The following is a 461,373-nucleotide window of genomic DNA, read 5'->3' as shown; positions in this document are numbered from 1 at the left end:
ATGGCGATGGGAAAGGTGGTATCTCCTTATGCAGCAGCTAAATTTGGGGCTGAATCCTTTTGCCATGCCTATTCTTCATTATTTGACTATAAAATTTCTATCCTTCGCTTTTTTACCGTTTATGGACCCTGGGGTAGGCCAGATATGGCCATTACAGGGTTTATTAAAAATTTGCTGAATAAACAGGAAATTACATTGTTTGGAAATAGAACGGCTAGGGACTATACATATATAGATGATTGTATAACAGGGATCATTAGTGCTTTTAACCAAACTGAAAGGGTCGGTACCTATAATATAGGGTCTGGTAAACCGATTTTTATTGAGGAATTAGTTGAGTATTTAAAGCAGCATTTTCCTGATATAACTGTAAAACAAGGTGGTTTTCGCCAAGGGGATGTCAATTCCACATGGGCGGATATTTCGAAGGCACATCAACAGCTAGGATTTTCCCCATCTATATCTTTTTCAGAGGGACTTGCTAAAACGATAGAATGGGCCAAAAAGCATGTTTCGGAAATCAGTTAAACGTTTGGTTAAAGTGATGGGATTCATTTTGGCAGGAATTTTTATCCTGTTGTCCTGGCGATATTTTCATGCTGAAAACTTTTTAAATGGGTCCAAAAAATTTTTCTTGGGGAATCCTTTGATTATCATAGTTGTTACCGTGGGTTACCTATCCTCATTTATCCTCAGAGCAGAGGCGTGGAGATTATATCTAGGAAAGAAAGCCAAGTTTATAAGCTGTTTACAAGGCATTCTCTTAAGTCTTTTCGTAAATCATATCACTCCAATAAAGGTTGGGGATGCGGTAAGGGTCGGGGTGTTGTCCTGGAAGGAAAAAAACATAAGTCCTGATATTTCAGCACATTCTGTAGTTGTGCTCAGATCGCTTGATATGTTGTTCCTAATGTTATTTTCCATAATAGGACTTGTTGCTTTTTCCAAAGCGTTTATCTTCCACTTGTCATTAGGAGTATTGCTTATTTTAGGTTTAAGCATTCTAATAGGAGGATTTATAGTCTTTAAATACTGTCCACTCTTTGTGGAAAAGCATATCTTATTATTAAGAACAAGCTTTAAGGGCTGGAATTTTGTTTATATTTTTTTCTTGATTGGATTAAGCTGGGCAATGGAAGGCGCTGTTTTGTGGGGAGTAACAGCTTCGTTAGGTGATGGTCTTTCTATTTATAAGTCAATTTGGGTCAATTCTATTACTGTCGGTGGGCAGGTATTTCAAATTACACCTGGGGGAATATCTACATACGAATCAGTCATGACTGCGGCTTTAACAAGTTTTGGGTTTCCGACAAAGGATGGATATATGGTTGCTCTTATTAGCCATAGTTATAAGTTTATTTTTTCCTATTTCGTTGGTTTCTTGCTATTGATTCATTCACCTGCATCAAATTTTAAACAAATAAAAGTGTTTCTAAGAATGAGAGGAAGACAAAAATGAAAAAAGCATCTTCTTTTGAAAAAGTGGCGGCAAGGTGTTGGAACCTTCTGAATGAAGGGAAGCCGTTTACTCCAATATTTACAATCGGTACCATGTTGATTTATTCCCTGTCTAAGTTGGGATCCCCTTCTTACAATTTAGATCTATTCTTAGGGTTATTAGCCATCTTACCTCTATTAATTATTTACTACCTGTACGATTATCCATTATTTCTTAGAAACTATTTATGGATCCCATTTACGGCCTTTCTTATCATTTGGGATCATGTAAATCTTAGTTTGCTTTTTACTGGCATTGGTTTATATTTCTTCTTTACAGTCTTTTTTTGGGGCACATTTTATTATCATTTGCGCATCGGTACCTCATGGCTGAATTTTACCCGGTTCTGGAAACTCGTTTTAAAAAATAGTGATTCAACAAGTGGGAATGCCCAAGAACAACTGCCAAAGTTTCTTTTGTTATTATCACTTTGGAATTTGACTATTGAGAAGCAAACCTGGTCGGGAAGTGAAATTGGAGTCATCGTATTCTTCTATTTAGGAATTCTATTGTTTTCTTGGATTCTTCATAAAAATCTGTTCGATTGGAAGCCGAAGATTATCCCTACCTTTACTTCTAATGTTGATGAGCGGACAGATGCCATTAATAAGAAAGTTATTGTTATGGTCATTGACGGAATGAGGAAAGAGCGTTTTGAAGAAGCGAACACTCCCTTTCTCGACTATTTGAGAAAAAATGGAACAGACTATACTAGAATGGAAACCGTATATCCAGCAAGAACTGTCGTTTGTTTTTCATCGATGTTTTCAGGGACTTACCCATTTGAACATGGAATCAAGTCGAATATGGTTTGGAAGCAGGGTATTAAAGTAGAGAGCGTATTTGACACATTAAGAAAAGTTGGGAAAAAGGGTTCATTATTAGCGGTAGCCCATCTCGTTGATTCCTTTGGAAAGGATGTAGAGACATTCACAGCCGTAATGCACAATAATGTTGTCGATCGTAAAATTATTGATCGAGCGAAAAATATCATGGAAGAACAGGATCCCGATTTGCAAATTGTGCAATTAATAAGTACAGACCAAACTGGACATAGCCGAGGAGTATTATATAACGAATATATTCAAAAAATCGAAGAGGCTGACGCCTTAGTTAAAGAATATTTTGAGTGGTTAAAAGAGAAAGGTAAGCTTGAAAATTACACGTTTATTGTTTGTGCTGACCATGGTCAAGCTGATGGAATTGGTGGACATGGCCACCTCGATGAAGGTGAAAGATTCGTACCGTTCTTTATGTATGGTCCCTCTATTGAAACAGGAAAAAGTGTGGAGGAAAAGCATAGCTTGGTTTCCCTCGCTTCAACGATTTCCTATTTGTTGGGGGCACCATATCCAAGTCACAGCCGTGGTCCAGTATTAATAGAGGCAGTAAGGAAGGATGTTTAATAAATGGAGCAGCAAAAAGTAATTGTCTTTCTTCCAGCTTTCAATGAGGAAGAGTCGATTGCCCAAGTCATTCAAAAAATACCAAGAGATTTCGATCCAAAGGTGAAGGTAGAGGTTTTAGTGATAAATGATGGCTCTAATGATCGAACGGTCGAGCAGTCCTGGAAAGCAGGGGCAGATTATGTCCATACCTTTGCTAAAAACCTTGGATTAGGTGCTGCTGTTCGTAAAGGGCTGGAGCTTTGTGTTTTAAATGGAGCAGATATTGGTGTCATGATTGATGCTGATAATGAATACCCTGCTGATCAGATTCCTGATATTGTAAAACCCATCTTAATGGGAACAGCTGATTATGTAATGGGTTCCCGTTTCCTTGGAACTATTGAAGGAATGCGGTGGAACAGGAGAATCGGGAATTATTGTTTTACATTTCTACAAGCTCTTATACTAAAAAAATGGATTTATGATGGACAGTCTGGGATGAGAGCTTTTTCTAGACAAGCTATGGAAGAAGCTGAAATTGTTCATGATTACAATTATGCGCAAGTTGTCACGCTGAATCTCATTAGAAAAGGCTTTCGGATGAAAGAAGTCCCAATTCGATATCAGGTCCGTAAAGCAGGGGAATCATTTATCAAGTTTCGTAGTTATATGACATCGGTCTTACCCGCCATTTTAAAAGAAATGAGAAGGCCAGTGAAAAAGGTGATCCATAATAGGACAACATCTGGTGCAAGAGACAGGGAATTACACCTTTTGAAAGCAAGGGAGATTAATAAGTAAGAAAATATGATAAATATGTGACATTCTAAATCCTTGCATTGACAGCGAGGATGATAATCATTATCATTATTCATGTAGGAGGGAAATTCTTAATGAAGAAATTTTTTGGATTATTTTTTACTTTCGCATTAATTTTTTACAGCATTCCTTTAAGTAGTGCTTTTGCCTATTCCTATGGTGATCCGAATGAGGAGAAGGTAGCTGAGGTGTACAAAGAAATGGTAGTGAAGCTTGATGAGAATCCTCCCAATTACAATTCCGCCAAAAAAAACTTTGAAACTGTTAAAGAAGAGATTGATATGCATATGGGCCAAGAGCCTGCTAAGCTAATTCTGAGTAACCTTAAAGATAAGGACAAGGAAGCCACCATTAACAATATGGAAAAACTACTGGTTTTAAATATTGCGAGGCGTTTAGAGAGTATTGAAAAGGACTTTGCTGAATATGACACAACGAAAAGACTCCTAGCTAAAGCCTTTGCTACATACGATGCGTTGTCTCCTAAAGTGGAAACTGAAAAACCTGAGAATGATAAGAAAATCAGAACCGATTTTGATCAGGCCCTTGAAGCATTGGGGAATCCTGGACTGTTTGGTGTCGGGAAAAAAGAAGCGAATTTAGACGCATTTAAGGAAAATAAAGACGAGATTTTAAACTCATTAAAAACTGAATTCAACATAAAAAGTCTTGAAGTCGGGCATTTTTCTGAAAGTGCTACAGAATCTGGGACTGTAAAAAAAGACTGGACGGATATTTCGAATATCCGAAACTGGGTACCGCTTGTATTAATCGCAGGTATAATAATAGCGGTAATCATAGTTGTTATCCGCAGAAGAAGAAAATAGAAATTAGGAAATATCACCATTGGGGAGGGACTCGGCTGTGGAAATTCAAGCTCTATTAATCACATTCCGTGAAGTGTTAGAGGCGTTATTGATTGTTGGCATAATAACTACCTATCTAAAAAGAGTGGACCATAAGCAATACAATAAATATGTTTGGTTTGGAGCAGGTCTTGCCGTATTAGCTAGTGTCGGGGTTGCCCTCCTATTCCAAATTGTTTTTACAGGATTCGCTGCAATGGGAAGCGAAATGTATTTGAAAATAGGAATTATGCTCGTTTCGACCGTATTATTAACCCAAATGGTTTTCTGGATGGCAAGCCACAGCCGTGATTTAAAAGGAAATATGGAAGGGAAAATGAATAAATTCATCTCCACAGGTAACGTAGTTGGAATGGTAATCCATTCTTTTCTAGTCGTCCTTCGTGAAGGGGTAGAAACCGTATTCTTTTTTGCTGCAATTACAGGTGGAAACATCGGCGCAGCCATGCAGGGATGGGGCGCGATTACTGGTGTGGTGATAGCAATTATTGTCTCTTATTTGTTCTTTAAAGGAACGATGAGGATTCCTTTAAGCACTTTCTTCAAGTTAACCGGTGCTTTTATTATTCTTATATCTGCTGGACTACTAGTACAAGCGATTTCCATGATGCAGGACCTTAATATCATTGGCAGTGTACTTCCACATGTGTATGATCTTACATGGTTCCTGCCAGAGCATCCGATTGATTACACACATTACCTTCGTGATACTGGTTCGGCTCCGATATTATCCGGGGATATTGGAATATTTCTAAAAGCTCTGTTCGGCTATTCTTCTATGCCTTCTATTGAAGAAATATTGGCTTATATCGGATACTTTGTCGCAATTTTATTGCTTACCTCTTCCAAACCTGCAGGAAGCAAGCAAACAAATAAAACGAATGCAAAGACAACTAAAATTCTTGAGACACAAGTGAAATGAATTTTTGAACATTTAAAGTACAAGGCCGATGCCTTGTACTTTTTCTCTAGATCAGGTGGTGGATATTTATTGTTCAAAAGTGGTTTAAAAGGTCCCTTTTTATTAGTGATAAGTGTTGCAGCTATAATTATTGTTTTTATATCCCAACTGTATTTTATTAATCCATATACCTCCTCATGGGATCAGGTAGATTTTGCACTGGCCGTGAAGCGCTATGATTTAATGGCTATGCAGCCGCACTTCCCTGGATATCCCTTTTTTATTTTAGGAGGGAAATTCATTCATCTGTTTGTAATGGACCCATCAAAAGCATTAACGATTTTTAATGTCTTTTGTTATGCTAGTTCTGTTTTTCCCTTGTATAAGTTGTCCAGGAGATTCATACAAAGATCATTTGCTAGTTTATCTACAGCACTTATTTATTCAGCAAGCTACAGTGTTATAATCGTTAATCAGCCAATGTCAGAAGGCGCGGCACTGGCAGCATTTTGGTGGTATTTATGGAGCCTTCTATTGGCTTTAAACAAAAAAGATTCAAGAGCGATCTTAATACCATTAGGTTTTTTGAGTCTTATGCTAGGAATTCGCCTTTCATACTTACCCTTTGCAATCGGTATAATCTTTCTGTTTTATTGGAAAGTAAAAAAAGATGGATTAAAAATGAAATTGATCATATTTTACTTGATCTCGGGAGTCATCTTTCAAGCAATATGGGTAATTGGTCTTGTCATTTCAGAGGGGAGTATAATCGGTTTTATTAAGCTTTCTTTAGCGTTTACCAGCGGTCATTTCAATGAGTGGGGAGGAACGGTAGAGGCAGCTGATATTGGTTTTTTTGATAGATTTATCATTTTTTCCTCAAAGAACATCCTATGGACAGGTATTGCAACTGAATCAGTGCTTAGTGCGGTCATTTATACTTTCCTTCTCATTTATATATTTATTAGGGCGTTCAAAAAAACAAAAAAAAGATGGCCATATATGAACCTACTTTATATATTGTTTAGCAGTTATTTTGGTTGGGCACTATTGGCTCAAAATGTAGAAAAAGCAAGGCATGCGCTCCCGCTTGCGGTCTTATTGATATTTTTCCTGTGTATTCGTCTTTTTTCAGAAAGAATCCCTTTTTTAGTCGTGGGACTCAGCATTTTCGTCCTTGGCCATCAGGTAAATCAAAATGTAACCCTATTAGCGACGGAAGCTAAAGAACCTCCAGCTGTTTATAAAATGAATGCATTTATTGAGAAAATGAATGAACCTGTTATACTCTACACATGGGAAGAAACGAGGGTGTTACAGTATTTAGAGGTTCCATATACACACAAAAGGATAGAAACTTATCAATATTTCCGGTATGATGCGAAATATTTCCAAGGAAGGACCGTACTACTTACAGATAAAGTGATTCAAGGATTTAGGTCACAAGGTATTTCAATAGATGGGAAAATTAAAAAGGTAGCAGCTTTTCATTCCAACGGGCTTTTTGATCCAGTTTATCATGAAATAATTTTATATAAATGGATGGAGAAATGAACTGAGTAGTAATTAATAAGAAATACTCAATATGGAAAGGAAAATCTTCATTGAAAAAAATAGCCATTGCTGGAACAGGATACGTTGGACTAGTTACAGGGGTTTGTTTAGCAGACATCGGCCATGATGTGATTTGCGTAGACCAGGACCATCATAAAATAAGCACATTAAACAATGGGTATCCTCCAATTTATGAGCCAGGATTAAATGAAGTGATGTTGAAAAATATGGAAGAGGGGCGGTTACGGTTTACAACTAGCCCATCTATTGGCTTTAAATCGGCTGAAATCATTATGATAACAGTAGGAACTCCTCAAAATGAAAATGGCTCCCTTGATTTACAATATATTGAACAGATTTCTAAAGAAATTGGCAGGTCAATAAAGCGAAATAACGTCATTGTCGTTACAAAAAGTACGGTACCAGTGGGAACAAATGCAAAAATTAAAAATTGGATTCAATCAGAATTGCAAACAAGTCTTAAATTTCAAATCGTTTCCAATCCTGAATTTATCAGCCAAGGGTCGGCAATTTATGATACTTTTCACGGAGACCGGATAATTATTGGATCTGATTGTAAGGAAGCCCTCCATTCGTTGGAAGAATTATATCAGCCGTTTGGTATTCCCATTTTTAAAACGGATACGAATAGTGCTGAATTAATAAAAGTAGCATCAAATTCATTCTTAGCTTTAAAAATTAGTTACGTAAATGCACTCGCAAGTATTTGTGAACATGTTGGCGGAAATATTGAAGACGTATCATTTGGAATGGGGATGGATTCAAGGATCGGATCATCATTTCTTAAGGCTGGAGTAGGTTTTGGCGGCTCATGCCTGCCGAAAGATACCCACGCACTAGTTCAAATGGGTAATGATGCGGGAGAAGCTTTTAACCTCATTGAGGAGGTTATTGAAGTTAATAAAAGACAGGAACTTAAACTAGTGGAAAAGGCCCTGAACCGATTTCAAAGTTTACGTGGAAAAAAAGTTGCATTACTGGGGCTTTCATTTAAACCTAATACAGACGATATCAGGGAAGCAGTTTCGATTAAGTTAGCCAAGCGTCTAGTTCAAGAAGGGGCGATAGTAATTGCCTATGATCCCGTCTCAATTCCAAATGTGAAAAAGGTTTTAGGAAAGCTAATTTCTTATGCAGATACGGTCGAGCAAGCTCTCATGAATGCTGACCTTACGTTTATTGTAACTGAGTGGGATGAAATTAAAAATGTTCCATTAAATCTCTTCCATGAGTTAATGAAAAAACCCGTTATCTTTGACGGGAGAAATTGCTTTCAATTAGAATCTATAAAAAAATATCCAGTTGAATATTATTCAATTGGCAGACCTAATGTAATTGGAGAGATAAACACGGTGTTACAAAACAAAGGCAGCTAGTTAGAATAGCTGCCTTTGTTATTAAAATCATATATTACTTTGTACATTCTTTGCAGGTTTGAATAGGTCATTGTAGTTGTCATACACTCGGGGGACTCTTTTCCCAATTAAACAAACAACCTCATAATTGATGGTGCCCATTAAATGGGCAATTTCGTCCACGGACTGAAATGAGGAGCAGTTTTCTCCAAAGATGGTGACTACATCACCAACAGAACAATTTTGTATATTTGTAATATCGATCATCGTTTGATCCATGCACACCCTTCCTGCAATAGCGGATTTTTGCCCATGGATTAAAACCTTCCCACGGTTTGATAGGAGACGGGAAAGTCCGTCAGCGTATCCAAGCGGAAGGGTAGCGATAAGACTTACTCTTTCCGGCTTCCAAGTCCACCCGTAGCTGATTGCTTGTAAAGCTGCTACTTTTTTTATGGCTGCAATTTTCGTTTTGAAGGTCATGGCCTGCTTTAGCTGGATGGAGTGGTTTTTTAACGAAGCATCTGGATATAACCCATACAAGGAAACTCCAATTCGAACCATGTCCAGATGCATTTCTGGAAATTTCATTGTTGCAGCACTGTTGCAACAATGTTTTATGGGTATATAAATACAGTTGTTTTCCAAATATTCTACTATTGATTGAAATTTATTAAACTGTGCATATGTAAGGTCGCAGTTTTCACTATCTGCATTAGCAAAATGAGTAAATACCCCTTCAAGACAAACATTTTTTGCTTTTATGGCCTTCTTAGCAAGAATTAGTGCATCATCACTGGAAGTAACGCCAATCCTGGACATACCAGTATCAATTTTCAAATGAATAGAAGCAGTTTTGCTTAAGCTATCCGCTTGGACAATGACTTCATCCAATACTTCATGGTTAAAGACTGTTAGCGTGATATTTTCTAAAATGGCAGCCCTAATCGAACGTGTCGGAGTATACCCGAGTACGAGAATGGGTTGTGTGATCCCAGACAGTCTAAGTTTGATGGCCTCATCTACAAGAGCAACTGCTAAATAATCTACACCAGCTTCAATCGCTGTTTTTGCAATTTCAATGGCCCCGTGTCCGTATCCATCTGCTTTAACCACTGCCATGATTTTTGCATGTGGGTGAACAAACTGCCTAAACTGTAGATAATTATTTTTAATATGGTCTAGTGAAATTTCAGCCCATGTATCGCGGTAACTCAATTGATTCATGTAAACCATCCCCTTTAATCAAAAATCCCCTCAAGAGTTTCTTGAGGGGAATAACTACAATCAAATCGTAGCTAGTTCTTTTTCTAATGCCTTTTCGACTGTTACATAATCAAACCCTAGATCTTTTGCTACTGCTTCATAAGTGATTTCTCCGTTGGCAACGTTAACGCCAAGATATAATGCAGCATTTTCAGAAATGGCTTTGAAAACCCCTTTATTTGCGATTTGCAATGCATATGGAACAGTAACATTGGTTAGTGCTATTGTTGAAGTTCTTGGAACGGCGCCAGGCATATTTGCAACAGAGTAGTGTACAACTCCATGTTTGATAAAGGTTGGATTGTCATGTGTTGTCACATGGTCGATTGTTTCAACAATTCCACCTTGGTCAATAGCAACATCGACAATCACTGAACCAGGCTTCATCGATTTAACCATTTCTTCTGTAACCAGCTTAGGAGCCTTTGCACCAGGGATTAATACTGCTCCGATTAGAAGGTCAGCTTCTGCCACTGCTTCAGCAATATTGAGAGGATTAGACATTAATGTTTTGATTTGATTTCCAAAAATGTCGTCTAACTGACGAAGACGGTCAGCACTTAGATCAATAATTGTTACGTCAGCACCTAAACCGATGGCCATTTTAGCTGCATTGGTTCCAACAATCCCACCACCAACAATGGTAACTTTTCCACGGTTAACTCCTGGGACACCAGCAAGGAGAATTCCAAGACCACCATTATTTTTTTGTAAGAACTGTGCGCCAATTTGAGCAGCCATGCGTCCAGCTACTTCACTCATTGGTGTAAGCAGTGGAAGAGTCCTGTTTACAGAAACTGTTTCATAAGCAACTGCGATAACACCTTTTTCTTTAAGAGCTTTTGCTAACTCTGGCTCAGCTGCAAGGTGTAAGTAAGTAAATAAAATTAAACCTTGGCGGAAGTACTTATATTCACTTGAAAGAGGCTCTTTCACTTTCATAATCATATTTGCTTTTGTCCATACCTGTTCAGCGCTATCTATAATCTCAGCACCAGCTTTAGCATAATCGTCGTTAGTGAAACCGCTTCCAATTCCAGCGTCCTTTTCCATTAACACAGTGTGGCCGGCATTTAGGAATGAAACAACACCTGCTGGAGTTAGTGCTACACGATTTTCATTATTTTTAATTTCTTTAGGTACACCTATAAACATAATCTTATTTCCTCCTCTAGTTACATTAAAGTGTTTTGCTATGGCTAAAGTATAGAATGTTTGCCAGAGAATTTCTTTGTTTAGAAAAGAGAAAGATTTTCATTCTTTTTGGGGATTTTCACAAAAAGTTCAAATCCCCTGATATTTTTCCAGTTTTAAATCTAGGTAGAGGATCATTTTTTGGTTAGGATCCTTGAAATTTACATCACCAATTTCGGTGATTCTCTTAAGTCGATAATTTAATGTGTTAGCATGGACATTTAATTCCTTGGCTGCATCATTAATGTTGTTATCTTTATTTAAGAAAACCTCTAATGTTTCAATTAAATTGCTGTTGTGTTTTTGGTCATATTCATGAAGCAGTTTTAAGGAATAATTTTCATATTCTTCGGTTTGTCTTTTTTCTAAAATAAGATCAAAAATTTGATATATTCCTAGTTTTTGATAATTATAAATGTCCTTTGTTTCAATTGGAAATTTTTCTTTAATTGATAAAACCGCCAATGTTTCCTTATATGCTTTGTTTGTTTTTTGATAATCCTCTTTAATACTGCTATATCCTGGTTTGATCCCCTTAATTCCATATCTTTCACTCATTTGCAGGACAAAGAATTTCGCAAATTGATCAAGTTCATTGAAAGGGTTTTCAAAATTGGTAACAGATACCAATAGAATTAATTGATTGCAGTCTATTGTATAAAGAGTAATTTTTATCCGTTGATTTGTTTTCAAAAGATATGAGATGGATTGCTCTACTTTGTTCGTGATATTTTCATGAAACTGAAAAACAAGAACCGCATAAGAGGTCGGCGGTGTAAGTTGTAATGAATGGAAATGTTCGAAAATTTCCTCTTTTGCTTTCAGATGACCTGTTAATAGCTTCCAAAAGAATTCTTGTGAACGTTCTTCCTTTTTGTTCTTTCTCGTCTGAAGCTGTAATAGTTTATTTTTTGCGGAATCTGCTGCTTTTTTTAAAAGGATGAAATCATCAGCCGTTAATGTTTTATCAATTTCTATTGCCCAAATAAATCCGATCACTTCATCATGCTTCCATATAGAGATAGCGACTCTATGGTTAAGCCCTATATCATTCATGTTTTTCACACGAATAGGCTCTTGGGTCTTTAGTAAAGCAGGAATCGTTCCTTCTTTCCATAATTGATTAATGACTTTTTCTGGAACTCTCCGGCCTATGATGGTAGAAATTCTTGCTGGATCTGTACGTTCATCATGTGTACTATAGGCAAGTAGGCGGTGGTTTGCATCCTCAATTGTAATAGGGCACATTAGTACCTGACTAATAAGGTCGGCAAATTCATCTAAGCTATCAAAGGCAGTCTTAAATGGGTCATGTAGTCTAGTATTCAAAATGATTACCCCCGGATTAATATATAATGACATATGGTAGTCTTGTTCAGTTCATAAAATGCCTTTGTTTAATTTTACAAAAAATATAAAATAATTTCATTTATTTTAACAAAATAAATAATATGCTATAATGTTAAAATGATTTAGAGTAATCCCAAAAGAGTAAATATTTTTATAATTGCCATTTTGAAAGCGTTATCATTAGGAAAAAAAGGAGGAATTAGTGATAAAAAGCTTAAAAGTGAAGCCTAATATTGCTATATTAATAAAGAGAAGAAATTATTTCATTGGGATGAGAGAATTTTGAAGTTTATTCATAAAGGGGGATTTATATGAGTAAAAACACTCATGGGAAAGAGCTACATCGTGGTTTAGAAGAAAGGCATATTACCTTGATGTCCTTAGGGGCAGCCATCGGGGTAGGACTATTTCTTGGTTCTGCAACAGCCATTAAGATGGCGGGACCAGGTATTTTGTTTGGATATGCTGTTGCTGGATTAATTATGTTTTTTATTATGCGTGCCCTGGGAGAAATGGCGATTCAAAAACCGGTTGCAGGTTCTTTTAGTAAATATGCGCGTGATTATTTAGGACCACTTGCTGGATACATAACAGGTTGGAATTACTGGTTTTTATGGGTCGTTACCTGTATGGCAGAGATTACAGCTGTAGGAATTTACATGGAGTATTGGTATCCGGATGTTCCACGGTGGATTTGGGCACTCACCGCACTGGTGGTTATGGCGACTGTCAATTTCCTTGCGGTAAAAGCGTATGGTGAATTAGAATTTTGGTTTGCGCTAATTAAAATTGTTACGATTATTGCGATGATTGCCATCGGAATTGGAATGATTTTCTTTGGTATTGGCAACGGTGGTATTGCTACTGGAATTAAGAATTTATGGGATCATGGCGGGTTATTCCCTAATGGGATTAAAGGCGTATTATTATCTTTACAAATGGTTATGTTTGCCTATTTAGGGATTGAAATGATTGGGGTAACTGCAGGTGAGGTTAAAAATCCTGAGAAATCTCTTGCAAGAGCAATCGATTCTGTTTTCTGGCGTATTCTAATTTTTTACGTGGGTGCTTTATTTGTCATTATGTCTATCTATCCATGGGAGGAAATTGGTACAAAAGGAAGCCCATTTGTACTGACCTTTGAACAAATTGGGATACCGGGAGCAGCAGGTATTATTAACTTCGTAGTATTAACAGCAGCACTTTCGTCCTGTAACAGTGGGATTTTTAGTACGGCACGGATGTTATTTAACCTTGCTCAGCATGGTGAGGCACCACAGAATTTCGCGAAGGTCACAAAAAGTGGTGTTCCAGGGATTGCAGTAGTTGCTTCTGCTGGTGCGTTATTGATTGGCGTGGTCTTAAATTATATTGTTCCTGCAAAAGTTTTTACATGGGTTACTAGTATTGCGACCTTTGGTGCGATCTGGACGTGGGGAGTCATTCTTTTATCACAAATTCGCTATCGTAAAACCTTAAAGTTGACTGAGACGAAAGCTTTAAAATATAAGATGCCACTTTTCCCTTTTACTTCATATATTTCATTAGCCTTCTTAGCTTTTGTCATTGGGTTAATGGCTTATAATCCGGATACGAGGATTGCATTAGTAATTGGACCGTTATTCCTAGTATTCTTGGTTGCAGTTTATTATGCAAAAGGATTTCATAAACGAGATGCAATCAAGGATAAAGTAGAAGAACGAGTTAGTTAATTTTATATATGAATAAACATACATGAAAAACGCAGTGGGTAAAAATCCACTGCGTTTATTATTTGATTAACTTAAATTTGCTGCATTTCTCTCAACAATTCCGAATCGATGATTGGAATTTTTCCTATTTCACATACTAACATTAAAAAATAAATGAGGGATTGGTGTTGGTATTGAATAAAATTATTACCCTGATAGCAGCAACATATTTAATTATATTCCTAACTAGTGTTCATGCAAATGCAGAAACAGCTGAAAATTTGTCTGAACAAAATACGATGTCCGTACTTTGGTTTCAAAAGGCCGGGGAAGCAAGAGGATTATATTATCAAGGCTATAACATTGGAAGAATGAGATTGGACGAAATCATGAGTAAAAAAAGGAGGAGAAATACCTTAAAGCCGGCAATTGTCCTTGATATCGATGAGACCATTTTAAATAACAGCCCTCACCAAGCCTGGTATGTAATGGCAGGAAGAAAAATCCCGTTTAATTGGAATGAATGGTTCAAGCGGACAGAAGCAAAACCGCTTCCGGGAGCAATTGAATTTTTGCAGTACGCAAATTCATTAGGAGTGGAGATTTATTACATTTCTAACCGTTATCAATCACAAAAAGATGCAGCTATTAAAAATTTACAGAGTGTAGGGGCACCACAAGCTGATACAGACCATGTATTATTACGGCAGCCTGGTGAAATAGGGAAAGAAACGCGCCGCAGGCAAGTAGGGAGAACACATGAAATACTTCTATTATTTGGCGATAACCTTGGAGATTTCAGTGGTTTTGATTTGTTATCCGTTTCAGAAAGAAATCAAGCAGTGGACAGGTATAGGGAGGAATTCGGTAAAAAGCTGATTCTGTTTCCAAACCCAATGTATGGTGATTGGGAAGGCGCCATTTATAATTATGATTACAAGAAATCTGATGAAGAAAAAGCCAAACTAAGAAAGAAATTCTTGGAAACATACCGTTAGAATAAAAAAGACGCCAGAGAAGGCGTCTTTTGTCTGGACGAAATAAAATAAATACTATCATAGACAACAAGAGCAACTCAATTCCTTACATTTTTAAGGATATTGATTGCAAAGACAATGATACCTAATACCATCAGGGTCCCACCTGTAGCTACTGCAGGCGCGGCACTTTCCGTTCCGGTTACTAAAAAAGCGAGTCCAATCATCATAATGGGAAGAGAAATATTATGAAGCCAAAAGTGAACCTTTGCCAGTGTTGTTTCCGCAGCACCTGGAAAACCAATATAGATGAGACCAGCGACAGCCATAGTCAGCCAGCCTAATAAATTAATATGGGCATGAACCGGTGTGAAGTCGAAACTTTCCGTCATTGACATATACATACCCATGCAAACCCCAATGACAAAATACACAACAGAGATTTTAATCAACCTAATTGCCATTTTTCCGCCTCCTCTTTTAATCCTAAAAGATATGACTACAGTACTAATTATGTTGAAATACTCTGAAAAATAACTTTGATTTCAAGAGGACAAAGCAAGAATTTCATGGACGAAAAAAAGCTACCAATAAATGGTAGCTTTTTGCTAAGCATTAAAAAAGTGCTTTAATTCCTACTAAAACAATTCCTATTAAAAATCCACATACTGCACCATTGACACGGATCCATTGAAGGTCTTTTCCAACGTTAGTTTCAACCATATCGATAAGTGTTTTATCATCTAGTTTTTCTAAATTTTCTTTAACAAGCATTCCTATTTTTGAATGATTTTTATCAACAAAACTAAAAATATGATTTTTAATCCAAGCTTCAATAAGGTTCACTTTTTCTGGATTTAATTCGATACCTTCTAAACCCTTTTTAATTAAAGGGAGGAGATAATCATCATAAAAGGCAGGTTTTTCGACAAAGTCATAAGCTTTTTGCTGGATCTGACTTAATAAATCAGTAATTTGTTCTTGCAACTCCCATTTATCTACTAGCTGGGATTTAAAGTTATTAAGTTCTTCATAAATCTTTTCATCACTTTTTATTGATTGCAGCTTTTTATTCAAATGAATCAATAAGGTATGTCTATTTTGATTTAAGGGGTCACTATAGCTGGCTACACCTTTTAGGATAAGACTTTGGATAATGTTCCCTAGCTTTTCTTCATTAACAAGGTTGCTAAATGACTTTAAGGCAAATTGCATAAAACCATCTGCCTTAATATTTTCCACCGCATCTACAGCCAAGCCACCAAGTTTGTATTTTGTACTTTCTTTCCTGGCCCATTCATCAATTTCTTTTAGGATATAATCTAGTACCTTTTCATCATATTTTCTAAAACTAATCTGGTCGATAAGCAAGGGGAGATAATTCTTGCTATCCAAGTCGTTAATTCGTAATTTTAGTTCTTTTTCTAGAAGCGGAGCAAATTTTTTTATATCAAATATTTTTATCAAATGTTTAGAAATCATTAGGAAAGACTTTTGAACGGCTTGTGATGGTAATTCATTATAGATGATCTCAAATAGTTTTTTAGTAAAATTTATGGTGTCTATTTTTTTTCGAATACTCTCTTTTGTTAGCCAATCATTTTCTAACATTGAAATTATTCCAGCAATAATTCTGTTACGATTTTTGGGAAGAAGAGCAGTATGTGGAATAGGAATTCCTAGTGGATGACGGAATAATGCGGTTACGGCAAACCAGTCAGCCAGTCCTCCTACTAGACCGGCTTCAAATCCCCCTTGTAGGATGCTCCCCCAGATTGAATTCTGTATCGGAATAGTAGCTAAAAAGCCGATTCCCATCACAGCAAGAAAAATTGTCGCTAAATGCCGTGTTTTATTCTTACGATTTAACATCATGAAACCCCTCGTTTTTTGAGTATATTATTGTCTAATGCTATTATCTCAATTTTACAGAAAAAAAAGCAAAAAAAAATACTTAATAATGGCTTATTTGCTAAATACTTGTCGGATTAGGAAAAAACTAACATAAATATTTCTTAAAATGCAGTTTTAAATGCTTATGTCGCAAAGGCAACAAAGCGTCCTTTACCCAAGGTGAAGAAAAACTTGGAAAAGTATTTGAAAGTGAAAAGTTACTAGCACCAAGCATAGATAAACAAGTAAGCTAATGAAACTTAAAAAACAAGCCAGATGTACTATGCTGGCTTGTTTTTTTTATTGATTTTAAGATACGGCTGCTCTTGGGAGTTCATTATATTGGACGACTAGTTCATTTGAGTGATGATCAACAGTTAAGCACGTTTCGGTATCTTCGAAAAACCAAACATCATTGACTTCGATAAAGAAGGTAATTCCATTTACTACATTTGTATAACCAACATGAGCAGGTTTTTCAGCAGAGAAAGCAAGGCTAAATCCTTTGTGCTTAATTCCGAAACCAGCATATTGAGGAAACATCCGAATGCTAAATGGTTTATTAAATTCGAATTCTCTTGTGAACCATGAGGCAGCTCTTTCATCGATAGAAATAAACATCTAAATGCACCAACCTTTTCCTATTAGTTAATGATTCATAAGGAAAGAAATGGATGTATAAAAAAGAACCTAGATAAAAATTGATTTCCATTTCCCTATATTGAAAGAGTATAACTTTTATTTAGTTTTGCATGTGATAATATTCACGGACTTTCTTCAGGTATCTTAATTATTTAAAAATGTTCAATTTTTTTCCTTAAAATGTTTACTTGTATGCGAAGTATCACTACTTATTTTTTATAAAAGGTTTAAATATAACTAATAAATATTTCTTTTATGGAGGATTATATGGATAAAGATTGGACGAAGGATTTAGAGCATGATGAATACGAATTTAATATTGATCTGATCATTAAAGATGCATTGCAGGCAATGGAAGAAACGAAAAAGGGGCACTTTGTAAATCTAGTGACAGTTGAAACATTTGGAAACCCTGTTGATTATATACAGCCTCTACTAGAGGAGTTGTATCCAAATCAGGTAAAGATTAAATTCATTGATCAGTGTGGATGCGGTGGATATGTATTAAGGGTTTGGAAAAGTTAATTTTTTATGTCCATTTATTCTAAAATAGATGATCATTTATTCTACCGTACAAGTGTTGCTGATATTGTAACATATATATAGTGAAAATAATGTTACGATTAAGGCAAGAAAAAGGGGGTTATACAATGGTGAAGGAGTTCGATAAGTTAACAGAAAATGATAATGATATTAAAAGCTTAATTCAAACATTCAATGAAACACTAGATAATATTGAAAAACGACTATCAAGGCTTGAAAAGATGGATAGCATTGAACACCGTGTAGAAGTCAACCAGATTGACCTTTCCGATATTAAAGAATCTCTTCAGCGGATTGAAGAATCAAACAATAGCGATATACAGCATATCAGCCGACGTCTTGATTCGCATTTAATTAAAATCGCAAAAGTTGAAGAAGATATGATTATTATTAAATCAAAATAAACATCAACTATATAAAAGCAAAAAAAGATCAGAAACCAGGGTTCTGATCTTTTTCGCTCTTATAAGGATAGCGTTTACAATTTACTGAATAATGATTTGACACCTTGGTAAAGCAAAACAAAAGAAAATACTAAAATAGCAAGTGCCCCTACTAAATGGAAAAATGATGACAGCCCAGCTAAAAATGAAATTGTTGGCATATTAACTAAGGCAAAACCGGCTAAGATACAAGCTAAAAATAAATTTGCTAAACGATCCATTCTAAAATCCCTCCTTTGTGATTAGAATATGCTTTAAGAGGATCGTTGACTGGTCAAGAGTCCTATAATCATTTATTTTTCTCAATAAAAAAACCCAGACCGGAAACCGATCTGGGTTAAGAACTTCTTTAAGATAGCACTTCTGAATTGGATATTGAAACTTGTTGGCTAACTGCCTCTCCATTATTGGCAATTTTGGTGACCTCGATATATTTAATATGGTGCTCTTCCATATCGAGAATTTTAAAGGAATAGCTTTCATGAAGTAGGATGTCTCCTTCTTTTGCTTCGTAATTCTCGGTTAGAATCCAACCGCCAATCGTATCGACATCTTCATCGTCAATCTCCACTCCCAATAAATCATTGACCTCACTAACTAATACTTTAGAATCGATAATATAATGGTTTTCTTTAATTTTGCGAATCTCTGGAATTTCATCCATATCGAATTCGTCACGAATTTCCCCAACAATTTCTTCTAAGATATCCTCAACAGTAACCAGCCCGGAAGTACCGCCATATTCGTCCATTAAAATCGCCATATGGACACGGTCTTTTTGCATTTTTACTAATAAGTCATGGATAGGAATCGTTTCTATTACTCTAATTATTGGTCGTGTATAGTTTTCTAGAGTACGTTCAGCTAGTTTTTCATTACCAATTAAATCAGTCATAACTTCTTTTATATTAATAAGCCCAATTATATGATCCTTATCACCATCAATGATGGGATACCGTGTAAATTTTTCTTCACGTAAAACCTGAAGAAAAGTCTCTAATGTATCATCCTTAGATAAGGAAACGATTTCCGTTCTAGGGACCATAACTTCTTTGGCAATACGGTTATCAAATTCAAAAATTTTATTTACATACTTAAACTCTGATTGGTTAATTTCACCACTTTTGTAGCTTTCAGATAGAATAATTCGAAGCTCTTCTTCTGTATGGGCGATTTCGTTTTCAGAAACAGGCTTAAGCCCAAAAAAACGTGTTGTAATTCGTGCAGAACCATTAAGCAGCCAAATTACAGGATACATCACCTTATAAAAAAGGATGAGCGGACGTGACATCATCAGGGTAATCCATTCTGCTTTCTGGATCGCCAATGTTTTAGGTGCAAGTTCACCAATTACTACATGTAAAAATGTAATCGCTGCAAATGCAAAGCCCACAGATAATATTTGGTTAAAACTTTCGGGAATATGCAGGCCTTTAAAAATAGGGTGCAGGATCTTTTCAAATGTCGATTCACCAAGCCAACCTAATCCAAGGGCAGTAATGGTAATTCCTAACTGACAGGCAGAAAGGTATTCATCTAGGTTCGAAATCACTCGTTTAGCAGTCACAGCACTCGAATTTCCGTCTTCGATTAACTGATCAATTCTTGAGCTTCTTACTCTGATAATAGCAAATTCTGAAGCTACAAAAAAAGCAGTTAAAGCAATTAAAATGGCTATAATAACCAAGTTAAATATGTCCAAATAAGTTCCCTTAGCCCGTTTTTAGACAGGTAAGGAGTCACCTCCCAGTTTAATAAAAAAAATTAACTCGTATCAAAATAAACTCATATCTAGTTTTCTGCTAATCTCGTCTAATGGTCATTATACCACCTCGACAATTTTGTAAATTAACAATAATTATAAAGAATTTGAACCGTACAGTCAAACGTTCTGGTTAGTATATTGGTTGATAACTATATTTTATGGGAAAACATAGTGAATATGAACAGTAAAGACGAAATATTACAAAAATTATCTAAAATAATAGTGGCTCCTAATCAGGAGCCACTTCCACTTTTTTTTGTTCTGTTTTTGCTTTATATACTTCAATATATAAGATATGGTGACCTTCTATCTCATTAATTTCGAATACAAATCCGTCGTTTTCGATGGAATCACCTTTATGTACATCAAACTTTTGTGTTAAAAACCAACCCCCAATCGTGTCTACATCTTGCTCATCAAGTGATGTGCCCAGTAGATCGTTTACTTCGCTTATTAGTACTTTTCCATCCAAAATAAAATGACCATCTGCTTTTTTCTGAACCAGTGGGAGTTCATCTAAGTCAAATTCATCCCGTATTTCACCAACAATTTCTTCAAGAATATCTTCGACCGTGACAATTCCTGCTGTCCCTCCATATTCATCAGATAAAACGGCCATGTGTGAACGGTTTTTTTGCAGTTTGACTAGTAGTTCCTGAATGGGAATTGTTTCAATGACATGAATGACTGGCTTAAGATAAGGGATAAGCGGCCTTTCGCCGGTACATTTTTGCTGAATACAATCGGTTAAGACCTCTTTAATATTAACAACACCTAAAATATTATCTTTGTCACCATCAATAAGGGGATATCTAGTGTATTTTTCTTCCTTGACTATTTCAATAATTTCTTCCATTGAGGCATCCCTGGATAGAGTTACAAGCTCAGTTCTCGGAACCATAATTTCTTTTGCAATCCGGTTATCAAATTCAAAAATTCGGTTCATATAACGGTATTCAGATTGATTTATTTCCCCACTCTCATAGCTTTGTGAAAGGATTAACCGTAGTTCTTCTTCCGAAAGGACGATATCATGCTCAGAGGCTGGTTGTATTCCGAAAAGCCCAGTAACAAATCTGGCGGAACGATTAAGAATCCAAATAAAGGGATACATCAGCTTATAAAATATGATTAACGGTCGTGCAAAAAACAAGAGGATTTCTTCTGCTTTTTGAATCGCTATCGTTTTTGGTGATAATTCCCCAATTACAACATGGAAATAGGTTATAGCAATAAAAGCAATGATAAACGAGATAATGTGTTTTAAAGATAAGGGTAATTGAATCCATTCAAAAACGGGATCTAGCAGCTTTCGAATAGTGGGCTCACCCAGCCATCCTAATATTAGGGAGATGATTGTAATTCCAACCTGAGTAGCTGATAAATATCCATCCAAATTAGAAATGACTTTCTTAGCTGCTTCTGCTTTTGGGTTTCCTTCTGACAGTAATTGATCAATTCTGGTTGTTCTAACCTTTACCATCGCAAATTCAGAAGCGACAAAAAGTGCGGTAAAGGCTATTAGGATAACAATAATAATTACATTCATCCAAATCATCTATCACCTTACAAAAGGTAAGGTATGCCACCTCACTTACGTTGTACTGTATACATTATTTCAAAAAAAAATTCTATTAGCAAATCGGCCTATAAAAAATGCTGCCAATAGGCAGCATGTAACGATTTGTAATTAGACATTTTTTAATAGGCAATTCTTTTATTCCAGTCGCGGGCAAGCATGCTATAAACAAAAAGATCATGATATTGTCCATACAATTGTTCGCCATCTCTAATGATCCCTTCCTTTACAAAACCGAATCTCTCAGGAATCGCACGGCTTTTTTTGTTTTTTATACCACAGCGAATTTCAACACGGTTTAAGCCTAATGTGAAAAAGGCATAGTTTATAAGGGATTGAACGGAACGAGTCATGATCCCATGACCTTCTGCATTTTTGGAAAGATAATAGCCGATACTTGTCATACGGTTATGCCAATCAATTTGATGTAATCCAATTGAGCCAACTAGTTCACCTTTATAGAGTATCCCTACGTTTAATCCGCTATTTTCTGAGAACTGGGACAGCCATACGGGAATAATCGACTCAAATTGATAAGGGGAGTTCATGCTATCCACCCAGGGCATCCATTCACGTAAATGTTCACGATTCTCCTCAACTAGCTGATACAGCCTTAAGGCGTGATGCTGCTGGAACAACTGGAGCTCAATTTCATTATCAACCTTTAATGTAAACATTGGCCTAATCTCCTGATAAAAAATTTTAGTTCATCATATGCAACAGGAGTTTATAATGGAAGATATATTGAAGAGAAAAAAAAGAATCCCTGCTTTAATGAAAGTGGGATTGGATAATAGGACTATGAATGACCTTGTTCATTGCCACTAGGGATGGCTGTGACTGGTAAGCTAATCGAAAATGTTGTTTTATCAGGAGTGGAATCACAAACTAAATTCCCTTTATGTTTTTCAATAATTTCTTTACATACAAACAATCCAAGACCTGTACCCAGTTTTTTTGTCGTGAAAAATGGTTCGAAAATGGATTTTCTAAGTTCAGCTGGGATCACTGGGCCATTATTGGAAATATTGATTTTGATGGACTGATTTTCGAGACTGCTATTGATCTCAATTGTTGGAGTGGGATTCTCATCATGATTCAATACATCTATCGCATTAAATATGATATTAATTAATACCTGCCTAATTTCATCCGCATACCCATTAAGAGTAATATCTTCACTTAATTCTTTTCTTATTTTTACTTTTCCATCGAGAATGCTTGGGTATAGAAAGTTTAATACTTCATCAATTAATTTATTTAAATTGAAGTCATCCTTTTCTTTTCCAATTAACTCCTTTTTTGATAAAAGTAAGAATTGCGAAATACGAAAATTAAGTTGATCCAATTCACTTGAAATGATATCTAAATATTTCATATCCGGATAATCAGCTTTCAGCAATTGAATAAATCCTTGAACAGATGTTAGTGGGTTCCTAAACTCATGAATAAAGCTTGATGTCATCTGGCCGAGTAGTGTTAATCGATCCTGATGGGTAGAATCGATGTGCATTGTTTTTTCTTCGATGATTTTGTTTTTTGCTTCAGAATAATGTGAAACAGCATAGTATAAAAATTTATCAAAGCAAAAATTTATCCTGTTTAACGCTTCTTGCATATCTGACCATGGGATCCCAGTGTTACCTAAAAAGCTGTATAAAACTGTTCTCCCAAGATTTACATTATAAACAAAATCTCCAAGGTTAATATCAGCCAATACTCTTTCTTGCGAAACTTCTATGGCTAGCTTTTCGATAATGTTTAAAAGCTCTTGCTTAGTCATTTTATGCATATTAAGCAAAGCTTCGAGTAAGGCGGCTCCGTTTTCATGAATCTTCAATTTAAAAGGGTCTGCTTTAGTGGTAACAATAGCATTTTCCCATTCTTGAATCAATTTCTGTTTATTTTGATTAAAATAGTCAATTAAATCCGTTTCGCTTTCCGTGAACATGCCGTTTTCCCCCTATGCTATTGACAAAACTGCTTACAGTGTAAATTCGATGATTAAAGCAAAAATCCTTCTTTATTTTATCATAAAAAGTGTTACTTCCGATTTTAATCATAATACTAGAATCATATGGGAAAATAAGAATAAAATCTAGCATCACTCAGTTTATATTTTTTTCGTAAAAGCCACAAAAGATTTCGAACTTTTGACAAATTTATTATGATTATTACCTATAAATAAGTGTTAAAATGACGATATAGAAAGATAATCATTCTCAATTAACATAGATAGGGTGATATAAATGTTCGGATTGTTAAAAGCAGGGGGTAAAGGGAAAATCGTTAATCTTTCTCAAGTTGGTCTCCTGGTGCAAAGACGTTTACTTGACTTAGGGATCACAGAGGGCTCAGAAGTGTGTGTGAAGTGTGTGATGCCATTTGGCGGGCCAGTTATGATTGAATCATGTGGACAATGTGTCGGTATCCGCCGTAGGGAAGCAGTTCAGATTGTAGTGGAGAAAATATAATGGAAATCGCTCTAATTGGAAATCCCAATACTGGGAAAACTTCATTGTTTAATAATCTAACAGGATCCTATGAGTATGTTGGTAACTGGAGCGGCGTAACCGTTGAAAAGAAAGTTGGTATTTTTAAAAATAATATTGGCCATTTAATTGATTTACCAGGTGTGTATACACTTAATCCGCTGTCAAAGGATGAAGGAGTGGTTACATCCTTCTTTTTGAATGAATCCGTTGATCGCCTGCTAAATATATTAGATGCTTCACAATTAGAACGTAATTTACATTTGACCTTGCAATTGCTAGAGTTTGAAAAGCCATCCCTTATTGGACTTAATATGATTGATGTGGCGAATAAGCGCGGGATTCAAATAGATGCAGGAAAGCTTTCAAAGTTTCTCGGGGTGCCAGTTGTTCCGGTGGTGGCAAGAAGCGGTAAAGGCTGTGATAAACTAGTAGATGTCATCTCAACAAAATCAATCCAGCCTGTCAAAAAGAACCTCGTTTACTACGGTAAAGAGGTCGAAGAAGCGATTGTGACATTGACCGGTATGTTAAATGGAAAAACCGAACTTTCTGCACGCTTTCTAGCGATCCAATATTTTGAAGGAAATGAATATGTTAGAGACTATTTAAATAGCATTGTAGATGTAACTAAGCTAACTTCTATTATGGCAAATCTTGATTCAATATTACAGAAACAATATGATGTAAAATCTTTAGCCAACTATATTTATCAAAAAAGAAAAGAAGTAATCGAGAAGATTTTCGCGGAAGTTGCTAGGAAAAGTAATTCAGATATTCCTCTTTCTGAAAAAATTGACAGTATTGTTACGAATCGCTTTTTAGGAATGCCAATTTTCTTGTTGCTCATGTATTTTATGTTTATGTTGACTTTTGATTGGCTCGGAACCCCATTATCTGATCTTTTGGATGGATGTTTAACCGGACCGATTACGGCAGGATTTGAGAAGGTATTAACTGCTATCCATGCTTCCGATTTTATTCATGCTTTAATTATTGAAGGCTTAGTTGCAGGGGTAGGCGGGGTTCTCGTCTTTGTACCGCAAATTTTTATCCTCTTCTTTTTTATATCTTTATTAGAAGATTCAGGGTACATGGCTCGAGTCGCATTAGTAATGGACCGGATTATGGAATCAGTTGGCTTAAATGGGAAGGCATTTATCCCAATGATGATTGGTTTTGGCTGCAATGTACCAGGAATAATGGCAGCAAGAACAATTGAAACACCAAGGGAGAGGCTGTTAACCATTTTACTAACCCCGTTAATGTCTTGCTCGGCACGATTACCGGTATATGCATTATTCGTTGGAGCGTTTTTTGCAGGAGATAAGGCATTGGTTGTCCTTAGCCTGTATGTACTTGGCATCATTGTTGCGTTAACCTTGGCAAAAGTCTTTTCTTCTACTGTACTTAAATCAGAAACTTCATTATTTGTTATTGAACTGCCGCCATACCGACTGCCCCAATTTCTATCACTTTGGAGAAGTACATGGGATAAAGGGAAAGGATTTGTAAGAAAGGCTGGAACATTTATTTTTGCTGGTTCTGTCTTTATCTGGCTGCTATCATATGCGGGTCCCAATGGTTTAAAGGTTGACATGGATGATAGTTATTTAGCGGTAATTGGGAATGTTATTGCGCCAATTTTTGATCCGATTGGTTTTGGAACATGGCAGGCATCCGCATCGTTAATTACTGGATTCTTGGCAAAAGAAGCAATTATTTCTACCATGAATATCATCTATTTTGTTCCGAACGATGCAAGTCTGCAAGGGTTATTGGCAGATTATTATACACCGCTTGCAGCTTATAGTTTTATGGTTTTTATATTGTTATATATTCCATGCTTAGCGACGGTTGCAACAATCTATAAAGAAACGAATTCAAAGAAATGGACAGCTTTTTCAATGATGTATGCATTTGCTATTGCGTATGTCCTCTCTTTGATTATCTATCAAGGCGGCAAACTGTTTGGACTTGTGTAATTCTTAAAAGAGGTGGAGCAAATGATTGCCAATATTTTGATAGGGGCAGCTATTTTTGGATACGCGAGCTGGACCTTGGTCAGGTTTATTAATAAATCGAAAAAGGGAAAATGCGGCGCATGTGATTTGAAAGATTCATGTTCTAGCAAGTGCGGCATCCCTCCTAAAATACAATAATTATTAAAAGACTGCTATCCATGAGGTAGCAGTTTTTTTATGTTAATATTTGAATGATACGACAATCTAGTGTAAAATTACACTAGTTGCGATTGAAGGAAGGGCTGAACGTGACCAGGGATGAAATTATGATGCAGGTTTCTGAAAAACTTCGTCTCATACGAACCGAGGCAGGTTATACTCAGGATAAAATGGCAGAAATCATTGGTGTCTCAAAGAAAACACTTGTTCAAATTGAGAAAGGCAGAGTTCTTGCCAACTGGTCTACCGCTGTTTCTATTTGCGCTCTTTTTCGTGAAACGGAAACAGTCCAATTCTTATTTGGAAATGAACCGCTCGAAGTGTTAGAAACGGTTGCCCGTGAAGGAATAGATATTCGTAAATCAAAAACGTTTGGCGGCAGGATCTGGTGGAGAGTATTATCAAAGAAAAACGGTTATATTCTTCAACAAAATATTCTAAGTAAACATTTTCGCATCTTAGATGAAAGAAATTACCGCATCTTTAGCAGTATTGATGAAAAACTTTCGAGACAACGCTTTAAAGAATTGATAAAAAATGAATAATAGACATTGAAAAGATGGGAATTCTGCCCATCTTTTTTCTTTTTTGTGGAATACTAATCGTTGGAGTTATCTTTCATAGAAAACCATCATAAAATCAACCCCATACTCAAAAAAGTATACCTGTTAAGATTACAGTTAAAGGATGTTTTTCATTTGGTATTTAAAGATAAAGTTAGCGCCATTTTTATGAATTGGAAAAAGTGGCACTTACTACAAATATTAGTGCTATCAGTATTGGTTCTCGTCTTAAGTTTTTTCGGTCTTCTTTATTATTTTTCCAAGGATGCAGATATTTCTGGACTTAAAAACGAGCTGCCCCAAGCAACCGTGTTTTATGATGTAAACGAGAATGTAGCAAGTAAAGTGTCGGCCAATAAAAATGAAGGTGTCTCAATCAAGCAGGTTCCTGATTCATTGAAAACTGCCATCATTGCCATTGAGGATCATCGGTTTTATCAACATAAGGGTGTCGATCTAATTGGAACCTCTAGGGCACTCATCCGAGACTTAAAAGCTGGAGGAATGGTCGAAGGCGGCAGTACCATTACTCAACAATTGACAAAGAATACTCTACTTACATCACAAAAAACTTTAAACAGGAAGATGGAGGAAGTTTTTTTAGCACTTCAGATTGAACGGGAGTATTCGAAACCCGAAATCCTCCAAATGTATTTAAATCAAATCTACTTTGGAAATGGTGCATGGGGAATAAAGACTGCTGCCAGCAAATATTTTGCCAAAGAAGTGAAAGACCTAACAATCAGTGAATCTGCCTTACTCGCAGGGTTAATTAAAGCGCCATCAGCCTTAAATCCGTATGAACATATGGAGAAAGCGACTGAAAGGCGAAATCTAGTATTAACACAAATGCGAAAACAAGGGTATATTTCGAGTCAGCAATATGAGAAGGCGAAGCATGAAAAAGTGGTTTTGAATGATAGGGGAGGGGACCCGTTCAGAGGTAAATTTCCATATTATGTTGATCAGGTATTAGATGAAGCAATCAACCAATACGGCTTATCACAGGATAAATTACTAACAGGCGGCTATCAAATTTATACAGAGCTAGAGCCGACGATGCAAACAGCAATGGAAAAGACGTATCAAAATGATACATTATTTCCAAAAGGAAAGGATCGCCTTATACAGAGTGGTGGAGTATTAGTTGATCCAAAGACAGGAGGGATCAGGGCCATTGTTGGCGGTAGAGGGAAACACACCTTTAGGGGCTATAATCGTGCTTCACAATTAGAAGCACAGCCAGGATCCTCCTTTAAGCCATTAGCTGTTTATACACCTGCACTGGAAAATGGCTGGGGAATTACCGATATGTTAAAAGATGAACCGATGACTTTTGGCGATTATCAACCGAGTAATTACGATCATCAATATGCTGGAGAAGTGCCGATGTATGAAGCCGTTAAAGAATCAAAAAATGTTTCAGCTGTATGGTTATTAAATGAGCTGGGGATCGAAGAAGGATTAGATTCTATCAAACGGTTTGGAATTTCATTGGACAAAAATGACCGCAATTTATCACTTGCCCTGGGAGGCTTGCATAAAGGAGTCTCTCCCCTCAACATGGCTGAAGCCTTTGCTGTTTTTCCGAATCATGGTGTAAGAGTGAAGACCCATGCAATCAAGAAAATTGTGGATGCAGACGGAAATGTAATCGCTGAGTGGAAAACAAAAAAGGAGCGAGTCACTACAAAAGCTGTTACCGATAATATGACGACAATGCTCCTTGGTGTAGTTGAACAAGGAACAGGAAGTGCTGCACAAATACCGGGCCGAGAAACGGCAGGGAAAACAGGTTCAACTCAGGTTCCAATCAAGGGCATCAATGGAGTAAAGGACCAATGGTTTGTTGGTTATACACTACAGCTGGTTGGAGCTATCTGGGTAGGCTATGATAAAACAGATGCTAATCATTACGTAACTCCAATAAGTAAAAAAGGTTCGGCGGTTGTTTTTCGTGAAGTGATGACGGAGGCACTAAAGAATGCACCATCGGAAAGCTTTAATGTCCCACATATTACTTCATTGATAGAGAAGAAAAGGCTGGAAGAAGAGGCGAAGAAACGAGGTAATATTCAAGAGAACTTTAATAATGAGGTTCAGAAATGGGAAGAGAAGTGGAATAAGCAAAAGGAAAAGTGGAAGAAGAGGTGGAAGAATAGAGGGAATGGTGAGGGTCACTAATATTTTTATCCGAATAGAAAATAGATAAAACAATTCTGAAAAATGGGAATTGACTTTTAAATAAACTGGTGATAATCTAACAAAAGAAGAAAAAAAAGGAAAGGGAGGGTTACAATAATGATTAAATTCAATCCAGCTTTTTTACCATTTGAATATTTGAATGTAACCTGTCCTGAAGAATTTTCCTGTTAATTTTAGACGCGAAAATTAATAAATGACAAAAACACAGGTTGCGTTTTATTTGATACGTAACGTGTGTTTTTTTTGTCCCTTTTTTTAATAGGAGGCATACTGCACTACTGCGGTATGTCTTTTTTTATAAATAAAAATGCTTTAAGGAGGTAAATTTGATGGGAAATTTAGAATTAGTCAGGATTGGAAATACAACGGAGGCGCTAGAAGGCGGATAGTAAAACATAAGGGGGCAGTCAGTTATGTTTGCGGTATTAAAAAAATTAAGTTGGTTCTTTAGAGAAAATTGGCAGCGATATATGATTGCCATTACGCTATTAATTTTAGTTGGTATTTTGGATGTGATGCCGCCAAAATTAATTGGAATGGCGATTGATGAAATTCATATCGGTATTATAAGTAAACAGAAAATTCTCAGGTACCTCGGTATCCTTTTATTAATTACGGTGTCATCCTACGCGATCACCTATGTATGGATGTATCGTTTATTTGGAGGGGCCTTCCTCGTTGAAAGGAAACTCAGGTCTCGATTTGTCAAGCACTTATTAAAAATGACCCCGGGATTTTATGAAAAAAATCGAACAGGGGACTTAATGGCACGTGCTACAAATGATTTAAAAGCCATCTCTATTACAGCAGGTTTTGGGATCCTAACCCTAGTGGATTCTAGCGTCTGGATGTTAACCTTGCTGTTGACAATGGGACTTTTCATTAGCTGGAAGTTAACATTAGCGGCTATTATCCCGCTGCCATTAATGGCCATTTTAATGAAAATTTATGGGAAAAGGATTCATACTCGCTTTATGGAAGCGCAGGATGCCTTCGGTGAACTGAATGACAGGGTGCTTGAATCTGTCGCAGGAGTAAGGGTCATCCGTGCTTTTGTTCAAGAAGTGGCTGATAGTAATCGGTTTCATCAACTTACGGAGGATGTTTATCATAAGAATATTAGGGTTGCAAAAATTGATGCCTTATTTGATCCCACGATAAAGGTGCTTGTAGGAATAAGCTATTTAATTGGTCTCGGGTATGGTGCTTATTTAGTTTTTCATCAAACGATTACATTAGGCAATCTGGTTTCCTTTAATGTGTATTTAGGGATGCTGATATGGCCAATGTTTGCTATTGGTGAGTTAATCAATGTGATGCAAAGAGGGAATGCCTCTCTAGACCGTGTGAATGAGACACTTAATTATAAGGTAGAAGTCGGCAATCCACTCGAACCTGTTGCAATCGCTACAGCGGATCGTATTGATTATCAAAAGGCAACCTTCAGGTATCCATCTTCTAAAAATGACAATCTAAAAAATGTGGATGTTAAACTTCTTCAGGGGCAAACATTAGGAATTGTAGGTAAAACGGGCTCAGGAAAGACCACCTTTATTAAGCAGTTATTAAGGCAATATCCACTTGGGACCGGTAAGGTATCTATTTCAGAGGTATCATTAGAGGAACAAACCTTGAATCAAGTCCGCAACTGGATTGGTTATGTGCCCCAAGATCATGTCCTGTTTTCTCGAAGTGTGAAAGACAATATTCTTTTCGGCAGGACAGATGCCAGCGACGAAGAGTTAGAAACAGCCATAGATTTAGCGGCGTTCCGTAAGGATCTTGAAATGCTTCCGGAAGGATTAGCTACGATGGTAGGAGAAAAGGGTGTGGCCTTATCAGGAGGGCAAAAACAACGTATTTCGATTGCCCGCGCGCTTATCAAAAATCCAGAAATCCTTATTCTTGATGATTCCTTATCAGCCGTTGATGCGAAAACAGAAAAACAAATTATTGATAATATCCGCTTGGTAAGAACAGATAAAACAACGATTATTACTACTCACCGAATGTCTGCTATCGAGCATGCAGACCATATTATCGTTCTAGATGAAGGCAGAATTGTTGAAGAGGGAACACATGAACAACTGATTGAACACAATGGGTGGTATAAGGAACAATTTATCCGCCAACAGATTGCAGGTAAGGTCGATGAGGGGGTATCAGCATGACAACTGGGAAGCGATTAACTAAGTACGCTTTTACTTATAAAAAAATTATTATAGCGGCATTGCTCATGCTGACCATTTCTGTCGGAACCGACCTTGCAGGACCGTTTATTGCTAAAAATATTATAGATCAGCATATATTAGGGATTGAATCTGTTTGGTATGAAACGGCAAGTGGCAATCGGGCAGTGAATTATGACGGGAAATTTTACACAAGAGAAAAGTATTTATCTATATCAGAACAAAAGGGAAAACAAATTCAAATTTTGCAAGTCGGTTCCAAGTTCGTTTTCATTGACCAAAGACTTGAATTTGATGGGAAGAGAAGCTTAAAAGAAGGAATTTTGGAGATTAAAAAAGGTGGACGAAAGGCAGAGTATCAGGCGAAAACCCTAAAGGGGTCTGAAATATTATCCTTTTACCAGCCAGAGATTCCAGCTATCTTTCAACTATTGGCCATCTATTTTGGACTCTTGGTTGTATCAGCCGTTTTTCAATACGGAGAACGTTTTTTATTACAAAAATCAGCCAACCGTATCATTCAAAAAATGCGAGAAGATGTCTATGGTCAGATACAACGGCTGCCGATTAATTATTTTGATAATTTGCCTGCAGGTAAAGTGGTAGCAAGAATCACGAATGATACAGAAGCAATCCGGGAGTTATATGTTACTGTTCTTGCTACCTTTTTTACTAGTGCCATATATATTACAGGAATATATGTTGCCTTGTTTATTTTGAATGGAAAGCTTGCAGCGATTTGTTTGTTATTATTGCCAATTCTATATGCATGGATGCTAATATACCGGAAGTATGCTTCTAAATATAACCGTGTCATCCGGTCTAGGAATAGCGATATAAATGCAACCATCAATGAGTCCATCCAAGGGATGAGTATTATTCAGGCGTTCAGTCGCGAAAAAGAAACAAAAACAGATTTTGAAAAACTAAACCATGAGCATTTTACGTACCAGAATAAGCTATTAAGTTTAAATGCATTAACCTCTCATAATCTGGTTGGGATATTAAGAAATCTCATTTTTGTGGCATTTATTTGGTATTTCGGGGGCCAGGCGCTGAATACTTCTACTATCCTATCACTTGGGATGCTATATGCCTTTGTTGATTACATCAACCGCCTTTTCCAACCTGTTCAGGGGATTGTCAATCAATTGGCTAATTTAGAGCAGGCACTTGTGGCCGGTGAACGAGTATTCAAGTTGATGGATGAGCCAGGGGAAAATGTTAGTGGTGAGCGGATTGCTCGTTTTAAAGGGAATGTAAGATTTGATCATGTTTCGTTTGGATACAAAGAAGGAGAATTCGTGCTAAAGAATATTGATTTTGAAGCGAAGCAAGGTGAAACAATTGCCCTCGTTGGTCATACAGGTTCTGGAAAAAGTTCGATCATGAATTTACTTTTCCGCTTTTATGATTGTCAAAAGGGGAAAATTACGATTGATGGAAGGGATATTGAAACCATCCCACGTCAAACGATCCGAAACCATATGGGCATCGTTTTACAGGATCCCTATCTATTTACAGGAACGATTGCTTCCAATGTAAGTCTTAATGATCCTTCGATTACAAAAGAAAAAATCGAGAAAGCATTAAAGGATGTTGGAGCAGAAAAGGTATTCAAAAATTTAGAAAATGGGTATGATGAACCTGTTCTTGAGAAAGGAAGCACCCTTTCGAGCGGGCAGCGGCAGATAATTTCTTTTGCCCGTGCGCTTAGCTTTAATCCTGCGATTCTAATTCTTGACGAAGCCACTTCTAGTATTGATACAGAGACAGAAGCAGTGATTCAAGAGGCTATGGATGTCCTGAAAAAAGGGAGAACAACCTTTATCATTGCCCACCGGTTATCAACGATTCGAAATGCCGATCAAATAATTGTATTGGATCGAGGGACGATCGTTGAAAAGGGATCACATGATGAATTGATGGGGAATAAGGGGAAATATTATCAGATGTACCAACTTCAGCAGGGCAGCACAGATCTGGCAGGATAGAAAAATGGCCCCTTAACGAAATTTGTTAAGGGGTCTTTTTTCAATAAGTAAGTCCCACTCGCGAGCCGATAAATTGTTTGTTAATAAGCTGCTTAAATACGAAATCAGCTGTATCGTAAATCGAGATGGAAGAAGGATGATCAGGTAGAAAGTCTTTTTCGTACCTGTAATATCCTTTTCTTTCACCTATAGGTAAGTAGGTAGGACATACAACCGTCCAATCAAGTCCAGAATCTTTTAGCATTAAATAGGCTTTTAAGTGTTCCTCCGCATCACGAGTGCTTTTCCGTTTCGACTCAGAGGATTGAAATCGATATAAATGTGGGGCAGAACGAGCCTGCAGAATTCCTGCTGTACCAATTGTAATAATTCGGCTTATTTCCTGCTCTTTCATATGTTTAATGATTAATGGCATCGATCCAGACAGAGTAGTGGTGCCATCTGTATTTAATGCACTAATGACCACATCTGAACCAGTTAAGCTATTAGCAATATCTGTCTCATTTAGTACATTACCTGTCTTAACCTCAAGACCTGCACCATTACTATTTAGCTTTTTCATATCTCTCACTAGTGTAGTTATAGAATGTTGCTGGGACAAAGCATTTTCTAAAATGATGGAGCCTACCCTGCCCGTTGCACCAAATAGGCAAATGTTCACAAAAAGTTCACCTCTTAGTCAATAATGTGTAATAATCATCACTTGTCAAACCCGCCGCTTGTGATATTTTAAAAATGTTTAAGTATTTAATAATATCGGGGTGGGATGTATATGTCAGAGTATTCAGTAGTACTATTGATCGGTAGTTTTTTAATCCTTTCTTATTATATCGGATATACAATCATTAAACATTAAATTATTAACTGCAGACAAGTGTCTGCAGTTTTTTTATATAAGTAAATTGTAAATAGTTTAATAAAATGGATAGGAATGGGTATATATATTGAAGTATACGAATTTGTGAGGTGTGGATGACACGTGGAGAATTATCGAATCGAAAAAGATACGCTTGGTGAGGTTCGTGTGCCAGCAGATAAATATTGGGGTGCGCAAACACAACGAAGTAAGGAAAATTTTAAAATTGGCTCCGAAAAAATGCCATTGGAATTAATTTATGGCCTGGTTTTTATAAAAAAAGCTGCAGCAATCGTCAATTTTCAATTAGGTAAACTCAGCGAGAGGAAAATGAAGGCAATCATAAAAGTATGTGATTCTATTCATAACGGAGAGATGGATGAACATTTTCCATTGGTAGTTTGGCAAACAGGCAGTGGTACTCAATCCAATATGAACGTAAATGAAGTCATTGCCAATCGGGCGAATGAATATTTAAAAGAGCAAGAAGCCAATCTTGAAAAAATCCATCCGAATGATGATGTCAATTTGTCGCAAAGTTCCAATGACACCTTTCCGACAGCAATGCATATTGCTGCCTATACAAAAATAGTTGAGGATCTCCTTCCTGCTATTTCAGAATTAAAAAACACGCTGCTTGTAAAAGAGAAGGATTTTTCAAAAATAATTAAAATAGGTAGAACTCATTTGCAGGATGCAACACCACTAACGCTGGGACAAGAGATCAGCGGATGGCGGGCAATGCTTGAAAAATGTGAAAGGATGATAACAGAGGCAAACCAGTATCTGCTTGATTTGGCGATAGGAGGGACAGCTGTTGGTACAGGAATCAATGCTCCCTCACAGTTTGGTGACAAGGCTGCCGAGCAGATTTCGATGCTCACAGGTTATCCATTCCGTTCCTCTGGGAATAAATTCCACTCATTAACAAGTCACGACGAAATTGTTCATGTTCATGGGGCGTTAAAGGCTTTGGCAGCTGATTTAATGAAAATGGCTAATGATGTCCGCTGGCTTGCTAGTGGGCCGCGCAGTGGAATCGGTGAACTTAGCATTCCCGCAAACGAGCCAGGAAGCTCCATTATGCCGGGGAAGGTTAATCCTACTCAGAGTGAAGCGTTGACGATGATTGCGTGCCAGGTTTTTGGGAATGACGCCGCCATCGGATTTGCGGCAAGCCAAGGGAATTTTGAGTTAAATGTGTTTAAACCAGTAATAATTAATAATTTTATCCAATCAATCAGGCTCCTATCGGATGGAATTAATTCTTTTAATAAAAATTGTGCCTTAGGTCTCCATGCCAATGAAGAAATTATCAAAGAGCATGTAAACCGATCTTTGATGTTGGTTACAGCGTTAAATCCACATATTGGCTATGAAAAGGCCGCAGAAATTGCCAAACTTGCATTTAAAGATAATTGCTCATTAAGGGAGGCGGCCATAAAAATAGGCTATGTTTCAGAAGAACAATTTTCAAAATGGGTTAGACCTGAAAATATGATTTAAACAATGAAAGCCCCCTTCCAAAAGAAGGGGGCTTAGCCATAATATTTATTTGTATTTACTGGTTTTTCTAAAAATTAGCGTTGGAATCCGCCAAGTTGAGATTCAGCCATTGCTACTAGACGCTTTGTAATTTCTCCTCCAACAGAACCGTTGGCACGTGAAGTAGTATCGGCACCAAGATTTACACCAAATTCAGATGCAATTTCATACTTCATTTGACTAAGAGCTTGCTCGACACCTGGTACTAGAAGTTGATTAGAGTTGTTGTTAGCTGCCATAGTTGAATAACACTCCTCTTAATAAGTTTGGGGTCAGTATGGAGTTGAACCATAATGGAGATTAAACCATTGCCGCCTTGGCCTAACCCATGTTATCAATGTTACCTTTGATAAGCTTCTACAAATTGGAGATTCATTCATTGTCTTTTGTTTGGTTGGATGAGTCGGACTTGCACCGGCTATTACCCTTTTTGGTTTCATCCATCGTTGTAAGTAGGTGTTGCTTGCTTTGTAATACTTATTATGATTAAAACGGAAAGACTTATTCGAGAATTTAATTGGTAATTATTTCCATCACATATGGTTTGCAAGTTAACACAAACTAAGATTATCAACTAAAAAAAGGGTGAATAGGATGTCAGTATGCCCAGTATGTAATGGTTTTCGGGAAGCTTACTTATTATGTACAAGTTGCGGTGAGCCTATGATGGAGAATGGACGTCTTATGGATTTTTATGATGATTATAGTCCATACATGGAAATAGATCTAATGAAGATGGAGGATGGGTATCCTGATACAAATTCAGGTCAAAAGTGTCCCCATGTGTATCGATGTCCTTCCTGTAATAAAGAAGAAGTATTTTTTATAAAAGAATAAGCCCCGTTTCGTGAACGGGGCTTATCGGTTATTATTATGGGCGGATTCGAGATTCTGTTTCAACATCAAAGAAATGTGCTTTGTTCATATCAAATGCTAGTTCTAAAGTATCGCCAGGATGAATATCTCCACGGGAGTCAACGCGGGCTACGAAATCTTGGCCGCCAATACTTGAATAGATCATTAATTCTGCACCAGTTAACTCTGCAACATCAACGTTAGCATTAATTTTTGTACCTGCAGACGCATCAATGAAAACTGGCTCATCATGAATATCTTCAGGGCGAGTTCCAAGAATGATTGATTTTCCAACATAGCCTTGTTCACGAAGATATTTCATTTTTCCTTCAGGAACAGATATAGATGTTTTTCCAATCATAAATTTTCCATCCTCTAGTTTTCCGTTAAAGAAGTTCATTGCTGGAGAGCCGATAAAGCCACCGACAAAGACATTCTCAGGCTTTTCATACACTTCTTTAGGTGAACCAACTTGTTGAATGACACCATCCTTCATAACAACTAGTCGAGTAGCCATTGTCATTGCTTCAGTTTGATCGTGCGTAACATAGATAGTAGTTGTATCTAAGCGGCGGTGAAGTTTTGCAATTTCAGCACGCATTTGAACACGAAGCTTTGCGTCTAGATTTGATAAAGGTTCATCCATTAGGAATACCTTAGCATCACGGACAATGGCACGTCCTAATGCTACACGTTGACGCTGTCCACCAGATAGTGCTTTAGGTTTACGTGTTAAGTAAGCCTCTAAACCAAGAATTTTTGCAGCATCTTGTACACGACGATCAATTTCATCTTTAGGGAACTTGCGCAGTTTTAAGCCGAATGCCATATTATCATATACCGTCATGTGTGGATAAAGAGCGTAGTTTTGGAAAACCATAGCGATATCACGATCTTTCGGTGCTACGTCGTTCACTCTTTTACCATCAATGTAAAAATCACCTTTTGAAATATCTTCAAGACCAGCAATCATTCGTAGTGTAGTAGATTTTCCGCACCCAGATGGGCCAACAAACACGATAAATTCCTTATCTTCAATATGTAAATTGAAGTCTTGAACAGCTGTTACTTTATTATCATAAATTTTATAAATGTGATCTAATTTTAACTCTGCCATTTGTAATTCCTCCCTTTATCTTGTTAACAATATTGTACAATTAGAGGTAAAAAATCAGTATGGACAGAGTGCACAAAGATTGAAAGCGCTTTTTTGGGCAGATTGTTACTTTTCTTTACTCTGCTCATAAAGTAGACAAGCTAAAAACACTGTAAAAGCACCGTAAAAATCCTTTAATTGGATTCCAGTTTTATCGATGAATTTATCGATCCGGTATTGAAGTGTATTTCTATGAATATACAACTTTTTTGCCGTTAAGCTGGCATTTAAATTATTTTCGAGAAAGACTTTTATAGTTGAATACATCTCTGTTTCTTCATTAAAGACTCCAAAGATTAATTGATTGACCCTTTGTTTTAAATCAGCCGGCAAGTGATAAGCTAAATAGGATGGGAAGACGCGCTCAAATGTAAAGATATTCAGGTGGGTCACAAGATTCGAAATCCCAAAAGAGAAGAATTCTTTCTCTTGAAGATATTTTGAGCGAAGTTGATCGGAAAAAGGATGGAACTTTCCGATAAAAAAAGAAATTTTTATATAAAAATCACTTTCTAATGTTTCAGTCATTGAAATCAAATCTTCCTCTGTAAGAGCAATCGCGTTGCCCTCTTCAATGACAATACCTCGACTGCGGTTTTCCCATATAATCATAATTTCTTCAGTAAAAAAACCTTTTAAGGCAGACTCAATTTCGCTTTGATTCGTATCATCGCTGTTAAATTGAAACTGAATGTAACGAAGATATGTCTCAGGTTTACAAGTAGGGAGAGGACCATCCAATAGTAAATAGGTATCCCATCCCTTTGCAGCGGAATTGCTCGAAGGATTTTTATATTCAACTAATTGGTAAATTGTTTTAAGAAGGGTTAATTCCTTTTCAGTTACCACAGCTTTAGGAATGGCGATCCATTCGTTTTCAATCTCATTATAGAAGATATAAAATTGTTCAGAGGGATTCACTGGCTTAACTGGAAACAAAATGGAATTCTCATAAATAGACAATAATTTTTTTAACATGGTTGATTTCCCCGTTTTTTAATATTTACTTGATTCATTTATTATACCAGTAGTTGATAAAAGCAAGAAAATAATAAAGGCTAGCCTTTGTTAATGCGGGCTAGCCTCTCATATATGGTGGTTATAAAGATTAATCGCATTCATAGGGTGGTTGTTCTTCGATGAACTCATGGGCTTCCTCGATATTAGTTGTATCATGGCGTGAATGGACAGAACCACCAGACATGCCTTCGTTAATCATCCGGTCCACATCCATGAACACCTTATCTCTGCCTTCATAAGCAGAACCTAAATCCGTTACCTTGTCTTTTCCTTTATCCATAACCATCATCCCTTTCCGTAAACTATTTCTAGTTTGTGGAAAAGGTGAGTTTTCATACACTTTAAAGATCCCGGCATTACATTATTCATAAACATGGTAAAGCATCAGCTCATGGATTTGGCTTGATAATGCCTCGATCTCATCTCGTTCAGGTACATTTGTTGTCCATTCTATATTCCCTGTTTGATGATAAATTCCTGTGACTCTTTGCTTTTTATGATAAAAGGAAAAATTCCATCCCGGAATATTTTTATTTTCAAATAATGGCTTGAATTGAAAGTGCATTAACATCGTGAAATCCCCCTTTTAATTTACTTACTATTAGCTTAACTTGTTTGGGAGATTTTTTAAATAGAATTTTCTGTCAATTTTTTCATCTGTTCTTATAATTTGAGAGTTGGAGGAATAAGCGGCAAAGTTGCTCAATTTTCTTTTCTTCTATTTCGTGTTCGTCAAAGCTCATGGGTTTGGAATTTACCTCGTAAATATAGTACTGACCCGTTTTACTTACACCAGCGTCGATGGAAAATTCACCAAAATAGCCAAATCGTTCAGATAATGCCCTTCCAATATAAGGGATAATTGTTTCAATAAATTGATCATGCTTTTCAGAATGCAAAAGTTCATAGGGCAAGAGCCTCCCACCAGAGGGTATATGAGTAGTAATTCCTTGTTCTTGTGATTGCCTAATCCCAATCCCAGTTAAAATGTACTTACCTTCATCTGCGTGGGCAAGAATACGAAAGTCAAAACGATTACCTTCGTATTCAGCTGATGTTATTTCCTCTTGGGCTAGGTAGTTTTTCTCAAGTAGCTCCTTGCCCCAGTTCTCCCAAAAATGATTAAAGGATTTATAAATTTCCTGAAGATAGATTCCTTCTAATTGAAGCTTGGAAGAACCCATCAACTTTAAGCGGAAAATCCCTTTTCCTTTTGATGATTGCGCAGGTTTTAAATATATGCTTATTTGCTTCTGCAGAAAAGTGATCAAGTCCTTTTTTTGCTGGATGAGGATTGTTTGCGGCAAAAAGGTTTGCAAATACGGATGGGTTTTAAGTAATTCATATAACTCAAATTTATCGATAAAACATGGATTGAAAAAAGGGATATTTTTCTCCTTTAAAATCGAAAAAAAACGTTGGTATTGCTCATTTTGTTCTGACTTTCGGAAAGGCACCCGATTATAAACCAGGTTTGGATAGGGAAATATTTCCTTAACCCAGTGATTTTTATCAGGTAAATAGGTATAGCCAGTAATAAGATCTGTATCTACATCTTCCGGAGTAAAGACAAAGCTTATTCCATCAAGTGAAATAAGCTTCTTTTGTAATGCTATAAATAGCGGGCCATTACCCGCAATAGAACCATTTGATTTTCTCGCTGACATAATGCCAATCAGTGGCCCTGCTTGATTGGCTTTCATGTGAATAACTCCTCTGGGTGTAATAATGATTGCTCGGTAAGAAAGACAGCAAACGCAATGGACAATTTACGTGTTAGCAAATCAAAATCTTTCAATTCGGGATGAGCAAAGATTGTTCTTCCAGGTTTTGAATTTGCTTCAAAGAGCCAAACATCTCCATTTCGGTCGATACCTAAATCAAAACCAATCTCACCAATAATGCCTTCTACATTCCTATCCAAAGAACTGCTTAAAAGAAGGGCGGCATGGGAGAGTCTTTCTTTATACAAAGTACGTTCATCCCCTGAGAATATTTCTTCGAGCGTTTTAACATTACCACCGCTTCTTGTATGAGTGGTCACGCTGCCAGGGCCTGCGATTTTCGCTGCAATGGCTGATACATGCCAATTTCCCAGATCATCTTTATTCGTGTGGACGCGAAAATCAATTGGTCTTGATTCGCTTCTAAGTAAATTAATGCCCTGCTGTACCAACATTTTTTCAAGTGATTGATTGGCGAATACGATACCCATCAATCGTTCTAAACTTGAAAATCTTCGCAAACGGTTTACACCACTTTCATCTTGGTAGCGGCAAAAATAATCATCGGTGTGCTTGTCATATATTATTTGGTGAACACCTAAACCAAGACTGCCATTTTTAGGTTTAATAAAAACATGGCCATGGGTAGAAAGCATAGTCTCGATTGAGGAGAAGGATGTAAATGGCAGTGTTTCTGGTAGGAAGCTTGCAACTATGTCATCATGAATAAGCCTTTCATGAATATCAAGCTTGTTAAAAAATCCAGGATTATACCAAGGAATAAGGTATTCCTTTTGCAAGCGGTCACGCACCTTAATTAATTTTGGGTTATTTTCACTTCTCCGATTGGGCAGCCGATCATAAATAACATTAGGAAAAGGCACTTCAACCGTCTCCCATGCATTATTTTGAAAAATGTACCCTTCTATGATTCCTTGGTCCCAATCAATATGCTGTTCTCCAAATACAAAAGGTAAAGCACCCACCATTTTATTAACGGATAGAAGTTTTGAAAAGAACAATGTTCTTTCACCAATAGGTTCCAAAGGTAGAGAGGTAAATCCCGCTGTGAAAATACCTACAAGTGGACCGATAATAAGACTATGGTTTTTGAAAAAGACATGAAGTGGAGTGTTGAAATTAGGAAAATGGAGTGCTTTTTGAATTTCTCTGCTTATCGAAACCCGGTCATTCTTATCAGGATGAGGGATAAAATCAACTTCTATGGATCTCGAACCAAAGGCAATCCTTGTGATCTCTTTATCTTTAAGAAATGATGGAGGACAGAAAACAACTAATTGATCATTTTGAGCAACTTCAATGAGATAATGTTTTCTCATAATAGCTCTTCCTTTCTTTTGACTCTATCAGGGTTAAGTGTTTCCCGTAAAGCAAAGGCGCTAGGTTCAGAGAATCTTTAAGGTCTGGTTGAGTTTGCAAGAGCACTTTTCGCCCTGGTTTCGAATTTACATCCAAAATCCAGATTGAACCATTTTTCGCTATGCCAATATCTACTCCGAGTTCAAATAATGGTAAAAATGCATTTTCAAGAAGAGGAGGAAGATTGGTGAGAATGTATGTTAATTCTTGATTAATATACTCCCTAGTAGCAGGTGGGAGAGTAGGTGACCAATCGGCAAAGGGGAGGACGGTCCCACCAGCACTTAAATTTGATAAAATACCCCCAGTATTTCCTCTACGAATCCCTCTTCCTAATTCGCCCCATTTCCCATCCATATTTTTTTGCAGTAGGACACGAATGTCGAAGGGCTGCAGTTGATTATTTGATAATTCAAGATAAGGTTGCAGTAAGTATTGACGATTGCAAATGAGCGATTGTAACCACTGGGTTAGCTTCGTTTCATTTGGGAAAATCCGTGAAATAATCTTCTTTTGTTTTTCAGTTTTAACATGAAAGGATTTTTCATTTTTTTTCAAATAGTAAATGCCATTCCCTTGCGATCCGTTAATGGGCTTTAATATTATCCTTTTCTTTGTTGTTAATTCATTTAATACGATGTTAGTATCGGAAACAGATTGAGTTACAGGTAAGTAAGCCGATAAAACTGTTTTTCTCAATTCTTCATAGAGTTCTAGTTTATTTGGCAGACCATATCCTAAAAAGGTTATGTCAGTTCTGGTCTTTAGCCAAGATACAATCGGAATGCATTGTTTGGAATGCTCATCATCACCGTAAAAACAACGGTCATAAATAATCGTTGGAATGTGAAATTCACTGTCGACCCAGGATTTTGTAGTTAAATTAAATTTTTCCCCTTTTACTTGAAGTGTCAGCGGATCTATTTTTGAAGGGATGAAGCGGTAGCATTCCATCCCACAGGATTCTGCAAGGTTCGCGATTTCGTTTATATAGGACTGTTCACTTTCCATGCTAACTGTCATTATTCCAAATGCAATCAATTTAATGATCCTCCTTTATAATTGTAGATTCAAATGCAAGCAACGTACAAAATTGGATGAGCGCCTTAGCAGACGGCCTAATTTTTCCTAACCCATCCTCAAAGTTTTTAGAAGGTTTAGAGTTTACTTCTATTATCCACAGCTGTCCCTCTTGATCGACCCCGATGTCGATCCCTAATTCTCCGGTTATCCCTGTTGAAGAACCACTAATAGTCGAAGCTGTTTCAAGCGCTAATTCCTTCATAAGTGCAAGCACTTCTATCGATTTTTTATGGCCGAGACAAGTGTGTAGAACATTTAAGGGTCTGAGAATTCTTCCTCCCCTAGCAATGTTGGAAACGAACTCATTTTCCGATGCTACCCTTGCCACAATCGAGGTAACTTGCCAATGGTTGTTTAGATTTTTGTGACACAAGACTCTAAAGTCCATGGCACAGGATTCAAAAGTAACTAACTCAATCCCCTGTTGAACAATATAAAAGCGATTATGGAGTATTTGCTTTATAAGTTGATGGACTTCATCTAAGAGATATTTATTTCTAGATCTATCATTAAGAGCAGCGATAGAGGTTTGTAAAGAGAATTGGCTATCCTCTTCCTTTTTCAATTTCATAATATTTCTGCCTTGACTGCCATGATCTGGCTTGATAAATACCGTTTCAAATTCTTGAGTAAGTTCATATAAGTGTTCTTTTGTATAAATTTTGGTTTTTGGTAAAAACGGAAAGAGATGTTTCTCGTGAAATATTTGATTATACACTTCCCATTTTGAAAGAAAGCGTTCATTAAAAAGTGGAATCAGTAAGGTTTCAAGTCTTTTACGAAAATGTTTGAATGGCTCAGAGTGTTCAAGTTTGCGGGAATGGATTCGGTTGTAAATAACATCTGGTAAAGGATGTTCGAAGGGACTCCATTTCCCATTTATAAGGTAATACCCACGATTTAAAAATTGATCATATGAAAAAACATAAAAAAAGCCGCCAGTCTCGGTAATTCCATGATGAAGCTCTTCGCAAAAAGCATGAATAGAACGAAAATGGGGTTCCCCTTCCTCATTTGAAGGGAAATCAGTTAAAAGTCCAATCACAGGCCCAAGCTCAAGTGTGAGTAAATCAGGCTGATAGATGGCCTGAAATTTATAGTCCTGAATGGGGAGACAAAAATCTTTTAAGATATTCTCGGGTATAACCATCATATTTGGGTCCATTTCAATCGTTTTGACTTTTGTATTTATCGTCTTGTGTCCTAATTTGATATTTAAGTCAAGGTTATGATTCACTAGTAAATTTGTAAACAATTGGTTGGACATTTGCACAAAGCAGTCATTTTTATTTTTTTGTTTCCTTGGTTTAATCGTAATTGGAGTTATTGGAAAAAACATAAGCATTCCTCAATTTCTACCTAGAGCTTATAGGCATTAGTTGATATAGTAATGTATGTAACATTAATCTAGATGGTGATATTAACATTCTCGCATTTAAGTGAATAGTTTGTTATAGTTGATTCGGAATAAAAAAGCGGAAGCGCCCGTTTAGCGGCGCTGGAGCTAGACATCATTAAAAAGGAGTGACACAAGTGGCAGTAAATTTATATGATTCCGCCTATGCGTTAGAAACAGCCATTCGTCAAAGTGCAGAATATACCCAACTACAGCAAGCTTATAAAGAGGTAAATGCTGATCCAGCAGCAAAACAGATGTTTGATAAGTTCCGTCAAATCCAAATGGACCTGCAACAGAAACAAATGATGGGGCAGGATATATCAGAACAAGAGGTCCAACAAGCACAATCAACCGTTGGACTCGTTCAGCAAAATGAAAAAATTGCTCGGCTTATGCAAGCGGAACAACGGATGAGCATGGTTATTGGGGAATTAAACAAAGTGATCATGAAGCCATTAGAAGACCTTTATGGAAAAATGTAAACTCAGTTAGAAAAGCCTTGGGAAAAGTGACCGAAGGCTCAGGTTGTCGAAAAACTTTCGATAGCCTTTTCTTTTATTCTCTTTCTTTAATAATTCACCGCGTTAATTTGTAATAATAATATATAGGATTTTCAACTAGTCTGTTGATTTGCGCTCCAGGCGCGTGCGGTTCGCGGGCGTGCCGGGGAGCCTCCTGTTGAACGATATAAGAACATTAAGCCGTTCATGACCGTTCAGGGATATAAGGCCACCCACCCTTCAGGTACGAACTTCCGAATTAGGAGCAATCAGTAAAATCTTCAATGGTAGGATTAAAGCCTTTTGAAAATCAATCTTCAAAGACAGAAGCTGAGTTCTTTAATGAATTTAAGCTAAGTATTGAGTTTAATGATGTCAGCAACACGGAAACTGTTATTGTGAAAACGTCGTTAGTTTATGTAAAGGGTTAAGGGTGGAAAATCAATGATGTTGAGTATATTGGGCAATTAACAGGAAGATGAAAGATGGGGATAAAGGCAATTAAAAGTAGTATTTAAGATTCTACAACTTTGAATCTGCTTTTCTTTCCTTTTTCAGTTAGAAAGATAAAAAATGCAATTATTCACGTTATAACCAAGGAGCCGTTTTATCGGCTCCTTTATTCGTCATCGAGTAAAGACAAAATGTTTTTAATTGCGGCTGCATTATCGCCTTTTCTGAACTTATCGATAAAATCAACATAAAGCAGTTCGAAAACCCTTTCTAATGTATATCCATGTTGTGGCTGTACTTCTTCCATATCGGCTAACAACACCTCACCGCGGAGTGCGAATTTTCTCCTCATCCGAAGCTGCAAGGTTTTCATTTCTTGGCGTACATCTTTATGGATATTTATCCCTCTCTTTTCTATGAATAGACAACAATTTAATTTGTTTGTTGTTTAGGCGATAAAACACCAAAACTGATGATTGAGAATAAATGAATTCTATTTTAGAATCGAGTATACAACATCCATTGGTTAAAAAAAAGATGTTGGATTCTACATTTTTAATTTTTGACAACTAGATGAGTAGGTCAATCTCTTCAAAAATAAGGGAAATATAATCCTACGATTTTGGAATGCTTATAAAGGCTAGCTTATCTAAAACTACTAAGAAGGAAGTGTTTGAATATGACACAAAGAGTGATAAAAAGACAAGAAATTCTTGATAGGAGGTAGTAAAAATATGAAAAAAGAAAATCGTACTGCAAATTTTTATGACGTGATTCGCGAACGTCTTCGGTTCGCTTTTATGAACCTTCAGTTAAGAACGATGATGAAGAAATTAAAGAGCTGCTTGAAGAGGCTATTCTTGCACCAAGTGGAACAAATCTAAATCCTTGGCGTTTTATGGTCTTTACAGATTCTACTCTTAAAGAGAAGCTACTTCCAATGGCTTCAGGACAACAACAAGTGTTTGATGCATCCGCAGTTATTGTGGTGTTAGGAGATATGAATGCTTATACAGTGGAGAACGCTGATAAAATCAATCAAAGAGCTGTAGATGCGGGGTATATGACAGAAGAAATTAAAGACAGAATCAACAACAGTGTACAGGGATATTATGGTTCTGTAAGTGAACAAGTAAAAAAAGAATGGCAAATGCTTGATGGTGGTCTAGTAGCCATGCAGCTCATGCTAGCTGCAAAGGCAAGAGGATACGATACAATACCTATGCTTGGCTACAGCCATTGAAGAATTTCGTAAGGAATTTAATGTCCCAGAAAACTTAGTTAACATCCTAATGATTGCTGTGGGTAAAGCAAGAGAACCAGGATTCCCAACAGTAAGATTAGGTGTTGATGAAGTAACTTACTGGAATGGAAAACTTTAATCATCGTTATTTCCATTGTATTTTACTATTGTAGGGCGACCATCGACAAAGAGGTTCCCCAAATACTAAAGGCACAATAAAAAGTAAAGAATCGGGAGAAACTTTTATTAAATCAATATTGAAATGAAAATACGCTCCAATTATGGATATTAAGTATCTATATTAACTACGAAAGAAGGTTTTTTTTATGAAATTAAGCGTTTTGGATCAAACTCCAGTTTCAAATGGGCAGGCTCCTCATGAAACTATACAAAATACTATCGAATTAGCTCAATTAGTAGATGGTTTAGGATATCAAAGAATATGGTATTCCGAACATCATGGATCTGCAAACTTAGCTAGTGCTTCACCTGAAATATTGATTGCCCATATTGCATCAGTGACAAACCAAATTCGTGTTGGTTCTGGTGGAATCATGCTGATGCATTACTCGCCATTAAAAATGGCAGAAATATTTAAAACATTAACGACATTATACCCTAATAGAATTGATTTCGGTGTAGGCCGTGCACCCGGTGGTGACCAATTTTCTACTCTTGCATTACATGAAGGAAAACAACCGAACCTGTTCAACCAGTACGATAAATTAGTAGAAACGATGATGTTTATGTCAGAAACGATGCCTGTTGACCATCTATATAATCGTACACTGGCAGCTCCATTGGGTGCTCCATTACCTGAAGTTTGGCTATTAGGATCTAGTGGCAGCAGCGCTGCACAAGCAGGACGATTCGGTATTGGATATTCGTTTGCTCAATTCATTAGTGGACAATTATCTGCCGAAACGTTGGAGTCTTATCGTACAAATTTCATTCAATCGGAGTTTATGCAAAACCCTCAAATTAATGTTGGTTATTTCGTGATGGTGGCAGAAACAGATGAAGAAGCTGAATATCATGCAGCTAGTTTAGATTTAAACTTATTATTTTTAGATAAAGGGATGCCTTTTCAAGTAGTATCTCCTGAGGAAGCATTAAAATATTCTTATACCGAAATGGATAAGATGCATATACAGAATAACCGTAAACGATTCTTAGTGGGGAGTGCAAAAGATGTTGCAAATACATTACGTGCACATGATGAAAATTTTGGTATTAATGAAGCTGTGATTGGGACAATCAGTCATAGTCATGAAGCAAGACTACAGTCTTATCGATTACTTGCACAAGAACTTTTATAAAAAGAAAGGCGGAGAAAGAAATGATTGAAATTTTAAATCGAATTAACATATTAGCTAAAAAACAAAAAGAAGATGGTTTAACTCAAACAGAATTAAAGGAGCGTCAAGAATTACGTCAAGAATATCTTCAAATTATTCGTGGACAAGTAAACAGCACAGTTTTAGGGTTAACAATATTAGACCCTTTAGGTAATGATGTTACACCTGAAAAATTGAAAAAAGAACAGAAAAAACAATCATTAAAAAAGAATGATGACGCATGAAAATGACGGCTGGCGTGGAACAAGCTGTATATGCTCTTTTGTTGCTTAATCGTTTACCTAAGCAGGCTATGTTATCAGGTGAATCATTAAGTCAACAACTACATGTTTCTCCAACTTATCTTCAAAAATTAATGAGAAAACTTGTACGAGCAGGGCTTGTTTCTTCAGTGCAGGGTGTAAAAGGAGGCTTTCGATTACAAGCTGTTCCTGAAAATATTCGAATATATGATGTGTATATTGCAGTAGAAGGCTTAGAATCTTTTTATCGTTCAAATGGCATCTTTCATACAATGTTTCAATTAAAAGAAAATACAACCTGTCTATTATCCGATGTAATGGAAGAAGCTGAATCTGCTTGGCAATCTATTTTAAAACGTACAACGATTGCTTTATTGCACCAGGCACTTAATAATACCTCGTCAAAGGAATCTCTTACTAAAATTGATTCTTGGTTAAATGAAAAAATTGTCTTATAAAATCATTCTCATTTTGCTGGTTAAGGGAAATGAAAATTGCTAAAACAATTCAACAATAGAAATAAAGGTCTGTTGAAATATATGTTTTAAATAAATAATTTTTAGGAGGGAATTTAATGTTTGTTAGAGTGGTAACTTTTGATTGTAAAGCAACAGCTTAGAGAAATGGGACGGCATGTGCTCGTACCTATCAACAAAGATGCAGGCTGTATTAGTGCATATTTCTTAGAGCCTAGCATTGAAAACGATAATCCTTCTTTTGGTGTAGTAAGCATTTGGCCAGATAAAGAAAACATGAGTCCTTTAATTGAAACATTAACGGATCGTCTATATTTGACTGTTTGAATGGTTGATATATTGATAATTTTACGAATAATGATCATGAAAAATATAAGACGTATAAATTAAAGGTGCAATACTAGTTTGTAAACGGGTCATAACTGGAATTACAGTCCAAATTATGACCCGTTTTTTCTTGTATCTAGGTCGTATCCCTAATCGTTACAAAAAATGTCATAGTTAGAATAGAAAATCAAACTCAGTGTATGTCGAAATTTGCTTAGCGTATATTCTCGTTAAAATGTGGGTGGGACCCCTCTTCCATATTTATCCTTCTCTTTTCTATGAATAGACAACAATTTAATTTGTTTGTTGTTTAGGCGATAAAACACCAAATAAAAAATGTCAGTCCAGTCAGTGTAGTGAAGAAGAAGCAGACTATTCAAGGAAATAAGATAACATGTTGTAGTTCGCTTTGTAACCATCGTATTAATTTTAGTTAATCATAGAGGAGGAATTTATATGTTGAATTGGAAAGAATTAACGGCACTCGAAGAATGGGAAGAGGTATTTAATCGTTCTGCTGAGAAACCGGCGGTGGTTCTGAAATATAGTACAACTTGTCCAGTAAGCTCGAGTGCAATGGAAGAATATGAGGAATACCTGGCAGATAAGCCAAATAGTGATGTTGATTACTACATGGTGAAAGTCATTGAATCGCGTCCAGTATCTAATCGGATTGAGGAAGATCTTGGCATCAAGCATGCCTCGCCACAAATAATATTTTTCAAAAATAAAAAATCTATTTGGAATACTTCGCATTGGTCGGCAACGAAAAAACATATGACAGCTGTATTGGATTAATCTTAGAAACCTTTAAAAATAAATAATTACAGAATATGGAGAAGTGTGAACTGAGTGGATATTTTACTAAATGGGCGGGATTGTAGTTTAGTGTTGCAGTATAAAATCAATTGTTTTATGTAACGCGCCCTATGAAGTTGATTTGTGAAGTAATGAAATACACACTTATAGTTATATCAAACCACTAAAAAAGGAAAAGATTACTATGTTTCCGATTCGCAATCAAAAACGCAATTGTACTGATACTGCTAAAATCCAGCACTTTCTAGAGCATGCCGATACTGGATTTCTAGGCTTATCTTCAGAAAACGTCCCATATGTCATTCCACTCAATTTTGTTTGGCTGAACGACGCCATCTATTTTCATGGGGCAGAAGAAGGAAGAAAAGTGACTTACATCGAGAAAAACCCTATGGCCTGCTTCACTGTAAGCTCGAATTATGGGACAATTACCAGTCCGATTCCTGCAAAAATGGATACAGCATATATGAGCGTTATAATCGAAGGATCCCTACTTCGAGTAACTGATATAAATGAGGCAACGGAAGCAATGCAGGTCATGCTGAATAAATATGTGCCAGGTTATTATGAACGATCGCTAGGGAAGAGTCATTTGGAACGATATGTTTCCCCTTTAGGTAGTAAAACCGCTATCTACAAGTTAAACGCAGATTCTCTTTCGGCTAAGGAGAAAGAAGTGATAATAGATCGTATGTTCTATGAGGGTAGGACCATTCATACCGATCGGGCGTAAGAGAGTTGAGGAATACAATTAAACTTTTGGCTAAATCATTTTTCAAGTAATAATTTAATGTTGAAAAGCAAACGTTTAATTTCTGTACCATAAATTGAATTTCAAATTGAGCATATAAAAATTTTTAGGAGGAATTGAAATGGAAAAAAATCTATTTGACCACTTAGCATTCAACAGAACTCAAACATTAAAAGCTATGGAGGGCGTAACGGAGGAGTTAGCAGATCGAATTCCTGCAAATTTCCGCAATAATATCCGTTGGCAACTAGGACACATCTATACTGCTACTGAAATATTGGCGTTTTTACAATTAAAGCTTCCTATGAATCTGCCGGAAGGGTTTATGGAGCGTTTTATAACCGGTACATCGCCACTGGACGATCTTGACAAGATGGTCCCAATGCCGACATTACCGGAGCTCGAGATCCTTTTAAAGGAACAGTATGAGCGAGTTCGCGAGGTACTGACTGGCCGCTTGGACGAAAGCACACCTGTTCTTACAACGTCAACGGGACTTGATTTGCATAGTCCAAAGGAATTACTCACTTATAATTTGTATCATGAAGGATTACATTTTGGAATCATCACAGCTTACAAAAAAGTGTTATCCCAGTTACAACCGAAAGTGAGAAAAACCTCTCTATGGGAGGTTATCGAAAGTGTTAGATAAATAGGAAAAGGTACAATCTCTTCTAAAATAGAAGTGGATTGTACCTTTTTCTTATGTGAGTGATTGTAATAAAATGAACTATTCTTCCAGCCAATTATAAAAAGGGATGTGAAAACGAATTTTCTTTTTGCACCGCACTTTCTTTATATTCCTGTTGAGTTAGTTCGTATATTCTTTTGCTTAGCTTTCTTGGTAATTTAATAGGAATCGTTGCTGGGTTCCAGTTCTCTCGTATTGCCTTACGAATAAACCCGTTAGGGTTTTTAACCTTTGTAGCCGATTGTTACATGGTCAGAAGAATTTCTAAGGTACGTTTGATTCCAACGACTGATAAGATATTTAAAATTTCATTGGTAGGGGAAGTTAATGTGACAGCTTGATAAGCTAATTTAATTAATTCGGATTCATTAGCATCCGATTTGATTTCATTATCTTGTTACCCTATAGAGTAGACACCTTAAAAAAGGTCTGCACTATAGGGTACTTTTATGTGTAATGAATAAAAAATGGGGAACTGGAGAAAAATCAAATTTCAAAAAAACACTTTACTGAAAAGGAGATGAGAAACCAATCCAATAATCCTTATGTCAAATCTGTAAGTTCAAAGGGAATTACGTATATAGATGAGTTTAAAAGGATTTTCATAGCTGAAAATGAGAATGGAAAATTACCACGGCAATTTTTTGAAGAAAATGGCTTTGATGTTGAAGTCCTTGGTATTGTCAGAGTAAATAGATCAGCTTCTAGGTGGCGTGCTGCTTATAATGAATCGGGAGTATTAGGACTTCCTGATATGCGTAAATACGTATGTGAATAATATCACCAGTTTAGAAATTATGAACTTTAAGTTCCTTGTTAAACGGGGGGGCAAGAGTTTAAGAAGTTCTGTAGCAACTCATCTTTTCATAGTGCTTTCAACAAATGAAATGTGATAAAGAAAATGTTTTAGAGTATGTAGCAGGGTTAACCCTGTTTTTTTCATTAATGAGAGACTATGTGTTTTTGATTTTGTATTATGATTGTTATTTTGCTTGTTCGTAAAAGTACACTCATATTGTAATAGAATAAGAGAAAAGAGAATCAAAATGAGGGAGATTAAAGTGGACGTTCGAAAATTTGGATACATACGAGTCAGCAGCAAAGATCAAAATGAATTACGACAACTTAAAGCAATAAAGGAAAAGGGATAGATGAACGCGATATCTTTATGGACAAACAAAGTGGGAAAGATTTCAAGAGAGTTCAATACCAATTACTCAAGCGTATCTTACGGAAAGGGGACGTACTCTATATTCATTCTCTTGATCGTTTTGGTCGGAACAAAGAAGAAATTCTACAAGAGTGGAATGATATTACGAAAAATATCCATGCCGACATTGTCGTGCTGGATATGCCATTATTAGATACCACCATATTTAAAGATAGTCTAGGTACCTTCATTGCCGATCTAGTTTTACAAATTCTTTCTGGATGGCAGAAGACGAACGCAATCGAATTCGGAAACGGCAGCGTGAAGGAATTGATGTGGCAATGAAAAATGGCATAGCTTTTGGCAGGCCGAAATCTATTATTACGGAAGAGTTTAAACAAGCTTATCATCGATGGAAAACGGGAGAGATGACAGCTGTGAAAGCGATGAAAGAAATAGCGATTAAAAAGACAACATTTTATAAGTTAGTTAAGGAGTACGAAAAAGAATTGAAAAGTACCAATATATAATAGAAGAAACTCGTCAAAAAAAGCCTTTGCTCAACGAAAGCAAAGGCTTTTATCATTTGAAATTGTTGAGCAATGTCCACACCAACAACTAGGTGTTTATCGGAAATTCTTTCAATTAGTTGATTTTGTTTGTCTTGCATTTTAAACTTCATAGTAGGGGTTCCTCCTAAGGTTTTGAGTTAGAGTGGTGTTTATACTCATATCTTACTGATTGCTCTTTTTTTATCAAAGTCAATAATTAACTCTCTACAGGAATGCTAACGGTGCAGGTTAGTTTAAGTACAATGTTTTATCTTTGTTTAACAATCGGGTCATTTAGTTTAAGAACGAAAAGAACTGTAGATTAATTTCTACAGTTCTCAATAAATGTCTAAAGACAATAAAATTTATACAAAAACAGACAAGAATCTTCAAGCTATACATCAGTATTAATGATCATTAAAAATAGCATCTGTTATTTTTAAAAAATTCTCTTTCCAACCTGTCTGAAATCATTAATTAATCCACTGCACAATATCCTTCATGTCTCTTCTTCCTCTAGGGAATAATTTAGAATCATTTGTTCGGTATCCAAATGCGACCATAGCCGAAACAGCTAAGTAACCATCCTCTAGTAAGTTTTCTTCCGCAAGGAGTTTTTCTACCTTATCGATATAAAACCCTTCTATTGGACAAGAGTCAATTCCAAGTAACGCTGCTACAGTCATCATATTGGCAAAGGGAAGAAAAGTTTGTCTTTTAGTCCAATCCAACGCTTTTTGCTCACTTTCTAACACATTTAGTTGGTTTACTTGGAAATTTCTTATACTCTCTATTACTTGATCAGACATTTCAGCTGGGAAACCCGTAACATTAAGCACTTGATTTTTTACATATTCTGAGTCGTACCTTGTATCCTTGCTTGTTCTTGAAAGAATGATAACGAAATGGCTCGCAGTTGGCAGATGACCTTGTGCGCCTGGAGAAATTTCTTTTAGCTTTTCTCTGAATTCCTGATTTTGGACAATGAGGAATTTCCAAGGTTCAAGACCACATGAGCTTGGCGAAAGTCGGGCTGCTTCTAAGATTACATTAAAGTCTTCCTCTGAGATTTTTTTTGTTGGATCAAAAGTTTTTATAGCACGTCTAAAATTAAACGCATCAAGAATTTCTTGTCTTTTTATCACTCTTTGTGTCATATACAAACACTTCCTTCTTAGTTGTTTTAGATAAGCTAGCCTTTATTCTCATTCCAAAAATCGTAGGATTAAATTTCCCTTATTTTTGAAGAGATTGACCTACTCATCCAGTTGTCAAATATTAAAATGTAGAATCCAACATCTTTTGTTTAAACAATGGATGTTGTATACTCGATTCTAAAATAGAATTCATTTATTCTCAATCATCAGTTTTGGTGTTTTATCGCCTATACAACAAACAAATTAAATTGTTGTCTATTCATAGAAAAGAGAGGGATAAATATGGAAGAGATGAAAGTAGATCCACGTATTATACGGACAAGAAAATTGTTAATGGATGCCTTTATAAAAATAGCTCAAAAAAAGGAGTTCAAAGACATTACAATAAAGGACATTACGGAGGAAGCAACCGTAAATCGTGCCACTTTTTATTCTCATTTTCAAGATAAATACGAATTAATGGATGCCTCCATTACAGAAGATATATTAGAAAGCATTGTGAAACACTTGAATCATTACGATAGGTTAAATGAAGAGACTATTGTAAAAATCTTTTTTACATTAACTAAGTTTCATACAAAAAAACGTACAGAATATAGCTCACAATGTAGAAGAAGTATGGAATCTTTTTATTCAATAATTGAACAAAAAATAAAAAAAGAACTGGGAGAATTATTTTATTCCCTATTTTTAAAACAACAACTTAACTTGGATTCGGAGGCCTTAAAAATTGGTACTACTGTGTTGAGTTGGGGAATTTACGGAGCATCGGTGGATTGGGAAAATAATAGTTCTCTTTCAGCAGAACAATATATAAAAAAAGCCTTACCTTTTATAGTGACGGAAATAAATAATTTTAAAGGATGATTATTGACCATTTTTTTTTCACAATATCCATTTATCTTACTAAGCGTTACTAAACAATCGGGCGCTTTTCTTTAATAAGAAGGCGTCATTTTCTAATCAATCAGATTCTGGAGCAATACATTTAAATTGGAGTTATAGAAGAGATTGTGAAGGATTTTACTTAAACTATCCTGAAAATAAAAACTGCAGTGGGGAATTTTAGGCAATACGAAACTAGACCCATTAAAATCCGTTAAAAAAAAGGATCTGGGCTCTTAATTTACAATGTATGTTGTCCTTCATTAGGCTATAGCTTCAACCGTTACTTTACAACCAAGGATCTCTAGTCGTTTAATAGATTGTTTGATCACTATTTCTTTTTTTCGTCGATCAAAGTAATCTGCACCTAACTCAACATAAAGTTGCCTTTTGTTTAACAAATGATAAACAATCGTTAAAATGGTATGTCCAACCGCAACTGCCGCACGTTTTTTTCCAATTCTTGCTGCCAAGCGCTGATATTGAGAAGAGAGATAAGTGTTTTTGGTTTTTGCCGCCGAATGTGCTGCTTCAACAAGTGCTGCTCGCAACTTTTTATTACCTTTTCTGGTTTTACCGGACTTTTTTTTCCCAGCACTTTCGTTATTACCTGGAACCATCCCAGCCCATGAACATAGATGGGCTGCTGTAGGAAATTGCTTCGCAATTTCTTTTCCTAGTCCTATTTCAGCCAAAAGTTGTTCCGCATGGCTTCTACCTATACCTGGAATTGAATCTAGTAATTCAATATCTTCTTCATATGGTTGCATGCGTTGTTGGACTTCTTCACTTAACATTTTGATTTGTTGATCCAAAAAGTCGATATGTGAAAGCTGAGTTTTTAACATCATCTTTTGATGGAGTCCGACGGATCCGAATAAGGCACGTTCCAAATCATCCTTTTTCTTTTTCATACTTCTTTTTGCCATTCCAGCTAATACTTGAGGATCATCGATCCCATTGATGAGTCCCTCAATCATTGATCGTCCGGACACACCCATAATGTCTGTTGCAACGGAGGAAAGTTTGATATTAGCACCTTCCAACACTTTCTGAATTCTACTTATTTCTCTTGCTCTTTCTTCAATAAGACTTCGGCGGTATCGAACAAGTTCCCGTAATTCCCTTTGATCTCGATTCGGAATGTAGCTGTGTTGAAGAAGACCATGACGAAGCAATTTTGCGATCCATTCTGCATCTTTAACGTCGGTTTTACGTCCTGGGACAGCCTTGATGTGAGCAGCGTTGACCACCATGGGTTGAATGTCTTCTAATTCGAGAAGGTTGTATATTGGTTTCCAATAAACACCGGTACTTTCCATAGCAGCGTGAGAACAGCATTTACTTTTAATCCAATCTATTAATTGAATCAGATCGTGTGTCATCGTACCAAATGTTTGAATCTCCTTTCCTTTTGGAGTAATGGCACAAGCGGTAATGCTCTTCTTGTGAATATCTAATCCACAACATCGTTCATTAACAACATCCATTATTATTTTCCTTTCTACGGGCTGAAGTAAATTAGGCTGGTGCAACAACCATATAAGATTAATCTATCCTGCGTGCTTCCCGTGAGGGAGCGACAATTTGTGGTGCACCTGGTCGTTAAAAATCAGTCTACCATGCGGGCTCGAGGCACCATAGTTGAACGACCTACCTTCGCCAGCCTATAAAAAGGATTGACAGGTACAATGAAAACTAGACGGGATTATGAACCATTTTCATTCATTTGATGGTGCCGCAGTGCGGCATGGTTGTCTACCATGAAAGTACAAAACATTGAAAATCTAAAAATGACAATCCTAAAGTAGACCCAGCAAATTCTATAAATGGACAATCACCAAAACCGATAGAAATAGGAAAGTTGAACCTTTTAATTTTTGGAAAAAATCTAGCTGAAAATGGGGTATCTTATTTTGTTAAAACAATTTGTAGGGATCCCTTGATTGGAAGCAATATGTTCATCGCTGTTTCAGAAGTTCCTGCCGGAGAATTATTAAAAAAAAGTAATGATAAAAATACTAAATACCTTTATCAATTAATTGAACAAAATTACAAAAACCAAAATACACCCATTCCTACATTACAAAGTTTTTTATTTGATTACTATGGGGAAGGACGGGACGCATCTATCCCTTATTTAAAGATAAATCAATAGGGGAATATTGAGGTAAGCGGGCTAGCATTGTTTAATAAAGACAGACTGGTACTTACCCTAAATCAAAAAGAAACCTTCGTATATAAAATACTAAGAGGGAGAGTTATTAGAGGGGAAACAGCATTTAATATACATAAAGGGCAGAAAGAGGACTTAGCGTTATTAACTACTTTATATGGTAAAAACAAAAGATCAATTTTAAATAAAGATACTGATTCAAAGGTGACATTTAACTTGACATTAAAGAGTATGGTGAAGGATTACCCAGACTGGCTAGATTTAAGAAAAAACAAGAATAACTTATTACTAAAAAAGCAATTGGAAAAACAAATGAAAAAGGATTTTGAAAAGCTATTTGTAAAACTTCAAGTTGACCCTTTAGGTATAGGTGATTTAGCAAGAGCGTATTCAAAAGAATGGAACGAAAGAGAGTTTTATGAAAAGGTGTACCCAACAATTGCATTCGATATAAATATAAAAATAGAACTCTTTCAAGCAGGGATTGGCGAATAAAAAGAATAGGTGATTGAAAATGAGTAAACAAGTTAATGAAAGTTTGACTGTCTCTCCCTTTTTTTTATTTTTTCTTATTCAAAGTACGCAAACCGGTGTAGGGTTATTGAACTATCAAAGCAAAATAATAAAGGGAGCGGAACAGGATGCCTGTGTTTCGGTAGCATTAGTTGGAATCAGTTTTCATTTTATAATTTGGATAATATTTTTTTTATTAAAGAAATCAAATAACGGAGATATTATGTCCTTACATCAACAATTATTTGGGAGATGGATAGGAAACGCTTTAAATCTTTTTTTTATGGGTATATGCTTTTAATTGTTTCAACAGTGATAAGATCCTATTTATCAGTTTTGATTACCTGGGTTTTTCCTTATACGCCTATTTGGTTCTTATCTATTATTATGATATTGGTCATTTCATATATTGTTATTGGCAGTTTCAGGGTTATTACAGGTATATGTTTTTGGGGTATGGTGTTCCCTACTCTACTTATATTGACATTGTATTTCCCATTACAATACGCTTACTGGACGAATTTATTACCCGTTTTTAATCACAGTTTGAATGACTATTTTGTTTCAGCTAAAAATAGTGTTCTTATGTACACAGGACCAGAATTTCTACTCCTTTATTTTCCTTTATTAAAAATAACAAAATATCCCAAAAACGGGCGCGCATTTCACAGATCTATACAACCATTTTATATTTATTTATTACTATCTTATCATTTGTTTATTTTAGTCACGGACAACTTGAACATACAATTTGGGCAACCCTTATCATGTCAAAGATTATTCAACTTCCATTTGTCGAAAGGTTTGAATATATCTATATTTTTACATGGCTTTTAGTGATTCTTCCTCAGTGTTGTATTTCACTGTGGGGAGGAATACGAATCTTGAAAAATTCCTTTAAATTCAATTCTAAAATGTCATTATGGTTGTCAATTTTTATTGTTCATTTCATTGTTATTAATATCAAAAGTAAAACGGATGTCGATGAAATGGGCTCTTTCCTAAACATAATTATCTCTAGCTTAATATATATTTATTTACCAATTTTGTTTATTATTTTAATCATCATTCAAGTGGTTAAAAAGTTTGTGAGAATTAATCCTTAGGGTAGTTTGAAATGAGACTATAAAAACTAAAAAACCTAAATGTATTAATGAAAAGTTTTGGGAAATTGTAATAATATCACTATTACTATTACATATTTGAGAGGATGGCTTATAAGTGGAGAAAAGGTTGTTAAACTTGCTCACTATAGTATGTATTGCTTCTTTTCCATTCTTATTCAAGGGATCAAAGATGAGAGAAAATCTTGTTATTTTTTTCTCAAAAGGAGTTATAGCAACTCTAATCGATGCTTATGTTGTTGGAACTAAAAGAGTTGAATATCCAGATCGACCTTTAGCAAATATCTTTAAAACTAACATCATTTATGACATATTGTTCTTCCCAATTTTAAGTGTCGTTTGGGTAAAAATGTCCTATAATGATAATTTTGGAAAAATCCTATTGAAAAGTTTGCTATTTAGTGTTCCCATGAGTATCGGTCAATGGTATATGGAAAAGAATACAAGATTATTTAAATGGAAAAAATGGTCACCATTCCACACATTTGGAAGTGTAAATTTTTGTTTGTTTACAATTAGAGGGTTCGTTGGTTTATTAAAAAAATTAGATAAATTAAAGGGTAATCAAAATATAACCGAATAATAAAGGTTGATATTATGAATAAAACATATAAGTTAGAAGCAATTCTCTGGAGTGTTGCCTTCCCCGGTTTTGGTCAACTATTGAATGGTCATCTTATAAAAGGAATTATGTTTATCATTTTAGAATTCACCATTAATGTAAACAGTTTATTTAACCAAGCTATCATGTTTAGTTTTCTTGGGAAGATAAATGAGGCTGCCAGAGTGGTTGATCACCAATGGCTTATGTTTTATCCCTGTGTTTATATGTTTGCAATGTATGATGCCTATAAATTTGCGGAAGGGGAAAATCCTCGGTTATCGTTTGTCCCATTTGCTTTTGCAGCCTATTTTGTCACAATAGGTCTTATGTACTCACCTAATATAATTTTTGGTATATCATTTGGTCCTATTTGGCTTCCGATGTTGTCTTTGATTCCTGGGTTAGGAATTGGATTTATTATTCGTTTTATTTTAATAAAAGTTGCTTCTAAACCCAATTATAGTGGGAGATCTTCCTAATATCAAAAAGAATAATTGGTAGGTAATCGGTCTGATCACCAATATCCCTACGGTTCAGGTGTTGTTAATTGAGATGATTTTTATAGGAGTAAAGAACAGGCAGTGTAGGTAATTTTTTCGGAGATTGGAACCATAGATTATTTACTATATTTTTTAGCGTTATCTGAATCGTTAATGGTTCCTGTGGCAACCATTTTTTTATTATAAAAGAAAAAAGATTGTGAAATAATGTACTTAAACTATAGGGTGCAATAGTTAAAGATTGGGATGGCTGCGGGCTATCACTTTTTCTTATTGCACTAACGGAGCAGGTTAGCATTCCTGTAGATCGTTAAATATCAGGTTTGAAAAAAATAGAGCCCCTCAGTAAGATACGAGTATAGAGTCCAATCTAACTCAGAGTCTTAAGGAGGAAGCCCTACTATGAATTTTAAAATGCAAGACAAACAAAATCAACTAATAGAAAGAATTTCCGATACACATCTTATTGTTGGTGTTGATATTGCAAAACAAATGGTCCAAACCTCATCTAGATATGAAAAACATATCCTTGACCATTCCTTCCGTAGATAAAACAGAACTCAAACGTATTATTAAAGAACTGAAAAAGCACAAAGGTCTAGAGTTAGTTAATGTGAAAGCCCAAGACGGCACCGAAGTGATTGTGAGATTATAAAAAAACACCGAAAATTATAGTTTTTCAGAAGGTCGATAACCCCTATTTCCAATGAAATTAAATTGGAATAATTTTAATTTTCATCTGAGCTTACCGAAAGGTGCGCTCTTTTTTATTCAACAAACGGGTGCATTTCTTCAAGAAGGAGAAGTGTACTTTTTTATTGAAGGAAGAGAAGTTTAAGGAAAAAATCAGGAGGTATATTATCTTTTGAAGCAAATAAAGGCCAAGTAAAAAGATTAAGAGTCTCTTGTTACTGTGACTGCTAGAATAAAGTGAACAGTTTACGCCAAATAAATATGAACACTTATTTACTAGAATACCTATTGCCTTTATCATAGATTTTTAGGTTCTAAGATAAAGGCAGGAGGATTTGGAAGGTGGATAAGTTTGAAATGTACATACAGATTAGAGGACTGGTTAATCAGCGCTACAGCGTTTCAGCTATCGCGAGAAAGTTAGAGCTATCAAGAAATACAGTATATAAGTACCTTAAGAAGTCACCAGATGAAATGGCAGAATGGACGGCATCAACTATGATCAGAACGAAGAAATTAGATATACATAAAGAATTGATCTTGAAATGGCTAAGGGAATACCCGGACATTTCCGCAGCACAGGTAAATGATTGGCTGAAAGATAAATTCCCCACCTTCAAAGTTGGTGAAAGTACCGTACGGAATTATGTGAAGGAACTTCGAGAGGAGTTTTCTATCCCTAAAGAGGCTCAGAAACGAAACTATGAGGCAATACCTGATCCTCCAATGGGTGAACAAATACAGGCTGACTTTGGATTTGTCACCGTAAGAAATAAAGTTGGAAAGCCGGTCAAACTCATGTTTATCGTATTTGTGCTTGCTCACTCGAGATACAAATATGTTTGGTTTCAAAATCGTCCCTTTACTACCAAGGATGTAGTTGAAGCCCATAAAAAAGCGTTTGTTGCTTTTGGTGGAGTCTCTAAGGAAATTCTATATGATCAGGATCGTTTGTTGGTGGTCTCCGAAAATGAAGGCGATCTCCTACTGACTGAGGAATTTCAGCAGTTTGTCAACGAAGTAAAGTTTAAGGTGGTTTTATGCCGGAAGGCAGATCCTGAAAGCAAAGGAAGGGTCGAGAACGCCGTGGGGTTCATCAAGAAAAACTTTGTACTACATAGAGTTTTTAACAATATTGATTCCTGGAATGAGCAGTGCCAGCACTGGCTGGGCAGAACAGGAAACGGTAAAATCCACAATGGGACAAAAAGAAGACCCGCCGATGTGTTTCTCCTGGAAAAGCAACACATGAGGCAGGTCAGCCTATTAAATCATAATAGTAATAATAGTATAACAAGAAGTGTACGGAAGGACAACACGGTATTATTCCTTTCGAACCGTTATACGGTGCCTCTCGGCACCTATCAGAAACACCCAGAAGTTCAGATAATGAGAAATAAAGAAAATAAACTAATCATTTATGTCAAAGAGACAGGAGAAGTATTGGCAAGTCATTCAATCAGCCCCGATAAAGGTCAACTGATTCGTAATACATCCCATCAGCGTGACCGCTCTAGAGGACTTAATGAATTAATGGAGGCTGTGGGTAGCCACTTTACAAACGGTGAGATGGCCCAGATGTATTTTCAGGAGTTACGAAAAAGATATCCAAGATATCTCCGTGATCAGTTGAGTATCATAAAAAAGTGTATTGATGTAAGTTCTGTCGAAGTACTTGATGATTCACTTGCGTTATGTATGGAAAGACAACTTTTTAGCGCTAACGATTTTCAGGATGTGGTCCAGTTATTGAAACGCCAGCGCCAAGTTAACTTGAACAGTCTAAACGCTATCGCTGAAACTAAACCAACATCTGCCGATATAGAGGAATTGCCGTTACTTAACGAAGAAGCTAAGCAGCGTCCATTTGATCAATATGTCGCAATCATGGAGGGAGTTAAATGAGACAGATCCAGAAACTTCAGGATGCCCTCGTATCTCTCCGACTCTCGGAAGCTTCAAAAGAGCTTCCCGCTATTCTGGCCAAAGCTGAGAAAGATCAAGTTAGCTACCTTTCTTTCTTAAATAATCTGGTAGAGTACGAACGAAACAAAAGAGATGAAAAGAACATGGAAAAAAGGCTTAAACTTGCCTCTTTTCCATGTATAGCCCCTTTGGATGATTTTAATTTAGAGGAACAGGAATCGAAGAGCCAAAAGGAATTTAATCAATTAAAGGAATTGGCATGGGTGGAGCAGCTCTTTAACCTAATCCTATTGGGGCCTCCAGGAGTCGGTAAGACCCACTTGGCAGTTGGACTAGGACTTGAAGCTATACAAAAGGGCTATAAGGTTTCATTTATATCAATGGGAGAATTGGTCCACACGTTAAAAACTCTGGACATCACGAGGAAATCACAAACTAGGATAAAAAGAATTAAGGACTCTCATCTAGTCATCATTGACGACTTAATGTACGCAGCTATGGACCCAAGAGAAGCCAACCTTTTCTTTCAGCTAGTCAATGATTTATATAACCATTCATCAATCATCCTTACGTCCAACCGATCTCCGAAGGAGTGGACAGAATTGCTTGGGGATGTGGGTGTAGCTACAGCCATATTAGACCGTCTGATTCATCGTGCAGAGATTGTGAGCTTCAATGAAGATAGCCACAGAATGAGAAACAGACAAAGGATCTTTAATGAAGAAAGTGTTCAAAAATAATCAGCAAAATTGTTCATTTCTACTTGACGCTCACAGTTACACAAACACCATTTATTAATAAGAGATGTATTAGCAATTGAGCAACATTTCTGTAATGAGTTATTCCACAAACGGGTGCAATTTTTCAAGAAGGAGGAACAACTTTTTTATTCTTAAAGGTGATCCCTCAACCGTTTAAAAGTATTAAGAAAATGAGTTTTGTAAAGCTTATAGTTATATTTAAAAGCTATTTGATGCCTTCGAAACTCAGATCCTGGATTTGGTCTGAAATCTGCAAAGCTCTGCCCAAAGCCATACCCACGATCAACAATTATCTTAATCGGATAAGTCGTTAATTGAAATGCAAGAGGGTTTAATAAATAATAAATGGTAAGGGCATCATGAATTGGACTTCCTTGAATTCCGGGATAGTTCTGCGAATAAAAGTTATAATAATAATCAAGTAAAGGTTTTACCAATAATCCTAGAGGATCTCTAGTATTTATATGGAACTCATTTATTTTTCATTAACCATATTAGGTGTTATAAGCGCGCTTTGGGTAACGTTTAGAGGAATGATAGTTAAGTTCTTTGCGTATTATACAACTAAATTCGCAGCATAAGGATCACTATAAAAATTCGCTTCGGCAAGTGCTGTAACGTTTCCAGGTTTAAAAAAGACGCCTCCCATTACAATAATTTCTGGAAACCGTTGGAGTGTCTGTAAGTGAATAATTGAAAGGGCAGCTAAAGATGAAAGTCTTCCTAAAGTTACAATCGTAATATCATAATTTAAGTTCCGGATATAAGGCTTTAGGTCCTCAATTTCATAGATAGGCATATCAATTCCTTCTGGAATCTGTGGAATGATAGACCCTAAACCCGGGCCATGAACTTCAGGGTAATAGATTGGTTCTATTCCAGTTAATGCAGTTTCTGCTCCAGCGAATATTGGAATATTAAGATTCCCCAAATACTTGATATAATTTAAGTTCCTCAAAACTTTACTTCTTTCTACATTCCCATAATCCGCTACGATTCCAATAATCTCAACTTCTTTACTGAACAGTAAAAATAACAATGCTATTATATCATCAATTCCAAAGTCCCCAAACAAGAGTACTTTTTTTTATCCAAATCAAACACCCCGATGCTAGGAGATCAAGTATATTTAAATACTTCAACGATATGAGTACACCTTGAAAATTATGCATCGAGGAATTTTATTTTGATATTTCTTAAAGTTTATAGCGTATTGTAGTAATTATCTGTTAGTAAGTCTTCTTCTTATGGAAAACAAGAAAAAAAGGGCCGGTATGTATAGGAAAACAAAGTAAAAACTTATTTCGTTTGTTAGATTCCCTAAGGTATCTACCATTGCACTATTCTCAATACAGATCGAGACAATGTATATGAATATCATAAGACAGGGTAAAGATAGTTTAGGTCTCATTTTATACATTTTCTTTAATAATCGTGTACATGACCAAATCGGAATGCAAACAGTAGGGAGGATCACTAAAAACCAAGTGAAAATGAAGATATACTCAAACCTTTCTATAAATGGTAATTCAATGATTTTTGTCATCGAAATTGTTGGCCAAAGTGTCTCCTGTAACTGTCCCTGGCTATAGTACACTAATGTAACGAGTGTGATTACTACATATAAAAACGTTGTATATAAAAGAGCGATATGAGCCCACTTTTTTGATTTTTCGGGATTCTTAATATAAGGAAGATAGACCACCAAAGTTTCAAAACCAACAAATACTAGGCTTGCTGATTTTGAAGACTTTAATATATCTATAAAAGAATGATTAAGTATTGGTATTAGGTTATCTAGGTGTGCATACCTGAGTGGAAAATAAAGAGTGAAAAATAAAATACTTGGCAGTACTACACCAAAAAACGCTAACCCGGTTAATATACGAAATCCTCCAGACACAAAGTAATAAATAATAAACCCAATAAATAAGCCCAGCTCCCAAGTACTTATCCATGGAAATATCCAAAGTTGGATAATTTCTATATAGGTTCTAAATACCACAACAGACAATAGAAGAAAATACAATACGAGACCAGTTGAAATTACTTTACCAAGAATTCTACCCAAACATAGGTCATGAATAGCTAAAATATCATAGGAGGGTAACAACATCTTATAAATCATCCATACAATAAGATGTGTGCTTAAACCCATAATAATAACAGATATCCATGCGTCTTGTTCCGTATATTGGGCGACAACCCTTTGAAAGTTCAACATACCAATACCAGTTTGAGAAGCATGGATAAGGAAAAAAACATAAAAGGTTGATACTAAATATTTTTCATCTATCTTCGTGACATTCACTTTCCTACCCCCGATTGTAGTAAATTAACATGTGCGTTAACTTTGAATTTAATGTCGGGATAAATCCTATAAAATTCTTTCTCGTTCCAATTTCGATCTCTTCCTCTAAATAAGTCTCCAAAACCAAAGGGGTCTGTATTTTTGGACTGTAAGCTGATAATTAAATCTTTCGTTTTTTTGGAAACCCTTTTTTCTATTTGGTTCTGAATAGATTTCATTCTTTTGGGGTCCAGGTTAATATCTTCAGGTGCATCTTTAATTAAGCAACTCAGTCTTAATGTAACATTAACTTTTAGTTGTTTGGATGTTTGATCACTTATTGTGAATTTTGATTTACCATTCACCGTTCGAATATCTAACATCCTTTTTTCACCGCTAGCTGAATAGGGGAACTCAAAATTCCCATTTTTCTTTTTACTTTTTAATAATTTGAAGAATATCGAGTCCTTTTGGCTAACTTTCATTTTCATTTTATCCTGTTTAAAAATAGCTAATCCATCCAATTCAACTATCTTATCCTTGTTTATCTTAATAAAAGGTATATAGACATCTTGTCCGGTTCCGTAATACTGATAAAAAACTGAATGGAGGTTTGTTGGAGGTGTATTGTTGTTTTCCTCATTCTGCTTTATTAGATTAGATAGATAAAATGGGGATTTATCAACTGATACAGACAAAATCTGATCAGCCTTATCTTTTGATATGACCAAATAAGTATTACTTCCAATGATAGGGTCTCTCTTAAGGGTAGTAATTAAATCTCCGATTCCTTTTTGAGCTAATCGTTCATTTATTACAATTATCCTTGTTTGACCAACCTCTATAGGAGAAGCGGCTTGGCTGTTAAAAGAAGTTAATATACCGGTATTAGTACTAGCAATACCATGAACAACATCTGGTCCCTTATGGCCTGGTATATCAAAACTTGGATAAGTTGCGCTTCCAAGAATTTTTCCGTCTTCTAAATCAAATCCCATACTATCTATAACTATAATTTCATCTATAACCTTGTCGCGTGTACATCCTGTTGATGGGAATAACAAAAGTATAATCAGAAAGCACACACAAAAATTAGTTTTATTCATCGTCAAATTCATCCTTACCCTCGTTAACCTGATACCTACTTTTCTTTTTGGGGCGTAAGAAACTAGGTCTTGTAGTTGTATATCGAAATGGAGATCTAATAAGGCTATCCCTGAAGTCAGTAATTCTAAAAGGGTATATTGGAGCTAAGTATGGTGTGCCAAATGATTTTAATCGCATTAAATGACCCAGCATCAATGTAAAACCAGCAATTATTCCGAATCCGCCCCACCCGGCTGCTAATAATACCAATGGAAATCTTAGTAGCCTAATCGTATTTGCCATTTTAAAAATGGGCGTGGTAAAAGAGGCTAAAGCTGAAAGTGCAACAATAATCAGAAGGATATTGCTTGACAATGCTGCTTCTACTGAAGCTTGTCCTATAACGATCCCACCAACAATCCCTAACGTTTGACCTACCTTAGTAGGTAATCTGGCCCCAGCCTCACGTAGTAATTCAATTGTTATTTCTAGAAATATCACCTCTAAAAAGGGAGGAAATGGTACATTTGCTCGAGACTCAATGATTGGACCGAGAAGATCCTTTGGAATAATAACGTAATGATGTGTGAGAACGGCGACATATAAAGGTGTAGCAAAGATCGAAAAAAACACTCCAAAAAAACGGATGATTCGAAAAAAAGACCCCACAATCCAAGGTAAGTAGTAATCCTCTGGAGAGATAAAGAAATCAAAAATAGTGGAGGGACCTGTAATGACATAGGGAGAGCCATCACAGATAATAATCACTTGTCCTAAAAGTAAGGTATACGCCACCCTATCTACTCTTTCTGTGGATAAGAATAAAGGAAAAGGGGTATTCGTATGATCTGTGATCGTTTGTTCTATCAGGGCAGTTTCGACAAAATCAAGATCCAGGTCACGTAGTCTTTGCCTAACAGTATTTACATGTTCTGAGTTTGTTATATCTTCTATATATCCAATAACAACCCGTGTGGTAGTCATGGAACCAATTGTCAACTCTTCAAATATTAATTTTGAGCCTGAAAATTGGTGTCTTAATAATTTCATATTCGTTTCGATATCTTCAATGAAGCCAAGTTTTGGTCCCACAACACTAAATTCATTCTCTGTATCGTTGTTTTCTCTAAGCCCACGTTTGCTGTTCTTTACATTAACAAGAGCAAAATTTGTTTTATCACTTTTTAACCGAATTAAAATGTGACCTTTGCGAATCTTTTCTCCCGCTTGTTCAGGGTTTTCTGAACATAGGTGAATTTCACTAATTGGTATATGCTTAATTACATCATTTAGGTTCTCAAAAGGTGAATGCTCTTGTAGTGGTAGTAATAGAAAATGATTAAGTGTTTCTTCATCGATTAATGTGCTGAAGAAGAATAATTCAATATTAGGTTTATCTAAATGAAGTGTTTTGAAATCACTAGATTTTGATGCTTGTATCAAAAATCCATCTATATTTTTTATTAGTTTATTCTTATGATTTTGTTTTCTAAACAAATAAAACCACCCCAAGAAAAGCAATAATAATTTAGTTTTTGAGGGAAATAGAATATCATTCATAATTTAATTTTAATCTAACAGTCGTTTATTATTTTCTTAGTGCCTATATTTCATTCTAAAAATCACTATGATTAAATTAATTTACCTTTAAGTTATCTTTTGTCAGTTTCTAACTTATATACTCGCTTACTTCACATTAATCAAATGGTCGTTTATTATTTTTTTCATGAGACATAAAGATGAAGATAAAAATGAAAGTATATTTCAAGCAGCAATAGATCTTATAAATGAGATTGGTTTAGCTGAAACATCAATGTCAAAGATCGCCAAGAAAGCCAATGTTTCGTCATCAACCATTTACGTTTATTTTGAAAATATGGAGGATATGCTTAATAAACTGTACTTGACCTTTAAAAAGAAGATGAGTCAACGAATATTTAAAGGTTTTGATGAAACAATTCCATTAAAAACGGGATTCGAGACGGCATTAAGGAATTTTGCTGATTTTATTCTAACCAATAAAGAGTATTTTTTATTTGCGGAGCAGTTTTCGAATTCTCCACTGATTCACAAATTATCCCACGAAGAGGGAAATGTCCTATTTGAACCTATTTATAGCAATTTATATGAACACTCAATTCTTGGCGTAGTTCATCTAGATTGTTTAAGACCAATTGATAGAGTTATGGGTTTGATCACAAGTGATTTATTTAGAAGTACGATTATTTGAAAAAGTTTGTTTATAATTTGTGGATAAGTAGTAGTATTAAGGACTCTCAAGCAATGTTAAATAATTTAAAAAGTTCCAAAATGCCATCGCTAGTCACTATGATTTGGAACCCATATGGGGGAATTAATAATCATTTTAATAATTGTATAAAGATAAATTTATCGAATGGGGATTTTAGATATATATTGGATAGAGGTAAGGTTGATAGATTTAACAAAAGTGAAGCGAAAAAAACAGCAAAACTTTTTAATGAAAAATTTGAGAAAAACAAGGTTACAGACCCTTATGATTATACTTTAATAAATTATACTTATGGACAATACTCATATTTAATAAATTACAAAAATGATAATGAAGATATTTTAGAATGTATTTCAGCGGACGTTGAAAAATAAAATAATCATATCGGGATACAATATAGTACAAATAAAAATTATTATGCTCCTTTGCTAACTATTACTCTTTTAGTAACTGAGGAATTACTTACTATAAATGAACATTTAGTATTTGTAAGTGACCCAATGACTCTAAAGAATTTCATTAATAATTGGGAGAAGGCTGTGCTTGACTTAAAGGAGTATGAATTAAATATTCTTTCAACGGATGAAGAATTTGACAGTCTTATGAGGAAATATGATAGGAGAGGTATCAGAGGAGTAATTGACCCAATATTAGATAGAAGAGGAGAATTCGGACAAGGAGTACTCCTTGAAAACATTAATAAATTAAACAAAGTTAATAGATGATTTATATTGAATGAATACTATCATAACTCTGTCTGCGACCACTACTTGTATAGAAAGATAAATAATAGATGTAACAGTAAGTAAGTGCCTTTTCGTTTAGTGGTAAAAGCAAAAGCCCTTCTACAATGAAAGGCTTTTTTTCTTTTATACGGTATCGAAGAGCTTCTTTAGTAGGATGCCAGTTGTTGTTTTTACCTCGACCAGAAATTTTTCGGAATCTGGACAATATATTAGGGTTAAAACTCCTGGTTGCTCTTCTATATAAATCACTTCAGACCTTACTCGTTAAACTAAGCATATAATATACATTATACATATTACAAACTAGAAAACCTATGTTATACTCGTCATATAATACAAAAACCCTACCTGTTTTTATATCATTTTTAGCTACTTATACTCAGCATATAAGTGAGAGGTGCGTTTCATGATCTTGATCGACTATTTAACCTATCTTAACAAGAAAGGGAAGTCACGCCATACTGTTATTTCCTACATGAACGACCTTCATCAATTTTTTGATGCTACCGGAATTCATCCGGAGGATTATGTGACGGAAACGGATATCCGGAAGTGGGTGGCTCAGACGATGAGACCATCAGAGGGTAAACCGCTTGCTGTCTCTACAATCAACCGCCGCCTCAACGCCTTACGCAGTTTTTACAGTTGGGGCCGACGGAACAAAGAATTTCATTATAATCCGATGGACGGAATCGAGGATCTGAAAGCTGCTGATGAAGATCATGAAAACATTATATGGCTAACCGAAGAGGAATTTGAGGATCTGCTGATTCGTATGCGAAAGACACCTGTGAATAGCCGAGGGGTCGATCCAAAGGAGAAGTATCGCCGGGATCGGGCGGTGGTATATCTTTTGACTTATGCTGGGCTCCGAGTGGAGGAATTGTCCAATTTGAAATTGACTGACCTTGATCTCGAGATGAAACGCATTCGTGTAGTGTGGAAGGGGAACAAGGTACGTACCATTCCCATTTCAAATACTCTCCTCCAAGAATTACACGATTGGTTGAAGTTCCGCTCTGAAATGGCCAATAAAAAAGAATATGTTGCGGATTCTCCTTATGTTTTCTATAGCCAGCGGTCCCCACAGTTTTCGATCCGGGGGATTCAAACGATGATCGAAACTTATAGTACCCCTAAACGGAAACTAACCCCTCATCAATTTCGGCATACGTTCTGCAAGTGGATGCTGAAAGCGACGGGGAATGATATCGAGAAGGTCCGAAGACTGGCAGGGCACAGTAACATTGCGACGACTTCTCGGTATTTAAAGGATTCTTATCAGGATTTGGCCGATGCGATTGAATTATTACCTAAATTTTAAATAAGTTTTTAGTTTAAAAATCAACATAAATAATAAAGCTTTTAATTGAGCATTTTGCAGATTTATAGATCTTAGAGCCACAAGGAGTTTTGGAGCATAAAAAGGGACTTCACCCCGTGGAGCAGATGGCCACTGTCGACAAGGTATTCTTCGCGCTTTGTTGGCTGCCACACTTGAAAATATTAATACGTTTAGCGGGTTGCATCATCGTCTGGATGTCGATCTTCGCTTTCGCTATCAGTGCGGACTACGATTGGATCGACCCGCTCCTTCTGTGTCCACGCTTAGTCGCGTCTTTGCTGAGATCACGAAGAAGGGTTTAGCCAAGCAACTATTCGGAGATCTGGTGGCTGCTGTCAGCGGGAAGGAATCATAGATGGAAGCCATGTTGCCATCCATAGTGCAGCTATCCACGCTTATGAAAAGAAGCAGCCCAAGAGTCGTAGTGAACTAACTGGTAACGCCAATTGGGGGGGGCAAAATTCGATTCCTTTGGGAACAAAGTCAAATGGTTCGGCTACAAGCTCCACCTTGCCGTGGATACCAAAAGTGAATTGCCTATGGCTCTTGAAGTTACACCAGCCCATGTCAATGACGGGGATATGGCTCCCACCCTCATCGAGCAAGTGGCTGCCCGAACGAAAGTCAAATTCTTCATGTTAGATGCTGGCTACGACCAGTTAAAGAATTATGAAGTAGCCCGAAACGTAAAGGCTCAAGCGATTATTCCGATGAATCTTCGGAACGAAAAGGAGCCACCTGCCGGAATGACGTCGAACGGAACGCCATGCTGTTCAATGGGTTTTGCTATGACCTATTGGGGAGCAGACAGTGATCAGTTGAAATTCCGTTGTCCCCATGCAACAGGCAAAGTGGATTGTCCTCTTGGAATGACAGCTTGTTCCTCTTTCAACTATGGGATGGTCGTAAAAATTGACGTGAAGGAAGATCTACGCCGTTATTGCAGTCCCCATCGAGACACGAAACGTTGGAAGGAACTGTACAACGAAAGAACAAGTGTTGAGGATTGCAATTCTAGAATGAAGGTACACTTAACCACAGACGACATGCATATATGGGGCATCGAGAAAGTAAAAACTCATCAATATCTGAATGCCATTGTTTTACTTGCATCCGCGTTAGCCACAGCAACTCAGCAGAAAGAAGTTGCTCCTTAAAAAACGCAGAAATGGAAGTTCTGCGTTTTTTAAGATCCAACACTTCTTCAGGTCATTTTTCGTCCTGCTAGGGATCAAATTTTCTAAAATACTTTGCGTAAAATTGAATTATGCAAAATGCTCAATTAATTACTGAGTTTTTTCGTGTATGATAGGTACTTATACAAAAGGGACAACAAATTTAAGGAGGTATACTAATGGAACGAAATGAAAATTCTACATTCCGATCGATGCATCGGATTTTCGAAATATTAGAGGTGTTGTCTAAACATCCGAATGGTTTAACCATGATGAAGATTATGGATGAATTAGACAAAGCACCGAAAAGCAGCGTTTACACACTCTTACAGCAAATGCTTAAAAAACGTTATGTTACTTATTTAGAAAACGAAAAAAAATATAAAATAGGCCCAGCGTTAATAAAATTAGGTGCGGTGATTATGTCGGATCATACCATTCAAACACTAGCAAGAACGAGTATGGAGAAATTATCTAAATTAACGGGCGAGGATATCTATCTTGGAGTTTTGGAAGGCGGTCGGATGCTTATTATTGATAAGGTAGAGGGGGGGCAATCACTCCGATTGAATTTGTCTGTTGGAACGTATCTATCTATTCACAGTAATGCTATTGGGAGAATAATTCTGGCCTATAGGAATCCCAGTGAACAAAAAGAAATCATCCAACAAACTGGGTTGCCGGCCATGACAAAAAATACAGTTACGGATAACGATACATTCTTAAGAGAATTAGAACGTATTCGACAGGAAGAGTTGGCGATTGATTATGAGGAGAGTGTAGAGGGAGTTATGGGGATTGCTGCTCCTGTAAAAAATCACCTTGGTGAAGTGGTAGCAGGTATTTGCATATCCGCACCAGTTTCACGTGTGACCCCGAAAAAAGATGTATTAATCGAACTATTAAAGAATATTTCTGCCGAAATCAGTGCACAACTCGGATTTGAAAATAAATATAACCAATCATTTTGAAACACCGATGTATGGAAAAAACATTCATTTTAACAAATAGCAGTGTTAGTATGCTAATTTTGGATAATTAGTTGAACATTTTTATCTATCATTAAACTGCAATCTTTTTGTTCTGGATTTCTTTATTGATCCATTTCTTTAAAAACATCGCTGGAGAATGGCCTTTGATAGTACCATGAAGTCTACAGTAATTGTAGAATACAGAATCAATTAACATCTTCAAAGGCTTCCTCGAAGGTCATAAAGAATTCTCGTTTGGTAGCATTTCCGCTCTGTAATACTGTAGAAAGATGATATTCTTCACAGGGATCCGCTTATTTTCAATGGAACTCGTCCCAGAAGTCTCTAAAAAGTCATAGTTTCTGAACTGATGAGGACCATTGTCCGTCCGTAGAACGGGGTCACAATCCAATAGTAGACGCTGTAAAAGGGCTTGTTTGGATGTTGGAATGATGGAAGTCTTGTCACAGTTTTTCCCTGGCTAGGTAGAAGTCACGATTCCTCTCGGGCACATACCCGTACTTGCCATCATTGAGAAGGTTCTGTGATTTCACGGTTATTGGCTAAACGATGGGTGCTTCGCTTTCTTTTCTCGTTGAGGAAGAAGGATGTTATTTCTTTACAAAGACGATATATTCCCCTTTTATCAGCTAAATGTAGCTCTTAAACTTTTGATCGGTACGCTTTTGTCAGGATTGAGTTTAAGAGTTCCCTTGGGAAGATGGTTGCTTTTCTGGATGCTGAAAACGGTAATAGTTTGTGGAAGGACTCAACTGCACAACTTCGAAGAACCCGACGAACAGGATGCTTTATACTCAAACCATGTTTGGGATACTTTGATACGACCGTCTAACTCTATTCGTTTTTTAGTAGATATTTGAGAATCTTATTCTCTACTTGGAGTTTCTCAATCAGATTTAAAGCCTGATCTAATTTCTTCTTTATTTCCTGATTCTCGTTAGAGAATAGACTGCATCTTTATCTTTTCCATTTCTTCCTCTACTTCTTCCCTGTAATTTTGGACCCATTAGTTACAATTTAGGAGAGAGTCCATTTTTTCTGTTACCAACAAAGCATAGCCCCCATCATACCTCTTTTTACTATGGGGTACTATGTTTCTCATATGGACGAACACTACCTTCCTCTTATTTCTAAATCTAATTTTTGGAAAGTGTCCAATCTTAGGGGCTTTAGTATTTTTATTTCGAAATTATAGAAATTCTTGGTTAAGATTGAGCCACCTTTTAATCCCTTCTAATACCTTCTATATGAACCCTCCAGAAGAAGGCATATTAGTACGGAGAAAAAAGTGGCTCAAAATATCATATGACGATGTCCTTTATTAATTTAAAGAATATCCAATAAGTATCATTATCATATTCGAATCAGAAAATATTTTATTGATTATATGTTAAACATCTGGATTTTTCTCTAGAATATTAGTGGTTATGTAAATTATTATTTGCATATTTTCATCACAACAACATAATCGAAAAACCATTAAAAATAATCAGAAAAATCAAAAAACTATTGATGATAATCAGAAAATAATATATTATATTATTAAGCTCAATGTTGAACTGAGGTTCATATATATGAAATCAGAAGAGCCTTTTATGTGTAAGATTACTCTTATTGAAAAGTATGGGAGGTGTGTGGATGTTTGAAATTTATCCCTTGCATGTGGCCACATTAAAACAAGTGGATAAATCGGTGCAAACTTCATTAAAGGATGTGGGGGAAAAATTGAATTAAATTGTATAGCATGGGTAATTCGTTCTAATAAAGCTGTATATGTAGTCGATCCAGGACCAGGACATGATGTGATGCGAGCCAAAAACATCATCATCGAGAAATGAGTTTAGAGGGGTGCACTGACCTTCTAGTGGGAGGAATATCTTATTGCCGGAGACCAATTTGATTTATAAGAAAATTATGAGTGTTGTCATCCAGAAGGGTTATATGTAAATCTATTCGATTAGTATCAATCATATGAAAAAGTGAAACGAATGAACGTAAAAGTACTTCCTTCTCAAAAGATCCTCTGTTAATGTCTAGAAAAGTTTATTAAAAACTGAATAGTTATATTTTTTTTATTCATATATACGAACTTATGTTTAAAAATATGGACTAGGTGTGCTGGTTTTGATTTTAAATGAAAATAATGTGCTTTGTTCCACAAAAAGAAGTCTTTATGAAAAGATTATATTAGTTATACTTGCACTCGACGAATCAAACAATGCAGGTGGATTGCTAGGTAGAAACGTAGAAATAGAAGACTCGGAAGCTATGCCGAATGTATTATTAGCTACAGCTGAGAAGCTTGCTTTGAATGAAGCGGTACGGAGGCGCAACCACCGGTTAGAACATCAGTGATGGATCACGGGTAGCAGGCTTTCTAAAGCAGTACCAGAAGGTCCGCAAGGAGGGAAAGAAATCTCCTGAAAAATGCTTGTCTATCCCATTGTCCCACAGGCAGGTCTGAGTAGCTAGTCTTGAACGCTATTCTCAAACGATGTGTCAACACACATCAGAATGAACGTTTTCCTAATCGATTTTCATTTCAAGGTATAACAAAGAAACAGAGTAACAACGGATTCACTCTAAGTACGAACTAACTTCAAAGTGTTGGTCTCCGGCTTCCCCATCCCTAGAGGGGAGGGTGAAACGGGGCAAAACAAGAGATGGGATGAGGAAGCCTTTGAACAACTTAGGAAGGTGGTACAACACTTATTGGGCTTTCGCCCCTCCGACTTCCGCTCCTCGCCCTTTGGGCTGCGGTGCGGGTTCGGCTACATCCTCTACCATTTTGAAAAGAACGTAAAACACAGAATCGATTCTGGAAATTCGCTTTACCTATTTTCTGTTGTCCGGATCAACTGGAAAAACAGATAAATTGAAGTTCTACTAATATCATACGAGGTGGTGCTTTATGAAAAAAAATTATGGCTGGATTATTGTTGCATTACTATTCGTTCTTGGAGTATTAAACTTTGCAGACAAGGCGATTATTGGGTTCGCTGCGGTTCCTATAATCAATGAATTGCATTTAAGTCCCTCTCAATGGGGGCTTATTGGAAGTTGTTTCTTTTGGTTCTTCGCAATATCCTCGATCATCGTTACTTCCTTGTCCGATCGGTTTGGTGCAAAAAGAATTATTACAGGGATGGTAAGTTTATGGACTATCATTCAGTTCGCTTCGATATTTGTATTTAATCTTCCTTCCTTAATGGCGACTCGAACAATACTAGGAGCGGGTGAAGGGCCTTCCGCGTCACTTTCATATCATTTAACAGCAAAATGGTTTCCACCAAAAAGAAGAGCTTTTGCTTCAGCAATTATGATAAGTGGAAATTATGTAGGACCGGCCCTCTTTGCACCATTGTTAATTGAAATAATAGTGTCTTACGGATGGCGTACAGCATTCGGATTCTTGGGGGTTTGTAGTGCATTGTGGATCCCTATTTGGCTTTGGTTAGGTAAAGAAAGCCCTGAAGATATCGGATTGCCCGTAGAGAAAACTCAGGTTTCTCATGAAAAAGTTCGGTGGTCAGCCTTATTTCCGGTACTCTTTTCACGCAATTTTATTTTCACTACATTGGCCGGTTTTGCAGCGTATTGGTCATTGAGTGTCATGATTGTTTGGAATCCTCCTTATTTAGCAACTGTTCATCATCTTGGAGAAAGTGGCCTTAAATGGATAGCGGGTCTGCCTTGGATTACAATAGCTTTGGGACATCCTATTATAGGCTATTTATCTGACAGGTTGTTGCAATGGACAGGGGACAGCAGGAAAGCAAGAGTGTATGTCATTGGTCCGTTATTTGTCATTTCAGCTGTTTGTTTTTATTTTTCGACGATTGTTTCATCAACACCTGCAGTAATTATTTTACTGACTTTAGCTCCGTCATTAATAAATATGACATTTGTTCTTGGTTCAGCGATTGTCTCTGAATCAACTCATCCTAGTCTTCGTGGGTCTGCACAGGGATTCTATATTGGAACTTCGTCAGTAGCAGGTCTTATTGCACCAGTTGTTTTTGGGAAATTTATCGAGAATGCGGGGGAACATGGTGTAATTGGTTATAATCATGCATTTCTATTAACTTCTGGTTTAGTTTTCGTTTTCGGGTTATGTCAATGGATATTTGTAGATCCCAAACGGGCTAAAACATCAACCAATGATGAAGGGGTCATGCTGGCGATAAATGATTAATAAAATTGATAAAACATGGCCGTAACGGGCTTACTATATGCGATTATGGAGTGTTTGGCAATTACGAGTAGTGGTTCCTCAATATGATTGACTTATCTGAAATAATATTGGAAATCAGAAAATATTTTACTGATAATGTTAAACATCTAGATCTATTTCTAGAATGTACTAGAAATAGTGCTTATTTAAATTATTGCTTAAATATTTTTATCGCAACAAACATAATCAAAATGCTATTGATAATAATCAGAAAAATTAAAAAACTATTGATAATAATCAGAAAATAATATATTATATTATTAAGCTTAATGTTGAACTAAGGTTCATATATATGAAATTAAAAGAGCCTTTTTTGGATAAGATTACTCTTCTTGAAAAGTATGGGAGGTGTGTGAATGTTTGAAATTTATCCCTTGCATGTGGCCACATTAAAACAAGTGGATAAATCGGTGCTAACTTCATTAAAGGATGCGGGGGAAAAAATTGATTTAAATTGTATAGCATGGGTAATTCGTTCTCATAAAGCTGTATATGTAGTCGATCCAGGACCAGGACATGATGTGATGCGAGCCAAAAATATCCATCATCGAGAAATGAGTATAGAGGGGTGCACTGACCTTCTAAGGGGCTTAAAAAATCTTGGTATTATGCCGTCAGATGTAAACGCTATCATTGATACTCATCTTCATTGGGATCATTGTATTGCAAATGATAGTTTGCCAGGTATACCAGTTATAGTCCAACATCGCGAATACGAGTATGCAAAGGCTCCTTTGCGGAGGGATGATATCCTATATGAATCATCACTATCTTATTCACCGGTAAACATTTTTCAATCCCGCATGCGATTTGTAGAAGGAGATTGCCGGCTAGAAGATGGATTGGAATTAATTTTTACACCTGGCCATACACCTGGTCACCAGAGTATTAAAGTCAGAACTCAACAAAAGGAATATCTTATTGCCGGAGACCAATTTGATTTATACGAAAATTATGAGTGTTGTCATCCAGTAGGATTATATGTAAATCTATTCGATTGGTATCAATCCTATGAAAAAGTGAAACGAATGAACGTAGAAGTACTTCCTTCTCACGATCCTCTGTTAATGTCTAGAAAATTTTATTAAAAACTGAATAGATATATTTTTTATTCATATATATGAACTTATGTTTGAGAATGTGGACTATGTGTGCTAGTTTTGATTTTAAATGAAAATAATGTGCTTTGTTCCACAAAAAGAAGTCTTTATGAAAAGATCCTTTGATTGTTTTTGAAAAGACAAAGGGGTCATGGCATTAGATGGGCTAATTACCAGAAATGAAATAAAAAGGTGAATTTTACCCTTTGATTAGCTAGAAAATTGGTAGTTGATAGAAAAGTCAGGAACAAGTGGGGGTCAGAATTGATGTTTTATGTTTGCGAATCACATGTCATTAATGGAGTGAAAGAAATAGTGGCACCTCACGTACAACAGATCATCAATATTAATGGAAAACGATGTTTATTTTGTCCTAATAAAGCTAGCTATAAAATATTTGAAATCCTTGATATTCATCCAACATTTCGCTTTAAATTTTGAAAAATATTTACAAAATGAATGAGATGTATAATTTATATTAAGTCATAACGTCTGATCAATAGATAAGATGATTATAGGAAGGGGTTACTGAAAAGGAGCATAAAAACATATCAAGCCTTTATTAATGGTGAATTTGTTGAATCTCAATTAAAGAAAATGATAGCGGTTACAAATCCAGTAACCCGGTGAATTCGTCTCTGAAATCCCTGAATGCTCAGCGGATGAGGTTCAACAAGCTATAGCATCCGCCGAAATCGCACAATAATCCCAGGCGAAATTACCTGCTTATGAGAGAGCAGGTGACTTCGTCGGTTTTACAAGAACTCGAATTCTTTAAAATCTGATCTGATGTAAAAATTCTTATGGCACCGGTATCGTATTTTTCAGAATAAGGTGAAACCTCTAGCAGACCGTCATTTTTCGCTTGCTTTTGCTGTAAGACTGATGAAAAAGGACTTTGATTTAGCTGTAAGCATTGGCTAGTAATGGATGATGCCATGCCGGTAACGGCGCTTACTTTATAGTTTTTAGCTTCTGTCCGCCCGACAGGAAAAGGTCAATTAGATGTTTAGGAACTGGTGTTGGTTGCTGAAGAAATGGACGGAATTAAGTACAGCAAATAATGGCGATTGAAGTCGTACGAAACTGTGTAAATAGCAGGTACTGATAGTGCGATTTACCCGACGATACGATTCAATCCAGGAGAGGAGAATAACTATGGTTAATCAAGTTGATCTGTTAGCTAACTACTGGACACTTGCAGGAAACGTAAAAGTTTGGGGAAACATGGAGGAGGAATCGAGTCCTCATGACTTTCGCAGTCGTGTAGAAATGGCGGCCAAGGTTGGGTATACCGGAATTGGTATAATATATGCAGACCTAGTGACTATAACCAATCGGTATGGGTTTGAAGGTGTCAAGTCAATCCTTTCCGATAACGGAATTAAGTACTTCTCAGTTGAATTCATTGTAGATTGGTTCACGGATGGAGAACGCCGTCGTCAATCTGACAAAGTAAGATATACTCTATTAAAGGCTGCGGAAAAGATTGGTGTATACAATATCAAGGTTGGCGGAGACATGGAGGGTACAGAGTGGCCTATTGACCTCATGGTTGAGTCCTTCTCCGCTCTATGTGCAGAAGCCCGTGATGTCGGCTCACGTGTTTCTTTGGAATTGGTGCCATGGAGTAATATTCGTGACATCGACACTGCAATAAAGATCATTTCAGGAGCCAACGCCCCTAATGGAGGTTTGTGTTTAGACATCTGGCACGTTGCGAGAGGAGGTATTCCCTACGATGACATTCGATCCATACCAAAACAGTTGATCACCGAAGTGGAGTTGGACGACGCAAGTTTGGAAGTGGTCGGTACCCTATTCGAGGATACTATCAACAATAGGAAACTTTGCGGTCAAGGTGATCTTAGGGTTCCTGAATTCATAGCAGCCGTAAAGGCAACTGGATATGACGGTCCTTATGGAATCGAAATAGTTTCTGAGGACCAGCGGAAAAGACCTTTGGAAGAGGCGGCGAGACAATCTTACCAAACAGCTATTGAACAATTCCAATTGGTGTCTGAAGAACTTTAGGGATATTCGCTTGTGCATGGATGTTGAAAATCAATCAATGGATGAGTAAAATGCGGGAAAAAATTATTTTATAGTGGGAGGAATAATTGTGGTTATTATTCATGTTTATTTACATGTCGCATTAGACAAACGAGTTGAATTTTAAAAGATGACTGATGTAGTTGTGGCACATTCTTAAGAAGAGAAGGGCAATATTAGTTATGAATTATTCGAATCAAATAAGAAGCCGAATTTTTTTGTACTTGTAGAAAAGTGGAAAGATGAATCCGCTCTTAAGGTTCACGAGGAATATGAATAAATGAAGATGATGTAGTGGAAGTGGAAATAGAAAAAATCGGGGTTCTCAAAAACGTTATTTCCTAAGTCAGGGGACTTGATCCACATAATATGAGGGGGATTCCCCCTCATATTAATAAATGCTTTGGAAGGAGGAGCAACTTCAATGTTAGATAAAAGTTTGCTAGAAAAAAATACAGTCAATTATACGGCTGAACAAATAGAAGCCATCGCCAAGGGATTTTGTCCAATGTGCTTACCCAAATATCATAGTTATCGCATTCTAAATACCTATTATAGTAATGAATCTCAAATGCGATTACATCATGTTAAATGTGATAACCTGTTTGAATGCGAGTGGGATGAACAAGTTCCAGCAGTCAGAGAGGATAATGGTCTAGAGGACTTTTTCAATTCATAATGATATCACTTACCGCTACCGGGCAAAATCGATTTTAGGTTCAGTTAATCAATGTTATTTTATTTTGCATATTTTATTCAGAAAATACAGTATGTAACTAATATCGGAAAGGTTCTAAAACTTGCTCCTAAAGCTTTAAAGGGACCAAGTGTTGAACATAAAGGATTCATTAATATAATATTGAAAGGGGTTTCAAAATGAAAGCAAAATTATTGAGAAATGGTTTACTCATTGACGGAACAGGTAATGAAGCGAAGCATGGAATTGATGTACTGATTGAGGGAAATAAGATCACTGCTGTGGGGACTAATCTTTCCGTTCCGGCTTCTTATTCACCTAATCAGGTGGATATAATTGAATTGAATGGAAGGACCATCATGCCGGGAATGACCGAGGCGCATACACATTTAGCATGGCAAGATGCCATATATATTCAAGATATAGATTTTAAACCCATTGAAGAAACCATGATTGGAAGTATCAAAAATGCAGAAACGATGCTAAAAAGCGGTTTTACCTCTTGTGTAAGTGCTGCTGCCAGAGGCAGAGTGGACATTGCTTTACGAGATGCGATTAATCGTGGACAAATATTAGGACCTCGTATGATTGCGAATGGCGCTGAAGTTTCAGCAACAGGGAGTATTGTGGATGTACATCCAAACCATGTTCGAGTTCATGGATTATCTTTCTTTGCTGATGGTGAGGATGAGGTTAGAAGAGTAGTAAGGAGTATATTTAAAGAAGGAGCAGACCTCGTTAAGCTGAATGTCAGTGGAGATGGTTTAGTTCCTCACACAGAAAGTGAAAGTACACTTTATACCTATAAAGAGGTTAGAGCTGCTGTTGAGGAAGCTCATGCACGTGGAAAAAGAATCTACGTACATGCTAGATCCTCAGAATCCGTAAAAATAAGTGTTCAAGCAGGAGTTGATATTATCGGTCATGCTGATTATATTGATGATGAAGCATTCGACATGCTAGTAGAAAACAAAGATCGCTTATTCGTTGTACCAACATTAAATTATCTTGTCGCAACATTGGAACATGGGCCTGCCTATTTCGGACAAGAAGCGATTGATGCATCAGGCTATGCAGAAGGGTTAGAAATTGCTATACGCAATATGAACAGACTTTATAAAGCTGGTGTCCGTGTATTACCAGGCGGAGATTTTGGATTCAAGTGGTGCCCGCATGGTGGATACGCACGCGATTTAGAGCATTTTGTTGAGCTGGTAGGAATGACGTCAATGGATGCGATTGTATCCGCTACCAAATATGGAAGCCAAATCATGCAGATGGAGGATCAAATAGGCACCATTGAGGTTGGAAAGCTTGCAGATGTCCTTGTTGTAGATGGGAACCCACTAGACAATATTGCAATTTTACAAGATCACAGTAAATTAAATGTTATCCTTAAAGACGGAGAGTACATCGTACGTACACTTGAAGTTAGTCGTCAAGAAAAGGCTGTCTAAATATTAAAACCATTGCTTGATACGATGAATTCAGATTGAAGACAAATGAATGTTGTCATCCAGTAGGATTATATGTAAATCTATTCAATTGGTATCAATCATATGAAAAAGTGAAACGAATGAACGTAGAAGTACTTCCTTCTCACGGTTCTCTGTTAATGTCTAGAAAAGTTTATTAAAAACTGAATAGTTATAATTTTTTTGTTCATATATATGAACTTATGTTTAAGAATGTGGACTAGGTGTGTTAGTTTTGATTTTAAATGAAATAATGTGCTTTGTTCCACAAAAAGAAGTCTTTATGAAAAGATTATATAAGGTATTTTAAAGGAATATTTTTTTGTTTATGTATATGAACACAGGTTTTTATTTAATGATAATCTAAGACGTCTTATATTATTAAGATTTACGTTTGAGATTGTTTTATATTTATCTGTCAAGGTGGTGACCGGGAAAAGGAGGTTTATCTTTTGGAAGGGAAAGAAAATTCATTTTGGGAGGGAAAACAACATGATAGCTGTAAATAGTGAAGAAGCTATGAAAAAAAGACGGAGGGATTACAAGGATGACGGCAGCGGCGAATTCGTTTATTTATCTTCATTCATGGAGAATTATCCCCAGTGTTATTTAGTGGAACAGCTACCAAATGATGTGGTTCGCGCTCATTTCCATACCGTGAATCAGTTTCAACTTATCGTAGATGGAGATGGGAAATTCGGTAAGGATTTAATTCGCCCGCTTTCAATCCATTATGATGAGAAGTATAAACCTTATGGACCGATTGTTGCCGGTGAGAAAGGGATATCTTATTTTACAATTCGAACGGTTAATGATATTGGAGCGAATTGGATGCCGGAATTCCGAAATAAACGTGAAAAAGGTGCACGCGAGTCATTCTATAAGCTCAATATGGATGAAAAAAATATAGAGCAGTTAAAGCAATTAACCGAGCCTGAGTTCGAAACATTATTCTCATCTTCTAGTTCTGGTGCAGCAGCCTATAGACTTGCCATTGGACCGGACCAGCAAAAAGAATGTCCTTCTCCTCAGGGCAACGGAGGCCAATATGTATCTGTTGTTAACGGCACTTGTATTATCAATGATGAGCCTTATCCGCGATGGTCATGCATTTTCCTTGAGCCTGACGAACCACCCTTGAACCTGCAAGCAGGCCCGGAAGGCATCGAGGTGCTGGTTCTTCAATTTCCCAAAAATAATTAACTTCGTACGGAGAAAGCCAGTTGCCTGTCTTCTCCCAAGAAGTTTGCGCTTGCGGCCGCCACGGGTCACACTATAGTACACGCTGGTTCTGTAATGGTCTCCCTAGGAGCGGAACCAGCGTTACATAGGAAGTTCGGACTAGAGTGTTTTCTTCAAAATGATGAATGCGTATACATTTGCATTAAGTTTTACAACAATTTTTCACAAAAAATAAAATAGGTATGGTGAAAAATGATGAAAAAGTTGAGAACTTTTAGTGTATTCATGATTATTGTTATGGTTTTTCTGCATGCGTAGGCGGGTCGGCCCCAACTAGTCAAAAAACGAAGAAAGAAAACAATGTGGCCAACGATTCTTCAAAAGAGTCTTCTAATGATACCAAATATGTTCTTAAATTAAGTCATGGTTATGGTACCGATTCTTGAAGTAAGCAAAGATATGGAGACATTTGCAGATGAAGTGATATTGGATAAGTATTCACACTCCTTTGATGAATTAAAGAAGCGAGGAATTCAAATTTATATGCCTACAGAAAAAGAAATTGAAGATTTTAAAATGCTACGTTATCTGTATATAAATGGTTTACAAAAGATGTAGATGGCGGGCAAGCATTGATTGATGCAGCCAAAGCTGCAGGTAAGTGAGGATTATAGGCTGGCACCAGAACATAAATCTCCGTCGGGTGCTGAAGATGACTATGCAGCTGTCAAATGGGTGGCAGATAACGGACCGCCTATTATGGTAGACTCTGCGGGATATTGCTGTTGGAGGCGACAGTTCGGGTGGGAATCTCGCAGCTGTAGCCGCATTGATGGCCAGAGATAGGGGTAGTCCCTCTTTGGCATATCAATTGTTGATCTACCCGGTTACCCATCACTCCTATCACACGGATCTTATCGTGAAAATGCTGCGGGATATTATTTAACCAAAGACGCTATGATCTGGTTTTGGAATCATTACTTGCGCGACGTGCGGGATGGTAAACATCCATACGCATTTCCTTTGCTATCCGATAACCTTAGTGGATTACCTTCAGTATTGGTTATTACGGTAGAATTTGTCCATTACGGTATCCTGATTTCTATCATTCTGGTTATTACAGCTGTATTTGTCAGCAGGAAAGACGGTGCGGCCCAAAAAGGGAGAGCCAGCTTTGCAGAAATCAGGAAATCTTTTATTCAGGCAATCCCAGCGTTATTAATGCCTATGATCGTCCTGGGTGGTATATACACAGGGGTTGTGACACCGACTGAATCTGCGGCGGTTGCAGTTTTTTATGTTCTTTTAATTGCTTTCCTTTTCTACAGGGAGAACTTTACTTGGGAAAATATTTTTAAATCTCTTAAAAATACGATGATTACTACCACATCAATCTTTATTATTTTAGGGGGCGCCCAATTGTTCCCGACATCGCTTACCTATACGCAGGTTACACAACAAATCACGGAATTTGTAGCAAATTTAACGCTCGCACCTTGGATCATTATGCTTGCCGTATTGGTGCTTTATTACTTGCTTGGTACTGTTCTAGAGCCTCTTCCAATTCTCTTTATTACAATACCAATCCTGTTCCCTGTAGTCATAGATTTGGGATATGATCGGATCCATTTCGGCGTTGTCACTTGCGCATTGATGATGGTAGCCCAAATTACCCCGCCCATTGGTGGAAGCCTTTTCGTACTTAGCAGTTATTTCAAAGAAAATATATTTGTCATTTCTAGAGGTTTAATCCCATACTTGTATGCCTTACTTATAGCGGCCTTAATTCTGTTGTATGTTCCATGGTTCAGTATGGCACTGATCATGTAGTAGAAAGCCGTAGTGATTTGTGTTGTAGAAGACTTAAGTTTTGATTTATAGAAATCCCGGGGGTAACTAATGGAAAAGTGAAGATTAAATTTGAATGGGGCCGGTATTTGCGCGTGACGTACATATCCCGATAGTAGAAGAGACTTGTGGTTTTCCAGCAAGTAATTGGTTCAACAGCTCAAATATCATATGATGATATCCTATTATTAATTTAAAGATCTCCAATGAGTATCAATATCATATTGGAAATCAGAAAATATTTTACTGATAATGTTAAACATCTAGATCTATTTCTAGAATGTATTAGAAATAGTGCTTATTTAAATTATTGCTTAAATATTTTTATCGCAACAAACATAATCAAAATGCTATTAATAATAATCAGAAAAATCAAAAAAACTATTGATGATAATCAGAAAATAATATATTATATTATTAAGCTCAGTGTTGAACTGAGGTTCACATATGTGAAACCAGAAGAGCCTTTTATGGATAAGATTACTCTTCTTGAAAAGTATGGGAGGTGTGTGAATGTTTGAAATTTATCCCTTGCATGTGGCCACATTAAAACAAGTGGATAAATCGGTGCTAACTTCATTAAAGGATGCGGGGGAAAAAATTGATTTAAATTGTATAGCATGGGTAATTCGTTCTCATAAAGCTGTATATGTAGTCGATCCAGGACCAGGACATGATGTGATGCGAGCCAAAAATATCCATCATCGAGAAATGAGTATAGAGGGGTGCACTGACCTTCTAAGGGGCTTAAAAAATCTTGGTATTATGCCGTCAGATGTAAACGCTATCATTAATACTCATCTTCATTGGGATCATTGTATTGCAAATGATAGTTTGCCAGGCATACCAGTTATAGTCCAACGTCGCGAATACGAGTATGCAAAGGCTCCTTTGAGGAGGGATGATATCCTATATGAATCATCACTATCTTATTCACCTGTAAACATTTTTTAATCCCGCATGCGATTTGTTGAAGGAGATTGCCAGCTAGAAGATGGATTGGAATTAATTTTTACACCTGGCCATACACCTGGTCACCAGAGTATTAGTGTCAGAACTCAACAAAAGGAATATCTTATTGCCGGAGACCAATTTGATTTATACGAAAATTATGAGTGTTGTCATCCAGTAGGATTATATGTAAATCTATTCGATTGGTATCAATCCTATGAAAAAGTGAAACGAATGAACGTAGAAGTACTTCCTTCTCACGATCCTCTGTTAATGTCTAGAAAAGTTTATTAAAAACTGAATAGTTATAATTTTTTTGTTCATATATATGAACTTACGTTTAAAAATGTGGACTAGGTGTGCTAGTTTTGATTTTAAATGAAAATAATGTGCTTTGTTCCACAAAAAGACGTCTTTATGAAAAGATTATATTAGTTATCTTTAAGGAATATTTTTTTGTTTATATATACGAACCTAGGTTTTTATTTAATGATAATCTAAGACGTCTTATATTATTAAGATTTACGTTTGAGATTGTTTTATATTTATCTGTCAAGGTGATGACCGGGAAAAGGAGGTTTATCTTTTGGAAGGGAAAGAAAATTCTACATTCCGATCGATGCATCGAATCTTTGAAATATTGGAGGTTTTGTCTAAAAATCAGGAAGGGTTGCCCATGATGAAAATTATGGATGAATTAGACAAACCGGCGAAAAGCAGCGTGTACACACTCTTACAGCAAATGGTCAAAAAACGTTATGTTACTTATTTAGAAAACGAAAAAAAATATAAAGTAGGTCCGTCCTTAATTAAATTGAGTGCAGTAATTATTTCCGAACATACCATTCAAAAACATGCAAGACCTACTATGGAGAAATTATCCCAATTAACAGGTGAGGATACCTACCTTGGGGTTCTGGAAGGGGATCGTCTTTTTTACATCGACAAAGTGGAGGGAACTGAATCGGTTAGGTTAAATATCCCTGTTGGGGCAACAAGATTTATTCACAGTAGTTGTATTGGTAAATTGATGTTGGCCTATTTAGACCCGAGCGAACAAAGAAAAACTATTGAACAAGCAGGCTTGCCAGCAGTTTCACCCTATACTATTACTAACTTTGATACTTTTTTAAAGGAATTAAAACGTATTCGCCAGGAGGAGGTTTCGATCACCAATGAAGAGAGTTTGGAGGGAATCATTGGAATCGCTGCTCCGATAAAAAATAACCGTCATGAGGTGGTAGCTGGGATCTGTATATCAGCTCCGGTTTCACGGGTGACTCCACGAAAGGATTATTTAGTCAAACTGGTTAAGGAAACGGCAACCGAAATCAGTGAGCAAATTGGATTTGAAAATAGAATGGCTGTATCAAAATAAAGGAGGGAAATAACTTTGTCATATCACGTGTCGGTGGTCCTAGAGTGTTGCTTCATTTGAATTTTTCAATTTCCGTGCTGAGTATAATGGAATCGAACTCTAACGGAGATGGGGAAGGAATGAAAAATAATGCGTTTAAAAGATAAAGTAACGATCGTCACAGGAGCCGGTCAAGGGATTGGAAACGAAGTAGCACGAAAATTAGGAGAACATGGATCAAAGATTGTCATTGCTGATTTAAATGAAGAAGTTGCATCAAAAGCTTTGGATGAGTTTGAATCTGCCGGTATCGAAGCAATATTTATAAAAACTGATGTTGCTGACGAGAAGGATGTACAAAATATGATTCAAGCAACCGTAAGTCATTATGGTGGAGTTGACGCTCTGGTTAATAACGCAGGAATTAGTTTTCGCAAGTCTGTAATGGAAACGTCACTGGAAGAGTGGCAAAAACTAATGAAGGTCAATGTACAAGGTACGTTTCTTTGTTCGAAATATGCCATTCCGGAAATTGCAAAACGCGGCGGTGGTTCAATTGTCAATGTTGCTTCTTGGGTGGCTTACAGAACGATTACACGCCTAGCGGCTTATACGGCATCAAAAGGTGCTATTACATCTTTAACACGTCAAATGGCTTTGGATTGTGGACCCTTAAAGATTCGTGTCAATGCCGTTTGTCCAGGGATCATAGATACTCCTATGCAGAAAAATTTATATGCCGATTTGCCGGAAGATGCATTCAAACAAACTCTTGATTATCAACCGCTAGGTCGGATTGGAACGGCTGAAGATGTTGCGAATGCTTGCTTATTTTTAGTATCTGATGAATCCAGCTATATAAGCGGGGATTCAATGATGGTTGATGGTGCTTCCTTTGTTAAGCTGCCGCGTCCTTTAATTTTTGACTAGTAAGAATGTGCCTTCTCGGCGATTATTGGGATGTTTCTAAAAAATAAAGGGAAGATTTGTTCGCGCTTCCAATTTAACCAAAAAGCTAGAGTCTATTAAAACTCAGGAGGGAAAATTATGAAATTAGGACTTTTTTTAATGCCAGCGGTTTCACCGGATACCACACCGTATGATGCAACACAAACGGTTTTGGAAATGATTCGTTATGGGGATGAGATAGGTTACGCTGAAGCTTGGATTGGAGAGCATTATACAACGAGATATGAGCCGATTCCATCTCCTGATTTAGTCATTGCCCAAGCCTTATTGCAAACCAAAAATATTAAATTGGCTCCTGGTGCCCATTTATTACCATACCATCATCCTGTAGAACTGGCACATCGTATTGCTTATTTGGACCACCTGGCACAAGGAAGACTCATGCTTGGGGTTGCACCGGGCCAATTGCCTGGGGATTGGGAATTGTTTAACGTAGATTGGAAGTCAGGCGAGCATCGTGAAATGACTTTTGAAGCACTCGAGATTATGTTTAAGATTTGGACAGAGAAAGAACCTTTTGAATACAGAGGGAAATATTGGGATGCGAATGGAATAGAACCCATGTATGGCGGTTTATTCGAAATGCATCTGTACCCTTATCAAAAACCATACCCTCCAATTGGAATAGCTGGTACAAGCCCAAATTCAGCTACTTTAAAGCTAGCGGGGCAATATGGATTTATGCCTATGAGTTTAGGAGTGACTCCCGATTCCATTGGCTATCATTGGAACACGATTCAGGAGGGGGCAACCATTGGCGGAAAAACGGCTAATCGTGATGACTGGAGAGTTGCGCAGCATGTTTTTGTTGCAGATACGGATGAAGAAGCGATAGATTTGGCGGTAAACGGAATGATGGGAGAATTTAATAGAGAATATTATATACCATTGTTGACTAAAGCTAAAATGACCTATCGCGTAAAACATCAAGAGGATGTCCCGGATGAAGCCATAACCCCGGAATATTTGGCAAAACATAATTGGTATGTTGGTTCACCGGAAACGGTCGCGAAAAAATTAGACGCTCTCTATGAAGCTGCAGGTGGTTTTGGAACTTTACTAGTAACATGCTACGATTACGGCGAGAACAAAGACGTATGGTTTAAATCGATGAGACTTCTCCAAGAAGAGGTACTCCCAAGGTTAAAGCACAACCGAAAGATTCAAGTCTAACAAAAAATGAATTAGATTTTCATGGATGGGATGGAACCCGAAATTTCATCCCATCCCAAATACTATCTAATTACTTAACCTTTGAAAGGAGGCTAATTATGGGACTACTTAGCATCCAAATACTGAATGCAATATCGTACAGTTTATTGCTTGCATTAATCGCATCTGGGTTAGTCATTGTATTTGGGATCTTGAAGTTGGTTAATTTCGCCCATGGATCATTTTATATGATTGGTGCTTATATTGGATTTTTGATCTACCAAATCACGGGTTCATTTATATTAGCTCTGATCTTGGCACCGATTGTAGTTGCCGTCATCGGAATTGTTTTTCAAAAGCTGATTTCGATAAAGCTTAAAGAAAACGATGAATTAAAATATATCCTTCTAACGTTTGGGCTCGCTTTAGTTATTGAAAATGCCGTGAATATGATTTGGGGCAACGATACGCATATTGTTCAGCCACCTGAATTTTTGTCAGGAGTTATTCCTATTTTCGGTTTTGATTACCCGGTTTATAGGATTTTTGTTACTTTAATCTCATTGATTACCTGCATACTCATTTACTTATTGATTTCAAAAACGACTTTTGGGATAAAGATCAAAGCCAGCACGGAAGACGGTGAAATGGCTACGGCATTGGGAATTAACGTTAAAAAAACGGGTATGATTGTATTTGGGCTTGGCATAGGTTTAGCGGGGTTTGCAGGGATTATGAGTGCACCTTATTTATCTATTTCTCCGCATATGGGGATGAACATCATTATTCATTTATTCATCATCATTGTAATTGGTGGGATGGGCAGTTTATCCGGTGCGATCATTGCATCATTCATACTAGGATTCGTAGAAATCATCGGCGGTGTTTTCTTCCCAAATCTATCGATCATCTTTATTTATTTGGTAATGTTCTCAATATTAATGGTGAATAAGGACGGAATCGCTAAATTTTTCAAAAGGGAATTGATTTAATGGAAGGGGAAAGGCCTCATGTCGATGGAACATACTGATTTAGTGAGCAAAACACTTGTTCAAAAGAAGAAGTTCGATTTTATGAAATTAGATTGGTGGATATGTTTATTTATCGCCAGTTCGGTCGTTTTGACGGTGACAATTGCTGACTCCTTTTATCAAAGATTAGTGACCGAAATGATGATCTTTGCCTTGCTGGCAATAAGTTTGGATTTACTTCTTGGTTACACAGGGCTTTTAAGTTTAGGACATGCCATCTTTTTTGGCATCAGCGGATTAGTTGCAGCAACTCTTTTTGTCGATTTTCACTACCCTCTCCTCTTGGCGCTTTTCGTTTCTATAATGATCACGATGGTGATTGCCTTTATCATTGCTTTGGTCAATTGTAGATTTTCAGGTATTCAGTTTGCTATGTTGACGATTGCTTTTGGACAGTTTTTTTGGACCCTGGCTGTAAATTGGAGACAATACACCGGTGGGCATGACGGAAAAACAATTGTAGATCCATTAACAATGAATCTTGGTTTTACCGTTGATTTAAAAGATCCTGCCAATTTGACTGTCCTAACTGGAGTAATCTTAATACTATCTTATCTTGTTTTAAGAAAAATGATTAATTCCCCATTCGGTAAAATTTTAGTAGCAATTAAGGAAAACGAGAGTCGGGCAATATTTTTAGGTTTTAACTCGTATCGGGTTAAAATTCAAGTGTTTATGTTTGGAGCGTTTTTTAGTTCTATTTCGGGGCTTCTCTATTTTCTCTTAAAATCTTACGTCATCGCTGACAATATCAGTTGGGTTAAATCCGGAGATATATTATTGATGACATTAGTCGGTGGAATGGGAACGATTTTTGGTCCGATGCTGGGGGCAACTTTTTTCGTTTGGTTTAAAGATTGGTCTTCATCTTTCACGGAAAATTGGATGTTTATCATCGGAATTTTGTATATTATCGTCGTTTTATTTTTTCCTAAGGGGGCGTTTGGATGGTTGAACAAATCGAAGTAAAGCAATTCGTTGAATCGGCAGAATCCCCGAAGGGAATAAGAAGTAAAGATTTATTCGTTGCAGAAAACCTTACATACTCTTACAAAGGACATCAAGTGATCCACGGAATTAGTTTGAATGTCCATGAAGGTGAAGTCAGGGCAATTATCGGTCCAAACGGGGCGGGGAAGACAACGCTGATCAAGCTGTTAAGTGGCGAACTAATTCCCGACGAAGGTTATATTTGGTTTAAACACAAAAATATCACTAAGCTCTCTCCGAATAAGAAGCGAAAAATTGGAATTTCGAGATCTTTTCAAATTACGAATATCTTTTTCGGTCATACTGTCTATGAAAATGTGAGACTTGCTGTGCAAGCGAACCATAAGGGACAGTATACCTTTTGGAAAAACGTTGATTCTTTTCATGAAATCGAAGAAGAAACTTGGAATTTGTTGAAACAATGTCAATTAATTCAAGTGAAAGACACCCTTAGTTCCAGTTTGTCATATGCCGAGCAAAGGCAAGTGGAGATCGCTTTATGCCTTGCAGGTAAACCGGAAATGTTGTTGTTGGACGAACCCGCCGCAGGGTTATCCAAAGAGGAAAGTAAAAAAATGGCGTCATTGATTACTTCTTTGGCGCGCAACCTCCATCTTACCGTCATATTTATTGAACACGATATGGACATTGTCTTTTCCATTTCAGATCAGATATCTGTTATTTACTACGGAAAAGTATTTATGGAGGATGTTCCTGAAAATATCAAATCAGATCCAAGGATTAAAGAGATTTATTTAGGGGAGGAAGCTCATGAGTAACCTACTTGAAGTCCACCAGATTCATTCATTTTACGGTAAAGCTCAAGCCTTGCATGGGTTATCCATCGAAGTCAAAAAGGGAGAGGTTGTGAGTTTAATTGGAAGAAACGGTGTTGGGAAATCAACAACGTTAAAAAGCATTATGGGTTTAGTCAATGTGGAAAAAGGTGATATTTTCGTTGAGGGTCACCGTTTAAACGATACAGCACCGTGTGAAATTTTGTCCAAATATAAAATTAGCTACGTACCAGAAGAACGCAGAATCTTATCTACTTTAACTGTTAAAGAAAATCTGTTGCTTGGCGAATTATCTATATCAAAAACAGACCGAAAGAATAGGTCATGGAATTTGGATAGAGTATATGAACTCTTTCCTATTTTAAAAGAGTATCAAAATAAGAAAGGAACACATTTAAGCGGGGGAGAGCAGCAAATGTTGGCCATCGGAAGAGGACTGATGGGGGATCCAAAAATATTGTTATTAGATGAACCTTGTGAGGGTTTGGCACCGATTATTGTTCAAGAACTGACAAAAGCAATTGAGCACCTCTATCACGATGGTATTACGATCATACTCGTCGAACAAAGTTTAAGGCTATCAAAAGTGCTTTCACATCGGCAATATATCTTAAACAAAGGTGAAATCGTTTACTTGGGCAAGGGATCCGAATTATTCGATAACGAGGAGCTCGTTCAACAATACCTAAGTGTATAGGGATAGACTTTAATATACCAACTCTTTTATGGAGGAAATATATGAATTTGCAAATATCTGAGAGACAGATGGAATTTAAGGAGCAATTTACGAAAGAAAGGGGGGATTGGTCCAAATTCTGGGATGGTCTCTTAATGATGCATGGTGGGTATACCGATATTGTTGGATGAATTAGAAAAGTTAATAAGAAATAATCTGAAAGTATAAAGAATGTTCAACCTCTATCTGAGGGTGAAACAATAATAAAATCTAGCAGAACCCCCAAAGTCTGCAACGAAATTCAAATCACAAGAAGAATAATAAACTTTAAGGAGGTATTGCTTTTGAAAAAAATCAAAAAAAAATGGTTCCAAGGCATCATGGTGATTACAATAATGTTGTTTTTGGTGGCTTGCGGAAGTGAATCTACATCTTCACCAAACAACTCGGGAGAAGGACAAAATAAGCAAGAAGCGAATGGAGATCAAGAACAAAATCAATCCAAAGAACCGATTAAGCTTGGTATGGTCGCACCGATGAGTGGACCTTATGCTGTTATGGGGAAAGCAAATCTCAACGCAATCGAGTTTGCGATCGAGGAAGCGAACAATGCCGGGGGAGTACTGGGTAGAAAAGTAGAAGTTGTCGTTGAAGATTCGGAGGCCAAACCGAATGTGTTGTTAACCAAAGCTGAGAAGCTCGCTCTGAATGAAAAGATCAATCTTTTTATCGGTACAGTATCAAGTGGCGAATCAATGGCACTTGCAGGTAAATTAAAGGAATGGAACAGTCTTTATGTGTCAACAAGTTCTAAAAATACGAAGCTCACAAATCCGGTGAACCCGAACTTGTTTAGAGCCAACTACAACGATGATGTGGATATGCGCATTTGGAAGTATTGGTTGCAGAATTCCGATGAAGGAAAGAAGGCAAAAACATTCTATTCTGTCGGTGCGGATTATGCATGGGGGCACGACCAAACAAAGAACTTTAAAGATATCATCTCGAAAGACATTCCCGGTGGAAAGTTTTTAGGTGAAGCTTTTTATCCACTTGGTACGACCGATTATTCGGCACAATTAACCCAAATCGCTTCGCTTAAACCGGATGTAACATTAGTATTATTGGCGGGTGACGACTTTATCAACTTCATGAAACAAGCGAAAGACTTTGGGGTATTTGGGAAAACGAAGTTCCTTGCAATTGTAGGAAAGACGGTAATTGATAATTCTAATGCCATTGGGGTAGCTGGCAGCCTCATGTATGATTATAGTATCGATAACCCAATGAATGCGGAGTTTGTAAAGAGTTACAAAATAAAATACGGTACAGAACCAGATGATTGGGCCGGATATAGTTATATTGGCGCGAAAATGTTGTTAAAAGCGATTGAAAACGCAGGATCAACTGAAACTGATAAAGTGATTCAGGCACTAGAAAATGTAGAGTTTGACTCCATTGTAGGTAATGTAAAAATGAACCCCAAAACACATGAATTAATTATCCCTGGGTATATAGGAGAATCGGTGGAAGATCCGAATACGGGTAAAGCGACGATCAAAATTATTGAAACATTAAAACCTGATGATATTTGGTCTAAATGAGTAAGTGAATGTAATACCTTTGTGCATAAAAATTTCTGACTATTCACTCAAAGGGGGCAGTATAAAAATGAAGTCTAATCAACAGCAATTCTATAAAATAGAAAAGAATCAGGTCACAAACTTTGACGCTATCGTCATAGGGGCAGGATTTTCGGGTTTGTATATGCTTCATCGTTTACGAGAAGCGGGTTTTTCTGTCCGTGTTTACGAGAAAGGCAATGGGGTTGGAGGAGCATGGTATTGGAGTCGTTATCCCGGAGCACGCTGTGACTCGGAAAGTATTTATTATAACTACACCTTCTCAGAAGAGCTCTATAAGGAATGGACATGGTCTTCACGATACCCTGAGCAGGCGGAAATTCTGCGTTACCTGAATTTCGTGGCAGATCGGCTTGACCTACGCCGGGACATCCAGTTCAACACAGAAATCAAAGCGGCTCATTATGACGAAACTCATAATCTATGGCGGATTGACCTGAATGATGGGACATGTGTATCCGCGAAGTATTTCATCACCGGAGTAGGCTGTCTATCAGTTAATGCGACTAATGTTCCCGCTATCAAAGGATTGGATCGCTTTGAGGGGAAGTGGTACCACACTGGGGCTTGGCCGCATGAAAAGATTGATTTCAAAGGGAAACGGGTTGGTGTCATCGGTACGGGTTCAAGCGGCGTTCAGGCGATCCCGGTTATCGCGCAAAAGGCAGAACACCTTACTGTCTTTCAGCGTACACCACAGTATACCATCCCTGCAAGAAACCGACCTCTGGACCTGGAATTCATAGAGAAAACGAAAGAAAACTACAGCGAGATTAGACGACAAATGCACGAATCCTTTGGGGGCTTCCCAGGAAATCGTGGTGATCACTCAGCATTGGAAGAACCACCGGAAAAACGCCAGTCGGTATACGAGGCGGCTTGGGAGGCAGGTGGGCTAGCTATACGCTCTACCTATAAGGACATAATGACTAACGAAACAGCTAACAACACTGTATCCGATTTCCTCCGCTCAAAGATAAGAGAGATTGTACAGGATCCTGAGGTGCGCGGGAAGCTAATGCCGACGTACTTCTTCGCAACCAAACGTCCAGTCTTGGATACCAATTATTTTGAGACATATAACCGTAAGAACGTCACTTTAGTCGATCTGAGGAAATCACCTATTGAGGAAATCACGCCTAAGGGGCTGCGAACCACAGAAGCGGAGTATGAACTGGACTTCCTCGTTTTTGCTACAGGTTACGACGGGGTGACAGGACCCTTGTTTAAGATTGATATCCGTGGTAAAGATGGTTTGTCACTAAAGGAGAAATGGGAAGACGGAGCACAGGTGAAGACGTACCTTGGACTCTCCACCGCTGGATTCCCGAACTTTTTCATAATTACCGGACCCGAGAGTCCTTCCGTACTAAGCAACGTTCCTGTAGCGATTGAGCAGCATGTTGAATGGATAGGAGATTGTATTCAGTATCTTCATGACCATGGTGTGGAAACGATTGAGGCAAAGGCGGAGGCAGAAGAGGCTTGGAGTATACACTGCAAGGAGGTGGCTGATTCCACGCTCTATACCAAGACCGATTCTTGGTTAACGGGGGCGAATATTGCTGATAAGCCACGTGGATTCCCAATCTATATTGGAGGAATTGGACAATACCGCCAGATAATCGATGAGGTCGCTGCTAAGGGTTACGAGGGATTTTCTTTGGTGACCCATCAAAAGACAAAGTCATATCAGTAAGGGATATCCCCCGTTAAACACGGTCTTCCCTTGCAGACCTTTAGTAGATGATGAAAGTAACCTTTTTAAGGAGCGGATTACTAGATATGCCTATTGATCCTCAAGTAAAGCTGATTTTAGAACAAATGGAGGCAAAAGGTGCTCCTCCATGGCATACGCTTACACCAGCAGAAGCAAGACAACCTATCGACAGAAGACCTTTGACGGGAGAGCCTGAAGAGGTGGGAAAGGTAGAGAACAGAACGATTCCCGGACCTGCAGGAGAAATGCCGGTTCGTATTTATACTCCGGATGGTCAAGGTCCATTTCCAGCATTGGTTTATTACCATGGTGGCGGCTGGGTTATTGGTGATCTTGATGCTGTAGAGATTATTTGTCGCCTTTTAGCCAATAGAGCCAACAGTGTGGTGGTATCCGTAGATTATAGGCTGGCCCCGGAGCATAAATTCCCGGCAGCAGTCGAAGATGCCTATGCAGCGGTCAAGTGGCTGGAAGAAAATGGTTCGTCTATTCTGGTAGATTCTGCCCGAGTGGCTGTCGGTGGTGACAGTGCGGGTGCGACCCTCGCAGCCGTGGTCGCATTGATGGCCAAAGACAGGGGTGAACCCTCTTTGGTCTATCAAATGCTGATCTACCCGGTGACCCATCACGCCTATGACACGGAGTCTTATCGTGAAAATGCAGAGGGATATTATTTAACCAAAGACAGTATGGTCTGGTTTTGGAATCATTATTTGCGTGACGAGGAGGACGGTAGAAATCCGTATGCTTCTCCTTTGCGGGCTGATAACCTTAGTGGACTGCCGCCAGCTTTGGTTATCACGGCAGAATTCGATCCGTTACGCGATGAGGGTGAAGCCTATGCAAAACGTCTAAAAGCTGCGGGGGTTCCTGTGGAAGTTACGCGATATAACGGAATGATCCACGGATTTTTTGGTATGCCAGGAGTATTGGAGCAAGCGAAGAAAGCGATAGAACAAGCTGCCAATGCTTTAAAACGAACATTTTCGATATGAAGTAAATGATTTGAAATAAATGAAACGCTCGTAGATACCGCAGGTGTATCGGCCTGCGGTATCTGCTTTAAGATTAATAGTAGTGTAAATTAATAGAAACGAAGGAAGTGATTGCTTTTCATTATGAAACTGTTAGGTATAAGTGGAACAATTACAGGATCGAAGACGCTGACTGTTGTAAAAAAAGTATTGGAAGTGGTGGAAAAGATAGATCCAAGCATTCAAATTGAATTATTGGATTTAAAACAATATGACGTGCAGTTTTGTGATGGGCGGGATCCACAAACATATAAAGGAGATACCAAGAAAGTCATTGATATTGTGTCGAATGCAGACTTTTACCTTATTGGAACACCGATTTTTCAGGGTTCTCTTACGGGTGCACTTAAAAACCTTATTGATTTAGTTCCACCTCAGACCATGAGAAACAAAGTGATGGGATTTGTAGCAACGGGAGGTACCTATCAACATTATCTAGTTGTTGAAAATCAACTCAATCCTATCGCTGGATATCTTAGAGCTTTTGTAGCACCAAGTTATGTATATGCTCACAATGATCATTTTAAGAATAATGAAATCGTTGACTCAGATATAATGGACCGAATTTCTTATCTGGCTGAGGAATTAGTCATGATGCAGAAGTTACTGAAATAATTTTTGTAGTAGAATTGGGCTTTGTATAAAAGGGATATATAGTAAAGTACAGAGAAAACATAATAAAAAATGTATTGCAAATAATTCAATAATTTTGTACTATAATCATAGTTGTATATATGAACCTAAGTTCATATATAAGAACAAAAAGAGATTCATATAGTAAAAAAGATTTTTCTTTCAAGCATTGGAGGTGAATTGAAATTTATCCCTTTTATGTACTACGAAGTGTGTTTGTAGTTGATCTGGGACTGGAAATGATGGGTGTGCAAGCAAAAAATCTGTCTTCTTCTTCATCAAGACACTAAATTATTTTTTTGTTTATATTTATGAACCAAGGTTTTTAAAGTAGAACCAACCTAAGTCGGCTTATATCATTAAATCTTCATGCTTGACACTTTTAGAGCAAATAGTCAAAAACGTTGATATTTAGAAAATAAAAAATATAAAGAAAGGTCCGGCCTTAATGAAATTGAGTATAGTGATCATTTCCAAACATACCTTAAAAAATATGCAAGATGTACTATTCCAAATCATTAGGTGAGGACACGTATCTTGGGGTTCAGGAGAGAACTATTTCTTTTATATTGATAAAGTGGAGGGAACTTCGAGCGGTTCGGTTAAATGTCCCTATTGGGGCAACCTTGCACGGTTGATCCCGAAAAAGAGTTATTAAATCAATTAGTGAAGGATATGGCTGGAGAAATTATTATGCAAATCGGACTTGAGAATAGAACCACTGTACTAAAAAAGGAGGTAAAAGAAATGTCGCAGCAAGTGGCAGTCGTAGGTGTATACCAAACACCCTATAAAGAAAAATATGAGCATATGATGCTGGAAGAACTAATTTATGAATCCGTCAAAAAACTCCTTAAGGATAAAGGGATCACCATAAACGATGTTGATAATATCGTGCTAGCTAATTCAGATATGGTAGATGGCCGAGCAATTTCCTCGATGGTCACAGGAGGTCCTGCCGGAGCGCTAAATAAAAATCTGTTGAATTTATGCAGCAGTAGTGATCATGCTTTTGTGTTGGCTGCCATGCAAATTATGTCAGGAACACATGACTTAACCTTGGTAGCTTCATGGGGTAAAACTTCAGAGGCCCCAATTGATGAGGCTGACCTGCTATCTTGTGAACCTTACTACACAAGAGGAGTTGGAGTGAATCAAGTGCTCAGTTCAGCCCTTCAGGCAACTGCCTATCAAAGCAAATATAATACAGATCGAGGGACTGTTTCAAAGATTGCATGGAAAAACCGAAAAAATGCTATGAAAAATACGCTAGCACATGTAAAAAAAGAGTTAACTCTTGAGGAAATTGAAAATTCACCACTTCATGCCTGGCCTTTGCGGGAAGTCGATATTCCTCCATATTCTGACGGTGTTTGCGTGATGCTGTTGGCCTCTGAAAAGAAAGCAGCTGAATTTGACGGAGACAAGGCCTGGTTGAAAGGGATGGGTTGGACCACGGATCTTTACTGGCTGGGTGAAAGAGATTTAACAACCATTCCGGGTCTCCAGATTGCAGCTAAGAAAGCATATGAAATGGCAAATATTAAAGATCCCTTGTCTGAAATCGATATGATGGAATTACAAGAACAATCGACTTATCATGAATTGATTCAATATGAAGTGTTAGGGCTTTGTGAACCTGGGAGAGGTATCGATTTAGTGGAAAACGGAACGGTATTCAGTGACGGAAAACTACCGGTGAACCCCTCAGGTGGATCGCTTTCTTCCAATCCAAGCTTTTGTACAGGCTTGGTACGAATCGCTGAGGCCGCTTCTCAAGTGATGGGAACAGCGGGAGGACATCAAATCAAAGGGGTAAAAACGAGCTTGGCAACAAGTGTCAGCGGGTTTGCTTCGCAAAGCAACACCGTGACGATTTTTTCAAATAAATAAAGATGAGGTGAAAATATGAGAGATGTAGCCATAGTTGGTATTGGCCAAACAAAACATTCAGGAAACAGAGAAGATACCTATCAGGAATTAATCTATGAAACCGCACAACTTGCACTGAAAGATGCAAATGCCAGCATCAAAGATATTGATGCTGGAGTGATCTCCATCGTGCCCGATGCATTTATCGGAACCGTCCATCCGGAGCGCTGGGTAGCGGATACCGTCGGCGCAAAAGGGAAGCCGTTTATGCGGGTAAACACGGGTGGGGCATCCGGTCTGTCTGCTGTACAGGTGGGATATTACCACATTGCATCAGGTTTAGCTGACACGGTATTGGTTCTCGGAGCTGACCGAATCGGTGAAAGCGGGGATGCACAAACGATCTTAAATCGCATATGGGATCCTATTTATGAGCGTGCTATGCCTCTTAACACGATTACGATGCTTGCCTTCCAAGCGGTAAGGTTTATGGAAAAGTATGGAATGACAGAAAGGCATATGGCCATGGTTTCGGAAAGAAGTCATCGCAATGGAGTCCTGAATCCGAATGCCCATGTTCGCAAACAATTTACGATTGAGAAAATTTTGGAATCCAGGATGATTTCTTATCCGATCAAATTGCTTGATGCCTGCCCTAAATCGAGCGGTGGATGTGCTTTGCTTTTAACAGCTGCAGATCATGTGCATAAGTTTACGGATCGACCAGCCTGGATCCGAGGGATCGGACATTCTTCCGAAACGTATTTCATGGGCGATCGAGTGGGACCTAAGGTAGAAGGTGATCATGCAGATAGTCCAGCCCTGACAAAAGCGGCGTTCGATGCGTATAAGATGGCAGGAATTACCGATCCCATCGCCGAGATTGATGTGGCTGAATTATATGCTCCGTTTAGCAATATAGAGCTTCATGCCATTCAAGATGTTGGGCTAGTTGAAGAAGGGGAAATCCTTACCAAATTGGAAAACGGCCATTTCGAAATCGATGGAGGAATGCCGATCAATCCTTCTGGTGGCGTGCTATGTGCCAACCCGATTGCTGCAACAGCGATGATCAGGGTAGCAGAGGCTGCATTACAGGTCACGAACCGAGCAGGAGCACATCAGGTGAAAGGGGCCAAAAAGGCACTTGCAACGGGAATCGGTGGAGACCATCAATTCTTTGGTGCTGTAGTGCTTGAGGGGACTTATTAATTTTCTCATTATTAAAAAATAAGTGAAAAACGAAAGGGGTAAACATGATGGAAAATTTAAAAATAATGGAAGAAAAATGGGATATTACCTATCAGCATTCGCTAGGGGAAACAGCCGCTCATTTCTATCAAACGATCATCGATCAAGAGAAAATTTTAGGTCGCAAGTGTGATTGTTGTAATCGTGTCCTTGTAGCACCTCGTGCTTATTGCGACCGTTGCTTTGAAAACACAAGCGACTGGGTTGAAGTTGGTTTAGAAGGAACGGTAGAGATGTATACAGTCGTGTATCAAGGGTTTAAGGGACTTCCAGCCCCACCCTATTGTATCGCCTATGTGACATTAGATGGTGCGGATACAGCAATCTTGAATTATATCAAAGGAATCGAGTGGACAACGGATAACGTAGCTCAAAACATTAAAGTAGGTGATCGCGTAAAGGTCAAATTCAGCGACCGAAAAGAAGGAAGAATCACTGATTTTTGGTTTGAAAAAGTGAATGGTTAGGAGGAAAAAGTATTGAGACCCAAAAGCCGCACTTTATCAGGTTTACTAGACGAACTCGCAGAAAGATACGGAACAAAAGAAGCACTATTTTTCGAAGACCAGATGCTTACTTTTGCGGAATGGAAGAAAAAATCAGAACTTTTCGCTAATGGTCTTTACAGACTTGGTATTCGCAAGGGAGATCGGGTAGCCGTTTTGATTAGTAACCGTATAGAATGGTTTGTTGCGATGTTCGGTATAGCTAAAATCGGTGCAATTGGTGTGGCCGTCAACACTTGGTACAAAGCGGACGATATCGAATATGTACTAAGACAATCAGGGGCAAAAGTACTTGTGACGATGGATCGTTTCTTAAAGAACAATTACATCGCTCACTTGCAAATGATTGTTCCTCAGATCAACGATCCAAGTCGCAATCAAATGGAAGCTGACCATTTGCCGGACTTAAAGCAGGTTGTTGTTCTGGGGGACGATGTCCCTCCTGCGGCCATAGCTTACAAAGAACTTTTGCACCAAGGTTTAGGTGTTAGAAATAACGTTCTCCAAGAACAGGCACCATTACCAAACGACATTATGTATATATTGTATACTTCCGGTTCGACAGCTATACCGAAAGGGGTTACCTTATTGCATGGTGATTTAATTCAAAATGGATACAACATTGGAGAACGCCAACATATTGATGAAGGAGATCGCCTATGGTTAGCTGTACCGCTGTTTTTCAGCTTTGCTTCAGCTAATGCAATCTTGGCATCGCTAACTCATGGTGCAGGAATCGTTATTCAAGAAAATTTTGATGCAAAAGTTTCCATGGAACTTATAGACAAGCATCGATGCACTATTTACTATGGAATGCCAGTCATGACACATGCTATCTCCAATCATCCAGATCGCCAAAAATATAACCTCACGTCTTTGCAAAAAGGACTTACAATTGGTCCGAGTGATGTAATCAAAAAAACAGCTGAATTGGTTCCGAATTTATCAAATGTATACGGATCAACAGAAACCTACGGAAATTGTTGTGTCAGTGACGGGCTTTATGATAGAGAAATTAGATTCGCTAGTCAGGGAAAACCGCTTCCTGGAGTTGATTTGAAAATTGTTGACCCAGATACGCGGATATCACTAAAGCCTGGTGAAGTCGGTGAAGTTTGTGTTAGAGGATATATCACTCCAGGGTATTATAAAGATGAAATTAATACAAAAGCCGCAATAGATAAAGATGGGTATTATTTGAGCGGTGATGTCGGTTATGTTGACGAAAATGGTTATTTTTATTACGTTGGTAGAATTAAAGAGATGATTAAAACAGGAGGAATTAATGTTTCTCCATTGTCCATCCAGGAATGCTTGTTGACTCACCCTGCCATTAAGGAAGCTCATATCGTCGGTGTGGACGATTCGGTAAAAGGGGAAGTCATAGCAGCGATCCTTGAATTAAAAGAAGACAGAGTATTATCCGAAAACGAAGTGATCGAGTACTGCAAAGAGAAACTGCCAAGCTACAGTGTGCCGAGATATGTCCAATTTTGGAAAGGGGAAGAGTTTCCCTTAACAGATACCGGTAAAATGAATAAGCGACTAATTAAAGAAAGGGCCAACAGCCGTCTCGGGGTGAAGGGATAAAGATGATTATTGATATGCACATGCATATTTGGGCACAGGAATATATACCATCCAAAATGCGCTATAGTTGGGCACGTTTAGCAGCTAACCGAAAATTTCCTTTCCGCAATCCAGATGACATTTATCCCAAAGTCAGCGTCAATTATTCAGATCCACAAGGAACCTATACCATGGCTGAAATGGAACAGGCCGGGATTGATGTATCGGTTTCGATGCTGGTTGATTACAGTGTTCTTTGTGGAGAGGAAGCAGAAGTTCCTCTTGTGAAGGTGATGGAAAGTTACAGCCAGCTCCAGGAAACCTATCAAAATCGCTTTTTTGCATTTGCTACCGTGGACCCTCGGCGAGAAAATGCGGTAGAAATATTGGAGTATGGCATTAAGGAGTTGGGCTTAAAGGGCTTAAAATTATATCCAGGAGCAGGATTCTATCCAGCAGATGAGGTTTGTTTACCTCTCTATGAAAAGTGTTTGGAATGGAATATACCGGTTACATACCATACGTCAACGGTTCAGGCACCTTTGATTCAACGGTTTACCCACCCCATCCACATCAGCGATGTCCAATCCTTGTATCCGGATCTTCAGATCATTTTGGCGCATGCAGGTAAAGGGCATTGGTGGAAGGATGCGGTCTCTATTGCAGCAGCCCATCCCAATACGTATTTGGAGCTTTCCATGTGGTCAGATATTGCATTCAAAAATATGGAAGACTTTCATAGAAAACTAGCGTTTATGCGGGACAGTGTTGGAGCACATAAAATTTTATTTGCTAGCGACAATTGTGCTGGTGCTGCTACAGAGGACAGTAAATCCTGGCTTCCGCGTTGGGTGCAGGTTTTTAAGAATCTACCTGAAGCAGCCAAACAATTTGATATTCATTTTACCCAAGAAGAGGTTGACCTAATTTTAGGGGAAAATGGTAGAAGACTATTGAAGATATAGGTAGGTGTGTTTGAGGATCACATATAACAATTTGTAATCAGCTGATCAGATACGGTAAAAAAGGGGTAATGGAATATGAAAGGAAAAATCATAGATTCATTCGAGAAAGTGATTCAGGAAATTCAAGATGGGGCAACATTAATAGTTGGAGGATTTGGTTTATGCGGAATCCCTGAAAAAGCGATCCTTGCTTTACGCGAGAAAGGAACAAAAGATTTAACGATTGTGAGTAATAATTGTGGAGTAGATGATTTCGGTCTGGGTCTTCTATTGGAAAATAGGCAAATTAAGAAAATGATTTCTTCTTATGTCGGGGAAAACAAAATTTTTGAACGTCAATTTTTAAGTGGAGAACTAGAAGTAGAACTGGTCCCTCAGGGAACATTGGCTGAACGCATTCGAGCGGGAGGGGCTGGAATCCCTGGGTTCTATACCGCAACTGGAGTGGGAACTCTAATTGCGGAAGGGAAAGGACATAAAGAGTTTAATGGACGAACCTATATTTTAGAAAAGGCGATTGAAGCCGATTTCGCTTTAGTGAAAGCGTGGAGGGCTGATCCGTTCGGAAATCTTGTGTATCGAAAAACGGCTCGTAACTTTAATCCTTTAGCAGCCATGGCAGGCAAAATCACGATAGCTGAAGTGGAAGAAATCGTTGAGATTGGAGAATTGGATCCAGATAAAATTCATACTCCCGGGATTTATGTTCAGCGTGTATTATCAGCAACAAACTATGAAAAGAGAATTGAAAAACGTACCGTTGTATCAGTCTGACTATTCAAAAATAAGTAAAATAAATGGAGGATAATCTTATGAAAGATGTTAGATTAACCATCGTAAAACGTGCGGTTCAAGAGATAAAAAACGGAATGAACGTTAATTTGGGTATTGGAATGCCAACCCTTGTGGCTAATGAGATACCCCAAGAATACAATGTTCTCCTACAGTCAGAAAATGGTTTGTTAGGAATTGGCCCTTATCCGATATCAGGTGGGGAGGATCCAGATCTCATAAATGCAGGAAAAGAAACCGTGACAGCTATACCCGGTGCTTCTTATTTTGATAGTGCAGAATCTTTTTCGATGATCCGCGGTGGGCATATTGATGTAGCAATTCTTGGAGGAATGGAAGTTTCCGAGAAAGGTGATTTGGCCAATTGGATGATCCCAGGAAAAATGGTTAAAGGAATGGGTGGGGCCATGGATCTTGTACAGGGGGCAAAAAGAGTGGTCGTCATCATGGAACACGTAAATAAGCAAGGAGAATCTAAGGTAAAAAAAGAATGTACACTTCCTTTAACCGGACAACAAGTGGTACATCGATTGATTACGGATTTGGCTGTATTCGATTTTACATCCGAAGGAATGGTTCTTGTTGAAACACAAGAGGGAGTTACGGTGAATGAAGTTAGTGAGAAAACGGAAGCTTCTTTTAAAATAGCAAGATAATACAAAATAGATTGTAAGTTAGAATATAGTGAAATGAACCATCTTGAATATATTATAAAAAACTTAGATAAGAGGCACATCTATAGTCTATAGTGCTATGAAGGAACTGGATAGAGTAATAGAGGGTTAAATAAATTGAATAGTTAAATATTTATTTGGATCAATCTGTGGTAATCAGTTTTGGAATGTACTGAATTTAGGTTAGGTCATAAGATCTCTGATTCCATCTTGAGGGTCTTAATTATGAGAATAACTGGAGGATCAATGGATATTGTACAGGTTCACAACTGTTGTTCTTGTCAAACGTTTTTGGGATGGAGATTTGAGTCTGAGGAAGGGGATGATGCCATTGATATTTTTGAGAGTCAGATTGGATCATATTCGAATGAAGAGACCGATAGCAGTAAAATTACCGTATTTTTCCAGTGGTGTAATCAAATGAATACTGTAAAGGGGTAAGATTAGAAATAAATGAAATTGTAGAGATAGAAAACATGGGATACGAGGAGAATTGTTCGTAAACTCCTTATATAAATAGCGGTAACCGAAATAAATAAGGAAAAATTAAATTTCAACGGATTATTACCCTATTAGAACATCTTAGTTGCTCTCCGATCCCTGTTATGATTTCTTCTGAATCATGATTATAGACATAAAAATATTAGAGCCTAAATCAAATGAAAGGAAGGTTCGATGTATTTTATCATGTACAACCAAATGGAAGAAAGGATTTATCAAGATATCATTTACGGTTACACGGATAGTAAAAAACAAGCTAATTATCTATTGGAAAAATGTCAGAATTGTTAGTAGTCAAAAGACAAGTGCCAATCAAGTATGGATAACTTCACAAATATAAACTATTTGTCTAAAAATTTTAGAAAATAAGAGGTTTTTCGATAACCGATGTTTTAATAGATAAACCTAATGATTGATAAATATCTCGAAATGTGCAATTTTTTGAAAGGACTTGAAACTATGTTCTTATATCAACCTATATTATTGCAGGTACAAATTAAAAAATGTCGTGACAAGCTATACTCAACAGCAAAGAGTAAAGGTAATGTAAATGATCCCGAAGTCATAGAAGTGAGTCAGGAATTAGATAACTTAATCGTTTCATTACAAAAAATTATGATGAGTAAAAGGATATGTTAATTGCACAATCACATCCCATTTGTATAGAAATGTAAGAAATTAAAGATGATCGAATGCTGCTTGGTTTACTTCCATGGGCAATGGAAAGATTTTGGAGTATATGACACTCCACTTTTCGCACTATTCTATCCGATTGAGGATACTTTTCTCCCAAATTTAAGACTTTATCTCATTCCAGGACATGTATTCCCATTGATAAGTGCTAATGAAGGGTTGTAGAAAGACACGGTATCACCGAGGGAGTCATAAGCTTTGTAAAAATTATGAACAGCGAGCCTGTCGCTTAATTATACGAAATATTAAATGATAGAGGTCACCTTGCGAGTTTTAATGAGCTTCAAAAACTAGCTGAATCACATAGAATTCAGCTCGTCGCCTTAATCCAGATTTTAGAACTCCACTTACATTTAAGAAATGAAAAATCTAGCCTATGAAAGGAACAGATGTTGTAATGAAGAGAAATATCTGTGCGATGAAAGGTATAGTTATCAAAGGGAGGCAACTGGGTAGAACAATTGGATTCCCCACTGCGAATTTATCCTTGAATTCAGACGTTCCTTCAATAGAGCAAGGTGTATTTGGGGTACAAGTGTTTCGGGGAGCTAACCCATATTATGGAGTGACGAATGTGGGACGCAGACCTACCCTTGACGATGGCCTTCCTTTAACCTACGAGGTCCACCTGCTAGATTTCAATGAAAATATCTACGGTGAGGAATTAGGAGTTGTGGTCTGTTTCCATATTCGGAAAGAAGAGAAGTTTAACAATCTGAATGAACTAAAACAACAGATTGATAAGGACATAGCTTACTCTAGAGAGTACTTTGAGAAATATAAAATTATAGGGTGTTCAGTATGACAGAAATTAGCTTGGAGCAAGATTCGCAGCAAGCTGTTCATTTGCCGGATTTGCACTTTGTTCAACTTTGCGAGAAAGAGTTTGGATTAAACAGAGGAATGTATAATACCATAGATTTTTGGTTTTTTGCTAAAGGAATCTCAGATATCCGATACCGAAGAGAACGAATCCTCCACTTTTTAAAATCCGTACCTGCTCTTAATCAAAAAGGAAAGATTAAATTTGGTCATGGAGGCCTCTCAGCCTGCTTAGCAGGATATTGGGATGGAGAATACAACTTTTATGAAAAAAGGGGTGGATAGACTGTCACTTCTTCAGGTAATCCCAGTTATCATCGCACATCTAAATTCAGATAAAAGTTGATTGTTGGCATTGGCAACCAATGGAGCTTCATGAACTGGATTTTGCTGGGTGAATTTAAAGAAGGATTGTATTACCTCAACCCCTCTGAACGTGCAAGTTAGACAAATTTCATATGAAATTGAAATCGGATTTACAATCCTATAATGTAAATTAATGAGATAGGGAATATCCTCTACCCCTGTGTTAAACAACGTAGCGTTGAAACTAACAGGTCGGATATGATTGCACATACTCCTAATTCTTTTGTGATTACAGAAATCAATGATGACCTCATGAAATTAAATATTATATTCAGATAACTTAACGCAGTCTAACGCTATGCAGATAACTCCATTCTATCAACCAGTTAATATAAAGCGCTTTTTTCTCGCTGAAATCAAGAGCAACTTTTTCAGAGAAATACCTAGAAATGGAGAGAGTCGTGCAATACTTAGCAAGTGAAACAAGTGATCTGGGGGACGCAAAACAAAGCAGTGATACTCCGAATCTTGCAATTCCACTACTGCGTCCTTCTCTTGACTATTTCTCTCGGTTTCTTCTTTTCCTTGTTCTATATCATTTGAGAAACTCTGCAACTCAATATAAGTAAATTTCTCATCACCTATCTCCCAAACCGTTTTTAACAACAGAACGTTTAGCTAGCAGCATAAGCAACAAGGCTAATAAATATCATAAAACCTACTCTAAACTTGATCATGTTAAAGGAAAGCCATTTATCCTTGCAATAGGCTCATTTGAACAGCCGTTCTTTTACCTGCAAGGCATAGGTGCAATACAAAGAGTACTATATGGCCAGGTAAAAGCTGAGTATAGAGGAAATAAAACACCCAGCTATGATTCGCTGCTGAATCAGTTGGCCGACATTCGAGAGAATGGATTCGTGACTTCCTTCGGAGAACGTGTAGAGGATGGGGTTGGTGTTAGCGTCCCAATTTTTGATTCCACGCAGAAGGTCATCGCCAGCTTAACGGTAGTTGGAGCCTCGGGAAGAATGACAAGAGAAAAAGTCGATAAAATCCTTCCTTTGGTTATAGATTTTGGTAAAACCATTTCGAAGGAACTGGGTTTCAACCCTAATTTGGAAATGACCCGTGGGATGAATGCAGCGGAGTTTGTATAGGGGACTCTTGTAAAGTTTATTCCGCGTCAAATTCTTACCTTGATTCCTGGTATGGAACTCTTAGAAATGGAACGTAATAAACAAGATTCTATGTGTTTGCGGGGCTGGTGGTGGCATGATGTGGATAGAAGAAACCCAAGGAAAACGGATAAATGTAGAACGCACAGAACAAGCTCTTCAACTTAATCCAACGATGATTGGAAGTAATTGTCCAAACTGCTTGAAAGTCAAAAAAATGGATATTGCAGAGATTGTTGAACGTTCATTGGCTGGATAATAGTTAACAAGGGTTGCCCATATAGGGTGTGTACCCACTTCTTACCAAAAAATAGGGAACGTAGTCATGTTGGTGTTAACTATTGATGAAAATTAATTAATAGTGAACAAATATGTGGGAGTTTAATCTCTCAAATAAATAAAAGGGAGCGGTAATAATGACAAAAGACACAAATCAACAACTATTTAAAGAGGTAATGGGCAGTTACCCGACAGGTGTAACAATCGTAACAGCGACAGATCATGATGGCAACCCAGTAGGATTAACTGTAAACTCGTTTGCTTCAGTTTCTTTGGATCCTCTTATGGTTCTTTGGTCAATTGACCATAAAGTATCAACGATTAAAACGTTTACAGAACTTGGAAAATTCGCTATTCATATTCTTGCAGGGGATCAGCAAAAGCTTTGTAAGACATTCGCGAGCAAAAATATAGACCGCTTTAGTACATGCAAGTGGGAACTTTCCGAAAATCAATTACCGATCATTGAAGGTGCGTTTGCAGTCCTTGAGTGCGAGACATTTAAGACGGTCGAAGCAGGAGACCATACGACCTTAATTGGAGAAGTAACTAATATTCAAAAGGGCGAAAAGGATCCGATGTTGTATCACCGCAGACAATTCGGACCAATTCCAGCTGAATTTTACCCGGAAACTAAATAAAAATAAAAGGGATTGAGTGAAACACTTAATCCCTTTTCCAAGGGGATATAAAAAGTGATTGATTTTGGGGGAAAAATAGTAATCTTTACTTTTGATGGACATACTCGTATTGGAGCGTTTACTCAGGTGCTAGACATAAACTATACTTTCCAGGCTCTTTAGAAAGTGGTGAAAGGAAAATTTGTTCAAATGAAATTGCTGAAGCGTATATGAAGCTTACTAAAGACCCGTTTCTATTAAGGAGTATTCCTGTAATGAAGAAATTTGAGGATTGAATGAAAAAGAGCCTCCTTGGTATAGTACAGGGTGTCAATGCTCTCAAAATGGGGGAAACTCCTCTCAACTTTTTATTTGAATAACCGATAACCTTATAAGTTGCATGGTTACCATACAACTTACAGTTAGACTTCCTTTGTATTTTATAAAAGACTACATAATAGTATAAGTATTCTGAAATATTGACAATACAAGTTTTTTGATTGAAGTGATCAAGAAATTAGATGGAAAAAACTGATTATATAAACATAAGAAAAACACACAAAAAAGTGACTGGTACTAAAGACCACCCACTATGTTTGCTACTATCTGTAAAAGTAGAGCATGATTATCAAAATCTACACAATGATAGAGACCTGTCAATTATAAGAGGAACTCAAACCTTGATTTCACTTGTTTTCTTTTTGACGGCCAAAATTGGAAGAAAACTGTAATAGACTGATTAATGCTTTGTTCTAAGATTAGTGAACTTACACTCTCCTTTGATAACATAGACAGAGTTTCCAATTCTGTTAAATCAAAGCTCCACTTATTATAAAGTTTCAACAATCGGATGATTCTTCAAAAAATCTACAGAGAAAAATCCCTGAATTTATCAGGGGATTTTTCTTTTTCAAAACCATTAATTGTTTCCCATGAATTTCAAAAATAACAAGACTAGTAATAAAACTAACCATATATTACGGTACCAATCAATCGGTATTGGATGATTGGTTTATACAATGCAAAAAGCCCAGCCAAGTCAAAGGAAATAAGCATATTTCTTTTTTCTTTGAAAAGACTGGGGCTATCTTAAATTTAATGAAAACGGTCAGTTTTCAACATTAAGACTTCATCTTTCTACCATCTTAATCGTAAACCGATTAAGAATTTGATTTATAAAATATATCGTTAAAATTATTAGTTGGCTTAATTTCTAATATCATTCATGCATGTTTATATATTTCATACATTGCGCTTTTCCTTGAGGTGCCTTGTATTTTCTTCTAATTGTTAAAAATATTTTTCTAAAATTACCTTACTTCAAAAAAATGTTTTATTACATTTAATTTAACTTGCCATATTATATTTAGCTAGGGCTGAGTTATATATAGAGTAATGATCAAGAGACAAGATTTGAGTCCTAGTAGAAAAAACAAACTTTAAGGTATGGGTTCCAACTGTATAGCTGATAATTTCTTCCTTGTTACTTGTTTTAACATCTGATTTCGGAGAACCAAAATATTTCTTTATATCCTCTTTGGTTAAGGTTTTTAAACTCGGATCATAAGATCGAATCTCAAACAATTGCTGCCCTTTATTATAAGCCACAACAACATTTTTTTTGCTATATGTGCAATAAGTGCCTTTAGCTGTATCAACATAATCACATTTATCTTCTTTTCCCCAGATCTTTCTTACTTCATCAATTGTGGTGCTTTTTAGATGAAAATCAGAGTTTAGTATCGAACCATCCTTTGCTTTAGTTGCTATATTTAAAAGTAATTTACTCTTTGCTATATTCGTTGTCGTAGTATTTGAAATAGTTGTTGTTAGTTGATAATTTAGATTATTTACATTTACAGGTGAAACTTTATTATTATTAATATGATATTTATGTTTCAAAGTTAAAATCCTGTATACACTCTTATTTATAGTATCTTCTGAAATAGTATGATTTGTCACTGCTGAATAAATACTGTTGTAGACAGTAGCCACATTTTCCATTCCATGACCAACTAAAATAATGTCGCTCCCCGCATTTACAGCCCTTACAGCTGCATCTTTCAACTTGTAGTGCTTTACAATAGCACCCATTGTCATATCATCTGAAATGACAACCCCCCCAAATCCATATTGATTACGCAATAGATTTGTAATAATGGTTTTGGACATAGATGCCGGATAATTAGGATCAATTTTTTGAACTAATATGTGAGCAACCATCACCATATCAGCGTGATTTTTGAAAGCATTGTTAAAAGGAACTAATTCAACCTTTTTTAGTCTTGTAAGATCATTCTTTACTAATGGTAGTTCCAAATGAGAATCAACGGAAGTGTCTCCGTGTCCAGGGAAATGTTTTACAACCGGAATGATTTTCCCAGAACCGATACCTTTCATCATGCTAACCCCCAGTTTTGAAACAACACTGGAATTTGATCCAAATGAACGGTCCCCAATAACAGCATTATTAGGATTACTTTGGATATCTAGAACGGGAGCGAAATCTGTGTTAAATCCGAAAGCTTGCAATTCAGTTGCGATTACCTTACCGATATTAAATGCGTATTTTTCATCATTTTTATTTCCAATGATTCTTGCACTGGGTGTGTTTTTGATTGATGATGGCATTCGGTTTACCCTTCCACCTTCTTGGTCGATGGATATAAATAATGGAATCTTATTCTTGCTGTTTGTAGCTTTAATATTATTTGTTAAGTTTACTAATTGAGGAGCATCCTTAACATTCGTTTGATATAGGATTAACCCGCCCAGCTTGTATTTATTAATAAGGGTTTGTGTATTTGTGTTAACAGTTGTACCATCAAAACCTGCGATTATCATTTGCCCGATTTTCTCATTTAAAGTCATCTTTTTTAATTGCTCTTGAATGGGATCTATCTTAGGTGGTAAAGTTGTCTTTTGGCTATCTTTAGTTTGGCTAGTATTCATCTCTTTTTGTTTATCCATTTTATCACTATTATTATTTGTATTATTCTGTGAACAACCATTAATAAGTGTTAATGTACTCAAAATGAACAGCATTTTCATCATCAACTTTTTCATAGTGTTGCTCCTTCCAGTAAAAATCTAATGATTATTTTTCTATTCGATTTAGACACTATTTTGTACCGTATCTCCATATTTTTGAAATAAATAATCCACCTACTATTGTACCAATTATCCCCTTAAGTTACCGCCAGTTAAAAATAATCCGTTAGCGATATCAGGAGCTTCTGGAGCCGAAAAGGTAATCCAATATTGACTAACATTATTTCCTATAGCAAATAATATTCCCCATAACAAAATCGTTAGCATTATTTCGCTTAAATAGTTTTACTAGAAAGTTTGTATTAATTCGTTAATTGAATTAGATTGTTACTGGGCTGTTTTCTTTTGAATAGGACCGATTAAATTTCACAGAATAAATTAACACATAGATAACAATAAGTGCAGCAAACAAATTTAGCACAATCGTCGCTTTGCTCCTGCGGGGTCTCCTCTGCCCCGTACTCCCGCAGGAGTCTTCGCGCCTTCCGCTCCAATTAACGGTGTAGTATTCAATTTAAGCTCTTCAATTCATCTAAAAAATACGCTCTTTTCTAAAAGAATGTTGCTTCTTAAACTCGCTCATAAAAGCTCATTATTCGCTCATAAAACTCTAAAATTCGCTCATTGAAGAAAAAAGACGATTAATATATCATGAATGTTCAAATGTTGAAGTGTAATTTTACACAAAATATCCCTTTTAATTATCTGATCATTGATTTATAACAGTATTATCTTCTAAAACAGCCAAAAAATATTAAGAATAAGTGTGAAATCAATGTTTAAGCCAAAAGAGTTTAGCCAAAAGAATATGAATTTGTGTCTATTGATGAACTTATATCAGAAGATTTAGTTGGGCTAGAAAAAGAATGTTGCAATGCTTTAGGTTAATTTGCCTCCCTGTTGATTGGAGCGGAGGGCACTCGACTCCTGCGAGAGGTCACCGGGAGACCCCGGAGGCGCCAAAGCGCCGAGGGGGCTCCGGACCTCCCCGCGGAAAGCGAGTGCCCGGAGTGGAAATCAACAGGCCAGTTAGCAGGGACAATCAATTAATAATTTCACCCCTACCTAAGGACCATGCTTTGGTCAATATGCCTGCAAGGTAAAGCTTCCGCTTTTCTGTTCTATAAATGCCTAAAAAATCATAAAAGTGATATAAAGGCTAATTCACCAAGAACAGGGGGCAACGTAATGATTTATCGCTTGCTTGCTTTAAATATTGATGGCACACTTCTTCAAACAAATGGAAAAATTCATAAATCAACAAAAGAAGCAATCGAATATGTTCAACAAAAAGGGATCTATGTCACACTCGTTACATCAAGGAGTTTTCCTTCTACAAGGAAAGTAGCGAAGGCCTTAAAAATAAAATCACCATTAATCACTCATCAAGGAGCTTTTATTGCCAGTTCAGAGGACAAACCAATTTATGTGAAAAGGATAAATGAAGATATAACCTACGATACAGTAAGCTTCTTAGAGGCCCTGCCCTGTCAAATTCGTCTAGTCCACGAACAATTTTCATTAGCAAATAAATTAAAGCTAAATAATAATTTGTTGGCTAAAACCGTTTTTACCTCAGGAGATCCAGTCTTCTATTCGCAGCAATTTGTTTCATCACTATCGGAATATTTACATGACCAACCAGTGAGCCCGCCTAAGATTGAAGTATATTTTGAAGAAGAGAGTGACCTTCAAGATGCCAAAAAGGCGCTTAGAAAAATGTTTACAGAGATTGAATTGATTGAGCTTGACTTATTACGGTTAGATATTGTACCCGTGGGTGTTTCAAAGTTATCAGGTTTATCCTACCTAGCGAGCCAACTTGGAATCCATCGAAAAGAAATGGTCTATATCGGTGATGGACTAGATGATATTCCATTGCTTGAAGCCGTAGGTCTAGGAGTATCAATGTGGAATGCCGATTTCGAAGTAAAGAGAGCATCCGATTGGGTTACCAGATCAGAGAATGAACATGGTGTTGCATATATGGTCAAAGAACATTTTAGAAAGCAGCAGCCAATTGAGTTTTTAAGAAGGATGAACATTATTAAAAAATAACCCTTGCAAAGATATCAGTGGCAGAGCCGTTGATATCTTTTTTGGTTTTGAACTATTATCTAAATAATTTTCACTGTATTGATTTAATTTTCAGTGGGTATTCCTTTGCCTTTTTGACTGTGATAAGAAAAAGATTAGGTTATAGAAAATTCACTATATTTTAAAAACTCTTATTTATTTATCCTATCGATTCCCTATATAATGGAATTGACAAGAGGATGGGAGGGTTTGGCATGTCGATAAATTTTATTACCGATAAGGTGAATGTGAAGATTGCTGGCCGTGTTGCAACATTAGAAATGAATAGACCCGAAGCTTTAAACGCAATGGACCCAGATATGATTAGGGGGCTTGTCTGCAAGCTTAAAGAAATCAGTGAATCCGATGAAATTGATATTGTTGTAATAACCGGAAAAGGTAGAGCCTTTTCAGCCGGCGGTGATATTAAAACAATGATTTCTAGCATGAATGAAAATGAATTTTATCCAGTCATGGATAGCATTAGCGAGCTTATTATTACTCTTTATAGTATGCCAAAATTAACGATTAGCGCTGTATCAGGGGCAGCAGCAGGCTTGGGATTCAGCCTAGCATTAGCTACAGACCATATCATTGCCGAAAAGACTAGTAAGTTTGCAATGAATTTTATCGGAATTGGTTTGATTCCTGATGGAGGTGCCCATTTCTTTTTAGAGAAAAAATTAGGAGAAGCAAAAGCGAAACACGTAATCTGGGACGGTAAAATGATGAATGCTGCTGAGGCATTAGAGTTGGGGTTAATTGAAGAGGTAGCCACTGGAACGCTTCAGGAGACATTAGATGCTAGAATCGCAGATTGGTTAAGCAAACCGGTTCAAGCAATGATAAAAACAAAAAAAATATTGGCAGACATGAATCGTCCATATTTACTAAAAATATTAGAATTAGAAAAACTCTCCCAACAAAAAATGCGTGAAACGATTGACCACCAAGAAGGAATTCGAGCATTTATTGAAAAAAGGCCACCTAGATTTATAGGAAAGTAAACAAAGAAGCCACCCGGCTTCTTTGTTTTTTAGCCTTTTTAAGAATGAAACAGTAATAACTTTCCACTTGGCGAGGTGCAGCGATGTGTACGTTCTAATAAGTTTTTTTCAGTTAACATCTTTTCGGCTAATTCTTTTGCAGCCTCATCATGTTCAGCCTGAATAGATTCGTCTAAAATCTTTTCTCCATTGGTTTCAAATGCTGTTAATTTATAAGTCTTCATTCCACCAACCCCTTAATAAACTAGTGATACTTAATATTTTCACATAATTAAAAAAAAAGCGCAAAAAGAAAGTGAAACCATATTGTGTAATATTCGTAATTAAATGGAGAGGAGTGTGTGAAATGGGTCTGATACTTGAACATGTCACGAAAAGGTTTGGAGATTTTGCTGCAGTTGACGATTTATCTTTAGAAATACCCGAGAAAGAAATGTTTGGCTTTTTAGGGGCAAATGGAGCAGGAAAAACAACGACATTCCGTATGATCTTAGGTCTACTCGATTCGAGCGGTGGAAAGATTACATGGGACGGGAAGCCGATTAATTATTCTTCGAGTCACTTAGTCGGTTATCTTCCGGAGGAGCGAGGCATGTATCCAAAACTAAAAGTCCGTGACCAAATTGTCTATTTAGCAAGATTAAGAGGGATGCAAAAGACGGAGGCACTTACAGAATTAAGGTCATGGCTTGAGCGATTTAAAATTCAAGAGTATGAGAATAAAAAAGTCGAAGAACTTTCCAAGGGGAACCAACAGAAAATTCAATTCATTGCGGCTGTTGTACATAAACCGAAATTATTAATTCTTGATGAGCCATTTAGCGGGCTTGACCCGGTAAATGTGGAAATGTTGAAGGAATCAGTTTTATCCTTAAAAGAAAGTGGAGCAACCATCGTGTTTTCGAGTCACCGGATGGAACATGTAGAAGAAATGTGTGAGCATCTTTGCATTTTACACAAAGGAAGTCCAGTGGTCCATGGTTCATTAAAAGAAATAAAGCGGTCGTTTGGTAAAAAGAACTTGGTTATTCATGCTGACTTTTCGTTAGATTCCTTAAAAAGTTATCCTGGTGTTGTTAAGTCAAAACCTACTATGGAAGGAATTCATCTACAAATTGAAGGAGAGGACATAGCCGAAAAAATTCTTAAAGAGATAGTAAATCAAGGGCTTATTCGGAAATTTGCTCTTGAAGAGCCTTCCTTAAATGATATTTTTATTGAGAAAGTAGGTGACTCTTATGAATAGTTTTTGGATTATCTTATTCCATACTTATATAAACAAATTAAAAACAAAATCTTTTATCATCACAACCCTTTTAACGGTTGTAATCGTCTTAGTCTTAACTAACTTATCAAATATCATTGATATATTTGATAAAAATGATGGGAAAGAAATGGTTGTTGTTTTAGATGAAACAGGACAATTATACAAACCATTGGAAAAACAAGTTAGATCAATTAATAAAAATATTAAACTGTCTCTTTACGAGGGCAGTGAAGCTGAAGCTGAAAAAGCGGTAGAAAAGGGAGATTATCAAGGAATTCTTCTGCTCAGTTTCAATGATGAAAAACTGCCAGAAGCACAATTTAAAGCCATGAGTATTGCTGATTCAGCCTTGTTTACTGATCTTCAAACGAGCCTCCAGCAATTAAAAACAATGCTCGCAGCTTCTCATATCCATCTGACACCCGTCCAGCTTCAAAAGCTTTATGAACCTGTTTCTTTTGAGAAAATTGCCCTTGAGAAGAACGCAAAAACAGAGGAGGAATTAAATCAAGCAAGGGGTCTTGTCTACGTCCTGCTATTTATCATTTATTTTTCAGTAATTATGTATGCAAATATGATTGCGATGGAAGTTGCGACAGAAAAATCTTCAAGGGTAATGGAAATCTTAATATCAAGTGTCTCACCGATTAAGCAAATGTTTGCAAAAATAATCGGAATAGGTCTTTTAAGCCTGACACAACTTGCTGTATTCCTGTTTGTAGGCTATTTCTCGTTTAAACAAAATATGGAATCCTTAAAAGAAGGTTTTTTTGGTGTATATGGTTTTGGTGATATCCCTGGAGATACGATCGTGTACGCGGTCATTTTCTTTATTCTAGGCTATTTTCTTTATGCAACACTTGCAGCATTTCTCGGGTCACTTGTCAGCAGAATTGAAGATGTTCAACAAATGATTACGCCAATGACCATGCTCGTTGTTGCTGGATTTATGATTGCTATGTTTGGCCTGGGAAAGCCTGATGCACCGTTTATCACGATAACATCTTATATACCGTTCTTTACACCAATGATCATGTTTCTACGTGTTGGAATGTTGACAATTCCTGTCTGGGAGGCTCTATTAGGAATAGCTATCCTTGTAACAACTATTATTTTCTTAGCGATATTTGGGGCTCACGTATATCGTGGCGGCGTCTTAATGTATGGACAGTCAAACTCCTTTAAAGATATTAAAAAAGCATTACAGTTAACTAAGAAAGAATAAAGGTGAACTTGAGCTTTTACCCCTGGTAGAAGCTCTTTATTTTTTCATCCTACTATTAACAAGAACGTGCATTCGTATTTCAGAGGTGCTACAATGGAGAAAAGATGAGGAAAGGAATTTTTTATGAAAAAGATAACGTTTATTCATGCAGCTGATCTGCATTTGGACAGCCCGATGGTTGGATTAAAGTATTTGCCTCATAATATCTTTTTACGAGTGAAAGAAAGTACGTTTACAGCCTTAAAAAAGGTTACGGCAGCTGCGATTTACCATCAGGTGGACTTCGTTATATTAGCAGGCGATTTGTTCGATGGTGAGGACCGCAGCTTGCGGGCACAATCCCGGTTTCGGACCGAGATGCTTAAGCTTGCAGAAAAAGAAATTCCTGTTTATATCGTCCATGGTAATCATGATCATTTAAACGGGTCCTGGGTTCACCTCGACATGCCACCAAATGTACATGTTTTTACTAATGAGGTAGGAACCAAAGTTTTACATACAAAGAGCGGAGAAATCATCCATCTATATGGCTTTAGTTATCCGACGAGACATGTCTATGATAGAAGAATAGATGATTATATAAAGAAAGAAAAAGCCGACTTCCATATCGGAATTCTTCATGGAAATGAGAGTTCTGGGGTTGAGCATGATAACTATGCTCCATTTACAGTTAGTGATTTGCTTCGAAAAGATTTTGATTATTGGGCATTGGGCCATATCCATAAAAGAACGATCCTATCTGATAAACCGCCGATCATTTATCCAGGCAATATCCAAGGTAGAAATAAGAAAGAAACAGGGGTAAAAGGAATTTATCATGTATCGTTAACCGAACTTGATCTGAAAATGACCTTTTTAGAAACAGCTGATATTATTTGGGAAGAAGCAGTGGTTGATGGATCTTCAGCCAGAAGTTTTCAGGAGCTGTTACAATTATGCCAGACTCAAATCAATAGTGTACGGAAGGAACAGAAGGGGACGCTATTATCTCTTGTTTTGAAAAATATTCAATTAGACGATGAACGGGAAAAAAGAAGCGTCGATGCCGAACTTTTAGAGCTTCTCTTAGAGGATGAAAAAGATGAGGAATCATTTGTTTGGGTTGTCGACTTAACCATCACAGTTAGTCAGCAAATAGATAAAGAACAAATGAAAAGGGACGCTAATTTTTATGCAGAGCTCTTTGAAACCATTGACCATTATGACGATGTGGAGCATGCTTTGGCTCCATTGTACGAACACCATTTAGGGAGAAAATATTTAGCTCAGTTTACGGCTGCAGAGCAAAAAGAACTAGTAGGAAAAGCAGAGAAGTTGCTTATACAATTACTTTATCAAGCTTAGGGAAGGTGTGAGGAAGATTTGAAAATCCTTGAACTACACATATACGGGTATGGCCAATTAGAGAATGTCCAAATTACCAACCTTCACGATTTTCAAGTTTTCTATGGAGAAAATGAAGCTGGTAAGTCCACAATTATGGCCTTTATCCATGGCATCCTATTCGGTTTTCCTACAAAACAACAATCATTAGTGCCCCGATATGAGCCAAAACATAGTACCAAATACGGCGGAAAAATTAGAATTTATCATGAAAGTCACGGCGGGGCTGTGATTGAACGTGTTAAAGGAAAAGCTGCCGGCGATGTCAAGGTCGCTTTGGACAATGGTAGGATGGGCGGCGAGGAACTACTTAAAGAATTAACTGGAAACTTTGATAAAAGCTTATTTCAAGCTATTTTTTCTTTTAATTTGCATGGTTTGCAAAATATCCACCAAATGAAAAGTGAAGAGATAGGGAAATTCCTATTTTCCGCTGGAACATTAGGAACTGAAAGGTTGTCAAAAACAGAAGGTTTCCTGCAAAAAGAGTTAGACGCGCGCTTTAAGCCTTCAGGAAAGAAACCTTTATTAAATGAAAAGTTACAAGCACTTCATGAAATCAATGAAGAATTGAAAATAGCAGAAGCAAAAAATAAAAATTATTCTAATTTAGTAGAAAAGAAAGAGATGCTCCAGGAAGAACTAACCGGAATAAACGGGTCTATACAGGAGCTTGGGGCAATGATTGAAAAGCTAAATGAATGGAAAAGGATCGAATCCACTGTCAAGGATGAAAAGTGGACATCGAAGGAGCTAAAGGAACTAGGAGAGATTGGGTTTCCGGCACGTGGTATTGAACGGGCCGAAAACATAAATCAACTCATCCATCCTTATCGTGCGGAGATTAACAGTATGACCGAAAGAATTGGAATTTTGAAAAAAGAAATAGCGATGATTCAGCCAGACCATTCTTTTCTAAAAAATGAGCCGGATCTTCTTTCCTTGCTTGACCAAGTCCCGCTCTATGAGCAATTAAAGCAGGAGAAGCTGAAATGCGAAACGAAACTTTTAGCTATTGAAGAAGAGCTTTCTATAACTAAAGAAAAGCTTCATTTAAATTTAAATGAGGAAAATATCCTTTCTATTAATACAAATATTTATATGAAAAACCAAGTTGATGTAGTTTCTCGGAAAGTTCAAAGGCTAGAAGAAGTAAAGGAAGAATTAGAAAATCAATATCAAGAAGAAAAAGGCAATTTAGAAGAAATAGAAAAAGAGGTCCGACTAGCAGAGAGACATGTTCTAACTGTACAGGAACGATTGCGGCTTGAAGAGAAGTTAACTTCGGGAAATGATAAGAAGAGCATAGAAGGAGAATTAAGGGCCTTACAAGACAAAATAGAATTCTATCAACAGATAAATGAACGAGATAAAGCTACTTCAGCAAAGCAAGATAAGCAGAAGAAACTTCAGTTTTATCTTTTTGAGTTTATTCTAGCTGCAGTAACATTTTATGGCTTGCTATCAAAGCAATGGTTTTTAGTTACTTTAGGTTTACTAGGGTGTAGTTTAATAGCCATTTTTATGACTAAAACGAAGAAGCAATCGAAGGAAGTAGACTTAAATCAAACATTAAACGGTTTACGAGAAAAGGAAAAAGAGTTAACGAAAATACTCCACTCAGCTGAATATATCGAAATAACAAATCTTGAGGAGCAGTTAGAGCTTGATAACCAGAGGAAAGAAGAACTGCAAATAGTAAAAATGAAGTTAAAGCAGCAGCAAGCTCAATATGAAAAGGTCATTGCAAAATTTGAACAATGGGAATTGGAGTCAGCTCAAAATAAAGAAAAGCTGTTATCCATTAGCAATGAATTAAGGATTCCTGAATATATTGCTAATTCCTTTCTACTAGAAGCATTTGAACTAATTGAACACTATAAGTTGATTTATAGAGAGAAAAAACAATTACATTCAAGAATTGAGCAAATAAATCAGCAGCAGGAAAAAATAATAAAGAGTCTCCATCATTTTGAGAAGCTTTATTTAAATGAAAAAGGTTTAGATTTGTATAATGCTGCCTATGTATTGCGAAACAAGTTGAAAGAAGAACATGGCAAGCTAATAACGAGTCAAGAGAGACTAGGTAAGCTTACGGACCTTGAAGCTGATTTAAGGCAAAAGTCTCAGGAGTTGACTCATCTGCAATCAGAATATAAAAAACTTATTTCTTCTGCACAGGTGGAAACAGAGCAACAATTTTATGAACTTGGAGCAAAGGCAGAAAAGAAAGTAAAGCTGACTGAAAGATTAGAATCACTGCAGAGCCAACTACAATATTCGATTCTCTCTGAACAGGAACGGGAAAACTTCCTCCAAATGCGACCTAGTGATGAATTACTGACTGAATGTAATGAGGAGGTCCAATTACTACAAGCAAAATTAAAAAAAGTTCTGGAAGAACAAGCTTCCATTAGGTATGAAATTCAAGTCCTAGAAGAGGGAGGCATTTATTCAGATATTCTCCATCACTACAAGCAGAAAAAATTTGAATTGGAAGATGCAGCGAAAGAGTGGTCCGTCTATTGTTTAGCACAAGAGATCCTCTCAGATACGATTGAAAAGTATAAAAATATTCATTTACCAATGATGCTCTCCAAAGCAGAGGAATATTTATTGTTTCTCACTGATGGCAACTATCATAGGATTCACTTACAGGACACAGGATCGGGTTTTTTAGTTGAGCGTAAGGATCGAACTATATTTGAAGCAAATGAACTAAGCCAAGCTACAACCGAACAATTATACGTAGCCATAAGACTTGCTTTTGCAGTTACGTTATATGAGAAACATCTGCTCCCAATTATAATTGATGATAGTTTTGTAAATTTTGATGCAAATAGAACAGAAAAAGTGATAGAACTACTAAAAGGGCTGGAGCGAAATCAACTATTATTTTTCACTTGTCATAAACATTTGCTTACACATTTCCCAAGGGAAAATGTTCTTTTTTTAGAAAAAGGTGCTGTTCAGATAATTTCATAGAGTGATAATTGGATATGTTATACTCTTACTAGTAGAAAGGACGTGAAATTATGGGTAAAGGAATATTAAAGCATGAAGTAGGGGAACAGGTGGAACTTTTTTTATTAATAAAAAGTTCTACTAAAGGAATTGCAAGTAATGGCAAACCTTTTTTAACACTAATTCTCCAAGACAAAAGCGGGGAAATAGAAGCAAAGCTATGGGATGTTAATGAAGAGGATGGAAAGAGTTATGCACCACAAAGTATTGTAAAAATACAAGGTGATGTGCATAGTTATCGAGGGAAAAGTCAACTTAAAATCCGACAAATTCGCCGTACTGGGCCGTCAGATGGCGTAAAATTGGATGACTTCTTAGAGACCGCTCCACTAAGCCAAGAAGAAATGTCAGGCAAACTTACTCAGTATATTTTTGAAATGAAAAATCCTAATATCCAAAGAATTACTCGGCATTTAATTAAGAAGCATCAGGAGGCTTTTTTAGAGTTTCCAGCAGCAACTAAAAATCATCATGAGTTTGTGTCAGGACTTGCATATCATGTTGTCAGTATGCTTGATCTGGCCAAATCAATTGCCATGCTTTATCCAAGCCTTGACAAGGATTTACTCTATGCAGGGGTTATTTTACATGATATGGGTAAAGTATTGGAACTTTCCGGTCCCATTTCGACGGTCTACACAATTGAAGGGAATCTGCTTGGGCATATTACGATTATGATTAATGAAATAGGCAAAGCAGCTGAAGAACTCGGTATTTCTGGGGAAGAAGTCCTTATTCTCCAACATCTTGTTCTAAGTCATCATGGAAAAGCAGAATGGGGCAGTCCAAAACCGCCAATGATTAAAGAAGCTGAGATTTTACATTATATCGATAATCTTGATGCAAAAATGAATATGCTTGACCGTGCATTAGAAAGAGTGAAGCCAGGTGAATTTACCGAGCGAATTTTCGCCTTGGATAATCGTTCCTTTTATAAGCCAGTTTTTCATAAATAAAATAACCCTCTTTTGGGTTATTTTTTTTGCTTTAAAAGGTAATATGAATAATTTCATTTTAAGGGAATATCATTTAGTAAAGGTGGACAACCACTAAGAAAGGAGCAAGAAAAATTGACTATTCCTATTTGGGTATATGCTGTCGTGGTTGGTATTGTAGTGAGTGCACTAATGGCACTGAAAACAGGAAGAGAAGAGCGACTAATGGAAATGGAAAACATTGAGCAGGAAGGCGAAATCTATATGAAACGCCTGGAGAGAGAAAAGGAATTGAAGGAAGAACTTAAAGAAGAACTTAAAGAAGAACTTAAGGCAACTGGTGAATAAGAAAAGCGGAAGCGCCCATAGGAGGCGTTCCGCTTTTTTCATTTCTTATTGTGCAGCAGTTGCTGCTCCTGCTTGTGGTTTAAGTGCATCTTTTAAGTCTTTATCACTAACCTTTACATCTGCAGCTTTAAGTTCACGTTCCATAGCTTTATTAATTTCTTCAGTGGTTAATTTAGAAGATTTTACTTGTGTTTCAATTTCGTCCTTCATTTCTGCGTATGGTTTTTTCTCTTTTTTGTCAGTTAATTGGATAATATGATAACCAAATTGTGATTTTACTGGAGCACTAATTTCATTGACTTTTAAAGCATATGCAGCTTTTTCGAAGTCAGGATCCATCTTTCCAGTTCCAAACCAGCCTAAGTCCCCGCCGTTTGCTTTAGAACCTTCATCTGTTGAATACTGTTTTGCCATATCTTCAAATTTTGCTCCACCATCAAGTTTTTTCTTCACTTCATTTGCTGTTTTTTCATCAGCAACAAGGATATGACGAGCCTTTATTTCAGGTTGATAAGTAGCGTAGTAATCCTTTAATTCCTTTTCAGTTACCTTAACGCCTTTCATCGCAGCTTTTTCCTGCATCATGCCGAGCTTCATCGTTTTCTTCAAGTCATCTTCGCTTTTATAACCATATTGTGCAAGCGTAGATTCAAAATTTGCACCAAGATCTGTTTTTAATTGGTCGATTTTCGCATTTAATTCCTTATCAGTAACCTTGTATTTCTTAGATAGAACTTTTTCATATACAAGCTGCTGAAGGGCTTGGTCCCCGTATTTATCCTTCATTGTATTGTAAAGTTCTTCTTGCGTAACATTACCAACTTTGCTCTCTGCCACTGTATCAGATCCGCTTTGATTACATGCAGTTAATGCAAGTACTCCACCAGCCAATGAAAGGGCTAATAACCATTTTTTCATGATGAAATCTCTCCTAAACAGTAAATTCTTGTCCACAAACTCTACTATAACATAAATGGGAACTACTGCAAAAATTATAACGATGTTTATTTTTTGAAATTTATAAAAAAGGCAACCTAAAAATCATTTCAAAAAAAGTGGGAAGTGCCTAAACGAAATGAATACGGTTTGAATAGTATATCGTAGTAAATGAAAAAGGAGGTATTACGATGAGCCATGGATATGGAGCTGGATTTGCTTTAATTGTAGTACTTTTCATACTATTAATTATTGTCGGGGCTTCTTGGATTTGGTAAGACCAAATTAACATTTATGAATGGAGGTAAATATATGTCTGGTGGAGCAGGTTACGGTGGAGGATTTGCCTTAGTGGTTGTCCTATTCATTTTATTAATTATCATTGGAGCTTCTTGGGTTCATTAATAAAAGTATCAAACTAAAAGCGATGAGAAATGCTCTCATCGCTTCTATTTTTAATGAATACAAATCCCTTCGTTCGCTAAAGTGTTCTAATTGGATTATGTATATAAAATTTCCAAATATGAAGAGATCAGAAGAATCGTAATTAGGATATTAATGGTACGGAATACCTTATGTTGGTTTTCTTCAGGAATTTCTTTTTGGATACAGAGTGAATTGGTCATTTTATTTACATAAAACAAGATAAAAATAGCGAAGACAATAAAAATGGAGATCATCAATGATTCCCTCCCTGATGTACGTGTTATGATTAATACAATATCAAAAATCACCTGAAAAAGATAGTCAAAAAGAATGGAAGAATGTTAGGCTCTTAATGGATGCATTAACCATTTATGTTCGTCGGGAACTACTAATTAAAAATATTACCCGATATTATTAAAAATGGTTTACCCAATGTTTTAAAAGGTTAATAATAAACATATAAAAATGTTAAAGTTCTGAAAAGAGGGCAATAGGATGAATGAACATGAATTACTGGAAAGAATAAACTTGCTTGAATTTCATCAAAAGCTATTATTAAAATTGCTTAATGATCCAAAGCTTGAATTATATAAACTAATAATTGAAAATGGGATTACCGAACAGGAAATAGAGAAGTTTTATTCTTTATGTGACAAAATGAACCTAAAAATGGAAGAACAAAAAGCGGAGGGGTATGTGTACTTCCATCCGCTTTTTCATGAATTATCTGTATCATTACCGTCTACACTAAATATAAGAGAAGTAATTAACGCGTGTTTAACGCAAAAGCTTTACCTACCCCTTTTTCAAGAGATGGTAAAGTACTTATAATCCAATATTAAACGAGTTCTTGTTCAGTATTTTTTGATTTTTTTAGCTTCCCATCTTCTTCAACGAACCTACTTTCAATATTATGAAATGAACGTTCAAAGATTTCCATGAAATCTTCCCCATAAATGTTACGGACGATCGCCATCATTTCAACAATCTCTGGAAACTTGCCGTATAAGTCACGAAGCGGCAAAGCACCAGAAAATACAGCATTGCCATTTGGCTCATAGGTTTCCATTAGTTGAAGTAAAATCTCTTCACCCTTTTCAGTAAGCTGGATATAAGTATTACGTTTGTCATTTTCCTTTTTTGAAAATTGAAGCAAACCTCGTTCTTCTAACTTTTTCGAAAAGTTAAATGCTGTTGAAACATGCATAACCCCGAACTTGGCCACATCCGATATAGAAGCCCCATTTAAATGGTAAGCAATCCATAGAATATGATGTTCATTAATATTTAAATCAAAAGGCTTTATCCATTGCTGCCAATCTTTCTCAATCGATTTCCACAAGGCTTTACTTAATTGTGCAACTCTCTGAGTAAAAATCATCGCTTCCTTCATTGAATATTGTTTTTCAGTCATCCCCATTTTCACCCACTTTATATTTCTCTATTTTCATTATGCCAATAAAGTAAAAATTAATAAAGTATAAATTCACAAAATTTTTAAAAAATAGAATAATATCCTATTGAATTTTAAAAAAATATGCTTTTTCTTGAAAAAGAATCATATTTTTTGACAAGATCCACGGAAAAATAGCAACATTTAGAAAATTCACTCTAAAATTTTATTTTAAAGAAAAGTTTCCATTCATCCCTTTTTTTAACTTATAGACCTTGTTCATAGGAATGGACGCCTAAACATATAAATAGTTACAAAATGGTCGAATTTTTGAAACTAAATAGGGGGATAAGATAGATGAAGCTTGCTGCAACCCTTTTTTTTATTTTTGGTGCGATCCTTTTATTGGGAGCAATTAAATATTTTTTAAGATTAACAAGCCCCGGTGTATATCCACCTAAACAAATATTAAAGAAAAGAACATTTGCATTAGCTGGAGGTGGGGGGATTTGTTTGGTAATTGCTGTAATGATCACCTATTTTTTATAGAAAGTATATTAAGAAAAGAACCCCTCTGGGTTCTTTTCTTAAAAAGGATCCCGTTCATTATTTTTGAATGACGGAAGGTGTTGTTAATTTAGTTCGCTTAACAATTGATTGAGCTACTGGATACAAAATAACCATTGTAACGGTATTGAGTGCAATGGCCGGCAAAACACCTGCTGCAAATAGTGCGGTGAAAGACATAGGTAAGCCTACAAGATAGAATGCGGATGTTAAAAAGATTGTCCCTGAAACAGCAGTTCCAACCGCAGTTAAGACGGCAACACTTACAATAGACTTTCGGTATTTTTTTAAGGATAAAAATAAACCGAGGAAGACCAAAGCAGTGATGGGCTTATCAATGATATTAGGAATTTGTCCACCTGGAAATCCAGTCGTTAATGCAGACAATACTCCGGTCACAATGGACAAGAGCAAGACACTCTTTATCTCAGGAATAAGGATTATTCCTAAAAACATCATAGCAAGCATCATGTCAGGTTTAATTCCAAGAAAACTTGGCATTACCGTATGCAAGACCACCCCAATCCCCGCTAATAGTGCTAAAATTACAATGTTCTTCGTATTCATTTCTCTTCTCTCCTCTGCTAGACTAATCTATTTGTTCCTCCTGCAGTGCGCTAGTTGCCTGCAGCGAAAAACCTGCTTTCATTATAACATAATTATATAATAATAATAAAGATATAATTTTCAGACAATTAAAAATACCTTAGTTTTACACTTGATTATTAATATTTGCAGCCATTTCTTCTAACATTTGGAAAGTGTATTCACTTTGATTACTTTCCCATACGGCTCCAAATCCGTCCCCTTTTCCATAACGCGGAAGTAAATGCATATGATAATGAAATACGGATTGACCGGCATGTTCACCATTATTATTTAGCGTATTTAATCCAATCGGTTCAAATTCTTTTTTTAAGGCATTGGCAATGGCAGGGACCACTTCAAAAAGGTTCCTGGCAATTTCTGGAGTTAATTCAAATAAGTTTTCCTTATGTATTTTCGGGATAACTAATGTATGTCCTTTTGTTACCTGTGTAATATCCAAGAAGGCTAATACATGCTCATTCTCAAAAACTTTTGCGGATGGAATTTCTCCATTAACAATTTTACAAAAAATACAATCGCTCATTACATACACGATCCTTTCTAATTGGTTTGTATTATTTTACCATACAAACTCCAAAAAGAAAAAGGCAGGATCCGCATGGAATCCTGCCCTCTCGAAGGGGAATTGCTTCAAAAGATACGTTCAATAGGAGTGTTCTTTGATAAACACCTCATTTTTCATAGAGTGTTTTTTATAAAGAGACATTATTGTTCAAGCTGACCATCCCCTATGTTGTTTTTATATGTTTTCCCAACTTATAAAAACAGGTAGCGATCTGCGGTAAACACCTCATTTAATGTTTATTTTTTTAAGATAAACAGTTACTTGGTGTTACTAGAACTCAAAATGGTTCCTGTGCACTTTGTACAAAACAACCATCCCCTTATCTGAAACGAATTGGAAGCTCACTTATTTGAAATGTAAATTGTCTTTGACAGACACCTCATCTCAAGTTTTGATGAATCGCTTCATCGAAGTAAGTTATTTCCCCTTCGAATATTATGATGTCCGATGTGAAAAGAAATATACAAAAAAAAGATAAAAAATTGAATTTCTATTTTTATCAAGGACAATTTGTTAAAATAATAAAATAATCGTGCTTAGGAAGGACGTTGCAAATGTCTTTATTAATGATCGAAAATCTTGTCGGGGGATATACCCGAAACCCTGTCTTAAAAGATGTTTCCTTTGAAGTAAAGGAAAAAGAAATCGTCGGCCTTATTGGATTAAATGGGGCGGGCAAAAGTACAACCATAAAACACATTATTGGATTAATGGAACCACACCGTGGTGCAGTAAAAATAAATGGACAAACCTTTACAGAAAATAAAGAAGCTTATCGTAAATTGTTTACGTTTGTTCCAGAAACCCCGGTTTTATATGAAGAATTGACCCTTGAGGAGCATTTGAAACTTACGGCAATGGCGTACGGTCTTGATGAGGCCACTTATAAAGAGCGCATTACATCATTGCTGACAGAATTTCGTATGGAAAAGCGTTTAAAGTGGTTTCCTGCCCATTTTTCTAAAGGCATGAAACAAAAGGTAATGATTATGTGTGCATTTTTAATTCAGCCGTCTCTATATATTGTTGATGAACCTTTTGTCGGGCTTGACCCGCTGGGTATTCAATCCCTACTTGATTTGATGAAAAAAATGAAAGATAACGGTGCAGGTATTTTAATGTCCACTCATATTTTGGCCACTGCGGAAAAGTATTGTAATCGATTTGTGATCTTGCATGAAGGAAAAATACGTGCAAAAGGGACGCTTGAGGAGTTGAGGGAGCAATTTTCCATGCCAGCTGCTTCTTTAGATGATTTGTATATTCAATTAACAAAGGAAGAAAATTATGTTTGATGAAAAAAAGCTTTGGAAAGACCGAGCTAGCAGTCGTATTAAAGATTTAGGCAGGTATTTACGCTATATTTTCAATGGGCATCTGGTCGTTGTTTTATTGTTTTTAATTGGAACGGCCTCATTTTATTATCAAAAGTGGATTGAAACCCTTTCAGATGGTTTTCCTGCAGAAATAATTATCGCTGTATTGATTAGTATCTTGTTAACCTATAGTCCTGTTTACAATTTCCTGCTCGAAGCCGATCAGGTGTTTATACTCCCGCTTGAGGATAAATTAAAAGGATATTTTCTTCGTTCAGGAGGAGCGAGTCTTGTTTTTCAAGGGTATCTTCTCCTTATGGTGTTGGCAGTATTGATGCCAATGTATGCCCAAATAAGTAGTAATGGCTTCCGTTCATTTATCCCCTTTCTAGTTATACTTTTGGCCTTAAAGGCTTGGAATTTAGCAACTAGCTGGCGAATCGACTTTTTCGTTCAATCTTCTATCCATAGATGGGACATCTTTGTTCGCTATTTATTAAATGCAACTTTTACATATTTGTTATTTAAACAAGCGAGTATTTTTATCCTATTGCTAATTGTGGTAGTTTGTATTTTTTATTACTTTTACTTTTATGTTCAAACTAAGAAAATGGGCCTTAAATGGGATTTATTAATTAATCAAGAAGAGAAAAGGATGGCGTCCTTCTACCGGCTGGCAAATATGTTTACAGACGTGCCAAAATTAAGGGATACGGTAAAAAGAAGAAAATGGTTAGATATATTCATTAACCGAATTGCCTTTTCCCGAGATAAGACCTATCAATATTTGTTTTCGAGAGCCTTTTTACGGTCATCTGATTATTTAGGACTCTTTATGCGCTTAACAGTAATTGGTGCACTCGCGATTTATTTTCTTTCTTTTGGGATAGGTCAAATTTTACTTGGAATTTTATTCTTATATTTAACGGGTTTTCAGCTTCTTCCACTTTGGAATCATCATCAAAATAAACTATGGGTAGACTTATATCCTGTGGAACAAAAATATAAGACAGGAGCATTTTACTCTTTATTAATGACCATTTTAGCGATCCAAGCAGTCATCTTTTCATTATTTATATTGTTTAAAGGTGAGTTGTTCATATCGTTGCTATCTGTAGGTGCTGGACTTGTTTTTAGCTATGTTTTTGTTTATTTTTACGCTAGTAAACGTTTGAAATCATAATCGGAAATCCCCTTTTAGATCATAGAAGGGGATTTTTTTGAAACTATTGGGCGGAGGACTTCGTATGTATGCATATAATTATTGTGGGGGGGTTGCCAATGAACGAGTATGAATTAAAGGTTTTTGAGGAAGTCGAAGAGTGGAAACGAAAATTAACGAGGCGTTCAGGGATGATGAACCGATTATCGAAAAAAGCTCAAGGGAAAATAAATGAATTAATTCCTGAAAAGGTTCATGAGGTAATGACAGAAAGTATCAAAGCAATGGTAAAAGCAACGTTATTCGGCTCGCAGGTGACAACAAATAAGGATCAGGCATGTGGGTTAACGCTTGCTGAAAGAGATGAATTAGCAGCTAAAAAAATCACTGCCTTTCAAAAGACAGCGATGATTGAAGGTGCGGGGACTGGGGCTGGTGGTATTTTGCTTGGACTTGCTGACTTTCCGTTACTGCTTTCCATTAAGATGAAATTTCTATTTGAAGCAGCATCCATCTATGGGTTTAATACAAAGGAATATGCAGAAAGACTTTTTATCCTTCATGTTTTTCAGCTTGCATTTTCAAGTGAGGACATACGTAAGAGTACACTAGATGAAATTGAAAACTGGGAGAATCGAAAGCGAGTTCTTGTGGAAATGGATTGGCGCAAGTTTCAACAGGAGTATCGGGATTATATCGACTTAGCTAAAATGCTCCAACTAGTCCCGGGCATTGGAGCTTTTGTCGGTGCTTATGCCAATCACAATCTCCTTAAGCATTTAGGAGAAACAGCTATGAATGCCTATCGATTAAGACTACTGCAAAAATCCCCTGACCCAATTTGAGTTCAGGGGATTTTCCTTAATCATTACCATGAATACTTATTGCGGCCACACCCAATGTTTTCGCTGCAATTAACATTGCCTTTTCATCAATATCAAATTTGGGGTGATGATGAGGGTATCCTGTTTCGTTACCTACCGGCTTTGCTCCAGTGAAGAAGAATGTACCTGGCACGTTTTGCAAATAATAGGCGAAATCTTCACCGCCCATTTGCGACTCGCTTTCTTCGATAGTGGTTACTTCTGCGACCTTCTGAGCACAGGAAGTCAAATAAGCCGTTTCTTTCTCATGATTGACCACCGCAGGGTATCCCCGATCAAACCTAAATTCATAGGAACTGCCTGACATTGAGCATGTACCAGCAATAATTCTTTCCATTTCATCCTCGATAAATTGACGGACGCTATCATTAAAAGTCCGCACAGTGCCAATGAGGTGCGCTTTGTCAGCTATAACGTTGAAGGCATTCTGTGCCGTGAAAGAGCCAATGGTGACAACAGCGGAATCAATCGGATTAATCCTGCGACTGACAATTTGCTGTAGATTTAAAACAAGCTGTGAAGCAATTACGATGGCATCTACCGTTTTATGTGGCTGGGCACCATGACCGCCTTTCCCCTGGATGTCAATTTCAAAGCGGTCAGCCGCCGCCATGATTGGTCCGGTTCGATATTGGATGGTTCCCGTCGTTTCACTTGCCCATAAATGAGTACCAAAAATCACATCAACACCATCTAAACATCCATCTTCAATCATTGAAATCGCACCACCAGGAGCATACTCCTCAGCGTGTTGATGGATAAAAACATATGTGCCTTCCAATTCCTCTTTTAAATCGTTGATTGTTTTTGCAAGGACGAGGAGAGTAGCCGTATGACCATCATGTCCACAAGCATGCATCACTCCTGGAACTAAGGATTTGTATGGAACTTCCTTTTCATCCTGAATGGGTAATGCATCAAAATCAGCGCGTAATGCAACCGTTTTACCAGGTTTCTTTCCATAAACCTTAGCAACTACACCATTACCACCCACGTTAACTCTTACTTCAATTTGGAGCTTCTCATAAAAGGAATGAATGAATTTTGCTGTATTATATTCCTGAAAAGATAACTCTGGATGCTGGTGCATATAACGGCGTAAGGCAACCATTTCTTCATATGACTCTTCTAAGGCAGCAAACAGCTTGTTTAACAAATCGATTCCCCCAAACGTATCAGAAATAAAGAATGTATTTTCAAACTATTTTATCACTTTTATCCTATAAAGTAGATTTTTATATTCCTTTTCATTATACTTTTATTAGAATTTCTACTAGATAGATGCAGGAAAGGGTTTGGGGAATGGGGAAAAATCAAAACAAGTGGAATCCTTCTTTTATTTTTATGTTTATTGCTGTATTATTTGCCTTATTTACTACAATCAAAGTCGGTATCCACAGCCAATTTTGGATTGATGAAAAAATAGCAGGGCTATTCTCACATGTACCTGAGACAATCATTCCATTATTTATTCAACTAACAGAAATGGGGGATAAAAAAGGGATTGGGGTTGTAGCCTTGCTTGCGTTAGCCTGGTTACTACTAAAAAAAAGGAACTATGTTGGTGCTGCCGTCCTGGCCTTATCAATAGCCTTAGGTAATGAAATTAGTAAGCTTTTAAAAGATCTTTTTGAGCGCCCAAGGCCAGACCTTGAACATCTTGTCAATGTGAAAAGCTATAGTTTTCCGAGCGGTCATGCCATGGTAGGGATGATTGTTTATTTTATGATTGCGTATCTTTTAATTGAGGGAACAAAATCAAAGGCAGGAAAAATAACCATTGCTGCAATTACATCTATCTTACTATTATTAATAGGTGCTAGCCGAATTATATTACATGTTCATTATCCTTCAGATGTCCTTGGAGGCTATGCTTTAGGTTATCTTTGGGTAGTGATTTGGATTCAAATATATACCTATTTTAAAAAACGTATAAAATAAGTAAAGAGGCTGATCACTGGATCAGCCTCTTTACTTGGATTAAATGAGAAACATTGCTGCAATCGTTGTCACAACGAGACCGATCACAACTGGTAGGAGGTTTCGTCTGGCTAGTTCAAATGGATCGACATTACAGATAGCAGCAGCAGGGATTAACGCCCAAGGTACAAGTGTTCCGCCGCCTACCCATATAGCAGCGATTTGCCCGAGTGCAGTCAATGTGGCAGCACCTTTACCTATAGCCACAGCAAATAGGCTGGCAACGGATCCGGCAAGCGATATACCTGAAAAGCCTGAACCATCCAGACCAGTGATGGCACCTACAGTAGTTAGGGTAATCGCCCCAACTTCTTTGCTTAACGGAACGATATTTGCGAGAGCAACGCCTAAATCATTGACAATCCCTTGGGAAGCCTTCGGTAAAAAGTCACCAATGATTTTCCCAAATCCGGCGTCACCCAAATAGAAGAACGCAGCAATTGGAATAACAGGACCAAAAACTTTAAAACCAAATTGGAATCCTTCTATTAAATATTGTGTTGTTTTTTCTAAGCCTTTATTTTTATGGCTCGTTAAAGTGATTAACAGAAGAATAAGAATGGAGGTACCGCCAATTAATGCTGTGGCATCACCACCTGCTAAATCAAGGATTGACATGGCGGCAACATCTGCAGCAAATAATAATGGTACTAATATAGCAAAGAAGCGTTTTTGAGTAAGTGATAAAAGCGCAGGATGGTCAGTGCTGCTCGAAGGCGAATCCGCGCTGACAGAAGTTGTAGTGGTTAGAACACCACGCTTCATATCCCTTCGTAAGAAGTAGAATGCCGTAACGGTTGTTACAAGACCCATAATAAATACTAATGGAATGCTGGCATTTATGACATCTTGAATTGGAATACCTGCTGCATCAGAGGTAAGCTTAGGGGCAGCCTGAATCACAAAGTCACCCGATAAAGCGATTCCATGACCAAACAAGTTCATTGCCATCGCAACACCAAGGGCAGGAAGTCCTGCTCGAATCGCAACTGGAAGAAGGACGGCACCTAAAAGTGCAACAGCAGGGGAAGGCCAGAAGAACCAGGAAATAATCATCATTAGAATTCCTATTGTCCAATAGGCGAGAGTGGGGTTACGAATAAGTTTTCGAAAAGGTGAAATCATGACATCATTAATTCCGGTTACCGTTAATGTATTGCTCATCGCTACAATTATTGAAATAACAAGAATAGTAGATAATAATTCTGTAATGGCATAACTGAAACTGTTGAAAATACTACTTATCGAATGACTTAACGACCCGGTTGCTGTGATAGCAATTAGGAAAATACCGACGATACAAACAATGGATGTGTCCCTTCTCATTACCATAAACCCAATAATAAGAACAATAAAGGTCACATATATCCAATGAAGAGCAGTAAGCTCGACAATCATACAATTTCCTCCTTTCTTTCACCCAGGGGGGCTATAGCCCTGTTGGATGTAATACAGAATATGAATATTGCATCAAGTGGTGAGAGCTAAAAGTGAAAAAAATATTGGGAAGTCAGCCTGCAGATTTAACGAATTTTAAAACATAAAAACGACTTTTTTTTGACAGTTAATAGCGTTATCTATACACAAATAGGATTAATAGATATAGTAAATACAGTTTAGAAAGAATCAGTAAGTTTTAAATTCATGCTATATATATTAAAATGGACAACAGACATGTTTTTGAAAGGTGGACTACCCTAATGACAAGACCGATTAATGAAACATTTTTAAAAGCAGCCAGAGGTGAGAAAACTGACCATGTACCTGTATGGTATATGCGCCAAGCTGGTCGTTCACAACCAGAGTACAGAGAGATTAAAGAAAAGTATTCCTTATTTGAAATCACTCACCAGCCTGAGCTTTGTGCGTATGTAACGCGCTTGCCTGTTGAACAATATAACGTTGATGCAGCCATTTTATATAAAGATATAATGACACCCCTGCCAGCGATTGGCATGGAGGTAGAAATAAAAGGTGGGATTGGACCAGTTATTGACAATCCGATCCGTTCTTTAGCAGATGTTGAAAAACTTGGCGAAATTAATCCAGAAGAAGATGTTCCTTATGTATTGGACACCATTAAATTATTAACCCAAGAGCAATTATCCGTGCCATTAATCGGTTTTTCTGGTGCACCATTTACTTTGGCAAGTTATATGATCGAAGGCGGCCCTTCTAAAAACTATAATAAGACCAAAGCGTTTATGTACACCGAGCCAAAGGCATGGTTTGCACTTATGGAGAAACTTGCGGACATGATCATTACATATGTAAAGTCGCAAATTAAAGCTGGTGCAAGGGCCATCCAGATTTTTGATTCATGGGTGGGAGCACTCAATGTAGAGGATTATCGTTATTTCATTAAGCCTGTCATGAATCGTATCTTTACTTCATTAAAAGAGGAAAATGTTCCATTAATTATGTTCGGCGTTGGTGCTAGCCATCTTGCATTAGAATGGAATGACCTGCCACTTGATGTTGTAGGTTTAGATTGGCGTCTGCCAATTCACGTGGCAAGGGAAATGGGCATTCATAAAACCGTTCAAGGCAATCTTGACCCGGCTATTTTGTTAGCTCCATGGGAAGTAATCGAAGAAAGAGCGAAAGCAATATTAGACCAAGGAATGGCACAAGATGGTTACATCTTTAATTTGGGTCACGGTGTATTCCCTTCAGTTAACCCAGAAACGTTGAAAAAATTAACTTCCTTTGTCCATGAGTATTCAGCATCAAAACTCAGTCGTTAAGTTTCCATCTTAAGTCTTTAAATTGGTAAGCAGACCAATTTTTTGGCACAATAATATGGGCTGCTTGATAGTGGGTCATTAAGAGCACTCCAGCTTTTATTGGCCCCCAACCTAATCAGTCGTCCAACATTGAATACGGAAAAGCGAAGAGACTTGAAAATGAGGTGCGGACATGACAAGAAAGAAAATGGGTCTGCTGGTAATGGCATATGGTACCCCATATAACTTAGATGATTTAGAGGGGTACTATACACATATTCGCCACGGCCGGAAGCCAACTCCAGAAATGATTGAAGAGCTTCGCAGTCGGTATGAAGCCATTGGCGGGATCTCCCCTTTGGCAAAGATCACACTCGAGCAAGCAGAAAAACTCGAAGAACATCTAAACAAAATCCAACAAAATATAGAATTCAAAATGTATCTTGGTCTAAAACATATCCAGCCGTTTATTGAAGATGCTGTTCATCAAATGCATGCTGATGGGATCGAAGAGGCTGTAAGTATAGTTCTTGCTCCGCATTTTTCAACCTTTAGCATAAAATCCTATAATGGAAGAGCCCAAGAAGAAGCAGAAAAATTAGGCCGGCTAAAGATAAGAACAATTGAAAGCTGGTATCAGGAACCAAAGTTTATCGATTATTGGGCAGGAAAGATTAAAAAAATCTTTGACCAAATGCCTGAAGAAGAAAAGGCTGAAGCTGTACTCATCATTTCAGCGCATAGTCTGCCAGAGAAGATTCTGCAGTTTGGGGATCCATATCCGAGTCAACTGAAAGAAACAGCTGACTTAATTGCTGAACAGGCAGGGGTAAAAAAATACGTTGTTGGTTGGCAAAGTGCTGGGCAAACTCCAGAGCCTTGGCTGGGTCCAGATGTTCAGGATTTAACAAGGGATTTATATAAAGAGCATCATTATAAGGCATTTGTCTTTGCACCTGTAGGGTTTGTATCTGAACACCTTGAAGTGCTTTATGATAATGATTTTGAATGTAGAAAAGTGACGGAAGAATTAGGTGTAAGCTATTATCGACCGGAAATGCCAAATGCAAAGGAAGAATTTATTGATGCATTGTCGACTGTTGTTCTTCAAATGACAGCTGAGTAAGATTCAGATTAGTGGAAGAAGGTGAGCGCCGTGGCGGAAGAAAAACAAAAGATTATCATCATTGGGGGAGGAATTGCTGGGCTCACATCAGCTTTTTATCTTCAAAAAGCAATTCAAGAACATAATCTCCCTTATGAAATTAAACTCATCGAAGCATCACACCGTCTCGGTGGCAAAATGCAAACCGTTGTCAGGGATGGATATACGATTGAGAGAGGTCCAGATTCATTTTTAGCACGAAAGACAAGTATTTCCAGGTTAGCTGCGGAAGTAGGGATGGATGATCAACTAGTCCATAATTCCACGGGAAAATCATTCGTTTTAGTTAACGAGAAACTTCACTCAATGCCCGGTGGTTCGATCATGGGAATTCCAACGGAAATAGGACCTTTTCTCACAACAGGTCTTTTTTCTATTCCCGGTAAACTAAGAGCTGCGGCAGATTTCATTTTACCTCGGTCCGAAAGCGGAAGAGACCAATCATTAGGAGAATTCTTCAGAAGAAGACTAGGCGATGAGGTTGTTGAAAATTTAATTGAACCATTATTATCTGGGATTTATGCCGGTGATATAGATCAATTAAGCCTCATGTCTACTTTCCCGCAATTCTATGAGGTAGAACAGAAATATAGAAGCCTGATCATTGGCATGAAAAAATCTACCCCTGCCCAACCCAGCAAACCTGAAAGTAAGGAAAAAGCTAAAGGAGCTTTCCTAACATTTAAAACGGGGCTTCAATCCTTTGCAGAAGGCATTGAAGCAAAATTGGATCCAATATCTATTTTAAAAGGACATCGTGTAGACAAAATCACCAAAGTTGAGAATAAGTATGAAGTTTATCTCAATAATGGGGAAACAATGGTGGCAGATAGCGTCATTGCAGCGACTCCTCATAAAATAACACAGGCGATGTTTGCAGAGTATAGTTTTTTTGATCCTTTGAAATCAGTCCCTTCTACATCAGTAGCAACAGTAGCTTTAGCATTTCCGGAAGAGGCAGTGAAAAATGACATCGATGGAACAGGTTTTGTTGTTTCAAGAAATAGTGATTATTCGATCACTGCATGTACTTGGACACATAAAAAATGGGATCATTCAACACCGAAAGGGAAAGTATTACTCCGCTGCTATGTTGGGAGGTCTGGAGATGAAACCATCGTAGATCTCTCTGATGATAGAATTATTAAGATTGTACTAGATGACTTGAAGAAAACGATGGACATCACAATGAATCCGGATTTTGCAATCATTTCACGTTGGAAAAATTCAATGCCCCAATATACAGTGGGACATAAACAACGTTTAGCTGACATTTTAAAGTATATGAAAACGGATCTACCTGGTGTATTTTTAGCAGGTTCTTCTTATGGTGGTGTTGGACTTCCGGATTGTATTGATCAAGGAGAGGCAGCTGTCAAAGACGTCCTGGAGTTTTTAACAGGAAAAGATTTTTCAACAGGAGCTGTTCATTGATAACAGCTTCTTTTTTCTGCTTGCAAACAGGCAGGAATCGTTGTATACTCTAAAAGTATTAAATGACCAAATTGTTCAAGTGGTCATAACTTGCTATATAGGTTAATAGTCAATTTTAGGCTTGTCTATGGAATAGTCCTTATTTTTTGCTATGTTAAAGCTCATTGTTGATTTTGGCACATGTTGATTGGAGCGGAAGGCGCGAAGACTCCTGTGGGAGGACGGGGCAGGGGAGACCCCGCAGGCGCTTAGCGCCAAGGAGGCTCCCCGGACCGCCCACGGAAAGCGAAGAGCCTGGAGCGGAAATCAACAGCCAACTATAACAGAGCCTATTTTTTGAACAAAAATGACTAAATGAACAAAATAGTCATAAATGAAAAAGGAGAGTCATAAGTGAAAAACATGCTATTTAAGGAAGAGCTCCTTGCTATTGTAAGAAATAAAAAAGTGTTAATCCCAATTATTGCTGTCATATTTGTCCCCGTATTATATGCAGGAATGTTTTTATGGGCATTCTGGGATCCATACGCAAAACTTGATGAACTTCCAGTTGCCGTTGTCAACGAAGATGCGGGTGCAACACTCAATGGGACCCATTTGAAGCTTGGTGATGATTTAGTATCTAAGCTAAAGAAAAATAAACAATTTGGGTTTGAGTTTGTCGATAAAAAAGAGGGCTACGATAACTTAAAAGAACAGAAATATTATATGGTTATCGAAATCCCGAAGGATTTTTCAAAAAATGCGACAACTTTATTGGATGAGCAACCGGAAAAGCTGGAATTGGTTTATACACCTAATGAAAGTTATAACTTCTTATCTGCGCAAATCGGCGGCACGGCTGCAGAAAAAATCAAAACAGCTGTTGCTGAAAAGGTAACTGAAACTTATGCTGAAACCATGTTTGATAAAATCAGTGAGCTTGCCGATGGTGTTGTAAAGGCGAGCGATGGTGCAGTCCAGTTAAGTGATGGTTCTGTTGACCTTGAAAAAGGCTCAAAGGATTTAAATGAAGGACTTGCAACCCTAGCTGAAAAAACAAGTGAGTTTAACGGTGGAATGAAAGCAGCTGATGCCGGATCTAATAAGCTTGCAGTTGGTTCGAAGGATTTGTATAACGGACTTTCTACTTTAGCCAAAAAGTCGATTGAATTCGACAATGGTGTGAAAGCAGCAACTTCCGGTTCTAAACAAGTAGCCACAGGATCGAATGAGTTGAAAAAGGGGCTTGCAAAAGCTGATGCCAATCTTCCGTTGCTTATTGATGGAACGAAGGAGATATCTGCAGGTGCAGAACAATTAAAACGTGACCTTCCCGCAGGGATTGCTGCAGGAATTGAAAACGAATTGACTGGAAGTGTTGGAGAACTTAATGCGGGTATTGATCAATTTCAATCACAGTTAACTAACACATTAGCATCCCAAATTGCGGATCAAACAATAACGCAACAAACAGAGAAAATGCAGAAACTAGCCCAAACCTTAATTGAGAACAAAGTGGATCCAGCACTTGTTCAAGGAATAATGGCTAATGAGAAAAAAAATGCGCCAACGAAAGAACAGTTAGAGCAGCAAATTTTATCAGAACTTAACCCTAAAATAGAGGCTGGCTTTAACCAATTCAAAACAGGGGTAGATGAAAAATTAGCAGGTCCATCGAAGGGCTTAGAGGATAAAATTAAAGCACAAACAACCCCTTATTTTGATCAATTAATTGCCGGCATTGGCAAAGTTAATAACGGTCAGCAGGAATTGCAAAAAGGGATCCGTGATTTATATGCAGGTTCATCAAAATTAACAGATGGCACTAACAATCTTTCTGATGGGATGAGTCAGTTGGCAGATGGTGCTGATAAAATTACCATGGGAACCGGACAATTAGCATCAGGTTCGGGAAATCTGAAAAAAGGGGGCCGCGGATCTTACAAATGGAATGAATCAATTAACAGCGGGCGCGTCTGCCCTAACATCTGGAACGGGACAATTGGCAGATGGTTCCGGGCAGTTAAAAGACGGTACATCGAAACTTTCTAATGGGGCCAAGGAATTAGCAGATAAACTTTCAGAAGGTGGAAAAGAAGTTGCTAAGGTTAACTCAAATGAAAAGACTTATAATATGATGGCAGATCCGGTAAAGCTAGATAGTGAAAAAATTAATCATGTGCCAAACTATGGAACGGGATTTACACCATATTTCCTATCATTAGGCTTGTTTGTGGGTGCACTTCTTCTCTCAATTGTCTTTCCACTTCGTGATACAGCGACTGCTCCGGCTAATGGATTTAACTGGTTTTCTAGTAAGTTTTCAATCATGGCTGGGATTGGAATTTTCCAAGCTTTATTGGCAGATGTGATTCTTCTTGGAGGATTAGGTCTAGATGTACAAAGTGTACCAAAATTTATTCTTTTTTCAATAATAACAAGCTTAACGTTTATCGCGTTAATTCAGCTCCTTGTCTCGGTATTTGCCGATGCTGGCCGCTTTATTGCGATTATTATCTTGATTTTACAATTAACTACCAGCGCCGGAACATTCCCGCTTGAGTTAATCCCGAACTTCTTACAGCACTTCAATGCCTACCTGCCGATGAGCTATTCGGTTCAAGGCTTTAAGGCGGTTATTTCAAGTGGCGACTACAGTTTCATGTGGCAAAATTTCATGATTCTATTAGGCTTTATGCTTACCTTCTCTATTGGGACCATCGCTTACTGTACATTGAGATTTAATCACAAATATAAACACCAAATGAATAATTAATGAAAAACCAGCCGTGAAAAAAATGCGGCTGGTTTTTTGTACTATACTGAAAAGAAATCATTTTTTGAGTATATTAGGAATATAAACATTGAATTGGAGGAGTTTAATTTGAAACTTACGGTTATTGGTTTTTGGGGTGGATATCCGAAACAGAATGCGGCTAGTTCGGGTTATTTACTTGAACATGAGGGATTTCGGCTATTAATCGATTGTGGAAGCGGTGTACTTTCTAAGCTCCAAAATATTATCCAGCCCGAAGAACTGGATGCTGTTTTACTTTCGCATTATCACCCCGATCACATTGCAGATATTGGTGTTTTGCAGCATGCAAGATTAATCCAAGGCTTTTTAGGAAAGAAGAACTCAACCCTACCTCTATATGGTCATGATATGGATCCATATGAATTTAGCAAATTAACCTATAAAGAGATTACAAAAGGAGTAGCCTATAATCCTAGTGAGATTCTCACGGTTGGTCCATTTCAAGTTTCATTTCTAAAAACAGACCATCCAGTCCCTTGTTATGCAATGAGAATAGAGGCAGATGGAAAAGCAATCGTCTACACTGCTGACAGCTCCTTTAAGGATGAATTTATCGAGTTTAGTCGGAATGCGGATGTATTATTGTGTGAGTGCAACTTTTACCGGCATCAAAACGGTAAGTCGGCAGGACATATGAATAGTATCGACGCCGGAAAATTTGCGCAAAAAGCTGATGTTAAGCAATTAATTCTTACCCATTTACCGCACTATGGCTCAATATCTGAGTTAATCACCGAGGCAGCCAGTGAATTTACTGGTATAATAATACTTGCAGAAGAATTTCAATCTATTTCACTGTAAGAAGGGGAAGTAAACTATGTTATTCATCGATAATAAAGGGATCACCGATCCGCAGATAAATTTAGCAATCGAAGAGTACGCCCTGAAGAATCTTGATATTAATGAAACGTATTTATTATTTTACATAAATGAACCTTCTATCATAATTGGAAAGAATCAAAATACAATTGAAGAGATTAATACGGAGTATGTGGAAGGTAATGGAATTAAAGTGGTCCGCAGGCTTTCAGGCGGCGGAGCGGTTTATCATGATCTTGGAAATTTAAACTTTAGTTTTATTACCAAGGATGACGGGGAAAGTTTTCATAACTTCCGTAAATTCACAGAGCCGGTCGTGGCAGCATTAAAAAAGTTAGGAGTAAATGCGGAATTAAGCGGCAGAAATGACTTGGAGGTTGGAGGTCGAAAAATCTCTGGTAATGCCCAATTTTCAACAAAGGGCAGAATGTTTAGCCATGGTACATTGATGCTTTATTCAGAAATCGAAAATGTGGTATCAGCTTTAAAAGTAAAAATAGAAAAAATCGAATCAAAAGGAATTAAATCAGTCCGCAGCCGGGTAGCCAATATTTCTGAGTTTCTTACTGAAAAGGTGGAAATTGATGAATTCCGGTCTTTGTTGTTAAAGAATATTTTTGAAGGGCAAGATGAAATACCAGAATATATTTTGACGGACGAGGATTGGGAAAAGATTTACCAGCTATCAAAAGAACGCTATCAAAACTGGGAATGGAACTATGGGAAATCACCTAAGTTCAATCTAAAGCACTCTCACCGCTTCCCTGTAGGCTCCATTGATATCCGCCTCGAAGTTAATAAAGGTGTCATTGAAAATTGTAAAATCTACGGTGACTTTTTTGGTGTTGGTGAGGTAAGTGAAATTGAGGAGAAGTTAACAGGCACCCGCTATGGAAAAAATGAAATTGACAAGGCGCTTGCAGATATTGATACAACCCATTACTTTGGAAATGTTACGAAAGATGAGTTTTTAAACTTACTATACTAAGACCAGGGCACAGCGTTTATTGCGCTGTGTTTTTCTTTTTGTGTGAATTTTTAGTATTATACTTGAATAGGTTACTTTCTTTTAATATAATATATTTAGAAAATTGTAACAATTTTATGAATGAGCATTCATTCAACTTAGGGGGAGAAATATGAATCTTTTATCACAGTTTGAAGAATCTGCGAAGAACTTTTCCACTAAACCGGCCTATTATTTTATGGACCAAACATGTACTTATGCTGAATTGGATGGGGCAATTACGAAATTTGCATCGGGTCTCGAAAAATTAGAGGTAAAAAAGGGGGACCATATCGCATTATTGTTGGGTAACTCACCTCACTTTGTGATCAGCTTATATGGGGCTTTACGGTTAGGGGTAACTGTTATTCCCGTCAATCCCATTTATACTGCAGATGAGATTAGCTACATATTAAATAATGGCGATGTCAAAGTAGTGATCGCGCTTGACTTGGCGATCCCGTTATCCGAAAAAATGCATACTTTCCTACCTAAAATAGAGCATTTTATTTTTTGTGAAACGACCCCAAATAGCAGTGTAGAATCGAAAATTGAAAACCTCTCAGGCTCTTCAAAAATGAAATCGTTTACATCGGTCGTGGCTTCTGGAGAATTAAACTTTAAGGGACCAAATCTCGAAGACGATGATACAGCCATTATTCTTTATACCTCGGGTACAACTGGCAAACCAAAAGGTGCCATGTTAACCCATAAGAATTTGTATAGTAACGCTAAAGATGTCAGCGAATATTTGAAAATGAATCCCAATGATAGAATAGTAACGGTTCTGCCGATGTTCCATGTCTTCTGCTTGACGGTCGCTTTAAATGCACCATTATTAAGTGGGGCGACACTATTAATTGCACCCAAATTTAGTCCAAAAGAAATTTTTGAGCTTATCAAAGATAATCAGGCGACTGTTTTTGCTGGTGTCCCGACCATGTATAATTTCCTCTTCCAATTTCCTGATGGTAATCCTGAAGACCTAAAATCCTTACGCTTATGTACTTCAGGAGGAGCTTCATTGCCTGTTGCCCTCTTAAAGAATTTCGAACAAAAGTTTAATGTTGTAGTATCTGAAGGTTATGGTTTATCGGAGGCTTCACCTGTTACTTGCTTTAATCCGCTAGATCGCCCGCGCAAGCCCGGTTCAATCGGAACATCTATCCTGCATGTCGAAAATAAAATTCTAAATGAGCTTGGTGAGGAAGTACCAGTCGGTGAGGTGGGTGAACTTATTGTTCGTGGTCCCAATGTAATGAAGGGGTATTATAAAATGCCAGAAGAGACGGCGGCGGCCATTCGGAATGGGTGGCTTCATACCGGGGACCTCGCTAGAATGGATGAAGATGGGTATTTTTATATTGTCGACCGAAAAAAGGATCTAATCCTTGTTGGAGGCTATAATGTCTACCCACGAGAAGTGGAGGAGGTTATTTATAACCATTCGGATGTTGTAGAGGTAGCTGTCCTCGGCGTTCCAGACCCAAATCTTGGTGAGGCTGTTAAAGCCTATGTTGTAAGTAAGAATCCAGGGCTAACGGCAGAACAATTACTCGATTATTGCAGGGAACACTTGGCCAAATATAAACTTCCATCTTCGATTGAATTTATCGAAGAACTTCCAAAGAATACAACTGGGAAAATATTAAGGAGGGCACTAAAGGCACAAGTAGCCAAAACTGTCAGTAACTAATTCTTAAATAGTTGGGCAGGTCACTTTTACAGTTCTAATTTGTCCTTTTTTAACTAAACTAAGTATAGAGAGTCTGTACACAAAGGAGGGACAAATCATGGCTAGAAAAATGGGAGTCTATGCGGTTATGGGCTACATTCTATATGGATTATTTTTTTATTGGTATTTATTCCATTTTGCCGCTACAAACCTGCCATTTGAATACGAAGGTTCAAAGGCGGACCCGGCGACCTTTTTAAATGGCAGGGAACTTATGCTGAGCGAGGAGTATTCAAAAATAAGGAATTTATTATTTTTCCTATCTACTCCGTTTGAATGGCTTTTATATTTCTTAATTTTATTATTTGGTTTTTCCAAGGCATTCAAGCGCTGGGCGGAAAACTCATCAAAGTATAAGCTGCTTCAAACAGCCATTTATCTTATTTGGTTATCGGTATTCGCTTATTTGGCGACATTTCCTCTAAGTTATATTAGTTTTTCATTATCAAAAACGTATAATATTTCAACTCAAACCTTTGCTTCCTGGATGAAGGATGAGTTGATTGACTTTTGGCTTAATTATGGGACATGGTTGATCATTGTCCCCGTATTATACTGGCTCATGAAGAAAAGTCAAAAGCGGTGGTGGCTATATGGATGGCTTTTATCGATTCCATTTACATTATTTATGATGTTTCTCCAGCCAGTTGTTATTGACCCGTTATACAATGACTTTTATCCATTAACAAATAAGGAATTGGAAACGAAGATACTGGCTTTGGCCGATAAGGCTGATATTCCAGCACAACATGTTTTTGAAGTGAATAAGTCAGAGGAAACGAATGCTTTAAATGCCTATGTTACAGGAATTGGCTCTAATGCTCGGATTGTCCTGTGGGATACTACCTTAAATAAATTAACAGATGATCAAATTTTATTTATCATGGCTCATGAAATGTGCCATTATGTCGAGAAACATATTTACTTTGGAATTGCAGGATATTTGCTAATTTCGCTGCTCGGATTGTATTTGACGTATCGGATTATGAATTGGGCAACAAGACGCTGGGGCAATGAGTTAAATATCTCAGACGTTAGAGATATCCGATCACTTCCATTATTTTTTATGATTCTTTCGATGCTCCTATTTGCTGCAAGTCCACTGACGAATTTTACTTCTCGTTATCAGGAAACCCGTGCTGACAAATATGCGATTGAGATGACCAAAAATCCAGAAGCAGCGATTACTTCTTTTCAGGAATTAACCCGCTCTGGATTAAGTCAAGTAAATCCACCGCTATTGGTGAAAATTTTCCGCTATACCCATCCTTCAATGCTTGATAGAATTTCGATGCTTGAAGATTATGAAGTTAAACATAGGAACAAATAAATACAATCCATGGGAAGGCTGAGACATTTTGATATGTCTACAGTCTTTTTTTTTATATGTTATTTACAATCCTTCGTCCACTTACATTTCCTATTTTAGAGAAATATACAATAAAAAAGCCGTCAATCTATGACGGCTTTAACAAAATTCTACGTTCCAAATCGTTTGTTGATTTCATTGAGCTGTCCGGATAGAAGGAGGAATGACTTTTTGTCTTGACAATCAATGGCCACATCAATTTTCTGTAATAATTTTTCTTTTTCTACTTTTAGCTGAATTTCGGACAACAGCATTTCGATGTATAAATCTTGGACGAAGTTCTCCTTCAGACGATTTCGCTTCATGGCTCCTAGTTTCATTAATTCCGTGTATGATTTTTCATTCATGAAAATCACCTCTGTTGCTTTTTAAAATTATATGGTTTTTTTTGAAGAATATCATTAGTTTTTATAATTTTCTGATAAATATTTCTTTGACATGAATTTTGTGAATAAATTAGGAACAATTCAGAAAAGTGGAGGAATTAAAAACTAGTAGTGGTAAGATATGGTGGATAATATGAAAAGGAGTTGAATGGGTTGAAGCATCCGGGGATCGAAGAATATGAGATAAATACGTGGACGATGTTTGTAGAACCGGTGACATATGGAGGGAAAATTTATTCCCGTGCTGTAGAATTAGAAGATGAATTCTTGTCACCCTTTAAGCCATTGGATATCATCAAAAAAGGCTGCGTTTATTTTGGTGTTGATTACGAAAGCAGGAAAAAGGGAACAAGGCAACTAATTGGCTATTCTCGAAAAATCCCAATTGTTATTGAACCAACTAACCACATCTATTTTTTTCCTACCGTATCGCCGCTAACTCCTGAGTGTATATGGATTTCACTTGAGCATGTGGAGTGTTATCGTCGCGTATCCTCTAAGAAAACGATGATTATTTTCCGCAATAAGGAATCTCACGTTTTTCCAGTTCCAATTGGTACAATTGAGGGGCAAATTTTAAGAACCTCATTACTAAAAACAAAACTTTTGCAAAGAATAGAAAGTAATGGGAGAAAGTTATTTTATCAGCCTAACGGGCCCCAGTCGTTAAATGCCTTGGAAAGATCCCGTGAATATGATGCTGAATCCCATTCTAAAGACCCGAAATAAAGGGTTGAATTTTCTTAACTATTAACGGGACAGATGTTTTTTTAATAAATAGGCCTCCATTAATTCTTGGACTTTGTTGCGGATTCTTGGATTAAAGTAATTATGATTTTCTTCATAGCCTTTATAAATAAACCTGTATAACGTAAAAGCATCGTCCCGTTTTGTTTCAATCACCTGAAGTTTATTCTTTTTCATATATAGTTTTACCTCAGCAAGTTCCCTTTGGATCTCCTTCATCGTTTCCTCAATCAAATCCAAATATGGTTGTTTTAATTTAAACGGGCTATTTGCAACTACAGTTAAATCCCTGTTTAAGATAATTAGAACCATTGGTAAATACATAGCCTTTTCCATTATGTCTCGATCATCTTCGGGGATTCTGGTCATTTTTTCAGTCACACCTTTCCATATCAATCGAACAAACGTTCTTCTTCATTTTACAAAAAAGAACCGTCAAAAGCAATAGGACTTTCCATTTACAAAAACTCGTCATTGGGCGAGTTTTATTTATTGAAATGTTTAGTTGATATATGAGAAAGTTTTTATTAATAGAAGGATATCTGATAGGGGAAAATGAATTAAATGAAGAAACCCTGAAAAAAAACAGTTATAAATTTAGGAGAATAAAAAACCTGGATGAATAGGTGATAAACAATGAGATCTGATAAATATCAAACCAAGAAAAAGAGAAGATGGCCATCCGTTTTACTTGTCTTCTTACTGCTAATAGGTGCAGGGGCAGGTTATGCTTATTATCAATACAAGCAGGGCGTTAACCAATCATTAAAAAAAATGAATAACAAAGCATCAAATGTTGTCTATGCTTTCGAAGGAAAAAAGGATCAGTATGGGGGGACAAATATCCTCGTGCTTGGTAGTGATGCTAGAGGAAAGGAAAAATCTCGGGCAGATACAATCATGATTGTTCATTATAATGAAGACAAAGGAACATTTAAACTAACTTCTATTATGAGGGACAGTTACCTTGAGATTCCGGGGCATGGACAGCATAAAGTTAACTCCGCATTCGCACGCGGTGGTCCAGAATTAATGAGACAAACGATTAAGCAAAATTTTGATATTGACCTCCAATACTATGTCATTGTGGACTTTCAAGGATTTGTGCAACTAATTGATGAAGCATTCCCCAATGGTGTAGAGATAGATGTGGAAAAGAAAATGTCAAAAAATATTGATGTCACTTTAGAACCAGGTCTCCAAAAATTAAATGGAGCAGAAATGCTCGGGTATGTCCGCTACCGTCATGATGCGATAGGTGATTTTGGAAGGGTAGAACGTCAACAAAAAGCGGTTAAGGCCATTGGGGACCAATTGATGGGCCTCCAAACGATTCCAAAACTCCCGAAGCTAATTGGAGTTGTCACGCCTTATGTGAATACAAATATGAGCACTTCCGACATAACATTTATGGCTAAAGATTTCTTTTCGAAGGATCGAGGAAATATCGATACGTTACGGATTCCTGTTGAAAATAGCTATTCCGATGCTCGAATTTCAGGGGAGGGAGCCGTATTAGAGATCGATGTCGAAAAAAATAAAGAGGCACTCCATCAATTTATTACAAAGTAATCATAGGCACAGCTATTAGTTAAAATGAGGAGAAACCGGATGGATATTGAATCATTAAAAGCATGGTTTACACTTGAACATATTATGAGTCTTATTCAAGAATACCGAGCCCTTGGACCCATACCAGGCATATTGCTTATTGTCATTGAAGCATTCTTGCCATTTCTCCCATTGTTTTTATTTGTAATGGCTAATGCCAGTGCCTTTGGACTTTGGTTAGGATTTTTGTATTCATGGCTTGGAGCCTGTATCGGGGCAATGCTCGTATTTTCGCTTATTAGAAGGTATGGGCAAAAAAGGTTATTATCCTTTTTACCTAAGCACCCTCAAGTCCGTAAGCTAATGGACTGGGTAGATCGTCATGGGTTTGGCCCACTCTTTCTACTGCTTTGTTTTCCATTTACACCCTCGGCAGTTGTTAACATTGTCGCTGGTCTTTCCAAAATTCGATTTTCCCAATACATGCTGTCCGTGTGTATTGGGAAAATGGTGATGATTTTCACGATTAGTTTTGTTGGCTATGATATTCAGTCATTACTGACGAAGCCTCTTCGGACTGTTGTAGTTTTGCTTGTTATTTTCATTCTTTGGTATGTTGGTAAAAGAATTGAAGGCAGAATGAATAAGGGCACGGAAACTGACCATAATGGTGAAATAGATAGAAATTATAAGCAGGAGAAACGGAGGAGCTTTAATGAAGATTGAATGGAAAAAGGAAGGCATGGAATGGGCGAAGGCTTTTGCGATTGGTATCATTATTTTTGCTTTTATTCGTACATTTTTCTTTTCAAATTATGTGGTAGAAGGCGAATCGATGATGCCGACGCTACAGGATGGTAACAAACTGGTAGTCAACAAGCTTGGTTATCAAGTCGGGGAATTGAACAGATTTGATGTCATCGTTTTTCATGCCAATGAAAAAGAGGACTTTGTCAAACGTATTATTGGGCTGCCAGGGGATAAAATTGAATATCGAGATGATCTATTGTATATAAATGGGCACAAGTATGAGGAGCCATTTTTAAATGTTTATAAACAAAAATCACCTGGAATCAGGATTACTGGAGATTTTAGTTTAAAGGAAATAACCGGTGAAAATATAGTTCCTGATGGGAAATTGTTTGTCCTTGGTGATAATCGATTAGGTAGTTGGGACAGCCGCCAATTCGGTTTTATCTCAGCTAGTCAAGTTGTCGGCAAAGTTGATTTACGTTATTGGCCATTAAATGAAATGGACGTCCATTTTTAGATGAATAGTTTAAGGGAGGAGCACGATGATTAAATCGTGTTTTTTTCTGTCATAAAATTACCATTTCTGCCTCTAATCTGTTTTATGGCAATACAAACGTTTGTGCTTGTTTTATGATAGAATGGGAGATATAAAGTTTATGAGTGGTTGTGGAAAGCGAGGTTTTTACATGTCATTAAGAATGGTAATCGGTCGGTCAGGAAGCGGAAAAACAGCTATGTTCCTTGATGAAATAAAGGGGCGGCTTGTGGAAAAACCAGATGGGACACCGATCATTTATATCGTTCCAGAGCAGATGACGTTTTTATCTGAATATCGCTTGGCAACTGACCCGGCAATTAGCGGAATGATTCGTGCCCAAGTCTATAGTTTTTCCCGCTTGGCGTGGCGTATCTTGCAAGAAACAGGCGGGATTAGCCGAACACATTTAAGTAGCGTCGGGATGAGTATGTTAATACGCAAAATCATCGATGAGCAAAAGGAACAACTAAAGCTTTTTCAGCGAGCTGCAGATAAGAATGGTTTTATCCAAAAGCTTGAGCAAATGATAACAGAATTTAAACGTTACTGTATTAGGCCAGAGGAGCTAATTCAAGGCTCATCCTTTTCGGGTGAAGATACCAATGCCTTAAATGATAAACTTCAAGATTTAGAAATGATCTATAAAAAGTTTGAGGACGAAGTATTTGGTAAATATATCGATTCGGAGGATTACTTTCAACTCCTATCCGAGAAAGTATCCTTCTCTTCATATTTAAAAGATGCAGAAATATATATTGATGGTTTTTATAGTTTTTCACCGCAGGAATATCAAGTAATGATCGAATTGATGAAACATTGTAAAAACGTTTCAATTGCATTGACGACTGATCACCTCTCGATTAATTCTCCACCGGACGAGCTTGATCTGTTTCGCTTATCAGGTGAGACTAGTTATACTCTCTATGATTTAGCTAAAGCTAATGGTATTGAAATCGAGCAGTCTGTTGTTCTAAAAGAACAAAGAAAATGGACAGAGCCGTCTTTAAGTCATTTTGAAGAAAAATTTGATGCCCGGCCTGCAGTATCATATGTTGGTGAGACAAAAATTAATATTTGCCAAGCCGTAAACCGTAGAGCTGAGATTGAAGGGATTGCAAGAGAGATTCGCCAATTAGTCAGGACAAAGGGATACCGGTACCGGGATATCGCTTTATTAATTCGAAATGGTGGGGACTATCATGAGATTGTTGAACCAGTTTTCGACGATTATCAGATTCCCTATTTTATTGACCAAAAAAGAACGATGCTGAACCATCCATTGATCGAATTCATTCGCTCAAGCCTTGAAGTCATTAATTCCTACTGGCGCTATGAGCCGGTGTTTAGAATGATCAAGACAGAATTGCTATATCCCCTGCAAGAAAAGCCAGCAAAAATGCGTGAGAAAATGGATAAACTAGAGAATTATTGTTTAGCTTACGGAATTAACGGAAGTAAATGGACGAAAAAAGAGCGTTGGAGCTATCGACGCATTCGAGGACTGGAATTAGAGGTAAACTCGCAAACAGACCTTGAAAAAGAAATGGAACAAGAGTTAAATGAATTAAAGCTTATGGTAACTGCACCCATTTTACGGTTATCAAGACGTTTGAAAAAAGCGGATTCAGGCCGAAAATTTTGTGAAGCCATCTATTTGCTGCTAGAGGAATTGGATGTCCCAACAAAGCTTGAAACATGGAAAGCAGCTGCCGAAGAAAAAGGTAATCTTGTAAAAATGCGGGAGCATGAACAAGTATGGAATGCCGTGATTGATCTCCTGGACCAATACGTTGAAATTCTAGGGGAAGAGCAAGTCACATTAAAGGCGTTTGCTGCTGTTTTAGAGTCAGGATTTGAATCCTTACATTTTTCACTTATTCCGCCGGCACTTGATCAGGTACTGATTGGGGATTTAGAAAAATCAAGGCTAAATGAAATCAAAGTAGAATTCGTAGTTGGTGTTAATGAAGGAATTTTGCCTGCAAAAATATCTGATGAAGGAATCCTCTCTGATGAAGACAGGGAAATGCTCCTAGCAACAGGTGTTAAAATCGCACCAAGCAGCCGGACACGTTTGCTGGATGAAAATTTTCTTGCTTATAAAGCTTTTACAGCACCATCAGAAGCCCTTTATGTTAGTTATCCACTTGCGAATGATGAAGGAAAAGCGTTAATTCCTTCTTCGTATATTAAGAGAATAAAAGATATGTTTCCTAATGCTAATGAGCTATTTTATGTGACAGACCCATCACAAGTTTCGGAGCCCAGTCAACTAGGCTTTATTTCAAATTTTACAACGACGTTATCTTTCCTTAATGCGCAGCTTCAATGGAAAATGCGAGGGTACCCCATTTCAAATTTATGGTGGGATGTATATAACTATTACCTTGGAAGTTCGGGAAAGACCAAAGCTCAAAAAGTGTTTTCAAGCCTTTTTTATACAAATTCAGCCGTACAGCTCTCTAAAGACTCAGCGGATGAATTATATGGTGAGGCCATTCAAGCCAGTGTTTCTAGAATGGAATTATATAACTCCTGCGCATTTTCTCATTTCGCTCAGCATGGACTAAAGCTTCGTGACCGGCAAGTTTTTCGTTTGGAGGCTCCGGATATTGGGGAGCTGTTTCATGCGGCATTAAAGCAGATTGCAGATATTGTTAATGAACAAAACCTTTCTTGGGCCGAGCTATCGAGGAAACAATGTGAAACCCTTTCTAAGGAAGCGGTCAAGTCACTAGCCCCTAAACTGCAAAACGAAATATTGTTAAGCTCAGAGCGCCATCATTATATTAAACGGAAATTGGAGCAAATTATTACACGTGCTTCTGTCGTATTAAGTGAGCATGCAAAGGTAAGTGGATTCTCACCGATTGGTTTGGAATTAGGCTTTGGACCCAATGGAAAACTGCCGCCACTAACATTTTCACTGAAAAATGGAAAGAGAATGGAATTGGCCGGAAGAATTGACAGAGTCGATCAGGCAAAAGCGGAAGACGAAAGCGTCTTTTTACGAGTGATTGATTATAAATCAAGTGAAAAGGATGTCAATTTTAGCGAAGTATATTATGGACTTGCCCTGCAAATGTTAACCTACCTTGATATTGTCATGACCCATTCGAATGAATTGGTTGAGATGAAAGCTAGTCCTGCGGGTGTCCTCTATTTTCACGTCCATAATCCATTCATTAATACAACTAAAATGCTAACGATTGATGAAATTGAAAAGGAAATGATGAAAAAGTTTAAGATGAATGGATTAATGTTAAGCGATCAAAATGTGATCCGGCTTATGGATCAAACACTTGAATCTGGTGATTCGCATATTATTGCCGCAGGAATAAAAAAAGATGGAAATTTATCCAAAAAATCCAAGGTTGCCAGTTTATCGGAATTTGACGATTTGAAAACGTATGTCCGGAATTTATATCAGAAAACAGGTAACGCCATTATTGATGGTCAAATAGACATTGCTCCTTATAAATTAAAGGACAAAACACCTTGTACATTTTGTTCTTATAAATCAGTATGTCAATTTGATGAATCAATTGAAACGAATCAATTCCGGGTTCTCACACCACACTCGAAGGAAGATGTTTTAGAACTAATTAGGAAGGAGGTACGTCAATCTTGAGAAATTTTGTCATACCCCCTAAACCAGAAGACGTGACATGGACAGACGACCAATGGATAGCAATTATGTCAAAGGATCGAGACATCCTAGTCGCAGCAGCAGCAGGTTCGGGAAAAACGGCTGTCCTAGTGGAAAGAATGATCCAAAAAATCCTGTCAAAAGAAGGCCCGATGAATGTCGATGAATTATTGGTGGTGACCTTTACGAATGCATCTGCTGCAGAAATGCGCCATCGGATTGGGGAAGCATTAGAAAAAGCCATTGATGAAGACCCGTGGTCGCGCCATTTAAGAAAGCAACTGAGCTTATTAAATAAAGCATCGATTTCAACACTTCATTCCTTTTGTATGGAAGTGATTCGAAAGTATTATTACTTAATCGATGTCGATCCTGGATTTCGAATTGCCGATGAAACAGAAGCACAATTAATCCGAGATGAAGTGATGGACGAGTTGTTTGAAGAAGAATACGGGAAAAAAGATAATGTGGCATTCTTCAACTTGGTCGATTCATTCACAAGTGATCGAAGTGATGCTGCATTAATGGATATTGTACGGTCGATATACGATTTTGCTCGCTCCAATCCCTTACCGGACCAATATTTAAAGTCAATCATTCGTATGTATGATGTTTCAGCTATTAATAATCTAGCCGAACTCTCCTTTATTCAGGCACTTCTTTTTGATATTGAGTTGCAACTAGAAGCTTCCAGAGAAATGATTAAGCGGGGATTAGAAGTAACAAAGCTCCCTGGCGGACCGGCACCGAGAGCTGAAAACTTTTTAGATGATTTAAAGATAATTGATACTCTTCTTCTTGCCAAGCAGGACTCATGGGAAACTCTATATCAAGCAATGCAGACCTGGTCTTTTTCACGGGCAAAGCAAGTGAAAGGTGACCACTATGATAAAGAGCTGACAGAGAAGGCCCAAAAACTTCGAGAAAAAGCGAAGAAAAAAATCCAAGATATCAAAGAAGAGCTATTTACGCGAAAGCCTGAAAGCTTTTTACGTGATATGGATGAGATGCGGCCGTTAATAGAAACGCTAGTTCATATTGTCAAAGAATTTTCTCTGCGGTTTGAAAAGGTAAAAAGAGAAAAAGGGCTTGTAGACTATGCAGATTTAGAGCATTACTGCCTTGCAATTTTGACAAAGGAAATCTCAGCAGAGGGAGAATTTCTTCCATCCGAGGCGGCACTCGCTTACCAAAGGCATTTTAAAGAGGTCTATTGCGATGAATATCAAGACACTAATATGGTCCAGGAAACCATCCTAAAGCTTGTAACTAAAAAGGATGAGTTGAATGGTAATATGTTTATGGTCGGAGATGTTAAGCAGTCGATTTATCGCTTTCGTTTGGCTGAGCCGAACCTTTTCTTAGGCAAGTATAATCGCTTTAAAGCCGACGGAGATTCTACGGGACTACGTATTGATCTAGCAAGAAATTTCCGAAGCCGAAAAGAAGTGCTCGATGCAACCAATTATTTATTTAAACAAATTATGGGGATTAAAGTTGGTGAAATCGAATACGATGAGGCGGCAGAGTTGCGTGCTGGCGCACCGTATCCAGACGATGAGCCCTATCCGGTAGAACTTTTGCTTATTGATCAAAATACCCAGGATAATGGGTCGCCTGTAACCGAGACAGAGGTGTCAGAACTAGAAGAATTTGATGCTATCGGTCTTGAACAATCCCAACTCGAAGCGAGGATAATTGCTTCTAAAATAAAAGAGCTAGTAGCAAGTGGAGCACCGGTATATACTACAAAAACCAAATCCAATCGGCCGTTTATGTATCGGGATACAGTCATCCTGCTCCGTTCAATGACTTGGGCTCCGCAAATTATCGAAGAGTTTAAGCAACAAGGGATTCCTATTTATGCTAATCTTTCAACAGGGTATTTTAATGCAACCGAAGTGGCAATTATGATTTCATTACTACGAGTTATTGATAATCCCTTCCAAGACATACCGCTTGCAGCTGTTTTACGCTCACCCATCGTTGGGTTGAACGAAGAAGAACTATCAATCATCCGCATTCATCAGAAGCGAGGCTCTTTTTGGGAGGCTGTTACCGCTTTTTGCAAGAGTAAAGAAGCCAAAAATACGGCCGAATTTTACGAAAAGCTGCGCCGCTTTTATGACTTTCTAACAGAGTGGCGCGGGGTGGCAAGACAGGGTTCGTTGTCGGAGTTAATTTGGCAGCTCTACCGTGATACCCAGTTTTATGACTTTGTCGGCGGTTTACCAGGGGGAAAACAGCGCCAAGCTAATTTACGGGCATTATATGACAGAGCTAGACAATACGAACAAACATCGTTCCGTGGATTGTTCAGGTTTCTTCGTTTTATCGAGAGAATGATTGAAAGAGGGGACGATCTTGGTGCAGCAAGGGCACTTGGTGAGCAAGAAGACGTTGTTCGGATAATGACCATCCATAGTAGTAAAGGACTTGAATTTCCCGTTGTATTCATGGCGGGAATGGCACGGACTTTTAATATGGCTGATGTTCGGAAACCATATATGCTCGATAAAGAATACGGATTTGCCTCTAAGTATGTAAATGCGGAAAAAAGGATTTCTTACCCATCCTTACCGCAAATTGCTTTTAAGCGAAAAAAGAAAATGGAGATGCTCGCGGAAGAAATGCGCGTGTTATATGTGGCGATGACAAGGGCGAAAGAAAAACTTTATTTAACGGCTACGCTTAAAGATGCGCAAAAAAAAATCGACCAATGGAATGAAGTTTCCTCCCATACAGAATGGTTGTTAAAGGATTATGAGCGGGCAGCGGTTTCAAGCTATATTGACTGGATTGGACCAGCGCTTGTTCGCCATCAGGACGCCAATGAACTAAGGCTTAGTGGTACGGGAAATGCCCTTGTTCCTGAGGAAATTACAAGTCATCCTTCTTCATGGAAAATTTCACTAATAAGTGCAGAAGAAATCAAGAAGACGGAATTAGAAATCGGAATGAATGAAGACCAATTTCTTGAAATGGTCCAAAAAGGGGAACATGTCCCAGCCACGTCGCCATTTGTTGAAGAAATTAAGTCGCGCTTAGACTGGGAATATTCCTTCCCAAGTGCCGCAGCCCATCGCTCCAAGCAATCCGTTTCTGAAATGAAACGCCAAAGAGAAATGGCAGATGAACAAAGTGGGACGGACCTTGTGAACCATGTGAATCGCTATAAAAAGTCGATAGTTAAACGCCCGAAATTTATGCAGGAAAAGCAATTAAGTCCAGCTGAACGGGGATCTGCCATGCATATGGTTATGCAGCACGTAGATTTAACCAATTCAGTTAGTCAAGAATCTCTCCAGGAACAGTTAACATGGATGGTAAACAACGAATTGTTAACCTCTGACCAAGCAGAGGTCATTGATAAAAATTTAATTGTTGAATTCTTTCATTCAGATTTAGGGATTAGATATTTTAACGCAAAAGCAATCAACAGAGAGGTTCCCTTTACCCTTTCCATGCCTGCTCGTGATGTGTACCCCACTTGGAAGGATGAAGAAGAATCTGTTTTTGTGCAAGGGATCATTGACTGTGTCTTTGAGGAAGAAAACGGTCTTATTTTGGTCGATTATAAAACGGATCAAATTTCCGACAGGTATAAAGGTGGGTTTGACCAAGCAAAGTCCATACTTGAAGACCGTTACAAGATGCAAATTAACTTATATACAAGAGCAATTGAACAAATATGGAAAAGAAAGGTCACAGAAAAGTACTTGTTTTTCTTTGATGGAGCTCATATTTTGAAGGTTGAGGATTAAACGAACAAAAAATGACATAGACCATTTAGGATGGTTCATGTCATTTTTTAATTATTCCCGACAATTGGCTGGTCAATTAACTTGGTATCAAGAACATTGGTTCCACTTAATCCGGAATTCGATACGATAAATCCACCAGTATTAAATGCACCTGAACCAGCATTTGTCTTTGAGGTGCTCTTTGGAGAGATATACACGGTATCTCCAAATTGCACTATACCTCCACTTACGTGAAGGATTTGGACAGGACCAATAATCGCTGGCATGACAAACATCCTTTTTAGTATATTCCCGGCATTTTCTCTTAAAGTAACTTATGCTTTTATCTTTGTCCCTGTTCTTCTACTACTTCTTCTTCTTTTCTTTGAATAGGAAGTAACTGTCGAATATGCTTAACTCTAGCCTCCATGGAAACATGGCGGCTGTTCCCAACGTGTAAAAGGGAAGATGAAGATATCCCGATAATATCAATTTTACTTACCTTAATTAGTGGGTTTGGATTTTGACGAGAGTATGAAAAAGGTTCATTGATAGGTAGAAAAGGAATAGGTTCGGAAAAGACTCGATAAGAGGATAAATTCCCCTCATTTCCATAAAATACGTCAGCTTCCCTTTGGACAGCGATTGCTCTTGAAAGTCCATTAATGATACAGGAATCCCCTAGCTGTACCGTAGAGGAAAAAGAGGCAATCTTAATATTTATAGTGTCTACACAAGAGGTTCTCTGCAACATGATGGTCACTCCGGTGATAGGGGAACAAACGGGCCTATGATTAACGATTCTGCAGGGGTATCAAAGGTTGAGGCCAATTGGATCGTTTCCGTATCTCCCACCATTACTAACGAGGAGCTTGATACCCCAGTGATTTTTATGTTTTGGACAAAGAGTTCTCGGTTATAAACCTCGAAGTTCATTCTGATTTCATCCCTTTCATATTTTCAGGTAAATTGCTGAAAAAAACAAATACCCCATTTTGAATTTCCTTTTTTAATGCTTCTATAACTAAATCGTCCGAAGGGGCATTTTCAAAAGAGCGGCTGCCAGAGGAATGGGCGTTTATATGTTGTTCAATCCTGATAGGAAGCTGTTTAATGATGTCTTGTTTTATGAACGATAAATATTCATCATTCGGTTGAACGGTTAATTCCCTTTGGGCATTTTCAACTAATTGAGGTAAATCTGTTTCTAAATATCTGTAAATAGCTTCCTCGATTTTCATTGATCTTTGCATTTGATCCTTGGGTGATATTGGTGTGGTTAAGGATTGATTTTGTACTGCGAAGTCCTCGATTCCTGATAATTCGGATGGGTTTAGACCTATGTTTAATGTTCCTTCAAGAGTCTCAACTTTCAATTGATCAAATTTATATTCAATTTTATCAACATGGATGGCTTTTTTTTCATTTAATTGTTTGATATCTTCTTTCATTTTTTGGAGAGCGTTCTCTAAAGTTAGAATTCGCTGCTCCTGTGCTTGAATACACATCTGTAGCCATTGAAGATATTGGGAATAATCCTGATACATGTAATCACCTCACAATTATTTCGCCAATAAGTTTATCGATTTCTATATGATAGGGAGCTTACCTATCTTGTTCTCTTACAGCAGCTTGTAATGGTACGGCTGGTGTCCCTAATAAAGAGCCTGAAGTTTTTGGTGCGGGTTGTGTAAATCCACCGGTATTATATAAATGAGATGTAGGTTTGATAATCCCCGCACTGCCTATTTGTAGGACGGAGGAATTGGTAATCCCGCCAATTTTAATAAAATTAATCTGAATGGACTGCTGGATATAGAAATTCATTTAAAAATCACCCATTCATTAAGCATTAAGTGCAATTCCTTGATCATATACATCAGGATCATTGGTATTCGTGGAACTAACATTATTATGGAGCCGTAAGCTTTCCCCTGTGTTAAAGGAACCAGCACCGGAAAAGGTTTTTGCATTGGAAAATGGCATAATTTTATAAACATCTCCAATATGGAAAACAGAACTGCTGCCAAGTGTAATGACCTGTGCAACTCCAACAATCGCTGGCATTTTCAACACCCTTTTTTCATAGTATCTTCTACATCCTATGTATGGGCACAGCTAATGTGATTGATTCGCCCAAATATATTGGAAACCGAGGTCATTTAAGTTTATTTACACTTTTATTTATTTGTTTTTAGGGGTATGAATATAAAATAGTTCAATTAACCTATGATTCACAATGCAAAATGATAAAATAGTAGGATATCCGATAAGGGTAAAACGTTCTATTATGTGATTAAGAGATCAGTCGGAAAAATAAACACTGAGTCTCGATAAAGGCAAAGCTGATGAAAATCAGTGACGCAAAGCTACAGGGGCTAAGGTGCATTTGCACTAAGCCAGCCAGTTACCGAAAGATCAGGGTGTTTCAAAATAGATATTCTATGTCTGCATAGGTTTTCTATGTATATATGGTTGTTCTATGAATTCTATCCCCCCTTTGGTAAAGGTGGGGCTATTTCTATTTCACGGAGGTGAAAATTGTTGAAGACACCTTTAATGGACGAGGAAAATGAAAAGGCGAAAAAAGCTAACAAACATCAGGAATTAGAGAATGTTCTTCATAAGAAAATTTTGCAAGAGTTAAAAGAGCAAGAAATTGAGGAAATCATTCCAAAGTTTGACGGAATGACAGTCGAAATAATAAAAGAAGATGAAGAATTCCGCGGGCAAATTGATCGGAAAAAAGTAGATGATGAGCTAATCAACGACCTAACTGGTTTCGGACCAATTAATTCCCTCCTTTTAGATGAAGATGTTTCAGAGGTAATGGTGAATGGACCCAACCAAGTTTACTGTGAACGAAAAGGGAAGTTGGTGTTAACGCCAGTTCAATTCCGAGACAATGAACATGTCATGAGTGTAATAGACAAAATCGTTGCCCCACTGGGACGGAGAATAGATGAAAGTTCTCCAATGGTAGATGCCAGGCTTCCGGATGGATCGCGTGTTAATGCGATCATTCCCCCCTTGGCATTAAATGGACCAACTATAACAATCAGGAAATTTTCAAAGGATCCCTACCAGATTGAAGATTTGATTAACTTTGGAACAGTCACAGAGGAAATGGCTATCTTTCTAGATGCTTGTGTGAAAGCACGGTTAAATATGTTTGTCAGCGGAGGAACAGGATCTGGCAAAACAACCACACTCACTGTTTTGTCAAATTTTATCCCAGATGATGAAAAAATCGTAACTATTGAGGATGTAGCCGAGATTCAATTGGGACAAGAGCATGTGATATCCCTAGAGTCACGTCCGCCCAATATAAAAGGTATAGGAGCCATCTCCATTAGAGATCTTGTCAGGAACTCACTACGGATGAGACCAGACCGCGTTATTATCGGGGAAGTACGTGGAGGAGAAGCGCTTGATATGCTGCAGGCAATGAATACGGGACATTATGGTTCATTGGCTACAGGGCACTCAAACAGTCCAAGAGATATGATTGCTCGGTTGGAAACAATGGTTCTTATATCTGGTGTAGATTTGCCGATAAAAGCACTACGTGAGCAAATTGCCGGGGCAATTGATGTGATTATACAGCAAACACGTTTAAAGGACGGAACAAGAAAAATTGTCAATATAACTGAGGTACAAGGGATGGAAGGAGAAATTATCGTTCTCCAAGATATCTTCTCTTTTAAACAAGAAGGACTTAACTCAGAAGGGAAAATAATCGGAAGGCTTGTACCTACCGGTGTCCGCCCTAAATTTTATGATCGTCTAGAGGCATCTGGAATTCAAATTCCGTCGTCCGTGTTTATAGAAAATGAGGAGTGGCGGCAATGATTGGACTGCTCCTGATTTTTTTCTTATTAACGGCGATTATATTATTCTGGTCTATCTTTAAGGTGTTGTTTTTATCAGAAAATAAGGTTCAGGATCGAGTGCAGCATTACTTATCAATGAACGATGTAAAAAGAGAATGCCCGGGGAAAAGGAAGCAAAAAATTAGGACCAGCAATCATCCAATTTATTGATACTTTTAAAAATAGTTAAGGCTGATTCCATTTAATTAGGGTTCAGCTTTTTATAATTCTTTTTATTTGTTCGGTTCATCTGTTTCTTTTAATATGGTAAGGTGTGATTACTAAAAATTGAGGTGAAAACATGAAATTTGTAACAGTAGAACGTAATCAAGAAACATTTGTTGGTTTAGTAGACCAAGATGAATCAAAAGTACTTTTATTAAATTCTGCTGAAGAAGCAAGGACAGGGAAGAGAAGTTTTCCTTCTTCAATGCAGGAATGTATCGATTTAGGAGAAAGTTTTATCGAACAAGTCCAAGTTTTGCACGATTGGGTAATTAGTGGTGGGCATGCTGCATCTTTATATGTCTCCTTGGATGAAGTCACCTTGCTAGCTCCTATACCAAGACCAAACAAGAATATTTTCTGTGTGGGAAAAAATTATGCAGAACATGCGATTGAAATGGGAAGTGAAGCAGATATCCCGGAACATGCAATGGTCTTTACGAAAGCCCCTACAACGGTTATTGGACCGAATGAAACAGTCCTAAACCATCAAGATGTAACAAATCAACTTGATTATGAAGGGGAGCTAGCTGTCGTCATCGGTAAAAAGGGAAGGGCGATAAAAAAAGAGGAGGCCCTCGACTACATTTTTGGTTATACCATTCTGAATGATGTGACCGCACGAGACTTACAATCAAGACACAAGCAATTTTTCATTGGTAAAAGCTTAGATACTACCTGTCCAATGGGACCATGGATTGTCCATAAAAGTGTAATTGGAAATCCAAACCATTTACATATAGAAACAAGAGTAAATGGGGAAGTAAGACAGAATTCAAATACAAAGAATTTTATTTTTCCAATTGAGGAGGTTATCTCCGTTCTTTCAGCCGGAATGACACTTGAACCAGGAGATATTATAGCGACCGGCACACCTGCTGGAGTAGGAAAAGGGTTTAAGCCTCCTAAATTTCTATCCCCTGGCGATCAGATGGAAGTCACCATTGAAAAGATTGGAACACTGAAAAATACCATTAAGCAATAGGCACTCTTTAAACACCTCAAAATAGTAGGGTAACATATCCATGTTTGTTACTAGATTGACTTACTTTTTTCGTTTTTATTAATGTTTTATGGTATGATAAGGTCGAAATAAATGAATTTCATTCATTAGGAGGTACTGTATTGATTCACGGTCATATCACTGCATGGGTTTTAGCTTTAATTTTATTTTTCGTTGCAATTTCCTTACATAAAAGTGGAAAAGCAAAAGGATTTAAAATTCTACAAATGATCTTACGAGTATTATACTTAGTTATAATAGCAACAGGTGTAGGACTTCTGTTTTCGGTTTACAGAATTGACGTGTGGTATATTTTAAAAGCGGTTGTAGGTCTATGGATAATCGGATTATTTGAAATGATCCTTGGACGTGTGGCTAATAACAGAAGAACTTCTGTATTCTGGATTCAGTTTATCATTGCATGGGTGCTTGTATTATACCTAGGCTTTGCAAAATTACCAATGTCATTTTTACACCCATAATCTTAGCGTTATCTAGTAAAGGCTGTCGAACACTTCGTCAGCCTTTTTATATTTGCAAAAATAATAAACAAAGTGACAACTGCTTAGTTTGGTCTTAATATTGAAATAAGTAGAAAGGAGAGGATTCATATGCTCGTAAAAGTGTTTGCTAATCTCCGGCAAATATGCGGTGGGGTAACAGTAGACGTTCAGCCTGATGGTGAACGGGTAATAGATGTACTTGATAAAATGATAGAAATGTTTCCACTATTAAAAGATGAAATCTTTACAACTGAAAAGGAACTGCTTCCATTTGTTCATGTCTATGTAAACGGAAGAAATATCATCCACCTTGATGACCTTCAGACAAAAGTAGAAGAAAAGGATCAATTTGCTCTTTTTCCGCCTGTTGCAGGTGGCTGATATGGTTATCAGAGAATTAGAGTTTCGTGGTATTAGTATTGAACATCTTGGCATGTATTTTAAAGAACTTGGTGCTTTACAGAGAACAGATAGGTTTCCTTACGTCTATGAGGCGGATAACTGGAAGGGACAAATACTTTCGGAAGAGGAAATTTCTTTTACTTCAAGTTTTAAGGTGAATACCGTCCAAGTGCGATTTTGTGCAAAGGACGATCATGCTTTAGATGTGTTAATCAAAAATTACCGCTATAAAACAACAAGAATTGGCGGCTGATTAAGAATAGCGTTAGCGATGTCAAAAACCTACGTATTAAAAAAAGCTTCTGCATTTGTGCAGAAGCTTTCTTAAGTAATGTCTTAGACAGGTTGTTTTACTTCAGGATCGATAATTCCTAATTCACGAAGCTTTTCATCTGTTACGAGTCCGTCTTTCCAGCCGCGAACTTGATAATATTCTTCTAACATGATATCCATCCGGCTTACATGGCCCGCACTGTTTCCAGACGCCGGTTCTTCTGTAAAACGTTTTGGAAGGAAGTCATCTTCACGTTTATTAAAGCCTGCAAGATTGTTGTAATAACGTTCAAGATTATAGATTCTTTCCCCAGCCTTCATAACATCCTCAGCTGTTAGTTGAACTCCAGTCATTGCACTGTATTGCTCCGCATAATGCTCTGCGTTTTCTGAAAAGGATGAGAACTTACAAATATTCATAGAATCTGAGAATGCTAGCATATCTTGGAATACTTTTAGTAATTCGCCTTTTCCTTCTGGCTTTAAGCGGTCAGTTGGTTCAGGAATACCAGCAATTTCACTGGCTACAGTGTACCCACGAAGGTGACATGCACCGCGGTTACTTGTAGCGTAACCAAGTCCAATACCTTGAATGCCGCGAGGATCATAGGCAGGGATGGATTGGCCTTTAACAGACATTGATAATTCAGGTGCACCCCAAAGTGCAGTTGCACGTGCAGGCCCTTCAGCAAGTACGCCGCCAAATCCTTCACGGAAGGCGATTTTTTTTGTTAATTCAATCATTGAATCGGCGTCGCCCCAGATTAGTTCCTCGGTAATAATTCCTTTTTCAAAAGCTTCCATTGTAACGGAGAAACAATGTCCAAGTTCAATTGTATCAAGCCCATATTCATTACAGCGGTCGATCATAAATGAAATCGCTTCTGCATCACTTAATAAACAGTTGGAGCCAAGCGACCAAGCGGATTCGAATTCAATGCTCTCTACTCGTGTTTTATACTTCCCATCTTTTACTTCTACTTCAATTTTACAACCAACCGGGCAGGCATGACAGGTCTTGTTAGCAACACGTAAATTAGTGTTGTAATATTCACCACTGTGTTTCTCTGCTTCATCCCAGTGTGTTAATTGGGAGTTCTTTGTTGGAAGCGCTCCCACTTCATTGATCAAGTTGGTTAATACATTTGTTCCATATACGGATAATCCGCCTTTATTAGGAGCCGTTAAGCCGCCATCAAGGATCGCCTTTACAGCTTTTTTATTGGCATCTTTGTAATCGGTATCTAATTTTGGTTGTGGCATATTGCCTTTTTGAGCGGCTTTGATAACAATTGCTTTTAATTTTTTATAGCCCGCAACAGCAGCTGTACCACCACGGCCTGCAGCACGGTCATGTTCATTAATAAATGCAGCAAAGCGGACGGTGTTTTCACCTGCTTGACCAATCGTCATAACACTTAGGTCCTCTTCACCGTGTTCGTCTTTCATTGCTTGAATAAAGGCTCGTGTGCTAGTTCCCCAAAGGTTTGAAGCGTCACAAAGCTCTGCTTTACCATCTTCAATAAATAGGTATACAGGCTTGTCACTTTTTCCTGAAAAAATAATATTATCCACGCCTGCCCATTTGAGACGCGCTGCAGTCCACCCGCCGATGTGTGAATCCGTTACAGTGCCAGTCAGCGGAGATTTAGTAACAACACAAAGACGTCCGCTCATCGAAGAACGTGAGCCTGTGACAGGGCCTGTCATAATACAAATGATGTTTTCTGCAGATAATGGCTCGACTTCAGGGCCATTATCTAAAACATACTTAACCCCTAGGCCACGACCACCTATGTACTTAACTGCATCATCGTGGTTGATTCCTCTGTAATCAACCACACCATTTGTTAAGTCGACTAATACTTCTTTGTTTTTAAAACCGCCTAGATTCAAAGTTTTTCCCCCTCTTTTCCATATTAAAAAAATATATACTAATCTCTTATAATATTAGATATTGTTATAAGAGATTCCTCCCAAATTATACTAAAACCCAATATTTATTATATCTCTTATTCATTATTTTTAAAATTAAATTATTTATCAAAGACAATCAAAAATAATTTGGTAAGATAATAGTAATATAACTTTTCTTTTGCGGTTCATGATTACAGTTTAACTTAGGAAAGAGGTGGATCATGAGTGATTTAGAACGCTATTCAAGACAGATTCTTTTTCAACAGATTGGGGAGTCAGGACAAATAAAATTGCAAAATAGCAAAGTGGCAATTGTCGGAGTTGGTGCACTTGGCACGGTAATCGCAAATCATCTGGTTCGTTCAGGGGTTGGCTATATAAGGTTAATTGATAGGGATTTGGTTGAACTATCAAATTTGCAGCGGCAGACACTTTTTGATGAAGAGGATGCAAGATTACAGCTCCCAAAGGTAATTGCTGCAAAAAAAAGATTAAATCGAATTAATTCTACTGTTACAGTCGATGCAGTAATCGCTGATTTAAACCTAGATAATGCGGAAGAATTATTAACGGATTTTAATTGTATCGTTGATGGCACTGATAATTTTATGACACGTTTTTTAATCAATGATGTGGCCGTAAAGTACGGAATTCCTTGGGTTCATGGTGCTGCTGTTAGTTCAAGAGGCATGTTTGCCTCGATAAAACCCGGAATTACCCCCTGCTACCGCTGTCTCTTTCCACATGTCCCAACTGGGACGGGGGAAACCTGCGATACAGTTGGCGTATTGTCACCATTGACAGATATTATCGGTTCCTTTCAAGTCATGGAAACAATGAAAATATTAATTGATGAAAAGACTACACCTAATCTAGAACAAATTGATATTTGGGATTATACCACCATGCAAATGGATATTTCGGAGGGGAGAAATCCTAATTGTCCGACATGTGTGAATCATCAATTTGATTTTTTAGATCGATCCTCGGAACTCCAGGTCGCCTATACGACACTTTGTGGGCGTAATACAGTCCAAATCAATCCAAGAAATAATCGCGACTTAGATGTAAAAAAGTTGGCTGCGAATCTCAAGAAAAGTGGCAAAGTATCAGGAAATGACTACTTAATCCGTTTTACTCCTGATGAAGATATTTCTATTGTCGTATTTAAAGATGCACGTGTATTGATTCATGGTACAAATGATGTGGTCCAAGCAAAATTGCTTTATTCAAAATACATCGGGAACTAAATTGGTACCAAAAAAAAAGGCGTGGGAGCTGCCCCAGCCTTTTTCTTATGATATCATTTTTTCGATCACTAATCGTTTTCCGGTATTTAATGTAAATTCAAATCGATCATTAACTTTTTCAAAGTAACAAAAGTGGTGCTGGACATTACAAATTTGCTCTTGATTATCGAAAACCAAAAAATTAACTCCATCCTTTCGATTTTCGTCCGATAAGAAGGATAAATGGTTGTAACAATAGATGCAATCGTAAATAGAAAAGTTTAACGAGTTCAAAGTGGTAACGAATTGAAAAAAAGCATCATCATTAATCCCATCTAAAAGCCGCTCAAGAGAATAAATTAAATGTTTCCTAATTCTTACTAAATCATGGTTACGAAGCATCGTTGCTTCGTTTCCAATTCGGACCTTTCCTGTTTCATACAATTTACCTTTCTTCCAACGATTCATTCGGAAGACTTCTATTTCTTGCTGAAGGTAATCATCTAACATTTCAGCTTCTTCTGTTTCCTCATCAAAAAAAATCCATTGTTCATTAATTTGTTCAACAGTTCCTTCTGTATATGCTCTTTCCTGAAAATCGTAAAGTCTCATTCGTTGTTGTCGATTCATTATTAACCTCCGTGCCCAGATGCTATCATATTCTTTTTAGACATCTTCATGAAATTTTATAACTGAAAGATAAAGTATTATCTTTTAAATCATATGAATTGTTGGCTTACTCCATCGACCTCCGCTTTTCTATTCGGACAATTAACCATTTCCCATGGGCTGAATACTATAAAAACATGAATTCATGTACAGCAGTTCTGTTAATGAGGAGTGTGATAGGAAATGTGTGGTATTACAGGCTGGATAAATTTTGATAAATCACTTAAGAACGAGGCGGGTACACTTACCAAAATGACAAATACACTGGCAAAAAGAGGACCTGATGAGACCAACATCTGGTCTGAGACACATGTCGCTTTTGGCCATAAGAGACTTATTGTTGTCGACCCTGAAGGGGGAAGGCAGCCAATGTCCAAACAAAAAGACGGCTTCGATTACACCATTTGCTACAATGGGGAATTATATAATACAGAAGATATCCGCAAAGTTCTCCATACTAAAGGATATTCATTTAAAGGTCATTCTGATACAGAAGTTCTATTATCTGCCTATATAGAATGGGCGGAAGAGTGTGTAAATTACTTAAATGGGATTTATGCATTTGCCATCTGGGATCGTAAGAAGGAACAGCTGTTTATTGGTCGTGACCGCTTAGGGGTTAAACCATTATTTTTCAGAGAACACAAGAAGGGGCTTTTATTTGCTTCTGAAACCAAGGCTATTTTAGCCCATCCAGAAGTGAAAACAGAGATTGATCAAGAGGGGCTTGCTGAGATCTTTGGAATCGGCCCTTCCAGGTCACCGGGTTCTGGTGTTTTTAAAGGGATTAAAGAACTAAGACCAGCCCATGCATTAACATTTTCAAAAAATGGTTTAAAAATTTGGAGATATTGGAATGTAAAAAGTGGTGAACACAAGGATAATGTGGAAGAAACAGCAGAAAAGGTCCGTTATTTAGTCACAGATGCGGTAACAAGGCAGCTTGTTTCCGATGTTCCTCTAAGTACCTTTTTATCTGGCGGACTAGATTCTAGCATCATCACGGCCATTGCCGCAAAAGGATTCAAGGACCAAAATAAGGGGCAGTTACACACTTATTCAATCGATTATGAAGGTAATGACAAATTCTTTTCTTCAAATGAATTCCAGCCGGATGCTGATGGGAAATTTATTCAAATGATAACGGATAAATTTAATACAAAGCACCATAACAAAATTATTACTCAAAAGCAATTGGTCAATGATTTGGTGGAAGCTACACATGTCAGAGATCTTCCAGGGATGGCTGATGTGGATTCATCGTTACTGTGGTTTTGTAAGGAAATCAAACAGGATTTTGTTGTCAGCCTTTCAGGGGAATGTGCGGATGAAATTTTCGGGGGGTATCCTTGGTTCCATCGAAAACAAGATTTAGAACGTCCAGGATTTCCGTGGATGAGATCTGTATCAGAAAGACAAAATTTGTTGAAATTGCATTGGCAGGAAAAATTAAAATTAAATGACTATGTCATGGAAAAGTATTATCAAGCGGTCGCCGAAACCCCGAGGCTAGAGGGTGAAAGCGGGGAAGATTCTAAGCGCAGAGAATTATTTTATATTAATATGATTAATTTTATGACGACATTACTTGATCGGAAAGACCGAATGAGTATGGGCGCAAGCCTGGAAGTCAGAGTTCCCTTTGCTGATCACCGTCTTGTCGAATATGTATGGAATATCCCATGGGAGATGAAAATGTATCGAGGCAGGGAAAAAGGGATTCTTAGAAAAGCCTTTGAAGGTATATTACCAGAGGAAGTATTGTACCGGAAAAAAAGCCCTTATCCAAAAACACATAATCCTGCCTATACCATTGCCGTTCAAAAACTGGTGGAAAATATATTACAAGATAAATCCTCAGCATTGCATGAATTTTTTAATAAAGAACAGATTGAGAGTATCGTCAAGTCTGGTGGAAATTCATTTCAAGAACCTTGGTTTGGGCAGTTGATGACAGGACCACAGTTATTGGCATATCTTGTGCAGCTCCACACATGGTTTAAGGATTACAATATTAACATAGTAAATTAAAAATGAATTTCCGATAAAACGAAGAATTAAAATTTGGAATAAGGACTTGATTAGATTAAAATGATGTAGGGAAGAGGATATCCTCTTCTTTTTTTTAGAGGAGGATATAACTTTATGAAAAAAATTACTTTTATTTTAATGCTATTATTACTAAATTCATCATTTCCTGCAAATGCTGCTGTTCAAAAGGAAGAACGTTTGTGGCAGGATGAATCCGTTTATTCTATCATGGTAGATCGTTTTAACGACGGGGATAGAAAAAATGACATCGATGTTAATGCCAAAGACCCATTAGCATATAACGGCGGTGATATCCAAGGTATTATTGATAAATTGGATTACATCCATGATATGGGATTTACTTCGATTCGACTAACTCCGATAGTTGACAATGCGAAGAATGGCTACCATGGTTTTTGGGTGAATGATTTTTACAAAGTAGACGAGCATTTTGGCACAATTAAGACTTTCCAAACGCTTGTAAAAGAAGCGCATAAGCGAAAGATGAAGGTTATCATGGATTTTGTTACGAATAATGTAGCCGCGGACCATCCATGGTTAAGTGATACTAATAAGCAGGACTGGTTTCATGAAAAAAAGGATACCCTAGCTGGAAATGAAAATAAGAAGGAGCTTGAAATGGGCTGGTCGGACGGCTTGCCTGACCTTAATCAGGACAACCCTGAAGTAAAAAAGTACTTAATTGATGCAGCAAAATGGTGGATTAATAAAACGGATATTGATGGTCTTAGTCTACCAGAAGTAAATTATGTTCCAGTAAGCTTTTGGACAGATTTTTCAACTGAAGTTAAGAAAGAAAACAAGGATTTCTTTCTGTTGGGAGTCATGTCAAAAAATACTTCAACTAATCTGAAAGAGTATGAAAGTGCTGGAATAGATAGTGTAGTTGATTACTCGTATAGCGAAAAGTTAAGAAAAACGTTTGCAGGTACGGATCAATCTTTCAGCACACTTTATTCGGATGCTGATAATGGTCTGAACTCCTTATTAAGGGCAAATTTTATGGATAACGAATATACGTCAAGATTTACGAGCGACATTGTGGCAAAGAAACAATTCCCTGGCTCACGCTGGAAAACAGCATTGGTTTATCTTTACACGACCCCTGGAATCCCCTTCTTTTATTATGGAAGTGAAATTGCTTTAAATGGGGGAGAAATCCCGGATAACCGTGGGCAAATGAGCTTTCGAGCGGAAAAGGACCTGATTGATTATATTACCAAGGTGAGTGAATTAAGAAATCAGCTTCCATCGCTAACAAGAGGGACAATGGAAATGCTCTATGATCAAAAGGGAATGGCAGTTTATAAACGAGTTTATAAAGGTGAAACGTCAATAATTGCAATCAATAATTCGAGTAAATCCCAAAGTGTTACGTTAACAAATAGTCAAATTGAAGGTGGAAAAGAGCTGCGGGGCCTGTTAGCAGGAGATAAAGTTAAAAGTGAAGATAATAAATACATGATAATCCTTGATCGGGATAATTCAGAGGTATATGTTTTAGCTGAGAAAAGTGGCATCAAATTCTCATTAATTGCTAGCGTAGCCGTTGTATACCTGTTGTGTTTCTTATTTCTTTATAAAATAAGGAAACGAAGAAGATAAAATGTCGGGGAAATCCCCGACATTTTTTTAACTATTGATAATTTCTCCGCCATTTACATGTATCATTTGCCCGCTTACATAGGAGGAGTCATCTGAAGCAAGGAAAACATAGCTTGCGGCCAATTCAAATGGTTGTCCTGCTCTCCCCATTGGGGTAGTTGATCCGAAAGCTGCAACCTGGTCTGCGGGGAAAGTCGATGGAATGAGTGGTGTCCAAATGGGACCTGGAGCCACACCATTAACACGAATCCCTTGAGGTGCAAGAGACATCGCTAAAGAGCGGGTAAAGGAAACAACCGCACCTTTTGTAGCTGAATAGTCCAATAATTGTTCATTCCCCTTGTAAGCAGTAATCGAGGCAGTATTAATGATGGATGCCCCTTGTTTTAAAAAAGGCAGAACCATTTTAGTCATATAAAAAAAGGAGAAAATATTCGTTCGGAACGTTTTTTCCAATTGATCCGAAGTAATAGACAATAAGCTTTTTTGCGGATGTTGTTCCGCTGCATTGTTGACGAGTATATCTAAATGGCCAAACTCAGAATGAATCTTATTGACAGTCTCCTTACAAAAATCTTCATTGCCAATGTCACCCGAATAAAGAAGACATCTTCGACCCTCGGCTTCAATCATTTGTTTAGTTTCTTCTGCATCTTGATGCTCTTCTAAATAGACAATAGCAATGTCTGCCCCTTCTTTGGCAAAATAAATAGCAACTGATTTTCCTATACCACTGTCGCCACCGGTAATAATCGCTGTTTTACCTGCTAATTTTCCTCCAGGCTTATAATTAGGATCAACTGAAATAGGCCGAGGATCCATTTCACTTTCTATGCCAGGTTGATGGTTCTGATGCTGAGGTGGAAAGATATTCTTTTGTTTATTTTGATTGTTGCTCATTTACTAAAACCTCCAAGTGTTTACTCACAATTAGTTTTAGTTAAATGGGTTAAATTATGAAAAATAAAGATAATAAAAAGCGAAAGGATTTTAAATCCTTCCGCCGTTTTGTTTTACCGATAATTAATAAACTGGACATCTACAGTTAAGTCCGCTTCGCGCACGAGGGAGATAATTTTTTGTAAATCATCGCGGTTTTTACCGCTAACACGAACTTGGTCGTCCTGTACCTGACTTTTTACCTTGACTCCACTATTTTTAATAATTGTATTGATTTTTTTGGCATTTTCTTTATCAATACCTTGAACAAGCTTGGCTCTTTGGCGAACAGTTCCGCCTGATGCTTTTTCGACTTTCCCATAGTCAAGATTTCTAACGGGAACGCTTCGTTTCATCAATTTGCTAAATAAAACATCTTTAAGCTGGTCCATTTTATATTCATCATCTGAAATAAGAACAAGCTCTTCTTTTTCTTTATCAAGTGAGACTTCACTTTTACTGCCTTTAAAATCATAGCGAGTGCCAATTTCCTTCATGGTTTGGGCAATCGCATTTGAAACTTCAGATAAGTCTACTTGAGATACAATATCAAATGAGCTATCTTTTGACATAACAAAACCTCCATTTTATAACGATATGTGAAACCCAGCCTGCTAAAGTTTCCCTTTATGGGTACATTATAGTAAAATATAGCAGTTGTAACAACCGCTTAGGAAAATTCTCCGAAAAAGAAAGAAGGAGTTATATATGTCTTTAAATGAACTTATTGGTCAAACAACCACATTAACAGTCACCCGTAAAGCATCATTTGGCTATTTTTTAACAGACGGTAATGAAGATGTTTTGCTGCATATAAATCAAGCCAATCAAGAATTAGAAGAAGAGGATCAGGTTGAGGTGTTTCTTTATGTTGATTCAGAAGGTCGAATCTCTGCATCAACCACTATTCCTGAGGTTGCGATTGGACGATATGCTTGGGTTAAAGTAACGGACATAAATCCCAGAATTGGCGTATTTATCAATATAGGACTTCCAAAGGATATTTTGTTAGGAATCGATGATTTGCCTGTGCATAAGTCCGTATGGCCGAAGCCAGGAGATTTAGTCTACATAACTTTAAAGCTAAGCAGCAATTACCTTCTTTACGCGAAGCTTGCCAGTGACCAAGTAATTGAATCCATTTCCGTAAAAGCAACAAGAGAAAATTTTAATAAAAATGTGCAGGGACATATTTATCGTACAGCTAAAGTAGGCAGCTGGATCTATACAATAGAAGGGTTCAAAGGTTTCATTCATGAATCACAAAGACCAGAAGAGCCACGGATAGGTGAAAAGGTTGAGGGAAGGATTATTGACGTTAAGGAAGACGGAACGATTAATGTTTCTTTACTAGCAAGGAAAGAGGAATCACAGGATCTAGATGCGGAACGGATATATGAATATCTAATGAGCAGAAATGGAGCCATGCCCTATAACGATAAAAGCATGCCTGAAGATATTAAGGATCGTTTCGATTTGAGCAAAGGTGCCTTCAAACGGGCACTTGGAAAGCTCATGAAAGAAGGCAGGGTATACCAAGAGGGCAACTGGACATATGTAAAGAAAGATTAATGTGTTTTTACATACTCTTTTCAAATTGACAGAAACTAAAGTGAATCTATTTGAAAGGGGTAAGGATATGCCACACACATCAGACAACGATAAAAAAGCAAAAGACAACAATGCCCTTCGCCATGAAAAGAATATGATGCGCGAAAAAAATCGTCAAGCTGGAAAAAATCAATACTCCAAGCAGACAGACCATAAATAGAAAAATGAGTGAGGTGCGCACCTCACTCATTTTTTTATTATTAAGAAGGCATTTGATTTAAGAAAAAAATGGCGATTGTTCCTGCACCTGTATGTGACCCAACGGCAGAACCAATGGAAGAAATGAATACCTCTTTCGGATGGAATTCTTCTTCAATCAGTGCTTTCATTTCTAATGTAGTTTCTTCACAATCAGCTTGGCTAATCCCAATCACTTGGTCTTTCATATTTGCCCCGCGTTCCTTCATGATTTCGATGATACGGCGCATTACTTTTTTCTTCCCACGTATTTTTTCAATTGGAACAAGTTTTCCGGCTTCTACATTTAAGATGGGCTTAATGTTCAATAATCCGCCGAGGAAAGCAGATGCTTTTGATACTCGGCCACCCTTTGCTAAATAATCTAAATCTTCAACAGTAAAAAGATGTTCCATGTGTTGGCTTCTAAAAACAAGATCTTCTAAGATTGTTTCTTTACCGACACCTTTCATGGCGAGTGATGCTGCTTCTTTAACTACAAGACCAGATCCAAGCGATGCACATTTTGTATCGACAATTGTTAATTTAAAATTTGGATATTTTTCCTTCACTTGGTCAAGAATCATAACAGCGGTTGAATATGTACCAGATAATTGTGAAGAAAAAGCTATGTATATCCCATCTTCATCTTTTTCTGCCATTTCGGTAAATACTTCCTCAAACAGAAGTGGGGAGACTTGAGATGTTTTTGGAACAACACCATTACGGATTGCCTCATAGACGGTGTTTGGATCAATTGATTTTACATCTTCAAATTCTTTTCCATTAATCTCGACTTTTAAAGGAAATAAAGTAACATGATTCTCTTCATAAAAACTTTTTGGTAAATCGCATGCGCTATCAGCTAGTATTCTTACCTGCATGAAGCTCACCTGCTTTCAGGCTAATTTATAGTTTCAGTTTATCGGTTTCACCATAAAAATACAATTAGCAATCACGACAAAAGTATTAATGGACTGACAATCAAATAAAAAGGGGGAAATTGAAATGATATGGCTTCAGGTGCAAAAACTGGCAGTGGTGGCAGCGGGTTCATTGTTAGGTGCGTTAGCGATGAATTTATTTTTAATACCGGCAAATATTTATTCAAGTGGATTTACTGGAATAGCGCAACTACTTTCAAAGGTGTTAAGTGACTATACTCCTATCCATGTTTCACTAGGGTTCTTATTATTATTGCTGAATATTCCTGTGGCCATTTTAGGCTGGAAAAAGGTAGGGAAATCCTTTACCGTCTATAGCTTTATAAGTGTTGCCCTGTCCTCGTTGTTTTTAATACTAATTCCTATTAAACAAGTTTCGAATGATATCCTTCTAAATGCTGTTTTTGGTGGTGTCATCCAAGCTGTTGGCGTCGGGATTACGTTAAAATGGGGGGCCTCAACAGGCGGAGTGGATATCATTGCAATGGTTTTATCGAGAATGAAAGACAAGCCGATCGGACCCTATATGTTGGTTATAAATGGGGTGATTATTATAACAGCTGGATTTTTGTATGGCTGGGAGAAAGCCCTTTATACACTTGTCACTTTATATACTTCGACAAGAGTGATTGACGCCATTCATACTAGACATGCAAAACTCACTGCAATAATTATTACCAAAAAGGCTGATGGCATGAAAAAAGCGATACAAGAAAAACTTGTAAGAGGAATCACGATTCTACCAGCAAAAGGTGCGTTTTCAAACGAAGCAAGAGAAATGTTGATGGTTGTCATTACACGCTATGAGCTCTTTGATTTGGAAAGGATCCTTAAGGATGTGGATCCCAATGCCTTTACAAATATCATTCAAACAACCAATATCTATGGATTTTTTCGTAAGGAATAGAGTTAAAAAGAAAAGCGGAAGCGCCCTTAGGTGCCTCCGCTTTTCCTTTTAACTCATCTGTTCAAGCTCTTGTTGCATTTGTTGGAGCTGTGCTTGCTCTGCTACAGTCGAATTTGCATAAGCAGAACTTAATGCATTTTTAGCTTTCGCGACAGCAGAATCAAGATCAGCTGGGTCGGCAGACTTCGCCATCTCAACAAATCTTCGTGCTTCTTGGAACAATTGGTTTCCCATGTTATATTCCTCCAAGCGAGGATTCTTGCACATTGGACATCTTCTGAGCTTCCGCTTCAGCGTATGTCATGTGATAAGGAATACGTTCAGCATGCTTACTAACCGTATCTACTCCTTGCTGGACAAAGCGTTTTGATTTGTTTCGTTTACCCATTCGAATCCCTCCAATATGCTCATAGCTCATATTGAAACAGCAACGCTGCCTCAAAAAATAGTATGTACCAAAATGGTAAGGTTCATTTAGGTAAACAATGGCGAAATGGGTGTTAATATTTTATATTTAACAAATCCGCCAAATATTGAGCAACACCATCTTCTTCGTTACTTAAAGTGACGTCATTAGCAATATTTTTCGCTTTGTCGATTGCATTTCCCATGGCAATCCCATGCCCAGCATATTCAAGCATTTCAAGGTCGTTGTCTTCATCGCCAAACGCAATAATTCTCTCAGCGGGAATACCATAATAATCAGAAGCCTTTTTTAACCCCACGGCCTTACTTAAGCCAACCTTTATAATTTCAACCACATGCCATGGAGCGGCCCAGCTGCGATGATCGATAACTTCTGCATGGACAGCCGATAAGTGTTCGCGAATTATCTTTAATTGATCCTCCTCCGTATGAATTAATAAACTCGTGGGTGAATCATTTAGATAATTTGCCAGGTCTCCCGTAGTGATTTTTGGATTGCCAAAGTTGAAAATATCTAACAGCTTTTCATCATGGTAATGGAAGTAAACATCATCGATTACTTCGGCAATTATATTATGGAAGTGGAAACTTCTGCACGCTTCCACAATTTCTTTTGCAACCTTTATATCAAGAGGTTCATGATAAAATCCCCAGTCAGGTTTTCGAGGGTGATGCATAAATGCTCCATTGAAATTGACAATCGGAGTGTCCAAATCCAATTCCCGATAGTACATCTCACTGGAACGATAAGGCCTTCCTGTTGCAATCATAACGATATGACCTTGTTCTCTTGCTTTTTTAATAATTCCGTGTGTTTTTAATGATATCGTTTTATCATCTTTTAATAATGTCCCATCCAAATCTAATGCAATTAAGTGTCTATCTGTCATAATAACTCCTTCTAATTATAATTTTCATCGCTAATAAAGTGCGTCGCTTTAGGAAAAAATTTATATACATGTTACACTGCAATTATGAATTTAATACTTAGTGGAATTATTAATTCCTATATTTACTATGTTAACAATTTTATATCTAAACTGTAAAAAAATTCACACCAAATGATATAAAAAAACTAAATACTTTTTTTAACTAAGTCTCAATCTTGGTATGCTTGATAATTTGCTATAATAGAGTGGGACAAAGATAATGAAGGAGTGGATCAAACATGAATGAAGAACTAAAAGAAAATATCATGGGTGCCTTAGAACTAGTAATTGACCCTGAACTAGGGGTAGATATTGTTAATTTAGGATTAGTATATAATGCTGAAATGGATGAAGAAGGAAACGTAACGATTACAATGACGTTAACTTCAATGGGCTGCCCACTTGCTGGAACAATTGTTGACCAGGTTAAACGGGCATTGGCTGACATTCCGGAAATCAAAGAAGTAGAAGTAAATATTGTTTTTAATCCTCCATGGAATAAAGAAATGATGTCACGTTATGCGAAAATCGCATTAGGAATTCGCTAAGCTTAATTAGATGCTTTTGAACTCTCAGTAAAATAAGCGTATTTTTTAGAAACAGCAGATTTTCTGCTGTTTTTTTATTTCAAAATAAGAAAGTTGAAAAATTTGAACTTAGATAACTGTCTAGCTCCAGGGCCCAGCGGCTAGTGTACTTCGCCCTTTTCCCTACGATAAGTCAACATCGGATCGCTAACGCTCTCCGTGTTTCCTTTATCTCAGTCAAAGTGCTCCAGTCCTTACGCCGCTACCCCGGGCGCTTACGCTTTTCTTATTCTTCACGATTCAGACATATCTAGCTTACAGAATGTGAGATAGTTCACTTTTTTCAAATATAAACACCTTTATAATACAGATTAATAAGGCTGTTGGATTTGAATAGCCGTTATTAGGAGGCGTTTCATATGGCTATTAGCCGAGATTTTAATAAAGACCCTTTTATCGTAATATGGGAACTCACTAGAGCTTGTCAATTAAAGTGTCTGCACTGCCGTGCCGATGCACAGTATAAAAGGGATCCACGTGAATTATCTTTTGAAGAAGGAAAAAATCTAATTGATCAAATATATGAAATGAACAATCCGATGCTTGTTTTTACTGGCGGAGACCCACTGATGAGAGAAGATGTTTTTGATATTGCGAAATATGCAGTTGAAAAAGGCGTACGGGTATCAATGACCCCAAGCGCGACACCAAATGTAACAAAGGAAGCAATTGAAAAAGCAAAAGAAGTAGGTCTTGCTCGCTGGGCATTTAGTATTGATGGTCCTAGGGCTGAGATTCATGACCATTTTAGAGGAACAGCTGGATCATTTGACCTTACCATGGAAAAAATAAAATATTTGCATGAAGTTGGATTACCCATTCAGATTAATACGGTGATTTCCCGTTACAATATTGACTACCTTGATGAAATGGCAAAAATGGTTGAAGATTTAGAATGTGTGTTATGGAGTGTCTTTTTTCTAGTGCCAACAGGAAGAGGTCAACAATCAGATATGATTTCTCCAGTTCAACATGAAAAAGTATTCAGATGGCTATATGATTTAAGTAAGCGCGTGTCTTTTGATATCAAAACAACAGAAGCCATGCACTACAGACGTGTTGTGATTCAACAAAAAATGCGCGAAGCGAAGGAAACAACAGATGAGATTGAGTATTTAAGCGCATTAACAGAAAAAGGATTAACAGGGTCTATCGATGGTTTAGGGCGAGCACCAAAAGGTGTTAATGATGGTAATGGTTTTGTTTTCATCTCCCATATTGGCGATGTATATCCAAGCGGACTATTACCCGTTAAAGCTGGTAATATTCGGGAAACGCCATTAGCTGAAATTTATCGTGAATCACCAATTTTCCAATCACTAAGAAACCCAGATCTTTTTAAAGGGAAATGTGGTATCTGTGAATTCCGTTATGTTTGCGGGGGATCAAGGTCTAGAGCTTATGCAATGACTGGAGATTATTTAGAAAGCGAGCCATTCTGCGTCTATATTCCTAAATCATTAAGAGAAAAGCAAGAACAGTAATTAAAACCGATAATAAAAGGCTGCCTCATTATAGTGAGACAGCCTTGCGTATATTGATAACTGCAATAAGTAAAGGCCAGCCTATTCGATACTGCAATAAACGGCAGAACAATTTTCACAGTCGATTTCATTTTTTAAGTATTGTAAATCCAATATTGAGATCTTTCCTTTTTTAACTGAAATGATTTTATCTTTTTTTAGTTCACTAAGTATACGGTTTGTACTCTCACGTGAAGTACCGCAGAAGTTGGCAAGTTCTTGGTTGGTTAACGGCAGGTCTATTAAGATCCCAATATCTTTTTGAATACCATAACTATTCGACATACGGATAAGAGTTGAGAAAAGGGCACCTCGTTTTCCATTTAAAACGAGGTCGCGAAATTTTGTTTGTGTTTTCCGGAAATGATCACTCATCCATTTCATAAATTCAAAAGCAAGCTTACTGTTTTGGAAAATCTCACTTTCGATTATATCCTTTTTTATTGCTACGATTTCTCCTTCTTCAAGAACCATTGCACTTAATAAATATCTTGGGTTATCAGTAAATAGGGTTAATTCCCCGCATATATCATTTTCTCCACAAATTCTTAATGAAAGTTCACGGCCATCTGAGGTAATTTTACTGATTTGAATTTTGCCGGAAATGATAATGTAAAGTTCTTCCGCAAGCATTCCTTCTTGAAATAAAAAGCTTCCTTTTTCACTTTTAAATTTCCGGTCTGCAAATTTAAGCAATTCTTTTATTTCAATTGAATGAGTTGGTTTCATTATTGCTGTCATCAGCTTCACCTCAATGTGTCATATTAACAACCATCTATTTTCCATCGTGATCAATGTTTAGTTTGTTAGTACCATTTTATCTCATTAGGAACCAATAAGAAGAAGTAAACAATGACAATATAGTGAAAACTCATATGAAATTAATCATGTTTATTTATTTTCCATTAGAATTATCGTTTAAATGAATAAAATCTGTAGACGAAATTTTTTTCCAAAACAGTTATTTATAGATTGTAAAACTTCTGCTAAGATTAGAATTGTATTAAAAAGTATTGTTATAGTGAATAAAGTAACAGTTTTTTTATCTAAAGACTGGTACACTGAATATCATTAGGTTCCTTAAAATAATGGAGTTGATATGGAATGGAAAAAACCATTATTAAAGATAAATTAAATAGACCATTGCATGACTTAAGAATTTCTGTGATTGATCGATGTAATTTCCGTTGCCAATACTGTATGCCAGCAGATCAATTTGGTCCTGATTTTGAGTTTCTTCCTAAAAGTGCTTTGCTATCCTATGAAGAGATCGAACGACTAGCGAAAATATTTGTTAGTTTGGGTGTGGAAAAAATTCGCCTAACAGGAGGAGAACCTCTTCTTCGTAGAGATATGCCCATTCTTGTTAAGAAGCTGTCAGCTATTGAGGGCTTACTTGATATCGGATTAACGACGAATGGTGTGCTCCTGCCGAAATTTGCCCAAGATTTAAAGGAAGCAGGACTCAAAAGAGTAAATGTCAGCCTTGATACCTTAAATGATGAATTGTTTGGCCAAATTAACGGGCGTGGGGTTGGAACTGGGCCAGTTTTGGAAGGCATTGAAGCAGCGAAACAAGCAGGTCTTGGGGTCAAAATTAATATGGTTGTCAAAAAAGGTTTGAATGATACTGAAATTATTCCAATGGCAGAGTACTGCAAGGAGAACAGTCTAGAGCTTCGCTATATAGAATTCATGGATGTTGGCTCCACGAACGGCTGGAAAATGGATGATGTTATTACAAAAAAACAGATATATTATTTGTTAAAAGAACAATTTGATCTTGAACCTGTTGACCCAGCCTATTACGGAGAAGTGGCGAAGGTGTACCGCTATAAAGATAAAGATGTGAATGTAGGATTTATCACATCTGTTTCGGAATCGTTTTGTTCAAGTTGCACTCGTTCTCGACTTTCAGCGAATGGTCAGATTTTTACTTGTTTATTTAATGGGAATGGGCATGATATCCGTAATTTTATGAGAAACGGTGCCTCTGATGAAGAAATCCGTGAGCGGGTGAGCGCCATTTGGAATGGACGAGATGACAGATATTCAGACGAACGAAGAGCCGAAACGCACAAAAACCGTAAAAAAATAGAAATGTCCTATATTGGTGGTTAAACTCTCTTCCAGGAAGAGAGTTTTTTTGTTGGATAGGAAATTATAAAATTATTTATTGTGGATAACTTGAAATAGTTCTCTGAATCCAGCTCCAGCGCCCAGCTGCTAGTGGACTTCGCTCTCCGCCCTACGATAAGTCAACATCGAATCGCTAACGCTCTCCGTGTTTCCTTTATCTCAGTTGGAGCGCTCCAGTCCATACGCAGCTAAACGGGCGCTTGCGCCTTTTGTTCTACAAAAAAACAGCCCGCTTTAAGAAAAGCGGACTGTTGATTTTATTAAAGATACCTAGGAAATAGGATGTTGTTTTCAAGATGCACATGCATAAAGGTTAATCCTTCTAACGCTTCCAAGCGTGCATATACTAAACGGTACGTACCGCATGCATCCAGAGGTAGAGTGTAGTCAGAAGTTACTGCACGGATCTCTCTTAAAATTTCACCGGCATGATCATGTTCTTTTTCTAATTCAACAATCATTGCAATTGCTTCTTCACGATTCTCCACGGTTCCATCCGTAAGCTGTTTAATTAATGGGAATACAACAGCTTCCTCTTTCTCCATATGCTCCATCAATTCTTTTTTGAATTCATAGAAGAGTTCATAAACCTTTAGTAACTCTGGATGGTTATCTCCATGGACACGTGAAACCTTCGTTACATAGGGACTTAGCATAGTTAGTTCCTCTTCAGATACACGATGGTAGTTTGAAATAACATGATCAATAATTGTAGTTGAATCAGAATTAGTCCAAACCTCAACATCTTTCTCGGTGTTTTCGTATTTTTCAAAAACTTCTTTTAATTCATCTAACAAAGTATTAAGGTTAAGCTTATTTTGAGCAACTGCTTCAGTTAATGGGATATTACCACCGCAGCAAAAATCGATTCGGTTCTTTTTGAAAACATCACTTGTTTTAGGTAATTCGTTAACAATATCTTTAACTAATGAATTGGCTGTAATTGTGAAACTCATCTTTAATTTCCTCCCAAAGTCCAAGATTAAATCTAACCTAATCATAATGCAAAATAGAAAAAAACTAGGTGACCAGAATCACACATTCCCTATGATTTTATATTTTTTGGCAAGATTCTTTTATTTTGTGACATTTGATATGTTAGTTAGTTTTTAATAAGCTTATAATGTTGATTAGTCGATGACTATTAGTACATATCACAATGAATAGATATTTGTTTAAGGCAGGAGCTGATTATTTTGTTCGAAAGAAGAAGACCGATACCAATTGGAGAAGCGGTCAAAAGCATAATGGAATATCAATTACTTGGTGTGACCGAACAAGTTTCGATAAATGAAAGCTTTGGCCGCTTTTTATCGGAGGATTTAATCGCAACTAGCGATGTCCCCCATTTTGACCGTGCACCGTATGATGGCTTTGCTGTTAGGTCAATCGATACACGAGAGGCTTCGCTATCCAATGCAGTTGAATTTGAAGTGGTCGATCACATCGGCGCGGGAATGGTTTCTACTAAAGTAATTGGGGAGCACCAAGCTGTTAGAATTATGACTGGCGCAATGATGCCTGTGGGAACAGATGCTGTCGTTATGTTTGAGGTGGCTAAGGCTTACGAAAAGAATGGAATCCCATATATGTCCATTAAACGCAGCTTTAAAAAGGGTGATAACGTTTCGTTCAGTGGTGAAGATGCCAAGCAGGGTGAGGTTTTGGTGAAAAAAGGTACATTGATAAATCCTGGAATTCAAGCCATGCTTGCAACGTTTGGATATGAACGAGTGTCCGTTGCGAAAAAGCCACGTGTTGGATTGTTTGCAACAGGGACAGAGCTTTTAGAAGTAAATGAAGCCTTAGTTCCAGGAAAAATTCGTAATAGTAATTCACATATGATTGCAGCCCAAATTGAAAGAACGGGAGGCATTGTTCACTATTTTGGAAAGCTTCCTGATGAATTTGACACTTGCTTTGAAGCAGTCCAAAAAGCAATAAATGAAGTAGACTTATTAATTACCACCGGCGGGGTTTCAGTTGGGGATTTTGATTATCTGCCTGCTATCTATGAAAAGCTTGGGGCAGAGGTTTTCTTTAATAAGGTTGCCATGCGACCTGGAAGTGTGACGACGGTTGCACAGCACAATGGGAAGCTTCTCTTTGGACTTTCGGGTAATCCTTCGGCTTGTTATGTAGGCTTTGAATTGTTTGCACGCCCAATTATCCGTAGGATGCTTTTTTCAGAAAAACCTCACCTTCGTAAAGAGCAAGCACTTTTAGAAGTCGATTTTCCTAAAGCCAATCCATTTACAAGGTTTGTCCGAAGTTCCACATTTATTGATGCAGGAAGACTAAAGGCAACACCGAGTGGACTTGACAAGTCTAACATTATTATGAGCCTTTCTGGAGCGAATTCGTTGATGATTCTTCCAGGCGGAACTAGAGGCTTTACAGCCGGAAGTGAAGTGGATGTCCTCCTGCTTGAAGACCAGGTTGGCAGTATGTGGCCGTGGTAAAGCCTGTGGTCTTTCAAGTGGTTGGTTATCAAAATAGTGGTAAAACCACCATAACAGCCAAAATGATCGAAGACTTAGTAAAAAAAGGACTTAAAACAGTTACGATTAAGCATCATGGTCATGGAGGAAGGCTGGCAGCTCTGCCGCAGAAAGATACAGAAAAACATCTAAATGCAGGTGCTCTTGCCTCGATTGTTGAAGGAGATGGAAGTTTAATGTTACAGGCTGACAATTTCTATCCATCACTAGAAGATCAGATCGAGTTAATGAAATTCTTTCATCCAGATGTAATATTAATCGAAGGCTATAAGTTTAAGTCTTTCCCGAAGTTACTGCTATTAAGAGATGAAAGTGACCTTTCTTTGTTAGATACCGTAAGTAATGTTTCTGCAATTGTGTATTGGAAAGAAGAAATGCAGAAGCAAATCACATCAAGAATCAATGTGCCCAGCTTTCATATCAACGATGAAGGTGCATTAATCTGGACTGCGCAAGTACTTCAGGAGCTTGTTCATAATATTGATCAAAAAAGTTAATAAAATTGTCAAATCTGTTACTTTTGTCACAGCTTGAAATATGGATATACTCTACAATACAAATTAGGGGATATAATGTTTGTTAAAATAGAATTATGGGTCTTTAATGGAAATACAGCAATCACTCATCAGATAACCGACCTAGAGATGATTGAAGTTACCTAGTAGATGAGATAGATTTGCTGTACTTCCATTTTAACCTAAACAAATTTGTCACAAAAAGAAGGCGGAGTCCTTCTTTTTTACTGTAATTATGTGATGTGTTTCACTTATTTTTCCGCTTAGCTGGCTTATATTTAGGTTAGTCAAGGAAGAGGAGTGAAAATGATGAAGTTATTTTTACCGAAACAACATGGTGCATGGGCAATGCTAATCATCCCTTTTTGGCTTGGTGTCATTGAAGGAGGGTTTATGTGGAAGCATGTTCCATTTTTCTTTGGATGGCTCCTATTATACTTGGCGACCTATGCGATACTTCTTTTATTTAAAAAGAAAAAACTTCAGTTGTATACTAAATGGACACTTGTATATATGATTCCATCCCTATTACTTTTACTTATTCCACTATTGGAAAGACCAACTATTTTTTATTTTGGTCTTCTAATGATTCCGTTTTTTATAATAAATGCTTACTTTACTTCCAAAAATCAAGACCGTGCTTTTATGAATGATCTCTCTGCTATTTTTGCCTTTTCAGTTGCTGGATTAGCAAGCAGTTATTTAGGACACGGTGTTATGAATATAGAGACGCTTGTTTTCACCTTTGTAACTTCGGTCCTGTTTTTTGTGGGCTGTACTTTTTATGTCAAAACAATGATTAGGGAGAAGAAGAATACCCAATTTAAATGGATTTCATGGATTTACCATTTTCTTTTAGTGGCAGTGTGGTTCGGAGTTGGCTTTTGGATCGTTTCAATAGCATTTATCCCAAGTCTTCTGAGAGCTATTATATTTTATGGGAAACCATTATCGCCTAAACAAATTGGCATTTACGAAATAATAAATTCAGCTATATTCTTTACGATCATGGCCATTAAAATAATCTTATTAAAATAAAAAAATCGGTCGATATGACCGATTTTTTTGCTTTATTTTAAGTTGTTTGCCAGCAGCAATTCTAATCAACTTTACAGATTTCGGTTGGACAATCTTCACAATCAATTTCCCGTTTTAAATACTCTAAATCATGAATAGTAATTGTTCCTTTATCTATTGACAGGATACCGGCCTTACGTAGATCGCTCAACAAGCGATTTACTACTTCTCTTGATGTACCACAAAAATTGGCTAACTCTTGATTGGTTAGTGGTAATTCAATTAATATTCCTTTATTGGTTTTAATTCCATAACTATTTGTAATTCGAATAAGTGTGGAATAAAGAGCCCCCTTTTTTTCCATGAAGAACCAAATCACGAAACTTGGTTTGTGTTTTTCGATATTGCTGACTCATCCACTTAATGAATTCAAATGAAAGTGCCAGATTTTGTGAGAGTTTTTCCTCAAGCGTGTCTTTCATAATAACGGCTACTTCACCACACTCGACAACACGTGCACTTAATAAATATCTTGAAGAAGGGGAAAATAAGTTTAATTCACCAACAAAATCACCCCACGAGCACATTCTTAACGTAAGTTCTCTTCCGTCAGGGATGATCTTGCTGATTTGAAGAATGCCACTTTGAACAATATACAATTCATCGGCTACAGATCCTTCTTGAAATAAAAAGGTACCTTTTTCAATTTTTTTTATATGGTGAACGGTATCAAAAAGATGGGACAGTGTTACCGGCATTTCTTTTACTGACTGCATACTCATAACCACCTTTAAAGGTACGAATTCAATGCTCATTTGATTTTAAAAAATGACAGTCAAGGTTTAATTTGCTAGATAATACTATAATTATATTGTTAACAAAGAATAATTAGCAACAAATGAGTGATAAGTTCATACAATCGTCAAAAGTTTAAAGAATCTTTGCGTATTTCTTAGGAAATAATGTCGACTAATAAGATAATTTGCAAAAAATTCCAATAATGGGCCGCTAACAAAAAGGTAATAATAAAGATGTAGAAGAGAAGGAGGGAAAAAAATGGGTCAAAATCATCAGTTTAAATCAGGAAAAAAAGCACCTAATAATGGTGTGTATGTTGAAATCGGTGACACGGAAAGCAATGTTAATAATCCCAAAAAAATAAGACTAAAAGCAGGAGATCCATTTCCTGAAACATCAAATGATGAACGTGTTTGGACATATCAGCGGAAACCATAAATAAATAAGGAAAAGGTCATCCATGGGATGGCTTTTTCTTTTGCCTGCGCCTTGCGTTAGTGGGCAATTTTTGCTGTTTTTCTTCTTTGCAAAATTTACTTTTTATATATGAAGTTTTATAATAAATGAAAAGGTCAAAATTGGTCAAAGAGGGTGTGTTAAAAAATGGACATGAATCGAATGACAGAAAGGTTACAAAAGGGGCTAATGGATGCTCAGTCGCTTACTGTCAAAAAAAATCATCAAGAGATTGATGAACCCCATTTGTTTTTATGTTTAATGGATCAAGAAGATAGTCTCATTTCTTCTATATTAGAAAAGTCAGGTATCCCTCCTGAAAAAATTAGCAAGAACCTTAATGAGGCTCTTGCTAAAAAACCAGAGGTTACGGGAAGTGGGGTTGAACAGGGAAAACTTTATATCACAGCCAAGCTGCAAAAACTTTTTGTCAGTGCCGAGGAGTTTGCCAAAAAGTTTTCTGATGAGTATTTATCGGTTGAACATATTCTGTTAGCTGCTGTCTACGCGAAGGATTCAGAAATGCGAAGGCTTTTACAAAACGTTGGAATTCAACCAGACAAAGTTTTGCGAGCAATTAAAGAAATTAGGGGGAACCAAAGAGTGACATCACAAAATCCAGAAGTAGGATACGAAGCACTAAAAAAATATGGACGGGATCTTGTTGCTGAGGTTAAAGAAGGAAAAATGGATCCAGTTATTGGCCGTGATTCTGAAATCCGCAATGTAATTCGGATATTATCAAGGAAAACAAAGAATAATCCTGTTTTAATAGGTGAACCTGGTGTAGGGAAAACTGCAATTGTGGAAGGGTTGGCACAAAGGATAGTTAGGAAAGATGTACCGGAAGGACTCAAAGATAAAACAATTTTCTCATTGGATATGAGTGCGTTAATTGCTGGAGCCAAATTTAGAGGTGAGTTTGAAGAAAGATTGAAAGCAGTCCTAAATGAAATCAAAAAAAGTGAAGGACGAATATTGTTATTTATTGATGAAATTCATACGATCGTAGGAGCCGGTAAGACGGAAGGCGCGATGGATGCAGGTAATATGTTAAAACCAATGCTGGCCCGTGGTGAACTTCATTGTATTGGAGCAACTACTCTAGATGAGCACCGAAAATATATTGAAAAGGATCCAGCGCTTGAACGTAGATTTCAGCAGGTACTGGTTCAAGAACCAAACGTTGAAGATACCATTTCAATCTTAAGAGGGTTAAAAGAACGATATGAAGTGCATCACGGTGTTAAAATTCATGACCATGCTTTGGTTGCTGCAGCCACATTATCTGATCGTTATATCACCGATCGTTTTTTGCCTGATAAAGCAATTGATCTAGTCGATGAGGCTTGTGCTTTAATACGTACTGAAATAGATTCAATGCCTACCGAATTAGATGAGGTAACACGCAGGGTTATGCAATTGGAAATTGAAGAAGCTGCCTTAAGTAAAGAGGTTGATGAGGGGAGCAAGTTGAGGCTGGAGGCACTCCTAAAAGAACTAGCTGATTTAAAAGAAACAGCCAATGAAATGAAGGCAAAATGGCTTCAAGAGAAACAAAGTATACAGAAATTGCAGGAGAAAAGAGAACAACTGGAAAAACTTCGCAGGGAGCTTCAACAAGCTGAAGATAAATACGATTTAAACCGAGCGGCAGAGCTTCGCCACGGTCAGATTCCGTTAGCAGAAAAAGAACTAAAGGAACTCGAAACGGCAACTGCTAAAGACGAACGTTTGCTTCGTGAAGAAGTTACCGGAGAAGAAATCTCCAATATCGTATCAAGATGGACAGGAATACCTCTTTCTAAGCTAGTAGAAGGGGAGAGAGAAAAGCTGTTAAAATTGGAATCCATCCTACACGAAAGAGTCATCGGCCAGAATGAGGCAGTAAATTTAGTGGCAGATGCAGTACTCAGGGCGCGTGCTGGAATTAAGGATCCTAATCGACCAATTGGATCATTTTTATTTTTAGGTCCGACAGGTGTTGGGAAAACTGAGCTAGCGAAAGCATTAGCCGAGTCTTTATTCGACAGTGAGGAACATATTATACGTATCGATATGTCTGAATATATGGAGAAGCATGCTGTGTCCCGCCTAATTGGAGCCCCTCCAGGCTATATTGGCTATGAAGAAGGCGGACAGTTGACGGAAGCAGTAAGGAGAAGACCATATTCTGTTGTTTTAATGGATGAAATTGAAAAAGCTCATCCTGAGGTATTTAACATTCTCTTACAAGCGCTTGATGACGGAAGAATTACAGATTCAAAAGGGCGTGTCGTTGACTTTAAAAATACAGTTATTATAATGACTTCTAATATTGGCTCACATTTTTTACTAGAACGAAGTGAAACCGAGGTTGAAATCTCTGAAAAGGTAAGGGATAAAGTGATGAGTCAATTACGGGGACATTTCCGTCCTGAGTTCTTAAATCGAATCGATGAGACGATCCTCTTTAAGCCGCTATCATTGGATGAAATAAAGAATATCGTTGCCAAAATGATGAGAGAACTTCAAAATCGGTTAAAACATCAACAAATTGATATAATCATTAATGAAGAAGCAAAAGAATTCATTGCCGTAAATGGATTTGATCCAATTTATGGGGCAAGGCCTTTAAAACGATTTATTCAAAGAAACATTGAAACCAAGCTAGCACGTGAAATTATCGCTGGCAAGTTACATGATCAGTCCAGAGTGGAAATAAATATTAACGACGGTGAGATTACTTTATCGGTTCATTAGATACCTATAGAAAAAGGTCATCCATTTGATAGGATGACCTTTTTCTTAATGTTTTGTTGCAGGCTCGTTAGGAATTATTGCAGCAGCAATGTAAATCAAAATCGTTACCCCAACTGAAGCAATAGCAGCAGGCATAAATTCATATTTAGCACCTGCAGTCATTGAACTCACTACATATGTAAGCATTTGCACTAAAAGAAATGACCAGAAAAAGGTCCAAAAAAATCGCACTATTTTTCACCTCTAACCTATTTTACATCTTCATTTATATTATCATATGATTCTGAAATGATAAAGTGAAACTTCCGCCAGTGGTAAGTAATACCACTCAGGCTATTCCGAGCATTTTCCGTTTTTAAAAGGTGATTACAAATTTTCCAGCTGAGCTTAATAAAAATAGGCTAACCCCCCTTTCATCTTTAATGAGGCGGCATACAATACAGTGAGGAAATATGTAAAAGGAGATTTATCTATGGAGAATCGTAATTTTCAGATGGATACCCAATGGAATATTATTCACTACCCTGAAAAGCCTACCGGATTTGGGATCTTAATAATTGGAGATGAAAGACATTTTGTCGATGAAAGTAAATGCTTTTGGACACAAAATGAAGGAAGGTTAGCTATTGTTAACCAGCTTAAAGAAAAAGGGTACACCATTTTTTCCTCAAATCTATATGGGCGAAACTGGGGAAGCAATAATGCAGTTGAGCTTGCCGAGAGGTTATACCAGCATGTCATAAGAAGTGAAATATTAAATAACAAAATCCATATCTTAGCCGAAGGTATGGGGGCGCTGGTTGCCATAAGTTTAATGGAGAAAATGAAAGGGCGGATACGGTCAATTATTCTGCTCAACCCCATTATTTCCTTGAAAAACCATCTTGAACAAGAAAAGGAACATAAATTCTTTTATAAAAAGTTAATGAGGGAATTAGTAGCAGCACATCAAATGGACCAATATGTACTCGAAAACCATATTTTCAGTATGGATGATAAAATAAATCTTCAATTTGGATGTCCAGTTAAAATTATTCATGTCCTTTCAGGGGGGAAATCGTATAACCAATCTAAAGTGTATCACCAAATAATCAGTGACCCAGAAATAAACCCTACTTTCATTCTACCTGAAAAAAAACAACAGCTTGGCAATATGATGTTAAAGTTTTTCAACAACCATGAAACGATCCTATAGGCTGGTCCTCCCCAAAAAGAAATAATTCCTTAGCGATACGCATAGGATTCATTAAGGTAAGTATGGGGAGGAATATTTTATGGACAAGGCAATTATATTTGGGATGTTTGACTTTATTGGTTTTCACGTTGGCAAAAACCTGCTCAATAAAGGAATAGAGGTCAATGGCGTTCATATAGATGAGGTTGATAATATAGATTTTCTTGATGAAAAAAGACTTGAAGTCGGTAGAAATGCAAACTTTCTGGAAAAATCGTTATTCGAGTTGGGGAATAGTCCTAGAGAAGACATGAGTAATACAAGGATTATATTTTCTATATATGACTTATTTATGCTTAAAAAGGAACAAATTTTACAAAATGAAGAGGTAACAAAGCCGATAATTCAGTATATAGAGGACAATAACAAACATGCGAATATCGTTTTTATTCTTCCGATTCAAATGCTTACCAGTACATTTAGGGGAAAAGAAATTGAGGGATTCCTAAGTAAGATAAACGGATTAGTAAAGAATACACAGATATTGTATTTACCTGCTATTTATGGTCCATGGCAGCCGTTAACTTTTTTGTTTCAAAAAGCTATTGTTTCTAAATATAAAACGACAGATATAACTCATGAAGAACGGGAATGGATAAACGATGTCATATTTGTTGATGATGCCATTAAATCAATCTTAGAAATCATAGAAAAAGGAAAACCTGGGAGTTATTTGATTGAAAGTGGAAGGGATGACCAATGGTTCAGGTGTGCTTCTTTCCTAAAAATCAATGAAAATCAGGCTCGGTTAAGTAACTTATCATCAATACAAGGTGATCTTCCAGTATTAAAAGTAACAGTAAGAAAGGTAACCCCAATTACAGATTCTATCCTGGCACAAATGGAACATGTGAAGCGATTGTATGATAATCGTTTATAAGGCAATTGGCATACTGATTGAAAGAATCATGAAATATATGACCATAAAAAAAAGATCCAGATGTGTTGTGGTTTTAAAATTGTCTTTTCATTTATTTGTTGAAAGGTTAGAATAAAATTGGAAAAAGCAGTCATAGAATTATTTTCCTTTGTTCTATAAATTAATAATGTAAACGAAACGTGTTATAGAAATGGCAACAGTACGAAGGAGATGCATGAAATGATAAACCGTTTCGGAATCATACTTTTATGCCTTTTTTTGCTTGGGGCCTGCGGAGAAACAAAACCTACAGGTAAAATAAAAAAGGTTGGATTGTTAGTACCTGAAACGGTCAATGACCAAGTATGGGGGACGAAGGGCTTTAAAGGTTTGTTAAAGATACAGTCAAAATTTGATGTGGATGTGTTTTATAAAGAAGGAATGAATTCAGAAGCAGTTGTCGAACGTGCAGTAGAAGAGTTTGACCAAAAAGGGGTAAATCTAATATTCGGCCATGGGTCTGAATATGCTGAATACTTTAATAATCTTTCTAAAGATTATCCTGATATCCATTTTATTAGTTTTAATGGTGATGCTAAAAATAAAAACACAACTAGTCTGAATTTTAAAGCACACGCGATGGGTTTTTTTGGAGGAATGGTTGCTGCACATATGTCAAAAACACAAAATGTCGGTGTTATAGCCGCCCATGAATGGCAGCCAGAGATTGAGGGCTTCTATCAGGGGGCTATGGCTGAAAATAAAAACACGAAAGTTAGTATAGAATATGTTGGAAATTGGGATGATGAAATAAAAGCCGTTCAATTAGCAAATGACATGATGGAAAAGGGAATTGATGTGATTTATCCTGCTGGTGACGGGTTTAATGTGCCAGTAATAGAAACAGTAAAGGAACACGGCATGTATGTAATTGGTTACGTTTCGGACCAATCTGATCTAGGTGAATCTACGGTATTAACAAGTACCATACAGCAGGTAGATATTTTATATGAAAAGGTTGCAGATCTATATAATAAAGGGGAACTAAAAACAGGTAACCTTTCCTATGATTTTCAAGACAATGTTATTTCACTTGGTAAATTTAGTCCCCATGTAAACAAAGAATTCATTCAGGAGATAAACAATCAAATTGAAGATTATAAAAAAACAGGAAACTTGCCAAAATGAAAAATTGAAGGAGTACATATGAACAGTCAAGATAAAACATTTCAATTTATGCAGATCGCGATGAAATACTTACCAGAAGCAAAGGAACAATTGGACACGGCTGGTGTAGAATTATCAATGGAATTAATCGAGCCATTCATGAATCTTTTTACAAAGGTCATGCAAGAAGCATATGAACTCGGTCTAGCTGAAGGTCGAAAAGAACTATAAAAAGGAAGTAAGCTCTCGTAATAGGGGGCTTATTTATTTTTTTTTGCTATGTTAAGGATTATTGTTGATTTTACAGCCAAGTTTTATTGGAGAGAAGCGCCTATAGCCTAAATCAACTGCAAAGTTTAATTAGCCATTTTTTTTAATGGAATATACTTATTCGGAGAGAGAAATAAGAAGAAACAGTTGCTTAAAATAGGCTTTATTTGATAAAATTAGTACCAAGTCATAATAATTGATATTAAACTTTAGGATATAGAGAATCTTGCGAAAAAAAAGGAGTTGGAACTTGTGAAAGCAGGTATTGTTGGGATTGGCAGGTATTTACCAGAGAAAATTGTCACCAATAAGGATTTAGAAAAAATAATGGATACCTCTGATGAATGGATTCGTACGATGACAGGTATCGAAGAAAGAAGAATTGCTGCCGATGATGTTCATACATCAGATATGGCATTTGAAGCAGCAAAACAGGCCATTCAAGATGCTGGAATTACCGCGGAAGAGATTGATTTAATTTTGGTAGCTACCGTTACACCTGATACACCTTTTCCATCGGTTGCCTGCAGAATTCAAGAAAGGCTGGGGGCAAAAAAGGCGGCAGCGATGGATGTCAGTGCAGCATGTGCTGGCTTCATGTACGGAATTGTGACAGCGAAACAATTCATTGAAACCGAAGTTTATAAATATGTCCTAGTCGTTGGCGTGGAAAAGCTTTCGAAAGTTACTGACTGGAGTGACCGCAATACGGCAGTATTGTTTGGGGACGGGGCTGGTGCCACCATTATTGGACCTGTTTCAGAAAATCGCGGAATCCTTTCCTTTGAGCTTGGAGCAGATGGGACTGGATCAAAACACCTTTACCAGGATGAATATATTATTATGAATGGTAGAGAAGTGTTCAAATTTGCTGTAAGGCAAATGGGGGAAAGCTGTATCAATGTTCTCGAAAAAGCAGGTTTAACAAAGGATGATGTTGATTTCCTTATTCCTCATCAGGCCAATATTCGTATTATGGAAGCATCTAGACAAAGATTAGAGCTGCCAGTCGAAAAAATGTCCAAAACGATTAATAAATATGGTAATACTTCAGCTGCATCTATTCCAATTTCGATTGTGGAAGATTTAGAAGAGGGAAGAATTAAAGATGATGACCTCATTGTCATGGTTGGCTTCGGCGGAGGCTTAACTTGGGGAGCAATTGCCATTAGATGGGGAAAATAAAGAGATTTTTTTTGATAAATAACCATACGAAACAAGATACGAAATGAAGGAGATAGATAATATGGAAAAGCGCAGGGTCGTTGTAACAGGCGTAGGTGCAGTAACCCCACTTGGAAATGATGCTGAAACAACATGGAAGCACATATTAGAAGGTAAATCAGGGATTGGGCCATTGACAAGAGTTAATGCAGATGAATATCCTGCAAAAGTTGCCGCAGAATCTACTGATTTTAACCCAGAAGCCTTTATGGATAGAAAAGATGCACGCAAAATGGACCGTTTTACACAATTTGCAGTTGCATCGGCATTAATGGCAGTAAAAGATGCTAATTTAACTATTAATGAAGATAACTCCCATCGTGTTGGAGTATGGATTGGTTCTGGCATCGGCGGAATGGAAACATTTGAACAGCAATACGAAATATTTCAGAAGAGAGGCTACAAGCGTGTAAGCCCATTCTTTGTACCAATGTTGATTCCTGATATGGCAACAGGACAGGTTTCAATTATACTTGGGGCAAGAGGGTTCAATTCTTGTACAGTAACTGCCTGTGCAACAGGAACTAATTCCATAGGTGATGCCTTTAAAGTAATTCAACGCGGCGATGCAGATGCAATGGTGACCGGCGGAGCGGAAGCACCAATTACAAAAATGTCTGTCGCAGGCTTCTGCGCGAATACGGCTCTTTCAACAAATCCAGACCCGAAGACAGCTAGCAGACCATTCGATAAAAACCGCGATGGCTTTGTTATTGGTGAAGGTGCCGGGATCATTGTTCTGGAGGAACTTGATCATGCCTTAGCACGTGGTGCTAAAATCTATGCCGAAATTATTGGTTATGGGGCAACTGGTGATGCCTATCATATAACTGCACCAGCACCTGGTGGTGAAGGTGGTGCCCGTGCAATGAAAATGGCTATTAATGATGGCGGATTAAAACCTGAGGAAATTGATTATGTGAATGCGCACGGGACTAGTACTGAATATAATGACAAGTTTGAAACCCTTGCGGTAAAGGAAGTATTTGGCGAACATGCATATAAATTAGCAATCAGCTCAACTAAATCTATGACAGGACACCTTCTAGGTGCAGCAGGTGGTGTCGAAGCGATTTTCACTGTTTTAGCAATAAGAGACAGCATCCTTCCTCCAACAATGAATTATGAAACACCTGACCCTGAATGTGACTTAGATTATGTCGTCAATAAAGCACGTTCGAAAGAAATTAAAGCAGCCATGAGTAATTCGCTAGGCTTTGGCGGCCACAACGCAACGATTGTTTTCAAAAAATATGAATAAGTAAAAAATTCGGCCAGAGATATTTTCTGGTCGAATTTTTTTTGAGAAATAATACCTTAGAAATACATGAACCACTTTTGTTACGTTTAATAAACTGATCAGAGAGTGAGTGAAGTTAAATGGGGTGAAGTAATGGGAATCATTCGAACAGAGCAATGGCTAGAGGAGGAGATTGACAGACCCGTTAAGATTTGTAAAAGATTAGAGCCATATTTTAAAAAACAAACCGCAAAGGAAATTTATAATCAATTGATGAGTTTTGGGATGTATCGGCCGTCTAGGGCCGCAAGGACCAATCTTGTTCAGATGAAGGAACAAAAAGCATGGGATAAAGTAGAGCGTCTATTTAATAAATATAAACATAAATGGAATGGCCCTGACATACCAATTTTTCTCTTTCCAGTAGCACAGTCAGGAGGTTTTTTTATCAGAGAAGTTAAAAGCAAGGCTGGTGTTTCGTTCCCTGATAAAATGTTTCTTTTTCTCTCTACTTATGATGACCCAAAAGAAGTAGAGGCACTTTTGATTCATGAATACCACCACGTCTGCCGGCTTAGGTTGTTAGATAAAAGGCTGGAAGACTATACTTTGCTTGATTCCATTATCATAGAAGGACTGGCAGAATATGCAGTTTTAAAAAATTGTGGACGGGAATATTTAGCTCCATGGTGCCGTATGTATAAAAAAAAGGAGTTATTAAATTTTTGGGAGAAATATTTGAAAGAACAGCTAAACACAAAAAAACATGAAAAGAAACACGATGAATTACTTTATGGGGGAGGAAGACTGCCAAATCTATTAGGTTATGCTGCAGGATATCATTTGATTGAACATTTTTACAAAAACAATAATTATTCTACAAAACTATCTTTTATAAATCCTGCAATAAAATATCTAGAATACTATAATAAAACCTTCGAAAAAAGCCAGTGAAATAAGGCTTTTTTTAATGATGAAATAACATATATTAGAAATTGTGCAAAAAAATCTTGCAATTGTAACAATTCTGTAATAGAATTTTATTGAATATATAGAATAAACTGAATAATTAAAAAGTTGGAAGGTGTACTATGAGCGCAAAAAAATCGCTGCACAAAGAGGCACCATTGCTTGAAGTGAAAAATTTACAGACCGCTTTTGATATTGACGGAACTGATTATAATGCAGTAGAAAATGTTTCGTTCAATGTAATGCCAGGGGAAATTATCGGTATTGTTGGAGAATCTGGTTGTGGTAAGTCTGTTTTGAGCCTTTCGATTATGAAGTTACTCCCGAAAGGAAGTGGAAAAATAAAATCAGGTGAAGTCATTTTTGATGGAGTAAATCTTGAGAAAATGTCCGAATCACAAATCAATAAAATCCGTGGGAAAGACGTCTCCATGATTTTCCAAGAACCAATGACCTCATTAAATCCAGTCTTTACAATTGGATATCAACTCCAAGAAGTCCTTTTTAACCATACAAAGATTACTAAAAAAGAGGCTCGGTTAAAATCGATCGCCTTATTGAAAAGTGTTGGAATCTCCCGGCCACAAAAACTCGTTGATGAGTATCCGCACCAATTATCAGGCGGGATGAGACAACGCGTCATGATCGCCATTGCCATTGCTTGTCAGCCTAGATTATTAATTGCTGATGAACCAACCACTGCCCTCGATGTTACCGTTCAAGCCCAAATTCTCGAACTTTTAAAAGATATACAAGCCGTAAATGATATGTCTGTTATTTTGATTACACATGATTTGGGTGTAATTGCTGAAATGTGTGACGAAGTAATGGTGATGTATGCTGGAAGGATTGTAGAACGGACCGATGTGGATACACTTTTCCATAATCCTAAACATCCATATACAAGTTTGCTCTTAGGGGCAATCCCGAAATTGGATGGACAAGAAGAACGGTTAAGTTCGATTAAAGGTATCGTCCCATCGCTTATAAATATGCCGAAAACTGGCTGCCGTTTTGCCCATCGATGTCCAAACGCCATGCCTGAATGCACTAAAATTACCCCTTTGCTTGAAGATGTTGAACAAGGCCATGAGGTTGCCTGTTTGCTCTTTGAAACTAGCAAGCCAAGAAAAGGGGTGAAAAAATGAGTCCCATTTATATACATAAAAAGGAAGCCCATTCTTCCTCTCAATCTGAAAATCTATTAGAGATTAAAAATCTTAAAACCTATTACCCAGTCAAAGGTGGGTTCTTCAAGCGCACTATTGGAAATGTAAAAGCGGTAGATAATATCTCTTTTGAGATAAAAAAAGGAGAAACTCTTGGACTAGTAGGTGAATCCGGATGTGGCAAATCTACGGCAGGGAGAACCATTCTGCGTTTACTTAAACCAACGGGGGGACAAATTCTCTTTAATGGAAAAGACATTACCAAAGTAACTGGTAAATCACTTCGAGAGATTCGCAAAGATATGCAGATGGTCTTTCAGGATCCCTATGCTTCCTTGAATCCCATGCAAATGGTTGGAGATATAATTGCAGAACCCATTTATAATTTTTCAAAAAAAGATAAAGCTGAGTTAAGACGGGAAGTCATGGATTTGTTAGATAAAGTAGGCTTGCCGCCCGATGCCTATTACAAGTATGCCCACGAATTTTCTGGGGGACAACGCCAAAGAATTGGAATAGCAAGAGCTCTAGCATTAAAACCCAAATTAATTATCGCCGATGAACCGGTTTCAGCACTAGACGTGTCCGTCCAATCACAGGTATTAAACCTGTTAAAGGACTTACAGGAAGAATTTGATCTTACTTTTCTTTTCATTGCGCATGACTTAAGTGTTGTTAAACACATGAGTGACCGAATAGGTGTTATGTACCTAGGGAATATGGTTGAGGTTTCGGATAAAGACAACCTATACGCTAAACCTCTCCATCCATATACACAGGCATTAATTTCAGCTATTCCAACTCCAGATCCCAGGGTGAAAAGGGAGCGGGTCATTTTAAAAGGTGATGTGCCAAGCCCTATCAATCCTCCATCTGGATGCACATTCCATCCCCGCTGCCCAATGGCAATGGAGGAATGTTCTAAAAGTAAGCCAGTATTAAAGGAGGTGAAGCCCTCTCATCGAGTAGCTTGCCACCTTTACTAGAAAAGTGAAAGTGCCTAGGGGCTGGAGCTAGTCTGTTGCAAAAGGATAAATATAAAACAATTAGGGGGGAAACAAATGGAGAAGAGAAGTATGCTTATGTTAGCAGCATTAATGCTGGTTCTGTCCGCATTTTTAGCAGCTTGCAGCGGCGGTGAAAAAGCGGGTACAAAGAAAAATGAAAATGAAGGTAAAAGCGGCGAAACAGCCGGAAAACCACAGGATGGCGGCACACTAGTCTATGCATTGGATTCAGCACCTGAAGGTAAATTCAACTACTCTTTTTATGGTACACAAACTGATGCATATGTAATTGATTTCTTTGATGAAAACTTAATTGATTATGATGAGAACCTAAAGGCACAACCACATATCGCCTCATGGAAAACAGCAGACAATAAAGTGTTTGACTTCGAAATCAAACAAGGGGTTAAATGGCACAACGGGGACGAATTATCAGTTAAGGACTGGGAATTCGCTTTGAAAGTTGTTGCTGACAAGGATTATGAAGGTCCGCGCTTTGATAACGTAAGAAACATTATGGGTGCACAAGATTATCATGATGGTAAAGCAAAGGAAATCGCTGGTATTAAAGTAGTCGACGATTACCACATTCAAATTACATTCGATAAGGCCCGTGTAAACAACTTGGATAATCTTTGGACATACCCTATGAACCGTACAGCATTTAAAGGAATTGCTGTAAAAGATATGATGGGGTCTGAACAGGTTCGTACAAAGCCAGTTGGTTTAGGACCATTTAAAGTTTCTAAAATTATCCCCGGTGAATCAGTTGAAATGGAGCGCTTTGATGATTACTTCGGAGGCAAACCGCATATCGAAAAAGTCGTTGTTAAAGTGATCGACCCATCTCTTTCTGTAGGAGAACTTAAAAACGGAACGCTTGATATGACTTCTTTCCATCCTAGTATTATTGATCAAGTTAAAGCGCTGGATAATGTAAACGCAGTAACTTATCCTGGGGTAAGCTATTACTATGTTGGTTTCAGATTAGGTACTTGGGATGGCGAGAAAAATGTTATGAACGAACCAAAATACCAAGAGAAAAAGCTTCGTGAAGCAATGTATTATGCAATCAATCGTGAGGAATGGGTTAAGGCGTTCTTCTTTGGTGTAGGTAAACCTGTGAACCGTCCAATCCCGACAAACCATTGGATTGCAGCACCTAATGAAGATTTAGAGCAATACAAATATGATCCGGAAAAAGCTAAATCACTATTAGATGAAGCAGGCTACAAAGACGTTGATGGCGATGGATTCCGTGAAGATCCAAACGGTAAGAAATTCGTTGTAAACTTCAGCCACTATGCAACGGATAACCCAACTTTTGAATCTCGTGCCAAAGCAATGACTCAATATTGGGAAGCTGTTGGATTGAAAACTAAATTAACGATGACTGACGTAAATCTTTACTATGAAATGCTTGAAAAAGCGGACAAATCAATGGAAGTATTCTTCGGAGGCTGGTCAACTGGTGCAGATCCAGATCCAACGCCACTTTGGGGCTCAAAAGCACTTTGGAACTATCCACGCTGGGTAAATGCGGACAGTGATAAATTGTTGGATCAAGCACTTGATATCAGTGTTGTTGGAACAGATAACGAAAAACGTAAGGATCTTTATGTAAAATGGCAAAAACTATTCATGCAAGATCTTCCCGCATTACCAATTGCTGAACTAGAAGAAACAATGGCTGTTAGCAAGCGAGTTCAGGAAGTTAAATTTGACGTATCTGGTATGAACCGTCCAAATGAATGGTGGATAAAACAATAGTACAGTTTTCTAAAAAGTTAATACAATTTGTTTTAAGGGCTTACTAATACTGACAACTCAATTTTGAACTTCAAATGGGAGAAGGCTTTGCTTCTCCCATTTGAACAAATTAGGCGAGATATACAGCTTGTGGTTACCAAAGCTTATAGACAAGGAGAATGCACATGTTGAAATATGCATTTCGTAGAATATTGGGAATGATTCCAATGTTACTCCTTACTTCCATAGTAGTGTTTTCCTTGGCAAAATTAATGCCGGGGGATTCTCTTAGTGGAGAGATTGATCCAAGAAATACAAATCCAGAATACATCGCAGAAATACGTGAGAAATTGGGATACAATGATCCGATGCCTCAGCAGTATTTCCGTTGGATTAGTGGTTTCGTGGAGGGGGATTTTGGGAAATCAACACGATTCAAAATTGCTGTATCTGAGGTTATTGGAGAACGTCTCCCTAACACCATACTATTAGGCATTTCAGCTATCTTAATAACATACGTCCTTGCATTTTTTATGGGTTCATATGCAGGTCGAAAGCCGTATACCCTAATGGATAACCTAATAGGAGGATTAAACTACATAGGCTTGGCAATTCCATCCTTTATTGCAGGGGTATTCGCCATCTTTTTCTTTTCATTTAAGTTAGGCTGGTTTCCATCTAATGGCTCAGTAGACATTGGTGTTACAGATGGAACCTTAGAATGGTGGCTAAGCCGTTTTCACCATGTTTTTTTACCAGCTATCGTACTTGGATTATTAAGTACAGCAAGTTATACACAATTTTTACGTAACGATATTATTGAAAATAGTCGAAAAGATTATGTTCGTACTGCTCGTGCAAAAGGGACTCCGGAAAGTAAGATATACAATGTTCATATTTTAAGAAACTCAATTATCCCACTTATAACCTTTTTAGGCTTTGATATTGTTGCCATTATTAGTGGTGCTATTATCACCGAGACGATTTTTACATATCCAGGTCTTGGACAATTATTCCTGCAGTCTGTCGGGACAAGAGATTATCCAGTATTAATGACATTGACCATGTTTTTCTCTTTCTTAACACTTATCGGCAATTTAGTAGCGGATGTATTATATGGTGTTGTAGATCCGAGAATTAGGCTAGATTAGGGGGAGAAAAAATGAAAGTCGTAACACAATACGAAAAAAATGTTATCGTTACACCCCCGAAAAAAAGTTTATCTCCTTTTGCCATTGCTCGGAAGAAATTTGTAAAAAATAAATTAGCAATGGTCAGCCTTACCTTTTTATTAATTGTTACTATTGTTTCGATACTAGCTCCTTTTATTACCACTGCAGATATTACGAGAATTAATATTGGCCAAATGTCGTTAGAACCATCGGGTGATCATTGGCTTGGAACGGATAAAGCCGGGCGGGATGTTTTTACGAGATTACTCTATGGGGGCCGAATATCGTTATTAGTTGGAATGAGTTGTACATTATTTGTCATTTTACTTGGAACATTGATCGGCTCTATTTCAGGTTATTTTGGTGGAACAGTAGATAGTATATTAATGAGATTTACTGATTTTATCTTAAACTTTCCATTTCTAGTATTTGTAATAGTCCTTAATGCCATTCTTTTTGGAAAAGTAAATGGGTTATGGGTATTAATCGGCACCATTAGCTTGTTAAGCTGGGGGGGAATCGCCCGGATTGTCCGTAGTAAAATCCTCGCTGAAAAAGAAAATGAATATATTACGGCAGCTATTTCAATTGGTTGTTCACCAGCCAAAGTAATTATGAAACATCTATTACCAAACATTTTATCTACTATTATCGTGCAAGCGACGATTACATTTGCGACAATGATTGTCGCTGAAACAGGATTAAGTTTTCTTGGCTTTGGTGTCCCTCAGGAAATTCCAAGTTGGGGAAATATGTTGAATTCGGCAAACGAGCCGGATGTTCTCCAATTTAAGCTTTGGATATGGGTACCGCCGGCATTAATTATAACGATTACTATTTTATCGATAAACTTTATCGGAGAAGGACTAAAGGATGCTTTCAATCCAAAATCAAAAAGATAAAATCTGCCATTAACGTGGTGGATTTTTTTGTTATTCTCTTCATTCTGGAATAACCAATATCATATACCCATATACATTAAGATATATAATAGGACAAGTGCTAAAAAATTAGGTCAAACATTGAAATTGGAGCAAAATATATATAAAGGAATAATTTAACTAAGGTCTGCCCATACTGATTTACAAACAGTTTCTTGAAGTGAGGGGTTGTAAAATGTTGTATCTTCATGATGTATGGGTAAATTGGTTTGAAGGGGAAGAAAACGGTTATAATGTATGTCACTTTCATGAATGGCGTAAGGATGACGGGGTGGAACTGTTAGATCAGGTACCACTGATAAAAGTTGAGCCTGTTTTGTTTAAGTACATTGAAAACGATTTGTCGGAATTACCTCAACAACTTCTAGATGATATTTATCAGAAAGCCTATTTAAGAAAAAACCATGAAAGAGTTCAACTTGACTATTGCTTCGTGGTAACGGATGGAATTGGGATCTTAGCAATTGATACCATAGGCTATAATATCCCGATTCGAAAAAGTCGGTTAATTCCTAGACAAGAGCAATTGGTGTACGAAATGATTGCTCAACACGAGGCTACTAAATATCATTTTTATGAGCAGGAAAAAATGAAGGACTATCATATTCTCTCACCTGAACCAGAACTAATGAGAGGTTTAACAAGAAAAGAGCGTCAATTAAAACAACTGTTATTTATGGCTTTAGATCAATTGCTCTCATCTAGTAATGAAGCAGAAGTTAGATATTGGTATACCGAATGGTGCCCGGAGCATTATTCAACCATTCAAGAATTAAATTTTGAAGCTGCATGGGAACAATTGTTTGAGGAAACAAAGTATGGGTGGTCTAAGCGACATGAGACATTTTGTGAAAATTTAATAAAAGGACAGCCGTTTTTTGAAAAGCTTTGGGAAATGGAGCACGGTCCGAAAGTAAATTAAAAGCCTGACCCAAAAGATATGTATTCCATATCTTTTGTGGGTCAGGCTTTTTGTTGTTATCTTTTTTTTCTACCAAGTCCCATTGCATTTTCCATTTTTTTAAGGGTTTTAGCTGCCACTAGATTTGCCTTTTCTGCACCTTCATCTAGAATCCGGTCGAGTTCTGATGATTCGAGTAAATCATAGTATTTTTCTTGGATAGGCTGAAAGAAATTTACGACGACATCTGCTAAATCGCCTTTAAAATCACCATATCCTTTCCCTTCATACATTCCTTCAATTTCTGTTATTGATTTACCACCTAGGATAGAATAAATCGATAATAAGTTAGATATACCAGGTTTGTTTAATTTATCGAATTTAACAATTCCTTCTGAATCGGTGACAGCACTCTTAATTTTCTTCTCAATCTGTTTCGGGTCATCTAATGGTGTAATAATTGCCTTTTTATTTGGATCTGATTTGCTCATTTTTTTTGTTGGTTCTTGCAATGACATAATTCTAGCACCAATTTTAGGAATACTAATCTCAGGGATAGTTAATATGTCCCTGTATTTTTTATTAAATCTTTCAGCTAAATCCCGTGTTAATTCTAAATGTTGCTTTTGATCTTCACCTACAGGTACAAGATTCGTGTTATATAAGAGGATATCTGCAGCCATGAGTGGCGGGTAAGTTAAAAGACTTGCCTGCACAGCCTCTTTACCAGTAGATTTATCCTTAAATTGTGTCATTCTTTCAAGTTCACCAATATAGGCAACACATTGCATAATCCATCCCGCCTGTGCGTGAGCAGGGACCTCTGATTGGATAAATAAAGTAGCTTTTTCTGGATCAATTCCAACTGCTAGATACAATGCCGCTAAACTTCGAATATTTTTGCGAAGTGTTATTGGATCCTGTGGAACCGTAACGGCATGCTGGTCAACGATACAAAAGAAACAATTGTATTCGTTTTGCATTTCAACAAACTGTTTTAATGCCCCGATATAGTTACCAAGTGTTATTGTTCCACTCGGCTGAATACCAGAAAAAATCGTTTTCATGATTAATTTCCTCCTAAAAATATATAAAAAAAACCATTCATCCCCATAAAACTAATAGGGACGAATGGTTCCGCGGTACCACCCTAAATTACTCAATAAAGAGTCACTCAATTCCACAATCATCCACAATGACGATCAGGAGTCCTTTTAACGCAAGGAAAACGTCAAATCCTACTTTTATATGTTCAGACAGAGGCTCCAAAGTCCATTCCGTATTTATTCGTGTTTGTTTACACCAGCCACAAACTCTCTGAAACGAAGGAAAATACGTACTACTCTTTATCATAGCCTGTTAAGCAAATATACAATTGTTCTTATTATAAATGAACTGTATATTTAATTTCAAGTCCGTAAAAAATAATATAGGCAACAGGAGATTAACATCAGTAGACCGTTAGCTAATCCATGAAATAGAAGGGGTGATGGATTGAATGTAATGAGCTCTGATAATGCAGGAATATCTTCCAACCTTCTATTGTTTTGCCCTCTTGAAAAAGCCAAATTAAATGATTTACCAATGGCATCGTAAAAGCCAGAATTTATCGTATAAAGTAGTAAGAAAGTAAGAAGGAGCAGAGAAGAAACATAAAACGATATATCGATATAATTTAATAAAGAAAATCCTTTTTTTGAAAGTGAAGAAATTATTAGTATAAGCAACTGTGTTAGTGCCAATATTAAAAGTCTTTTCCTTAATCTGTAATTCACAGTATAACCTCCAAAACATAGATTTAATAAGGGTAGACACTTAATATTATACAAAAAAATTATTATAAGTGTAAATTATAACACAGGAATTTGTAACGAATACGTAACGAATGTTTCAATCCTGTAAATAAAATTCTAAAAAATAATGTACAATTAATTTAAAATATGTATAATAGAGAATGTAGTAATTTTTCAGAATAATAGAAAAGGGAGGTCTACTAGTGAAGAAATCAAAACTTTCACTACTTTTAGTACTATCACTAGTTCTAAGCATGTTTCTAGCAGCATGTTCAGGCGGAGACAAGAATGAAGGCAAGGAAAAGAATGAAGGCAAAACTGGTGCTGAAGAAACTGCTTTAGCAGATGAGCAAGTTCTAAATGTTCTTGAGTCTGCAGAAATTCCTTCTATGGACAGTGTAATGTCTCAAGACACATTAAGTTTTACAACACTTAATGCAACAAACGAAGGTCTATATCGCTTAGATCCAGACCAAAAAGTTATCCCTGGCGTTGCTGAGGGTGCACCAACTTACAATGATGACAAAACTGTTATTACAATTAAATTAAAACAAGATACAAAATGGTCTAATGGTGACCCTGTTACTGCACATGACTTTGTGTTTGCATGGCAACGTGCAATTGATCCGAAAGTTGCTGCTCCATACGGTGCATACTTTATGGAAGGCAAAATCAAAAATGCATCTGAAATTGTTGCTGGTAAAGCGAAAATAGAAGATTTAGGTATTAAAGCATTAGATGATTATACTGTGGAAATCACTTTAGTGAGAGCGCTTCCATACATCGAATCTTACTTAACATTCCCATTGTTCTACCCACAAAACAAAAAGTTTGTTGAAGCAGAAGGCGCTAACTATGCGAAAGATGCTACTCACCTACTTTACAATGGTCCATTTAAAATGACTAAGTGGGATGGCCCAACTGGTACTGAGTGGGTATTAGAAAAGAATGCTGATTATGTAAATGCAAAAGACGTTACTTTAGAAAAAATTAACTTTAACGTTTCTAAAGATCCACAAGCATCTGCAAACGCATATACTGCTGGTGAAGCTGATATCACACCTAAGCTTGCACAAGCTGCAATCCTTTCTCAATTTGAAGGACAAAAAGATTTACTTCGCTACCAAGAGCCATCTATTTGGTGGTTAAAAATGAACGAAAAGAACAAAGCGTTGAAGAATGTTAATATCCGTAAAGCAATTGCTTTATCTGTTGACAAAAAAGCTTTAACAGAAGATGTATTAGCAAACGGATCTATCCCTGCTGATTTCCTAGTACCAAAAGGTTTCTCATTCTTAGACGGTAAAGATTTCCGTGATACTGCAGGAACTTACCTAAGTGCTAATAAAGAAGAAGCTAAAAAGCTTTGGGAACAAGGTCTTAAAGAAACTGGACTTAAAGAAGTTAAATTTACTTATGTAGGTCAAGATACTGAAACTTCAAAAGTAACTGACGCATTCATTAAAGATCAGTTAGAGAAAAACTTACCAGGATTAAAAATTACAATCGAAGCAGTTCCTTTCAAAATTCGTATCGCTCGTGAAGATGCTATGGATTATGATTTATTAATGGGTGGTTGGGGACCTGACTACGCTGACCCAATGACTTACATGGATCTATGGGTTACTAACGGCGGACAAAACCACATGGACTACAGCAATCCTGAATTTGATAAGTTAATTAAATCAGCTAGTGAAGAACTTGTAGCTAAGCCACAAGATCGTTGGAAAGCTCTTCAAGATGCAGAAAAAATCTTGTTAGAAGATGATGCGGCAATCGCACCACTTTACCAACGTTCAGTTAACCTTCTAATCAATCCTAAGGTTCAAGGTTTTGCTCACCATGCATTTGGTCCTGACTATAGTTACCAGTGGATTAAAATCACAAAATAGTAACTATAACTAATCAAATAAAAAGAGAGTATATTTACCAATATACTCTCTTTTTACCTGTATGAGAATTGTCGTAAGATGTCGAAAATTCAATTAATTAGGAGGTGTAGGTATGGTCAAATATATACTAAAACGTGTTGGCTATATGATTATTACACTTTTTGTCGTAACATCGCTTACCTTTTTCCTCATGAAGCTAATTCCAGGTAGTCCCTTTAATAACTTCGAAAAGCTATCTGAAGTTCAGCGTACTATTTTGCTAGATAAATATGGCTTGAATGACCCCCTGCCTGTTCAATATTTTAACTATATGGTGAGCTTGGTAAAAGGGGATTTAGGAGTTTCCTTCCAATTTGATAATACCCCTGTGACAGAACTTATTGCTAATCGACTTGGACCTTCTGCACAATTAGGTTTTCAAGCAATGGTTGTAGGTTCAATTTTAGGTATCTTATTAGGTGTGGTTGCAGCTCTAAAGCAAAACACTTGGATAGATTACGGTTCAACATTTATCGCAGTAGTTGGTAAATCTGTACCATCATTTATTTTTGCTGGATTAATGCAATATTTTATTTCGGTTAAATTAGGCTGGCTTCCGGTAATGTTATGGAAAGGACCTGAATATACGATCCTTCCTACTATTGCACTTGCGATGTTCCCAATCTCAATTGCAGCGCGTTTTATGCGTACTGAAATGGTTGAGGTTTTAGGAACTGATTATATTACTTTGGCGAGAGCTAAAGGTGCGAGCCGCTGGCAGATTAGCTTTAAGCATGCTTTGAGAAATGCCTTAATTCCTGTTGTAACTGTCTTAGGACCATTAGCGGTTAGCTTAATGACTGGGTCACTTGTTATTGAGCAAATTTTTGGAATCCCAGGAATTGGTGAGCAGTTCGTTAAATCGATTAATATGAATGATTATCCCGTTATTATGGGAACTAACATATTATTTGCTGTATTATTTATCGTAGTTATCTTAATTGTTGATATTCTTTATGGAATCATCGACCCACGTATTCGTGTATCGGGGGGGAAAACAAAATGAGCAACAAAGACATAACAATTTCAAAGGATATGTTTGCTCCTGTCCATATTGATCCATCAAAAAGTGAAAAAATTGCTAAACCAAGTTTAAATTTCTGGCAGGATTCATGGCTAAGAGTCCGGAAAAATAAAGGTGCTGTGGTCAGCATGATAATCCTGGTTATTATGATTATCATGGCCTTTGTTGGACCAATGATTACGCCATATTCATACGATACGCAAAACACGAAACATAATAATTTGCCACCGCGAATTCAAGGTTTAGAGGATGTTCACTGGCTTCCGTTTGATGGTACCTTGTCAAGAAGAGATGGTACCGAATATAACGCTTATGAAGTTCGTAAGGTGGATGCCTATTATTGGTTTGGTACCGATAATTTAGGCCGAGACCAATTTGCACGTGTTTGGAAAGGTACACAAGTATCGTTATTTATCGCTTTTATGGCTGCCTTCATTGATATGGCTATTGGAGTTGCATATGGAGCCATCTCAGGTTATTTAGGTGGTCGTATAGATAGTGTAATGCAGAGGATCATTGAGGTTATAGTTGGTATACCGAACCTGATTGTTGTTGTATTGATGATTCTCGTGTTAAAACCCGGTATTATCCCAATTATTCTCGCCTTAACCATTACGGGATGGACAAGTATGGCCCGTGTGGTACGTGCGCAAGTATTAAAATTTAAAGGCCAAGAATTTGTTCTGGCAGCTAAAACCTTAGGTGCTTCAAATTCGTCTATTATTTTTAAACACATGATTCCGAATATGTTTGGTGTAATTATTATTAATACGATGTTTTCCATCCCGAATGCAATTTTCTTTGAAGCATTTCTAAGTTTTATCGGGTTAGGATTACAGGAACCTCATGCATCTTTAGGAACATTAGTAAATGCAGGATTTAAATCAATGATTGCTTTTCCGTATCAAATGATTATTCCTTCTATTATGATTGCATTAATCATGGTATGCTTCAACCTTGTTGCAGACGGATTACGTGATGCGTTGGATCCAAAAATGCGTGATTAGAAGGCAGGTGGATGTAAATGGAGAAAATTTTAGAAGTAAAAGATTTAAATATTTCATTTCATACTTTTTCGGGTGAAGTTAAAGCTATTCGTGGCGTAAGTTTTGATTTATATAATGGTGAAACCTTAGCCATTGTGGGTGAATCAGGTTCCGGTAAATCTGTAACAACCAAATCAATCATGCGTTTACTTCCTGAGCAAAATTCAGAAATTAAAAGCGGCCAGATTCTATTTGATGGCAAGGATTTAACAAAATTAAAAGATAAAGAAATGCAAAAAATCCGTGGAAAAGATATATCAATGATTTTTCAGGATCCGATGACTTCTTTAAATCCAACGATGAAAATTGGCAACCAGATTATGGAACCTCTTATCAAACACCAAAACATGAGCAGACACGCTGCAAAGGAAAGAGCAATTGAATTATTAAAGCTAGTTGGTATTCCTAAGGCAGAGTTACGTGTAGATCAATACCCGCATCAGTTCTCAGGTGGTATGAGGCAAAGGGTTGTTATCGCTATTGCTTTGGCATGTAACCCGAAAGTTCTCATTGCAGATGAACCGACAACAGCGCTTGACGTTACCATTCAAGCACAAATTCTTGAATTAATGAAAGATCTTCAAAAGAAAATCGATACATCGATTATCTTTATTACGCATGATCTTGGTGTAGTTGCTAATGTAGCCGACCGTGTTGCTGTTATGTACGGAGGGAAAATAGTTGAAATTGGAACTGCTGATGAGATTTTCTATAATCCCAAGCATCCATATACATGGGGATTAATCAGTTCAATGCCTGATATGGACACCCAAGATGATGAACTATTCTCGATCCCGGGAACACCACCGGATTTATTAGATCCACCAAAAGGGGATGCGTTCGCGCCACGTAATCCATTTGTTATGAAAATTGATTTAGAGCAAGAGCCGCCTTTCTTTAAAGTTTCTGACACACATTATGCAGCAACATGGCTGTTACATCCTGATGCACCAAAGGTTAACCCACCTGAGGCTGTAAAAAGACGCCAAAATCAATTTGCAGGAAATACTCCAGTAGCTACTCTAGAGAAAACGAATCAAGGTCAATTCCCTGGAATAAAGGAGGGGAAATAAATGGCTCAAAGAGAAAAATTACTTGAGATTAAAAATTTAAAGCAATATTTTAATGAAGGTAAAGTGAACGAAGTAAAAGCAGTAGATAATGTCTCTTTTGATATATTTAAAGGTGAAGTAATGGGATTAGTAGGAGAGTCTGGTTGTGGTAAATCAACAACAGGTCGAACAATAATCCGTTTATACGATGCTACTGGCGGCGAAGTTTTATACGATGGAGTTAACGTCCACGGTAAAAAGTCTAAAAAACAATTAAGAGATTTTAATCGGAAAATGCAAATGATATTCCAAGATCCATATGCGTCATTAAATCCGAGATTAAAAATAGCTGATGTTATTGCCGAGGGCATTGATATCCATGGCTTGGCAAATTCAAAAAAAGATCGGATGGAGCAAGTATATGAGCTCTTAGAAACCGTTGGCTTGAATAGAGAGCATGCGAACCGCTATCCTCATGAATTTAGTGGCGGTCAGCGTCAGCGAATTGGTATTGCACGTGCCCTTGCTGTTCAACCAGAATTTATCATTGCTGATGAACCTATTTCAGCGTTGGATGTTTCTATCCAAGCGCAGGTTGTTAACTTAATGAAAAAACTTCAAAAAGAGAAAAACTTAACCTATCTCTTCATTGCCCATGATCTTTCAATGGTAAAATACATTAGTGATCGTATCGGTGTTATGTATTTTGGTAAAATGGTAGAACTTGCACCTGCCGATGAACTTTATAAAAATCCACTGCACCCGTATACACAATCACTTTTATCAGCGATTCCTGCTCCAGATCCAATCAGTGAACGGACACGGAAACGGAAATCATATGATCCAGCTAGTCATAACTACGAGCCTAATGAATCAGTTGAATTTAGAGAGGTGACTCCTGGTCACTTTGTTCTATGCTCGGAAAAAGAGTTCAAACAATACAAAGTACAATCTAAATAAAACAAAAAAAACGATCTCGCTGCGAGATCGTTTTTTTTGTTTATTATTTCTTATTGCCCCCGACAGTTTTCCATCCAGTCTGGTATTTAGCACTTTCATCAACAAATTCACTTCGATTTTTACCACCAAACACTTTTTCACCAAAACTGTTTGTAATAACACCCATTAGGGCAGTAATTCCTACAATTAGTAAAGCAACAATAGTTAAATCCGATATGTATGCTCCCATAGTATTAACCCCCTTCACTATCAGCTGTTTTGAATATTCGTAGCACGATATTAATATCCCTCCTTTATTGTAAAAGAACTTACCGTTTATTTAAAGAGGAAATTAAATAACTTTCGATTTGATTTTTAAAATAAATGAATGCGTTTTCACTGCGAATTTTTAAATGAGAATAGAATTTTGGTTTATCGTTTTTTGCCGTAGAGAAATAAATTGTTAAAGTAGTGAAAACAATTTATTTCTGGATGACAAACTCTTAATTACACAGTATAGACGAACATTATAGGAAGAGGAATAATGATTATTGAAAAATTTCAAGATGAAATAATAAAAAAATATGAAACTTTTAGGAGAATTATTCGTCTAATATAGTGATACAACAAATTTTTGAATTGTTTTTCGTCTTACAATATTTTTTGAAAAAAAGATACCCTTTTAAGAAACAGTGGTGTATAATCAATGATATAAATTACTTATTTATAATGATTATTGAAAGATGATTTAACTTGATTATAATAAATTGGTTTAATAATTCAATATACGGGATATATCAATAAATAGACGCAAATAAAAGAGGAGTGTGAAGATCGAATGGTTACACTATACACTTCACCAAGTTGTACATCATGTAGGAAAGCCAAATCATGGTTAGAAGAACATGAAATACCATACACAGAGAGAAATATTTTCTCCGAACCATTAACAATGGAAGAGATAAAAGAAATACTTCGGATGACTGAAGATGGTACGGATGAAATTATTTCAACAAGATCAAAGACATTTCAAAAATTAGACGTTAACTTAGATGCAATGCCGCTTCAGGATTTATTTGGATTAATAAAAGAGAATCCTGGTCTCTTGCGCAGGCCGATTATAATCGATGAAAAACGTTTACAAGTTGGATATAATGAGGATGAAATCAGACGATTCCTCCCAAGAAGAGTCAGAACGTTCCAGTTGCGCGAAGCACAACGTATGGTTAATTAAATAAATAGGCCTTCTTTTTGGAGGTCTTTTTTTGTATATAAAAAATAATATCGTTGTGGTTTCTATCCCACTTTGCTACAATATAATGAAAATCTTAACTAGAATAGGTATTAACACGGTTTTTTAGATTTCAGCCTTTTTTATTTCCCTTATTAGTACTTTTATCATAAAATAAAAGTACACGAGTATTTACTTTTTTACACCCTTATGAAAATTTTTTTGAAATTAAGTAAATGCTAAGGCAGTATCTGCTTGGGGGTATTTAGTCCCTTCAATCTGGAAAACGGAAGGGAGAGGTTTTTAATGGAGATTGAACGCATTAATGAAAATACAGTGAAGTTTTACATTTCATATGGTGATATAGAGGAAAGAGGCTTTGACCGTGAAGAGATTTGGTACAATCGCGAACGTAGTGAAGAACTCTTTTGGGAAATGATGGATGAAGTCCATGATGAGGAAGAATTTGTTATTGAAGGTCCTCTTTGGATTCAAGTCCAAGCACTTGATAAAGGCTTAGAGGTTCTGGTTACCAAAGCACAGTTGTCAAAAGATGGAGAAAAGTTTGAACTCCCCATTCCTAATGAAAAAATAAAAGATTTTCCTGCTGATGATAAGATTGAAGATCTTTTGGATCATCATTTTAATCGCAATCATTCAGATGAGGAAGATATAATTCTTGAGGAAGAAACGTTAGAATTCCTTATTGGCTTTAAAGACTTTGAGGATGTTATTAGCTTATCTAATCGTTCAGGATTGGATGATTTAGTGACAATGCTGTATCATTTTGAAGGAAAATACTATTTATATATTGAATTTCCTGAAGACTTATTTGAAGAAGATGAAATTGACGATATATTAAGTATTTTGCTTGAGTACGGTTTTGAAACACAACTTACCATTCATCGTATTCAAGAATATGGTAAAGAAATAATTTCTGGAAATGTTTTTACTGAATTACGAAAACATTTTCGCTAATTAATGTACCGATTTCAATATTGAAATCGGTATTTTTAACATTAACTGTTTCCTGAAAAAACTCGGGTAGGTGAGGGCACTGAAAAACACAGTAAGGGTTATTATATTTTTGGCGGTATTATCCGTACTATTGTTTTTCTTTAAGGATCGATTAGCAAGTGGGATCTTTGGAGTCCTAAGTGTTTTGGTTACACTGTCAGTTATTTTTATTGGCTTTGTTATTTTCCTTGAGAACCGCCACCCAACTCAAACGATCACTTGGTTAGTAGTTCTAGGTAGCTTTCCTTTGGTTGGTTTTATTTTTTACCTCCTTTTTGGCCGAAATTATCGGAAAGAAAAGATGTTTAGGAAGAAGTATTTCTTAGATAAGCAAGCGTTTTTGACAGTTGAAGGTGAGGATGATCCAAGAAGTGATGAAAAGCTTAGCTTAATGGGGGAACACCAAGGTAAATTATTCAATTTGGCTCAAAAACTGGGGAATAGTCCAATTTCCTTTGATACCTCCACAAAAATCTTAACAAATGGAGAAGAAACATTTCACCATATCTTAGAACAACTAAAAAAAGCTAGGCATCATATCCATCTTGAATATTATATTGTTCGTCACGACCATATTGGTCAAGAAATTAAAAATATTCTTATTGAAAAGGCCCATCAAGGTGTAAAGATTCGTTTCTTATATGACGCAGTGGGTTCTTGGCAGTTGTCCAAGTCTTATATAAACGACCTAAGAAATGCAGGGATCGAAATGGTGATTTTCGGGCCTGTAAAACTGCCTTTTTTAAATAATAAATTTAATTTCCGTAATCATCGAAAAATGATCATAATAGATGGGACGATTGGATTTGTTGGCGGGCTCAATATTGGAGATGAATATTTAGGAAGAGATAAGAACATTGGTTTTTGGCGTGATACGCATTTAATGCTTCGTGGGGAAGCTGTTCGAACACTTCAGCTAATTTTTTTACAAGACTGGTATTACATGACTAATCACAGTTTCCTAACAGCCGAATACTTATCACCCCAAAATGATAATGAAAGTCACGGTGGTGTTCAACTCATCGCTGGAGGGCCTGATAACGAATGGAGTGTTATCAAAAATATCTTTTTCTCAATGATTGCAAGTGCGGAAAAATCAGTTTGGATTGCATCACCGTATTTTATTCCAGATGAAGATATCTTTTCAGCAATAAAAGTTGCAGCACTAAGTGGTATAGACGTACGCCTCCTAGTACCCAATAAACCTGATAAACGGATCGTCTTTCATGCATCAAGATCTTATTTCCCAGAGCTTTTAGAAGCAGGCGTTAAGGTATATGAATACCAACGGGGCTTTATGCACAGTAAGATTGTTATCGTTGATCATGAACTAGCCTCGATTGGAACATCCAATATGGATATGAGGAGCTTCCATTTGAATTTTGAGGTAAATGCATTCTTATTCCGTACTAAAAGTACTCAGAAGCTAGTTGATGAATATATTAATGACCTTGAATATTCTAAACAGCTGGATAAAACAATTTTTCATGAAAGACATCTGGGTTTAAGAGTACTTGAATCAACAGCTCGGTTACTATCGCCCTTACTCTAAGAAGCCATGATAAAAAACTCGTCGAATTGGCGAGTTTTTTTTGCTATTAAAAGGAATTAATGATAATTATAGCGAATTATGATAGATGAAGGAGGCGAGAAATAATTGTTAACAGCACAAACAAAAATTGGTGAAAAAATCTGTCTAGGGCTTGATTACAAAAAAGACACTCTTTTGGCCCTTCGCAGCAAAGAAGAATTTTTTTGCCCTATTTGTGGGGAAAGTGTTTTGCTAAAATTAGGAGATCAGCGGATTTTTCATTTTGCCCATAAGCAGGGGGGAGCTTGCCGTGATTTTTATGAAAGCGAATCGAATTACCACATGGAGGGAAAACGTCAACTCTATCAGTGGCTGATAAGACAAAAGATTCCTTCCGATTTAGAGTACTATGATAGGGATATTCAACAGCGACCTGATATCATGTTCAATTATAATGGAAAGAAATACGCGTTAGAGTATCAATGCTCAACCATTCCAGAGAGCATTTTTATTAAGCGGACGAATTCATATCTTCAGAATGGATACATTCCACTATGGATTCTTTCTAGCAACAAAATAATCATTAAAAAGAGGAATATCGTTGCATTGTCAAACTTTCAGTACTTATTTTTACGGACCACTACTTCTGGAAAGTTCTATATTCCATCATATTGCCCCGAAAAACAACAATTTCATTTGGTTAAATCAATCACTCCCTATTCCACAAAAAATGCCTTCGCTAATCATTCCTCTTATCCTATAAAAAAAATAGACTTAAGTGATTTATTGGAACCCAAAATGGGCAATGAGTTTAATCTATCAAGCTGGAATAGTGAAAATGAAAAATTTAATCTAAATTGGGCTCTTCATCCAGGGAATCAGCATAAATCTTTTTTTCATGAAATATATAACAAAAACCTTAATCTTTTCTTATTACCGCCAGAAATTGGTCTTCCCGTCCATCACGCACTACTTCTCCAAACACCGCCGATCATTTGGCAAACGTATTTTTTTATAGATATAATCGCCGACAAAAGCCCCGATGATTTAATATCCCTATATGAAATTAAATGCCATTTAAATAAGAGAATTAAGAAAAAAGAAATCATTGTAAGAAATTTATCACAGCTTGAAAAAGTGAATCCGATATTAGCCATTTTCGATTACCTTTTACTGTTAGAGCAATTGGGTATGATATCAAGAAAAGGAGATACTAGTTACCAATTGAAACGGAAGATATCGATTCCAAAGTCCAATCGAGAAAGAGAGGAAGCGAAGCTGTTATTTTTTCAAAAATATCAGCGAATCCTTTTAAATAAATAAATGAAAATATGTATAAGGGCATACTATATAAAAGTGTAAATAGTTTCCTAGCTGCCAATTGTGAAAAGGAGTTTGAAAAGATAAGGAGAATATAATGTAATGATCATTTCTTTAAGTAGGGCGAATATAGAATGGAGGATGAAGGATGGCAAATGAAACTGCAGTAAAATCGCTGCCAGCACGAAGCGAAATCCCTGAACAAGATACATGGAAATTAGAAGATATTTTTTCGAGTGACCAGGAATGGGAAAAAGAGTTTCAAGAGGTAAAAGCTCAAATCCCAGGGATTAAAGAATTCGAAGGAAAATTAGGGGAAAGTGCAGAGACACTGTATCAAGCACTTCAGTTCCAAGACAAGCTGTTAGAACGAATTGGAAAGCTTTATACATATTCACATATGCGCTATGACCAAGACACGACGAACTCTTTTTACCAGGGCTTGGATGACAGAATGAAAAATCTGTATTCACAAGCAGCCAGCCAGTTGGCTTATATTGTTCCAGAAGTTCTCTCTCTAGACGAGAGCAAAGTAACTAGCTTCTTAAATGAGAAACCAGAACTAAAATTATATGAGCATGCTCTAGCTGAAATTAATTTGCAAAGACCACATGTCCTAACAGCGGAGCAGGAAGCATTGCTAGCTGAAGCGAGTGAAGTGATGGATGCTTCTAGCAATACGTTTGGAATGTTAAACAATGCGGACCTTCAATTTCCATCTATCAAGGATGAAAATGGCGAAGAAGTAGAAATTACTCATGGCCGTTATATTCGCTTTTTAGAAAGCTCAGATCCTAGAGTAAGACACGATGCGTTTAAAGCCGTTTATAAAACATATGGTGAATTTAAGAATACATTTTCAAGTACATTAAGTGGAAATGTGAAGAAGGATAATTTTAATGCACGAGTAAGAAAATATGATTCAGCTAGACATTCAGCCCTTTCCGCTAATAATATACCAGAGAGTGTTTATGATAACCTTGTAAATACGGTTACCGATCATCTTCATTTATTACATCGCTATGTGAAGCTTCGTAAAAAAGTGCTTGGGCTTGATGAGCTTCATATGTACGATTTATTTACTCCACTTGTGAAGGATGTAAAAATGGAAATTAAATACGATGAGGCTAAGGATTTAGTCATTAAAGGGTTAGCCCCATTAGGCGAGGAATATTCGAAAATATTATCAGAGGGCTTTGAAAATCGCTGGGTTGATGTGCATGAAAATAAAGGAAAGCGGAGTGGGGCTTATTCTTCAGGAGCATACGGTACACATCCGTATATTCTGATGAACTGGCAGGATAATGTAAATAATTTATTTACACTTGCCCATGAATTTGGCCATTCTGTTCACAGTTACTATACACGGAAATCACAACCATATCCTTACGGTAACTATTCTATTTTCGTTGCTGAAGTGGCTTCAACCTGCAATGAAGCACTTCTAAATGACTACTTATTAAAAACAATTGATGATGAACAAAAACGAATATACTTACTCAATCATTATTTAGAAGGCTTTAGAGGCACCGTGTTCCGTCAAACTATGTTTGCGGAATTTGAACACATCATCCATCAAAAGGCACAAAATAACGAGGCATTAACAGCGGATGCATTAACGGAAAGCTATTACGAATTGAATAAAAAATATTTCGGTGATGAGGATATTGTGATTGATGAGGAAATCGGATTAGAATGGGCGAGAATTCCTCATTTTTATTACAATTATTATGTTTACCAGTATGCAACTGGTTTTAGTGCAGCCACTGCATTAAGCAAGCAAATTTTAGAAGAGGGCGAGCCAGCAGTCAAAAGATACATTGACTTTCTAAGTTCGGGAAGTTCAGATTATCCAATCGAAGTGCTGAAAAAAGCTGGTGTAGATATGACAAGTGCAGAGCCAATCAAAAATGCTTGTAAGGTATTTGAAGAGAAATTGAATGAATTAGAACAATTGTTATCAAAAGCATAAATAAAGGGGATGGTGCCTATTGGCATCCATCCCTTTTAAAATCCTCTAAATCGTTTTCTGTCATTAAGGTAAAAAATGAAAATAAAAATGGATACAAACAATATTGGTGTACTAAGCAATAGAGGGAAGATCTTTAATAATGCGAGTACTTGGAGGAAAAAAGCAATCAAAATAAACAGTACCATAATAATGAAAGGGAATTTTCTCATCGAACATGGCCACCCTTTTAAAAAGTAGTTTTCATTCTTCGTACTATTATGTCTATTGTCCATTCCATGAAATTATGATATTTGACAATTATGTGAAATAAAGCACAAACTTATTGTCAGTATCTTTAACCCCATGCTATATTATATACGTGAAGTTGATCACAACAAACATATACCCCTTTGTTTGAACCGTGAAAAATTTCTCCCATCCCCTTTGTTCGTATAATAGAAAAATGCCTTGCAGTATAAAAGCTGCAAGGCATTTTCGTTTTTTTCATAGGATCTGTTAAACTAGGCTGTTGATTTCAACTCCAATCAACTAGCTATAAAACCAACAATACCCCTTTAACATAGCCTTAAAATAAAAAAATGCCGTTTGCAAACGACATTTTCTATTCTTCGATATATCTCCAAAAGGTTCCATATTTAGCGGGGATTTGTTCAACCACTTGCTTTAATAGTAGTTTCTTCATCTCCCGCTCAATTTGCGAAATAGACATATTATAAACAACGGCAATTTCCTTTGAGGCAACAAATTTAAAAAATTTCATAAATGTTTCTAACGGAGGCGGGGGAGATTGCACTGGTTTTTCAGAGAGCATTTCCTCTAAAATTTGGACATATACCTCATATGGATAAGAACCAGTTATCTTAATTCCTTCATCCTCAACATTTTCATTGAAAAATACTAACGTAGGAATTTCTTGTACATCCATTTCAGATGTGATCTTCAAATCACATTGGAAGGCTTTCGCAGCACTTTCGGAATGGATATCATACATGAATTCCTCCACATCTAAACCTAAGCTCTTAGCGCAATCCTTTAACACTTCAAGATTAGAAACATTTAGTTTCTCTAAAAACAAGCCCTCTTGTATTCTTCGCAGGAAACGAAGACCAGCACGTCTCCCTTGCAATTCAGCTGCTTTTAGAGCTATGGAAACTGTAAAAGGAGAATCGACGGGATTCTCTAACCATAGGCTTCCATCACATGACATTCCTGACCTGCTAGCAGTCTTTTCCCAAACTTGAGCGAGATTCTCAAAATTCTTTTTCTTACTCAAATTTAAATCGGCTAATCGACCACTCAAAATATGCTTAATTGAAAAATAACGGCCATATTCGATTTGAAGCTTCTTTAAAATGGGCTCTAATGCCCAACATTCCGGACATAATGGGTCAATAAACATATAAATCTCAATTGGTTTTTTCTCATTTCCGCCACATTGCTGCTTGGAGCCAGAAGATCTTGAACTATTCACGATCTTCACCTAAAACCTCGCCATCAGGCGTGTTAATCATGTGTTGGGCAGTAAGATGAAGTCTTGAATAAAATTCGTCCCTTATTGGACCATTTAAGCCAATTTTGTCCATTGCTTGAGTCATGCAAGATAACCATGCTTTCGCACGTGTTGGAGTAACTGGAAATGGCAAATGGCGAGCACGCATCATTGGATGGCCATGTTCTTCTGTATACAATGCAGGACCGCCTAAATATTGAGTTAAGAATTGCTTTTGTTTACGAGCAATTTCTGTAAATTGATTTGGGAATATTGGAGCAAGATCAGGATGTTGTGCAACAAGTCCATAAAAAGTGTCCACAAGATGGTGTAATGTATCTTCACCAATGGATTCAAATGGTGAAAGCTTTCTCTCAATCATGTTGACAACTCCTTTAAAGTATTATGTAGATTTATTTTAACAATGCCTATTTCATATCTCAAATTAATTGCTTTGAAAATGTGAATTTGTCACTCTGAACACATTATTAATGTGTACCAAGTGAGCAATTCTTAATAGAAGAAAGAGGCAGTAGTATGTTGGAAAAAATTCCAAATTGAAACTTCCCTTTAGCTAATTTAAAGAATTTAATCACGGTTTGTTAGTTCGTATTTTTTGCTATAGAAACGGCGGATTTTATTTTCTGTTTTTCGTGTAGGAATCTTAAATTGTTTAAGAAATTCAAGAAAAATTTTTTCTCCAACCTGATAGTTTTCAACCTCATATTCTAATTCATAATCCTCTTCACTTAGATAAATACTATGGTCCAATACCAGTAAGCCTTGTTTGTAATTGAATTCTACTCTCTCCGTAATTAATGATCCAAAATATTTAATAGTTGAAAAAGAAATTTGGTAGTCCTCGATGAGACGCTGAATGATCCCTGTTGGAAGTCTCCCATGGTGAATGGCGGTAGAGGCTTCCTCTTCCCCTATTATCTGATTCGTCTCTAGCAGCCCTACAGATGCCGGCTGTTTTAAGGTCATTTCGTAGGCCCCGCCCTTTTTACGAATTCTTAGTGCAGAGTCTTTACCTTTTAAAGCAAATTCAGGTGTATCAAAGTAGTGGTTTTCTTGAGAGAATATTTGGCTTTTGTCTATCTTGAAATACTTAAGAAGGCCTTCATATTCTAATCTTGTTAGCATATTTTTAAATTCGATTTCAATATTTTGCGTCATACCGTACTTCCTTTCAACTGAGTGTTTTCTTTATTATCTCACTTCCAACTTAAACATCAATCCTTGGGAGAAATGGATGAATTATGCTAAAATAGGTAGGTGAACAATGGAGGTATAGAGATGAAGAAAAATATTGCAATCCTAAAGGCATACATAAAAGAAGATAAACTAATGTTAGAAACAAATGAGCCAATTCTTGAATTGGTTCCTGGGGAACAGATTCTTGTAGATTCTGCCCAATACTCTTTCATTTACTTAATGGAAGATAAAAATGATTATACATATATCGTTTTACATGAACAAATCTGGCCGCTTTTAAAAAATGCACAGGAAAACAAGTTACCTGTCTGGGCTACCTTTAATGATGAGCAAAAAGAACTAATAAATTTTCATGATGAATTTGATTATCTCTTAACAAATATTAAAGGTAATAGTAATTATGGAAAAGAATTGGTTACAAAAGTAGAGGGTATTTTCTTAACTTAATTTGTTTTGAGGTGAAATCATGAAGCATTGGGACCAATTTTTAGCTCCATATAAACAGGCTGTTGCAGAATTAAAAGTAAAATTAAAGGGGATGAGGGGTCAATTTGAACTCGATGCTACTCATTCACCGATTGAATTTGTGACGGGAAGAGTCAAACCAATCGCAAGTATTCTTGACAAAGCGAATCAGAAAGGAATACCACTAGAAAGATTGGAAGAGGAAATGCAAGATATTGCAGGTATGCGTATTATGTGTCAGTTTGTCGATGACATTCATACAGTTGTCGATTTATTACGAAACCGGAATGATTTTGAAATCGTAGAGGATAGAGATTATATATCCCATAAAAAGACAAGCGGGTACCGGTCCTATCATGTTGTCATTAGCTACCCAGTTCAAACGATACATGGGGAAAAGAAAATCTTAGCGGAAATTCAAATACGAACTTTGGCAATGAATTTTTGGGCGACCATTGAACATACGCTAAGCTATAAGTATAAAGGTGTTTTTCCAAGTGATATTCAAATGCGTTTGAAAAGAGCAGCTGAAGCGGCATTTCGGTTAGATGAGGAAATGTCATTGATTCGTGGTGAAATTCAGGATGCTCAGGCCTTTTTTACAAGAAAGAAAGAATTAAAACAAGAAGAAAAGGATTAATTGTCATAACCGTCTTTTGAAAAGCCATTCAAGTCACAAGGAGCAAAAATACTATGAAATTTGCGATAACATCAAAAGGAGATCAAAAATCAAATATTCTAATGCACAAAATGAGGACCTATTTACTTGATTTTGATCTTGTGTACGATGAGGACCAACCAGATATAGTTGTTTCCATTGGTGGTGACGGGACACTCCTTTATGCCTTTCATCGCTATAGCAGCCGTTTGGATAAAACAGCCTTTGTAGGAATTCACACAGGCCATCTCGGCTTTTATGCAGATTGGATCCCAGATGAAATTGAAAAGCTAGTGATTGCGATTGCTAAAACACCCTATCAAGTCGTGGAATACCCATTGTTAGAAGTGATTATCCGTTACTCACATGCAGGGAAGGAATCAAGGTATCTTGCCTTAAATGAGTCAACTGTTAAAAGTGTCGAGGGGACACTCGTCATGGATGTGGAAATCCGCGGACAGCATTTCGAGCGGTTCCGTGGGGACGGCTTATGCGTTTCAACACCTTCGGGTAGTACCGCCTATAATAAGGCACTTGGAGGGGCGATTATCCATCCGTCGATTTCTGCACTCCAAGTGGCTGAGATGGCATCGATAAATAACAAAGTCTTTAGAACAATAGGCTCGCCGCTTATTCTCCCTGCACACCATACATGTATGCTTAAACCGGTAAATCGGTCTGATTTTCAAGTGACCATCGACCATCTGACCTTGCTTCATAAGGATGTAAAATCAATCCAATTTAGGGTGCCAGAAGAAAAAATTCGCTTTGCCCGTTTCCGGCCGTTTCCTTTTTGGAAAAGAGTTCATGATTCCTTTATTTCAGATTGACGAGAAGGGGCCATTATAATGACTTCCCCGTTTCAAATGAAGTGGAAAATTAGTGAAAGCGATAGTGGAAAACTTTTAAGAGAATTTTTAAAAAAGGAAGAGATTTCTCGAACGGCCTTAACGGATATTAAGTTCAAGGGCGGTAGTATCCAAGTAAATGGAGAAGAAGTAAATGTTCGATACAGGTTGGCATTTGGGGATGAAGTAATGGTTATTTTTCCCATGGAGAGTCCTAGCGAGGGACTAAAGGGCGTAGAAATCCCGTTAACGATTCTATATGAAGATAAGTATTTGTTGGTTGTTAATAAACCCGCAGGAATGAATACGATTCCGTCTCGAGAACACCCCGTACACAGCTTGGCAAATGCTCTTGTAGGCTATTATCAGCGCAGTGGGCTGCAAGCAACAACGCACATTGTAACTCGGCTTGACAGGGATACTTCAGGGATTGTTCTAATTGCTAAGCATCGCCATGTCCATCACTTGTTCAGTTTGATGCAACGGGGCGGGCAGGTGAAAAGGACATATGAAGCTTTTGCTGGAGGCAGGATTTCACTAGATAGTGGCACGATTACAGCGCCCATTGGCCGCAAAGACGACAGCATTATTGAGCGGGAAGTTCGTGCGGATGGTCAATATGCCTGCACTCATTATCAAGTGATCGAGAAACATATTGCATTTACCTATTTGGAGCTCACACTTGAAACCGGACGAACCCATCAAATTAGAGTCCATATGTCTTATTTAAACCATCCTTTGCTTGGTGACGATTTGTATGGGGGAGACCGATCATTAATTGCTAGGCAGGCTCTTCATTGTAAAAGAATAAAATTTATTCATCCATTTTCAGGAGAGGAAATGATTTTTACTGCACCATTACCGAGGGATATGGGTGAAATTTTAGAGGCTGACTCGCTTTTATAGGAGGCAGCCTTTTTAATTTGAACGTGCGTGCGATCCCGCTTTTTCAATTTCAATCAAATTGCTTAAATTTTTCCTCTACATATGGCATAGTAGATTTAATCGAAACCAATTCCATTTCAGGATATCTTAAGGCGGTTAGGTTTCCTCCGAAGACTGCCCCAGTATCAATATTATAGGTATTATTGATGATTCTTGGCTCATTCACAGGAGTATGTCCGTAAACGATACATGCTTCACCGTGATACTCTTTGGCCCAATCTCTTCTTATCGGTGACCCGTCAGGGTGTTTTTTACCTGTTATATCGCCGTAAAGGACAAATTCTTTGACCTTAGCATGGGATTGTCCGATAAATTCCTGCTTAATCCCTGCATGGGCAATAATAAGCTTTTTGTTGTCTAATACTAAATATAATGGAGCCCTTTCATAAAGTTCGGTGAATTTTTTTCGAATGGATTGCTGCTCTTTTTTATATAATGATTCATATTCGGCAACTGTTGTTTCTAACCCGTGGGCAATCTGAACTTTGTTGCCAAGGAAGAAACGGTATAACTTATTACAATGATTCCCTGGTGTGTAATAGCCTGTTTTTTCTTTAATGACTAACTGCCATACAATTTCGATTACGTTAAGTGAAGCAGGTCCCCGATCTGTTAAATCACCGAGAAATCCCAGCACTCTATTATTGGGATGTCTTGGGATACCGTTCTCCCATTTATAACCAAGTGTAATGGTAAGTTCCTTTAATTCCGTTAAACACCCATGAATATCACCGATTATATCAATTTTCATAAATTCAACTCCCTTATATCGATATTTTTTGCCTAAGAGTTAGTTTTTATAAAAAGGATTCTAATCTAAAACTTTTTTGAGAGGAGTTACACGAATGGAGCAGCAGGTTTCAGTTATTTCTTTATTAATTGTTGTTACAATGGCATTTTTAACACCGATTCTTTTACATCGGTTTAAATTGAATTATATCCCTGTGGTCGTCGCTGAAATTATTATGGGATTGGTAATCGGTAAAAGCGGTTTTGATGTGGTTCATGAAGATATGTGGCTCTCAACCCTATCGACCTTAGGGTTTATTTTTCTCATGTTTTTAAGCGGACTTGAGATAGACTTCACGGCCTTTGCTGGGAGGAAATTGCGTAAAAAGCTTTCCAATGGAAAAAAAGAGCCCAATTCATTTGTAGTCGCGGGGCTAATCTTTGCAGGTATCTTTATTTTCTCCCTGGGTTTATCCTTTTTGTTTGTGATAGCAGGTTTTATTGAGAATGCCTTTTTAATGACGCTGATCATTTCGACCATATCATTGGGTGTTGTTGTGCCTACTTTGAAAGAGGCACATCTGATGAAAACCGTCATCGGACAAATTATCTTATTGGTTGCGGTTATAGCCGATTTAGTGACGATGATATTGCTTGCTGTCTTTGTATCGCTATATGAATCAGGGCATGGAAATACGTGGCTGTTACTTATTTTGTTTGCCGCAGGTATCGTTCTTTATTTTCTTGGCAAAAGATTTAAAAATCGAACCTTTATAGAAACACTTTCAACGGGGACCGTTCAAATAGGGACGAGGGCCGTGTTTACACTGATCATCGTATTAGTAGGTCTTTCTGAAACAGTGGGTGCAGAAAACATCTTAGGAGCGTTTCTAGCAGGTGTCCTTGTTTCGTTGTTATCACCGAACCAAGAGCTTGTACATAAGCTAGACTCATTCGGGTATGGATTTTTGATTCCCATCTTTTTTGTAATGGTGGGAGTAAATCTTGATATTTGGTCCCTTTTTAATGAAAAAAAACTCTTATTAATGATACCGCTGCTATTACTGGGGCTGCTTTTATCAAAACTTATCCCCGTGTATATTTTGAAAATTTGGTATGAGTTGAAAACAGTCATTGCAGCGGGTTTTTTACTTACTTCAACACTTTCCCTAGTCATTGCAGCGGCGACAATAGGAGAAAGGTTAGAAATCATAACCCCGCAGATGAGTGGCACATTAATATTGGTTGCTGTAATTACGTCTATTATTACACCGATTGTTTTTAAAAAGTTATTCCCTAAAGAAGTGGTCGCTAATAAAAGGGTAAGCGTGGCATTCTTAGGTGCCAATCAGACCACATTGCCCGTCTCACGAGAATTAAAGTCAGGCTTGTATGATCCAATCTTGTATCATACTCAAATGGAGAAATCAGAAAAGCAAATTGCTAATTCTCTTTTTGACATAGTTGAAATTCCTGATTATTCCTTTGAAACGTTGGAGAATACAAACGTCTTTCAATCAGAAGTTGTAGTGATTTCAACAGGTGATGAAAGAGTAAATGCAACACTTTCTGTAGCTTCTAAAGAAAAAGGAGTTTCTAGGGTCATTGCCCGAATAGAAAGTCCTGATTTAGAGGAAAGTTTACGGGAGCATAATATAGAAGTGTTTTCTGCGTTTATGTCAACCAAAGTATTACTCCGGGCATTAATTGAATCACCAACCTTGTTAAATATATTAACAAATCAGGAGACAGGACTTTATGAAATTGTTATGCTGAATAGGCAATTTGATGGGATGTCTTTACGGAGATTTCCTTTTACAGGAGATATCATATTTGTCCGAATTTTCCGTGGTAAGGATTCCATCGTCCCACATGGAGATACAGAGCTGCAAACGAATGACCGCTTGATTGTTACTGGATCGAAGGAATATGTGGATGAACTGAAAAGAGAGTTAGAATTCTGCGAAACCTGTTAAAGTATTTTTGAAAAAATGTTGTTTGCTGTGTTGAACTTTTCATTTGTCGTAAATTAGTGTAAAATTAGTACCAAGTACTAATAACTCATGTAATAGTAGGAGGACTTTTTCAATATGAATCTTTCTTTATCTGGAAAAACTTATGTAGTAATGGGTGTTGCCAATAAACGCAGTATTGCATGGGGAATTGCCCGCTCATTGCACAATGCAGGAGCAAGATTAATTTTTACCTATGCAGGTGAAAGATTAGAAAGCAGTGTTCGTGAACTTGCTAATTCGTTAGAGGCTGAAGGGACACTTGTTTTACCGTGTGATGTTACACGCGATGAAGACGTTGCGAAGTGCTTTGCTGAAATCAAAGATTCAGTTGGGGCAATTCATGGGGTAGCACACTGCATCGCATTTGCTAATAAAGAAGAACTAAGTGGTGAGTATATGAACACAACTAGAGAGGGCTTCATGCTCGCTCATAATATCAGCTCATATTCCTTAACAGCCGTAGCGAAAGAAGCACGAGGATTGATGGTTGAAGGTGGAAGCATTGTCACGTTGACGTACTTAGGTGGAGAACGTGCAATCCAGAACTATAATGTTATGGGTGTAGCCAAAGCTTCTCTAGATGCTAGTGTTCGTTACTTATCCGCAGACCTTGGAAAAGATAACATACGTGTAAACTCGATTTCTGCAGGTCCAATTCGAACATTATCCGCAAAAGGAATAAGTGATTTTAATTCAATTTTAAAAGAAATTGAAGAAAGAGCTCCATTACGTAGAGCTACCACTCCAGAAGAAGTTGGAGACACTGCTTTGTTCCTTTTCAGTGATCTTTCACGAGGAATTACCGGCGAAAACATTCATGTTGATTCCGGATATCATATTCTATAAGGATGATGATGAAGGCCCGCATTTGATGCGGGCCTTTTTGCTTGCAGTAAATTTCTTATTTTCCTATGAACGCGTATGGGCCTCTAGCATAAATATAATGTGTAGGATTACGTAAATGGAGGTACAGAGCATGTCGGAAAAGAAAAGTAAAGGACCATTACTCTATATACACCAGCCGTTTGCAAGGACTCCTGCAACTAACATGCAGGACATTTATACGAGCAGACTGGAAGAAGAAGAGATGGTTGAGAAAGAAATGCTGTTAGAGGCTGAAAGCAAAAAGAAAATCTCTCTTTTAAAAAAGGAAATAGTTCAAGAGCCAATAGGGACGGAAGGATCTAGATCAGATAATCCAGCAACAAAATCACCAACATCGATTCAGGAAAGACAGCGTTCTCCCTTTAACAGGGTGAAACCCTTTAAAGAAATGGATATTAAAGAACGATTGAATTATTTAATCAACTATCCAAAAGTCCTTCCGCCTCCACCATGCGTTTTTATTACTGAAGAAAAAAATTATCAGGGATACTTAACTGTGTACGATGGTGACGAAGTAACGATTCGATTTCATGATCAATCAACAAATACAGTGCCAGTCCATGCACTTAAAGGGGTTATCTTGATTGGAATCAAAAAATAGAGACAACAAAAAAGCCAGCCGATTATACCGACTGGCAATATTTTTAATTGCAAATTCCTAAGTTAACATCCGCAATACATTGAACAGCGCAGAAGCATCTTAAGTCAACTGTTATGCAATCGTTACTTGCGCGGAAACGTTCAACTTGACAAACCTTATCGAGGTCAATACAACACTTATCTCCACCTGAAACTAAGTTTACTGGGGTGAAAGTTCCACCTTCACGGCGACCAGGTACTAATACACGAAGTGTAGCACAGCAGTTATCAAATACATCTTCGACACGGAAGTAGATGGATACACATGCATTGTTTTCGGTACTAAAGAAAGCGTGGAATGGTGAACCATCCGCAGTACTTAAAACAAATACACGAGTATCAACTGGATCTCTCCTTGCTGGTGAAACCAATGTACCAAGTGGCTCATTGAAACAACTAGAACATTCAGGACATTCATCTTCTTCTACAGCATTATCTTGGATATCCTTAATTGCACGGACGACTTCGCAAACACAATTACCTTTATGAAAATCATGATCATTATTTCCACAACCCATTTATTTTTCCTCCTTAATCCGATATACATCTTACATTATTAACATATTTCACAGAGCACTTTTGGGTAACGGACAATAGCCTTGTTTGAGTAAATTAGGCGACAAAAATGCTATGAAAGGAAGAATGGATACACAACATGAAAATAACTTTATTAAACCTGATTATTCTATCACTTGCGTCTTTTAGGCTAACAAGATTATTTGTTTTTGATAAAATAACCGAATTTATTAGGGAGCCTTTTTTCAATGAAATCAAAGAAGTAGATGAGTATGGTGAAATCGAGGTTTATTATTTACCAAAGGAAAAAGGGGTCAAAAAGTTCTTCGGTGAACTTCTTAGCTGTTATTGGTGTTCAGGGATATGGACTTCTGTAGGAGTTGTCGGTATATCACTTCTATATCCAATCGTTTCCTACCCTATTATATTAATTTTAGCGGTTGCTGGCATTGCATCAATCTTGGAGTTAATTGTACAGTATTTTATCGATAAATAAGGTGTTTGCTGAGACAAGACCTACATCTTGGTCATATTCTAATACAAGTAGGAATGAATTGAAAGCAAGGGAGAGAGAATTAATGAGTCGGAAAAAAAGGAGAAACCAATATACAACCACAACACAAGGTACAGAAACAACACAAGATTTAGAAACAACACAAGATATTGAAACAACACAATCCACTCACATGTATCAACCGTCAAAATCCATAAAGCAAAAAGGTTCAGGTTGTGGCTGCGGAAAAAAAACTTCTAAATAGGCTTAAGGGGACTGCCAGATTGACTGGCAGTTTTTTTGTTTTACGAAGGAATAAAGATAAATTACTTGTAACTAGTCATAATTTTAGACAATATCGAAAAAACTACCTATAGTGATGGTTAAAAAAACGGAATAAGGGATGGGAATCAAATGAAAGCTATTCATCATTGGGTATTATTCGCTTGTTTATTATTACTCTCCTCCTGTAGTCAAAATCCACAGGTTAAGGATAGTCAAATAGCCCTTATGAAAACAACGAATCCTAATCCGATTGTAACCGGGAAAAACATAAGTAAAAATCATGTGAAAGAAATTGAGCATGATGTAAGCGCGTTTCCAGAATTATATGATGTGGCCGTTATAAAAGGGAAAAAAGATACACTAGTGGTATATAAGGTTAAGCATATGCATCGTTTTAGAATGAAAAAAATTGAAAAAAACATCAACAAAATGCTTAAAGAAAAATATCCCAATGATAACTTTACCATTTCAAGTGACTACAAAATTTTCCTCGAAGCAGTGAGACTTGATGAGAGAATGAAAACCTCCTCTAAATTTTCTCATCAAAGGGCTGAAAAACGCTTTAACGACATCGTTAAAATGACGAAAGAAATGAAGTAAGAAAGGAAGAATGTAGATGCCAACGGAAAAGCAGAAAAACATGACGCCTCAGCAGCGCAATTACCAACAGCTTCAGCAGAAACATGAAATTAAAAGGCCTGTTTTGAAGAATTGTATTAAGGCATTTTTTGTTGGTGGACTTATTTGTGTTATCGGCCAAGCCATCAGTTACTTTTATATTTACTTTTTCGATTTTACCGAACAGAGTGTAGGAAATCCGACCGTGGCAACAATGGTCTTTTTATCAATGTTACTCACTGGCTTCGGAATTTACGATCGTCTAGGACAATTTGCTGGTGCAGGAAGTGCTGTGCCCGTTACCGGCTTTGGTAATGCCGTAATCTCGGCATGTATCGAACATCGAACGGAAGGCTTTGTTTTAGGTGTAGGTGGAAATATGTTCAAGCTAGCAGGATCGGTAGTGCTCTTCGGTGTTTTCTCAGCTTTTGTTGTTGCGCTTGTTAAAACGCTGCTAGTGATTTGGGGGGTTTTGTAATTGCTAAAAGGGCACCAATCTTGGATATTTACAAATCGGCCAATGATCACAGCTACCGGGGTTACTGGTGGTCCATTTGAAGCCAATGGAAATTTAGCCAATGATTTCGATTTATTATATGAAGACTTATGGATGGGAAAGGAGTCTTATGAAAAAGCCCACCGTTTACTATTAGAAGAAGCAATTAAAACAGCTTTACAAAAAGGGAATGTTGAGAAAGAGCAGATTCAATTTTTATTTGCTGGAGACTTAATTAATCAAATTACGCCAACCAGTTTTGCGGCAAGGACAATGCAGATTCCATACTTTGGTCTGTTTGGGGCTTGCTCAACGTCCATGGAAGGGCTGGCCTTAGCCTCTTTTGTGGTAAATTACCAGGGGGCAAAATACGTACTTACGGGTGCTTCAAGCCATAATGCAGCAGTCGAAAAACAGTTTCGATACCCAACAGAGTATGGAGGTCAAAAGCCTCCGACTGCACAATGGACGGTAACAGGTGCAGGGGTAGCACTTGTGCAACCAAATGAATCTGGAAAGATGCACCCAGTAACAACTTCGGCAACGATTGGAAAAGTCATCGATATGGGATTAACCGATCCGTTTAATATGGGCGGCGCGATGGCACCAGCAGCAGCTGATACAATTATGGCCCATTTCCGCGATCTTCAATTAGAACCCTCATATTATGACTTGATTATCACTGGGGACCTTGGCCGAGTTGGTCATGATACAGCTTTCGAGTTAATCAATAAGAGTGGACTTCAATTAGAACGAAAACAATTTCAGGATTGTGGTTTATTAATGTATAAGGATGATCAGCCTGTACAATCGGGGGGAAGCGGTGCGGGTTGCTCAGCCACAGCCTTGTATGGGCATTTCCTGAACCAAATGAAAAAAGGTACATATAAACGAATCTTAGTAGTTGCGACGGGGGCTCTGCTATCCCCGCTCAGCTTTCAGCAAAACGAATCGATACCATGTATTGCACATGCTGTTGCCATTGAAATGAATGGAGATAAGGGGTGATCCTATGCTAGCGATGTTTTTCTGGGCATTTGTTATTGGTGGGCTAATCTGTGTTCTAGGGCAGCTTTTATTTGATGTTGCCAAGCTTACACCTGGTCATACACTAAGTTTGCTCGTTGTCATTGGAGCTATATTAGATGGTTTTGGACTGTATGAGCCACTAGTTGACTTTGCAGGGGCAGGTGCTACCATTCCAATTACCAGTTTTGGAAATTCATTAGTCCATGGGGCACTTCAGGATGCAGAGAAACATGGGCTAATAGGAGTACTGACCGGTATGTTCCAAGTGACAAGTTCCGGTATCTCTGCAGCGATTATTTTCGGTTTTATTGGTGCACTCATTTTTAAACCTAAAGGGTAAATGAATCATTTTTAAAACTCAAATTACTGAAATAGATGTCGCGCCTACACACAGTATAAAGTAATTTCATATGTTATTAATGAGATTACAGAAGTGAGGTGACATTCTATGTGCTTTGGATATGGCGGCTACGGCTACGGTGGTGGATACGGGTACGGTTCAACTTTTGTGTTAATCGTCGTATTATTCATCCTTTTAATCATTGTTGGTGCAAGCTTCTATTAATAAACAGTAAGCTTGTATTAATGGAAAGGGTTGGCCAAAAAAAGTGGCCAGCCCTTTCTTTACTTGTTTAGCGTATGCGCTTAAGGGCGCGTACGCTTTTCCTATTTAATTCACCATTTTCCCTTTCCTTCATACAATAAAGTAGTTTATGAAGGAGCGTGATCTTTTACCATGGATAATGGATTTTTTAAAAACATTGAAAAGAAAACGGGCGTTAATATGAAAGATATCTTAGATTTAGCCAATTCATTACAAAATGCGAATTTTAAAGATGAAAAAACAGTCCGTAATGTAATTCGTCGGGTTTCTCAAATTGCCAATAAACCGGTAAATAAAGAAATGGAAGATCAAATTGTAAAATCAATCATTAACGATGGAAAGCAGCTTGACCTTAATACAATTTCGAATATGATCAATAAAAAGTAAAAGAAGAAGACCACTTTCCTAGGTTTTAGGAATCGGTCTTCTTCTTTTTAGTAAGAGAAACTAGGAACCTTGAGCGATTTGCTTTTTTCCCTCGTCTATTTTGCGGAATAGAAATAAACAGCTGCTCCTTTGCACGAGTCATCGCCACGTAAAATAGTCTTCTTTCTTCTTCGAGTGCAGTAAAGTCTCCATTTCGATAGGCTTCCAGGGCAAAATCATGCGGAAGGCTGCCATCGACTGAGCCGATCATATATACGGTTTTGTATTCAAGGCCTTTTGAGCGGTGGATTGTACTTAGGTTGATTGCTTCATGAAAATGTTTACTTAAATTTTTGATTTCTTTGTTCATCGCCGACATGTGCTCGGAATGAGCTAGAAATGCTTGAATTTTGTCGAAACTTTTTGCAGCCACCTTTAAATCCTTAAGATCGTCCGATCCTTTTTCAAGTTTATTCGATTCATTTCCGCGTTTTTTCAGAAAATCAAGAAAGCCAATATCTTTCTCAACCCTTTCAATCGCAGTGTGAGGTGAAGAATGCTTTAACCCTCGAATAATCGTGACAGCTTTTTTTAATTTCTTTTCCTGAAATGCATGGGCTGTCGTTAAGTGTGCGAGTGCCTCAAGAAGACTGCAGTCTTTTAGGATACTTTGTGCTTTTAATTCTTTTAGGACTGCCTGCTTTAAAAATAATAATGGTAAAATGTCTGACATTGCTTGCGTGTCATCCTCATTTAAACTCACCTTTAGAAATGCAAGGGCGCTTCTCACAATATAGCGTTCGTAAAAAGCCTCTGCATCCAAATCGATTTTAAAAGGAAGGTTGGAGCCAGCCAGTCTTTCAAACACCGCGCGAGAACCTGCATTGGTCCGATAAAGAATGGCAAAGTCTGAAGGATTTGCACCAAGTGAAATCCTCTCCTGTATATCGGTAATAATCATTGTTGCTTCTTCCTCTTCATCATAGGGGAAAAATAACTGTGGGAGTTTTTCTGATGAAAACTGTGCTTTCATTTTCTTTATTCTTCTCATTTTATTAGCTGCAATCATTTGATTAGCAGCCGAGACAATTTCATGAGACGATCGATAATTTTGATCAAGTGTGACCATTTTGGCATAGGGAAAATCTTTTTCAAATTCTAGCAAATAGCTTGGGTCACTACCCCGAAACGAATAGATCGCTTGATCATCGTCGCCAACGGCACATACATTTTTGTGTTTTCTGGATAAAAGTTTGATCAGCTCATACTGGACCTTATTAATATCCTGAAACTCGTCAATTAAAAAATAATGAAACCGATTTTGATATTGTTCAAGCAGGGAAGGGGTGGTGGCAAACAATTGATAGCAGCCAATTAGCATATCGTCAAAATCAAACAGACCTTCTTTTCTCTTATAGTCTTCATATCTTTTATATAAAAAGACAGCTTTTTCTTCCCATTCGGTGGTGGGCTTTACTTCATCTGGCATCAACAGAGAGTTTTTCCATAACCCGATTTGCTGAAGAGCTAAATCATAGGCAAATTCTTTTTCGGACAAGTCGAGTTCTTTGCCAGCTTCCTTCAGGATTTTGTCTCGCTGCCATTCTTTTTTTAGCAGCTTATTTGAAGACCAATTAATTGAATCATGGAACATTAGAATGCGATAAAAAATACTGTGAAAGGTTCCGGTAACAAGCTGATTGATTTTATCGCGTTTCATTTGCGGATAGGAAAGCAGACGGTTCTTCATTTCAGCAGCAGCTTTTGACGTGAATGTCACGAGCATGATTGTCCTTGGGTCGATGTGTTTGTCATCTAGCATAAACGCTGTTCGTGCTGTTAACACTCGAGTTTTGCCACTCCCTGCACCAGCAAGGACTAATAAGGAGCCTTCTGTCTCCATAACAGCAGCAGCCTGACTTCCATCAAGAACAACTCCACTGTCTGCAAGTTGCTGTAAATACGGTGAGCGCTCCTCATGCTTGTCACTAATTGTTTGTTTAAACGCAACCGTATATTCAATATTTATAGAATTTTTGAAAAGATCCACGCTTTGCGGGATCTGTGTAATGGTTCTACCCTTTGGGATGTTAAATCCGTTCACTTCGGAAGATTGTTGTGAATCTACTTTTTCCATTATTACAGTGGGTTCTGGGCAATGTATTTCAGGTGAATGTGTATGGAAAAAATGGGGGTTCTTCTGAATTCCTAAAAACAATCGAACGTTCCCTTTGCATACAGGGCAGCTCAGTTGACCATTTTTTCCGGCGAGAAATATTTTTTGATATTGATCCCTGCTTAATTGTTCAAGGACAATATTCTGATTTTGATAAATTGCTGTTTTCATAATTTTTACCCTCTATATCCAAAAATCAAGACATGTTCTATCATATCAAAACCTGAGGGTAACTAAAAGGGTTTCACCGACATTGCTGGAATTACCAAAAAGCACTTGCCGCATAAAGCGCCAAGTGCTTCCTTAATTTATATTTCTTTTACCATCGTTTTATGAGGAATTCCAGCATCCATAAATTCCTCTGAGACAATCTCATAACCAAGTCCTGCATAAAAGGGAATGGCATGTGTTTGAGCATTTAGCTTTAATTTATGAATATCTTTTTGAAGCGCATAGTTCTCGATTGCATTCATAATCGTTTTTCCTGCACCAGTTTTCCTTGCCTTGTTCAATACACAAATTCGTTCAACTTTTCCATAGCCATCAACGAAACGAAATCGACCGGCTCCTATCGGAGATCCTTCATCGTACATGACAAAGTGCTTTGCCTCGTCCTCGTAGGCGTCAATTTCCTCTTCGAGAGGGACATTTTGTTCCTCAACGAAAACGATTTTCCTAACTGAATAGGCATCTTCAAGTTCTTTTTGATTTTCTACAATCTTGACTTTCACTTAAACTATTCCTTTCCAAGACGAAATGTTTCATAAACGGTCCAGGAACCATTTTCTAATTGATAAAGTAGATGGAAACGGTCAACCGTTTCTTCATGATTAATCTTAGTCATACGCAGTGATCCAAAAACATCAGAATGCTCATCATTAGATAGCTCTTGACCAATCGTGATATGCGGAACAAATGCATATTCTAAGTTTTGCTCCGTAAACTCTTGATTGACTTCATTATTCAAGGCGGAAAGTTCATCTGTCTTGTCTACTTTGAAATAGATAACATTATTTACAGGCTGAAAAGAACTGATTTTTGAAGTCTTTAATGTGAATGCCTTATGGCTAGCAGCTACTCTCCGTAACTTTTCAGCGTATTCCTTTGCTTCTTCTTCAGACGCTTCAAATCCAGTTTTCAATGTTAGGTGAGGTGTAATTAAAGCATAATGCGGGTCATAACGTTTTCGATAGGAATTAGCTAAATCCTGTAGTTTTTTTGATGGAAAAATAACAACTCCAAATTTCATACGTATACCTCCGTTTTGATGAACTGACCTTTTTTAACAAAAACAAAAAATTAACCTTCCTGATATTATAGCAAATTTTCAAAAAATATTAAACGACTTATCTTGATGTATATTCTAATAAGATTAAAATAGCATTTTAAGAGCCCGTCTTAAATCTGGCTGCCAGTAGGTCCAAGTATGATTCCCGTTAAATTCTTCATAAAAATATGTAATGGGTTTTTCTGAAATTATTTTTGAAAGCTTCCGGTTAGGGGTCAGGAAATCTTCAATTTTGCCATTTGTAGTCTGAACTTCAGTTTCTTGATTACCTATTACGTGATAGAGTTGTAAAAGCTGTCCATCCGAGAAGTTCTGGACCGAATTCAATACATTTTCATCCACATATGGAGATTGTAGAAGGACTTTTCCAAATGTATGAGGATATTGAAGGGCAGCCATTAACGAAACAGTTGCGCCCAGAGAATCTCCTATAAGCGCTCTGGTCAAGCCCATTTGATAAGTTGGAAGCTCTTGATCTAAATACGGAACTAATTCATGGGCAAGAAAGCGAATGTATTGCTGATTCTGTTCGCCTTCAGGATGGTATTTCCTGCGGCGGTCCTCTACATTCCTATAGGGTACCCCAACAATAATTAAATTTTCAATTTCCTTTTCAAAAAGATACTCGTCTGTTAATCGGCGAATTCTGCCAAGTTGAAAATAATCCCTGCCATCCTGGGCAATCAGCAGCGAATACTTATATAACGGTGAGAAATTTGCAGGCAGATAAACGAGAAGCTGTAAATCTTCTCCAAGCTCCCTGCTGTGAAAGGTAAGTTCTTTCATTGTGCCTTTTGGAAATTCCATGCAATGATTCCCCCAATAATTCGATCTTTACCACTGCATTATAACAAAACTAAAGTGGAAATGCTTTTAAAGATAGTTGGGAAGAATGATATGTGAATGTAGGTAAGAGAAGGATTAGTGAAGGTAGCGTTGTTTGGTGCGAGAATCAGGCATAATCGATAATATATTTTCCCGTTTAAAGGTGCGCATTTGTTTGCGCAGCAAACAATACGCACGAATGTATTCGTCGTGAACTTCCTTTACAATCAACTTCCGTTGTGAAAGTTCTTGGTTGTCGGCTAAATAAATCATTTCTAATGGAATATTTTCCTCGATTGAACGTATAAAAAGCCCATCCATGTGAATCGCCCCTTTCTTTAATATATGTTATTATTATACCCAAACATTTGTTCTTTATTCAAGATTAATGGAACAAATGTTCCTTTTTAGAGTTATAAGAGAAATGTAATTCATTGAATTTAATTAAACTATTGACATTACCGAAAAAATTTATATAATTAGAAATGTAGTTTAATTAAATATGACTTGTTAGCTCAGTGGGAGAGCACTTCCTTGACAGGGAAGGGGTCGTGGGTTCGAATCCCTCACAGGTCATCAAAAAATCCTAACATCTATATGGTGTTAGGATTTTTTTCATTTTCTGTAGTTTCTAATTTATATTTCATTTTCCTTTTAAAAAAATATTCCTCAAGAGTAACTTATTCTCCTTATAAAAGATGTAAACCGTCCAAAAAATGAACACCTGTTAACCTTTACAGATGTTCATTTTTTTATATAAATTAATTTGATTATTAAAAATCTTATATTTCGCATTAAATAACCAACCGCCATTTCATCTAAACTCCATTCAATGGGCTCCCACTACAAAGAGTTCTAAGACTGTTAACTTTAATAGTGTTGCGAAAGAAGCTGGTGTAGCTAAAGCTACTTGCATCTTTAAAATGAGTCTTTCTAAAACAATCAGTTTTGTTGTAGCAATAAAGGCTTACTGCCTTTTTTTATGCCTATTATTTTTTGCACTTTACAAAGATACTACCTAATTGTACAATAAAAAAGACCGAATGGTCTTACAAATTTCGTAAACCTTTTTCAAACGGAGGCAAATAGATTCATGGTTAATCGCAAGGGAGAACAGACTAAAGCCCTGATCTTAGAAAAAGCATCGAAACTTTTTAATAGCCAAGGATATAGGGCATCTTCTATTTCCGACATCATGCACGAGACTGGTCTTCGAAAAGGAGGGATTTATAACCATTTCGAAAATAAAGAGGAAATAATGTTGAGCGCTTTTTCCTTTTCCATTGACACGATGAGTCATTTTTTCTCTGAAGCAATGGCAGGCAAACAAGGATGCATGGAACGTCTTCTTTCCATTGTTTCCGTATTCGAGGGGATTGCTGAAAGAGAATTGTTCCCGGGAGGTTGCCCGATTATGAATGCTGCCATTGAGGCAGATGACGCAGACCCATTGCTTAAAGATAAAGTCCGTGAAGCAATGGATGGCTTGCTCGGAATGGTTCGTAATCTTGTTCAGGAAGGCATAAAGAAGGGTGAGGTTAAACCAGGAGTGGATCCCGAGTTTGTGGCGACCGTGTTTATCTCCACGCTGGAGGGGGCGCTAGCACTTAGCAAACTTTACAAGAACCAAGAGTACATGAAAAGAGCTGTGCATCATCTTAGATCGTTTCTTGCTCAGAACTGTGCCTAGCAGTCCTAAAAAAGAAGCCGGCGATGGCTTTTTTTTTCACTCTAAAAAAGACCGATCGGTCTCTGTGACTATCTATAATACTTAGAAGGCGATACTACGAAATCTGACAAGGATGCTGTCATAGTGGATGTCGTCTGATCATCGATGAGCAAGAAGAAAGAAACTTTAAGTCTTGACCGTGCCGATAAGCTTTCCTTACAAGTTCTGTGAGCCTTGGTAAGAAAGCTTCACGCCGGCGTACTTTGCGATGCTACTGATACAGCGATGAGAACAGCCTACTCATCTACCCTCAGCGAAGGGGAGACATTCACAACGCTAGAACTAAAAATCAATTTTACGAAGTCTGTATGGAATGCACGACTTCGAATGATTGGGCAGGCCATCAAACAGGGTAGTACTAACGGATGGTCCTTAAATTGAACGACTAAGGAGTTGAGTGCCATGAAAAAGGTGACAATAAATGATCATCCTACCGTAAAACAATATTACAAGAAAAAGGAAATTATGCAGGGAACCGAAGGCAGGCGCATAGATACACAGTGGTTGCGGAATTTATGTCTACATGCCGGAGCCGACGATGTTGGATTCGTCTCTATTGACCGAAACGAACTTGAGGACCAACGAAAAGAAATTTTGAATCTGTTTCCTGAAGCTAGGACGCTTATTAGTTTCGTCTGTAAAATGAACCGCGAGCCCTTGCGTTCGACAGCTCGATCCATTGCAAATACGGAATTTCATCATGTTGTCGATAACGTAACGCATATCGGACATGAAATCGTGAAAGAGCTTGAAGAGCAAGGCATCAAAGCATTGAATCCGCCAGCAGGATTCCCGATGGAGCAGGAAAGTACCGGAAAAGCATGGGTCATCTCGCATAAACCAATTGCGGTTGCGGCTGGACTCGGGCAAATCGGCATCCATAGAAATGTCATTCATCCCAAGTTCGGCAACTTTATTTTGTTAGGTACGATCCTTACAAATGCAGATATGACTTCGGAAAGTCAGCCCATTGTTTATAATCCGTGTTTGGAGTGCAAATTGTGCGTAGCTGCCTGCCCGGTAGGAGCCATTGGCGCTGATGGTCATTTTAATTTCTCCGCCTGTTATACGCACAACTATAGAGAATTTTCCGGCGGCTTCACCGATTGGGTGGAGAAGATTACCGACAGCAAAAATTCTAAAGCATACAGGGACAAAGTAAATGATGGAGAAACAGCATCTATGTGGCAGAGCCTTTCTTTTGGGGCTAGCTATAAAGCGGCCTACTGTTTGTCCGTTTGTCCTGCTGGAGAAGATGTAATTGGTGAGTTTCTTGACGATCGTAAGAAATTTTTGAAGGACGTTGTCAAACCACTACAGGATAAAAGCGAAATGGTGTATGTTGTGCCGAATTCCGACGCTGAGGATCATGTCAAAAAGCGTTTTCCCCATAAACAAGTTCGGCCGGTGAGCAACGGCTTACGATCGAAATCAATCCGGGCGTTTTTGCAAGTGCTTCCTCATATGTTTCAAAGAAATCAAGCAAAAGATTTAGCTGCTACCTATCATTTTACATTTACTGGAGAAGAAAATGCTCAAGCAACGGTTATCATTAAGAACAAGACCCTTACTGTGGAAAAGGGACATATCGGGGATGCAGATTTCCAACTTATTGTAGACAGTCAAACATGGATTCGGCTGTTGGCCAAAGAAACAGGGATATTATCAGCCATCATGTCAGGTAAAATTCGCACAAAAGGCCAGTTAAAGCTGTTCAAGGCTTTCAGCAAGTGCTTTCCGTCATAAAAGATGAGAAGATTTTAATAAAAAGTGGGAAATAACATAATCATTTTGTTAGGTTCGATACATTATTTCTTTACCGATACAGTTCATAGAAAAATTCTCTTAAAAAGCTGCCTCCCCTGCAAACCAGGGCACTGAAAAACTTACTTTTAATTAGTTGAAGACATGCTTCAAATCAAAAAGGCGACATTTCGTTCAAAATAGAACGAAATGTCGCCTTTCTCTTTATACTTTTTACTTTGATTCTTTCATGAGGGTAATGATTCGCTTGAGATTAACATGGTCTGTAAAAATAAAAACAGTAAATACATAAGTAAACGTAGTAAAAACTGGCTGAAGTTGATTAACTGGCAGTATGAGGATGTTTATATTTCGGAAGGATGAATTTGGTTGGGTTTGTTCGCGCAAGAATGTTGATCATTTTTACCCGATTGGTATATTGGAACTCGGAACCACACCACAAGTTCGGCAAGCGTTTTATAGAATCTCTATACAGTTAATTATTAATGAAAGTGAAAAGTTCGTGGAGATTGAACCAGTTATTCGATGTCGTGTGAAATTCCGAAAGTACTCGTAACGGATTAATCCGTACGACGTCCTTCAGTGAGTTTCTATTTTAATTTACTTTGTTTCTTAGCTGCCTACGACAGTTGTGTCTTTGAAATAAAGTCACGATGTTTATAAAAAAAGTCACACTGTTTAGAATAAAGTTTGATAATTTACAAAGGTTTGATCAAAAATCCTGTATTGATATGCAGGATTTTTTTGTTCCGCAATCGGGCCAGATTCTTGAAGATTAAATTTAAAAATGAGAAATTTCTAAATGATAAAGATTTAATTTTTATTTTGGTTATAATGACTGATGAGAAAGTTATCGATTTTTGAAGGACTGATTATCCATGGAAAGAATCATTTTATGGTCACTACTTATAATAGGAATCGCCTTATTCTTTTATAGTTTAAGAAAACCACCAATCAAAGATTTGATTTTAATTTTCTTATTGACCTCTTTTTTCTCAACATTTCTTGGTGTTCTTGTTGTAGAAAGAAAAATGATTGAATATCCAATAAGCTTTTTAAGTAACTATTTCAGTTCTAGCATTCTTTATGAAAATCTTTTATTTCCAGTTGTCTGTATTTACTTATATCAAGCAACTTATTATTCAAGATATCCTAGTTATTATTCTGAAATGTGCATTGTATACCTCTGTTTTAACGATCATTGAGGTTCTTTTGGAAAGATATACTGATTTAATTGAATATCATACTTGGACATGGAGACACACGTTTATCAGTACCTTTTTTCTAATGATGTTTATCCGTATCCTTATAAAATTAATTAACAGACATGAAAGATAAAGTTACTAAAGCCTAATCACTTCGTATTGCAAGCGGGAAATTAGGCTTTATCATTACTCTTTAAACGCACCCTTACTTAAAAGAAGAAGTTCTTTTTATTATTCCTTCTAATTGTTTTGTATAAGGTGACTTGGAAAATTTAAGTTGTAACCTTTTTCATTCGAATTAACCTTAAATGCCAAGGTAACCAGAACCCAAACACAAATAGATATACTGGGGATGACACATTATTTCAACACTTTTTCCCTCTACTATTGTATCCAGCATTTGCAGCAGACCCTTATGTGTAGCTGTCTTTCCGTAAAAATCAATTAGGGAATGACAAAAGGCTCTACCTATACTACCGCCCGATTAAGTGAGCTTGAGATTCTATCAACACAAAACTTCCGCAAAATGTTGTTATTGGCATGCTTATTATTCATTTCATAAGTTCATAAAGAATTCGCCTATTCTAATTAATTTATGTAGACATAAAAATTCTAATGGCATAAATAAACTAATTAGTGAAGGAAAAGTTGTTTTTTTACAAAAGGGAGCTAGGTAATTGATAAGCTTAATGTGCAACAGTAAATGTGGAACGAAACTGGCTCTACCTTAAGGAGAAGGGGGAGAGGTTATGCATTTTGAAATGTATACTTGGCCGCATTACATCTTAATGATTTCTCCGATTTTAATTACTTGTGTCATCATCAAAGTGATGAGCGGGAAAAGTTTTGAAAAACAGCATTTAGTTGGCAAGGTATTGGCTGTTATTTTAATACTTTTTATGGTCATTAGGAATATTAATAATTTCTTTAAGGGTAATGTGGTATCAGATTTAATCCCATTGCAATTATGCCATTTGTCTGCTTGGTTAATTGTACCAGGAGCGATTTTTAACAGAAACGGATATTTATCATTGATTGCCATTACGTTGTCATTGCCAGCTGGCTATACTTCATTAGTTTTCGCTGATCCATTAGTCCATTACTCTAGTTTATTTGAAGTGAGTGCCATTTGTTACGTGATATTACATGTGTTTATCGTAATCGGTGCAATGTACTTGATGTTTATCTACAGACCAAAATTTAATTTCAAAGATTTCTTGAAAAGTTTTGCGATTCTATCAGTTTACTTTTTGATTACAATCGTCATCAATAACATCTTCATCAGTCATGGTGTGCCTTCATTTTATTTCTACAGTGTATTACCAGAACCTGGAACTCCGTTAGAAACATTTTTTAACTGGGGAACAAATTATCATGTTTTAGGGCTAACCATTAACCCAATCTATAATCTCCTGATTCTTTCGATTGCAACAGCCATTATGCTTTCAATCTATACAATTTACAACATTTTTCAAAAAAATAAAGGAACCAATCACCGAAGCAAGCGTTTAAATATATAACTTGAATATAAGGCCGTTTCCCTTAGAGAAACCTCTAAAATTCAACAAAATTTTTGCAGTTTACGTGCAAAAAAAAACAAGGATGGTGCCAATAAATTTTGCATGTTGTTTCCACAAATAGTGAACAAATAGGTATTTTTAATATTGGCACGGTAATTGCAAGTGTATAAGTGAAAATTAAAGATTTTCCTGTTAAAAGAAGTAGGTACGTTTATAATCATCTAAGGAGGCTTAACAATGAAAACAGGTACGGATCGTGTAAAAAGAGGTATGGCTGAAATGCAAAAGGGCGGCGTCATTATGGACGTTGTGAATGCTGAGCAAGCAAAAATAGCAGAGGAAGCAGGAGCGGTAGCTGTAATGGCATTGGAGCGCGTTCCTTCTGATATCCGTGCAAGTGGCGGAGTAGCAAGAATGGCAGATCCACGAATTACTGAAGAAGTTATGAATGCGGTTTCTATTCCAGTTATGGCAAAAGCACGTATCGGACACATCGTAGAAGCCCGAGTACTTGAAGCAATGGGTGTTGATTATATTGATGAGAGTGAAGTTTTAACACCAGCAGATGAAGAGTACCATCTAAATAAAAATGATTACACTGTTCCATTTGTTTGTGGTTGCCGTGATCTTGGCGAAGCAGCACGCCGTATAGGTGAAGGTGCATCCATGCTTCGTACAAAAGGAGAGCCGGGAACTGGTAATATCGTAGAAGCTGTTCGCCATATCCGTAAGGTAAATGCACAAGTACGTAAAGTCGCTACAATGAGTGAAGATGAATTGATGACAGAGGCTAAGCTACTTGGAGCTCCATATGAACTTCTTCTAGAGATTAAGCGTCACGGACGTCTACCTGTAGTAAACTTTGCAGCTGGTGGAGTAGCAACGCCTGCTGATGCTGCACTTATGATGCAATTAGGTGCTGATGGAGTATTTGTTGGTTCTGGAATCTTCAAATCTGATAACCCCGCAAAATTCGCTAGAGCTATCGTGGAAGCAACAACCCACTATAAGGACTATAAACTAATTGCAGAGATTTCAAAAAATCTTGGAATTGCAATGAAAGGTATTGAGATTTCAACTCTGTCTCCTGAAGCGCGAATGCAGGAACGTGGTTGGTAAAAATTTCAAATTTTTCTAGAAGGATTTTAACATACAGGGGAGAATAATCTATTTATTGTGTATAGGTCTAAAAAATAGTCGTAAGCTCTTTCTTGTTAGTGAAAGCGCTTTAACATTTTTGAAAATTTTAAATATTCACATTGACATTGTTTATTCTGACCCGTATACTCGTGTTAGAAACATGTTCAGTGGATTTTTGAAAGGTGGATTATAGCATGCAAACACTGGAAACAGTGATTGTTACAGGATATGCAAAAGCTCCACAGGGAACGTCCATGTATGAAATGTATAAGCATGCTGGAATTGTTCTCGAAGTGAATCTGAAAGATCATAAGATTATCGGAGCTGAATTCACATTCGTAACTGAACTAACTAAAAATTATTTTCAAAAACTGCTGATAGGCTACTGTCTTGAAGACGGTGTCGAGCAGTTGATTAAACGAATTCAAAGTTTTTATTTTGCTCCATCCCAGCAAGCGATCATTGTGGCTCTACAAGCTGCAGTTCAACGTTACTGGGATAATGTGAAGCAAATGAATACATAACGTTTGGTTATAATAAAGTGGGAAGATGACCTCTTCCCATGGTCTTATTAAAACCGGGCAAACATGAACTCTTTGTAAGGAATGTTCGTTGGAACGACATTCTTTATAGAGATTTATGTTTTGCTCGGTTTTTTATTTTACCGAACTGTTACATCCACAAAAGTCGATGGAGAGGCAGGTATAAAAAAACATGAGCAAGCTGATTACATGCGAAGAAGCTGTAAAAAAGGTTAAAAGCGGCTCTCGAATTATGGTAGGTGGATTTGGACTTGTAGGAAGTCCGCTTAGTTTAATAGCCGCTTTGGCGCAAACGAAAGTGAAAGACTTAGAGATTATTAGTAATAACCTTGGTGAACCAGGCAGAGGTCTTGGAGTTTTAGTACGGCAAAGACAAGTGAAAAAAGCGATAGGTTCGTATTTTACATCCAACCCGGAGGTGGTTAAGGCTTATCAGGATAAGGAAATGGAAGTGGAGCTTCTCCCGCAAGGAACGATGTCTGAAGCCATTCGAGCGGGCGGTGCGGGATTAGGAGGGTTTTATACACCAGTCAGCGTAGGAACGAAAATCGCTGAAAACAAAGAAGAGCGTACCCTTAACGGTAAAAAGTATGTGTTCCAAGAGCCTCTTAAAGCCAATTTTTCTTTAATTAAAGCGAAAAAAGCGGATCAATTAGGAAATCTCATTTACAGCAAATCGGCAAGAAACTTCAATCCGATGATGGCAACAGCTGCGGATGTGGTTATTGCCGAGGTGGACGAGATTGTGGAGGTAGGCCAAATTTCTCCTGAAGAAATTGTGACTCCTCATTTATACGTTGATTTTATCGTTGTGAAGGGCGGGAACTAGCTTGAACGTGAAACAATACATTGCTGCAAGAGCGGCGAAGGAATTGAAGGATGGGGATATCGTCAATTTGGGGATAGGGATTCCAACGCTGGTGGCTGATTACATTCCATCAGATGTTAAAGTTTTTTTACACTCTGAAAACGGCATTCTTGGAGTAGGTCCTACGCCTGATCCAGAGCATATTGACCAAAATCTTGTCAATGCAGGAAAACTTCCTGTCACAGTATTGGAAGGGTCATCCTATTTTGATAGCGCTTCCTCTTTTGCAATGATTCGCGGAGGACATGTAAGCGTTTCGATTCTTGGTGTGCTGCAAATCGATGCAATTGGCCGGATCGCCAACTGGGCCGTCCCAGGAAAAAGTGTTCTTGGTGTAGGCGGGGCGATGGATTTATTGGAAGGCTCCAAAAAGGTAATCGTAACAACAATGCATACTTCTAACCAGGGAGAGTCAAAAATTGTCAAGGAATTAACCTATCCGATCACATCGGAACGAATAGTGGATTTAATTATTACCGATTTGGCGGTGTTCGCTGTAAAGGAAGATGGACTTCATCTTATTGAGCTGTCCCCTGGAACTTCCCTTGAGGAAGTTCAACAGAAAACGGACGCACCCTTTCAAATTGCTGAATCTTTCAATAGAGGCAAAGAGGTGACTGCATAGTGGTTGTAATCGTAAATGCGTTTCGGACTGCTATCGGAAGCTTCGCCGGATCACTGGCAGATACGCCTCCAGAAGAGCTCGTATCTCTCATCATGAAAAATAATCTTTCTGCTTCCGGATACGGTGCCAATATTGTCGATGAAGTCATCGTCGGCCAAACAAAGCAGAGTGCGCATGCTCCGAATATTGCAAGAGTCGCGGCATTACAGTCCCATTTTCCAGAATCGATTCCTGCTTATACTGTTCATCGTCAGTGTGGTTCGGGCATGCAGGCTGTCATTAACGGGGCGATGTCCATTTTGACTGGTCAGGCGGAAGTCGTTTTAGCAGGAGGCGTCGAAAACATGTCGCAAGCGCCTCATTATATGGTTGGCACTCGTTTCGGCCACAAGATGGGAGATATGACGCTGTATGATTCAAATACGGAAAGTCAGCCAAAATCGCAGCCGGAGGAGATATACGGCCGTTTCACGATGGGGCAAACAGCTGAGTGGCTGGCTGAAAAATATAACATTAGCCGCCGTGAACAAGATGAATTTGCCTTCACGAGTCAGCAAAAATCGAAACGTGCAATTGAAATGGGCCATTTTGAAGAAGAAATCATTCCTGTTCCGGTAAAGGAAGGGAAAAAGGGGATTAGACACTTTGCGATAGATGAGTACCCAAGATTGACGGACATTGAAAAGTTAGGAACATTAAGTTCTGTGTTTCAAAAGGATGGTACGGTAACTGCCGGAAACTCATCCGGAAGAAATGATGGCGCCTCGATGCTGCTGTTGATGTCGGAAGAAAAAGCGAAACAACTTGGAGTGGTTCCGATGGCAAGGATTCGTTCCTTTGCTGCAGCGGGTGTATCACCAAAAGAAATGGGAATTGGTCCGGTTCCTGCATCCCAAATTGCTTTGAAAAAAGCGGGTCTTCTTTTGGAGGATATCGATTTGATTGAATTAAATGAAGCATTTGCCGCTCAAAGTCTTGCTTGTTTAAAAGAATGGGACATAAAAGGAGATAAAGTGAATGTAAACGGAGGAGCGATTGCCTTAGGGCATCCACTTGGGTGCTCCGGTGCAAGAATCGTCACTACATTATGTCATGAGCTTGAAAAACAAAAGCGGCAATATGGCCTTGCAACGATTTGTGTGGCAGGAGGATTAGGAATGGCAATGGTGGTGGAAAGATGGATGGAATAAAAAAAGACTACGTGTTTCATCGTGATTTAAAAAAGGAGTACCCGATTATTACCCACGGTGCAGGGGTCTATCTCATAGATGAGAACGGGAAAAAATATTTGGATGCTTGCTCGGGAGCGGTTGCAGCCAACTTGGGCCATGGGATTAGTTCTATAGGAGAGGCCATGGCAGAACAAGCAAAAAAAGCAGCTTTCGTCCATACAATGCGCTTCGAGACGAAAGCGTTGCATGAACTGGCTGAAACAATCGGAAAAATGGCCCCCGACCATTTAAATAAAGTGTATTTTACAACCGGAGGCTCCGAAGCAAATGAAAGTGCTTTGAAGCTGGCTAGGCAATATCATAGGGACGCCGGAAGACCCCAAAAACACATGGTGATCGGGCGATGGCAATCGTATCACGGAAACACCATCGGCTCTTTATCAGCAGGAGGAGACGTTAAAAGAAGGCATGCATACACTCCTAATCTTTTAAACTATGCCCATGTCTATTCTCCTTACTGCCACCGATGTCCATACGATCGTCAAAAAGATGATTGTCTCTCCAAACAAAACTGGACGTGTGTAACGGATATTGAAAGAACCATTTTAGAAATTGGTCCTGAGAACGTGTCGGCATTTATCGCCGAACCGATTGTCGGAAGCCAGCAAGGTGCTGTTCCACCGCCGCTGGGGTATTTTGAGAAAGTTCGAGAGCTGTGTGATCGTTACGAAATCGTCTTAATTATCGATGAAGTGATGACTGGATTCGGCCGTACTGGTACCAACTTTGCGACAGAACAGATTGGAATCGAACCTGATATCATCACGTTTGGAAAAGGGGTTTCGGCAGGATATGCTCCGCTGGCCGGAATGATTGTTCATGAACGGTTAATCGATGGACTCATTCAAAACAGTGACGGGAAATTTATTCACGGTTATACCTATAGCGGGCATCCTGTGGCAGTGGCAGCGGGCCTTGCTGCATTAGACGTATATGAGCGAGATATGGTGCTGGAAAACGTAAAAAAACAAGGGACCTACCTTTTCAACCGTCTTATGGAACTGAAGCAAAAACATTCTTATATATCTGATGTTCGGGGCAGAGGGCTTTTAATCGGTATGGAGCTTGTGAAGGATCGTGAGCAGGATCTATTGTTCAAACCTACTGAAAAAGCTGCTGAAAGATTGAATGGAATTGCGATGGAACTCGGTGCGGTTTTTTATCCCGGTTCCGGTTCAATTGACGGCACCATGGGGGAGCACTTTATCATCAGTCCTCCTTTAAATGTCACGAAAATAGAAATTGATGAAATTGTGAGAATACTAGATGAATCATTATCGATATTCCAGGGCCAATTTAGAAAGGATGAGGCATATGAAATTACAAAGTAAAACAAACGAAATTCAAGAAAAAGCACGAAAGCATTTATCACCGGTCATGACAAGGGTAACGGAGCTTGTCATTGAAAAAGCGCATGGCGCCAAATTTTGGACGACAGACGGAAAGGAATATATCGATTTTGTTTCAGGAGTGGCCGTCAATGCAGTCGGGCATACGAACGAAAAAATGGTGGAAGCCATTAAAAAGCAAGCTGAAAATTTGATTCATCTTGGATTGAACTATGGTTATTATGAAACGGCAGCGAATTTGGCAGAAAAGCTTGCTCAAATCACACCAGGAAATCTAGACACTGTCTTTTTCTCCAATTCGGGAGCTGAAGCTATTGACGGTGCACTTAAACTAGCAAAGGCGGCCACAGGGAGACCCGCCATCATTGCTTTTGAAGGATCGTTTCATGGCCGTACATTAGGAGCAACAGCTATTACGGCATCAAGCTCTAAATACCGCCGTTATTATGAACCGATTTTAGGTGAGGTGTATCACGTTCCATATCCGTATCCCAGCCAGCTGAAAAACATTAGAGAAGAAGAAGCTGAAGAGTATTGTTTGAATCAGCTTCAAAAATTGTTCGATTTACGCGTTGATCCTTCACGTGTAGCGGCCATTATCATTGAACCGGTAATGGGCGAAGGCGGCTATTATCCGGCGCCGCCAAGCTTTTTGCAGTCGTTAAGAAAGATGACAGAGGAACACGGCATTTTGCTTATCTTTGACGAAGTACAAACAGGATTTGGCCGTACAGGCAAAATGTTCGCGGCAGAGCATGCGAATGTGACTCCTGATATTTTAGTACTGGCAAAAGCCCTCTCCGGCGGCATGCCTCTTGGTGCTATTGTAGCAAGTCGTGAGCTTCATGAAAAATGGCCGACGGCCGGTCATGGTTCGACATTTGGAGGAAATCCAGTTTCTTGTGCTGCGGCATTGGCAAACATTGAGGTCATTGAGGAAGAGAAGCTAGTAGAACGCAGTGCTAAACTCGGTGCCAAGATTGTCGGTCGACTTCATAATTCGGTAGGACATTTACCGGGCATTGTTGAAGTTCGAGGAGTCGGCATGATGATCGGTATTGAATTCGATTCGCAATCTGCTGCTTTCTTTGTACCGAAAATTAAATCGAAAGCACTGGAAAATGGATTGCTCATTATGAACTGCGGTGTAAGCGGGCAAACGATCCGATTAATGCTGCCTCTTAATATTCAAGAAGATGTACTAGATATAGGATTAACGATTTTAGAAGATGTGATAACAGAAACTATTTCCGGAAACTAATTTTCGATTCCTCGGAATACCACGAAAAAGGAGGTCAAGTTTATGTCAAGTCAAATCAAAACAGATATTCTTCAGGGAGATCTTTATATAAATGGAAAATGGGTAAGTGCCCCCGGTCAGTCCTACTTTGAAAGCTTAAATCCGGCAACGGGGGAACTTTTCGGCGTATGTGCTTCAGCCACAACAGAGCAAGTAGATGAGGCTGTCACAAAAGCGAATGAAGCGTATTCACAATGGAAGAACACCCCCATTCCAGAACGAGCGGCTTATTTAACGAAAGCAGCCCAATTGTTTGAAATACGAAAACAGGAACTTGCTAGTGTCATGACAATGGAGATGGGCAAAGTGCTGCCAGAGTCTATAGGTGAAGTCGGAGTGGTCATCGCGACTGCTCAATATATGGCAGGCGAGGGACGACGCCTCTTTGGAGAAACGGTCCCTGCGGGCTTCCCAGACCGGAACGTACGAATGGTTCGTGAACCTCTTGGAGTTGCGGCGTGCATTACCCCTTGGAACTTTCCGGTTGCGCTTGCTTCCTACAAAATCTTTTCAGCTCTGATTGCTGGTAATACTGTCGTATGGAAGCCTGCTTCAGAGGTTGCGCTATCGGCAAAGATTTTTGTGGAAGTGTTAGATGAAGCTGGATTGCCAGCAGGGGTTGTGAACTTAATTACCGGTTCAGGAAGAACAGTCGGTCAAACACTAGCAGAGCATACGGATGTTAAAGTCATTTCGTTTACGGGCTCAACAGAAGTCGGACAAAAGCTGGCTGAAATGAGCAGTAAAACATTAAAACGTATTTCATTGGAATTGGGTGGGAAAAATGCAGTGATCGTCTTGAAGGATGCGGACTTGGACAAGGCGGCAGACGGAATCGTAAAATCAGCGTTTACGACAACTGGTCAGCGCTGTACAGCGGCAAGCCGAGTAATCGTCGAGCATCCGGTAAAGGAACTGCTCATACAAAAAGTAGTCGAAATAACAAAATCTATGAAAATAGGAAATGGACTTGAAGAAGGGAAACAAGTGGGACCTCTCGTAAATGAAGACCAGCTTCATATAGTCGAAAAATATGTAAAAACAGCGATTGAAGAAGGTGGGAAAATTGTATCAGGCGGTCAGCGAGTTAAAGAATTAGGCGGCTATTATTATGAACCGACAATAATTGAAAATGTGAAACCGAATGATACCATTGCCCAGGAAGAAATATTTGGTCCTGTTCTTGCCATCATTGAAGTAGATTCATATGAGGAAGCCATGGAGGTAAATAACGGGACAATTTATGGGCTATCAACTTCTATTTATACAGAGAGCCTTCATTATGCGAACCGTGCTGCGAAGGAAGCAGTAAGCGGACTTGTCTATATTAATAACGGAACATCCAATGCCGAAATGGGAGTTGCATTTGGAGGCATGAAAATGTCCGGAAACGGTCACCGTGAAGTTTCCCATCATGCATTCGATGTCATGACAGAGTGGAAGTCGATTTATACGAACTATTAAATGAACGGGATGGGGGAGAACATGAGAAAACATCGTATCGGTATTGCATTCTTTTACCATGAATCCCACAGTTTCAGCCCGATGAAAACTGAAATCGAACAGTTTCGAAATGAAGGATACTTTATCGGCGATGAAATTTATGATGCCTATATTGGTACGAAAACGGAAGTGGGCGGGTTTTTGGATGTATTGAAACAGGAAGAGGATGTAGAAATCGTGCCGCTGCTTTGTGCGGCAGCGGTCCCATCGGGCGTAGTATCAACAGAAGCGTATTCCATCATCGAAGAGCAAATGCTCCAGTCAATCCGGGAGGCTGGAAGGCTGGACGGATTATTGCTTGCACTGCATGGAGCGATGGTAGTGGAGGACCTCTTTGATCCAGAAGAGCATTTACTAGGAAAAATTCGTGAGCATATCGGACAGAATGTCCCGATTGCGACGACCCTGGATATGCACGCCAATTTAAGCAGAAAAATGATTGATTACACACCGCTTCATTTTGGATTTAAAACATATCCGCATATTGATATGTACGAACAAGGCATACATGCGGCAATCGCTTTGTTAAAACAATTAAAGGAAGGTGTGACTTACTACGCTTCTTTTGAAAAATTGCCGATGATGCCTCCCTCTATCAATATGAGAACTGCAGAAGGGCCGATGCACCAAATGATCGAGTGGGCGAAACAAGCCGAAGAGGAAGAAGGAATTCATCATGTGTCCGTATTTGGTGGCTTTCCTTACTCGGATATTCCCATGGTCGGTGCAAGTGTACTTGTTGTTTCGCTCGATCCGCAAAAAGGAAAAGAGACTGCCCAAAAGATGGCTTCCTTGTTCTGGAGTGTAAGAGAAGAATTTATCATGGATTTGCCCGGTGTAACAGAAGGGCTAGATTTGGCGATGTCGATTGATGATGACAAACCGGTAGTGCTGGTGGACATCTCGGATAATCCTTTAAGCTGCGGGAGCGGGGATACAACAGAGCTTCTTCGAAAAATGGTAGACATGAATATTCCTGACACACTGTTTGGAGGACTCTACGATCCCGAATCTATTGAGGCATGCCGTAATGCAGGAGTCGGACACAAGGTATCGTTATCCCTTGGTGGGAAAGTATCTCCAGAATTTGGGGAACCCGTTCAGGTCGAAGCAACGGTCGTGGCTCTATCAGACGGTATATTTCACAATTCTGGGCCCTTCAATCAGCATTTAAAAGTGGATTTAAAGGGAACGGCACACATTCGCGTTGGCGAGATGGATGTCCTACTTATTGGAAGGCCGATGTCAGCGAATGATCCGGAAATGTTTCGTCATATTGGCCTTGAGCCGCAGGCAAAGAGAATTCTTGGGTTAAAGGCTAAAAATCATTTTCGGGCAGCGTTTGAGCCGATTGTTGGCCGTATCATTTATGTGGATGCACCTGGTGTTGCATCCAATCGGTTAACAACTTTTACGTATCGTTACATTCCTAAGCCAATTTGGCCGCTGGATGATATCCAATATGAAGTAGAACGGAGGGGGACAGAAAAATGGAAACATTGAACAAAACCTATTATGTCGAAGTACCAGCTTCATTGAATCCAGAACAGCTAAAAATGATGATGGAGCTTGAGCAAGATGCGTTTCCGGGATTAGGAGCAGTAGATGAACAAGCCCTTGTCCCGCTTACACGCTACGGGAAACTCATTCAATACCGGCAGCAAAATGATCCAAGGCCGGTTGCGATTTGCGAAGTGATGAGAGCTTACAGTGATATTCATAAAGCCTACATTTTTGGGTTTTATGTCCGCTCCGACCAGCAAGGGAAAGGAATCGGGAAATTATTTTTACAGGAAATTTATCCGCTTCTAAAGCAAGATGGTTTTCGTAAGGTTTGCTTGACGGTCAGTACTAAAAACAAGGCAGCCGTCAAGTTATATGAAAAATTAGGGTTTGTCATAAAAGAAACGAGATTCGATGAATTTGGTGAAGGGGAAAATCGCTATTATATGGAATACCTCATTTCTTAATATAGTAATGATCAGATGAAAATTCATCAAAAATGGTCAATAGAAAATAGGCTAATTTTAGGAGGAGTTTATGATGAGAAACAATTTATTCAAACCAAAAAGACATTGGAAAGAAATCGAGCTTTGGAAGGATGTTACAGAGGAGCAATGGAACGATTGGGTTTGGCAATTGACGAATACAATCAAAAATTTAGATGACTTAAAGAAAGTAGTTAACTTAACACCAGAAGAAGAGGAAGGGGTTTTAATCTCAACAAAAACAATCCCATTAAACATCACGCCATATTATGCATCGCTTATGGATCCTGATGATTCAAGATGTCCGGTTCGAATGCAGTCTGTTCCGATTTCTGCAGAATTGCATAAAACAAGATATGATTTAGAAGATCCCCTGCACGAAGATGAAGATTCACCAGTACCTGGGTTAACACATCGTTATCCTGATCGCGTGTTGTTCCTAGTAACAAACCAATGCTCCATGTACTGCCGTTACTGCACAAGAAGGCGCTTCTCCGGACAAATCGGAATGGGTGTACCAAAGAAACAGTTAGACACAGCGATTAATTATATCGCATCTAACCCACAGATTAGAGATGTGTTAATTTCCGGAGGAGACGGGCTCCTTATTAATGACAATATTTTAGAATATATTTTAAAGAATTTACGTGAGATTCCGCATGTAGAAATTATTCGAATCGGTACAAGAGCACCTGTCGTATTCCCACAGCGTATTACCGAAAATCTTTGTAATATCTTGAAAAAGTATCATCCAGTTTGGTTGAATACACATTTCAATACATCTATTGAAATTACGGAAGAATCGAAGCGTGCGTGTGAAATGCTTGCAAATGTTGGTGTACCTGTTGGTAACCAGGCTGTTATTTTAGCAGGCATTAACGACAGTGTACCGATCATGAAACAGCTTATGCATGACCTTGTTAAAATTCGCGTTCGTCCATATTATATTTACCAATGTGATTTATCTGAAGGGATTGGCCATTTCCGTGCACCAATCAGCAAAGGATTGGAAATTATGGAAGGACTTCGCGGCCATACATCGGGTTATGCCGTTCCAACATTTATTGTTGATGCCCCGGGTGGAGGCGGTAAAATTCCATTGCAGCCGAACTATATCATTTCTCAAAGTTCTAATAAAGTCGTATTGCGTAACTTTGAAGGTGTCATTACATCCTATCCAGAACCAACAAATTATCAGTCAGGCAGTGCAGAGGATTACTACAAAAAGGTTTATCCTGAAGTGTTTGAAAAGTTTGAAAGTAATGGTGTTCTATCCATTATTGATGATACGAAATTTAACCTTACACCTGAAGGATTAAAACGGTTAGATCGCCGCAAAACGTATAAGGAAAATATTGAGCATAGTTCATTAAAAGATAAACGTGACAAACGTGACGAGTTAAAAGAGAAAAAATTCCAATCACAAATGAAGAAATATGAAACAGTGGGAGCAAAGGAGGAATAATTTTGATTTGTCAATGGTGCGAATCTGACACAGCACGTGAAACGAGCAACAAAGTGTATTGGGAACTTCCAGATGGAACAAATGCGATCGAAATTAAGGACACTCCATCCATTCATTGCTTGGAATGCGGTATGACCTATCAAACAGATCATACGGTGAAAGAAATTGAGGATCATCTATTTTTAATTGATTGCTCAAAGCTCGAAAAAAGTATGACGTATGAAACACTTATGGCCGCTCCACGCTTATTGAAGCGAAACTACTTTGATTTTTCGAAATAATTAGCCTAGCCATCTCTCATTTTTCAATATTAAGTGGGAGATGGCATATATTTTCTAAAAAGTTAGATAGATGCTAATAGATGAAGAATTAAGGAGGACAAGAATGGAAGCAATCAACATCTATAATAATGACAAAAATAATCAGAAACATCAGAATAATAAGGAAAGTAAAGAGCATATTAAACGCAATCTAAAGGCACGTCACATGACGATGATTGCTATTGGAGGGTCAATCGGGACAGGGTTATTTCTAGCGACAGGGGCGTCCATTCAAACAGCTGGACCTGGTGGAGCGTTAATAGCTTATGGGGCAATCGGGATTATGGTCTACTTTTTAATGACAAGTCTCGGAGAAATGGCTACCTTAATGCCGGTTTCGGGATCATTTTCAACATATGGTAGTCGTTTTGTCGATCCAGCATTTGGTTTTGCGCTTGGTTGGAATTATTGGTTTAACTGGGCTATTACACTGGCGGTTGAAATAGCTGCATCAGCAATTATTATGAAGTTCTGGTTTCCGGATGTACCGAGCATCGTGTGGAGTGCACTGTTTTTAGGTCTAATCTTTTTATTGAATGCATTGTCGGTTAAAAGTTACGGAGAATCCGAGTATTGGTTCTCCTTAATAAAAGTAGTGACAATCATCGTTTTCATTGGAGTCGGTTTGCTTACCATTTTCGGTATTCTTGGCGGACAGTTTATCGGGTTTAAAAACTTTACTATGGGAGATGCTCCGGTTCATGGCGGCCTTTTGTCCATTTTAAGTATTTTTTTCATTGCAGGTTTTTCCTTTCAAGGAACGGAACTCGTGGGGATTGCTGCAGGAGAAAGTGAAGAGCCGGAGAAAAACGTACCAAAGGCGATTCGACAAGTATTTTGGCGAATTCTTCTATTCTATGTCGTTGCCATTGCTGTCATTGGCCTTATTATTCCTTATACAAGTCCAAACCTTTTAGGCAGGGATGTCGACAGCATCGCTGTCAGCCCTTTTACCCTTGTATTTGAGAAAGTGGGCATTGCATTTGCGGCATCTGTGATGAATGCGGTCATTTTGACATCGGTCTTATCGGCAGGGAGTTCCGGTTTATATGCTTCGACACGCATGCTTTGGTCCATGGCAAAGGACGGTCAGGCACCTAAATTTTTACAAAATGTAAATAATCGCGGGATTCCGATGAATGCCCTTGTCATGACGACGATTATCGGAGGCTTTGCCTTTTTAACGTCCATTTTTGGAGATCAAGTGTATACATGGTTATTAAATGCGTCAGGCTTAACTGGATTTATTGCTTGGCTAGGAATTGCAGTCAGCCATTATCGTTTTAGAAAAGCATATATGGCCCAGGGCAGGGACATGAATGATTTGAAATTTAAAGCGAAATGGTTTCCGCTTGGTCCGATTCTTGCTTTTGCGATGTGTGTCTTTGTTATTTTCGGCCAAAATTATCAAGCTTTTCTAGCAAGTGAGATTGATTGGTATGGAATAGCCGTGTCGTATATTGGTTTACCGATCTTTTTGGCATTATGGCTTGGGTATAAACTTGTTCATAAATCGAAGGTCGTTCCACTAAAGGAATGTTCTTTTGATGAGATATCATCAAAATAGAAGGTATAGAGGATGGGTATAAATTCTATAAGGTGAATTAAAATGGAATAGCTATGGACCTGCCAAAAAGCACAAGCTAAACCTAGCTAGTGCTTTTTGACTAGTAGAGAACTCGCCATAAATAGAAGGTTGCATAGGATTCCCAATTTGCCCACGGGATTGATAATGCAAGGATTTCTTCTTTGGTCGGCTTTCTATCCATATTTAGCAGCGTTTTTATCGCATTAATTAGACCGACATCATCGATCGGGAAGGCAGTCGGAAAACGAAGGCAGCGCATCAGCACATAATTGGCTGTCCATGGGCCAATCCCGCGTATTTTAATTAAGCTTTTTTCTACCTCTTTAAAATGACCGGATTCCATTAATTTTTCCTTGGATAATTCGCCGCTCGCCATTAATTTGGCAATTCCAATAATAAATTCACTCTTTTTGACGGTCATTTTAATATCTGCGAGATCCTTTGGTGTGAGCTGTGCAATTCGTTCATAGGAAGGGAATATCCAATAATTTTTGCCATCCCATTCGATGGACTCACCAAATTTTTCAACGAATTGTCTCTTTAATGTGTAAGCGAATCCTAAGTTAATTTGCTGGCCTAAGACCCCCCAGCAAAGAGCTTCAAACAAATCGGGAATGCCGATAAGGCGTAATCCATAAAAGTCTTTTACGGGCATTTTAAGTAAGGGATCAGCTTTGGCAATTTCATAAAAGGGAGTTAAATCGTTATCGAGGTCAAACCATTCTCGAATATAATGGACCACCTTATTAGGATTGCGCGGTTTACCTTTTAAAAAGTGTACAACCATTTGGTTTTTCTCGTTTACTTTTATTTGTACAAGTGTTTGAATTTCGCCACTTGCGATGACTCTTGTAATGTTATCATTTTCAATTTCATACATACATTCATTTTTATTCCGCTGCAGGTATCCAAAGTTTGCTTTCATATCAAACGCTTCAGGCAATGGAATGACAATATCCTCATTAACTTCGTTAATTTCTTCCCCAAGTGTGTTTAGTGTATTGGACAATTTAATCCCCACCCATCATTTTTGCTATATTCTATTATAATCACAGATATGTAAAATTAATTTTAATATCATGCTGTTATATTCAAAATGTCCTTATTGATTCTTTGAACAAAGGACAGGAGTATTAAACTAGAAGTTCCAAATGGAAATATCCAACAGCCATTTCCAGGTGCCTGACACCGGATTTTGTGAGATAATCGAAATGTAGTATGATAGAATTATCTTTGGTTTGTTTGGAAGACTTCTTAGGAGAGGATATTAGATGACAAATAATGAGATACCTTCTCTACAGAAGGATGGAAAAGTTACGATATTGAATCAACGAAATACATCTAACATAATGACTGATCTAAAGTTACTTTTTAAAGCAAATGTATTAATCGCAAATGTTTTGCCTGTCTTTGCAGGATTCTGGTTAGCCTTACATTTTACCAATACTTCTTTTACAGCACACCTGGATCTATTTTTCTTAACAATTTTCGGAAGTACAATGGTAATGGCCGGGGCCCTCGCGCTCAATAACTGGTACGATGTTGATATTGACACTGTAATGGATCGAACAAAGGGTCGTCCAACAGTAACGGGGAATATTTCTTTGAACGCAGTTTTAACAATAGGTATTGCTCTAAGTGTATTAGGTCAAATCCTTTTACTCTTTACGACCGTTGAAGCGGCGATATACTCCTTTGTCGGATGGTTTACTTATGTTTTTTTATATACCATGTGGTCAAAACGGCGGTATACAATTAATACAGTAATTGGAAGTATTTCCGGTGCCGTTACACCTTTAATAGGATGGACAGCCATCGCACCTGGTTTTCAAAGAGTCCCAATGATCTTGTTTCTTATCTTGTTTATTTTTCAAATGCCGCATACCTTTGCGATTGCCGTAAAGAAATATAAAGAATATAAAGCAGCTGGAGTAGCCATGCTTCCCGTTGTTCGCGGATTGACTGTGACTAAACGGCAAATGGTGATCTATATTGCATGCTTATTTCCATTACCATTTTTATTAACGATGCTTGGAACTACATTTATGGTGATTGCTACATTGCTTAACGTTGGATGGTTGGTTGTGAGTATCAGTGGATTTTTTACTAAAGATGATTTAAAATGGGCACATGTGAATTTTCTATATTCCGTTAATTATATAACTATATTGTTTCTCTTGATGGTAATTGTTACATTGCCGGTGTTTAGTTAGTCGAGATCAAATGAAACTCAAACTATAGATAAGTGAAGGCTGGTCCAAAAGTATGCAAGTTATTTGCAAACTAATGGAGCAGCTTTTTTGTGTTTGAAAAAGGCAGTTCCTTTTGGGTGTTCACGAAAAAAGCTGAGCAAATGTGATACAGTTCACTTCGATGATAATCATTCCCATCTATTATTAAGGTATGAAATATAAGGGAGTTGATTTTCAGTGGGGGACACAAAAGTTAACAACAAAAAAAAGCATGGTGAAGGGCAAGAGGCACCATTAAAAGGAACATGGATTTCTGTAGGAGTGGTTGGGGTCGTAATTCTCGCTACGTATTTAATATTATATGGCCTTTATATGGCTAGAGTATAGGAGGGGATGAAAGATATGAAAATGCATCTGGATGAAAAAATATGGCTTACCTTGAGTTTCGGTATGATCATGATATTCATGCTTATTACTGGCTATCAAGCATTTGCCTTGGAAATGGGACCGCCGAGTAATAATGAACTAATTGATCCACAAAAGGTAGACCAAACAGCACCATTCAATAAACCGGGTATTACAAAGATTGGCGAAAATGAATATGAAGTAGTTATGACATTACAAGCTTTCAGTTTTAATCCAGGTAATATCGAAGTCCCTGCTGGATCGACAGTGCATTTTACATTAACCTCAAAAGATGTTGTCCATGGATTTGAAGTTGCAGGTACAAACTTAAATGCAATGGTCATGCCAGGACATATTCAAAAAATCACTCAAAAATTTAATAAAGCGGGAACGTATTTAGTGTTATGTAATGAATATTGCGGTGCCGGTCACCAAATGATGAGTACAACGATTACGGTTAAATAAAGGGGGGAAACAAAATGCAAACAGCAAAATCAAAGACATTTAAAGATAAAGCAGGTAAAGTGATGGGAATCAGCATGGAAGATGCCCTATTAACGAAATCATATATATTTGTAGCATTTATAGCATTACTACTTGGCGGAATTCTTGGCCTTGTGCAGGGTCTGAACCGTGCAGGAATTCTGGAATTACCTTCATGGATTAACTATTATCAAGTTCTGACAGCACATGGTTTACTATTAGTTGTTGTATTAACTGCTTTCTTTACGATTGGTTATTTTTATGCCAGTCTTTCACATACTTTAGGGGGGATTCTTCCAAAAGTAAGAAAGATCGCATGGATTGGCTTTGGATTGAAGATTGTCGGGTTTGTTTTAGCAGTAATTCCAATCATTATGGGTGATGCATCTGTAATGTATACTTTCTATCCGCCAATGGCAGCTGCACCAATGTTTTATATTGGTTTGGCATTAATTGTGGTTGGTGTTTGGATGTGTGCTTTCGGTGCCTTTATCCAGGTTGCGAATTGGAGAAAGAATAACAAAGGACAGCATGTACCAATACTTGCTTATTTTGCTACTGGAGTATTTGTCCTATTATTTTTCGGTTCCATGCCTGTAGCGATAGAAGTAATCGTTATGATTATTCCTTGGTCATTTGGCTGGGTCGAAACAATCAATGTTATGGTGGCACGTACACTATTTTGGGCCTTTGGACATACGTTAGTTAATATTTGGTATTTAACTGCTGTTTCCGCATGGTATGTCGTTGTACCTAAAATTATTGGTGGAAAACGCTGGAGTGATACGTTAACTCGTGTCGTTATTATTGGCTTAGTAGTTATGAATATTACAGGTGGGTTCCATCACCAAATTGTTGACCCAGGAATTGATCCAGCCGTTAAATTTATGCACGTATTTATGAGTTTGGCGATTGGATTCCCGTCCTTAATGACAGCATTCGCCATGTTTGCCGTTTTTGAACGTACAGCAAGAAAACAAGGTGGAAAAGGCTTAATCGGATGGTATAAAAAAATGCCATGGGGCGATGTTCGTTTCTTAGCTCCAATGATTGCGATGATTGCCTTTATACCTGCTGGTGCTGGTGGAATTGCTCAAAGCACTAACCAATTGGATCAGGTCGTTCATAATACGATGTGGATTGTTGGACATTTTCACTTAACGCTTGGCATGTCCGTAGTGATGACGTTCTTTGGCATTAGTTATTGGTTAGTTCCATATATTTCAAAACGTGTATTAACACCACAAATAAATAAAATAGGTGTAATCCAAACTTGGATTTGGACAATAGGAATGATCTTTATGTCAGGGGCTATGCATTGGGTTGGATTACTTGGTTCCCCGCGTAGAACTTCTTTTACAACTTATGGAGACAATGCAACAGCATTAAGCTGGAGCCCATATTTAATGTGCTTAGCTGTTGGCGGTACCTTGTTAATTATCGGTGTTATTCTTCAAGTGTATGCAGTAATGAATATGATGTTTTTTGCACCAAAGGGAGAAACAGAATTTCCTATCGCTGAGGAAGAAGATAATGCAACTAAAACTCCATATTGGACAGAGCGTTGGGGCCTTTGGATTGTAATAATGCTATTAGTTGTTGCAATGGCCTATGTCATCCCACTAACTGAATTTATCGTTAATGCACCTCCGGGATCACCACCATTCAAAACTTGGTAATATAATATTAATTTAAAAAGAGATAGCTCGTTGGTTTGGGCTATCTCTTTATACTTAATTTAGTCATACATTTGCAAAATCAATAATTTGGGAAGTGATCTTCGTGATCAAAAATCGGCATAATACATTTGCGTGTTTGCTTGTTATCTTATTTGGGTGTGCGTTGTTCTATATAGGAACCGATGGATTCCGAGCATTTACGTCAGAAACGGCACGGGTCAATAAACTAATTGGCGATAAGCCCAAATTCCCAGAAGTAAGCTTTGAGGATAGTAAAGGGAGAAATTATTCTATTTCTGAGTTTAAGGGCAAGTATGTTTTTATTACCTTTCTTTATACGTCTTGTACAACAGTTTGCCCGCAATTAGAAATGAACATGTCTAAGGTTTACGATAAGATACCAAGCAAATATATGGGCAAAGATATTGAATTTTTAAGCATAAGTTTTGATCCTGTCAGGGATGATCCAGGTACATTAGAAAAATACCGAGGCTATTTTAATAGTGATGGAGAAACATGGAGGATGGCAAGAATACCAAATCAAGCTGAATTGGATTCGTTGTTAAAAGAATTTGGTGTTATTGTTATTCCTGACGGAAATGGAAGTTTTGCACATAATTCAGCTTTTTATTTGGTGGATAAAAATGGCAGTCTGCTTGATGTCTTAGACTATAAAAAGATTGATGAAGCCGCTAATAAGCTTGTAGGCATTCTTAAGAAGGAAGCGGGGGAGTAATCTTGAAGCAATCAATCTATGGCTTTTTGTTACTTCTTGCCTTAATACTCCCGCCTGTTGCAAATTTAATGGAATCCGTCATGGTTATTCACATGCATATGCAAATGCCTTTGTTAATTTTTACAGGATTTCTAATGGCACGATTTTTTCAACTTCGATTCCCTCACTTTTTTGAAAAATGGAATGGTAATGGTATACCAGGAATTTTGTTGTTTGTTATCATCGTTGTTTACTGGACGCTGCCTCGTTCAATGGATGAAGCATTGAATGAACAAAGCATGGAACTATTTAAATTTGTCAGTTTACCATTATTAGCTGGTATACCACTAAGGGATAGCTGGAAAAAACTTCGCCCAATTGGGAAGGACATTACTTTTTACTTTTTTGCAATCTTGTTTTTTGGAATGGGCTGGTTGTACATTGACTCGCCTGTGCAATTATGTAATAACTACCTTGTAATCCAGCAAATCACGCTTGGCTGGGGATTTTTGACGACGGCAATCTGCATGGTAATTTATAAGGTTTATATCGCTTTTGTTGATCCATCGAAATATGAATAATTAAATACAGATGAGCCTAATCCTTTATGGATTAGGCTCTATTTTGTGAAAAGGCTAAAATACGAGTGTAATTTGGTACTTTTTACAAATGATAACTGTTGGAAAAGGAAAATTTTTTGAAATTGAAATATACTATAAGGGAAGGGACGTGATGATTTTGAAAAAAGGTTATATGGTGATTGGAATAATTGTAGCAGTGATTGTTATTTTTGGTGCAATGTTAATTTCCAGCTATAACTCTTTTGTCAATTTAGAGGAAAATGTGGACCAGTCCTATTCTCAAATTGAAAACCAACTGCAAAGAAGGCTGGATTTAATTCCGAACTTAGTAAATACAGTGAAGGGTTTTGCTTCGCATGAAAAAGAAGTAATTGCATCAATCTCAGATGCACGTGCAAGACTAGCGGGTGCGAATACGCCGCAGGCACAAGCCACAGCAAACGCAGAACTTTCAGGTGCGTTAAGCCGTCTACTTGTAGTCGTAGAAAATTATCCCGATCTTAAAGCAAATCAGCAGTTTACCCAATTAATGGATGAACTTGCAGGAACAGAAAACAGAATAGCTGTCGCACGTAAAGATTATAATGATCAAGTGGCGGTGTACAATAAAAAAGTAAAAAGATTCCCTGGGGCAATTATTGCAGGCATAACTGGGTTTGATGAAAAAGAATATTTTAAAGCAGACCCTAGTGCCAAAGAGGCTCCAAAAGTTGACTTTGGGGACGATCAATAATGAAAACAAAACGGATCTTCAGCCTTTTGTTGGTGTTTATCACTTTTTTTCTCTGTGCTGTGAATGCACAAGCTGAGGATGTCCAAATTCCGGCACCTGTTGGAGACATTTACGTACAGGATTTTGCCAATGTATTAAACGAAACAGAAAGAGCAGAATTAATCAATTTAGGCAGGAACATTGAAGACCAAACAACGGCACAAATTGCTGTTCTAACTGTGGGTACTATCGGGGATCGACCGATAGAAGAGTTTGCAAATGAAGCTTTTCGGCAATATGGAATCGGAAATAAACAGGAAAACAACGGTGTATTGCTCGTCTTATCCATGCAAGAACGCAAAGTAAGGATTGAAGTAGGCTATGGATTGGAAGGCAGAATTCCGGATGGAAAAGCAGGTCGAATTCTTGATGAATATGCCATTCCATTTTTAAAAAATCAACAGCCAAATCGAGCAATTGTTGAAACCTATAAAGCTTTAGCAAACGAAGTCCTCGCCGAGTATGGCAAAGAAGGAGACGTTAGTAAGCAGACACAGGCAACCGGTGAAAAAGGATTGGGTATTCCCGGTTGGTTAATGGTCATTGTTATTATAGGCGTTGTGTTTTTAGATTTTAAGTTTTTTGGAGGAACGCTCACCTACCTTCTCTTATCTATCATCTCCAGAGGTGGAGGCAGAGGAGGCGGTGGTAGTGGTAGTTCTAGAGGGGGCGGAGGAGGTTCATCCGGTGGCGGTGGTGCAGGCCGAGGATGGTGATACCCTTGCCAGAAAATCGAAAAACTGTTAGGAGACCTTTCTCCTAACAGTTTTTTATATTCTATTAATTTTTATTAATAAATTCTTATGGTTCGTCAGTTATCGTTGCCATTTTTCGAGCCCTTAGAAACTTTATTACATTTAAAACAATCGTTTTTACTACGGCATAGAACGGTACTGCCAACACCATCCCTAAGATTCCAGCTAAATTTCCTGCAGCGAGTAAAACAATAATAATTGTCGCTGGATGGGTATCTAATGATTTTCCAAGGATGAGCGGAGATAAGACATTGCCTTCAACCTGCTGAGCAATAACGATAATCACGATAACCAATAAGGCTTTGGTAGGTGAATCAAAAAGAGCAACAATCACAGCAGGGGCACCGCCGAGAATTGGCCCGACATAAGGAATTATGTTGGTAAACGCTACAATTAAGGCCATAACTAGCGCAAAAGGCAAATCAATAATTAAGTAACCAACAAAAGCAAGAGTTCCTACTGACAGGGCTACAATAACTTGTCCCTGAATATAGGAGGAAAGTGTTTCACCAGTCTCTTTCAACATAATTAACCCGGCATCTCTATATGTTGCAGGAAGGAATTTAGTGAGGGCCTTAGGGAACTTATGTCCATCCTTAAACATGTAGAATAATAAAAAAGGAACGGTGGCTAAAATGACCGCAATATTAGCAAACACACCGAGTATATTTGTAATGCCACCGGTAACCCTATCCGGTAAGGTGTTTGCGTAGGCAATCAGTTTTTGTTTACCTGTTTCCAAAAGGTCATTTTGCTCTTTCATGATCCATTTGAATTCAGAACTGCGTGATAGCTTATCAAAATACTGCAAGGTCTTGTTAGCATAATCAGGAAGTGCATTCGCAAGGGCGGTGAATTGCTCTGTGATGGCAGGGACCAAGCTGCCAATCGCTAATACCAGAATGCCAATAAACACGACATAAATGATCAGGATGGCAAGAATTCTCGGCACTTTTTGACGCTGAAGAAAATTAACGATTGGATTTAGTAAGAAAAATAGAAATCCGGTAATAAGAATTGGGAAAAAAAGAGTAGAGAAAAAGATCCCAATCGGCATGAATAAAAATGAAATCTTTGTTGAGACAAAGATGATGGTTAAAATTAATAGGATCTGGATTAACCCGTATTGGAATTTTCTTTTTGACATTATGTTCCCCTTTTTCTTTTATTATAGCTAAAATTATATCAAAAACATGGAACAGAAGACAAATTCTAGAATTTTTCTCGGTGTCAGGCACCACTCAAAAAAATGAAACTTTCGCCTCATTTTATCGTATACTTAATAGGAATATTTTACATATGTGGATTAGGGGTGTTAAACATGGAATTGCAAAAAGAAGTGAATACTTTGAATGAGAGTCCGAAGTTATTGGGAATGTTTACAAGTCCAGGTTTGCAGTTTGAGAGGATTAAGCAAAGCCCGAAAATATGGGTACCGCTTATTATTATTAGTTTTCTCTATGTGATCGGAATGTCCTTTATGGCACTATCTTTGGATGCGGATACTTTAATTGAACAGGGAGTGCCAAAAGACCAGATAGATTTGGTGTTAACCATTACAAAAGTAACCGTTATGGTAACAGGTATCATTACGCCTATTTTTGGTGTGCTAATCAGCAGTGCGATCCAATTAGCGATTGCAAGAATCGCTAATTCAATGGTTTCTTTTAAACAATTATTTTCTATGAATACTTATATCATGATAATCGGTGCAGCAGGTCTAATTTTAAATATGGCAATTAGCTTTGCAATCGGTGGAAACCCAGAAATATATATTACTAGTTTAGCAGGGCTGCTGAATCAAGAAAAGGCAGGTGTCTTAGGTTCTATCGAGGTATTTGGGATTTGGTCAGTTGTATTAACTGCACTTGGACTGAATAAAACAGCACAATTTTCTAAAGGGCTTGCATGGACGATTGCAATCATATTCTTCCTAATTAGTATTGGCTTTGGTTTGATAGGAACTCTATTGCAAGGAGCGCCGAAGTTATAATGAAAAAGAAAACTTGGATTGCGCTAGGTGTAATTAGTTTGGTCATCATTATGATTTCTGTCAGTGTCTACCGGCAAGTTTTTGCAAAAGGACCTTCCGTTAAAACCGCAGAAATCAGCCAAGAGGAGATCTCCTCACTTTTGATGATTCCCGGTACCGTGAAACTTCCAGAGGAACAACTTGTGTATGCAACTCCTGATAAAGGGGAGATCAAGGAACTGCTAGTAAAAGAAGGTCAAACAGTAAAGAAAGGCACTGTCTTGGCCAAATTGCAGAACGCTCAATTAGAGCTTGAAATTGAGCAAAATAAATTATCGATCCAATCAGCTAACCTAAAAATAAGCCAAATAGATAAAAAAATAGTGCAGCTAGAAGAGAAAGAAAAAACGTTGAGTGAGCAGGTTGGAGTAGGTAAAAAAGAAGCGAAAAAACAGCTTGCCCCTGAATTTGAACAGCTTGAGATGGAAAAAGAGTTAGCGAATATAGAACTAAAACAAACAGAGGTTCAAAAAGACCTGATTAGCAAGCGCCGGGGTGACTTAGAGATTAAGAGTACAATGGATGGAATTGTTTTAGCAGCAAAAAAGCCAGTATCATCTTCGATCGAAGCAGCAAACGAGCCTATTATACATATTGGTAAGTTAGAAGGAATGACTGCATCGGGCCTTTTGTCTGAATACGATACACTAAAAGTTAGTGGTGGACAAAAAGTGATTATCCGATCGGATGCAGTACCTGGAAAAGAGTGGCACGGTGTAATTACCAAGACTGCTATTTTGCCAGAGCAGAACCCAACCAGTTTGCAAAATGGCACCCAGGCTGTACAGTATCCCGTAACTGTAAAAATTTCCGGTGATACCAAAACGTTAAAACCAGGTTTCCAAGTTATTATGGAGATTGAAACGGACCAAAAGACAGCGATGGTCCTGCCTCTCGATGCATTATTTGATGATGGAGATAAGCCATATGTGTATCTTGTAAAGGATGGAAAGGCCAATAAGCGGAATGTCAGAACAGGCATCACATCAGGAAAGAAAATTGAAATCCTTGAAGGTGTTTCAAAAGGAGACCAAGTCATCGTTAATGGACCCGACAATATTAAGGATGGGTTGGAAGTGACAATCAAATGATCCGGCTAGAATCCATCACAAGATCGTTTTTGCTTGGAAAAGAGAGCGTTCATGTCTTAAACGGTATCAGTCTCACGATTCGTGAAGGTGAATTTGCTGCCATTATGGGTCCATCAGGTTCTGGGAAATCAACCTTAATGAATATTATCGGCTGTTTGGATAAACCGACTGAGGGAGAGTATTACCTTGGCGGGGAAAATGTATCGCATTATCATGACAAAGAATTGGCGAGAGTTAGAAATCAATCGATTGGCTTTGTCTTTCAACAGTTCCATTTGCTGCCGCGCTTATCAGCTTTAAAAAATGTCGAACTGCCAATGATTTATGCTGGAATCTCAAAAAAAGAGCGACAGTCCCGTGCTGAAGAGGCACTAATAAAAGTAGGTCTTGTGGATCGAATGAACCATCTTCCCAATTCCCTATCTGGGGGACAAAAGCAACGTGTAGCTATTGCGAGAGCAATTGTCAATACACCAAAGTTGATATTAGCGGATGAGCCCACGGGTGCTCTTGATTCGAAGACAAGCAAGGACATTATGGAACAATTTAAGGAACTTAATGAGGAAGGTGTAACCATTATCGTCGTTACCCATGAATCAGAAGTGGCGGAATACGCGAACCGAACGATTATGGTTAGAGATGGAATGATTCAATCTCTTTCTATGGGTGTTGGGGGGCCGGCCCTATGAGTTTTATGGAAAATCTTTTTATGGCTTTAAGCTCACTTAAAGCCCATAAGATGCGAAGTATTCTAACGATGCTTGGAATTATTATTGGTGTGGGTGCTGTCATAATCGTGGTAGCAATCGGACAGGGAGGAGAGGCGATGCTTAAATCACAGATTACTGGTCCAGGGAATACTATTGAGATATTTTATCAGCCTTCTGATGAAGAAATGCGCGCAAACCCTAATGTATTTCAGCAAGCTCCATTCAAACAGGAAGATATCAGGGCGCTTGAACAAATTCCGGAAATTAATCGTGTGGTTGCATCAAGCACAAAATTGTCTACTTTTCGATTTCAAAAGGAAACAGGAGATGTGTCTACCACCGGTATAAATCAAGCTTTCATCCATTTAAATGAGTTGAAAGTAGCAGAGGGAAGAAAAAAATCCAGTCGGAGATATTGTTACGGTAGCCAATCAACCAATTGAAATCATTGGGGTTTTAGAAAAACCAACCGGCCTTTTTTCCTTTGGATCAATGGAGGTCTATCTACCTTTCCAAACATGGAAAACCATTTACGGAAGCAGCGATTTTACCCAAGTAACCCTCCAAGCAGCGTCAGCTGAGCAACTGCAGGTTGCAGGTAAAAAGGCTGCTAAGCTTTTAAATAATCTCCATAATACGGAAAAATCGTACCAAGTTATTAATATGGAAGAAATTGCTCAAGGAGTAGGGCAGATTACAAAAATCATGACTTTAATTATCGGGAGTATTGCCGGTATCTCTTTATTTGTTGGCGGGATTGGTGTCATGAATATCATGCTCGTTTCGGTGACAGAGAGAACAAGGGAAATAGGAATTCGTATGGCATTAGGCGCAACTCGAGGCCAGGTATTGACCCAATTTTTAATAGAATCGATGACACTTACCTTTATTGGCGGCATCCTCGGAATATTACTAGGCTGGGGAACGTCAACTATAGTGAGTTTCTTTGCTGGCTGGCCAGCCTTGGTGTCTTGGCAAGTAGTGTTAGGCGGCGTTTTGTTTTCGATGGTAATTGGTGTTGTGTTTGGACTGCTTCCAGCAAATAAAGCTTCAAAACTCGACCCAATTGACTCATTGAGATATGAATAAACAGGGTCTTTTAAGGATCTAGTACATAAAGTCTACACTCTGTGTAGGCTTTTTCCGTTGTAACTGATAGTTAAAATATTTGCAGAAAATGGACTGTATGGTAAAATAATTATAGGAATATTCAGTTAATATAATAAAATTGTGGCTGAGTTAGAATAATAGATTAGAAGGAGTCGAGCAGAGCATGGAGAAAGTGAATGTAGAGAATAAAGGCTATTTTGGAGAGTTTGGCGGAAGTTTTGTACCAGAGGATTTACAACTAGTAATGAACGAATTAGAAGAGCAATTTTTCCGGTATAAAGATGACCCGGAATTTATTGAGGAATTCAAATATTACCTAAAAGAATATGTAGGCAGAGAGAATCCGTTAACATTTGCTGAAAATTTAACCAAGCAAAATCAAGGGGCAAAAATTTATCTGAAACGAGAAGATTTGAATCATACAGGGGCACACAAAATTAATAATGCAATTGGGCAGATTCTATTAGCAAAACGAATGGGTGCAAAGCGAATTATTGCCGAAACGGGAGCAGGCCAGCACGGTGTGGCAACTGCAACCGCATGTGCCATGTTTGGGATGGAATGTATTATTTATATGGGTAAACTAGATACGGAACGCCAAGCGCTCAACGTCTTTCGAATGGAATTATTAGGAGCAAAAGTTGTACCTGTTGATAAAGGGCAGGGCCGCTTAAAGGATGCCGTCGATGAAGCCTTGGGCGACTTGGTGCAAAACTATAAAAATACCTTCTATCTATTAGGTTCGGCCGTGGGTCCTCATCCTTATCCAACAATGGTCAAACACTTCCAAGCAATTATCAGCGAAGAATCGAAACGTCAGATCCTAGAAAAAGAAGGCAGGCTTCCAACAGCTGTAATTGCCTGTGCAGGAGGCGGGAGCAATGCTATTGGTGCCTTTGCCCATTATATTGACGAAAATGATGTGCGCTTAATTGGAGTTGAACCAGCTGAGGCACCGACGATGACTGAAGGGATCCCAGCTGTGATCCATGGCTTTAGATGTTTAACATTACTAGATGAGAAGGGCGAGCCTAAACCAACGTATTCGATTGCTGCAGGACTTGATTATCCTGGTGTCGGTCCTGAGCACAGCCATTTGAAAACCAGCGGGCGGGCCGAATATGTAACCGTAACCGGGCAAGAAGCACTCGAGGCGTTTCAGGTATTAAGCAAGACTGAAGGCATTATTCCTGCGTTAGAAAGTTCTCATGCTGTAGCATACGCCATTAAGTTGGCAAAAGAATTGGCAAACGACGATGTGCTGATTGTTAACTTATCTGGCCGTGGCGATAAAGATGTGGAGCAAGTATTTAAGATGTTAAAATAATTTAACAGCATTAAAATATTGACCTAAAAAAGAGTCGTTAGTAACAAATGTGAATTTGTTGCAGCGGCTCTTTTTTTATTCATTTGAGCTATAAAGAATTTTTCTCTATAAATTGAATATAATTTTAAAACACATGTGACCGTACTTTGGATTCAAAAGGGGACAAGTATGTATAGGAAAAAAATAAAATTCTATACTGATTTTAGCAGGTCAGGTGGATTCCCTTTTTATCAGCGGGTTTTTATTATTTTCTTGGGGGCATCTCTGGTCGCTATTTCCTTACAATTATTTTTGGTAGAAAATCATATTATTGACGGGGGGATTATTGGAATATGCATCCTTCTTTCACATATTACAAGTGAAGAAATAGGATTGTTTTTGTTGATATTAAATACTCCTTTTTTCCTAATTGCTTATCGATTTCTGGGTAGAAGATTTCTCATGCTAAGCCTATTTGCTATTCTTGTCCTATCAATTGAAACCTATTTATTAGAACCGTTTCCTGTCATAACTGATAGCCCGATTGTAGTGATTGTCCTTGGAGGTATTAGTTTAGGACTCGGAGTTGGAATAACCATTCGGTTTGGCGGATGTTTTGATGGGACAGAGGTGTTGGCCATTCTGTTTAGTAAACGTTCCCCTTTTTCAATAGGGCAAATTATTCTGTTATTTAATATATTCATCTTTGGAAGTTCGATTTTCATATTTGGTCCTAAAGAGGCATTCTACTCTTTAGCAACCTTTCTCATAGCCTATAAGACTATTGATATTTCTATTCAGGCTCATTAATTTAATAGTTTTTCCTTGTTGTTTCTTGTTATAAATGGCGATTTCGATTGTTCTTCAAATAAATTTCAAAATTTGTTGTTAAAATTTTGTGAACAACCAATACAATTCTGATAATTTTCGACATGAGCCTTTTGTAAATCGTAGAAATAGACTTATAGGCATACTCACTTTTTTAAACGTGAGATGAAGAGATTGCGAAGGTAAAAGCTTAATTAAGAGTAGGAAAACCTTATCTTATCATACCAAAATGCCCGGTCACCTATGTGACCGGGCATTTTTTAGGTAACAAGAGAGCTATTGTTTCTTTAAAAATTCTAGCACTCTTTCATTCACTAAGTCATTTGCTTCTGTTAAATAGATATGACCTGCACCTTGTATAGTCAAAAATTCAGCATTCGGAATTTTCTCTGCTAATGTTACCCCATTTTGGTATGGGACCAATTTATCTTCGTCCCCATGGATCACCAATGTAGGAACCTTGATTTGGTCAATCTCGCTGTAAGTATCATGGGCTAAGCAGGCCTGGAGCTGAAGTATATATGCATAGGGAAGAACAGGTATCTCTATTCTTTTTTTGATGTCCTCTGCAACTAATTCCCGCTGATTTTCGATAAATGCTTGACTGTAAAGGATTGGAGCCGTGGCCCATGCCATTTCTTCTGGTGTTGCAATAGAGGAGCCCCTTGAAAGCATTAACATCGAGACATCGGCACTAGGTTGTACATGATTTACTCCGCCTGAGGTTGTACAACCTAGAACAAGCGAACGAACCCGTGTGGGATACATAAGTGCTAATCTTTGTGCAATCATTCCCCCCATGGATATGCCATATACATGGGCTGAGTCAACACCGGCAGCATCCAAGACACACCTTGCATCTTCCGCCATTTTCTCGATAGAGTAGGGAGTATCTGGTTTGTCGCTGAGACCTGTACCGCGATTATCAAAAATAATTACCTTAAAATGCTCGCTTAAAGCAGGTAGAGTTCTAAACCAAGATTTTGAATTTAGTGACAACCCCATAATTAATAGTAAGGGTTCACCCTCACCATGAATCTCATAATAAAGATTAATTCCATTCCCGTTGGTTATTGGCATTCTAAAAAACTCCTCCTTTACATAGATAACGGTAAATTATATGATAATGTGCAATAGTAAAGAACATAGAAGAGGGGAGGAACCATCCTCCCCTTAACTTACTTTTGAGTGTTTTTTCAAAAAGTTGCGAAGAATCCTGTTAAAGGCATCCTTTTGCTCTAACTTTGCAATATGAGCAGTATTCCTTATAACGACAAATTCAGAGTGTTGAATTTTTTTATGCATTAAAAGCTGCATCCATACAGGTATTACTGAATCATATTGCGACCCCATGATTAACGTAGAGACTTTAATTTTAGGAAGTAAATTTAAATTGTTGACTTCCAGCCCTCCTTTACCACTCCAATACCATGAATAAAGACCAAAGGTTCACCTTCACCAAAACGTAAGTAAGGAATTTTAGAGCAACTAATAGACACCTCACTCAAATTTAACCCCTCCTATTGCCTTTTATCATAAATTGGGTTGCCACTATTTGTAAAGTGACATTTTTTATAAAATTCAGAATAATACAAATGCACTATTTTTACCTGTCCTCACCTGATGGACAAGTGTATTTCTTTGGTGCCTGACACCACACTAGGAAATTTCTAAAATAAGTGGAATTTTAATAGGAGAATACTGCTTTTTATTTTTGAGTTTCATTTGGACGTTTTGAGGGTAGTAGGTTTAATGTTTTGGTTTTACATATTTCACCATTTGGACAATGTTGGAATAAAAAAATATTCCGACAATTTTCGCTATATTTTTAGTATTTACAAAAATACCTAGATCACTAATGTTTAGTATTTTAGAGGCTCGTCTTTGGTCTTTCGAGGAAACATGGATATTTGTTGAATTTTGTCGAGAGTGGGAGGTTTACAAATTTTCACTTAACTACAATAATCGTAACTATATTAATATTTTAATGTTCCAACCATGTACTTTGCATTAAACAGTCATGATTTGAACTACATAAGTTGTGGTGGTGCACCTCTTCCTGTTGAAACTGTAAAAACCTTTGAGAAGAAAACAGGTGATCTATTAGTAATGGATGCGATTGGTTATGCTGCAAGCAAAGGCGCTGTCATTACATTAACGAAGGACTTAGCCGTTAAATTAGCACCATTTAATGTACATGTGAATGCAATTGCCCCTGGATTTTTCCCAACTAAAAAGGCTAAAGCCATCTTGGACTATTCAGGTGAAAGAATACTTGAGAGAACACCAGCAGGCCGTTTTGGTTCTGATGTTGATATGAAAGGACCTGCACTTTTCTTAGCTTCGGATGCTTCTAACTATGTATATGGTCATGTACTTGTCGTTGACGGAGGCACGACTGCCAGTGTACAGTAAAAGGTAGATACTGACTGGCAGTTAAGAGGGGTATAAATGAAGTACACCCATCAAGAAATGGATGCTTTTTATAAAAAGCTTGAAAAAAAATGGAATGAACAAATCCATGCCCGTACCAACAAACGCAGCTTTACTTTAGCTTTTGGGAGGGCATTGGAAGTACATGTGAAACAGATAAGAATTCACAAAAGGTTAACAACTAGGTGGTTAAAGCATTTAGATCTTCCGAATAAGGATGAAATAAGTGCTATTTCTGTAAGAATCGTAGATTATGAGGAAAAATTAGATTTTTTTGATGATGCGATCTACGAGATTAAACAAAGCCAGTTGAAGAACAATAATCAGCTAAGAATGGTTCGGAAGTCATGTGAAGACCTACTATCCGTTTTAGAAATGGAAGTAAAGGATATCCACGACTGCAAGATAAAAAGCCTAGAATCAGAGCTTTTAGAATTAAAACAATTTTTTTTTACAAATCATTTAAATTTGGAGGAGAATAACAATGACGAAAAAAACTGAAACTGTACTAGAAGTTGAAAACCAAGAAACTGTGGTAGATGGGGAAAAGGATTTAACAAGTCTAGACCTTGTATGGAAACTTGGCTTTAATGAATTGGATGCCTGGGCAGAGCGCTTTAACAAACAGGATGAACTTTTCTTAGAGACTGTAAAGAACTATGTGGAAAAGCTTAAACAGAATCAGGAAAATGCAATTACGATTGCTGCTCAATTTGGCATGGAACTTAAAAAATGGGAGAAAGCAGCACGCGAAGAATTACTTATGACCACAACTTCGCTACAGAACTTTTTTCCAGTGAAATCCTATGAAGAAATTAACCAAGTAGTAGATGACATTCAAAATAAAACTGCAAATCTATTATTAACACCTACTCAAGCGTTAATAACTGGTCAATTGGAAGCACTGGATAAATATGTGGAAACAGTTGAACAATATATTGCTTATCGAAAAAATGGCAGAGAAAAATACATTGAGAGTGTAAAGAAAACTAGCAATGTTTTATTTGAAAATCAAAAAGTATTTGTGAACATGTTGACTAAACAAGTCAAAACAGCGATGCTGCCATTTCAAAATTATATGAAGGACGTAACCGAGCAAGTTAAATAATAACAATATAGGGGTGTAAGTAATGTCAGGTAAAAAACCTTACGATCCATATGAATCCCTTCATAAGTTAAGTTTATTGTGGGAAAAACAGATTAATGATTTTATCTATCTGTTGACTGATAACAAAGATTTCGTGAAAATGTCCAAATTTGGGACTGAAATTAATTCCCGTTTTCTGGAGGAATTAAAAATGAATCAAGAAGCACTTGCTAGTGTACTAAATTTGCCTACTAAAAATGATGTCTCTAATGTTGCGACTTTAACGATCCAAGCAGAAGAGAAAATTGAAGCACTTGAGGGACAAATTTGGGAACTTCAAGATTCGATGAAGACGCAAAGCAAAGAGATTGAGAGTGTTGTAGAAATTTCCAAAGAAATTATTAAACTGACAAAGCAGCTTAAAATGGAATTAGTAAAAACGAAAAAAGAGCAAATAGACACAAAAGAATTACATGCCGAACTTCAAGAAATGAAGTTTGAAATCATGAAATTAACAAATTTTAAAGAAGAATTTGAGACTTTAAAGGGTCTTATTCTTAAAGGCACAAGTACGGAACAAGAGTTAACTGGATCAGGCTCATCCAAATAAAAATGAATCGGAGGTATGACATTGTCAACTGAAACACCATTAATGGGGTTCATTCCTGAATTGGATTATCAGAAAGAAATGGAACGTTGGTCTAATGTCTATAAGATTTTGAGTGAACCTGAGCCTAAGACAGGTCAGACTCCAAGAACTGAAGTATGGAAAAAAAATAAATCAGTTTTATGGTATTATCCTGCAAAACAGAAGAAGTATGAGATTCCTTTGTTTTTCGTGTATTCGTTATTTAATAAACCCTACATTTTAGATATAGACCCAAAGACAAGTGTTATTAAGAACCTGACCGAAATGGGCTATGATGTGTATTTATTGGATTGGGGTATACCAGGCTATGAAGATAAAAAAATCGGTCTTGACACCTATATCGAGAAATATTTAAAAACAGCGGTGAAGAGGGCTATTCGCCATTCTGGAGTAGAAGAAATTACATTAGTTGGCTACTGTTTAGGCGGGACGATTGCCTCAATCTATGCATCGATTGCAGAAGAACCAATAAAAAATTTAATTGTTGCAACCGTACCAATTGATTTCTCTACATTTATCGGACAAGATAAATGGGCTGAGGGCCTCAAAGAGGGAGATTTTAACATTGATCATTTCCTTGATGTTTATGGGGTGGTCCCGCCTAAATATGTTGAAATGATGTTTAGAGCGGTTGGATCACCAATTTATTTCACTAACTATACGATGCTTTTAAATCGAGCCCACGATCAGCGGTATGTGGATAAGTGGCGTCGAATGAATAAGTGGACTCTTGATCAGGTTCCTTTTACTGGGGAGGCTTATAAACAATTAGGTAATGACCTAATTAGGGATAACAAGCTTGTTAAAGGGGAATTAGTAGTTGGAAACAAAAAGGCAGATTTACGGAATATTGATGCCAATCTATTCGTTATTTCTGGCTCTAGAGACAATTTAGTTCTCGAAGAACAAAGTAAGCCAATTATGGATTTAGTATCTAGTAAGGATAAAACGTATCTTTGCGTTGAATCAGGCCATGTTGGACTTGCATTATCTGGTATGTTTGCGAGTATTGTTGATCAATGGGCATCCAGTCGCTCAAATCCGCTTTCAAAATGATTGTGTAATAAAGTTTGGTACAAGGAAATATATAATAAATATAGGCAATGAAGAAGAGGAAGGAGAATCCTTCCTCTCTAACTTGCCGTTTTATGTTTGTTCAAAAATGTCCGTAGAACTTCGTTAAATTCATCTTTCGCCTCTAACTTAACAATATGGCCAGTATTCCTGAAAATAACAAATTCTGAATGGCGAATTTGTTTATGCATCATACATTGAATCCATATAGGGGTGATTGAATCATACTGCCCGCCAATAATTAAGGTTGGAACTTTTATCTTAGGGAGTAAAGTTAAATTATTTACTTTTAGACATGCCTCCATTGCTTTAAAGAAAAATTCTTTGTTAGGCTTGTAAAATTTTGAAAAGTTTTCAAAATTTTCCTTTGACCAAGAATAGAGGCAGACCTTTGCTGAACTTTCTGTTATAGCCTCAAGAGCTTTTTTTTCTGCGCGTAATTTCCTGAATTTTATAAATAGTTTGCCCAGTTCTCTTGGAGCATAATGTAAAGTGCTTACCAGCATTAAGGAACGGCACATTTCAGGAGCTTGACGATATATTTCTTGCGCTACCACTCCACCCATAGACAATCCACAAATGTGCGCGCTTTCAAATCCAAGCCCTTTCACTAAACTGATTACATCACGAGCAAAGTTTTCTATCGATATCTCCCCAGGTGATATATACTCCCCATGTCCGCGTAAATCAGGGATAATTAAGTCAAACTGGTTCGCAAATTCAAACTGATGTGACCAACCCTCCTTCACCTCACCAAGACCGTGAATAAATACTAACGGCTCACCAGCACCAAGACGCAAATAAGGAATCTCGGAGTAACTTTTGAATATTTTACTCAACCTTCATTCCTCCTAGTTGTTTTATACAACATATGTTCCCAATATTTGAACGGTGTAAACATATATATATAATTCTGATTATTTTATTATATAATTACTTGTGGGAAAATATTACATATGGGTGTAAAACACATATATATGTACAGGTAGTCTCCTTATTCTTAAAAGTGAGAAAACAAGAGGAGGGAAAGTAAAGGGTAACTAAAATGAAAAAATGTTGTCAGGTTTAAAGGAGTAAAGTTTTTAGTTAAAATGAATGCTGTAAGGGAGAAAAACTAAGCTGCTTTGAGTTATGATAGGTAGATAAGAGGATTTTAAGTGAAAATGAGGTTTCGTTCATGATAAAAAAGTATATGACATTTCAAAAAAATAATGGTATTGCACCGTATATTTGGACGATTCTAGGTATATTACCGTTTTACTTTATTTTTCAATCACCTTCCACAATTGAAATTGTTGTAGGAATTTTACTCACGCTGCTATTCTTTATCTTTTACCGAATTGCGTTTATTTCAAAAGGCTGGCCGGTTTATCTATGGACGTTGATCTTGATCGGTATTTCGATTACTGCGAACAGCCTATTCAATTATGTTTATTTTGCATTTTTCCTTGCCTACTTTATCGGCAATATTAAAGATAGGATTGCCTTTTTGACCTTGTATTTTATTCATTTGTTTAGTACATCGGTATCAATTAACTTCAGTATCGTCATGCATGAAAAATTATTTCTACAGCAATTGCCCTTTGTAATCATCATTTGGATTAGTGTGATCCTTCTTCCGTTTAGTATCCATAACCGGAAGGAGAGGGGGCAGCTTGAAGAAAAGCTAGTGGATGCGAATAAACGGATTTCGGAACTAGTCAAAATAGAAGAGCGCCAGCGGATTGCCCGGGACCTTCATGATACACTCGGTCAAAAGCTTTCACTCATTGGTTTGAAGTCAGATTTGGCACGAAAATTAATCTCGAAAGATCCTGATCAGGCACGGAATGAATTGAAGGATGTTCAGCAAACAGCTCGGACGGCATTAAGTGAAGTTAGAAAAATGGTTTCTTCGATGCGTGGGATCCGCTTGAAGGACGAAATCCTCCGTGTTGAACAAATCCTAAATGCTGCCCAAATAAATTTTGTGCGAGAAGGGGATTTTACACCATCAAATGTCTCGCTGTTAACGGAGAATATTTTAAGCATGTGTTTGAAAGAGGCCGTAAATAATGTCGTTAAACATAGTGAAGCTAAGTCATGTTCCATATCGATCGAACAAACGTTGAAGGAATTGGTAATAAGAGTTCAGGATGATGGTATCTTTAAGGGGGAGAAGGAAAAGTTAGCAGAAGGTCATGGGCTGATTGGTATGAAAGAACGGCTGGAATTTATTAATGGCAGTCTAGATATTTTGACAAAAGATGGAACAACGTTAATCATAAGTGTGCCTAATGATGTCAAACCTGGTTTGGATAAGGAGGATAAAAAATGATTAAAATCGTGATTGCTGAAGACCAGCAAATGCTTTTAGGAGCCTTTGGTTCATTACTAAATTTAGAAGATGACATGAAAGTTGTTGGAAAGGCCTCAAACGGAGAAGAGGCCGTTGCGCTGGTGAAAAAGTTTCAACCTGATGTCTGTATTATGGATATTGAAATGCCTGGCAAGAGCGGACTGGAGGCGGCTGAAGAGTTGAAGGGTCTTTGCTGTAAAGTTATCATTTTAACCACCTTTGCCCGGACCGGTTACTTCCAACGGGCATTAAAGGCTGGTGTGAGCGGCTATTTGTTGAAGGATAGTCCTAGTGAAGAGTTGGCTAACACCATCCGAAGTGTGATGTCAGGAAAACGAATTTATGCTCCAGAATTAATGGACGATGTATATGGAGAAGAAAACCCGTTAACTGACCGGGAAAAAGAGGTGCTAGAACTTGTAGCTGACGGAAAAAATACGAAAGAAATCGCAGAAGTACTTAGCATCAAAACAGGAACTGTCAGAAATTACATCTCGATCATCCTCGACAAACTGGAAGTTAAAAATAGAATCGAAGCAATTACTCAATCTAAAGAAAAAGGCTGGTTCAAATAAAGAGTGTTTTTACGGTGTCAGGCACCGTAAAAACACTTTTTTTTTCGCATGATCTAAGGAGGTCAGACACTTGGGGAAGTGTAAATCCTAAATAAATGATTAAAATTTTCTTGAATTATAATCGGGTGCTAATTCCCTATTAAGTTGCAAATAAGTTTTATTTTTTTGAAAAGTGTAGTTTACTATAATAGAAAGTAAATATAGGAAGTTTATTACAGAAAGGGATTGATTTTTTGATGGGAGAATCAATAAAAGATGAGATTGATGGCAGCAAGGTAATGCCCCGCTCCCAACGGTTATGGATGGCTGGTATCCTCGGTACGTTAGCAGCATTCGGTCCCTTGTCGATTGATATGTATTTACCTGCTCTTCCTGAGTTAGCAAAAGATTTTCACTCAAATCCATCACTGGTTCAATTTAGTTTAACCTTTTTCTTGCTGGGATTAGCTTTTGGTCAGCTGTTTTCTGGTCCACTCAGTGATGTTTATGGGCGCCGTAAGCCGTTGCTTATTGGATTGATCACCTATTTTGTTGTTTCACTATTATGTGTGTTTAGTCCCTCGATTTGGACATTTATTATTTTACGATTAATTCAAGGGCTCGCAGGTTCCGCTGGAATTGTTATTTCACGGGCGGTTGTTCGGGATTTATATTCAGGTTCAGAATTAACCAAATTCTTTGCGTTGCTTGCATTGGTTAATGGCCTCGCTCCGATTCTAGCACCTGTTGTGGGTGCACAGTTCTTAAAAATTGTACCTTGGCAAGGTATATTTATCGTCTTAAGTATAATCGGATTACTGATGTCCATTGTTGTATTTTTCTGGCTTCCAGAAACACATCCTGAAGAAAAAAGGGCTGCAGGAGGGTTGAAAAATACATTTATTATCTTTAAAAACCTCATTTTAGATCGCAGTTTCATGGGATATGCTTTAGTACAAGGACTTGTTTTTGCTGCTATGTTTGCGTATATTTCAGGCTCACCTTTTGTGGTGCAGAATATATATGGCGGCTCTGCCCAAATGTTTAGTTTGATCTTTGCTATAAATGGAATTGGAATCATGATTGCTAGTCAAACGACAGGAAGATTGGCTGGTCGAATACACGAGTCAAAGCTGTTTGTTTTTGGAATCGGGATGTCTTTTTTCGGTGGAATTATTCTACTGCTTCTTTTGATTTTACATGCTGACTTACTAATTGTCTTACTCCCACTATTCTTTGTGGTAACCAGTGTCGGGGTGGTTAATACGGCAGGATTTTCCCTTGCTATGCAAAAACAAGGGAAGTCTGCAGGCAGTGCATCTGCTCTTTTAGGAGTCATGTCTCTTTCCTTTGGAGGAATTGTTGCTCCCCTTGTGGGATTAGGAGGAGAACATACAGCGATACCAATGGGAATTGTCATCTCTTGTGCTGGTGGGGGAGCGGTCCTTTTATACATGCTTCTTGTACATAACAGAAACCAAACAAATTGAGGTTACAAGGGTAAGTAAATTTCGGCTTCAAATTCTACTGTAAAAACGGCAGCTACGCTTCAGCTGCCGTTTTGTAATTATCAATAAAGCCTTTAATATATTCAAATACTTCCAAAGGGCGCTCTTCTGGAAGGGCATGGCCAGTATCTTTTAACACAATCAGCTCTGAGTTGGTTAGGTCTTTATTTAGCTTTTCGCCTACATTAAGCGGCATTGATTTATCATGATCCCCCCAAAGTAATAAACAAGGTGTTTTGATTTGGTTTAGGATCTCAACGGGCAGGTCTCCCTCACGGTCACGAATCATTCTTGTAAGCGCGACGAAAATCTCATCTTCTAAAAAAGGCTGTAAGTACCCATTTATCATTTCTTCGTTGATAATGGCATGGTTAAATAGTGCGTCTTGAAGATTCTTTTTTACACCAGTCCGTGCAAACCAATATTTTACGAAGATATGGAAATAGGGAAGGTAGCTAGTCAAGATTAAGGGCAATTTAGAGCGTTTAAGATAAGCTGAACTGCAGAGTAGAATGGCTGTGTCTGCTAGCTCTGGCATCATATGAAGGATATTTAATACAATTTGCCCACCCATGGAATGACCAATAAAGGTCATTTTTTTTAACCCCAAAGACTCCGTAAGTTTTATGACAGTTTGGGCTAAATTCTTGTAGGAATAGACATAACGGTTACATTTCGCACTTTTCCCAAATGGCGGAAGATCAACGGATAGTACCTGGTAGTCTTTCTTCAATAATGAGATCAAATGGCGAAATGTGAAGGTGGAAGAAAGGAACCCATGTAATAATACAAACGTTTTTTCCGATGTTTGATTTGGATAAAATTCATAGTATACATTAATGTTATTAACTGGTCGATAACCTGATAAGACTGTTTGTTCCATCTAAATCCCTCACCTGCTCCGTCAATAAAATAGATGAGTATAATGTTCCCCAAAAATCGATACATACACAAAAAAATCTGCAGATAGAAAAACAGCCCAAACATAGTTCTAAAATAAAAATTTTCAAAAAGTTAGTACAAAAAACCTATACAAATCTGATAATACTTAAAATAAATGAATATTTTTGATGTGCGTCCATCCGTCGTGGACAAATGGGGAAAGTGTCTTTTTGCGGTGCCTGACACCAGCTTTTTGTGTTTTTGGTCATTTGGTAAAAATTTTTTTTTGATTTTCGAAATAAAGTGTTTGAATTTTTAGAAAACTCCTTGTATAATTAAAAAAAACGTAAGGAGTTGATTTCCATGGAAAAGAAATTACTTAATTCACCACAACATTCGGATGAAAATACAGATGCTGTAGTTGCTGAGATGTTTCTAAACAATGCCCTGCTAGAGTTTAAGAGGGAGAAAATCCGCAAGGAAATCGACCAAACATTACAACATGGGGATAAAGAATTATTCCTAAGGTTAACAGAAGAGCTAAAGAAAATTTCTTAAATCATTTACTAACTAATCCTATTACTATTAAAAAAGAAGCCCTATCCAACCATTGGATGGGCTTCTTTCTGTTTTCAGCTCAGCTATTGTCGTCATCGGCCTTATTATCGTCATCACCGCTATGTCTGTTTTGATGAGCTTCATCACTGTATTTCCTTGCATTATCAAGAAAGATATACAGTAGCTGCTTTAGTTTCTTTTCATCTGTAGCAACAGATATCTGGGGACTATTTTTCGTATGAAAATAGATTTCTCTTTGATATCCACTTCGAAAAGCATTCACTGTTTCCTGCAAAAATTCGGCAAGATTAAGTACTGCTATCTGATATCATAAAGCAAAATCAAATCCCAGTTTCCATTTTTATAGACCTGGAAAGCTTCCAATCCGTCCATTACTTTGGTGACAGTATAACCTTCGTATTCTAGTTCCAGTTCCAATAACCTTGCAATCTTTTCTTCGTCTTCAACCACCATGATTGCATTCTTTTTCATAAGTAAGCCTCCAGAAAAATCAACTAATTTATTACCAAATTCCATAGCAAGTTCAAAAAATCCTTCATTAATGACTGAATAAAAGTTCTCTCTCCGTTGGTGTCAGTTAGCGATTCTTCAGTGGTGCCTGACACCCAATTCAAGTATGATATAAAAAGAAAAACAATTAGGGGTGGAATGTTTGCATCAACTTCATTTGTACAGTAAAAAAATTCCTTATTCTTATTCAAAATTTTTCAGTCAGTATCGTGTACTTGCTGAGAATAGCACCCATCATGTGCTATTGGAAAGTGGGCGTGGCGGGCGTTACAGTATTGCTGCGTTCCAGCCTGAAACGATTATCAAAGGTAAGAATCGTATTCTTGAAATTCACAATGATAAGGGTTCTGAGAGGTTGGAAGGAAATCCGCTTCACTTATTGAAGGAATGGATGAGCCAGTATCATGTTGATAAAATAGAAGGTCTACCGAGTTTCCTCGGCGGTGCGATTGGTTACATAAGCTATGATCATGCTCGTAACATAGAAAAACTGCCTGAGATAGCAAAAGATGATTTAGAAATGCCGGAAATTTACTTTTTCATAGTAAAGGAATGGTTTATTTACGACCATGAACAAGAACTATTATGGCTGTTGATAGTGGCTGAAAGCGATCAGAATATTGATAATCGGTTAGCATTTTGGGAACAACGCTGGCTTCATGAATCATCATCTAATCCACCTCATAAAGCAGATAAGATTGACTTGGATCAATTAGAGGTTTCGATGACAGAAGATGATTTTAAACAGGCAGTAACAAAAGTACAACAATATATTTCACAAGGTGATGTGTTCCAGGTGAACCTAGCAGTCCGCCAATCAAAACCGATTGAAGTTGAGGCACTTAAAGTGTATGAACAATTAAGATCCTTAAATCCATCTCCATATATGGCCTATCTTCATACACCAGACTTTCAGCTTGTAAGTGGATCACCAGAACTGCTTGTTAAAAAAAATGGACAAGAAGTAAGCACCCGACCCATCGCCGGCACTCGTTCAAGAGGTAAGAACCACGAAGAAGATATCAAACTGGCCAATGAATTAATTGAAAACGAAAAGGAACGAGCGGAACATGTAATGCTAGTGGATTTAGAGCGGAATGATCTTGGAAGGGTATGTAAGTACGGAACAGTTGAGGTCAATGAATTTATGGTCATTGAAAAATACTCACATGTGATGCACATCGTCTCCAATGTAAGAGGGGAATTGGCGGAAGACAAATCTAGCATTGATATTATAGATGCTGTTTTCCCCGGTGGAACCATTACAGGTGCGCCTAAAGTACGAACAATGGAGATAATAGAAGAGCTTGAGCCTGTCCAACGGGGAATTTATACGGGATCACTCGGTTGGATTGATTTTAGTGGTGATCTAGAATTAAACATTATCATCCGAACCATGCTCATTAAAGATGGAATGGCACATGTTCAAGCTGGTGCCGGGATTGTTATTGATTCTAATCCAAAGCATGAATACAAAGAGTCTATGAAAAAAGCAGCTGCATTATGGAAGGCAAAAGAAATGGCAGAGGAGTAAGCAAAAATGATTTTTATGATAGATAATTATGATTCCTTTACCTTTAACTTAGTTCAATACTTAGGTGAACTTGGAGAAGATTTAGTGGTCAAGCGAAATAATCAAACGTCTATTGAGGAGATTTCAGAACTACAGCCTGAATTCTTAATGGTTTCTCCAGGGCCATGTAGTCCAAATGAAGCGGGAATCAGCTTGGATGCAATAAAAGCATTTGCAGGGAAAATCCCGATATTTGGTGTGTGTCTAGGTCAGCAAGCAATTGCCCAAGCTTTTAATGGAGAGGTTATTCGAGCAGAAAGACTCATGCACGGGAAAACATCCGATATGTATCATGATGGAAAGACGATTTTTCAAGGTTTACCGAACCCTTTTCCAGCGACACGATACCATTCATTGATTGTCAAAAGAGAGACTCTTCCAGATTGCTTTGAGATTTCTGCATGGACAAAAGAAGGGGAAATTATGGCGATTCGTCATAAGGAATTACCAATTGAAGGAGTCCAGTTTCACCCTGAATCTATTTTGACTACTTCGGGAAAAGAACTTTTGCGCAACTTCGTCCATCATTATAAAAATATTTTAATGCAAAAGGGTCATTAAGTATGGTGATCTATGTAAACGGACAATTTTTAAAAAAAGAAGATGCGATGATTTCCCCGTTGGATCATGGTTTTTTATATGGAATGGGATTATTTGAAACGTTTCGAGTGTATAAAGGGTTTCCCTTTTTATTAGATGATCATCTAGCACGTCTAAATCAAGGTTTAGAGGTGCTTAACATTAACTACCTATTTCATCGTGAAGAAACGAATAGAATCTTGCAGGATGTACTGAAAATAAACAATTTATCTAATGCCTATATCCGCTTGAATGTCTCAGCCGGAATAGGTGAGGTTGGTTTGCAGGTGGAACCCTACAAGGAACCGAACATCCTTATTTTTCCTAAGCCGTTACCGCTGGCAGGAGAATTAACGGAAAAAAAGGCTGTTTTATTGAAGTTGAGGAGGAACAGTCCAGAAGGAAATGAACGAGTAAAGTCACATCATTTTATGAATAATATCCTGGCAAAAAGAGAAATTGGAAATGCTGCTGATATTGAAGGGATTTTCCGAACTGAGGATGGATACTTAGCTGAAGGGATTGTCTCTAATATCTTTTGGATAAAAGGTAACGTCTTATATACTCCTTCAGTACAAACCGGTATTTTAAATGGGATTACACGGCAGTTTGTTATCGAATTAGCGAAGAAACATAATCTTTGTGTTAAAGAGGGATTGTACTTATTAAAAGACGTTCTTGAGGCCGATGAGATTTTTGTGACCAATTCAATACAGGAAATCGTACCAATTACTACATTTGAGGGTCATCAATTACCAGGTAAACAGGGACAAGTTGTTCAACAATTACATCACGAATATCGCCATTATTGTCAAAGGCTGTGGTCAAGGAATGGTTTAGGGAGTGAATAACCTTGAAAGAAAAAATACTAACAGAAATCAAAAAAATAGAAGAAGAATATGGAGTAAGAATCTGTCTTGCTGTAGAGTCAGGAAGCAGAGCATGGGGCTTCCCATCCAAGGATAGTGATTACGATGTCCGGTTTATTTATGTCCATAAAAAGGACTGGTATTTGAGCATTGACCAAAAGCGAGATGTGATTGAACTGCCAATTAATGATCTCCTTGATATTAATGGCTGGGAGTTGCGTAAAGCACTCAAACTTTTTAGAAAATCAAATCCCCCGCTAATGGAGTGGCTCCATTCGGGGATAGTTTATTATCAGGCTTTTTCGTTAGTAGATAAATTGAAAGCAATTCAAAATCAAGTGTTTTTGCCACAGTCAGCACTCTACCACTACTTAAATATGGCAAAAGGTAATTTTCGTGATTACCTCCGAAGCGATCAAGTGAAAATTAAAAAATACTTTTATGTCCTTCGTCCAGTTTTAGCTTGTATTTGGATTGAAAGATATAATTCAGTACCGCCGATTGAATTTCAGACATTGGTAGAGGAACTCCTTGTTGAGGGGCCACTTAAGAAGGAAATCCTTACCTTGTTAGAAAGGAAAATTAGCGGGGATGAACTAAACCTCGAACCAAAGATTACTTCCATTAATGACTTTTTGGAGAAAGAAATCAACCGGCTTGAAGAATACACCAAAACCCTTAGAGCCCCCAAAGAGGATATGACTCCAATTCTAGATGATTTATTCAGAGAAGTCCTCGATGAGGTCTGGGCTTAAATATTACTGTAAAAAGTTCAACAATTATTCACAGGTTGGTCCTATAAAGATATTGTTAATATTCTTATTTATCATTATTATAGTATCGACAGTGAAAACTTTATTGCATGTGATATATATCAATTACAACACGATTCTAACCATAAGGGGAGTGATGGATTGCAAATAAAAGAAAAAGTCAGCTCATTTCTTGTTATCCTGTCCCTTTTTTTACTTCTATTCCCATTTGTTTCATCAGCACACGCCTATATAAAAAAATCTACACCATTAGAAAATGAAACGGTGGAAAAAGCACCAACCGAAGTAACAATAAAATTTGATGAAACCATCCAGCCTGCCTTTAACTCAATTAAGGTTTTTGATTCAGAAGGAAATCGAGTCGATAAAAAAAATGGGCGGATTGACCCAAAGCAACCTTTTATCCTAAAGAGCGGATTAAAGAAGAACCTTCCAAATGGATCCTATCGAATAAAGTGGAAGGTGGTTTCAAGCGACGGCCATCCTGTTGAAGGTGTTATTCCTTTTCAAATAGGTCAAAAAGGTCAAGACTCTACCTCGTTAGATAATGAAACGAAAGGCTACACCCCTAAAGCGGATCTAATCATTATCCGTTGGCTGCAATATCTGAGCAATGCGTTCTATGTCGGGCTCATCTTTTTTTATATGGTTATTGTGCCCATGGAATTACGGGAAACAGGTTCAGTCGATAAGAAGTTCCGTAAGCTATTAAGCACAGGTTTGATTCTTCTATTTCTTAGTATTCTGTTAAGTCTGCCATTACAGGCAACGATTGAATCTGGTTATTCTTGGAGTGAAGTGTTTAACTTCTCAATCATCGAAAATATCTTAATGAACACAAATTATGGTCAATTTTGGGTTATTCAAATAGCTCTCCTTATAACTCTTGCCCTGCTCACTTCTTTTATAGGCATGGCCGAGAGCACGAAACGAGGCATTTTGTGGACTTGCTTTTGTCTTGGGGCAGCCTTGTTATTGACAAAGGCATTGACGAGTCATGCCGCAGCACAACCAAATCATTTATTAACAATAGCAATGGATTTTCTTCATTTACTTGCTGCATCGATTTGGATCGGAAGTTTAACCGGTTTTGTCTCATTGCTTTCATTACGTAAGAACACAGAGATAAAGCAAAATTATTTGAAAATGATAAAAAGTTTCTCCAAATGGGGACTGGTCCTTGTTCTTTTTTTAACTTTAACAGGAGTGTTTGCCAGTTTTTTATATATTCCAAACCTTTCAGCACTGATCCAAACGAACTATGGAAAAGCCTTAATGTGGAAACTTATTTTATTTTTGGTGATGCTGCTCCTTGCAGCTGTGAATTTTATTAAAGGAAAAAGGGGAACCACTAAGGGACTGAAGGCATCTCTAAAGGGTGAGCTTACACTTGGTTTGTTAATCTTAGTTCTATCCGTTGTTTTAACCAATTTACCAACAGCCATGCAATCTCCGGGACCATTTAAGGAAACTAACATAGTGAACCAAGGCAGGCAAGTGACTTTAGAAGCAACGCCTAATATTATTGGAGTGAATTTATTTGAAATTACCTTAAAAGACCGAGAAGGGAAGCCAATTAAAGATATTGAACAAATTCACTTAACCTTTACCATGCTTGAAATGGACATGGGAAAAGAAACCGTTAGTTTAACAAAAACGGCTGAAGGCAAGTATGAAGTGAAGGGTTTGCATTTTAGCATGGCAGGTCATTGGAACGTACATGTCCATGTTCTAACCAAGTCGTTAGAAAGTATCGACACTGATTTCAAAGTTTTAGTGGGAAGTCAATAAAAAACTTATCACTAATTTAATCAGGAATAGCTTCATTGCTTTCATTTGCAGCCTTGGTTATAGCAATCCGTAAAAATAGTAAAAAAACAGAAGATGCCATGTGTATCTTCTGTTTTTTTATAAGCTTTTCTTATATAAAGTAATTAAAATTTTGTAATGGCAAATACTTTTATTTGTAAAAAATACTAAATTTTGCCTTAGAACTGTTATAATTCTAAATAAGAAAGAACTATAATAATATTATCAGTCCTTATCATATTAGGAGTATTTATATTTATTTGCATCCTTTTGCAAAAAAAGACTGTTCATAAGGCTTAGGTCTTAGAAGAAAATAAATCTGCAGATTGTTTTCCCTTTTATTTGAATTAATTATGATTAACTTATAGAAAATATAAGGGTTAGAATTTACTATATTTTCCTCCCAATCGAATAGGGGGTTTTAAAAATGAGCAGGAAAGTTTATGTTCTTCTAACAGACACGGGTACAGTTTTAGGGAAAATGATTAAGCTCTATACAAAAAAACCACTTAATCATGCCTCAATTGTGATTGATGAACAATTCAACAAGGTTTATAGTTTTGGGAGAAGAAATCCAAGAAATCCTTTCTTTGCAGGATTTGTGGAAGAAAACGTCCGTGGTGGTCTATTTAGGAATGCTGATTGTGCTATTTATTGCATAACGATTACCGAAAAACAATTTCAAAAAATGATCTGTAAATTAAGGGATATGGAAGACCATAAGGAAGAATACAGGTACAATCTCATTGGGTTAATTGCTGTGATGCTGAATATGGAGATGACCCGTAAAAATGCCTTCTTTTGTTCCCATTTTGTTGCAGCCATCTTGGAAGAATCCGGGATTGATATCAAAGGTCAAAAGCCTCTATCCCTTGTAACTCCCCATGATATAAAGGAGTCGGCACCCTTAGAATTAATTTATGAAGGGAAATTGTCGGCCTTCATCACCGATTCCCATCGAAAATATTATAAAGAGTTTACTCCTGAGAGTGTCGAAGTTATTTAACTGAAATAACGGAAATTAAGTCACCACTTCCAACAGGTGCTTAATTTCCGTTATTTTAAATAACAATACCTTCTTGCGTTTTACTGTTTTTCCTTTTGACAGTTTCTACTAATGACTTAAATAGCTTAAGAGAATGATGGAAAATAGGACTTTGAATGAATGTATAAAGGAAAGTAGCAATAAATACAGGACCACCTAATAATAAACCGATCATTAATACAATGCTTTCAACTATGATGCGTGCTTGACTTACTGACAACTTTGTTTTATCAGAAATCGAAAGCATGAAGCCATCACGTGGACCAGCGCCAATCCCTGCTGCTACATACATGCCGCCACCAATCCCTGTAATCATGATTCCACTGAGGAGAATGAGGTAATCTAACCATGTGCCAGTTGCTTTTGGGAGAATATCCAACCAGAGAAAAAAGTCCATGATAGGTCCAATACATAGGGCATTTAGGATTGTACCTATGCTAATATAGCTCCGTGCAACAAAAAAGGAAATGAAGATCAGAATTAACCCGCAAATCACTCCCCAAGTACCAATAGTTAAACCAAAATGCTGATATAGGGCGACATTTAGTACTTCCCATGGGTGTAACCCAACATATTTAACCTTAACGGCAATCGCATTTCCCAAGCCGAAAAAGGTTAATCCTGCAAAAAATAAGAAATACTGAAAGAATTTCATCTTCAGTTACCTCCACTTACTCATCGTTTTTCGAATATTTAAACCTATCATAAGATTCTAAAGGATGAATCAATAATAATCAATTGTTAATTAGAAATATAGAATTGGAATCATTAGACTGATATAATTTGAAATATATTTGAATAGTTGAAATTATTATTTTACAAAATTGTGATTGAGGGGATATCTATGAATCTCGTTGCTTCTGAAAAAGTAAAAAGGATGTCGGCAAGTATTTTCCAAGAAATAGCTAATCGGAAACAAGAGGCTATCAAAGATGGTAAAGATGTAATTGATTTAAGTGTAGGGAGTCCAGATTTTCCACCGCCTTCATTTGTCGTGGAAACATTAAGTGACTACGCTAAAGACCCCAGTAAGTATGGCTACACACTGAAAGGGATACCTGAATTTAATGAGGCAGTTGGTTTTTTTTATAAGCAAAGATATGCTGTTGAACTTAAACCCAGTAGTGAGGTATTGCAGTTGATGGGGTCGCAGGATGGTCTTGCCCATTTGGCTACAGCCTTAATTAATCCAGGTGACTATGTACTGGTGCCGGATCCTGGGTATCCAATCTATGAGGCTAGCGTAAACATTGCGGGTGGTGTTATCTACCCAATGCCGTTATTAGCAGAAAACAAGTTTCAACCAGAGCTGGATGCAATCCCGTTAGAAGTTTTACATAAAACGAAAATGATGATTATCAGTTATCCTGGGAATCCAGTTACAGCATTAGCGGATAAATCTTTTTTTGAAAAGGTAGTTGAATTTGCTAAACTTCATGAGATTTTGGTTGTTCATGATTTTGCTTATTCTGAGTTGATATTCGATGGGAATCCACAAATAAGTTTCCTGTCGGTTCCCGGTGCAAAAGAGGTTGGAATTGAATTCAATTCACTTTCAAAGACCTTTAATATGGCGGGTTGCCGGATAGGCTATGTTGTTGGCAATGAGCAAGCTATCGATATCTTGGCTTCCTTTAAATCCCATATTGATTATGGAGTTTTTTATCCAATCCAAATGGCAGCTGTAATGGCATTAACTTCAGATTTTTCATTCCTTCAAACACAGGTGAATGAATATGAAATTCGTCGTGATGCGTTGATTTCTGGGCTTGAAAAAAGCGGCTGGCAAGTAACTAAGTCTCCTGCCACCATGTTTGTTTGGGCAAGAATTCCTTCAGGATGGAATTCCCGTGAGTTTGCCTTTGAATTAATTGACCAAGCGGGTGTGGCAGTGATTCCTGGGGATGCGTTTGGAGATCTTGGTGAAGGATATGTCCGAATCGCCATGGTACAACCTCCAGATCGCCTTTCACTGGCGGCAGAACGGATTCATGAATTCCTAATGGGATACTCATTAAAAAAATAATTAAAAAATCCTAACATCTTTAGTGTTAGGATTTTTCTGGTGAACTGCTACTTGCCTCTTCTATAAACAGAAAAATCCACATATATTTTTTAAAAGGACCTTCCGCACTTTGAAGGTCTTTTACTTTGACGACGAAAGAGGGATACAAATGCTAAGCGATTTGCAACATCTAGAATTAGATATCCCGATTGAAGTGATTTGGGACTTTATTCGAGACGAAAATAATTGGGCACCGCTTGTACCAGGTTATATTCAACATGAAAAAATAAATGAACGTCAAATCTGCTGGGAATTTAAGAGTGACCTCGGCGTTATGAAAAAGAAGGTTAGTTTATTGATTGATATTAAAGAGTGGAATGAACCTGCCAGGGTAAGTTTTGAATTAAAAAGGGCAAACGAAAAGTATTTGGGTGAAGGCTACTTTGAAGCAAAAGCATTAAATAGAAATAAAACTCGAGTGACAGGCTTTCTTGAAATCAATGCATCAGGGCCGATGGGCTCCTTAGCAAATTCGCTATTTAAAAAAGCGCTCCAAAAATCGGATGAAGAAGTAGCATCAGTAATCTCATCAAAGCTAGAAGAATTTCATCGCAGATAAAAATTAAACTTAAGATAAACTTAAGCTATGAATGATAAAGTTAGTCCAAATTCCACTATCTCCAAAGATAGTAGACAGGAGGATGGACTATGAAAGAACCGATTCAAAGCAAAGCCCTAAATGTAATGCTTGTAATTTCAATGGTATGGATGGGGGTTGGAACGTACATACCAACAGCATATGCTGAAACAAATACGTCTCCAGTCCAAGAGGACCAACAAGAAGGAAAACTATCAAAAATAGAGATAGAAGGAATTAAGCTAGACCAGCTGTTTTCAGCAGATTCAAAGGAATATTCTGCCACAGTAAAAAACGAGGTTCCATCGATTAAGTTATTAGTAGAAAGCAGCAATCCAGATTCATCGATTACAATAAATGGGCAGACGGTTATAAGTGGAGTTGTCGGTGCATATTCCCTTCAAACAGGTGAGAATAAATTTATTATTTCTGTGGATAATGGCAGTAACTCAACCAATACCTATACCCTGACTATAATGAGAGCGGAAAATGATAATAATCTCTTGCAAAGTACTATCCTATCAAAAGGGCAGTTATCACCAAACTTTTCTTCTACTGGTATAGACTACAAGGTAGTTGTTCCAAATGACGTTCCTGTGATTACCATTAAACCTACATCTGTTGAAACAACATCAACTATTAAGGTGAATGAAACTTTAGTAACAAAAGATGGTGCTGCAGTAGAACTTCCCGTCGGAGAGTCGGATATTATTATAGCGGTAACAGCTGAAAATGGTGAGAAAAGAATTTATACCTTACATATTACAAGAGCAGCTGCTGAGATTAAAACCAATACCAATACCAATACCAATACCAATACCAATACCAATACCAATACCAATGCCAATGCCAATGCCAATTCAAATCAGAATAATAAACCGGGTCTTTCCCAATCAACATCGCAACCAAATAATCGGCCCAATTCTACCCAACCAACATCACAACAGGCGAGTTCTTTGACCGTAGAAAAAACAAGTAAAGCGTTACTTTCCTCACTGTCAGTTTCAGAAGGATCCTGGGATAGCACCTTTACGAGTGATGAGTTTACCTACCATGTAACCGTGTCAAGTGATATGGACGAGGTAACTCTTAACCCGATTGCAAAATCCAGCAATTCAGAAATTTTGATTGAAGGCAGTACTAAGGAAACAATTAAGCTAGAAGACGACTCGAAAACGATTATTTCTATTATCGTAACAAACGAAGATGATCGAAAAACATATGTGCTAGTATTTGATAAAGAATCTTAAAATGAAGAACTTTTATATTTTTTTTTACTTGAAGAAACCTGCATTTGGCAGGTTTTTTTGAATCAGAATAAACTTTATTTTTAAAAAACAGCACTTATTTTCTAACATGATGCAAAAAATTATGTTATATTAATAAATAAAAAATTTACCGAATTTTCGATTAAGGGAAGGTGGAAGTATGACTATAGAATTGAAATTGAATGACAGCAGTCTTCCGTTGCGGCAAGACGTGAAATTACTGGCAAATATGCTTGGTGAGATTCTGCTCAATCACGGTGGGACCGAACTACTGGATAAAGTGGAAAAAATACGTTTAATGTGTAAGACATTAAGAGAACATTTTGATCAAGATATCTATGATGCATTAAAGGAAGAAATTGCTAGTCTAAGCGCACCTTTAAGGAAACAAGTTATTCGAGCATTCTCCATGTATTTCCACTTAATTAATGCCGCAGAACAGAATCATCGTATTCGTAGACGGAGGCAGTACCAACTCGAGGATGAAACTATTGTCCAACCCGCCTCAATAGAGAGTGCTATTCTTTCGCTTAAAGAGAACAATATTAAGGAAGATGTCATTCAAGATCTCCTTAATACTTTGTCACTTGAACTCGTTATTACAGCCCATCCAACAGAGGCAACTAAGCGTTCAATTCTTGAAATTCAGCAGCGGATTGCTGTTATCCTAAAAAGTCTCGATCATCCGTTATTAACAAGTAGAGAAAGAAAAAAGCTTGAAGAGAGTTTGTTTAATGAAGTTTCAATTCTTTGGCAAACGGATGAATTACGGCAAACTAAGCCTACGGTTTTAGACGAAGTGAGAAACGGACTATATTATTTTGATCAGACCCTTTTCGAGGTTCTTCCTGAAATCCATCAAGAAGTGGCAGATTGTTTAGAGAAGAATTACACTCAAACACAATGGGAAGTTCCAAATTTTCTCCGTTTTGGATCATGGATCGGTGGAGACCGTGATGGGAATCCCAATGTTACACACGATGTTACTTGGGAGACACTAAATAGGCAAAGAAGACTCGTCTTAAAAAAATATAAAAATGTTCTCGTTGATTTAATGAAACGATACAGTCATTCTACTTCAAGAGTGGAGGTAAGTAATGATCTTCTTAAGTTAATTGAACTAGAAGATACATATTTATCCGATGAGAAAAAATGGCCAATTCAAACGGAAGTGTACCGTCGAGCATTTGCTATCATTATTGAACGAGTAAAACAAGTAGGTAAAACGAACTTGGGCTATAAATCTTCCGATGAATTACTAAAAGACTTATTTATTATTAAAAAAAGTTTGAAACAGCATCATCCAGCAGCACATGAATTAATGACTATTCAAAAGCTGATTCGACAAGTTCAATTGTTTGGTTTTCATTTAGCGACACTAGATATTCGGAATCATAGTGGTGAACATGAAGCAGCCATGACCGAAATATTGCGCAAAGTCAGTATCTCTGAAAATTATGCAGAGTTGGCGGAAGAAGAAAAACTAAAAATCCTGCAAAATATCCTAAAGGATCCTCGCCCGCTTCTATTATTAAATGAAGATTATTCGGCGGAAACACAGGAAATGATTAAAGTATTCCAAATGATCAAGAAGGCACACGAAGAATTCGGGAAGCGGTCCATTTCCGTTTATCTTGTGAGCATGACAAAATCCCCAAGTGATTTACTAGAGGTGCTTGTTCTTGCTAAAGAGGCTGGGATTTATCGACTGCACGCAGATGGGACCTTAGAAAGTCATTTACATGTGGCTCCATTGCTGGAAACAATTGACGATTTAACCGCTGGGCCAAAAATTATGGAAACACTTTTCGAAATGCCTGTCTATCGAAATCATTTGCAAATTATGGGGGATCAGCAGGAAATAATGCTTGGTTACTCGGATGGAAGCAAAGATGGTGGTACATTGACAGCTAACTGGAAACTATATAAAGCTCAAATTGAAATTCATGAAATGGCAAAGAGGTACCAGATCGGACTTAAGTTCTTCCATGGACGTGGTGGTTCGTTAGGCCGTGGCGGCGGTCCATTAAATAAAAGTATCCTGTCTCAACCTGCAGAAACAATTGGCGACGGTGTTAAAATTACGGAGCAAGGAGAGGTTTTATCTTCACGCTATTTACTTGAGGATATTGCTTATCGGAGTTTGGAACAGGCTACTTCCACGCTGTTCTTAACGGCAACACATAAATCAAAAGAAGCGAAGCAAGGTTTTCAACGTGATCCAATATGGGTTGAGTCGATTGAAGAAATTTCAAGCTTGGCTTTGACCAAATATCAATCACTTGTATTTGGAGATCCAGATTTCCTTACCTACTTCACGGAAGCGACACCACTAAGAGAGCTCGGAGACTTAAACATCGGCTCAAGGCCAATGAGCAGAAAAAATCAGGGCCGCTTTGAAGATTTAAGGGCAATTCCATGGGTGTTTGCTTGGACTCAAAGCCGTCAATTGCTTCCAGCATGGTACGCAGCAGGTACTGGTTTGGCAGGATTTGCAGCTAAAGGAGAACAAAATTTGCAGATGCTTCAGCAAATGTATGAAAAATGGCCGTTCTTCCAATCAACGATTGATAACCTGCAAATGGCATTAATGAAAGCTGATATTACGACAGCCAGAGAATATTTATCCCTTGTGAAAGACCAGACCATTGCAGAACGGATTTTTACTAATATTCTTGAAGAATACGAAACAACAAAAGAAGTTCTCCTTAGAATTACAGGTGATAATGAATTGTTAGATCATACACCTAATATAAAGGAATCGGTATATAGAAGAAATCCATATGTCGATCCGCTAAACTTTTTACAAGTTGAATTAATAAAAGAACTAAGAAATCAAGAAGAACCTAATGAAGAACTATTAATTGAAGTTTTGCTGACAATTAGTGGGATCTCTGCAGGGTTACGAAATACTGGTTGATATTGAAGGACAAGCCATAAACTCTCTCGAAAGAAGAGTTTATGGCTTTTTTCATATATTTCTTCCTGTCAAAAGCGAAGGTGATGATTCCATTTCACACCACCTTCTTATTTTTATTAGTTTATTACCTAAATAAGGTAAAAGTAAACGTTGTTATTGTACTTTTATTCATATTTATTTACTGTGTTGACAAAATATTACTCATAAGTGTAAAATACATATATAGAGTGAGGTGATTAAGATATGGTGAATCAAGACAATCAAACAATTAATGCTTCGAAAAATTTTGTGCTACCATTTATTTTATTGCTTCTTAGTAAGGTTTCTCTTCATGGATATGAACTTAGCCAGAAGCTAGAGGCATTCGGGTTTAAGACACTTGATCAGGGAAATTTATACAGGTTGTTAAGACAACTTGAAAAGGACGAGCTGTTATCATCAGAATGGGATACTACCGGGAGTGGTCCTGCTAAAAGAAGGTACTCCATAACTAATGCCGGGATCACATACTTAAAGGGATATGCCAATCAACTAGAATCCTACCAATCATTATTGGATCAATTTTTCAAAATGTATTCCAGTTTCTTTGAGCTCTACATTCCTTCATTTCATAAGAAGGATTCCATAGAGAAAGTCAATAATAGTAAGAGGAGGAAAGACGATGGCACAGAAGAAGAATGAAACGGTTCTATCTGCAGTAGAAACAATTAATCAAGCAGCAGAGGAATCGGTAGCCGTAGGTTCATTTGTTAACACATTTTGGGATCAATTCGAGCTATCACGTGAACGTGCAGAACAGTTACGGGAAAATGGCGAGGATGCATATATTAATGCATTAAAGGAAGTCATCAAATTTAATAAGCAATTTAGGAAATCCGTTTCAAATTTGTATCAACAGTCGAAAAATACTAACAAGGAAATGGTCTCAGAACTGATGCATCAATTACCATTCGGTAAAGAAGATGTCAAGGACGAGGTGTTACCAATACCCGAAACTGAAGAGCTTAAGAAACAATTTGTAGAGGTTTCAGGACAATTAGAGAACCTCGCTCTTACACCAATTAAATCTATCTTTCATGTTGTTGAACAAATGGAAGATAATTTTGAAAAAAGTGCAGAATCTAGTGTAGCTTATGGGCGTGAAAGTCGAAATGCATGGTTCCAGGTAAGGAAGGAATATGTTAAATTAGCAAGAGATTCTCATTTGAATCTTGTTGACAGAAGCAAATCCAGTTTTAAAGAATTCATTAAACCACAATAATTATTTTTACCGTCTTAGGGGAATTATCAACTTTGAGGATCCACATAGGTAAATTTTATTATATATTAGAACCACAATCTCTTTTCTTTAAGAAACAAGAGATTGTGGTTCTTTTATTTTTGTTGGCACTTTAGAGTTAAGCTAAAAATGAACACTTTGTTAAATCCCTTCCAAAAGTTACTAATGAAATGTTAATGTAATATTATTATTACCTAGTTGACAAATTTAGAAGTTATACTTCTAATTAAGACAAAATAGGATGATACAGGGTTGCTTTATTGGAATTAAGAAGGCAGGGGTGTAAATTGAAAAAGAAGTTATTTGCACTATGTACCACAATTATTATGGGACTAGGGAGTGTTTTCTTGTTGCCAGTAGTAAACGCAAAGGCAGATAATCCTACAATTAAAAGTATAGAAGAGCAGCGTTCTGGTCTTCAGACAGATATAACAAAAGCAAATCAGGAAATTTCTCAAGTACAAGATGAATTAACAAAATTATCGGAACAAATTAAAAGAGTTGATGAGGCAATTAAAGATAATAATAAAATGATAGTTCAAACAGAAGAAAAAGTAAAAGCATCACAGTCCAAAGTGAAAGTTCTTCAGCAAGAAGTTATGGATATACAAGAGAGAATCAATAAACGGAATGAAATAATAAAAAAACGTGCTCTATCCCTACAAGCAAGTGGTGGCAAGGTTAGTTATATTGACGTCATCCTTGGAGCTTCTAACTTTAGTGACTTCGTGGGTCGACTTGGCGCTGTTTCAACCCTGGTAGAAGCGGACCAAGATCTTGTAACGAAGCAAATAGAGGACCAAAAAGAAGTTCAAATGAAACAATCCTCCGTAGTAAAAAAGCTAAACGATTTGCAAAACATGAAAACGGAGCTTGTTGGAATGCAAGCACAGATAATAGAACAAAAAGTGCAAAATGATGCACTTAAAGAAGAACTAAAACTAAAAGAGCAAGAAAAACTTACTGTAATGGCAGATTTACAAATGCAAGATGGTACGCTTGCATCAAAGGAAGCACAAATAAAAAATGTTACCTCTAAGGATGAGAATACCGAACCTGTTAATATTAATGTATCGATACCAACTACCACAAATGAAGTACATAATATTGTCATCCACGCAGGTGATAAGTACATAGGGAACTCTGTTTATGTGTTTGGCGGGGGAAGAAATTCTTATGATGTAGCCAATGGAAGATTTGATTGTTCTGGATTTGTTGCATGGGCGTTCAGACAGGCAGGGATTAAAGTGGGTGCCCATACCGATATTTTGAAAAATACTGGAACCAGAGTATCAATGAGTGAAGCACGACCTGGGGACCTTGTATTCTTTGATACTTATAAAATCGACGGACATGTGGGGATTTATCTTGGTGGAGGTAAATTCATTGGTTCACAAAGCTCGACGGGGATTGCGATTGCAGATTTAACGGGAGGTTACTATAAAAAGAAATTTAATGGACGTGTCATGAGAATCATCAACGACAAACAATAAAAAGAAGCGATGCATCGCTCCTTTTTATTGATTGCTAATAATTAAATGTTGTAGAGGAAATTGTCGTTTGTGGCCATGTAATTTAGCGGATCACATTTTTGTTTATGGCGAAATGTAAATAAATGAAACTATTACATGAATTACTTCGTTATTAATAACGAGGTGTAAAAGTAAAAAAAGATATTGCAAAGTAGTTAGTTAATGAGTAGAATAAATAGGTTGTAAATCATCATGACTTACGATACTGTCACAATAGGTTAGGAGAAAATCACAACATGGAATTACTTTTGATTATTAAAGCCATTATCCTTGGATTAGTAGAAGGTTTAACAGAATTCGCACCAGTTTCCTCCACAGGTCACATGATTATCGTTGATGATATGTGGTTGCAATCTGAAAAGTTTTTGACACAGCATGGAGCCAACACGTTTAAAATTGTTATTCAACTTGGTTCGATTCTTGCGGTTGTCGTCACCTTTAAGGATCGCTTCATTGATTTATTAGGTCTAGGCCGCATCAATAAGAAAGTTGTTAACGAGCAAGGCCGTCTTAAATTAACACAAGTTATTGTCGGTTTAATTCCTGCAGGTGTTTTAGGCGTTCTCTTTAATGACTATATTGATGACCACTTATTTTCAACCGCAACGGTTTTAATTGGTTTAGTTATTGGTGCTATATTAATGATTCTTGCAGATTTTATTGGTCCAAAACATCCGAAAACACAAACAGTTGATCAGATTTCCTATGGACAAGCTTTGGCTGTTGGTTTATTTCAATGTTTATCCTTATGGCCTGGATTTTCTCGTTCCGGATCAACTATCTCAGGTGGCGTATTACTGGGAATGAGTCACCGAGCTGCAGCGGATTTTACCTTTATCATGGCTGTGCCAATTATGGCAGGTGCAAGTTTACTCTCCTTATTAAAAAACTGGGAATATATGACGATTGATGCCTTGCCATTTTTTATTGCTGGATTTATTAGTGCCTTTATTTTTGCGTTATTATCCATTCGCTTTTTCTTAAAGCTGATTAACAAAATTAAACTTTTGCCGTTTGCAATTTATCGCATTGTTTTGGCATTAATTCTTTATATTATTTTCTTTTAGATTTTAGCCAGCTTACAAAATGTAAGCTGCTTTTTTTTGTTTCAAACTTTGCAGCCATGTTTATGTTTATTTACCCAAATAAACATAAACGGGTAAGAACCTATCTAGAAATAATTAGTCATTTACCTGTTTTCCGTAAGAAAGTTGCCTATACCACAATTGCTGAATAGAATATTTTAAAATAAGTGCATTGTTCAACGGGACGGAAGGAGGGAAAGACATGGAAAAAGGACGGTGCGAGGAGCATTGTTTATGTAATGAAATGGAACAGTTGCTAGATGAACAACAAAGATTATCCTTTGAAGGTTTTCGATTTGTATGCGATAAAATTGGGTTTGATACCATTCCCTTTGTCCTTTCTACTAGTAAATGTCCATTTGAGGTATTGGGGAAAACGAAGAGTGGTCTATTTTTTACTACTCAAGTATTCAGATTAGAAAGTCTTGATTCAAGGCATTGCTGTGCAAAGCTATCGCTGCTTTTGCCTGTAGATATAGATGGTTTTGCAGTAGACCTTTGTGACGAAGTATTTTCATTAATAAAAACGAATAACTGTATTTTAGTGGATCTATCTTGTTTTTGCAGTATTCAACCTTTATCCCCCAGATTAGTTAATCGGGAACTGCCCATTGTTGAACCGAAATGTTAATAAAAAAAGCAGATTAGGGTCTAATCAGGAAATAAAATATAGACCCAGACCCTAATCGATTTTCTTAACACAAATCTGGAAAGTCAGTAATAATACCTTCGACATGTAGATTTTTTAAAGTATTGACCTCATTCTTTTTTTTCGCTGTCCATATAATCGTTTTTAATCCATGTTGATGAATTCTTTTAATAAGCCTTTTATTAACCATGGTTATTTTAGGATTTACATAAGAAACATAACTTGCAAAAGACCTTAAATCTTTATTTGAAATAATATTCACACCCGAATTCTTTACTAAAACTCCAATCGGGATGGAAGGAAGCAGTTCATGAAAACGTTTAAGTGAACCACGATCAAATGATTGAATAATTATATGATTTTCTCCTGATGTTAAATTTCTTTTGATTAGTTCTTCGGCAGTCTTTTCCACCATTTGCGGGTTAAGTGAGGGTTTTTTTAATTCAAGTAAAATACCAATTTTCCCTGCAAACTCATCGAAAAACTCAGAGAGGGAAGGGATCTTCTCACCAGCAAATTTACTATTGAACCAACTTCCTGCATCAAGGTTTTGAATTTCCTTCAAGGTGAGGTCCTTTACCTTCCCTTTCCCATTCGTTGTCCTGTTAACGGTTGAATCATGAATCACGACCAATTCACCGTCTTTTGTCATTTGGACATCGATTTCAAGGTAATCTACACCTAAGTCTACGGCTTTCTTAAAAGATGCAAATGTATTCTCAGGGCAGTATCCAGCTGCACCTCTATGGCCAATTTTCAAGGGAGAGTGTTGTTTATCCTTTAAGCTTAACCGTGTCATCAATCGATAAAATACCATAAAAATCAGAAACAATAGGGCTGCGGCATTCCTCAAGTTTGGGACTCCAATCTACATTTATTTGTGAACATGTTATGAAAAACAGTGGCAATTGTCAACTAAATGAAGAGATTTTTATAAAAGTGAATTCCCCTGGGTCATACTTTTCTATTTTGACAATTGCTTTTTGTTGCTAAGAATGGGCTTCTTCTTTTTTTTTTAAACTGGGTAATTTGGATATGTGTCTATCGCACATTTTTATCCATGTGAATAGGATATATGGAAATCAGAAAAGGAGGTAATGTAAATGTCTGGTGCAGCTGGTGGCTACGGCGGCGGATTCGCCCTACTAGTCGTTTTATTTATTTTGTTAATCATTATTGGGGCTTCATGGTGCTACTAAGTTTTCTATTAATATAAAAAGGAGGTCATGAAAATGTTTGGATATGGTGGATATGGATATGGTGGTGGCTGTGGCTACGGCGGCGGGTTTGCTTTAATCGTAGTATTATTTATCCTCTTGATTATTGTAGGTGCAGCTTGTTTTAGATAATAATATATAGGTGAACCCGCTTGGTTAATCAAGCGGGTTTTCTTGTGCAAATATATTGGCTCGTTTCCATTTATTAAATGCATCTAATTCGCTGGAAATTTTTTTTACGGTAAATCCAATCAAGGCGGCGTCATCCAATATGCCAAGCCCGATGATGAAATCTGGTACTAAATCAAGTGGTGAAACAAAATAAAGCAGGGTTCCGACAACGGTAAGAATTGTACTAGGAGAGACATTTTTATATTCACCCTTCGAATAAGATTTAACCAGATCAAAAAATAATTGCAATTTTTCCCAAACTTCTTCTAAGTTTTGTTTTTTCTCATTTGCCATTTGTATTGCTTTGTTTAGTAAGCCTTGTGTTTTTTGCTGATCACCGAGGAAATCTTTAGCTTTGACATTATATTTTTGCTGCTCTTTTTCAAAAATCTTCTTTTTACTTAACAACCTGTCCACTTCCTTTTTTAAAAGACCATCCTTAGTATTCCACCAAATTAAAAAAACCATGAGATAATAAATCACCAATAAAAACAAAAACCAGGCGCATGAGCACCTGGTTTTCTACTACTATATTAAACAATATTTTCATCTAAAATAGTCTGCGTTCCCCATACAATATCTTCGATTTCAGAGCCTTCAAGGGTTTCTTTCTTTAATAAAGCCTCGACCAATTGCTGATATTGATTATGATGATTATTAATGAGATTTTCTGCTTTTTCTAATGCTTTTCCAAATAGTTCTTGCATTTTTTCTTCTTTATCCTGTTTATTGAAGGTCAACTGGAACCCTTCTTGAAGCATTCCGGTATCCACCATTTGTTCAATGATTTGTTTTGCCTGCTGCACGTCTCCACCTACACCGATACTGTGTTCACCCAAATGCATTCTTTCGGCAACTCCGCCGGCTAATACCATTGCCACACGCTCTAGTAAGTCACTGGTTGTCGACAAGTGCAGTTCCTTTGGAATGGGTGCAACATAACCCAACGCCTCACCGCGAGGGATAATGGTTGCTTTTCTAACAGAACCTGGCTTCGTTAGCGATGCCACAATGGCATGACCTGCTTCATGGATGGCAACCCTGCGCTTTGTTTCAAGGTCTTGCAATGAGCGGGAGGTACTCCCTAAGATGGTTCTATCCAAGGCATAGTCAAGGTCATGCTTCTTAATCATATCCTGCCCGTTTCGAACGGCTCTCCTACTTGCCGTTTCAAAAAGGGACTGAAGCTCTGCGCCTGAAAAACCAGAGGTACTTTCTGCTAATTCATCTAATTTTGAAAGTACATCTTTAGCAAATGACTTACCTTTAGCATGAATACCAATGATTTCTCTTCTGCCTTTTGTATCGGGCAGCGGTACATGAAAAGAGAAGTCGATTCTTCCTGGTCGCAGAAAGGCTTCATCAAGCAAGTCTTTTCTATTGGTTGCAGCAATAAATAGAATTCCATCATTTGAATGTCCGCCATCAAGCTGTACAAGTAATTCAGTTAATGTTTTTTCTGCTTCCTCGCCACCATGTGCTTTTCTTTTAGCAGCTAGAGCATCTACTTCATCGATGAAAATAACAGCTGGACTTTGCTTTCTAGCCGTTTTAAACAAGGAACGGACCCGACTGGCCCCTACACCAATGAACATTTCATTAAAAGCTGATCCACTGGCTGTAAAAAATGAAGCATTTAGTTCACGAGCAATTGCTTGTGCAAGTAAGGTTTTACCAGTTCCAGGCGGTCCGTACAACAGTATGCCTTTCGGTGGTTTAATTCCTAATTTTGTTGCTCGTTCCGGTTCTTTAAGGGTAGTAAGTGTTTGTAATATTTCTTCCTTCATTTCGTCTCCGAGGCCGCCTACATCTTTTAAGCTAATAGAAGGAAGCGCGCGAGAATTGGCAACACTATTTTTCATTGAATTATTTAATCCGAGGCTGCCCTTTGTTTTTTGAAGAGCGAATGCTGCTCCAGCCAGAAGAAGAATAACACCACCCAAAATCCACTTTCCATATTTACTGCTAGTGGAGTATGAATATTCGATATTATATTTTCCAACCAGTTTGTCTAACATTTGACTATTGGGAGGAACATGGGAAATAAATTCGCCTTCCCTTGTTTGAATATAAAGGCTCCCATCAGGTTTTTCAATTAGTTTAACTACTTTTCCTTGTTGATCTTGAATGGTTTTCTCAACAGAAGAGAAGGGAATAGCGACTTCATTATTTGTGGTTTGGACGACCCAGATCGTTCCTGCAATAACTAATATAAACGCTGCAATTAGCGGAATAAACTTTGAAACTTTTCGTATACTTTGGTTCAATGCCTTCATCTCCTTCAACAGAATACTACTCTATTATAAAGGGGTTTCCAGAAAAATGGATGTGGGAATCGTTGGGAAACTCTTGTGTCGTAATGAAAAAAACACCAGCACTTTTTTGAATAGGTGTGGTGTCTTTTATAAAGATTAGGATAATAGACGTAGATGTGGAATAATTGGCATCAATACACTCTGAGCAATCACACCAATACTTGCACCTATACTCGATGCTTTACTCCATTTAAAAACATGAACTTTTTCGTCTTTTCCTTCATACAAAAATAATAGCTGTTCGCCTTCTTCAGCAATTCCAATTTTTTTATAAGAAATGTTGTTCTCCTTTAAAACAATATCAAAGGCTTTATGCAATAAATTTATGGTCTGCTGATCAATTTTTATAATATTCATTTCCCGTTACCTCCGTTGTGGTTATGTATGAACGGTCCTTAATACAATGATTTCCGCGTACTCTCATTATATTCTTTCTGAACAAGGGATTAAAGAAATAATCGTTGCTGATCCAAATTGAAATATTGCAAAGTTAGCGTTTCAGAGATAAGATTGAGGTTATGGACAAAAATTTTTATTGTCAAAAGAGAGGAAAACGAAATGGGTAACAATTTTAAAGAAGATGTATTGTCACGCCGGACATTTGCGATTATTTCCCACCCTGATGCCGGTAAAACCACGCTAACTGAAAAATTATTATTATTCGGCGGTGCCATTCGTGATGCGGGCACTGTAAAAGCGAAAAAAACGGGAAAGTTTGCTACAAGTGATTGGATGGAAATTGAAAAGCAGCGGGGAATATCGGTAACCTCCAGTGTAATGCAATTTGACTATGATGGATTCCGTGTCAATATTTTGGATACTCCTGGCCACCAGGATTTCAGTGAAGATACGTACCGTACTTTGATGGCTGTAGATAGTGCTGTGATGATCGTCGATGCTGCAAAAGGGATTGAGGCACAAACACTCAAGCTTTTTAAAGTATGCCGGATGCGTGGTATTCCAATTTTTACATTTATGAATAAACTTGATCGCCAAGGCAAGCCGCCACTTGAACTTTTGGCTGAATTAGAAGAGGTTCTCGGCATTGAATCATATCCGATGAACTGGCCGATCGGGATGGGGAAAGAGTTCCTTGGAATTTATGATCGATTTAACAATAGGGTTGAACAGTTCCGTGTCGATGAGGAAGAACGATTTATTCCATTAAATGAAGACGGGGAAATAGCTGGGGACCACCCGCTAAAAACATCGGGACTTTATGATCAAACACTTGATGAAATCATGTTGCTTAATGAGGCTGGAAATGAATTTTCAGCGGAAAAAGTAGCAGCTGGTAACCTGACACCCGTTTTCTTTGGTAGTGCACTAACTGCCTTTGGTGTCCAAACATTTCTTGAGTCTTACCTAGAGTTTGCTCCGCCCCCAAAGGCCCGTAATTCATCCATTGGGGAAATTGATCCATTAGGGAACCAATTTTCAGGTTTTGTCTTTAAAATTCAAGCAAATATGAATCCTGCACACCGAGACAGGATTGCTTTCGTACGAGTGTGTTCTGGGAAATTTGAGCGAGGAATGACAGTGAATATTCCGCGTTTGAATAAACAAATAAAGCTTTCTCAATCGACATCGTTTATGGCGGAAGAACGAAATACGGTAGATGAGGCAGTTAGTGGAGATATTATTGGCTTATACGATACAGGAACTTACCAAATTGGCGACACACTGACTTCTGGGAAGGATGACTTTCAATATGAAAGACTGCCTCAGTTTACACCAGAACTGTATGTCAGAGTTTCTGCCAAAAACGTGATGAAGCAAAAATCATTTTATAAAGGAATTCAGCAGCTCGTTCAAGAAGGAGCAATTCAGCTTTATAAAACAATTAAAACGGATGACTATTTATTAGGTGCAGTTGGTCAATTGCAGTTTGAGGTTTTTGAGCATCGAATGAGAAATGAGTATAATGCAGAAGTATTGATGGAACGGATGGGGTCGAAAATAGCTCGTTGGGTTGAAGGTGAAACCGTAGATGAAAATTTATCGAGTTCCCGTTCTCTTCTAGTTAAAGACAGATATGACCATTATGTATTTTTGTTTGAAAATGACTTTGCTCTCCGTTGGTTCCAAGAGAAAAATCCAACAGTTAAACTCTATAATCCAATGGATCAGGAGACTTAAGAAAAGTGGCGGGTTTGATACCTGCCCTTTTCTATGGATTAATAAAACAGAAAATTCAGACTAACTATCCATAGACGAATCTTTTCAAGGGGCTTTACAATGATTACAATCGTCTATTTATAGACTAAGGAGGAGATAAGTTGGAAAAAGGGTATTTTTTCACTGGTTTTCCTGGGTTCATTTGTAATCACTTGCGCATTCTAAAAAAGAATTAAGGTTGGGAAAAAATATTGAATTTCTGGTATTTTTTGACATAGTCTGGATAAGCTAAGTTGAAGTGTTCTTTAGCTTACAAAAATATGCCATGAGAAGCGGGATTGTACGATGAAAAAGATGAGCAAACTCGAAGCTGTTTTATGGAATATTGCTTTTCCTGGTTTTAGTCAATTGTTAATGGGTCAATATATCAAAGGAATATTGTTCGTTGCATTAGAAGTAATGATCAATGCCAAAAGTCACTTTAATATGGCAATTATGTTGAGCTTCTTAGGAGAAATTGACAAGGCAGGGGCTGTTCTTAACTATCAATGGCTTATGTTTTATCCGTGTGTTTATATGTTTTCCATGTGGGATGGTTATCGTTCTGCCATGCCTGCTAATGAAAAGTACACATTTTTACCATTTGTCTTCGGTGCTTACTTCGTCACTGTGGGATTAATGCTGTCACCAAAAATCACGATTCTAAAAGTTCACCCAGGTCCTGTATTTTTACCGATGTTATTTTTAATTCCTGGGCTGCTAATTGGCTTTATATTGAAATTTTTAATGTCTATAAAGCTTCGAAAAAAAATGATCGAATAAAAAGCTTCAAATCAGGATATATCTGGTTTGAAGTTTTTTATTGAGAAAATTTTTTTATAACCCCCACAAACTGATTCAGAAGAAACGTAACTATGTAGTGAAAAGAAAAAAGCATTAATCGCACTAAACAATAAAGAGGAAATGATAGCCATTCTTGGTGCTATCTTTTTCAAAATGCTAACCCCATAAAGTCAAATATAACAGTCTTATGTTATAATTGGTCGAATAGAGGTGAGCAAATGCTAAGTTTATTGTTTATGGCTAAAAAGAAAAAAAGAACTTTGGAAGAAACCGTTCTCTTAATTCAACAAGGTGAGCAATACCTACTTGACGAAATTATCAGGGCTTATAAGCCATTTATTGCAAAAACAGTGTCTTCAGTATGTAGACGATATATCTATGAAACCGATGATGAATTTAGCATTGGTCTCATCGCATTTAATGAAGCGATAGAGAAATACTCAACTGAGCGCGGAAGTTCTTTATTGAGTTTTTCCGAAGTCATAATCAAAAGAAGAGTTATTGACTATATCCGTAAACAGTCGAAAAATCAGCACCTAAGTTTTGATTTAACCAATGATACCAAAGACGAAGAATCAGCAGGAACAATCATTGTTAATGAGCTCTCACTTGATGACTACAATAAAAAGAATGATGATCAATTAAGGAAAGATGAAATCCTTCACTTTCAAAAATTATTAACTACCTTTGATTTAAGTTTCAGTGACTTAGTTGAGAATTCACCTAAGCACTTCGACGCCCGAAAAAATGCCATTATAATAGCGAAAATGTTAGTAGAAAATCAGGAGTTAAAAGAATTATTATTTACGAACAAGCGTCTACCCATTAAGCAATTAGAAAAAATGGTAGATGTCAGCAGAAAGACGATTGAACGAAACAGGAAATATATTATTGCCATTGCACTTATTTTATCGGGTGATTATATCTTTATGAAAGATTATATAAAGGGGGTGCTTGAAACATGAAAAAGGGAGTTGTAATGGAAATAGATGATGCATTCCTAACGCTTTTAACCCCTGAAGGTGAGTTTTTGCATGCCAAGAGACAAAATCAGCCATATGCAATTGGTGAAGAAATCCACTTTTTTCCGATTGAAAGTGTTAAAACTTCGAATCATTTTAATACATTAAAAAATGTTTTTAAATTAAAACCAGTTTGGGCGCTAATGGCAGCATTATTTATCTTCCTCGGTTCGTTTTTTCCCATGTATCAAAATAATAAGGCATATGCCTATATGTCCATCGATGTAAATCCAAGTATTGAGTTAAGTATTAATAAAAAAATGCAGGTTGTAGAGATAACTGGTTATAACAAAGAAGGAAAAGAGATTATTTCCCAATTGAACAAATGGGAAAAAGAGGATGTTTCTAAAGTAGCTCAAACAATTTTAGCTGAAATGGAAAAAGAAGGCTACTTGAATACTAAGGAAAACATTATTATTTCCACGGTCCGGACAAAAGAGGCTGAAGTTAAGATTGATAAAAAGCTTCAAGAGAATATTGATGAGATCAAGGCGTCAGTGAACAAACAAAAGTTAGAAATTACAGTTTTAAAAGCTACGGAAAGCGAATGGAAAAAAGCTCATAAGCTTGGTATCACAACTGGAAAATACAAGAAAAACAAAATTCAGGGTTCTATTAATCAAAATGTGAAGACAAAAGATAAGGGCGGAAAAATTGATAGGAAAGCTGTACCATTAAGTCCTGCTAACAAAATTCCCCCTGGCCAAGTCAAAAAACAAACAGAAAATAAGGCTATTCAAAACAAAGAGCTTGGTGGAAATAAAAAGCAAATTGAAAAAAAAGGGTTGAATGGAAAAGTTATCGCACCTGACCAACTAAAAAGGATCGAAGCAGGTCAACTAAAACAGAAACAACCACAGCAAAAAAAACAAAATAATCAAAGGGAAAAATCATCCCAGAATAAAAAATCAAAAGTCAACGAAAAACAGGAGAAAGACAGTCAAAAAGTTGATGATAAAAATATTGGCCAGTACCAAGTAAAATATACTCCAAAATATAAAGATAAAAATAGCGAAAAACATGATGAAAAACAAAATGGGGAAAGTTACCAAAAATATAATCACAATCAAAAGAATAAATAAAGTCCGGATATATTATCCCGGACTTTTTTCCATATTTATTAAATTATTTTTGAGTGAATTGTCCAGAAATTTGTGCTTGGGCTTGTTGAACAAGGCGTTTTGTAATTTCGCCACCTACAGACCCGTTTGCTCTTGAAACAGTATCTGAACCTAAATTAACGCCGAATTCTTGGGCAATTTCGTATTTTACCTGGTCTAAATATTGTTCAATCCCAGGCACTAACAACTTGTTACTGCTATTGGCCATTTTATTCAACTCCTTATTTTCGGTACAGAGATAATTTTACCTCTGTATAAGTATTATTTATTTATTTTTGTGATTTATAAGTGGTAATGTTTTTCGGTTTTGGATATTAAAATTTTATAAGAATAAAGAATCCATCAAACAGCCGCTAAAAAAGGCAACACGATGTGTTTGTTTTCCAATTGGCTCTATTTGTACAGGTCTATTTATTCCCAGTGTGATCAAATTATAAGTTAATCGCTTCCTTTACTAACATCTTTTGTGGGATGCATAAAAGGATAAGCTTGTGGTTTCTTTTTACTTTCTAATAATTCACGATTTTCAGCTGTGTTCCAGCCAATATCATTTGTAGGGTGAACCCATTCATCTCCAGCCATGATAGCTGGGTCTGTATCCTTTGTCCAGGTTTCCAATGGTGAATTAGAAGAGGCGTATATACTATCACCAATAGTTACACCATGTCTATTTACAAAAGGAGGCTCCATCTTTATTCCAGTACCTTCAAAGCTTGGGGCATTAATTTGATGTGGCATTGTTTCATTCATGCTTACCTGATCTTCAGACCCTGTATTCTTCGCATTTTTTTTCATTTTTACATCACTCCTGTTTTTTCTTATTTTCTTCGAGTCATGGGATTTTATTTATGAAAAATAAGGAAAGGAATGATAACTCTATATTTGTTCAAAACTATGGTAGTAAGATTAATTTTTAAGGGAGGATTATTCCATGGCTAAACGCAAAGCAGAATTTGATGCAGTAGAAAAATATACAAAAACACCACATAAAAATGTTCAGGAAAGTGAATTTTCTGCGGAATTTACCGATAATAACAATGCTATAAGGTTTCAAAATCGAAATTCAAAATTAGGAAAAAAGGGAAGAAGCTAATGAAAAGCCGCCGTAAAACTCCACCCCGTATTCCGACTGAAGAATTCAGCATTGAATTTGGCGATGTTAACGGCACAAAATTATATGATATTCTCCAGGTTTCACAAAAAGAGAAGAAAAACAATAAAAAGAAATAAGCCGGCAATGCCGGCTTTAGTTAGTTCTCAATAAATGAAAATATTAGTGTACGGCCCTTCATGGGGTCAAAATAAGCTAATACACAGGAAGGCTGTTTATTAATCTTACCAGTTGTTTGATACAATGCTAAATCGAAGGATATTTCTTCCAACATGGTATGTTTATATAAGTCCTTTTCATCAAGGCCTAGATCAATAAACGATGGTCCTAACATCGAAGGGTGTTCAGAAATTTGTTTGTAAATTTGTGTTCTCTTTTCCTTATCAAAGCTAGCTTCCCACCAAGGTTTTCTCGGTTTATATTTATGGTTCTTTAGATAATCATATTTCATCAGGCCTATTATCACATCTAGGTCATTAACCTTTTGGTTGCCCAAAAACGCATGAAGTCTGCGAAATAAATCCTCAAGCTGATGACCAATTCTGGACCAGCCTTGTTTTTCCCAGTAGGAACCAAACTGTTGGAAGAAATCAAAAGGGGATGGAAAAACATTTGTTATTAAGAATTCAACTGTTTCATCCATCCGGTGATCATTCCAATACTTTTCCAAAACATCCTCAACTTGCTTGATTCTAACGATATCATTAAATGAGAGTACGTTATTACTTAATATTTCATATGGAGAATGATCCATATAAACATATTTTTGTTCAGCAGCACGTAGTCGGACTCCAGTTCCTCGAAGCATTTTTAAAAAACCTAACTGCAGTTCTTCAGGACGTAACTCAAAAACATCATTAAACGTTTTTCGAAAAGAAGCGTAATCTTCTTCTGGTAAACCAGCAATTAAATCAAGATGCTGATCAATTTTTTTACCTTCCTTCACCATTGTGACGGTTCTACAAAGTTTTGAATAATTTTGTTTGCGCATCACAAGTTCATTTGTAAAGTCATTAGTTGATTGGACTCCGATTTCAAAGCGGAAAAGTCCCTTAGGTGCTTCTTGGTTTAGAAATTCAATTACTTCAGGCCGCATAATATCTGCAGTGATTTCAAACTGAAAAACGGTACCGGGGAGATGTTCATCAATTAAGAACTGGAACATTTCCATAGCATAGCTCCTGCTAATATTAAATGTTCGATCCACAAATTTGATGGTTTTTGCTCCATGAGTCATTAAATACCGTATATCGTCTTTAATTTTTTCACGATCAAAATAACGGACACCCACTTCAATAGACGACAAACAAAATTGGCAGCTAAATGGACAACCGCGACTAGTTTCAATATAGGTGACTCTTTTGCCTAAATGAGCGATATCTTCAGGGAAGCGATAGGGTGACGGTAATTCCTTAAGGTCTAGCTTATTCATTTGGGGAGTAATGACAACTTGCTGATTATCACGGAAGGCGACACCAGGTACTTTTTTATAGTTACGGTTTTTTTGGATTTCAGCCAGAAGCTGTTTAAAGGTTTGTTCTCCTTCACCCATAACAATATAGTCAACCTCAGGGATCTTCTCCATCCATTCGCGGGTATCATAAGTTACCTCCGGGCCGCCTAGAACAATAATTATCGATGGATCCACTTTTTTTATCAAATTTACAACCTTAATGGTTTCCTCGATGTTCCATATATAACAGCTAAATCCAATGACTTCAGGATTCAGTTGATAAAGATCTGTTACGATATTTAAGACCGGGTCCTTTATTGTATATTCTTTGATCTGTATATTGAATTCTGGTGCTGCATAAGCCTTTAAATATCGAATCGCTAAGTTAGTATGTATATACTTAGCATTCAAGGTAGAACAAATAACATTCATAAAAAAACTCCTTTACATAAATGAAAACAATATATTATTATAACTTATTTTAGACCAAAAGGATAGGAAGCAAACAATCAAAAAGCCCATGCCGATTGGGCATGAGCTTTCATGTGTTGATAAGGTTAAGGTATCATCCAAGATAATACACCGTTTTGTAGGAAGGTAAGAATTCCCACAATAATGACAAGGAAAAAGCTATGTTTAATAGTGAAGCGGAATAACTCGGATTCTTTTCCTGCTAATCCTACAGCTGCACAGGCAACTGCAATAGATTGTGGTGAAATCATTTTTCCAGTTACACCACCTGAAGAGTTAGCTGCAAGGGCAAGTACTGGGTCCATTCCGACGGAAGTTGCTGTGATTTTTTGCAGGTTACCAAATAATAAGTTTGCAGAAGTATCAGAACCAGTAATAAACACTCCAAGCCAGCCAAGGAAAGGTGAGAAAAACGGAAATAGTAATGAACCTGTTTTGGCAAGTGTCATTCCAAGAGTAGTGCTCATACCAGAGGCATTCGTGACATACGCAAAACCAACAACAGCAGCAATTGTAATAACTGGATACTTTAATTCATTAATGGTTTCTCCAAATGTAACGAGCCAATTTTTCCAAGAGATGCCAACAATGAATTTTGTCAAGAATGCCGCGATTAATATTGCAGTACCTGCGGCACCCAGAATCTCAAGTTTATAAATGGCAGAAATTGGAGCACCAGCACTGTTAATAATTTTATTATTGATTAATGGTACATTTGGAATAAAGGTTAATGCGTGTCCGATGGAATTAATAGCTTTTAAGATTGCATTTGCACCTTCATAATGACCAGTTAACGCTAGTTTAATAGTAGGCATACCCCATAAAGTTATGATTCCTGTTAACAATAAGAAAGGGGACCATGCCTTGAAAATTTGCCCTCCCGTATGTTTTACGTCTTGGGTTTTTAATTTCTTTGCGGTAGATGTAGCAGCAAGCTCTTGTTCAGAAGAAAAACGGAAAATAGTTTTTGGCTTCCAGAATTTCAAGAAGATGGCAAGTGCGAATAATGAAACTAGCGCTGATAAGATATCTGGAAGTTCTGGTCCCATAAAGTTAGAAGTAAAAAACTGTGTCAGGGCAAAGGCTACTCCTGAAACAAGAATGGCTGGCATTACTTCTTTCGTTTTTTTCCAACCTGCCATAATAAATACTAAGTAAAATGGGATAAAGACAGATAGAAATGGCAACTGGCGACCAACCATCTTGGAGATTTCAGTAGCTGCAACTCCAGTTGGGCCTTCCATGGCAATGATTGGCGCACCAATTGCTCCGAATGCAACAGGAGCAGTATTTGCAATTAGACAAAGCCCAGCAGCATATAAAGGATTAAATCCTAAACCGACTAAAAGAGCAGCTGATATTGCGACTGGTGCTCCGAAACCGGCTGCACCTTCAAGGAACGCTCCAAAGGAAAACGCTACCAATAGTGCTTGTAAACGGCGATCCTCAGTAATAGATACAACAGAAGTTCTGATAATATCAAATTGTCCTGTCTTTACAGTAAGTTTGTACAAGAATACAGAAGTAATGATAATCCAGCCAATTGGTAGGATACCATATACAGCTCCTTGAGATGCGGACATAAATGCCATCCCTGCTGGCATTTTATAGGCGACAATTGCAATTACTAAGGCAATGGCTAGAGTTGATAATCCAGCAAGATAGCCTTTCATCCGTTTAATTGCTAATGCCCAGAAGAAGTATAAAATTGGAATTAGTGCAACAACTGCGGAAAGCGCGAGATTATCCCCCACTGCGGTAAAATTTTGAGTAAATGTCATAATAGCTTAATCCCCCCTGAATTAGCTTTTTTTGATTTTTTCTTTCCCCAATAAATGGTATCTACCCTCCTTAATTTTAGTAACCGCTTTCAAATAGTGTTATGGTCATCTGATGACTAGATGTCTTATGGTGCTAAAATGAATTATATGGACGAATTGGAAGAAATTCAATCTTTTTTTTTAAAATATCACTTTTTATTATTTCAACGGTAAAAATGATAAAGCCCTCTATTATTTAAGATAACGTAGATGTTAGATGCAGTTCTTTCAAAAAAATGTATAATAAAGATGCGTCCAAATTACGAAATGGTTGATAGGGGATGGATGGGTGAATTATAAAAAAATTAAACCAAAAAAGATATATGAAGAAGTAGCAGAAGCTATTTATGAAATGATTCGAACGGGTCAAGTAAAACCTGGTGAAAAACTTGATTCAGTACAACAGCTGGCGGAGAATTTTCAAGTGGGGAGGTCTGCCATTCGCGAAGCATTAACCTCATTAAGAGCGATGGGCCTCATTGAAATGAAGCAAGGAGAAGGTACATTTGTAAATGAGTTTGAAACAGATCAAATAACCTTTCCACTATCAACAGCTATGTTAATGAACAAAGAGGATATAGCCCAATTATTAGAGGTTCGTAAGATAATTGAAATAGGTACAGCAGCTGCAGCTGCTAAAAAGAGAACCAATCAGCAGCTCATAATTATGGAGAGAGCATTGGAAGAAATGAAACATGCAAATGGGGATGAGGAACTCGGTGAGAAAGCTGATTTACAATTTCATCTTGCTTTGGCAGATGCAGCACAGAACCCACTGCTGCTTAGCTTAATGAATCATGTTTCTGGATTAATGGAAGAAACAATGAAGGAAACTAGGCGAGTATGGCTTTTTTCTAAACAAACAACGGTAGAACGTCTTTATAATGAACATATTGCTATTTATGAAGCAATAAAAGAGCAAGATGTAGATAAAGCAAGCAAGTTTATGCTTATTCACTTAGAAAATGTTGAGGCATTACTACAAAAATATTTTCAATCCACCAATTTATCTAGGTAGTATGTTGGCGAAAGTGATTTATTAAAAACATGTGGCTCTAATTTATTAGGAACGCATGTTTTTTTAATAGCTCTGTTAAAGCTAATTGTTGATCTTGGTACTATGTTGATTGGAGCAGAAATCAGCAGCCAAGTTTATCATAACCATTTAATAATAAATTTTTTTTTGAAAGCACTTTCTTTACAGCGTGTTTTTTTGTATTGTAATAAGGTAGATATTAATTAATATATATTTTTTATCCAAGTCATCTGATGACCAGTTCACCTGCATGATTTGAAGAAAATCAGATATTTAGGAGAGGAAGACAAACATGAAGGTTACACTTTTTGCGACTTGTATTGTAGATATGTTTCAAAGTAATGTAGGGAAAGCAACAGTAGAATTGCTTGAAAGGCTTGGATGTGAAATAGATTTTCCTGAATCCCAAGTATGCTGTGGACAGCCATCATATAATAGTGGTTATGTTAAAGAATCAAAAGAAGCAATGAAGCGTATGATTGACACTTTTATAGATGCCGAGTACATAGTATCTCCATCCGGTTCTTGCATCACAATGTTCCACGAATATCCACATATATTTAAGGGCGACCCTGTTTGGGAACCAAAAGCAAAAAAATTGGCGGAAAAATCATTTGAACTTACACAATTTATTGTAGAAGTCATGAAAATTGAAGATGTTGGTGCCCGTTTTGAAGGAAGTGTAACATACCATACCTCATGTCACATGACGAGATTGTTAGGAGTTAAAAAAGCTCCTATGGTTCTATTAAGCAATGTAAAGGGCCTTAAGTTTACTGAATTACCTGGAAAGGAACAATGCTGTGGTTTCGGCGGAACCTTTTCGGTTAAAATGGCACAAATCTCAGAGCAAATGGTCGATGAAAAAGTTCGCCATGTTGAAGAAACCGGTGCTGAATACCTTATCGGTGCTGATGCAGCATGCTTAATGAATATAGGTGGACGGATAGATCGAGTAGGAAAGCCAATTAAAGTGCTGCATATTGCTGAGGTATTAAATAGCCGTGGATAGTTATTTACTTGCTTAATAAATTTACTTGAGTGGAGGAATGGTTCGTATGTCAATGAAGATTAGCACGGATCAATTTAAAGAACGTGTTGATAAAGGGATCCATGATGACTTCATGCGGGGTGCCGTTGCGGGAGCACAGGACGGTATGGGCGTAAAAAGGCGTGTTGCAACAGAAGAATTAGGAAACTGGGAAGAGTGGCGCTCACATGGGGAAGAAATTCGTCAACATGTGTTAGAGCACTTAGATTATTACTTAGAGCAATTAAGTGAAAATGTAGCTAAGCGGGGTGGGCATGTATTTTTTGCTCAGACCAAGGAAGAAGCTAATGATTATATTCGTGAAATAGTTAAGAAAAAAGAAGCAAAGAAAATTGTTAAATCCAAATCAATGGTAACAGAGGAAATCAGCTTAAATGCAATGCTGGAACAAGAAGGCTGTGAGGTAATTGAAACGGATCTAGGCGAATACATTCTTCAAGTTGATGATCATGATCCGCCATCTCATATTGTCGTGCCCGCCCTGCATAAAAATAAAGAACAAATTCGTGACGTGTTTACTGAAAAGCTTGGTTATAAAAAGACTTCAAAACCAGAAGAATTAGCCTGGCATGCACGTGAAATGCTTAGGAAGGAATACCTATCAGCCGATATTGGTATAACCGGATGTAACTTTGCAGTGGCAGAGACCGGTTCTTTTAGTTTAGTGACGAATGAAGGAAATGCTGATTTAGTTACCGCGTTACCAAAAACACAAATTACCGTCATGGGTATGGAAAGACTTGTCCCAACCTTTGAAGAGATGGAAGTTCTTGTTAGTTTATTAACGAGAAGCGCCGTAGGGCAAAAATTAACCAGTTATATTACCGTGTTAACTGGACCAAAAGAAGCATTGGATGCGGATGGTCCGGAGGAATTTCACCTCGTCATTGTCGATAATGGCAGATCCAACATACTTGGCGGGGAATTCCAGTCGGTATTGCAATGTATCCGTTGTGCTGCATGTATTAATGTATGCCCTGTGTATCGTCATGTGGGCGGACACTCCTACGGCTCGATCTATTCTGGCCCAATAGGTGCGGTCCTGTCTCCTTTATTAGGTGGATATGACGAATTCAAAGAATTGCCTTACGCATCAACTCTATGTGGTGCTTGCACTGAGGTATGTCCGGTAAAAATACCGTTACATAACCTTCTCCACAAACACCGTGAAATCATTGTCGAAAAAGAAGGAAAAGCACCTATTTCCGAGAAACTGGCGATGAAGGCTTTTGGTTTAGGGGCAGCATCACCACTCTTATACAAGCTTGGTTCGAAAATGGCACCAGCTGCAATGAACCCGTTTACGGTTGGAGAGAAAATATCAAAAGGGCCAGGTCCATTAAAGGCTTGGACAGATATTCGTGAGTTTCCGGCACCAAATAAAGAGCGATTCAGAGATTGGTTTAAAAACCGTGAAAAAGGAGGCCAATAATCATGGTAGGGACGATTCAAAATCGGGATAAATTTTTAAATCAAATTGCCGGCCGCCTTGAACGCCCACGAATTTCCTCTGCGGTTGAAAGGCCGACTTGGAAATTCGAGCCCCAATATGAGGTGTTAAAGGATGCTACTCAGGACGATTTGTTAGCGGTATTAACAGAACAATGTAAGAAAATCCATACAAACCTCTATGTAACTGACAGTAAAGATTTAGCAACTACGCTTAACAAAGTGGTTTCAGGCTATGGTGGCGGCCCAATTGTAACCTGGAAAGATGAGCGCTTTTCTCAGTGGGGGCTGGATCCGCTATTTAAGCAAGAATGGCCTAGCCGGAAAATGGAAGTATTTGAATGGAATCACACCAAAGGGAAAGAAAATATCGCGAAAGCGGAAAAGGCTAATGTCGGGATTACCATAAGTGAAATAACACTTGCAGAATCCGGCACGGTGGTTTTGTTTAGCGATGAGAATAAAGGAAGAACAGTTAGCTTTTTACCAGCAACCTATATTGCACTTGTACCGAAAAGCACTTTAGTTCCACGGATTACGCAAGCTGCTCAAAAGATGAGGGAGATTCACAAGAAAACGGGGCATGTTGCTTCATGCATCAATTTTATTACCGGACCAAGTAACTCTGCGGATATTGAATTGAATCTAGTAGTTGGTGTCCATGGGCCAGTAAAAGCTTCCTATATTGTTATTAACGATCTTTAAACAAATGAAATGGTCTGTATCCTGAAATGGATGCAGATCATTTTTTTATAATCTGTTATACAACATAAATTCACCTGTTATATAATTATGAAAGCCCTTTAAAGTCATATATGGTAACCCTTATTCAATAAAACTTTTATGTGTTTCAAAATAATTATCGTTATGTTTGACTTTTATCACAGCGTATTAAAAATAGTTGTCTTACAATAGTTTTTGGGAACCTTAAATTTTTATGTCTATTTCGTGTTATTTTATTGAACGAAGTTAGGGAGGGACATTATGTCTATTTTACCGAAAAAAAATGAATTAGGATTTTTTGAAATCCGTCTTGAATCAATTGGGGGGCTGGGAGCTAACCTGGCTGGAAAAATGTTAGCGGAGGCTGGTGTTTTAAGTCTTGGCTTGAAAGGATCCAATTTTTCATCCTACGGCTCTGAGAAAAAAGGGTCTCCAGTAAAGAGTTTCATTCGCTTTTGTGAACCAGATGTAGAAATTAGAGATCATAGTCCAATTGAACAACCACATATTGTTGGTGTTTTCCATGAAGCCTTATATAGAACGGTTGATGTTGTTAGCGGTTTGAATGCTGATAGTATAGTCTTAGTAAATACAGCAAGGGATTTTGATGAAGTTAAAACGGATTTACAATTAGATTATGGTACACTAGCGATTGTTGATGCCCTCCAGATAGCCGTAGAGGAAAAAACTAAAGTAAATACGGCAATGCTAGGAGCATTATATCGTATTTGTGATTTTCTAGATCCTGAATCCATGAGAGACGTGATTCGGAAAACGTTTACGAAGAAATACCCGCATCTTGTTGAACCAAATATCCGCACTTTTGACCGCGGTTATAATGAGGTTCAATTTAAAACATATGAAGTGCCAGAAGGGGCTGAAGGAAAAGCCTTCACACGCCCACTTCCTCAGCTTGGCTACTTGACTCAGGAAATCGGTGGTGTCATGGTTTCTCAAGCAAATAGTATTTTTAAAGATTTAAGTGGTTCACGCCAAGGATTCCTTCCGGAGTTCCAACAAGATAAATGTATTCACTGTGCTGCATGTGACAACGTTTGTCCTGACTTTTGCTTCGTTTGGGAAGAAGGAGAAGATAAGCGTGGAAGAAAACAAATGTTCCTTCAAGGTATTGATTACCAATACTGTAAAGGCTGCCTGAAATGCGTGGAGGCATGCCCAACCGACGCACTCGGTGATCTTCGTGAAATGCTTGGGTATGCAGATAATAACCGCGTAAAGCAAAACTTTCCTTATATTGCAGGAGGAATCCAATAATGGCTATTTTAGAAGATAAATTAACAACAAAAGGTGTAGCAGAACAAATTTCTACTTTTGAATCTGGAAATGAAATGGCTGCAATGGCGGCAGCACAAATCAATTATCATATTATGGGATATTTCCCAATTACACCTTCAACAGAGGTTGCTCAATTTTTAGATCAAATGAAAACGCGCGGGGAGCATGATATTAAACTGATTCCTGCCGATGGCGAGCACGGTTCAGCAGGTATTTGCTACGGTGCTGCGGCAACTGGTGCACGTGTTATCAATGCAACCAGTGCAAATGGATTCTTATATATGCTTGAACAAATGCCTGTCCAATCAGGGACTCGTTTTCCAATGGTTATGAATCTAGTTACTCGTGCCGTCAGTGGTCCGCTCGATATTCGTGGCGATCACTCGGATCTCTATTATGCATTAAATACAGGCTGGGTAATCTTAACAGCAAAAACACCGCAAGCTGTATATGATATGAATATTATGGCGCTTAAAATTGCCGAACATTCAAAGGTTCGCTTACCAGTTATTGTTGCTTATGATGGCTTCTTTACATCCCACCAAAAGCGTCGAGTGGAATTCTTTAAGGACCGCAGTGTTGTACAGCAATTTGTAGGTGAATGTCCAACCGATTACAACTTTGTTAGAGACTTGAGGAAGCCGGTAACGATTGGTGCTCATATGAGTGGTGACGATTTCATTAACAATCACTACCAACAATCAGAAGCAATGTACAATGCTGGTGAGGTATTTAAGGAAGTGGCTGCGGAATATGCTAAGCTTTCTGGAAGAGAATATCCAGTTCTAGATTTATATAAAATGGAAGATGCTGATGTAGCATTATTCCTATTAAACTCTGCGGCAGAATCTGCTAAAGATGTAGTGGATCAACTTCGTGCAAAAGGAATTAAAGCAGGTGTAATTAGCCCGAATATTATCCGTCCATTCCCTGCAAAGGAAATTCGTGAAGCCCTTAAGAATGTAAAATCATTATTGGTTGGGGAACGTGCGGATTCTTACGGAGCAAATGGTCCTAACCTTACACATGAAGTGAAATCTGCACTTCAAGATGACAAAGACAACCAGACGATCGTGTTAAGCCGCGTATTTGGTCTCGGCGGTAAGGATTTCTATGCAACTGATGCACAGGCTTTCTTTGAAATGGCACTTGATGCAAAGGAAAAAGGCTATGCTGAAAAGCCCTTTGATTACTATGGTCATATTCCAGGTAATCCTGAAAAAATCCTTAAGCCTGTTATTTTGCCACAGCAGGGGGATGTTTATAAAACAGGTTTAATTGATGTGAAAATGGATGAAGAAACCAATAAATTAAAGGTGAAAATCCCGCCGTTACGTGCTTTAACTGGTAAACCGAAACGGATTGCCTCCGGTCACGGGGCATGTCCAGGATGCGGAATTTTTGCTGGACTCGAGTTATTCTTTAAAGGGATTGAGGGAGACATTGTTACTCTATTCCAAACGGGATGCGCTTATGTAACAACAACATCTTATCCTAGCACCTCCCATAAGCAAACGATGATGCACAATTTGTTCCAAAACGGTGCCGCAACGCTTTCAGGTACTGTTGAAGCATTCATGGAATTAAAACGACGTGGCGAAATTGAAGTATCGGATGACGCCACATTTGTTATGATTACTGGTGATGGTGGTATGGATATTGGTATGGGTTCAGCGATTGGTACTGCTCTTCGCGGACATAAACTGATTATGCTTGAATATGATAATGAGGGCTATATGAATACAGGCTCACAAATGTCTTATTCAACACCACTGGGTCATATGACAAGTACATCGGGAGTTGGAAAAGCACAGCGAGGAAAAGCCTTCCACCATAAGGATACTCCGCAAATTATGGCTGCTACCAATATTCCTTATGTGTTTACCGGTTCGGAAGCCTTTCCGCAGGACTTAGTTAAAAAAGGTGCAAAAGCACAATGGTACGCACAAAATGTTGGAACAGTATATGGAAAACTTCTCATTACATGCCCACTTAACTGGAAATCTGATGACCGTTTTGGTGCAAAAATTATCGAAGCTGCTGTAGATTCTTGCTTCTTCCCGCTATATGAAGTAGAACAAGGTGTTACAACCATAACTTACAATCCAGAAGAGAAGAACAAACCAATTCCACTTTCTGATTGGCTAAAATATATGGGGAAAACAAAACACCTACTTAAAGATGAAAACAAGCCAATGCTAGAAGAATTTGAAGCAGAAGTTGAGAAAAGATGGCAGAGACTCAAAGCAAAGAATGAAAATCCTATGCTGTAAAAAAAGCAATTCAAAAAAACACTTCATTGGGAAGTGTCAGATTGTCGAGAAAGGGTATTTTTCTCGGCAATTTTTTATTCTCAGCATTTAATTATTCATTGTACCTGCTAATGGGCCTGTTGATTTCCGCTCTAGGCACTTCGCTTTCCGCGGGCGGTCGGGGAGCCTCCTCGGCGCTAGCGCCTGCGGGGTCTCCCCAGCCCCGTCCTCCCGCAGGAGTCTGCGTGCCTTCCGCGGAAATCAACAGGGAGGTAATCAACCTAAAGAATTGCAACACACTTTTTCTAGCCTTGCTAATTGTGTTGCAATCTTTTTCATATTTTGGCAGGCTGCCGTATGGAGAGCCTGTTCGCTTGCTTTCTTCAATCCCCGTAACCGGCAATAGCGAAACCCGTGCAGCTCTTTTGAGTCTGCGAAGCTTCGCTCAATTTTTTCCTTTCTAAATTTATAAAGCATTTTTCCAGATTTAGATAAGCGATTTTCCCTTACCTTTTCCTTGTGCTCTTCCCAAACATGACGTGTCACTACTTTTACCTTATTTTTGGAGCGTGTACATTGGGAAAGAAGTGGGCAGTTTGAATTTATGTTTATTAGCGTTAGCCTTAAATGAGTAGAATCCGAAAATAAGACACGACCACCTACCATTTTGTGATTCATTGCCTGGAGAACAATCTCATCAAATATTTCCTGAAAGATATCGGTACCTTTAAAACGATGTTGGCGATTCCAACTAATCGTTGAGTGGTGTGGAACAGGATCCTTAAATTTCAGGCCTAAAAACAAGTGGTAGGCAACATTCATTTCAATTTCTCTTTGTAATTGTCGCTCGGATCGGATGCCATATATATAACCAATAAACATCATTTTAAATAGAATAGTGGGATCGGAAGGGCGTCCGTTATCATCACTATAATAAGGACGTACCTTTTCAAGAAGGAATGAAAGATCAATATATTTATCGATTAAACGAAGAAGGTAACTGTCAGGAACCAATTCATCAATAGAAACAAATTCATATTCACTTTGGGTAGATACTCTTGGTTTAAACATAGATTTCACCACTTAATTTTTTATTGTTTGGTTGTGTTAAGAGCAGTGTATTATTGATTTTACAGCTCTGTTGATTTGCGCGGAAGGCACGCAGACTCCTGCGGGAGTACGGGGCAGGGGAGACCCCGCAGGCGCTTCAGCGCCGAGGAGGCTCCCCGGCACGCCCGCGGAAAGCGAAGTGCCTGGAGCGCAAATCAACAGACATGTTGCAAAGCCTATATATTAATAATATTATAATAAATTAACGCGGTGAATGGTTAAAGTTATTGTAGAAAATAAGAGGCTGTCGAAAGCTTCTCGACAGCCTGACACTTCATTGGGAAGTGTTTTTTTTGTTGGTTATTGACAGGGTTATATAAATTTGATATACATCTAATTAGATGTGTATCAAATTAGAATGAAGAGGAGGTAGTGCATTGATACAATTAGACCGTGTTGTTGCGTTTTATAAAACGATGGGGGATCCTACACGGATTAGAATCGTTGCTATATTAGCAAAAGGTCCACTCCATGGGCAGGCAATAGCGGGTAAGCTTGGCTTGTCCGCACCTACGATTACCCACCATTTAAAGAAATTACGAGATATCCATGTGGTATATGACAGAAGAGTGAAGAATACGATTTACTTTTACTTAAATGAATCGTTGATTAACCAGCAGGCAAAGGTGTTTACAGAGCTGTTAGAAAAAAAGGGGAAGGAGTTGGATGAAATGGTCGAGTCAAGTATCGAGAGACAAAAAATTATCGAGAACTTCTTTATGAAAAATGGGAAGCTAAATAATATTCCTGCCCAAAGGAAGAAGAAATTAATCGTGTTCGAACACATGGTACGTGGGTTAAAAATAGGTGAAAAGTATGAAGAAAAACAATTAAACGAGTATATAAAACAATTCCATGATGATTATGCAACAATTCGCAGAGAGTTTATCATAAATCATTACATGTTCCGTGAAAATGGTATTTATGAACTAAATCCAGAAGAAATGTGGGCAAAACTTGACTAGAAAAGCAATCCGAAAGTTCGGATTGCTTTTCCTATTATAATGCTTCTTTTACAGTCGTTATGAAAGAAAAACGGTTCTTTATTTCTTTTCGTTGTTTAATTAGGATTGTACCGAGTTCTAGTGTTTTCTGCTTTGCAGTAATTCTAGTTTGATCCTCCTCGATCCCATCTAAATCAGCAACATGAGCAAGACCAATTGTTCTTCTGATTAATTCGCAGCCGGCAAAGCCGATCGAGTCCTCAAAAAACTTAGTTAAATTATAGTTTAGAAAGGTAGAGGATTTAGCGTAATCGTCTTTATTCTCCGTATTCCATAATAGTGTAAATTGATCCTCAAATACACTCCATACCGTTTCAATATGATTGAGGAAAAGATCACGTTCTTCAACATTTGCTATTACCTGGAAGAGAAGATTTGCAATTACTTGGCCGATATCAAATCCAGCTGGTCCGTAGAAAGAAAATTCGGGATCGATTACTTTTGTTTCATAATTATCGGCAAAAACACTTCCGGTATGAAGATCACCATGGAGGAGAACTTCAGCCTCTGTTAAAAAGCGTTTCTTCAAAATATTTACATGGAACTTTAGTTCATCATCCTGCCAAAGCTCTTCGACGACAGGACGCAGTCCTTCCTCGAAATCGTTGGTTTCTGCATCAATAAAAGGATCTGTGAAGATTAAATCTTCAGTTATTTTGCAAAGCTCGGGATTGATAAACTGTTGTACATATTCCTTTTTTACGGAAGGGGTTAATCCGTAATCAGAAGTATAAAATAATGTTTTTGCAAGATATTCACCTAGATGCTTTGAAATTAATGGATAGGTTTCTCCTTTGATAAAGCCAGTTCTTGCGATTGAAAGATGGGAAAGGTCCTCCATTACGGTTACAGCTAGGACATCATCTGTGAAAAAAACTTGGGGCACATAATCTGGAGCAATCTGTCCGAAAATTTTTAAGGCATCCGCTTCAATCTTTGCTCTTTTCAAAGTTAATGGCCAGCTTTCGCCAACTACCTTTGCATAAGGGAGAGCTTGTTTGATAATAACACTTTTTCCTTCCAATTCATCAACAATATGAAAGACTAGATTGAGATTCCCATCGCCAATCTCCTTGCAGGAAAGTTTTGCATGCTGGTCAAAAATTTTCAATTCAAGTGCCAGTTCAACTGCACTCTCGTTTGTTAAAGGCTGGTATGTTTTTTGTTTTAGTAGACTCATTATGGTTCCTCCTCGTTTTTGGGAGGCTTAATTATGCACGCAGGCACTAAAAAAGCCTCTTTCTCATCTGAAAGAGGCTGATAGACAATATTGTCTGTCGCACCTCTTATCTCTCAGAAAGATAATCCTTCTGTTGGAATTAGCACCGTGCCTTAAAGGGGGGATCCCCAGCGCAAAAAGCGCCCCATTTCAATGGGTTTCCGGTCGGTTGCTGGGCTTCAAAGGGCCAAATCCCTCAGCCAGCTCATGATAAGAGAAAATCTATTTAACTGGTAAAAATCATATCAGTAACAAAGAGAAAGTGTCAATATTTTTTGAAAATTATTATTTATAGAATTCTGGTTTTCTATCCGTGAAAATAGGAATTTGCTTACGGACCTCCTTGACTAAGTCCATCTCAATTTCAGCCGATAGGATTTCTTCCTTCATTCCAGCCTCAGCAATGACCTCACCCCACGGGTCAATAATAATCGAGTGACCAGCAAACTGGTTATTTGGGTCATTTCCAGAACGGTTACAGGCAATTACATAACATTGATTTTCAATTGCTCTGGCAATTAAAAGGGCCCTCCAGTGGGACAATCTGGGTGCAGGCCATTCGGCCACAACAAACAGTGCTTCTGCACCTTCTGATGTGTGAGCGCGTATCCACTCTGGAAACCGGATATCATAACAGATCGACCCAGCAAACTGGTGATTATCAAGTTGGAAAAGTCCCTTCTCGGCACCAGGCTCTAAGAAAACATGCTCATTCATGAGTTTAAAAAGATGTAGTTTACTATACTTGTGCACCAGCGTGCCATCTTTATTGATGATGAGGAGAGTATTTTTTACTCCTGTTTCTTCACGGTTCGCAACTGAGCCGCCAACGAAATGAACCTGATTTTGTTGTGCTGCATTTCTCAGAAATTCAATCGTTTGTACTGCTTTTGGGTCTGCAATTTCATTCAGGCGGGTCAAGTCATATCCCGTTGTCCATAGTTCCGGAAGGACAATGATATCGGGTTGTTCAGTCAGTGCATTTTCAATGAGTCTTTCCGCAGTTTGGTAGTTTTTATTGGGATCACCGAAGACGATATCCATTTGCAGACATGAAATTTTTAATTTCACGAATCTTCACCTCGTTTGAAATTTCGGAATTTTTTCTTTACAAGCCGTTATAAAAGTTATATCATTTGTGACTAGAATTTCACAATGATTCTTAAAAAAAATTAAGCAGGTGAGAACAATGAAGCAATTTCCACCATCAGAATTATTAACTAGTCTTCCAAAGCAATTTTTTGCTTCACTTGTTAAAAAAGTGGGGGAATATATTTCACAAGGGTTTGATGTGATTAATTTAGGGCAAGGCAACCCTGATCAGCCAACGCCTTCTCATATTGTTAAAAAACTTCAAGATGCAGCAGCGAATCCATTAAATCATAAATATTCTCCTTTCCAGGGGTATCGTTATTTAAAACAGGCTGCCGCTGATTTTTATTTAAGAGAATATGGAGTGACCATTGATCCGGATAAAGAAGTGGCGATTTTGTTTGGGGGTAAAGCAGGACTTGTCGAAATTCCTCAATGCTTATTAAATCCGGGGGATACCATCCTTGTACCTGACCCCGGTTACCCGGATTATTGGTCTGGGGTTGCTCTTGCACAAGCTGAAATGGTTACAATGCCGTTACGAGAGGAAAATAACTTTCTGCCGGATTATTGCGAACTGGATAAGTCTGTTTTATCACAAGCAAAGTTAATGTTCCTTAATTATCCTAATAATCCAACGGGAGCTACAGCTACTCATGAATTTTTTGATGAGACTATTAAGCTAGCGAGTGATCATGATATTTGTGTTGTTCATGATTTTGCCTATGGTGCTATTGGTTTCGATGGTGAAAAACCAATAAGTTTTTTGCAGGTTGAAGGGGCAAAAGAGGTTGGGATAGAGATATATACTTTATCAAAAACCTTTAATATGGCAGGCTGGCGTGTTGGTTTTGCTGTTGGGAATGAGAGTGTGATTTCAAGCATCGAACTTTTACAGGACCATCTTTATGTTAGTTTATTTGGGGCTGTGCAAGAGGCAGCGGCTGAGGCTTTAATGGGCCCTCAGGATTGTGTACGGGAACTTAACGATCTTTATGAGCGAAGACGTAATGTATTGATTGATGGGCTTCGTTCATTGGGATGGAATGTCACCGCGCCAAAGGGGTCCTTTTTCGCGTGGCTCAAAGTTCCTGAGGGCAAAACATCTGAGGAATTTGCTTACATTTTACTCGAACAAGCACATATCATGGTTGCACCGGGAATTGGCTTTGGAGAATTTGGAGAAGGATATGTCCGTGTTGGGTTATTAACATCAGAACAACGATTAGCCGAAGCTGTTGAAAGAATTAGTCGTTTGGAAATATTCTGTTAAATTGATTGACATTTTATATTTTTCTTGCGATAATGCAAATTAAAGTTAAACAACATTAAAAACTTTATAAAATACGAATCGTTTTCTTATCAAGAGCAGGCGGAGGGAAAAGCCCGATGAAGCCCGGCAACCGACTTAAACCAGTTTTAGGCACGGTGCTAATTCTTGCAGCAACAAGCTGATAGATGAGAAGATGTTAGTTTGCTGCTAACCTCTTCTTTGTTGAAGAGGTTTTTTATGTTTTTTGAAAGGATGTTTTTGAATGTCTAAAATAATTGCTACATATTTACTGCATGATGAAAAAAAACCAACCAAAAAGGCTGAAGAGATTGCACTTGGATTAACTGTAGGTTCATGGACGAACTTGCCTGAACTAGAGCAAAGCCAATTACGCAAGCATAAAGGGAGTGTGGTATCCGTTGAAACGATACCTGCAGAAAAAGGTGACCAATCTTTAATCCGCATAGCCTATCCAGCGATTAATTTTTCTAATGACCTGCCTGCTATTTTAACAACCGTTTTCGGTAAGCTTTCATTAGATGGAAAAATAAAATTACTAGATTTACAGTTTGATGACGGATTAAAGAGTCAGTTCCCTGGCCCAAGGTTTGGAATTGAAGGTCTTCGGAAGAAATTAAACGTTTATAATAGACCGCTTTTAATGAGTATCTTTAAAGGAGTGCTCGGTAAAGATCTCGCATTTTTAGTTGAGCAATTAAAGCAACAAGCCCTTGGTGGTGTAGATTTTGTGAAGGATGATGAAATCCTTTTTGAAAATGAGCTGACACCATTTGAAAAAAGAATTGTCGAAGGAAAAAAGGCATTGCAAGAAGTATTTGACCAAACAGGACATCGAACTTTGTATGCAGTTAACCTAACGGGTAGAACATCGCAACTGAAGGAAAAAGCAAGGAAGGCTGCAGAGCTTGGAGCGGACCTCTTACTGTTTAATGTGTTTTCCTATGGCATAGACGTCCTGCAGGAATTAAGAGAAGACGATGAAATTGCCTTACCGCTTATGGCACATCCTGCAGTTAGTGGTGCTTTTACATCATCTCCAGTTTATGGATTATCCCATTCATTATTGCTTGGAAAGTTGCTTCGTTATGCTGGTGCTGATTTATCGTTGTTCCCATCCCCATATGGAACCGTGGCGTTAGAGAAGACGAAAGCACTGTCGATTGCAAGTGAGTTAACCGTAGAAGATATCTTTAAAAAGTCATTCCCAGTTCCATCAGCGGGAATTCATCCAGGCTTGGTTCCTTTATTAATTCATGACTTCGGTAATGATTCTGTCATTAATGCAGGCGGAGGGGTCCATGGCCATCCAGAGGGTGCACGCGGAGGGGGCCTTGCGTTCCGTCAAGCGATTGATACCAATCTTAAAGGAAAGTTATTAGCCGAAGGTGCAAAACAGCATCCTGAGCTCCATACGGCACTAAAACTATGGGGTAATGCAGAGGTGACCGTATGACAAAACCAGTGATTTTTTGTGATTTTGACGGAACGGTAACTGAAAGTGATAACATCATTAGCATGATGGAAAAGTTTGCTCCTCAAGGGTGGGAACGGATTAAAGATCAAATCCTCTCACGTGAGATTTCGATCAATGAGGGAGTTGGGAAACTTTTTTCCTTATTACCAAGTAAGTTAAAGGATGAACTGACTGAGTTTGCGATTGAAAATGCAAAGATTCGCCCAGGATTTGGAGAGTTTGTTGAATTTGCGCGTGCAAAAGGTATTCCATTTTATATTGTTAGTGGCGGTATTGACTTCTTTGTTTATCCAATCTTGGAGAAATATGGTCCATTTGATGGAGTTTATTGCAATGAATCGGATTTTACAGACGAGAGAATAAAAATTCTATGGCCGAATGAATGTGATTCATTATGTAACAATGATTGCGGATGTTGTAAACCAAGTATTATTCGTAAATTAAACACTCAGGAAAACCGTTTCAAAATTGTTATTGGAGATTCGGTAACCGATCTCGAGGCAGCAAAACATGCGGACTTTGTGTTAGCAAGAGATTTACTTCATGAAAAATGTGTGGAATGGGGAATCAATCATCAAGGATTTACTTCCTTTTTCGATTGTATCGAGGAGATTAAAAAAAGAATTGAGGTGGATGAACTAACATGCTAAATGAAAGATGGAACGAATTAGCCGATGTAAAGGATGAGTTAGCTGAGCGTGATTGGTTTATGGGTACGAGCGGTAACCTGGCGATTAAAGTAAGTAATCATCCGCTTCAATTTTTAGTCACAGCAAGTGGAAAGGATAAACGGAAGCGAACAGATGAAGATTTTTTACTCGTTGATGAATTTGGCCGTGCAGTTGAAGAAACACATTTAAAGCCCTCAGCAGAGACACTTCTCCATGTCGAAATTTACCGTCGAACCAATGCTGGCTGCAGTCTCCATGTGCATACGATTGATAATAATGTGATCTCAGAAGTTTATGGTGATAATGGTGAGGTTACATTTAAAGGGCAAGAGTTGATCAAGGCTTTTGATAAGTGGGAAGAGGACGCAGTCTTAACAATACCAATTATCCACAATTTTGCCCATATCCCGACACTTGCCAATAAGTTTTCTGAATATGTTTCAGGAGATACTGGAGCTATCTTGATTCGCAACCATGGGATAACGGTATGGGGGAGAACTGCCTTTGAGGCTAAAAAAATCCTTGAAGCCTCAGAGTTTTTATTCCGCTACCAATTACGTTTACTAGAGCATAAACCATATCAATTATTTAAAGTAGTGTAAAAAATATTAAAAATGAGAGGATGATGAAGAATGGCATATATTACTTTTCAAACCAGAGAAGAGCAAATTCATGAACAAGATGAGGTTGCAAGCTTTCTGGAGTCGCAGGAAGTTATTTATGAAAATTGGGATATTAGCAAGCTTTCCGCTGAACTCGTAGAAAAGTATCTTTTAAGCGATGAAGAAAAGAAAGAAATTCTAGCTGCATTTGAAGGTGAAATCGCAGATATTTCTGCTAGACGTGGATACAAAGCGCAAGATGTCATTTCTTTATCAGAAAATACTCCAAATTTGGATGTATTACTGACAAACTTTAAAAATGAGCATCATCATACAGATGATGAAGTTCGTTTCATAGTCAGCGGTCACGGTGTCTTTGTCATCCAAGGTAAAGATGGTGAGTTCTTTGAAGTACATCTCAATCCAGGAGACTTGATTTCTGTACCTGAAAATACAAGGCACTATTTTACCCTTGAAGAAGATCGGAAAGTGGTTGCTGTAAGGATTTTTGTTACCACCGAGGGATGGGTACCTATTTACGAAAAAGAAGAAGTAAATAAATAACAGATACTAAAACTGGCTGCAGATTATTGCAAGCCAGTTTTTTTATTATGTATGTAAGTATGGAGAATTAGAATAAAACGCTTGCAAACTAGAAGAATTTTGTCGTAAAAACAAGAATTTATTTGAGGAATTTGTCGAAAAACGAAAGAAATAGAATGTTTTGTCTACTTTTGCGATTGTGTTTACTTTTATAAAAATTCTTGTCATAATTCATCAAGTAGTCTAATTTTTCGTTGTTTACAGTAATAGAGTAAGAGGTAGGGGGATAATTGTGTGCGAGTATAGTAATACCCATAATGAAATGATTGAAGAGATAAAGGCTAAAAGGGAATTAATGATAAATAGCGCCAATACACAGGGATTTACCAATGAGATGACAATAAAATATAGCCAGGAGCTAGATGAATTAATAAATGAGTACCAAAAAGTAATGGATCAAATCTCCAGGCCAAATGAAGAAATTAAATTTGCCTTTAAACAAATGATCATGATTTGGCCGAAGGTTTTAGTCTAATGATAATTAGGTAAGAGAGTGATATTTTTTTTGTTCAACCGATTAGTAAAATAATTACTTATGTAAAAATATCAATAATGTACACCATGACAAGCAACCCCAATATAAACGCATAGGTGGAAACGCGCTCATTTCCGTCTCCATGGCTTTCAGGAATTAATTCTTTATAAATAATAAATAACATGGCGCCAGCAGCAAATGAAAGACCATAGGGGACAAGCCCTTGAACAAATGAGGTTAAAAAATACCCTAATAAGGAAGTAATGATTTCAATGGCTCCAGTTAAAGTTGCAATAATGAAGGCCTTCAGTTTACTAATTTGCTGATTGATTAAAAATAATGCGACAAGTAGGCCTTCCGGCGCATTTTGAAACCCAATCGCTAAAGCAATTAAATTTCCAGTATCCCCCTGTTCGGATGCATAGCTTACGCCAACTGACAATCCCTCAGGAATATTATGCAGTGTAATTGCAGATATAATTAACAACGCCTTCTCATCAAATTGAATTCCCTTTTTGTTATGCTGTAAGTCAATATGAGGGATATTTTTTTCCAAAAAAGTCAGCACCCATACTCCTAAACAAACTCCTGCAAAAAGTGAACCAAAGCCTCCTGTCCTTAATGCCTCAGGGATCAACCCAATCGTAGAAGCTGCCATCATAATTCCTGCACTAAATGCTAATAAAACATCCTTCCAACGATGTGTAATGGAATGAGGAATAAATAGTATAATTAGTGCCCCTGCCCCCGTTGATAACGCCGAAAGAACACTTCCAATAATAACTTCAGTCATCACACATCTCCTTTCTTGTCCAATTAATCCAAATCAAATATCTACAATATTAGACAGTAGCTGTGATTTTTATCATTGTTTATATCTTAATATTTCATATAGTTATATTAGTACTACTTTATCTAATATTCACATCACGATTAACTACATATCTTACCACAAACTGTAATAACTTCAACTTTTACAAACTACTACTTAGCTACTGCATAAGATTTTTAAGAATGGTAAATGATCACTAGTTTTAGGTTAAATCGAGAAAGAAAAAAAAGAAAACTATCACTGTTTGGTACTATGCTTGTGTTGCGATTCATATATCGTAAATAAAAGCATTTTTAAACCATAGGAAGCAAACGCTTTCAATAATCTCAGATCATATGGAGGAGGGAAAGTCCTACATGCATATTGTCGTATGTGTCAAACAAGTACCAGATACAAAAATTATTAAAATTAATCCTAAAACCAACACACTCGACCGTCGCAGTGCACCAGCCATCTTGAACCCTTACGATGCCCATGCAGTTCAGGAGGCCGTAAAAATTAGGGAAATAACAGGAGGTACCATTTCCGTCTTATCAATGGGACCACCGCAAGCGACTGATATTATCAAGAAGAGTGTGGAAATAGGTGCTGATAAAGGATATTTAATTTCTGACCGTGCCTTTGCAGGGGCAGATACACTGGCAACTAGTTATGCGCTTTCGAAAGCTTTAGAAAAAATCAATAAGGAACACCCAGTTGACATGATTATTTGTGGGAAGCACGCGATTGATGGTGATACAGGACAAGTTGGACCTGGTATTGCAAGAAGAATGGATATCCCGCCAATAACTAATGTAATTGAAGTGTCTGAAGTCAATCAGAAAGAAAACACCGTTCTTATTAAACGGAAATTAACCAATGGCTATGAATTGATTCAATCCAATCTTCCATGTTTATTGACGGTTGAAAAAGAAATTAATGACATCGATTATTCGCCAATGCCGAACATGATTAAAGCGGCAAGGTACGAACCAATTATTTGGGCAGTAAGTGACTTTGAAAATGTAGAACGGTCGCAACTAGGACTAAAAGGTTCACCAACCATTGTTGGAAAAATGTTTACGCCACCACGCCCAGAAGGCGGGAAAAGACTAGAGGGTACTAGTGATGAACAGGTTAACCAGTTAATGGCGTTGTTGATGGAGAAAAAGGACCTGTTAACAATCCAATCATCAAAATAAAAACGATTATCTTTTGTCATGGGGGGGAATATACATGAATCTAGACGATTATCGGGGAGTCTGGGTATTCATCGAACAAAACGATGGTAAAGTAGAAGGCGTTTCTCTAGAATTACTTGGTGCTGGAAGGAGGCTAGCGGATAAATTACAAGTTCCTTTAGCGGGCTTTTTACTAGGCAATGAAGTAAAAACTTTAGCAAATAAAATTATTTCTTATGGTGCAGATATCGTATACATGGTCGACCACCCTGTATTGAAGAATTACCGTACTGAATCATATATGAAGGGCGTAATGCTCCTCGCTGAAAAATATAAGCCAGAAATTATCCTTTATGGTGCAACACCAAACGGTAAAGATTTAGCTAGTGCCGTAGCAACAGATTTAAACACAGGATTAACTGCGGATACTACAATGCTTGATGTGGATGTTGATAATAGATTACTAGAAGCTAGCAGACCTGCCTTTGGCGGTAATATCATGGCGACAATCCTATGTAAAAAACATCGCCCGCAAATGGCAACCGTCAGACCAAAGGTAATGAAGGCACTAGAAGCGGTATCAGGAAGAACAGGTAAGATTATTGAAGAAAAAATATCACTGCAAGAAGAAGACATGCGTACAAAAGTGTTACAAATTGTGAATGACGTAACAAAAAAGGCCAATCTAGCGGATGCACATGTAATCGTCTGTGGAGGAAAAGGAATGGGAGATGTGCAAAACTTCCATCTCCTTTATGAATTTGCGGAAACAATTGGAGCGACTGTTGGAGGTACTCGTGATGTGGTTGAAGCAGGCTGGCTGCCACACCATCTTCAAGTTGGCCAAACTGGTGAAACAGTTACACCAAAAATTTATTTTGCTATAGCACTTTCTGGTGCAATTCAGCACGTTGTCGGCATGAAAAATTCGGATTTAATTATCGCTATAAACAAAAATCCAAATGCACCAATTTTTGATGTTGCCACATATGGAATCGTAGGAGATGCTATGGAAATTCTCCCAAAACTTATCGAGCAATTTAAGCAGCTTAGAACTGAAAAAGGTGGTGAAATAAGCTATGCATGAAAAATTTGATGTGATTGTCGTTGGGGCAGGTCCAGCTGGAAGTGCATGTGCCCTCACGTGTGCCAAAAATGGACTAAACGTTTTGCTTATTGAACGTGGAGAATACCCAGGAGCCAAAAACGTAATGGGCGGGGTCTTGTACCGCAAACAAATGGAAGAATTAGTTCCTGAATTTTGGAAAGAAGCACCACTTGAGAGACCTGTCATTGAACAGCGCTTTTGGATGATGGATAAGGAATCGGTCGTTCAATTCGGCTATAAAGGTCTTGAATGGGGAATGGAACCATATAATAACTTTACAGTCCTTCGGGCTCAGTTTGACCAATGGTTTGCTAAAAAGGCAGTAGACGCTGGGGCATTACTTATTAATGAAACGGTAGTAACTGAATGTATCGTTGAAAATGGCAAGGTTGTCGGGGTTCGTACCGATCGTCCGAATGGAGAGGTATTTGCGGATGTCGTGGTGCTTGCAGACGGTGTTAACTCTCTTCTTTCAAAACAGTTAGGCTTTCATAAAGAATTTCGTCCAGATGAAGTAGCCTTAACAGTAATGGAAGTTGTTAATTTACCAAAAGAAAAAATAAATGACCGTTTTAATTTGGAAGATAACCAGGGTTGTACAATTGAAATCTTTGGTGATTCAACAAAGGGTAATCTAGGAACCGCTTTTGTTTACACGAATAAAGAGAGCTTGAATATCGGAGTTGGTACAACACTATCGAGCATGATAAAAGCGAAAATCAAGCCATATGAGCTTCTAGACTACTTAAAAACTCACCCCATGGTCAAGCCAATGCTTGCTGGTGGGGAATCTGCTGAGTATCTTGCTCATCTTATTCCTGAAGGTGGTTATCGTTCGGTACCGAAAGTAGCTGGTAATGGTGTTATAGTCGTCGGTGATGCAGCACAGCTAGTAAATGCCATTCATCGTGAAGGTTCGAACATGGCGATGTCATCAGGAAAGATGGCTGCTGAAGCCGTAGTTCAGGCACATAAAAGTGGGGACTTCAGTGAATCAAGCTTAAATAGCTACCGTGACGCGCTTAATAGTAGTTTCATAATGAAGGATTTAGAGAAGTACAAGGATGCGGCACATACGTTTGAGAAATACCCACAATACTTTAATGAATATGTTCCAATGATGAATAAAGCGATGAGCAAGTTCTTTACAGTTGATGGGACTCCAAAGCGTGAAAAACAAAAACAAATAATGAAGAGTGTAACTGCGGAAAGAGGAACAATTAGAGTATTGCAAGATATCTATCGTGCTTGGAAGGCGGTGAAATAATGTCAACGAAGAATATCGAGGAAAAACAGTATCTGCTCCGTTTTAAGTGTGATACAAAGTCTCATTTGACCGTGATGGATCATGACGTATGCATGACAAAATGTCCCGATAAAATTTGTACAGTATTTTGCCCAGCGGAGGTTTATAAGTGGGAAGGAACACGGATGCAGGTTGGCTATGAAGGATGCCATGAATGTGGAAGCTGCCGGATCGGCTGCCCATACCAGAACATTAAATGGGAATATCCAAAAGGCGGACACGGGATTGTATTCCGTTTAGCGTAAATTGGATATAAAAAAGGAGCTGTTTGCGATTTATGCAAACAGCTCCTTTATTTATGTAGATATTTTAATAATACTATATGTGGGTTATTTCACAAGTGATGGTAAAAAAAGGTGAAGCAGAAGGTAAGTTTTTAGGGGGTTAGCTTATTTTCTCTAGTATGGTAGCTGAGGAAAGTTTATCGTTTTTGCTGGCTGTGACAAGCGAAGATGCAAATGAGTTCGCATGATCCATTAACTCCATACTCGGTGAGCAATAATATGGTTTTTTCCAATTGAAATCACCTTCACTATCGGCAGGATATATACTTACTTTCCAATGATAGTATATTTTTGACTGTGGGAGCTGCACCCCTTCTACGGCAATAAGCCAATGTGTCGAAGGTGAGTTAGGGTAGTATGCTGCGGATTCCTGTAAGGAAACTAGATCATTTACACCAATGGGTATTAATGCCTTTTGATAAAAGTCATGATAATTTGGGGTTTTCATATTTTTTCCCTCCCTTTTATGTTCTATCTCTATTATATGAAACATTTAAACTTTTTTTGTGTGATAAATGTTAAAATTTTTAAAAAAATTAACGAGTTTTCATGAAACTGACAAAAATTCATAACCTAATTGTAATTGTGACCTATGTCACTACATTAATTAATGGTTGATTTTATACTTGAAGCAATAGAATGAGATAGAGGTGATTGTTGATGAGTGGCAGTATGAGTGCTCTTGGTGGAATGCCCCAAGCTGAACTAAGTAAAGGACTTAAGCAATTAAAAAGTGAACATCCCCCGTTATTAGGACAATTAGAAGGATTGTATGATCTAACACAAAAAATTTATCACGAAATAGATGTAGAAACTAACTTTGCTGCATTAATTACAAAAGTAAAAGAATTTAAAGCAGCATTGGACCCTCATTCAGAAAGAGAAGAAGGCGTTCTTTTTCCTATGATGGGTGTATATATCGGGACGACATCTGGACCAATAGCTGTTATGGAATATGAACATGACCAGGCAAAAGCAAATATTGGAGAATTTCTTGGAAAAGCAGAAAGTGGTCTTATATCTACGGAAGAAACGAAAAAAACAGCTGAACTAATTCAAAATGCCTACTTTATCTTAACAGAGCATTTCTCCAAAGAGGAAAATGTTTTGTTCCCAATGGCTGAAAGAATGCTTACAGAAGAGGAAAAGGAAGAATTATACCGTAAAATCCAAGACATAAAATAAAGGATGGGCTCCTGGCCCATCCTATTTTACTTTTGATTCCATTCTTTAACCTTTTGGTCAGTTGGAAGGAGAAACGCAATTAAGCCTAGAATCGGAAGTACACCGAGCCATGTAATCATCGACTGTAATCCAATCCAGTCTGCAATATAACCAAGTCCTACAGAACCAATTGCACCCATTCCAAACGCAAGTCCTACTGTTAAACCAGACATCATCCCAATTTTCCCCGGGACTAATTCCTGTGCATATACTACCGTTACAGAAAAACTAGTCATTAAAATAAACCCAGTAAGTATTAAGAAAATAAATGCCAACGTTGGTGGTACCTGTGGAATTAAAATTGAAAAAGGAATCGTTGCTAACATTGAAAAGGAAATGATTGTTTTTTTACCAAAACGATCTGAAAGAGGACCTCCAAAAAAAGTACCGACGGCACCGGAAACTAAAAAAGCGAACAGGAATAATTGTGATTGCTTAATCGTAAGGGCATATTCTTTTATCGAATAAAAGGTATAAAAGTTGGTAATTCCAGAAGAATACCAAGTCCTTGCAAAAATTAATAATAAAATCAATGCTAAGGTATTTTTTACCTCTTTAGTTATTGCTACATTGTTAGATGAGCTAGATTTCGTTTTCTTTAGTATATTTGGGGAAGCTATCAACCTGTGATTATACCAATTTGCAATATAAATTAATAAAATCACAGCTAGTGCTGCCACAATCGTAAACCAGGATGCACCAATCTGCCCCAAAGGAACCAATATTAGTGCAGTTATCAGTGGAGCCAATGCTTGACCCGTGTTTCCACCGACCTGATAAATCGACTGTGCCAGCCCGCGTCGATTTCCTGCAGCCATATACGCAACCCGGGAACCTTCCGGGTGAAATACTGCTGAACCAAGACCGATGAAAAGGACTGACAAGACAATTAGTCCAAAGTTTGAAGCAAACCCTAATCCAAGAATACCGACTAACGTGAAAGTCAGTCCGATCGGCAGTGCGAAAGGCATTGGTTTCTTGTCAGTTATGTAGCCGACCATTGGCTGCAAAACAGATGAGACCATATTTAGAGAAAAAGCAATGATTCCAAGCTGGGTAAAACTTAGCCCCATTGATTTTTCTAAAATAGGGAACATGGCTGGCACCACAGCTTGAATTGCATCATTCAATAAATGGCACAATCCAATAATAAAAAGAATTTTAAACATGGTTGATTCAGAAGACTTTGGAGCCTTTGCAGGTAAAACAGCTTGTGAACTCATAATGATCCCTTCTTTATTAAAATTCTAAATTTTTTTATAACCATATTTTACTACCGAACCATAAAAATAAGAAATATTTTATTTATAATTAATTTTATAGTCTCTGTCTAACTTGGCCGTTGATTTCCTCTCCAATCAACGTAGGCTTTAAATCAACAATGACCTTTAACAAAGCCATTTAATAAAAAAATTCCTATCATGCATCAATTTCCCTTGGATACGAAATATTCCTGATTTTTTTAGGGTGAATTGACATTTCTTAAAAATTTTTTTATAATAATCTTGAAATCAAGATATTTTATTCATATTGATACCTCAAAGTAAGTCTAATTTATAAACCTAAAAGGATGAGTTTTTTATGGAAAATAATTCAACTGCTAATTCATTAAAGCTTTTTATAGTCCTTTCAAGAGCGTATAAAGCAATTAACGAGCATGTAAATAAAGTGATCCAGGCCAGTGGGTTAAATCCTACTGAATTTGCAGTTTTGGAGCTCCTTTACCATAAAGGTGACCAGCCAATGCAGCAAATAGGCGGGAAAATATTACTTGCAAGTGGAAGCATTACTTACGTGGTCGACAAGCTCGAACAAAAAGGGATGTTAAAAAGAATTGCCTGTCCGAAGGACCGACGAGTCACATTTGCACAAATAACTGAAGATGGGAAAAAGTTTATTCAGGATATTTTTCCTGAACATGCTGAGCAAATTGATAACCTCATGTCATCACTGACTGAAACTGAAAAACTGGAAGCAATTGACCTGTTGAAAAAACTAGGGTTGCCTGCTGGTAAGTTCTAATACGGCCATTGGGTCGTATTTTTTTTGTTGTTAGGAATGTTAGTCGATAGTATATAATAAAATAGATTGGAATAATAGCAAAGTATAAAAAGGGGATGGTTCAATGGGGTTTGAGAACTATACATACATACGTCCGGATTTAAATGAGGTAACAGAAAAATTTCATTTGGCACTTGAGAGCCTAAAAAATGCAGAATCAGTTGAAGAGCAAAGCAGGGTCATGAATGAGATTAATAAGCTAAGAAATGATCTAGGTACGATGTTCAACCTTTGTTATATTCGTCATTCTATTGATACAAATGATGAGTTTTATAAGGATGAACAAGATTTTATGGATGAAATCCAGCCTGAAGTTGAAGGGTTAGTAACTAAGTATTATCAAGTGCTTGTAAATTCTAAGTTCCGTCCTGAATTAGAAGAGAAATGGGGAAAGCAGCTATTTGCCCTGGCTGAAGGACAACTTAAAACATTTAAACCTGAAATTGTGCCCTTACTTCAGAAGGAAAATCGCCTATCAACGGAATATACGAAGCTAATGGCCTCGGCAAAGATAGAATTCGAAGGGGAAGAGAGAACATTAGCACAATTAGAACCATTCGCGCAGTCGACTGACAGAAAAATGAGAAAACGAGCCAATGAAGCGAAATTTGGTTTTATGGTTGAACATGAAGCTGAGTTTGATCGAATTTATGATGATCTGGTGAAAGTAAGGACAGAAATTGCCGAATCACTTGGATTTAATAACTTTGTTGAACTTGGTTATTACAGAATGATGAGAACAGATTATAATGCTGAGATGGTCGCCAATTTCCGTAGTCAAGTACAGGATTTCATTGTTCCGATTGCGACAAAATTAAAAGTACGTCAACAAGAAAGAATCGGACTGGATAAATTAAAGTACTATGATGAAAGCTTTAATTTTCAAACTGGTAATGCCACTCCAAAAGGTACTCCGGAATGGATCATAGAAAATGGACAAAAAATGTATGAAGATCTTTCAGAAGATACGGGGGCATTTTTTCGCTATATGCAAGATAATCATTTGATGGATCTTGTTGCCAAGAAGGGTAAGGCCGGCGGAGGCTACTGTACGTTTATAGAGAATTATAAAGCACCTTTCATTTTTTCTAATTTCAACGGAACGTCCGGGGATATTGATGTCCTGACACATGAGGCAGGTCATGCTTTCCAAGTATATTCAAGCCGTCATTTTGAGATTCCCGAATATGCATGGCCAACCTATGAAGCCTGTGAAATTCATTCGATGAGTATGGAATTTTTCACATGGCCATGGATGGACCTGTTCTTTAAGGAAGACACTGATAAATACAAGTTTTCTCATTTAAGTGATGCCCTATTATTCTTGCCATATGGGGTTTCGGTTGATGAATTTCAACATTGGGTCTATGAAAACCCAGAAGCTACTCCAAAAGAGCGTAAGCTCCAGTGGCGTGAGATTGAGAAAAAATATTTGCCGCATAAAGATTATGACGGAAATGAATACCTAGAGAATGGCGGCTTCTGGCAGCGCCAAGGGCATATCTATAATTCGCCATTTTACTATATTGATTATACGCTCGCCCAAATTTGTGCTTTCCAATTCTGGAAGCGTTCAAGAGAGAATCAAGATGAAGCTTGGGCAGATTATGTGAAGCTTTGTAAGTTAGGCGGGAGTATGTCATTCACAAAGTTAGTCGAGGCAGCAAATCTAATCTCTCCTTTTGAAGTTGGTTGTGTAGAGTCAGTTGTGGGTGTAATTGATGATTGGTTAAAATCTGTGGATGATAAAAATCTATAGTTAAATGAAAAAAGCGAAGCCGTTCAAGAAATGGCTTCGCTTTTGACCTATTTAAGAGAAGTTACTTTAGAAACTACTTTGAGCTGATTTTCTTCAACAACGGCAGATAATTTTTTAGTATCTGGTTCCTCTAAGATAAAATCAGCAATTTTATCTTCAAGTTCTTCTTGGATTACGCGGCGGAGCGGGCGTGCCCCAAATGCGGGGTGGTACCCAAGCATAGCTAGTTTTTCTTTTGCTTCAGTTGTAATGGTTAATTCAATCTTTTGCTCAGTAAGTGTTTCTTGTAATTCACTAATCATTAAATCGACAATATAGAGGATATGCTCTTTACCGAGTGAATTGAATTCAATAATACTATCGAACCGATTCAAGAATTCTGGCTTAAAGAAGCCGCCTAACGAGTCAAGTATACTTGCTTCTTCGATCGCCGCTGTTGTACCAAATCCAACATGAACTGTCCTGTGGCCCACACCAGCATTGCTTGTCATAATGATAACAGTATCCTTAAAGCTGACAATTCTTCCTTGACTGTCTGTGAGTCGGCCATCTTCAAGAATTTGTAGGAACAGATGCTGGACATCTGGATGTGCTTTTTCAATTTCATCTAATAAAATAATGCTATATGGATTTCTCCTCACTTTTTCGGTTAGCTGTCCTGCCTCTTCATGACCTACATAGCCAGGAGGTGAGCCGATTAATTTGGAGACGCTGTGTTTTTCCATGTATTCGCTCATATCAAGACGGATCATCGAATCCTTAGAACCAAATAATTCCTCAGCAAGCGTTTTGGTTAACTCTGTTTTTCCCACGCCGGTTGGTCCAACAAATAAAAAGGAACCAATTGGGCGATGCTTTGATTTTAAGCCGGCCCGACTACGTCTAATCGCTTTAGAAACTTTATTTACAGCCTTTTCCTGGCCAATAACCTTTTGGTTAAGATTTTCTTCTAATGCCTTCATTTTTAGCTGCTCATCTTGTTGCAGCTTTCCAACAGGTATCCCTGTTTTTTGTTCGATGATTTCTTGTATAAGCCCTACATCAACGATGGGTCTTTCAGAGCTTGATATTAAATGTAAAGACTTTTCAAGGTTTGTTTCTTCATCGCGAAGGGATGCTGCCCTTTCATACTGCTCATTTTTAAGTGCTTCTTCCTTCTCAGCAGCAATCTCTTTTAGACGTATTTCAATTTGTTCATTGCTCTTATAATCCGAAACTAGGTTTAATTTCGAACCAGCTTCATCAAGCAAATCGATGGCTTTGTCAGGTAAAAAGCGGTCTTGAATATAGCGCTGAGACAATTGAACACAGGCAAGGATTGCTTCATCGGAATAGACGACTTCATGATAATCCTCATACTTCTTTTGTATCCCTTTTAATATATCAATCGCATCTTCTGCAGTCGGTTCAAGTACATGAACTGGTTGGAAGCGCCGTTCCAGAGCAGAATCTTTTTCGATTTGGCGATATTCTTTTAATGTGGTTGCACCAACAACCTGAAGTTCTCCACGAGCAAGGGCAGGCTTTAAAATGTTGCCGGCATCCATAGAGCCTTCAGCAGAGCCAGCACCTACTAGCAGATGAATCTCATCGATGAAAAGGATTATATTTTTCCGCTCCTGTAATTCGGAAATGACTTGCTTCATTCTTTCCTCAAATTGGCCACGGATTCCTGTATTGGCAACAAGGGAAGCGACGTCAAGCAAATATACCTCTTTCCCCCGTAACTTACCTGGGACATCTCCTTCAGCAATTTTCTGGGCAAGACCTTCAGCAATTGCAGTCTTCCCGACCCCTGGTTCACCAATTAATACCGGATTATTCTTATTTCGTCTGTTTAGTATTTCAATGACACGCTTTACTTCTCCATCGCGGCCGATGACAGGATCTATCAACCCCGCTTTTGCCATTTGGGTTAAATTACGTCCGAATTGGTCAATAAAGCCACCTTTTCCGGTTTTTCTTCCTGTTTGTTGTGTAGGTTGAATGCTATTATCGTTATCATGAGAAGCGTTATTCATGAACAGATTTTCAAATGGGAAGCTTGGATAAGAATTCATCTTTGGACCAAAACTTGCACCTAAAGTTTGCTTTTCTTTTGTATAACATTCGTGACAGAGTTTGATTTCCTTACGTTGTCCGTTAATAATCATATTTAATTGAATGTTCGCATGGTTTTCATTACATTGTTGACAAAGCATAAGCAAATTACCTCCTTGTAAAGATTCACATTTTCACTTTGACTTTGACTATATTTGACCTTATGACGATAGTATACTCTGACCATTTTTGACTTTCAAGAAATTTGTTTTTGGTAATGCTTGCTATTTCAGGAAAAAAGCTCGTCTTTGTTTGTCCTTATCATCATATATTGATTATAAGGAGGAGATGATGTGAAAAGGGATTGGACTCAAGCATTTCAGATTGCGGCGGTCTATGTAGGCACTGTAGTAGGCGCTGGATTCGCCACGGGAAAAGAAATCGTTGAATTTTTTTCGCGGTTTGGTTTCTTTGGCTTAATAAGTATTTTGATGAGCGGATATCTCTTTATTTCATTGGGTTCAAAATTAATGAGAATGGCTGCACTTATAGATGCAAAATCTTATCAAGAGTTTAATGAGTACTTGTTTGGCAAATGGCCTGGTCGTGTCATTAACGTCTTTATGCTATTTATGCTTCTTGGTGTTAGTGCTGTGATGCTTTCAGGGGCTGGGGCTATTTTTGAGGAACAGTTAAATCTGCCCAAAGCAGTCGGTGTTTTTCTGACAATTTTTTTATCCTTTTTAGTCATGCTAGTTGGTACAAAAGGTCTTTTTGCTGTCAACACGTTTGTTGTTCCGGTAATGATCACATTCAGCATAATTTTAATGTTCTATTCCATTCAAATGCCCAACTTCCTCAATCAATTATTATTTATTCCTCATTCCGACGATGGCTGGAAAAGTGTGATTGCACCATTTTCATATGTGGCATTGAATCTGGGGCTAGCACAAGCCGTTTTAGTACCGATTGCAACAGAGGTAAAGGATGATTGGACAATCAAATGGGGAGGGATTCTTGGGGGTGCTGCTTTAACAGTGATATTGATTGCTGGTCATTTCACTTTAATCATGCTTCCTAATTTAGAACAATATAATATTCCAATGGCAATTATTATGAAAAACTTAGCCCCTTTTTTTTATTGGATTTTTGTACTCGTTATTTATGGAGAGATTTTTACTTCTGTAATTGGAAATGTCTTTGGACTGGACCGACAATTGAAGCAATATTTGCCCATTCCGACAATTGTGTCGGTTACGCTTATTTTTATTGTTTCCTACCTGATTAGTCTTGTGAATTACGGTACGTTGCTATCCTATTTGTATCCATTGTTTGGTTACATTTGCATGATTTTTTTTATTTTACTATGGATGAAACCATTTACACCAAGTATAAGAAAATAGAAAAGCAAGTGTCTGCTAGACACTCTGCTTTTCTAATTAAAAGGCAAAATAATAAAAATCAAAAGGTCAAAAATGATATGAGAAACAATAACCAAGGGCATACTCTTTTTAAAAAAATAAAGATATCCCCACACAAAACCAGAAATAAAGGCAGCGAGAACTAATAAAAATGAGCCCGAATAAATATGGACGGAAGCGTACAGAATTGATGCAGACAAAATACTTACAACCGGATTTAAGTATTTCGAGAGTCTTTTTTGGATAAATCCACGCCAGAAAAGTTCTTCGCCAGGTGCCGCAACTAAAACAAGTGCAAGGTACTGCCAAAATAAGGATGGGGCATACCAGTTATAGAGATTTTTAATGCTTGTATCAATTGGCAGCTGAAGTATCTCCATTCCCCGTATACCAGCCCGAAAAACAAAATATAATAAGAAACCGGATATTGATCCAAGTAGGATAAATTGAATAAATGATACTTCATCATCCACCTCCTCTTGAAAGGTTGAGTATGCGATGAGTACCAGAACTGATCCTGAAAATATATACCAAAAGATCGCTCTATCATGAAATGAAAAAAATAAAAGAACGTGAGCAATAATAAAACCAATAAGTATGCGAGGGTCTTGGAAGAATTTTTTCATTATCGCGATCTCCTTTTCGAAACAATAAAATATATTTTATCAAATTAGTTTTTCAAATGGAAATCATTACATCACCCCTTTTCCCATTTATATTGTTTAGAACACCAAGAAAAGAAAAAAATAATAAGGAAGGGAGTGAAAGGGATGAGCAAATCAAGGAGTGAACAAGAACGAGAATGGACAGTTAGGAAACAAGATCAAAATCCTCATGGGAAAGTCAAAAGTTTAAAGCAGTTATCAAAGGAAGCAGGAAAAGGCGAATAGCGGTTTAAAAAAAAAGGCAGCCATGGTTAGACTGCCTTTTCTATAATTCTATTAATTAATAAGCGCTTTCTTTTACAACCTTATAGTTTTTGTGATTAACAACTGTTCGTTGATCCAATTCTAAATCACGATAATTGTCCATAAATGTTAGGTCGACTATGACAGAATTTTCATTTACCTTTTCAACGATCCCCTTTAGACCACCGCGGAATTCTATGATATTTCCTACTTCTGCTTTTCTCATTTTAGTCTCTCTCCTTTACCCCAAAAAACTATAATAAAATCCAGTTAAATAACAGTTTGCACTACTTTATTCATTTCGTAAAGGCTTTTATTTGACAATTATGTTAATTCTTTATAAACATTTTAATAATATGCGAAAAAAGGCCATAAAAGAATCGGAAACGCTTTCAAAAGTTATCGTAAGTTTCGAAAATTGGCTTAATAAAAGTCATTTACGTTAATATAAACAGGTAAAGGTGGTGCAACAGAATGAAGGAAGAAATGATCACTGAAATCTTGGATCGACTAATGACTGGTGAACTTTCAGAGTATTTTGTAACAAATGATGATTTTATGGAATTTCGTCAGGTACTTGTAAAAAGAAAAGATTTTAAGCATTTCCGCGGAATTGGTCAGAGGGGAGGCGATGTTTTGTATCAATATCTAAAAGAACCAAGAAGCTAATCGCTATTATTACCAGGAACTCTCCATTAGAAATGTTGAAATAATCAAAAGCTGTCGAAGGTGACAGATTTTATTGTTTTTTCATGGGGGAATGTGATAGTTTATGAATGTTTTTGACAGAATTGTGACAAATGATATAAAATTGATTTTACAGTTGTTTGATAAAGTGGAAAGTGCTATTCTATCAATTGAATAAACAAAAAACATTATCATGTGAGTGTAAATTCATTACATATTTGTTTTCCTTTTGGAAAAAATAAGTAAAAAAGATTTGAATTTAACTCTTTAGCCAATTAATGATTTAGTTGACTAAATGATGAGAAATGTTTATTTTTAATGAAGCAAGTTTATATTTTTATATATATTAAAGGAGTTTGATGATCATGTCAGAAATGCAATTTAAGGTAATCGCAGAAACAGGGATACATGCAAGACCAGCAACTTTATTAGTACAAACGGCTAGCCGATTTGATTCTGAGATTCATTTAGAATATAAAGGTAAAAAAGTTAATTTAAAATCAATTATGGGTGTTATGTCTCTAGGTGTTGGCCAAGGTGCAGATATTACGATTTCTGCAGAAGGAAACGATGCAAACGATGCTTTAAATAGCCTTGAAGAAACATTGAAAAAAGAAGGATTGGCTGAATAATGACTTTTTTACATGGGATTGCAGCATCAAACGGTATCGCAATTGCGAAGGCATACCGTCTTGTTGAACCAGATTTATCTTTTGAACAAAAAACAATTGACGATGCTGCTGCAGAGGTTGACCGTTTTCGACAGGCAATGGAAAAATCTAAAGCAGAACTCGAAGCAATTCGTGACCGTGCCAAAGTTGACTTGGGTGCGGATAAAGCAGCAATTTTTGAAGCACATTTACTTGTCCTAAGTGATCCTGAATTAAATACACCTATTGAAGAAAAAATTCAGTCTGATAAAGTGAATGCTGAATCTGCTTTAAAGGAAACGGCAGATATGTTCATTATGATGTTTGAACAAATGGATAATGAATATATGAAAGAACGTGCAGCAGATATTCGTGATGTAACGAAACGTGTATTAGCCCATTTATTAAGTGTTCAACTGGTTAATCCAAGCATGATTGCTGAGGAAGTTATCATTGTCGCAGAGGACTTAACACCTTCGGATACAGCACAATTAAACAGACAATATGTCTTAGGATTTACAACAAATATTGGTGGACGTACCTCACATTCAGCAATTATGGCTCGCTCTATGGAAATTCCAGCAGTAGTTGGAACAAAAACGGCTACTGAGGAAATCAATAATGGGGATCTAGTTATTGTTGACGGTTTAAAAGGTGAAGTACATATAAATCCTACTCCAGAACTTGTTGAACAATACCGTAAAGTTCATGATGAGTATGAAGTACAAAAAGCTGAATGGGCCAAGCTTGTTAACGAACCAACGGTAACGAATGATGATCATCATGTAGAATTGGTCGCCAATATAGGTACTCCCAAGGATTTAAAGGGAGTAATTGAAAATGGCGGGGAAGGTGTAGGTCTTTACAGGACCGAGTTCCTATATATGGGAAGAGACCAGCTTCCAACAGAGGAAGAACAGTTTGAGTCCTATAAAGCCGTTTTAGAAGGATTAAAAGGAAAACCTGTTGTAGTTCGTACCTTGGATATTGGCGGGGATAAAGAACTGCCATATTTGGATTTACCAAAGGAAATGAATCCATTCTTAGGTTTCCGGGCCATTCGATTATGTTTAGAAGAGCAGGATATATTCCGCACCCAGCTTAGAGCCTTGTTACGGGCAAGTAATTATGGGAATTTAAAAATCATGTTCCCGATGATTGCAACTCTGGATGAATTCCGTGCGGCAAAAACGATTCTTGAAGAAGAAAAGCAAAGGCTTCTTGCTGAAGGTCAAAAGGTTTCCGATGAAATTGAACTTGGAATAATGGTCGAAATTCCTTCAACTGCTATCTTAGCTGATCAATTTGCAAAAGAAGTAGACTTCTTTAGTATTGGAACAAATGATTTGATTCAATATACGATGGCTGCAGACCGCATGAACCAACGTGTTTCATACCTATATCAGCCCTATAGCCCATCCATTTTACGATTAGTAAAAATGGTTATTGATGCAGCACATGCAGAAGGAAAATGGACAGGTATGTGTGGGGAAATGGCAGGAGATGAAACGGCTATTCCGGTTCTTTTAGGTCTTGGGCTTGATGAATTTTCTATGAGTGCAACTTCAATTTTAAAAGCTCGCTCACAAATCAGGAATTTGAAAAAATCTGATATGGAGAAGCTTGCTCAACAAGTTTTAAATATGCAAACAACCGCTCAGGTTATTGAAGCAGTAAATGGCGCCACAAAGTAAACACAATACTCAAAAAAGACCGGCTGATTATTAGCCGGTCTTTTTCTGTCGTTCATTTATTTTTTGATTTTTCACAGTATTGTCTTTTTAATTATGGATTTTTGAGTATAATAATAAGTAATACATAGTACCTATTTTTTTGCCAGTACTTTAGGATGGTAGATGGACAGGAATAGGCAAGTGTTTTATTGGAAATGGTATATTTGAAATGGTGGAGGTGAATGGAAGTATGGAACAAAAACCTGTACATTTTGATGGAAGTTCACTACTAGGTCAAGCAACCAATGAGGCATTGGTTAATGAACCATTCCAGTTGACTGATGAAATGAGAATTAACATTGGTCACAATCCTTACTCTCTTGATACAAATGAATAAATGATGCATGAAAAGGATTTGTCTTCGGGCAAATCCTTTTTGATTATTTTCTCTTATATTAACTAATAATATTATTGTCTTTATTCAAAAGAAAGGTGGAGCTTAAATGGTACGTGTTTTGTATATCACGGCACATCCTCACAATGAAACACAGTCCTATAGTATGGCGGTAGGTAAGGAATTTATTGATAGCTATAAACAAATCAATTCCAGCGATGAGGTAATTCATCTTGATTTGTATAAAGAACATATACCTCACATTGATGCAGATGTGTTTAGCGGCTGGGGAAAACTTCGTTCTGGTCAAAGCTTTGATGAATTAACAGCGGAAGAAAAGCAAAAGGTTGGCCGGCTTAACGAGTTAAGTGAGCAGTTTGTTAGTGCGGATAAATATGTGTTTGTCACGCCTTTATGGAATTTCTCATTTCCGCCAATTATGAAGGCATATCTTGATTCTGTAGCAGTTGCGGGAAAGACATTTAAATATACGGAACAGGGCCCAATAGGTCTTTTGACGGATAAAAAGGCATTGCATATTCAAGCTCGGGGTGGATTTTACTCAGAGGGGCCTGCAGCACAGATGGAAATGGGACACCGATATATCAGTGTGATGATGAGTTTCTTTGGAGTTCCATCCCTAGAGGGGTTGTTTGTGGAAGGACATAATGCAATGCCTGACAAGGCTGAAGAAATAAAAGAAAATGCGATTGCACGTGCAAGGGATTTTGCACATACATTCTAAAAACTTAGTATAGGTACAGAGGCAGATTAAATCTGTCTCTTTTTGTGTGAATTTTTCCAAGTATTCCCTCAATTTATCCTGTATACTAAGAATATATTTATGAAGGAGGAATTGTAAACAATGGAGTTGAATTTAACTGGTAAAACAGCTTTGGTGGTTGCTTCCAGCCAGGGCTTAGGGTTTGCAATAGCTGAACGATTAGTAAGAGAGGGAGCAAATGTTATGATTTCTGGCCGGGAAGAGGAAAAGCTGAAACAAAAAGCAAGTCAGCTTGAATCTCTTGGTATGGGAAAAGTAGCCTACCAAAAAACTGATATAACTAATGTAAATGACATTAATCAGCTGGTAAAAGTAACAGCAGAATCGTTTCAACGAATTGATATACTAGTTAATAATGCTGGAGGGCCTCCTGCAGGGGCGTTTGAGGAGTTAACAGATGAGGAATGGCAGAAGTCATTTGAATTGAATTTATTATCATATGTTCGAATGATCCGAGCTTCTTTGCCCTATTTAAAAGAGCAGGGCGGGAAAATTTTGAACATCGCCTCTACTTCGATTAAAGAACCAATTCCAGGCTTAATACTCTCGAATACCTTTCGGACGGGAATAGTTGGACTAGCAAAAACTCTTGCTTTAGAACTGGCTCAATATAATATTCTTATTAATACCATTGCTCCTGGCCGGATTGCAACTGACCGCGTCAATCATTTAGATCAAGTAAATGCAGATAAACTTGGAGTCGATCGGGAAGCTATCGCATTGCAAGTAAAGGAAGGAATTCCATTAAAGAGATACGGAACACCAGAGGAATTTGCAAATGTTGCAGCTTTCCTATTATCTGATGCTAATTCCTATATGACAGGCAGTTCATTTTTAGTAGATGGAGGGATGATCAAAGCGATATAATAACTTTCCTATATTAACCTTTCTTTACGTTTATTACCGATGTATTTTGGCTATGGTAAAAATATTAAGGGAGTGTTATAGATGCTGAAAAATATTCGATTCATTACTGTATTGATCCTAATAGTATGCAGTTCTTCTCTGCTAAGCGGCTGTAATTTGCTTTTTTCCAATGAATTAATTGTAAACCGCTATGCCGACGCCTTGTTAACAAAAAATAATGAACTTCAATTCCGTTTTCGAATTAACAATGAAATATTAGCAGGGCAACAATTATATAAGGTGAAAGTTACTATTCACGATGACAAATTAGCTGCTGCAATCGGTAAACGAGAAATAGTATACGGAGAAGATCAAGTGTTGAACGGTGAATATTTAGAAGTAAAAGGAAAAGGTGAGAAATATATTTTTATGGATCCGTTGCCCCTAAGAGAAGATTTACATATTCTTGACCTTAAAAATATGATTGAAAAGGATAATGCTGTTTCGATTGAAGTATTTAATAATCAAGAAGTATTCGGTCGTGCCTATTTAACAAATTTTTCTTCAGAGTTATAAAAAGTGATTATGTTCTCGTTTGAAAGGACAAAATATATTTGTGCATAACTTTGGAGATGGAGCACGAAGACCGGAGCGACTGGGACGTTCCGGTTTTTTTATGCATAATTTTTTATCAAACAAAATTTTAATGCTAAAATATATAAGGAAAATTCCAAAGAGAGGGAAGATTATTTTGCTTACTCCAGAAAATACGGTAATTGGATTTATTGGCACAGGTGTAATGGGAAAAAGTATGGCAGGACATTTATTAAAGGCGGGCTACTCTGCAGTTGTTTATTCAAGGACAAAGGAAAAAGCACAAGACCTATTGGATAAAGGCGCAGACTGGGCCGCAACGCCGAAAGAGGTAGCTGAAAAAGCATCTATAACTTTCACTATGGTCGGCTATCCAACCGATGTGGAGGAAATATATTTCGGCGAAAATGGCTTAATTCAAAATGGAACATCTGGAAGCTATCTTATCGATATGACAACCTCTTCTCCGTCACTTGCCATTAAAATTTATGAACAGGCTAAAAGGAAAGGAATTCAGGCGATTGATGCACCTGTTTCTGGTGGAGATGTAGGTGCAAAGGAAGCTAAGCTCTCCATCATGGCTGGCGGTGAAAGTGAAGCGTTTGAAGAGGTTCGTCCTATATTGGAGTTGCTTGGAACTAACGTGGTCTACCAAGGCAAACCAGGTGCTGGCCAGCATACAAAAATGTGCAATCAAATTGCAATTGCTTCAAACATGATGGGTGTTTGTGAAGCAATTATATATGCTGAAAAAGCTGGGCTAGATCCAGAAAATGTCCTGAAAAGTATTACAACTGGAGCTGCTGGAAGCTGGTCTCTTAGCAATCTTGCACCAAGAATGTTAGCCGGAAATTTTGAACCTGGTTTTTACATAAAGCATTTTATAAAGGATATGAAAATAGCGATAAATGAAGCTGAACGAATGGGAATGGAAGTACCAGGTCTCTCATTAGCTAAATCTTTATACGACCAATTAGCCGAAATGGGAGAAGAAAATAGCGGCACACATGCGCTTTATAAATATTGGAAGAACTAATAGTTGAATAAATTCCTCCTATCTTCTTGAAACTATAAGAGAAACCTTGAATTAGGAGGAATTGTTAATGGCTAAAAGGACAAAAAAGAACGACGCGAAACAAAAAAACAAAAAGGGGTTTGATTCTGCAGTAGCGAACGAAGAATTCGCCAATGAATTCGGATCAGCTGCAGCAAATCAAGCACATAAAGAAAAGGCTAAAAAAGAAAAGGCTCCTAAAAACAATGGGAAATATAAAGGCCAATAATTTTTAAAATTAATACCCTCACATTAAATGTGAGGGTAAAATTCGTTTATTTCCAATTTCGCAAATATTGTTCCAGCCGATTTAGGCCAAGTTCTAATAATTCCATAGAACAAGCAAACGATAACCGGAAATAGCCTTCTCCATATTCAGAAAAAGCACTGCCTGGTACGACGGCCACTTTTGTTTCTTGAACAAGCTTAAGGGCAAAATCAAAGCTGCTTAATGCGATGGTATCAGGAATTTTCACAAAGAAATAAAACGCTCCATCCGGTTTGACGGCATCAAGTCCCATAGCAGATAATCGCTTGAAAACATAATCCCTTCTTTTTAAATATTCCTTTTTCATCACAAGCGCATCATCAATACCTGTTGTAACGGCCGCCAAAGCTGCCTTCTGCGCAATCGAAGTGGCACAAGATATATTATATTGATGGACTTTTAAAATATGTTTGGTGATACCTTCAGGTGCAAATAAAAAGCCAATTCTCCATCCTGTCATTGAGTGGGACTTGGATAACCCATTTATTACGATGGTTTGTTCTTTTAGAAAGGAAGCAATCGATTGATGTGGCTGATCATAAGTAAGTTCGCTGTATATTTCATCAGCAAGGATAAAGATATCTTTATTCTTAATATATTCTGCTATTTCTCTTAGCTCTGACTCTGAGAGACTGACTCCAGTCGGGTTCGAAGGGTATGGGAGTACAATGCAGCGAGTTTTCTCGGTAATAAATGGTTTGATCATTTCTAATGTAAAGCGAAACTGGTTTCGCCGAATATCGACATGCACTGGAGTTGCCCCCATCATTCGAATAATTGGTTCATAGCCTGGATAAATTGGACCAGGTAATATGACCTCGGAACCTTCTATTAAAATAGACCGAAAAGCAATATCAATTGCCTCGCTTGCCCCTGCAGTAACAATCACTTCTGATTCAGGCTTATAATGCAAGCCATATTTTTTTTCTACAAAATTGCACGCCGCTTCCCTTAATTCAATCGTCCCTGCATTATGGGTATAGGAAGTAAAGTTTTGTTCAATTGCTGCAATAGCTGCATTTTTTACATGTTCTGGGGTCGGGAAATCAGGTTGTCCAATTGTAAATGAAATCAGGTCATCAACATGCGCAACCATATTAAAAAACTTTCTAATTCCCGAGATTTCTATATCTTTTACTCGTTGATTAATTAAATGCTCCAATATTGTCCATCCTTCCGACTGGGTTTAATCTGTTATGAATATAATGATTATAGACTATTTTTAGCTAAAGTTACCACTATGTAGAAATAAAAAACGATCTGAGTTTTTCTCAAATCGTTTTTTGGGGAAGGGAAGTTTTAATTCAAATTAAAGTGTTTTAATAACCATAGTCCCAGTCAACTTCGTCCTCGTGCCAAAAAACTGGTGACACAAAACCAAAATTAACTATTTTATTTTCGAGCTTGCAATTACATTTCTCGCAGCCACATTGCTCTTTAATTTCTTCATAAATAGAATGATCAACATCTTCAATAAATGTAACATTTTGTTCCTGAAAAAGAATCGCTGTTCCTTTCATTTCTCAAGCACCTCTTTTGAAATTATATTCAACTTAAGACTATTTGACTTATAACTGAATTGTAAATCCACATTTATTAACAGTCTATATAATAGTGATATTGTTCACAAAATCATCACGAAGCATTAGCAAAAGTAATCCAGATTTATAAATCAAAAAAAGCCAAGCTTGAGCTGGCTTTTTGAGTTCTTTTTAGGAGTATCTTTCTCCTAATTTTTTAAAAATAGGCTTTTGGTAAGTTTTGCTCTTTTTATGATTGCTTGGGGGTTGATCTAGTTCTGAGATTCCAGTATATAGTTGAAGTAATGCTTTTGCTGAATTAAGTGAGAGTGTTGCTTTTGGATTTCGTACCCGTTCATCTAATTTCCCAAAATGAGGTAGTTCGAGAAAATCTGATTTAGTTGGAGGAATATGAAATGTGTATCTTCCACATTCAACAAGCACATCTGACTGCTGCTGACTATTACGTGGATTTCCAGAAAAATGAAGACCAACTTTTTTTGCCTTGCCTTCTTCAATCAATTTTTTTAATGTTTCTTGTTTCAATCTGTACAATAATTTGGGATTTGTAGCCGTTTTTGCATGGCGATTCACAATAAAGATAGCTTGAGCGAGGTTTTCGATGGTTAGATTTAGATTTATTAGGGGGCCTTTCTGATCATAATTCAAAATATGTTCTCCCTTCAGTTATATAAAACATCTATATTATACCCCTTTTTTTAAGAAATAGGAATAAAACAGTGCGTCTTTTTGGCTATTATGATAAGAAAATTATAAAAATTCTTCTAATCTTACGAATAAAAGAGAATTTAGGATGTTAACCTAATCCTACACTATAAAAAGAATAAAAAGAAACTTTATAATCATTATGTTCGAAAGGTTTTTTCGTTTTCTACTTTTCTGATTTTAGAGTAAAGACAGTTAATTCAGGTTTTGACATAAAGCGAAAAGGGAGACGTGTTGTTCCAATTCCTCTATTTACATATAGTGAGAGGGGATTATGCTCGCCGATTGAATAAAGACCCTCTGGATATATTTTTCCAAAGGGAGGAGTCACAAGAGCCCCCAAAAATGGGATTTTAATCTGTCCTCCATGGCTATGACCACTTAGCTGCCATTGGACTGGATACAATGAAGCTGTTTCTGCAAGATCGGGTGCATGGGATAATAATATTTTAAACGAATTTTTAGGCACATTTTTTAAAGTCAAAGATATATTAGGATTCCCTAGCATCGCATCATCAATCCCAAGCAGATAGATTATGCTTCCATCACTTAATTTAATTGGTGCTGAATCATTCAAAAGTACGGAAAAATCAGTCGTTTCCATAATATTCCGGTAAATATCAGAGCCATAGCCGCCATGATCATGATTACCAAAAATGCAGTATTTTCCAAGCGGAGCCTGTAATTTCTTCAAAATAGGCATCAGTTTATTAATTTCTGTATATTGGTTTGGCTCGTCCATTAAATCTCCAGTAAATAAAATAATGTCTGGCTTAAGACTATTAATTTTATTGACTAATTGATTAAATTGATGAAGATTATATTGAAAACCAAGGTGGGTATCACTAAATTGAATCATTTTTATTCCATCAAAGCTGTTAGGGATTAGTGGATGTTTGATTTGAAGTTCTTGAATATCGAGTAATGAGGGTTCAATTCGATTGGCATAAAGATAGCCTCCCGAACTTAATCCGAGAACGGTAAGAAATGACCCCAGTGTTCGTTTTAGAAAGGTTCTCCTCGTCTGATTTTTAGCCATTTTTTCAACCAACCTATCTTTTATTCACCTTCTATAAAAAGAAGGGTCCCTTTGTATTTTCTTTAAAAACTTTCGATAATGCAAGTGAAAAGGTCCTTGGTATGTTCTTATTCAAAAAAAATTAAAAGATGCATAAAAAGCAGCCAACAATGTGGCTGCTTTTCCTACTTATAGCTTACGGCACGGCTTTTTAATGCTTTCCAAGATGAAATAAATTGTTGTTTACCTACTCTTACTTGTTTTTTTCCAGAAAGTGGATCGTTTAAATAGACATATTTCGTGTCATAACCAACTAAAACGACAGCATGTAAATCAAGTGGTGTTTTAATGTATTGTTTCCCGTGATACCAGCCCTCCCAACGGTCTGGAAGACGGTAATCCCCGGTTGTCCATACAACCACTGGATACCCTGCAGAAACATGCTCTAAGACCCTGTCAAATGGCATATTTGTTAAATTAATGGCTCTTCCAGGGAGCTTTTGGTTGATTAGGGCAATTATCGGTTGGTCAAATACTGCATACCCTGCTCTTCTGCCTGTCATATCCCCAACAAAACCATCTGCTGGGTTTCCCCAACGTACTATATCTCCCTTTGGAGATCTAATAAGCGGGTCTACATCCTTCCGGATAGACCGGTATAGATCCATTTTACTTGTTTTAACGCCTGCAAAATTTAGCACCATTGCTAGGCTTGTGACTTCACAGCCGTATCTAAGTTCAGGGTTTTGCTTAATTAATACCACATTTAGCATAGCAGAATTCTTTTTGGGAGTAGTGCTAACTGAATCACTCTTATTGGCCTCATTTTTTCCATAAATCACTTGTTGATTAAGTTCTTTTATTGTATATCGGTTATTTTCAAAATCGACAGATGATCTGGATTGAGTATTCTCTTTCGCGGATATCGTGGAAAGAGGCTGTTTACTTTCTGTCCTGGAATGTGTATCAGCATTAAAGTGGCTGCATCCCAGCATGGGAAGGATCGAGGCTAATAAGCAAAGTTTTTTCAAAACTTATCCTCCTTATAGAACAGCGTAGGTATAGGATATGATTGTTTATAAGCGACTATAATGGTATCCTTTTGGAAAAGAACGAGAATCCGTCGTTTTGCGTATGGTATAATGAGAAAAAAATTTTGGAGGTACTTGGATGGATGCATTGGAAATACTATCGGATCTTGAAAATGTATTTCCCTATTTTCAACCGATTATTAGTGCCGATGAACAACGCGTAATTGCCTATGAGGTTTTGGGGAGATATGAATCAGAAGGGAAAATCATCAGTTTAGGGACCTTTTTTCAGGATGATCAAATTCCTGATGAATATAAGTTTGAAGTGGACTTGTTATTAGTCAAGATGGCACTTGAAAAAGCGTTAAAGCTTGATGAGGATGTAAGTATCTTTCTGAATCGGAATGCTGATTTATTAATGTATGGACATGGTGAACCTTTTTTACAAGAGCTCCTCGCGTTTGAAAAAAAGGGCTTGATGTTAAATCGAATTGTTCTGGAAATTTCAGATCGAAATTATACTGGGGATTTAGACCAATTTGATCACTTATTGCAATATTATCGAACATATGGGATTAAAATAGCGATAGCAAGAATTGACAGTGAAAGTAACTATTTTGAACGAATAGGACAACTTGAACCAGATATACTGAAAATTAACCTACAAGCCTTAAAATCGACGTCAACTGGTATAAATTATCACGATGTTTTGTTTACATTGTCTCTTTTGGCGCGGAAAATAGGTGCCACACTCTTGTTTGAAAATATTGAGATGAGCTACCAACTGCAGTTTGCATGGAAAAATGGCGGTCGTTATTATCAAGGTTATTATTTACACCCGCCAGCAGCAGAGTTCATTCAACGTGATTTCCTAAAGGATCGCTTAAAAGAGAAGTTTCATGATTTTATCTCATATGAAAAAAAGAAATTAGAAGCAGTTTATACCACTGCAGAATTTTTTCAAGCCAAAGTCCAAGAAATTGTGATTAAGAACAGAAATGCAACATATCAAAACCTTTTCCAAGTACTAATAAAAGAATTGGATCAGATTGCCTTTAGAATGTATGTTTGTGATGAAGATGGCTTCCAGAAATCTGCCAATATCTTTAAAGAAAAAGAGGGCTGGATCACTCAATCCGAGTACATTCAAAAAAATTGGAGCTGGCGTCCTTACTTTTTAGAAAATATTATCAAAATGAGAAATGAACGAAAAGGAATCTTATCTGATTTATATTGTGATATTGATACTGGGGAAACAATTCGTACTTTTTCATTCCCAATGAATGGGGAAGATTATTTGTTTATCGATATATCCTATCAATATTTATTCCAACATGACCAATTACTTTAAAATGCACTGAATTTGCTATCTTTTAGCTTCTTTTTAGGGAAGTGTATTAAAAAATTCCTTATTTTTTTATTTTTACTTGGACAAATGGACAACGTTATTTTATTCTTTTAATATTGGCATATTAATTATGCGGTTGGAAAATTATGAAAGTAATCCAATCGGATAGAAAAATGCCAAATGAGAAACATAATTGTAGATGTTTGTTTGGGTTTGAAAGGAGACGGAGCATATGTCACAGCTTCAAGGTATATTAACAAGATTAAAAAATCTTCAGGAACAAGCTAATAGTGGTGAGCCAGCACAACGCTATTTCGAGGTAAACGGTGATAGAAAGTGTCAAGTAACATTTCATCCGAAAACGGAGACATTTGAATTAGAAGTATATAATGAGAAGGAAAAACCAAAAAGATATCAATTTGATAATGTTGATATGATTACAATTGAAATTTTTGATTTGATTCAATAAGGAACCTTTAGGGTTCCTTTATTTTTCGGCTAATAAGAAAGTATAAACTTTCGAATCGAAAGTTCATACTTTCTTATTTCGCATAAGTGCAACTACGCCTCTGTCTTCGCCTAACGGCTCGCCAGTGGCGAGTTTTCTTTATGTCAACGACTGCGGAGGTTGTATTTAGGTTTCTAATTATACATTACCAAAATTAGCACAGACTCCCGAATACTATGGTAGAATGTAACTGTAGAAAAACAAATTTTTGAGGAGTTTTCGGCGATGATCAGTCTTCCCAACGGTGAATTTTTAAAATTAACAATAAAAGAATTAATGATCCCTTCCGAACGGGTAGCGCATGTTCAAATAGGTAATAATCTAGAACATGCCTTATTAGTTTTAACAAAAAGCGGGTATACGGCTATACCGGTCTTAGACCCTCATTACAAGCTTCATGGGTTAATTAGCACCCCGATTATTATGGATTCTATCCTTGGACTAGAAAGAATTGAATTTGAACAACTTGAGAAAAAACGAGTGGAAGAGGTCATGAAAGGCTCTATTCCACGAGTTAAAATTACTGCATCCTTAAAAAAATGTCTTGAATTACTTGTTAACCAACCATTTCTTTGTGTTGAGACTGAAGATGGATACTTTGAAGGAATTTTGCCAAGAAGTACGTTATTAAATCAATTAAATAAAATAATAAAAAAAAATGAAAAATGATGTATTTAGGCCCCCAAGCAGGGGGCTTGATTTTTTTTAAGTTTGAGGTGTGAATATGAGTACTTCTACTGAGAAGATATCTAAAGGAAAGTCCAACAGCAGGCAAACGAAAAAGCCACTAGTTCTAGCCGCCGTAATGTTAGCGATGTTTATGGGGGCGATTGAAGCAACGATTGTTTCAACCGCAATGCCCGCAATTGTCGCTGATTTAGGCGGGTTTACACTATATAGTTGGGTATTTTCTGCGTACTTGTTAATGAATTCTGTAACCGTTCTTATTTATGGTAAATTATCCGACTTATTTGGTCGAAAACCAATTCTTACGATTGGAATATTAATTTTTTTATTAGGATCCATTCTTTGTGGATTCGCCACATCAATGAAAATGTTGATTATTTTTCGTTTGATTCAAGGGTTTGGAGCAGGTGCTGTCACATCGATTGCGACAACAATAATTGGCGATATCTATACTGCAGAAGAACGGGCTAAAATTCAGGGATACCTAGCTAGTGTATGGGGTGTTTCGGCGATTACTGGACCTGCTGTTGGAGGCTTACTTGTCCAATATGTAAGTTGGCATTATGTATTCTGGATAAACATTCCGCTTGGGATTCTATCCTTAGTAGGCCTATGGCTGTTCTTACATGAAAATGTCCAAAGGAAAAAACATGCAATAGATTATCTTGGTGCTATTTTGTTAACGATGACAATTTCTTCGTTAATGTTTATCCTTGTAGAAGGTGGGAGCCGCTTTGCATGGGGATCTTGGCAGTCGCTAAGCTTTTTTGCTTTCAGCGCTGTAACATTACTTGGGTTTGTATTTCAGGAAGCCCGTGCTAGAGAGCCAGTAATGCCATTTTCAATTTGGAAGGAACGCTCTATTCTTATAGCCAACACTACATCGCTTTCTACGGGAATCATGTTAATTGGAATTTCGAGCTTTTTACCTACATTTGTGCAAGGTGTTATGGAACAAACACCCATTGTTGCGGGTTTTACGTTGACAGCTATGTCAATCGGGTGGCCAATTGCATCCACACTTGCGGGACGGTTGTTGATAACGATGGGTTATCGAAAAACATCTATTATCGGTGGTGTCTCGTTAATCATTGGCAGCATTGGCTTCTTGACGATGTCAGCCTCCTCAGGGCCTTTATGGGCAGCAGTGGGTTCTTTTTTCGTTGGATTAGGGATGGGCTTAACATCCACTGCCTTTATTGTCTCGATTCAAAGTACAGTTGGTTGGGAACAGAGGGGCATCGCAACTGCATCTAATATGTTTATGAGAAATCTTGGAAATACAATTGGTGCAGCATTACTGGGGGGAATCCTTAATAACAGGTTGAGTCAATATTTAACCGAGAATGATCATTCCTTATCAGTAGATGATGTCAATCTACTCTTAAAATCTGCTGAGCGAGAAAATCTCTCTGAATCAGTCCGGACTTTCTTGCAGAATGGGTTAACCATTTCTCTTCACTCTGTTTATTATGTTGTCTTCGCCTTGGCAATCATAAGTTTACTGTTAATATTTTTTATACCGAAAAAGAACGATAGCTCTGTGTAACTTCACAGAGCTTTTTAAGGAGGGGAACAATCTTGTCCTCATTATCAGAATTTCAATTATTATCCGTTTTAGCCCAGGAGATGAATATGCGGAAGGCATCGGAACGGCTGTTTGTTTCACAGCCAGCCCTTTCGCAACGATTGCAAACAATCGAAAAAGATTGGGGAACGAAATTATTTATTCGCTCGCAAAAAGGACTAGCTCTAACCCCCTCAGGTGAGCATGTCATCCAATTTGCAAATGAAGTACTAACTAAGCAAGAAAAGGTGCGTGAAACCATTCACTCCCTTCAATCAGGTGTGTCAGGTACTTTGAAGATAGCTGTTGCTTCGATTGTAGGCCAAAATTGGCTTCCGCAGGTTTTAAAGAAATTTATTGATAGATATCCTCAAGCCAAAATTTCATTAGTAACTGGATGGAGCAGCGAAATTTTAAAATGCTTATATGACGATCAAGTTCATATTGGGATTATCCGTGGTACACCCGATTGGAAAGGAATTAAGGTTCATCTATTTAACGATCCTCTTTATTTAGTTGACAGGGAAATTACCAGTCCGGAACAAGTTTTAAATACGGACCGCCCCTTCATTCAATTTAAAAGTGATTCTAATTATTTCCAGGAAATTCAAGATTGGTGGATGCGCAATTTTAAGACTTCACCCAAGAGGACCGTTGTGGTTGATCAAATTGAGACATGCAAGCAGATGGCTTTCAATGGCATTGGCTACGCTATCCTGCCCGCCATAACATTAACTAAAGCAGAAAAGGAAATTTTCAAAATACCGCTTTTAAATGAGAATAATGAACCTCTAAATCGTGATACATGGCTACTGGGCTATGAATCGGCCTTTCAATTAAAGCAAGTTTCAGCCTTTGTAGAATTAATTAAGGAACATATCGCTGAATCTTCAGGAGATTAGGGTAGTTTTTCTTGTTTTCGTTTCTTTTGTTTGTTAAAGTATTTTTTAGTACGAATACATAGGGGGTAAAATAATGAAGATGATGGATGCAAATGAAATTATTTCTTTTATCCAAAATAGTAAAAAATCTACACCTGTAAAGGTTTATTTAAAAGGTGAATTAGCAGGAATTGATTTTGGAAACAATACAAAAACTTTTATTAATGGAAATACGGGTGTCATTTTTGGTGAATGGTCTGAAATTAATGAAGTATTAGAAGCACATAAAGAAAAAATTGAAGATCAAGTGGTTGAAAATGACCGTCGTAATTCTGCAATCCCTTTGTTAGATAATAAGCATATTAATGCCCGAATTGAGCCAGGTGTTACTATTCGTGACCAAGTGGAAATCGGTGATAATGCCGTTATTATGATGGGAGCCGTTATCAATATCGGTGCCGTTATTGGTGAAAAATCGATGATTGATATGGGTGTTGTTCTAGGTGGAAGAGCTACTGTCGGGAAGAATTGTCATATTGGGGCGGGAACTGTCTTGGCCGGTGTTATTGAACCCCCATCTGCGAAGCCTGTTATTATTGAGGATGATGTTCTTATTGGAGCGAATGCCGTTGTTCTTGAAGGGGTAACAGTTGGAACAGGTTCAGTAGTCGCTGCAGGTGCAGTTGTCACTCAAGATGTTGCTCCTTATACAGTTGTAGCAGGGATGCCGGCAAGGAAAATTAAAGATATTGATGAAAAAACGAAGTCAAAAACTGAAATAATGCAAGAACTTCGTCAACTTTAAAAGCCCGCTTCCTTTGCGCGAAGTACTCTAGCCGCTGGGCGCTGGAGCTAGATAGTTCTCTAAGTATAAGCAGAAAAGCGTGGAGCATATCCACGCTTCTTTTTTAAAAGGAGAGTTAATAAATGAATCCATTGATTAAAATCCGCCGTGACCTTCATCAAATTCCAGAACTAGGATTTCAAGAGTTTGAGACACAAGCCTATTTATTATCTTACCTTGAGTCTTTACCACAAGATCGTATCACGATAAAAAAATGGAAGACAGGGTTGTTTGTAAAGGTTCATGGCTTAAATCCCCAAAAAACGATTGGTTATAGAACAGACATCGATGGACTTCCAATTAGCGAAGAAACAGGATTACCTTTCTCATCGACCCACGATAACAAGATGCATGCATGTGGGCATGATTTCCACATGAGCATCGCTCTTGGGGTACTAACTTATTTTACGAATAACCCAATTGCAGACGACCTTATGTTTGTTTTTCAACCTGCAGAGGAAGGACCTGGCGGAGCGGAACCGATGTTAAAATCAGATGAGATGCTGGAATGGAAGCCTGACCTGATTTTTGCCTTACATATTGCACCAGAGTATCCAGTTGGAACTATCGCGGTTAAGGAAGGGTTACTATTTGCTAATACTTCTGAACTGTTTATTGATCTAAAGGGTAAGGGGGGGCATGCCGCTAGACCCCATGAAACGAATGATATGGTTGTCGCAGCATGTACATTGGTAAACCAGCTGCAAACGATTGTTTCGAGAAATGTCGACCCCTTAGATAGTGCGGTTATAACGATTGGAAAAATCACTGGCGGTACTGTTCAAAATATTATTGCTGAAAATGCGAGGCTTGAGGGAACCATCCGGACGCTTTCTGCTGAATCGATGAAAAAGGTTAAACATCGCATTGAGGCGCTTGTGAAGGGAATCGAGGCAGGTTTTGAATGTGAAGCAGCCATTGATTATGGTTCGATGTATCATCAAGTCTATAATACTGAATCTATTACAAGAGATTTTATGAAATATCTTCAAAATGAAACAAATGTTGAAGTAATCGAGTGCAAGGAAGCGATGACGGGGGAAGACTTTGGATATATGCTTAAAGAGATTCCAGGGCTTATGTTTTGGCTGGGTGTCGATTCGCCCTATGGTTTACACCATTCAAAATTAAATCCACAAGAAGGTGCGATTGAAGTAGCTGTTAAAGTAATGACAACCTATATCTCTAATCTAGGGAATAGATTAAATCTTATATAAGAAGGCGTTTTATTTTGTTCTGATTAGCAATCATGATAAAATTAAAGAGAATTAAAAGGGAAATTGTTACATATCGTCGATTATTCTTACACAATTAGGGAAAACTTATGAAGGGGAAATAGGGTTATAATTAATAATAAGTATTTAATTAAATTAATTATAATTTAATATTGACTCAAAATAAGATGTGTCCTATAATTAGAATTGTGAAAAGGATAGCAAATGAGAATTGCTATAAATACTCATTTATTAAATATTTGGAGGGATTTGAATGCCAGATCGTATGGTAGGTAAACAAGCACCACGCTTTGAAATGGATGCTGTAATGCCAAACAAAGAATTTAAAAAAGTAAGTTTGGAAGAAAACATGAAAAACGATAAATGGACTGTGTTGTTCTTTTATCCAATGGACTTTACATTTGTTTGTCCAACTGAAATTACAGCGATGTCCGATCGTTTTGAAGAGTTTGATGATTTAGATGCAGTTATCGTTGGTGCTTCTACTGACACAATCCACACTCATCTTGCTTGGATTAAAACAGATCGCAAAGAAAATGGTCTTGGCGATTTAAACTATCCTCTTGCTGCAGATACTAACCATGTAGTAGCTCGTGATTATGGAGTATTAATTGAAGAAGAAGGTATTGCACTACGCGGTTTATTCATCATCGATCCTGAGGGTGAATTAAAGTATTCTGTTGTAAATCACAACAACATTGGCCGAGACGTGGATGAAACTTTACGTGTTCTTCAAGCATTACAAACTGGCGGTCTTTGCCCAGCAAACTGGAAGCCTGGACAAGCTACATTGAACGTATAATTTGCACAAAACAGATAGACCTAACCTTTTAAAGTGTTAGGTCTTTTTAATAGGGGGATTATCCATGAAATTACGTGAACCAATGCCAGAGTTAACTGGGGCAACTGAATGGTTAAACGGTGAAGTGACAAGAGAAGACCTAATCGGAGAAAAACCAACATTGCTTCATTTTTGGTCGATTAGCTGCCATCTTTGTAAGGAAGCGATGCCGCAGGTAAATCAATTCCGTGATGATTTTAAGGACCAGTTAAATGTGGTTGCTGTTCATATGCCGCGTTCTGAAAACGACCTTAACCTAGATGAAATTAAACGAGTGGCAGCTGAGCATGGAATCAATCAACCGATTTTTGTCGACAGTGATCACAAGTTGACAGAAGCCCTTGAAAATCAATATGTACCAGCTTATTATGTATTTGACAAAGAAGGCAAGCTCCGCCATTTCCAAGCAGGCGGAAGCGGCATGAAGATGCTCGAGAAGCGTGTAAACCGAGTGTTGGATGAGTTGGAAAAAACAGAATAAAAAACGATCTAAGTGCTGTCCGTTATATTCAACGGGCAGCATTTTTATTTTTTTTCTTAACCTGTAACCTTGCCTCCTTTTAATCGTCGGTATTTATATATACCTAGCTTTAACCATTAGAGAAAAAAGGGGTGTCGGAAGTTGATAATGCTAAAACGTTGGTTTCCTATCTTTTTCATTATCTTATTATTTTGGGTAACAGGGTGCAGTCCCAGCAGCGAAGATAAAAGTGCAAAAATGAAAGAAAGTAATGATACAGTTATGGATTCAGCCCAATCTGGCAGTGGGGAGGAAGCAGACTTTTACTCGGGTGAAACAGAAAAGGCTGAAAAAAGTTCCGCAGCTGCAAATATAAAAATTCAAAACCAAATGGTTATTTATCAAGCTGATCTACAACTGCGAGTTAAGAAATTTGATCAGACAGTCCGTATCCTTGAAGAAAAAGTAATAAAATATGGAGGTTATATAGCAGAGTCTAATGTATCAAAAGAGGGCAACGAGCTGGTAAGTGGCAGCATTAAAATTAGAATACCACAAAAGCACTTTCAGACCTTTTTACATGATGCTGAGAGCCAAGCAGCAGAGGTTTTGCAAAGAAGCATAAACGGGCAGGATGTAACCGAGGAATATGTTGATCTTGAGTCCAGATTAAAATCAAAAAAGGTGGTGGAAGAACGGTTACTCACTTTCATGAAAAGTGCAGTAAAAACAGAAGATTTATTGAAAATTTCTGCTGATTTAGCATCCGTACAAGAGGAAATTGAGATCATTGAAGGAAAGATGAAGTTTTTAGAAAACCAAACCTCCCTTTCGACGGTTAACATAACCCTTTACGAAAAAAGCGTAGTTGTACCTTCAATTAATAAAGATAAATTAAATACTTGGGAGAAAACAAAAAAACAATTCATGAAAAGCATCAATATGTTATTAGTTGGTTTATCAGGCTTGGTTGTTTTTATAGTTGGTAACCTGCCAGTTCTAGCCATTTTATTTATTATAGTATTTTTTCTCCTTTACTGTCTTAAAAAGAGGAAGTCCAGGCAGGGGCAGGAATAAGAAGGGGTAGCTCTCTCTATATAAATCTGACGAATGATGCTAAAATGAAACATAATAAGATAATGATTTAACCGGGGGAGTTATATATGAAAAAAAGTTTCGCAGTCATTGGGCTTGGTCGATTCGGTGGAAGTATTTGCCGAACTCTTACCGATGAGGGGATGGAAGTTCTTGCTATCGATAAAAATGAAGAACGAGTAAATGAGTATGCAATGATTGCTTCTCATGCGGTTGTAGGGGATACAACAGACGAAGCTGTTTTGAAAAGCCTTGGGATACGTAACTTCGATCATGTGATTGTAGCTATTGGTGATGATATTCAATCAAGTATACTTACAACTCTTATTCTTAAGGAATTGGGTGTAGTGCGTATTACAGCTAAGGCTCAAAACGATTACCATGAAAAAGTTTTGAGGAAAATTGGAGCAGACAGTGTTGTTCACCCAGAAAGAGACATGGGAAAACGGATTGCTAACAATATGGCTTCGAGTAATGTGGTCGACTATCTTGAACTATCAGATGAACACAGTATCGTTGAAATTGTTGCGAATGGAAAACTTAGTGGTCATACGATTATGGATTTGGATATTCGCAAGAAATATGGTTTGAATATTGTCGCCATAAAAAGAGGAGAAGAAATTATTGTTTCTCCACAAGCCAAAGAAACTTTTCGCGTTAATGATGTTTTAATCGTGATTGGAACCGACCAAGACATCAATCGATTTGAAAAAAAAGTACTAGAATAAGAAAAGCGGAAGCGCCTTGAACAGGGGCGACAGGCATAAGACGAGCAGGCGTGAAGGTTGTTCTTTAACCTTCATGACTGATTGGCTTATGACCCCGAGCCCCTAGGCGCTGGAGCTAGACAATAAGAAAAGCGGAAGCGCTCGAGGCGCTTCCGCTTTTCTTATTCTTACACTTCCATAATGATTGGTAAAATCATTGGTCTGCGCTTTGTTTTTTCGTATAGGAAAGGCGCTAATGTATCTGTAATTTCATTTTTAATTTCAGACCATTGGCTTGTCTTTCTTTCCATCACTTTATTTAAGTGCTTGGTGATTAGATTTTGAGCATCGTTAATTAAATCACCGGATTCTCTCATATAAACAAATCCTCGAGAAATTAGGTCAGGTCCTGAAGCAATTTTAAATTCCTTCATATTAATACTTACGACCACAACAACTAATCCTTCCTCAGAAAGAATTCTACGGTCACGTAAGACAATATTTCCAATATCGCCTACACCACTGCCGTCGATATAAACAGAACCTGATGGAATCTTTCCAGCAACCTGAGCAGTATCCTCAGAAAGAGCTAACACTTCACCATTGTCCATAATAAAACAATTTTCTTCTTGTACTCCGCAATCAACCGCGATCTTAGCGTGCATTCTTTGCATTCGATATTCACCGTGGATTGGCATAAAGAACTTTGGTCTAATTAAACGCAGCATTAGTTTTTGTTCTTCCTGTCCACCATGACCAGAAGTATGAATATTACTTAGTTTACCGTGAATAACTTCCGCGCCGGCTCTATAGAGCATATTAATCGTTCGACTCACACTAATTGTGTTCCCTGGAATAGGTGAAGATGAAAATACCACTGTGTCACCAGGAATGATTTGAATTTGTCTGTGTGTGCCATTAGCAATTCTTGAAAGAGCAGCCATAGCTTCGCCCTGACTTCCGGTACAAAGGATCGTAACTTTATCAGCAGGAAGACGGTTTATTTGATTCGCTTCAATAAAAGTCTCTTTAGGTGCATTAATATACCCTAATTCAAGTCCGATATTGATAGCTGCTTCCATGCTTCGGCCAAAAACCGCTACTTTTCTTCCGTATTCTACTGCTGCCTCTACCACTTGCTGCAATCTATGGATATTAGATGCAAAGGTAGCAAAAATAATACGACCGTCCACTTTACGGAAAATATCATTGATGCTGTCGCCTACCCGACGTTCTGACATGGTGAATTCAGGTATTTCACTATTTGTACTATCTGATAGTAAACATAAAACGCCTTCTTTACCTATTTCAGCCATTTTGGTTAGATTGGCAGGTTCACCTACAGGGGTAAAATCAAATTTAAAATCTCCAGTATGGACAATTTGACCTGGCGGAGTTTTAACTACAATCCCATAAGAATCAGGAATACTGTGGGTGGTGCGGAAAAAAGTAACCGATGTTTTGCGGAATTTGATGATATCGTCTTCTTTGATGTCTATCAACTTAGCATTTCTTAATAAGCCGTGTTCCTCTAGTTTATTTTTAATTAATCCAAGAGCGAGTTTCCCACCATAAATTGGAACATTAATCTCGCGTAATAAATAGGGAATACCGCCAATGTGATCTTCATGTCCGTGTGTAACAAATAATCCTTTTATTTTATCTTGATTCTTAACCAAATAGGTATAATCAGGAATTACGTAATCAATACCTAATAGCTCATCCTCAGGAAATTTTATTCCGGCATCAATTAATATTATTTCATCCTGAAACTGAACCGCATACGTGTTTTTGCCAATTTCGCCTAAACCACCCAGGGCAAAAACCGCAGTTTGATCATTCTTAACAAATTTCATAAATTATCATTTCTCCAATACTTTATAGTCTTCATTTTGAAGTTCATATTTTAAATGAGCTCCCTTTACTTCTTGAACAAATTCAACATTAAACCCACGGTCGGCAATTTTTGAGCGGACATCTCTTACCGATTCTCCTTCAATAAATAGGGTTTTTGTATTCTCTCTGACTGGTACTTCTTTGATGTTTTCCTGATAATATACTTTAAATATCATTACAATTTCGCTCCTAACTGAATCATAACTTTTTCTATTATATAAAACATTTTCATCTTTTTCATTTATTTTCTTTGGAAACCGTTAGACTTATATGAAAAGTATGTAAAAAAGAATCGTTGTTTTTACAATTTACAATAACGAAGGAGCCCCTCGCAAGTTTGAAGGGCCCTAAAAAAATTTAGGCAATGGATTTCTTTCGCAGTAATTCTTTCCACTGTTTTAAAAGCTTCTTCCTTAGCTTCTTTAACATAGTGGATCATCTCCTTACCTCTTATTTTATACAATCCTTGTCCAATGTAAAGTAAGCGATGGCAGATTATTGAAGTTTTTTTAAAATAAGAGTATTTTTACTATATTATATGATGAAATTGCTGATTCAATCATGGTTAAACATGGAATTACATTGACAAATTATAAATTGACTTTTTTTAATATAAAGTTTAGTGTTTTAAAGAATAAAGAACTGTGGGGAGTACATTTTCACAGTTTAGAGGATTCGATAAAAAGGAGTACATATTAAATGAAGAAAATTGTATTTTTTGACATAGACGGCACATTGCTCGATCATGATAAAAACCTACCCGAAAGCACGATAAAAGCCATCAATTTACTTAAGAAGAATGATGTATTTGTCGCAATTGCCACTGGCAGAGCTCCGTTTATGTTTGAAGGCCTGCGGAATGTACTTGAAATTGACTCCTATGTGAGCTTTAACGGTCAATTTGTGGGTTTTGAGAATGAAGTTATATATGAGAACCCTCTGAATGAAAATGAGCTTAATAAATTATTTAACCATACGAAGTCAAACAATCATCCATTAGTGTTTATGAATGAAAAAACAATGAAGGCAAGTGTTAAGCATCATCCATTTGTTGAAAAAAGCATGGGAAGCCTAAATTTCCCACATCCTGAAGAGGATGATTCTTTTTATGTCAATCGAAAAATGTATCAAAGCCTCCTTTTTTGTGAAAATAAAGATGAAAGTTTATATTTCTCTGACTATCCCCAATTTGATTTTATCAGATGGCATCCATATTCTGTCGATGTTTTACCAAAGGGTGGTTCAAAAGCAGAAGGAATAAAAAAAATGATCGAACGTTTGGGGTTTGAGTTGAAGGATGTATATGCATTCGGAGATGGTTTAAATGATTTAGAAATGTTGAAGGCAGTTGGAACAGGCGTTGCCATGGGAAATGGTGTCCCTGAAGCCAGAGAACTTGCAGATCTTATTACAAGCGATGTTTCCGAAGATGGTATCTGGAATGGGCTAAAAGAATTACAGTTAATATAAATTGAGAACCGACCCTAGGAAGGGGCCGGTTCTTTATACATCTGAAGCCCAAAATCAAGGTGCCTCCAGTTTGATTACCTTTCGATGGCTATGGCTCCTTCGATTGGTTTTAACGGGTCTTCATGATTGATATAATCATAAAACATAACACCATTTAAATGATCGATTTCGTGTTGAAAGCAGATAGAAGGAAGTCCCTTTAAACGTAGTTTCACTTCTTCACCGTTAAGGTTTGTTCCCTTTACAGTAATCCTAGCATATCTTGGGACGTATCCTGGAATGGCTCTATCTACTGAAAGGCAGCCTTCACCAGCTTGTAAATACGACTTTTCAACAGAATGGCTGATAATTTTGGGATTAAATAATGCGTAACTATAAAGAGTGCCTGTGTCATCTGTAAGATGCACAGCTATCATCCGTTTTAGAACATTTATTTGCGGAGCAGCCAATCCAATTCCAGGGCGTAAACCAAATTGTACCGACTTTTCAGGATTTTGACTATTAATTACATATTCTAATAAGTTAAATAATATTTGTTTATCCTCTTCTGATGGCGGCATGGATACTTCTGCAGCCACTTTTCTAAGGGAAGGATGACCATCTCGAATGATATCTTCCATCGTAATCATGATTCCACTCACTCCTGTGCTTAAACTAAAATTATTAATAATAAATAGTCTATCAGACAATTGATAAAAAGTTAATATTTGATTCAGGTAACTGATTTGCAACCTTTTTTATGGGATATTGTATTGTCAAACAAACCAGGTGTCGATATAGTAGGAATTGGAATAGGCAGGAGGTTTATAATGTGTCATTAAAAGAAAAGTATTGTTTTATTTTATGTTTATCCGTTTTGATTGTTATTTTTGCTGGGTGTACGAAAGAAAAGTCTCCAGTCGAAAAAATGTATGATGTGTTAGAAAAAGTCGTTTCAGCCGAAAAAGAATTTGAGGAACAACAGAATCCCCTTGTTACACTTGAAAAAAAAGAAAAAGAAATTTATGACCAGATTATCAAACTTGGCATGAAAGAATATGCTCAAATCGTAAAACTTTCAGATGAAGCAATATTATTAGCCGATGAAAGAAAAGCGCTGATGGAGAAAGAAACCAACAGCATTAAAGAATCCCAGAAAGAATTTCTAAAGGCCAGGGATATTAAGGATAAATTAGAAGATCGCGATTTAACGAAATTAGCTAATGAACTATATGAGATAATGATGGAAAGATATAAAGCGCATGAAGCGTTATACCTAGAGTATAATGAAGCACTGAAAAATGATAAAGAATTGTATGAAATGTTTAAAAATAAAAATCTTCCACTTGAAGACCTTGAAGCACAGGTAAATAAGTTAAATGAAACGTATAAAAGAGTCTATAATGCCAATGAAAAATTTAATATGTTAACAGAACAATACAATGATAAAAAGTTGTCATTTTATAAACAAGCAGGGCTTAAATCAAGCAAATAAATATTATCTCATCAAAATAATCGGCTGAATAGGCCGATTTTTTGTATATTATAACAAATAAATTAAATGAGGTATTATATATAACAGATGTCAAAAAAAAGTAATACAGACGAAAAAATGTTTATAATATTAGCAATATGAACGTGGTGAAAAATATTAAAATATAGTATTTGACGTGCAAAAACTAATGATGTAAACTTAAAAAGTGTTAATAAATTGTATCAATGATGTTACATAAAATAGTGGTACAGAATAAGATGATGGTAAGGTGAAAGATATTTTGTTTTAACTTTTCGTTTATGTGAAAAACTATTTGAAAGTATTTTTCATGTACTATGCTTACCAAAATCGAGTGTAATATCAAGAGTTTATCCAAATGATAAAGAAAAATGGATGACATTGTCCATCTGTCTTTTATTCTTAAGTTTTTGGGTATTCTAACTTAGTGGATAATAATTAAAAAAATTAAGTTTTGAATTGAAAGGAAGAGGTGACCTAAATGGTTTCTAAAACTCAGAACGCCAAGCTTGATGCGAAGAAAACACTAGAAGTTGTAGAGGAACAATTTCAAACACTTCAAATTCTTAATGAAGTTGGTGAAGTCGTAAACGAAGCTGCGATGCCAGACCTTACAGATGAACAGCTTCAGGAATTAATGCGCCGTATGGTTTATACACGAATTCTTGACCAGCGCTCTATCTCTTTAAATCGCCAAGGAAGATTAGGATTCTACGCTCCAACTGCAGGACAAGAGGCATCTCAATTAGCTTCACAGTTTGCGTTAGAAAAAGAAGATTTTATCCTACCGGGATATCGTGATGTTCCACAAATTATCTGGCATGGATTACCTTTATACCAAGCCTTTTTATGGTCCAGAGGTCATTTTGAAGGTGGACAAATTCCTGAGGGCGTTAATATAGCTATCCCGCAAATCATTATCGGTGCACAGTATGTTCAGACAGCTGGTGTAGCACTAGGAATGAAAAAGCGTGGAGTAAAAGCAGTTGCAATTACGTATACAGGTGACGGTGGTACATCTCAAGGGGATTTCTATGAAGGAATGAATTTTGCAGGCGCATATAAAGCTCCAGCTATCTTTATTGCTCAAAATAACCGTTTCGCAATCTCAACTCCTGTTGACAAGCAAACGGCTGCCAAAACTCTGGCTCAAAAAGCAGTTGCAGCAGGTATTCCTGGTATTCAAGTTGACGGTATGGATCCTTTAGCGGTATATGCTGCAACTCGTGATGCACGTGAGCGTGCAATTAATGGTGAAGGCCCAACATTCATTGAAACATTAACTTACAGATATGGTCCTCATACCATGGCTGGTGATGATCCAACTCGTTATCGTACAGCAGACCTTGACAATGAATGGGAAAAGAAAGATCCATTAGTACGTTTCCGTAAATTTCTTGAAAATAAAGGGTTATGGACGGAAGAAAAAGAAAATGAAGTAATCGAACAAGCGAAAGAAGACATTAAAGAAGCAATTAAAAAAGCTGATGCAGCGCCTAAACAAAAGGTAACTGATTTAATGTCATTTATGTATGAAGAAATGCCGCAAAACTTAAAAGAGCAATATGAAATATATAAAGAAAAGGAGTCGAAGTAAGCCATGGCTCAAATGACAATGATTCAAGCAATTACAGATGCATTGCGTGTGGAATTAAGCAATGATCCGAATGTATTAGTATTCGGTGAAGACGTGGGTGTAAACGGTGGTGTTTTCCGTGCAACCGAAGGGTTGCAAAATGAATTTGGCGAAGATCGTGTTTTTGACACGCCACTTGCTGAATCAGGAATCGGCGGATTAGCGGTCGGTCTTAGTTTACAAGGCTTTCGCCCTGTTCCAGAAATTCAATTCTTCGGTTTCGTTTATGAAGTAATGGATTCAATTTCTGGTCAGGCAGCTCGTCTTCGTTATCGTACCGGAGGCAAATTTAATGCTCCAGTAACATTTCGTTCGCCATTTGGAGGCGGCGTACATACACCTGATATGCACGCAGACAGTTTAGAAGGACTTATGGCGCAACAGCCTGGCTTAAAGGTTGTTATTCCATCAACTCCATATGATGCTAAAGGACTTCTCATTTCATCAATCCGTGATAATGACCCAGTTATTTTCCTTGAGCATATGAAGTTATACCGTTCGTTCCGTCAAGAAGTTCCAGAAGGTGAATATACAATTCCACTAGGAAAAGCCGAAGTAAAACGTGAAGGAACTGATATTACTATCGTTACTTATGGAGCAATGGTTCACGAGTCATTAAAAGCAGCAGAGGAACTAGAGAAAGAAGGTCATTCTGCAGAAGTTATTGACTTAAGAACAGTAAGTCCAATCGATATTGAAACGATTATTGCTTCAGTTGAAAAAACAGGTCGTGCGATCGTTGTTCAAGAAGCTCAAAAACAAGCAGGAATTGCTGCAAACGTTGTTGCTGAAATTAACGACCGCGCAATCCTAAGCTTAGAAGCACCTGTATTGCGTGTGGTCGCACCTGATACCATTTTTGCATTCCCGCAAGCGGAAGCTGCATGGCTGCCGAATTATAAGGATGTAATTGAAACAGCTAAAAAAGTTTTAACATTTTAATTAAATACGTAATTGGCCGTTCTAATTACTATAATTTCGATGCTCAAAAATACATGTAATTTAGGAGGATGAATCCTAGTGTCATTTCAATTTAAAATGCCTGACATCGGTGAAGGTATTCATGAAGGCGAAATTGTTAAATGGTTTGTAAAGCCAGGCGACAAAGTTCAAGAAGATGATGTACTTTGCGAGATTCAAAATGATAAAGCAGTGGTAGAAATTCCGTCCCCAGTTGAAGGGTCAGTTCTTGAAGTACTAGTAGGAGAAGGAACTGTCGCTACAGTTGGACAGGTTTTAGTCACTTTTGATGCCCCAGGGTATGAAAACCTACAATTTAAAGGCGATGAACATGCTGATGAACCGAAACAAGAAGAAAAAGCAGCAGTATCAACTCCTGCACCTGAGGTTAAACAAGATGCAGCACCACAACCAGCAGCAGTAGCAGTGGCACCACAAGCAGATGTTGATCCAAATCGTCGGATTATTGCTATGCCATCTGTTCGTAAATATGCCCGTGAAAAAGGCATTAGTATCAATTTAATAGCTGGAACAGGAAATAATGGACGGATACTGAAGGGTGATATTGATCTCTTTGTAAGCGGTGGAGCAGCACCTTCGCCACAAGCTGCGACAAATGTAGCTGTAGAGGTTGAAACAGCTAAAGTGGAGGCACCGCAAACAACAGCCGTAGCTATTCCACAAGGTGAATATCCAGAAACTCGCGAGAAAATGAGTGGGATCAGGAAGGCAATTGCCAAAGCAATGGTTAACTCCAAACACACTGCTCCTCACGTTACATTAATGGATGAAATCGATGTAACTAAACTTGTTACACACCGGAAGAAATTCAAAGAAGTGGCAGCTGCTAAAGGCATTAAGCTTACCTTCTTACCATACATCGTTAAAGCATTAACAAGTGCATTACGTGAATTCCCAGCTTTAAATACTTCACTTGATGATGCTACTAGTGAAATCATTCATAAACATTATTATAATATCGGAATTGCAGCAGACACTGAAAAAGGATTGCTAGTTCCAGTAGTAAAAGATGCAGACCGTAAGTCAGTATTCTCAATTTCAAATGAAATTAATGAATTAGCTGTAAAAGCCCGTGACGGCAAACTTGCACCTAACGAAATGAAGGGCGCATCTTGTACAATTTCAAACATCGGTTCAGCTGGCGGGCAATGGTTTACACCAGTTATTAACCATCCTGAAGTAGCAATTTTGGGCGTTGGCCGGATTGCAGAAAAACCAATCGTTAGAAACGGTGAAATTGTTGCTGCACCGGTTTTAGCACTTTCATTAAGTTTTGACCACCGCATGATTGACGGTGCAACAGCACAAAATGCATTAAATCATATTAAACGTTTATTGAACGATCCAGAACTATTGTTAATGGAGGCGTAATAAAATGGTCGTAGGAGATTTCCCAATTGAAACAGATACTATAGTCATCGGAGCAGGCCCAGGGGGATATGTTGCAGCTATTCGTGCAGCGCAGTTGGGACAAAAAGTGACAATTGTTGAAAAAGAATATGTTGGCGGCGTTTGTTTAAATGTAGGATGTATCCCTTCTAAAGCATTAATTTCAGCAGGTCACCGCTATGAAACAGCGATGCATTCTGAAACCTTCGGGATTACTGCTGAAAATGTAAAAGTGGATTTCACAAAAGTTCAAGAGTTTAAATCAGGAATTGTAAATAAATTAACTGGCGGCGTTGAAGGATTATTAAAAGGAAACAAAGTAAACATTGCCCGTGGTGAAGCATATTTTGTCGATGGCAATACGCTGCGTGTAATGGATGAAAATTCAGCGCAAACTTATACCTTTAAAAATGCCATTATTGCTACTGGATCCCGTCCGATTGAGTTACCCGCCTTTAAATATTCAAAACGTGTTTTGAATTCTACTGGGGCACTTAACTTAAATGAAATCCCTGAAAAAATCGTCGTTATCGGCGGAGGCGTAATCGGGATTGAGCTTGGCGGTGCATACGCAAACTTTGGCAGTCAGGTTACCATTTTAGAAGGTGCAGAAGAAATATTAGGTCTTGGTGTTTTTGATAAGCAAATGGCTGCTCTCGTAAAACGAAGCATGAAGAAAAAAGGTGCAGAGTTCTTTACAAAGGCGTTTGCCAAGGGCGTTGAAGAAACTGAAAATGGTGTGGTAGTAACGTTCGAAACAAAAGGCGAAGAAAAGAAAATCGAAGCAGATTATGTTTTTGTAATGGTCGGACGACGTCCTAACACTGATGAAATGGGCTTAGAACAAGTTGGTGTTAAATTAACTGAACGCGGTCTAATTGAAATTGACAAGCAATGCCGCACAAATCTTAGCAATATTTATGCTATAGGTGATGTTGTTGCTGGCCCTCAATTGGCACATAAAGCTTCATATGAAGCTAAAATTGCCGCAGAGGCAATTGCTGGTCACACCTCTGAAATTGATTACTTAGGTATTCCTGCTGTGGTCTTCTCTGATCCTGAATTAGCTTCAGTTGGATATACAGAAGCCCAAGCAAAAGAAGAAGGAATTGTTGTAAATGCGGCTAAATTCCCATTTGCAGCTAATGGTCGTGCATTATCACTCGACAGTGGTGATGGATTCATGAAATTAATTACTCGTAAAGAGGATGGACTTGTCATCGGAGCGCAGATTGCCGGCACAAATGCATCAGATATGATTGCAGAATTGGGACTTGCGATTGAAGCTGGAATGTCTGCTGAAGATCTTGCCATGACTATTCATGCTCATCCTACACTTGGAGAAATCACAATGGAAGCGGCGGAAGTTGCCTTAGGAAGCCCAATCCATATTATGAAATAATTCATAAATATATAGTCCTTTTCGTTAACTAACGGAAAGGACTTTTACTATTTTTACCGAATTGTATTTATACAAAGATAAAAGCAAAAAAATCCTTGTCAACTTAAAAATAAAATATATCTCTCGCTTTTAGAACATATACTTAAGAACGAGCATTCTAAAAAGAAGTGAATGTATTAAGAGTGGTGATAAATATGAGGGTCTATATTGTTGTGATACTGCAATTTATCATTTGGAGCGGATATACATTTATTGAATGGTTATCAAAGCATGACCAGCTAATTTATAAAGTCATTATGTTTTTTGTGTTCTTTTATTTAGCATTTTTAATAGGAAACCAGGTCACAAAATCAGTGCGTAAAACGCTTTTTATCACTACTTTAAGCCTTGTTATATATACTTCGATTCACTATACAATGGAATTGTTTATTCACTAAAAAAAGCCCCAAAAGGAGCTTTTTTTATTTACGGGGATAATAATACATGATTCTCTCATTAAAAAGGTGGAGTTCCCCTTGCAGCTTTTTCGCAAGGTATTTACAAAATTCATTCGCTTTACCCTTATCTCCATAGGTAGATTGTTCGGGTAATGTAACTTGTATGTATGTTTGTTCTAGTTCTTGTCCTTCTTCATTTCGAATAGTTTCCTGGTCTACACCTAATAAAATGGCATAGTAGCGGTCATCGTTAGAGTGTAAATAGAACCATTTTCCGTCCGCTTCTGATGTTTCGTTAATTACATAGGGAAAAGCTGATTCTCCATATTGCCAACCTATTTGATTACCAGTTTTTGTAGTGTTATTTTTATACTCATGAAATAATTCTTTAACTTCTTCAATTGTTACTGTTTGTTTAGCAGATGAAGGCACTAGCTTAATATATGCATTAACAGCCATCATCATTCCCCCCTAATAGTCCATTATATATGCCTCTCTATTCTAGCATTTAATAAAATCTTATGACAACTATAGCTTTAAATAAAAGTAGAAGTTTTCTTGTTTCTTTAGGAAAAATGAATTATAATAATATTCTAAACATTCTTGGAAAAAGGGAGGAGCCTTATGGAATTATTTGATAAGCTCTATGATGAACATGAAAATGCGAAGGTAAGGTTTATTGGATTTGCAACCGAACATACCCGTTATGATTTCGGCATAATTTTCACCAACATGTTTTTCGGCAAACCTCTAGTTGTCTGCATGCAGACTGGCCGTTCCACTCTCCTCGACCCAAAAGACATCGAAGATATTGATTACCTTCAAACCGTATTCCGTATCCCTGATCAACAGCAAGCAGCAGATTTAGCAGAGTTTTTCAGCGAAACACTACCAACCATCCCGTTTGAGACTCAGTACGAATAATTTATCAAGAGAAGGCCCAATAGGGTCTTTTTTATTATTATTTTTTTAAATGTGACATACAATTTAGGCTTGATATTTCTAATGTGATATATTATTATTGCATTAATGATATATAAATACTTCGTTTTGTGATTATTCAATAATGAAAAGGGGGTTGAACAAATGGGTACTTTAGTATGTCAAACTTGTAACTCTACTATTGATCATTTTGAAGATGAAAAAGTAACGGTGCTTTATTCTAAATGCAAATGTTGCGAGGATCATCATACAGAGGAAGATTTATAATAACTAAACATAAATTAAAACAGGATTCCGATATCGGAATCCTGTATTTTTGTTGTTTTATTTTATTGCCTTGTATTCTTTAATGACAAGAATTGACTTAATTTCATCATCTTCTGGACCTTGTACAGGTAAACCTGCCTCAAGGTTTTTTCGAATGTAATGGAGGTTTTCCTTAGTAATAATCTCACCAGGAATAAAAATTGGGATACCGGGTGGGTATACCATAATAAATTCTGCAATAATTCTTCCTTCAGATTCTTCAAAAGGAATAACTTCTGTTTCAGAATAAAACGCATCCCTTGGTGTTAAGGCAAGGACAGGAATTTCAGGAAGAAGAACTTCAACAGGTTCAATTCTTTCGGTGCGATGTTTACACTCATCTGCCAAATCTTTTAAGGCATTAATTAACAAGTCGGCTTCCACTTCTGTGTCTCCAAGCGTGATGATACAAAGAATGTTATAAAGATCAGAAAGTTCCACTTCAATATTGTGTTTTTCTCTTAACCATTTTTCAACATCGTATCCAGTTAATCCTAGTTCTTTAACTGAAATGATAAGCTTGGTTGGATCATAATCAAAGGTAGCTTCTGACCCTAGAATTTCCTCACCGATACAATGCAGATTTTCAATCTCATTAATTCTTTTCCGCATGGATTGCGCTAAATTGATGGTTTTATCGATCAAATCCCTTCCTTTCGTAGCCAATTGCTTCCGAGCGACATCAAGTGATGCAAGTAATAAATACGAAGTGGAGGTAGTAGTAAGCATGCTTAGAATTGACTGAACATGTTTTGCGGAAACGAGTCCTTCTTTCACATTTAAAATCGAGCTTTGAGTCATCGATCCACCTAGTTTGTGGACGCTAGTAGCCGCCATATCTGCACCGGCTTGCATAGCTGAAAGTGGAAGGTCATCATGGAAATGAATATGAACACCATGGGCTTCGTCAACAAGAACAGGAATATGATAGGAATGAGAAATTTCAACAATCTTTTTTAAATCTCCGGAGATGCCAAAATATGTTGGGTTGATTACTAAAACAGCTTTGGCGTCAGGATGTTGCTCTAGAGCCCTTCCTACTGCATCAGGTGTTATTCCGTGAGAAATTCCTAATTCCTTATCAATCTCAGGCTGGATAAATACAGGGATGGCACCAGAAAAGACAATAGCAGACATAATTGACTTATGAACATTTCTTGGAACGATAATTTTATCATCTGGACCACATACAGCCATAATCATGGCAATGATTGCTCCGCTTGTCCCTTGTACTGAAAAAAATGTTCGATCAGCTCCGAAGGCTTCGGCTGCTAAATCCTGAGCCTGCTTAATGATTCCTTTTGGCTGATGAAGGTCATCTAGTGGACCAATATTAATTAGGTCAATAGACAGGGCGTTATCACCGATAAAGTTTCGAAACTCAGGGTCAATCCCAGCTCCTTTTTTATGACCAGGAATATGAAATTGAATTGGGTTCTTTTTCGCATGTGCTAATAAACCGCTAAATAGCGGTGTTTGATTTTGAGACAATTTATAACCACACCTCTTTATAAAAAATACTCTAATTATGTCATCCAAAAACATAAAAACAAAGGAATTATAGCACTAATACCGTTCATTGCAAAGAAATAAATGTTTTTACTGAGTCGGTTTACGATAGTTTCCCATTTAAAAAGGAAAATTACCCTAAAGAGACTAAATAACAAATAGAAAGTTTTTAGGAGGGCTTAAAATGGAATGGAAAACACGTGTTACTGAATTATTAAATATACGATTTCCTATTGTTCAAGGGGGTCTAGCTTATTTAGCCTATTCTGAATTGGCCGCAGCGGTATCAAATGCCGGAGGTCTTGGTCAAATCACAGCTATGTCTTTAGGTGAACCTGAACAGCTAAGAGCCGAAATACGAAAGGTGAAGCAGAGGACGAAAAATCCTTTTGGGGTTAATTTTGCGATTGGACAGCATGGGAGGCCATTTGCTGATTTTCTCCAAGTGGCTATTGATGAAAAGGTCCCGGTTGTTTCAATGACAGGAGGGAATCCTGCCCCCATATTTGAACAGTTAAAAGGTACGCAGATTAAAACACTTGTCCTTGTAGCGGCAAGAAGACAGGCTGTCAAAGCAGAAGAACTCGGTGCAGATGCAGTTATGGTCGTCGGTCAAGAAGGGGGAGGCCACCTAGGACGAGATGATGTCGGCACGCTTGTTTTAGTTCCTCAAGTCGTAGATGCCGTTTCTATACCTGTTATTGCATCAGGGGGAATAGGTGATGGCAGAGGGCTCATGGCAGCCCTTAGCTTAGGTGCTGAAGGGATTGAAATGGGTACGAGATTTATTGCGACTAAGGAATGTGTTCATGCAAACGAGATATATAAGAAGACTTTAGTGGAAGGAAATGAATCTGGAACGGTTGTCATCAAGAGAACTCTAGGAACTCCCGCCAGGGCACTTGCTAACAGGTGGACAGAAAAAATTCTTGAGTTAGAAAAAAACAATGGAGGTTATGATCAGTTAAAAGATTTCATTAGTGGAATGGCTAACCAACGCTACATTTATGATGGTGTCCCTGATGAAGGCTTTGCATGGGCAGGACAAGTGATGGGATTAATTAAAGATGTCCCTTCGGTTCATGAGTTATTCAATCGAATGATGAAAGATGCTGAACAAATTCGTGCAAAGTGGGGAAATTAAATGTATGATTCATTTTAGTTAAAATAGTTAGTAGGTGAAAGAATGGAATACCAATATCCCATTGATTATCATTGGAGCACAGATGAAATTGTTGATGTAATTGCATTTTTTGAAACCATTGAGAAGGCGTATGAAAACGGAATTGAACGTGATGCTGTAATGAAGGCGTATCGTCGATTTAAAGAAATTGTCCCAAGCAAGGCGGAAGAAAAAACTATTTGTGGTGAATTTGAAGAAATGAGTGGTTATTCGTCCTATCGGACCATAAAAAAAGCAAAAGAGGCTTCATCTGGGGATAAAATTAAAATGAAATAAAAAGAAGCTCCCGAACTATTTGGTCTGGGAGCTTCTTCTTATTATTTTTTATTAAGAGAGATTTTATAAAGTGTGGCTACTTTATTAAAAACGTCCTCAATTTGTTGTATTAGCCCATCTGAACCTAATTGGATGACTTGTTCCCTGTTGATTGTATAGCCGCATAACAATTCTGCTTTCTTTACGTTTTGCAGCCGATCAAACAGCGAATGAAGATCATCCTTTGTTAGTTGACGGTGTTCAATTGCTTCTGGTTTTGTATGATCAAGAGACCAAACAAAATCTTTTGGTGTATCTTTGAAAATTTTAGTGATTTTTTTTGAAAACCTTTCAGCAATCTTATCTTTTTGGGGTGCTTCATAAATTACGGCAAACCATATAAATAAATGGGTATTCCACAAGCCAATTTGAAAATGCGGAAGCATTTTATAACCTCGAGGGCTGTTTGAAAATGCGACCCAAGTATCCTTTGGTGGATTAATAGTGCGCCTTGCATGTTTGGCGACATGAACAAACATTTCATCATCTGTTAATACAGATATTGTAGGGGCAAAGTATTCTCCCAAATCTTCTAATTTTGGACGAATGGTTTCTTTAAGAGCTGCCATTCTAGCCTCTAAACCATCTATTAAAAAAACATCAAAGTCCTCATTTGTAAATCCCTTAAAGCTCATAAACTAAACCTCCAACAAAACAATTGTACTTAATTGTAGCATACCACTTACCAGACGAGTAGTGAGATGCTTTCTAGGTTAAAGCACATATTTGTTGCAACATATCTCCCTGACTCATATTATACAGTAAAAAAAATAATCTGAAAAAATAGTTAAATTTAGGAAGGGGAGGAGAAACGTGAAACAACTTATGAATACCTCACTTAAAAAAGCAGGCGAAAAGGAAAGAACTGCAGTTTTGCGATTGGAAATGGATTATGAATTAGCTACATTATTCGAAGCGATTGAGGAAAAGAACGAGAAAAAAATGAAGGATTGCAAACAAAAATTAGAAAAAATCCGCCAAGAATTATTACGATTAAAAGCCCTTTGATAAATAAGACGGTTTTTTTTATCCAAGGAGAAATAAATAAGAATGAATCGAAATAGAATATATCCTGAACTTATCTAAAACGAACTCCAGCAAAAAAGAGGGGGGTTCGTTTATTATTGCCCTTTACTATAATTGGAACTTATAATACGCCAAAAAGTTGCTGTGTTACATCAATTTGATTAAGCTAAAGGTACATCATCTAATTTGTCCGGCATCATACTACATACATGAAAACTAATGAAGAAATAAGATATTTGGAGGAGAATTATGAACTGGGATCAAATTTATGCTCATGCAAAGGAATGGGTAAATGAGGCAGGGGTTAAAATCAGGTTATCTTTTAATGAAACATTAAATATTGAAACAAAAACGAACGCTAATGATCTTGTAACAAATATCGATAAAGAAATTGAGCAATTTTTTATTAGTAAAATTAGAGAAGTGTATTCAGATCATAAAATAATGGGCGAAGAGGGATTTGGTGATTCACTTGATAATCTTGAGGGAATTGTTTGGATGATTGATCCAATCGATGGGACGATGAATTTCGTCCATCAACAAAGAAATTTTGCTATTTCCCTTGGCGTGTATGAAAATGGTGTTGGAAAGATCGGACTCATATATGATGTCGTACATGACGAATTGTATCATGCTAAAAGAGGAAATGGGGCCTATTTAAATGAAAAGCCTCTAGATGTACTAAAGGAAACAACCGTTAAGGAATCCATCATCGCACTCAATGCCACATGGGTGATGGAAAATCATCGGATCGATCACAATTTAATGATTCCACTTGTTAAAGCAGCGAGAGGAACAAGGTCTTATGGTTCTGCTGCGCTCGAAATGGTTTTTGTTGCAACAGGAAGAGTGGATGCCTATATTTCCATGCGTTTATCACCATGGGATATTGCTGCTGGGGCAGTAATAATTGAAGAACTAGGTGGTATAGTGACAAATTTATGGGGAGATAAGCTGAATTTCCTTTCGCAGGATTCATTATTAACAGCTAAACCTGGCCTCCACCAATCAATCTTAAAGGATTACTTAAAAGAGGGAAAATGGTAAAAAAGAAGCCAATCGAGGCTTCTTTTTATAACTCACCGTTCTCGCGCATTTTTCTTTTTGTTTTAAAGCCCATTCCCATTATTACAATAATTGCAACGAAACAACCGATTGCTCCTATTAAGCTTTTTTCGCTTATTGCGATTCCAATCCCCATTATACTTGCGGCTGCAAGGATGGCATACACAAGTAAAGGCCACTTCACGTTTTTCATCATTTTATACCCCTTTATCATTGAAATACAGCTAGTTAAAGGCCCACTGTTTTAAGTATATTTTTATTCTACAATAAAATGGTTAGGGGTTTCCACTTTATTTGTGGTATAATGTTTTAGTTATAAATGAGAAACTATAAATAGTTTTATTTTTAAAATATAGGTAGGAGTGGAATTGTTTGAAATTAAGAGATGATATACGTAATATTGCAATTATTGCCCACGTTGACCACGGTAAAACAACTTTGGTTGACCAATTGTTAAAACAGTCAGGTACATTTCGTACTAATGAACATGTAGAAGAACGTGCAATGGATTCAAATGATTTAGAAAGAGAACGCGGAATTACCATTTTGGCGAAAAACACAGCTATTCAATACAAAGATAAACGAATTAATATATTGGATACTCCGGGACACGCTGATTTTGGCGGAGAAGTTGAACGGATTATGAAAATGGTTGATGGTGTATTGTTAGTAGTTGATGCCTATGAAGGCTGTATGCCACAAACTCGTTTTGTTCTTAAAAAGGCATTAGAGCAGAAGTTAACTCCTATTGTTGTTGTCAATAAAATTGACCGTGACTTTGCACGACCTGCAGAGGTAATTGATGAAGTGATCGATTTGTTTATCGAACTTGAAGCAACTGAGGATCAACTTGAATTCCCAGTTATCTACGCTTCAGCGATTAATGGTACAGCAAGTACAAACCCTGAAAAGCAAGATGAAAATATGCAATCCTTATATGATGCGATTGTTGAATATATCCCTGCCCCTGTTGATAATCATGAAGAGCCGTTGCAATTCCAAGTTGCCCTTCTTGATTATAATGATTATGTTGGCAGAATTGGAATCGGTCGTGTTTTCCGCGGTACGATGAACGTGGGTCAACAAGTAGCACTGATGAAGTTAGACGGTTCAGTAAAGCAATTCCGGGTCACCAAGATTTTCGGTTTCTTTGGATTAAAACGCCAAGAAATAGAAGAAGCCAAAGCCGGCGACTTAATTGCTGTTTCAGGAATGGAAGATATAAATGTGGGTGAGACAGTTTGTCCTGTTGAACATCAGGAAGCCCTGCCAATTTTAAGAATCGATGAGCCAACATTACAAATGACTTTCGTCGTAAACAACAGCCCATTTGCCGGTAGAGAAGGCAAATATTTAACTTCAAGGAAGATTGAGGAAAGACTTCGTTCTCAATTGCAAACTGACGTAAGTTTACGTGTTGATAACACGGATTCACCTGATGCTTGGATCGTTTCTGGCCGTGGTGAGCTCCATTTATCAATTCTTATTGAAAACATGCGCCGTGAAGGTTATGAACTTCAAGTTTCAAAGCCGGAAGTTATTGTCAAAGTTATTGACGGTGTACGTTGTGAGCCAGTTGAAAGAGTTCAAATAGATGTCCCAGAAGAACATACTGGTTCAGTAATGGAATCCATCGGTGCCCGTAAAGGCGAAATGATTGACATGATTAACAATGGTTCAGGTCAAGTACGCTTAATCTTTAATGTACCTGCACGTGGATTAATTGGTTACACAACCGAGTTCTTAACAATGACTCGCGGTTATGGAATTATTAATCATACCTTTGACAGCTATCAGCCAATGTTACCAGGTCAAGTCGGCGGAAGACACCAAGGTGTTCTAGTGTCAATGGAATCAGGAAAAGCTTCGACTTATGGTATCATGCAAGTTGAAGACCGCGGAACCATTTTCGTTGAGCCAGGTACGGAAATTTACGAGGGTATGATCGTTGGCGAAAACACTCGTGAAAATGATATCACCGTAAATATTACAAAAATGAAACAAGCGACAAATGTTCGTTCAGCTAACAAAGATCAAACATCTGTAATTAAAAAACCGCGTATTATGACATTAGAAGAGTCATTAGAATATTTAAATGATGACGAATATTGTGAGGTTACTCCAGAATCGATTCGTCTTCGTAAAAAAATTCTTGATAAAAACGAACGTGAAAGAGCAGCTAAAAAGAAAAAATATGCTGAACAGAGTTAAGTAAAAGGAGTGCAAGAAGATGGAAGGATTCTCTCCTAGTCTTAGATTTTTCATTGAACTAACAGATGTAAAAACTGCTGTGTGGTTACAGTATTTATATATTGTAATTTTAGCGGCAATTGTATATAAGTTAGGCTTTGCAAAAAAACTGCCTCTTTTGAAAAATATCGTGATCTATATTTGCCTTTTAATTGGATGCTTTGTAATGCTTATTTTTTCTTATGCCTTACCAATTGCAGAAGGACTTGCAGGTGCGGCGGTGTTATTGATCATCTATAAAATACGCTTACATCAAACGAAAAAGGATCAGGCTGAAGCGAAATAACGGGGGTTTAATTAAATGAAATCCGTACAGGATACACTATATAATTGGCTTACTATTAAGGTTGTATGCGACGCAAGGCCTGATGACACTGCAGCACGAGATACACTAAACCTTTTTGAAGATATGATAGCTGAACTTCACCTCTCAAACATTGAGGTAACAAAAGATGATGTCATGTTTTATGTTTCCTATCAGCAAGGAGAAGAAACTAAAAAAACTCGTTATCCTCAGGAATTAATTGAGGTTATGCTAAACCAAATCAATCAAGAGCCAGAAAAGTACGAGAATTACCCAATCGAAGAAGAAGAATAAAAAAACCATCATGTTCATTCCACTTTGGAATGAGCATGATGGTTTTTTCTTGTCCAGATCCAGCGCCTAGTGACACTACCGCTTTTCGTTTTACCAATCATCTTCTTCAGACTTCGCACGATACAATCGGAAATTGCCTGTTTCAAATCTGGCATTTGTTTTTTCAGTTATTCTTGTCTTACATTGTTTACACATATATGTATGGATGGGACGATTACGTAGACGCTTGGCCTCAAACGATTCATCTTCAATCGCTTCAATTTTATCGCAAATTACACATTTAACTCTCATTAAGACACCTCTTTAACTATTTCTAATAACCGACTGTTTCCTCTAGTATATCATGGCAGAAAGTTTGAATGTAATCAATTGGTTTAATTTGATGAAAGCATGGGATAGTAGTAATATGAGAATATCTGTTTTTTAACAGGGTGAAGGAATAAGTAAAGGGGATGTTTTAATGGCAAACCAAGTGGAACCAAAGCTAATCAAGCCTTTATATGATGAACTGCAAAAGGAACGGTTCGTGACAGTGGCAACCGTAGATCATGAATCAGGGGGCCCAAATATTAATTCTATTTCTTGGGTATTAGCAAAAGATGAAAGTACCATTTATTTTGCGGTGGATAATCGTTCCAGAATTCTTGAGAATTTAATTAATAACAATCAAGTCGTTATTAATATAATTGCTAATGAATCTACATACGCAATTCATGGGACAGCCCAAATAATAGAAGAGAGACTTAAAGACGTACCATTAAAGCTGGCTTTGATACAAGTAGCCATAACAGCAGTAAGGGATGTTATGTTTTATGGATCTAAAATAGTCTCTGAAGTTCAATATGATAAAACATATGATAAAAACGCTGCCCAAAAGTTAGACAATCAAGTTATGGAGGCAATGAGAAAAGCTTAGGAATCCCTAAGCTTTTCTCATTTTTATTTATAGTGATTAGATTGGTCTTCTTGTTCCTTTTCTAGTTTCTTTTTATCCTTTTCAGAAAGCTTTTTATCAGGTTTTTCGGTGGCATTTTTAGGGCTTGGAGTAATTAAGTCTCCTGGTATCTCAGGCATTAATCGACCGGCTACATCTGCTAGCTCCTCCATAATACCCTGTATTGGTCTGCCCTTATTAATATCTGTTTGTATTTCTTTTAAACGCTGTGTTGTATCAGCGTCAGCAACAACAACTGCTTTTGCTCCGTACGGATCCTTTTTTAAGCTTTCGGCTACAGAATATTTTATGGATCCAACTTGGGAACGATCAATTTTCGCATTTACATCAATTCCGACAATCGCGTATCTTCCTAATACCACTGCAGTTGCATCGTTAACATTTGGGATACTTGTCGCCAGCCTAACTAAACGTTTGGAGATTTCCTGCCCCGTTTTTCGGTCAACACTTTCAATGTAGCTGTTTTTTACCTTAACATATGATGCGTTCTCATTGTTTGTTAGTTCCTTTTTTGTACTGCAGCCGGCTAGGATCAGACATAACGCAGTAATAATCAAGGTTTTCTTCATTTATTACCCACCTCCGCATTACTTATAAATAATTGAAATTAAGCCTCTTCCTAAGAATTATTGAATGGTCTCACTAACATTTATTGTGCGGAACTCCTTCTATCTTTATTCCAATAAACATATATTTTACCAAAGTCCAATCTAGCAAAAGGGTTGTTCCGCAATTTAACAAACCTAACAACAAGGAAAGCAGGAGGCGTTGCTTTGAGTAAGATATACGTGTTAGATACAAATGTTTTGTTACAAGACCCGTATTCCCTCTTCTCCTTTGAAGATAATGAAGTTGTTATTCCTGCAGTGGTTCTTGAAGAAGTGGACTCAAAGAAAAGATATATGGATGAAGTTGGGAGAAACGCAAGACATGTTTCGAGATTAATTGATGGCCTAAGGGCCTCGGGAAAACTCCACGAGAAAATACCGCTTGAAAACGGTGGAACCATCAGAATTGAATTGAATCATCGTACCTTTCATGAGCTTCAGGATATATTTGTTGAAAAAACAAATGATAATCGTATTCTAGCTGTGGCAAAAAATTTATTTTTAGAAGAACAAACAAAGGAAAATGGAAAGTCAGTCATTCTCGTTAGTAAGGATGCCCTAGTTAGGGTAAAAGCAGATGCCATAGGTTTAGATGCTGAAGATTTTTTAAATGACCGTGTTGTAGAAATCGATCATATTTACACAGGTTTTTTTGAAGTATTTCTGCCAATAGAATTACTAGGTCGTTTTTATGAAAAAGGGGAGTTAAATCTTTCTGAGATCGCCAATCACCCATTTTATCCAAACCAATTTCTAGTAATGAAAGATGCTCTTGGTAGTTCTGCTTCAGCGATAGGAATGGTAGATAAAACGAGTAAGAAGGTAAAAAAATTAGCATTAAACCAAGAGCATGTTTGGGGGATCCATTCAAGAAATGTACAACAAACCATGGCAATTGAATTATTACTTCGTAAGGATATTCATCTTGTTACATTAACGGGGAAGGCAGGCACAGGGAAAACGCTTCTTGCATTAGCCTCAGGATTAATGCAAACGGAAGATTTCAGGGAATATAAAAAACTATTAGTGGCTAGACCAATTGTACCTGTGGGAAAAGACTTAGGGTTTTTACCGGGAGAAAAACAAGAGAAATTAAGACCATGGATGCAGCCAATTTTTGATAATCTAGAATATCTTTTCAATACTAAAAAGCCTGGTGAACTTGATGCGATTTTAGCAGGTATGGGTTCGATTGAGGTAGAGGCATTAACGTATATTCGAGGCAGAAGTTTGCCAAAGCAGTTTATCATTATTGATGAAGCACAAAACTTAACGAAGCATGAAGTAAAGACTATCCTTACCCGTGTCGGAGAAGGCAGTAAAATTGTTTTAATGGGTGACCCAGAACAGATAGATCATCCATATCTTGATGCCTATAACAACGGTTTAACGTATGTTGTAGAAAAGTTTAAGGATCAAGTCATTTCCGGACATGTTAAATTAATGAAAGGGGAAAGGTCAGGTTTGGCACTTTTGGCAGCAGATTTGCTGTAAATAATCATAAAAATAAAACGGGCGCCCAAGGCACCCGTCTTATTTTATGATAAAACCCTTTATATTTTTAATTGGACTTTGTTGATTTGAACCATCACCTAAATAAACATGAACGGGACCATCTAACGTAAGTGGTTTACCTTTATCGGAGAAACCCAATATAAAATCATAGGCTGTTTCAAGAGGGTACTCATATTCCCCCTCTGTGCTCTGAATTACAAAAGTGTGAGCATCACGAGCAGGCTCCGAATTTAATAAAAAAGGCTTCAATGGAATACCAAAGGTACCAGTTAACACCTTTTCCTTCTCGAATTTCTTTTCAGATTTCAATGTAGGAGGATAAATGGCACCCTCCATAATTTCACGGTCCCAATGCTTAGAAACAGCTTTAGTATATTCATCTAATGAATTGGTACTCTCTAATTTTGTTGAAAAAAAGGTCGTTAAATCAACTCGTCGGTCGTCGAAAATCCACACACCTGGATCAAGCGTGATCGTATATTTCACTTTTCCAGATATGATAATGATATTTTCCATTTTTCATTCCCCCTAAACCCTTGCATAATTAGTATAACTTTTTTTGGGCAAAATGTCATAATAGTAAAAGCAGGTTCCTTAAGAGGATAAAATCTGTCTGAATTGCTGCCGTTTTAAACAAACTCCTTTGTGCAATCCACTTCATAGTTCTTGCAATTTTCCTTTGTAAACGGTAAAATTTATAGATAAGTTGAATTATCGCTCTGAAATGGGGGGATCAATGTTGGCGTCTGAAATGATCGTGAATCACCAGGAAAAAGCATATGCCTTACTACAGGCTGACGCTGAAAAAATATTAAAGCTAATCAAAGTGCAAATGGACAATCTCACGATGCCTCAATGCCCTCTTTATGAAGAGGTATTGGATACACAAATGTTTGGTTTATCAAGAGAAATAGATTTTGCTGTTCGGTTAGGCTTAATAGATAGTAAAGACGGTAAGGCAATTCTAGATACATTAGAAAGTGAATTATCAGCGCTTCACGATTCATCGTTAAGGAAATAGTAGCAAAGAACTCAAACAATCCATGTTAATTGTTTGGGTTTTTTATTATTTCAAGAAAACAAAAACGGACTCAATCAATTTCCTTATTTCAGAATATTCTTTATTAAATTGTTGTAACAAATTAACTTTTCCTCAAGTAAAAATGTTTATTTTCTATTATAATAGAGGGATATAAATCAATATTGAAAATGAGGACTTTTTAAATGCTGAAAAAAATATTGAAATCATATGATTTTTCATTAATTATTGCCACCATCCTTTTGTGTTTATTTGGACTTGTTATGATCTATAGCTCAAGCATGGCTTCCGCAGTTCAAAGGTATGGTTATCCACCAGATTATTTTTACCAAAAACAAAAAGTATGGCTGATGATTTTTACTGTGATCTTCCTTATCGCAGCAATTATTCCATATAAGATCATGATGTTCAAAAAAGTTCTGGTATTGATTGTGCTATCATCTATTTTATCTCTATTAGGATTATTTGTATTTGGGGTAGAAAAAAATAATGCGCAAAGCTGGTACTCCATTGGCACTTTCTTATTTCAGCCATCGGAGTTTGTCAAGCTTGCTGCCATTATTTATTTAGCAGCCGTTTATGCGAAAAAGCAAGCCTATATCAATCAATTTAACAAAGGTGTTCTCCCGCCTTTAGTATATCTTTTTTTCATATGTGCACTTATCATTTTTCAACCTGACTTCGGTACAGCAGCTATTATCATAGCCATAGCTTGTATGATTGTTTTATGCTCTGGTATGAATTTTAAAAGTATCGGTAAATTACTTATTATGGCGCTTATCGTCCTTCTGCCGCTTATTTTAGTTTCCTGGGGGAAGTTTTTTTCTGACGAACAACTAAGTCGTTTTGCTGTATTAGATAATCCATTTAATGATAAATATGTAAATAATGAAGGTTTTCACTTGGCAAACTCCTATATCGCCATCGGTTCTGGTGGAGTAAATGGGTTGGGTCTTGGGAAAAGTATTCAAAAGCTTGGTTATCTGCCGGAATCACATACGGATTTCATTATGGCTGTAATTGCGGAAGAATTAGGGATTTGGGGTGTAGGATTCGTTATCATTCTCCTTTTTTATATTGTATTAAGGGGAATTTATATTGGCTTACAATGTAAGGACCCTTTTGGTAGTCTGCTTGCTATTGGTATTTCGAGCATGATTGGGATTCAGTCCTTTATCAATCTAGCTGGAGTTTCTGGGCTAATTCCACTGACTGGTGTACCGCTGCCATTTATTAGTTACGGAGGATCATCACTCTTGATGCTTGCGGGAGCGACAGGAATACTTGTAAATGTTTCTATGTTCACTAAATATGAAAAAAAATATAAAAATAAACAGGATCAAGTCACTAATAGGAATCAATCAAAAGATGGCAAGGTTTTCTATATTTAATCAAAACGCGAAGGACAATATTTGCTTCTTCGCGTTTTTAAAAATACATAGAATATGAGGTGCTTTAAATGACAAGACAGATAAATAAAGTGTTGGTTGCCAATAGGGGAGAAATTGCGATAAGGGTTTTTCGCGCGTGTACTGAACTGAATATTCGAACAGTTGCAATTTATTCGAAAGAGGACTCTGGGGCCTATCATCGTTATAAGGCGGATGAGGCTTATTTGGTTGGGGAAGGAAAAAAACCAATTGATGCCTATTTAGACATTGATGGCATCATTGCTATTGCCAAAAAAAGCGGAGCAAATGCCATACATCCAGGTTATGGGTTTATGTCAGAAAATATTCATTTTGCCAAGCGCTGTGAAGAAGAAGGGATTATTTTTATCGGTCCGTCCATTACACAACTTGATATGTTTGGAGATAAGGTAAAAGCAAGGCATCAAGCAGAGCTAGCTGGAATACCAGTGATTCCTGGTAGTCCTGGTCCCGTAACAGAGGTAAGTGATGTTGAAGATTTTGTGGAAGTACACAAGTTACCCATAATCATAAAGGCCTCTCTTGGCGGAGGCGGGCGCGGGATGAGAATTGTTAAACGCATAGAGGAAATCCGTGAATCATTTGAACGAGCAAAGTCGGAAGCGAAAGCCGCTTTTGGGAATGATGAAGTTTATCTTGAAAAATTAATTGAAAGTCCTAAACATATCGAAGTGCAAATCATTGGTGATCGGCATGGGAATATTGTTCATCTTTTTGACCGCGATTGTTCTGTTCAAAGACGCCATCAAAAGGTAGTGGAGGTTGCTCCAAGTGTGTCTATTTCTTATGAGTTGCGAGAAAGGATTTGTGCGGCGGCCGTAAAATTGATGAAAAATGTTGATTACCTAAATGCAGGTACAGTAGAGTTTCTGGTTTCAGGAAATGACTTTTATTTTATAGAAGTAAATCCACGTGTACAAGTGGAACATACTGTAACAGAAATGATAACAGGAGTCGACATTGTGCAGACGCAAATTTTGGTATCAGAAGGGCACGAATTACATGGTCCAATTATCGGTATACCACAGCAAGAAAAAATTCAAATGAATGGATTTGCTATACAGTCAAGGGTAACAACAGAAGACCCGCTTAATAATTTTATGCCTGATACCGGTAAAATTATGGCCTATCGCTCAGGGGGTGGCTTTGGGGTGCGTCTTGATGCTGGAAATGGCTTTCAAGGAGCTGTAATTACACCGTATTATGACTCTTTATTAGTAAAGCTTTCTACATGGGCGTTAACCTTTGAGCAAGCTGCATCAAAAATGGTTCGAAATTTACAGGAATTCAGGATTAGAGGGATCAAAACAAATATACCGTTCTTAGAAAATGTTGTGAAGCATGAGAAATTTAGGAATGGCGAATATGATACTTCATTCATTGATACAACACCGGAACTGTTCATTTTCCCATTCCGAAAGGACCGCGGAACTAAAATGCTGTCATACATCGGCACGGTCACTGTTAACGGGTTTCCAGGTATTGAAAAGAAGAAAAGACCAGTATTTCCGAAGCCAAGAATTCCTAATTTACCCTATGATTTACCGTATCAAGAGGGGACGAAGCAAATTCTTGACAAGTATGGTGCCAATGGACTTGTGGAATGGGTCAAGAATCAAAAGCAGGTCTTATTAACGGATACAACATTTAGAGATGCTCATCAGTCGCTATTAGCAACCCGTATGCGGACAACTGATATTCTTCATATAGCTGAGCCTTCTGCAAAACTTTTACCTGATTTATTCTCTTTTGAAATGTGGGGCGGAGCAACTTTTGATGTTGCCTACAGGTTCTTAAAAGAAGATCCTTGGGACAGATTGGTAACTCTACGCAGGAAAATTCCAAATGTACTGTTCCAAATGTTAATACGTGGGGCCAATGCGGTGGGATATAAAAATTATCCTGATAATTTGATTCGTGAATTTGTTGACCAATCTTCTTCAGCTGGAATTGATGTTTTTCGAATTTTCGACAGCTTAAACTGGGTAAAAGGTATGGAAGTTGCAATTGATGCAGTGCGTCAAAGCGGTAAAATTGCCGAGGCTTCGATATGTTATACAGGGGACATTTTAGATGAGACAAGGACGAAATATAATCTTCACTATTATAAAAGCTTGGCCAAAGAGCTGGAACAACAAGGTGCCCACATCCTAGGAATTAAGGATATGGCAGGCTTATTGAAGCCTGAAGCAGCGTACAGGCTGGTTTCTGAGTTAAAGGAAACCGTCGATATTCCTATCCATCTCCATACGCATGACACAAGTGGAAATGGTCTCTATACCTATGCTCGTGCAATTGATGGTGGAGTGGATATTGTTGATACAGCATTGGGTACAATGGCAGCCTTAACTTCTCAGCCTAGTGCTAATTCGTTATTTTATGCACTTGAAGGGAATCCTCGGAAACCAAAAGTAAATATCCAAGCACTAGAAAAATTGTCTTATTATTGGGAGGATGTCCGTAAATATTATCAGGATTTTGAAAGCGGAATGATTTCCCCCCACACTGAGGTATATCAACATGAAATGCCGGGTGGGCAATATAGTAATCTCCAACAACAGGCAAGAGCAGTAAGCCTTGGTGAGCGTTGGGATGAAGTTAAAGAAATGTATTCACGAGTTAATAATATGTTCGGTGATATTGTAAAAGTGACGCCTTCATCAAAGGTCGTAGGTGATATGGCTCTATTTATGGTTCAAAATGATTTAAGTGAGGAAGATGTGCTTTTAAAGGGACATATGTTAGATTTCCCTGATTCTGTCGTTGAATTATTTGAAGGATTTCTTGGCAGGCCCTATGGAGGTTTTCCAGCGGAACTTCAAAAAATTATATTAAAAGGTAAAAAACCTCTAGAAGTTCGTCCAGGTGAATTGCTTGAACCGGTTGATTTTGAAAAATTGAAGGAAAAATTGTATAAAGAACTTGGCAGACATGTTACGGCTTTTGAGATCATTTCGTATGCTTTATATCCAAAGGTATTTATGGAGTACATTAAAACGGATGAACAGTATGGAAATATATCAGTACTAGACACACCTACGTTCCTTTATGGAATGCGATTGGGTGAAGAAATAGAAGTAGAAATAGAAACGGGAAAAACATTAATTGTTAAACTTGTCTCTATGGGTCATCCTCAAGCCGATGGCACGAGGGTCGTTTATTTTGAGTTAAATGGTCAACCGCGTGAAGTCTTCATTAAAGATGAGAATATAAAATCTACGGTGGTATCTAAGCTGAAGGCAGACCCAAAAAACGAAAATCACCTTGCTGCCTCGATGCCAGGAACAGTGGTCAAAGTTGTCGTTGAAAAAGGGGAAAAGGTTGAACGTGGCGATCATTTAATGATTACCGAAGCGATGAAAATGGAAACTACGGTTCAAGCAACTTTTTCAGGCGTTGTAAAGGATATCTATGTCACAAGTGGTGAGGCAATATTAACCGGTGACCTTTTAATTGAATTAACAAAAGCGTAATAAAAAAAGCTGCCAGGGAGTGGGTATCCCTGGCAGCTTTTTTATAGATTATTTTTTTTAGATCTAGAATATAACAAAAGGAAATAACTTAGGACGCCAAACAAACAAGTAATAAAGAAGGCGTGAAGCAGGGCGATATACAGATTTAAGCTGCTAAAAATAATCAAAGCTCCTGCAATCACTTGTAATGAAACAAGGATGAATGAAATAATCCAGCCCCAATAAAGAACTTTTTGGTTTTTGTAATGGCGAACAGTCAAATAAAGAATGTAAGTAATCCAGATAAAGATTAATCCAGCAGCGGCTCTGTGTCCCATTTGCACCCATTCGTACATATTGGAAGGCAAGGAAGGAGCGTCATTTAAACATAGCGGCCAGTCTCGACAAACCAAACTTGACTTAGTGTGACGTACGAGTGCGCCAGTGTAGATGACAAGATAACTATAAATGGAAACACCGACAATATGAAACCCCATTCTCTTATCGATATATAGTTTTTCTGCATCAAATCTCTTATCAATTTCAAATATTAGAAGTGTTAACAATAACACAGCAGAAAAGGATATAAGTGAAATACCAAAATGTAATGCGAGTACAAAACCAGATTGTCCCCATTTTACTGCAGCAGCCCCGATTAATGCTTGTAAAAGTAAAAAGAAAAAGGAAAGGAAGGAAAGAAATTTCGTTTCTCTAATATGTCCTACCGCCTTCCATGACCAAACAGAAAGAACGAGAACCATCATTCCAACTACTCCAGAGACAAGTCTGTGGGCAAGCTCAATAACTAATTCTGGGGTAATTTCCAACGGAAGAAATTTACCGTTACAAAGCGGCCATGATCTCCCGCATCCCATTCCAGAATCAGTCTTTGTAACTAGTGCTCCGCCAATTAAGATAAATATCATTCCGATGGTAGTAGCAACAGCCAACCATTTCAAAGATCGTCGCAAAAAATTCACCTCTTAAAAAAGTTCAATAATTTGTCATTGGATAAACCTGACAGTATAATAGATTGGAAAGTAATTCGATTATTAAATTCCCTATTAATCATAACGAATAAAATTGAAAAAGAACAGAAATTAAGTATAGATTTTAAGATAACTTAAATCAATAAAAACAGATGCGGAATAATGAATAGTTTTCACTATTATTATAGTGAAAACCATAGAAACTCAGTTGATGGTCTGTTAGAAATATATTAGTGGTAGTTTAATTAGAATTATTCCTTTTTAGGTGTAAGAGGAATTAAAATTAAACTCTTCATGTAGACACTAGGATTTTTTATAAATTTAGGGGATAATTTGTATAAATGGAATTATAAATCCTTAAAAAGCTAAGATTATAACGATAAAATGAACTTTGTAACAATTTAGTCTAAAATTATTCAAAAAAAATTCACAAAAATATCTAAAAGTGTGATTTAATATACAGAGAAAGTGTTTTTATTATCACTATCTTTTTTATTTGATTGTTTATTAAATCGAAAAAAATTCATATAACTTTTCTATCATCGTTCCTTTTTATTACAAATGAGGGCATATATAAATTAAGTATCAATTATCACTTACTTAAATGATGAATATTTGTTATTTAGGTTTAGGAGGAGAAACCAGATGTCGAACTCTAAGGCCTTCGGAGAAGCTGCTATTGATAATGGCGCTGCGAGCTTGCAAGCCAATATAAAAACCTCTGCATGGAAAGACTTTATGGCTCTTATCAAAATTGGAATTGTAAATTCTAACCTTATTACTACCTTTACGGGGTTATGGCTTGCGCTTCACTTTTCAGGACAAAGCTTTCTAAACAATTTAGATATCGTGCTTTTTACAGTAGCAGGATCTTCACTGATTATTGCAGGCTCATGTGCTATCAATAATTATGTTGATCGTGACATTGACCATTTAATGGAAAGAACAAAAGAAAGACCTACTGTAACCGGGAAAGTAGTTCCGATAAAAGTTCTCGTATTAGGTATTTTACTTATTGGACTGGGAACACTGTCTTTATTCTTTACTACGATGACTGCAACAGTAATTGGACTGCTTGGAGTTTTTAGCTATGTTTTCCTGTATACATTGTGGTCAAAGCGGCAATTGGTGTCCAACACTATTATTGGGAGCATATCAGGAGCAGTACCACCACTAATCGGATGGGCAGCAGTAGATGCTAATCTCGATATCATGGCATGGTCATTGTTTGTGCTAATGTTTGTTTGGCAGCCTCCGCATTTTTATGCGCTAGCGATGAGACGGGTTAAAGAATATAAAGCAGCTGGGATCCCAATGTTACCTGTAGTGAAGGGTTTTAAAACCACAAAAATTCACATCATCCTTTGGGTTGCTGCACTTCAGCCAATTCCATTTTTTCTTACCAAATTAGGAATCCCATTTCTAATACTTGCTATCGTTCTAAATATCGGGTGGCTTGCATTAGGGATTTATGGATATAGAATCAAAGATGACATAAAGTGGGCAAAACTAATGTTTGTTTACTCTTTGCAATATTTAACTATTATTTTTGTAGCAATGGTTATAGTTACATTAATTTAGTTTTGCAAATGATTGTTTCTTGTTTAAAGGGAAGCAATCGTACTACATAATTCTTTGATCAACATAATGCTTTAAATAATTTTATTAGTGAAAGAGGGGTTTGATTAAGCTATGAAAAGGCTAGCAAAGTGGCGTTTAATATCGTTATTTACGATTTTAGCGCTTGTTCTCTCCGGATGTGGCGAACCGTACCTTTCCACGTTAAAGCCTGCCGGTGAAGTTGCGCAAACGCAATATGATTTAATGAAGTTAAGTACGTTAATCATGGTTGGGGTTATTGTTATTGTTGCGATTATTTTCGTTTTGATTTTGGTTCGTTTTAAACGAAGGGATGACAGAATACCAAAACAAGTAGAAGGAAGTCACAAATTAGAAATTATTTGGACTGCTGTGCCGATTCTTTTACTATTAATTCTTGCCGTTCCGACTGTGGCCGCAACCTTTAAACTTGCAGATGTATCTCCAATGGATAAGAAAAATACAAAGGCACTTGTAATTAATGTTCGGTCACACTTATATTGGTGGGACTTTGAATATCCAGGCAAGAAGATTGTTACAAGCCAGGAACTTGTTGTTCCTACAAATGAAAAGGTATATTTTAACTTGAAGTCATCTGATGTGAAACACTCATTTTGGATTCCAGCAGTAGGTGGAAAGTTGGATACAAATACGGAGAATATTAATAAATTCTGGCTAGAGTTTGACGATAAAAAAGCAAACGAAGCAGGAAATCTTTTCTATGGAAAATGTGCAGAACTTTGTGGTCCATCCCATGCTTTAATGGATTTTAAAGTAAAAGCTATTAGCCGGGACAAATTTGACGCTTGGGTAACTTCGATGCAGAATGTTAAAGAACCACAAAAAGCCCAGACAGCTTCTGCGGCACAAGGACAAGAACTATTTAATAAAAGCTGTATTGGCTGTCATGCTGTAACACCATCAAACAAAATGCCTGAAACAGCACGTCTAGCACCAAACTTATCAAACTTTGGTGAACGATCTCGTGTAGCCGGTGTTTTGGATCATAATAAAGAAGAGTTAAAAAATTGGATTCGTAATCCAGAAACATACAAACCAGGTAACATGATGACAGGAAAATACCCGGAAATGTCTGAAAAACAGCTAGATGCTTTAGCAGACTATTTAATGGGCTTAAAGGCCCAGCAATAATTGGGGAATTGGTTGAAAGGGAGGTAAAATTGTGAGTACCTATGCTCAAAAAAAGGGATTTGGCGCAACATTATGGGACTTTTTAACAACTGTTGACCATAAAAAAATTGCCATCCTATATCTCATTGCAGGTGGATTTTTCTTCTTAGTGGGCGGACTTGAAGCAGTATTTATCCGTATCCAACTTGCAGTGCCTAATAATGATTTTGTGAGTGCCGGATTATTTAATGAAATTATAACAATGCACGGAACAACAATGATTTTCTTAGCTGCGATGCCGCTGGTTTTCGCTTTTATGAATGCAGTAATGCCTTTACAGATTGGAGCCCGCGATGTAGCGTTTCCATTTGTCAATGCATTAGGATTTTGGTTGTTCTTTTTTGGAGGAATATTCCTAAACCTCTCTTGGTTCTTAGGAGGAGCACCTGATGCAGGATGGACATCATACGCGTCACTTGCACTTCATTCCCAAGGGCATGGCGTAGACTTTTATATCTTAGGTTTACAGATATCAGGTATAGGAACATTAATTGGTGGTATTAACTTCCTTGTTACCATCATTAACATGCGTGCTCCAGGTATGACATATATGAGAATGCCTTTGTTTACTTGGACTACATTTGTTACCTCAGCACTTATTTTGTTTGCATTTCCTCCATTAACAGTTGGTTTAGTTTTAATGATGTTTGACCGCTTGTTTGGTGCGAATTTCTTTGATGCCACTATGGGTGGTAATACGATTATTTGGGAACATCTTTTCTGGATTTTCGGTCATCCAGAAGTATATATTTTAATACTTCCAGCTTTCGGGATTTTCTCAGAGATTTTTCCGATTTTCTCAAGAAAGCGATTATTTGGATACTCTTCCATGGTATTTGCAACTGTATTAATCGGTTTCTTAGGCTTCATGGTATGGGCTCACCATATGTTTACAACAGGTTTAGGTCCTGTTGCAAATGCCATTTTCGCAGTTGCTACAATGGCTATTGGTGTACCGACCGGAATTAAAATTTTCAACTGGCTTTTAACAATGTGGGGAGGAAGTGTAAAATTTACCACTCCTATGCATTGGGCAATGGCGTTTATTCCATCATTTCTTGCTGGTGGAGTAACAGGTGTAATGCTTGCCTCCGCAGCAGCCGACTATCAATATCATGATACTTATTTCGTTGTTGCACACTTCCATTACGTAATTGTGGGTGGTGTGGTATTTGCAGTCTTTGCAGGTACACATCTATATTGGCCAAAAATGTTTGGAACAATGTTGAATGAAGTTTTAGGTAAAATTACTTTCTGGTTGTTCTTCATCGGGTTCCATTTAACATTCTTTATCCAACATTTCTTAGGTTTATGGGGAATGCCGCGACGCGTTTTCACATACCTTCCTGGTCAAGGATTTGACACTGCTAACATGGTTAGTTCTATAGGTGCTGCGTTTATGGGATTAGGTGTTATCGTAATGTTATTTAACATCATTATCACTTCTGTGAAAAATGTTAAAGTTGGTAATGATCCATGGGGAGACGGAAGAACACTTGAATGGGCAATCCCTTCTCCACCACCGTTTTATAACTTTAAGCAGCTTCCACTTGTACGTGGTTTAGATGCTTACTGGTTAGAAAAAATGGATGGTAAAAAAGGAATGACTCCGGCAGAGCCACTTGGTGATATTCATATGCCAAATTCGTCGTTTTTACCGTTTATGATGGCTCTAGGATTATTCATTGCGGCATTTGGTGCAATGTACCATGTAAATGATAAGGCTTGGGCATTACCAGTAATGATCATCGGATTATTAGTAACTTTTGGCTCCATGTTCTTACGTTCGGTGAAAGACGATCATGGATTTCATATTCACAAAGAAGACTTAATTGATGAGGATGATAAGGGGGTTAAGGCATAATGCACGCTGATGAAAAATTTACTTATGAAACATGGCCTGCTGCGCCGGAAAAATCAACCCTTGAATCGAAAAATAAATTCTTAGGTTTTTGGTTCTTCTTAGGGGGAGAGACAGTTCTTTTTGCCTCTCTCTTTGCCACTTACCTTGCATTGAAGGATAAAGTTCCTGATTCAAGTCATCATTTAGCAAAGGATTTATTTGAATTACCGTTAACATTTGTCGCGACAATGCTCCTTTTAACGAGTTCATTAACAAGTGTTTACGCAATGTACCACATGAAGAACTTTGCCTTCAAAAAAATGATGGTCTGGCTCGGTCTTACTGCGCTATTAGGTGCAGGTTTCTTAGGACTTGAGGTTTACGAGTTTTCCCATTATGTTCATGAAGGACATACATTTACAAGCAGTGCTTTCGGTTCTGCCTTCTACGCACTAGTTGGTTTTCATGGAGGCCACGTTGCATTTGGATTACTTTGGTGTTTAACATTAATGTTTAGAAATTCCAAACGAGGCTTAGACCTTTACAACGCTCCAAAATTCTATGTATTTAGTTTATACTGGCATTTTATCGATGTTGTTTGGGTATTTATCTTTACAGTAGTATATTTAATGGGAATGGTGGGATAAACTGATGGCTAATCAACAATTAAATTCAGGTAACCCAAGAGTAGACATTGAATATCGTCGCAAGAAAAATGCAGAAGAGATGAGATATCAATTGGTTTCTTTTGCCTTGATGATTTTCTTAACTCTCATTGCTTTTGCGGCTGTTGCAATTAAAGGATTTAGTGCGTGGTTTACAGTTCCATTTATTATCCTTTTGGCTGTCGTTCAAGTTATTTTCCAACTATATTATTTCATGCATATGAGCCATAAAGGACATGAAGCACCATCGCTCTTTTTATACTCTGGTGTGATGGTTGGAGCAATAACTATTCTTACGTTTTCAACTATTATTTGGTGGTAATATGTTCAAAAAAGAAAATCGGCTTATGGCCGATTTTCTTTTTTAGACCTATCTAAGGGTTGTTTCCATTTTCTTTGCGTATCGTTTTGGCCAAGGGTTATAATATAGTCAATAATACTTTTAAATCATAATGAGGTGATTTGGGTGCTTACATTAGATATATTCGGTTTTAAAGCACTTTGGAGCCCGTATTTTTTACTAATCTTGATAGTCATAACTGTAGGGTATTTTGTCCTTACGACAAAATACAGAAGCTTTTTTCCAGATGGTGAGCCATTAACGAAAACACAAGGAGCTTTGTTTTTATTATCAATGATCCTGCTTTATGCCATTAAAGGATCTCCTGTTGATTTATTAGCACACCTTATGTTTTGGGTCCATATGATTCAAATGGCTGCTTTAGTTTTAGTCGTACCGCCTCTATTTATCATGGCTGTACCTGACTGGTTTTGGAGAAAAATTTTCAGTGTTTCCGTTATTGATTCGCTTTTTAAGCTTTTCTCAAAACCACTTATAGCTTTAATTGCATTTAACGGCTTTTTTTCTTTTTATCATGTACCCATCATTTTTGATCACATCATGCAAAATGCTTGGCTGCATGCTGGCTATTCAATCTTATTGTTTGCCGTCGCAATCTTTATGTGGTGGCCATTGCTTAATCAGATGCCTGAACATCAGACATTAAATGGACTTAAGAAGGTTGGTTATATTTTTGCAGATGGGATTCTGTTAACACCAGCTTGTGCCTTAATCATTTTTGCAGATACACCAATGTATGCAACCTATTCTGATCCCCATGTTTGGGGACAAGTGATGAGCCTATGTGTTGGATCAGCGAACTTCGACAGTTTAAATTTGAGTGGTCCACAACTTTTTAGTTCGATATCATTACTACATGATCAGCAACTTGGTGGAGTTTTAATGAAAATTATTCAAGAAATTATATATGGTGTCATTCTTGGTCATGTTTTCTTCGAATGGTACCGTAAAGATCAATCAGACTCCGAACAGGAAATGAAGCAACCATTAAATCCGTTGCTCATTAAATAATCTCCCATACTCCTGGGAGATTTTTTTACTGATAAGCCTTAATTTCTTGGGTATCGTTTGAAAAGTATGGATCGTTGAACTACTATTATTGTAGAATAAAAGAAAAGAGAGGACCGCTAAATGAATTCCTTACCGATTTTACCTACTATTAGTACCTCATTTATTGTTTTAAGTGCTATTACTGTTGCTATTGGATGGTGGCAAATTAAGCAAAGACATATTGAGGCCCACAAAAAGACAATGTTTTTGGCTGCTATTTTTGCTGTAATCTTTTTTATTATCTATGCTTCTAGAACCCTCTTTATTGGAAATACTTCGTTTGGAGGGCCAGATAATATCAAAATTTATTATACAATATTTTTAATCTTTCATATTACACTTGCGACGACTGGAGCTGTATTCGGCATTGTCTCTATCATGACAGGATACAAAAACAAACTTTCTATCCATCGAAAACTGGGTCCGATAACTAGTTTCATTTGGTTTTTTACTGCGATCACGGGTGTTGCCGTATACTTATTGCTTTATGTATTTTATCGAGGCGGCCAGACAACATCTATGCTAAAAGCAATTCTTGGACTGTAAAAAATTAATCGCTTCCGAATAATAAAAAGACGCATGAGAACCATGCGTCTTTTTTCGATTATAATGCAAACTTACTTACTTCTGCTTTTACTTCATCGAGAATTTTTTTACATTGATTTACAAGTGAGGTTGGGAAGCTTTCGCCTTCACCATATTCTACACCGTGTGGGTAATAATGTTTGCCTAAAAGCGGTGTCATTAATTGAATAGTTGCTTTATCAGCGCCAATATCGCCCTCAATCGCATGACCCCGTACACGCAAGTAAAATACCCCTTCTTTTAATTCAAACTTGCGGTCGTATGTAACTCGTTCGTAGTCCCATTGTCCTTCGCGAACTAAACCGTGATCTAACATTACTTCATCTAAACGGTTTAAGTCAGCCTTTAACTTTTCAATTTCAGTATTCTCGAATTTCATAATGAATCCCTCCTAAAAACAATACCATTGCCCCTATGTTTCCTATTTAAGTAGGAAAGCAATAATAATTCAATTTAATAATAGTTGAAAATGTTTCAACTTGCAATGAATACCTTCAGCGAATAAAACAATCTTGGTAGGAAACCCTAAAATAATGGTAAGAGGAATTAAATAAACCTAGGGGGCAGTAAAATGGAAGAAATCCGAGATATAATGACTGAAGAGGTAGAATGCTGTACGTTATTGGATAATGTTTATGAAGTCGCCTTAAAGATGAAGCACTTAAATGTTGGGGCTATACCAATTATTGACCAGGAAAAGCTTGTCGGAATGATTACAGACCGAGATATTGTTGTTCGAGGTGTTGCTGAAAAACATCCTGGTTCAACAAAAGTAGAAGATATCATGAGTAATGACCTTATTACTGTTACTCCTGATTCTTCCAGTAAAGATGCAGCAAAATTAATGGCAAAGCATCAAATCCGACGATTACCTGTGGTAGAGGAAGGTAAGTTAATAGGAATTGTTTCCCTTGGTGATTTCGCGATCCGCGAATTGACTGACGACCAAGCAAAAGAGGCATTAACGGAAATATCTGAGCAAAATTATAATGGAGCACAACATTAAAAATTATTATATAAAAAAATAGTTTTACCTTTAGAAAACAGGTACTCATCGTGCCTGTTTTCTTTTTATCAGTTCATTTGTCTGACATTTTTGATTATGACTATTACTATCCAAGATATTGATGATATAATAATTTTATCTATACATATAATGATTCATGAAAGTAATAGAGAGGGTGAATGCCTCTGCGTACACTGACTAGAATTCTTATTCTTTCAGCAGTTTTCTTAACTATCGGTTTTTATGTGAGTATAAACGAAAATAACGATAGTAATATTTTAATTAAAGAAGATCATACTTCAGAAATGAAACAACCTATTTCACAAAATCCTGATAATAAGCCAAGTAAAAAAATAGTCTCGGATAAACCGAAAGAAGGTTTGGCTTTATTAATTGGGAAAAATGAAGGTGAATTAGAAAAACTACTTGGTCCACCAGTTCGGATTGATGAGTCAATGTATGGTTACCAGTGGTATATTTATAATCAAGACGATAAAAAGTATGTCCAAGTGGGTGTTGAAAATAAACATGTAGTTACGATTTTCGCGATAGGCCAAAATCTTGATGTAGCACCTTTTGAAATAGGAGAGCCGGTTGAGGAAATCTTCAATACGCATTATATTGATACAAATATTAAGATTGAATTTAATGGTAATTCGTATCATTTTGAATTGAATGATGCTGATTTAAATCTTCGGCCAATGGTGCAATTGGGTGATGTCTTTGTCCAGCTCTACATAGATAAATTTACTGGCAATCTTTCTAGTGTTCGGTTCCTTAATGCAGAAACACTAATTAAACAAAGGCCATATGAACTTGTTTATAGTGGATATTTAATCAAAGCACCTGAACCTAGTGAGGAAAGGCGGCGTGCCATTGAAGAAGATACGGAACAGGAGATATTTGACCTAACGAATGTCTTACGAGTAAGAAATAAATTAAAGGAATTAAAATGGGATGAGAATACGGCAGAGGCCGCGTTTGAGCACAGTAAGGATATGTCAGTAAACAACGACTTTTCACATAAATCCAAGAAATTTGGAGATCTTACCAAACGATTAAAAACGGCCCATGTGGTTTACCAGGCTGCAGGCGAGAATATTGCGGCAAATTATACAGATGGACCAGCTGTTGTCGAGGGTTGGCTAAATAGTAAAGGACACCGTGAGTCACTGTTAAGTAAGGAATACTCTCATCTTGGTGTAGGGGTATTCCAAAAGTACTATACTCAAAACTTTATATCAAAAACAGAACAATGAAAAAGGTGACGATTAGGTCACCTTTTTTCAATCTTATATTGATTAAATATAAATCTGTTTTGCTCCCATTTCCCGAATAATCGGATCACTTCCCCCACATTAAAATACTCTTTATTGAAATTGTTAGTAATGGGTGTGATCTTTTGGGCGGTGATTAGTTTTGTTTCTGTTTGTAGTTTTAAGGACTGAACATAAATGTAGCGATGATAATAAAACCGTTGCTTCTCTTCGATAATACTTTTAATTTCACCTGTTATGATTGCTTCTTGCTGTACTTGGCCAGTATCAAGCCACTTTGTATCGTGCTCCTTCATCTCTTTTTTTGTAAGCCAAAAAAAGTAAAAGCAAATAATTGGGATTACGATGGCGGTGACCATTATTGATCACACCTCCGCTTATTATTTTTTTATAATAAAGAATGTACCTGTGGCATAGGCGATTTTTTTTCCGTCACTCCGATATGCTTCACCTGAGATGACCATTGTTTTGCTGCCGCTATGAACAATTTCCGCTTTACTGTAGAGTGTTTCTCCGATACCTGGTGCTATGTAATGGATATTCAATTGATTTGTTACGGCTCCATAACCATCTGGTAGAAGATAATTAGCCAGACTCCCCATTGCTGTATCAAGTACCGTCGCAGTAATCCCGCCATGGACAATATCTAGGTGGTTATTAAGAGTTGGGTCTAAAGGAATCGTAATTTCGCAGGTTTTCTCATTTAGTTTTCTATCCATTTGCAGAATTCCGTCAATATATGTACTTCGCTTTTGTTTAATTTTTACTTGGAATCCCGATAAAAGGTAGGCAAGAGAATTTAAATCAGTCTCTGAACCAGTTTCAATACATGTTTCTAATAATCGACGTAATTCATCTTTCATTATACTTACCTCTTTCATTTCTTTGTCTTTTGACATCTTACCATTTACAAGGCGAATATTAAATATTTTAATCTCAGTGTTCTTTCACATTTGTAAAATTCTTTCATATTGTATTACTGGGACTAATTTGGGCTGAGGTGAGATAAATGACACAAAAAAAATTACACCCTTCCGTGTCACAATTCAAAGAATTTGTTAAAAACAATCCAAAACTAATCAAAGAAGTACGGAAAGGGAAGGCAACTTGGCAGGAACTATATGAAGACTGGTATTTATTAGGTGAAGAGGATAGCCGCTGGGAATCGATGGGATCTGATACTGGATCAGTCGATGAAACAAGCACAGAGTCTAAAGGTGATTGGCTTTCTAATATTATGGGAATGGTTAAGAAAATGGATCCGAATCAAATGCAAAACCACATGAATAACCTAAGTCAGGCTCTGGGGGCGATCCAAGGTGTAATTTCACAATTTCAAGGAGAAAACCCTGGTACAGGTCCTGTTAAGCCGTCAGAAGGACCTAAACATCCATTTGTGTTTAGAAAAGATTGATGGAAAGGAACCTTAACTCATGCGAAGAGATATACTGCAATATATTGAAAGTCAAAAGGACTTAAAACAATTCATTCGCGAACAACCAATATGGTATAGAAAGCTGTCAAGAAATCCATATGATTTGCAATCGCTTGAAATTGAATCCTTACACTATTATAAGAAAACAATTCCTGACCAAGTGAATAAGTTTTCGAATAGTGTACAAATGGCTTCGATGATGTATCACATGTTTCAGGGGATGAAAAATCAAAATTAAACAAAGTCACAGGATTTATTTTGTGGCTTTTTTTATTTGTCATAGCGGAGTAAGACTAAAAAAAGAAAAGGAGGCGAACAATACAAGCAAAAGAAGGAGTGAATTTAAATGAAAAAGCTAGTTCCGCAGTTAATCCTAATGATCTTTTTTATTGGAATCCTTACTGGATTTAATAATGACTTACCTAGAACTGAAATTCCTTCACTATATGTTCACCACCAGATCAAAGGTGAGACAGTTTTAATTAATTGTATTGTTACAGGAATCAGCTTCCGTGACGCAGACCCTTCAAAAGGAAGAATCGGGAAGATTGTTGTTTGGGTGGATGGAAAGAAAAATAGCGAGGTTAAAGCGGCAGCTTTTATAATTAAAGGTTTTTCACCGGGAACCCATAAGGTAAAGTTAGAAGTTGTCAATCCAAATAATGAACCGTATGGATTAGCGAAAGAATTTATGGTAAATATCCCTAGATAAACTGAAATTTTCACATTACTACCACTTTCATGTTAAAATATCTTTGGAGGTGGGCGTAAAATGCTTGCTACGTTAGAGAGAGTCGAATTATTGGAACAAGCTGAGCAATTAGCAAAGATGGTATTAGAATCTGAAATAGCCGAACAATATCAAATATGTTTATATAAATTGCAAAATAACAAGGAAGCACAGCGGAAAATAAGTCAATTCGTTCGTCTAAAGGAGCTATATGACGAGGTCCAGCGGTTTGGTAAATACCATCCTGATTATAAAAAGGTAATGACACAAATCCGCGAAAATAAAAGGGAAATGGATATAGATCCTCTGGTAGCAGAATTCAAATTGGCTGAGAATGATTTGCAAGACCTACTAGATGCAATTAGTATTATTGTAGGCGGTGCGGTCTCTGAACATATAAAAGTTCCAACAGGAAATCAGTTTTTTGAAACGAAAACCAGCCACGTTAGTGGTTGTGGCGGTGGAGGAAGCTGTGGGTGCGGCTGAAAAATCAGCGAATTGTGCTGATTTTTTTTTGTAATGTCAATCTTTTCAGATTTTAAGCACTTATCTGGAATAAGTAGCAAAGTTTGAATTGAAAAGGAACGTTTTAATATGCTAGACTTATGTAAAATGATGGTTTGTTGAAGGGGAAAAAAGTATGTTTGTTCAAAGACAAGGATTGGTTGTTTGGCTTTACTCGTTAAAACAAGCTAAAATGCTTCGGCGTTTCGGAAACGTTCATTACGTTTCAAAAAAGTTGAAGTATGTTGTTCTGTATTGTAATCAAGAAGAGCTGAATGAAATAATGGAAAAGTTGAATTCTTTTTCGTTTGTAAAGAAAGTAGAACCTTCATATAAACCATTTTTAAGAATGGAGTATGAGAATTCGGCGCCAGATAAAGCAAAGGAATATGATTATAAAATGGGTATTTAAAAAGGTGAGGGCGTTTCCCTCACCTTTTCCTATTGTAGTGGAAGTAAATAATGATTAAGACGGAGAATGCCGATTAAGTGCTGGTAATACAGCTCTTTTTCATAAAAAATGGTTGACGGCTTAACAGATAGCTCATGTATTTGCTTACCATGTTTTACAGCAGTAGAAGCAAAGATATCATACCTCTTATTTGATATAAATTTGGGGTTTGGAATACCCTCACGACAAATATATAGGGCTTGGAATTTTCCAGGGTCTGTTGGCTTTAATACGACAACCAATGAGGTTCTATCCTGATCATCAATCTTTGTGTGCAGTGCGAGCATATGTTGAAGACGGTGTTGATTTGCATTTGTAAGCTCAATCAGTTCATATATATCTGAATATCCTTCTCCTAATTCAATAAAACGCTGGATCAATGAAAACTCTCCTTTAAAATGGCTTAATTCAAGAATACTCTATCACTAATTTCCGATCTTTTGAATAATAAGTAAAAAAAAAACCTGCAGAAAATTCTGCAGGGTCCTTCCACATCCTCATAAAGGATAGAAGGCAAAGGGAGAGGAGAAACCGGAGGAAGAACTTATGGGGAAACGTAAGTCTTCTCCGCGGTTGGCAACAACATCCTCGAATTGATGTTGTTAATTACATTATTTCCACAACCTAAAAGCTTATACGTACTTTCGAATAAATTTTCCTGATGAAAGAATCATTTTCTGTAAATCATTACTCAAATGAAAAGATATACACTTACTAATTGTCTACTTTTTGTATATTATGATAGGATGGATTAAGAAAATTATTTCTGAAAAAATGTGGTGATATGGTAGTGAGAGTGGTTTCAGGGATTTGCAAAGGTAGACCTTTGAAAGCTGTTCCAGGTAATACAACGAGGCCGACAACTGATAAGGTAAAAGAGGCTTTATTTAATATGATTGGACCTTATTTTGATGGCGGCATTGGATTGGACCTATTTGCTGGAAGCGGTGGATTAGGTTTGGAGGCACTTAGTAGGGGATTGGAAAAAGTTATTTTTATTGACCGAGAATTAAAGGCCATTCAAGTGATCCAGGAAAATATTAAAGCTTGTAAATTTGAGGACCAAACGGAAGTCTATCGCAATGATGCCGATAGAGCATTAAAGGCTCTCATAAAAAGAGAAATCTGCTTTGATTACATATTTTTAGACCCACCGTACAAAAAACAACAACTCGTCAGCTTAATGGAAAAAATGGATAAACAGGATGTAGTAAAAATAGATGGATGCGTTGTCTGTGAGCATAGCTTCGATGTTGAATTACCAAAATCATTAGGGCGGTTTATCCAAATAAAACATGAAAAGTATGGAATGATCGCGGTAACTATTTATATACGAACAGATATTGAGTGAGGGGGAGTCAATTTGACAAAAATAGCCGTTTGTCCAGGAAGCTTTGATCCAATTACATATGGTCATTTAGATATTATTAGAAGAGGTGCCAAAGTATTTGACACTGTCTATGTGAGTGTATTAAACAATTCATCTAAAAATCCGTTATTCAGTGTTGAAGAGCGAATGAATCTAATTCAGGCTGTAACAAAAGATCTTCCTAATGTTAAGGTAGATGTCCATTCTGGCTTACTTGTTGATTATGCAAAGGCTGTTAATGCTAATGCTATCATCCGTGGATTGCGGGCAGTTTCAGATTTTGAGTACGAAATGCAAATCACTTCGATGAATAGAGTGCTTAATGAAGATATCGAGACCTTTTTTATTATGACCAATAATCAATATTCCTTCTTAAGCTCCAGTATTGTAAAAGAAGTGGCAAAATATAATGGGAACATATCAACGCTCGTCCCACCAATTGTTGAAAAAGAATTACAAAAGAAGTTCAAAAAACAATAAAAAAGAGCTTTGCCAGCTCTTTTTTATTGTTTTTTTACGCGGCAAAACAAAATTAGCACATACACAAAAAGGGAGAAAATGGTGATAAGCGGACCAACTTCCATCATTTTATGATAAAAATGATCTCCCCATGAACCGTCTTCAAAAAAACCAACAGGTAAAGCGTTAGAAGGCTGCTCTTGATTATTGAAACGCAAGTAAACTGGCTTCCACAAAATCAATGCAAACAAGCTTGCAAATATACCTTGAAGGATTCTTGCAATAAAAAATGGTTTAAATCGGATATCTGTTTGTGCCAGGATGCTTGCAACCTGTGCTTGGACACTAAATCCACTAAATGCCAGGATAAAGCTGGTAATCATTGCTTTTTGTAATAGAGTAGCATCTTGAACCAGACTCGTTAGTTGGCTGCCTAATGTAATTTCAAATAAACCAGATATAAATGGAATGCTTAACATTTCAGGGAAAGACAATGAGGATAACAAGATCTCTACTGATTTTGCAAGTGTCGCTGTAATATGTAAATGATAAAGTAATTTGTTAATCACAGAAAATAAAATAATAAACCCGCCAACCATTAATAAAGTTTGAATGGAAGAATTAACTGCATCACCAAGAAGTTTACCAATTGGTCGATTATCTTTTAATCTTGTTTGATGCAAAGCGGATAAAGCCAATCGGATTTTGAACTTTTTATTTTTCTTACTAATTTCGTTAGGGGATTCATTCCCATAAAAACGCATGATCAATCCAACACAAATATTTCCTAAATAGTGGGCTAATGCAAGAATAACACCTAAATGAGGATTATAGAAAAAACCTACAGATACTGCCCCAAAGATAAATAAAGGGTTAGAAGAATTTGTGAAAGAAACAAGTCTTTCTGCTTCAATTCGTGTTAAGTGGCCTTCCTGACGTAATCTTGCGGTAAACTTTGCTCCAGCGGGGAATCCTGAAGCCATACCCATCGCCCAAACGAACCCTCCAACACCAGGTACCTTAAAGAGAGGCCTCATTAATGGCTCCAATAATACGCCGATAAATTTGACAACCCCAAAGCCAATTAACATTTCAGAAACAATAAAAAAAGGTAATAGCGATGGAAAGACAATTTCCCACCACATATTTAGCCCTCGGATAGAAGCGTCTAAGGACTCTTGAGGAAAAGAAATAAGTGAGGCAGCTAAAATAGTGACGGATATAGATAAAAAAATAGTTTTTAGTTTGGAACGAAACAATGAAGGAACCTCCTTCCGAGAGGGATCGATGAAACTGTGCAATCAATTAATTGAATGGTAAAATAAGAATTATTCTTATCCTGACTTGTCCTCATATAAAACAAATATACTCATAGAACGTTTATTTAGACCATAAGATTGAACGAGACTTCTTATTTCTGTGGATTGGCTTCGGGAAGTCCTGTCTGTTAAGAAGAAAAAATATCTAATAGGTTTAAATAGGAGGTCTTTAGTAATGGAGCACCCTAAAATAGGCTTGGCGCTTGGTTCGGGTGGTGCACGTGGGTTTGCTCATTTAGGAGTCATAAAAGCATTGAAAGATGCTGGAATTCCGATTCATCTGATTGCAGGCAGCAGCATGGGGGCGCTGGTTGCAAGTTTTTACGGGGCAGGAATTGACATGGATCGGTTATATAAATTATCCACTGCTTTTAAAAGAAAATACTTTTTGGATTTTACTGTTCCGAAAATGGGATTTATCTCAGGAAAAAAAGTAAAGGAATTTATTAAGGTTTTTACTCATGGAAAAAACATTGAGGACTTGTCCATTCCAATAGGTATCGTCGCAACTGATTTATTGACGGGGGAAAAGGTTGTTTTTCAAACGGGCCCGGTTGCTGATGCTGTAAGAGCAAGTATTTCCATCCCGGGGATATTTGTTCCAGAAAAATATAATGGGAGAATCCTTGTAGATGGTGGTGTATCTGACCGTATTCCTGTTTCTGTGGCTAAAGAGATGGGGGCGGATATAGTTATCGCAGTAGATGTCTCCAGGGTGAAACGGAACGCAGAAATTACCTCAATTTACGATGTGATTATGCAGAGTATAGACATTATGCAAGCTGAAATAATTAACAATAGAGAGATCGCGGCCAGTGTAATGATTCGACCCCCTGTTGAAATTTATAGTTCACGAGCCTTCACAAATATTGATGAGATCATTAATCTTGGTGAGGAAGAAGCGAAAAAACATCTAAAGCAAATAAAAACCGTGATTGAACAGTGGAAGGGGTAGAAATTGCGATGCGCAAAAAAATATATATAGGTTCTGCACTAATCGTTGCCATTTTTTTTATCTGGGGAATGTTCTATTCATTGCCTTATTATGTTTCAAAACCTGGAATGGCGAAAGAACTTGGACCAATCATTATGGTTGAAGGCGGCGATAAGGATAAAGGTAATTTTATGCTTACAACAGTTAGAATGGGTAGAGCAAATATTTACTCCTATTTAGAAGCAAAGATACGAAATTATGAAGAACTTTACCCATTAGATATGATTTTAAATAAAAAAGAAACAGAGGAAGAATACAATGCGAGACAGCTCCATCTGATGGCTGGCTCAAAACTTAATGCAATAGAAGTTGCCTACCGTAAGGCGGGATTGCCTGTGAATTATAAATATAAGGGGATCTATGTCATGCAGGTGATTCCAGAAATGCCTGCGGAAGGAAAGCTTTCCACGGGTGACCGCATTTTTAAAGTGGATGGGCAGCAATTGCCTTCTTCGGAAAAATTTATTGATTACGTAAGCAAAAAACAAGCTGGGGATAAGGTGAAATTAACCTACTTGCGTAATAAAAGTACAAAGACTGTTACATTAAAACTTCAGCCTTTTAAAGAGAATCCTCAAAAGGTGGGGATAGGAATTTCTCTAGTGGACGATAAAGAAATAGTTGTCAAGCCAAAGGTTAAAGTAAAGACAGATGAAATTGGGGGACCATCTGCTGGATTCATGTTTTCATTAGAAATCTATAACCAGTTAACAGAAGGAGACTTAACTAAGGGCTATCAAATTGCTGGTACCGGGACGATTGATGTGGATGGAACAGTCGGACCTATTGGAGGAATTGAACAAAAAATCGTAGCTGCTGACAAGGCTGGGGCGGAGTACTTTTTAGCTCCTAATGAAAAAGGGATAAAGAATTCCAATTACCGGGATGCAGTTAAGACTGCAAGGGACATAAAAACCAAAATGAAGATCGTTCCAATTGATAACTTTGATGACGCAGTTAGGTATTTAGAAAAGCTAAAGGAAAAATAAAAATGATGGTGCGTCTGCAACATCATTTTTATTTTTCCTGTATATAAATTGGCGGTTGCTCAAATTCCTGCCGAAGCATTTTGTTTTTTAAATGACTAGGAATCCCTAGAGAATAAATCCGAGCTGCCTTAATATCAAGGTTTATTTCTTTTTCTTTAAATGAGGCTAGTTTTGAAATAAGGGGGAGACTAAGGTGAGACTTCTTCTTATTTAAGTATTCCCTGCCTATACTGGTCATTCCTAAAAGTCTTAGATAAGAGGCTTTTTCCGAGTGTCTCGTCATTTCCTCCTTTTTTGTGTTCGTTAAAATATGAACACATAACCTTTGCAGCCTTGTCCATGTATATCTTTTTGTTTTAATTTGCTGCATAAATTTATGAAAGTTATCAGTTTCAAGAGCTGCTGTTTGAAGTCGGTTCTCAAGTCCCTCCTCCATCTCATAAATTTCCCTGAGTTCACTGGGACTAGAATGAATCAAGCGAAATTGAAGGTAGCTCCAATAATTTTCCCATTGGTGAAATCCCTGATATTGTTGTACATACTCTTTTAATAAAAGTTTTGTTTGCTCTGGTACATATTGATTAATTTCTGTTTGGTTAGCGTTATCTGTAAAAATGGCTTTACGAATACTCGTCGCACTGGCAATTGTTGCAGAAGCAAAATGTTCATCGTGATAGTCAGCGTTTTTTCGAGGGATTGTCATCGGACTGACTGAACTCTTTTGTCGTTGGATTGCTTTTATGTATTCAAGTCCAAGAATATTATTTGGTTTTGCTAAATCTAAATAATTATTTGCATTAGGCAATTGTTTAAAAGCTAAGGAAAGGGCTTTAGGATAGCTGACACCAGTATCTAAGTGCCATTTGATGTTTTCATTAAATGAGTTTTGCTGATCTTTTAAGTAATCGATAGTTTGAATGAACGAGGATAAATCCCCACTTTCACTGCCAAAACATAGAGAGTCGCAGCCGACTGCATCTAAAATTGACACAGAACCGTTTGCGAACGTTTCCGCTTTTTGAGTAGCGAAGCGATAGGGAAGCTCAAAGACTATATCTACTCCATTAAGCAATGCCATCTTGGTGCGCTGCCATTTGGAAACAAGTGCCGGTTCCCCGCGCTGTAAAAAGTTTCCGCTCATTACTGCAATGACAACATCTGCCTCTGCAGCCTCCTTTGATGCTTGTAAATGAAAGGCATGTCCATTATGAAAAGGGTTGTATTCCACTATTAATCCTACAGATTTCATTTATTTTCTCCCTTTTTTTTAACTACTAACATTATATCAATAATATAAGGAAACCAATCAAATTATATGATAAGATATTAAAGATGTTTGCAAATAGCTTAACTGGTTAAACTAGTATAGGAAACCTTTATGAGCGATTGCTTTTTATCACCTGACGGGGTGTAAAGAAAAAACATTGACAAAAAATTTATCGAAGGCTATAATTACCTTTGTTGCCTTGGGGTGATTCAATTGAAATGGACATTAAGTCAATTACAAAAATATCGAAACAAGGATTTTATGATTGATGAGATGGTTCGTGTGGATGAGATCAAACAAGATGATCCAACCATCCGAGAAGTTTCTCCGATGCATATTACTGGTCGGGGAGATATCGATTCAACAAAAGTGACATTCCATTTAAAAATCGAAGGTTACTTAATACTTCCTTGTTCTCGTACTTTAGTGGATGTAAAACTTCCAATTAATGTCGAAACGACTGAAACGTTCCTCTTGCAAGGTTCAGTTTATGAAACTGAGGAGGAAGCATATCAAGTAAATAGTGATGTGATTGATGTAATGCCAATCCTTCGAGAAATTCTTTTACTTGAAGTTCCAATGCAAGTTTTTTGTGACGATGTTAATCATGAAGATGCTGCTCCACAGTCTGGCAAGGATTGGGAAGTTGTTCATGAGGAAGATCAATCTAAAAAAATGGATCCGAGACTTGCTGGTCTCGCAAAGTTTTTTGACGAAAACAATTCTTCTTCCGAATCATAATCGACAAATCTAAGAAGCAAAGTGAAGAACCAGAATTCCTGGCCTTCATTACTTTCTTAATACTCTTTAAGGAGGTGGGAAGAATGGCTGTACCTTTTAGAAGGACTTCTAAAACTGCAAAAAGAAAACGTCGTACTCATTTTAAATTAAACGTACCTGGTATGGTAAGCTGCCCAAACTGTGGTGAAATGAAACTTTCACACCGCGTATGTAAAGCTTGCGGAACATACAAAGGAAAAGACGTAGTGAACGACTAATTTTAAGGTAAGATAGAAAGCACAAGGGTGTTAGAGCCCTTGTGCTTTTGTCGTTTTAAGAAAAATACATACTATATCCCTTTATCAATTGGCTGTGTTAAAGCTAAATGTTGATTTTTCACAATCTGTTGATTGGAGCGGAATGCGCGAGACTCCTGCGGGAGTACGGGGCAGGGGAGACCCCGCAGGAGCGAAGCGACGAGGAGACTCCCCGGCACGCCCGCGGAAAGCGAAGCGCATGGAGCGGAAATCAACAGACAAGTTTAACACAGCCTATCAATTAATAATGAAAGGTTGCGACAGTTTGTTTTATTCCATTGAAAAACAGGAAAAGGGTTATTTATTATTTACGATTAATAGAAGTGAAAAAAGAAATGCTATTAATTTTGATGTGATGGAAGGCTTAGCTGAGGCGATAAAAAGAGCCTCTGAACCAGATATAAAGGCCCTTGTGATTACTGGAAAAGACGATCGGGCTTTTTGTTCGGGAGGAGATTTATCTGTTTTTCATAAGCTTCACACAAAGGAAGAAGCGTACCCAATGCTTTCTAAAATGGCTAATATTCTTTATTCGCTGGTAACATTAGCGGTTCCGACCATGGCTCTCATAAATGGAACAGCGATTGGCGGCGGGTGCGAACTTGCAGCAGCTTGCGACTTTCGTATTGCGCGAGAAGGTATAAAGGCAGGGTTTGTACAAGGCAAGCAAGCGATAACAACAGGCTGGGGTGGAGGTTCAATTTTAACAGAAAAGTTCCCAGTCTCAGCTGCTATGAAGCTTTTAATGGAAGCTGAACTGCAAACAGCGTCATATTTAAACGAAATTGGTTTTATAGATGCTTTATATAGGGGTAACTCTCTTAAGGCTTGTGAAGAATGCCTTGAGAAAATGTTAACAAATGATCGAAGTGTGCTGAAATCCTATAAAATGCTTTGGGTTAGAAAGTGGGAGGAAACTAAACTCCGTGAAAGAATAGAGGAAGAGGTAAGAAATTGTTCCTTATTGTGGGAAAGTGATGCCCATCATCAATATGTAAAAACTTTTATAGGTAAAAACAATGAATAAAGATTAAAACACCGCTTTTGATTAAGTCTATCTTTTCTAGTAGATGCATATGTATTATAAAAACACTAGGAGGGATGATTTAATGTCACCAACTCGACAAGATGCATGGTCCCAAGACGAAGACTTGTTGCTTGCTGAAGTTGTGTTACGGCACATCCGTGAAGGCGGGACACAGCTGCAAGCGTTTGAGGAAGTAGGGAAGCAGCTTACGCGTACATCTGCAGCCTGTGGGTTTCGCTGGAATTCATTTGTAAGAAAACAATATAAATCAGGGATAGAGCTTGCCAAAAAGCAGCGTAAAGAGTTGAAAAAGCAGCCAGTCTCGAATGAAGTAGAGACTATTCAGGAAGCGGTTAAAGTAGAAAGCGTTCCTTCACCAAAAGGAAATGTGCCAAGCAGCACAATTACGTTTTCGGCTGTTATTCAATTTTTAGAGGGTCTCCATCAAAAAGCGCAAGTTTCATCCGATTTTGAAGCAGACAGGAAGAGGTCTTTTGAAAAAATCAAAGAGTTGGAAAAGAAGGCATTCTATTTAGCTGCAGAAAATGAAAGATTATCCAAAAATTTAAAAGCAATCGAAGAGGATTATCGATCATTAATTGAAATTATGGAAAGAGCTCGAAAAATGGTCGTCCTTCAAGATGAGGACCGACAACAAAAGGTAAAATTTCAAATGGATAAAAACGGTAACCTTGAAAGAGTAGAAAAGTAGAAAAAGCGGACCTAATGTCCGCTTTTTCATTTTTTTTAATTATGATGTTGTGGTTCGACGCCTTTAGGATACCAAACCAATGGATTTTCTCCACGGTCACGCTCCATATCATATTCTACATTGGCAAAGTCCATTTTTTCCCAGAAACTCCTTGATTGAACTCTAGGGTTCGTTTTAATCGGGAGACCAAAGTTCTTCGCAAATTCTACAAGCACTTTGCCATACCCCTTACTTTGATAATCAGGCAATACCTCGAGCTTCCATAGTTCTAAGTAATTTTGCGGCGGGATAGAAATAGCGGTCAAATTTTGCATCAATTTGATATAAACTCATTCGTGCTACTAGTTTGTCCCCGAAATAAATTCCATAGAATGGTGAGTCGCTATTGTTATCAACCATATTTGCTTCAAGATCTTCAAGCATAGACAATTCTTGAATCCCATATTCTTTAAACTTTTTAAACTCTTCTAGTGTCTTAAAGTTTACTTTTAGTCTTTCCACTTTAATTGCCATAGTCGACCTCCTAAATATGAAAACATCATAATCTTGTATATATTCATTTGTTCCTGAATAACATGATATGAAATTAATTTTGCATTATGTTATTCAGGAACAAATGAATCACCTTTATTATATAACAAAAACTCAAAAAATTCTTCAAATAAGTTCAGATAGCGTTTTCAAAGATTGCAGGAAATTTAGAAAATGATGAAGAAACATATTAACGGACGTTTTTTGAGGAGGAGAATTATTGAATAATCAATTGTACGAGAACCGTAAAATAATTGAATCCGGCGGACAACCAAAATATCATGAGAAGGCTAAACAACAAAAAAAGCTCTTTGTTCGTGAGCGTCTTCAATTATTGCTTGATGAAGGAAAATACGAAGAAGATGGTAAATTTGCCAATTTTAAGGCTGGTGACCTTCCTGCAGATGGTGTCGTAACAGCGATTGGTAAAATTAAAGGTCAGACTGTCTGTGTCATGGCAAATGATTCAACAATCAAAGCAGGGTCATGGGGAGCAAGAACGGTTGAAAAAATAATCCGTATTCAAGAAGTAGCGGAGAAATTAAAAGTTCCGTTATTTTATCTGGTCGATTCAGCAGGAGCAAGAATAACAGATCAATTAGAAATGTTTCCAAATCGACGAGGTGCGGGAAAAATTTTTTATAATCAAGTGAAGCTTTCCGGGATGATTCCCCAAGTATGTATTCTGTTTGGCCCGTCCGCTGCTGGTGGGGCTTATATCCCTGCATTTTGCGATATTGTTATTATGGTTGATCAAAATGCTTCGATGTATTTGGGATCACCACGTATGGCAGAAAAGGTTATCGGCGAAAAGGTAACGCTTGAGGAAATGGGCGGTGCCAGGATGCATTGTTCTGTCAGCGGCTGTGGAGATGTTCTCACTTATAGTGAGGAAGATGCGATTGAATCAGCAAAAAAGTATATCAGTTTCTTTCCAAGCAGTTTTATAGCAAAACCAAAGATGACTGAAGGCGCAGCAGCGAAACAAGGCCGTGAACTAGAAGCGATCATTCCGGAAAACCAAAACGCACCGTTTGATATGTATGAATGTATTGATAGACTTGTGGACCAAGATAGCTTTTATGAAATTAAAAAATTATTTGCCCCAGAATTGATAACGGGATTAGCTAGAATCGATGGAAGAGCTATTGGAATTATTGCTAATCAGCCAAAAGTAAAAGGCGGCGTTTTGTTTGTTGATTCCGCTGATAAAGCTGCAAAATTTATTCAGCTTTGCGATGCTTTTCATATTCCGCCTATTATTTTTGGCAGATGTACCTGGTTTCATGATCGGAACAAAGGTTGAACGTGCAGGAATTATCCGTCATGGGGCAAAATTAATTGCTGCTATGAGCTCAGCAACTGTTCCGAAAATATCGGTAATTGTTAGAAAAGCTTACGGTGCTGGACTATATGCGATGGCAGGTCCCGCTTTTGAACCTGATTGCTGCATCGCGTTGCCGACCGCACAAATTGCCGTTATGGGTCCTGAAGCCGCTGTCAATGCGGTCTATTCAAACAAAATTAATGAAATAACCGACCCGAAAGAAAAAATTGCTTTTGTCCAAGAAAAACAGAAAGAATACAAAGAGCATATCGACATTTACAAGCTTGCTTCAGAGCTTATAATCGATGAAATCGTCGCTCCGTCTGAATTACGAAATATACTTATTCAACGCTTTGCTTACTATGAAACGAAAGAATTAAATTTCAGTGTCCGTAAGCATCCGGTTTACCCCGTATAATTTTATAGACCCTATTTGGCGGTTGTCGAATAGGGTTTATTTTTTCTAATCTTTCTAACAAACTATCGACTGCATCTGATAAAATATGGGTAAAGATGACTAAAAAGAGGGGTTACCATGAGGGTTGGAATTATAGGTGCTGGATCAATTGGCTTATTATTTGCCGCTTATATTAGTAGGGTGTTTGAGGTTACGATATACTGCAGATCAACAGAGCAAACATCTGAGATAAATAAAAATGGAATCGTACTAAAGAAAAAAGGAGAACAAACGATATCCTTTGTACAGGCCCTGCCAATTACAGAGTGGAAGGGAGTAGAGGATATAACAATTATCGCGGTCAAACAGTATCATCTTTATCCAATTATTGAGAAAATAAATCAATTACCGGTAATTCCTAACAATCTATTATTTTTACAGAATGGCATGGGGCATTTAAAACAGCTTGAAACAATTCCGTTTACTAATATTTATGTGGGATCAGTGGAGCACGGAGCCCTTAAAGAAAATTCATATACTGTATCCCATAATGGTGAAGGTATAACTAATGTTGCTGTTTTCAAGGGAGATACTACACTTTTAAGTGAATTTGTTTTTTCAGCACCAATCGAATTTCCACTTGTTCTCAAAGAGGATTACTTTCAAATGCTGCAAAATAAATTAATTGTCAACGCAGTCATTAATCCATTAACGGCTATTCTTCAGGTTAAAAATGGCGAATTAATAAATAATCAATACTATTTTCATGTATTAAAAAATTTATTTTCCGAAATTTCTACGGTATTAAATTTGAAAAATGCTGAAGTACATCAACTACAAATTATTGATATTTGTAAAAACACCTCCGAAAACCACTCCTCCATGCTTAGGGATATTGAAGCGAACAAAATGACAGAAATAGATGCAATCTTAGGGTATATTTTAGAAGAAGCACAATTTAAGGAAATGACCGCACCTCAGGTTGAGAACCTTTATTATTTAATAAAAGGGAAAGAAGTGGTAAAGGAGGCGAACTCTTGATTACTTTTCTATCCTCCATAATATCTATTTTATTCACTTTACCATTTTTAGGATTATTCATCGTTTTTTTTATAACAAAACTGGTGACAAAAAATACTCGAAAATCTGTCCACATGTCACTTGATTATACAACGATTTTATTTATTATTTCCGTTCATTTTTTAATTGCTACTATTTGGGGTAAATCACTTTTTTGGTTAATAATACTAATAATGATTTTAATTGCGATGATTTTTGTATTTGTTCATTGGAAGGTAAAAGAAGAAATTGTTTTGAAAAAAGTGATGAAGGGTTTTTGGCGTTTTAATTTTATCCTTTTTCTCCTTGCATACATCACCTTAACGCTATATGGATTAATCCATCGTGCATTAATATTTACCTTTTCCAACTGATTTCAAGCCAAAGTTTTTTTCAAATCCGGTTGGTAGTGGTATACTCTTAAAAGAATGAATTTGGGTAATCAGAAAGGAAGTACATGAATGGAGATTTTAAATCTCTCTTTACCAGCAACAAATCGGTTTGCTTCGAATTATTTGGAACAGTCTACTGAAATCGAGCCTTTTTTTCATTACAGGTATAATGAATTAACCGATGATGCCAAAAGGGTTTCAGAATTAAGTAACCGGTCATTTCCTCGCGTAGAGGTTGCTGAACACATTGAGAGCTTTATGAAGCAGTTTCCATCGTCTGAAGCTGTTATCAAGTCAATTGATAAACTTAAAACAAATAATAGCCTCGTAGTTATTGGTGGTCAGCAGGCAGGGATCCTTACAGGGCCGCTTTATTCAATACATAAAGTCATTTCAATTATTAAATTAGCAGAGCAAAAGGAAGAGCAGCTTGGAGTACCAGTCGTTCCAGTATTTTGGATTGCAGGCGAAGATCATGATTTCCAAGAAGTTAATCATGTGTTTGTGCCAGTTAATCGAAAGGTCGATAAATGGACCTATCCGGAGAGAGTAGTTAATAAGAAAATGGTCTCCGATATTCAGTTAAACAAAGAAAGCTGTCTATCATGGGTTAATAATCTAATTGAGAATTTCGGTGAGACAGAGCATACAAACACACTATTAGAATTTGCAAAAGAACAAATATCCATATCAACCACCTTTGTCGATTTCTTTGCAAATATTATTATGGAATTGTTCAAGGATTATGGGTTATTAATTGTTGATTCAGGTAACAAAGAATTTCGTTTGCTGCAGAAAGAATTTTTAAAAAGTCAAATTCTTCACCATGAAGAGATAACAAACAAATTATTGGAACAACAACGGGAAATTGGAATAAAGGGTTTTCCGATTACGATTGATGCAAGTGAAGAAAATGCCAACCTATTCTACTATGATCAGAAAATGAGTGAACGGATTCTACTTGAGTACGATCGAGGAAATGATCGGTTTGTGGGGAAAAATGGGACCTTGGCATTTACGAGAGAACAATTAGTGGTGCTAGCTGAGGAGAATCCGGCAAATTTAAGCAATAATGTGGTGACGCGTCCGTTAATGCAGGAATGGCTCTTTCCAAGTGTTGCTTTCATTGCGGGGCCAGGTGAAATATCATACTGGGCAGAACTCAAACTAGTTTTTGAGCATTTTGATATGAAGATGCCGCCGATCGTTCCCCGTTTGAATATTACCATCCTTGATCGATCGGTGGAAACAGATGTTGCAGAATTGCATCTAAATTTAGCAGAAGTTTTGAGCATTGGAACGGACAAAGGAAGACACCAATTTCTAGAAGCAATAAAAGACAAAGAAGTAGAGTCACTATTTTCAATTACTAAAGACCAATTAGTAAAGCAATATAGACAAATTGAAGCAAAAACAGCTCAGTTAGACCGCGGCCTCCTACCATTATTTAAGAAAAACGAAGGTTACTTATTAAAAGAAATCGATTTTTTGGAAAAGAAACTTGATGAAGCAGTAAGATTAAAGCACGATAATATGATCAAAAAATATGCGCGTGTTGATCTAGCTTTAAGACCTGATGGTTTTCCGCAAGAGAGGGTTTGGAATGTATTTTATTATCTAAATCAATATGGATTGAATTTTATTAATGACTTAATGACAGGAAGATTCGAATTTGATGGAAGGCACAAGGTCATGAAAATATAGAAAAACTTCACTTACATTGTGGAGTTTTTCTTTTTTTTTGTAAAAAAATAACATAATGAAACAGGATTATTAAGAATTAACGAGAATAGTTAAAAATAGGTGGTGGAAAGTGGGGGAATGTGGTACATTTTTAATAGAAAGTGGGGGTCATGGGTATGTTCATGGGTGAATACCATCACAGCATTGATAATAAAGGCCGCATGATTGTGCCCTCCAAATTCCGTGATGAGCTTGGTGAAATGTTCATTATCACACGTGGATTGGATCAATGTTTATTTGGTTACCCCATATCAGAGTGGGAGCTTATTGAAGAAAAGTTAAAAGGCTTACCTCTGACAAAAAAAGATGCCCGTGCTTTTACTCGCTTCTTCTTTTCTGGAGCAACAGAGAGTGAACTTGATAAGCAAGGAAGAATTAATATCCCAGCACCACTATTGCAATATGCAAAGCTAGAAAAAGAATGTGTAATTTTGGGTGTTTCCAATCGAATTGAAATTTGGAGCAAACAGATTTGGGAAGACTATTTTTCACAGTCTGAAGAATCTTTTGCGGAAATTGCAGAAAATATGATTGGCTTTGATATATAATGGATAAATTATGTTAATATATTTTCTGTTATATATCGTTCGATTGGAAAAGGTGGTTACTACATGTTTGAACATACAACTGTGTTGTTAAAGGAAGCTGTTGATGGATTAAATATTAAGTCAGATGGTATTTATGTTGATTGTACTTTGGGTGGGGCGGGACACAGTTCCTTGATTCTTTCGAAACTCGGAGCCCGAGGTAAACTATTTGCATTTGACCAGGATGAAACAGCTATTGCACATGCTAAAGAGAAGTTGGCACAATATGGAGACCGATTAGAGATAATAAAAAGCAATTTCTTATATTTAAAAGAAGAGCTTAATGATCGAGGAATTGCTAAAGTTGACGGAGTCCTATACGATCTTGGGGTATCCTCACCACAATTGGATACACCAGAAAGAGGTTTTAGCTATCATCATGATGCACCACTCGATATGAGGATGGATAATGATGCTGATGTTTCTGCCTATGATGTGATTAATCATTGGGCATATGAAGACTTAGTTCGCATCTTTTTTCGCTATGGCGAAGAAAAATTCTCTAAACAAATAGCACGTAAAATTGAAGCGGCAAGACTTGCAAAACCAATTGAAACAACGGCAGAATTAGTTGAATTGATTAAGGATGCTATTCCAGCACCTGCTAGAAGAAAAGGTGGACATCCTGCCAAGCGAGTTTTTCAAGCAGTAAGAATTGCTGTAAATGATGAATTAGCTGTGTTTGAAAAATCGATAAATCAAGCAATTGACTTATTAAACCCAGAGGGAAGAATAAGTGTTATTACCTTTCATTCTCTAGAGGACAGGATTTGCAAGGCAGCCCTTAAGAAAGCAAGTGAAACCCCTAATTTACCTCCAGGTTTACCAATCATTCCAGATGAGTATAAACCGATCTTAAAGCTAATCTCACGGAAACCAATTCTTCCATCTGAAGAAGAATTAGAACAAAACAATCGTGCCCGATCTGCAAAGCTCCGTATTGCAGAAAAATTATAAAAAATACCATCACCTAGGCAGTGGTGGTAGAAAATGAATAAAATCTGGAGGGGAAGCGTTTGAGTAATCTTGCCAGGAAGTATTTAGAGCAGCAACAAACAGAGCAGAAAGTCCAAAAAAAAGGTCAAGTAATTATCAAAAAATCCTGGCTTACACCAGGAGAAAAAATAATTGGATTAGCCTTTGCTGGATTTGTATGTTTTGGGGCGATTCACATTATTTCGAACCAATCTAAAATTTACCAGGTAAATAAGGACATCCAGGTTATTGAAGCAAAGGTGTCCGAACAACAGAAGGTAAATAGTGATTTACAGGTTCAGGTAAGCGAATTAAGTGCATATGATCGAATTTATCAAAAGGCTAAGGAAATGGGCCTTATTAAAAATGAAAATAATGTCAAGGTAGTGCATTAAAATGAACAAGAAACAACCATATATGAATGCAGGAGCAGCCATTTTATTTGGATTATTTGGCTTGCTCTTTTTTGTATTACTCTTCAGGTATTTTTCGATTCAAATCTCTGGAGAAGTAGACGGGCAGCCTCTTGCTGCGAAAGCTCAAGAGAAATATAGCAGGGAAGGGAATTTGGCGGCCTTAAGGGGCGATATCTTTGATCGGAATGGCGGGGTAATTGCAGAAGATACCAATGCATATACCTTGATTGCTATTTTAGATAAGAAGATGACGACAAATCCCAAAAAGCCACAACACGTAAAAAATCTAGACAAAACAGCAAAAGAATTAGCAAAGTACTTGGAAATGGATCAATCAGAAATTTATAGTATATTATCCAAAGGGAAAGAAAATAAGAAATTCCAGGTTGAGTTTGGCAAGGCGGGCAGAGATATTACTCACCAAACAAAGAAAAAGATTGAAGAACTTAAGCTTCCAGGAATTACATTTATTCGGGATTCGAAACGCTTTTACCCAAACGGAGTTTTTGCTTCACATTTAGTTGGGTATGCAGACCGGATTGAGCAAAAGGATAAAACGATTAAATCAATTGGGAAAATGGGAATTGAGAAAATTCTAAATGATGAATTAACAGGAAAAAATGGTAAATTAAATTTTGAGAGTGATTTGTGGGGCTATATACTTCCGGACGAAAAGGAAAAAATTACTCCTGCTCAAAATGGGAATGATGTCTATTTGACCATAGACCAAAAAATTCAAACCTTTTTAGAAGATGCTATGAACAAGGTAGATAAGGAATATAAACCTCAAAAAATTATTGCGATTGTAGCCGATCCGAAAACAGGAGAAATATTAGCGATGGGGCAACGGCCGTCCTTCCATCCAATAACAAAAGAAGGAATTGATAAAGGCTGGCATAATGAAGCTATTGAAACCTCATTTGAACCTGGATCGACAATGAAAATATTTACACTTGCAGCAGCGGTGCAAGAAAAGGTTTTTAATCCGAATGAAACCTATCAATCTGGTTCCTATCAAGTTACCAAAAAGGATAAAGCAATTCATGACCATAATTACTCCGGCTGGGGAACCATCACCTATCTTGAGGGTGTTCAACGTTCATCAAACGTTGCATTTGCGAAGATTGCGAAGGAGAAGTTGGGTTTTGAAAAGTTTAGAGAATATTTAACAAAATTTGGTTTTGATAAACCTACGGGCATTGATCTTCCTGATGAAACCTCAGGAAAGATTCAGTTTACTTATCCGATTGAAAAAATTACTACTGCATACGGACAGGGAACGGCAATTACACCGATTCAACAAATTCAAGCGGCAACAGCGATAGCTAATGACGGGAAAATGATAAAGCCGCATGTTGTCAAAAAAATTGTCAATCATGACACAGGAGAAACAATTAAATCAACCACTCCTGAGGTCGTTTCAACTCCTATATCAAAAGAGACTGCCAAACAGGTTCGTGATATCCTTGAAACCGTTGTTACTTCACCTAAAGGAACGGGTGGCCGTTACAAAATTGATGGCTACAGTGTCGCTGGTAAAACGGGGACAGCTAATATCCCAGGACCGAACGGAAGATATTTACAAGGGGCAGATAACTATATGTTTTCGTTTCTAGGCATGGCCCCTAAGGATGATCCCAAGTTGATTGTATATGTTGCTGTTCAGCAGCCTGATCTTGATGGAACCGGCTTAGGTGCCCTTCCTGTCTCGGCTATTTTTAATCCTGTCATGAAAAACAGCTTGCAATATTTAAATATCCAACCTTCTAAGAGTCAAAAAGCACAATTAAATAAACTATCAGATTTTATTGGGAAGTCGGTCGAGGCAACAGAAAAAGAACTAAAGGCAAAAGACATTGAAACCGTTGTAATAGGCAACGGAACAAAAGTTGTCAGACAACTACCAGAGTCAGGTACGACTGTTTTAGAGGGGGAAAAGGTAATCATCCAAACAAATGGAGATAAACTGGCCCCAGATATGAAAGGCTGGTCACTTAGAGATGTAATGAAAGTGGCCAATATTGCTGGCTTAAAACTGAATTCAAAGGGACAAGGCTATGTAACTAAGCAAAATATCAAACCAAAAACGATTATGCGAAACGGTGATTTCTTAATAGTTGATTTAAAAACTCCTGAAGAACAGTGGACTCAAGAAAATCAGGCTAATTCAAATGGTCAAGACCAATCAAAAGAAACCATTGAAGAAATAGTCCAAGATTAAACGTTAATCCCGCTTACTAGAGCGGGATTTTCTCTTATTTATTAACGTTAGTCGGCGTTCTAATAAAAAAAGTACAAGCATATAAATGAACGATAGAAAAAGGAGGGTCGTTCAAAATATGCGAGTTTCAAATGTAACTGTCCGTAAACGATTAATGATTGCTCTATTCGTTGGTATTCTAACCTTCTTAATTATTGATGTGCGGCTTGGATATGTTCAATTTGTTTTGGGTGATTGGTTGACTGCAGGAGCAAAAGACTCTTGGAGCCGTAATATCCCTTTCGAACCTGAACGAGGAGAAATTGTAGACCGTAATGGGGTGCCGTTGGCAACGAATATAAGTACCCCCACTGTTTGGGTAGTCCCAAGGCAAATAAAGGACCCAGCAACAACCGCGGAAAAGCTGGCCTCCGTTTTAAATATGTCAAAAGAAAAGGCATACCGGGATATCACCTTAAAGGAGAGAATTGTTCGTATAAAGGAAGGCAGAAAAATTTCTCATGAAAAGGCTAAGGAAATCAGATCCCTGGGTCTTGAAGGGGTCTATATTGGGGAAGACTCCAAGCGCCATTATCCCATGGGGAGTTATCTCTCACATGTACTTGGGTTTGCAGGAGTGGACAACCAGGGGTTGATGGGACTAGAGCAATATTATGATAAAGAGCTAAGTGGTGAACGGGGCTCAGTTAAGTTCTATGCGAATGCTAAAGGTGAAAGAATGAACGATATGGCAGATGATTATGAGCAGCCGATCAACGGTCTCGATTTGAAGCTGACAATCGATTCAAAGATACAAACCATTGTCGAAAGAGAACTAGATATTGCTGAGGCAAAATACAATCCAGATGGTATTATCGCCATTGCTATGAACCCAAATAGTGGTGAAATTCTAGCGATGTCCAGCAGACCAACTTTTGATCCTGCTAATTTCCGGAATGTACCCCAAGAGGTCTATAATCGGAACCTGCCAGTTTGGTCAACCTATGAACCTGGTTCAACTTTTAAAATTATTACCCTTGCTGCAGCATTGAATGAAGGAAAAGTTAACTTGGAAAAGGAACATTTCCATGATTCTGGGTCGGTTCAAGTAGCAGGAGCAAGGTTAAAATGCTGGAAACGGGGCGGGCATGGTGATCAAACATTTTTAGAGGTTGTTGAAAACTCGTGTAACCCTGGATTTGTTGAATTAGGTGAACGACTAGGAAAAGAAAAGCTTTTTAAATATGTTAAGGATTTTGGATTTGGACAGAAAACTGGAATTGATTTACAAGGTGAAGGAACAGGGATTTTATTTAATTTGAACCGAGTAGGTCCTGTTGAACAGGCAACAACTGCTTTTGGACAAGGAGTATCTGTAACACCGATCCAGCAGGTAACCGCAGTGTCAGCAGCGGTCAATGGCGGAATATTATACAAGCCGTTCATTGCGAAAGAGTTAATTGATCCTGTAACCAAAGAGATTGTAATGAGGAATTCTCCTGTTGAAAAAAGAAGAGTAATTTCCGAGAAGACTTCAAAGGAAATCCGCCATGCACTTGAAAGTGTAGTGGCCCAAGGGACAGGTGGCAGGGCGTTTGTTGATGGCTATCGTGTAGGTGGAAAAACAGGGACTGCGCAAAAAGCACAAAACGGCAGATACTTAGAAAATAACTTTATTGTTTCTTTTATGGGCTTTGCCCCTGCTGATGACCCACAGATTGTCGTTTATGTTGCTGTTGATAACCCAAAAGGAGTTACGGCATTTGGGGGAACCATTACCGCTCCAATTGTAGGTAATATTATGAAGGATAGTATGAAAGCAATGGGGGTTGAGCCTAGAAAGGATCAAATTGAAAAAGAACTAAAATGGCCAGATACTCCTTTAATAAAACTTCCTGATTTTACCGGTTTGACAAAAATGGAGTTAATGGATCAGCTTATTAACTTAAAGGTAGATGCCAGCGGGGAGGGAGATGTGGTTATTAGGCAATCTCCTGTGGCCGGAACCAAAGTGAAGGAAGGGTCAAAAATTAGGCTTTATTTTGGTAAAGAAGAATAACTCGAGTTGGATTTCTTATTGTTAGGGCGGTCGGAATGTTTTCCGCCGCTTAATTTTTTCTTTAAGCTTATATAACTAAATAGCAAAATAAAATATTTTAATGTAAAATAAGATGGAACTTTCGTTAAGAAGAATTTTGAGGTAAATACTGGTAATATGTATGTACGGTCATGAGAGGATTTGAGAGAAATGAAGCTACAAAAGCTGCTTAAGAATTTGCATCTTTTAGTTCCTTTTAAAGGTGAAGATCTGGAAATTACATCGATCGAAAACGATAATCGGAAGGTGCAAAAAGGGAGCTTATTTATTTGTATTAAAGGTTATACAGTTGATGGTCATGATTTTGCAGAATCAGCTGTAAAAAACGGCGCAGCAGCCATACTTGCGGAACGTCCGTTATCACTTGGTGTGCCTGTTATTCTTGTAAAAGATACAACAAGAGCAATGGCTGTGTTAGCTGATACTCTTTATGGGCAGCCAACTAAAAAGCTGCATTTAATTGGGATCACAGGAACAAACGGAAAAACAACCACCAGTCATTTAATTGAAAAAATAATGGTAGATGCTGGTCAAAAGACCGGTTTGATTGGCACGATGTACACTAAAATTGCTGAAAAGACGATTGAAACCAAAAACACCACACCTGAAAGCTTGACACTTCAAAAAACCTTTCAGCAAATGGTTGAAGCAGGTGTAAATACGGCCGTAATGGAGGTTTCTTCGCATGCATTAGACCTTGGCAGGGTCCATGGCTGCGATTATGATGTGGCTGTGTTTACAAATCTAACGCAAGACCACCTGGATTATCATAAGACAATGGATGAATATAAGCGTGCGAAGAGTTTATTATTTGCCCAGCTCGGTAATACATTTGATCATCATAAACCAAAATTTGCTGTTTTAAATGCAGACGACCCTGCCTCTGATATGTATAGCAGGTCAACTGCCGCACATGTAATTACATATGGAATCGACAACAAGGCAGATATTCAAGCGAAAGAGATCCAAATGACTTCCTCTGGTACTCATTTCAATCTCTTTGTCGAAACGGAAAAATTTCCGATCCAAATGCAATTAATTGGGAGATTCAGTGTTTATAATGTTTTAGCAAGTATTGCTGCCTCGCTTGTGTCCGGAGTCGAAATTAATGAAATTATCAAGTCCATTGAAAGTGTAGAAGGTGTATCAGGAAGGTTTGAACTTGTAAATGCAGGACAAGATTTCACGGTTATTGTTGACTATGCCCATACACCTGACAGCCTTGAAAATGTATTAAAGACGGTTCAGCATTTTGCAAAAAAAAGAATCTTCGTCATCGTAGGCTGCGGTGGGGATCGAGATCGTACGAAGCGGCCATTGATGGCTCAGATAGCCTGTCAATTGGCCACAGATCCTATCCTCACTTCAGATAACCCTAGAAGTGAAGACCCATTAGCAATATTGAAGGAAATGGAAGCGGGGGTTGAGGGTGAAAAATATAAGATCATACCTGACCGTAAAGAAGCGATTCATACAGCAATACAACAGGCAACAACAGGAGATGTGATCTTAATAGCCGGTAAGGGCCATGAAACATATCAAATTATTGGCAATGTCGTTCACGATTTTGATGACAGGTTGGTAGCACGGGAAGCGATTGAGGGGAGATAGCTATGTATTTAGCTTTGAAAGACTTGGGAGGTCTATTTGATTCTAGCCGTGGAATCCAAGACGATTTTTTGTTTGCTTCGGTTAGCGACCAAGCAAAAGAAGCGCAGCCAAAAGGATTATTTGTGTCATATAACGGAATGAATGGTGAACTTTCAGAAGCGATTGCAAATGGAGCAATCGCAGCTATTTGGAATCAAGAATACGATCTTCCAAGGTATACTCCGAACCATTTTCCAGTATTTTTTACAAACGATCCTGCTGATGCAATTGTAACAATTTTAAATAGATATATTGAAAAATTAAATGGAGAAACAGACAAAATTATGGCGATAACTAACTTTAAATTTTCAAATAAAAAACTTCTTAATAAAAATAACGAAACATATGATATATCTGTGTTATTAAACGAGGTAATTAATAAAAACAAACCTGAAAGGAGGGAATAAAATGCTTGAGCAAGTTATTTTTTTCACAATAATTATGGGCTTTCTTATATCAGTATTGCTTTCTCCTGTATTTATTCCCTTCTTAAGAAGGTTGAAATTTGGACAAAGCATTCGTGAAGAAGGGCCAAAATCCCACCAGAAAAAATCTGGCACACCAACCATGGGCGGTGTGATGATCTTGTTTTCGATCGTTATTACGACACTTGTGATGACAGGCAAATTTTCTGAACCGACTGTTAAAACATATTTGCTGCTTCTTGTAACGCTCGGTTTTGGATTGCTTGGTTTTTTAGACGATTTTATCAAAGTCGCCTTAAAACGAAATTTAGGATTAACATCTAAACAAAAGCTAGCAGGTCAAATCATTATTTCAATTATCTTTTATCTTATCTATAAACAACAAGGTTTCTCTACTGAAATTAGTATCCCATTTACTGATACAACATTTGATTTAGGCTGGTTTTTCATCTTTTTCATCATATTCTGGTTAGTTGGCTTTTCAAATGCGGTCAACTTAACCGATGGACTTGATGGCCTGGTGTCAGGTACCGCAGCAATTGCTTTTGGTGCACTAGCAGTACTTGCTTGGAATCAATCACAGATGGAAATTGCGATATTTTCTGTGGCGGTTGTAGGAGCTGTGTTAGGGTTCTTGGTGTTTAACGCCCATCCAGCCAAGGTTTTCATGGGAGATACCGGTTCACTTGCCCTTGGAGGTGCAATTGCCACTATCGCAATTCTTACCAAACTTGAAATTTTGCTTATCATTATCGGAGGAGTATTTGTCATTGAAACATTATCCGTTATTTTACAGGTTATCTCCTTTAAAACAACCGGTAAACGGATTTTCCGTATGAGCCCATTGCATCACCATTATGAATTAGTAGGTTGGTCGGAATGGCGTGTTGTCGTCACTTTTTGGAGTGTTGGATTAATCCTTGCGATACTAGGAATCTATATAGAGGTGTGGTTATAAATTGAAACAGATTAAAACTTTCAGTCATAAAAAAATTCTTGTCCTTGGTTTGGCGAAAAGCGGGGTAACAGCAGCCGCTCTATTACATAAGCTTGGAGCATTTGTGACGGTTAATGATAAAAAGCCATTCTCGGAAAATCCTGAGGCACAAGGGCTATTAGAACAAGGAATTAAAGTGATATGTGGTGAACATCCTATTGAACTTCTAGATGAAGGATTCGAGCTGATTGTCAAGAATCCGGGTATTCCTTATAACAACCCAATGATTGCTGGAGCGATTGAAAAAGGAATTCCGGTTATCACCGAGGTAGAGCTTGCATATGAGGTATCGGAAGCCCCATTTATTGCTATTACAGGAACAAACGGGAAAACAACAACAACAACTTTAGTCTATGAAATGTTGAAAGAGGATGAAAAGAACCCGCTAATTGCAGGGAATATTGGTACAGTGGCATCAGGTGTTGCGGAGGAAGCAACAGCAGACAATACGATTGTCATTGAATTATCTTCGTTTCAATTAATGGGGATTGTCAATTTTAATCCTAAAATTGCCATTCTTACAAACCTATATGATGCCCATTTGGATTATCATGGGGCAAAAAAAGAATATATTGCGGCAAAGGCAAACATCACAAAAAATCAAACAGAACTTGAATATCTCATTGTCAATGCGGATCAAGAAGAGACTCTAGAAGTTGCTCGTCACTCTAAGGCCAGCATCATTCCTTTTTCTACAAAGAAGAAACTGTCGGAAGGTGCTTATATTTCCGATGGCTGGATTATATTTAATAGTGAAAAAGTGATGGAAATTGAGAAAATAGCTCTGCCGGGCAACCACAATCTTGAAAATATTTTATCTGCAATGGCTGCGGCAAAGCTTTCAGGCGTAGAAAATAGCGCAATTCAAAGGGTTCTGCGAACATTTACTGGTGTCAGGCACCGCCTGCAATTCGTTACAGAAGTGAACGGTAGAAAATTCTATAATGATTCTAAAGCGACGAATATTCTGGCATCCATTAATGCTTTAGCTGCGTTTGAAGCACCTGTTATTCTGCTCGCAGGCGGTTTGGATCGCGGTAACGAGTTTGATGAGCTCCTGCCTTATTTAAAAAATGTAAAAGCAATGATTACATTTGGGCAAACCGCTCCTAAGATGGAACGGGTCGGGACATTGGCTGGAATAAAAACAATCATCCGTGTCGATAATGTTGACAAGGCAGTGCCTGAAGCTTATCGATACTCCGAATCAGGTGACGTAATATTGTTATCTCCTGCTTGTGCGAGCTGGGATCAATATAAAACTTTTGAGGTCAGGGGAGACATTTTTATCGAAGCGGTGCATAAGCTTAAGTAAGGGCTTGTACCTTGCGTGGTTCTGCAAAGCCCTAAAACTAGCAGTTGAGGTGTATTGTGGTGCCGACAAAAAAAACAACTCCCGATTTTATTTTAATGATCGTAACATTCACGCTTCTGGCAATAGGGCTTATCATGGTTTACAGCGCAAGTGCTATCTGGGCTGAATATAAATTTAATGATTCCTTTTTCTTTGCGAAAAGACAAACTCTTTTTGCAGGGGTAGGAGTTGCTGCTATGTTTTTTATTATGAACATCAACTATTGGACGTGGAGGACCTGGTCGAAAACCTTTATCATTATTTGTTTTGTCCTACTTATTCTTGTTTTAATTCCGGGAATTGGTAATGAAAGAAATGGATCTCGAAGTTGGATTGGTGTAGGCGCTTTTTCAGTTCAACCTTCAGAATTTATGAAACTGGCGATGATAGCTTTTTTGGCAAAATATCTGTCCGAACGGCAAAAGCTCATTACTTCATTTAAAAAAGGTCTTGTTCCATCATTAGGGCTTGCCTTTTTAGCCTTTTCAATGATCATGCTCCAACCTGATTTAGGTACGGGAACAGTTATGATGGGTACCTGTGTCGTCATGATTTTTATTGCTGGGGCACGCGTTAGTCATTTTGCCTTTTTAGGACTCTTGGGACTAGCCGGGTTTGTCGGCTTAATTGCCTCCGCTCCATATCGGATTAAACGGATCACCTCTTTTTTGGATCCTTGGTCGGACCCGCTGGTGAGCGGATTTCAAATTATTCAATCGCTTTACGCGATAGGTCCCGGCGGATTGTTTGGACTTGGACTTGGCGAAAGCCGACAGAAGTTTTTTTACTTACCAGAACCACAGACCGACTTTATCTTTGCAATACTATCTGAAGAATTAGGTTTTATCGGTGGTTCATTTATATTACTATTATTTGCACTGTTGTTGTGGAGAGGTATTCGAATCGCCCTAGGTGCACCGGATTTATATGGCAGCTTTTTAGCCGTAGGGATCATCGCCATGGTGGCTATTCAGGTAATGATTAATATTGGAGTTGTCACAGGGCTAATGCCTGTTACGGGCATTACCTTGCCATTTTTGAGCTATGGAGGCTCTAGTTTGACCCTGATGTTAATGGCGATCGGTGTTCTCCTTAATATTAGCAGGTATTCTCGCTTTTGAACCTTACCCCTGTTTAGCAGCAGGGTTCTTTTTATTTTTAGCGAAATCTAATTCATAAGGTTACAATTAGATAACATTCTTTTTTCATATGCATTATTTCGTTCGTTTTTATAGTAAGATAGTTATGGCAATCAGGTGTTAAATAGTTAATGAGGTGGAAAAATGAAAATAGTTGTTAGCGGTGGAGGGACTGGCGGACATATCTATCCTGCTCTCGCACTAATTCGAGAAATTCAGAAACAGAATAAAGATGCACAATTTTTATATATTGGGACTAAAAATGGTTTGGAAAGTAAGCTTGTTCCGATGGAGAATATTTCTTTTAAAGCTATTCATATTACTGGTTTTCAAAGAAAGCTTTCCTTTGAAAATATAAAAACTGTCCTACGTTTTCTAAAAGGAGTCAAAGACAGTAAGAGAATGTTAAAAGAGTTCAAACCTGATATTGTCATTGGAACAGGCGGATATGTATGCGGACCTGTTGTTTATGCTGCGTCAAAGCTCGGTATCCCAACGATTATCCACGAACAAAATAGTGTTCCTGGACTTACCAATAAATTTTTAAGCCGTTATGTAAATAAAATTGCGATTTGTTTTGAAGAAGCAAAAGAATTCTTTCCGAAAGAGAAGACTGTTTTCACAGGTAATCCTCGTGCATCCGAAGTAATTGGCAAGGATGGGATTCAAGGACGTCTTGCAGCTGGGCTTAGTACAACAATACCAGTAGTTTTAATCTTTGGCGGCAGCCGTGGTGCCAGGCCAATTAATGAGGCTGTTGTAAAGGCATTTGGGGAATTGGCTGAAAAGCCATATCAAATTCTTTATATTACAGGTGACGTACATTTTGAGGATGTCAAAAAAGAAGTAGATCTAATTGGAAACCCCAAAAATGTAGTAATTAAGCCCTTTATTCATAATATGCCAGAGGTTCTGGCGGGGATTGATCTAGTCGTTTCAAGAGCAGGAGCAACGACACTAGCAGAGATTACCTCGCTCGGTATTCCAAGCATTCTTATTCCTAGCCCGTATGTTACAAATAATCATCAAGAGAAAAACGCTAAATCTTTAAGTGACCATGGTGCGGCAGAATTACTATTAGAAAAAGATTTAAATAATAAAAGTCTTGTGAACCACATCGATCGTATTCTCTTAAATAAAGAAAATTTAAAGGAAATGAAGCTAAAAGCTAAAAAAATGGGTGTGCCTGATTCAGCTAATAGACTGTATTCATTAATGCAAGAGCTTGTAAAAACAAATCAAAGGTAGCCCAAAATCGTTTTTAGCATAAAATGAAATAAATGCATCTTCGAAAGATAGGTGGTAAATATGGACGCAATAATAACGGAATTACAAAATTCAAATATAGGAAAAGTGAAAATAAGTGAACCTCTTGTCAACCACACCACAATCAAAATCGGCGGTCCTGCTGATCTTTTTATTGAGCCTTCATCAGTTGAAAATTTAAAACAGGTGATGGGTTTGGTAAAAAAACACAGCTTAAATTGGCGGGCGATTGGCAGGGGTTCTAATCTTTTAGTCTCTGACAAAGGAATCGAAGGAGCAGTAATTAAACTTGGCTCTGGAGTGGATGGACTTAAAATTAATGGCTCAGAGATTACAGTAGGAGGCGGACATTCCCTGATAAGTTTGGCTACACTTATTAGCAAGAAAGGGATGGCCGGATTAGAATTTGCCAGTGGAATCCCTGGGTCTGTTGGCGGTGCTGTTTATATGAATGCTGGTGCACACGGCTCAGATATTAGCAAAATACTGACAAGGGCTCATATTTTATTTGAAGATGGGACGATGGAGTGGCTTTCGAATGACGAAATGAAATTCTCGTATAGAACATCTGTCTTGCAGAAAATTAGACCAGGCATTGTTGTAGAAGCTGCATTTCAACTTGTCGAAGGTGATAAAGCAGTCATTGTATCACAAATGATCAAGAATAAGGATTATCGAAAAGATACCCAACCATGGAATTTTCCCTGTGCTGGTAGTATATTCAGGAACCCGCTTCCGAATTACGCAGGAAAATTAATAGAAGATGCTGGGTTAAAGGGATATAGTATTGGCGGTGCAAAAATATCGGAAATGCATGGGAATTTTATAGTAAATGCTGGAAATGCTACTGCAGCAGATGTGCTTGCCTTAATTCAGCATGTAAAGGATACCATTTACAGCCTTTATAATGTAAAAATGGAAACAGAGGTAGAAATAATCGGACGGAAATAAGAAAGAAATAATCGTACGAATGACAAATATTGTGTTATAATTACTGATAATATTATAGGTGCAACCTCGAAAAGTAACTGACGGCATGATTTTTCGTGCCGTTGTTTCTCTTTTCAAGGTAACACTATCGAATGTTTGGACAGGCTTAGTTAGCTATTCCTGAGGCAGCTGCTTTTTATTTGGAGGAATAATAAATGGAAAAAGGTAAAATCGTTGCTCTCGAGGATCGTATCCCTCAACTTAAAGAGCAAAGACGACGAAAAGCGAATAGACGCCTTGTGCTCCTGTTAATTCTGTTTTTTACAATGATAGTAGTTATCGCCTACTCACAATCACCATTAAGTCATGTAAAGACGATAACAATAAAAGGCAATGGAGTGTATTCCGCTGAAGAATTAGTCAGTCAGAGCGGCCTTTCGAATAATACGAATATTTGGAAAATAAAGAAGGACGAAACCATTGTAAAATTACAGCGATTATCCGAGATCAAAAGAGCTGATATTCAGATTCACTGGCCTAGTACAGTTATTATTCAAGTAAAAGAATATAAAAGAATTGCCTATCTAAAACAAGGGAATAATTTCCTTCCAGTTATGGATAATGGGAAAATTTTAAAAAATCAAGAAGCAAATAAAATTCCTGTTAATTCTCCAATTTTATTTGAGTTTAAAGAAGGGGCAGCCCTCAATCAATTGGTTAAAGAGTTAGAAAAACTTCCTAGAGAAATTACAAACTCGATCTCTGAAATCCATTATACTCCCAAGAAAACAGATCCATTTCATATATCCTTATTTATGAATGATGGATTCGAGGTGAGTGCGACATTAAGAAGTTTTTCAGAAAAAATGGTGCATTATCCCTCAATTATCTCCCAATTAGATCCTAACAAAAAGGGAATTATTGACTTAGAAGTTGGATCTTACTTTAAGGCTTTTGAAACAGAAGGGGAGGAAAAAGAAGTTGAGCAAGATAAAGGTGAAGGGTAAACATGTTATCTTGTCCCTCGTCTGCCTTGTATTAGGATTTATGATTGCCTTTTCTTATCATTTGACGCAAATAGAAAATAAAAATGAGAAGCCGAATGTATCGGGTAAACAGTGGGAAAAGACACTTGCATTAAGAAATCAATTAATTGAAGAAGAAAAGAGTAATCGAGAACTGCAAAAGGAGTTACATCAAAAACAAGATTTGGTTCTTAAAAATGAAAAAGACCTCTCAAAGGAAGCACAGGTCTTTCTTAATCTTGCTGAGGATGCCGAAAAATATCGTATGTTCTTGGGGAAGGTGAAGGTACAGGGTAAAGGGGTTAAGATTACTCTCACTGACGGTGCATACGACCCAAAAGAAGACAATATTAATAATTACCTTGTTCATGAACACCATGTATTTAAAGTGGTGAATGAACTATATATATCAGGAGCAGCAGCTGTTGCTATAAATGGGCAAAGGCTGACAAGTCATTCTTATATTATTTGTAATGGACCGGTTATTACTGTGGATGGAATTGAACATCCAGCACCATTTATTATTACAGCAATCGGAGACCCTGACGTCCTTTCATCATCAATAAACTTAGTTGGAGGGGTTAAGGATCAACTAGTGAACGATAATATTGTTTTTACATTAGAAAAAAATGATGAAATTGTTCTAAATCCAATTCTAGGGAGTTAGCCATTTTCAGGAGTATTGTCCACGGGATGATTATATAAAAGGTTAGGTGAAAAAAGGTGGACAACCAAAAAATTAATGCAAGTTTTACATTAATAGCAATTTTGGTCGGTTTCATGATTGCGATCCAATTTCAAACAGTAAAAAAACCTGCTGAACGTGACACACGCGATATTTGGCAGCTTCGTGAAGCGTTACTTAAAGAAAAAGAACTTCAATCCAATTTATTAAGTGAAATTCGTTCAAATGAAGAAAAGCTGGCAGCCTATGAATCTAAGCGAAAACAAAGTAAGGAACAAGCTTTAAAGGATACATTAGATGAATTAAAGATTGAAGCTGGATTATCCAAAATTACTGTTCCAGGAATTACCTTACATATTGAGCCAGTAATCGAAGAAATAAAGCCGGGTACTCCAGTTAATAGGGTGGTTTCACCAGAACTTTTAAAAAGATTACTTAATGAATTGAATATGTACGAAGCAAAATATGTTGCGATTGATGGACGAAGAATTATTAATACGACTGTCATTCGAGACATCAATCGGGAAACAAAAATCGATGGACATACAATTAATAGTTTGCCGATAGAAGTTATCGTGGGTGTAGATGATAATAATACAGCTGAAAAGTTATACAATCGGATGAAAGTATCTAAATCTACGGAAGAATTTTTTATTGAAAATCTCAGACTTTCCATTTCAAAACCAAATCCGAACGTAACGGTACCTGCCTATGATAATTCCATTCGTATCCGCTACATGGAACCGACAAAAGAAGGAGGCGATTCTTAATGTGGCTTCCATTCATTGGATTAATAATTGGAATCATACTTGGTTTGTTAACGGAGATTCGAATACCTGAAGAATATTCCAATTATTTGTCGATTGCTGTCTTAGCGGCATTCGACACACTTTTCGGCGGCATCAGGGCATACCTGCAAAATATATATGATGAAAAAGTGTTTGTTTCAGGATTCTTTTTTAATATAATGCTTGCTGCAAGTTTAGCTTTTCTCGGTGTTCATCTTGGTGTAGACTTGTATTTAGCGGCAGTTTTCGCGTTTGGTGTCAGATTATTTCAGAATATTGCCGTAATAAGGCGAATAATATTGACGAAATGGTCAACAAGCAAAGAAAAAGTAGAAAAAAATTGAAACTTTTTAAAGGGAATCATTTTAGTTGTGACGAATAATTTAAATATTACTATGGAAACTTTTATTGAACAAAAAAAATAGTTGTTGTTCAACTTAAGGAAATCTAAAGGAGGTGCCAAAGAATGAACAGCAATGAAATATATGTTAGTCTTGACATCGGTACATCCAGTGTGAAAGTTATCATTGGTGAAATGGTCAATGACTCGGGTAAAGACTCGTTAAATATAATTGGTGTTGGAAATGTGCAATCCGAAGGATTGCGCAAAGGGTCGATAGTGGACATGGACGACACCGTTCATTCGATTAGAAGGGCAATTGAGCAAGCAGAAAGAATGATTGGGATGGAAATCAGAGATGTGGTGGTTGGCATTTCTGGAAACAATGTTATGCTTCAACAATGTCATGGTATTGTAGCTGTTTCAAGCCAAAACCGAGAGATTACGAATGAGGATGTCATTCGTGTTATTGAAGCATCCCACGTTGGTTCTATCCCGCCTGAGAGAGAGAACATTGGCGTTATTCGAAAACAATTTATACTGGATGGAAAAGATGAAATTAATGATCCCCGCGGTATGATTGGGGTTCGCTTGGAAATGGATGGAACACTCATTACCGGATCCAAATCGATCATCATTAATACACTTCGCTGTGTAGAACGCGCTGGACTTGAGATTGTAGACATTGTCCTTCAGCCTTTGGCTGCAGGAGATTATGCTTTGTCAAAGGATGAGAAGAACCTCGGGGTAGCTCTTATTGACCTTGGTGGAGGATCTACAACGATCGCTGTTTTCGAAGAAGGATTTATCACACAAACGAGTGTCATTCCAGTTGGCGGAGATTATATCACGAAAGATCTTTCTGTAGGGTTACGGACTTCGACAGAAGATGCAGAAAAAATCAAAGTAAAACATGGACACGCATTTTATGATGAGGCTTCAGAGGATGAAGTATTCAGTGTACCAATAATCGGCAGTGATCAGCATCAACAATTTAATCAGCTTGAGATATCTGATATTATTGAAGCAAGAATGGAAGAAATTTTTGAACTAGTTTTACATGAAATGAAACGCCTAGGATTAAGTGATCTTCCTGGCGGTTATGTTTTAACTGGCGGCATGGCTAATATGCAAGGTGTTCTAGAACTTGCCCAGGTGATTTTACAAAATCGAGTACGGATTGCCGTCCCTGACTATATTGGTGTGAGAGAACCTCAATATACTACAGCTGTCGGTTTAATTAAATATGCCTACAAGAATGCTAGATTACCAGGTGGTACCATTGGTTCATCGACTATTTCTGAACCTGTAGAAAAGAGAGTACCAAAACAACAACAACAACAACCTAAAGCAAAAGTAGAAAAACATCCGGAAGAAAAGATGTCATCAAAAGTAAAGAAATTCCTTGGTTACTTTTTTGAATAGGAAAATCAAAAAGGGAAGCGACGAATTAGGAGGATTGTCATGTTAGAATTTGATACAAATTTAGATTCTCTTGCAACAATAAAAGTAATCGGTGTAGGCGGCGGTGGTAATAACGCGGTAAACCGAATGATTGAACATGGCGTTCAAGGGGTAGAATTTATCGCTGTAAATACTGATGCTCAAGCATTAAATCTTTCTAAAGCAGAAGTTAAGATGCAGATTGGCGCAAAACTTACTCGTGGACTAGGTGCAGGTGCTAATCCTGATGTGGGAAAGAAAGCAGCAGAAGAAAGTAAAGAACAGCTTGAAGCTGCATTAAGCGGAGCAGATATGGTATTTGTTACAGCTGGAATGGGTGGAGGAACAGGAACTGGTGCTGCACCAGTTATTGCTCAGATTGCCCGTGACTTAGGTGCATTGACGGTGGGTGTTGTCACACGTCCGTTTACATTTGAAGGTAAAAAACGATCAGGTCAAGCATCAGGCGGAATCGGTGCGATGAAGGAAGCTGTAGATACACTAATTGTGATTCCTAATGATCGTCTTCTAGAAATCGTTGACAAAAGTACGCCAATGCTTGAAGCTTTCCGTGAAGCAGACAATGTCCTCAGGCAGGGTGTACAAGGTATATCAGATTTAATTGCTGTCCCTGGTCTAATTAACTTGGACTTTGCAGACGTAAAAACAATTATGTCTAATAAGGGTTCAGCGTTAATGGGTATTGGTGTATCTGCCGGTGAAAATCGTGCAGCTGAAGCCGCTAAGAAAGCAATTAGTTCTCCTTTATTAGAAACCTCTATTGATGGAGCACAAGGAGTACTTATGAACATTACAGGTGGCACAAACTTAAGTCTTTACGAAGTTCAAGAAGCTGCCGATATTGTAGCAACCGCATCTGACCAGGAAGTAAATATGATTTTTGGTTCTGTTATCAATGAAACGCTTAAAGAAGAAATTATTGTTACAGTCATCGCAACAGGCTTTAAAGAAGAAAGCATGCAGCCAAAAGCAACTCGTCCTACTTTTGGACAAACCAAGCCGACAATTGGCAATGTTAAGAGAGAGCAGCCAAAACGCGAAGAGGTTCAGCAAGAACCCGTTCGACACACCCAAGTTTCCCAAGAAGAAACTTTGGATATTCCAACCTTCTTACGTAACCGTAATCGGAGAAGATAAATAACGAATCATCTAAGAAAGGCATGGCCAATTATGGGTCATGTCTTTTTTTATTTGGGTGATGTTAAAGCTCATTGTTGATTTTGACACTATGTTAATTGGAGCGGAAAGCGAAGTGCTGGAGCGGAAATCAACAGGCAGTATACAGAGCTTTTATTTATTGCAACAAAATCTATCTGACAAAATCCGTTGTGAATAGTGGAAAATTCTGTTTTTTTGATTACAGAAAGTGACACACTTCAGCCATGCAAGTACGTTATACTTTTTCGTAAACAGAAAGGAAAAGCTGACAATTTAAAGGGAGGAAGCTGGTTGACTATTTATTTAGATGTGATTTGGGCACTAAATTTGTTTTTTGATAGCCTGCTTCTGTATTTAACAGCTATTTTTCTAAAAAGAGAAATTAAATTAGGGAGACTACTTGCCGGCGGATTAATTGGTTCAATGATAATTTTATTATCATTTACACCATTAAATGTCTATACAAGCCATCCAATTTCAAAATTCATGTTTTCAATCTTGATGGTGTTAATTACCTTTGGGTATAAGCGAATGACTTTTTTCATTAAAGCCTTAATGACGCTATATGTTTCAACTTTTTTAATTGGCGGGGCATTAATGGGGGCACATTATTTTATTCAATATGACTCTGAATTGACAACTAAGGTCCTAATGACCAGTGTAAAAGGTTTTGGAGACCCAATTAGTTGGGTATTCGTTCTTATTGGTTTTCCGGTTGCCTGGCATTTCTCAAGAAAAAATGTAGAAAGTATGGAGATGACCAAAATTCAATTTGATCAAATTGTTAAAGTAACCGTGCAAATTGAAAATGAAACACTTACTTTTAAAGGATTAGTGGATAGTGGAAACCAACTTTATGATCCGTTGTCAAAGCTTCCTGTTATGTTCGTCTCAATTAAAAACCAACTAGATACAATCCCAGAAACGATACAGAAACTGGCGGATGATCCAGAAATACTTTTAAAAGGGAGTGGAGAAATCCCAGAGGAATGGCAAAGCAGGCTCAGGATCATCCCTACTCGCGTGATCGGACAAGAGCATCAGCTTATTATAGCGGTTAAACCTGAAAGCATATTGATCGAACATAACGGCACTCAGTATCTATGTGAAAAAGGCCTTGTATCTTTTACAATAAAGCAACTTTCTAGTGAGGATGCATTTCAATGTATTGTTCATCCAAAAATGCTAACTGGGCATAAACAGCAAACTGAAACCGTTAAGGTGAGTTAATATTACTATACTCAGAAAAACATATTTTAGAAGGAGGAACACGCATGAAAAAATGGAGGATTCGCTTATCCTACTACTGGTATAAACTATTAATGAAATTGGGCTTAAAAACGGATGAAGTTTATTATATTGGTGGCAGCGAAGCATTACCGCCTCCTTTGAGTAAAGATGAAGAAGAGTTGTTGTTAAAAAAACTACCGGGTGGTGATAAAGCCGCAAGGTCGATATTAATTGAACGTAATCTCCGTCTAGTTGTTTATATTGCTAGAAAATTTGAGAATACAGGTATTAATATCGAGGATTTAATTAGTATCGGGACCATTGGATTGATTAAAGCCGTAAATACCTTTAATCCTGAGAAAAAAATAAAACTTGCTACATACGCCTCTAGATGTATCGAGAATGAGATTCTCATGTACTTACGACGTAATAATAAGATCAGATCAGAGGTTTCCTTTGATGAACCTTTGAACATTGATTGGGATGGAAATGAGCTTTTATTATCTGATGTATTAGGAACAGATGATGATATTATCACAAAAGACCTAGAGGCCAATGTGGACCGAAAGTTATTAACAAAAGCACTGCATCAGCTTACAGACCGTGAAAAACAAATAATGGAGCTTCGGTTTGGTCTGACCAACGGGGAAGAAAAAACCCAAAAAGACGTAGCTGACATGCTGGGAATTTCCCAATCCTATATATCAAGATTAGAAAAAAGAATCATAAAAAGACTAAGAAAAGAATTTAATAAGATGGTTTAAGAAAAGAAAATTTTTTTCATTCAAAAAACCTAAGAATTTCGCGACTTAATTACATTTTTCGACAAATATGCACTTGTCCACCATCGTGGATAAGTGCATATTTTTCCTCCTCAAGGAAATACTGTTTTTTGTACAGCAACTCCTGTGAGGAGGGAAAAGGATTGACTCGAAATAAAGTTGAAATTTGCGGTGTGGACACAGCAAAACTTCCTGTATTAAAAAATGAAGAAATGAGAATACTCTTCAAGCAAATGCAAGAGGGCGATATTTATGCCAGAGAAAAGCTCGTCAACGGTAATTTACGACTCGTATTAAGTGTCATTCAACGATTTAACAATCGAGGCGAGTTTGTTGACGACCTGTTTCAGGTTGGCTGTATTGGACTGATGAAATCAATCGATAACTTTGATTTAGGTCAAAACGTAAAGTTTTCGACTTATGCCGTACCAATGATTATTGGAGAAATTCGAAGGTATCTACGTGATAATAATCCAATTCGCGTTTCAAGGTCCTTGAGGGATATAGCTTATAAGGCCCTCCAAGTAAGGGAGCGATTGATGAGCGAAACTTCACGTGAACCCACTGCAGAAGAAATTGCAAAGGTCTTAGAAGTTCCACACGAAGAAATCGTGTTCGCCCTTGATGCCATACAGGACCCAGTGTCCCTTTTCGAGCCAATTTATAATGATGGCGGCGACCCAATTTATGTAATGGACCAATTAAGCGACGAGAAAAATAAAGATATCCACTGGATTGAAGAAATTGCTTTAAAAGAAGGAATGCGAAGGTTAAACGATCGTGAAAAATTAATTTTACGTAAACGATTTTTTCAAGGAAAAACACAAATGGAAGTCGCGGATGAAATCGGGATATCTCAAGCTCAGGTTTCTCGACTAGAGAAAGCGGCCATAAGACAAATGAATAAAAATATTCAAAGTTAAGCTGTCCTTTGGGCAGCTTTATTTTTATTCTTTTTACTAAAATGATATCAACAATCATATATTTTCTATAGTAATAAAACTGGGAGTGAGAGATGATGGTGAAAATTTCCGAATTCCAAATAAAAGATGTGGTTAATGTATCAGACGGAAAAAGGCTTGGTAATATAGGTGATATAGAGATCAATTTAACCACAGGTAAAATTGATGCCGTCGTGATTAGTGGCAGCGGCAGAGTACTCGGCTTTTTTGGAAAAGATGATGACGTGGTTATTCCGTGGAAAAATATCATTAAAATTGGTCAGGACGTAATTTTGGTAAGGTATAAAGGAAATGAAGAGAGATTTCCAGCGGAAACAGAGGTTTGACAATAGTTATTTGCGGTGACCATTTTTTCATTTCATGGTAAACTATAGAAAAAAACAAAAGAGGTATGGTAATGGAACCCTTTGTTTTAAAGAATGAGTCATTTTTTTCAATAGAAAGCTGGATAAGGCAATTTCCTGGTTTGGCTGCGGGTATGACAACCAAAAATGGAGGAGCGAGTAAAGGGAATTACGAAACCCTAAACCTTGGCTTTCATGTTGGAGATGACAGAAGCGATGTTTGCATCAACCGAGGAAAAGTTTCTGAACTTCTGAAGTTTCCTCTAAACACCTGGGTTGGGGCAGAACAAACACATGGTATTCATCTTAAGAAAATTTCAAAAGCAGATCGAGGTAAAGGGTCAAAATCCTATGAAGATTCTTTTAAAGACACTGATGGTTTTTATACGAATGAGGAGGGTATTCTTTTATCGCTTTGCTTTGCCGACTGCGTCCCTCTTTTTTTTATTGCACCTGAATCAAGGATGATTGGAATTGCTCATGCTGGCTGGAAAGGGACCGTTGGTCAAATTGCCAAGGAAATGATAAATGCATGGGGAAGAGAAGGAATTAATCCCCAACAGATTTTTGTGGCAATTGGCCCATCAATTTGTGAAAAATGTTATATTGTTGATCAGCGTGTTATAAATTTAGTTGAAAATACACTAGTAGATGTCGAAACATTACCCTATAATTTAATTAATGATGGCCAATACTCTTTAGATTTACGTGAAGTAAACAGACAAATTATTGTCAATTCAGGTGTACCTGATATTAATATTCAGATGACTGGATTTTGTTCTAGTTGTGATAAAGAGTTTTTTTCCTACCGACGTGATCAAGGTAGGACAGGAAGAATGGTAAGTTTTATTGGCTGGAAGGAGACTACGAAAAGTTTATGAGTGTTGCAGTAAAGTTTGAAAAAATAAAACAACAAATTATTGAGACATGCCATCGAGTAGACCGGGACCCTGAAGAGGTGAAAGTGATAGGCGTTACGAAATATGTTAGTACGGAGAGAGCTATTGAAGCATTACAAGCGGGCATCATAAATTTAGGTGAAAATCGTGATGAGGGGCTCCTTCATAAGTGGGAAGTTCTTAAGGACAAGCCTAATTGGCATTACATCGGTTCGCTTCAGACGCGAAAAGTAAAAAATATAATTAATATAGTTGAATATATTCATTCTTTGGACCGGATTTCTCTTGCAGAAGAAATCAATAAACGAGCAGAACAAAAGGTAAAATGCCTGGTTCAAGTCAACGTCTCTGGAGAAGAATCTAAGCACGGCTTAAGTCCTGAAGATGCGATAGTCTTTATTGAATCGCTTCGCAAATTTGAGAGGATTAGCGTGGAAGGTTTAATGACAATGGCACCATTAACGGATGATGAAGACCAAATTCGAGAATGTTTTCGCAAATTAAGAGAACTTCGCGATCAAGTTCAAGCCCTAAATTTGGATTATGCCCCATGCACAGAGCTTTCGATGGGTATGTCTAATGATTATGTAATTGCTATTGAAGAAGGGTCAACAATGGTAAGAATAGGCACAGCGCTTGTTGGTGAAGATGGTTAGGAGAGAAGATAATGACGATTAAATCAAAATTAAAAACATTTTTCTTTTTAGATGATGAATATGATGATAATAATGATGATTATGCACAAACAGTTGAACCGGCTCCTGTAAAGCAAAAGCAACAGCATCTGCCAGTGGTAAAAAACCAAAATGTTGTTAGCTTGCAAAGCGTCCAAAAAACTACCACTTCATCAAAGTCATCCAAGGTAATATTAGTTGAACCACGTACATATTCTGAGTCAACTGATATTGCAGACCATTTAAAAAATCGCCGGGCAGTTGTAGTGAACCTGCAGCGGATTGATAGTGAACAAGGCAGGCAAATTGTTGATTTTCTAAGCGGAGTTGTCTATGCCCTCGGGGGTGACATTCAAAAAATTGGTTTAAGTATATTTTTATGTACTCCTGATAATGTTGAGGTGTCAGGAAATATATCCGATCTGATTCCTGACTTTGATAATCAAAATATGAGGTGGTAATGTTAAATGGCATTTGTATTTAGTTTATTACAACAGTTAATTCAAGTTTATTCGTGGGCATTAATTATTTATATTTTAATGTCCTGGTTTCCAAATGCTAGAGAGTCCTCAATTGGTCAATTTTTAGCAAAAGTTTGTGAACCTTATTTAGAGCCATTTAGAAAAATCATCCCACCTCTTGGTATGATGGATATATCACCTATTGTTGGATTTCTTGTTTTAAACTTCGCGAGCAGTGGTTTAGGCAGTGTATATCGCTGGCTTGCATAAGAATACTGAAACTAGGTTGTGTTTTGAAAAATGAATATTTACCAGCATTTCCGGCCAGAAGAACGAGAATATATTGACCAAGTGTTAAATTGGAAGGATTATGTCGAGACGCAATATACTCCTAAGTTAACAGATTTTCTTGATCCAAGGGAACAGCATATTCTAAAAATATTAATTGGTGAACATGGCCAAGTAAATTATAAACTTTTTGGCGGCAGCCCGGATGTTGAACGAAAAAGAGCCTTAATCTTTCCAGATTATCTAACCGCCATGGAAGAAGAATTTCAAATCAGTCTTTTTGAAATCCATTATCCAACCAAGTTCGTCACGATCGAACATCGACAGGTATTGGGTACGTTAATGTCTTTAGGGCTAAAGCGAGGGAAATTTGGTGATATCCTCAATAAGGATGATAAATGCCAATTTTTCGCTGCAAAGGAAATAAGCGACTATATAAAAACTAATGTCGAAACAATTGGCAGGGCTGGCGTTAAACTAACTGAAACCGATATCGAGAATGCCATCCGTACCAATGAATTATTGGTCGATAGTGATTTAACAGTATCTTCACTACGATTGGATACTGTTATTTCAGGTATTTATCATGTATCACGGCAAAAATCACAACTTCTTATTCAACAAGGGCTCGTGAAAGTGAATTGGACATTAACCGAAAATCCTTCATTTGAATGCGATGTTGGTGATATGATTTCAGTTAGAGGATACGGAAGAGCAAAAATTCTCGCCATCGAAGGGAAAACAAAAAAAGAAAAATGGCGAATAAATGTCGGAAAACAAAAATAACTACATAAGTAAAGAAGGAAATTCGAAGAATGTTGTCGAATAATTGCTTATACATATAGAATTAGAGATTGTATGGAGGTGGCATCAATGCCGTTAACACCGTTGGATATTCATAATAAAGAGTTTAATAAGGGTTTTAGAGGATATGATGAAGATGAAGTGAACGAATTTCTCGATCAAGTCATCAAAGATTATGAATTAGTACTCAGAGAGAAAAAAGAAATGGAAGAACGCTTAAACGATATGAATGAGCGTCTTGGTCATTTTGTTACTATTGAGGATACTCTGAATAAATCAATCATCATTGCTCAAGAAGCTGGGGAAGATGTAAAACGTAATGCCCAAAAGGAAGCGAAGTTAATCATTAAGGAAGCAGAGAAAAACGCGGATCGAATTGTCAATGATTCACTTTCAAAAGCAAGGAAAATTGCTCTTGAAATCGAGGATTTAAAAAAACAATCCAAAGTATTCCGAACTCGGTTTAAAATGTTGATTGAAGCTCAGCTTGATATGTTGAACACGGATGATTGGGATCACTTATTAGAGTATGAGGTTGATGCGACAGAGCTAAAAGTTCATCAAGAAGAAGATTCATTAGCTTGACGAAATGCGTTTTTTTAGCATATAATTTCTTAACAGTTATAAAGAATGGTCAATGACGATGAAAGGGAAAGTACAATTTTCTATGGCTTTTTAAAAGCGAGTCGGGGGTGGTGGAAGCCCGGTAAAGTTGGAAATTGGAAAATCACCCTCGAGTTCCAGGTCGAACCTCCTTCTTTAAGGATAGTAGGCTTAGGCGTGTTATTCACGTTACGAATGTTTAAGAGGGTAGAACGATTATTTCGTACTATTTATCAGGGTGGTACCGCGGGAAAAAAACCTTCTCGTCCCTATTTTGGGATGAGAGGGTTTTTTTTGTTTGTCTATTGGCTATTCTTTGTTATATGAAGAGGATTACAGGAGGAAGAAAAGATGGAATATAAAAATACGTTATTAATGCCGCAAACTGAATTTCCGATGCGTGGTAATCTTCCACAAAGAGAACCTGAGATTCAGGCAAAATGGGAAGAGATGAATATTTATAAAAAAGTCCAGGAACGGACCAAAGGACGTCCTATGTTTGTTTTACATGATGGTCCTCCGTATGCAAATGGTGATATCCATATGGGCCATGCCCTTAATAAAATTTTAAAAGATATGATTGTCCGTTATAAATCTATGAGTGGTTATCATGCACCATACGTACCTGGCTGGGATACACATGGACTCCCTATTGAGCAGGCGTTAACCAATAAGGGAGTGAAACGCAAAGAAATGACGGTTGCAGAATTCCGTCAACTTTGTACAAAATATGCTCTTGAACAAATTGATAATCAACGTGAACAATTTAAACGTCTTGGTGTCCGTGGTGACTGGGAAAATCCTTATATTACTCTAAACCCAGCATATGAAGCACAACAAATTAAGGTTTTCGGTGAAATGGCCAAAAAGGGTTATATTTATAAAGGTCTTAAGCCTGTCTATTGGTCCCCTTCAAGTGAATCAGCACTTGCAGAAGCAGAGATTGAATATCAGGATAAAAAGTCTGCATCCATTTATGTGGGCTTTAAGGTAAAGGATGGTAAAGGTGTCCTTGACACGGATACCCAAATTATTATCTGGACGACTACTCCATGGACAATTCCTGCAAACTTAGGAATTTCAGTGCATCCTGATTTAACTTATGTAGTGGTATCTGCAAATGAAAACAAATACCTAGTTGCTGAAGCTCTTCTGGAAGAAGTTTCGAAGGTAATTGGCTGGGAAGAAGCAACAGTTATTCAGAAGGTAAAAGGAAATGAATTAGAGCATATTCTTGCCATCCATCCTCTATATGGTCGTGATTCATTGGTCATGTTAGGTGAACATGTAACAACTGATGCCGGTACTGGATGCGTTCATACAGCACCAGGCCACGGGGAAGATGACTTCCATGTAGGTCAAAAATACGGTTTAGAAGTATTATGCCCTGTAGATGATAAAGGCGTGATGACAAGTGAAGCACCGGGCTTTGAAGGATTATTTTACGATAAAGCTAATAAACCAATTACACAAGCATTAGAAGATGCAGGTGCACTACTTAAGCTTTCGTTTATAACTCACTCTTATCCTCACGACTGGAGAACGAAGAAGCCGGTTATCTTCCGTGCTACAGCCCAGTGGTTTGCTTCTATTAAGGATTTCCGTAATGAATTACTCGATGCGGTGAAGGAAACCAAGTGGATTCCTGCTTGGGGTGAAACGCGGTTATTTAATATGGTGCGTGACCGTGGGGACTGGTGTATTTCCCGTCAACGTGTCTGGGGGGTACCAATTCCTGTTTTTTATGCAGAAAATGGGGAAGAAATCATCACTGATGAAACGATCAATCATGTTTCAGATTTATTCCGTGAGTATGGTTCTAATATTTGGTTTGAACGTGAGGCAAAAGATTTACTTCCGGAGGGCTTTACCAATCAAGGAAGTCCAAACGGAACATTTACAAAGGAAACGGATATCATGGACGTGTGGTTTGATTCAGGTTCCTCACATCAAGCAGTGTTACTTGAAAGAGATGATTTAGTTCGACCTGCCGACCTTTATCTTGAAGGCTCTGATCAGTATCGTGGCTGGTTTAACTCGTCATTATCAACTGCGGTTGCTGTGACAGGTGAAGCACCGTATAAAGGAGTATTAAGCCATGGCTTTGCTCTTGACGGTGAAGGTAGAAAGATGAGTAAATCAATCGGGAATGTAGTGATCCCTGCAAAAGTGATGAATCAATTAGGCGCAGATATCTTACGCCTTTGGGTTGCTTCCGTTGATTATCAAGCAGATGTTCGTGTTTCCGATGCTATTTTGAAACAGGTTGCTGAAGTGTATCGTAAAATTCGAAATACTTTCCGATTCTTATTGGGGAATTTAGCAGACTTTACCCCGGCAGATAGAGTTCCTTATGAAAATCTACGGGAAGTCGATCAATTCATGCTTGTTAAATTAAATAAGCTGATTAAAAATGTTCGTAAGGCCTATGAAAACTATGAATTTGCAGGTATTTATCATGCGATTAATAATTTCTGTACCCTTGATTTAAGTTCATTCTATCTAGATTTTGCAAAAGATGTCCTTTATATTGAGGCAACAGATAATCATGAGCGTCGTGCGATCCAGACAGTTTTATATGAATCACTTCTCGCTTTAACTAAGTTGGTTTCGCCAATTCTGTCCCATACAGCTGATGAGGTGTGGAAATTCATTCCATCTGTAACAGAAGAAAGTGTTCAATTGACTGACCTTCCAGAATACCAGGAGTTGAGCAATGCAAATGCTTTGGAAGAAAAGTGGACTGAATTCATGAATCTGCGTGATGATGTGTTAAAAGCACTTGAAGAAGCCCGTAATCAAAAGGTGATTGGTAAATCGTTAACCGCAAAAGTAACCCTGTATGTTAATGAAAAATCGAGACAGCTATTAGATTCTATTGATGAAAATATGAAACAGTTGTTTATTATCTCAGGCTTCGAAGTAGCGGGAACATATGAGGAAGCACCTGAACATGCGGTGAAATTAGAAACTGCAGCCATTGTTATTACGAAAGCTGAGGGAGAAACATGTGAGCGTTGCTGGATTGTTACACCGGAAGTAGGTCAAAATCCAGAACATTCCACACTTTGCAACCGTTGTGCGGACGTAGTAAAAGAAAACTATACCCATTTAGCATAAATAAAGCGAAGCCCTGTGCAAAAATGCACAGGGCTTTTAATTTTTTCCTTCTCCGTTAATTGTTGTAGTTGTTGTCAAATGTTTTTCCGAGTTAAGTAATACATGACGGAAATAATAAGAAAAATGAGTAACGGAGGTAACAACTATGAATGCATCGCAGGAAAAGCTGTTCTTTGAACTCCGTCAAACGAAAGAAGAAATCGAATATTCGTTAAAAAATAAACAAGGAAAAAATTGGTTTACAACCATTTTGGAAGAGGAATTGTCAGATACTATTACAGCAATCCAAAAGTTAGAAAATGGGAATTTTGGGCAATGTGAAATTTCCGGTGAATTTTTATCCGCTGATTTATTAAAGATGATTCCCACCTTAAAATCACAAAGAGACTCAGAGTATTTGGAAAGTTACTTCAAAAAATCAATTTACCATTCTTAATTAATAATGTTCCATTTTCGTTTAGCGAAAAAGTATGCTAAAATGCTTAAGAAGTATGAAAAGCGAAAGCGCCTAGAATCGCAAGTCTAGGTTGATGTGGAGGTATTTCTTAGTGTTTTATTACTTAATCGCTCTTTTTGTTATTTTATTAGATCAAATTACGAAATGGTTAATTGTAAGCAACATGTATCTAGGAGAAAGTATTACCATCATTGATAAAATTTTCTATATTACTTCTCATCGTAATCGTGGAGCAGCATGGGGGATATTACAAGGTCAAATGTGGCTTTTTTATGTAATTACTGTCATTGTAATAGTTGCTATTATGTATTATCTTTACAAAGCAGTAAAAGGAAAATGGCTGCTAGGGTTATCGTTAGCATTAATGCTCGGAGGTGCCATAGGCAATTTTATTGACCGTGTGATTCGTAAGGAAGTTGTCGACTTCATTCATACGTATGTTTTTGGCTATAATTTCCCAGTCTTTAATATCGCAGACTCAGCTTTAGTGATCGGTGTCATCATGTTAATGATTCAAATGTTGCTAGAAGAGAGAGAATCAAAGGAGAAATCATATGGAGAAAATGGAACACACCATTCTTGAGGAGCAAAAAGGAGATCGGATTGATAAGGTGATCTCAAGCTTTGATGAAGAATGGTCCCGAACACAAGTACAGCAATGGATAAAAGAAGGTAATGTCCTTGTGAACGGACAACAGATTAAAACCAATTATAAATGCAGCACAAATGATAAAATTGAGATCACAATACCAGACCCAGAAGAACTAGATGTTTTACCTGAAGATCTAAACTTAGAAATTTTTTATGAAGATAAAGATGTATTGGTTGTAAATAAACCAAGAGGGATGGTTGTTCATCCGGCACCAGGGCATTTGTCAGGGACATTAGTCAATGGTTTAATGTTCCACTGTAAGGATTTATCGGGTATTAATGGTGTATTAAGACCCGGGATTGTTCACCGGATTGATAAAGATACTACTGGGCTGTTGATGGTGGCCAAAAATGATATGGCTCACGAAAGCCTTGTCAATCAATTGGTGGCTAAAACTGTCACTCGTAAATATAAAGCGATTGTCCATGGTGTCATTCCACATGACTTTGGAACTGTTGATGCTCCGCTAGGCAGGGATACAAAAGACCGCCAAAGCATGACAGTTGTTGACCACGGAAAACATGCCGTCACTCATTTCCATGTGATTGAACGGTTTAAAGACTTTACTTTTGTAGAGTGCCAATTAGAAACTGGTCGAACACACCAAATTCGTGTTCATATGAAATATATTGGCTATCCTCTCGCTGGTGATCCAAAATATGGACCGAAAAAAACACTGGACATAGAAGGACAAGCCTTGCATGCAGGTGTGCTTGGATTTAACCACCCGAGAACTAACGAATATTTAGAATTTGAAGCGCCGCTTCCAGAAGATATCGAATTGTTGCTAACACAGCTTCGAAATAATCGTTGACATAGTTGTTTATTTAAAGTAAGATGATTTTAGCTTAATAAGCCTTTAAAACAGTCCCGAGAGGCTGAGAAGGAAACGGTTAAGATTATGGGCATACTATGTCCATATCTATGAATTAACTTGTTAACCTCTCACCAGAATTGGGTGAGAGGTTTTTTATTTTTACTAAAGAAGAAGGTGTAATATGAACCAAAAAGCTGTTGTCCTTGATGAACAAGCTATCGGTAGAGCGCTGACTAGAATTGCCCACCAAATTATTGAAAAAAACAAAGGTATAGAGGACTGCATTCTGGTTGGTATCCGGACGAGAGGCATCTATCTTGCGGATCGACTTGCAGCAAAAATTGAAGAGATTGAGGGCAAGTCGATTGCTATAGGTGAGATAGATATTACCCTTTATCGAGACGATTTAACTAAGAAGACGGAAAGTCAAGAGCCACTTGTTAAAGGCTCAGTTATTCCGGTTGGTATAAATAATAAAAAAGTAATTCTTGTTGATGATGTTTTATATACGGGAAGAACAGTTAGAGCTGGGCTGGATGCCTTAATGGATATAGGACGCCCATCAGTTATCCAACTTGCGGTATTAGTCGACCGAGGACATCGTGAACTCCCAATCCGGGCAGATTATGTAGGGAAAAATATCCCAACATCAAGTGACGAAAAAATCGTTGTTGAGTTAGCCGAAGTGGATAAGGTTGATCAAGTAAGTATATTTGAAAAATAAATAGCTACCCTTTTAAATTTAGTCCTGTGAGGCTGACAAAGGGGAATATGCCAACATGAGACTTCATTAAGGCATTTCCATACCCTCTTTGTACCTTTAATGGCTAAGAGGGTTTTTTTTATGAAAAAAATAGATACTAAAGTAAAGCAGTATATCATATGGGGGAAATCCTAATGAACAATAAGCCTATCTTAGACGTAAAAGAGATTCCAAAACCATTTCAATGGATAACATTAAGCTTACAGCATTTGTTTGCTATGTTCGGTGCAACAATACTTGTTCCCTACCTGGTGGGTTTGAGCCCCGCGATTGCACTTATTTCAAGTGGACTTGGAACATTGGCGTTTTTAATAATAACTAAATTCAAGGTTCCGGCTTATCTGGGTTCATCCTTTGCCTTTATCGCACCTGTCATTGCTGCCAAAGCAGAAGGTGGCCCTGGTGGTGCGATGGTCGGTACTTTTCTCGCAGGATTAGTTTACGGAATTGTTGCACTTGTCATAAGCAAGGCGGGGCACCGCTGGATCATGAACCTGCTGCCGCCAATTGTTGTCGGCCCAGTTATCATTGTTATCGGATTAGCTCTATCTGGAACTGCGGTGAATATGGCAATGAATAATCCAGCGACTGGAAAGTACAGCTTGCTTCATTTCTCCGTCGCACTTGTTACCTTGGCAGCGACGATTATTTTCTCGATCTATGCAAAAAAAATGTTAAGCATGATTCCTATCTTAGCAGGGATTATTGTGGGATATATCTATGCACTATTAGTTGGAATCGTCGATTTCACACCAGTATTAGATGCTAAGTGGTTTGAAATGCCTGAATTTATCCTTCCATTTGTAAGTTATAAAGTAAAATTCACTTGGGATTTAGTCCTGTTAATGGTTCCAGTTGCAATTGTAACTTTATCGGAACATATCGGACACCAGTTAGTACTAAGTAAAGTAGTTGGTCGTGATTATATTAAAGAACCCGGCTTGCACCGCTCGATTCTTGGTGATGGAACAGCAACAATTATTTCTGCCTTGGTTGGCGGCCCACCCAAAACAACTTATGGTGAAAATATTGGTGTCCTTGCCATTACACGAGTATACAGTGTGTATGTCATTGCTGGTGCAGCAGTCTTCGCTATCATCTTTGGATTTATTGGAAAAATAACGGCCTTAATCGGGACCATTCCAACACCGGTTATGGGCGGAGTTTCGATTCTGCTTTTCGGAATTATTGCATCTTCAGGGTTGCGAATGCTGGTTGATAGCAAAATTGATTTTGGAAACAAGCGTAACCTTGTCATATCTTCTGTCATCCTGGTGATTGGAATCGGTGGCGCTGTGATAAAAGTATCTGAATCATTGCAAATCCAAGGTATGGCATTGGCAGCAATTTGCGGGGTTCTCTTAAATCTCATCCTACCTGGCAAAGAACCAATTAATGAAAATATGCTTGAGGAGAATCAATCCTCTGAAAAGCGGAAAACTGCATAATAAAGTTTCAACTCTTTAAATAAATCCAGAGAGATTTATAAGGGTGTAAGCTTGATGCCATGATTTAAATCTCATGGATCAAGTCGGAATTCTTACATCCTGAACCAATGGTCAGGGTGTTTTTTATCAAAATGAGAGGCGGGAAAAAGACGGATGATAAATCACTTACTAACCACAAATGAATTAAAGGTGGAGGAGATTAATCAAATCTTAGCAGATGCTCATGGATTCAAAAATGGAATGAAGTGGCATCCTGAAGGGCAAATGTTTACTGCCAATCTATTTTTCGAACCAAGCACAAGAACTAAGAGCAGCTTTGAAGTGGCACAAAGAAGATTAGGATTAGAAGTTATCCCTTTTGAAGTTCTAACCTCAAGTGTTCAAAAAGGGGAGACACTTTATGATACTGTAAAGACCTTAGAATCAATTGGCGCAAATACGATTGTCATTCGTCATGATCAGGATCGATACTTTGATGAGTTAGTTGGGAAGATTAATATCCCAATCATCAATGGCGGTGATGGATGCGGACATCATCCAACACAATCGCTTCTAGATTTATTGACCATCCAACAAGAATTTGGCCAATTTGCAGGATTAAAAATTGCCATTATTGGAGACATCCGACATAGCAGGGTGGCGCGTTCCAATGCAGATGTTCTGACCAGGCTGGGAGCAGAAGTGGTTTTTTCTGGACCAGAAGAATGGTTTGATACTAGGAGTGTAGATATATCTAGGTATAGGCCTATTGATCAGGCAGTACAAGAAGCGGATGT

At 37.4% G+C, this 461,373-nt stretch carries 470 protein-coding genes, 1 tRNA gene, 14 pseudogenes, 3 riboswitches and 2 other annotated features (2 of these 490 cut by a window edge); of the genes and pseudogenes, 366 read left to right on the top strand and 119 right to left on the bottom strand.

Annotated features, from left to right (window positions below):
• From QF028_RS20685 to QF028_RS20650, 8 genes are all read left to right on the top strand, one after another.
• Positions 1-528, top strand: partial view of an NAD-dependent epimerase/dehydratase family protein gene (locus tag QF028_RS20685; protein WP_429468340.1) — the 3' portion only. 429 nt of this gene lie to the left of the window's left edge; only the last 528 of its 957 coding nucleotides appear in the window; its start codon lies off the left edge, out of view; the stop codon is at positions 526-528.
• Entirely contained in the window at positions 509-1,459 is a 951-nt protein-coding gene (locus tag QF028_RS20680; RefSeq protein ID WP_429468337.1) for a lysylphosphatidylglycerol synthase transmembrane domain-containing protein, read from the top strand. The genes QF028_RS20685 and QF028_RS20680 overlap by 20 nt, the downstream gene beginning before the upstream one ends.
• A complete protein-coding gene (locus QF028_RS20675) occupies positions 1,456-2,904 on the top strand; it encodes an alkaline phosphatase family protein (RefSeq protein WP_429468334.1) in 1,449 nt (482 codons plus the stop codon). The genes QF028_RS20680 and QF028_RS20675 overlap by 4 nt, the downstream gene beginning before the upstream one ends.
• A gap of 3 nt (positions 2,905-2,907) precedes the next feature.
• Positions 2,908-3,687 carry a glycosyltransferase family 2 protein gene (locus QF028_RS20670; RefSeq protein ID WP_429468331.1) on the top strand — a complete coding sequence of 260 codons (780 nt, stop codon included), beginning with the start codon at positions 2,908-2,910 and terminating at the stop codon, positions 3,685-3,687.
• 92 nt (positions 3,688-3,779) lie between these two features.
• Entirely contained in the window at positions 3,780-4,532 is a 753-nt protein-coding gene (locus QF028_RS20665; RefSeq protein ID WP_214999941.1) for a hypothetical protein, read from the top strand.
• A gap of 37 nt (positions 4,533-4,569) precedes the next feature.
• Positions 4,570-5,493 carry an FTR1 family iron permease gene (locus QF028_RS20660; RefSeq protein ID WP_429468328.1) on the top strand — a complete coding sequence of 308 codons (924 nt, stop codon included), beginning with the start codon at positions 4,570-4,572 and terminating at the stop codon, positions 5,491-5,493.
• A gap of 69 nt (positions 5,494-5,562) precedes the next feature.
• Complete coding sequence (locus QF028_RS20655; protein WP_429468325.1) at positions 5,563-7,026, top strand: hypothetical protein; 1,464 nt, start codon at positions 5,563-5,565, stop codon at positions 7,024-7,026.
• Between the two features lie 50 nt (positions 7,027-7,076).
• Complete coding sequence (locus QF028_RS20650) at positions 7,077-8,423, top strand: UDP-glucose dehydrogenase family protein (protein ID WP_429468322.1); 1,347 nt, start codon at positions 7,077-7,079, stop codon at positions 8,421-8,423.
• Between the two features lie 27 nt (positions 8,424-8,450).
• Here QF028_RS20650 and alr read toward each other — a convergent pair whose 3' ends face one another.
• The 3 genes from alr to QF028_RS20635 all read right to left on the bottom strand — a co-directional run bounded on the left by alr (position 8,451) and on the right by QF028_RS20635 (position 12,191).
• Positions 8,451-9,629: an alanine racemase gene (alr, locus tag QF028_RS20645; RefSeq protein WP_429468319.1), complete on the bottom strand. Its 1,179-nt coding sequence runs from the start codon at positions 9,627-9,629 to the stop codon at positions 8,451-8,453.
• Between the two features lie 60 nt (positions 9,630-9,689).
• Positions 9,690-10,823 (bottom strand): alanine dehydrogenase, encoded by a 1,134-nt coding sequence (gene ald, locus QF028_RS20640; RefSeq protein ID WP_429468316.1) that lies wholly within the window; start codon positions 10,821-10,823, stop codon positions 9,690-9,692.
• A 129-nt stretch (positions 10,824-10,952) separates the two neighbouring features.
• Positions 10,953-12,191, bottom strand: a complete 1,239-nt coding sequence (locus QF028_RS20635) for a PucR family transcriptional regulator (RefSeq protein WP_429468313.1) — start codon at positions 12,189-12,191, stop codon at positions 10,953-10,955.
• Between the two features lie 332 nt (positions 12,192-12,523).
• On the opposite strand from QF028_RS20635, the gene alaP reads away from it, so the two are divergent.
• Complete coding sequence (gene alaP / locus QF028_RS20630) at positions 12,524-13,924, top strand: alanine permease AlaP (protein ID WP_429468310.1); 1,401 nt, start codon at positions 12,524-12,526, stop codon at positions 13,922-13,924.
• A gap of 173 nt (positions 13,925-14,097) precedes the next feature.
• Positions 14,098-14,901, top strand: a complete 804-nt coding sequence (locus QF028_RS20625; RefSeq protein ID WP_429472438.1) for a 5'-nucleotidase, lipoprotein e(P4) family — start codon at positions 14,098-14,100, stop codon at positions 14,899-14,901.
• A 77-nt stretch (positions 14,902-14,978) separates the two neighbouring features.
• Here the strand turns inward: QF028_RS20625 and QF028_RS20620 are convergent, their stop codons facing one another.
• The 3 genes from QF028_RS20620 to QF028_RS20610 form a co-directional block, all read right to left on the bottom strand.
• A complete protein-coding gene (locus QF028_RS20620) occupies positions 14,979-15,344 on the bottom strand; it encodes a cytochrome-c oxidase (RefSeq protein WP_214999924.1) in 366 nt (121 codons plus the stop codon).
• A 151-nt stretch (positions 15,345-15,495) separates the two neighbouring features.
• Positions 15,496-16,752 (bottom strand): DUF445 domain-containing protein, encoded by a 1,257-nt coding sequence (locus QF028_RS20615; protein ID WP_429472436.1) that lies wholly within the window; start codon positions 16,750-16,752, stop codon positions 15,496-15,498.
• A gap of 330 nt (positions 16,753-17,082) precedes the next feature.
• On the bottom strand, positions 17,083-17,394 hold the full coding sequence (locus QF028_RS20610; RefSeq protein WP_429468307.1) for a HesB/YadR/YfhF family protein: 312 nt from the start codon (positions 17,392-17,394) through the stop codon (positions 17,083-17,085).
• Between the two features lie 288 nt (positions 17,395-17,682).
• Between QF028_RS20610 and QF028_RS20605 the strand changes: the two genes are divergently transcribed.
• Complete coding sequence (locus tag QF028_RS20605; RefSeq protein ID WP_429468304.1) at positions 17,683-17,940, top strand: CGCGG family rSAM-modified RiPP protein; 258 nt, start codon at positions 17,683-17,685, stop codon at positions 17,938-17,940.
• A 125-nt stretch (positions 17,941-18,065) separates the two neighbouring features.
• Positions 18,066-18,362, top strand: a complete 297-nt coding sequence (locus QF028_RS20600) for a hypothetical protein (protein WP_429468302.1) — start codon at positions 18,066-18,068, stop codon at positions 18,360-18,362.
• Between the two features lie 74 nt (positions 18,363-18,436).
• Here QF028_RS20600 and QF028_RS20595 read toward each other — a convergent pair whose 3' ends face one another.
• The 5 genes from QF028_RS20595 to QF028_RS20575 all read right to left on the bottom strand — a co-directional run bounded on the left by QF028_RS20595 (position 18,437) and on the right by QF028_RS20575 (position 23,696).
• A complete protein-coding gene (locus QF028_RS20595; RefSeq protein ID WP_429468299.1) occupies positions 18,437-18,622 on the bottom strand; it encodes a hypothetical protein in 186 nt (61 codons plus the stop codon).
• Positions 18,623-18,750: 128 nt separating this feature from the next.
• The gene (locus QF028_RS20590) at positions 18,751-20,103 is read right to left on the bottom strand and encodes a hemolysin family protein (RefSeq protein WP_410882243.1); all 1,353 of its coding nucleotides are present in this window, start codon (positions 20,101-20,103) and stop codon (positions 18,751-18,753) included.
• Positions 20,104-20,395: 292 nt separating this feature from the next.
• A complete protein-coding gene (locus QF028_RS20585) occupies positions 20,396-21,724 on the bottom strand; it encodes a hemolysin family protein (protein ID WP_429468296.1) in 1,329 nt (442 codons plus the stop codon).
• A 143-nt stretch (positions 21,725-21,867) separates the two neighbouring features.
• Positions 21,868-22,422, bottom strand: a complete 555-nt coding sequence (locus QF028_RS20580; RefSeq protein ID WP_214999914.1) for a GNAT family N-acetyltransferase — start codon at positions 22,420-22,422, stop codon at positions 21,868-21,870.
• Positions 22,423-22,544: 122 nt separating this feature from the next.
• The gene (locus QF028_RS20575; protein WP_429468293.1) at positions 22,545-23,696 is read right to left on the bottom strand and encodes a histidine kinase N-terminal domain-containing protein; all 1,152 of its coding nucleotides are present in this window, start codon (positions 23,694-23,696) and stop codon (positions 22,545-22,547) included.
• A 298-nt stretch (positions 23,697-23,994) separates the two neighbouring features.
• Between QF028_RS20575 and QF028_RS20570 the strand changes: the two genes are divergently transcribed.
• The 7 genes from QF028_RS20570 to QF028_RS20540 all read left to right on the top strand — a co-directional run bounded on the left by QF028_RS20570 (position 23,995) and on the right by QF028_RS20540 (position 33,371).
• Positions 23,995-24,219, top strand: coding sequence for a FeoA family protein (locus QF028_RS20570; protein ID WP_214999910.1), 225 nt, complete (start codon positions 23,995-23,997; stop codon positions 24,217-24,219).
• Positions 24,219-26,222 carry a ferrous iron transport protein B gene (gene feoB, locus QF028_RS20565; RefSeq protein WP_429468290.1) on the top strand — a complete coding sequence of 668 codons (2,004 nt, stop codon included), beginning with the start codon at positions 24,219-24,221 and terminating at the stop codon, positions 26,220-26,222. The genes QF028_RS20570 and feoB overlap by 1 nt, the downstream gene beginning before the upstream one ends.
• A gap of 21 nt (positions 26,223-26,243) precedes the next feature.
• The gene (locus QF028_RS20560; protein WP_429468288.1) at positions 26,244-26,399 is read left to right on the top strand and encodes a FeoB-associated Cys-rich membrane protein; all 156 of its coding nucleotides are present in this window, start codon (positions 26,244-26,246) and stop codon (positions 26,397-26,399) included.
• 110 nt (positions 26,400-26,509) lie between these two features.
• Positions 26,510-26,965 carry a helix-turn-helix transcriptional regulator gene (locus QF028_RS20555; RefSeq protein ID WP_214999905.1) on the top strand — a complete coding sequence of 152 codons (456 nt, stop codon included), beginning with the start codon at positions 26,510-26,512 and terminating at the stop codon, positions 26,963-26,965.
• 153 nt (positions 26,966-27,118) lie between these two features.
• The gene (locus QF028_RS20550; protein ID WP_429468285.1) at positions 27,119-29,167 is read left to right on the top strand and encodes a transglycosylase domain-containing protein; all 2,049 of its coding nucleotides are present in this window, start codon (positions 27,119-27,121) and stop codon (positions 29,165-29,167) included.
• A 434-nt stretch (positions 29,168-29,601) separates the two neighbouring features.
• Entirely contained in the window at positions 29,602-31,359 is a 1,758-nt protein-coding gene (locus QF028_RS20545; RefSeq protein ID WP_410882235.1) for an ABC transporter ATP-binding protein, read from the top strand.
• Positions 31,356-33,371, top strand: a complete 2,016-nt coding sequence (locus QF028_RS20540; RefSeq protein ID WP_429468282.1) for an ABC transporter ATP-binding protein — start codon at positions 31,356-31,358, stop codon at positions 33,369-33,371. Before QF028_RS20545 ends, QF028_RS20540 begins: the two co-directional genes overlap by 4 nt.
• 40 nt (positions 33,372-33,411) lie before the next feature.
• Here the strand turns inward: QF028_RS20540 and QF028_RS20535 are convergent, their stop codons facing one another.
• The gene (locus QF028_RS20535; RefSeq protein ID WP_214999899.1) at positions 33,412-34,032 is read right to left on the bottom strand and encodes an NAD(P)-dependent oxidoreductase; all 621 of its coding nucleotides are present in this window, start codon (positions 34,030-34,032) and stop codon (positions 33,412-33,414) included.
• A gap of 318 nt (positions 34,033-34,350) precedes the next feature.
• On the opposite strand from QF028_RS20535, the gene fumC reads away from it, so the two are divergent.
• The gene (fumC, locus tag QF028_RS20530) at positions 34,351-35,733 is read left to right on the top strand and encodes a class II fumarate hydratase (protein ID WP_429468279.1); all 1,383 of its coding nucleotides are present in this window, start codon (positions 34,351-34,353) and stop codon (positions 35,731-35,733) included.
• Positions 35,734-35,807: 74 nt separating this feature from the next.
• Here the strand turns inward: fumC and QF028_RS20525 are convergent, their stop codons facing one another.
• Positions 35,808-36,011: an alpha/beta-type small acid-soluble spore protein gene (locus tag QF028_RS20525; protein ID WP_168242404.1), complete on the bottom strand. Its 204-nt coding sequence runs from the start codon at positions 36,009-36,011 to the stop codon at positions 35,808-35,810.
• A 355-nt stretch (positions 36,012-36,366) separates the two neighbouring features.
• Here QF028_RS20525 and QF028_RS20520 point away from each other — a divergent pair, with 355 nt between their 5' ends.
• The gene (locus tag QF028_RS20520; RefSeq protein WP_168242405.1) at positions 36,367-36,609 is read left to right on the top strand and encodes a hypothetical protein; all 243 of its coding nucleotides are present in this window, start codon (positions 36,367-36,369) and stop codon (positions 36,607-36,609) included.
• 34 nt (positions 36,610-36,643) lie between these two features.
• Here QF028_RS20520 and QF028_RS20515 read toward each other — a convergent pair whose 3' ends face one another.
• From QF028_RS20515 to QF028_RS20480, 8 genes are all read right to left on the bottom strand, one after another.
• On the bottom strand, positions 36,644-37,744 hold the full coding sequence (locus QF028_RS20515) for an ABC transporter ATP-binding protein (RefSeq protein WP_429468274.1): 1,101 nt from the start codon (positions 37,742-37,744) through the stop codon (positions 36,644-36,646).
• A gap of 105 nt (positions 37,745-37,849) precedes the next feature.
• Entirely contained in the window at positions 37,850-38,761 is a 912-nt protein-coding gene (locus tag QF028_RS20510) for a PucR family transcriptional regulator (RefSeq protein ID WP_429468271.1), read from the bottom strand.
• A gap of 130 nt (positions 38,762-38,891) precedes the next feature.
• Positions 38,892-39,083 carry a hypothetical protein gene (locus QF028_RS20505; protein ID WP_214999893.1) on the bottom strand — a complete coding sequence of 64 codons (192 nt, stop codon included), beginning with the start codon at positions 39,081-39,083 and terminating at the stop codon, positions 38,892-38,894.
• 81 nt (positions 39,084-39,164) lie between these two features.
• Complete coding sequence (locus QF028_RS20500) at positions 39,165-39,374, bottom strand: YheE family protein (protein WP_088085981.1); 210 nt, start codon at positions 39,372-39,374, stop codon at positions 39,165-39,167.
• A gap of 82 nt (positions 39,375-39,456) precedes the next feature.
• The gene (locus QF028_RS20495) at positions 39,457-40,506 is read right to left on the bottom strand and encodes a YheC/YheD family protein (RefSeq protein WP_429468268.1); all 1,050 of its coding nucleotides are present in this window, start codon (positions 40,504-40,506) and stop codon (positions 39,457-39,459) included.
• Positions 40,503-41,867, bottom strand: coding sequence for a YheC/YheD family protein (locus tag QF028_RS20490; protein WP_410882221.1), 1,365 nt, complete (start codon positions 41,865-41,867; stop codon positions 40,503-40,505). Before QF028_RS20490 ends, QF028_RS20495 begins: the two co-directional genes overlap by 4 nt.
• Positions 41,845-42,948 (bottom strand): YheC/YheD family protein, encoded by a 1,104-nt coding sequence (locus QF028_RS20485; protein WP_429468265.1) that lies wholly within the window; start codon positions 42,946-42,948, stop codon positions 41,845-41,847. Before QF028_RS20485 ends, QF028_RS20490 begins: the two co-directional genes overlap by 23 nt.
• 1 nt (position 42,949) lies before the next feature.
• Positions 42,950-44,329: a YheC/YheD family protein gene (locus QF028_RS20480; RefSeq protein WP_429468262.1), complete on the bottom strand. Its 1,380-nt coding sequence runs from the start codon at positions 44,327-44,329 to the stop codon at positions 42,950-42,952.
• Positions 44,330-44,523: 194 nt separating this feature from the next.
• Between QF028_RS20480 and QF028_RS20475 the strand changes: the two genes are divergently transcribed.
• Complete coding sequence (locus QF028_RS20475) at positions 44,524-44,871, top strand: YlbF family regulator (RefSeq protein ID WP_214999884.1); 348 nt, start codon at positions 44,524-44,526, stop codon at positions 44,869-44,871.
• A gap of 637 nt (positions 44,872-45,508) precedes the next feature.
• Here QF028_RS20475 and QF028_RS20470 read toward each other — a convergent pair.
• Positions 45,509-45,715: a hypothetical protein gene (locus QF028_RS20470; protein ID WP_429468259.1), complete on the bottom strand. Its 207-nt coding sequence runs from the start codon at positions 45,713-45,715 to the stop codon at positions 45,509-45,511.
• Positions 45,716-46,076: 361 nt separating this feature from the next.
• Here QF028_RS20470 and QF028_RS20465 point away from each other — a divergent pair.
• The 10 genes and pseudogenes from QF028_RS20465 to QF028_RS20420 all read left to right on the top strand — a co-directional run bounded on the left by QF028_RS20465 (position 46,077) and on the right by QF028_RS20420 (position 52,929).
• Positions 46,077-46,724, top strand: a pseudogene (locus QF028_RS20465) (nitroreductase family protein).
• A 187-nt stretch (positions 46,725-46,911) separates the two neighbouring features.
• Positions 46,912-47,904, top strand: a complete 993-nt coding sequence (locus QF028_RS20460; RefSeq protein ID WP_429468256.1) for an LLM class flavin-dependent oxidoreductase — start codon at positions 46,912-46,914, stop codon at positions 47,902-47,904.
• 20 nt (positions 47,905-47,924) lie between these two features.
• Complete coding sequence (locus tag QF028_RS20455; protein WP_429468253.1) at positions 47,925-48,167, top strand: DUF896 domain-containing protein; 243 nt, start codon at positions 47,925-47,927, stop codon at positions 48,165-48,167.
• Positions 48,164-48,643, top strand: a complete 480-nt coding sequence (locus tag QF028_RS20450) for an RrF2 family transcriptional regulator (protein ID WP_429468250.1) — start codon at positions 48,164-48,166, stop codon at positions 48,641-48,643. The genes QF028_RS20455 and QF028_RS20450 overlap by 4 nt, the downstream gene beginning before the upstream one ends.
• 138 nt (positions 48,644-48,781) lie before the next feature.
• The gene (locus tag QF028_RS20445; RefSeq protein ID WP_429468247.1) at positions 48,782-48,988 is read left to right on the top strand and encodes a putative quinol monooxygenase; all 207 of its coding nucleotides are present in this window, start codon (positions 48,782-48,784) and stop codon (positions 48,986-48,988) included.
• Positions 48,989-49,444: 456 nt separating this feature from the next.
• Entirely contained in the window at positions 49,445-49,786 is a 342-nt protein-coding gene (ytxJ, locus tag QF028_RS20440) for a bacillithiol system redox-active protein YtxJ (RefSeq protein ID WP_429468244.1), read from the top strand.
• Positions 49,787-49,991: 205 nt separating this feature from the next.
• A complete protein-coding gene (locus QF028_RS20435) occupies positions 49,992-50,540 on the top strand; it encodes a pyridoxamine 5'-phosphate oxidase family protein (protein ID WP_429468242.1) in 549 nt (182 codons plus the stop codon).
• Between the two features lie 139 nt (positions 50,541-50,679).
• On the top strand, positions 50,680-51,210 hold the full coding sequence (locus tag QF028_RS20430; RefSeq protein ID WP_429468240.1) for a DinB family protein: 531 nt from the start codon (positions 50,680-50,682) through the stop codon (positions 51,208-51,210).
• A 529-nt stretch (positions 51,211-51,739) separates the two neighbouring features.
• Positions 51,740-52,009: pseudogene (locus QF028_RS20425) on the top strand (HTH domain-containing protein); the annotation flags it as partial.
• A gap of 301 nt (positions 52,010-52,310) precedes the next feature.
• Positions 52,311-52,929, top strand: a pseudogene (locus tag QF028_RS20420) (recombinase family protein).
• Between the two features lie 494 nt (positions 52,930-53,423).
• On the opposite strand, the gene QF028_RS20415 reads toward QF028_RS20420, so the two are convergent.
• Positions 53,424-54,107, bottom strand: a complete 684-nt coding sequence (locus QF028_RS20415) for an NAD(P)H-dependent oxidoreductase (RefSeq protein ID WP_429468238.1) — start codon at positions 54,105-54,107, stop codon at positions 53,424-53,426.
• 282 nt (positions 54,108-54,389) lie between these two features.
• On the opposite strand from QF028_RS20415, the gene QF028_RS20410 reads away from it, so the two are divergent.
• The gene (locus tag QF028_RS20410) at positions 54,390-54,974 is read left to right on the top strand and encodes a TetR/AcrR family transcriptional regulator (RefSeq protein ID WP_429468236.1); all 585 of its coding nucleotides are present in this window, start codon (positions 54,390-54,392) and stop codon (positions 54,972-54,974) included.
• A 281-nt stretch (positions 54,975-55,255) separates the two neighbouring features.
• Here the strand turns inward: QF028_RS20410 and QF028_RS20405 are convergent, their stop codons facing one another.
• A complete protein-coding gene (locus QF028_RS20405; RefSeq protein ID WP_429468234.1) occupies positions 55,256-56,482 on the bottom strand; it encodes an IS110 family transposase in 1,227 nt (408 codons plus the stop codon).
• A gap of 374 nt (positions 56,483-56,856) precedes the next feature.
• On the opposite strand from QF028_RS20405, the gene QF028_RS20400 reads away from it, so the two are divergent.
• The 8 genes and pseudogenes from QF028_RS20400 (at position 56,857) to istB (ending at position 63,268) form a co-directional block, all read left to right on the top strand.
• Positions 56,857-57,150 (top strand): hypothetical protein, encoded by a 294-nt coding sequence (locus tag QF028_RS20400; RefSeq protein ID WP_429468232.1) that lies wholly within the window; start codon positions 56,857-56,859, stop codon positions 57,148-57,150.
• A gap of 27 nt (positions 57,151-57,177) precedes the next feature.
• On the top strand, positions 57,178-57,663 hold the full coding sequence (locus QF028_RS20395; protein ID WP_429468229.1) for a Ger(x)C family spore germination C-terminal domain-containing protein: 486 nt from the start codon (positions 57,178-57,180) through the stop codon (positions 57,661-57,663).
• A gap of 19 nt (positions 57,664-57,682) precedes the next feature.
• Positions 57,683-58,787, top strand: a pseudogene (locus QF028_RS20390) (GerAB/ArcD/ProY family transporter).
• A 115-nt stretch (positions 58,788-58,902) separates the two neighbouring features.
• Positions 58,903-59,388 (top strand): CBO0543 family protein, encoded by a 486-nt coding sequence (locus QF028_RS20385; RefSeq protein ID WP_429468227.1) that lies wholly within the window; start codon positions 58,903-58,905, stop codon positions 59,386-59,388.
• Between the two features lie 14 nt (positions 59,389-59,402).
• The gene (locus QF028_RS20380; protein ID WP_429468224.1) at positions 59,403-59,888 is read left to right on the top strand and encodes a hypothetical protein; all 486 of its coding nucleotides are present in this window, start codon (positions 59,403-59,405) and stop codon (positions 59,886-59,888) included.
• A gap of 423 nt (positions 59,889-60,311) precedes the next feature.
• On the top strand, positions 60,312-60,461 hold the full coding sequence (locus QF028_RS20375; protein ID WP_429472658.1) for a hypothetical protein: 150 nt from the start codon (positions 60,312-60,314) through the stop codon (positions 60,459-60,461).
• A 483-nt stretch (positions 60,462-60,944) separates the two neighbouring features.
• Positions 60,945-62,507, top strand: coding sequence for an IS21 family transposase (gene istA / locus QF028_RS20370; protein ID WP_429465749.1), 1,563 nt, complete (start codon positions 60,945-60,947; stop codon positions 62,505-62,507).
• The gene (istB, locus tag QF028_RS20365) at positions 62,504-63,268 is read left to right on the top strand and encodes an IS21-like element helper ATPase IstB (RefSeq protein WP_429468222.1); all 765 of its coding nucleotides are present in this window, start codon (positions 62,504-62,506) and stop codon (positions 63,266-63,268) included. The genes istA and istB overlap by 4 nt, the downstream gene beginning before the upstream one ends.
• Positions 63,269-63,420: 152 nt before the next feature.
• Here the strand turns inward: istB and QF028_RS20360 are convergent.
• The 4 genes and pseudogenes from QF028_RS20360 to QF028_RS20345 form a co-directional block, all read right to left on the bottom strand.
• A pseudogene (locus QF028_RS20360) lies at positions 63,421-64,364 on the bottom strand (nucleoside hydrolase).
• 147 nt (positions 64,365-64,511) lie between these two features.
• A complete protein-coding gene (locus QF028_RS20355) occupies positions 64,512-65,600 on the bottom strand; it encodes a GerAB/ArcD/ProY family transporter (protein ID WP_429468220.1) in 1,089 nt (362 codons plus the stop codon).
• A complete protein-coding gene (locus tag QF028_RS20350) occupies positions 65,597-66,685 on the bottom strand; it encodes a Ger(x)C family spore germination protein (protein WP_429468217.1) in 1,089 nt (362 codons plus the stop codon). Before QF028_RS20350 ends, QF028_RS20355 begins: the two co-directional genes overlap by 4 nt.
• Complete coding sequence (locus QF028_RS20345) at positions 66,678-68,225, bottom strand: spore germination protein (protein WP_429468214.1); 1,548 nt, start codon at positions 68,223-68,225, stop codon at positions 66,678-66,680. The genes QF028_RS20350 and QF028_RS20345 overlap by 8 nt, the downstream gene beginning before the upstream one ends.
• Before the next feature lie 166 nt (positions 68,226-68,391).
• Between QF028_RS20345 and QF028_RS20340 the strand changes: the two genes are divergently transcribed.
• The 47 genes and pseudogenes from QF028_RS20340 to QF028_RS20110 all read left to right on the top strand — a co-directional run bounded on the left by QF028_RS20340 (position 68,392) and on the right by QF028_RS20110 (position 110,764).
• The gene (locus QF028_RS20340; protein ID WP_429468212.1) at positions 68,392-68,895 is read left to right on the top strand and encodes a TetR/AcrR family transcriptional regulator; all 504 of its coding nucleotides are present in this window, start codon (positions 68,392-68,394) and stop codon (positions 68,893-68,895) included.
• Positions 68,892-69,290 carry a hypothetical protein gene (locus QF028_RS20335; RefSeq protein ID WP_429468210.1) on the top strand — a complete coding sequence of 133 codons (399 nt, stop codon included), beginning with the start codon at positions 68,892-68,894 and terminating at the stop codon, positions 69,288-69,290. Before QF028_RS20340 ends, QF028_RS20335 begins: the two co-directional genes overlap by 4 nt.
• Before the next feature lie 165 nt (positions 69,291-69,455).
• On the top strand, positions 69,456-69,641 hold the full coding sequence (locus tag QF028_RS20330) for a hypothetical protein (RefSeq protein ID WP_429468208.1): 186 nt from the start codon (positions 69,456-69,458) through the stop codon (positions 69,639-69,641).
• 427 nt (positions 69,642-70,068) lie between these two features.
• On the top strand, positions 70,069-70,986 hold the full coding sequence (locus QF028_RS20325) for a tyrosine-type recombinase/integrase (RefSeq protein WP_429468206.1): 918 nt from the start codon (positions 70,069-70,071) through the stop codon (positions 70,984-70,986).
• Between the two features lie 100 nt (positions 70,987-71,086).
• Positions 71,087-72,164: pseudogene (locus tag QF028_RS20320) on the top strand (transposase); the annotation flags it as partial.
• 197 nt (positions 72,165-72,361) lie between these two features.
• Positions 72,362-73,153: an IclR family transcriptional regulator gene (locus tag QF028_RS20315; protein WP_429468203.1), complete on the top strand. Its 792-nt coding sequence runs from the start codon at positions 72,362-72,364 to the stop codon at positions 73,151-73,153.
• Between the two features lie 2,136 nt (positions 73,154-75,289).
• A complete protein-coding gene (locus QF028_RS20310) occupies positions 75,290-75,529 on the top strand; it encodes a hypothetical protein (RefSeq protein ID WP_429468200.1) in 240 nt (79 codons plus the stop codon).
• A gap of 556 nt (positions 75,530-76,085) precedes the next feature.
• Positions 76,086-77,369 carry an MFS transporter gene (locus QF028_RS20305; protein ID WP_429468197.1) on the top strand — a complete coding sequence of 428 codons (1,284 nt, stop codon included), beginning with the start codon at positions 76,086-76,088 and terminating at the stop codon, positions 77,367-77,369.
• 395 nt (positions 77,370-77,764) lie between these two features.
• Positions 77,765-78,496 (top strand): N-acyl homoserine lactonase family protein, encoded by a 732-nt coding sequence (locus tag QF028_RS20300; RefSeq protein ID WP_429468194.1) that lies wholly within the window; start codon positions 77,765-77,767, stop codon positions 78,494-78,496.
• Between the two features lie 1,170 nt (positions 78,497-79,666).
• Complete coding sequence (locus tag QF028_RS20295; RefSeq protein WP_429468191.1) at positions 79,667-80,542, top strand: sugar phosphate isomerase/epimerase family protein; 876 nt, start codon at positions 79,667-79,669, stop codon at positions 80,540-80,542.
• Positions 80,543-80,735: 193 nt separating this feature from the next.
• Positions 80,736-80,840, top strand: coding sequence for an antibiotic biosynthesis monooxygenase (locus QF028_RS20290; protein WP_429472434.1), 105 nt, complete (start codon positions 80,736-80,738; stop codon positions 80,838-80,840).
• 144 nt (positions 80,841-80,984) lie between these two features.
• A complete protein-coding gene (locus tag QF028_RS20285; RefSeq protein WP_429468188.1) occupies positions 80,985-81,239 on the top strand; it encodes a hypothetical protein in 255 nt (84 codons plus the stop codon).
• 197 nt (positions 81,240-81,436) lie between these two features.
• On the top strand, positions 81,437-82,714 hold the full coding sequence (locus tag QF028_RS20280; protein ID WP_429468185.1) for an amidohydrolase family protein: 1,278 nt from the start codon (positions 81,437-81,439) through the stop codon (positions 82,712-82,714).
• Positions 82,715-83,224: 510 nt separating this feature from the next.
• On the top strand, positions 83,225-83,935 hold the full coding sequence (locus QF028_RS20275) for a hypothetical protein (RefSeq protein ID WP_429468182.1): 711 nt from the start codon (positions 83,225-83,227) through the stop codon (positions 83,933-83,935).
• A 408-nt stretch (positions 83,936-84,343) separates the two neighbouring features.
• Entirely contained in the window at positions 84,344-84,532 is a 189-nt protein-coding gene (locus tag QF028_RS20270) for a hypothetical protein (RefSeq protein ID WP_429468179.1), read from the top strand.
• A 21-nt stretch (positions 84,533-84,553) separates the two neighbouring features.
• The gene (locus QF028_RS20265; protein ID WP_369449780.1) at positions 84,554-84,760 is read left to right on the top strand and encodes an alpha/beta hydrolase fold domain-containing protein; all 207 of its coding nucleotides are present in this window, start codon (positions 84,554-84,556) and stop codon (positions 84,758-84,760) included.
• Positions 84,747-84,860, top strand: a complete 114-nt coding sequence (locus tag QF028_RS20260; protein WP_429468176.1) for a hypothetical protein — start codon at positions 84,747-84,749, stop codon at positions 84,858-84,860. Before QF028_RS20265 ends, QF028_RS20260 begins: the two co-directional genes overlap by 14 nt.
• Positions 84,833-84,982: pseudogene (locus QF028_RS20255) on the top strand (alpha/beta hydrolase fold domain-containing protein); the annotation flags it as partial. The gene QF028_RS20260 and the pseudogene QF028_RS20255, both read left to right, overlap by 28 nt.
• On the top strand, positions 84,974-85,744 hold the full coding sequence (locus tag QF028_RS20250; RefSeq protein ID WP_429468173.1) for a TRAP transporter large permease subunit: 771 nt from the start codon (positions 84,974-84,976) through the stop codon (positions 85,742-85,744). The pseudogene QF028_RS20255 and the gene QF028_RS20250, both read left to right, overlap by 9 nt.
• A gap of 531 nt (positions 85,745-86,275) precedes the next feature.
• Positions 86,276-86,716, top strand: a complete 441-nt coding sequence (locus QF028_RS20245; protein ID WP_429468170.1) for an MBL fold metallo-hydrolase — start codon at positions 86,276-86,278, stop codon at positions 86,714-86,716.
• Positions 86,717-86,722: 6 nt separating this feature from the next.
• Complete coding sequence (locus tag QF028_RS20240) at positions 86,723-87,007, top strand: MBL fold metallo-hydrolase (protein WP_429468167.1); 285 nt, start codon at positions 86,723-86,725, stop codon at positions 87,005-87,007.
• Between the two features lie 292 nt (positions 87,008-87,299).
• Positions 87,300-88,091: an IclR family transcriptional regulator gene (locus QF028_RS20235; protein WP_429468165.1), complete on the top strand. Its 792-nt coding sequence runs from the start codon at positions 87,300-87,302 to the stop codon at positions 88,089-88,091.
• Between the two features lie 129 nt (positions 88,092-88,220).
• Positions 88,221-89,000: an SDR family NAD(P)-dependent oxidoreductase gene (locus tag QF028_RS20230; RefSeq protein WP_429468162.1), complete on the top strand. Its 780-nt coding sequence runs from the start codon at positions 88,221-88,223 to the stop codon at positions 88,998-89,000.
• A 117-nt stretch (positions 89,001-89,117) separates the two neighbouring features.
• A complete protein-coding gene (locus QF028_RS20225; protein ID WP_429468159.1) occupies positions 89,118-90,212 on the top strand; it encodes an LLM class flavin-dependent oxidoreductase in 1,095 nt (364 codons plus the stop codon).
• Positions 90,213-90,310: 98 nt separating this feature from the next.
• Positions 90,311-91,183: a branched-chain amino acid ABC transporter permease gene (locus QF028_RS20220; RefSeq protein ID WP_429468157.1), complete on the top strand. Its 873-nt coding sequence runs from the start codon at positions 90,311-90,313 to the stop codon at positions 91,181-91,183.
• A gap of 18 nt (positions 91,184-91,201) precedes the next feature.
• On the top strand, positions 91,202-92,191 hold the full coding sequence (locus tag QF028_RS20215) for a branched-chain amino acid ABC transporter permease (protein WP_429468154.1): 990 nt from the start codon (positions 91,202-91,204) through the stop codon (positions 92,189-92,191).
• The gene (locus tag QF028_RS20210; RefSeq protein WP_429468151.1) at positions 92,170-92,991 is read left to right on the top strand and encodes an ABC transporter ATP-binding protein; all 822 of its coding nucleotides are present in this window, start codon (positions 92,170-92,172) and stop codon (positions 92,989-92,991) included. The genes QF028_RS20215 and QF028_RS20210 overlap by 22 nt, the downstream gene beginning before the upstream one ends.
• Positions 92,984-93,706, top strand: coding sequence for an ABC transporter ATP-binding protein (locus QF028_RS20205; RefSeq protein ID WP_429468148.1), 723 nt, complete (start codon positions 92,984-92,986; stop codon positions 93,704-93,706). Before QF028_RS20210 ends, QF028_RS20205 begins: the two co-directional genes overlap by 8 nt.
• A 41-nt stretch (positions 93,707-93,747) precedes the next feature.
• Positions 93,748-93,876 (top strand): hypothetical protein, encoded by a 129-nt coding sequence (locus QF028_RS20200; RefSeq protein ID WP_429468145.1) that lies wholly within the window; start codon positions 93,748-93,750, stop codon positions 93,874-93,876.
• A gap of 153 nt (positions 93,877-94,029) precedes the next feature.
• Positions 94,030-95,289 carry an ABC transporter substrate-binding protein gene (locus QF028_RS20195; RefSeq protein WP_429468143.1) on the top strand — a complete coding sequence of 420 codons (1,260 nt, stop codon included), beginning with the start codon at positions 94,030-94,032 and terminating at the stop codon, positions 95,287-95,289.
• A gap of 67 nt (positions 95,290-95,356) precedes the next feature.
• Complete coding sequence (locus QF028_RS20190; protein ID WP_429468140.1) at positions 95,357-97,027, top strand: flavin-containing monooxygenase; 1,671 nt, start codon at positions 95,357-95,359, stop codon at positions 97,025-97,027.
• Between the two features lie 47 nt (positions 97,028-97,074).
• Positions 97,075-98,043: an alpha/beta hydrolase gene (locus tag QF028_RS20185; RefSeq protein ID WP_429468137.1), complete on the top strand. Its 969-nt coding sequence runs from the start codon at positions 97,075-97,077 to the stop codon at positions 98,041-98,043.
• Positions 98,044-98,166: 123 nt separating this feature from the next.
• On the top strand, positions 98,167-98,697 hold the full coding sequence (locus QF028_RS20180) for an NADPH-dependent FMN reductase (protein ID WP_429468134.1): 531 nt from the start codon (positions 98,167-98,169) through the stop codon (positions 98,695-98,697).
• Between the two features lie 624 nt (positions 98,698-99,321).
• Positions 99,322-100,608, top strand: a complete 1,287-nt coding sequence (locus QF028_RS20175; protein ID WP_429468132.1) for a thiolase family protein — start codon at positions 99,322-99,324, stop codon at positions 100,606-100,608.
• A gap of 15 nt (positions 100,609-100,623) precedes the next feature.
• On the top strand, positions 100,624-101,799 hold the full coding sequence (locus tag QF028_RS20170) for a thiolase family protein (RefSeq protein WP_429468129.1): 1,176 nt from the start codon (positions 100,624-100,626) through the stop codon (positions 101,797-101,799).
• Between the two features lie 44 nt (positions 101,800-101,843).
• The gene (locus QF028_RS20165) at positions 101,844-102,305 is read left to right on the top strand and encodes a Zn-ribbon domain-containing OB-fold protein (RefSeq protein ID WP_429468126.1); all 462 of its coding nucleotides are present in this window, start codon (positions 101,844-101,846) and stop codon (positions 102,303-102,305) included.
• 12 nt (positions 102,306-102,317) lie between these two features.
• Entirely contained in the window at positions 102,318-103,934 is a 1,617-nt protein-coding gene (locus tag QF028_RS20160) for an AMP-binding protein (protein ID WP_429468123.1), read from the top strand.
• Positions 103,935-103,936: 2 nt separating this feature from the next.
• Entirely contained in the window at positions 103,937-104,878 is a 942-nt protein-coding gene (locus tag QF028_RS20155) for an amidohydrolase family protein (protein ID WP_429468120.1), read from the top strand.
• A gap of 75 nt (positions 104,879-104,953) precedes the next feature.
• Complete coding sequence (locus QF028_RS20150; RefSeq protein WP_429468119.1) at positions 104,954-105,652, top strand: CoA transferase subunit A; 699 nt, start codon at positions 104,954-104,956, stop codon at positions 105,650-105,652.
• Between the two features lie 38 nt (positions 105,653-105,690).
• Positions 105,691-106,326 carry a 3-oxoacid CoA-transferase subunit B gene (locus QF028_RS20145; protein ID WP_429468116.1) on the top strand — a complete coding sequence of 212 codons (636 nt, stop codon included), beginning with the start codon at positions 105,691-105,693 and terminating at the stop codon, positions 106,324-106,326.
• 264 nt (positions 106,327-106,590) lie between these two features.
• A complete protein-coding gene (locus QF028_RS20140; protein WP_429468113.1) occupies positions 106,591-106,785 on the top strand; it encodes a hypothetical protein in 195 nt (64 codons plus the stop codon).
• 468 nt (positions 106,786-107,253) lie between these two features.
• Positions 107,254-107,484 (top strand): Spo0E family sporulation regulatory protein-aspartic acid phosphatase, encoded by a 231-nt coding sequence (locus tag QF028_RS20135; protein WP_429468110.1) that lies wholly within the window; start codon positions 107,254-107,256, stop codon positions 107,482-107,484.
• A 430-nt stretch (positions 107,485-107,914) separates the two neighbouring features.
• Positions 107,915-108,343, top strand: a complete 429-nt coding sequence (locus QF028_RS20130) for a riboflavin kinase (RefSeq protein WP_429468108.1) — start codon at positions 107,915-107,917, stop codon at positions 108,341-108,343.
• On the top strand, positions 108,340-108,645 hold the full coding sequence (locus QF028_RS20125) for a hypothetical protein (protein WP_429468106.1): 306 nt from the start codon (positions 108,340-108,342) through the stop codon (positions 108,643-108,645). Before QF028_RS20130 ends, QF028_RS20125 begins: the two co-directional genes overlap by 4 nt.
• 650 nt (positions 108,646-109,295) lie before the next feature.
• Positions 109,296-109,826: an IclR family transcriptional regulator domain-containing protein gene (locus QF028_RS20120; RefSeq protein WP_429472432.1), complete on the top strand. Its 531-nt coding sequence runs from the start codon at positions 109,296-109,298 to the stop codon at positions 109,824-109,826.
• Between the two features lie 21 nt (positions 109,827-109,847).
• Positions 109,848-110,103 (top strand): annotated as a pseudogene (locus QF028_RS20115) (heterodisulfide reductase-related iron-sulfur binding cluster); the annotation flags it as partial.
• 157 nt (positions 110,104-110,260) lie between these two features.
• Positions 110,261-110,764: a flavin reductase family protein gene (locus tag QF028_RS20110; RefSeq protein ID WP_429468104.1), complete on the top strand. Its 504-nt coding sequence runs from the start codon at positions 110,261-110,263 to the stop codon at positions 110,762-110,764.
• Between the two features lie 1,326 nt (positions 110,765-112,090).
• On the opposite strand, the gene nagZ is transcribed toward QF028_RS20110, so the two are convergent.
• Positions 112,091-113,809, bottom strand: coding sequence for a beta-N-acetylhexosaminidase (gene nagZ, locus QF028_RS20105; protein ID WP_429468102.1), 1,719 nt, complete (start codon positions 113,807-113,809; stop codon positions 112,091-112,093).
• Between the two features lie 1,173 nt (positions 113,810-114,982).
• On the opposite strand from nagZ, the gene QF028_RS20100 reads away from it, so the two are divergent.
• Positions 114,983-115,852 (top strand): Cof-type HAD-IIB family hydrolase, encoded by an 870-nt coding sequence (locus QF028_RS20100; RefSeq protein ID WP_429468099.1) that lies wholly within the window; start codon positions 114,983-114,985, stop codon positions 115,850-115,852.
• Positions 115,853-116,085: 233 nt separating this feature from the next.
• The gene (locus tag QF028_RS20095; RefSeq protein ID WP_429468097.1) at positions 116,086-116,877 is read left to right on the top strand and encodes an enoyl-CoA hydratase; all 792 of its coding nucleotides are present in this window, start codon (positions 116,086-116,088) and stop codon (positions 116,875-116,877) included.
• A gap of 38 nt (positions 116,878-116,915) precedes the next feature.
• Here QF028_RS20095 and QF028_RS20090 read toward each other — a convergent pair whose 3' ends face one another.
• The gene (locus QF028_RS20090) at positions 116,916-117,101 is read right to left on the bottom strand and encodes a YhzD family protein (protein ID WP_098932820.1); all 186 of its coding nucleotides are present in this window, start codon (positions 117,099-117,101) and stop codon (positions 116,916-116,918) included.
• 122 nt (positions 117,102-117,223) lie between these two features.
• Between QF028_RS20090 and QF028_RS20085 the strand changes: the two genes are divergently transcribed.
• From QF028_RS20085 to QF028_RS20060, 6 genes are all read left to right on the top strand, one after another.
• Positions 117,224-118,123, top strand: coding sequence for an ABC transporter ATP-binding protein (locus QF028_RS20085; protein ID WP_429468094.1), 900 nt, complete (start codon positions 117,224-117,226; stop codon positions 118,121-118,123).
• On the top strand, positions 118,116-119,369 hold the full coding sequence (locus QF028_RS20080; RefSeq protein ID WP_429468092.1) for an ABC transporter permease: 1,254 nt from the start codon (positions 118,116-118,118) through the stop codon (positions 119,367-119,369). Before QF028_RS20085 ends, QF028_RS20080 begins: the two co-directional genes overlap by 8 nt.
• 123 nt (positions 119,370-119,492) lie before the next feature.
• A complete protein-coding gene (locus QF028_RS20075; protein WP_429468089.1) occupies positions 119,493-120,713 on the top strand; it encodes a metallophosphoesterase family protein in 1,221 nt (406 codons plus the stop codon).
• An 18-nt stretch (positions 120,714-120,731) separates the two neighbouring features.
• A complete protein-coding gene (locus tag QF028_RS20070; protein ID WP_429468087.1) occupies positions 120,732-123,737 on the top strand; it encodes an AAA family ATPase in 3,006 nt (1,001 codons plus the stop codon).
• Between the two features lie 50 nt (positions 123,738-123,787).
• Positions 123,788-124,732: a 3'-5' exoribonuclease YhaM gene (gene yhaM, locus QF028_RS20065; protein ID WP_168242419.1), complete on the top strand. Its 945-nt coding sequence runs from the start codon at positions 123,788-123,790 to the stop codon at positions 124,730-124,732.
• A gap of 114 nt (positions 124,733-124,846) precedes the next feature.
• The gene (locus QF028_RS20060; RefSeq protein WP_088085996.1) at positions 124,847-125,059 is read left to right on the top strand and encodes a sporulation YhaL family protein; all 213 of its coding nucleotides are present in this window, start codon (positions 124,847-124,849) and stop codon (positions 125,057-125,059) included.
• A 45-nt stretch (positions 125,060-125,104) separates the two neighbouring features.
• Here QF028_RS20060 and QF028_RS20055 read toward each other — a convergent pair whose 3' ends face one another.
• A complete protein-coding gene (locus QF028_RS20055; protein ID WP_214999870.1) occupies positions 125,105-125,977 on the bottom strand; it encodes a peptidylprolyl isomerase in 873 nt (290 codons plus the stop codon).
• A gap of 209 nt (positions 125,978-126,186) precedes the next feature.
• On the opposite strand from QF028_RS20055, the gene QF028_RS20050 reads away from it, so the two are divergent.
• Positions 126,187-126,273 (top strand): YjcZ family sporulation protein, encoded by an 87-nt coding sequence (locus QF028_RS20050; RefSeq protein ID WP_214713368.1) that lies wholly within the window; start codon positions 126,187-126,189, stop codon positions 126,271-126,273.
• A gap of 34 nt (positions 126,274-126,307) precedes the next feature.
• Positions 126,308-126,400: a YjcZ family sporulation protein gene (locus QF028_RS20045; RefSeq protein ID WP_429468083.1), complete on the top strand. Its 93-nt coding sequence runs from the start codon at positions 126,308-126,310 to the stop codon at positions 126,398-126,400.
• Positions 126,401-126,495: 95 nt separating this feature from the next.
• Here QF028_RS20045 and QF028_RS20040 read toward each other — a convergent pair whose 3' ends face one another.
• The gene (locus QF028_RS20040) at positions 126,496-126,675 is read right to left on the bottom strand and encodes a hypothetical protein (protein WP_088085999.1); all 180 of its coding nucleotides are present in this window, start codon (positions 126,673-126,675) and stop codon (positions 126,496-126,498) included.
• A gap of 241 nt (positions 126,676-126,916) precedes the next feature.
• Between QF028_RS20040 and QF028_RS20035 the strand changes: the two genes are divergently transcribed.
• A complete protein-coding gene (locus QF028_RS20035; protein WP_214999868.1) occupies positions 126,917-127,252 on the top strand; it encodes a DUF1878 family protein in 336 nt (111 codons plus the stop codon).
• A 7-nt stretch (positions 127,253-127,259) separates the two neighbouring features.
• On the opposite strand, the gene QF028_RS20030 is transcribed toward QF028_RS20035, so the two are convergent.
• Entirely contained in the window at positions 127,260-127,835 is a 576-nt protein-coding gene (locus QF028_RS20030) for an HTH-type transcriptional regulator Hpr (RefSeq protein ID WP_168242422.1), read from the bottom strand.
• Positions 127,836-128,171: 336 nt separating this feature from the next.
• Between QF028_RS20030 and QF028_RS20025 the strand changes: the two genes are divergently transcribed.
• Positions 128,172-128,363, top strand: coding sequence for a hypothetical protein (locus QF028_RS20025; protein ID WP_168242423.1), 192 nt, complete (start codon positions 128,172-128,174; stop codon positions 128,361-128,363).
• Between the two features lie 57 nt (positions 128,364-128,420).
• Here the strand turns inward: QF028_RS20025 and QF028_RS20020 are convergent, their stop codons facing one another.
• Positions 128,421-128,948, bottom strand: coding sequence for a tryptophan transporter (locus tag QF028_RS20020; protein WP_429468079.1), 528 nt, complete (start codon positions 128,946-128,948; stop codon positions 128,421-128,423).
• A gap of 145 nt (positions 128,949-129,093) precedes the next feature.
• Positions 129,094-129,513, bottom strand: a complete 420-nt coding sequence (locus QF028_RS20015; RefSeq protein ID WP_429468076.1) for an HIT family protein — start codon at positions 129,511-129,513, stop codon at positions 129,094-129,096.
• Between the two features lie 596 nt (positions 129,514-130,109).
• Between QF028_RS20015 and QF028_RS20010 the strand changes: the two genes are divergently transcribed.
• The 3 genes from QF028_RS20010 (at position 130,110) to QF028_RS20000 (ending at position 132,878) form a co-directional block, all read left to right on the top strand.
• Entirely contained in the window at positions 130,110-130,850 is a 741-nt protein-coding gene (locus QF028_RS20010; protein WP_168242426.1) for an ABC transporter ATP-binding protein, read from the top strand.
• Complete coding sequence (locus QF028_RS20005; protein WP_429468073.1) at positions 130,843-132,054, top strand: ABC transporter permease; 1,212 nt, start codon at positions 130,843-130,845, stop codon at positions 132,052-132,054. The genes QF028_RS20010 and QF028_RS20005 overlap by 8 nt, the downstream gene beginning before the upstream one ends.
• 98 nt (positions 132,055-132,152) lie before the next feature.
• On the top strand, positions 132,153-132,878 hold the full coding sequence (locus tag QF028_RS20000) for an EcsC family protein (RefSeq protein WP_168242428.1): 726 nt from the start codon (positions 132,153-132,155) through the stop codon (positions 132,876-132,878).
• A gap of 16 nt (positions 132,879-132,894) precedes the next feature.
• Here the strand turns inward: QF028_RS20000 and QF028_RS19995 are convergent, their stop codons facing one another.
• Positions 132,895-134,073: a M20 family metallopeptidase gene (locus QF028_RS19995; protein ID WP_429468071.1), complete on the bottom strand. Its 1,179-nt coding sequence runs from the start codon at positions 134,071-134,073 to the stop codon at positions 132,895-132,897.
• A 146-nt stretch (positions 134,074-134,219) separates the two neighbouring features.
• On the opposite strand from QF028_RS19995, the gene QF028_RS19990 reads away from it, so the two are divergent.
• Positions 134,220-134,858 (top strand): phosphatase PAP2 family protein, encoded by a 639-nt coding sequence (locus QF028_RS19990; protein WP_429468069.1) that lies wholly within the window; start codon positions 134,220-134,222, stop codon positions 134,856-134,858.
• Positions 134,859-134,897: 39 nt separating this feature from the next.
• On the opposite strand, the gene QF028_RS19985 is transcribed toward QF028_RS19990, so the two are convergent.
• Entirely contained in the window at positions 134,898-136,295 is a 1,398-nt protein-coding gene (locus tag QF028_RS19985) for a hypothetical protein (protein WP_429468066.1), read from the bottom strand.
• A 302-nt stretch (positions 136,296-136,597) separates the two neighbouring features.
• Here QF028_RS19985 and hemE point away from each other — a divergent pair, with 302 nt between their 5' ends.
• From hemE to QF028_RS19940, 9 genes are all read left to right on the top strand, one after another.
• Positions 136,598-137,644, top strand: coding sequence for a uroporphyrinogen decarboxylase (gene hemE, locus QF028_RS19980; RefSeq protein ID WP_429468063.1), 1,047 nt, complete (start codon positions 136,598-136,600; stop codon positions 137,642-137,644).
• Between the two features lie 172 nt (positions 137,645-137,816).
• Complete coding sequence (gene hemH / locus QF028_RS19975) at positions 137,817-138,749, top strand: ferrochelatase (RefSeq protein ID WP_429468062.1); 933 nt, start codon at positions 137,817-137,819, stop codon at positions 138,747-138,749.
• 30 nt (positions 138,750-138,779) lie between these two features.
• Positions 138,780-140,222 carry a protoporphyrinogen oxidase gene (gene hemY, locus QF028_RS19970; protein WP_429468059.1) on the top strand — a complete coding sequence of 481 codons (1,443 nt, stop codon included), beginning with the start codon at positions 138,780-138,782 and terminating at the stop codon, positions 140,220-140,222.
• A 402-nt stretch (positions 140,223-140,624) separates the two neighbouring features.
• Positions 140,625-142,256: a YhgE/Pip family protein gene (locus QF028_RS19965; protein WP_429472429.1), complete on the top strand. Its 1,632-nt coding sequence runs from the start codon at positions 140,625-140,627 to the stop codon at positions 142,254-142,256.
• Positions 142,156-142,980, top strand: a complete 825-nt coding sequence (locus QF028_RS19960; protein ID WP_429468056.1) for a YhgE/Pip family protein — start codon at positions 142,156-142,158, stop codon at positions 142,978-142,980. Before QF028_RS19965 ends, QF028_RS19960 begins: the two co-directional genes overlap by 101 nt.
• A gap of 108 nt (positions 142,981-143,088) precedes the next feature.
• The gene (locus QF028_RS19955; RefSeq protein ID WP_429468053.1) at positions 143,089-143,823 is read left to right on the top strand and encodes an MBL fold metallo-hydrolase; all 735 of its coding nucleotides are present in this window, start codon (positions 143,089-143,091) and stop codon (positions 143,821-143,823) included.
• A 16-nt stretch (positions 143,824-143,839) separates the two neighbouring features.
• The gene (locus tag QF028_RS19950) at positions 143,840-144,829 is read left to right on the top strand and encodes a lipoate--protein ligase (RefSeq protein ID WP_429468051.1); all 990 of its coding nucleotides are present in this window, start codon (positions 143,840-143,842) and stop codon (positions 144,827-144,829) included.
• Between the two features lie 151 nt (positions 144,830-144,980).
• Positions 144,981-146,543: a fatty acid--CoA ligase family protein gene (locus tag QF028_RS19945; RefSeq protein ID WP_429468048.1), complete on the top strand. Its 1,563-nt coding sequence runs from the start codon at positions 144,981-144,983 to the stop codon at positions 146,541-146,543.
• Between the two features lie 97 nt (positions 146,544-146,640).
• Positions 146,641-147,912 (top strand): M48 family metallopeptidase, encoded by a 1,272-nt coding sequence (locus QF028_RS19940; protein WP_429468045.1) that lies wholly within the window; start codon positions 146,641-146,643, stop codon positions 147,910-147,912.
• Between the two features lie 149 nt (positions 147,913-148,061).
• On the opposite strand, the gene QF028_RS19935 is transcribed toward QF028_RS19940, so the two are convergent.
• Complete coding sequence (locus tag QF028_RS19935; RefSeq protein ID WP_088086018.1) at positions 148,062-148,298, bottom strand: IDEAL domain-containing protein; 237 nt, start codon at positions 148,296-148,298, stop codon at positions 148,062-148,064.
• Between the two features lie 192 nt (positions 148,299-148,490).
• Here QF028_RS19935 and QF028_RS19930 point away from each other — a divergent pair, with 192 nt between their 5' ends.
• Positions 148,491-149,066: a competence protein ComK gene (locus QF028_RS19930; RefSeq protein ID WP_429468041.1), complete on the top strand. Its 576-nt coding sequence runs from the start codon at positions 148,491-148,493 to the stop codon at positions 149,064-149,066.
• 21 nt (positions 149,067-149,087) lie between these two features.
• Here the strand turns inward: QF028_RS19930 and QF028_RS19925 are convergent, their stop codons facing one another.
• Positions 149,088-149,453, bottom strand: a complete 366-nt coding sequence (locus QF028_RS19925; RefSeq protein ID WP_088086020.1) for a hypothetical protein — start codon at positions 149,451-149,453, stop codon at positions 149,088-149,090.
• Positions 149,454-149,720: 267 nt separating this feature from the next.
• On the opposite strand from QF028_RS19925, the gene QF028_RS19920 reads away from it, so the two are divergent.
• The 5 genes from QF028_RS19920 (at position 149,721) to addA (ending at position 159,339) form a co-directional block, all read left to right on the top strand.
• Positions 149,721-150,656 carry an LCP family protein gene (locus tag QF028_RS19920; RefSeq protein WP_429468038.1) on the top strand — a complete coding sequence of 312 codons (936 nt, stop codon included), beginning with the start codon at positions 149,721-149,723 and terminating at the stop codon, positions 150,654-150,656.
• Positions 150,657-150,695: 39 nt separating this feature from the next.
• Positions 150,696-151,361, top strand: a complete 666-nt coding sequence (locus tag QF028_RS19915; protein ID WP_215015556.1) for a TVP38/TMEM64 family protein — start codon at positions 150,696-150,698, stop codon at positions 151,359-151,361.
• Positions 151,351-151,905, top strand: a complete 555-nt coding sequence (gene lepB, locus QF028_RS19910; RefSeq protein WP_168242442.1) for a signal peptidase I — start codon at positions 151,351-151,353, stop codon at positions 151,903-151,905. The genes QF028_RS19915 and lepB overlap by 11 nt, the downstream gene beginning before the upstream one ends.
• Before the next feature lie 169 nt (positions 151,906-152,074).
• Positions 152,075-155,557, top strand: coding sequence for a helicase-exonuclease AddAB subunit AddB (gene addB / locus QF028_RS19905; protein ID WP_429468035.1), 3,483 nt, complete (start codon positions 152,075-152,077; stop codon positions 155,555-155,557).
• Complete coding sequence (addA, locus tag QF028_RS19900) at positions 155,554-159,339, top strand: helicase-exonuclease AddAB subunit AddA (protein WP_429468032.1); 3,786 nt, start codon at positions 155,554-155,556, stop codon at positions 159,337-159,339. Before addB ends, addA begins: the two co-directional genes overlap by 4 nt.
• Before the next feature lie 47 nt (positions 159,340-159,386).
• Here addA and QF028_RS19895 read toward each other — a convergent pair whose 3' ends face one another.
• From QF028_RS19895 to QF028_RS19870, 6 genes are read right to left on the bottom strand one after another with little or no spacing between them, the layout of a single operon-like run.
• The gene (locus QF028_RS19895) at positions 159,387-159,605 is read right to left on the bottom strand and encodes a spore germination protein (RefSeq protein WP_214999702.1); all 219 of its coding nucleotides are present in this window, start codon (positions 159,603-159,605) and stop codon (positions 159,387-159,389) included.
• Positions 159,606-159,661: 56 nt separating this feature from the next.
• Positions 159,662-160,072: a spore germination protein GerPE gene (locus QF028_RS19890; protein WP_429468030.1), complete on the bottom strand. Its 411-nt coding sequence runs from the start codon at positions 160,070-160,072 to the stop codon at positions 159,662-159,664.
• A 5-nt stretch (positions 160,073-160,077) separates the two neighbouring features.
• Positions 160,078-160,254 carry a spore gernimation protein GerPD gene (locus tag QF028_RS19885; RefSeq protein ID WP_429468027.1) on the bottom strand — a complete coding sequence of 59 codons (177 nt, stop codon included), beginning with the start codon at positions 160,252-160,254 and terminating at the stop codon, positions 160,078-160,080.
• Positions 160,251-160,865 carry a spore germination protein GerPC gene (gene gerPC, locus QF028_RS19880; protein WP_429468025.1) on the bottom strand — a complete coding sequence of 205 codons (615 nt, stop codon included), beginning with the start codon at positions 160,863-160,865 and terminating at the stop codon, positions 160,251-160,253. Before gerPC ends, QF028_RS19885 begins: the two co-directional genes overlap by 4 nt.
• 58 nt (positions 160,866-160,923) lie before the next feature.
• Positions 160,924-161,145 carry a spore germination protein GerPB gene (locus QF028_RS19875; RefSeq protein ID WP_214999696.1) on the bottom strand — a complete coding sequence of 74 codons (222 nt, stop codon included), beginning with the start codon at positions 161,143-161,145 and terminating at the stop codon, positions 160,924-160,926.
• An 18-nt stretch (positions 161,146-161,163) separates the two neighbouring features.
• Entirely contained in the window at positions 161,164-161,385 is a 222-nt protein-coding gene (locus tag QF028_RS19870; protein ID WP_429468023.1) for a spore germination protein, read from the bottom strand.
• A 261-nt stretch (positions 161,386-161,646) separates the two neighbouring features.
• Positions 161,647-161,733, top strand: a riboswitch (cyclic di-GMP riboswitch).
• Between the two features lie 144 nt (positions 161,734-161,877).
• Here QF028_RS19870 and QF028_RS19865 point away from each other — a divergent pair.
• The 6 genes from QF028_RS19865 (at position 161,878) to QF028_RS19840 (ending at position 165,576) form a co-directional block, all read left to right on the top strand.
• Positions 161,878-163,170 (top strand): CpaF family protein, encoded by a 1,293-nt coding sequence (locus QF028_RS19865; RefSeq protein WP_429472427.1) that lies wholly within the window; start codon positions 161,878-161,880, stop codon positions 163,168-163,170.
• On the top strand, positions 163,167-163,361 hold the full coding sequence (locus tag QF028_RS19860) for a hypothetical protein (RefSeq protein WP_429468021.1): 195 nt from the start codon (positions 163,167-163,169) through the stop codon (positions 163,359-163,361). The genes QF028_RS19865 and QF028_RS19860 overlap by 4 nt, the downstream gene beginning before the upstream one ends.
• Before the next feature lie 130 nt (positions 163,362-163,491).
• Positions 163,492-164,400: a fumarylacetoacetate hydrolase family protein gene (locus tag QF028_RS19855; RefSeq protein ID WP_429468018.1), complete on the top strand. Its 909-nt coding sequence runs from the start codon at positions 163,492-163,494 to the stop codon at positions 164,398-164,400.
• 140 nt (positions 164,401-164,540) lie between these two features.
• Positions 164,541-164,900, top strand: a complete 360-nt coding sequence (locus QF028_RS19850) for a YisL family protein (protein ID WP_410882151.1) — start codon at positions 164,541-164,543, stop codon at positions 164,898-164,900.
• Positions 164,901-165,029: 129 nt separating this feature from the next.
• The gene (locus QF028_RS19845; protein ID WP_088086034.1) at positions 165,030-165,302 is read left to right on the top strand and encodes a ubiquitin-like small modifier protein 1; all 273 of its coding nucleotides are present in this window, start codon (positions 165,030-165,032) and stop codon (positions 165,300-165,302) included.
• Position 165,303: 1 nt separating this feature from the next.
• Positions 165,304-165,576, top strand: a complete 273-nt coding sequence (locus QF028_RS19840; protein ID WP_429468014.1) for a hypothetical protein — start codon at positions 165,304-165,306, stop codon at positions 165,574-165,576.
• Positions 165,577-165,659: 83 nt separating this feature from the next.
• Here the strand turns inward: QF028_RS19840 and QF028_RS19835 are convergent, their stop codons facing one another.
• Entirely contained in the window at positions 165,660-167,492 is a 1,833-nt protein-coding gene (locus tag QF028_RS19835) for an aldehyde ferredoxin oxidoreductase family protein (protein ID WP_429468011.1), read from the bottom strand.
• Between the two features lie 242 nt (positions 167,493-167,734).
• On the opposite strand from QF028_RS19835, the gene QF028_RS19830 reads away from it, so the two are divergent.
• The gene (locus QF028_RS19830; RefSeq protein WP_429468009.1) at positions 167,735-168,763 is read left to right on the top strand and encodes a ThiF family adenylyltransferase; all 1,029 of its coding nucleotides are present in this window, start codon (positions 167,735-167,737) and stop codon (positions 168,761-168,763) included.
• A 45-nt stretch (positions 168,764-168,808) separates the two neighbouring features.
• Here the strand turns inward: QF028_RS19830 and QF028_RS19825 are convergent, their stop codons facing one another.
• Positions 168,809-169,372 (bottom strand): DUF2777 domain-containing protein, encoded by a 564-nt coding sequence (locus QF028_RS19825; RefSeq protein WP_168242466.1) that lies wholly within the window; start codon positions 169,370-169,372, stop codon positions 168,809-168,811.
• Between the two features lie 222 nt (positions 169,373-169,594).
• Between QF028_RS19825 and asnB the strand changes: the two genes are divergently transcribed.
• Together asnB and QF028_RS19815 are read left to right on the top strand one after the other, a co-directional pair.
• Positions 169,595-171,442, top strand: a complete 1,848-nt coding sequence (gene asnB, locus QF028_RS19820) for an asparagine synthase (glutamine-hydrolyzing) (RefSeq protein ID WP_429468005.1) — start codon at positions 169,595-169,597, stop codon at positions 171,440-171,442.
• 114 nt (positions 171,443-171,556) lie between these two features.
• Positions 171,557-173,068, top strand: a complete 1,512-nt coding sequence (locus QF028_RS19815) for an alpha-amylase family glycosyl hydrolase (RefSeq protein WP_429468003.1) — start codon at positions 171,557-171,559, stop codon at positions 173,066-173,068.
• A 27-nt stretch (positions 173,069-173,095) separates the two neighbouring features.
• Here the strand turns inward: QF028_RS19815 and QF028_RS19810 are convergent, their stop codons facing one another.
• Both QF028_RS19810 and QF028_RS19805 read right to left on the bottom strand, forming a co-directional pair.
• Positions 173,096-173,968 (bottom strand): SDR family oxidoreductase, encoded by an 873-nt coding sequence (locus QF028_RS19810; protein ID WP_429468001.1) that lies wholly within the window; start codon positions 173,966-173,968, stop codon positions 173,096-173,098.
• 113 nt (positions 173,969-174,081) lie between these two features.
• Positions 174,082-174,579, bottom strand: coding sequence for a YajQ family cyclic di-GMP-binding protein (locus QF028_RS19805; RefSeq protein ID WP_088086042.1), 498 nt, complete (start codon positions 174,577-174,579; stop codon positions 174,082-174,084).
• A 136-nt stretch (positions 174,580-174,715) separates the two neighbouring features.
• Here QF028_RS19805 and QF028_RS19800 point away from each other — a divergent pair, with 136 nt between their 5' ends.
• Together QF028_RS19800 and QF028_RS19795 are read left to right on the top strand one after the other, a co-directional pair.
• Positions 174,716-175,579, top strand: coding sequence for a CvfB family protein (locus tag QF028_RS19800; RefSeq protein WP_429467998.1), 864 nt, complete (start codon positions 174,716-174,718; stop codon positions 175,577-175,579).
• Positions 175,580-175,646: 67 nt separating this feature from the next.
• Entirely contained in the window at positions 175,647-175,778 is a 132-nt protein-coding gene (locus QF028_RS19795) for a DUF3941 domain-containing protein (protein WP_024028473.1), read from the top strand.
• Between the two features lie 40 nt (positions 175,779-175,818).
• On the opposite strand, the gene QF028_RS19790 is transcribed toward QF028_RS19795, so the two are convergent.
• Positions 175,819-176,679, bottom strand: coding sequence for a DegV family protein (locus tag QF028_RS19790; protein WP_429467995.1), 861 nt, complete (start codon positions 176,677-176,679; stop codon positions 175,819-175,821).
• A 124-nt stretch (positions 176,680-176,803) separates the two neighbouring features.
• On the opposite strand from QF028_RS19790, the gene QF028_RS19785 reads away from it, so the two are divergent.
• On the top strand, positions 176,804-177,646 hold the full coding sequence (locus QF028_RS19785) for a YitT family protein (RefSeq protein ID WP_429467992.1): 843 nt from the start codon (positions 176,804-176,806) through the stop codon (positions 177,644-177,646).
• Between the two features lie 48 nt (positions 177,647-177,694).
• On the opposite strand, the gene QF028_RS19780 is transcribed toward QF028_RS19785, so the two are convergent.
• From QF028_RS19780 to QF028_RS19770, 3 genes are all read right to left on the bottom strand, one after another.
• On the bottom strand, positions 177,695-177,880 hold the full coding sequence (locus tag QF028_RS19780) for a DUF3813 domain-containing protein (RefSeq protein ID WP_214999668.1): 186 nt from the start codon (positions 177,878-177,880) through the stop codon (positions 177,695-177,697).
• 1 nt (position 177,881) lies between these two features.
• Positions 177,882-178,034 carry a hypothetical protein gene (locus QF028_RS19775; protein WP_168242474.1) on the bottom strand — a complete coding sequence of 51 codons (153 nt, stop codon included), beginning with the start codon at positions 178,032-178,034 and terminating at the stop codon, positions 177,882-177,884.
• Positions 178,035-178,146: 112 nt separating this feature from the next.
• The gene (locus QF028_RS19770; RefSeq protein ID WP_429467989.1) at positions 178,147-178,962 is read right to left on the bottom strand and encodes a Cof-type HAD-IIB family hydrolase; all 816 of its coding nucleotides are present in this window, start codon (positions 178,960-178,962) and stop codon (positions 178,147-178,149) included.
• A gap of 278 nt (positions 178,963-179,240) precedes the next feature.
• Between QF028_RS19770 and QF028_RS19765 the strand changes: the two genes are divergently transcribed.
• Positions 179,241-179,549: a metal-sulfur cluster assembly factor gene (locus QF028_RS19765; RefSeq protein ID WP_088086048.1), complete on the top strand. Its 309-nt coding sequence runs from the start codon at positions 179,241-179,243 to the stop codon at positions 179,547-179,549.
• Positions 179,550-179,947: 398 nt separating this feature from the next.
• A complete protein-coding gene (locus tag QF028_RS19760) occupies positions 179,948-181,072 on the top strand; it encodes a TIGR04053 family radical SAM/SPASM domain-containing protein (protein ID WP_429467987.1) in 1,125 nt (374 codons plus the stop codon).
• Between the two features lie 81 nt (positions 181,073-181,153).
• On the opposite strand, the gene QF028_RS19755 is transcribed toward QF028_RS19760, so the two are convergent.
• Entirely contained in the window at positions 181,154-181,852 is a 699-nt protein-coding gene (locus QF028_RS19755) for a Crp/Fnr family transcriptional regulator (protein ID WP_429467984.1), read from the bottom strand.
• Between the two features lie 363 nt (positions 181,853-182,215).
• On the opposite strand from QF028_RS19755, the gene moaA reads away from it, so the two are divergent.
• Positions 182,216-183,232: a GTP 3',8-cyclase MoaA gene (gene moaA, locus QF028_RS19750; protein WP_429467982.1), complete on the top strand. Its 1,017-nt coding sequence runs from the start codon at positions 182,216-182,218 to the stop codon at positions 183,230-183,232.
• 278 nt (positions 183,233-183,510) lie between these two features.
• Here the strand turns inward: moaA and ric are convergent, their stop codons facing one another.
• Entirely contained in the window at positions 183,511-184,206 is a 696-nt protein-coding gene (gene ric, locus QF028_RS19745) for an iron-sulfur cluster repair di-iron protein (RefSeq protein WP_429467979.1), read from the bottom strand.
• 240 nt (positions 184,207-184,446) lie between these two features.
• Here ric and QF028_RS19740 point away from each other — a divergent pair, with 240 nt between their 5' ends.
• From QF028_RS19740 to QF028_RS19730, 3 genes are all read left to right on the top strand, one after another.
• Positions 184,447-185,712 (top strand): molybdopterin molybdotransferase MoeA, encoded by a 1,266-nt coding sequence (locus QF028_RS19740; RefSeq protein WP_429467977.1) that lies wholly within the window; start codon positions 184,447-184,449, stop codon positions 185,710-185,712.
• Positions 185,700-186,248, top strand: coding sequence for a molybdopterin-guanine dinucleotide biosynthesis protein B (gene mobB, locus QF028_RS19735; protein WP_429467974.1), 549 nt, complete (start codon positions 185,700-185,702; stop codon positions 186,246-186,248). The genes QF028_RS19740 and mobB overlap by 13 nt, the downstream gene beginning before the upstream one ends.
• A 324-nt stretch (positions 186,249-186,572) precedes the next feature.
• The gene (locus QF028_RS19730) at positions 186,573-187,304 is read left to right on the top strand and encodes a YwiC-like family protein (protein ID WP_429467972.1); all 732 of its coding nucleotides are present in this window, start codon (positions 186,573-186,575) and stop codon (positions 187,302-187,304) included.
• Between the two features lie 61 nt (positions 187,305-187,365).
• Here QF028_RS19730 and QF028_RS19725 read toward each other — a convergent pair.
• Positions 187,366-188,059, bottom strand: a pseudogene (locus QF028_RS19725) (Crp/Fnr family transcriptional regulator).
• A gap of 280 nt (positions 188,060-188,339) precedes the next feature.
• On the opposite strand from QF028_RS19725, the gene QF028_RS19720 reads away from it, so the two are divergent.
• On the top strand, positions 188,340-188,519 hold the full coding sequence (locus QF028_RS19720) for a YjzC family protein (protein WP_214999654.1): 180 nt from the start codon (positions 188,340-188,342) through the stop codon (positions 188,517-188,519).
• 165 nt (positions 188,520-188,684) lie between these two features.
• Positions 188,685-191,279: an ATP-dependent chaperone ClpB gene (gene clpB / locus QF028_RS19715; RefSeq protein ID WP_429467969.1), complete on the top strand. Its 2,595-nt coding sequence runs from the start codon at positions 188,685-188,687 to the stop codon at positions 191,277-191,279.
• 45 nt (positions 191,280-191,324) lie between these two features.
• On the opposite strand, the gene QF028_RS19710 is transcribed toward clpB, so the two are convergent.
• Positions 191,325-191,510 carry a YjzD family protein gene (locus tag QF028_RS19710; protein WP_168242484.1) on the bottom strand — a complete coding sequence of 62 codons (186 nt, stop codon included), beginning with the start codon at positions 191,508-191,510 and terminating at the stop codon, positions 191,325-191,327.
• Positions 191,511-191,751: 241 nt separating this feature from the next.
• Between QF028_RS19710 and QF028_RS19705 the strand changes: the two genes are divergently transcribed.
• The 13 genes from QF028_RS19705 (at position 191,752) to QF028_RS19645 (ending at position 205,202) form a co-directional block, all read left to right on the top strand.
• The gene (locus QF028_RS19705; RefSeq protein ID WP_429467967.1) at positions 191,752-192,474 is read left to right on the top strand and encodes a hydrolase; all 723 of its coding nucleotides are present in this window, start codon (positions 191,752-191,754) and stop codon (positions 192,472-192,474) included.
• A 79-nt stretch (positions 192,475-192,553) separates the two neighbouring features.
• On the top strand, positions 192,554-193,393 hold the full coding sequence (locus QF028_RS19700) for a hypothetical protein (RefSeq protein ID WP_429467964.1): 840 nt from the start codon (positions 192,554-192,556) through the stop codon (positions 193,391-193,393).
• Between the two features lie 219 nt (positions 193,394-193,612).
• Positions 193,613-194,560 carry a BMP family ABC transporter substrate-binding protein gene (locus QF028_RS19695; protein WP_429467962.1) on the top strand — a complete coding sequence of 316 codons (948 nt, stop codon included), beginning with the start codon at positions 193,613-193,615 and terminating at the stop codon, positions 194,558-194,560.
• Between the two features lie 18 nt (positions 194,561-194,578).
• Positions 194,579-194,770 (top strand): ComZ family protein, encoded by a 192-nt coding sequence (locus tag QF028_RS19690; protein ID WP_088086062.1) that lies wholly within the window; start codon positions 194,579-194,581, stop codon positions 194,768-194,770.
• A 291-nt stretch (positions 194,771-195,061) separates the two neighbouring features.
• Positions 195,062-195,994 (top strand): beta-ketoacyl-ACP synthase III, encoded by a 933-nt coding sequence (locus QF028_RS19685; RefSeq protein WP_429467957.1) that lies wholly within the window; start codon positions 195,062-195,064, stop codon positions 195,992-195,994.
• 61 nt (positions 195,995-196,055) lie between these two features.
• Positions 196,056-197,294, top strand: coding sequence for a beta-ketoacyl-ACP synthase II (fabF, locus tag QF028_RS19680; protein ID WP_214999642.1), 1,239 nt, complete (start codon positions 196,056-196,058; stop codon positions 197,292-197,294).
• Positions 197,295-197,426: 132 nt separating this feature from the next.
• Positions 197,427-198,227 (top strand): DUF2268 domain-containing protein, encoded by an 801-nt coding sequence (locus QF028_RS19675; protein WP_429467955.1) that lies wholly within the window; start codon positions 197,427-197,429, stop codon positions 198,225-198,227.
• A gap of 137 nt (positions 198,228-198,364) precedes the next feature.
• Positions 198,365-199,390 (top strand): ABC transporter ATP-binding protein, encoded by a 1,026-nt coding sequence (locus tag QF028_RS19670; protein ID WP_429467953.1) that lies wholly within the window; start codon positions 198,365-198,367, stop codon positions 199,388-199,390.
• On the top strand, positions 199,387-200,397 hold the full coding sequence (locus QF028_RS19665; protein WP_429467950.1) for an ABC transporter ATP-binding protein: 1,011 nt from the start codon (positions 199,387-199,389) through the stop codon (positions 200,395-200,397). The genes QF028_RS19670 and QF028_RS19665 overlap by 4 nt, the downstream gene beginning before the upstream one ends.
• A 75-nt stretch (positions 200,398-200,472) precedes the next feature.
• A complete protein-coding gene (opp4A, locus tag QF028_RS19660) occupies positions 200,473-202,188 on the top strand; it encodes an oligopeptide ABC transporter substrate-binding protein (RefSeq protein ID WP_429467947.1) in 1,716 nt (571 codons plus the stop codon).
• 164 nt (positions 202,189-202,352) lie between these two features.
• Entirely contained in the window at positions 202,353-203,318 is a 966-nt protein-coding gene (gene opp4B / locus QF028_RS19655) for an oligopeptide ABC transporter permease (protein ID WP_429467944.1), read from the top strand.
• Between the two features lie 11 nt (positions 203,319-203,329).
• Complete coding sequence (gene opp4C / locus QF028_RS19650) at positions 203,330-204,241, top strand: oligopeptide ABC transporter permease (protein WP_429467941.1); 912 nt, start codon at positions 203,330-203,332, stop codon at positions 204,239-204,241.
• A gap of 214 nt (positions 204,242-204,455) precedes the next feature.
• The gene (locus QF028_RS19645; RefSeq protein WP_168242495.1) at positions 204,456-205,202 is read left to right on the top strand and encodes a YjbA family protein; all 747 of its coding nucleotides are present in this window, start codon (positions 204,456-204,458) and stop codon (positions 205,200-205,202) included.
• Between the two features lie 56 nt (positions 205,203-205,258).
• Here the strand turns inward: QF028_RS19645 and trpS are convergent, their stop codons facing one another.
• Positions 205,259-206,251: a tryptophan--tRNA ligase gene (gene trpS, locus QF028_RS19640; RefSeq protein WP_168245995.1), complete on the bottom strand. Its 993-nt coding sequence runs from the start codon at positions 206,249-206,251 to the stop codon at positions 205,259-205,261.
• Positions 206,252-206,301: 50 nt separating this feature from the next.
• Positions 206,302-206,543: a binding site (T-box leader), on the bottom strand.
• A gap of 47 nt (positions 206,544-206,590) precedes the next feature.
• On the bottom strand, positions 206,591-206,956 hold the full coding sequence (locus tag QF028_RS19635) for a DUF3899 domain-containing protein (protein WP_429467938.1): 366 nt from the start codon (positions 206,954-206,956) through the stop codon (positions 206,591-206,593).
• Positions 206,957-207,177: 221 nt separating this feature from the next.
• On the opposite strand from QF028_RS19635, the gene QF028_RS19630 reads away from it, so the two are divergent.
• The 5 genes from QF028_RS19630 to QF028_RS19610 all read left to right on the top strand — a co-directional run bounded on the left by QF028_RS19630 (position 207,178) and on the right by QF028_RS19610 (position 212,987).
• A complete protein-coding gene (locus QF028_RS19630) occupies positions 207,178-208,866 on the top strand; it encodes a peptide ABC transporter substrate-binding protein (protein ID WP_429467935.1) in 1,689 nt (562 codons plus the stop codon).
• 112 nt (positions 208,867-208,978) lie between these two features.
• The gene (opp3b, locus tag QF028_RS19625) at positions 208,979-209,911 is read left to right on the top strand and encodes an oligopeptide ABC transporter permease (protein ID WP_214999624.1); all 933 of its coding nucleotides are present in this window, start codon (positions 208,979-208,981) and stop codon (positions 209,909-209,911) included.
• Complete coding sequence (gene opp3C, locus QF028_RS19620) at positions 209,908-210,936, top strand: oligopeptide ABC transporter permease (RefSeq protein WP_429467932.1); 1,029 nt, start codon at positions 209,908-209,910, stop codon at positions 210,934-210,936. The genes opp3b and opp3C overlap by 4 nt, the downstream gene beginning before the upstream one ends.
• A gap of 17 nt (positions 210,937-210,953) precedes the next feature.
• Positions 210,954-212,048, top strand: a complete 1,095-nt coding sequence (locus tag QF028_RS19615; RefSeq protein ID WP_214999620.1) for an ABC transporter ATP-binding protein — start codon at positions 210,954-210,956, stop codon at positions 212,046-212,048.
• The gene (locus tag QF028_RS19610; RefSeq protein ID WP_429467929.1) at positions 212,049-212,987 is read left to right on the top strand and encodes an ABC transporter ATP-binding protein; all 939 of its coding nucleotides are present in this window, start codon (positions 212,049-212,051) and stop codon (positions 212,985-212,987) included.
• Between the two features lie 43 nt (positions 212,988-213,030).
• On the opposite strand, the gene QF028_RS19605 is transcribed toward QF028_RS19610, so the two are convergent.
• Positions 213,031-213,216: a hypothetical protein gene (locus QF028_RS19605; protein ID WP_429467926.1), complete on the bottom strand. Its 186-nt coding sequence runs from the start codon at positions 213,214-213,216 to the stop codon at positions 213,031-213,033.
• A gap of 588 nt (positions 213,217-213,804) precedes the next feature.
• Between QF028_RS19605 and spxA the strand changes: the two genes are divergently transcribed.
• From spxA to pepF, 5 genes are all read left to right on the top strand, one after another.
• Positions 213,805-214,200 (top strand): transcriptional regulator SpxA, encoded by a 396-nt coding sequence (gene spxA, locus QF028_RS19600; RefSeq protein ID WP_026566143.1) that lies wholly within the window; start codon positions 213,805-213,807, stop codon positions 214,198-214,200.
• A 303-nt stretch (positions 214,201-214,503) separates the two neighbouring features.
• On the top strand, positions 214,504-215,175 hold the full coding sequence (gene mecA / locus QF028_RS19595) for an adaptor protein MecA (RefSeq protein ID WP_214999616.1): 672 nt from the start codon (positions 214,504-214,506) through the stop codon (positions 215,173-215,175).
• Between the two features lie 79 nt (positions 215,176-215,254).
• The gene (gene cls, locus QF028_RS19590) at positions 215,255-216,766 is read left to right on the top strand and encodes a cardiolipin synthase (RefSeq protein ID WP_214999991.1); all 1,512 of its coding nucleotides are present in this window, start codon (positions 215,255-215,257) and stop codon (positions 216,764-216,766) included.
• Positions 216,767-216,871: 105 nt separating this feature from the next.
• Entirely contained in the window at positions 216,872-218,068 is a 1,197-nt protein-coding gene (locus tag QF028_RS19585) for a competence protein CoiA (RefSeq protein WP_429467922.1), read from the top strand.
• A 145-nt stretch (positions 218,069-218,213) separates the two neighbouring features.
• Positions 218,214-220,037 carry an oligoendopeptidase F gene (gene pepF / locus QF028_RS19580; RefSeq protein WP_429467920.1) on the top strand — a complete coding sequence of 608 codons (1,824 nt, stop codon included), beginning with the start codon at positions 218,214-218,216 and terminating at the stop codon, positions 220,035-220,037.
• 601 nt (positions 220,038-220,638) lie between these two features.
• On the opposite strand, the gene QF028_RS19575 is transcribed toward pepF, so the two are convergent.
• The 3 genes from QF028_RS19575 to QF028_RS19565 all read right to left on the bottom strand — a co-directional run bounded on the left by QF028_RS19575 (position 220,639) and on the right by QF028_RS19565 (position 222,705).
• Positions 220,639-221,508, bottom strand: a complete 870-nt coding sequence (locus tag QF028_RS19575; RefSeq protein ID WP_246869707.1) for a ClpXP adapter SpxH family protein — start codon at positions 221,506-221,508, stop codon at positions 220,639-220,641.
• Positions 221,501-221,908, bottom strand: a complete 408-nt coding sequence (locus QF028_RS19570) for a globin (RefSeq protein ID WP_168242505.1) — start codon at positions 221,906-221,908, stop codon at positions 221,501-221,503. The genes QF028_RS19575 and QF028_RS19570 overlap by 8 nt, the downstream gene beginning before the upstream one ends.
• A gap of 206 nt (positions 221,909-222,114) precedes the next feature.
• Positions 222,115-222,705, bottom strand: a complete 591-nt coding sequence (locus QF028_RS19565; RefSeq protein ID WP_429467916.1) for a CYTH domain-containing protein — start codon at positions 222,703-222,705, stop codon at positions 222,115-222,117.
• Positions 222,706-222,825: 120 nt separating this feature from the next.
• On the opposite strand from QF028_RS19565, the gene QF028_RS19560 reads away from it, so the two are divergent.
• Genes QF028_RS19560 through QF028_RS19545 form a run of 4 tightly spaced genes read left to right on the top strand, consistent with a single transcriptional unit; the run spans position 222,826 to position 225,621 of the window.
• Complete coding sequence (locus QF028_RS19560; RefSeq protein WP_215015655.1) at positions 222,826-223,191, top strand: hypothetical protein; 366 nt, start codon at positions 222,826-222,828, stop codon at positions 223,189-223,191.
• Between the two features lie 19 nt (positions 223,192-223,210).
• Positions 223,211-223,849 carry a GTP pyrophosphokinase gene (locus QF028_RS19555; protein WP_214999607.1) on the top strand — a complete coding sequence of 213 codons (639 nt, stop codon included), beginning with the start codon at positions 223,211-223,213 and terminating at the stop codon, positions 223,847-223,849.
• Between the two features lie 53 nt (positions 223,850-223,902).
• Positions 223,903-224,697, top strand: coding sequence for an NAD kinase (locus QF028_RS19550; protein WP_168242509.1), 795 nt, complete (start codon positions 223,903-223,905; stop codon positions 224,695-224,697).
• Between the two features lie 18 nt (positions 224,698-224,715).
• On the top strand, positions 224,716-225,621 hold the full coding sequence (locus QF028_RS19545) for an RluA family pseudouridine synthase (protein WP_429467912.1): 906 nt from the start codon (positions 224,716-224,718) through the stop codon (positions 225,619-225,621).
• A 49-nt stretch (positions 225,622-225,670) separates the two neighbouring features.
• Here QF028_RS19545 and prpE read toward each other — a convergent pair whose 3' ends face one another.
• Positions 225,671-226,411 carry a bis(5'-nucleosyl)-tetraphosphatase PrpE gene (prpE, locus tag QF028_RS19540; RefSeq protein ID WP_214713168.1) on the bottom strand — a complete coding sequence of 247 codons (741 nt, stop codon included), beginning with the start codon at positions 226,409-226,411 and terminating at the stop codon, positions 225,671-225,673.
• Positions 226,412-226,505: 94 nt separating this feature from the next.
• On the opposite strand from prpE, the gene QF028_RS19535 reads away from it, so the two are divergent.
• The 3 genes from QF028_RS19535 (at position 226,506) to QF028_RS19525 (ending at position 229,890) form a co-directional block, all read left to right on the top strand.
• Positions 226,506-228,365, top strand: a complete 1,860-nt coding sequence (locus QF028_RS19535; RefSeq protein ID WP_429467909.1) for a monovalent cation:proton antiporter family protein — start codon at positions 226,506-226,508, stop codon at positions 228,363-228,365.
• Positions 228,366-228,479: 114 nt separating this feature from the next.
• Positions 228,480-229,250 (top strand): enoyl-ACP reductase FabI, encoded by a 771-nt coding sequence (fabI, locus tag QF028_RS19530; RefSeq protein WP_214999601.1) that lies wholly within the window; start codon positions 228,480-228,482, stop codon positions 229,248-229,250.
• A gap of 130 nt (positions 229,251-229,380) precedes the next feature.
• On the top strand, positions 229,381-229,890 hold the full coding sequence (locus QF028_RS19525) for a CotO family spore coat protein (protein ID WP_429467906.1): 510 nt from the start codon (positions 229,381-229,383) through the stop codon (positions 229,888-229,890).
• A gap of 43 nt (positions 229,891-229,933) precedes the next feature.
• Here the strand turns inward: QF028_RS19525 and QF028_RS19520 are convergent, their stop codons facing one another.
• Positions 229,934-230,446 (bottom strand): CotY/CotZ family spore coat protein, encoded by a 513-nt coding sequence (locus QF028_RS19520; RefSeq protein ID WP_214999598.1) that lies wholly within the window; start codon positions 230,444-230,446, stop codon positions 229,934-229,936.
• 137 nt (positions 230,447-230,583) lie between these two features.
• On the opposite strand from QF028_RS19520, the gene QF028_RS19515 reads away from it, so the two are divergent.
• The 8 genes from QF028_RS19515 (at position 230,584) to QF028_RS19480 (ending at position 234,356) form a co-directional block, all read left to right on the top strand.
• On the top strand, positions 230,584-230,940 hold the full coding sequence (locus tag QF028_RS19515) for a DUF1360 domain-containing protein (protein WP_410882064.1): 357 nt from the start codon (positions 230,584-230,586) through the stop codon (positions 230,938-230,940).
• Between the two features lie 82 nt (positions 230,941-231,022).
• Complete coding sequence (locus QF028_RS19510) at positions 231,023-231,202, top strand: hypothetical protein (protein ID WP_429467902.1); 180 nt, start codon at positions 231,023-231,025, stop codon at positions 231,200-231,202.
• Positions 231,203-231,351: 149 nt separating this feature from the next.
• Positions 231,352-231,822 carry a sporulation protein gene (locus QF028_RS19505; RefSeq protein ID WP_214999592.1) on the top strand — a complete coding sequence of 157 codons (471 nt, stop codon included), beginning with the start codon at positions 231,352-231,354 and terminating at the stop codon, positions 231,820-231,822.
• Positions 231,823-231,838: 16 nt separating this feature from the next.
• Positions 231,839-232,318: a stage V sporulation protein AC gene (spoVAC, locus tag QF028_RS19500; protein ID WP_214999589.1), complete on the top strand. Its 480-nt coding sequence runs from the start codon at positions 231,839-231,841 to the stop codon at positions 232,316-232,318.
• Positions 232,319-233,344 (top strand): stage V sporulation protein AD, encoded by a 1,026-nt coding sequence (spoVAD, locus tag QF028_RS19495; RefSeq protein WP_429467899.1) that lies wholly within the window; start codon positions 232,319-232,321, stop codon positions 233,342-233,344.
• Positions 233,345-233,348: 4 nt separating this feature from the next.
• Positions 233,349-233,705 carry a stage V sporulation protein AE gene (gene spoVAE / locus QF028_RS19490; protein ID WP_168242521.1) on the top strand — a complete coding sequence of 119 codons (357 nt, stop codon included), beginning with the start codon at positions 233,349-233,351 and terminating at the stop codon, positions 233,703-233,705.
• Positions 233,706-233,813: 108 nt separating this feature from the next.
• Positions 233,814-233,930, top strand: a complete 117-nt coding sequence (locus QF028_RS19485) for a YjcZ family sporulation protein (RefSeq protein ID WP_098528384.1) — start codon at positions 233,814-233,816, stop codon at positions 233,928-233,930.
• A 171-nt stretch (positions 233,931-234,101) separates the two neighbouring features.
• The gene (locus QF028_RS19480) at positions 234,102-234,356 is read left to right on the top strand and encodes a stage VI sporulation protein F (RefSeq protein ID WP_214999585.1); all 255 of its coding nucleotides are present in this window, start codon (positions 234,102-234,104) and stop codon (positions 234,354-234,356) included.
• Positions 234,357-234,381: 25 nt separating this feature from the next.
• Here the strand turns inward: QF028_RS19480 and QF028_RS19475 are convergent, their stop codons facing one another.
• From QF028_RS19475 to QF028_RS19455, 5 genes are all read right to left on the bottom strand, one after another.
• Complete coding sequence (locus tag QF028_RS19475) at positions 234,382-236,682, bottom strand: UvrD-helicase domain-containing protein (RefSeq protein ID WP_429467896.1); 2,301 nt, start codon at positions 236,680-236,682, stop codon at positions 234,382-234,384.
• Between the two features lie 137 nt (positions 236,683-236,819).
• Complete coding sequence (locus QF028_RS19470; RefSeq protein ID WP_429467893.1) at positions 236,820-237,242, bottom strand: GNAT family N-acetyltransferase; 423 nt, start codon at positions 237,240-237,242, stop codon at positions 236,820-236,822.
• Between the two features lie 5 nt (positions 237,243-237,247).
• Positions 237,248-237,760 (bottom strand): YjcG family protein, encoded by a 513-nt coding sequence (locus tag QF028_RS19465; protein ID WP_429467891.1) that lies wholly within the window; start codon positions 237,758-237,760, stop codon positions 237,248-237,250.
• A 123-nt stretch (positions 237,761-237,883) separates the two neighbouring features.
• Positions 237,884-238,606 carry an alpha/beta hydrolase gene (locus QF028_RS19460; protein WP_410882055.1) on the bottom strand — a complete coding sequence of 241 codons (723 nt, stop codon included), beginning with the start codon at positions 238,604-238,606 and terminating at the stop codon, positions 237,884-237,886.
• A gap of 114 nt (positions 238,607-238,720) precedes the next feature.
• Positions 238,721-238,945, bottom strand: coding sequence for a hypothetical protein (locus QF028_RS19455; protein WP_214999575.1), 225 nt, complete (start codon positions 238,943-238,945; stop codon positions 238,721-238,723).
• A gap of 183 nt (positions 238,946-239,128) precedes the next feature.
• On the opposite strand from QF028_RS19455, the gene QF028_RS19450 reads away from it, so the two are divergent.
• The 20 genes from QF028_RS19450 (at position 239,129) to QF028_RS19355 (ending at position 258,741) form a co-directional block, all read left to right on the top strand.
• A tRNA-Val gene (locus QF028_RS19450) sits at positions 239,129-239,200 on the top strand.
• 517 nt (positions 239,201-239,717) lie between these two features.
• Positions 239,718-240,314: a TetR/AcrR family transcriptional regulator gene (locus QF028_RS19445; RefSeq protein ID WP_214999573.1), complete on the top strand. Its 597-nt coding sequence runs from the start codon at positions 239,718-239,720 to the stop codon at positions 240,312-240,314.
• Between the two features lie 213 nt (positions 240,315-240,527).
• Positions 240,528-240,734 carry a hotdog domain-containing protein gene (locus tag QF028_RS19440; protein WP_429467888.1) on the top strand — a complete coding sequence of 69 codons (207 nt, stop codon included), beginning with the start codon at positions 240,528-240,530 and terminating at the stop codon, positions 240,732-240,734.
• Positions 240,735-240,755: 21 nt separating this feature from the next.
• On the top strand, positions 240,756-242,099 hold the full coding sequence (locus QF028_RS19435; RefSeq protein WP_429467886.1) for an SCP2 sterol-binding domain-containing protein: 1,344 nt from the start codon (positions 240,756-240,758) through the stop codon (positions 242,097-242,099).
• A gap of 896 nt (positions 242,100-242,995) precedes the next feature.
• A complete protein-coding gene (locus QF028_RS19430) occupies positions 242,996-243,322 on the top strand; it encodes a CBO0543 family protein (RefSeq protein ID WP_429467884.1) in 327 nt (108 codons plus the stop codon).
• Entirely contained in the window at positions 243,204-243,455 is a 252-nt protein-coding gene (locus tag QF028_RS19425; protein WP_429467882.1) for a CBO0543 family protein, read from the top strand. The genes QF028_RS19430 and QF028_RS19425 overlap by 119 nt, the downstream gene beginning before the upstream one ends.
• A 616-nt stretch (positions 243,456-244,071) precedes the next feature.
• Positions 244,072-244,842: a hypothetical protein gene (locus tag QF028_RS19420; RefSeq protein ID WP_429467880.1), complete on the top strand. Its 771-nt coding sequence runs from the start codon at positions 244,072-244,074 to the stop codon at positions 244,840-244,842.
• 237 nt (positions 244,843-245,079) lie between these two features.
• Positions 245,080-245,961 carry a pyridoxal 5'-phosphate synthase lyase subunit PdxS gene (gene pdxS, locus QF028_RS19415; protein ID WP_214717086.1) on the top strand — a complete coding sequence of 294 codons (882 nt, stop codon included), beginning with the start codon at positions 245,080-245,082 and terminating at the stop codon, positions 245,959-245,961.
• A 215-nt stretch (positions 245,962-246,176) separates the two neighbouring features.
• On the top strand, positions 246,177-246,506 hold the full coding sequence (locus QF028_RS19410) for a DUF3870 domain-containing protein (RefSeq protein WP_168242528.1): 330 nt from the start codon (positions 246,177-246,179) through the stop codon (positions 246,504-246,506).
• A 190-nt stretch (positions 246,507-246,696) separates the two neighbouring features.
• Positions 246,697-247,353: a CoA transferase subunit A gene (locus tag QF028_RS19405; protein ID WP_429467876.1), complete on the top strand. Its 657-nt coding sequence runs from the start codon at positions 246,697-246,699 to the stop codon at positions 247,351-247,353.
• Position 247,354: 1 nt separating this feature from the next.
• Positions 247,355-248,017 (top strand): 3-oxoacid CoA-transferase subunit B, encoded by a 663-nt coding sequence (locus QF028_RS19400; protein ID WP_214999535.1) that lies wholly within the window; start codon positions 247,355-247,357, stop codon positions 248,015-248,017.
• Positions 248,017-249,207 carry a thiolase family protein gene (locus tag QF028_RS19395; protein ID WP_429467874.1) on the top strand — a complete coding sequence of 397 codons (1,191 nt, stop codon included), beginning with the start codon at positions 248,017-248,019 and terminating at the stop codon, positions 249,205-249,207. Before QF028_RS19400 ends, QF028_RS19395 begins: the two co-directional genes overlap by 1 nt.
• A complete protein-coding gene (locus QF028_RS19390) occupies positions 249,195-250,580 on the top strand; it encodes an aspartate aminotransferase family protein (protein WP_429467872.1) in 1,386 nt (461 codons plus the stop codon). Before QF028_RS19395 ends, QF028_RS19390 begins: the two co-directional genes overlap by 13 nt.
• On the top strand, positions 250,564-251,859 hold the full coding sequence (locus QF028_RS19385) for an aspartate aminotransferase family protein (protein ID WP_429467870.1): 1,296 nt from the start codon (positions 250,564-250,566) through the stop codon (positions 251,857-251,859). Before QF028_RS19390 ends, QF028_RS19385 begins: the two co-directional genes overlap by 17 nt.
• A 42-nt stretch (positions 251,860-251,901) precedes the next feature.
• Positions 251,902-253,362 carry an aldehyde dehydrogenase family protein gene (locus tag QF028_RS19380; protein ID WP_429467867.1) on the top strand — a complete coding sequence of 487 codons (1,461 nt, stop codon included), beginning with the start codon at positions 251,902-251,904 and terminating at the stop codon, positions 253,360-253,362.
• 21 nt (positions 253,363-253,383) lie between these two features.
• Positions 253,384-254,904, top strand: a complete 1,521-nt coding sequence (locus QF028_RS19375; RefSeq protein WP_429467865.1) for a M81 family metallopeptidase — start codon at positions 253,384-253,386, stop codon at positions 254,902-254,904.
• Positions 254,892-255,371 carry a GNAT family N-acetyltransferase gene (locus QF028_RS19370; RefSeq protein ID WP_429467862.1) on the top strand — a complete coding sequence of 160 codons (480 nt, stop codon included), beginning with the start codon at positions 254,892-254,894 and terminating at the stop codon, positions 255,369-255,371. The genes QF028_RS19375 and QF028_RS19370 overlap by 13 nt, the downstream gene beginning before the upstream one ends.
• A 73-nt stretch (positions 255,372-255,444) precedes the next feature.
• A complete protein-coding gene (gene ablA / locus QF028_RS19365) occupies positions 255,445-256,854 on the top strand; it encodes a lysine 2,3-aminomutase (RefSeq protein WP_214999521.1) in 1,410 nt (469 codons plus the stop codon).
• A 2-nt stretch (positions 256,855-256,856) separates the two neighbouring features.
• On the top strand, positions 256,857-257,135 hold the full coding sequence (locus tag QF028_RS19360; protein ID WP_214732270.1) for a YokU family protein: 279 nt from the start codon (positions 256,857-256,859) through the stop codon (positions 257,133-257,135).
• A gap of 103 nt (positions 257,136-257,238) precedes the next feature.
• Complete coding sequence (locus QF028_RS19355; protein WP_429467860.1) at positions 257,239-258,741, top strand: amino acid permease; 1,503 nt, start codon at positions 257,239-257,241, stop codon at positions 258,739-258,741.
• 100 nt (positions 258,742-258,841) lie between these two features.
• On the opposite strand, the gene QF028_RS19350 is transcribed toward QF028_RS19355, so the two are convergent.
• Positions 258,842-259,738 carry a DNA glycosylase gene (locus tag QF028_RS19350; RefSeq protein WP_429472424.1) on the bottom strand — a complete coding sequence of 299 codons (897 nt, stop codon included), beginning with the start codon at positions 259,736-259,738 and terminating at the stop codon, positions 258,842-258,844.
• Positions 259,739-260,033: 295 nt separating this feature from the next.
• On the opposite strand from QF028_RS19350, the gene cyoE (QF028_RS19345) reads away from it, so the two are divergent.
• From cyoE (QF028_RS19345) to QF028_RS19310, 8 genes are all read left to right on the top strand, one after another.
• Positions 260,034-260,975 (top strand): heme o synthase, encoded by a 942-nt coding sequence (gene cyoE, locus QF028_RS19345; RefSeq protein WP_429467857.1) that lies wholly within the window; start codon positions 260,034-260,036, stop codon positions 260,973-260,975.
• A gap of 216 nt (positions 260,976-261,191) precedes the next feature.
• Positions 261,192-261,341 carry a hypothetical protein gene (locus QF028_RS19340; protein ID WP_168242539.1) on the top strand — a complete coding sequence of 50 codons (150 nt, stop codon included), beginning with the start codon at positions 261,192-261,194 and terminating at the stop codon, positions 261,339-261,341.
• Between the two features lie 15 nt (positions 261,342-261,356).
• Positions 261,357-261,824, top strand: a complete 468-nt coding sequence (locus QF028_RS19335) for a cytochrome c oxidase subunit II (RefSeq protein ID WP_168242540.1) — start codon at positions 261,357-261,359, stop codon at positions 261,822-261,824.
• Between the two features lie 14 nt (positions 261,825-261,838).
• Entirely contained in the window at positions 261,839-263,521 is a 1,683-nt protein-coding gene (locus tag QF028_RS19330; protein WP_429467853.1) for a cbb3-type cytochrome c oxidase subunit I, read from the top strand.
• Positions 263,522-263,624: 103 nt separating this feature from the next.
• Positions 263,625-264,257 carry an SCO family protein gene (locus QF028_RS19325; protein WP_168242542.1) on the top strand — a complete coding sequence of 211 codons (633 nt, stop codon included), beginning with the start codon at positions 263,625-263,627 and terminating at the stop codon, positions 264,255-264,257.
• Between the two features lie 2 nt (positions 264,258-264,259).
• Positions 264,260-264,817, top strand: a complete 558-nt coding sequence (locus QF028_RS19320) for a hypothetical protein (RefSeq protein WP_429467851.1) — start codon at positions 264,260-264,262, stop codon at positions 264,815-264,817.
• 172 nt (positions 264,818-264,989) lie between these two features.
• A complete protein-coding gene (locus QF028_RS19315) occupies positions 264,990-265,550 on the top strand; it encodes a LemA family protein (RefSeq protein ID WP_373605355.1) in 561 nt (186 codons plus the stop codon).
• Positions 265,550-266,305: a TPM domain-containing protein gene (locus QF028_RS19310; protein ID WP_429467848.1), complete on the top strand. Its 756-nt coding sequence runs from the start codon at positions 265,550-265,552 to the stop codon at positions 266,303-266,305. The genes QF028_RS19315 and QF028_RS19310 overlap by 1 nt, the downstream gene beginning before the upstream one ends.
• 85 nt (positions 266,306-266,390) lie before the next feature.
• On the opposite strand, the gene QF028_RS19305 is transcribed toward QF028_RS19310, so the two are convergent.
• Positions 266,391-267,491: an AI-2E family transporter gene (locus tag QF028_RS19305; RefSeq protein WP_214999507.1), complete on the bottom strand. Its 1,101-nt coding sequence runs from the start codon at positions 267,489-267,491 to the stop codon at positions 266,391-266,393.
• 174 nt (positions 267,492-267,665) lie between these two features.
• On the opposite strand from QF028_RS19305, the gene QF028_RS19300 reads away from it, so the two are divergent.
• The 6 genes and pseudogenes from QF028_RS19300 (at position 267,666) to QF028_RS19275 (ending at position 273,403) form a co-directional block, all read left to right on the top strand.
• The gene (locus tag QF028_RS19300) at positions 267,666-268,337 is read left to right on the top strand and encodes a Yip1 family protein (RefSeq protein WP_429467845.1); all 672 of its coding nucleotides are present in this window, start codon (positions 267,666-267,668) and stop codon (positions 268,335-268,337) included.
• On the top strand, positions 268,337-269,467 hold the full coding sequence (locus QF028_RS19295; RefSeq protein WP_429467842.1) for an efflux RND transporter periplasmic adaptor subunit: 1,131 nt from the start codon (positions 268,337-268,339) through the stop codon (positions 269,465-269,467). The genes QF028_RS19300 and QF028_RS19295 overlap by 1 nt, the downstream gene beginning before the upstream one ends.
• A complete protein-coding gene (locus tag QF028_RS19290; RefSeq protein ID WP_429467840.1) occupies positions 269,464-270,156 on the top strand; it encodes an ABC transporter ATP-binding protein in 693 nt (230 codons plus the stop codon). Before QF028_RS19295 ends, QF028_RS19290 begins: the two co-directional genes overlap by 4 nt.
• Positions 270,153-271,266, top strand: a pseudogene (locus QF028_RS19285) (ABC transporter permease). The gene QF028_RS19290 and the pseudogene QF028_RS19285 overlap by 4 nt, the downstream one beginning before the upstream one ends.
• Before the next feature lie 184 nt (positions 271,267-271,450).
• On the top strand, positions 271,451-272,614 hold the full coding sequence (trpB, locus tag QF028_RS19280; protein ID WP_429467837.1) for a tryptophan synthase subunit beta: 1,164 nt from the start codon (positions 271,451-271,453) through the stop codon (positions 272,612-272,614).
• Between the two features lie 168 nt (positions 272,615-272,782).
• Positions 272,783-273,403 (top strand): YitT family protein, encoded by a 621-nt coding sequence (locus tag QF028_RS19275; protein ID WP_429467834.1) that lies wholly within the window; start codon positions 272,783-272,785, stop codon positions 273,401-273,403.
• A gap of 294 nt (positions 273,404-273,697) precedes the next feature.
• Here QF028_RS19275 and QF028_RS19270 read toward each other — a convergent pair whose 3' ends face one another.
• Positions 273,698-274,501 carry an alpha/beta fold hydrolase gene (locus tag QF028_RS19270; RefSeq protein ID WP_429467832.1) on the bottom strand — a complete coding sequence of 268 codons (804 nt, stop codon included), beginning with the start codon at positions 274,499-274,501 and terminating at the stop codon, positions 273,698-273,700.
• A 93-nt stretch (positions 274,502-274,594) separates the two neighbouring features.
• A complete protein-coding gene (locus tag QF028_RS19265) occupies positions 274,595-274,795 on the bottom strand; it encodes an alpha/beta fold hydrolase (RefSeq protein ID WP_429472421.1) in 201 nt (66 codons plus the stop codon).
• A gap of 723 nt (positions 274,796-275,518) precedes the next feature.
• Between QF028_RS19265 and QF028_RS19260 the strand changes: the two are divergent.
• From QF028_RS19260 to QF028_RS19240, 5 genes and pseudogenes are all read left to right on the top strand, one after another.
• Positions 275,519-275,836: pseudogene (locus QF028_RS19260) on the top strand (SDR family oxidoreductase); the annotation flags it as partial.
• Positions 275,837-275,872: 36 nt separating this feature from the next.
• Entirely contained in the window at positions 275,873-276,355 is a 483-nt protein-coding gene (locus QF028_RS19255; RefSeq protein ID WP_429467830.1) for a hypothetical protein, read from the top strand.
• On the top strand, positions 276,339-276,962 hold the full coding sequence (locus QF028_RS19250; protein WP_429467828.1) for a hypothetical protein: 624 nt from the start codon (positions 276,339-276,341) through the stop codon (positions 276,960-276,962). The genes QF028_RS19255 and QF028_RS19250 overlap by 17 nt, the downstream gene beginning before the upstream one ends.
• Positions 276,963-276,984: 22 nt before the next feature.
• Entirely contained in the window at positions 276,985-277,551 is a 567-nt protein-coding gene (locus QF028_RS19245) for a polyhydroxyalkanoate biosynthesis repressor PhaR (protein WP_168242579.1), read from the top strand.
• Between the two features lie 21 nt (positions 277,552-277,572).
• Complete coding sequence (locus QF028_RS19240; protein WP_429467825.1) at positions 277,573-278,646, top strand: alpha/beta fold hydrolase; 1,074 nt, start codon at positions 277,573-277,575, stop codon at positions 278,644-278,646.
• A gap of 77 nt (positions 278,647-278,723) precedes the next feature.
• Here the strand turns inward: QF028_RS19240 and QF028_RS19235 are convergent, their stop codons facing one another.
• Positions 278,724-279,503 (bottom strand): alpha/beta fold hydrolase, encoded by a 780-nt coding sequence (locus QF028_RS19235; protein ID WP_429467822.1) that lies wholly within the window; start codon positions 279,501-279,503, stop codon positions 278,724-278,726.
• A gap of 338 nt (positions 279,504-279,841) precedes the next feature.
• Between QF028_RS19235 and QF028_RS19230 the strand changes: the two genes are divergently transcribed.
• From QF028_RS19230 to QF028_RS19220, 3 genes are all read left to right on the top strand, one after another.
• Positions 279,842-280,981 (top strand): sensor histidine kinase, encoded by a 1,140-nt coding sequence (locus QF028_RS19230; protein WP_214999482.1) that lies wholly within the window; start codon positions 279,842-279,844, stop codon positions 280,979-280,981.
• Positions 280,978-281,577 (top strand): response regulator, encoded by a 600-nt coding sequence (locus tag QF028_RS19225; protein WP_429467818.1) that lies wholly within the window; start codon positions 280,978-280,980, stop codon positions 281,575-281,577. The genes QF028_RS19230 and QF028_RS19225 overlap by 4 nt, the downstream gene beginning before the upstream one ends.
• Before the next feature lie 236 nt (positions 281,578-281,813).
• Complete coding sequence (locus QF028_RS19220; RefSeq protein WP_429467816.1) at positions 281,814-283,046, top strand: multidrug effflux MFS transporter; 1,233 nt, start codon at positions 281,814-281,816, stop codon at positions 283,044-283,046.
• Positions 283,047-283,098: 52 nt separating this feature from the next.
• On the opposite strand, the gene QF028_RS19215 is transcribed toward QF028_RS19220, so the two are convergent.
• Positions 283,099-283,947 (bottom strand): alpha/beta fold hydrolase, encoded by an 849-nt coding sequence (locus QF028_RS19215; RefSeq protein ID WP_429467813.1) that lies wholly within the window; start codon positions 283,945-283,947, stop codon positions 283,099-283,101.
• A 362-nt stretch (positions 283,948-284,309) separates the two neighbouring features.
• Here QF028_RS19215 and QF028_RS19210 point away from each other — a divergent pair, with 362 nt between their 5' ends.
• Positions 284,310-284,504, top strand: coding sequence for an IDEAL domain-containing protein (locus QF028_RS19210; protein WP_098933134.1), 195 nt, complete (start codon positions 284,310-284,312; stop codon positions 284,502-284,504).
• Between the two features lie 79 nt (positions 284,505-284,583).
• On the opposite strand, the gene QF028_RS19205 is transcribed toward QF028_RS19210, so the two are convergent.
• Complete coding sequence (locus QF028_RS19205) at positions 284,584-284,787, bottom strand: hypothetical protein (protein WP_429467809.1); 204 nt, start codon at positions 284,785-284,787, stop codon at positions 284,584-284,586.
• Between the two features lie 50 nt (positions 284,788-284,837).
• Positions 284,838-284,996: pseudogene (locus QF028_RS19200) on the bottom strand (response regulator); the annotation flags it as partial.
• 181 nt (positions 284,997-285,177) lie between these two features.
• Here QF028_RS19200 and pabB point away from each other — a divergent pair.
• The 6 genes from pabB to QF028_RS19170 all read left to right on the top strand — a co-directional run bounded on the left by pabB (position 285,178) and on the right by QF028_RS19170 (position 291,644).
• A complete protein-coding gene (gene pabB / locus QF028_RS19195) occupies positions 285,178-286,569 on the top strand; it encodes an aminodeoxychorismate synthase, component I (RefSeq protein WP_429467806.1) in 1,392 nt (463 codons plus the stop codon).
• A 6-nt stretch (positions 286,570-286,575) separates the two neighbouring features.
• The gene (gene pabA / locus QF028_RS19190) at positions 286,576-287,169 is read left to right on the top strand and encodes an aminodeoxychorismate/anthranilate synthase component II (RefSeq protein ID WP_214999472.1); all 594 of its coding nucleotides are present in this window, start codon (positions 286,576-286,578) and stop codon (positions 287,167-287,169) included.
• Positions 287,170-287,171: 2 nt separating this feature from the next.
• The gene (gene pabC / locus QF028_RS19185; protein WP_429467803.1) at positions 287,172-288,038 is read left to right on the top strand and encodes an aminodeoxychorismate lyase; all 867 of its coding nucleotides are present in this window, start codon (positions 287,172-287,174) and stop codon (positions 288,036-288,038) included.
• Positions 288,039-288,040: 2 nt separating this feature from the next.
• Complete coding sequence (locus QF028_RS19180; RefSeq protein ID WP_429467801.1) at positions 288,041-288,811, top strand: nucleotidyltransferase domain-containing protein; 771 nt, start codon at positions 288,041-288,043, stop codon at positions 288,809-288,811.
• 159 nt (positions 288,812-288,970) lie between these two features.
• On the top strand, positions 288,971-290,620 hold the full coding sequence (locus tag QF028_RS19175) for a copper resistance CopC/CopD family protein (RefSeq protein WP_429467798.1): 1,650 nt from the start codon (positions 288,971-288,973) through the stop codon (positions 290,618-290,620).
• 445 nt (positions 290,621-291,065) lie between these two features.
• Positions 291,066-291,644 (top strand): hypothetical protein, encoded by a 579-nt coding sequence (locus tag QF028_RS19170; RefSeq protein ID WP_429467796.1) that lies wholly within the window; start codon positions 291,066-291,068, stop codon positions 291,642-291,644.
• A 55-nt stretch (positions 291,645-291,699) separates the two neighbouring features.
• Here the strand turns inward: QF028_RS19170 and QF028_RS19165 are convergent, their stop codons facing one another.
• Positions 291,700-292,344: a YczE/YyaS/YitT family protein gene (locus QF028_RS19165; RefSeq protein ID WP_088086163.1), complete on the bottom strand. Its 645-nt coding sequence runs from the start codon at positions 292,342-292,344 to the stop codon at positions 291,700-291,702.
• 183 nt (positions 292,345-292,527) lie between these two features.
• Between QF028_RS19165 and QF028_RS19160 the strand changes: the two genes are divergently transcribed.
• The 9 genes from QF028_RS19160 to QF028_RS19120 all read left to right on the top strand — a co-directional run bounded on the left by QF028_RS19160 (position 292,528) and on the right by QF028_RS19120 (position 303,040).
• Entirely contained in the window at positions 292,528-293,709 is a 1,182-nt protein-coding gene (locus QF028_RS19160; RefSeq protein ID WP_429467793.1) for an LL-diaminopimelate aminotransferase, read from the top strand.
• Positions 293,710-293,857: 148 nt separating this feature from the next.
• Positions 293,858-294,307 (top strand): CoxG family protein, encoded by a 450-nt coding sequence (locus QF028_RS19155; protein WP_214732286.1) that lies wholly within the window; start codon positions 293,858-293,860, stop codon positions 294,305-294,307.
• 89 nt (positions 294,308-294,396) lie between these two features.
• Complete coding sequence (locus QF028_RS19150) at positions 294,397-295,575, top strand: cadherin-like beta sandwich domain-containing protein (protein WP_429467790.1); 1,179 nt, start codon at positions 294,397-294,399, stop codon at positions 295,573-295,575.
• A gap of 178 nt (positions 295,576-295,753) precedes the next feature.
• Positions 295,754-298,513, top strand: a complete 2,760-nt coding sequence (ppc, locus tag QF028_RS19145; protein ID WP_429467787.1) for a phosphoenolpyruvate carboxylase — start codon at positions 295,754-295,756, stop codon at positions 298,511-298,513.
• A 243-nt stretch (positions 298,514-298,756) separates the two neighbouring features.
• Positions 298,757-299,194: a poly-beta-hydroxybutyrate-responsive repressor gene (phaQ, locus tag QF028_RS19140; protein WP_214999458.1), complete on the top strand. Its 438-nt coding sequence runs from the start codon at positions 298,757-298,759 to the stop codon at positions 299,192-299,194.
• Positions 299,175-299,774, top strand: coding sequence for a hypothetical protein (locus tag QF028_RS19135; protein WP_410881941.1), 600 nt, complete (start codon positions 299,175-299,177; stop codon positions 299,772-299,774). Before phaQ ends, QF028_RS19135 begins: the two co-directional genes overlap by 20 nt.
• A 305-nt stretch (positions 299,775-300,079) precedes the next feature.
• Positions 300,080-301,285, top strand: coding sequence for a coiled-coil domain-containing protein (locus QF028_RS19130; RefSeq protein WP_429467785.1), 1,206 nt, complete (start codon positions 300,080-300,082; stop codon positions 301,283-301,285).
• A 275-nt stretch (positions 301,286-301,560) separates the two neighbouring features.
• Positions 301,561-302,391, top strand: coding sequence for an undecaprenyl-diphosphate phosphatase (locus QF028_RS19125; RefSeq protein ID WP_410881937.1), 831 nt, complete (start codon positions 301,561-301,563; stop codon positions 302,389-302,391).
• Positions 302,392-302,611: 220 nt separating this feature from the next.
• Positions 302,612-303,040: a CotY/CotZ family spore coat protein gene (locus QF028_RS19120; protein WP_429467782.1), complete on the top strand. Its 429-nt coding sequence runs from the start codon at positions 302,612-302,614 to the stop codon at positions 303,038-303,040.
• A gap of 64 nt (positions 303,041-303,104) precedes the next feature.
• Here the strand turns inward: QF028_RS19120 and QF028_RS19115 are convergent, their stop codons facing one another.
• The gene (locus QF028_RS19115; protein ID WP_429467779.1) at positions 303,105-303,911 is read right to left on the bottom strand and encodes a glycerophosphodiester phosphodiesterase; all 807 of its coding nucleotides are present in this window, start codon (positions 303,909-303,911) and stop codon (positions 303,105-303,107) included.
• A gap of 250 nt (positions 303,912-304,161) precedes the next feature.
• On the opposite strand from QF028_RS19115, the gene QF028_RS19110 reads away from it, so the two are divergent.
• Both QF028_RS19110 and QF028_RS19105 read left to right on the top strand, forming a co-directional pair.
• Entirely contained in the window at positions 304,162-304,257 is a 96-nt protein-coding gene (locus QF028_RS19110) for a YjcZ family sporulation protein (protein ID WP_026566235.1), read from the top strand.
• Between the two features lie 33 nt (positions 304,258-304,290).
• Positions 304,291-304,407, top strand: a complete 117-nt coding sequence (locus tag QF028_RS19105) for a YjcZ family sporulation protein (RefSeq protein ID WP_429467776.1) — start codon at positions 304,291-304,293, stop codon at positions 304,405-304,407.
• A gap of 24 nt (positions 304,408-304,431) precedes the next feature.
• On the opposite strand, the gene QF028_RS19100 is transcribed toward QF028_RS19105, so the two are convergent.
• From QF028_RS19100 to QF028_RS19090, 3 genes are all read right to left on the bottom strand, one after another.
• The gene (locus QF028_RS19100) at positions 304,432-304,914 is read right to left on the bottom strand and encodes a YkvA family protein (RefSeq protein ID WP_429467774.1); all 483 of its coding nucleotides are present in this window, start codon (positions 304,912-304,914) and stop codon (positions 304,432-304,434) included.
• A gap of 65 nt (positions 304,915-304,979) precedes the next feature.
• Positions 304,980-306,713: an AAA family ATPase gene (locus QF028_RS19095; RefSeq protein ID WP_429467771.1), complete on the bottom strand. Its 1,734-nt coding sequence runs from the start codon at positions 306,711-306,713 to the stop codon at positions 304,980-304,982.
• 144 nt (positions 306,714-306,857) lie between these two features.
• On the bottom strand, positions 306,858-307,118 hold the full coding sequence (locus QF028_RS19090) for a hypothetical protein (RefSeq protein ID WP_098933116.1): 261 nt from the start codon (positions 307,116-307,118) through the stop codon (positions 306,858-306,860).
• Positions 307,119-307,319: 201 nt separating this feature from the next.
• On the opposite strand from QF028_RS19090, the gene QF028_RS19085 reads away from it, so the two are divergent.
• The 4 genes from QF028_RS19085 to QF028_RS19070 all read left to right on the top strand — a co-directional run bounded on the left by QF028_RS19085 (position 307,320) and on the right by QF028_RS19070 (position 311,826).
• On the top strand, positions 307,320-308,900 hold the full coding sequence (locus tag QF028_RS19085) for a peptide chain release factor 3 (protein WP_098933115.1): 1,581 nt from the start codon (positions 307,320-307,322) through the stop codon (positions 308,898-308,900).
• Positions 308,901-309,224: 324 nt separating this feature from the next.
• The gene (locus QF028_RS19080; RefSeq protein ID WP_214999439.1) at positions 309,225-309,701 is read left to right on the top strand and encodes a hypothetical protein; all 477 of its coding nucleotides are present in this window, start codon (positions 309,225-309,227) and stop codon (positions 309,699-309,701) included.
• A gap of 239 nt (positions 309,702-309,940) precedes the next feature.
• On the top strand, positions 309,941-310,687 hold the full coding sequence (sigI, locus tag QF028_RS19075; protein ID WP_410881923.1) for an RNA polymerase sigma factor SigI: 747 nt from the start codon (positions 309,941-309,943) through the stop codon (positions 310,685-310,687).
• Positions 310,684-311,826, top strand: coding sequence for an anti-sigma factor domain-containing protein (locus QF028_RS19070; protein ID WP_429467767.1), 1,143 nt, complete (start codon positions 310,684-310,686; stop codon positions 311,824-311,826). Before sigI ends, QF028_RS19070 begins: the two co-directional genes overlap by 4 nt.
• Positions 311,827-311,869: 43 nt before the next feature.
• Here QF028_RS19070 and QF028_RS19065 read toward each other — a convergent pair whose 3' ends face one another.
• The gene (locus tag QF028_RS19065; RefSeq protein ID WP_088086184.1) at positions 311,870-312,073 is read right to left on the bottom strand and encodes an alpha/beta-type small acid-soluble spore protein; all 204 of its coding nucleotides are present in this window, start codon (positions 312,071-312,073) and stop codon (positions 311,870-311,872) included.
• A 230-nt stretch (positions 312,074-312,303) separates the two neighbouring features.
• Positions 312,304-312,660 carry a DUF3905 domain-containing protein gene (locus QF028_RS19060; protein ID WP_410881921.1) on the bottom strand — a complete coding sequence of 119 codons (357 nt, stop codon included), beginning with the start codon at positions 312,658-312,660 and terminating at the stop codon, positions 312,304-312,306.
• Between the two features lie 136 nt (positions 312,661-312,796).
• Here QF028_RS19060 and QF028_RS19055 point away from each other — a divergent pair, with 136 nt between their 5' ends.
• Entirely contained in the window at positions 312,797-312,958 is a 162-nt protein-coding gene (locus QF028_RS19055) for a hypothetical protein (RefSeq protein ID WP_166257651.1), read from the top strand.
• A complete protein-coding gene (locus QF028_RS19050; RefSeq protein ID WP_168242602.1) occupies positions 312,958-313,095 on the top strand; it encodes a hypothetical protein in 138 nt (45 codons plus the stop codon). Before QF028_RS19055 ends, QF028_RS19050 begins: the two co-directional genes overlap by 1 nt.
• Positions 313,096-313,115: 20 nt before the next feature.
• On the opposite strand, the gene QF028_RS19045 is transcribed toward QF028_RS19050, so the two are convergent.
• Positions 313,116-314,861: a B12-binding domain-containing radical SAM protein gene (locus tag QF028_RS19045; RefSeq protein WP_429467762.1), complete on the bottom strand. Its 1,746-nt coding sequence runs from the start codon at positions 314,859-314,861 to the stop codon at positions 313,116-313,118.
• Positions 314,862-314,986: 125 nt separating this feature from the next.
• Entirely contained in the window at positions 314,987-316,681 is a 1,695-nt protein-coding gene (locus QF028_RS19040; protein ID WP_429467760.1) for an L-lactate permease, read from the bottom strand.
• A gap of 328 nt (positions 316,682-317,009) precedes the next feature.
• Here QF028_RS19040 and QF028_RS19035 point away from each other — a divergent pair, with 328 nt between their 5' ends.
• From QF028_RS19035 to QF028_RS19010, 6 genes are all read left to right on the top strand, one after another.
• Positions 317,010-317,738, top strand: a complete 729-nt coding sequence (locus QF028_RS19035) for a FadR/GntR family transcriptional regulator (protein ID WP_168242605.1) — start codon at positions 317,010-317,012, stop codon at positions 317,736-317,738.
• Positions 317,739-318,048: 310 nt separating this feature from the next.
• A complete protein-coding gene (locus tag QF028_RS19030; protein ID WP_429467756.1) occupies positions 318,049-318,768 on the top strand; it encodes a (Fe-S)-binding protein in 720 nt (239 codons plus the stop codon).
• Between the two features lie 46 nt (positions 318,769-318,814).
• The gene (locus QF028_RS19025) at positions 318,815-320,239 is read left to right on the top strand and encodes a LutB/LldF family L-lactate oxidation iron-sulfur protein (protein ID WP_410881912.1); all 1,425 of its coding nucleotides are present in this window, start codon (positions 318,815-318,817) and stop codon (positions 320,237-320,239) included.
• 2 nt (positions 320,240-320,241) lie between these two features.
• A complete protein-coding gene (locus QF028_RS19020) occupies positions 320,242-320,961 on the top strand; it encodes a LutC/YkgG family protein (protein ID WP_429467753.1) in 720 nt (239 codons plus the stop codon).
• Between the two features lie 279 nt (positions 320,962-321,240).
• A complete protein-coding gene (locus QF028_RS19015; RefSeq protein WP_429467750.1) occupies positions 321,241-322,254 on the top strand; it encodes a 2-oxoacid:acceptor oxidoreductase family protein in 1,014 nt (337 codons plus the stop codon).
• A complete protein-coding gene (locus tag QF028_RS19010) occupies positions 322,254-324,548 on the top strand; it encodes a transketolase C-terminal domain-containing protein (RefSeq protein ID WP_429467747.1) in 2,295 nt (764 codons plus the stop codon). The genes QF028_RS19015 and QF028_RS19010 overlap by 1 nt, the downstream gene beginning before the upstream one ends.
• A 255-nt stretch (positions 324,549-324,803) precedes the next feature.
• On the opposite strand, the gene QF028_RS19005 is transcribed toward QF028_RS19010, so the two are convergent.
• Positions 324,804-325,598: a transposase gene (locus QF028_RS19005; RefSeq protein ID WP_429467745.1), complete on the bottom strand. Its 795-nt coding sequence runs from the start codon at positions 325,596-325,598 to the stop codon at positions 324,804-324,806.
• Between the two features lie 419 nt (positions 325,599-326,017).
• Between QF028_RS19005 and QF028_RS19000 the strand changes: the two genes are divergently transcribed.
• On the top strand, positions 326,018-326,602 hold the full coding sequence (locus QF028_RS19000; protein WP_214999973.1) for a metalloregulator ArsR/SmtB family transcription factor: 585 nt from the start codon (positions 326,018-326,020) through the stop codon (positions 326,600-326,602).
• A gap of 34 nt (positions 326,603-326,636) precedes the next feature.
• Here the strand turns inward: QF028_RS19000 and mtnK are convergent, their stop codons facing one another.
• Positions 326,637-327,821, bottom strand: coding sequence for an S-methyl-5-thioribose kinase (gene mtnK, locus QF028_RS18995; RefSeq protein WP_429467742.1), 1,185 nt, complete (start codon positions 327,819-327,821; stop codon positions 326,637-326,639).
• A gap of 103 nt (positions 327,822-327,924) precedes the next feature.
• Positions 327,925-328,077: riboswitch (SAM riboswitch) on the bottom strand.
• 68 nt (positions 328,078-328,145) lie between these two features.
• Positions 328,146-328,931: a carbon-nitrogen family hydrolase gene (locus QF028_RS18990; RefSeq protein ID WP_429467739.1), complete on the bottom strand. Its 786-nt coding sequence runs from the start codon at positions 328,929-328,931 to the stop codon at positions 328,146-328,148.
• A 118-nt stretch (positions 328,932-329,049) separates the two neighbouring features.
• Here QF028_RS18990 and QF028_RS18985 point away from each other — a divergent pair, with 118 nt between their 5' ends.
• The 6 genes from QF028_RS18985 to QF028_RS18960 all read left to right on the top strand — a co-directional run bounded on the left by QF028_RS18985 (position 329,050) and on the right by QF028_RS18960 (position 334,071).
• A complete protein-coding gene (locus tag QF028_RS18985; protein WP_429467737.1) occupies positions 329,050-330,225 on the top strand; it encodes a pyridoxal phosphate-dependent aminotransferase in 1,176 nt (391 codons plus the stop codon).
• Between the two features lie 83 nt (positions 330,226-330,308).
• A riboswitch (SAM riboswitch) is annotated at positions 330,309-330,417 on the top strand.
• Positions 330,418-330,487: 70 nt separating this feature from the next.
• Positions 330,488-331,699, top strand: a complete 1,212-nt coding sequence (gene mtnW / locus QF028_RS18980) for a 2,3-diketo-5-methylthiopentyl-1-phosphate enolase (protein ID WP_429467734.1) — start codon at positions 330,488-330,490, stop codon at positions 331,697-331,699.
• Positions 331,696-332,370 carry a 2-hydroxy-3-keto-5-methylthiopentenyl-1-phosphate phosphatase gene (locus QF028_RS18975; RefSeq protein WP_429467732.1) on the top strand — a complete coding sequence of 225 codons (675 nt, stop codon included), beginning with the start codon at positions 331,696-331,698 and terminating at the stop codon, positions 332,368-332,370. Before mtnW ends, QF028_RS18975 begins: the two co-directional genes overlap by 4 nt.
• Positions 332,364-332,993, top strand: a complete 630-nt coding sequence (locus QF028_RS18970) for a methylthioribulose 1-phosphate dehydratase (RefSeq protein WP_215015879.1) — start codon at positions 332,364-332,366, stop codon at positions 332,991-332,993. Before QF028_RS18975 ends, QF028_RS18970 begins: the two co-directional genes overlap by 7 nt.
• A gap of 30 nt (positions 332,994-333,023) precedes the next feature.
• Entirely contained in the window at positions 333,024-333,557 is a 534-nt protein-coding gene (locus QF028_RS18965; protein WP_429467729.1) for a 1,2-dihydroxy-3-keto-5-methylthiopentene dioxygenase, read from the top strand.
• Positions 333,558-333,828: 271 nt separating this feature from the next.
• Positions 333,829-334,071, top strand: a complete 243-nt coding sequence (locus QF028_RS18960) for an aspartyl-phosphate phosphatase Spo0E family protein (RefSeq protein ID WP_214714701.1) — start codon at positions 333,829-333,831, stop codon at positions 334,069-334,071.
• Between the two features lie 58 nt (positions 334,072-334,129).
• Here QF028_RS18960 and QF028_RS18955 read toward each other — a convergent pair whose 3' ends face one another.
• Positions 334,130-334,864: a ZIP family metal transporter gene (locus tag QF028_RS18955; RefSeq protein WP_214999971.1), complete on the bottom strand. Its 735-nt coding sequence runs from the start codon at positions 334,862-334,864 to the stop codon at positions 334,130-334,132.
• A gap of 395 nt (positions 334,865-335,259) precedes the next feature.
• Here QF028_RS18955 and QF028_RS18950 point away from each other — a divergent pair, with 395 nt between their 5' ends.
• The 4 genes from QF028_RS18950 to QF028_RS18935 are packed head-to-tail and all read left to right on the top strand — an operon-like array spanning position 335,260 to position 338,722.
• A complete protein-coding gene (locus QF028_RS18950) occupies positions 335,260-336,084 on the top strand; it encodes an electron transfer flavoprotein subunit beta/FixA family protein (RefSeq protein ID WP_429467725.1) in 825 nt (274 codons plus the stop codon).
• A 34-nt stretch (positions 336,085-336,118) separates the two neighbouring features.
• Positions 336,119-337,150 carry an electron transfer flavoprotein subunit alpha/FixB family protein gene (locus QF028_RS18945; protein ID WP_429467722.1) on the top strand — a complete coding sequence of 344 codons (1,032 nt, stop codon included), beginning with the start codon at positions 336,119-336,121 and terminating at the stop codon, positions 337,148-337,150.
• A complete protein-coding gene (locus QF028_RS18940) occupies positions 337,143-338,438 on the top strand; it encodes an FAD-dependent oxidoreductase (protein WP_410881886.1) in 1,296 nt (431 codons plus the stop codon). The genes QF028_RS18945 and QF028_RS18940 overlap by 8 nt, the downstream gene beginning before the upstream one ends.
• Positions 338,438-338,722 carry a ferredoxin family protein gene (locus tag QF028_RS18935; RefSeq protein ID WP_168242623.1) on the top strand — a complete coding sequence of 95 codons (285 nt, stop codon included), beginning with the start codon at positions 338,438-338,440 and terminating at the stop codon, positions 338,720-338,722. The genes QF028_RS18940 and QF028_RS18935 overlap by 1 nt, the downstream gene beginning before the upstream one ends.
• Positions 338,723-338,861: 139 nt before the next feature.
• Here QF028_RS18935 and QF028_RS18930 read toward each other — a convergent pair whose 3' ends face one another.
• On the bottom strand, positions 338,862-339,209 hold the full coding sequence (locus tag QF028_RS18930) for a hypothetical protein (protein WP_214732307.1): 348 nt from the start codon (positions 339,207-339,209) through the stop codon (positions 338,862-338,864).
• Between the two features lie 212 nt (positions 339,210-339,421).
• Here QF028_RS18930 and QF028_RS18925 point away from each other — a divergent pair, with 212 nt between their 5' ends.
• Positions 339,422-339,946: a hemerythrin domain-containing protein gene (locus tag QF028_RS18925; RefSeq protein WP_429467719.1), complete on the top strand. Its 525-nt coding sequence runs from the start codon at positions 339,422-339,424 to the stop codon at positions 339,944-339,946.
• 26 nt (positions 339,947-339,972) lie between these two features.
• On the opposite strand, the gene QF028_RS18920 is transcribed toward QF028_RS18925, so the two are convergent.
• Entirely contained in the window at positions 339,973-341,208 is a 1,236-nt protein-coding gene (locus QF028_RS18920; protein ID WP_429467716.1) for an MFS transporter, read from the bottom strand.
• A gap of 358 nt (positions 341,209-341,566) precedes the next feature.
• Between QF028_RS18920 and QF028_RS18915 the strand changes: the two genes are divergently transcribed.
• Positions 341,567-342,007, top strand: a complete 441-nt coding sequence (locus tag QF028_RS18915) for a MarR family winged helix-turn-helix transcriptional regulator (RefSeq protein WP_410881878.1) — start codon at positions 341,567-341,569, stop codon at positions 342,005-342,007.
• A gap of 103 nt (positions 342,008-342,110) precedes the next feature.
• Positions 342,111-343,805 (top strand): M3 family oligoendopeptidase, encoded by a 1,695-nt coding sequence (locus QF028_RS18910; protein ID WP_429467714.1) that lies wholly within the window; start codon positions 342,111-342,113, stop codon positions 343,803-343,805.
• Positions 343,806-343,852: 47 nt separating this feature from the next.
• On the opposite strand, the gene QF028_RS18905 is transcribed toward QF028_RS18910, so the two are convergent.
• Positions 343,853-346,006 (bottom strand): AAA family ATPase, encoded by a 2,154-nt coding sequence (locus QF028_RS18905; RefSeq protein ID WP_429467711.1) that lies wholly within the window; start codon positions 346,004-346,006, stop codon positions 343,853-343,855.
• Positions 346,007-346,198: 192 nt separating this feature from the next.
• On the opposite strand from QF028_RS18905, the gene QF028_RS18900 reads away from it, so the two are divergent.
• The gene (locus QF028_RS18900) at positions 346,199-347,248 is read left to right on the top strand and encodes a YkvI family membrane protein (protein ID WP_215001655.1); all 1,050 of its coding nucleotides are present in this window, start codon (positions 346,199-346,201) and stop codon (positions 347,246-347,248) included.
• Positions 347,249-347,280: 32 nt separating this feature from the next.
• Here QF028_RS18900 and QF028_RS18895 read toward each other — a convergent pair whose 3' ends face one another.
• Positions 347,281-347,892, bottom strand: coding sequence for a CPBP family intramembrane glutamic endopeptidase (locus QF028_RS18895; protein WP_429467708.1), 612 nt, complete (start codon positions 347,890-347,892; stop codon positions 347,281-347,283).
• Between the two features lie 144 nt (positions 347,893-348,036).
• Between QF028_RS18895 and QF028_RS18890 the strand changes: the two genes are divergently transcribed.
• Positions 348,037-348,156 carry a DUF6254 family protein gene (locus QF028_RS18890; protein ID WP_251032950.1) on the top strand — a complete coding sequence of 40 codons (120 nt, stop codon included), beginning with the start codon at positions 348,037-348,039 and terminating at the stop codon, positions 348,154-348,156.
• Between the two features lie 55 nt (positions 348,157-348,211).
• Here the strand turns inward: QF028_RS18890 and QF028_RS18885 are convergent, their stop codons facing one another.
• On the bottom strand, positions 348,212-348,400 hold the full coding sequence (locus QF028_RS18885; protein WP_066252404.1) for a YkvS family protein: 189 nt from the start codon (positions 348,398-348,400) through the stop codon (positions 348,212-348,214).
• 248 nt (positions 348,401-348,648) lie between these two features.
• Between QF028_RS18885 and QF028_RS18880 the strand changes: the two genes are divergently transcribed.
• From QF028_RS18880 to QF028_RS18840, 9 genes are all read left to right on the top strand, one after another.
• The gene (locus QF028_RS18880; RefSeq protein ID WP_214714687.1) at positions 348,649-348,843 is read left to right on the top strand and encodes a hypothetical protein; all 195 of its coding nucleotides are present in this window, start codon (positions 348,649-348,651) and stop codon (positions 348,841-348,843) included.
• A 383-nt stretch (positions 348,844-349,226) separates the two neighbouring features.
• On the top strand, positions 349,227-349,493 hold the full coding sequence (locus QF028_RS18875) for a phosphocarrier protein HPr (protein WP_429467704.1): 267 nt from the start codon (positions 349,227-349,229) through the stop codon (positions 349,491-349,493).
• The gene (ptsP, locus tag QF028_RS18870) at positions 349,493-351,205 is read left to right on the top strand and encodes a phosphoenolpyruvate--protein phosphotransferase (RefSeq protein WP_429467702.1); all 1,713 of its coding nucleotides are present in this window, start codon (positions 349,493-349,495) and stop codon (positions 351,203-351,205) included. Before QF028_RS18875 ends, ptsP begins: the two co-directional genes overlap by 1 nt.
• 229 nt (positions 351,206-351,434) lie before the next feature.
• A complete protein-coding gene (locus QF028_RS18865) occupies positions 351,435-351,581 on the top strand; it encodes a hypothetical protein (RefSeq protein WP_215001663.1) in 147 nt (48 codons plus the stop codon).
• A gap of 106 nt (positions 351,582-351,687) precedes the next feature.
• On the top strand, positions 351,688-352,323 hold the full coding sequence (locus QF028_RS18860) for an FMN-dependent NADH-azoreductase (RefSeq protein WP_410881865.1): 636 nt from the start codon (positions 351,688-351,690) through the stop codon (positions 352,321-352,323).
• Positions 352,324-352,443: 120 nt separating this feature from the next.
• Positions 352,444-353,229, top strand: a complete 786-nt coding sequence (locus QF028_RS18855) for an SDR family oxidoreductase (protein ID WP_429467699.1) — start codon at positions 352,444-352,446, stop codon at positions 353,227-353,229.
• 81 nt (positions 353,230-353,310) lie between these two features.
• On the top strand, positions 353,311-353,784 hold the full coding sequence (locus QF028_RS18850) for a hypothetical protein (RefSeq protein ID WP_429467696.1): 474 nt from the start codon (positions 353,311-353,313) through the stop codon (positions 353,782-353,784).
• 175 nt (positions 353,785-353,959) lie between these two features.
• On the top strand, positions 353,960-354,838 hold the full coding sequence (locus tag QF028_RS18845; RefSeq protein ID WP_215001670.1) for an NAD(P)-dependent oxidoreductase: 879 nt from the start codon (positions 353,960-353,962) through the stop codon (positions 354,836-354,838).
• A gap of 67 nt (positions 354,839-354,905) precedes the next feature.
• Entirely contained in the window at positions 354,906-355,085 is a 180-nt protein-coding gene (locus tag QF028_RS18840) for a hypothetical protein (protein WP_168242639.1), read from the top strand.
• Between the two features lie 46 nt (positions 355,086-355,131).
• On the opposite strand, the gene QF028_RS18835 is transcribed toward QF028_RS18840, so the two are convergent.
• The 5 genes from QF028_RS18835 to QF028_RS18815 form a co-directional block, all read right to left on the bottom strand.
• The gene (locus QF028_RS18835; protein WP_429467693.1) at positions 355,132-356,286 is read right to left on the bottom strand and encodes an aminotransferase A; all 1,155 of its coding nucleotides are present in this window, start codon (positions 356,284-356,286) and stop codon (positions 355,132-355,134) included.
• Between the two features lie 157 nt (positions 356,287-356,443).
• On the bottom strand, positions 356,444-356,644 hold the full coding sequence (locus tag QF028_RS18830) for a hypothetical protein (RefSeq protein WP_410881858.1): 201 nt from the start codon (positions 356,642-356,644) through the stop codon (positions 356,444-356,446).
• Between the two features lie 192 nt (positions 356,645-356,836).
• Positions 356,837-357,313 (bottom strand): YkyB family protein, encoded by a 477-nt coding sequence (locus tag QF028_RS18825; protein WP_214714673.1) that lies wholly within the window; start codon positions 357,311-357,313, stop codon positions 356,837-356,839.
• A 223-nt stretch (positions 357,314-357,536) separates the two neighbouring features.
• On the bottom strand, positions 357,537-358,409 hold the full coding sequence (locus QF028_RS18820) for a metallophosphoesterase (RefSeq protein ID WP_429467689.1): 873 nt from the start codon (positions 358,407-358,409) through the stop codon (positions 357,537-357,539).
• Positions 358,410-358,573: 164 nt separating this feature from the next.
• The gene (locus QF028_RS18815; RefSeq protein WP_429467686.1) at positions 358,574-359,419 is read right to left on the bottom strand and encodes a C39 family peptidase; all 846 of its coding nucleotides are present in this window, start codon (positions 359,417-359,419) and stop codon (positions 358,574-358,576) included.
• 139 nt (positions 359,420-359,558) lie between these two features.
• Here QF028_RS18815 and QF028_RS18810 point away from each other — a divergent pair, with 139 nt between their 5' ends.
• The 11 genes from QF028_RS18810 to QF028_RS18760 all read left to right on the top strand — a co-directional run bounded on the left by QF028_RS18810 (position 359,559) and on the right by QF028_RS18760 (position 369,613).
• A complete protein-coding gene (locus QF028_RS18810) occupies positions 359,559-360,770 on the top strand; it encodes an EAL-associated domain-containing protein (RefSeq protein ID WP_429467684.1) in 1,212 nt (403 codons plus the stop codon).
• A gap of 229 nt (positions 360,771-360,999) precedes the next feature.
• Complete coding sequence (locus QF028_RS18805; protein WP_066252435.1) at positions 361,000-361,236, top strand: YkuJ family protein; 237 nt, start codon at positions 361,000-361,002, stop codon at positions 361,234-361,236.
• Between the two features lie 264 nt (positions 361,237-361,500).
• Positions 361,501-361,944, top strand: a complete 444-nt coding sequence (gene cbpB / locus QF028_RS18800; protein ID WP_088086226.1) for a cyclic-di-AMP-binding protein CbpB — start codon at positions 361,501-361,503, stop codon at positions 361,942-361,944.
• Positions 361,945-361,999: 55 nt separating this feature from the next.
• Complete coding sequence (locus tag QF028_RS18795) at positions 362,000-363,511, top strand: MDR family MFS transporter (protein ID WP_429467680.1); 1,512 nt, start codon at positions 362,000-362,002, stop codon at positions 363,509-363,511.
• Between the two features lie 32 nt (positions 363,512-363,543).
• Complete coding sequence (locus QF028_RS18790; RefSeq protein WP_168242646.1) at positions 363,544-364,431, top strand: LysR family transcriptional regulator; 888 nt, start codon at positions 363,544-363,546, stop codon at positions 364,429-364,431.
• Positions 364,432-364,504: 73 nt separating this feature from the next.
• Complete coding sequence (gene dapD / locus QF028_RS18785) at positions 364,505-365,215, top strand: 2,3,4,5-tetrahydropyridine-2,6-dicarboxylate N-acetyltransferase (RefSeq protein ID WP_168242647.1); 711 nt, start codon at positions 364,505-364,507, stop codon at positions 365,213-365,215.
• A 122-nt stretch (positions 365,216-365,337) separates the two neighbouring features.
• Positions 365,338-366,471 (top strand): N-acetyldiaminopimelate deacetylase, encoded by a 1,134-nt coding sequence (locus QF028_RS18780; protein ID WP_429467677.1) that lies wholly within the window; start codon positions 365,338-365,340, stop codon positions 366,469-366,471.
• Between the two features lie 271 nt (positions 366,472-366,742).
• Positions 366,743-367,291 (top strand): peroxiredoxin, encoded by a 549-nt coding sequence (locus QF028_RS18775; protein ID WP_429467675.1) that lies wholly within the window; start codon positions 366,743-366,745, stop codon positions 367,289-367,291.
• A 64-nt stretch (positions 367,292-367,355) separates the two neighbouring features.
• Positions 367,356-367,811 carry a TlpA disulfide reductase family protein gene (locus tag QF028_RS18770; protein WP_215001688.1) on the top strand — a complete coding sequence of 152 codons (456 nt, stop codon included), beginning with the start codon at positions 367,356-367,358 and terminating at the stop codon, positions 367,809-367,811.
• 147 nt (positions 367,812-367,958) lie between these two features.
• A complete protein-coding gene (locus tag QF028_RS18765) occupies positions 367,959-368,867 on the top strand; it encodes a DUF4349 domain-containing protein (protein WP_429472419.1) in 909 nt (302 codons plus the stop codon).
• Positions 368,868-368,953: 86 nt separating this feature from the next.
• Positions 368,954-369,613, top strand: coding sequence for a potassium channel family protein (locus tag QF028_RS18760; protein WP_429467671.1), 660 nt, complete (start codon positions 368,954-368,956; stop codon positions 369,611-369,613).
• A gap of 167 nt (positions 369,614-369,780) precedes the next feature.
• On the opposite strand, the gene rnjA is transcribed toward QF028_RS18760, so the two are convergent.
• Complete coding sequence (gene rnjA / locus QF028_RS18755; protein ID WP_066252453.1) at positions 369,781-371,448, bottom strand: ribonuclease J1; 1,668 nt, start codon at positions 371,446-371,448, stop codon at positions 369,781-369,783.
• Positions 371,449-371,454: 6 nt separating this feature from the next.
• Complete coding sequence (locus QF028_RS18750; RefSeq protein ID WP_088086236.1) at positions 371,455-371,664, bottom strand: DNA-dependent RNA polymerase subunit epsilon; 210 nt, start codon at positions 371,662-371,664, stop codon at positions 371,455-371,457.
• Between the two features lie 523 nt (positions 371,665-372,187).
• On the opposite strand from QF028_RS18750, the gene QF028_RS18745 reads away from it, so the two are divergent.
• Positions 372,188-372,958, top strand: a complete 771-nt coding sequence (locus QF028_RS18745) for a Cof-type HAD-IIB family hydrolase (RefSeq protein WP_429467667.1) — start codon at positions 372,188-372,190, stop codon at positions 372,956-372,958.
• A 74-nt stretch (positions 372,959-373,032) separates the two neighbouring features.
• On the opposite strand, the gene def is transcribed toward QF028_RS18745, so the two are convergent.
• A complete protein-coding gene (gene def, locus QF028_RS18740; RefSeq protein ID WP_429467664.1) occupies positions 373,033-373,587 on the bottom strand; it encodes a peptide deformylase in 555 nt (184 codons plus the stop codon).
• 182 nt (positions 373,588-373,769) lie between these two features.
• On the opposite strand from def, the gene QF028_RS18735 reads away from it, so the two are divergent.
• The 5 genes from QF028_RS18735 to lpdA all read left to right on the top strand — a co-directional run bounded on the left by QF028_RS18735 (position 373,770) and on the right by lpdA (position 379,858).
• Positions 373,770-374,432 (top strand): YkyA family protein, encoded by a 663-nt coding sequence (locus QF028_RS18735; protein WP_429467661.1) that lies wholly within the window; start codon positions 373,770-373,772, stop codon positions 374,430-374,432.
• 499 nt (positions 374,433-374,931) lie between these two features.
• Positions 374,932-376,047 carry a pyruvate dehydrogenase (acetyl-transferring) E1 component subunit alpha gene (pdhA, locus tag QF028_RS18730; protein ID WP_410881837.1) on the top strand — a complete coding sequence of 372 codons (1,116 nt, stop codon included), beginning with the start codon at positions 374,932-374,934 and terminating at the stop codon, positions 376,045-376,047.
• A gap of 3 nt (positions 376,048-376,050) precedes the next feature.
• Positions 376,051-377,028, top strand: a complete 978-nt coding sequence (locus tag QF028_RS18725; protein WP_429467658.1) for an alpha-ketoacid dehydrogenase subunit beta — start codon at positions 376,051-376,053, stop codon at positions 377,026-377,028.
• 78 nt (positions 377,029-377,106) lie between these two features.
• Entirely contained in the window at positions 377,107-378,438 is a 1,332-nt protein-coding gene (locus QF028_RS18720) for a dihydrolipoamide acetyltransferase family protein (RefSeq protein WP_429467655.1), read from the top strand.
• Between the two features lie 4 nt (positions 378,439-378,442).
• Entirely contained in the window at positions 378,443-379,858 is a 1,416-nt protein-coding gene (lpdA, locus tag QF028_RS18715) for a dihydrolipoyl dehydrogenase (protein ID WP_215001704.1), read from the top strand.
• Positions 379,859-380,319: 461 nt separating this feature from the next.
• Here the strand turns inward: lpdA and QF028_RS18710 are convergent, their stop codons facing one another.
• Positions 380,320-380,754, bottom strand: a complete 435-nt coding sequence (locus tag QF028_RS18710; RefSeq protein WP_429467652.1) for a DUF1885 family protein — start codon at positions 380,752-380,754, stop codon at positions 380,320-380,322.
• A 165-nt stretch (positions 380,755-380,919) separates the two neighbouring features.
• Between QF028_RS18710 and QF028_RS18705 the strand changes: the two genes are divergently transcribed.
• Positions 380,920-381,219, top strand: coding sequence for a DUF3055 domain-containing protein (locus tag QF028_RS18705; protein ID WP_410881831.1), 300 nt, complete (start codon positions 380,920-380,922; stop codon positions 381,217-381,219).
• A gap of 162 nt (positions 381,220-381,381) precedes the next feature.
• The gene (locus tag QF028_RS18700; protein ID WP_215001710.1) at positions 381,382-381,504 is read left to right on the top strand and encodes a GapA-binding peptide SR1P; all 123 of its coding nucleotides are present in this window, start codon (positions 381,382-381,384) and stop codon (positions 381,502-381,504) included.
• Positions 381,505-381,561: 57 nt separating this feature from the next.
• Here QF028_RS18700 and QF028_RS18695 read toward each other — a convergent pair whose 3' ends face one another.
• Complete coding sequence (locus tag QF028_RS18695; protein WP_215001712.1) at positions 381,562-383,034, bottom strand: aminotransferase class I/II-fold pyridoxal phosphate-dependent enzyme; 1,473 nt, start codon at positions 383,032-383,034, stop codon at positions 381,562-381,564.
• Between the two features lie 202 nt (positions 383,035-383,236).
• Here QF028_RS18695 and QF028_RS18690 point away from each other — a divergent pair, with 202 nt between their 5' ends.
• On the top strand, positions 383,237-384,196 hold the full coding sequence (locus tag QF028_RS18690) for an NAD(P)H-dependent flavin oxidoreductase (protein ID WP_429467649.1): 960 nt from the start codon (positions 383,237-383,239) through the stop codon (positions 384,194-384,196).
• A gap of 42 nt (positions 384,197-384,238) precedes the next feature.
• On the top strand, positions 384,239-384,511 hold the full coding sequence (locus tag QF028_RS18685) for a UPF0223 family protein (protein WP_098933074.1): 273 nt from the start codon (positions 384,239-384,241) through the stop codon (positions 384,509-384,511).
• 41 nt (positions 384,512-384,552) lie between these two features.
• Here QF028_RS18685 and QF028_RS18680 read toward each other — a convergent pair whose 3' ends face one another.
• Entirely contained in the window at positions 384,553-385,185 is a 633-nt protein-coding gene (locus QF028_RS18680) for a YktB family protein (protein ID WP_215001718.1), read from the bottom strand.
• 178 nt (positions 385,186-385,363) lie between these two features.
• On the opposite strand from QF028_RS18680, the gene QF028_RS18675 reads away from it, so the two are divergent.
• Both QF028_RS18675 and QF028_RS18670 read left to right on the top strand, forming a co-directional pair.
• Positions 385,364-385,558: a hypothetical protein gene (locus QF028_RS18675; protein ID WP_088086251.1), complete on the top strand. Its 195-nt coding sequence runs from the start codon at positions 385,364-385,366 to the stop codon at positions 385,556-385,558.
• 264 nt (positions 385,559-385,822) lie between these two features.
• Entirely contained in the window at positions 385,823-386,623 is an 801-nt protein-coding gene (locus QF028_RS18670; protein WP_429472417.1) for an inositol monophosphatase family protein, read from the top strand.
• A 25-nt stretch (positions 386,624-386,648) separates the two neighbouring features.
• On the opposite strand, the gene QF028_RS18665 is transcribed toward QF028_RS18670, so the two are convergent.
• Positions 386,649-386,834: a YlaF family protein gene (locus tag QF028_RS18665; protein WP_168242665.1), complete on the bottom strand. Its 186-nt coding sequence runs from the start codon at positions 386,832-386,834 to the stop codon at positions 386,649-386,651.
• A gap of 179 nt (positions 386,835-387,013) precedes the next feature.
• On the opposite strand from QF028_RS18665, the gene typA reads away from it, so the two are divergent.
• Genes typA through QF028_RS18650 form a run of 3 tightly spaced genes read left to right on the top strand, consistent with a single transcriptional unit; the run spans position 387,014 to position 389,489 of the window.
• On the top strand, positions 387,014-388,852 hold the full coding sequence (gene typA, locus QF028_RS18660) for a translational GTPase TypA (RefSeq protein ID WP_168242666.1): 1,839 nt from the start codon (positions 387,014-387,016) through the stop codon (positions 388,850-388,852).
• Positions 388,853-388,871: 19 nt separating this feature from the next.
• Complete coding sequence (locus QF028_RS18655; protein ID WP_168242667.1) at positions 388,872-389,177, top strand: YlaH-like family protein; 306 nt, start codon at positions 388,872-388,874, stop codon at positions 389,175-389,177.
• A 15-nt stretch (positions 389,178-389,192) separates the two neighbouring features.
• Positions 389,193-389,489: a hypothetical protein gene (locus tag QF028_RS18650; RefSeq protein ID WP_429467644.1), complete on the top strand. Its 297-nt coding sequence runs from the start codon at positions 389,193-389,195 to the stop codon at positions 389,487-389,489.
• Between the two features lie 90 nt (positions 389,490-389,579).
• Here QF028_RS18650 and QF028_RS18645 read toward each other — a convergent pair whose 3' ends face one another.
• Positions 389,580-389,780, bottom strand: a complete 201-nt coding sequence (locus QF028_RS18645) for a YlaI family protein (RefSeq protein WP_214715915.1) — start codon at positions 389,778-389,780, stop codon at positions 389,580-389,582.
• A gap of 169 nt (positions 389,781-389,949) precedes the next feature.
• On the opposite strand from QF028_RS18645, the gene QF028_RS18640 reads away from it, so the two are divergent.
• Positions 389,950-390,405 (top strand): pyridoxamine 5'-phosphate oxidase family protein, encoded by a 456-nt coding sequence (locus QF028_RS18640; protein ID WP_429467642.1) that lies wholly within the window; start codon positions 389,950-389,952, stop codon positions 390,403-390,405.
• A gap of 23 nt (positions 390,406-390,428) precedes the next feature.
• Here the strand turns inward: QF028_RS18640 and QF028_RS18635 are convergent, their stop codons facing one another.
• Entirely contained in the window at positions 390,429-391,013 is a 585-nt protein-coding gene (locus tag QF028_RS18635; RefSeq protein ID WP_429467639.1) for a YhcN/YlaJ family sporulation lipoprotein, read from the bottom strand.
• Between the two features lie 204 nt (positions 391,014-391,217).
• Here QF028_RS18635 and QF028_RS18630 point away from each other — a divergent pair, with 204 nt between their 5' ends.
• A complete protein-coding gene (locus QF028_RS18630; RefSeq protein ID WP_215001725.1) occupies positions 391,218-392,546 on the top strand; it encodes a PhoH family protein in 1,329 nt (442 codons plus the stop codon).
• 39 nt (positions 392,547-392,585) lie between these two features.
• On the opposite strand, the gene QF028_RS18625 is transcribed toward QF028_RS18630, so the two are convergent.
• Positions 392,586-393,083 carry a peptidyl-prolyl cis-trans isomerase gene (locus tag QF028_RS18625; RefSeq protein WP_429467635.1) on the bottom strand — a complete coding sequence of 166 codons (498 nt, stop codon included), beginning with the start codon at positions 393,081-393,083 and terminating at the stop codon, positions 392,586-392,588.
• Between the two features lie 223 nt (positions 393,084-393,306).
• On the opposite strand from QF028_RS18625, the gene QF028_RS18620 reads away from it, so the two are divergent.
• The 3 genes from QF028_RS18620 to pyc all read left to right on the top strand — a co-directional run bounded on the left by QF028_RS18620 (position 393,307) and on the right by pyc (position 398,509).
• Positions 393,307-393,588 (top strand): YlaN family protein, encoded by a 282-nt coding sequence (locus QF028_RS18620; protein ID WP_429472415.1) that lies wholly within the window; start codon positions 393,307-393,309, stop codon positions 393,586-393,588.
• Between the two features lie 203 nt (positions 393,589-393,791).
• Complete coding sequence (locus tag QF028_RS18615; RefSeq protein ID WP_429467633.1) at positions 393,792-394,997, top strand: FtsW/RodA/SpoVE family cell cycle protein; 1,206 nt, start codon at positions 393,792-393,794, stop codon at positions 394,995-394,997.
• Between the two features lie 68 nt (positions 394,998-395,065).
• Positions 395,066-398,509, top strand: a complete 3,444-nt coding sequence (pyc, locus tag QF028_RS18610; RefSeq protein ID WP_429467631.1) for a pyruvate carboxylase — start codon at positions 395,066-395,068, stop codon at positions 398,507-398,509.
• Positions 398,510-398,550: 41 nt separating this feature from the next.
• Here the strand turns inward: pyc and QF028_RS18605 are convergent, their stop codons facing one another.
• Positions 398,551-399,459 carry a COX15/CtaA family protein gene (locus QF028_RS18605; RefSeq protein ID WP_429467629.1) on the bottom strand — a complete coding sequence of 303 codons (909 nt, stop codon included), beginning with the start codon at positions 399,457-399,459 and terminating at the stop codon, positions 398,551-398,553.
• A gap of 663 nt (positions 399,460-400,122) precedes the next feature.
• Between QF028_RS18605 and cyoE (QF028_RS18600) the strand changes: the two genes are divergently transcribed.
• The 7 genes from cyoE (QF028_RS18600) (at position 400,123) to QF028_RS18570 (ending at position 406,732) form a co-directional block, all read left to right on the top strand.
• Positions 400,123-401,058 (top strand): heme o synthase, encoded by a 936-nt coding sequence (gene cyoE / locus QF028_RS18600; protein ID WP_246869716.1) that lies wholly within the window; start codon positions 400,123-400,125, stop codon positions 401,056-401,058.
• Between the two features lie 111 nt (positions 401,059-401,169).
• Positions 401,170-402,228, top strand: a complete 1,059-nt coding sequence (gene coxB, locus QF028_RS18595; protein WP_429467624.1) for a cytochrome c oxidase subunit II — start codon at positions 401,170-401,172, stop codon at positions 402,226-402,228.
• A 31-nt stretch (positions 402,229-402,259) separates the two neighbouring features.
• Positions 402,260-404,131, top strand: a complete 1,872-nt coding sequence (gene ctaD, locus QF028_RS18590) for a cytochrome c oxidase subunit I (protein ID WP_429467622.1) — start codon at positions 402,260-402,262, stop codon at positions 404,129-404,131.
• Positions 404,131-404,757 (top strand): cytochrome (ubi)quinol oxidase subunit III, encoded by a 627-nt coding sequence (locus QF028_RS18585; RefSeq protein WP_088086268.1) that lies wholly within the window; start codon positions 404,131-404,133, stop codon positions 404,755-404,757. The genes ctaD and QF028_RS18585 overlap by 1 nt, the downstream gene beginning before the upstream one ends.
• A 4-nt stretch (positions 404,758-404,761) precedes the next feature.
• Positions 404,762-405,097, top strand: coding sequence for a cytochrome c oxidase subunit IVB (gene ctaF, locus QF028_RS18580; protein ID WP_168242678.1), 336 nt, complete (start codon positions 404,762-404,764; stop codon positions 405,095-405,097).
• A gap of 144 nt (positions 405,098-405,241) precedes the next feature.
• Positions 405,242-406,147, top strand: coding sequence for a cytochrome c oxidase assembly factor CtaG (gene ctaG, locus QF028_RS18575; RefSeq protein ID WP_429467619.1), 906 nt, complete (start codon positions 405,242-405,244; stop codon positions 406,145-406,147).
• 120 nt (positions 406,148-406,267) lie between these two features.
• Positions 406,268-406,732 (top strand): DUF420 domain-containing protein, encoded by a 465-nt coding sequence (locus QF028_RS18570; RefSeq protein ID WP_429467617.1) that lies wholly within the window; start codon positions 406,268-406,270, stop codon positions 406,730-406,732.
• Between the two features lie 58 nt (positions 406,733-406,790).
• Here QF028_RS18570 and QF028_RS18565 read toward each other — a convergent pair whose 3' ends face one another.
• Entirely contained in the window at positions 406,791-407,150 is a 360-nt protein-coding gene (locus tag QF028_RS18565; RefSeq protein ID WP_429467615.1) for a YugN family protein, read from the bottom strand.
• A gap of 192 nt (positions 407,151-407,342) precedes the next feature.
• On the opposite strand from QF028_RS18565, the gene QF028_RS18560 reads away from it, so the two are divergent.
• Both QF028_RS18560 and QF028_RS18555 read left to right on the top strand, forming a co-directional pair.
• Complete coding sequence (locus QF028_RS18560) at positions 407,343-407,777, top strand: CBS domain-containing protein (protein ID WP_410881804.1); 435 nt, start codon at positions 407,343-407,345, stop codon at positions 407,775-407,777.
• A gap of 179 nt (positions 407,778-407,956) precedes the next feature.
• Positions 407,957-409,036: a CAP domain-containing protein gene (locus QF028_RS18555; protein ID WP_429467612.1), complete on the top strand. Its 1,080-nt coding sequence runs from the start codon at positions 407,957-407,959 to the stop codon at positions 409,034-409,036.
• A gap of 17 nt (positions 409,037-409,053) precedes the next feature.
• Here the strand turns inward: QF028_RS18555 and QF028_RS18550 are convergent, their stop codons facing one another.
• On the bottom strand, positions 409,054-409,413 hold the full coding sequence (locus QF028_RS18550; RefSeq protein WP_429467610.1) for a hypothetical protein: 360 nt from the start codon (positions 409,411-409,413) through the stop codon (positions 409,054-409,056).
• Positions 409,414-409,434: 21 nt separating this feature from the next.
• On the bottom strand, positions 409,435-409,917 hold the full coding sequence (locus tag QF028_RS18545; protein ID WP_429467608.1) for a PaaI family thioesterase: 483 nt from the start codon (positions 409,915-409,917) through the stop codon (positions 409,435-409,437).
• 146 nt (positions 409,918-410,063) lie between these two features.
• On the opposite strand from QF028_RS18545, the gene QF028_RS18540 reads away from it, so the two are divergent.
• The 5 genes from QF028_RS18540 to QF028_RS18520 all read left to right on the top strand — a co-directional run bounded on the left by QF028_RS18540 (position 410,064) and on the right by QF028_RS18520 (position 412,135).
• Positions 410,064-410,468 (top strand): YlbD family protein, encoded by a 405-nt coding sequence (locus tag QF028_RS18540; RefSeq protein WP_168242686.1) that lies wholly within the window; start codon positions 410,064-410,066, stop codon positions 410,466-410,468.
• A gap of 19 nt (positions 410,469-410,487) precedes the next feature.
• Positions 410,488-410,727 (top strand): YlbE-like family protein, encoded by a 240-nt coding sequence (locus QF028_RS18535; protein ID WP_410881794.1) that lies wholly within the window; start codon positions 410,488-410,490, stop codon positions 410,725-410,727.
• A gap of 108 nt (positions 410,728-410,835) precedes the next feature.
• Positions 410,836-411,201, top strand: coding sequence for a hypothetical protein (locus QF028_RS18530; RefSeq protein ID WP_410881792.1), 366 nt, complete (start codon positions 410,836-410,838; stop codon positions 411,199-411,201).
• A gap of 60 nt (positions 411,202-411,261) precedes the next feature.
• Positions 411,262-411,705: a YlbF family regulator gene (locus tag QF028_RS18525; protein WP_429467605.1), complete on the top strand. Its 444-nt coding sequence runs from the start codon at positions 411,262-411,264 to the stop codon at positions 411,703-411,705.
• Positions 411,706-411,859: 154 nt separating this feature from the next.
• On the top strand, positions 411,860-412,135 hold the full coding sequence (locus QF028_RS18520; protein ID WP_088086281.1) for a YlbG family protein: 276 nt from the start codon (positions 411,860-411,862) through the stop codon (positions 412,133-412,135).
• 29 nt (positions 412,136-412,164) lie between these two features.
• Here QF028_RS18520 and QF028_RS18515 read toward each other — a convergent pair whose 3' ends face one another.
• Positions 412,165-412,554 (bottom strand): DUF7147 family protein, encoded by a 390-nt coding sequence (locus tag QF028_RS18515; RefSeq protein ID WP_215000211.1) that lies wholly within the window; start codon positions 412,552-412,554, stop codon positions 412,165-412,167.
• A 410-nt stretch (positions 412,555-412,964) separates the two neighbouring features.
• Here QF028_RS18515 and rsmD point away from each other — a divergent pair, with 410 nt between their 5' ends.
• On the top strand, positions 412,965-413,525 hold the full coding sequence (gene rsmD, locus QF028_RS18510; RefSeq protein WP_429467601.1) for a 16S rRNA (guanine(966)-N(2))-methyltransferase RsmD: 561 nt from the start codon (positions 412,965-412,967) through the stop codon (positions 413,523-413,525).
• Between the two features lie 12 nt (positions 413,526-413,537).
• Positions 413,538-414,023, top strand: coding sequence for a pantetheine-phosphate adenylyltransferase (gene coaD / locus QF028_RS18505; RefSeq protein WP_168242692.1), 486 nt, complete (start codon positions 413,538-413,540; stop codon positions 414,021-414,023).
• 23 nt (positions 414,024-414,046) lie between these two features.
• Here coaD and ylbJ read toward each other — a convergent pair whose 3' ends face one another.
• Positions 414,047-415,261 (bottom strand): sporulation integral membrane protein YlbJ, encoded by a 1,215-nt coding sequence (gene ylbJ, locus QF028_RS18500; RefSeq protein ID WP_429467598.1) that lies wholly within the window; start codon positions 415,259-415,261, stop codon positions 414,047-414,049.
• 235 nt (positions 415,262-415,496) lie between these two features.
• Between ylbJ and QF028_RS18495 the strand changes: the two genes are divergently transcribed.
• Positions 415,497-416,276, top strand: a complete 780-nt coding sequence (locus QF028_RS18495; RefSeq protein WP_215000215.1) for a patatin-like phospholipase family protein — start codon at positions 415,497-415,499, stop codon at positions 416,274-416,276.
• Between the two features lie 8 nt (positions 416,277-416,284).
• A complete protein-coding gene (locus QF028_RS18490) occupies positions 416,285-417,304 on the top strand; it encodes a SepM family pheromone-processing serine protease (protein WP_429467595.1) in 1,020 nt (339 codons plus the stop codon).
• 28 nt (positions 417,305-417,332) lie between these two features.
• Here QF028_RS18490 and QF028_RS18485 read toward each other — a convergent pair whose 3' ends face one another.
• Entirely contained in the window at positions 417,333-418,553 is a 1,221-nt protein-coding gene (locus tag QF028_RS18485) for a nucleotidyltransferase (RefSeq protein WP_429467592.1), read from the bottom strand.
• Positions 418,554-418,784: 231 nt separating this feature from the next.
• On the opposite strand from QF028_RS18485, the gene QF028_RS18480 reads away from it, so the two are divergent.
• The 4 genes from QF028_RS18480 (at position 418,785) to QF028_RS18465 (ending at position 421,347) form a co-directional block, all read left to right on the top strand.
• Positions 418,785-419,312 carry a YceD family protein gene (locus QF028_RS18480; protein ID WP_168242697.1) on the top strand — a complete coding sequence of 176 codons (528 nt, stop codon included), beginning with the start codon at positions 418,785-418,787 and terminating at the stop codon, positions 419,310-419,312.
• 83 nt (positions 419,313-419,395) lie between these two features.
• Positions 419,396-419,569, top strand: coding sequence for a 50S ribosomal protein L32 (gene rpmF, locus QF028_RS18475; RefSeq protein ID WP_026566356.1), 174 nt, complete (start codon positions 419,396-419,398; stop codon positions 419,567-419,569).
• A 286-nt stretch (positions 419,570-419,855) separates the two neighbouring features.
• Positions 419,856-420,635 (top strand): enoyl-CoA hydratase/isomerase family protein, encoded by a 780-nt coding sequence (locus tag QF028_RS18470; RefSeq protein ID WP_429472413.1) that lies wholly within the window; start codon positions 419,856-419,858, stop codon positions 420,633-420,635.
• 82 nt (positions 420,636-420,717) lie between these two features.
• Complete coding sequence (locus tag QF028_RS18465; protein WP_410888079.1) at positions 420,718-421,347, top strand: RsfA family transcriptional regulator; 630 nt, start codon at positions 420,718-420,720, stop codon at positions 421,345-421,347.
• A 35-nt stretch (positions 421,348-421,382) separates the two neighbouring features.
• Here QF028_RS18465 and QF028_RS18460 read toward each other — a convergent pair.
• Positions 421,383-421,860 (bottom strand): annotated as a pseudogene (locus QF028_RS18460) (N-acetyltransferase).
• Positions 421,861-422,098: 238 nt separating this feature from the next.
• On the opposite strand from QF028_RS18460, the pseudogene QF028_RS18455 reads away from it, so the two are divergent.
• From QF028_RS18455 to QF028_RS18265, 39 genes and pseudogenes are all read left to right on the top strand, one after another.
• Positions 422,099-423,623: pseudogene (locus QF028_RS18455) on the top strand (acyl-CoA carboxylase subunit beta).
• A 117-nt stretch (positions 423,624-423,740) separates the two neighbouring features.
• The gene (locus tag QF028_RS18450) at positions 423,741-424,643 is read left to right on the top strand and encodes a 2-dehydropantoate 2-reductase (protein WP_429467588.1); all 903 of its coding nucleotides are present in this window, start codon (positions 423,741-423,743) and stop codon (positions 424,641-424,643) included.
• Positions 424,640-425,035, top strand: a complete 396-nt coding sequence (locus QF028_RS18445) for a DUF3397 domain-containing protein (protein WP_215000229.1) — start codon at positions 424,640-424,642, stop codon at positions 425,033-425,035. The genes QF028_RS18450 and QF028_RS18445 overlap by 4 nt, the downstream gene beginning before the upstream one ends.
• Positions 425,036-425,122: 87 nt before the next feature.
• Positions 425,123-426,757 carry a bacillithiol biosynthesis cysteine-adding enzyme BshC gene (gene bshC, locus QF028_RS18440; protein WP_429467585.1) on the top strand — a complete coding sequence of 545 codons (1,635 nt, stop codon included), beginning with the start codon at positions 425,123-425,125 and terminating at the stop codon, positions 426,755-426,757.
• A gap of 155 nt (positions 426,758-426,912) precedes the next feature.
• Entirely contained in the window at positions 426,913-427,344 is a 432-nt protein-coding gene (gene mraZ / locus QF028_RS18435; protein WP_066252575.1) for a division/cell wall cluster transcriptional repressor MraZ, read from the top strand.
• 63 nt (positions 427,345-427,407) lie between these two features.
• The gene (gene rsmH, locus QF028_RS18430; protein ID WP_214715958.1) at positions 427,408-428,340 is read left to right on the top strand and encodes a 16S rRNA (cytosine(1402)-N(4))-methyltransferase RsmH; all 933 of its coding nucleotides are present in this window, start codon (positions 427,408-427,410) and stop codon (positions 428,338-428,340) included.
• Between the two features lie 59 nt (positions 428,341-428,399).
• Positions 428,400-428,753: a cell division protein FtsL gene (gene ftsL / locus QF028_RS18425; protein ID WP_429467582.1), complete on the top strand. Its 354-nt coding sequence runs from the start codon at positions 428,400-428,402 to the stop codon at positions 428,751-428,753.
• A 1-nt stretch (position 428,754) separates the two neighbouring features.
• Entirely contained in the window at positions 428,755-430,995 is a 2,241-nt protein-coding gene (locus tag QF028_RS18420) for a penicillin-binding protein (RefSeq protein WP_429467580.1), read from the top strand.
• Positions 430,996-431,113: 118 nt separating this feature from the next.
• Positions 431,114-433,033 (top strand): stage V sporulation protein D, encoded by a 1,920-nt coding sequence (locus QF028_RS18415; protein ID WP_429467577.1) that lies wholly within the window; start codon positions 431,114-431,116, stop codon positions 433,031-433,033.
• A gap of 189 nt (positions 433,034-433,222) precedes the next feature.
• On the top strand, positions 433,223-434,683 hold the full coding sequence (locus QF028_RS18410; RefSeq protein ID WP_429467574.1) for a UDP-N-acetylmuramoyl-L-alanyl-D-glutamate--2,6-diaminopimelate ligase: 1,461 nt from the start codon (positions 433,223-433,225) through the stop codon (positions 434,681-434,683).
• A 2-nt stretch (positions 434,684-434,685) separates the two neighbouring features.
• Positions 434,686-435,129 carry a hypothetical protein gene (locus QF028_RS18405; RefSeq protein ID WP_429467571.1) on the top strand — a complete coding sequence of 148 codons (444 nt, stop codon included), beginning with the start codon at positions 434,686-434,688 and terminating at the stop codon, positions 435,127-435,129.
• 1 nt (position 435,130) lies between these two features.
• Positions 435,131-436,105, top strand: a complete 975-nt coding sequence (gene mraY, locus QF028_RS18400) for a phospho-N-acetylmuramoyl-pentapeptide-transferase (protein WP_168242711.1) — start codon at positions 435,131-435,133, stop codon at positions 436,103-436,105.
• 1 nt (position 436,106) lies between these two features.
• The gene (gene murD, locus QF028_RS18395) at positions 436,107-437,459 is read left to right on the top strand and encodes a UDP-N-acetylmuramoyl-L-alanine--D-glutamate ligase (protein ID WP_410888097.1); all 1,353 of its coding nucleotides are present in this window, start codon (positions 436,107-436,109) and stop codon (positions 437,457-437,459) included.
• 59 nt (positions 437,460-437,518) lie between these two features.
• Complete coding sequence (gene spoVE / locus QF028_RS18390; protein WP_429467569.1) at positions 437,519-438,619, top strand: stage V sporulation protein E; 1,101 nt, start codon at positions 437,519-437,521, stop codon at positions 438,617-438,619.
• A gap of 162 nt (positions 438,620-438,781) precedes the next feature.
• Positions 438,782-439,885: an undecaprenyldiphospho-muramoylpentapeptide beta-N-acetylglucosaminyltransferase gene (murG, locus tag QF028_RS18385; RefSeq protein WP_429467566.1), complete on the top strand. Its 1,104-nt coding sequence runs from the start codon at positions 438,782-438,784 to the stop codon at positions 439,883-439,885.
• 60 nt (positions 439,886-439,945) lie between these two features.
• Positions 439,946-440,854, top strand: coding sequence for a UDP-N-acetylmuramate dehydrogenase (gene murB, locus QF028_RS18380; RefSeq protein ID WP_429467564.1), 909 nt, complete (start codon positions 439,946-439,948; stop codon positions 440,852-440,854).
• A 194-nt stretch (positions 440,855-441,048) separates the two neighbouring features.
• Positions 441,049-441,840: a cell division protein FtsQ/DivIB gene (locus QF028_RS18375; protein ID WP_429467561.1), complete on the top strand. Its 792-nt coding sequence runs from the start codon at positions 441,049-441,051 to the stop codon at positions 441,838-441,840.
• On the top strand, positions 441,815-442,525 hold the full coding sequence (locus tag QF028_RS18370; RefSeq protein ID WP_251032891.1) for a DUF881 domain-containing protein: 711 nt from the start codon (positions 441,815-441,817) through the stop codon (positions 442,523-442,525). The genes QF028_RS18375 and QF028_RS18370 overlap by 26 nt, the downstream gene beginning before the upstream one ends.
• Before the next feature lie 56 nt (positions 442,526-442,581).
• Entirely contained in the window at positions 442,582-443,313 is a 732-nt protein-coding gene (locus tag QF028_RS18365; RefSeq protein ID WP_168242717.1) for a DUF881 domain-containing protein, read from the top strand.
• Entirely contained in the window at positions 443,313-443,675 is a 363-nt protein-coding gene (locus QF028_RS18360) for a small basic family protein (protein WP_215000253.1), read from the top strand. Before QF028_RS18365 ends, QF028_RS18360 begins: the two co-directional genes overlap by 1 nt.
• A gap of 122 nt (positions 443,676-443,797) precedes the next feature.
• Positions 443,798-445,096: a cell division protein FtsA gene (gene ftsA / locus QF028_RS18355; RefSeq protein WP_214715978.1), complete on the top strand. Its 1,299-nt coding sequence runs from the start codon at positions 443,798-443,800 to the stop codon at positions 445,094-445,096.
• Positions 445,097-445,135: 39 nt separating this feature from the next.
• Positions 445,136-446,272, top strand: a complete 1,137-nt coding sequence (gene ftsZ, locus QF028_RS18350) for a cell division protein FtsZ (protein WP_215000255.1) — start codon at positions 445,136-445,138, stop codon at positions 446,270-446,272.
• Positions 446,273-446,584: 312 nt separating this feature from the next.
• Positions 446,585-447,523, top strand: a complete 939-nt coding sequence (gene spoIIGA / locus QF028_RS18345; protein ID WP_429467555.1) for a sigma-E processing peptidase SpoIIGA — start codon at positions 446,585-446,587, stop codon at positions 447,521-447,523.
• A gap of 44 nt (positions 447,524-447,567) precedes the next feature.
• Positions 447,568-448,287 carry an RNA polymerase sporulation sigma factor SigE gene (gene sigE, locus QF028_RS18340; protein ID WP_215000257.1) on the top strand — a complete coding sequence of 240 codons (720 nt, stop codon included), beginning with the start codon at positions 447,568-447,570 and terminating at the stop codon, positions 448,285-448,287.
• 161 nt (positions 448,288-448,448) lie between these two features.
• Positions 448,449-449,228 (top strand): RNA polymerase sporulation sigma factor SigG, encoded by a 780-nt coding sequence (gene sigG, locus QF028_RS18335; protein ID WP_026566385.1) that lies wholly within the window; start codon positions 448,449-448,451, stop codon positions 449,226-449,228.
• 95 nt (positions 449,229-449,323) lie between these two features.
• Positions 449,324-449,593, top strand: coding sequence for a YlmC/YmxH family sporulation protein (locus QF028_RS18330; protein WP_215000655.1), 270 nt, complete (start codon positions 449,324-449,326; stop codon positions 449,591-449,593).
• A gap of 71 nt (positions 449,594-449,664) precedes the next feature.
• Complete coding sequence (gene pgeF, locus QF028_RS18325; protein ID WP_215000259.1) at positions 449,665-450,492, top strand: peptidoglycan editing factor PgeF; 828 nt, start codon at positions 449,665-449,667, stop codon at positions 450,490-450,492.
• Positions 450,489-451,166: a YggS family pyridoxal phosphate-dependent enzyme gene (locus QF028_RS18320; protein ID WP_429467551.1), complete on the top strand. Its 678-nt coding sequence runs from the start codon at positions 450,489-450,491 to the stop codon at positions 451,164-451,166. Before pgeF ends, QF028_RS18320 begins: the two co-directional genes overlap by 4 nt.
• Positions 451,167-451,177: 11 nt before the next feature.
• Positions 451,178-451,645: a cell division protein SepF gene (locus tag QF028_RS18315; protein WP_098933036.1), complete on the top strand. Its 468-nt coding sequence runs from the start codon at positions 451,178-451,180 to the stop codon at positions 451,643-451,645.
• Positions 451,646-451,651: 6 nt separating this feature from the next.
• Positions 451,652-451,915 (top strand): YggT family protein, encoded by a 264-nt coding sequence (locus QF028_RS18310; RefSeq protein ID WP_215000262.1) that lies wholly within the window; start codon positions 451,652-451,654, stop codon positions 451,913-451,915.
• Between the two features lie 30 nt (positions 451,916-451,945).
• Positions 451,946-452,719, top strand: coding sequence for an RNA-binding protein (locus QF028_RS18305; RefSeq protein ID WP_429467548.1), 774 nt, complete (start codon positions 451,946-451,948; stop codon positions 452,717-452,719).
• A gap of 87 nt (positions 452,720-452,806) precedes the next feature.
• Positions 452,807-453,322, top strand: a complete 516-nt coding sequence (locus QF028_RS18300; RefSeq protein ID WP_215000265.1) for a DivIVA domain-containing protein — start codon at positions 452,807-452,809, stop codon at positions 453,320-453,322.
• A 49-nt stretch (positions 453,323-453,371) separates the two neighbouring features.
• Positions 453,372-453,614 (top strand) — a binding site (T-box leader).
• Between the two features lie 77 nt (positions 453,615-453,691).
• Positions 453,692-456,460 (top strand): isoleucine--tRNA ligase, encoded by a 2,769-nt coding sequence (gene ileS, locus QF028_RS18295; protein ID WP_429467546.1) that lies wholly within the window; start codon positions 453,692-453,694, stop codon positions 456,458-456,460.
• 145 nt (positions 456,461-456,605) lie between these two features.
• Positions 456,606-456,896, top strand: a complete 291-nt coding sequence (locus QF028_RS18290; protein ID WP_215000269.1) for a hypothetical protein — start codon at positions 456,606-456,608, stop codon at positions 456,894-456,896.
• 112 nt (positions 456,897-457,008) lie between these two features.
• Positions 457,009-457,500, top strand: a complete 492-nt coding sequence (gene lspA, locus QF028_RS18285; protein WP_098933033.1) for a signal peptidase II — start codon at positions 457,009-457,011, stop codon at positions 457,498-457,500.
• Entirely contained in the window at positions 457,472-458,383 is a 912-nt protein-coding gene (locus QF028_RS18280) for an RluA family pseudouridine synthase (protein WP_215000271.1), read from the top strand. Before lspA ends, QF028_RS18280 begins: the two co-directional genes overlap by 29 nt.
• A 184-nt stretch (positions 458,384-458,567) precedes the next feature.
• Positions 458,568-459,110, top strand: coding sequence for a bifunctional pyr operon transcriptional regulator/uracil phosphoribosyltransferase PyrR (pyrR, locus tag QF028_RS18275; protein ID WP_215000273.1), 543 nt, complete (start codon positions 458,568-458,570; stop codon positions 459,108-459,110).
• A 173-nt stretch (positions 459,111-459,283) separates the two neighbouring features.
• Positions 459,284-460,597: a solute carrier family 23 protein gene (locus QF028_RS18270; protein ID WP_429467543.1), complete on the top strand. Its 1,314-nt coding sequence runs from the start codon at positions 459,284-459,286 to the stop codon at positions 460,595-460,597.
• 156 nt (positions 460,598-460,753) lie between these two features.
• Positions 460,754-461,373, top strand: the 5' portion of a protein-coding gene (locus tag QF028_RS18265) for an aspartate carbamoyltransferase catalytic subunit (protein ID WP_429472411.1). 322 nt of this gene lie beyond the right edge of the window; only the first 620 of its 942 coding nucleotides appear in the window; the start codon lies at positions 460,754-460,756; its stop codon lies beyond the right edge, outside the window.

This window comes from Neobacillus sp. B4I6, assembly GCF_050434045.1.
Taxonomy (GTDB): domain Bacteria; phylum Bacillota; class Bacilli; order Bacillales; family Cytobacillaceae; genus Neobacillus.
Note: the sequence above shows the minus strand (reverse complement) of the source record. Positions and strands in the feature narration are given on the sequence as shown.

Excerpts from the sequence above, each read along its gene's own strand:
- QF028_RS20680 (WP_429468337.1), top strand. The coding sequence starts at position 509 with ATGTTTCGGAAATCAGTTAAACGTTTGGTTAAAGTGATGGGATTCATT.
- QF028_RS20675 (WP_429468334.1), top strand. The coding sequence starts at position 1,456 with ATGAAAAAAGCATCTTCTTTTGAAAAAGTGGCGGCAAGGTGTTGGAAC.
- QF028_RS20670 (WP_429468331.1), top strand. The coding sequence starts at position 2,908 with ATGGAGCAGCAAAAAGTAATTGTCTTTCTTCCAGCTTTCAATGAGGAA.
- QF028_RS20665 (WP_214999941.1), top strand. The coding sequence starts at position 3,780 with ATGAAGAAATTTTTTGGATTATTTTTTACTTTCGCATTAATTTTTTAC.
- alr (WP_429468319.1), bottom strand. The coding sequence starts at position 9,629 with ATGAATCAATTGAGTTACCGCGATACATGGGCTGAAATTTCACTAGAC.
- ald (WP_429468316.1), bottom strand. The coding sequence starts at position 10,823 with ATGTTTATAGGTGTACCTAAAGAAATTAAAAATAATGAAAATCGTGTA.
- alaP (WP_429468310.1), top strand. The coding sequence starts at position 12,524 with ATGAGTAAAAACACTCATGGGAAAGAGCTACATCGTGGTTTAGAAGAA.
- QF028_RS20620 (WP_214999924.1), bottom strand. The coding sequence starts at position 15,344 with ATGGCAATTAGGTTGATTAAAATCTCTGTTGTGTATTTTGTCATTGGG.
- QF028_RS20615 (WP_429472436.1), bottom strand. The coding sequence starts at position 16,752 with ATGTTAAATCGTAAGAATAAAACACGGCATTTAGCGACAATTTTTCTT.
- QF028_RS20610 (WP_429468307.1), bottom strand. The coding sequence starts at position 17,394 with ATGTTTATTTCTATCGATGAAAGAGCTGCCTCATGGTTCACAAGAGAA.
- QF028_RS20605 (WP_429468304.1), top strand. The coding sequence starts at position 17,683 with ATGGATAAAGATTGGACGAAGGATTTAGAGCATGATGAATACGAATTT.
- QF028_RS20600 (WP_429468302.1), top strand. The coding sequence starts at position 18,066 with ATGGTGAAGGAGTTCGATAAGTTAACAGAAAATGATAATGATATTAAA.
- QF028_RS20595 (WP_429468299.1), bottom strand. The coding sequence starts at position 18,622 with ATGGATCGTTTAGCAAATTTATTTTTAGCTTGTATCTTAGCCGGTTTT.
- QF028_RS20585 (WP_429468296.1), bottom strand. The coding sequence starts at position 21,724 with ATGATTTGGATGAATGTAATTATTATTGTTATCCTAATAGCCTTTACC.
- QF028_RS20580 (WP_214999914.1), bottom strand. The coding sequence starts at position 22,422 with ATGTTTACATTAAAGGTTGATAATGAAATTGAGCTCCAGTTGTTCCAG.
- QF028_RS20575 (WP_429468293.1), bottom strand. The coding sequence starts at position 23,696 with ATGTTCACGGAAAGCGAAACGGATTTAATTGACTATTTTAATCAAAAT.
- QF028_RS20570 (WP_214999910.1), top strand. The coding sequence starts at position 23,995 with ATGTTCGGATTGTTAAAAGCAGGGGGTAAAGGGAAAATCGTTAATCTT.
- feoB (WP_429468290.1), top strand. The coding sequence starts at position 24,219 with ATGGAAATCGCTCTAATTGGAAATCCCAATACTGGGAAAACTTCATTG.
- QF028_RS20560 (WP_429468288.1), top strand. The coding sequence starts at position 26,244 with ATGATTGCCAATATTTTGATAGGGGCAGCTATTTTTGGATACGCGAGC.
- QF028_RS20545 (WP_410882235.1), top strand. The coding sequence starts at position 29,602 with ATGTTTGCGGTATTAAAAAAATTAAGTTGGTTCTTTAGAGAAAATTGG.
- QF028_RS20540 (WP_429468282.1), top strand. The coding sequence starts at position 31,356 with ATGACAACTGGGAAGCGATTAACTAAGTACGCTTTTACTTATAAAAAA.
- QF028_RS20525 (WP_168242404.1), bottom strand. The coding sequence starts at position 36,011 with ATGGCAGCTAACAACAACTCTAATCAACTTCTAGTACCAGGTGTCGAG.
- QF028_RS20520 (WP_168242405.1), top strand. The coding sequence starts at position 36,367 with ATGTCAGTATGCCCAGTATGTAATGGTTTTCGGGAAGCTTACTTATTA.
- QF028_RS20515 (WP_429468274.1), bottom strand. The coding sequence starts at position 37,744 with ATGGCAGAGTTAAAATTAGATCACATTTATAAAATTTATGATAATAAA.
- QF028_RS20510 (WP_429468271.1), bottom strand. The coding sequence starts at position 38,761 with ATGTTAAAAAAATTATTGTCTATTTATGAGAATTCCATTTTGTTTCCA.
- QF028_RS20505 (WP_214999893.1), bottom strand. The coding sequence starts at position 39,083 with ATGGATAAAGGAAAAGACAAGGTAACGGATTTAGGTTCTGCTTATGAA.
- QF028_RS20500 (WP_088085981.1), bottom strand. The coding sequence starts at position 39,374 with ATGTTAATGCACTTTCAATTCAAGCCATTATTTGAAAATAAAAATATT.
- QF028_RS20495 (WP_429468268.1), bottom strand. The coding sequence starts at position 40,506 with ATGAAAGCCAATCAAGCAGGGCCACTGATTGGCATTATGTCAGCGAGA.
- QF028_RS20490 (WP_410882221.1), bottom strand. The coding sequence starts at position 41,867 with ATGAGAAAACATTATCTCATTGAAGTTGCTCAAAATGATCAATTAGTT.
- QF028_RS20480 (WP_429468262.1), bottom strand. The coding sequence starts at position 44,329 with ATGTTTTTTCCAATAACTCCAATTACGATTAAACCAAGGAAACAAAAA.
- QF028_RS20470 (WP_429468259.1), bottom strand. The coding sequence starts at position 45,715 with ATGAAAACCTTGCAGCTTCGGATGAGGAGAAAATTCGCACTCCGCGGT.
- QF028_RS20460 (WP_429468256.1), top strand. The coding sequence starts at position 46,912 with ATGAAATTAAGCGTTTTGGATCAAACTCCAGTTTCAAATGGGCAGGCT.
- QF028_RS20455 (WP_429468253.1), top strand. The coding sequence starts at position 47,925 with ATGATTGAAATTTTAAATCGAATTAACATATTAGCTAAAAAACAAAAA.
- QF028_RS20450 (WP_429468250.1), top strand. The coding sequence starts at position 48,164 with ATGAAAATGACGGCTGGCGTGGAACAAGCTGTATATGCTCTTTTGTTG.
- ytxJ (WP_429468244.1), top strand. The coding sequence starts at position 49,445 with ATGTTGAATTGGAAAGAATTAACGGCACTCGAAGAATGGGAAGAGGTA.
- QF028_RS20435 (WP_429468242.1), top strand. The coding sequence starts at position 49,992 with ATGTTTCCGATTCGCAATCAAAAACGCAATTGTACTGATACTGCTAAA.
- QF028_RS20430 (WP_429468240.1), top strand. The coding sequence starts at position 50,680 with ATGGAAAAAAATCTATTTGACCACTTAGCATTCAACAGAACTCAAACA.
- QF028_RS20415 (WP_429468238.1), bottom strand. The coding sequence starts at position 54,107 with ATGACACAAAGAGTGATAAAAAGACAAGAAATTCTTGATGCGTTTAAT.
- QF028_RS20410 (WP_429468236.1), top strand. The coding sequence starts at position 54,390 with ATGGAAGAGATGAAAGTAGATCCACGTATTATACGGACAAGAAAATTG.
- QF028_RS20405 (WP_429468234.1), bottom strand. The coding sequence starts at position 56,482 with ATGGATGTTGTTAATGAACGATGTTGTGGATTAGATATTCACAAGAAG.
- QF028_RS20380 (WP_429468224.1), top strand. The coding sequence starts at position 59,403 with ATGAATAAAACATATAAGTTAGAAGCAATTCTCTGGAGTGTTGCCTTC.
- QF028_RS20375 (WP_429472658.1), top strand. The coding sequence starts at position 60,312 with ATGAATTTTAAAATGCAAGACAAACAAAATCAACTAATAGAAAGAATT.
- istB (WP_429468222.1), top strand. The coding sequence starts at position 62,504 with ATGAGACAGATCCAGAAACTTCAGGATGCCCTCGTATCTCTCCGACTC.
- QF028_RS20350 (WP_429468217.1), bottom strand. The coding sequence starts at position 66,685 with ATGAATAAAACTAATTTTTGTGTGTGCTTTCTGATTATACTTTTGTTA.
- QF028_RS20345 (WP_429468214.1), bottom strand. The coding sequence starts at position 68,225 with ATGAATGATATTCTATTTCCCTCAAAAACTAAATTATTATTGCTTTTC.
- QF028_RS20340 (WP_429468212.1), top strand. The coding sequence starts at position 68,392 with ATGAGACATAAAGATGAAGATAAAAATGAAAGTATATTTCAAGCAGCA.
- QF028_RS20325 (WP_429468206.1), top strand. The coding sequence starts at position 70,069 with ATGATCTTGATCGACTATTTAACCTATCTTAACAAGAAAGGGAAGTCA.
- QF028_RS20315 (WP_429468203.1), top strand. The coding sequence starts at position 72,362 with ATGGAACGAAATGAAAATTCTACATTCCGATCGATGCATCGGATTTTC.
- QF028_RS20305 (WP_429468197.1), top strand. The coding sequence starts at position 76,086 with ATGAAAAAAAATTATGGCTGGATTATTGTTGCATTACTATTCGTTCTT.
- QF028_RS20300 (WP_429468194.1), top strand. The coding sequence starts at position 77,765 with ATGTTTGAAATTTATCCCTTGCATGTGGCCACATTAAAACAAGTGGAT.
- QF028_RS20295 (WP_429468191.1), top strand. The coding sequence starts at position 79,667 with ATGGTTAATCAAGTTGATCTGTTAGCTAACTACTGGACACTTGCAGGA.
- QF028_RS20285 (WP_429468188.1), top strand. The coding sequence starts at position 80,985 with ATGTTAGATAAAAGTTTGCTAGAAAAAAATACAGTCAATTATACGGCT.
- QF028_RS20280 (WP_429468185.1), top strand. The coding sequence starts at position 81,437 with ATGAAAGCAAAATTATTGAGAAATGGTTTACTCATTGACGGAACAGGT.
- QF028_RS20275 (WP_429468182.1), top strand. The coding sequence starts at position 83,225 with ATGATAGCTGTAAATAGTGAAGAAGCTATGAAAAAAAGACGGAGGGAT.
- QF028_RS20270 (WP_429468179.1), top strand. The coding sequence starts at position 84,344 with ATGGTACCGATTCTTGAAGTAAGCAAAGATATGGAGACATTTGCAGAT.
- QF028_RS20265 (WP_369449780.1), top strand. The coding sequence starts at position 84,554 with ATGCAGCCAAAGCTGCAGGTAAGTGAGGATTATAGGCTGGCACCAGAA.
- QF028_RS20260 (WP_429468176.1), top strand. The coding sequence starts at position 84,747 with ATGGCCAGAGATAGGGGTAGTCCCTCTTTGGCATATCAATTGTTGATC.
- QF028_RS20245 (WP_429468170.1), top strand. The coding sequence starts at position 86,276 with ATGTTTGAAATTTATCCCTTGCATGTGGCCACATTAAAACAAGTGGAT.
- QF028_RS20240 (WP_429468167.1), top strand. The coding sequence starts at position 86,723 with ATGCGATTTGTTGAAGGAGATTGCCAGCTAGAAGATGGATTGGAATTA.
- QF028_RS20230 (WP_429468162.1), top strand. The coding sequence starts at position 88,221 with ATGCGTTTAAAAGATAAAGTAACGATCGTCACAGGAGCCGGTCAAGGG.
- QF028_RS20225 (WP_429468159.1), top strand. The coding sequence starts at position 89,118 with ATGAAATTAGGACTTTTTTTAATGCCAGCGGTTTCACCGGATACCACA.
- QF028_RS20220 (WP_429468157.1), top strand. The coding sequence starts at position 90,311 with ATGGGACTACTTAGCATCCAAATACTGAATGCAATATCGTACAGTTTA.
- QF028_RS20215 (WP_429468154.1), top strand. The coding sequence starts at position 91,202 with ATGTCGATGGAACATACTGATTTAGTGAGCAAAACACTTGTTCAAAAG.
- QF028_RS20210 (WP_429468151.1), top strand. The coding sequence starts at position 92,170 with ATGGTTGAACAAATCGAAGTAAAGCAATTCGTTGAATCGGCAGAATCC.
- QF028_RS20205 (WP_429468148.1), top strand. The coding sequence starts at position 92,984 with ATGAGTAACCTACTTGAAGTCCACCAGATTCATTCATTTTACGGTAAA.
- QF028_RS20200 (WP_429468145.1), top strand. The coding sequence starts at position 93,748 with ATGAATTTGCAAATATCTGAGAGACAGATGGAATTTAAGGAGCAATTT.
- QF028_RS20190 (WP_429468140.1), top strand. The coding sequence starts at position 95,357 with ATGAAGTCTAATCAACAGCAATTCTATAAAATAGAAAAGAATCAGGTC.
- QF028_RS20185 (WP_429468137.1), top strand. The coding sequence starts at position 97,075 with ATGATGAAAGTAACCTTTTTAAGGAGCGGATTACTAGATATGCCTATT.
- QF028_RS20180 (WP_429468134.1), top strand. The coding sequence starts at position 98,167 with ATGAAACTGTTAGGTATAAGTGGAACAATTACAGGATCGAAGACGCTG.
- QF028_RS20175 (WP_429468132.1), top strand. The coding sequence starts at position 99,322 with ATGTCCCTATTGGGGCAACCTTGCACGGTTGATCCCGAAAAAGAGTTA.
- QF028_RS20170 (WP_429468129.1), top strand. The coding sequence starts at position 100,624 with ATGAGAGATGTAGCCATAGTTGGTATTGGCCAAACAAAACATTCAGGA.
- QF028_RS20165 (WP_429468126.1), top strand. The coding sequence starts at position 101,844 with ATGATGGAAAATTTAAAAATAATGGAAGAAAAATGGGATATTACCTAT.
- QF028_RS20155 (WP_429468120.1), top strand. The coding sequence starts at position 103,937 with ATGATTATTGATATGCACATGCATATTTGGGCACAGGAATATATACCA.
- QF028_RS20150 (WP_429468119.1), top strand. The coding sequence starts at position 104,954 with ATGAAAGGAAAAATCATAGATTCATTCGAGAAAGTGATTCAGGAAATT.
- QF028_RS20145 (WP_429468116.1), top strand. The coding sequence starts at position 105,691 with ATGAAAGATGTTAGATTAACCATCGTAAAACGTGCGGTTCAAGAGATA.
- QF028_RS20140 (WP_429468113.1), top strand. The coding sequence starts at position 106,591 with ATGGATATTGTACAGGTTCACAACTGTTGTTCTTGTCAAACGTTTTTG.
- QF028_RS20135 (WP_429468110.1), top strand. The coding sequence starts at position 107,254 with ATGATTGATAAATATCTCGAAATGTGCAATTTTTTGAAAGGACTTGAA.
- QF028_RS20130 (WP_429468108.1), top strand. The coding sequence starts at position 107,915 with ATGAAAGGAACAGATGTTGTAATGAAGAGAAATATCTGTGCGATGAAA.
- QF028_RS20125 (WP_429468106.1), top strand. The coding sequence starts at position 108,340 with ATGACAGAAATTAGCTTGGAGCAAGATTCGCAGCAAGCTGTTCATTTG.
- QF028_RS20110 (WP_429468104.1), top strand. The coding sequence starts at position 110,261 with ATGACAAAAGACACAAATCAACAACTATTTAAAGAGGTAATGGGCAGT.
- nagZ (WP_429468102.1), bottom strand. The coding sequence starts at position 113,809 with ATGAAAAAGTTGATGATGAAAATGCTGTTCATTTTGAGTACATTAACA.
- QF028_RS20100 (WP_429468099.1), top strand. The coding sequence starts at position 114,983 with ATGATTTATCGCTTGCTTGCTTTAAATATTGATGGCACACTTCTTCAA.
- QF028_RS20095 (WP_429468097.1), top strand. The coding sequence starts at position 116,086 with ATGTCGATAAATTTTATTACCGATAAGGTGAATGTGAAGATTGCTGGC.
- QF028_RS20090 (WP_098932820.1), bottom strand. The coding sequence starts at position 117,101 with ATGAAGACTTATAAATTAACAGCATTTGAAACCAATGGAGAAAAGATT.
- QF028_RS20085 (WP_429468094.1), top strand. The coding sequence starts at position 117,224 with ATGGGTCTGATACTTGAACATGTCACGAAAAGGTTTGGAGATTTTGCT.
- QF028_RS20080 (WP_429468092.1), top strand. The coding sequence starts at position 118,116 with ATGAATAGTTTTTGGATTATCTTATTCCATACTTATATAAACAAATTA.
- QF028_RS20075 (WP_429468089.1), top strand. The coding sequence starts at position 119,493 with ATGAAAAAGATAACGTTTATTCATGCAGCTGATCTGCATTTGGACAGC.
- yhaM (WP_168242419.1), top strand. The coding sequence starts at position 123,788 with ATGGGTAAAGGAATATTAAAGCATGAAGTAGGGGAACAGGTGGAACTT.
- QF028_RS20055 (WP_214999870.1), bottom strand. The coding sequence starts at position 125,977 with ATGAAAAAATGGTTATTAGCCCTTTCATTGGCTGGTGGAGTACTTGCA.
- QF028_RS20050 (WP_214713368.1), top strand. The coding sequence starts at position 126,187 with ATGAGCCATGGATATGGAGCTGGATTTGCTTTAATTGTAGTACTTTTC.
- QF028_RS20045 (WP_429468083.1), top strand. The coding sequence starts at position 126,308 with ATGTCTGGTGGAGCAGGTTACGGTGGAGGATTTGCCTTAGTGGTTGTC.
- QF028_RS20040 (WP_088085999.1), bottom strand. The coding sequence starts at position 126,675 with ATGATCTCCATTTTTATTGTCTTCGCTATTTTTATCTTGTTTTATGTA.
- QF028_RS20035 (WP_214999868.1), top strand. The coding sequence starts at position 126,917 with ATGAATGAACATGAATTACTGGAAAGAATAAACTTGCTTGAATTTCAT.
- QF028_RS20030 (WP_168242422.1), bottom strand. The coding sequence starts at position 127,835 with ATGACTGAAAAACAATATTCAATGAAGGAAGCGATGATTTTTACTCAG.
- QF028_RS20025 (WP_168242423.1), top strand. The coding sequence starts at position 128,172 with ATGAAGCTTGCTGCAACCCTTTTTTTTATTTTTGGTGCGATCCTTTTA.
- QF028_RS20020 (WP_429468079.1), bottom strand. The coding sequence starts at position 128,948 with ATGAATACGAAGAACATTGTAATTTTAGCACTATTAGCGGGGATTGGG.
- QF028_RS20015 (WP_429468076.1), bottom strand. The coding sequence starts at position 129,513 with ATGAGCGATTGTATTTTTTGTAAAATTGTTAATGGAGAAATTCCATCC.
- QF028_RS20010 (WP_168242426.1), top strand. The coding sequence starts at position 130,110 with ATGTCTTTATTAATGATCGAAAATCTTGTCGGGGGATATACCCGAAAC.
- QF028_RS20005 (WP_429468073.1), top strand. The coding sequence starts at position 130,843 with ATGTTTGATGAAAAAAAGCTTTGGAAAGACCGAGCTAGCAGTCGTATT.
- QF028_RS20000 (WP_168242428.1), top strand. The coding sequence starts at position 132,153 with ATGAACGAGTATGAATTAAAGGTTTTTGAGGAAGTCGAAGAGTGGAAA.
- QF028_RS19990 (WP_429468069.1), top strand. The coding sequence starts at position 134,220 with ATGGGGAAAAATCAAAACAAGTGGAATCCTTCTTTTATTTTTATGTTT.
- QF028_RS19985 (WP_429468066.1), bottom strand. The coding sequence starts at position 136,295 with ATGATTGTCGAGCTTACTGCTCTTCATTGGATATATGTGACCTTTATT.
- hemE (WP_429468063.1), top strand. The coding sequence starts at position 136,598 with ATGACAAGACCGATTAATGAAACATTTTTAAAAGCAGCCAGAGGTGAG.
- hemH (WP_429468062.1), top strand. The coding sequence starts at position 137,817 with ATGACAAGAAAGAAAATGGGTCTGCTGGTAATGGCATATGGTACCCCA.
- QF028_RS19965 (WP_429472429.1), top strand. The coding sequence starts at position 140,625 with ATGCTATTTAAGGAAGAGCTCCTTGCTATTGTAAGAAATAAAAAAGTG.
- QF028_RS19960 (WP_429468056.1), top strand. The coding sequence starts at position 142,156 with ATGAATCAATTAACAGCGGGCGCGTCTGCCCTAACATCTGGAACGGGA.
- QF028_RS19950 (WP_429468051.1), top strand. The coding sequence starts at position 143,840 with ATGTTATTCATCGATAATAAAGGGATCACCGATCCGCAGATAAATTTA.
- QF028_RS19945 (WP_429468048.1), top strand. The coding sequence starts at position 144,981 with ATGAATCTTTTATCACAGTTTGAAGAATCTGCGAAGAACTTTTCCACT.
- QF028_RS19940 (WP_429468045.1), top strand. The coding sequence starts at position 146,641 with ATGGCTAGAAAAATGGGAGTCTATGCGGTTATGGGCTACATTCTATAT.
- QF028_RS19935 (WP_088086018.1), bottom strand. The coding sequence starts at position 148,298 with ATGAATGAAAAATCATACACGGAATTAATGAAACTAGGAGCCATGAAG.
- QF028_RS19925 (WP_088086020.1), bottom strand. The coding sequence starts at position 149,453 with ATGACCAGAATCCCCGAAGATGATCGAGACATAATGGAAAAGGCTATG.
- QF028_RS19920 (WP_429468038.1), top strand. The coding sequence starts at position 149,721 with ATGAGATCTGATAAATATCAAACCAAGAAAAAGAGAAGATGGCCATCC.
- QF028_RS19915 (WP_215015556.1), top strand. The coding sequence starts at position 150,696 with ATGGATATTGAATCATTAAAAGCATGGTTTACACTTGAACATATTATG.
- lepB (WP_168242442.1), top strand. The coding sequence starts at position 151,351 with ATGAAGATTGAATGGAAAAAGGAAGGCATGGAATGGGCGAAGGCTTTT.
- addB (WP_429468035.1), top strand. The coding sequence starts at position 152,075 with ATGTCATTAAGAATGGTAATCGGTCGGTCAGGAAGCGGAAAAACAGCT.
- QF028_RS19895 (WP_214999702.1), bottom strand. The coding sequence starts at position 159,605 with ATGCCAGCGATTATTGGTCCTGTCCAAATCCTTCACGTAAGTGGAGGT.
- QF028_RS19890 (WP_429468030.1), bottom strand. The coding sequence starts at position 160,072 with ATGTTGCAGAGAACCTCTTGTGTAGACACTATAAATATTAAGATTGCC.
- QF028_RS19885 (WP_429468027.1), bottom strand. The coding sequence starts at position 160,254 with ATGAACTTCGAGGTTTATAACCGAGAACTCTTTGTCCAAAACATAAAA.
- gerPC (WP_429468025.1), bottom strand. The coding sequence starts at position 160,865 with ATGTATCAGGATTATTCCCAATATCTTCAATGGCTACAGATGTGTATT.
- QF028_RS19875 (WP_214999696.1), bottom strand. The coding sequence starts at position 161,145 with ATGAATTTCTATATCCAGCAGTCCATTCAGATTAATTTTATTAAAATT.
- QF028_RS19870 (WP_429468023.1), bottom strand. The coding sequence starts at position 161,385 with ATGCCAGCGATTGTTGGAGTTGCACAGGTCATTACACTTGGCAGCAGT.
- QF028_RS19865 (WP_429472427.1), top strand. The coding sequence starts at position 161,878 with ATGGACGAGGAAAATGAAAAGGCGAAAAAAGCTAACAAACATCAGGAA.
- QF028_RS19860 (WP_429468021.1), top strand. The coding sequence starts at position 163,167 with ATGATTGGACTGCTCCTGATTTTTTTCTTATTAACGGCGATTATATTA.
- QF028_RS19855 (WP_429468018.1), top strand. The coding sequence starts at position 163,492 with ATGAAATTTGTAACAGTAGAACGTAATCAAGAAACATTTGTTGGTTTA.
- QF028_RS19845 (WP_088086034.1), top strand. The coding sequence starts at position 165,030 with ATGCTCGTAAAAGTGTTTGCTAATCTCCGGCAAATATGCGGTGGGGTA.
- QF028_RS19840 (WP_429468014.1), top strand. The coding sequence starts at position 165,304 with ATGGTTATCAGAGAATTAGAGTTTCGTGGTATTAGTATTGAACATCTT.
- QF028_RS19830 (WP_429468009.1), top strand. The coding sequence starts at position 167,735 with ATGAGTGATTTAGAACGCTATTCAAGACAGATTCTTTTTCAACAGATT.
- QF028_RS19825 (WP_168242466.1), bottom strand. The coding sequence starts at position 169,372 with ATGAATCGACAACAACGAATGAGACTTTACGATTTTCAGGAAAGAGCA.
- asnB (WP_429468005.1), top strand. The coding sequence starts at position 169,595 with ATGTGTGGTATTACAGGCTGGATAAATTTTGATAAATCACTTAAGAAC.
- QF028_RS19815 (WP_429468003.1), top strand. The coding sequence starts at position 171,557 with ATGAAAAAAATTACTTTTATTTTAATGCTATTATTACTAAATTCATCA.
- QF028_RS19810 (WP_429468001.1), bottom strand. The coding sequence starts at position 173,968 with ATGAGCAACAATCAAAATAAACAAAAGAATATCTTTCCACCTCAGCAT.
- QF028_RS19805 (WP_088086042.1), bottom strand. The coding sequence starts at position 174,579 with ATGTCAAAAGATAGCTCATTTGATATTGTATCTCAAGTAGACTTATCT.
- QF028_RS19800 (WP_429467998.1), top strand. The coding sequence starts at position 174,716 with ATGTCTTTAAATGAACTTATTGGTCAAACAACCACATTAACAGTCACC.
- QF028_RS19795 (WP_024028473.1), top strand. The coding sequence starts at position 175,647 with ATGCCACACACATCAGACAACGATAAAAAAGCAAAAGACAACAATGCC.
- QF028_RS19790 (WP_429467995.1), bottom strand. The coding sequence starts at position 176,679 with ATGCAGGTAAGAATACTAGCTGATAGCGCATGCGATTTACCAAAAAGT.
- QF028_RS19785 (WP_429467992.1), top strand. The coding sequence starts at position 176,804 with ATGATATGGCTTCAGGTGCAAAAACTGGCAGTGGTGGCAGCGGGTTCA.
- QF028_RS19780 (WP_214999668.1), bottom strand. The coding sequence starts at position 177,880 with ATGGGAAACCAATTGTTCCAAGAAGCACGAAGATTTGTTGAGATGGCG.
- QF028_RS19775 (WP_168242474.1), bottom strand. The coding sequence starts at position 178,034 with ATGGGTAAACGAAACAAATCAAAACGCTTTGTCCAGCAAGGAGTAGAT.
- QF028_RS19770 (WP_429467989.1), bottom strand. The coding sequence starts at position 178,962 with ATGACAGATAGACACTTAATTGCATTAGATTTGGATGGGACATTATTA.
- QF028_RS19765 (WP_088086048.1), top strand. The coding sequence starts at position 179,241 with ATGAATGAAGAACTAAAAGAAAATATCATGGGTGCCTTAGAACTAGTA.
- QF028_RS19760 (WP_429467987.1), top strand. The coding sequence starts at position 179,948 with ATGGCTATTAGCCGAGATTTTAATAAAGACCCTTTTATCGTAATATGG.
- QF028_RS19755 (WP_429467984.1), bottom strand. The coding sequence starts at position 181,852 with ATGACAGCAATAATGAAACCAACTCATTCAATTGAAATAAAAGAATTG.
- moaA (WP_429467982.1), top strand. The coding sequence starts at position 182,216 with ATGGAAAAAACCATTATTAAAGATAAATTAAATAGACCATTGCATGAC.
- ric (WP_429467979.1), bottom strand. The coding sequence starts at position 184,206 with ATGAGTTTCACAATTACAGCCAATTCATTAGTTAAAGATATTGTTAAC.
- QF028_RS19730 (WP_429467972.1), top strand. The coding sequence starts at position 186,573 with ATGATGAAGTTATTTTTACCGAAACAACATGGTGCATGGGCAATGCTA.
- QF028_RS19720 (WP_214999654.1), top strand. The coding sequence starts at position 188,340 with ATGGGTCAAAATCATCAGTTTAAATCAGGAAAAAAAGCACCTAATAAT.
- clpB (WP_429467969.1), top strand. The coding sequence starts at position 188,685 with ATGGACATGAATCGAATGACAGAAAGGTTACAAAAGGGGCTAATGGAT.
- QF028_RS19705 (WP_429467967.1), top strand. The coding sequence starts at position 191,752 with ATGGAGAATCGTAATTTTCAGATGGATACCCAATGGAATATTATTCAC.
- QF028_RS19700 (WP_429467964.1), top strand. The coding sequence starts at position 192,554 with ATGGACAAGGCAATTATATTTGGGATGTTTGACTTTATTGGTTTTCAC.
- QF028_RS19695 (WP_429467962.1), top strand. The coding sequence starts at position 193,613 with ATGATAAACCGTTTCGGAATCATACTTTTATGCCTTTTTTTGCTTGGG.
- QF028_RS19690 (WP_088086062.1), top strand. The coding sequence starts at position 194,579 with ATGAACAGTCAAGATAAAACATTTCAATTTATGCAGATCGCGATGAAA.
- fabF (WP_214999642.1), top strand. The coding sequence starts at position 196,056 with ATGGAAAAGCGCAGGGTCGTTGTAACAGGCGTAGGTGCAGTAACCCCA.
- QF028_RS19675 (WP_429467955.1), top strand. The coding sequence starts at position 197,427 with ATGGGAATCATTCGAACAGAGCAATGGCTAGAGGAGGAGATTGACAGA.
- QF028_RS19670 (WP_429467953.1), top strand. The coding sequence starts at position 198,365 with ATGAGCGCAAAAAAATCGCTGCACAAAGAGGCACCATTGCTTGAAGTG.
- QF028_RS19665 (WP_429467950.1), top strand. The coding sequence starts at position 199,387 with ATGAGTCCCATTTATATACATAAAAAGGAAGCCCATTCTTCCTCTCAA.
- opp4A (WP_429467947.1), top strand. The coding sequence starts at position 200,473 with ATGGAGAAGAGAAGTATGCTTATGTTAGCAGCATTAATGCTGGTTCTG.
- opp4B (WP_429467944.1), top strand. The coding sequence starts at position 202,353 with ATGTTGAAATATGCATTTCGTAGAATATTGGGAATGATTCCAATGTTA.
- opp4C (WP_429467941.1), top strand. The coding sequence starts at position 203,330 with ATGAAAGTCGTAACACAATACGAAAAAAATGTTATCGTTACACCCCCG.
- QF028_RS19645 (WP_168242495.1), top strand. The coding sequence starts at position 204,456 with ATGTTGTATCTTCATGATGTATGGGTAAATTGGTTTGAAGGGGAAGAA.
- opp3b (WP_214999624.1), top strand. The coding sequence starts at position 208,979 with ATGGTCAAATATATACTAAAACGTGTTGGCTATATGATTATTACACTT.
- opp3C (WP_429467932.1), top strand. The coding sequence starts at position 209,908 with ATGAGCAACAAAGACATAACAATTTCAAAGGATATGTTTGCTCCTGTC.
- QF028_RS19615 (WP_214999620.1), top strand. The coding sequence starts at position 210,954 with ATGGAGAAAATTTTAGAAGTAAAAGATTTAAATATTTCATTTCATACT.
- QF028_RS19610 (WP_429467929.1), top strand. The coding sequence starts at position 212,049 with ATGGCTCAAAGAGAAAAATTACTTGAGATTAAAAATTTAAAGCAATAT.
- QF028_RS19605 (WP_429467926.1), bottom strand. The coding sequence starts at position 213,216 with ATGGGAGCATACATATCGGATTTAACTATTGTTGCTTTACTAATTGTA.
- spxA (WP_026566143.1), top strand. The coding sequence starts at position 213,805 with ATGGTTACACTATACACTTCACCAAGTTGTACATCATGTAGGAAAGCC.
- mecA (WP_214999616.1), top strand. The coding sequence starts at position 214,504 with ATGGAGATTGAACGCATTAATGAAAATACAGTGAAGTTTTACATTTCA.
- pepF (WP_429467920.1), top strand. The coding sequence starts at position 218,214 with ATGGCAAATGAAACTGCAGTAAAATCGCTGCCAGCACGAAGCGAAATC.
- QF028_RS19570 (WP_168242505.1), bottom strand. The coding sequence starts at position 221,908 with ATGATTGAGAGAAAGCTTTCACCATTTGAATCCATTGGTGAAGATACA.
- QF028_RS19565 (WP_429467916.1), bottom strand. The coding sequence starts at position 222,705 with ATGACGCAAAATATTGAAATCGAATTTAAAAATATGCTAACAAGATTA.
- QF028_RS19560 (WP_215015655.1), top strand. The coding sequence starts at position 222,826 with ATGAAGAAAAATATTGCAATCCTAAAGGCATACATAAAAGAAGATAAA.
- QF028_RS19555 (WP_214999607.1), top strand. The coding sequence starts at position 223,211 with ATGAAGCATTGGGACCAATTTTTAGCTCCATATAAACAGGCTGTTGCA.
- QF028_RS19550 (WP_168242509.1), top strand. The coding sequence starts at position 223,903 with ATGAAATTTGCGATAACATCAAAAGGAGATCAAAAATCAAATATTCTA.
- QF028_RS19545 (WP_429467912.1), top strand. The coding sequence starts at position 224,716 with ATGACTTCCCCGTTTCAAATGAAGTGGAAAATTAGTGAAAGCGATAGT.
- prpE (WP_214713168.1), bottom strand. The coding sequence starts at position 226,411 with ATGAAAATTGATATAATCGGTGATATTCATGGGTGTTTAACGGAATTA.
- QF028_RS19535 (WP_429467909.1), top strand. The coding sequence starts at position 226,506 with ATGGAGCAGCAGGTTTCAGTTATTTCTTTATTAATTGTTGTTACAATG.
- fabI (WP_214999601.1), top strand. The coding sequence starts at position 228,480 with ATGAATCTTTCTTTATCTGGAAAAACTTATGTAGTAATGGGTGTTGCC.
- QF028_RS19525 (WP_429467906.1), top strand. The coding sequence starts at position 229,381 with ATGTCGGAAAAGAAAAGTAAAGGACCATTACTCTATATACACCAGCCG.
- QF028_RS19520 (WP_214999598.1), bottom strand. The coding sequence starts at position 230,446 with ATGGGTTGTGGAAATAATGATCATGATTTTCATAAAGGTAATTGTGTT.
- QF028_RS19515 (WP_410882064.1), top strand. The coding sequence starts at position 230,584 with ATGAAAATAACTTTATTAAACCTGATTATTCTATCACTTGCGTCTTTT.
- QF028_RS19510 (WP_429467902.1), top strand. The coding sequence starts at position 231,023 with ATGAGTCGGAAAAAAAGGAGAAACCAATATACAACCACAACACAAGGT.
- QF028_RS19505 (WP_214999592.1), top strand. The coding sequence starts at position 231,352 with ATGAAAGCTATTCATCATTGGGTATTATTCGCTTGTTTATTATTACTC.
- spoVAC (WP_214999589.1), top strand. The coding sequence starts at position 231,839 with ATGCCAACGGAAAAGCAGAAAAACATGACGCCTCAGCAGCGCAATTAC.
- spoVAE (WP_168242521.1), top strand. The coding sequence starts at position 233,349 with ATGCTAGCGATGTTTTTCTGGGCATTTGTTATTGGTGGGCTAATCTGT.
- QF028_RS19485 (WP_098528384.1), top strand. The coding sequence starts at position 233,814 with ATGTGCTTTGGATATGGCGGCTACGGCTACGGTGGTGGATACGGGTAC.
- QF028_RS19480 (WP_214999585.1), top strand. The coding sequence starts at position 234,102 with ATGGATAATGGATTTTTTAAAAACATTGAAAAGAAAACGGGCGTTAAT.
- QF028_RS19475 (WP_429467896.1), bottom strand. The coding sequence starts at position 236,682 with ATGAAAACAGCAATTTATCAAAATCAGAATATTGTCCTTGAACAATTA.
- QF028_RS19465 (WP_429467891.1), bottom strand. The coding sequence starts at position 237,760 with ATGAAATTTGGAGTTGTTATTTTTCCATCAAAAAAACTACAGGATTTA.
- QF028_RS19460 (WP_410882055.1), bottom strand. The coding sequence starts at position 238,606 with ATGGAATTTCCAAAAGGCACAATGAAAGAACTTACCTTTCACAGCAGG.
- QF028_RS19455 (WP_214999575.1), bottom strand. The coding sequence starts at position 238,945 with ATGGATGGGCTTTTTATACGTTCAATCGAGGAAAATATTCCATTAGAA.
- QF028_RS19445 (WP_214999573.1), top strand. The coding sequence starts at position 239,718 with ATGGTTAATCGCAAGGGAGAACAGACTAAAGCCCTGATCTTAGAAAAA.
- QF028_RS19435 (WP_429467886.1), top strand. The coding sequence starts at position 240,756 with ATGAAAAAGGTGACAATAAATGATCATCCTACCGTAAAACAATATTAC.
- QF028_RS19430 (WP_429467884.1), top strand. The coding sequence starts at position 242,996 with ATGGAAAGAATCATTTTATGGTCACTACTTATAATAGGAATCGCCTTA.
- QF028_RS19425 (WP_429467882.1), top strand. The coding sequence starts at position 243,204 with ATGAAAATCTTTTATTTCCAGTTGTCTGTATTTACTTATATCAAGCAA.
- QF028_RS19420 (WP_429467880.1), top strand. The coding sequence starts at position 244,072 with ATGCATTTTGAAATGTATACTTGGCCGCATTACATCTTAATGATTTCT.
- pdxS (WP_214717086.1), top strand. The coding sequence starts at position 245,080 with ATGAAAACAGGTACGGATCGTGTAAAAAGAGGTATGGCTGAAATGCAA.
- QF028_RS19410 (WP_168242528.1), top strand. The coding sequence starts at position 246,177 with ATGCAAACACTGGAAACAGTGATTGTTACAGGATATGCAAAAGCTCCA.
- QF028_RS19405 (WP_429467876.1), top strand. The coding sequence starts at position 246,697 with ATGAGCAAGCTGATTACATGCGAAGAAGCTGTAAAAAAGGTTAAAAGC.
- QF028_RS19390 (WP_429467872.1), top strand. The coding sequence starts at position 249,195 with ATGGATGGAATAAAAAAAGACTACGTGTTTCATCGTGATTTAAAAAAG.
- QF028_RS19385 (WP_429467870.1), top strand. The coding sequence starts at position 250,564 with ATGAAATTACAAAGTAAAACAAACGAAATTCAAGAAAAAGCACGAAAG.
- QF028_RS19380 (WP_429467867.1), top strand. The coding sequence starts at position 251,902 with ATGTCAAGTCAAATCAAAACAGATATTCTTCAGGGAGATCTTTATATA.
- QF028_RS19375 (WP_429467865.1), top strand. The coding sequence starts at position 253,384 with ATGAGAAAACATCGTATCGGTATTGCATTCTTTTACCATGAATCCCAC.
- QF028_RS19370 (WP_429467862.1), top strand. The coding sequence starts at position 254,892 with ATGGAAACATTGAACAAAACCTATTATGTCGAAGTACCAGCTTCATTG.
- ablA (WP_214999521.1), top strand. The coding sequence starts at position 255,445 with ATGAGAAACAATTTATTCAAACCAAAAAGACATTGGAAAGAAATCGAG.
- QF028_RS19355 (WP_429467860.1), top strand. The coding sequence starts at position 257,239 with ATGGAAGCAATCAACATCTATAATAATGACAAAAATAATCAGAAACAT.
- cyoE (WP_429467857.1), top strand. The coding sequence starts at position 260,034 with ATGACAAATAATGAGATACCTTCTCTACAGAAGGATGGAAAAGTTACG.
- QF028_RS19335 (WP_168242540.1), top strand. The coding sequence starts at position 261,357 with ATGAAAATGCATCTGGATGAAAAAATATGGCTTACCTTGAGTTTCGGT.
- QF028_RS19330 (WP_429467853.1), top strand. The coding sequence starts at position 261,839 with ATGCAAACAGCAAAATCAAAGACATTTAAAGATAAAGCAGGTAAAGTG.
- QF028_RS19315 (WP_373605355.1), top strand. The coding sequence starts at position 264,990 with ATGGTGATTGGAATAATTGTAGCAGTGATTGTTATTTTTGGTGCAATG.
- QF028_RS19310 (WP_429467848.1), top strand. The coding sequence starts at position 265,550 with ATGAAAACAAAACGGATCTTCAGCCTTTTGTTGGTGTTTATCACTTTT.
- QF028_RS19305 (WP_214999507.1), bottom strand. The coding sequence starts at position 267,491 with ATGTCAAAAAGAAAATTCCAATACGGGTTAATCCAGATCCTATTAATT.
- QF028_RS19300 (WP_429467845.1), top strand. The coding sequence starts at position 267,666 with ATGGAATTGCAAAAAGAAGTGAATACTTTGAATGAGAGTCCGAAGTTA.
- QF028_RS19295 (WP_429467842.1), top strand. The coding sequence starts at position 268,337 with ATGAAAAAGAAAACTTGGATTGCGCTAGGTGTAATTAGTTTGGTCATC.
- QF028_RS19290 (WP_429467840.1), top strand. The coding sequence starts at position 269,464 with ATGATCCGGCTAGAATCCATCACAAGATCGTTTTTGCTTGGAAAAGAG.
- trpB (WP_429467837.1), top strand. The coding sequence starts at position 271,451 with ATGGAGAAAGTGAATGTAGAGAATAAAGGCTATTTTGGAGAGTTTGGC.
- QF028_RS19275 (WP_429467834.1), top strand. The coding sequence starts at position 272,783 with ATGTATAGGAAAAAAATAAAATTCTATACTGATTTTAGCAGGTCAGGT.
- QF028_RS19270 (WP_429467832.1), bottom strand. The coding sequence starts at position 274,501 with ATGCCAATAACCAACGGGAATGGAATTAATCTTTATTATGAGATTCAT.
- QF028_RS19255 (WP_429467830.1), top strand. The coding sequence starts at position 275,873 with ATGAAGTACACCCATCAAGAAATGGATGCTTTTTATAAAAAGCTTGAA.
- QF028_RS19250 (WP_429467828.1), top strand. The coding sequence starts at position 276,339 with ATGACGAAAAAAACTGAAACTGTACTAGAAGTTGAAAACCAAGAAACT.
- QF028_RS19245 (WP_168242579.1), top strand. The coding sequence starts at position 276,985 with ATGTCAGGTAAAAAACCTTACGATCCATATGAATCCCTTCATAAGTTA.
- QF028_RS19230 (WP_214999482.1), top strand. The coding sequence starts at position 279,842 with ATGATAAAAAAGTATATGACATTTCAAAAAAATAATGGTATTGCACCG.
- QF028_RS19225 (WP_429467818.1), top strand. The coding sequence starts at position 280,978 with ATGATTAAAATCGTGATTGCTGAAGACCAGCAAATGCTTTTAGGAGCC.
- QF028_RS19220 (WP_429467816.1), top strand. The coding sequence starts at position 281,814 with ATGGGAGAATCAATAAAAGATGAGATTGATGGCAGCAAGGTAATGCCC.
- QF028_RS19215 (WP_429467813.1), bottom strand. The coding sequence starts at position 283,947 with ATGGAACAAACAGTCTTATCAGGTTATCGACCAGTTAATAACATTAAT.
- QF028_RS19210 (WP_098933134.1), top strand. The coding sequence starts at position 284,310 with ATGGAAAAGAAATTACTTAATTCACCACAACATTCGGATGAAAATACA.
- pabA (WP_214999472.1), top strand. The coding sequence starts at position 286,576 with ATGATTTTTATGATAGATAATTATGATTCCTTTACCTTTAACTTAGTT.
- pabC (WP_429467803.1), top strand. The coding sequence starts at position 287,172 with ATGGTGATCTATGTAAACGGACAATTTTTAAAAAAAGAAGATGCGATG.
- QF028_RS19170 (WP_429467796.1), top strand. The coding sequence starts at position 291,066 with ATGAGCAGGAAAGTTTATGTTCTTCTAACAGACACGGGTACAGTTTTA.
- QF028_RS19160 (WP_429467793.1), top strand. The coding sequence starts at position 292,528 with ATGAATCTCGTTGCTTCTGAAAAAGTAAAAAGGATGTCGGCAAGTATT.
- QF028_RS19155 (WP_214732286.1), top strand. The coding sequence starts at position 293,858 with ATGCTAAGCGATTTGCAACATCTAGAATTAGATATCCCGATTGAAGTG.
- QF028_RS19150 (WP_429467790.1), top strand. The coding sequence starts at position 294,397 with ATGAAAGAACCGATTCAAAGCAAAGCCCTAAATGTAATGCTTGTAATT.
- ppc (WP_429467787.1), top strand. The coding sequence starts at position 295,754 with ATGACTATAGAATTGAAATTGAATGACAGCAGTCTTCCGTTGCGGCAA.
- phaQ (WP_214999458.1), top strand. The coding sequence starts at position 298,757 with ATGGTGAATCAAGACAATCAAACAATTAATGCTTCGAAAAATTTTGTG.
- QF028_RS19135 (WP_410881941.1), top strand. The coding sequence starts at position 299,175 with ATGGCACAGAAGAAGAATGAAACGGTTCTATCTGCAGTAGAAACAATT.
- QF028_RS19125 (WP_410881937.1), top strand. The coding sequence starts at position 301,561 with ATGGAATTACTTTTGATTATTAAAGCCATTATCCTTGGATTAGTAGAA.
- QF028_RS19120 (WP_429467782.1), top strand. The coding sequence starts at position 302,612 with ATGGAAAAAGGACGGTGCGAGGAGCATTGTTTATGTAATGAAATGGAA.
- QF028_RS19110 (WP_026566235.1), top strand. The coding sequence starts at position 304,162 with ATGTCTGGTGCAGCTGGTGGCTACGGCGGCGGATTCGCCCTACTAGTC.
- QF028_RS19105 (WP_429467776.1), top strand. The coding sequence starts at position 304,291 with ATGTTTGGATATGGTGGATATGGATATGGTGGTGGCTGTGGCTACGGC.
- QF028_RS19100 (WP_429467774.1), bottom strand. The coding sequence starts at position 304,914 with ATGGTTTTTTTAATTTGGTGGAATACTAAGGATGGTCTTTTAAAAAAG.
- QF028_RS19090 (WP_098933116.1), bottom strand. The coding sequence starts at position 307,118 with ATGAATATTATAAAAATTGATCAGCAGACCATAAATTTATTGCATAAA.
- QF028_RS19085 (WP_098933115.1), top strand. The coding sequence starts at position 307,320 with ATGGGTAACAATTTTAAAGAAGATGTATTGTCACGCCGGACATTTGCG.
- QF028_RS19080 (WP_214999439.1), top strand. The coding sequence starts at position 309,225 with ATGAAAAAGATGAGCAAACTCGAAGCTGTTTTATGGAATATTGCTTTT.
- sigI (WP_410881923.1), top strand. The coding sequence starts at position 309,941 with ATGCTAAGTTTATTGTTTATGGCTAAAAAGAAAAAAAGAACTTTGGAA.
- QF028_RS19070 (WP_429467767.1), top strand. The coding sequence starts at position 310,684 with ATGAAAAAGGGAGTTGTAATGGAAATAGATGATGCATTCCTAACGCTT.
- QF028_RS19065 (WP_088086184.1), bottom strand. The coding sequence starts at position 312,073 with ATGGCCAATAGCAGTAACAAGTTGTTAGTGCCTGGGATTGAACAATAT.
- QF028_RS19060 (WP_410881921.1), bottom strand. The coding sequence starts at position 312,660 with ATGAAAAAAAATGCGAAGAATACAGGGTCTGAAGATCAGGTAAGCATG.
- QF028_RS19055 (WP_166257651.1), top strand. The coding sequence starts at position 312,797 with ATGGCTAAACGCAAAGCAGAATTTGATGCAGTAGAAAAATATACAAAA.
- QF028_RS19050 (WP_168242602.1), top strand. The coding sequence starts at position 312,958 with ATGAAAAGCCGCCGTAAAACTCCACCCCGTATTCCGACTGAAGAATTC.
- QF028_RS19045 (WP_429467762.1), bottom strand. The coding sequence starts at position 314,861 with ATGAATGTTATTTGTTCTACCTTGAATGCTAAGTATATACATACTAAC.
- QF028_RS19040 (WP_429467760.1), bottom strand. The coding sequence starts at position 316,681 with ATGACATTTACTCAAAATTTTACCGCAGTGGGGGATAATCTCGCGCTT.
- QF028_RS19030 (WP_429467756.1), top strand. The coding sequence starts at position 318,049 with ATGAAGGTTACACTTTTTGCGACTTGTATTGTAGATATGTTTCAAAGT.
- QF028_RS19025 (WP_410881912.1), top strand. The coding sequence starts at position 318,815 with ATGTCAATGAAGATTAGCACGGATCAATTTAAAGAACGTGTTGATAAA.
- QF028_RS19020 (WP_429467753.1), top strand. The coding sequence starts at position 320,242 with ATGGTAGGGACGATTCAAAATCGGGATAAATTTTTAAATCAAATTGCC.
- QF028_RS19015 (WP_429467750.1), top strand. The coding sequence starts at position 321,241 with ATGTCTATTTTACCGAAAAAAAATGAATTAGGATTTTTTGAAATCCGT.
- QF028_RS19010 (WP_429467747.1), top strand. The coding sequence starts at position 322,254 with ATGGCTATTTTAGAAGATAAATTAACAACAAAAGGTGTAGCAGAACAA.
- QF028_RS19005 (WP_429467745.1), bottom strand. The coding sequence starts at position 325,598 with ATGTTTAAACCAAGAGTATCTACCCAAAGTGAATATGAATTTGTTTCT.
- mtnK (WP_429467742.1), bottom strand. The coding sequence starts at position 327,821 with ATGAGTCTACTAAAACAAAAAACATACCAGCCTTTAACAAACGAGAGT.
- QF028_RS18985 (WP_429467737.1), top strand. The coding sequence starts at position 329,050 with ATGAAGCAATTTCCACCATCAGAATTATTAACTAGTCTTCCAAAGCAA.
- mtnW (WP_429467734.1), top strand. The coding sequence starts at position 330,488 with ATGTCTAAAATAATTGCTACATATTTACTGCATGATGAAAAAAAACCA.
- QF028_RS18975 (WP_429467732.1), top strand. The coding sequence starts at position 331,696 with ATGACAAAACCAGTGATTTTTTGTGATTTTGACGGAACGGTAACTGAA.
- QF028_RS18970 (WP_215015879.1), top strand. The coding sequence starts at position 332,364 with ATGCTAAATGAAAGATGGAACGAATTAGCCGATGTAAAGGATGAGTTA.
- QF028_RS18965 (WP_429467729.1), top strand. The coding sequence starts at position 333,024 with ATGGCATATATTACTTTTCAAACCAGAGAAGAGCAAATTCATGAACAA.
- QF028_RS18955 (WP_214999971.1), bottom strand. The coding sequence starts at position 334,864 with ATGACTGAAGTTATTATTGGAAGTGTTCTTTCGGCGTTATCAACGGGG.
- QF028_RS18950 (WP_429467725.1), top strand. The coding sequence starts at position 335,260 with ATGCATATTGTCGTATGTGTCAAACAAGTACCAGATACAAAAATTATT.
- QF028_RS18945 (WP_429467722.1), top strand. The coding sequence starts at position 336,119 with ATGAATCTAGACGATTATCGGGGAGTCTGGGTATTCATCGAACAAAAC.
- QF028_RS18940 (WP_410881886.1), top strand. The coding sequence starts at position 337,143 with ATGCATGAAAAATTTGATGTGATTGTCGTTGGGGCAGGTCCAGCTGGA.
- QF028_RS18935 (WP_168242623.1), top strand. The coding sequence starts at position 338,438 with ATGTCAACGAAGAATATCGAGGAAAAACAGTATCTGCTCCGTTTTAAG.
- QF028_RS18930 (WP_214732307.1), bottom strand. The coding sequence starts at position 339,209 with ATGAAAACCCCAAATTATCATGACTTTTATCAAAAGGCATTAATACCC.
- QF028_RS18925 (WP_429467719.1), top strand. The coding sequence starts at position 339,422 with ATGAGTGGCAGTATGAGTGCTCTTGGTGGAATGCCCCAAGCTGAACTA.
- QF028_RS18920 (WP_429467716.1), bottom strand. The coding sequence starts at position 341,208 with ATGAGTTCACAAGCTGTTTTACCTGCAAAGGCTCCAAAGTCTTCTGAA.
- QF028_RS18915 (WP_410881878.1), top strand. The coding sequence starts at position 341,567 with ATGGAAAATAATTCAACTGCTAATTCATTAAAGCTTTTTATAGTCCTT.
- QF028_RS18910 (WP_429467714.1), top strand. The coding sequence starts at position 342,111 with ATGGGGTTTGAGAACTATACATACATACGTCCGGATTTAAATGAGGTA.
- QF028_RS18905 (WP_429467711.1), bottom strand. The coding sequence starts at position 346,006 with ATGCTTTGTCAACAATGTAATGAAAACCATGCGAACATTCAATTAAAT.
- QF028_RS18895 (WP_429467708.1), bottom strand. The coding sequence starts at position 347,892 with ATGAAAAAATTCTTCCAAGACCCTCGCATACTTATTGGTTTTATTATT.
- QF028_RS18890 (WP_251032950.1), top strand. The coding sequence starts at position 348,037 with ATGAGCAAATCAAGGAGTGAACAAGAACGAGAATGGACAGTTAGGAAA.
- QF028_RS18885 (WP_066252404.1), bottom strand. The coding sequence starts at position 348,400 with ATGAGAAAAGCAGAAGTAGGAAATATCATAGAATTCCGCGGTGGTCTA.
- QF028_RS18880 (WP_214714687.1), top strand. The coding sequence starts at position 348,649 with ATGAAGGAAGAAATGATCACTGAAATCTTGGATCGACTAATGACTGGT.
- QF028_RS18875 (WP_429467704.1), top strand. The coding sequence starts at position 349,227 with ATGTCAGAAATGCAATTTAAGGTAATCGCAGAAACAGGGATACATGCA.
- ptsP (WP_429467702.1), top strand. The coding sequence starts at position 349,493 with ATGACTTTTTTACATGGGATTGCAGCATCAAACGGTATCGCAATTGCG.
- QF028_RS18865 (WP_215001663.1), top strand. The coding sequence starts at position 351,435 with ATGGAACAAAAACCTGTACATTTTGATGGAAGTTCACTACTAGGTCAA.
- QF028_RS18860 (WP_410881865.1), top strand. The coding sequence starts at position 351,688 with ATGGTACGTGTTTTGTATATCACGGCACATCCTCACAATGAAACACAG.
- QF028_RS18855 (WP_429467699.1), top strand. The coding sequence starts at position 352,444 with ATGGAGTTGAATTTAACTGGTAAAACAGCTTTGGTGGTTGCTTCCAGC.
- QF028_RS18850 (WP_429467696.1), top strand. The coding sequence starts at position 353,311 with ATGCTGAAAAATATTCGATTCATTACTGTATTGATCCTAATAGTATGC.
- QF028_RS18840 (WP_168242639.1), top strand. The coding sequence starts at position 354,906 with ATGGCTAAAAGGACAAAAAAGAACGACGCGAAACAAAAAAACAAAAAG.
- QF028_RS18830 (WP_410881858.1), bottom strand. The coding sequence starts at position 356,644 with ATGAAAGGAACAGCGATTCTTTTTCAGGAACAAAATGTTACATTTATT.
- QF028_RS18820 (WP_429467689.1), bottom strand. The coding sequence starts at position 358,409 with ATGGCTAAAAATCAGACGAGGAGAACCTTTCTAAAACGAACACTGGGG.
- QF028_RS18810 (WP_429467684.1), top strand. The coding sequence starts at position 359,559 with ATGGATGCATTGGAAATACTATCGGATCTTGAAAATGTATTTCCCTAT.
- QF028_RS18805 (WP_066252435.1), top strand. The coding sequence starts at position 361,000 with ATGTCACAGCTTCAAGGTATATTAACAAGATTAAAAAATCTTCAGGAA.
- cbpB (WP_088086226.1), top strand. The coding sequence starts at position 361,501 with ATGATCAGTCTTCCCAACGGTGAATTTTTAAAATTAACAATAAAAGAA.
- QF028_RS18795 (WP_429467680.1), top strand. The coding sequence starts at position 362,000 with ATGAGTACTTCTACTGAGAAGATATCTAAAGGAAAGTCCAACAGCAGG.
- dapD (WP_168242647.1), top strand. The coding sequence starts at position 364,505 with ATGAAGATGATGGATGCAAATGAAATTATTTCTTTTATCCAAAATAGT.
- QF028_RS18780 (WP_429467677.1), top strand. The coding sequence starts at position 365,338 with ATGAATCCATTGATTAAAATCCGCCGTGACCTTCATCAAATTCCAGAA.
- QF028_RS18775 (WP_429467675.1), top strand. The coding sequence starts at position 366,743 with ATGCCAGATCGTATGGTAGGTAAACAAGCACCACGCTTTGAAATGGAT.
- QF028_RS18770 (WP_215001688.1), top strand. The coding sequence starts at position 367,356 with ATGAAATTACGTGAACCAATGCCAGAGTTAACTGGGGCAACTGAATGG.
- QF028_RS18765 (WP_429472419.1), top strand. The coding sequence starts at position 367,959 with ATGCTAAAACGTTGGTTTCCTATCTTTTTCATTATCTTATTATTTTGG.
- QF028_RS18760 (WP_429467671.1), top strand. The coding sequence starts at position 368,954 with ATGAAAAAAAGTTTCGCAGTCATTGGGCTTGGTCGATTCGGTGGAAGT.
- rnjA (WP_066252453.1), bottom strand. The coding sequence starts at position 371,448 with ATGAAATTTGTTAAGAATGATCAAACTGCGGTTTTTGCCCTGGGTGGT.
- QF028_RS18750 (WP_088086236.1), bottom strand. The coding sequence starts at position 371,664 with ATGATATTTAAAGTATATTATCAGGAAAACATCAAAGAAGTACCAGTC.
- QF028_RS18745 (WP_429467667.1), top strand. The coding sequence starts at position 372,188 with ATGAAGAAAATTGTATTTTTTGACATAGACGGCACATTGCTCGATCAT.
- def (WP_429467664.1), bottom strand. The coding sequence starts at position 373,587 with ATGATTACGATGGAAGATATCATTCGAGATGGTCATCCTTCCCTTAGA.
- pdhA (WP_410881837.1), top strand. The coding sequence starts at position 374,932 with ATGGTTTCTAAAACTCAGAACGCCAAGCTTGATGCGAAGAAAACACTA.
- QF028_RS18725 (WP_429467658.1), top strand. The coding sequence starts at position 376,051 with ATGGCTCAAATGACAATGATTCAAGCAATTACAGATGCATTGCGTGTG.
- lpdA (WP_215001704.1), top strand. The coding sequence starts at position 378,443 with ATGGTCGTAGGAGATTTCCCAATTGAAACAGATACTATAGTCATCGGA.
- QF028_RS18710 (WP_429467652.1), bottom strand. The coding sequence starts at position 380,754 with ATGGCTGTTAATGCATATATTAAGCTAGTGCCTTCATCTGCTAAACAA.
- QF028_RS18705 (WP_410881831.1), top strand. The coding sequence starts at position 380,920 with ATGGAATTATTTGATAAGCTCTATGATGAACATGAAAATGCGAAGGTA.
- QF028_RS18700 (WP_215001710.1), top strand. The coding sequence starts at position 381,382 with ATGGGTACTTTAGTATGTCAAACTTGTAACTCTACTATTGATCATTTT.
- QF028_RS18690 (WP_429467649.1), top strand. The coding sequence starts at position 383,237 with ATGGAATGGAAAACACGTGTTACTGAATTATTAAATATACGATTTCCT.
- QF028_RS18685 (WP_098933074.1), top strand. The coding sequence starts at position 384,239 with ATGGAATACCAATATCCCATTGATTATCATTGGAGCACAGATGAAATT.
- QF028_RS18680 (WP_215001718.1), bottom strand. The coding sequence starts at position 385,185 with ATGAGCTTTAAGGGATTTACAAATGAGGACTTTGATGTTTTTTTAATA.
- QF028_RS18665 (WP_168242665.1), bottom strand. The coding sequence starts at position 386,834 with ATGAAAAACGTGAAGTGGCCTTTACTTGTGTATGCCATCCTTGCAGCC.
- QF028_RS18655 (WP_168242667.1), top strand. The coding sequence starts at position 388,872 with ATGGAAGGATTCTCTCCTAGTCTTAGATTTTTCATTGAACTAACAGAT.
- QF028_RS18650 (WP_429467644.1), top strand. The coding sequence starts at position 389,193 with ATGAAATCCGTACAGGATACACTATATAATTGGCTTACTATTAAGGTT.
- QF028_RS18645 (WP_214715915.1), bottom strand. The coding sequence starts at position 389,780 with ATGAGAGTTAAATGTGTAATTTGCGATAAAATTGAAGCGATTGAAGAT.
- QF028_RS18640 (WP_429467642.1), top strand. The coding sequence starts at position 389,950 with ATGGCAAACCAAGTGGAACCAAAGCTAATCAAGCCTTTATATGATGAA.
- QF028_RS18635 (WP_429467639.1), bottom strand. The coding sequence starts at position 391,013 with ATGAAGAAAACCTTGATTATTACTGCGTTATGTCTGATCCTAGCCGGC.
- QF028_RS18625 (WP_429467635.1), bottom strand. The coding sequence starts at position 393,083 with ATGGAAAATATCATTATCATATCTGGAAAAGTGAAATATACGATCACG.
- QF028_RS18615 (WP_429467633.1), top strand. The coding sequence starts at position 393,792 with ATGCTGAAAAAAATATTGAAATCATATGATTTTTCATTAATTATTGCC.
- pyc (WP_429467631.1), top strand. The coding sequence starts at position 395,066 with ATGACAAGACAGATAAATAAAGTGTTGGTTGCCAATAGGGGAGAAATT.
- cyoE (WP_246869716.1), top strand. The coding sequence starts at position 400,123 with ATGTCGAACTCTAAGGCCTTCGGAGAAGCTGCTATTGATAATGGCGCT.
- coxB (WP_429467624.1), top strand. The coding sequence starts at position 401,170 with ATGAAAAGGCTAGCAAAGTGGCGTTTAATATCGTTATTTACGATTTTA.
- QF028_RS18585 (WP_088086268.1), top strand. The coding sequence starts at position 404,131 with ATGCACGCTGATGAAAAATTTACTTATGAAACATGGCCTGCTGCGCCG.
- ctaF (WP_168242678.1), top strand. The coding sequence starts at position 404,762 with ATGGCTAATCAACAATTAAATTCAGGTAACCCAAGAGTAGACATTGAA.
- QF028_RS18570 (WP_429467617.1), top strand. The coding sequence starts at position 406,268 with ATGAATTCCTTACCGATTTTACCTACTATTAGTACCTCATTTATTGTT.
- QF028_RS18565 (WP_429467615.1), bottom strand. The coding sequence starts at position 407,150 with ATGAAATTCGAGAATACTGAAATTGAAAAGTTAAAGGCTGACTTAAAC.
- QF028_RS18560 (WP_410881804.1), top strand. The coding sequence starts at position 407,343 with ATGGAAGAAATCCGAGATATAATGACTGAAGAGGTAGAATGCTGTACG.
- QF028_RS18555 (WP_429467612.1), top strand. The coding sequence starts at position 407,957 with ATGCCTCTGCGTACACTGACTAGAATTCTTATTCTTTCAGCAGTTTTC.
- QF028_RS18550 (WP_429467610.1), bottom strand. The coding sequence starts at position 409,413 with ATGGTCACCGCCATCGTAATCCCAATTATTTGCTTTTACTTTTTTTGG.
- QF028_RS18545 (WP_429467608.1), bottom strand. The coding sequence starts at position 409,917 with ATGAAAGATGAATTACGTCGATTATTAGAAACATGTATTGAAACTGGT.
- QF028_RS18540 (WP_168242686.1), top strand. The coding sequence starts at position 410,064 with ATGACACAAAAAAAATTACACCCTTCCGTGTCACAATTCAAAGAATTT.
- QF028_RS18535 (WP_410881794.1), top strand. The coding sequence starts at position 410,488 with ATGCGAAGAGATATACTGCAATATATTGAAAGTCAAAAGGACTTAAAA.
- QF028_RS18530 (WP_410881792.1), top strand. The coding sequence starts at position 410,836 with ATGAAAAAGCTAGTTCCGCAGTTAATCCTAATGATCTTTTTTATTGGA.
- QF028_RS18525 (WP_429467605.1), top strand. The coding sequence starts at position 411,262 with ATGCTTGCTACGTTAGAGAGAGTCGAATTATTGGAACAAGCTGAGCAA.
- QF028_RS18520 (WP_088086281.1), top strand. The coding sequence starts at position 411,860 with ATGTTTGTTCAAAGACAAGGATTGGTTGTTTGGCTTTACTCGTTAAAA.
- QF028_RS18495 (WP_215000215.1), top strand. The coding sequence starts at position 415,497 with ATGGAGCACCCTAAAATAGGCTTGGCGCTTGGTTCGGGTGGTGCACGT.
- QF028_RS18490 (WP_429467595.1), top strand. The coding sequence starts at position 416,285 with ATGCGCAAAAAAATATATATAGGTTCTGCACTAATCGTTGCCATTTTT.
- QF028_RS18485 (WP_429467592.1), bottom strand. The coding sequence starts at position 418,553 with ATGAAATCTGTAGGATTAATAGTGGAATACAACCCTTTTCATAATGGA.
- rpmF (WP_026566356.1), top strand. The coding sequence starts at position 419,396 with ATGGCTGTACCTTTTAGAAGGACTTCTAAAACTGCAAAAAGAAAACGT.
- QF028_RS18470 (WP_429472413.1), top strand. The coding sequence starts at position 419,856 with ATGAAAGGTTGCGACAGTTTGTTTTATTCCATTGAAAAACAGGAAAAG.
- QF028_RS18465 (WP_410888079.1), top strand. The coding sequence starts at position 420,718 with ATGTCACCAACTCGACAAGATGCATGGTCCCAAGACGAAGACTTGTTG.
- QF028_RS18450 (WP_429467588.1), top strand. The coding sequence starts at position 423,741 with ATGAGGGTTGGAATTATAGGTGCTGGATCAATTGGCTTATTATTTGCC.
- bshC (WP_429467585.1), top strand. The coding sequence starts at position 425,123 with ATGGAGATTTTAAATCTCTCTTTACCAGCAACAAATCGGTTTGCTTCG.
- mraZ (WP_066252575.1), top strand. The coding sequence starts at position 426,913 with ATGTTCATGGGTGAATACCATCACAGCATTGATAATAAAGGCCGCATG.
- rsmH (WP_214715958.1), top strand. The coding sequence starts at position 427,408 with ATGTTTGAACATACAACTGTGTTGTTAAAGGAAGCTGTTGATGGATTA.
- QF028_RS18420 (WP_429467580.1), top strand. The coding sequence starts at position 428,755 with ATGAACAAGAAACAACCATATATGAATGCAGGAGCAGCCATTTTATTT.
- QF028_RS18415 (WP_429467577.1), top strand. The coding sequence starts at position 431,114 with ATGCGAGTTTCAAATGTAACTGTCCGTAAACGATTAATGATTGCTCTA.
- QF028_RS18410 (WP_429467574.1), top strand. The coding sequence starts at position 433,223 with ATGAAGCTACAAAAGCTGCTTAAGAATTTGCATCTTTTAGTTCCTTTT.
- QF028_RS18405 (WP_429467571.1), top strand. The coding sequence starts at position 434,686 with ATGTATTTAGCTTTGAAAGACTTGGGAGGTCTATTTGATTCTAGCCGT.
- mraY (WP_168242711.1), top strand. The coding sequence starts at position 435,131 with ATGCTTGAGCAAGTTATTTTTTTCACAATAATTATGGGCTTTCTTATA.
- murG (WP_429467566.1), top strand. The coding sequence starts at position 438,782 with ATGAAAATAGTTGTTAGCGGTGGAGGGACTGGCGGACATATCTATCCT.
- murB (WP_429467564.1), top strand. The coding sequence starts at position 439,946 with ATGGACGCAATAATAACGGAATTACAAAATTCAAATATAGGAAAAGTG.
- QF028_RS18375 (WP_429467561.1), top strand. The coding sequence starts at position 441,049 with ATGGAAAAAGGTAAAATCGTTGCTCTCGAGGATCGTATCCCTCAACTT.
- QF028_RS18360 (WP_215000253.1), top strand. The coding sequence starts at position 443,313 with ATGTGGCTTCCATTCATTGGATTAATAATTGGAATCATACTTGGTTTG.
- ftsA (WP_214715978.1), top strand. The coding sequence starts at position 443,798 with ATGAACAGCAATGAAATATATGTTAGTCTTGACATCGGTACATCCAGT.
- ftsZ (WP_215000255.1), top strand. The coding sequence starts at position 445,136 with ATGTTAGAATTTGATACAAATTTAGATTCTCTTGCAACAATAAAAGTA.
- sigE (WP_215000257.1), top strand. The coding sequence starts at position 447,568 with ATGAAAAAATGGAGGATTCGCTTATCCTACTACTGGTATAAACTATTA.
- QF028_RS18330 (WP_215000655.1), top strand. The coding sequence starts at position 449,324 with ATGGTGAAAATTTCCGAATTCCAAATAAAAGATGTGGTTAATGTATCA.
- pgeF (WP_215000259.1), top strand. The coding sequence starts at position 449,665 with ATGGAACCCTTTGTTTTAAAGAATGAGTCATTTTTTTCAATAGAAAGC.
- QF028_RS18320 (WP_429467551.1), top strand. The coding sequence starts at position 450,489 with ATGAGTGTTGCAGTAAAGTTTGAAAAAATAAAACAACAAATTATTGAG.
- QF028_RS18315 (WP_098933036.1), top strand. The coding sequence starts at position 451,178 with ATGACGATTAAATCAAAATTAAAAACATTTTTCTTTTTAGATGATGAA.
- QF028_RS18310 (WP_215000262.1), top strand. The coding sequence starts at position 451,652 with ATGGCATTTGTATTTAGTTTATTACAACAGTTAATTCAAGTTTATTCG.
- QF028_RS18305 (WP_429467548.1), top strand. The coding sequence starts at position 451,946 with ATGAATATTTACCAGCATTTCCGGCCAGAAGAACGAGAATATATTGAC.
- QF028_RS18300 (WP_215000265.1), top strand. The coding sequence starts at position 452,807 with ATGCCGTTAACACCGTTGGATATTCATAATAAAGAGTTTAATAAGGGT.
- ileS (WP_429467546.1), top strand. The coding sequence starts at position 453,692 with ATGGAATATAAAAATACGTTATTAATGCCGCAAACTGAATTTCCGATG.
- QF028_RS18290 (WP_215000269.1), top strand. The coding sequence starts at position 456,606 with ATGAATGCATCGCAGGAAAAGCTGTTCTTTGAACTCCGTCAAACGAAA.
- QF028_RS18280 (WP_215000271.1), top strand. The coding sequence starts at position 457,472 with ATGGAGAAAATGGAACACACCATTCTTGAGGAGCAAAAAGGAGATCGG.
- pyrR (WP_215000273.1), top strand. The coding sequence starts at position 458,568 with ATGAACCAAAAAGCTGTTGTCCTTGATGAACAAGCTATCGGTAGAGCG.
- QF028_RS18270 (WP_429467543.1), top strand. The coding sequence starts at position 459,284 with ATGAACAATAAGCCTATCTTAGACGTAAAAGAGATTCCAAAACCATTT.